General features: G+C 67.9%; 357 protein-coding genes, 6 tRNA genes, 3 rRNA genes and 6 pseudogenes (2 of these 372 running past the window's edge). 162 read left to right on the top strand and 210 right to left on the bottom strand.

Features of this window, described 5'->3' with window-relative positions; genetic code table 11:
* Together ACW178_RS06745 and ACW178_RS06740 are read right to left on the bottom strand one after the other, a co-directional pair.
* On the bottom strand, positions 1 to 285 hold the 5' portion of the coding sequence (locus tag ACW178_RS06745; RefSeq protein WP_183216983.1) for a CBS domain-containing protein. 144 nt of this gene lie to the left of the window's left edge; only the first 285 of its 429 coding nucleotides appear in the window; its start codon is at positions 283 to 285; its stop codon lies off the left edge, out of view.
* A 91-nt stretch (positions 286 to 376) separates the two neighbouring features.
* Positions 377 to 1,093: a rhomboid family intramembrane serine protease gene (locus ACW178_RS06740; protein WP_492025000.1), complete on the bottom strand. Its 717-nt coding sequence runs from the start codon at positions 1,091 to 1,093 to the stop codon at positions 377 to 379.
* A gap of 117 nt (positions 1,094 to 1,210) precedes the next feature.
* On the opposite strand from ACW178_RS06740, the gene hfaA reads away from it, so the two are divergent.
* Genes hfaA through hfaD form a run of 3 tightly spaced genes read left to right on the top strand, consistent with a single transcriptional unit; the run spans position 1,211 to position 3,709 of the window.
* Complete coding sequence (gene hfaA / locus ACW178_RS06735; RefSeq protein WP_492024999.1) at positions 1,211 to 1,654, top strand: holdfast anchoring protein HfaA; 444 nt, start codon at positions 1,211 to 1,213, stop codon at positions 1,652 to 1,654.
* Positions 1,651 to 2,667 carry a holdfast anchoring protein HfaB gene (gene hfaB / locus ACW178_RS06730; RefSeq protein ID WP_287106363.1) on the top strand — a complete coding sequence of 339 codons (1,017 nt, stop codon included), beginning with the start codon at positions 1,651 to 1,653 and terminating at the stop codon, positions 2,665 to 2,667. The genes hfaA and hfaB overlap by 4 nt, the downstream gene beginning before the upstream one ends.
* On the top strand, positions 2,594 to 3,709 hold the full coding sequence (gene hfaD, locus ACW178_RS06725; protein WP_287106365.1) for a holdfast anchor protein HfaD: 1,116 nt from the start codon (positions 2,594 to 2,596) through the stop codon (positions 3,707 to 3,709). Before hfaB ends, hfaD begins: the two co-directional genes overlap by 74 nt.
* A 118-nt stretch (positions 3,710 to 3,827) precedes the next feature.
* Here the strand turns inward: hfaD and ACW178_RS06720 are convergent, their stop codons facing one another.
* The gene (locus ACW178_RS06720) at positions 3,828 to 4,487 is read right to left on the bottom strand and encodes a hypothetical protein (RefSeq protein WP_054765005.1); all 660 of its coding nucleotides are present in this window, start codon (positions 4,485 to 4,487) and stop codon (positions 3,828 to 3,830) included.
* Positions 4,488 to 4,573: 86 nt separating this feature from the next.
* A complete protein-coding gene (locus tag ACW178_RS06715; RefSeq protein ID WP_054765004.1) occupies positions 4,574 to 5,905 on the bottom strand; it encodes a S8 family serine peptidase in 1,332 nt (443 codons plus the stop codon).
* Between the two features lie 121 nt (positions 5,906 to 6,026).
* Between ACW178_RS06715 and ACW178_RS06710 the strand changes: the two genes are divergently transcribed.
* The 3 genes from ACW178_RS06710 to ACW178_RS06700 all read left to right on the top strand — a co-directional run bounded on the left by ACW178_RS06710 (position 6,027) and on the right by ACW178_RS06700 (position 10,298).
* The gene (locus ACW178_RS06710; RefSeq protein ID WP_287105987.1) at positions 6,027 to 6,530 is read left to right on the top strand and encodes an RNA polymerase sigma factor; all 504 of its coding nucleotides are present in this window, start codon (positions 6,027 to 6,029) and stop codon (positions 6,528 to 6,530) included.
* The gene (locus ACW178_RS06705) at positions 6,527 to 7,249 is read left to right on the top strand and encodes an anti-sigma factor family protein (protein ID WP_182715110.1); all 723 of its coding nucleotides are present in this window, start codon (positions 6,527 to 6,529) and stop codon (positions 7,247 to 7,249) included. The genes ACW178_RS06710 and ACW178_RS06705 overlap by 4 nt, the downstream gene beginning before the upstream one ends.
* Before the next feature lie 160 nt (positions 7,250 to 7,409).
* The gene (locus tag ACW178_RS06700; protein ID WP_492024998.1) at positions 7,410 to 10,298 is read left to right on the top strand and encodes a M16 family metallopeptidase; all 2,889 of its coding nucleotides are present in this window, start codon (positions 7,410 to 7,412) and stop codon (positions 10,296 to 10,298) included.
* Positions 10,299 to 10,438: 140 nt separating this feature from the next.
* Here ACW178_RS06700 and ACW178_RS06695 read toward each other — a convergent pair whose 3' ends face one another.
* Positions 10,439 to 11,332 carry a hypothetical protein gene (locus ACW178_RS06695; RefSeq protein WP_183216969.1) on the bottom strand — a complete coding sequence of 298 codons (894 nt, stop codon included), beginning with the start codon at positions 11,330 to 11,332 and terminating at the stop codon, positions 10,439 to 10,441.
* Between the two features lie 310 nt (positions 11,333 to 11,642).
* Here ACW178_RS06695 and ileS point away from each other — a divergent pair, with 310 nt between their 5' ends.
* From ileS to ACW178_RS06670, 5 genes are all read left to right on the top strand, one after another.
* Positions 11,643 to 14,567 (top strand): isoleucine--tRNA ligase, encoded by a 2,925-nt coding sequence (gene ileS, locus ACW178_RS06690; protein ID WP_492024997.1) that lies wholly within the window; start codon positions 11,643 to 11,645, stop codon positions 14,565 to 14,567.
* A gap of 252 nt (positions 14,568 to 14,819) precedes the next feature.
* The gene (locus ACW178_RS06685) at positions 14,820 to 16,088 is read left to right on the top strand and encodes a cation:proton antiporter domain-containing protein (RefSeq protein ID WP_152949705.1); all 1,269 of its coding nucleotides are present in this window, start codon (positions 14,820 to 14,822) and stop codon (positions 16,086 to 16,088) included.
* Positions 16,089 to 16,134: 46 nt separating this feature from the next.
* Positions 16,135 to 16,332 carry a DUF2093 domain-containing protein gene (locus ACW178_RS06680; RefSeq protein WP_054764998.1) on the top strand — a complete coding sequence of 66 codons (198 nt, stop codon included), beginning with the start codon at positions 16,135 to 16,137 and terminating at the stop codon, positions 16,330 to 16,332.
* On the top strand, positions 16,329 to 17,198 hold the full coding sequence (locus ACW178_RS06675) for a M23 family metallopeptidase (protein WP_287105515.1): 870 nt from the start codon (positions 16,329 to 16,331) through the stop codon (positions 17,196 to 17,198). The genes ACW178_RS06680 and ACW178_RS06675 overlap by 4 nt, the downstream gene beginning before the upstream one ends.
* A 67-nt stretch (positions 17,199 to 17,265) precedes the next feature.
* Positions 17,266 to 17,775, top strand: a complete 510-nt coding sequence (locus ACW178_RS06670; protein WP_054764996.1) for a response regulator — start codon at positions 17,266 to 17,268, stop codon at positions 17,773 to 17,775.
* On the opposite strand, the gene ACW178_RS06665 is transcribed toward ACW178_RS06670, so the two are convergent.
* Positions 17,718 to 18,701, bottom strand: coding sequence for a lysophospholipid acyltransferase family protein (locus ACW178_RS06665; protein WP_054764995.1), 984 nt, complete (start codon positions 18,699 to 18,701; stop codon positions 17,718 to 17,720). The genes ACW178_RS06670 and ACW178_RS06665 overlap by 58 nt on opposite strands.
* The gene (locus ACW178_RS06660; protein ID WP_152949702.1) at positions 18,691 to 19,461 is read right to left on the bottom strand and encodes an SDR family NAD(P)-dependent oxidoreductase; all 771 of its coding nucleotides are present in this window, start codon (positions 19,459 to 19,461) and stop codon (positions 18,691 to 18,693) included. Before ACW178_RS06660 ends, ACW178_RS06665 begins: the two co-directional genes overlap by 11 nt.
* 108 nt (positions 19,462 to 19,569) lie before the next feature.
* Between ACW178_RS06660 and tipF the strand changes: the two genes are divergently transcribed.
* From tipF to ACW178_RS06640, 4 genes are all read left to right on the top strand, one after another.
* Positions 19,570 to 20,844: a flagella assembly cyclic-di-GMP phosphodiesterase TipF gene (tipF, locus tag ACW178_RS06655; RefSeq protein WP_287105518.1), complete on the top strand. Its 1,275-nt coding sequence runs from the start codon at positions 19,570 to 19,572 to the stop codon at positions 20,842 to 20,844.
* A 79-nt stretch (positions 20,845 to 20,923) separates the two neighbouring features.
* Entirely contained in the window at positions 20,924 to 21,793 is an 870-nt protein-coding gene (locus ACW178_RS06650) for a TIGR01459 family HAD-type hydrolase (protein ID WP_287105520.1), read from the top strand.
* A 39-nt stretch (positions 21,794 to 21,832) separates the two neighbouring features.
* Positions 21,833 to 22,294, top strand: a complete 462-nt coding sequence (locus ACW178_RS06645) for a MaoC family dehydratase (RefSeq protein WP_054764991.1) — start codon at positions 21,833 to 21,835, stop codon at positions 22,292 to 22,294.
* Positions 22,294 to 23,232 (top strand): bifunctional riboflavin kinase/FAD synthetase, encoded by a 939-nt coding sequence (locus tag ACW178_RS06640; protein ID WP_287105523.1) that lies wholly within the window; start codon positions 22,294 to 22,296, stop codon positions 23,230 to 23,232. Before ACW178_RS06645 ends, ACW178_RS06640 begins: the two co-directional genes overlap by 1 nt.
* 20 nt (positions 23,233 to 23,252) lie before the next feature.
* Here the strand turns inward: ACW178_RS06640 and ACW178_RS06635 are convergent, their stop codons facing one another.
* Positions 23,253 to 23,780, bottom strand: coding sequence for a gamma carbonic anhydrase family protein (locus ACW178_RS06635; protein WP_054764989.1), 528 nt, complete (start codon positions 23,778 to 23,780; stop codon positions 23,253 to 23,255).
* A 312-nt stretch (positions 23,781 to 24,092) separates the two neighbouring features.
* Here ACW178_RS06635 and ACW178_RS06630 point away from each other — a divergent pair, with 312 nt between their 5' ends.
* From ACW178_RS06630 to ACW178_RS06590, 9 genes are all read left to right on the top strand, one after another.
* Positions 24,093 to 24,884, top strand: coding sequence for a PhoH family protein (locus ACW178_RS06630; protein ID WP_152949696.1), 792 nt, complete (start codon positions 24,093 to 24,095; stop codon positions 24,882 to 24,884).
* A gap of 425 nt (positions 24,885 to 25,309) precedes the next feature.
* The gene (locus ACW178_RS06625; RefSeq protein ID WP_191558531.1) at positions 25,310 to 27,556 is read left to right on the top strand and encodes a beta-glucosidase; all 2,247 of its coding nucleotides are present in this window, start codon (positions 25,310 to 25,312) and stop codon (positions 27,554 to 27,556) included.
* A 48-nt stretch (positions 27,557 to 27,604) separates the two neighbouring features.
* Entirely contained in the window at positions 27,605 to 30,772 is a 3,168-nt protein-coding gene (locus ACW178_RS06620; RefSeq protein ID WP_287104418.1) for a TonB-dependent receptor, read from the top strand.
* A gap of 71 nt (positions 30,773 to 30,843) precedes the next feature.
* Positions 30,844 to 32,373, top strand: a complete 1,530-nt coding sequence (locus ACW178_RS06615; protein ID WP_492024996.1) for a tryptophan halogenase family protein — start codon at positions 30,844 to 30,846, stop codon at positions 32,371 to 32,373.
* 8 nt (positions 32,374 to 32,381) lie between these two features.
* Complete coding sequence (locus tag ACW178_RS06610) at positions 32,382 to 33,932, top strand: tryptophan halogenase family protein (protein WP_492024995.1); 1,551 nt, start codon at positions 32,382 to 32,384, stop codon at positions 33,930 to 33,932.
* 65 nt (positions 33,933 to 33,997) lie between these two features.
* Positions 33,998 to 35,050, top strand: a complete 1,053-nt coding sequence (locus ACW178_RS06605) for a LacI family DNA-binding transcriptional regulator (RefSeq protein WP_191555289.1) — start codon at positions 33,998 to 34,000, stop codon at positions 35,048 to 35,050.
* A 93-nt stretch (positions 35,051 to 35,143) separates the two neighbouring features.
* Positions 35,144 to 36,466, top strand: coding sequence for a UDP-glucose dehydrogenase family protein (locus tag ACW178_RS06600; RefSeq protein WP_191555288.1), 1,323 nt, complete (start codon positions 35,144 to 35,146; stop codon positions 36,464 to 36,466).
* Complete coding sequence (locus ACW178_RS06595) at positions 36,463 to 37,440, top strand: NAD-dependent epimerase/dehydratase family protein (RefSeq protein ID WP_054764983.1); 978 nt, start codon at positions 36,463 to 36,465, stop codon at positions 37,438 to 37,440. Before ACW178_RS06600 ends, ACW178_RS06595 begins: the two co-directional genes overlap by 4 nt.
* A 51-nt stretch (positions 37,441 to 37,491) precedes the next feature.
* On the top strand, positions 37,492 to 37,635 hold the full coding sequence (locus ACW178_RS06590) for a hypothetical protein (RefSeq protein WP_152949691.1): 144 nt from the start codon (positions 37,492 to 37,494) through the stop codon (positions 37,633 to 37,635).
* Positions 37,636 to 37,645: 10 nt separating this feature from the next.
* Here ACW178_RS06590 and ACW178_RS06585 read toward each other — a convergent pair whose 3' ends face one another.
* The gene (locus ACW178_RS06585) at positions 37,646 to 37,921 is read right to left on the bottom strand and encodes a hypothetical protein (RefSeq protein WP_152949690.1); all 276 of its coding nucleotides are present in this window, start codon (positions 37,919 to 37,921) and stop codon (positions 37,646 to 37,648) included.
* 149 nt (positions 37,922 to 38,070) lie between these two features.
* Here ACW178_RS06585 and ACW178_RS06580 point away from each other — a divergent pair, with 149 nt between their 5' ends.
* Entirely contained in the window at positions 38,071 to 39,702 is a 1,632-nt protein-coding gene (locus ACW178_RS06580) for a family 43 glycosylhydrolase (protein WP_492024994.1), read from the top strand.
* A 237-nt stretch (positions 39,703 to 39,939) separates the two neighbouring features.
* On the top strand, positions 39,940 to 41,052 hold the full coding sequence (locus tag ACW178_RS06575; protein ID WP_492024993.1) for a TonB-dependent receptor plug domain-containing protein: 1,113 nt from the start codon (positions 39,940 to 39,942) through the stop codon (positions 41,050 to 41,052).
* Here the strand turns inward: ACW178_RS06575 and ACW178_RS06570 are convergent.
* A protein-coding gene (locus ACW178_RS06570; protein WP_191559183.1) for an IS3 family transposase occupies positions 40,985 to 42,150 on the bottom strand; the annotation gives its coding sequence in 2 pieces (ribosomal slippage) (positions 40,985 to 41,892 and positions 41,892 to 42,150; 1,167 coding nt in all). The two genes, ACW178_RS06575 and ACW178_RS06570, sit on opposite strands and share 68 nt — an antisense overlap.
* Positions 42,151 to 42,279: 129 nt before the next feature.
* Between ACW178_RS06570 and ACW178_RS06565 the strand changes: the two genes are divergently transcribed.
* Positions 42,280 to 42,519, top strand: coding sequence for a hypothetical protein (locus ACW178_RS06565; RefSeq protein ID WP_492024992.1), 240 nt, complete (start codon positions 42,280 to 42,282; stop codon positions 42,517 to 42,519).
* A 241-nt stretch (positions 42,520 to 42,760) separates the two neighbouring features.
* Here ACW178_RS06565 and ACW178_RS06560 read toward each other — a convergent pair whose 3' ends face one another.
* A complete protein-coding gene (locus ACW178_RS06560; protein ID WP_492024991.1) occupies positions 42,761 to 43,219 on the bottom strand; it encodes a site-specific integrase in 459 nt (152 codons plus the stop codon).
* A 95-nt stretch (positions 43,220 to 43,314) separates the two neighbouring features.
* Here ACW178_RS06560 and ACW178_RS06555 point away from each other — a divergent pair.
* A protein-coding gene (locus ACW178_RS06555; RefSeq protein ID WP_112862666.1) for an IS5 family transposase occupies positions 43,315 to 44,072 on the top strand; the annotation gives its coding sequence in 2 pieces (ribosomal slippage) (positions 43,315 to 43,636 and positions 43,636 to 44,072; 759 coding nt in all).
* Here ACW178_RS06555 and ACW178_RS06550 read toward each other — a convergent pair.
* Together ACW178_RS06550 and ACW178_RS06545 are read right to left on the bottom strand one after the other, a co-directional pair.
* Positions 43,960 to 45,111: a DUF6538 domain-containing protein gene (locus ACW178_RS06550; protein ID WP_492024990.1), complete on the bottom strand. Its 1,152-nt coding sequence runs from the start codon at positions 45,109 to 45,111 to the stop codon at positions 43,960 to 43,962. The genes ACW178_RS06555 and ACW178_RS06550 overlap by 113 nt on opposite strands.
* A gap of 102 nt (positions 45,112 to 45,213) precedes the next feature.
* A tRNA-Ser gene (locus ACW178_RS06545) sits at positions 45,214 to 45,303 on the bottom strand.
* 138 nt (positions 45,304 to 45,441) lie between these two features.
* On the opposite strand from ACW178_RS06545, the gene msrA reads away from it, so the two are divergent.
* The 6 genes from msrA to ACW178_RS06515 all read left to right on the top strand — a co-directional run bounded on the left by msrA (position 45,442) and on the right by ACW178_RS06515 (position 53,102).
* Positions 45,442 to 46,092: a peptide-methionine (S)-S-oxide reductase MsrA gene (gene msrA, locus ACW178_RS06540; protein ID WP_054764969.1), complete on the top strand. Its 651-nt coding sequence runs from the start codon at positions 45,442 to 45,444 to the stop codon at positions 46,090 to 46,092.
* 106 nt (positions 46,093 to 46,198) lie between these two features.
* Entirely contained in the window at positions 46,199 to 47,530 is a 1,332-nt protein-coding gene (gene hglS, locus ACW178_RS06535; RefSeq protein WP_492024989.1) for a 2-oxoadipate dioxygenase/decarboxylase HglS, read from the top strand.
* Between the two features lie 92 nt (positions 47,531 to 47,622).
* Positions 47,623 to 48,639 carry an FkbM family methyltransferase gene (locus ACW178_RS06530; RefSeq protein WP_492024988.1) on the top strand — a complete coding sequence of 339 codons (1,017 nt, stop codon included), beginning with the start codon at positions 47,623 to 47,625 and terminating at the stop codon, positions 48,637 to 48,639.
* A 57-nt stretch (positions 48,640 to 48,696) separates the two neighbouring features.
* On the top strand, positions 48,697 to 50,544 hold the full coding sequence (locus ACW178_RS06525; protein ID WP_492024987.1) for an acyltransferase family protein: 1,848 nt from the start codon (positions 48,697 to 48,699) through the stop codon (positions 50,542 to 50,544).
* A 150-nt stretch (positions 50,545 to 50,694) separates the two neighbouring features.
* Entirely contained in the window at positions 50,695 to 52,659 is a 1,965-nt protein-coding gene (mdoH, locus tag ACW178_RS06520; protein WP_492024986.1) for a glucans biosynthesis glucosyltransferase MdoH, read from the top strand.
* A gap of 125 nt (positions 52,660 to 52,784) precedes the next feature.
* Positions 52,785 to 53,102, top strand: a complete 318-nt coding sequence (locus ACW178_RS06515) for a hypothetical protein (protein WP_054764965.1) — start codon at positions 52,785 to 52,787, stop codon at positions 53,100 to 53,102.
* A 20-nt stretch (positions 53,103 to 53,122) separates the two neighbouring features.
* Here the strand turns inward: ACW178_RS06515 and ACW178_RS06510 are convergent, their stop codons facing one another.
* The 8 genes from ACW178_RS06510 to ACW178_RS06475 all read right to left on the bottom strand — a co-directional run bounded on the left by ACW178_RS06510 (position 53,123) and on the right by ACW178_RS06475 (position 58,893).
* On the bottom strand, positions 53,123 to 53,407 hold the full coding sequence (locus ACW178_RS06510; RefSeq protein WP_492024985.1) for a GNAT family N-acetyltransferase: 285 nt from the start codon (positions 53,405 to 53,407) through the stop codon (positions 53,123 to 53,125).
* Positions 53,408 to 53,467: 60 nt separating this feature from the next.
* Positions 53,468 to 53,851: a hypothetical protein gene (locus ACW178_RS06505; RefSeq protein ID WP_191555275.1), complete on the bottom strand. Its 384-nt coding sequence runs from the start codon at positions 53,849 to 53,851 to the stop codon at positions 53,468 to 53,470.
* A 10-nt stretch (positions 53,852 to 53,861) separates the two neighbouring features.
* Positions 53,862 to 54,527 carry a DUF4870 family protein gene (locus tag ACW178_RS06500; RefSeq protein ID WP_492024984.1) on the bottom strand — a complete coding sequence of 222 codons (666 nt, stop codon included), beginning with the start codon at positions 54,525 to 54,527 and terminating at the stop codon, positions 53,862 to 53,864.
* 79 nt (positions 54,528 to 54,606) lie between these two features.
* A complete protein-coding gene (folB, locus tag ACW178_RS06495) occupies positions 54,607 to 55,005 on the bottom strand; it encodes a dihydroneopterin aldolase (RefSeq protein WP_444572290.1) in 399 nt (132 codons plus the stop codon).
* Positions 55,006 to 55,010: 5 nt separating this feature from the next.
* Positions 55,011 to 55,784, bottom strand: a complete 774-nt coding sequence (locus ACW178_RS06490) for an SDR family oxidoreductase (RefSeq protein WP_492024983.1) — start codon at positions 55,782 to 55,784, stop codon at positions 55,011 to 55,013.
* Between the two features lie 334 nt (positions 55,785 to 56,118).
* The gene (locus ACW178_RS06485) at positions 56,119 to 56,595 is read right to left on the bottom strand and encodes a hypothetical protein (protein WP_492024982.1); all 477 of its coding nucleotides are present in this window, start codon (positions 56,593 to 56,595) and stop codon (positions 56,119 to 56,121) included.
* A gap of 20 nt (positions 56,596 to 56,615) precedes the next feature.
* Positions 56,616 to 57,802 (bottom strand): IS3 family transposase gene (locus ACW178_RS06480; RefSeq protein ID WP_433935296.1). Its coding sequence is split into 2 segments (ribosomal slippage): positions 56,616 to 57,541 and positions 57,541 to 57,802, totalling 1,188 coding nucleotides; the frame shifts between segments, so codons are not numbered across the junction.
* Between the two features lie 50 nt (positions 57,803 to 57,852).
* Entirely contained in the window at positions 57,853 to 58,893 is a 1,041-nt protein-coding gene (locus ACW178_RS06475) for an AAA family ATPase (RefSeq protein WP_492024981.1), read from the bottom strand.
* Positions 58,894 to 59,105: 212 nt separating this feature from the next.
* On the opposite strand from ACW178_RS06475, the gene ACW178_RS06470 reads away from it, so the two are divergent.
* The 4 genes from ACW178_RS06470 (at position 59,106) to uvrC (ending at position 62,957) form a co-directional block, all read left to right on the top strand.
* The gene (locus ACW178_RS06470) at positions 59,106 to 59,483 is read left to right on the top strand and encodes an NUDIX domain-containing protein (protein WP_287103377.1); all 378 of its coding nucleotides are present in this window, start codon (positions 59,106 to 59,108) and stop codon (positions 59,481 to 59,483) included.
* Between the two features lie 61 nt (positions 59,484 to 59,544).
* Positions 59,545 to 60,408 carry an alpha/beta hydrolase gene (locus tag ACW178_RS06465; protein WP_492024980.1) on the top strand — a complete coding sequence of 288 codons (864 nt, stop codon included), beginning with the start codon at positions 59,545 to 59,547 and terminating at the stop codon, positions 60,406 to 60,408.
* A gap of 31 nt (positions 60,409 to 60,439) precedes the next feature.
* The gene (locus ACW178_RS06460) at positions 60,440 to 60,886 is read left to right on the top strand and encodes a DMT family transporter (RefSeq protein ID WP_191558363.1); all 447 of its coding nucleotides are present in this window, start codon (positions 60,440 to 60,442) and stop codon (positions 60,884 to 60,886) included.
* A gap of 199 nt (positions 60,887 to 61,085) precedes the next feature.
* Positions 61,086 to 62,957 carry an excinuclease ABC subunit UvrC gene (gene uvrC / locus ACW178_RS06455; protein WP_287104460.1) on the top strand — a complete coding sequence of 624 codons (1,872 nt, stop codon included), beginning with the start codon at positions 61,086 to 61,088 and terminating at the stop codon, positions 62,955 to 62,957.
* 7 nt (positions 62,958 to 62,964) lie between these two features.
* Here uvrC and ACW178_RS06450 read toward each other — a convergent pair whose 3' ends face one another.
* On the bottom strand, positions 62,965 to 63,819 hold the full coding sequence (locus tag ACW178_RS06450; protein WP_287104462.1) for a LysR substrate-binding domain-containing protein: 855 nt from the start codon (positions 63,817 to 63,819) through the stop codon (positions 62,965 to 62,967).
* A 94-nt stretch (positions 63,820 to 63,913) separates the two neighbouring features.
* Here ACW178_RS06450 and ACW178_RS06445 point away from each other — a divergent pair, with 94 nt between their 5' ends.
* From ACW178_RS06445 to pgsA, 5 genes are all read left to right on the top strand, one after another.
* The gene (locus ACW178_RS06445) at positions 63,914 to 64,888 is read left to right on the top strand and encodes a sodium-dependent bicarbonate transport family permease (RefSeq protein WP_287104464.1); all 975 of its coding nucleotides are present in this window, start codon (positions 63,914 to 63,916) and stop codon (positions 64,886 to 64,888) included.
* Between the two features lie 97 nt (positions 64,889 to 64,985).
* A complete protein-coding gene (locus ACW178_RS06440; RefSeq protein WP_287104466.1) occupies positions 64,986 to 65,612 on the top strand; it encodes a carbonic anhydrase in 627 nt (208 codons plus the stop codon).
* A gap of 36 nt (positions 65,613 to 65,648) precedes the next feature.
* Complete coding sequence (locus ACW178_RS06435; RefSeq protein ID WP_287104467.1) at positions 65,649 to 65,894, top strand: type II toxin-antitoxin system Phd/YefM family antitoxin; 246 nt, start codon at positions 65,649 to 65,651, stop codon at positions 65,892 to 65,894.
* Positions 65,891 to 66,346 (top strand): PIN domain-containing protein, encoded by a 456-nt coding sequence (locus ACW178_RS06430; RefSeq protein ID WP_287396481.1) that lies wholly within the window; start codon positions 65,891 to 65,893, stop codon positions 66,344 to 66,346. Before ACW178_RS06435 ends, ACW178_RS06430 begins: the two co-directional genes overlap by 4 nt.
* Positions 66,343 to 66,990, top strand: a complete 648-nt coding sequence (gene pgsA, locus ACW178_RS06425; protein ID WP_054764951.1) for a CDP-diacylglycerol--glycerol-3-phosphate 3-phosphatidyltransferase — start codon at positions 66,343 to 66,345, stop codon at positions 66,988 to 66,990. Before ACW178_RS06430 ends, pgsA begins: the two co-directional genes overlap by 4 nt.
* On the opposite strand, the gene ACW178_RS06420 is transcribed toward pgsA, so the two are convergent.
* A complete protein-coding gene (locus ACW178_RS06420) occupies positions 66,987 to 67,511 on the bottom strand; it encodes a retropepsin-like aspartic protease family protein (RefSeq protein WP_287103459.1) in 525 nt (174 codons plus the stop codon). The two genes, pgsA and ACW178_RS06420, sit on opposite strands and share 4 nt — an antisense overlap.
* 88 nt (positions 67,512 to 67,599) lie before the next feature.
* Entirely contained in the window at positions 67,600 to 67,818 is a 219-nt protein-coding gene (locus ACW178_RS06415; protein WP_375782443.1) for a DUF1289 domain-containing protein, read from the bottom strand.
* Positions 67,819 to 67,973: 155 nt separating this feature from the next.
* Here ACW178_RS06415 and ACW178_RS06410 point away from each other — a divergent pair, with 155 nt between their 5' ends.
* Positions 67,974 to 68,126 carry a hypothetical protein gene (locus ACW178_RS06410; protein WP_007390126.1) on the top strand — a complete coding sequence of 51 codons (153 nt, stop codon included), beginning with the start codon at positions 67,974 to 67,976 and terminating at the stop codon, positions 68,124 to 68,126.
* 115 nt (positions 68,127 to 68,241) lie between these two features.
* On the top strand, positions 68,242 to 69,039 hold the full coding sequence (locus tag ACW178_RS06405) for a crotonase/enoyl-CoA hydratase family protein (RefSeq protein ID WP_182713988.1): 798 nt from the start codon (positions 68,242 to 68,244) through the stop codon (positions 69,037 to 69,039).
* Between the two features lie 9 nt (positions 69,040 to 69,048).
* Here ACW178_RS06405 and ACW178_RS06400 read toward each other — a convergent pair whose 3' ends face one another.
* From ACW178_RS06400 to ACW178_RS06390, 3 genes are read right to left on the bottom strand one after another with little or no spacing between them, the layout of a single operon-like run.
* Positions 69,049 to 70,062: an HlyD family secretion protein gene (locus ACW178_RS06400; RefSeq protein WP_287103465.1), complete on the bottom strand. Its 1,014-nt coding sequence runs from the start codon at positions 70,060 to 70,062 to the stop codon at positions 69,049 to 69,051.
* Between the two features lie 26 nt (positions 70,063 to 70,088).
* A complete protein-coding gene (locus ACW178_RS06395; RefSeq protein WP_152949665.1) occupies positions 70,089 to 70,844 on the bottom strand; it encodes an ABC transporter ATP-binding protein in 756 nt (251 codons plus the stop codon).
* Complete coding sequence (locus ACW178_RS06390) at positions 70,841 to 72,010, bottom strand: ABC transporter permease (RefSeq protein WP_152949664.1); 1,170 nt, start codon at positions 72,008 to 72,010, stop codon at positions 70,841 to 70,843. Before ACW178_RS06390 ends, ACW178_RS06395 begins: the two co-directional genes overlap by 4 nt.
* 210 nt (positions 72,011 to 72,220) lie before the next feature.
* Here ACW178_RS06390 and ACW178_RS06385 point away from each other — a divergent pair, with 210 nt between their 5' ends.
* From ACW178_RS06385 to ACW178_RS06355, 7 genes are all read left to right on the top strand, one after another.
* A complete protein-coding gene (locus ACW178_RS06385) occupies positions 72,221 to 74,308 on the top strand; it encodes a S46 family peptidase (RefSeq protein ID WP_054764944.1) in 2,088 nt (695 codons plus the stop codon).
* Between the two features lie 182 nt (positions 74,309 to 74,490).
* On the top strand, positions 74,491 to 76,572 hold the full coding sequence (locus ACW178_RS06380; RefSeq protein ID WP_191558367.1) for a S46 family peptidase: 2,082 nt from the start codon (positions 74,491 to 74,493) through the stop codon (positions 76,570 to 76,572).
* Positions 76,569 to 77,078: a GNAT family N-acetyltransferase gene (locus ACW178_RS06375; RefSeq protein ID WP_492024979.1), complete on the top strand. Its 510-nt coding sequence runs from the start codon at positions 76,569 to 76,571 to the stop codon at positions 77,076 to 77,078. The genes ACW178_RS06380 and ACW178_RS06375 overlap by 4 nt, the downstream gene beginning before the upstream one ends.
* 232 nt (positions 77,079 to 77,310) lie before the next feature.
* Positions 77,311 to 77,886: a TetR family transcriptional regulator gene (locus ACW178_RS06370; RefSeq protein WP_492024978.1), complete on the top strand. Its 576-nt coding sequence runs from the start codon at positions 77,311 to 77,313 to the stop codon at positions 77,884 to 77,886.
* Positions 77,886 to 79,598 (top strand): MFS transporter, encoded by a 1,713-nt coding sequence (locus tag ACW178_RS06365; protein WP_191558370.1) that lies wholly within the window; start codon positions 77,886 to 77,888, stop codon positions 79,596 to 79,598. Before ACW178_RS06370 ends, ACW178_RS06365 begins: the two co-directional genes overlap by 1 nt.
* Positions 79,599 to 79,613: 15 nt before the next feature.
* Positions 79,614 to 80,705, top strand: a complete 1,092-nt coding sequence (locus ACW178_RS06360) for an HlyD family secretion protein (protein WP_191558371.1) — start codon at positions 79,614 to 79,616, stop codon at positions 80,703 to 80,705.
* 50 nt (positions 80,706 to 80,755) lie between these two features.
* Positions 80,756 to 80,932: a hypothetical protein gene (locus ACW178_RS06355; RefSeq protein ID WP_191558372.1), complete on the top strand. Its 177-nt coding sequence runs from the start codon at positions 80,756 to 80,758 to the stop codon at positions 80,930 to 80,932.
* A gap of 50 nt (positions 80,933 to 80,982) precedes the next feature.
* On the opposite strand, the gene ACW178_RS06350 is transcribed toward ACW178_RS06355, so the two are convergent.
* On the bottom strand, positions 80,983 to 81,186 hold the full coding sequence (locus ACW178_RS06350; RefSeq protein ID WP_287106102.1) for a hypothetical protein: 204 nt from the start codon (positions 81,184 to 81,186) through the stop codon (positions 80,983 to 80,985).
* A 344-nt stretch (positions 81,187 to 81,530) separates the two neighbouring features.
* On the opposite strand from ACW178_RS06350, the gene ACW178_RS06345 reads away from it, so the two are divergent.
* The 4 genes from ACW178_RS06345 (at position 81,531) to ACW178_RS06330 (ending at position 84,191) form a co-directional block, all read left to right on the top strand.
* A complete protein-coding gene (locus ACW178_RS06345; RefSeq protein WP_287106103.1) occupies positions 81,531 to 82,856 on the top strand; it encodes a hypothetical protein in 1,326 nt (441 codons plus the stop codon).
* Positions 82,823 to 82,978 carry a hypothetical protein gene (locus ACW178_RS06340; RefSeq protein WP_287106104.1) on the top strand — a complete coding sequence of 52 codons (156 nt, stop codon included), beginning with the start codon at positions 82,823 to 82,825 and terminating at the stop codon, positions 82,976 to 82,978. The genes ACW178_RS06345 and ACW178_RS06340 overlap by 34 nt, the downstream gene beginning before the upstream one ends.
* Before the next feature lie 254 nt (positions 82,979 to 83,232).
* Positions 83,233 to 83,781, top strand: coding sequence for a hypothetical protein (locus tag ACW178_RS06335; RefSeq protein WP_287106106.1), 549 nt, complete (start codon positions 83,233 to 83,235; stop codon positions 83,779 to 83,781).
* 215 nt (positions 83,782 to 83,996) lie between these two features.
* Positions 83,997 to 84,191 carry a hypothetical protein gene (locus tag ACW178_RS06330; protein WP_182715203.1) on the top strand — a complete coding sequence of 65 codons (195 nt, stop codon included), beginning with the start codon at positions 83,997 to 83,999 and terminating at the stop codon, positions 84,189 to 84,191.
* A 904-nt stretch (positions 84,192 to 85,095) separates the two neighbouring features.
* Here the strand turns inward: ACW178_RS06330 and ACW178_RS06325 are convergent.
* The 3 genes from ACW178_RS06325 to ACW178_RS06315 are packed head-to-tail and all read right to left on the bottom strand — an operon-like array spanning position 85,096 to position 91,010.
* Positions 85,096 to 86,532 (bottom strand): efflux transporter outer membrane subunit, encoded by a 1,437-nt coding sequence (locus ACW178_RS06325; RefSeq protein WP_287106195.1) that lies wholly within the window; start codon positions 86,530 to 86,532, stop codon positions 85,096 to 85,098.
* A complete protein-coding gene (locus tag ACW178_RS06320; protein WP_492024977.1) occupies positions 86,532 to 89,798 on the bottom strand; it encodes an efflux RND transporter permease subunit in 3,267 nt (1,088 codons plus the stop codon). The genes ACW178_RS06325 and ACW178_RS06320 overlap by 1 nt, the downstream gene beginning before the upstream one ends.
* A 3-nt stretch (positions 89,799 to 89,801) precedes the next feature.
* Entirely contained in the window at positions 89,802 to 91,010 is a 1,209-nt protein-coding gene (locus ACW178_RS06315; protein WP_054764935.1) for an efflux RND transporter periplasmic adaptor subunit, read from the bottom strand.
* Between the two features lie 274 nt (positions 91,011 to 91,284).
* Here ACW178_RS06315 and ACW178_RS06310 point away from each other — a divergent pair, with 274 nt between their 5' ends.
* On the top strand, positions 91,285 to 91,749 hold the full coding sequence (locus ACW178_RS06310; RefSeq protein ID WP_054764934.1) for a TetR/AcrR family transcriptional regulator: 465 nt from the start codon (positions 91,285 to 91,287) through the stop codon (positions 91,747 to 91,749).
* A gap of 70 nt (positions 91,750 to 91,819) precedes the next feature.
* Here ACW178_RS06310 and ACW178_RS06305 read toward each other — a convergent pair whose 3' ends face one another.
* Positions 91,820 to 93,094 (bottom strand): sugar MFS transporter, encoded by a 1,275-nt coding sequence (locus ACW178_RS06305; protein WP_152949655.1) that lies wholly within the window; start codon positions 93,092 to 93,094, stop codon positions 91,820 to 91,822.
* Between the two features lie 195 nt (positions 93,095 to 93,289).
* Entirely contained in the window at positions 93,290 to 96,130 is a 2,841-nt protein-coding gene (locus ACW178_RS06300; RefSeq protein WP_287106193.1) for a TonB-dependent receptor, read from the bottom strand.
* Positions 96,131 to 96,416: 286 nt separating this feature from the next.
* On the opposite strand from ACW178_RS06300, the gene ACW178_RS06295 reads away from it, so the two are divergent.
* Positions 96,417 to 98,255 (top strand): alpha-amylase family glycosyl hydrolase, encoded by a 1,839-nt coding sequence (locus tag ACW178_RS06295; RefSeq protein WP_287106192.1) that lies wholly within the window; start codon positions 96,417 to 96,419, stop codon positions 98,253 to 98,255.
* Positions 98,252 to 99,892 carry an alpha-amylase family glycosyl hydrolase gene (locus tag ACW178_RS06290; RefSeq protein ID WP_287106191.1) on the top strand — a complete coding sequence of 547 codons (1,641 nt, stop codon included), beginning with the start codon at positions 98,252 to 98,254 and terminating at the stop codon, positions 99,890 to 99,892. Before ACW178_RS06295 ends, ACW178_RS06290 begins: the two co-directional genes overlap by 4 nt.
* A 5-nt stretch (positions 99,893 to 99,897) precedes the next feature.
* Here the strand turns inward: ACW178_RS06290 and ACW178_RS06285 are convergent, their stop codons facing one another.
* Positions 99,898 to 100,911, bottom strand: coding sequence for a LacI family DNA-binding transcriptional regulator (locus ACW178_RS06285; RefSeq protein WP_201464137.1), 1,014 nt, complete (start codon positions 100,909 to 100,911; stop codon positions 99,898 to 99,900).
* 105 nt (positions 100,912 to 101,016) lie between these two features.
* On the opposite strand from ACW178_RS06285, the gene ACW178_RS06280 reads away from it, so the two are divergent.
* From ACW178_RS06280 to ACW178_RS06265, 4 genes are all read left to right on the top strand, one after another.
* A complete protein-coding gene (locus tag ACW178_RS06280) occupies positions 101,017 to 103,077 on the top strand; it encodes a glycoside hydrolase family 97 protein (RefSeq protein WP_191558374.1) in 2,061 nt (686 codons plus the stop codon).
* Between the two features lie 169 nt (positions 103,078 to 103,246).
* The gene (locus ACW178_RS06275; protein WP_191558375.1) at positions 103,247 to 104,767 is read left to right on the top strand and encodes an MFS transporter; all 1,521 of its coding nucleotides are present in this window, start codon (positions 103,247 to 103,249) and stop codon (positions 104,765 to 104,767) included.
* The gene (locus ACW178_RS06270) at positions 104,764 to 105,696 is read left to right on the top strand and encodes an alpha/beta hydrolase (RefSeq protein ID WP_191558376.1); all 933 of its coding nucleotides are present in this window, start codon (positions 104,764 to 104,766) and stop codon (positions 105,694 to 105,696) included. The genes ACW178_RS06275 and ACW178_RS06270 overlap by 4 nt, the downstream gene beginning before the upstream one ends.
* Positions 105,697 to 105,704: 8 nt before the next feature.
* Complete coding sequence (locus tag ACW178_RS06265) at positions 105,705 to 108,077, top strand: glucan 1,4-alpha-glucosidase (RefSeq protein ID WP_191558377.1); 2,373 nt, start codon at positions 105,705 to 105,707, stop codon at positions 108,075 to 108,077.
* Between the two features lie 57 nt (positions 108,078 to 108,134).
* On the opposite strand, the gene ACW178_RS06260 is transcribed toward ACW178_RS06265, so the two are convergent.
* The 11 genes from ACW178_RS06260 to ACW178_RS06210 all read right to left on the bottom strand — a co-directional run bounded on the left by ACW178_RS06260 (position 108,135) and on the right by ACW178_RS06210 (position 119,969).
* A complete protein-coding gene (locus ACW178_RS06260) occupies positions 108,135 to 108,824 on the bottom strand; it encodes a TorF family putative porin (protein WP_287104812.1) in 690 nt (229 codons plus the stop codon).
* A 97-nt stretch (positions 108,825 to 108,921) separates the two neighbouring features.
* Positions 108,922 to 110,271, bottom strand: coding sequence for an ammonium transporter (locus tag ACW178_RS06255; RefSeq protein WP_054764925.1), 1,350 nt, complete (start codon positions 110,269 to 110,271; stop codon positions 108,922 to 108,924).
* Between the two features lie 219 nt (positions 110,272 to 110,490).
* The gene (leuB, locus tag ACW178_RS06250) at positions 110,491 to 111,597 is read right to left on the bottom strand and encodes a 3-isopropylmalate dehydrogenase (RefSeq protein WP_492024976.1); all 1,107 of its coding nucleotides are present in this window, start codon (positions 111,595 to 111,597) and stop codon (positions 110,491 to 110,493) included.
* A complete protein-coding gene (gene leuD / locus ACW178_RS06245) occupies positions 111,597 to 112,181 on the bottom strand; it encodes a 3-isopropylmalate dehydratase small subunit (RefSeq protein WP_287104808.1) in 585 nt (194 codons plus the stop codon). Before leuD ends, leuB begins: the two co-directional genes overlap by 1 nt.
* A 149-nt stretch (positions 112,182 to 112,330) precedes the next feature.
* Positions 112,331 to 113,743 (bottom strand): 3-isopropylmalate dehydratase large subunit, encoded by a 1,413-nt coding sequence (gene leuC / locus ACW178_RS06240; RefSeq protein WP_492024975.1) that lies wholly within the window; start codon positions 113,741 to 113,743, stop codon positions 112,331 to 112,333.
* On the bottom strand, positions 113,736 to 114,983 hold the full coding sequence (locus ACW178_RS06235) for a 2-isopropylmalate synthase (protein WP_191558380.1): 1,248 nt from the start codon (positions 114,981 to 114,983) through the stop codon (positions 113,736 to 113,738). Before ACW178_RS06235 ends, leuC begins: the two co-directional genes overlap by 8 nt.
* Positions 114,983 to 115,234 carry an ACT domain-containing protein gene (locus ACW178_RS06230; RefSeq protein WP_191558381.1) on the bottom strand — a complete coding sequence of 84 codons (252 nt, stop codon included), beginning with the start codon at positions 115,232 to 115,234 and terminating at the stop codon, positions 114,983 to 114,985. Before ACW178_RS06230 ends, ACW178_RS06235 begins: the two co-directional genes overlap by 1 nt.
* 1 nt (position 115,235) lies before the next feature.
* Entirely contained in the window at positions 115,236 to 116,948 is a 1,713-nt protein-coding gene (gene ilvG, locus ACW178_RS06225) for an acetolactate synthase 2 catalytic subunit (protein ID WP_191558382.1), read from the bottom strand.
* Between the two features lie 18 nt (positions 116,949 to 116,966).
* On the bottom strand, positions 116,967 to 117,980 hold the full coding sequence (gene ilvC, locus ACW178_RS06220) for a ketol-acid reductoisomerase (protein ID WP_191558383.1): 1,014 nt from the start codon (positions 117,978 to 117,980) through the stop codon (positions 116,967 to 116,969).
* Between the two features lie 6 nt (positions 117,981 to 117,986).
* On the bottom strand, positions 117,987 to 119,726 hold the full coding sequence (gene ilvD / locus ACW178_RS06215) for a dihydroxy-acid dehydratase (RefSeq protein ID WP_191558384.1): 1,740 nt from the start codon (positions 119,724 to 119,726) through the stop codon (positions 117,987 to 117,989).
* Between the two features lie 90 nt (positions 119,727 to 119,816).
* Positions 119,817 to 119,969, bottom strand: coding sequence for a hypothetical protein (locus ACW178_RS06210; RefSeq protein WP_182714313.1), 153 nt, complete (start codon positions 119,967 to 119,969; stop codon positions 119,817 to 119,819).
* 252 nt (positions 119,970 to 120,221) lie between these two features.
* Here ACW178_RS06210 and gap point away from each other — a divergent pair, with 252 nt between their 5' ends.
* The 3 genes from gap to fba all read left to right on the top strand — a co-directional run bounded on the left by gap (position 120,222) and on the right by fba (position 123,792).
* The gene (gene gap, locus ACW178_RS06205; protein WP_492024974.1) at positions 120,222 to 121,229 is read left to right on the top strand and encodes a type I glyceraldehyde-3-phosphate dehydrogenase; all 1,008 of its coding nucleotides are present in this window, start codon (positions 120,222 to 120,224) and stop codon (positions 121,227 to 121,229) included.
* Positions 121,230 to 121,405: 176 nt separating this feature from the next.
* On the top strand, positions 121,406 to 122,602 hold the full coding sequence (locus tag ACW178_RS06200; RefSeq protein ID WP_191558385.1) for a phosphoglycerate kinase: 1,197 nt from the start codon (positions 121,406 to 121,408) through the stop codon (positions 122,600 to 122,602).
* A 104-nt stretch (positions 122,603 to 122,706) separates the two neighbouring features.
* Positions 122,707 to 123,792, top strand: a complete 1,086-nt coding sequence (gene fba / locus ACW178_RS06195) for a class II fructose-bisphosphate aldolase (protein WP_054764913.1) — start codon at positions 122,707 to 122,709, stop codon at positions 123,790 to 123,792.
* Positions 123,793 to 123,809: 17 nt separating this feature from the next.
* On the opposite strand, the gene ACW178_RS06190 is transcribed toward fba, so the two are convergent.
* On the bottom strand, positions 123,810 to 124,442 hold the full coding sequence (locus ACW178_RS06190) for a DUF2799 domain-containing protein (RefSeq protein ID WP_191558386.1): 633 nt from the start codon (positions 124,440 to 124,442) through the stop codon (positions 123,810 to 123,812).
* A gap of 101 nt (positions 124,443 to 124,543) precedes the next feature.
* On the opposite strand from ACW178_RS06190, the gene ACW178_RS06185 reads away from it, so the two are divergent.
* The 3 genes from ACW178_RS06185 (at position 124,544) to rpoH (ending at position 126,989) form a co-directional block, all read left to right on the top strand.
* Entirely contained in the window at positions 124,544 to 125,554 is a 1,011-nt protein-coding gene (locus ACW178_RS06185; protein WP_492024973.1) for an RluA family pseudouridine synthase, read from the top strand.
* An 8-nt stretch (positions 125,555 to 125,562) separates the two neighbouring features.
* Positions 125,563 to 125,865, top strand: coding sequence for a GNAT family N-acetyltransferase (locus ACW178_RS06180; protein ID WP_287105686.1), 303 nt, complete (start codon positions 125,563 to 125,565; stop codon positions 125,863 to 125,865).
* A 236-nt stretch (positions 125,866 to 126,101) separates the two neighbouring features.
* Complete coding sequence (rpoH, locus tag ACW178_RS06175; protein ID WP_082382620.1) at positions 126,102 to 126,989, top strand: RNA polymerase sigma factor RpoH; 888 nt, start codon at positions 126,102 to 126,104, stop codon at positions 126,987 to 126,989.
* A gap of 12 nt (positions 126,990 to 127,001) precedes the next feature.
* Here the strand turns inward: rpoH and ACW178_RS06170 are convergent, their stop codons facing one another.
* The 8 genes and pseudogenes from ACW178_RS06170 to ACW178_RS06135 all read right to left on the bottom strand — a co-directional run bounded on the left by ACW178_RS06170 (position 127,002) and on the right by ACW178_RS06135 (position 137,599).
* The gene (locus tag ACW178_RS06170; RefSeq protein ID WP_054764910.1) at positions 127,002 to 127,811 is read right to left on the bottom strand and encodes a response regulator; all 810 of its coding nucleotides are present in this window, start codon (positions 127,809 to 127,811) and stop codon (positions 127,002 to 127,004) included.
* A gap of 61 nt (positions 127,812 to 127,872) precedes the next feature.
* Positions 127,873 to 129,168 (bottom strand): adenylosuccinate synthase, encoded by a 1,296-nt coding sequence (locus ACW178_RS06165; protein ID WP_492024972.1) that lies wholly within the window; start codon positions 129,166 to 129,168, stop codon positions 127,873 to 127,875.
* A 133-nt stretch (positions 129,169 to 129,301) separates the two neighbouring features.
* Positions 129,302 to 130,459 (bottom strand): phosphoserine transaminase, encoded by a 1,158-nt coding sequence (locus ACW178_RS06160; protein ID WP_287105779.1) that lies wholly within the window; start codon positions 130,457 to 130,459, stop codon positions 129,302 to 129,304.
* A gap of 47 nt (positions 130,460 to 130,506) precedes the next feature.
* Entirely contained in the window at positions 130,507 to 131,427 is a 921-nt protein-coding gene (locus tag ACW178_RS06155; protein WP_152949638.1) for a DnaJ C-terminal domain-containing protein, read from the bottom strand.
* 179 nt (positions 131,428 to 131,606) lie between these two features.
* Positions 131,607 to 135,394, bottom strand: a pseudogene (locus ACW178_RS06150) (baseplate multidomain protein megatron).
* 245 nt (positions 135,395 to 135,639) lie between these two features.
* Entirely contained in the window at positions 135,640 to 136,059 is a 420-nt protein-coding gene (locus ACW178_RS06145) for an NlpC/P60 family protein (protein WP_492024971.1), read from the bottom strand.
* 149 nt (positions 136,060 to 136,208) lie between these two features.
* Complete coding sequence (locus tag ACW178_RS06140) at positions 136,209 to 136,856, bottom strand: phage/gene transfer agent baseplate hub protein (RefSeq protein ID WP_191559166.1); 648 nt, start codon at positions 136,854 to 136,856, stop codon at positions 136,209 to 136,211.
* A 131-nt stretch (positions 136,857 to 136,987) separates the two neighbouring features.
* Positions 136,988 to 137,599: a DUF2460 domain-containing protein gene (locus ACW178_RS06135; protein ID WP_191559167.1), complete on the bottom strand. Its 612-nt coding sequence runs from the start codon at positions 137,597 to 137,599 to the stop codon at positions 136,988 to 136,990.
* A gap of 97 nt (positions 137,600 to 137,696) precedes the next feature.
* Between ACW178_RS06135 and ACW178_RS06130 the strand changes: the two genes are divergently transcribed.
* Positions 137,697 to 138,401, top strand: a complete 705-nt coding sequence (locus ACW178_RS06130; protein ID WP_054764903.1) for a DUF805 domain-containing protein — start codon at positions 137,697 to 137,699, stop codon at positions 138,399 to 138,401.
* 95 nt (positions 138,402 to 138,496) lie between these two features.
* Here ACW178_RS06130 and ACW178_RS06125 read toward each other — a convergent pair whose 3' ends face one another.
* From ACW178_RS06125 to ACW178_RS06070, 12 genes are all read right to left on the bottom strand, one after another.
* On the bottom strand, positions 138,497 to 139,042 hold the full coding sequence (locus tag ACW178_RS06125) for a phage tail tape measure protein (RefSeq protein WP_152949633.1): 546 nt from the start codon (positions 139,040 to 139,042) through the stop codon (positions 138,497 to 138,499).
* 42 nt (positions 139,043 to 139,084) lie between these two features.
* Positions 139,085 to 140,250 (bottom strand): IS3 family transposase gene (locus ACW178_RS06120; protein WP_191559183.1). Its coding sequence is split into 2 segments (ribosomal slippage): positions 139,085 to 139,992 and positions 139,992 to 140,250, totalling 1,167 coding nucleotides; the frame shifts between segments, so codons are not numbered across the junction.
* Positions 140,251 to 140,280: 30 nt separating this feature from the next.
* On the bottom strand, positions 140,281 to 140,478 hold the full coding sequence (locus ACW178_RS06115; RefSeq protein ID WP_492024970.1) for a phage tail assembly chaperone: 198 nt from the start codon (positions 140,476 to 140,478) through the stop codon (positions 140,281 to 140,283).
* Positions 140,475 to 140,765 (bottom strand): GTA-gp10 family protein, encoded by a 291-nt coding sequence (locus ACW178_RS06110; protein WP_054764900.1) that lies wholly within the window; start codon positions 140,763 to 140,765, stop codon positions 140,475 to 140,477. The genes ACW178_RS06115 and ACW178_RS06110 overlap by 4 nt, the downstream gene beginning before the upstream one ends.
* 162 nt (positions 140,766 to 140,927) lie before the next feature.
* Positions 140,928 to 141,338, bottom strand: a complete 411-nt coding sequence (locus ACW178_RS06105; protein ID WP_054764899.1) for a phage major tail protein, TP901-1 family — start codon at positions 141,336 to 141,338, stop codon at positions 140,928 to 140,930.
* Positions 141,339 to 141,452: 114 nt separating this feature from the next.
* A complete protein-coding gene (locus ACW178_RS06100) occupies positions 141,453 to 141,863 on the bottom strand; it encodes a DUF3168 domain-containing protein (protein WP_287106082.1) in 411 nt (136 codons plus the stop codon).
* Positions 141,860 to 142,186, bottom strand: coding sequence for a phage head-tail adapter protein (locus ACW178_RS06095; RefSeq protein WP_287106081.1), 327 nt, complete (start codon positions 142,184 to 142,186; stop codon positions 141,860 to 141,862). Before ACW178_RS06095 ends, ACW178_RS06100 begins: the two co-directional genes overlap by 4 nt.
* Positions 142,153 to 142,416 carry a head-tail connector protein gene (locus tag ACW178_RS06090; protein ID WP_287106080.1) on the bottom strand — a complete coding sequence of 88 codons (264 nt, stop codon included), beginning with the start codon at positions 142,414 to 142,416 and terminating at the stop codon, positions 142,153 to 142,155. Before ACW178_RS06090 ends, ACW178_RS06095 begins: the two co-directional genes overlap by 34 nt.
* A gap of 143 nt (positions 142,417 to 142,559) precedes the next feature.
* Positions 142,560 to 143,798, bottom strand: coding sequence for a phage major capsid protein (locus ACW178_RS06085; RefSeq protein WP_287106079.1), 1,239 nt, complete (start codon positions 143,796 to 143,798; stop codon positions 142,560 to 142,562).
* 835 nt (positions 143,799 to 144,633) lie between these two features.
* Positions 144,634 to 145,029: an HK97 family phage prohead protease gene (locus ACW178_RS06080; RefSeq protein ID WP_287106084.1), complete on the bottom strand. Its 396-nt coding sequence runs from the start codon at positions 145,027 to 145,029 to the stop codon at positions 144,634 to 144,636.
* 105 nt (positions 145,030 to 145,134) lie between these two features.
* The gene (locus tag ACW178_RS06075; protein ID WP_054764893.1) at positions 145,135 to 145,371 is read right to left on the bottom strand and encodes a hypothetical protein; all 237 of its coding nucleotides are present in this window, start codon (positions 145,369 to 145,371) and stop codon (positions 145,135 to 145,137) included.
* A 49-nt stretch (positions 145,372 to 145,420) separates the two neighbouring features.
* A complete protein-coding gene (locus ACW178_RS06070) occupies positions 145,421 to 146,575 on the bottom strand; it encodes a phage portal protein (RefSeq protein ID WP_287106078.1) in 1,155 nt (384 codons plus the stop codon).
* 104 nt (positions 146,576 to 146,679) lie between these two features.
* Here ACW178_RS06070 and ACW178_RS06065 point away from each other — a divergent pair, with 104 nt between their 5' ends.
* Both ACW178_RS06065 and ACW178_RS06060 read left to right on the top strand, forming a co-directional pair.
* Entirely contained in the window at positions 146,680 to 146,946 is a 267-nt protein-coding gene (locus ACW178_RS06065) for a type II toxin-antitoxin system Phd/YefM family antitoxin (protein ID WP_054764891.1), read from the top strand.
* Complete coding sequence (locus ACW178_RS06060) at positions 146,947 to 147,369, top strand: type II toxin-antitoxin system VapC family toxin (protein ID WP_191558892.1); 423 nt, start codon at positions 146,947 to 146,949, stop codon at positions 147,367 to 147,369.
* On the opposite strand, the gene ACW178_RS06055 is transcribed toward ACW178_RS06060, so the two are convergent.
* Positions 147,356 to 148,570, bottom strand: coding sequence for a DNA-packaging protein (locus ACW178_RS06055; RefSeq protein WP_263596084.1), 1,215 nt, complete (start codon positions 148,568 to 148,570; stop codon positions 147,356 to 147,358). The two genes, ACW178_RS06060 and ACW178_RS06055, sit on opposite strands and share 14 nt — an antisense overlap.
* Positions 148,497 to 148,925: a hypothetical protein gene (locus ACW178_RS06050; protein WP_191558891.1), complete on the bottom strand. Its 429-nt coding sequence runs from the start codon at positions 148,923 to 148,925 to the stop codon at positions 148,497 to 148,499. The genes ACW178_RS06055 and ACW178_RS06050 overlap by 74 nt, the downstream gene beginning before the upstream one ends.
* Before the next feature lie 357 nt (positions 148,926 to 149,282).
* On the opposite strand from ACW178_RS06050, the gene ACW178_RS06045 reads away from it, so the two are divergent.
* The 5 genes and pseudogenes from ACW178_RS06045 to ACW178_RS06025 form a co-directional block, all read left to right on the top strand.
* Positions 149,283 to 149,684 (top strand): IS5 family transposase, encoded by a 402-nt coding sequence (locus ACW178_RS06045; RefSeq protein ID WP_191558890.1) that lies wholly within the window; start codon positions 149,283 to 149,285, stop codon positions 149,682 to 149,684.
* A 117-nt stretch (positions 149,685 to 149,801) separates the two neighbouring features.
* Entirely contained in the window at positions 149,802 to 152,057 is a 2,256-nt protein-coding gene (locus ACW178_RS06040; protein ID WP_492024969.1) for a TonB-dependent receptor, read from the top strand.
* Between the two features lie 85 nt (positions 152,058 to 152,142).
* Positions 152,143 to 152,208: pseudogene (locus tag ACW178_RS06035) on the top strand (hypothetical protein); the annotation flags it as partial.
* A 10-nt stretch (positions 152,209 to 152,218) separates the two neighbouring features.
* A pseudogene (locus ACW178_RS06030) lies at positions 152,219 to 152,317 on the top strand (hypothetical protein); the annotation flags it as partial.
* A 199-nt stretch (positions 152,318 to 152,516) separates the two neighbouring features.
* Positions 152,517 to 152,660: pseudogene (locus ACW178_RS06025) on the top strand (transposase); the annotation flags it as partial.
* 46 nt (positions 152,661 to 152,706) lie between these two features.
* On the opposite strand, the gene ACW178_RS06020 reads toward ACW178_RS06025, so the two are convergent.
* The 4 genes from ACW178_RS06020 to ACW178_RS06005 all read right to left on the bottom strand — a co-directional run bounded on the left by ACW178_RS06020 (position 152,707) and on the right by ACW178_RS06005 (position 155,267).
* On the bottom strand, positions 152,707 to 153,174 hold the full coding sequence (locus tag ACW178_RS06020; RefSeq protein WP_492024968.1) for a YcgN family cysteine cluster protein: 468 nt from the start codon (positions 153,172 to 153,174) through the stop codon (positions 152,707 to 152,709).
* 32 nt (positions 153,175 to 153,206) lie between these two features.
* Positions 153,207 to 154,253, bottom strand: coding sequence for a methyl-accepting chemotaxis protein (locus ACW178_RS06015; RefSeq protein WP_287104333.1), 1,047 nt, complete (start codon positions 154,251 to 154,253; stop codon positions 153,207 to 153,209).
* 100 nt (positions 154,254 to 154,353) lie between these two features.
* A complete protein-coding gene (locus tag ACW178_RS06010) occupies positions 154,354 to 154,692 on the bottom strand; it encodes a DMT family transporter (RefSeq protein WP_054764885.1) in 339 nt (112 codons plus the stop codon).
* Entirely contained in the window at positions 154,689 to 155,267 is a 579-nt protein-coding gene (locus ACW178_RS06005; RefSeq protein WP_287104335.1) for a TetR/AcrR family transcriptional regulator, read from the bottom strand. The genes ACW178_RS06010 and ACW178_RS06005 overlap by 4 nt, the downstream gene beginning before the upstream one ends.
* Before the next feature lie 150 nt (positions 155,268 to 155,417).
* On the opposite strand from ACW178_RS06005, the gene ACW178_RS06000 reads away from it, so the two are divergent.
* From ACW178_RS06000 to ACW178_RS05990, 3 genes are all read left to right on the top strand, one after another.
* A complete protein-coding gene (locus tag ACW178_RS06000; protein ID WP_492024967.1) occupies positions 155,418 to 157,352 on the top strand; it encodes an ABC-F family ATP-binding cassette domain-containing protein in 1,935 nt (644 codons plus the stop codon).
* A 68-nt stretch (positions 157,353 to 157,420) separates the two neighbouring features.
* The gene (locus ACW178_RS05995) at positions 157,421 to 157,642 is read left to right on the top strand and encodes a hypothetical protein (RefSeq protein WP_464159898.1); all 222 of its coding nucleotides are present in this window, start codon (positions 157,421 to 157,423) and stop codon (positions 157,640 to 157,642) included.
* Positions 157,639 to 158,448 carry a hypothetical protein gene (locus tag ACW178_RS05990; RefSeq protein WP_054764882.1) on the top strand — a complete coding sequence of 270 codons (810 nt, stop codon included), beginning with the start codon at positions 157,639 to 157,641 and terminating at the stop codon, positions 158,446 to 158,448. Before ACW178_RS05995 ends, ACW178_RS05990 begins: the two co-directional genes overlap by 4 nt.
* Here ACW178_RS05990 and ACW178_RS05985 read toward each other — a convergent pair.
* Positions 158,445 to 158,627, bottom strand: a complete 183-nt coding sequence (locus ACW178_RS05985; protein WP_287104097.1) for a hypothetical protein — start codon at positions 158,625 to 158,627, stop codon at positions 158,445 to 158,447. The two genes, ACW178_RS05990 and ACW178_RS05985, sit on opposite strands and share 4 nt — an antisense overlap.
* A 92-nt stretch (positions 158,628 to 158,719) precedes the next feature.
* Between ACW178_RS05985 and ACW178_RS05980 the strand changes: the two genes are divergently transcribed.
* Together ACW178_RS05980 and ACW178_RS05975 are read left to right on the top strand one after the other, a co-directional pair.
* Positions 158,720 to 159,694 carry an alpha/beta hydrolase gene (locus ACW178_RS05980; protein ID WP_287104096.1) on the top strand — a complete coding sequence of 325 codons (975 nt, stop codon included), beginning with the start codon at positions 158,720 to 158,722 and terminating at the stop codon, positions 159,692 to 159,694.
* A 96-nt stretch (positions 159,695 to 159,790) separates the two neighbouring features.
* The gene (locus ACW178_RS05975; RefSeq protein ID WP_492024966.1) at positions 159,791 to 160,771 is read left to right on the top strand and encodes a sensor histidine kinase; all 981 of its coding nucleotides are present in this window, start codon (positions 159,791 to 159,793) and stop codon (positions 160,769 to 160,771) included.
* A 137-nt stretch (positions 160,772 to 160,908) separates the two neighbouring features.
* Here the strand turns inward: ACW178_RS05975 and ACW178_RS05970 are convergent, their stop codons facing one another.
* Positions 160,909 to 161,277 carry a hypothetical protein gene (locus tag ACW178_RS05970; protein WP_492024965.1) on the bottom strand — a complete coding sequence of 123 codons (369 nt, stop codon included), beginning with the start codon at positions 161,275 to 161,277 and terminating at the stop codon, positions 160,909 to 160,911.
* A gap of 123 nt (positions 161,278 to 161,400) precedes the next feature.
* Between ACW178_RS05970 and ACW178_RS05965 the strand changes: the two genes are divergently transcribed.
* The 5 genes from ACW178_RS05965 to ACW178_RS05945 are packed head-to-tail and all read left to right on the top strand — an operon-like array spanning position 161,401 to position 166,033.
* Positions 161,401 to 162,444 carry an ABC transporter substrate-binding protein gene (locus ACW178_RS05965; RefSeq protein WP_492024964.1) on the top strand — a complete coding sequence of 348 codons (1,044 nt, stop codon included), beginning with the start codon at positions 161,401 to 161,403 and terminating at the stop codon, positions 162,442 to 162,444.
* Positions 162,437 to 163,207, top strand: coding sequence for an ABC transporter ATP-binding protein (locus ACW178_RS05960; RefSeq protein WP_287106374.1), 771 nt, complete (start codon positions 162,437 to 162,439; stop codon positions 163,205 to 163,207). The genes ACW178_RS05965 and ACW178_RS05960 overlap by 8 nt, the downstream gene beginning before the upstream one ends.
* Positions 163,204 to 163,974 (top strand): ABC transporter permease, encoded by a 771-nt coding sequence (locus ACW178_RS05955; protein WP_492024963.1) that lies wholly within the window; start codon positions 163,204 to 163,206, stop codon positions 163,972 to 163,974. Before ACW178_RS05960 ends, ACW178_RS05955 begins: the two co-directional genes overlap by 4 nt.
* A gap of 59 nt (positions 163,975 to 164,033) precedes the next feature.
* Positions 164,034 to 164,918, top strand: coding sequence for a hypothetical protein (locus tag ACW178_RS05950; protein WP_492024962.1), 885 nt, complete (start codon positions 164,034 to 164,036; stop codon positions 164,916 to 164,918).
* On the top strand, positions 164,915 to 166,033 hold the full coding sequence (locus ACW178_RS05945) for a DUF2336 domain-containing protein (RefSeq protein WP_191555217.1): 1,119 nt from the start codon (positions 164,915 to 164,917) through the stop codon (positions 166,031 to 166,033). Before ACW178_RS05950 ends, ACW178_RS05945 begins: the two co-directional genes overlap by 4 nt.
* Before the next feature lie 110 nt (positions 166,034 to 166,143).
* On the opposite strand, the gene ACW178_RS05940 is transcribed toward ACW178_RS05945, so the two are convergent.
* The 4 genes from ACW178_RS05940 to ACW178_RS05925 all read right to left on the bottom strand — a co-directional run bounded on the left by ACW178_RS05940 (position 166,144) and on the right by ACW178_RS05925 (position 169,864).
* Positions 166,144 to 166,572, bottom strand: a complete 429-nt coding sequence (locus tag ACW178_RS05940; RefSeq protein ID WP_054764874.1) for a Ros/MucR family transcriptional regulator — start codon at positions 166,570 to 166,572, stop codon at positions 166,144 to 166,146.
* A 149-nt stretch (positions 166,573 to 166,721) separates the two neighbouring features.
* On the bottom strand, positions 166,722 to 167,942 hold the full coding sequence (locus ACW178_RS05935) for a DUF2336 domain-containing protein (RefSeq protein ID WP_228186135.1): 1,221 nt from the start codon (positions 167,940 to 167,942) through the stop codon (positions 166,722 to 166,724).
* Positions 167,943 to 167,989: 47 nt separating this feature from the next.
* The gene (gene cysK, locus ACW178_RS05930) at positions 167,990 to 168,976 is read right to left on the bottom strand and encodes a cysteine synthase A (RefSeq protein WP_492024961.1); all 987 of its coding nucleotides are present in this window, start codon (positions 168,974 to 168,976) and stop codon (positions 167,990 to 167,992) included.
* Between the two features lie 75 nt (positions 168,977 to 169,051).
* Positions 169,052 to 169,864, bottom strand: coding sequence for a LytTR family DNA-binding domain-containing protein (locus ACW178_RS05925; RefSeq protein WP_287104969.1), 813 nt, complete (start codon positions 169,862 to 169,864; stop codon positions 169,052 to 169,054).
* A 162-nt stretch (positions 169,865 to 170,026) separates the two neighbouring features.
* Here ACW178_RS05925 and ACW178_RS05920 point away from each other — a divergent pair, with 162 nt between their 5' ends.
* Entirely contained in the window at positions 170,027 to 170,992 is a 966-nt protein-coding gene (locus ACW178_RS05920) for an alpha/beta hydrolase family protein (RefSeq protein WP_492024960.1), read from the top strand.
* Positions 170,993 to 171,884: 892 nt separating this feature from the next.
* Here ACW178_RS05920 and ACW178_RS05915 read toward each other — a convergent pair.
* Complete coding sequence (locus ACW178_RS05915) at positions 171,885 to 173,828, bottom strand: HAMP domain-containing methyl-accepting chemotaxis protein (RefSeq protein ID WP_492024959.1); 1,944 nt, start codon at positions 173,826 to 173,828, stop codon at positions 171,885 to 171,887.
* Positions 173,829 to 173,981: 153 nt separating this feature from the next.
* Between ACW178_RS05915 and ACW178_RS05910 the strand changes: the two genes are divergently transcribed.
* Positions 173,982 to 175,187 (top strand): carbohydrate porin, encoded by a 1,206-nt coding sequence (locus tag ACW178_RS05910; RefSeq protein ID WP_492024958.1) that lies wholly within the window; start codon positions 173,982 to 173,984, stop codon positions 175,185 to 175,187.
* Here the strand turns inward: ACW178_RS05910 and ACW178_RS05905 are convergent.
* On the bottom strand, positions 175,184 to 175,663 hold the full coding sequence (locus tag ACW178_RS05905; protein ID WP_191558917.1) for an Lrp/AsnC family transcriptional regulator: 480 nt from the start codon (positions 175,661 to 175,663) through the stop codon (positions 175,184 to 175,186). The two genes, ACW178_RS05910 and ACW178_RS05905, sit on opposite strands and share 4 nt — an antisense overlap.
* An 85-nt stretch (positions 175,664 to 175,748) precedes the next feature.
* Between ACW178_RS05905 and ACW178_RS05900 the strand changes: the two genes are divergently transcribed.
* The 4 genes from ACW178_RS05900 (at position 175,749) to ACW178_RS05885 (ending at position 179,694) form a co-directional block, all read left to right on the top strand.
* Positions 175,749 to 176,651: an EamA family transporter gene (locus ACW178_RS05900; RefSeq protein ID WP_191558918.1), complete on the top strand. Its 903-nt coding sequence runs from the start codon at positions 175,749 to 175,751 to the stop codon at positions 176,649 to 176,651.
* Between the two features lie 65 nt (positions 176,652 to 176,716).
* Positions 176,717 to 178,060: a flagellar protein export ATPase FliI gene (gene fliI / locus ACW178_RS05895; RefSeq protein ID WP_191558919.1), complete on the top strand. Its 1,344-nt coding sequence runs from the start codon at positions 176,717 to 176,719 to the stop codon at positions 178,058 to 178,060.
* Positions 178,061 to 178,064: 4 nt separating this feature from the next.
* Complete coding sequence (locus tag ACW178_RS05890) at positions 178,065 to 178,475, top strand: flagellar export protein FliJ (RefSeq protein WP_054764866.1); 411 nt, start codon at positions 178,065 to 178,067, stop codon at positions 178,473 to 178,475.
* Positions 178,476 to 178,656: 181 nt separating this feature from the next.
* Positions 178,657 to 179,694, top strand: a complete 1,038-nt coding sequence (locus ACW178_RS05885; RefSeq protein ID WP_224762264.1) for an endo-1,4-beta-xylanase — start codon at positions 178,657 to 178,659, stop codon at positions 179,692 to 179,694.
* A gap of 55 nt (positions 179,695 to 179,749) precedes the next feature.
* On the opposite strand, the gene ACW178_RS05880 is transcribed toward ACW178_RS05885, so the two are convergent.
* Positions 179,750 to 179,995, bottom strand: a complete 246-nt coding sequence (locus ACW178_RS05880; protein ID WP_191558921.1) for a hypothetical protein — start codon at positions 179,993 to 179,995, stop codon at positions 179,750 to 179,752.
* A gap of 195 nt (positions 179,996 to 180,190) precedes the next feature.
* On the opposite strand from ACW178_RS05880, the gene ACW178_RS05875 reads away from it, so the two are divergent.
* The 5 genes from ACW178_RS05875 to ACW178_RS05855 all read left to right on the top strand — a co-directional run bounded on the left by ACW178_RS05875 (position 180,191) and on the right by ACW178_RS05855 (position 184,550).
* Positions 180,191 to 180,901 (top strand): response regulator, encoded by a 711-nt coding sequence (locus ACW178_RS05875; RefSeq protein ID WP_191558922.1) that lies wholly within the window; start codon positions 180,191 to 180,193, stop codon positions 180,899 to 180,901.
* Complete coding sequence (locus ACW178_RS05870) at positions 180,889 to 182,235, top strand: ATP-binding protein (protein WP_492024957.1); 1,347 nt, start codon at positions 180,889 to 180,891, stop codon at positions 182,233 to 182,235. The genes ACW178_RS05875 and ACW178_RS05870 overlap by 13 nt, the downstream gene beginning before the upstream one ends.
* Before the next feature lie 82 nt (positions 182,236 to 182,317).
* On the top strand, positions 182,318 to 182,629 hold the full coding sequence (locus tag ACW178_RS05865; RefSeq protein WP_042823454.1) for a type II toxin-antitoxin system HigB family toxin: 312 nt from the start codon (positions 182,318 to 182,320) through the stop codon (positions 182,627 to 182,629).
* Positions 182,630 to 182,646: 17 nt separating this feature from the next.
* Positions 182,647 to 183,030, top strand: a complete 384-nt coding sequence (locus ACW178_RS05860) for a helix-turn-helix domain-containing protein (RefSeq protein WP_152949606.1) — start codon at positions 182,647 to 182,649, stop codon at positions 183,028 to 183,030.
* Positions 183,031 to 183,173: 143 nt separating this feature from the next.
* A complete protein-coding gene (locus ACW178_RS05855; protein WP_492024956.1) occupies positions 183,174 to 184,550 on the top strand; it encodes a serine hydrolase in 1,377 nt (458 codons plus the stop codon).
* Positions 184,551 to 184,615: 65 nt separating this feature from the next.
* Here ACW178_RS05855 and ctrA read toward each other — a convergent pair whose 3' ends face one another.
* Positions 184,616 to 185,317: a response regulator transcription factor CtrA gene (gene ctrA, locus ACW178_RS05850; RefSeq protein ID WP_054764860.1), complete on the bottom strand. Its 702-nt coding sequence runs from the start codon at positions 185,315 to 185,317 to the stop codon at positions 184,616 to 184,618.
* 367 nt (positions 185,318 to 185,684) lie between these two features.
* Between ctrA and ACW178_RS05845 the strand changes: the two genes are divergently transcribed.
* Entirely contained in the window at positions 185,685 to 186,041 is a 357-nt protein-coding gene (locus tag ACW178_RS05845; protein WP_152949605.1) for a chromosomal replication initiator DnaA, read from the top strand.
* On the top strand, positions 186,038 to 186,760 hold the full coding sequence (locus tag ACW178_RS05840; RefSeq protein WP_201464091.1) for a DUF6456 domain-containing protein: 723 nt from the start codon (positions 186,038 to 186,040) through the stop codon (positions 186,758 to 186,760). Before ACW178_RS05845 ends, ACW178_RS05840 begins: the two co-directional genes overlap by 4 nt.
* A gap of 2 nt (positions 186,761 to 186,762) precedes the next feature.
* Here ACW178_RS05840 and ACW178_RS05835 read toward each other — a convergent pair whose 3' ends face one another.
* Positions 186,763 to 187,959, bottom strand: coding sequence for an acetyltransferase domain-containing protein (locus tag ACW178_RS05835; RefSeq protein ID WP_492024955.1), 1,197 nt, complete (start codon positions 187,957 to 187,959; stop codon positions 186,763 to 186,765).
* 51 nt (positions 187,960 to 188,010) lie between these two features.
* Between ACW178_RS05835 and ACW178_RS05830 the strand changes: the two genes are divergently transcribed.
* Both ACW178_RS05830 and ACW178_RS05825 read left to right on the top strand, forming a co-directional pair.
* On the top strand, positions 188,011 to 190,098 hold the full coding sequence (locus ACW178_RS05830; protein WP_336970529.1) for a TonB-dependent siderophore receptor: 2,088 nt from the start codon (positions 188,011 to 188,013) through the stop codon (positions 190,096 to 190,098).
* 190 nt (positions 190,099 to 190,288) lie between these two features.
* A complete protein-coding gene (locus ACW178_RS05825) occupies positions 190,289 to 190,771 on the top strand; it encodes a methyltransferase domain-containing protein (RefSeq protein ID WP_336984830.1) in 483 nt (160 codons plus the stop codon).
* A 13-nt stretch (positions 190,772 to 190,784) separates the two neighbouring features.
* Here ACW178_RS05825 and ACW178_RS05820 read toward each other — a convergent pair whose 3' ends face one another.
* The 3 genes from ACW178_RS05820 to ACW178_RS05810 all read right to left on the bottom strand — a co-directional run bounded on the left by ACW178_RS05820 (position 190,785) and on the right by ACW178_RS05810 (position 193,499).
* Positions 190,785 to 191,939, bottom strand: a complete 1,155-nt coding sequence (locus ACW178_RS05820) for a glycosyltransferase family 4 protein (protein WP_152949601.1) — start codon at positions 191,937 to 191,939, stop codon at positions 190,785 to 190,787.
* 2 nt (positions 191,940 to 191,941) lie between these two features.
* On the bottom strand, positions 191,942 to 192,895 hold the full coding sequence (locus tag ACW178_RS05815) for a glucosamine inositolphosphorylceramide transferase family protein (RefSeq protein WP_191558927.1): 954 nt from the start codon (positions 192,893 to 192,895) through the stop codon (positions 191,942 to 191,944).
* Positions 192,896 to 193,061: 166 nt separating this feature from the next.
* Entirely contained in the window at positions 193,062 to 193,499 is a 438-nt protein-coding gene (locus ACW178_RS05810) for a SufE family protein (RefSeq protein WP_287103315.1), read from the bottom strand.
* Positions 193,500 to 193,657: 158 nt separating this feature from the next.
* Between ACW178_RS05810 and ACW178_RS05805 the strand changes: the two genes are divergently transcribed.
* On the top strand, positions 193,658 to 195,370 hold the full coding sequence (locus tag ACW178_RS05805; RefSeq protein WP_492024954.1) for a sensor histidine kinase: 1,713 nt from the start codon (positions 193,658 to 193,660) through the stop codon (positions 195,368 to 195,370).
* A 13-nt stretch (positions 195,371 to 195,383) separates the two neighbouring features.
* Here the strand turns inward: ACW178_RS05805 and ACW178_RS05800 are convergent, their stop codons facing one another.
* Positions 195,384 to 196,292: a hypothetical protein gene (locus tag ACW178_RS05800; protein ID WP_492024953.1), complete on the bottom strand. Its 909-nt coding sequence runs from the start codon at positions 196,290 to 196,292 to the stop codon at positions 195,384 to 195,386.
* Between the two features lie 55 nt (positions 196,293 to 196,347).
* Here ACW178_RS05800 and ACW178_RS05795 point away from each other — a divergent pair, with 55 nt between their 5' ends.
* The 3 genes from ACW178_RS05795 (at position 196,348) to ACW178_RS05785 (ending at position 198,024) form a co-directional block, all read left to right on the top strand.
* Entirely contained in the window at positions 196,348 to 196,677 is a 330-nt protein-coding gene (locus tag ACW178_RS05795) for a DUF1491 family protein (RefSeq protein ID WP_183216754.1), read from the top strand.
* Positions 196,678 to 196,787: 110 nt separating this feature from the next.
* Complete coding sequence (locus ACW178_RS05790) at positions 196,788 to 197,789, top strand: GAF domain-containing protein (RefSeq protein WP_054764852.1); 1,002 nt, start codon at positions 196,788 to 196,790, stop codon at positions 197,787 to 197,789.
* Positions 197,790 to 197,850: 61 nt separating this feature from the next.
* Positions 197,851 to 198,024 (top strand): hypothetical protein, encoded by a 174-nt coding sequence (locus tag ACW178_RS05785; protein WP_152949596.1) that lies wholly within the window; start codon positions 197,851 to 197,853, stop codon positions 198,022 to 198,024.
* A 42-nt stretch (positions 198,025 to 198,066) separates the two neighbouring features.
* On the opposite strand, the gene ACW178_RS05780 is transcribed toward ACW178_RS05785, so the two are convergent.
* Entirely contained in the window at positions 198,067 to 198,468 is a 402-nt protein-coding gene (locus ACW178_RS05780) for a winged helix-turn-helix transcriptional regulator (RefSeq protein ID WP_224761268.1), read from the bottom strand.
* Between the two features lie 112 nt (positions 198,469 to 198,580).
* On the opposite strand from ACW178_RS05780, the gene ACW178_RS05775 reads away from it, so the two are divergent.
* On the top strand, positions 198,581 to 199,333 hold the full coding sequence (locus ACW178_RS05775) for an SDR family oxidoreductase (protein WP_182714376.1): 753 nt from the start codon (positions 198,581 to 198,583) through the stop codon (positions 199,331 to 199,333).
* Positions 199,334 to 199,353: 20 nt separating this feature from the next.
* Here ACW178_RS05775 and ACW178_RS05770 read toward each other — a convergent pair whose 3' ends face one another.
* From ACW178_RS05770 to ACW178_RS05760, 3 genes are read right to left on the bottom strand one after another with little or no spacing between them, the layout of a single operon-like run.
* The gene (locus ACW178_RS05770; RefSeq protein WP_409614735.1) at positions 199,354 to 199,638 is read right to left on the bottom strand and encodes an Hpt domain-containing protein; all 285 of its coding nucleotides are present in this window, start codon (positions 199,636 to 199,638) and stop codon (positions 199,354 to 199,356) included.
* Between the two features lie 7 nt (positions 199,639 to 199,645).
* Positions 199,646 to 200,029 (bottom strand): response regulator, encoded by a 384-nt coding sequence (locus ACW178_RS05765; RefSeq protein ID WP_054764848.1) that lies wholly within the window; start codon positions 200,027 to 200,029, stop codon positions 199,646 to 199,648.
* Positions 200,026 to 202,503 carry a CHASE3 domain-containing protein gene (locus ACW178_RS05760; protein ID WP_191559107.1) on the bottom strand — a complete coding sequence of 826 codons (2,478 nt, stop codon included), beginning with the start codon at positions 202,501 to 202,503 and terminating at the stop codon, positions 200,026 to 200,028. The genes ACW178_RS05765 and ACW178_RS05760 overlap by 4 nt, the downstream gene beginning before the upstream one ends.
* A gap of 45 nt (positions 202,504 to 202,548) precedes the next feature.
* On the opposite strand from ACW178_RS05760, the gene ACW178_RS05755 reads away from it, so the two are divergent.
* On the top strand, positions 202,549 to 202,902 hold the full coding sequence (locus tag ACW178_RS05755) for a response regulator (RefSeq protein WP_054764846.1): 354 nt from the start codon (positions 202,549 to 202,551) through the stop codon (positions 202,900 to 202,902).
* On the opposite strand, the gene ACW178_RS05750 is transcribed toward ACW178_RS05755, so the two are convergent.
* Positions 202,865 to 203,638 (bottom strand): sterol desaturase family protein, encoded by a 774-nt coding sequence (locus tag ACW178_RS05750; protein ID WP_492024952.1) that lies wholly within the window; start codon positions 203,636 to 203,638, stop codon positions 202,865 to 202,867. The two genes, ACW178_RS05755 and ACW178_RS05750, sit on opposite strands and share 38 nt — an antisense overlap.
* Positions 203,639 to 203,676: 38 nt before the next feature.
* Between ACW178_RS05750 and ACW178_RS05745 the strand changes: the two genes are divergently transcribed.
* Positions 203,677 to 204,198 (top strand): sterol desaturase family protein, encoded by a 522-nt coding sequence (locus tag ACW178_RS05745; RefSeq protein ID WP_227976050.1) that lies wholly within the window; start codon positions 203,677 to 203,679, stop codon positions 204,196 to 204,198.
* Here ACW178_RS05745 and fni read toward each other — a convergent pair.
* Together fni and ACW178_RS05735 are read right to left on the bottom strand one after the other, a co-directional pair.
* Entirely contained in the window at positions 204,165 to 205,217 is a 1,053-nt protein-coding gene (gene fni, locus ACW178_RS05740) for a type 2 isopentenyl-diphosphate Delta-isomerase (protein WP_492024951.1), read from the bottom strand. The genes ACW178_RS05745 and fni overlap by 34 nt on opposite strands.
* Positions 205,218 to 205,390: 173 nt before the next feature.
* Positions 205,391 to 206,830 (bottom strand): IS1182 family transposase, encoded by a 1,440-nt coding sequence (locus ACW178_RS05735; RefSeq protein WP_287105140.1) that lies wholly within the window; start codon positions 206,828 to 206,830, stop codon positions 205,391 to 205,393.
* A 108-nt stretch (positions 206,831 to 206,938) separates the two neighbouring features.
* Here ACW178_RS05735 and ACW178_RS05730 point away from each other — a divergent pair, with 108 nt between their 5' ends.
* Genes ACW178_RS05730 through ACW178_RS05720 form a run of 3 tightly spaced genes read left to right on the top strand, consistent with a single transcriptional unit; the run spans position 206,939 to position 209,806 of the window.
* A complete protein-coding gene (locus ACW178_RS05730) occupies positions 206,939 to 207,835 on the top strand; it encodes a polyprenyl synthetase family protein (RefSeq protein WP_182714371.1) in 897 nt (298 codons plus the stop codon).
* Positions 207,825 to 208,742 (top strand): ABC transporter ATP-binding protein, encoded by a 918-nt coding sequence (locus ACW178_RS05725; RefSeq protein WP_492024950.1) that lies wholly within the window; start codon positions 207,825 to 207,827, stop codon positions 208,740 to 208,742. The genes ACW178_RS05730 and ACW178_RS05725 overlap by 11 nt, the downstream gene beginning before the upstream one ends.
* Entirely contained in the window at positions 208,739 to 209,806 is a 1,068-nt protein-coding gene (locus ACW178_RS05720; protein WP_492024949.1) for an ABC transporter permease, read from the top strand. The genes ACW178_RS05725 and ACW178_RS05720 overlap by 4 nt, the downstream gene beginning before the upstream one ends.
* Positions 209,807 to 209,812: 6 nt before the next feature.
* Here the strand turns inward: ACW178_RS05720 and ACW178_RS05715 are convergent, their stop codons facing one another.
* The 3 genes from ACW178_RS05715 to crtY are packed head-to-tail and all read right to left on the bottom strand — an operon-like array spanning position 209,813 to position 213,401.
* Entirely contained in the window at positions 209,813 to 210,745 is a 933-nt protein-coding gene (locus ACW178_RS05715) for a phytoene/squalene synthase family protein (RefSeq protein WP_492024948.1), read from the bottom strand.
* A complete protein-coding gene (locus tag ACW178_RS05710; RefSeq protein WP_492024947.1) occupies positions 210,742 to 212,223 on the bottom strand; it encodes a phytoene desaturase in 1,482 nt (493 codons plus the stop codon). Before ACW178_RS05710 ends, ACW178_RS05715 begins: the two co-directional genes overlap by 4 nt.
* Positions 212,223 to 213,401, bottom strand: a complete 1,179-nt coding sequence (gene crtY, locus ACW178_RS05705) for a lycopene beta-cyclase CrtY (protein ID WP_492024946.1) — start codon at positions 213,399 to 213,401, stop codon at positions 212,223 to 212,225. The genes ACW178_RS05710 and crtY overlap by 1 nt, the downstream gene beginning before the upstream one ends.
* 80 nt (positions 213,402 to 213,481) lie before the next feature.
* On the opposite strand from crtY, the gene ACW178_RS05700 reads away from it, so the two are divergent.
* Entirely contained in the window at positions 213,482 to 214,216 is a 735-nt protein-coding gene (locus ACW178_RS05700; protein WP_336970560.1) for a fatty acid desaturase, read from the top strand.
* Positions 214,217 to 214,374: 158 nt separating this feature from the next.
* Here ACW178_RS05700 and ACW178_RS05695 read toward each other — a convergent pair.
* Positions 214,375 to 215,540, bottom strand: a protein-coding gene (locus ACW178_RS05695; RefSeq protein WP_191559183.1) for an IS3 family transposase whose coding sequence is annotated in 2 segments (ribosomal slippage) — positions 214,375 to 215,282 and positions 215,282 to 215,540 — 1,167 coding nt in all. Because the reading frame shifts where the segments join, the coding sequence is not laid out codon by codon here.
* A gap of 98 nt (positions 215,541 to 215,638) precedes the next feature.
* Between ACW178_RS05695 and ACW178_RS05690 the strand changes: the two genes are divergently transcribed.
* Complete coding sequence (locus tag ACW178_RS05690; RefSeq protein WP_492024945.1) at positions 215,639 to 215,779, top strand: hypothetical protein; 141 nt, start codon at positions 215,639 to 215,641, stop codon at positions 215,777 to 215,779.
* A gap of 101 nt (positions 215,780 to 215,880) precedes the next feature.
* Here ACW178_RS05690 and ACW178_RS05685 read toward each other — a convergent pair.
* From ACW178_RS05685 to ACW178_RS05650, 8 genes are all read right to left on the bottom strand, one after another.
* Positions 215,881 to 215,957, bottom strand: a tRNA-Met gene (locus tag ACW178_RS05685).
* A gap of 66 nt (positions 215,958 to 216,023) precedes the next feature.
* Positions 216,024 to 216,138: ribosomal RNA gene (gene rrf / locus ACW178_RS05680) — 5S ribosomal RNA — on the bottom strand.
* Between the two features lie 87 nt (positions 216,139 to 216,225).
* Positions 216,226 to 219,011: ribosomal RNA gene (locus tag ACW178_RS05675) — 23S ribosomal RNA — on the bottom strand.
* Between the two features lie 236 nt (positions 219,012 to 219,247).
* Positions 219,248 to 219,323 (bottom strand) — tRNA-Ala (locus ACW178_RS05670).
* A gap of 58 nt (positions 219,324 to 219,381) precedes the next feature.
* A tRNA-Ile gene (locus ACW178_RS05665) sits at positions 219,382 to 219,458 on the bottom strand.
* A 209-nt stretch (positions 219,459 to 219,667) separates the two neighbouring features.
* Positions 219,668 to 221,128: ribosomal RNA gene (locus ACW178_RS05660) — 16S ribosomal RNA — on the bottom strand.
* The 16S, 23S and 5S rRNA genes sit together here with 3 tRNA genes alongside, the layout of an rRNA operon.
* A gap of 708 nt (positions 221,129 to 221,836) precedes the next feature.
* Entirely contained in the window at positions 221,837 to 222,373 is a 537-nt protein-coding gene (locus tag ACW178_RS05655; protein WP_228185200.1) for a chemotaxis protein CheW, read from the bottom strand.
* Positions 222,373 to 224,085 (bottom strand): methyl-accepting chemotaxis protein, encoded by a 1,713-nt coding sequence (locus ACW178_RS05650; RefSeq protein ID WP_152949580.1) that lies wholly within the window; start codon positions 224,083 to 224,085, stop codon positions 222,373 to 222,375. The genes ACW178_RS05655 and ACW178_RS05650 overlap by 1 nt, the downstream gene beginning before the upstream one ends.
* A gap of 712 nt (positions 224,086 to 224,797) precedes the next feature.
* On the opposite strand from ACW178_RS05650, the gene ACW178_RS05645 reads away from it, so the two are divergent.
* Both ACW178_RS05645 and ACW178_RS05640 read left to right on the top strand, forming a co-directional pair.
* On the top strand, positions 224,798 to 225,640 hold the full coding sequence (locus tag ACW178_RS05645) for a histidine kinase dimerization/phospho-acceptor domain-containing protein (protein WP_492024944.1): 843 nt from the start codon (positions 224,798 to 224,800) through the stop codon (positions 225,638 to 225,640).
* Positions 225,522 to 226,015, top strand: a pseudogene (locus ACW178_RS05640) (sensor histidine kinase). Before ACW178_RS05645 ends, ACW178_RS05640 begins: the two are co-directional and overlap by 119 nt.
* Positions 226,016 to 226,054: 39 nt before the next feature.
* On the opposite strand, the gene ACW178_RS05635 reads toward ACW178_RS05640, so the two are convergent.
* Both ACW178_RS05635 and ACW178_RS05630 read right to left on the bottom strand, forming a co-directional pair.
* Positions 226,055 to 227,869 carry a phosphocholine-specific phospholipase C gene (locus ACW178_RS05635; RefSeq protein ID WP_492024943.1) on the bottom strand — a complete coding sequence of 605 codons (1,815 nt, stop codon included), beginning with the start codon at positions 227,867 to 227,869 and terminating at the stop codon, positions 226,055 to 226,057.
* A gap of 79 nt (positions 227,870 to 227,948) precedes the next feature.
* The gene (locus ACW178_RS05630; RefSeq protein WP_152949578.1) at positions 227,949 to 230,600 is read right to left on the bottom strand and encodes a TonB-dependent receptor; all 2,652 of its coding nucleotides are present in this window, start codon (positions 230,598 to 230,600) and stop codon (positions 227,949 to 227,951) included.
* Positions 230,601 to 230,745: 145 nt separating this feature from the next.
* On the opposite strand from ACW178_RS05630, the gene ACW178_RS05625 reads away from it, so the two are divergent.
* Entirely contained in the window at positions 230,746 to 231,522 is a 777-nt protein-coding gene (locus tag ACW178_RS05625; RefSeq protein ID WP_287105063.1) for a DeoR/GlpR family DNA-binding transcription regulator, read from the top strand.
* Positions 231,523 to 231,536: 14 nt separating this feature from the next.
* Here the strand turns inward: ACW178_RS05625 and adhP are convergent, their stop codons facing one another.
* From adhP to ACW178_RS05610, 3 genes are all read right to left on the bottom strand, one after another.
* Complete coding sequence (gene adhP, locus ACW178_RS05620; protein WP_333896988.1) at positions 231,537 to 232,568, bottom strand: alcohol dehydrogenase AdhP; 1,032 nt, start codon at positions 232,566 to 232,568, stop codon at positions 231,537 to 231,539.
* Positions 232,569 to 232,709: 141 nt separating this feature from the next.
* A complete protein-coding gene (gene exaC, locus ACW178_RS05615) occupies positions 232,710 to 234,227 on the bottom strand; it encodes an acetaldehyde dehydrogenase ExaC (protein ID WP_492024942.1) in 1,518 nt (505 codons plus the stop codon).
* A 146-nt stretch (positions 234,228 to 234,373) separates the two neighbouring features.
* Complete coding sequence (locus tag ACW178_RS05610; RefSeq protein WP_054764826.1) at positions 234,374 to 235,342, bottom strand: GAF domain-containing protein; 969 nt, start codon at positions 235,340 to 235,342, stop codon at positions 234,374 to 234,376.
* Positions 235,343 to 235,516: 174 nt separating this feature from the next.
* Here ACW178_RS05610 and ACW178_RS05605 point away from each other — a divergent pair, with 174 nt between their 5' ends.
* From ACW178_RS05605 to ACW178_RS05595, 3 genes are read left to right on the top strand one after another with little or no spacing between them, the layout of a single operon-like run.
* Positions 235,517 to 236,062 (top strand): hemerythrin domain-containing protein, encoded by a 546-nt coding sequence (locus ACW178_RS05605; protein ID WP_191555190.1) that lies wholly within the window; start codon positions 235,517 to 235,519, stop codon positions 236,060 to 236,062.
* A 4-nt stretch (positions 236,063 to 236,066) separates the two neighbouring features.
* Positions 236,067 to 236,300 carry a hypothetical protein gene (locus tag ACW178_RS05600; RefSeq protein WP_191555189.1) on the top strand — a complete coding sequence of 78 codons (234 nt, stop codon included), beginning with the start codon at positions 236,067 to 236,069 and terminating at the stop codon, positions 236,298 to 236,300.
* A gap of 2 nt (positions 236,301 to 236,302) precedes the next feature.
* A complete protein-coding gene (locus tag ACW178_RS05595; protein ID WP_492024941.1) occupies positions 236,303 to 236,905 on the top strand; it encodes a cysteine hydrolase family protein in 603 nt (200 codons plus the stop codon).
* 36 nt (positions 236,906 to 236,941) lie between these two features.
* On the opposite strand, the gene ACW178_RS05590 is transcribed toward ACW178_RS05595, so the two are convergent.
* Complete coding sequence (locus ACW178_RS05590; RefSeq protein ID WP_191555188.1) at positions 236,942 to 237,835, bottom strand: SDR family oxidoreductase; 894 nt, start codon at positions 237,833 to 237,835, stop codon at positions 236,942 to 236,944.
* 217 nt (positions 237,836 to 238,052) lie between these two features.
* On the opposite strand from ACW178_RS05590, the gene ACW178_RS05585 reads away from it, so the two are divergent.
* Positions 238,053 to 238,865, top strand: a complete 813-nt coding sequence (locus tag ACW178_RS05585) for an alpha/beta fold hydrolase (RefSeq protein WP_191555187.1) — start codon at positions 238,053 to 238,055, stop codon at positions 238,863 to 238,865.
* Positions 238,866 to 240,773 carry a response regulator gene (locus tag ACW178_RS05580; protein WP_492024940.1) on the top strand — a complete coding sequence of 636 codons (1,908 nt, stop codon included), beginning with the start codon at positions 238,866 to 238,868 and terminating at the stop codon, positions 240,771 to 240,773.
* Positions 240,774 to 240,777: 4 nt separating this feature from the next.
* Here ACW178_RS05580 and ACW178_RS05575 read toward each other — a convergent pair whose 3' ends face one another.
* The gene (locus tag ACW178_RS05575; RefSeq protein WP_054764819.1) at positions 240,778 to 241,392 is read right to left on the bottom strand and encodes a TetR/AcrR family transcriptional regulator; all 615 of its coding nucleotides are present in this window, start codon (positions 241,390 to 241,392) and stop codon (positions 240,778 to 240,780) included.
* Positions 241,393 to 241,451: 59 nt separating this feature from the next.
* Between ACW178_RS05575 and ACW178_RS05570 the strand changes: the two genes are divergently transcribed.
* On the top strand, positions 241,452 to 242,237 hold the full coding sequence (locus ACW178_RS05570; protein ID WP_306414864.1) for a Coq4 family protein: 786 nt from the start codon (positions 241,452 to 241,454) through the stop codon (positions 242,235 to 242,237).
* Complete coding sequence (locus ACW178_RS05565) at positions 242,237 to 242,689, top strand: DUF2147 domain-containing protein (RefSeq protein ID WP_191555185.1); 453 nt, start codon at positions 242,237 to 242,239, stop codon at positions 242,687 to 242,689. The genes ACW178_RS05570 and ACW178_RS05565 overlap by 1 nt, the downstream gene beginning before the upstream one ends.
* A gap of 1 nt (position 242,690) precedes the next feature.
* On the opposite strand, the gene ACW178_RS05560 is transcribed toward ACW178_RS05565, so the two are convergent.
* Entirely contained in the window at positions 242,691 to 244,361 is a 1,671-nt protein-coding gene (locus tag ACW178_RS05560; RefSeq protein ID WP_492024939.1) for an FAD-binding dehydrogenase, read from the bottom strand.
* 227 nt (positions 244,362 to 244,588) lie between these two features.
* Here ACW178_RS05560 and ACW178_RS05555 point away from each other — a divergent pair, with 227 nt between their 5' ends.
* From ACW178_RS05555 to ACW178_RS05545, 3 genes are all read left to right on the top strand, one after another.
* A complete protein-coding gene (locus ACW178_RS05555; RefSeq protein ID WP_492024938.1) occupies positions 244,589 to 247,585 on the top strand; it encodes a TonB-dependent receptor in 2,997 nt (998 codons plus the stop codon).
* A 217-nt stretch (positions 247,586 to 247,802) separates the two neighbouring features.
* The gene (locus tag ACW178_RS05550; RefSeq protein WP_152949565.1) at positions 247,803 to 248,282 is read left to right on the top strand and encodes a PraA/PraB family alkane oxidation protein activator; all 480 of its coding nucleotides are present in this window, start codon (positions 247,803 to 247,805) and stop codon (positions 248,280 to 248,282) included.
* Between the two features lie 105 nt (positions 248,283 to 248,387).
* The gene (locus tag ACW178_RS05545; RefSeq protein WP_492024937.1) at positions 248,388 to 250,526 is read left to right on the top strand and encodes a TonB-dependent receptor plug domain-containing protein; all 2,139 of its coding nucleotides are present in this window, start codon (positions 248,388 to 248,390) and stop codon (positions 250,524 to 250,526) included.
* A gap of 29 nt (positions 250,527 to 250,555) precedes the next feature.
* Here ACW178_RS05545 and ACW178_RS05540 read toward each other — a convergent pair whose 3' ends face one another.
* The 10 genes from ACW178_RS05540 to ACW178_RS05495 form a co-directional block, all read right to left on the bottom strand.
* On the bottom strand, positions 250,556 to 252,049 hold the full coding sequence (locus ACW178_RS05540; RefSeq protein WP_287103484.1) for a CehA/McbA family metallohydrolase: 1,494 nt from the start codon (positions 252,047 to 252,049) through the stop codon (positions 250,556 to 250,558).
* A gap of 66 nt (positions 252,050 to 252,115) precedes the next feature.
* Positions 252,116 to 255,370, bottom strand: coding sequence for a TonB-dependent receptor (locus ACW178_RS05535; protein ID WP_492024936.1), 3,255 nt, complete (start codon positions 255,368 to 255,370; stop codon positions 252,116 to 252,118).
* Positions 255,371 to 255,482: 112 nt separating this feature from the next.
* Entirely contained in the window at positions 255,483 to 256,451 is a 969-nt protein-coding gene (locus ACW178_RS05530; protein ID WP_492024935.1) for a FecR family protein, read from the bottom strand.
* Complete coding sequence (locus ACW178_RS05525; RefSeq protein ID WP_182714142.1) at positions 256,448 to 256,945, bottom strand: RNA polymerase sigma factor; 498 nt, start codon at positions 256,943 to 256,945, stop codon at positions 256,448 to 256,450. Before ACW178_RS05525 ends, ACW178_RS05530 begins: the two co-directional genes overlap by 4 nt.
* Before the next feature lie 243 nt (positions 256,946 to 257,188).
* Entirely contained in the window at positions 257,189 to 258,091 is a 903-nt protein-coding gene (gene mmsB / locus ACW178_RS05520) for a 3-hydroxyisobutyrate dehydrogenase (RefSeq protein ID WP_152949563.1), read from the bottom strand.
* 51 nt (positions 258,092 to 258,142) lie between these two features.
* Entirely contained in the window at positions 258,143 to 259,189 is a 1,047-nt protein-coding gene (locus ACW178_RS05515; RefSeq protein WP_287103409.1) for an enoyl-CoA hydratase/isomerase family protein, read from the bottom strand.
* 7 nt (positions 259,190 to 259,196) lie between these two features.
* Positions 259,197 to 259,607, bottom strand: coding sequence for a type II toxin-antitoxin system VapC family toxin (locus ACW178_RS05510; protein ID WP_353781485.1), 411 nt, complete (start codon positions 259,605 to 259,607; stop codon positions 259,197 to 259,199).
* Positions 259,588 to 259,869 carry a type II toxin-antitoxin system Phd/YefM family antitoxin gene (locus ACW178_RS05505; protein WP_182714146.1) on the bottom strand — a complete coding sequence of 94 codons (282 nt, stop codon included), beginning with the start codon at positions 259,867 to 259,869 and terminating at the stop codon, positions 259,588 to 259,590. The genes ACW178_RS05510 and ACW178_RS05505 overlap by 20 nt, the downstream gene beginning before the upstream one ends.
* A gap of 66 nt (positions 259,870 to 259,935) precedes the next feature.
* Positions 259,936 to 261,075: an isobutyryl-CoA dehydrogenase gene (locus ACW178_RS05500; protein ID WP_287103404.1), complete on the bottom strand. Its 1,140-nt coding sequence runs from the start codon at positions 261,073 to 261,075 to the stop codon at positions 259,936 to 259,938.
* Between the two features lie 143 nt (positions 261,076 to 261,218).
* Positions 261,219 to 262,721 carry a CoA-acylating methylmalonate-semialdehyde dehydrogenase gene (locus ACW178_RS05495; RefSeq protein WP_182714148.1) on the bottom strand — a complete coding sequence of 501 codons (1,503 nt, stop codon included), beginning with the start codon at positions 262,719 to 262,721 and terminating at the stop codon, positions 261,219 to 261,221.
* A gap of 92 nt (positions 262,722 to 262,813) precedes the next feature.
* Here ACW178_RS05495 and ACW178_RS05490 point away from each other — a divergent pair, with 92 nt between their 5' ends.
* From ACW178_RS05490 to ACW178_RS05470, 5 genes are all read left to right on the top strand, one after another.
* On the top strand, positions 262,814 to 263,743 hold the full coding sequence (locus tag ACW178_RS05490) for a LysR family transcriptional regulator (protein ID WP_492024934.1): 930 nt from the start codon (positions 262,814 to 262,816) through the stop codon (positions 263,741 to 263,743).
* Between the two features lie 425 nt (positions 263,744 to 264,168).
* Entirely contained in the window at positions 264,169 to 265,146 is a 978-nt protein-coding gene (gene dusA / locus ACW178_RS05485) for a tRNA dihydrouridine(20/20a) synthase DusA (RefSeq protein ID WP_492025050.1), read from the top strand.
* A gap of 75 nt (positions 265,147 to 265,221) precedes the next feature.
* The gene (locus ACW178_RS05480) at positions 265,222 to 265,908 is read left to right on the top strand and encodes a hypothetical protein (RefSeq protein WP_183217981.1); all 687 of its coding nucleotides are present in this window, start codon (positions 265,222 to 265,224) and stop codon (positions 265,906 to 265,908) included.
* A gap of 35 nt (positions 265,909 to 265,943) precedes the next feature.
* Complete coding sequence (locus tag ACW178_RS05475) at positions 265,944 to 266,768, top strand: sulfite exporter TauE/SafE family protein (protein ID WP_287103396.1); 825 nt, start codon at positions 265,944 to 265,946, stop codon at positions 266,766 to 266,768.
* Positions 266,769 to 266,852: 84 nt separating this feature from the next.
* Positions 266,853 to 267,413: a 3D domain-containing protein gene (locus ACW178_RS05470; protein WP_287103394.1), complete on the top strand. Its 561-nt coding sequence runs from the start codon at positions 266,853 to 266,855 to the stop codon at positions 267,411 to 267,413.
* Between the two features lie 72 nt (positions 267,414 to 267,485).
* Here ACW178_RS05470 and ACW178_RS05465 read toward each other — a convergent pair whose 3' ends face one another.
* The 3 genes from ACW178_RS05465 to ACW178_RS05455 form a co-directional block, all read right to left on the bottom strand.
* Positions 267,486 to 268,376, bottom strand: a complete 891-nt coding sequence (locus ACW178_RS05465; RefSeq protein WP_191558197.1) for a hypothetical protein — start codon at positions 268,374 to 268,376, stop codon at positions 267,486 to 267,488.
* 92 nt (positions 268,377 to 268,468) lie between these two features.
* Complete coding sequence (locus ACW178_RS05460; RefSeq protein WP_191555174.1) at positions 268,469 to 268,792, bottom strand: Mpo1-like protein; 324 nt, start codon at positions 268,790 to 268,792, stop codon at positions 268,469 to 268,471.
* Between the two features lie 38 nt (positions 268,793 to 268,830).
* Positions 268,831 to 270,744 carry a DEAD/DEAH box helicase gene (locus tag ACW178_RS05455; RefSeq protein WP_191558196.1) on the bottom strand — a complete coding sequence of 638 codons (1,914 nt, stop codon included), beginning with the start codon at positions 270,742 to 270,744 and terminating at the stop codon, positions 268,831 to 268,833.
* Between the two features lie 206 nt (positions 270,745 to 270,950).
* On the opposite strand from ACW178_RS05455, the gene ACW178_RS05450 reads away from it, so the two are divergent.
* Entirely contained in the window at positions 270,951 to 271,160 is a 210-nt protein-coding gene (locus ACW178_RS05450; RefSeq protein ID WP_191558195.1) for a flagellar basal body rod C-terminal domain-containing protein, read from the top strand.
* A 13-nt stretch (positions 271,161 to 271,173) separates the two neighbouring features.
* Here ACW178_RS05450 and ACW178_RS05445 read toward each other — a convergent pair whose 3' ends face one another.
* Entirely contained in the window at positions 271,174 to 273,081 is a 1,908-nt protein-coding gene (locus tag ACW178_RS05445) for a methyl-accepting chemotaxis protein (RefSeq protein ID WP_492025049.1), read from the bottom strand.
* 91 nt (positions 273,082 to 273,172) lie between these two features.
* Entirely contained in the window at positions 273,173 to 273,868 is a 696-nt protein-coding gene (locus tag ACW178_RS05440) for a winged helix-turn-helix transcriptional regulator (RefSeq protein WP_191558194.1), read from the bottom strand.
* Positions 273,869 to 273,924: 56 nt separating this feature from the next.
* Here ACW178_RS05440 and ACW178_RS05435 point away from each other — a divergent pair, with 56 nt between their 5' ends.
* From ACW178_RS05435 to ACW178_RS05420, 4 genes are read left to right on the top strand one after another with little or no spacing between them, the layout of a single operon-like run.
* Positions 273,925 to 274,371, top strand: a complete 447-nt coding sequence (locus tag ACW178_RS05435) for a VOC family protein (protein ID WP_054764799.1) — start codon at positions 273,925 to 273,927, stop codon at positions 274,369 to 274,371.
* 13 nt (positions 274,372 to 274,384) lie between these two features.
* Positions 274,385 to 274,843, top strand: coding sequence for an SRPBCC family protein (locus tag ACW178_RS05430; RefSeq protein WP_287104844.1), 459 nt, complete (start codon positions 274,385 to 274,387; stop codon positions 274,841 to 274,843).
* A complete protein-coding gene (locus ACW178_RS05425) occupies positions 274,843 to 275,325 on the top strand; it encodes a VOC family protein (protein WP_152949551.1) in 483 nt (160 codons plus the stop codon). The genes ACW178_RS05430 and ACW178_RS05425 overlap by 1 nt, the downstream gene beginning before the upstream one ends.
* Positions 275,326 to 275,347: 22 nt before the next feature.
* Positions 275,348 to 275,695, top strand: a complete 348-nt coding sequence (locus ACW178_RS05420) for a DUF1428 domain-containing protein (protein ID WP_054764796.1) — start codon at positions 275,348 to 275,350, stop codon at positions 275,693 to 275,695.
* A gap of 5 nt (positions 275,696 to 275,700) precedes the next feature.
* Here the strand turns inward: ACW178_RS05420 and ACW178_RS05415 are convergent, their stop codons facing one another.
* Genes ACW178_RS05415 through ACW178_RS05405 form a run of 3 tightly spaced genes read right to left on the bottom strand, consistent with a single transcriptional unit; the run spans position 275,701 to position 277,164 of the window.
* Positions 275,701 to 276,150: a hypothetical protein gene (locus ACW178_RS05415; RefSeq protein ID WP_287104842.1), complete on the bottom strand. Its 450-nt coding sequence runs from the start codon at positions 276,148 to 276,150 to the stop codon at positions 275,701 to 275,703.
* A gap of 37 nt (positions 276,151 to 276,187) precedes the next feature.
* Entirely contained in the window at positions 276,188 to 276,928 is a 741-nt protein-coding gene (locus tag ACW178_RS05410; protein ID WP_054764794.1) for an extensin-like domain-containing protein, read from the bottom strand.
* Positions 276,929 to 276,984: 56 nt separating this feature from the next.
* Entirely contained in the window at positions 276,985 to 277,164 is a 180-nt protein-coding gene (locus tag ACW178_RS05405; RefSeq protein ID WP_191558189.1) for a DUF2256 domain-containing protein, read from the bottom strand.
* 202 nt (positions 277,165 to 277,366) lie between these two features.
* On the opposite strand from ACW178_RS05405, the gene ACW178_RS05400 reads away from it, so the two are divergent.
* The gene (locus ACW178_RS05400) at positions 277,367 to 277,630 is read left to right on the top strand and encodes a DUF2798 domain-containing protein (RefSeq protein ID WP_054764792.1); all 264 of its coding nucleotides are present in this window, start codon (positions 277,367 to 277,369) and stop codon (positions 277,628 to 277,630) included.
* 42 nt (positions 277,631 to 277,672) lie between these two features.
* Here ACW178_RS05400 and rpoD read toward each other — a convergent pair whose 3' ends face one another.
* From rpoD to ACW178_RS05375, 5 genes are all read right to left on the bottom strand, one after another.
* Positions 277,673 to 279,619 (bottom strand): RNA polymerase sigma factor RpoD, encoded by a 1,947-nt coding sequence (gene rpoD, locus ACW178_RS05395; RefSeq protein WP_492024933.1) that lies wholly within the window; start codon positions 279,617 to 279,619, stop codon positions 277,673 to 277,675.
* A 365-nt stretch (positions 279,620 to 279,984) separates the two neighbouring features.
* Entirely contained in the window at positions 279,985 to 280,389 is a 405-nt protein-coding gene (locus ACW178_RS05390) for a type II toxin-antitoxin system VapC family toxin (protein ID WP_287397224.1), read from the bottom strand.
* Positions 280,386 to 280,625, bottom strand: a complete 240-nt coding sequence (locus ACW178_RS05385) for a hypothetical protein (protein WP_182714159.1) — start codon at positions 280,623 to 280,625, stop codon at positions 280,386 to 280,388. The genes ACW178_RS05390 and ACW178_RS05385 overlap by 4 nt, the downstream gene beginning before the upstream one ends.
* Positions 280,626 to 280,670: 45 nt before the next feature.
* On the bottom strand, positions 280,671 to 282,533 hold the full coding sequence (dnaG, locus tag ACW178_RS05380) for a DNA primase (protein WP_287103318.1): 1,863 nt from the start codon (positions 282,531 to 282,533) through the stop codon (positions 280,671 to 280,673).
* Between the two features lie 275 nt (positions 282,534 to 282,808).
* Entirely contained in the window at positions 282,809 to 283,648 is an 840-nt protein-coding gene (locus ACW178_RS05375) for an LD-carboxypeptidase (RefSeq protein WP_492024932.1), read from the bottom strand.
* Between the two features lie 69 nt (positions 283,649 to 283,717).
* Between ACW178_RS05375 and ACW178_RS05370 the strand changes: the two genes are divergently transcribed.
* From ACW178_RS05370 to ACW178_RS05360, 3 genes are read left to right on the top strand one after another with little or no spacing between them, the layout of a single operon-like run.
* On the top strand, positions 283,718 to 285,118 hold the full coding sequence (locus tag ACW178_RS05370) for a UDP-N-acetylmuramate--L-alanine ligase (RefSeq protein WP_191555165.1): 1,401 nt from the start codon (positions 283,718 to 283,720) through the stop codon (positions 285,116 to 285,118).
* Between the two features lie 46 nt (positions 285,119 to 285,164).
* A complete protein-coding gene (locus tag ACW178_RS05365; RefSeq protein WP_287103321.1) occupies positions 285,165 to 285,995 on the top strand; it encodes a TIGR02587 family membrane protein in 831 nt (276 codons plus the stop codon).
* 4 nt (positions 285,996 to 285,999) lie between these two features.
* Positions 286,000 to 286,380 carry a hypothetical protein gene (locus ACW178_RS05360; protein WP_287103322.1) on the top strand — a complete coding sequence of 127 codons (381 nt, stop codon included), beginning with the start codon at positions 286,000 to 286,002 and terminating at the stop codon, positions 286,378 to 286,380.
* Positions 286,381 to 286,387: 7 nt separating this feature from the next.
* Here the strand turns inward: ACW178_RS05360 and ACW178_RS05355 are convergent, their stop codons facing one another.
* The 4 genes from ACW178_RS05355 to ACW178_RS05340 all read right to left on the bottom strand — a co-directional run bounded on the left by ACW178_RS05355 (position 286,388) and on the right by ACW178_RS05340 (position 290,594).
* Positions 286,388 to 286,582, bottom strand: coding sequence for a hypothetical protein (locus tag ACW178_RS05355; RefSeq protein WP_287103323.1), 195 nt, complete (start codon positions 286,580 to 286,582; stop codon positions 286,388 to 286,390).
* Between the two features lie 91 nt (positions 286,583 to 286,673).
* Positions 286,674 to 289,226, bottom strand: coding sequence for a cbb3-type cytochrome c oxidase subunit I (locus ACW178_RS05350; RefSeq protein WP_492024931.1), 2,553 nt, complete (start codon positions 289,224 to 289,226; stop codon positions 286,674 to 286,676).
* The gene (gene coxB, locus ACW178_RS05345; RefSeq protein ID WP_152949537.1) at positions 289,223 to 290,200 is read right to left on the bottom strand and encodes a cytochrome c oxidase subunit II; all 978 of its coding nucleotides are present in this window, start codon (positions 290,198 to 290,200) and stop codon (positions 289,223 to 289,225) included. The genes ACW178_RS05350 and coxB overlap by 4 nt, the downstream gene beginning before the upstream one ends.
* Positions 290,190 to 290,594, bottom strand: coding sequence for a c-type cytochrome (locus ACW178_RS05340; RefSeq protein WP_152949536.1), 405 nt, complete (start codon positions 290,592 to 290,594; stop codon positions 290,190 to 290,192). The genes coxB and ACW178_RS05340 overlap by 11 nt, the downstream gene beginning before the upstream one ends.
* A gap of 96 nt (positions 290,595 to 290,690) precedes the next feature.
* Here ACW178_RS05340 and ACW178_RS05335 point away from each other — a divergent pair.
* Positions 290,691 to 291,236 (top strand): annotated as a pseudogene (locus ACW178_RS05335) (c-type cytochrome); the annotation flags it as partial.
* Positions 291,237 to 291,327: 91 nt separating this feature from the next.
* On the opposite strand, the gene ACW178_RS05330 reads toward ACW178_RS05335, so the two are convergent.
* Positions 291,328 to 292,047, bottom strand: coding sequence for a cytochrome b (locus ACW178_RS05330; RefSeq protein ID WP_287105607.1), 720 nt, complete (start codon positions 292,045 to 292,047; stop codon positions 291,328 to 291,330).
* A complete protein-coding gene (locus tag ACW178_RS05325; protein WP_287105606.1) occupies positions 292,044 to 292,790 on the bottom strand; it encodes a cytochrome c oxidase assembly protein in 747 nt (248 codons plus the stop codon). The genes ACW178_RS05330 and ACW178_RS05325 overlap by 4 nt, the downstream gene beginning before the upstream one ends.
* Positions 292,791 to 292,932: 142 nt before the next feature.
* Here ACW178_RS05325 and ku point away from each other — a divergent pair, with 142 nt between their 5' ends.
* Entirely contained in the window at positions 292,933 to 293,778 is an 846-nt protein-coding gene (gene ku / locus ACW178_RS05320; protein WP_287105605.1) for a non-homologous end joining protein Ku, read from the top strand.
* Positions 293,779 to 293,918: 140 nt separating this feature from the next.
* Here ku and ligD read toward each other — a convergent pair whose 3' ends face one another.
* From ligD to ACW178_RS05295, 5 genes are all read right to left on the bottom strand, one after another.
* Positions 293,919 to 296,477 (bottom strand): DNA ligase D, encoded by a 2,559-nt coding sequence (gene ligD / locus ACW178_RS05315; RefSeq protein WP_287105603.1) that lies wholly within the window; start codon positions 296,475 to 296,477, stop codon positions 293,919 to 293,921.
* Between the two features lie 82 nt (positions 296,478 to 296,559).
* Complete coding sequence (locus ACW178_RS05310; RefSeq protein WP_054764773.1) at positions 296,560 to 296,829, bottom strand: hypothetical protein; 270 nt, start codon at positions 296,827 to 296,829, stop codon at positions 296,560 to 296,562.
* Positions 296,810 to 297,322 (bottom strand): chemotaxis protein CheW, encoded by a 513-nt coding sequence (locus ACW178_RS05305; protein ID WP_492025048.1) that lies wholly within the window; start codon positions 297,320 to 297,322, stop codon positions 296,810 to 296,812. The genes ACW178_RS05310 and ACW178_RS05305 overlap by 20 nt, the downstream gene beginning before the upstream one ends.
* Before the next feature lie 5 nt (positions 297,323 to 297,327).
* A complete protein-coding gene (locus tag ACW178_RS05300; RefSeq protein WP_492024930.1) occupies positions 297,328 to 298,839 on the bottom strand; it encodes a methyl-accepting chemotaxis protein in 1,512 nt (503 codons plus the stop codon).
* Positions 298,836 to 299,593 (bottom strand): IS5 family transposase gene (locus ACW178_RS05295; RefSeq protein WP_112862666.1). Its coding sequence is split into 2 segments (ribosomal slippage): positions 298,836 to 299,272 and positions 299,272 to 299,593, totalling 759 coding nucleotides; the frame shifts between segments, so codons are not numbered across the junction. The genes ACW178_RS05300 and ACW178_RS05295 overlap by 4 nt, the downstream gene beginning before the upstream one ends.
* Positions 299,594 to 299,810: 217 nt before the next feature.
* Between ACW178_RS05295 and ACW178_RS05290 the strand changes: the two genes are divergently transcribed.
* On the top strand, positions 299,811 to 301,565 hold the full coding sequence (locus ACW178_RS05290; protein ID WP_492024929.1) for a methyl-accepting chemotaxis protein: 1,755 nt from the start codon (positions 299,811 to 299,813) through the stop codon (positions 301,563 to 301,565).
* Between the two features lie 78 nt (positions 301,566 to 301,643).
* Here the strand turns inward: ACW178_RS05290 and ACW178_RS05285 are convergent, their stop codons facing one another.
* The 14 genes from ACW178_RS05285 to ACW178_RS05220 all read right to left on the bottom strand — a co-directional run bounded on the left by ACW178_RS05285 (position 301,644) and on the right by ACW178_RS05220 (position 312,349).
* Positions 301,644 to 302,255, bottom strand: a complete 612-nt coding sequence (locus ACW178_RS05285; RefSeq protein WP_191555155.1) for a MarR family winged helix-turn-helix transcriptional regulator — start codon at positions 302,253 to 302,255, stop codon at positions 301,644 to 301,646.
* A 95-nt stretch (positions 302,256 to 302,350) separates the two neighbouring features.
* Positions 302,351 to 302,427, bottom strand: a tRNA-Arg gene (locus ACW178_RS05280).
* Positions 302,428 to 302,642: 215 nt separating this feature from the next.
* Positions 302,643 to 303,140 carry a hypothetical protein gene (locus ACW178_RS05275; protein ID WP_183217819.1) on the bottom strand — a complete coding sequence of 166 codons (498 nt, stop codon included), beginning with the start codon at positions 303,138 to 303,140 and terminating at the stop codon, positions 302,643 to 302,645.
* Positions 303,137 to 303,730 (bottom strand): response regulator, encoded by a 594-nt coding sequence (locus ACW178_RS05270; protein WP_152949524.1) that lies wholly within the window; start codon positions 303,728 to 303,730, stop codon positions 303,137 to 303,139. The genes ACW178_RS05275 and ACW178_RS05270 overlap by 4 nt, the downstream gene beginning before the upstream one ends.
* Positions 303,731 to 303,734: 4 nt before the next feature.
* A complete protein-coding gene (locus tag ACW178_RS05265) occupies positions 303,735 to 304,076 on the bottom strand; it encodes a DUF8776 family protein (protein ID WP_054764763.1) in 342 nt (113 codons plus the stop codon).
* Positions 304,076 to 304,621 (bottom strand): chemotaxis protein CheD, encoded by a 546-nt coding sequence (locus ACW178_RS05260; RefSeq protein WP_054764762.1) that lies wholly within the window; start codon positions 304,619 to 304,621, stop codon positions 304,076 to 304,078. Before ACW178_RS05260 ends, ACW178_RS05265 begins: the two co-directional genes overlap by 1 nt.
* Positions 304,618 to 305,007 (bottom strand): response regulator, encoded by a 390-nt coding sequence (locus ACW178_RS05255; RefSeq protein ID WP_054764761.1) that lies wholly within the window; start codon positions 305,005 to 305,007, stop codon positions 304,618 to 304,620. Before ACW178_RS05255 ends, ACW178_RS05260 begins: the two co-directional genes overlap by 4 nt.
* A gap of 17 nt (positions 305,008 to 305,024) precedes the next feature.
* On the bottom strand, positions 305,025 to 306,065 hold the full coding sequence (locus tag ACW178_RS05250; protein ID WP_152949523.1) for a protein-glutamate methylesterase/protein-glutamine glutaminase: 1,041 nt from the start codon (positions 306,063 to 306,065) through the stop codon (positions 305,025 to 305,027).
* Positions 306,065 to 306,925 carry a CheR family methyltransferase gene (locus ACW178_RS05245; protein WP_054764759.1) on the bottom strand — a complete coding sequence of 287 codons (861 nt, stop codon included), beginning with the start codon at positions 306,923 to 306,925 and terminating at the stop codon, positions 306,065 to 306,067. The genes ACW178_RS05250 and ACW178_RS05245 overlap by 1 nt, the downstream gene beginning before the upstream one ends.
* Positions 306,922 to 307,377, bottom strand: coding sequence for a chemotaxis protein CheW (locus tag ACW178_RS05240; protein WP_054764758.1), 456 nt, complete (start codon positions 307,375 to 307,377; stop codon positions 306,922 to 306,924). Before ACW178_RS05240 ends, ACW178_RS05245 begins: the two co-directional genes overlap by 4 nt.
* 3 nt (positions 307,378 to 307,380) lie before the next feature.
* Entirely contained in the window at positions 307,381 to 309,660 is a 2,280-nt protein-coding gene (locus ACW178_RS05235) for a chemotaxis protein CheA (protein ID WP_492024928.1), read from the bottom strand.
* A 30-nt stretch (positions 309,661 to 309,690) separates the two neighbouring features.
* The gene (locus ACW178_RS05230; protein WP_054764756.1) at positions 309,691 to 310,056 is read right to left on the bottom strand and encodes a response regulator; all 366 of its coding nucleotides are present in this window, start codon (positions 310,054 to 310,056) and stop codon (positions 309,691 to 309,693) included.
* Positions 310,053 to 310,340 (bottom strand): STAS domain-containing protein, encoded by a 288-nt coding sequence (locus tag ACW178_RS05225; RefSeq protein WP_054764755.1) that lies wholly within the window; start codon positions 310,338 to 310,340, stop codon positions 310,053 to 310,055. The genes ACW178_RS05230 and ACW178_RS05225 overlap by 4 nt, the downstream gene beginning before the upstream one ends.
* Positions 310,341 to 310,414: 74 nt before the next feature.
* Positions 310,415 to 312,349 carry a methyl-accepting chemotaxis protein gene (locus tag ACW178_RS05220; RefSeq protein WP_492025047.1) on the bottom strand — a complete coding sequence of 645 codons (1,935 nt, stop codon included), beginning with the start codon at positions 312,347 to 312,349 and terminating at the stop codon, positions 310,415 to 310,417.
* A gap of 523 nt (positions 312,350 to 312,872) precedes the next feature.
* On the opposite strand from ACW178_RS05220, the gene ACW178_RS05215 reads away from it, so the two are divergent.
* The 4 genes from ACW178_RS05215 (at position 312,873) to ACW178_RS05200 (ending at position 317,627) form a co-directional block, all read left to right on the top strand.
* Complete coding sequence (locus tag ACW178_RS05215) at positions 312,873 to 314,186, top strand: sensor histidine kinase (protein WP_492024927.1); 1,314 nt, start codon at positions 312,873 to 312,875, stop codon at positions 314,184 to 314,186.
* Positions 314,183 to 314,794 (top strand): response regulator FixJ, encoded by a 612-nt coding sequence (gene fixJ / locus ACW178_RS05210; RefSeq protein ID WP_191559164.1) that lies wholly within the window; start codon positions 314,183 to 314,185, stop codon positions 314,792 to 314,794. The genes ACW178_RS05215 and fixJ overlap by 4 nt, the downstream gene beginning before the upstream one ends.
* Positions 314,795 to 314,862: 68 nt before the next feature.
* Positions 314,863 to 317,352, top strand: a complete 2,490-nt coding sequence (locus tag ACW178_RS05205; protein WP_191555152.1) for a helicase-related protein — start codon at positions 314,863 to 314,865, stop codon at positions 317,350 to 317,352.
* The gene (locus tag ACW178_RS05200; RefSeq protein WP_191559003.1) at positions 317,349 to 317,627 is read left to right on the top strand and encodes an RNA-binding S4 domain-containing protein; all 279 of its coding nucleotides are present in this window, start codon (positions 317,349 to 317,351) and stop codon (positions 317,625 to 317,627) included. The genes ACW178_RS05205 and ACW178_RS05200 overlap by 4 nt, the downstream gene beginning before the upstream one ends.
* Here the strand turns inward: ACW178_RS05200 and ACW178_RS05195 are convergent.
* Entirely contained in the window at positions 317,617 to 318,258 is a 642-nt protein-coding gene (locus tag ACW178_RS05195; RefSeq protein WP_224761248.1) for a YceI family protein, read from the bottom strand. The two genes, ACW178_RS05200 and ACW178_RS05195, sit on opposite strands and share 11 nt — an antisense overlap.
* A gap of 179 nt (positions 318,259 to 318,437) precedes the next feature.
* Between ACW178_RS05195 and fdxA the strand changes: the two genes are divergently transcribed.
* The 3 genes from fdxA (at position 318,438) to ACW178_RS05180 (ending at position 320,253) form a co-directional block, all read left to right on the top strand.
* Positions 318,438 to 318,779 carry a ferredoxin FdxA gene (gene fdxA, locus ACW178_RS05190; RefSeq protein ID WP_054764750.1) on the top strand — a complete coding sequence of 114 codons (342 nt, stop codon included), beginning with the start codon at positions 318,438 to 318,440 and terminating at the stop codon, positions 318,777 to 318,779.
* Between the two features lie 309 nt (positions 318,780 to 319,088).
* Positions 319,089 to 319,619 carry a CarD family transcriptional regulator gene (locus ACW178_RS05185; protein WP_054764749.1) on the top strand — a complete coding sequence of 177 codons (531 nt, stop codon included), beginning with the start codon at positions 319,089 to 319,091 and terminating at the stop codon, positions 319,617 to 319,619.
* Between the two features lie 253 nt (positions 319,620 to 319,872).
* Complete coding sequence (locus tag ACW178_RS05180; RefSeq protein WP_287104495.1) at positions 319,873 to 320,253, top strand: hypothetical protein; 381 nt, start codon at positions 319,873 to 319,875, stop codon at positions 320,251 to 320,253.
* A 3-nt stretch (positions 320,254 to 320,256) separates the two neighbouring features.
* Here ACW178_RS05180 and ACW178_RS05175 read toward each other — a convergent pair whose 3' ends face one another.
* Entirely contained in the window at positions 320,257 to 320,730 is a 474-nt protein-coding gene (locus tag ACW178_RS05175) for a DUF3617 domain-containing protein (RefSeq protein WP_224762282.1), read from the bottom strand.
* Positions 320,731 to 321,005: 275 nt separating this feature from the next.
* Between ACW178_RS05175 and rpmB the strand changes: the two genes are divergently transcribed.
* Both rpmB and ACW178_RS05165 read left to right on the top strand, forming a co-directional pair.
* Positions 321,006 to 321,302, top strand: coding sequence for a 50S ribosomal protein L28 (rpmB, locus tag ACW178_RS05170; RefSeq protein ID WP_054764747.1), 297 nt, complete (start codon positions 321,006 to 321,008; stop codon positions 321,300 to 321,302).
* 110 nt (positions 321,303 to 321,412) lie between these two features.
* Positions 321,413 to 323,185: a M1 family metallopeptidase gene (locus tag ACW178_RS05165; RefSeq protein WP_228185136.1), complete on the top strand. Its 1,773-nt coding sequence runs from the start codon at positions 321,413 to 321,415 to the stop codon at positions 323,183 to 323,185.
* Positions 323,186 to 323,199: 14 nt separating this feature from the next.
* Here ACW178_RS05165 and ACW178_RS05160 read toward each other — a convergent pair whose 3' ends face one another.
* On the bottom strand, positions 323,200 to 323,976 hold the full coding sequence (locus ACW178_RS05160; RefSeq protein WP_191555148.1) for a transglutaminase-like domain-containing protein: 777 nt from the start codon (positions 323,974 to 323,976) through the stop codon (positions 323,200 to 323,202).
* Positions 323,977 to 324,211: 235 nt separating this feature from the next.
* On the opposite strand from ACW178_RS05160, the gene ACW178_RS05155 reads away from it, so the two are divergent.
* A complete protein-coding gene (locus ACW178_RS05155) occupies positions 324,212 to 326,401 on the top strand; it encodes a histidine kinase dimerization/phosphoacceptor domain -containing protein (RefSeq protein ID WP_492024926.1) in 2,190 nt (729 codons plus the stop codon).
* A gap of 138 nt (positions 326,402 to 326,539) precedes the next feature.
* Here ACW178_RS05155 and ACW178_RS05150 read toward each other — a convergent pair whose 3' ends face one another.
* From ACW178_RS05150 to ACW178_RS05140, 3 genes are all read right to left on the bottom strand, one after another.
* Positions 326,540 to 326,743 carry a cold-shock protein gene (locus tag ACW178_RS05150; protein WP_008264090.1) on the bottom strand — a complete coding sequence of 68 codons (204 nt, stop codon included), beginning with the start codon at positions 326,741 to 326,743 and terminating at the stop codon, positions 326,540 to 326,542.
* A 196-nt stretch (positions 326,744 to 326,939) separates the two neighbouring features.
* Positions 326,940 to 327,701, bottom strand: a complete 762-nt coding sequence (locus ACW178_RS05145; RefSeq protein ID WP_191555146.1) for an extensin-like domain-containing protein — start codon at positions 327,699 to 327,701, stop codon at positions 326,940 to 326,942.
* A gap of 76 nt (positions 327,702 to 327,777) precedes the next feature.
* On the bottom strand, positions 327,778 to 328,347 hold the full coding sequence (locus ACW178_RS05140; RefSeq protein ID WP_152949515.1) for a chemotaxis protein CheD: 570 nt from the start codon (positions 328,345 to 328,347) through the stop codon (positions 327,778 to 327,780).
* A gap of 230 nt (positions 328,348 to 328,577) precedes the next feature.
* On the opposite strand from ACW178_RS05140, the gene ppk2 reads away from it, so the two are divergent.
* Positions 328,578 to 329,327, top strand: a complete 750-nt coding sequence (ppk2, locus tag ACW178_RS05135; protein WP_287105704.1) for a polyphosphate kinase 2 — start codon at positions 328,578 to 328,580, stop codon at positions 329,325 to 329,327.
* A gap of 6 nt (positions 329,328 to 329,333) precedes the next feature.
* Here ppk2 and ACW178_RS05130 read toward each other — a convergent pair whose 3' ends face one another.
* The 5 genes from ACW178_RS05130 to ACW178_RS05110 all read right to left on the bottom strand — a co-directional run bounded on the left by ACW178_RS05130 (position 329,334) and on the right by ACW178_RS05110 (position 333,592).
* Complete coding sequence (locus tag ACW178_RS05130; protein WP_191559005.1) at positions 329,334 to 330,002, bottom strand: DsbA family oxidoreductase; 669 nt, start codon at positions 330,000 to 330,002, stop codon at positions 329,334 to 329,336.
* A gap of 140 nt (positions 330,003 to 330,142) precedes the next feature.
* On the bottom strand, positions 330,143 to 331,054 hold the full coding sequence (locus ACW178_RS05125; RefSeq protein ID WP_287105705.1) for a DUF1206 domain-containing protein: 912 nt from the start codon (positions 331,052 to 331,054) through the stop codon (positions 330,143 to 330,145).
* 69 nt (positions 331,055 to 331,123) lie between these two features.
* Positions 331,124 to 332,551 (bottom strand): sensor histidine kinase, encoded by a 1,428-nt coding sequence (locus ACW178_RS05120; RefSeq protein WP_182714560.1) that lies wholly within the window; start codon positions 332,549 to 332,551, stop codon positions 331,124 to 331,126.
* Between the two features lie 10 nt (positions 332,552 to 332,561).
* Positions 332,562 to 333,242: a response regulator transcription factor gene (locus ACW178_RS05115; RefSeq protein WP_054764739.1), complete on the bottom strand. Its 681-nt coding sequence runs from the start codon at positions 333,240 to 333,242 to the stop codon at positions 332,562 to 332,564.
* A gap of 2 nt (positions 333,243 to 333,244) precedes the next feature.
* The gene (locus ACW178_RS05110; protein WP_191559008.1) at positions 333,245 to 333,592 is read right to left on the bottom strand and encodes a hypothetical protein; all 348 of its coding nucleotides are present in this window, start codon (positions 333,590 to 333,592) and stop codon (positions 333,245 to 333,247) included.
* A 262-nt stretch (positions 333,593 to 333,854) separates the two neighbouring features.
* On the opposite strand from ACW178_RS05110, the gene ACW178_RS05105 reads away from it, so the two are divergent.
* Positions 333,855 to 334,235: a hypothetical protein gene (locus tag ACW178_RS05105; protein ID WP_191559009.1), complete on the top strand. Its 381-nt coding sequence runs from the start codon at positions 333,855 to 333,857 to the stop codon at positions 334,233 to 334,235.
* A gap of 67 nt (positions 334,236 to 334,302) precedes the next feature.
* Here ACW178_RS05105 and chrR read toward each other — a convergent pair whose 3' ends face one another.
* Complete coding sequence (chrR, locus tag ACW178_RS05100; RefSeq protein ID WP_191559010.1) at positions 334,303 to 334,941, bottom strand: cadmium/peroxide/UV radiation responsive anti-sigma factor ChrR; 639 nt, start codon at positions 334,939 to 334,941, stop codon at positions 334,303 to 334,305.
* A complete protein-coding gene (locus ACW178_RS05095; protein WP_224762283.1) occupies positions 334,938 to 335,501 on the bottom strand; it encodes a sigma-70 family RNA polymerase sigma factor in 564 nt (187 codons plus the stop codon). Before ACW178_RS05095 ends, chrR begins: the two co-directional genes overlap by 4 nt.
* Positions 335,502 to 335,641: 140 nt before the next feature.
* Here ACW178_RS05095 and ACW178_RS05090 point away from each other — a divergent pair, with 140 nt between their 5' ends.
* Positions 335,642 to 337,024, top strand: a complete 1,383-nt coding sequence (locus ACW178_RS05090; RefSeq protein ID WP_191559012.1) for an NAD(P)/FAD-dependent oxidoreductase — start codon at positions 335,642 to 335,644, stop codon at positions 337,022 to 337,024.
* Positions 337,021 to 337,797, top strand: coding sequence for a DUF1365 domain-containing protein (locus tag ACW178_RS05085; RefSeq protein WP_287105184.1), 777 nt, complete (start codon positions 337,021 to 337,023; stop codon positions 337,795 to 337,797). The genes ACW178_RS05090 and ACW178_RS05085 overlap by 4 nt, the downstream gene beginning before the upstream one ends.
* Positions 337,798 to 337,948: 151 nt before the next feature.
* Here ACW178_RS05085 and ACW178_RS05080 read toward each other — a convergent pair whose 3' ends face one another.
* The 4 genes from ACW178_RS05080 to ACW178_RS05065 all read right to left on the bottom strand — a co-directional run bounded on the left by ACW178_RS05080 (position 337,949) and on the right by ACW178_RS05065 (position 340,304).
* Positions 337,949 to 338,701 carry a hypothetical protein gene (locus tag ACW178_RS05080; protein WP_492024925.1) on the bottom strand — a complete coding sequence of 251 codons (753 nt, stop codon included), beginning with the start codon at positions 338,699 to 338,701 and terminating at the stop codon, positions 337,949 to 337,951.
* A 30-nt stretch (positions 338,702 to 338,731) separates the two neighbouring features.
* Positions 338,732 to 339,454: a hypothetical protein gene (locus ACW178_RS05075; protein WP_054764731.1), complete on the bottom strand. Its 723-nt coding sequence runs from the start codon at positions 339,452 to 339,454 to the stop codon at positions 338,732 to 338,734.
* Positions 339,455 to 339,521: 67 nt separating this feature from the next.
* Entirely contained in the window at positions 339,522 to 339,767 is a 246-nt protein-coding gene (locus ACW178_RS05070; RefSeq protein ID WP_183217785.1) for a hypothetical protein, read from the bottom strand.
* A gap of 462 nt (positions 339,768 to 340,229) precedes the next feature.
* Positions 340,230 to 340,304, bottom strand: a tRNA-Gly gene (locus ACW178_RS05065).
* A 78-nt stretch (positions 340,305 to 340,382) separates the two neighbouring features.
* Here ACW178_RS05065 and ACW178_RS05060 point away from each other — a divergent pair.
* Entirely contained in the window at positions 340,383 to 340,508 is a 126-nt protein-coding gene (locus ACW178_RS05060) for a hypothetical protein (RefSeq protein WP_287105181.1), read from the top strand.
* Between the two features lie 18 nt (positions 340,509 to 340,526).
* On the opposite strand, the gene ACW178_RS05055 is transcribed toward ACW178_RS05060, so the two are convergent.
* From ACW178_RS05055 to ACW178_RS05015, 9 genes are all read right to left on the bottom strand, one after another.
* Entirely contained in the window at positions 340,527 to 341,501 is a 975-nt protein-coding gene (locus ACW178_RS05055) for a TraB/GumN family protein (RefSeq protein WP_492024924.1), read from the bottom strand.
* A 25-nt stretch (positions 341,502 to 341,526) separates the two neighbouring features.
* Positions 341,527 to 342,111, bottom strand: a complete 585-nt coding sequence (locus ACW178_RS05050; protein ID WP_287105177.1) for a hypothetical protein — start codon at positions 342,109 to 342,111, stop codon at positions 341,527 to 341,529.
* Between the two features lie 3 nt (positions 342,112 to 342,114).
* Entirely contained in the window at positions 342,115 to 342,306 is a 192-nt protein-coding gene (locus ACW178_RS05045) for a helix-turn-helix transcriptional regulator (protein ID WP_152949505.1), read from the bottom strand.
* A gap of 11 nt (positions 342,307 to 342,317) precedes the next feature.
* A complete protein-coding gene (locus ACW178_RS05040; RefSeq protein WP_152949504.1) occupies positions 342,318 to 342,776 on the bottom strand; it encodes a hypothetical protein in 459 nt (152 codons plus the stop codon).
* Between the two features lie 83 nt (positions 342,777 to 342,859).
* Positions 342,860 to 344,074: a DNA recombination protein RmuC gene (locus ACW178_RS05035; protein ID WP_287105174.1), complete on the bottom strand. Its 1,215-nt coding sequence runs from the start codon at positions 344,072 to 344,074 to the stop codon at positions 342,860 to 342,862.
* A gap of 60 nt (positions 344,075 to 344,134) precedes the next feature.
* A complete protein-coding gene (locus tag ACW178_RS05030) occupies positions 344,135 to 344,725 on the bottom strand; it encodes a PIN domain-containing protein (protein ID WP_287105172.1) in 591 nt (196 codons plus the stop codon).
* A gap of 2 nt (positions 344,726 to 344,727) precedes the next feature.
* Positions 344,728 to 345,186: a helix-turn-helix domain-containing protein gene (locus ACW178_RS05025; protein WP_287105171.1), complete on the bottom strand. Its 459-nt coding sequence runs from the start codon at positions 345,184 to 345,186 to the stop codon at positions 344,728 to 344,730.
* A 103-nt stretch (positions 345,187 to 345,289) separates the two neighbouring features.
* A complete protein-coding gene (recR, locus tag ACW178_RS05020; protein WP_287104313.1) occupies positions 345,290 to 345,892 on the bottom strand; it encodes a recombination mediator RecR in 603 nt (200 codons plus the stop codon).
* Positions 345,892 to 346,221, bottom strand: coding sequence for a YbaB/EbfC family nucleoid-associated protein (locus tag ACW178_RS05015; RefSeq protein ID WP_054764724.1), 330 nt, complete (start codon positions 346,219 to 346,221; stop codon positions 345,892 to 345,894). Before ACW178_RS05015 ends, recR begins: the two co-directional genes overlap by 1 nt.
* 161 nt (positions 346,222 to 346,382) lie before the next feature.
* Between ACW178_RS05015 and ACW178_RS05010 the strand changes: the two genes are divergently transcribed.
* Positions 346,383 to 346,997 (top strand): malonic semialdehyde reductase, encoded by a 615-nt coding sequence (locus ACW178_RS05010; RefSeq protein WP_054764723.1) that lies wholly within the window; start codon positions 346,383 to 346,385, stop codon positions 346,995 to 346,997.
* A gap of 71 nt (positions 346,998 to 347,068) precedes the next feature.
* On the opposite strand, the gene ftsH is transcribed toward ACW178_RS05010, so the two are convergent.
* From ftsH to tolB, 6 genes are all read right to left on the bottom strand, one after another.
* On the bottom strand, positions 347,069 to 349,033 hold the full coding sequence (gene ftsH, locus ACW178_RS05005) for an ATP-dependent zinc metalloprotease FtsH (RefSeq protein WP_054764722.1): 1,965 nt from the start codon (positions 349,031 to 349,033) through the stop codon (positions 347,069 to 347,071).
* A gap of 49 nt (positions 349,034 to 349,082) precedes the next feature.
* On the bottom strand, positions 349,083 to 350,396 hold the full coding sequence (tilS, locus tag ACW178_RS05000) for a tRNA lysidine(34) synthetase TilS (protein ID WP_182714571.1): 1,314 nt from the start codon (positions 350,394 to 350,396) through the stop codon (positions 349,083 to 349,085).
* Complete coding sequence (locus ACW178_RS04995) at positions 350,387 to 351,229, bottom strand: tol-pal system YbgF family protein (RefSeq protein WP_054764721.1); 843 nt, start codon at positions 351,227 to 351,229, stop codon at positions 350,387 to 350,389. The genes tilS and ACW178_RS04995 overlap by 10 nt, the downstream gene beginning before the upstream one ends.
* Positions 351,230 to 351,271: 42 nt before the next feature.
* Positions 351,272 to 352,381 (bottom strand): DUF3667 domain-containing protein, encoded by a 1,110-nt coding sequence (locus ACW178_RS04990; protein ID WP_054764720.1) that lies wholly within the window; start codon positions 352,379 to 352,381, stop codon positions 351,272 to 351,274.
* 113 nt (positions 352,382 to 352,494) lie between these two features.
* Positions 352,495 to 353,052, bottom strand: coding sequence for a peptidoglycan-associated lipoprotein Pal (gene pal / locus ACW178_RS04985; RefSeq protein ID WP_191555024.1), 558 nt, complete (start codon positions 353,050 to 353,052; stop codon positions 352,495 to 352,497).
* A gap of 153 nt (positions 353,053 to 353,205) precedes the next feature.
* Positions 353,206 to 354,579: a Tol-Pal system beta propeller repeat protein TolB gene (gene tolB, locus ACW178_RS04980; RefSeq protein WP_152949498.1), complete on the bottom strand. Its 1,374-nt coding sequence runs from the start codon at positions 354,577 to 354,579 to the stop codon at positions 353,206 to 353,208.
* Positions 354,580 to 354,723: 144 nt separating this feature from the next.
* On the opposite strand from tolB, the gene ACW178_RS04975 reads away from it, so the two are divergent.
* Positions 354,724 to 354,951, top strand: a complete 228-nt coding sequence (locus ACW178_RS04975) for a hypothetical protein (protein WP_054764717.1) — start codon at positions 354,724 to 354,726, stop codon at positions 354,949 to 354,951.
* A complete protein-coding gene (locus tag ACW178_RS04970) occupies positions 354,948 to 355,385 on the top strand; it encodes a TA system VapC family ribonuclease toxin (protein ID WP_054764716.1) in 438 nt (145 codons plus the stop codon). Before ACW178_RS04975 ends, ACW178_RS04970 begins: the two co-directional genes overlap by 4 nt.
* A 3-nt stretch (positions 355,386 to 355,388) precedes the next feature.
* Here the strand turns inward: ACW178_RS04970 and ACW178_RS04965 are convergent, their stop codons facing one another.
* From ACW178_RS04965 to ACW178_RS04890, 16 genes are all read right to left on the bottom strand, one after another.
* Positions 355,389 to 356,219: a hypothetical protein gene (locus tag ACW178_RS04965; protein WP_054764715.1), complete on the bottom strand. Its 831-nt coding sequence runs from the start codon at positions 356,217 to 356,219 to the stop codon at positions 355,389 to 355,391.
* Positions 356,220 to 356,675, bottom strand: a complete 456-nt coding sequence (gene tolR / locus ACW178_RS04960; RefSeq protein WP_191555021.1) for a protein TolR — start codon at positions 356,673 to 356,675, stop codon at positions 356,220 to 356,222. It lies immediately after the preceding gene.
* Positions 356,676 to 356,678: 3 nt separating this feature from the next.
* Positions 356,679 to 357,434 (bottom strand): protein TolQ, encoded by a 756-nt coding sequence (gene tolQ / locus ACW178_RS04955; RefSeq protein WP_191555020.1) that lies wholly within the window; start codon positions 357,432 to 357,434, stop codon positions 356,679 to 356,681.
* A gap of 126 nt (positions 357,435 to 357,560) precedes the next feature.
* Positions 357,561 to 358,274, bottom strand: coding sequence for a CPBP family intramembrane glutamic endopeptidase, BDIM_20840 family (locus tag ACW178_RS04950; protein WP_054764712.1), 714 nt, complete (start codon positions 358,272 to 358,274; stop codon positions 357,561 to 357,563).
* A 58-nt stretch (positions 358,275 to 358,332) separates the two neighbouring features.
* The gene (locus ACW178_RS04945; protein WP_191555019.1) at positions 358,333 to 359,430 is read right to left on the bottom strand and encodes an AraC family transcriptional regulator; all 1,098 of its coding nucleotides are present in this window, start codon (positions 359,428 to 359,430) and stop codon (positions 358,333 to 358,335) included.
* A 35-nt stretch (positions 359,431 to 359,465) separates the two neighbouring features.
* Positions 359,466 to 359,897, bottom strand: a complete 432-nt coding sequence (locus ACW178_RS04940; RefSeq protein WP_152949492.1) for a hypothetical protein — start codon at positions 359,895 to 359,897, stop codon at positions 359,466 to 359,468.
* A 156-nt stretch (positions 359,898 to 360,053) separates the two neighbouring features.
* Positions 360,054 to 360,515, bottom strand: coding sequence for a tol-pal system-associated acyl-CoA thioesterase (gene ybgC / locus ACW178_RS04935; RefSeq protein WP_152949491.1), 462 nt, complete (start codon positions 360,513 to 360,515; stop codon positions 360,054 to 360,056).
* Positions 360,512 to 360,901: a hypothetical protein gene (locus ACW178_RS04930; protein ID WP_182714871.1), complete on the bottom strand. Its 390-nt coding sequence runs from the start codon at positions 360,899 to 360,901 to the stop codon at positions 360,512 to 360,514. The genes ybgC and ACW178_RS04930 overlap by 4 nt, the downstream gene beginning before the upstream one ends.
* Positions 360,902 to 360,904: 3 nt before the next feature.
* The gene (locus ACW178_RS04925; protein WP_191555018.1) at positions 360,905 to 362,371 is read right to left on the bottom strand and encodes an alpha/beta hydrolase; all 1,467 of its coding nucleotides are present in this window, start codon (positions 362,369 to 362,371) and stop codon (positions 360,905 to 360,907) included.
* A 66-nt stretch (positions 362,372 to 362,437) separates the two neighbouring features.
* Positions 362,438 to 362,713: a BrnA antitoxin family protein gene (locus ACW178_RS04920; RefSeq protein ID WP_054764706.1), complete on the bottom strand. Its 276-nt coding sequence runs from the start codon at positions 362,711 to 362,713 to the stop codon at positions 362,438 to 362,440.
* Complete coding sequence (locus ACW178_RS04915; RefSeq protein ID WP_224761188.1) at positions 362,706 to 362,906, bottom strand: BrnT family toxin; 201 nt, start codon at positions 362,904 to 362,906, stop codon at positions 362,706 to 362,708. The genes ACW178_RS04920 and ACW178_RS04915 overlap by 8 nt, the downstream gene beginning before the upstream one ends.
* Before the next feature lie 56 nt (positions 362,907 to 362,962).
* Entirely contained in the window at positions 362,963 to 363,994 is a 1,032-nt protein-coding gene (ruvB, locus tag ACW178_RS04910; protein WP_464159808.1) for a Holliday junction branch migration DNA helicase RuvB, read from the bottom strand.
* Positions 363,995 to 364,160: 166 nt separating this feature from the next.
* A complete protein-coding gene (gene ruvA, locus ACW178_RS04905; protein WP_191555017.1) occupies positions 364,161 to 364,778 on the bottom strand; it encodes a Holliday junction branch migration protein RuvA in 618 nt (205 codons plus the stop codon).
* A gap of 142 nt (positions 364,779 to 364,920) precedes the next feature.
* Positions 364,921 to 365,439 (bottom strand): crossover junction endodeoxyribonuclease RuvC, encoded by a 519-nt coding sequence (gene ruvC / locus ACW178_RS04900; protein ID WP_191555016.1) that lies wholly within the window; start codon positions 365,437 to 365,439, stop codon positions 364,921 to 364,923.
* Positions 365,440 to 365,508: 69 nt separating this feature from the next.
* Positions 365,509 to 366,027, bottom strand: coding sequence for a hemerythrin domain-containing protein (locus ACW178_RS04895; RefSeq protein ID WP_191555015.1), 519 nt, complete (start codon positions 366,025 to 366,027; stop codon positions 365,509 to 365,511).
* 94 nt (positions 366,028 to 366,121) lie between these two features.
* Positions 366,122 to 366,770 carry the 3' portion of an MgtC/SapB family protein gene (locus ACW178_RS04890; RefSeq protein WP_183217746.1) on the bottom strand. It continues 50 nt past the right edge of the window, so 649 of the gene's 699 nt are visible here — the last part of the coding sequence; its start codon lies off the right edge, out of view; it ends in the stop codon at positions 366,122 to 366,124.

The following is a 366,770-nucleotide window of genomic DNA, read 5'->3' as shown; positions in this document are numbered from 1 at the left end:
CATCCGGCTCATGACGACCGACAAACTTTCGCGCGGCTGGGTGAAGATGACCTTGGCGGTCATATAGTCCTGAACGGGTCGGGCGAGGGCGTTTGGGCCGTCGGCCGCCACGGCCTTGACCACATCCCGTTCCGAAAAGACGCCCACGACGGCGTCTCCGTTCTGGACCACCAGAGCGCCTACGCGTTTGGCGTCCAGCGCCTGACACGCCCGGGCCACCGTCACATCGGCGGTAATGGAATAGACGGCGTTTCCCTTGGTCTTGAGGATCTCGGCGACGAACATCGCGGCTCCTTCTCTCTGTTTGGAGACGACCGCAGGGCCGGGATGGCGACAGGGCCGCTCGGACCGATGATCGCTCAGGGACGCCGGGGAATCAAATGGTCGAATCGGCGCCGCCTGAGCGTCCCGCGTGCGACGTCGTTCCGAAAGCGCGTCCCAGGGGTCCGATCGCCAGCAGCCCAGCCAAGAAGCCGAAGGCATGGGCCTCCCAGGCGATTCGCGCACCGTCGGCGCCGGGGGCATAGCCGATCAGGCCGGTCACGGCGTTTACCGCCATCCAGGCGATGGAAACCGTGATCACACGCCGGTCGAACAGGCTGAGGACTCTGCCGCCCCTCCCGCCCTGTGGCGCTCCCATCAGCCGTGTCGCCCCGCCGATCAGCCCAAAGACGGCGCCCGACGCTCCCACCATCGGATCGGAAGATCCCCAATGCACCAGCCCGTAGCCCAAGGCCGCGATGACGCCGCACCCTATATAGAAGAGCAGAAAGACGCTCGATCCGAAGCGTTCGCCAAAAAGCCGCGCGACCGGCGCGCCGAAGGCCAGGGCGCCGACCGCATTCATCAGGGCATGGGCCCATCCACCGTGCAGCAGCATGGCGGTGAACAGCCCGCCCCAACGGCCGTTCTGCAGGTCGATCGGCGCAAAGGCCATGCTGGCGCCCATGTCGGGCAACTGGCGCTGAAAGAAGAACAGCACCGGCATGGACAGGGCGACCACGACCACCGACAGAGGCGCGTTGAATACAGCCTCTGATTTGGGCGGATCTGAAAGCGGGGGGCCGTCGAATCGGTCGTCAGGTTCGGACATGGTTTTCAATGGGTGACGATTTCGCCGATCTCAAGCGGTTCTTAATAACCTTAACCCAGTTTAGCGGGTGGATCGTGGTTCGGTCCCTTGGTTCGTCGACGCGCAAGGAGTCCCCCCATGCCGGTCCAGAGGCTGATCGCCCCCCTGACGATGGCGCTGGCGGCCGTCCTGGCGGTCCCGGCGCTGGCGGTCGCCCAGACGACGGGCTCAGCCGGCGCAGCGCGCTTTCAACAAGGCTATGGGGCGGCGCGAAGCGCCACCCAGGCTGCAGCGACCGGCTCGACACGCGACGCCAACGGCAACCGCATCATCGTCAACGGCCTGATCCAATCCGGCGCCTCCTCCTATTCCAGCCAGTCGGGCGGGGTGGCCTCGGCCTATGCCGGCGCCGGCGCCTCGAGCAGCGGGGGCGCGACCATCGGCGGCTCGACCGCCATCGGCAATCAGCTGAATGTGGTGGTTCAGGGCAGCCACAACACCGTCATCGTCAATTCGAAACAGACCAACAACGGCGACGTCACCGCCGGCACGGCTCTGAACGGAAGCCTCACCCTGCCATGAGCCGACCTGTCTTCATTCGCACCGGCGCTGCGTCGATTGCGGCCGCCCTGCTGCTGGCCGGCTGCGTCAGTCAGGTCGCAGGGCCGTCGGGCCAGTATGCGACGCCGATCGGCAATGCGCCGGTCACCGCCAACCCAACCCCCTATTCGACCGCCCTCTACTGCCTGGCCGACTACGCCCGCCGCTATAATCTGCCCTCGCCGCGCATGGCCGTGGGGCGGATCAGCGACTATACGGGCACCGTCTCCTCCGACGGCGGGCGCCAGATCACCGGCGGCGCCTCGCTGATGGCCAACTCGGCCCTCGCCAAGGCCGGCGCGCGGATCGTCGAACGTTACGACACCTCGGTGTCGGAGCTTGAGCTGCGCTACGCCAACAACAAGCTGATCGGCGACGCCACGCCCGAAGCCCAGGGGCCGGAAGACACCCAGTACCGCCGCATCCTGGCCGGCCAGGTGCCGGGCTCGGACTTCTACATCGTCGGCGGCATCACCGAGGTAAACTACAACATCCGCTCGGGCGGATTCGACGCCGGCCAGGGCGAGGTCGACTCGGCGCGGCCGGGTTCGGCCCTGCTGACCGGGCGGGTCTATGTGATGAACATCGCCATGGACCTGCGGCTGGTGCAGACCACCACGCTCGAGGTCGTGGACGTGGTCTCCTATCAAAAGCAAATCATCGGCCGCGAGATCTCGGCGGGCGTGTTCGACTTCCTGAACGGCAATGTCTTCGACATCTCGGCCGGGTCCGGCGGGATGGAGCCGGTGCAGCTGGCCGTCCGCGCCCTGGTCGAACGGGCCACGGTCGAGTTCATGGCCAATCTTTACGGCGCCCCCGGCCCCGAAATCTGCCTCAACGCCGCCAACGACCCGCTCGGCGATTCCACCGTCGGTCCGACCGGCGGCTATTATCCGGCCTATCCCACCACGGAGACGAACAATGGCCAGACCCGCGCCGATCCGTCTCGCTGGCATGATCGCCGCGACGGCGACGTTCGCCGCTCTCGCTACTGAGACGAGGGCCCAGCAAGCGCCGGTCTGCGACGCCCAGACCGGCTCCACCTGCACCAGCACCCAGACGATGACCGGCGAGGTCACCGGCGCGGTGAATCTGGACGTCGCCGTGGGCCAACTTCAGGTGACCAATGACGTTGCGGGCAATCTTCTGGTCGGAGGCGTCGATCAGGCGGCCGCCGACCTGACCGCGCGTCAGACCATGACGGGTCCGTCCGTCTCGGCCCGCACCGCGGTACAGGCGCCGACCGCCCATATCGAAGACGGCGCCGCCGTCGCCACCACGGCGGCGGCAAATCGGATTGCGCTCAGCGGATCGTCCGCCTCGATCACCGGCGCCCTAGACCAGTCGGCCCAAACCCCCGTCCTGGCCGAGACCGTCGCCGATGTTCAATACATCCCCGCTCCCGCCGACTTTTCCGCCCATGCGGCGGCCAACCTGGTCCAGGTTTCGACGGACGGGGCCTCCCACCAGGATCTGACAGTGCGCCAGACTAACGCCCCCTCGACCATCGAGGCCCGCACCGACGTCTATGTCGACAACGCCTGGAATCTGGCCGCCCGGGCCGGCGCCGGGGGCAACCGGATCGTCCTGTCGAACGCCGGCGGCTCTCTGGTCGCGACGAGTGACCAGACCAACCAGGGCCGTGTCCGCGCAGCGGCCCGCGCCCAGACCAATCTGCAGGGCCAGACCACCGTCGCCGCCCGCGCAGTGGCCAACGAGACCGTCGCCGGCAACCAGGACATCTATCTGGAGCTGGACAACACCCAGCTGAACACCGGCGGGGTCGAGGCGACCGCGACCTATACGGGCGTCAGCGGCTATGACGCCTATGTCGGCGCCGAGGCCGTGGGCAACAGCGTGACCGGTTCCGTCTGCTCGCAATGCGGCGGCGAGGTTTATGTGACCAACAGCCAGACCAACGACGCCAATGTCACGGCCACGACCACCGCCACCATCGGGTCCGGCCGCGCCGCCGTGGTCGGCGCCACCGCCGTCGGCAACAGCGCCACCTTCTATGTCAGCCGGCCGGGCGGCTGAGGGAGTAAGGTCCGCCGAGAGACGCAGCCGCCGCGATATCTCGCCCAGCGCGCCCCTTTTGCCGAAAGGCCCCGCCGTGAACGACGGGGCCCTCCTTAATATCTATCAGCGGCCAAGCTTAGTGGGGCCGGGCGCCGCCGCTGGCGGAAACGCCGGCCGAGACGGCTGCGCCGTTGCGGTCCGCGGACGCCGATCCGTTGACGCCGGCGTTGGCGGAGGCGCGGTGCGTGGGGGTTTGGGTTTGACCCGAACCCGATGAGGAGCCGCTGACCGAACCGCCTCTGCTGGACAGGGCGCTATTCACCAGACCCGACCCCTGGGCCTGGCCTTCGCCTTCAATGGAGCCCGCAGCGTTGGCGGCGCCGTTGACGGTTCCGTTCAACGCACCCTGGGCCTGGCCTTGGGCGGCGGCAGCGGTAGAAGCGACGCGGTTTCCAGCCGTGACGGCTGCGTCCTCGGCCCGAGCGCGCGTGCGCTCGGCGGCTGCGGCGGCGCGGGCCTGGGCCTGCTGAGCGCGACGTTCCGCGCGGGTCAGGGTCTGATCGGTGGTCGAGGTGACGCCGTCACGGATGCGCGAACCGTCCACCGCACCGGATACGCTGCCGGCCAGGGAACCGGAGCCGCCGATCTGGCCGCCCATCATGCTCCCGACCTGGCCTCCGAGCCCGCCGGTCAAACCACCGGTCAAGCCGCCGGAACCGCCCAGAACCTGGGCTTGCGATGCACCGGCCAGAGCCAGGCCAAAAGCGACGGTCGCGGTCATCAGGGTCTTCTTCATGGTCAATCTCCTGCATGTCTCGGGCATCTCGCCCTCACAGGATCCAACGACCGGCCGTCGAGGTTTCATCCCGACCGCTCGAATTTTTACCGAGCCAGCCGCCCGGGCGCGCCCATGGTCTGTGGCGAAACGCGCGAAGCGACGCCGACCAGTCCTTGGCCATAAATCGGGTCGCGGCCCCGCGCGCCCAGATCCTCGGCGCTACGTCCCAACGCGGCCTGGCCCTGGCGCGCCAGAAGTCCAGCCACGATCGGCGCGGCGAAGGAAGTTCCCCGCACGCTGGTCCACCCACCGCCCGGAGCCGCAGCGGCCATATCGGCGCCGGGCGCGGCGAAGGCCACCTGAGGGCCGCGCGCGGCCTCCGGCAGAACCTGGTTGCGGGCGTTCACGGCGGTCACGCCGACCACCCCGTCGTAGGCGGCGGGATAGAGGGCCGGGGCGGCCGGGCCGTCGTTGCCGACAGCGGCCACCACGGTCAGGCCACGGGCTTGGGCCCGCTGAATCGCGCGTTCGACTAGAGCGTTGCGCGGGCCGACCAGGCTGATGTTCACTACCGACACTCTTTGCTCGACCATCCATGCCAGAGCCTGGGCCAGGGCGGTCGATGAGCCGTTCGCCGCTTGTCCACCATAGATGTCTGCGACGCGCAGATCGGCGCCCGGCGCGCCGCCGGCGAATGGGCCGGCGCGGCCGACCATCAGGGAGGCGACCGCCAACCCATGGGCGCCCATACGCGGAGGGCCGGCGAAACCTCGCTGCACGATCTGCGCCCCGGCCAGGGCGGGATGGGTGGCCTCGACGCCCGTGTCGATCAAGCCGAGCGTGGGGCCTGTCTCTCTACGACCGTTGGAGGATAGATCCACCAGTCCGGTCTCCGCCGACGGCACGGCGCCGGCGAGGTCATGGACATGATTGAAGGTGATCTCCGCCTGCGGGTCCAGTCGCTTCAGTTGCGCGACGGCCCGCGCCAAGGCCAGACCCCGCGGCGGGGCCAGAATGACACTGGACAGGTCCAAAGCGTCCAGCCGCTCCTCCCGCAGCAGCGTAAACCCCGCCCTCATCGCCTGGTCGCGGGCGGCGGGCGACAGGTCCAGGGCCACGATCTCGCCGCGCACCACAGGCCAGCCCTGAGGGTCGGCCTCCAGCGCCCCATTGGACCGCCGCACCAGTTGCGCCAGACGCGACGGCGCCCTCAAGGCGTCCTCGACCGCCTGGCGGCCCATGCGATCAATGTCATCCAGACCCGGTAGTCCCTCCGTCAAACGGTCAGGCAGGCGATCCGGCAGACCCTGCCCCGATCCCGGAAGGCTGGGAACGGGCAGCGATCCGATCTGTGCCCGTGCCGGCGTGCCCGCAGCCAGCGACACCAGCAGCAGCGCCGCCAGGCCGGCCCAGGCGGAGGTCCATGTCCATCTCATCGTCGGCTCCTTCGACCGCCCACGCCAGTTCGCCCTTGCCTCACGCTGCGTTCCGTTCTCGATATGCCATGGATGAAACGCTTGGGCTCATTCGTTTCATCCGCATGGAAAAGGACGACACGTGGACGATTTTCAGAGGGGGCTGGTGGAGCTTCTGCCGCGCCTGCGCCGATTCGCCCGCGTCCTCCGCTCCCACGACGCAGACGCTCAGGATCTGGTGCAGCAGACGGTGGAGCGCGCCCTGGCGTCGCGGCGCGGCTTTAAGCCCGGCACTCGGCTGGACAGTTGGACCTTCACCATCATGAGACGGATCGCCATAGACGACGGTCGCGCACGCCAGCGCTGGGGCCGGGTCCTGACGCCCGAGGACGAGGCCACGGCCCGTGTGCCCGACGCCGCCCAGGCGGACGAAGGTCTGCGCGCCGACGCCCGGCTGGTGCGCGACGCCATCCACGCCCTGCCCGAGGATCAGAAACATGCGGTCGCCCTCGTCCTGGTCGAGGGCCTGTCCTACGCCGAGGCAGCCCAGGTTCTGGGCGTGCCCGCCGGCACCCTGACCAGCCGTCTGGTGCGCGGCCGTCAGACCTTGATGCAGACGTTGGCCGAGCAGGGAGTGACGGGATGAACATCGACGATGAAACCCTGATGCGTTGGACCGACGGCGAACTGGCGCCCGATGCGGTCGCACGGCTGGAAGCGGCGGCCCGGACCGACTCCGCCCTGGCCGAACGGATGGCGACGGCGCGACGGTTGCGCGCGGCGACGCAGGCGGCCTTTCTGGTCCAGGTCGATCCCCGCGACCGTGATCTGTCGCGCCTGATCGCCAATGGCGGCCACGTCCGCGCAGCGCCGTTGGCGGGTTTGAAAGCCTGGTTGTCCCAAGCCCTCGCGCCGCGCCAGGCGCCGATCTGGGGCGGGCTGGCTGCGGCGGCCTTCGTCGCCGGGGTGCTGATCGGGCCGGGCCTGAACAGCGGCTCCGGCATCCGTGTCGCCGAGGACGGCGTCCTTGCCGACAGGGATCTGGTCAAGGTCTTGGATCGCCGCCTCGCGTCAGAGGGGGCGGACAACGCCGGTCGGGCCGTCGGTCTGACCTTCCAGGACGGCGAGGGCCGCTGGTGCCGCACGTTCCAGGCTCGAGACGACGGGCTGGCGGGCCTGGCCTGTCGCCGGTCGGACGGCTGGACCGTCCAGGCCCTGGCGCCCCTGTCGAGTCCAACCGGCGAAGTCCGCACGGCCTCGTCCGACACCCCAGCCGCCGTCCTTAGCGCGGTCGATGCCCTGATCGCCGGTCCCTCCGCCGACGCCGTCACTGAGGCGCGCGCCCGCGACGAAGGCTGGCGCTAGTCCGCGAACGGATTCCCTCTTCAAATTCACCGCTTGCAAAGCGCCTTCGACCCCGGAGGGGCGTCGGGCGGTGCAAAAGGTCGCCTTGCCCTCGCCCCCACGCTCCCCTACTGCGGACAAAAGCCGCTCCGTCGGGGGTTGCGGCGTTGGGAGTGAGTTCATGCGTTCTGCGCGTCGTCTGCTGCTGCTGGCAGCCTCCGGGTTGGCTCTGTCTGCGGGGGCCTTCAGTGTTCCCGCCCTGGCTCTGGCGGCTTCCCCCGCCGCCGTTCAGGTGGAAGGACAGGTCGCGCCGTCCGATCCTTGGGCCCAGTCCGCCAGCGACGTTCCGGCCGATCCGGCGGTGCGCTACGGCCTGTTGCCCAACGGCATGCGCTACGCCCTGATGCACAACGCCACCCCGCCCGGTCAGGCCTCGTTCCGGCTGCGGATCGACGCGGGCTCGCTGATGGAGCGGGACGACCAGAAGGGCCTGGCCCACTTCATGGAACATATGGCCTTCAACGGGACCAAGGACATCCCCGAGAATGAGATGCTGCGGATCCTGGAGCGGCTGGGCCTGGCCTTCGGGGCCGACACCAACGCCTTCACCAGCTTCGACCAGACCGCCTATATGCTGGAGCTGCCCAACACCCAGGACGAGACGGTCGATACGTCGCTGCGGGTGATGCGGCAGATGATGGGCGACGCCCTGATGGCGCCGGAGTCCATCGACGCCGAGCGCGGGGTGATCGAGGGCGAGGAACGCAGCCGCAACAGCCCGCAGATGCGGGTGCTGAAGACCCAGCTGGCCCTGCTGGCGCCGGGCCAGCGCCTGTCGCAACGCCTGCCGATCGGCGACCTGGAGGTGATCCGCACCGCGCCGCGCGAGCGCTTCGTGGACTTCTATGACGCCTATTACCGCCCGTCGCGGGCGACCTTCATCGCCGTGGGCGACTTCGACCTGGACGCCATGGAGACCAAGGTGCGCGGCGCCTTCGCCGACTGGACGCCCAAGGCGGCGGACGGGCCCGAGCCCGACCTGGGCCAGGTGCAGCCGCGCCAGCCCCAGACCAGCATCATTGTGGAGCCGGGCGTGCAGTCGTCGATCCAAATCAACTGGATCAAGGCGCCGGACCTGGACCCCGACAGCTTCAACGAGCGGGCCGAGGACATTCGCCGCAGCCTGGGCTTAGCCGTGCTGAACCGACGGCTGGGCGAGATGGCGCGGGCCGACAATCCGCCCTTCCTCGGCGCCGGCGCCGGCTATCAGTCGCTGTTCGACAGCCTGGACGCCGGCGTCCTGTCGGTCAGCTTCACCCCGGGCCAGTGGAAGCGCGCCCTGGAGACCGTCGAACAGGAGGCGCGCCGCCTGACCCAATACGGGGTGACCGCGCCTGAACTTCAGCGCGAGATCACCGAATACCGCACCTCGCTTCAGAACGCCGTCGCCACCGCAGCGACCCGCTCCACCCCCGCCCTGGCCGGCGCCCTGCTGAACGCCGTCAACAGCGACACGGTCTTCACCGCGCCCCAGCAGAGCCTGGATCAGTTCGAACGGATTGTCGCCGACCTGACGCCTGAACAGGTAGACGCCGCCGTCCGCCCGGTATTCGAAGGCCAGGGGCCGCTGGTGCTCTTCACCAGCCCGGTCCCGGTCGAGGGCGGCGAGGCGGCCGTCACGGCCGCCCTGGAGGCGTCGCGTCAGGTTCCTGTGGCGGCTCCGGCCGATCAGGCGGCCCTGGAATGGCCCTACGCCGACTTCGGCGCGGCGGCGACCCCGTCGTCGCGCACCGAGGTGTCGGACCTGGGGGCCGTGCTGGTGCGCTTCCCCAACGGCACGCTGCTGAACATCAAGAAGACCGACTTCCGCGACGATCAGATTCTGATCAGGGCCAAGACCGGCATCGGCTCCCTGGGGCTGCCGACAGACCGCTTCTCGCCCTTGTCCCTGGCCGATACGGTGCTGAACGCCGGCGGCCTGGGCAAGCTGACGGTGGATGAGGCGGATCGGGTCCTGGCGGGTCATGTGATCAACACCTCGGTCAGCCAGGGCGAAGACGGCTATGTCTTCAGCGGCTCGACCCGGCCTGAAGATCTGGCGCTGGAGCTTCAGGTGCTGACCGCCTTCCTGACCGATCCGGGCCTGCGTCCCGCCCCGCTGCAACGCGCCCAGACGGCCTATCCCCAAACTCTGGAGCAACTGACGGCCACGCCCGGCGGCGCCTTTGCGGTGAAGGGCGGCGCGATCCTGGCCGGGGGCGACAAGCGCGCCGCCACGCCGACGGTCGAAGAGTTCCAGTCGGTGCGGATCGAGCCGCTGCGCGAGCAGATCAAGACCGCCCTGGCCTCCGGCCCGGTCGAGATCACCGTCGTCGGCGATGTGGACGTGGATGCTGTGATCGCGGCCGTGGGCTCGACCTTCGGCGCCCTGCCCGCCCGCGGCGCGGCGCCGACGCCGCCGGCCGGTTCGGCCGAACGGCGCTTCCCTGCGCCCACGGCGACCCCGGTCCGGCTGACCCACACCGGCCAGGCTGAACAGGCTCTGGGCGTGGTGGCCTGGCCGACGACTGACCAGATCGGCGACCGCACCACCTCGCGTCAGCTGTCCCTGCTGTCGGCCGTGCTGCAGCTGCGGCTCAACGAAGACATCCGCGAGAAGCAGGGTCTGGCCTATTCGCCCAACGCCGGCTCCAGCACCTCCGACGTCTTCCCCGGCTACGGCTATATGGTCGTGGCGGCCGAGACGGCGCCGGAGTCCCTGCCGAAACTGTTCACCGCAGTGGACGCCATCGCCGCCGATCTGCGCGACAATCCGATCGGCGAGGACGAACTGAACCGCGCCCGCCGCCCGGCGCTGGAGCGTCTGCGCCGCAGCATGGCCGACAACGGCTATTGGCTGACCCAGTTGTCCGAGGCCCAGTCGGACCCCGCCTCGCTGGACCAGACCCGCAACAATATCGCGGTACTGGAAGCCGTCACAGCGGCCGACCTGCAACGGCTGGCGCAGCATTATCTGAAGCCGGACACGGCCTGGCGCGCCGAGGTCGTCTCGGACAAGCTGGCCCAGTAAGAAAAACGGCCCCGGTTCGAAAGAGCCGGGGCCGAACCCTTTTCAGGGCAGTTTTCAGGATCATCGACGGAGACGTCGACGCCCCCATATCTCGCACGCGGCGCCTGAGCCGAGGCTGAACGGGGCGTGTCAGCTCCGGTTCAGAAGACCCGGCCGCCGACGCCGCCGTCCAGGGTGATGGCGCCGGTGACGACCGTCGCGCTCTGCACCTCTTCGCGGTATTCGGTGTATTCTTCCTCGCGATACATCGTCAGGATCTTCACCCCGGCGCCGTAGCGACGCAGGAGGGAACGCTCGTTGCAGTCGCGCTCGGGCTTTTCGGGGCGGCATTCCAGCCGACCTTCGCCGCCGAACCACAGGGCCTCGTGCTTGTTGCAGGTCAGGGTCGTGCCGTGGTCGAATTTGATCTCACCCTCATAGTCGGCGATCGTCGCCTGGAGCCAGGTGCCCGCCAGGCAACGGTAGATTTCGCCCTCATAGCCGTCGGCGATCTCGCGGTCAGGCTTCACCTGAGAGGCGGGATGCGGCACCTGGCGATCGTCGATACAGACGGCCTGGATCACCACGCGCTTCATCATTCTCCGATAGGCGGTGAAGGGCGTCCGCACCGTCTGGGCCAGCCCCTCGACGGCCAGGCCCTGAATGGTGGTCGGATAGGGTTGGTCCACGGTCACATAAGCCGCACCGCCGCCCCCCCCGTAGCCATAGCCGCCCGCGAACCCGCCGGCTCGCGCGTTGATATAGGCCCGCGCGCCAGCGTTTGCGTTGGCGCCGGCGTTGGCGGACGCACCGGCGTTCACATTGACGTTCACATTGACATTGGTGTTGGACGACCAGTGGCCCCCGCCCCCGCCGCAGGAACCGCCGTCTCCGCAAGAGGGCGGGGGCGGGGGCGGCGGCGGCTCGCAGCAGGGCGGCGGCGGCGGCTCGCAGGCCGGTTGGCCGCAGCTCTGGGCGGCAGCCGCGCCGGCGACGCCCAGCATGGCCGCGCCGGCCGCCAGACCCAGCATCCAATTCCTGATCCGCTGCCGCATCGGCGGGACTCCCGAACGAATTCTCATCTCGCCCGAACAGACTTCCGGACGATCCAAACTTAACCAAGACGGCAAAAGCCTTTCGTTTCCGTTGAGACGCGGCGGTGTTCGGGATGGCGCAATGCCGCATCCGTCTGCTAGACCGCCTCCACAATGACCGTCCGCGTCCTCATTCGCCTGATTTCGATTAGCCGCCCGGCGTAGCGCCTCTGGGCCCTTGGCCCCGTGCACGCCGGGAACGACCGCCCTCAGCAGCGCGATAGGGCGAACGAAGACAGCGAACGCTCACCCCACGACGCCGAGACGACCCATGGCCGACGCCACCGACACCACCGACACCCCCTCCGGCCGCGACTATCGCGACACCGTCTTCCTGCCCGAAACGCCCTTCCCCATGCGGGGCGGCCTGCCGCAGAAGGAGCCGGCGATCCTGGAGCAGTGGGGCGACCTGTACGGCGCCCTGCGCGCCGAGCGGCAGAAGCAGAACGCGCCCCTGTTCGTCCTGCACGACGGCCCGCCCTACGCCAACGGCGACATCCACATCGGCCATGCGCTGAACAAGACGCTGAAGGATTTCGTGGTCCGCAGCCGTTTCCTGCTGGGCTATGACGTCGACTACGTCCCCGGCTGGGACTGCCACGGCCTGCCGATCGAGTGGAAGATCGAGGAACAGTTCCGCGCCAAGGGCCGCCGCAAGGACGAGGTGTCCAAGGACGAGTTCCGCGCCGCCTGCCGCGACTACGCCGGCAAATACATCGACCTGCAGAAGGAGCAGTTCCTGCGCCTGGGCGCCGTCGGCGACTTCGCCAACCGCTACGCCACCATGGACTTCAAGTCGGAAGCGGCTATCGTCGCCGAGTTCCACAAGTTCAAGAACTCGGGCCAGCTGTATCGCGGATCCAAGCCCGTCATGTGGTCGCCGGTCGAGCGCACGGCGCTTGCCGACGCCGAGATCGAGTACCACGACCATGTGTCGCCGACGATCTGGGTCAAGTTCCCGGTCACGGGCGCATCCGACGACCACCCCGACGATCTGCTGTCCTTCCGCAGCGGCACGCCCTCGGTCGTGATCTGGACCACCACCCCCTGGACCATCCCCGCCAACCGCGCGATCAGCTACGGCCCTGAGATCGCCTATGGTCTGTATGAGGTCACGGCCATGGAAGAGGGTCTGGAGTTCGCGCCCTGGGCCAAGCCGGGCGATCGTCTGATCGTCGCCGACAAGCTGGCCGAGCATGTGTTCAAGGCGGCCAAGATCGCCGCCTGGACCCGTGTCTACGACATCAATCCGTCGGGCCTGGAATGCGCCCACCCCCTCGCGGCGCTCGACAGCGGTTACGGCTTCTCCGTGCCCCTGCTGGCCGGCGACCACGTCACCGACGACGCCGGTACGGGCTTCGTCCACACGGCGCCCGGCCACGGCGCCGACGACTTCGAGGTGTGGAGGGCCCACGGTCATCACGAGGTGCCGGACACGGTCGATCCGGACGGCGCCTATTACCCCCACGTCCCTCTGTTCGCCGGGCTGAAGGTTCTGGAGACCGAGGGCAAGAAGACCGGCAAGTTCGGTCCCGCCAACGGGGCGGTGATGGAGAAGCTGATCGAGGCCGGCAATCTCCTCGCGCGCGGGCGGCTGGAGCATTCCTATCCGCACTCCTGGCGGTCCAAGGCGCCGATCATCTTCCGCAATACGCCCCAGTGGTTCATCCGCATGGACCAGCCCTTGAAGAGCGGCGACACCCTGCGCGAAACGGCGTTGAACGCCATCGACGACACCGCCTTCCATCCGGCGGCGGGCAAGAACCGCATCCGGTCGATGGTCGAGGGGCGTCCCGACTGGCTGGTCAGCCGCCAGCGCGCCTGGGGCACGCCGCTCGCCATGTTCATCGACAAACAGACCGGCCAGCCCCTGCATGATCCCGAGGTCGACGCCCGCATCGTCGCGGCCGTGGCCGAACACGGCGCCGACATCTGGTTCACCGCGCCGGACAGCGACTTCCTGGGCGCTCACGACCCGGCCCGCTACGAAAAGGTCGAGGACATTCTGGACGTCTGGTTCGACTCCGGTTCGACCCACGCCTTCACCCTGGATCCGCGCCTGCCCGAGCACGGCTATACGGGCGACCGCCCGGCGCATTGGCCGGCCGACCTCTATCTGGAAGGGTCGGACCAGCACCGCGGCTGGTTCCAGTCGTCGCTGCTGGAAGGTTGCGGCACCCGTGGCCGCGCCCCGTTCAAGGCGGTCCTGACCCACGGCTTCACCCTCGACGAGAAGGGGGAGAAGATGTCCAAGTCCAAGGGCAATACGACCGATCCCCTGACCATCATCAAGGAGAGCGGCGCCGACATCCTGCGTCTGTGGGTGGCCCTGGTCGACTATTCGGAAGACCAGCGGATCGGCAAACAGATCCTGCAGACCACGGTCGACGCCTATCGCAAGCTGAGGAACACGGTCCGCTATCTGCTGGGCGCCCTGGCCGACTTCGACGCGGCCGAGCGAATGACCGACTACGACCAGTTTCCGCCGCTGGAGAAGTTCATCCTGCACCGCCTGCGGGAGCTGGACGCCCATGTGCGCCAGGCCTATGCCGAATACCGGTTCCAGGACGTGGTGCGGCCGGTGCTGGAGTTCTGCTCCAACGACCTGTCGGCCCTGTATTTCGACATCCGCAAGGACAGCCTGTACTGCGACCGCCCCGACGCCCTGCGCCGTCGCGCGGCCCGCACGGTGATGGACGAGGTGTTCGCCCGCCTGACCGCTTGGCTCTCGCCGCTGACGCCCTTCACGATGGAAGAGGCCTGGACCACGCGCTTCCCGGAGGCGGGGGGCAACTGCCTGCGGGTGATGCCTGAGACCCCGGCGGCGTGGGAGAATGCGGCCGAGGCGGCTCGGTGGGCGAAGATCAACACCGTCCTGGAAGTCGTCAACGAATCCCTGGAGGCCGCCCGTCGCGACAAGCGGATCGGCGGAGCGCTGGACGCCTGGCCCACCGTAACGGCCCCGGCCGGGACCTTCGCCCCGTTCGACGGCCTGGACGCGGCCGAGATTTTCCGCACCTCTGGCGCGGAACTGGTCGAAGGCGAGGCCCTGGCCGTGACCGTGAACCTGGCCGACTATCCCAAATGCGCCCGCTCCTGGCGGCGCGTCCCCGACGTCGGCTCCGACCCCGACTACCCCGACCTGTCGGCGCGCGACGCCGATGCGGTCCGGTACTGGGACCAGACGCGACGCTGACTTCAAGACCCTCCCCCGCCTGCGGGGGAGGTGGGCCGGCGTCCGCGCAGCGGACCAGGCTCGGAGGGGGAGGTGTCGCCTGAAGGAAGACCTCCCCCGTCGTCGAGCGTATTGCTGCGCGCCTCGACCTGCTGCTTCCCCCGCAAGCGGGGAAGGTCTGAACGCGACACTGCGTCATCTTGAAAAAGCGGCCTGCGGCCACCAACTGCGACGTCTCCGAACAGCGCGCCCTTCCCCTTCGCAGGAGCCCCGATGACGCATGCCGACAGCCTGATTCTCACCCTGGTCGGAGGCTTCGTCCTCGCCTTCGTGTTCGGCATGTTGGCCAATCGTCTGAAACTGTCGCCTCTGGTCGGCTATCTGGTCGCGGGGATCGTCGTCGGTCCCTATACGGCGGGGTTCGTCGCCGATCTGGAACTGGCGCCCCAGTTGGCCGAGATCGGCGTGATCCTGCTGATGTTCGGCGTCGGTCTGCATTTTTCGCCCAAGGATTTGATGCAGGTGCGCAAGGTCGCCGTGCCCGGCGCCCTGGTCCAGATCGCCGCCGCCACCGCCCTGGGCTGGGCCCTGGGCCGGACCTTATTGGGCCTCGGCGACGTCGAGGCCCTGCTGATGGGCTTCTCCCTTTCGGTCGCCTCCACCGTCGTTCTGCTGCGGGCGCTGGAAGAGCGCAAACAGGTCAAGGGCGAAATCGGGCGGATCGCCGTCGGCTGGCTGATCGTCGAGGACATGGTGATCGTCATCGCCCTGGTCATGCTGCCGATGATCCTCGTCCCGGCCGGAACCCAGGCCGACCTGGGCGCCCTGGGCATGAACATCGGCTGGACCCTGTTGAAGGTGGGCCTGTTCGTCGCCGGCATGCTGGTGGTCGGCGGGCGTCTGATCCCCTGGCTCCTGGTGCGGATCGCCCATACCCGGTCGCGCGAACTCTTCACCCTGGGCGTCCTGGCGATCGCTCTGGGCATCGCCTGGCTGGCCTATTATCTATTCCATTCGTTCGCCCTCGGCGCCTTCCTTGCCGGGCTGGTCATGAACGCCTCTCCCCTTGGGCATAATGCGGCCGAACGGTCCCTGCCCCTGCGGGACGCCTTCGCCGTCCTGTTCTTCGTCTCGGTGGGCATGCTGTTTGACCCGATGATCCTGGTGCGCGATCCGCTGGCGGTTCTGGGCGTCCTGGCCATCGTCATCGTCGGCAAGTCGCTGGCGGCCCTGGTCATCACCCACGGCTTCAAGCTGGATCGCTCGACCGGCCTGACAGTCGCGGCCTCCCTGGCCCAGATCGGCGAATTCTCCTTCATCCTGGCGGCCCTGGGCGTCTATCTGGGGGCCATGAGCCGAGAGACCCACGATCTGATCCTGGCGGCGGCCCTGCTGTCGATCTCGCTGAACCCCTTCGTCTTCCTGCTGACGGATCGGATGGGAGGGCGGCCCCGCCCGCCCGTCGCCGGCTCGCCCGAGGCCAAACAGGCGGCGATCGACCACGCGGCGGAAAAGGCCGCATCGAATCCGGCCACCGCCTGAGCCGACGCCTCTTGGCGGGCGCTCGGGATCGTCGTTAACTGCGGCCATGGACGAGACCCTTTCAGCCCAGGCGGTGCTTCACTACGGCGACGGGGAGTTCGCAGTGCTGAAGCCCGGCCGTTTCGTGCGCTGCGCCGTGACGGAGAAGCCCATTCCCCTGGAGGTGCTGCGGTACTGGAGCCCCAGCCGGCAGGAAGCCTATTTCGGCCCGGCCGAGTTCATCGCCCGGATGCAGCCTGAATGATCGGCCGCCGGCCGCTGCTGCTGGGCCTGGCCTCTGCGGTTGCGACGCCCCGCGGCCTGGGCGCCGCCGCGCGCGGCGAGACGCCGTCCGCCCTGCCCCTGGCGATGAACGGCGCCTGGCGACAAGGCGGCTACGCCCTGGGTCGCACGGCGCCGCGCGCCCTGATCTTCGTGGATGGCGAGGCCCTGAGCACCGCCTCCGCCGACGGCCTGTTCATCGTGGGCTTTGACCGAGACGCCGCCGCAGAGGTGGACATCGAAGCCCGCGACGGCGCGCAAACCACCCGACGCCGCATCGCCGTGGCCCCCTATGACTTCCCCTCGACACGGATCGACGGCCTGCCGCCGGCCACGGTCGAGCCCAGCGATCCGGCCCTGCTGGAGCGCATTCGCCAGGAGGTCCTGGTCAAGACCGAGGCCTTCGCCAGCCGGGCTGATACGGACGACTTCCGCGACGGCTTCGTCTGGCCGCTGGAGACCTATCGCGTCTCCAGCGCCTGGGGCGCCCAGCGCGTTTTGAACGGCACGCCCGCGCGGCCCCATTACGGCGTCGATCTGGCCGCGCCGATCGGAACCGTCATCCGGGCGCCGGCCGACGGCCGCGTGATCTTCACCCGGCCCGACATGCATTTCGAGGGCGGTCTGACCCTGATCGATCATGGTCAGGGGCTGATCAGCGCCTATCTTCACCAGTCGCAGATCGACGTCGCGGCCGGTCAGACCGTTCGTCGCGGCGATCCGATGGGGCGGGTCGGCATGAGCGGCCGCGCGACCGGCCCGCACCTGTGCTGGCGCTTGAAATGGCGCGACCGCAACCTGGACCCCTCGCTTCTGATCGGCGCCCGGCCGCCCGAGCGCCTGGCCTGATTCGCGGCCGCTTGCCTGCCTAAGGGAAATCCCTTATATTGCGCCTTCGTGCTAGGCGGGGGGCCGAATGCCGCATCTTCAATCGCTGAATGTGCTGCTGGTCGATGACAATCAGCACATGCGCACCATCGCAGCGGCCGTCCTGCATTCCGCCGACATCCACCGGGTGTATGAGGCCGGCGACGGGGCGGAAGCCTTCGAGGTTTTGCGCCGTCAGCCCATCGACCTGGCTCTGGTCGATTACAACATGTTCCCGATGGACGGGGTCGAGTTCACCCGGCGGGTCCGGAACCGCCCCGACAGCGCCAACATCTATCTGCCCATCATCATGATGAGCGGCCATGCCGAGAAGCACCGCGTCTACGCCGCCCGCGACGCCGGGGTCACCGAGTTTCTGGTCAAGCCGATCACGGCCAAGGCCATTCTGGACCGGATCAACGCCGTCATCTTCCGACCCCGTCCGTTCGTGAAGACCGCCACCTATTTCGGACCCTGCCGCCGTCGCCGCGAGGCCGACGACTACTGCGGCCCGTTCCGCCGTTCCGCCGACGGGGCGGCCGCTTCCAACGCGGCGTAAACCCGGTCGGGCCACCGTTTGTGGACCCAGAACCAGTCTTCGGGAACTTCGCGCACCCGGTCTTCGACGAAGCGGTTGGCGGCCTGGATTCCGGCCAGGACGGCGGCGGCCTTGTCTTCGGTTTCACGCACTGTGATCGGCTCATGGGCGGTCACGCGAAAGCGCGCCCCAGGCAGCCGCACCACCGACAGCGGCTGCATCACGGTTCCGAACTTCAGGGCCAGCCGCGCCGCGCCCGGCGAGGCGTTGACGGGCTGACCGAAAAACTCGACCTCCGGCCCCTGATTGTATTTCTGGTCGACCAGCAGGGCGATGGAATCGCCCCGCTTCATCCCGGCCATCAGATCGCGCGTCCCGTCCCCCTTGGGCGCGAACAGCCGGATGCCGTAACGCTCTCGGCTCTTGCGGATCTGGGCGTCGACATAGGGATTGTTGGCGGCGCGATAGGTGACTTGGCACGGCACGCCCGAGGCCATGATGACCGCCGCCATGACTTCGAAATTGGCCAGATGGCCCGAGATCAGGACTGCGGGGCGCCCGCTGTCGCGCAGGGCGTGCAGCCGCTCCATCCCCACCACCTCGACCCGCCCTCCGGCCGGGGTCAGCTGATCCATCACCGCCAGTTCGGCGAAGGTGCGGCCCGTGCGGTCCCACTGTTCGCGCGCCAGGGCCTCGCGACGATCCGGCGGCATCTCGGGAAAGGCGATGCGCAGATTTCGCATCACCGTCTTCTGCGTGCCGGTCAGCGGCCCCAGGGTCCTCAGCAACCAGCCCCCCAGGGCCGAGGCCCGCTCGACCCCCAAAAGGCGCAGGAAGGCGAACAGGGCTTGAAAGCCAACGGCCTCCAGGCGCCAGATGACGTCCTGCTTCCAATCTGTGGCGCGACCGCCCCTTGGGCCGTCTGCGCGCGTGTCTTCACCAGGCAATCGTCAATCCGCCGTCCACCACCAGGGTCTGTCCGGTCACATAGGCCGAAGCAGGGCTGCACAGATAGACCGCTGTGCCCGCGATTTCATCGGGCTGGCCGATCCTTTTCAGCGGCGCCGGTTCGGTGACGGTTTTCAGCAGCTCCGGATTCTCCCACAGATATTTGGCGAAGTCGGTCTGGACCAGGCCCGGCGCGATGCAGTTGACGCGCACATTGGACGGCCCCCACTCCACGGCGAGATTGCGCACCAGCTGCATGTCGGCCGCCTTGGAGATGTTGTAGGCGCCGATCAGGGCGTTGCCGCGCAAGCCCCCGATCGAGGAGATCACCAGGATGGCGCCGTCCTCGCGCTCCACCATCTGTGGGGCGACCATCTGGATCAGCCAATGGTTGGAGATGACGTTGTTCTGAAGGATCTTTTCGAACTGCTCGTCGGCGATCCCGGCCATCGGCCCGGCGTAGGGGTTGGTCGCGGCGTTGCAGACCAGGATGTCGATTCGGCCGAAGGCGGCGTTGGTTTCATCGACCAGCCGTTGCAGGTCTTCCTTGGAGGCGATGTTGGCCGGAACCGCGATGGCGCGGCCGTCTCCGTACTTTGCGTTGATCTCGGCGGCGACCTCATCGCAGGGCCCGGCCTTGCGCGAGGATATGACGACCCGGGCGCCGTGTTCGGCCAGACGCTCGGCTATGGCCTTGCCGATGCCGCGCGATGAGCCGGTGATGATGGCGACCTTGCCGGTGAGATCGAACAGTTCCATTGCGTTTCCCTTGAGTTTCGCCGGGTTATTTGCACCCCGGCTCTAGCCGAACGCCATTGATAGCCTGATACTCAGGCGATTCCATCCGGGAGTGGCCACCGCCAGCCGATGCGCAACCTGACCACGGGCTTTCTCTACTTCGCCTATCTGTTCCTCGGCATGACCGTGGGGGCCTTCCTGTGGCGTGCGGGTTTGGGCGCCGGCGCAGGCGTGGCGGGGGCGATCGGGGCGCTGGGCCTGTTGGGCGCCTTCCACGGCATCGTCACCGGCATGGCGGCGCGCCGCGCTCTGAAGAAGGAAATCGACCAGGTGCGCGAGGCGCATCGGCTGCTGGCCGATGCGATGGAATCGACGCAGGGCGCCCTGACCGAACTGGCCCAGGCCATTGAAAGCGGCGCCCTGTCGGACACCGACGCCCTGACCGGCGAGGTTCGGATGCTGGAGACCCTGGTCCAGCAGATGAGCGACAGCATCGACCAGCGTCTGGCCAGCGCGCCCAGTCTGGGCGTCGAGACCTTCGAAGGCCGCCGCCAGGCCCAGTCCAACGTTCTGCTGCGGACCATCCACGAGGCGCTGAGCCAGGGGCGGGTCGATCTGTATCTTCAGCCCGTCGTCTCCCTGCCGCAACGCCGCACCCTCTTCTATGAGAGCTTCACCCGCCTGCGCGACGCCAGCGACCGGGTGATGATGCCGGCGGAGTATCTGTCCCTGGCGGAGGGCGAAGGCCTGGTGCCGGCGATCGACAATCTGCTGCTGTTCCGCTGCGCCCAGATCGTGCGCCGGCTGTCGCGCCAGGACCGTAAGGTTGGGGTCTTCTGCAACGTCGCCCTGACCTCCTTGGGCGATGAGACCTTCTTCCCGCGCTTCCTGGACTTCCTGAACGAGAACCGCGACCTGAACCAGGCCCTGATCTTCGAACTGGGCCAGGCGACCTTCGACGCGCGCGGCGCGGTCGAGGCTCGCAACATGGCCAAGCTGGCGGACCTGGGCTTCCGCTTTTCGCTGGACAAGGTCCAGACCCTGGACCTGGACTTCGCCGATCTGCAGCGTTCGGACGTGAAGTTCATCAAGGTGGCGGCCGATCTGCTGATCGAGCAGCTGCTGGACCTGGACGGCGGCGCGCCCTTGCGCTCCATGCCCGACATTCAGGCGGCGGATTTCGCCGCCTTGACCCGCCGCTACGGCGTCGAGGTGATCGCTGAAAAGGTCGAGGCGGAACGTCAGGTCGTCGATATCCTCGAACTGGACGTCGCCATGGGCCAGGGCCATCTGTTCGGCGAGCCCCGCGCCATCAAGGAACAGGTGCTGGCCGAGACCGATCCTCCGGCCGAATTCCTGCGCTCTACCCTGCGCACGGCGGAGCAGCGGCGCCGGTTCAGCTGATCGCCCCATATCTGTCTGCTCCCCATGACATGGGGAGCAGCCACTTTCGTCAGCCCGTCGGAGCAGCTACTCAGCGCCCATGACCCTCCCCCACGCCCTGCCCCATCTCCAAGCCGTCGCTGGCGACTACGACATCCTGCTGTGCGACGTCTGGGGGGTGATCCACAATGGACGAGAGAGCTGGGCGGGTCCGTGCGAGGCCCTGACCCGGTTCAACGCCCAGGGCGGCCATGTGGTGCTGATCTCCAACTCGCCGCGCCCGGCCTCGGATGTCGTCGCCCAGTTGGACGGGCTGGGCGTGCCGCGTGAGGCGTGGAAGGCCTTCGTCACCTCGGGCGACGCGACCCGCGCCGAACTGGCCAAGCGCGCCCCCGGCCCGGCGTGGATCGTCGGGCCCGAACGCGACGCTCCCCTGTACGCCGGTCTGAACCTGGCTCGGACCGACAGCGCCGAGTACGCCGCCTTCATCTCCGTCACCGGGCCGGTCGATGACACGGTCGAGACGCCGGAGGACTATCGTGAACGACTGGCTGTCGGCGCGGCGCGGGATCTGGAGCTGATCTGCGCCAATCCGGATCGGGTGGTCCAGCGCGGCGATCAGCTGATCTATTGCGGCGGGGCCTTGGCCGACCTCTATGAGGCTTTGGGCGGCCGGGTCGTCATGGCCGGAAAGCCTTTCGGCCCCATCTACGACCTGGCCTTGAGAGAGGCGGAACGTCTGCTGGGACGGCCCGTGGACCGGTCGCGCGTCCTGTGCATCGGCGACGGGGTCGTGACCGACGTCATGGGGGCCAATGCGCAAGGCCTGGACTGCCTGTTCATCGCGCAAGGGATCCACGGCGACCAGGCCAGGGGCGAGAACGGAAGCCTCGATCCCGCCCGCGCCGGCGAACTTCTGAAGGCTGAAACAACATATGCGCGCTACGCCGCGCTCGAACTGGCCTGGTAAGGCTCGCCATTTTGTCGCACCGCCGCTAAAGCCTGATCCATGGTCGAATTGGTTCAGCAACATCCGTCCGGCGGCTACATCCTGGACGAGCTTCACATCGGCATGGCGGCCGAAAAAATCGTCGTGGCGACGGAGGACCGGATTCGGCTGTTCGCCGAGGCGTCCGACGATTTCAACCCCGTGCATCTGGACGAGGCCTTCGCCTCCAAGACCGCCTACCGCGGTCGCATCGCCCACGGCCTGCTCAGCGCCTCCTTCGGCTCGGCCGTGGTCGGCACCATCCTGCCGGGGGCGGGGTCGATCTACATCTCCCAGACCCTGGCCTTCCATCAGCCGGTGCGGATCGACGATGTGGTCCGTATCCGGATCACCGTGATCGAGATCGAGTCCGAGAGCGCACGGGTCAAGCTGAGCTGCGAAGGCTTCGTCGGCGAGACGATGATCATGGACGGGATCGCCGTGGTTCGCGTTCCGCGCCGGCGCAAACCGTCCCAGCGCTGATGCGGAGTACGCGTATTTGGCGCGACTGGCGCGACCTGCCGGACGCCCTGAGGGGCGCGGCGGTCGCGGTCGGCGCCTTCGACGGCGTGCATCGCGGGCACCAGGCGGTCATTGCAGGGGCCAGGGCCGCCGCCGAACGGCTGGGCGCCCCGCTGGGCGTGGTCAGTTTCGATCCCCATCCGCGCCGCTGGTTCCAGCCCGAGGCCGCGCCCTTTCGCCTGATGACCGCCGACCAAATGGCGCGGGCTCTGGCGCCCCTGGGGGTCGACATCCTTTATCTGCTGCCGTTCGACGGCGAGATGGCGGGCATGAGCGACGCCGACTTCGCCGAACAGGTGTTGGCCCAGGGTCTGGGCGTGCGACACGCCGCCGTCGGCTTCGACTTCACCTTCGGCAAGGGGCGGTCCGGCTCGCCCGAGGCGCTGCGGGCCTATGGCGAGCGGCTGGGCTTCACGGTCTCGGTGGCCGAACGCCTGGACGACGCCGACGGGCTGAAACTGTCGTCCAGCGCCGTGCGCGAGGCCCTGAAGGCCGGGGACATGGACCGGGCCGCCGCCATACTGGGCCGCCCCTTCGCCATCCAGGGCGAGGTGATCCACGGCGACAAGCGCGGCCGCACCATCGGCGTGCCGACCGCCAATATTGCTCTGGGCGACTATATGCGGCCGGCCTACGGCGTCTATGCGACGCGCAGCCGTCTGGCCGATGGTCGGGTGGTGGACGGCGTCGCCAGCCTGGGCCTGCGGCCCATGTATGCGCTGGAGAGCCCGCTGCTGGAGGTCTGGCTGTTCGACTTCGACGGCGACCTGTACGGCCAGATCATCGAGACGGAACTGGTCGCCTGGCTGCGCGGCGAGGAAAGCTTCGACGGGTTGGAGGCCTTGAAGGCCCAGATCGACGCCGATGCGGCGGCGGCGCGGACAGTCCTGGCTTCCTGATCGCCGCCCAATCGACCCGGTCAGAGCGGGCGCAACTCCGCCGCAAATCGCTTCCAGTTCTGGACATAGTGTTCGGCCGACATCTGCAACACGGCGATCTGGTCGGGATCGCGTTCGCGCACCACCTTGCCCGGCTGGCCCACCACCAGGCTGTTGTCGGGGATGATCTTGCCCTCGGTCAGCAGGGCGTTGGCGCCGATGATGCAGTTGCGGCCGATCTTCACCCCGTTCAGCACCACTGCCCCAATCCCGATCAGGCTGTAATCACCGATCTCGCAGCCGTGCAGCATGGCCTGGTGGCCGACGGTGACGCCCCGGCCCAGGGTCAGGGGCGAGCCCATGTCGGTGTGCAGCACGCTGCCGTCCTGAATGTTGCTGTCGGGTCCCACGCTGATCGGCTCATTGTCGCCACGCAGCACCGCCCCGAACCAGACGCTGGCGTTGGCGTGCAGAATCACGTTTCCAATCACGGATGCGTTCGGCGCCACCCAGTATTCGCCCTGCGGCGGAAACTGAGGTTTGCTGTCGCCTAATGCGTAAATGGTCATCAGAATGCCGCCTAATCTTCGAAAATTGAGGGCTTTAACAGATTTCTAACCACGATAGCATCTAACTGTTGATGCGATTCGAGGGTCGCCATTTCGGCCCCGGATCCGAAGCCGGATCAAGCCCGATCCGGTCAATTGTCGGGGCTTTCGCTTGGCGCGTTGGGATCCTGGTTCGGTTGTTCGGGAACGGGTTCAGCCCGTTTTGGACGGCCCGGCCGTTGATCCCGGTGGTCGCCGCAGCGCAGGCCGCGACCCCTTCCTCCCCAAGACCAGCCAAGGCGGAACCCGTGTGGGTCCGCCTTTTTTCATGCCCTGGAGGCGTCCATGACCAAGCGTGCGGCAATGAAGCGTCAGTCCCGTGAAAACGGACTCCTGGATTCGCGAGAGTTCATGGAGGAATCAAAGGTGCGGCGCCTGCACGCCCCCCACAACGAACGGTCAGGCTGGTCGCCCTATCCCAACAATGACGACCGGGACCAAGGCTATCTGAAGACGCTGAAGCCTAAGTCGGACGGCCAGCACGAACTGATGGCGGCCATCGACGCGCACAATCTGGTCATGGCCCTGGGACCGGCAGGGACCGGCAAGACCTATCTCGCCGTCGCCAAGGCGGTCGAGGCGCTTGAGGCCGGCAAGGTCGGCCGCATCGTCCTGAGCCGCCCCGCCGTCGAGGCCGGCGAATCGATCGGCTTCCTGCCGGGCGACATGGAGGACAAGCTGGCCCCCTATCTGCGCCCGCTCTACGACGCCCTGTCGGACCGGCTGTCGATGAAACGGGTCAAGGCCCTGATGGCCGAGGGCCTGATCGAAATCGCCCCCATCGGCTATATGCGCGGCCGCACCCTGAACAACGCCTTCATCGTCGTCGATGAGGCCCAGAACTGCACCTATGTGCAGCTGAAGATGCTGCTGACGCGCCTCGGCTGGCATTCGACCATGGTGGTCACGGGCGACCCCCACCAGTCGGACCTGCTGCCCGGCGTGTCCGGCTTGGCGGATATTTCCGCCAGGCTGGAGGCGGTCGACAACATCGCCGTGGTGCGTCTGGCCGAACGCGACATCGTCCGCCACCCGCTGGTGGCCTCGATGATCGGGGTGCTCTGAACGCCCTGCGGGTCTGAGTAGAGGGAGGGCCGGCGTCCCAGTGCGCCGGCCCTCTCTTTTTGCGCGCCCGTCGCCCCATCCGCAGAAGGGCCCTGAAACGACATGTGAACTGGGGGTGTCATAACCACGTTCGATCATGGCCGTTTCGTGTTGTGAACGCTCTCAATCCATGCTTACCTGTTCATGCGAGGGGCCGAAGAGTCTCCGCACAGGGAGCGGAAAGTTGACGGCCTCTCCAGGTCGTCGAACCTCGGCGTCGAAGACGCTATCCGCAAACAGGATCGAAAGGCCTGCGACAGCAGGCGATGCTGTCGGCTGCCCGCCGCCATCATCGATCCTGTGCGGCGCATCCCAACTCTTGTCCTGACGGCGGTCGCCGTCGCGCAATCGGTTCGGGGCGTCTCTTGAAGTTTTCCAAGTCCTTGATGATCAGCCGTCTCGCCCTGGCCTTCGCCGTGGGCGTGACGCCCGCCGGCGCACTCGCGCAGCCGGCGCAGTCTGCGCCCCAGACGGAGACGGCCGCCGCCCAATCGCGCGCCGACGCCCTGCTGGCGCGAATGACGCAGGACGAAAAGCTTCAGCTGATCCACGGCTATTTCCCGCCCATGGCGGCGCGGACGCCGGGCGCCCCAGTCGCCGACATGATTCCCTCGGCCGGCCACATCCCGGGAATTCCCCGCCTGGGCATACCCAATCTGCGCGAAAGCGACGCCAGCCTGGGCGTCGCCAACCAGGTCGAGCAGCGCAAGGGCGACGTCGCCACCGCCCTGCCCTCCAGCCTGGCGACCGCCGCCACCTTCGATCCCGAGATCGCCTACGCCGGCGGGGCCATGATCGGCTCGGAGGCGAGGGCCAAGCGGTTCAACATCCTGCTGGCCGGCGGGGTGAACCTGACGCGCGATCCGTGGGCCGGACGGAATTTCGAATATCTGGGCGAGGATCCTCTGCTGGCCGGGGTCATGGCCGGGGAGCATATCCGCGGCGTCCAGTCGAACAGGATCGTTTCGACTATCAAGCATTTCGCCTTCAACGCGCAAGAGACCGGGCGGATGATCATGGATGCGCGGCTGGACGAGGCGTCCCTGCGCGAAAGCGACCTCTTGGCCTTCCAGATCGCCATCGAGCGGGGAAATCCCGGCTCGGTCATGTGCGCCTACAACAAGGTCAACGGCGACTGGGCCTGCGAGAACGACGTCCTGCTGAACCAGGTTCTGAAGCGCGACTGGGCCTATGACGGCTGGGTCATGTCGGACTGGGGCGCGGTCCATTCGACCGAGAAGGCCGCGCTGGCGGGCCTGGACCAGGCCTCGGGCCAGGAGCTGGACCGGGCCCTCTATTTCGACGCGCCGTTCCGCGAGGCCCTGGAGGCCGGACGGATTCCCGAGGCGCGGCTGGACGACATGGTGCGCCGCCTGCTGGTCGGCCTGATCCGGGCCGGGGTGCTGGACGCGCCCGTGGTGACGACCGAACAGCCGATCGACTACGCCCGGAACGCCGAGGTGGCCCAGCGCGCGGCCGAAGCCGGGATCGTGCTGCTGAAGAACGAGGGCGGGGTCCTGCCCCTGGCCAGGACGGCGAAGCGGATCGTGCTGATCGGCGGCCATGCCGACGTGGGCGTCCTGTCGGGCGGCGGATCCTCCCAGGTGCGGTCGGTGGGCGGGGCGCCGGTGGAGATCCCGCTGACCTCGGGGGCCGCGGCCTCGTTCGCGCGGATCACCTGGCATGCGTCGTCGCCGCTGAACGCCATCCGGGCGATCGCCCCGGAGGCGACCGTGACCTATGTCGACGGCAAGGATCCGGCGGCCGCTGCGGCTGCGGCGCGCGCCGCCGACATCGCCGTGGTCTTCGCCACCCAGTGGACCACCGAGGCCCAGGACGTCGAGAGCCTGTCCCTGCCCGACGATCAGGACGGACTGATCGCGGCGGTCGCGGCCGCCAACAACAAGACCGTGGTGGTGCTGGAGACCGGCGGGCCGGTGCTGATGCCCTGGCTGGAGAAGACCCCGGCTGTGATCCAGGCCTGGTATCCCGGCCAGCGCGGCGGCGAGGCGATCGCCCGCATCCTGTTCGGCGAGGTCAATCCGTCGGGCCGTCTGCCGATCACCTTCCCCGCCTCGGCGGACCAGGCGCCGCGCCCGACGCCGCCGGGCCTGGAGGCGCTGAAGAGCGCCGAGGCCGCAGCCGCCGCCAATCCCGGCGCACCCCAGGCCGGCGAAATCCAGGGTTTCGCGGTGGACTATGCCGAAGGCTCGGACGTCGGTTACCGCTGGTACGAACGCGAAGGCAAGACGCCCCTGTTCCCGTTCGGATACGGCCTCAGCTACACAAGCTTCGCCTATTCCAACCTGGCGGCGTCCAGCGCAGACCAGCTCAGCGTCAGCGTCGATGTGACCAATACCGGCGCGCGGGCCGGCGCCGAGGTTGCGCAACTCTATGTCGCTTCGGGCGATCGGCCCCGCCGTCTGGCCGCCTTTGCGCGGGTGAACCTGGCGCCGGGCGAGACCCGTCGCGTCACCCTGACGGCCGAGCCGCGCATCCTGGCCGAATACGACACCGCCCTGCCCGGCTGGCGCATCACGCCGGGCGATTACCGCATCACCGTCGCCCGTGACGCCGCTGAGCCGGGGTTGAGCGCGACCGCCACGCTTTCAGGGTCGACCATCAAACCTTGAACCAATGCCGCACAACAAAACGCGGCGCCACCGAGGAGGGAGAAAGAGATGAGAATCCACAAAAGACCCATGGTTGCGGCCTTGCTGGCGAGTTCGGCGCTGGTCGCGCCGGCCTACGCCCAAACGGGGGCCCAGACCGCTGAACCGGCGGCGACGCAGGAACCGACCGAGGTCGGCGAAATCGTCGTGACCGGCATCCGCGCGTCGCAGACCCAGTCGATCAACGTCAAGCGCAATGAAACCGCCCTTGTCGATGCGATCTCGGCCGAAGACATCGGCAAACTGCCCGACGTCACCGTCGCCGACGCCCTGCAACGCATCGCGGGCATCCAGATCCGACGCTCCGCCGGCGAAGGCTCGACCGTCAACATTCGCGGCTTGCCGCAAGTCGTGACCCTGCTGAACGGGGAACAGTATCTGAGCCCCGGCAACCTGGGCGGCGCCCAGCCGAACCTGAACGACGTGCCGTCGCAACTGATGAGCTCGATCGTCGTGTTCAAGTCGCAGGACGTGTCGAACGCCCTGTCGGGCATTTCCGGCACCATCGATCTGCGCACCCGTCGTCCGATGGACTTCAGCTACGGCACGACCGTCACCGGCGCCGCCGAATACCAGACGGGCGAACGGACCCGCCAGGACGACTATCTGATCAACGGCCTGCTGAACTGGCGCGGTGATCGAATGGGCGTCATGGTCTCGGGCGTGCTCAGCAATTCGAACCTGGGCAATAACTACGCCGGTTCAGCCGGCAGCCTGTTCGGCAGCAACGACTGGGGCGGCTCGGGCAACGCCTGGTTCGCGCCCCACGGCTATGAAATGTTCAACCGCGTGGTCGAGCGGGAACGGGTCGGTCTGAATGCCGCATTCCAACTCGACATCGAAGACGGCATTCGCCTGACGGCCGAAGCCTTCTACACCAAGCAGGATGAGTATAACCGCGCCGCAGGCCTGAACGTCTCCAACCGCTGGAGCGGCCTGGGCTGGCTGACCCCGACCGAATCGACCGACACCGGCCTGGGTTGGTTGGATGTCGAGGAATACGACGTCGACGCTTGGTGGGTGAACTCCTTCACCGTCAACCGCGTCACCAACAATGAGTCCAAGAACTTCAACCTGGAGCTGGACTACGACAAGGGCGGTCCCTTCACCTTCAATGCGCGGGCGATCAAGGCCGAAGCCTCGCTGCTCAGCATGAACGGTCAGGTCCAAGGCGACCTGTCCAACTGGGAATACGGATCGGACCGCGCCTTCACCCTATTCCGCCAAGCGGCCGACCGCACCCGCGGCACCTTCTACCCGGCCTCCATCGCAGCCATGTACCCGTCGTCGCGCTATTCCAACAACGTCGTCGGCAGCCAGGGCGGTCGCTACATCAGCCCCAACCCGTTCGGCTATGGGGCCGACCCTCAACTGCACATCGACACCGGCGGCTCGAAGCTGGCTTGGAGCGGCTTTGAGAACAACATCGTGGGCGGCCTCGGCAATGTGCCGCTCAGCCAATATATGGCGAACCTGGACTCCTATACGGTCGGCGCCTATTCCTCTGAAGGCAACCAGCGCAACAGCTCCGACCTGACCGTCGTTCGGTTCGATGGGTCTTACGAGTTCCAGGAGGCGCCGGCCTTCGGCTTCCTGACCCGTGTCGACGCCGGCGTCCGCCACAGCGCCCGCGAAGTGTCGATCACCAGCTTCCACCTGTTCTCGGACTTCTACGCCGGACAAGGCGCCGGCAATCCGGCGGGCTGCTCCGCCCAGTGGAAGGCCATCGATGTGGTCATGGACCAGACGCAATGCCGGTCCGGCGAGTTCGTCTCAAACCCCGGCTTCAACGCCGCGCTTCCGGTGGCTGCGACGCCGAGCTCCTGCTCCAACGGCGTGGTCGCCAACGCCCCGACCTGCTTCCAGGGCTATACGGTCAACCGGCCGACGCTGCTGCGTGAGAATAACAACACCTACTTCCTGACCGACTTCGGTTCGGTCACCTCGGGCATTCCGGGCGTGTGGGTGGCGGATCCGCGCGACTTCGACGATCCCCGCGCCTTCCAGGAACGGGTGTTCGGCAACGCCTACGACGTGATTATTCCCGGCAACTCCTATGACGTCGATCTCTACGAAGACAGCGCCTATCTGAACGGCGCCATCGAGTTCGGGCAGCTCCACGGGGATGTCGGTGTCCGCTATGTCCGGACGGAACTGCGGGCGCGTCAGAACCTGACCGGCGAAACCCGCGCCTATGGCGACACCAACAACGACGTCGGCGACAGCATCTCCAGCCGCAGCTACGACGACTGGCTGCCGACGGCGAACCTGACTTATGATTTCACCGACAAGCTGAAGCTGCGTGCCGCCTACGCCAAGACCATGATCCCGTTGGATCTTGGCAACTACGGCGGAGGCGTGACGATTTCGACGGCTGATACGCCCGAACTGCAACCGGGCGAAGTCCCCGATCCCACCCGTCCTCCCGTCGGCGTGCGCCGCGTCACGGGCGCGACCCTGGGCGGAACGGTGGAGTTGAATCCCTGGCGGTCCACAAACTATGACCTCGCCCTGGAATATTACTACGGGCCCGCGACGATGTTTAACGCCGCGATCTTCCGCCTGGACATCGAGAGCTTCGTCACGCGTCGTACGGTCCCGCAAAGCGGATCCTATGCCGACGGAGACGGCGTCATCCGTCGTCTGGTGGACGTCAACCGCCCGGTTCAGGGTGAAGGCGGGCAGCTTCAGGGCGTGGAACTGGGGGCCAAGATCGGCTTGTCCGACTTCATCGACACGCCGATCTGGTCAGACTTCGGTTTCGACGGCAGCTACACCTACTCCGACAGTACATCGAACGATCTGGCCCTCGACGGCAGCAACCTGCCGTTCCCGGACAACTCCGAACACTCACTGAACGCTGCCGTGTGGTATCAGGGTGAAAAGCTTCAGGCTCGGGTCGCCTGGAACTATCGGACGCCTCGCTTGAACGGCACCATGGGCACAACCCTCGACGGGAAGCAGGTGTTCATCCCGATCTACCAGGACACGTCGCAATACGTGGACGTCAACGTGACCTATGACGTCAATGACATGGTCACGGTCTACGCCAACGGTTCGAACGTCCTGGGCGAGATTGAGGAATACTACCTCGAGTTCAAGGACGGCGCGCAGCAGTTCCAGGCGCGCAACGAGTTCGAGCCGCGCTACACCATCGGCGTGCGCGCTCGCTTCTGATCTCTTCCTGAGCAGACTGGCCGGCGGCATTCGTGTCGCCGGCCTCTTTTTTCGCGTATTGGGATCAGGCCATGGATGAGATCGACGATCCTCGCATCCGTTCCGTCGTCATTGTCGGCGGCGGCACCGCCGGCTGGATGACGGCTGCGGCCCTGGTCCAGCATTTCCGCAGCACACCGCTGAAGATCACCGTGGTCGAGTCCTCCGACATCGGCACGATCGGCGTGGGCGAGGCGACCATTCCCACCATCCGTCGGTTCTATGGGCAGCTGGGTCTGCGCGACGACGACGTGATGCGCGCCACCCAGGCGACCTGCAAACTGGGTATTCGTTTCATCGACTGGTCCGGGCCGGGCTCGGACTTCATCCATCCCTTCGGCCTGTACGGGCAGGACGTGAAGGGGATCGGTTTTCATCATTACTGGCTGAAGCAGAAGCGCGCGGGCGACCCCGCGCCGCTGGCGGCCTATTCCTTGGGCGCGTCCCTGGCCGCCGGGGGCAAGTTCATCCAGCCCTCGCCCAATCCGCCGTCCCAGCTGTCGGTGTTCGACTGGGCGCTTCATCTGGACGCCGGCCTGTTCGCCCAACATCTGCGCGCCTATGCCGAGGCCGGGGGCTGCGCCCGGATCGACGCCCGCATCCGCTCGGTCGAACTGCGGCCCGAGGACGGTTTCGTGCGCGCCCTGACCCTGGACGACGGGCGCGAGGTCGAAGGCGATCTGTTCGTCGATTGCTCGGGCTTCAAGGGGCTGGTGATCGGCGAGGCCCTGGGCGTCGGGTTCGAGGACTGGGGCCGCTGGCTGCCGTGCGACGCCGCCTATGCGGTGCAGAGCGCCAACCGCCCCGGCGACGCCCCTGCCCCCTTCACCCGCGTCACCGCCCGATCAGCCGGATGGCAGTGGGGGATTCCGCTCCGCCACAGGGCCGGCAACGGCCTGGTGTTTTCCAGCGCCCATCTGAGCGACGATAAGGCCCTGGCCGAGCTGATGCCCCATCTGCTGGGCGATCCGCTGACGGAGCCGCGGCGTATTCCCTTCCGCCCCGGCCGGCGGTCGCAGGCCTGGGCCAAGAACTGCGTCGCCATCGGCCTGTCGTCCGGCTTCCTGGAGCCGCTGGAGAGCACCAGTATCGCCCTGATCGAGACGGGCATCGAGCGACTGAAGGCCCTGTTCCCCGACCGCCGCTTCGCCCAGCCGATCCTGGACGAGTTCAACGACCAGACCGCGCGGGAGATGGAGCGGGTGCGGGACTTCATCATCCTGCACTACAAGCTGAACCGGCGGAGCGACACCGGCTTCTGGCGCGACTGCCGCGAGATGGCCGTCCCCGAGACGCTGGAGCGCAAGCTCGCCCTGTGGACCGCGCGGGGTCAGTTCGTCCGCTATCGCTGGGAGATGTTTCACCCGGCCAGCTGGCTGGCCATCTATGACGGCTTCGGCCTGTATCCCGACGATTACGACCCCGCCGTCGACGCCATGGACCCGGCCTATCTGGCGCGCAGCCTGGCCGAGATGCGGACCAATATCGCCGACTTCGTCGCTCGGACCCCCGATCACGCCCAATTCCTGGCGGGGCTCGATCCCGCCGCCTCCGCCGCATGAGACCCGAAATGGATCAGCCCCGCCGCCCCCTGAAGAAGATCTGCATCGTCGGCGGCGGGACCGCCGGCTGGATCGCCGCCGCCCTGATGGCCGAGCATTTCAAGGGCCGGATGGCCGAGGTCGAGTTGGTCGAGTCCGACGACATCGGCACGATCGGGGTCGGCGAATCCACCGTGCCCCCCTTCCTGGAAATGCTGAAGAAGCTGGGGATCAACGAGCAGGACTTCATCCAACAGACCCAGGCCAGTTTCAAACTGGGCATCCAGTTCGACGACTGGACCGAGAAGGGCGAAAGCTATTTCCACCCGTTCGGCGCCATCGGCGTGCCGGTGGACGTCAGCGACTTCTATCCCGTCTGGCTGAAGGCGCGGATGAACGGCTATCAGCGCCCGCTGATGGACTTCGCCTCTGCGGCGCGGATGGCGGCCCACGAAAGGTTCATGCTGCCGTTCAAAGCCCAGCGCAGCCCTATCGGCGGGGCCTCCTACGCCGTCCATGTGGATGCGAAGCGGGTGGCCCGCTATCTGCGCGACTTCGCCGAAGCGCGGGGGGTGAAGCGGACCGAAGGCATCGTCGAGGAGGTGATGACGCGGCCCGACGGCTTCGTCACCGGCGTGAAACTGAAATCGGGCCAGACGGTCGAGGCGGACTTCTTCATCGACTGCACCGGCTTCCGCGCCCTGCTGATCGGCAAGACCCTGGGCGTCGGCTATACGGACTGGTCCGAATGGCTGATGTGCGACCGGGCCATCGCCGTACAGACCGAGAATGTCGGGGCGCCCAAACCCTATACATTGGCCCAGGCGCAGGACTGCGGCTGGCGCTGGCGCATCCCGCTGCAGCATCGAACCGGCAACGGCCATGTCTTCTGCAGCCGCTACATGTCCGACGACGAGGCGACGGCGCGCCTGCTGGCCCAGGTCGAGGGCCGGCCCGTGGTCAATCCGATGGTGGTGCCGTTCAAGACCGGGGTGCGGCAGAAGATCTGGGACAGGAACGTCCTGTCCCTGGGTCTGGCCAGCGGCTTCATCGAGCCGCTGGAATCGACGGCCATCCATCTGATCTATCGCGGCATGGACTTCTTCTTCCGGCTGATGCCGGACCTGGACTGCGATCCGAAGCTGGCGGCCGAATACAATCGGCGGATGACGGTGGACTATGAGGAGATCCGCGACTTCATCATCCTGCACTATGCCCTGACGCGGCGGGACGACACGCCCTTCTGGCGGAAATGCCGGGACATGGTCCTGCCCGAGGGGTTGCAGCACAAGCTGGGCGTCTTCCGCGCCAACGGCAGCCTGGTCGAGGCGCTGGACCCCCTGTTCCGCAATGTCAGCTGGTACGCGGTGATGGACGGCATGGGGGTGAGGCCCCGGTCCTATCCGCCGCTGGTGGACCGGATCGACTTCACCGGCCTGACCGCCGAGATGGACCGGGCCGCCGACATTCTGAACGCCTTCGTCGCCGACCTGCCGTCACATCAACAGTTTCTCCAAGACAACTGTCCCGCCCCGCCGGTCGACCTGGCCCCGGTCGTCCCCGCCGTCGTACCCGCCTGATGTCGCACCCTTGCCTTGGCGCGGCCAAGGCTGACACAATGACGTAGGGGAAAAGGGACCAGAGTTTGCGCCGCGCCGTCACCATCAAACACGTCGCCGCCGAGGCGGGCGTTTCGCTGCAGACAGTGTCGCGCGTCATCAACAACGAACCGAACGTGCGGCCCGTGGTGCAGGAGCGGGTGCGCGCCGCCGTGGCCAAGCTGGGCTATGTGCCCAGTCTGGCGGCCCGACGGATGGGGGGCTCACGCTCCTATCTGCTGATGGCCCTGAACGACCGGGACCGGACCATCGAGGGCTGGAAGTCCGGCGAGGGCACCGACTGGGTCGATCAGATGCTGATGGGCGGCATGCTGAAGTGCGAGTCCCACGGCTATCGGATGATCTTCGAACTGGTCGACACCCATTCCGACCATGTGGATCGCGCCGTGCGCGCCGCCCTCGCCGCTCTTCACCCTGACGGGGTCATCCTGACCCCGCCGCACAGCGAAAACCCGGCCATCACCGGCCTGCTCAGCCAGTTGGGCCTGCCCTTTGCGCGGATCGCGTCGATCGCCGAGGGCGACGGTTTCGCCGTATCGATGGACGACGCCGAGGCCGCCGCCCACGCGACGGATCATCTTCTGTCCCTCGGCCATAGGCGCGTCGGCTTCGTCACCGGCAGCCCGCAATACGCAGTCAGCGACGCCCGCCTGTCCGGCTATCGCGCCGCCATGATCGCCTCGCCCCATGGGCTGGACGAGACCCTGATCGGACGCGGCGACTTCTCCTATGAGTCGGGTGTCGCCGCTGTGGACGCCCTGCTCGATCTGCCGTCGCCGCCGACGGCCGTCGTCTGCAGCAATGACCGGATGGCCCTGGCGGCGATCCGCACCGCCCAGCGGCGCGGTCTTTCCACGCCGTCGGATCTGTCGGTCGTCAGTTTCGACAACACGCCCCTGGCGCGGTTCGCCGACATGACGGCGGTGATCCAGCCGGTCGCCGAGATGAGCGCGGTCGCCGCCGACCTGCTGATCCGGTTCAAGGCGGGGGAAACGGACCTGCCGTCGCAAAGCAGGGTGGCCTTCGGCTTTGCACCTCGCGGCTCGACCGCCCCGCCCCGGTCTGGCGGCTCACGCTAGGCGACAGTCTTTTCGCAGAGGCCTTAATAAGTCCAGCAGCGCCCGGATCGCATGATATAGGGCCGTCTCTCCTGTTCGTTTGAGGATGTTAGGATGCGCGTCGCGATGATCGGCACCGGCTATGTCGGCCTGGTGTCTGGGGCCTGTTTCGCCGATTTCGGCCACGTCGTGACCTGTATCGACAAGGATCCCTCCAAGATCGAGCGTCTGGAACGCGGTGAGATTCCGATCTTCGAGCCGGGGCTGGATGATCTGGTGGCCGCCAACGTCAAGGAAGGTCGGCTGTTCTTCACCCTGGACGGGGCCGAGGCGATCCGCCGGGCCGACGCGGTCTTCATCGCCGTGGGCACCCCGACCCGCCGCGGCGACGGCCATGCGGACCTGTCCTACGTCTATGCGGCGGCTGAGGAAATCGCCGGCCTGATCGACGGCTTCACCGTGATCGTCACCAAGTCCACCGTCCCGGTCGGCACCGGCGACGAGGTCGAGGCGGTGATCCGCAAGGCCAATCCGAACGCGGACTTCGTCGTGGTCTCCAATCCCGAGTTCCTGCGCGAGGGCGCCGCCATCGGCGACTTCAAACGCCCCGACCGGGTGGTGATCGGCGTCAACGACATCGAGGGCGAGGCCGGCGCCCGCGCCAAGGCGGTGATGAGCGAACTGTACCGTCCGCTGAACCTGAACGAGAGTCCGCTGCTCTTCGTCGGCCGGCGCACGTCCGAACTGATCAAATACGCCGCCAACGCCTTCCTGGCGATGAAGATCACCTTCATCAACGAGATGGCGGACCTGTGCGAGGCGGTGGGCGCCGACGTGCAGCAGGTCGCGCGCGGCATCGGTCTGGACAAGCGGATCGGGTCGAAATTCCTGCACGCCGGCCCCGGCTACGGCGGCTCCTGCTTCCCCAAGGACACCCTGGCCCTGGTCCGCACGGCCCAGCAATATGAATCACCGGTGCGGCTGATCGAGACCACGGTCGAGGTCAATGACGCGCGCAAGAAGGCCATGGCCGGACGGGTCGAAACCACCCTGGGCGCCGCCGTGGCGGGCAAGACGGTGGCTCTGCTGGGTCTGACCTTCAAGCCCAACACTGACGACATGCGCGACGCCCCCAGTCTGGACATCGCCCAGGCGCTGATCGCCGCCGGGGCCCAGGTCCAGGCCTTCGACCCCGAAGGCATGCACGAGGCGGCCAAGCTGCTGCCGGACGTGAAGATGAAGGCCAACGCCTATGACGCCGTCGAGGGCTGCGACGTCGCCGTGATCGTGACCGAATGGGACCGGTTCCGCGCTTTGGACCTGGACCGGATCAAGCTGCTGATGAAACAGCCGGTGCTGATTGATCTGAGAAACATCTATCGTCCCGACGACATGGCGCGGCGTGGGTTCAAATATTCCGGGATCGGACGAGGATGAGCGAAGGGCCGATCCTCGTCACCGGCGCCGCCGGCTTCATCGGCATGCACACGGCCGAGCGATTGCTGGCGCGCGGCGAGACGGTTGTGGGGATCGACAACTTCAACACCTATTACGACCCGGCGCTGAAAGAGGCCCGCGCGGCGCGGCTGCAGGCCCGCGAGGGCTTTCGCCTGGTTCGGGCCGACATCGCCGAACATGAGCAGGTGCTGGCCCTGGTGCGGGATCAGGGGATCAAGCGGATCGTCCATCTCGCCGCCCAGGCGGGAGTTCGCTATTCGCTGGAGAACCCCTTCGCCTACGAGCGGTCGAACCTGGCGGGACATCTGTCGATCTTGGAGGCGGCGCGTCACAACGCGGTCCAGCACCTGGTCTACGCCTCGTCCAGCTCGGTCTATGGCGATCGGCCGCTGGAGGGCTCCGGCTTTCGCGAGGACGATCCGACCGTGACGCCGGTCTCCTTGTACGCCGCCACCAAACGATCCTGCGAACTGCTGAGCCAGAGCTACGCCAAACTGTACGGCTTTCCCCAGTCGGGTCTGCGCTTCTTCACCGTCTATGGCCCCTGGGGCCGGCCGGACATGGCCTATTTCAGCTTCACGCGGAAGATCGCGCGCGGCGAACCGATCGAAGTCTATGGCGAGGGCCGCATGGCCCGCGACTTCACCTATATCGACGACATCGTGGACGGGATCGTCGGGGTCTTGGACCATCCGCCTGCACTGGGCGGTCATGAGGTCTACAATATCGGCGACAGCCAGCCGGTCGGCCTGATGGAGATGATCTCCACCCTCGAAGCGGCGCTCGGCGCCGAGGCCGAAAAGATCATGCGCCCCATGCAGCCAGGCGACGTCACCGCCACCTATGCGGACGTCTCCAAGCTGAACGCCCTGATCGGCTATCGGCCAAAGGTGCCTCTGAAAGAGGGGCTTGAGAAGTTCGCCGCCTGGTGGCGCGGGTATGAAAACGGCTGAAGATCGAGGGCTGAGGCCGGAACGGACGGCGCTGAAGGCGGTTTTCAGCCCATGCCCAGACGCGCCCCCAAACCCCCGATCCTGAAGAGCAAGCGCGGCGTCGCCATCCTGCTCCTCGTCCTGGCCCTGATCTTCGGCCTGCTCTACTTCGGCGTCGGCGCCACAGCCTTCCTGCGAACCCAGCCGCCGATCTAGGCGGGCGTGCTCAGCCCTCGTTCAGATCATCTACAGCCTCGTCCTTGGCGGTGGTCGGGACGGGCGTGCTGGGATCGCCGCTGATCGGCCCCTGGGGCAGGTCGCCTTCGGGGCGCTGGTCGTGCGGCGTCTTCTGAACCGCCAGCGTATTGGGATCAGGGCCGATCTGGCCGCCCGGACCGACGCCGCCGGCCCGTTCCTGCAGCGCCTCGGACGGGGTGTTCAGCGACCGCCCGCGCGCCACGCCCGGCGGCAGGGCCGCCTCGGCCTCTTGTTCCTTGTTCATGTCGAACCTCCATCCAATGGGACCAGGAGGTAACCGACCCCTGCCTGCCCGGTTCCTGCATCGTGTCAGGGCGTCGGGCTCCGGTCGCAAATTGACACCGGTAGCAAACCTGACAAGCTGTCCGCAAAACTGGGACAAGGGAAACGCCCATGAGGTTCATCGACCGTCGCACCGCACTGACCGGCCTTCTGGGCGGGGTCGCCGCCTCCGCCCTGCCGATCCGGAGCGTCCTGGCCCAGACGCTGGAAGAGGCCGCGCCGCTCGGCCGCGAATGGGCGAACATGAAATGGCGTCGCGGGATCGAAAACCAGCGGATGGCGGATCTGGGCGACGGGACGTTCCTGAACCCGATCCTGTCCGGCGACCACCCGGACCCGTCGATCCTGAAGGACGGCGACGACTATTACATGACCTTTTCGTCGTTCGAATCCGTGCCGGGCATCCATATCTGGCATTCGCGCGACCTGGTGAACTGGCGACCCGTCACTGCGGCCCTCACCACCAATATCGGCTCGGTCTGGGCGCCCGAACTGATCAAGCACCAGGGGCGATTCTACTGCTACATCCCCGCCCGCTTCCCGGAGTACCGGTCGAACTACGTCATCTGGGCCGATCGGATCGAAGGGCCCTGGAGCGCGCCGATCGACCTGAAGCTGCCCGCCCATATCGACCCCGGCCATATCGTCGGCGAGGACGGCAAACGCTATCTGTTCCTGAACGGCGGCGACCGGGTCCGGCTGACCGACGACGGCCTGGCGGTCGATGGTCCGGTGGAGGAGGGCGTCTATGACCCCTGGCGCTATCCCGAGGACTGGATCGTCGAAGGCTTCGCCCAGGAAGGCCCCAAACTTCTGAAGCGCGGCGACTATTTTTACATGATCACCGCCATCGGCGGCACGGCGGGGCCGCCGACGGGGCATATGGTCATCGCCGCCCGTTCCCGGTCCATCCATGGCCCGTGGGAGGACTGCCCGCACAATCCGATCGTCCGCACCCGTTCCGGCGCTGAAAAATGGTGGTCGCGCGGTCACGCCACCCTGGTCGAAGGTTCGGCCGGCGACTGGTGGATGGTCTACCACGGCTATGAGAACGCCTATTGGAGCCTGGGCCGCCAGACCCTGCTGGATCCGATCGAATGGACCGACGACGGCTGGTTCCGCGCCAGGGGCGGCGATCTGTCGCAGCCGATCGCCAAGCCGCGCGGCGGGCAGGCCGTACCCCACGGCATGGCCCTGTCGGACGATTTCTCAACCGACAAGTTCGGCCTTCAATGGAGCTTCTATGATCCGCAGCCGAACGAAAAGGACCGTCTGCGGCGAGACAGCGGCGTGCTTCATATGCGCGCTAAAGGCAGGGCGCCGGCGGACTGCTCGCCCCTGACCTTCGTCCAAGGCGAGCAAGCTTATGAAATTGAATGCGAAATCGAGATCGACCCCGGCGCGGTGGCGGGGCTGATTTTGTTCTACGATCGCGCCCTTTACGCCGGTCTGGGGTTCGACGCTCAGCGCTATGTCACCCACCAATACGGAATCGAGCGCGGCCGCCCGGCCAATCCCCACGGACGGCGCATGTTCATCCGCCTGACCAACGCCTATCAGAACCTCTATTTCGACACCTCCGGCGACGGCGTGACCTGGCGGCGGTTCGATAGAGGCATGGAAGTTTCCGGCTATAATCAGAATGTTAGGGGCGGCTTCATGATGTTGCGTCCGGGCCTCTACGCCGCCGGAGAGGGTGAAGCGCGGTTCAGGAATTTCCGCTTCCGCGCGCTCGGCGCCTAAGCCGCCCGGGCGGCGTCGATGGGCGGGGATCGCCCCGTCCTTTTCGGCCCATTCCAATCAAACGCTGATTTTTGCCCTGGCGCTCGCCACATTTTCGCCATATGACACCGGTGACATTGTCCTGTCTCGCAAAGGCGGGGGGGCGAATTCAAGACGATCCCCTCATCAAGAGGGGGACAGAGGATGTCGGCATCCGGCCCGCCAGAGGTCGGAGCGCGACAGCAACGGAGGGAACGGATGCACAACCAAACCACAGGACAACTGCGCGCGGCGGCGTCCCCGGCGGCGCTTCTGATCGGCGCCCTGCTGCTGGCGGCGCCCACTTGGGCCCAGGCTCAACAGGCCGATGATCAGGAGGCTACGACCGTCGATGAGATCGTCGTCACCGGGATCCGCGCCTCTCTCGCCAGCGCCCTGAACGAAAAGCGTCGGTCGAACACCATCGTCGACGTCATCAACGCCGAAGACATCGCCGACTTCCCCGACGCCAACCTGGCGGAGTCGCTTCAGCGGATTCCCGGCGTCTCGATCGACCGCGAAAACGGCGAGGGCAATTCGATCTCTGTCCGCGGCCTTGGCGGCGACTTCACCCGGGTTCGGCTGAACGGGCTGGAGACCCTGTCCACTTCCGGCGCCAGCAGCGCCGACGGAGCCCTGCGGCGCGACCGCGGCTTCCAGTTCAACACCTTCGCCTCCGAGCTGTTCAACTCCCTTAAGGTCCAGAAGTCCGCAGACGCCCAGACGGACGAAGGCTCGCTGGGCGCGACCGTCGACCTGATCTCGGGCCGCCCGTTCGACTTCACCGAACGCCGTCTCGCCCTGACGCTTCAGGACGCCTATTACGAGAACGGCGGCAACCACAGCCCGCGCGTGGCCCTGTTGGCGTCTGACCGCTGGACCAGCAAGATCGGCGAGTTCGGCCTCTTGGGCTCGGTCGCCTACAATGAGCGTAAACAGGTCATCGACAGCTACGCCCGTCAGGTGGGCTCGATGGACTACGCCTATCGCGGCGCGACGTTCAACAACGCCGGCGCCAACGCCGCAGGGGATCCTCAAGGCTTCGCCCTGCCGATCGGCACGCCCAACTCGGCCCTGCCGCGCGTCACCAATCCCGAAGCGCGCAACTATCTGATCGGCTCGAACCCGGCCGCCTATGCCCTGATCAACGGAACGGGGAACCGCGGCTCTCTGGTTCGCATCCCGGCCCTGGCCACCCTGAATCACCGGGAGGTGGATCAGGATCGCCTAGGGGTTGAGGCGCCCCCCTCTGGTCCCTCGATCATTATGAGAGTCCAGGGGGTTGATAGCCGATCTGCTTCGCCGACGGGAGCGGCCGTGCGGCGGAGCTGATCAAGTTGCGCAGCCGAACGGCCGCGGGGTTCAGGCGCACCGCCTCCGGGGTCAGTCCCCCGTGCGCCGAGTGCGGCCTGACGTGGTTGTAGTCGATGCGCCAGCGCTCGATGACGGCGCGGGCCTCGGCCAGGGTGGCGAAGACCTCCTCGTTCAGACACTCGTCGCGGAGCCTGCCGTTGAAGCTTTCGACGAAGCCATTCTGCTGCGGCTTGCCCGGCGCGATGTAATGCCAGGCCACGCCGGTGCGGTTGGTCCATTCCAGGATGGCCCGGCTGGTCATCTCGGTCCCGTTGTCGCTGACGATCATGGCCGGACGCCCGCGTCGGGCGATCAGCCGGTCCAACTCGCGCGCCATGCGTGAGCCGCCGATCGAGGTGTCGACCACCAGAGCCAGGGCCTCGCGCGTGAAGTCGTCCACGATGCACAGGATGCGGAAGCGTCGGCCCCACGACAGACTGTCGGCCACGAAGTCCAGCGACCAGCGCTGGTTTGGGCCGTCCGGCAGGGCCATGGGCGCACGGGTTCCGGTGGCCCGCTTGCGGCCCCGTCGCCGTCGCACCGCCAAGCCTTCCTCCCGATAGAGCCGGAACAGCCGCTTCTTGTTCATGCTGAGGCCCTCCCGTTGCAACAGAATGCCCAAGCGCCGGTAGCCGAACCGGCGGCGCTCAGCCGCCAGGCTGCGCAGGCGCTCGCGCACCTCCACATCGCCCTGTTCAGGCTCGCGACGCACCGTCTTCGGATCGATCTGAACCAGCCCGCAGGCGCGCTTCTGGGAGAAGCCGCGCTCCGCCATCAGACGAAGCACGGCCGCTCTGCGCGCTGCAGGCCCGATCAGTTTTTTCCCAGAAGATCCTTCAGCGCCGACACGTCCAGCATCGACTCCGCCAGCAGCTTCTTCAGCCGCCGGTTCTCGTCTTCCAGCGCCTTCAGCTTCGTGGCGTCCGACACGCTCATGCCGCTGTACTTCGCCTTCCACCGATAGAAGGTCTGCTCGCTGATCCCGTGCCTTCGGCATACCTCCGCCGTCGGGCTTCCGGCCTCCTGCTCGCGCAGCACGCCTATGATCTGCGCTTCGTTGAACCTGCTCTTCTTCACGTCCGTCTCCTTGATGAAACGGACTCTCACTCAAAACGAGGGATCAGGAAGGGGGCGCCTCACGCGCTTTACAAGTTGCTATCCGCTTCTCAGCGGACAGCTATTGATAAGGCCCTGAGCGACGCCGGGATGACAGGGCGCACGAAGCCGAAAGATACTTTCTCCACTATCAAGCAGCGCTGGCAGGCGATGCGGGGCCGTGTTGAGGGCCTGAGATCGGCAACGGTTGAGGTGGTGTTCGCCGATGAATGCGTCGTCGTGGGAGACAAACGCTACACGATTGAGGCCGGGCGGTATCCGGCGATCAGGGTGGGGAAGAACCGGCTTCGGTCCGACATACTGGAGCAGTTGTTGCTCGGTTCATACTGACCTCCTTTCTTTCTTAAGAAAGGGGAAGAAAATGGCAAATCTGATTTGATACCCTAGGGGGGCAGAAAACACCCGCCGCCGCCTTCCTGCATGGCACATTCACGGGGCGCATCTGTCTCAAATATCGTCCCACCCGGCCAATGGACTACAGCTGCGCTGAGGGGCCTCGCCACCCCTGACGAGCGATCACCCGGCCGGGTCCAAACCACCGCCCCAGCGCCCCGCTTTCCGGCCTTCTTGACTATCTCAGGGAAGCGGGCGGGGGCGGCAGGGTGAAGCCCGGCACCCGGTAGCGGGCCATGCCTTCGACCAGCGGGTGAAGAGGATATGCAGGGCCGTAATCGTCGCCCGTCTCACCAGTCTCATGCCCGGTAATGGCGTCATTGACCGCCTTATCCAGACGACAGGCGCGGGCGTAATGCTTGAAGCTATGGCGGAAAGAATGGAACACAACGCGGTCATCGGCGACGCCGCAAACCTTACGGAGGTAGCGGCTGAACCACTTGGACCAGTTGCCCATAAGTTCGCCCTCCGCTGTCGGGTTGATCTTATGGAAGATGCGCGCACGGCGCTCTGCCTTGGCGGCCGCCACCACCTTGAGGAAGCCCAGGGCGATTAGATCGGAGTGGATGGGGACGCGCCGCTCGCTCCCCTCCGTCTTAACCTTTTGGCCCCGTTCTTCGTTCTCTGCGAAGCGCATGACCCAAGCGGAATGTTCGCCGCCTTCTTCGTCTAGGCTCAGGACCCATTGAAGTGAGGCGTGCGATCTGATTCAGGCTCCTGAGGAGTCTGGATATGAGCGACCTGTATTGGCTGACGGACGAGCAGATGGCTCGGCTGGAGCCCTTCTTCCCCAAGAGCCACGGCAAGCCGCGCGTTGACGACCGCCGGGTATTGAGCGGGATCATCTTCGTCAACCGCAACGGCCTGCGCTGGCGGGATGCGCCGTCGGCCTATGGGCCGCACAAGACGCTCTACAATCGCTGGAAGCGGTGGAGCGAGGCGGGCGTCTTCGTCCGGATGATGGAGGGCCTGTCCGGCGCCCAGACCGAACGTCGGACTGTCATGATCGACGCGACCTATCTGAAGGCGCACCGCACGGCTTCGAGCCTCGCGGTAAAAAAGGGGGCCTCGGGCGGCTGATCGGACGCACGAAAGGCGGCATGAACACCAAGCTTCACGCCGTGACAGACGTCAACGGAAGGCCCATCAGCCTCTTCATGACAGCGGGTCAGGTCAGCGACTACATCGGCGCTGCCGCTCTCGTGGACAGTCTGCCCCGCGCCCAGTGGCTGCTGGGGGACCGGGGCTACGACGCCGACTGGTTCCGGGACGCCTTGCAGGCCAGGGGGATCACGCCGTGCATCCCTGGCCGCAAATCCCGGACCGAACCCATCCGCTACGACAAGCGACGCTACAAGCGGCGAAACCGGATCGAAATCATGTTTGGCCGCCTGAAAGACTGGCGACGGGTCGCCACTCGCTACGATCGCTGCCCGACCGTCTTCCTGTCCGCCATAGCCCTCGCCGCCACAGTGCTGTTCTGGCTATGAGTCCTGAGCCTAGATAGGCTTCTTCATAGACATCATCGGGGTGAAGCTGCCCAAGTTCAGTCTGACGAGCGCCCGTGTAAAGCGCCAACAGCGGGAGCCAATACGCTGCTTCGCCACCACCTCCGACGGGACGAGCGCTATCTATATGAACGGGGCCGCTGAACATGGCCTTGAGTTCATCGCGATCAAAGTGCAGCCGTTTATCTTTGGCCCGCCTCTTGTCGGCAACCTTGATCCCTTTGGCGGGGTTCGCGGGGATCAGGTCATTGTCCACGGCGTAGTTGAACAGCGTCCCTAAGAAGGGGATGATGACGTTGATATTTCCCGGCGTTTTACCTTCGGCTAACAGGGCGTCTTTGAACGCTATGACATGCTGCTTGGTCACATCTTGGATCGCCAGCTTGCCGACGACGGCCTCGAACCGCTTAACCGTCCGCGTCAGGTCCCGCACCGTTCTCGGCTGCGGTATCCGCTCGGCCTTCCATTTGTCCAGCACATCAGCGAGCGGGACGCGGGGACCGCCGGATGCTGTGGGCTTGACGGCGGGAGCCGCAGCAAGGGCCGCCGCGCCTTCGCCTGTGAGGATCGCCAGCGTCGCCACCCGCATCCCCTCAGCCTCAGACAATGACAGGCCCACGGCATCGCCGCCGTCGAGGATAGCCTGATAGGTTTCCAGCCCTTCGCGGGCCTCAAGGTTGAAGTCTTCCAGACGCCCAGCCGCGAGGTATGCCGCCCGCTTCTTCCGCAGGCCGACAAGCGCCCGCGCCGCATAGGCGTCTATGTCTATGGGCTTGGTCGCTGCCTTGGTTTCGACGGTGGGGGCCTTCTCGGCTGCGGCCATAGCAGCCCGCGCCTCAGCGAACTCCCGATCCTGAGCGGCCCAAAGGGCGACATGGAGCCGCTTGGCCTCGGCCGGGTCCGCCGTCCCTAGCGCTTTGACGATTACTTCCTTGCCGCCATAGGCCGGGCGGAGGTCTTTGGGGATGACGCGGCGCGTGGAATACCGCCCGCCATCGCGCCTTAGAAGGCCAGTCAACACGTCTGCTCTCTCCGTATCGAGTGTAGCAGACATTCGGCCCCTAACGATTGTAAGTGACTGATTTTCCAACAAACTCTTTCAGATCAAGAGCTTGTAACACCGTGGCGGACAGAGAGGGATTCGAACCCTCGGTAGGCTTTCACCTACACACGCTTTCCAAGCGTGCGCGATCGACCACTCCGCCACCTGTCCGTTTCACGCCAGCTCGTGCGCGCCGCCGGAGGTCGATCCGGCGGGAGGCGGGCCTGATAGAACACCATGGCCCCCTCGGCAAGCGCCTGTGACGTCCCCATATGGGGGCGGACGACATTTTCCTTATTGGGGAACCCCATGCTGCTGACCAAGACCGCCGAACTGCCCACCGCCGAGACCGCCCTGCCCGGACGCGCCGAGCCCCTGGCGACGGACGAAACCCATTTCGTCAGCGGCCATCCGCTGAAGGGGCCCTATCCCGAGGGTTTTGAAACGGCGATCTTCGGCATGGGCTGTTTCTGGGGCGTGGAGCGGGTCTTCTGGTCCCTGCCGGGCGTCTGGGTGACGTCGGCCGGCTATTCGGGCGGAATCACGCCCAATCCGACCTATGAGGAGACCTGCACCGGCCGGACCGGGCATGCCGAGGTGGTCAAGGTGGTGTTTGACCCGTCGGTCATAACCTACGGCGACCTGCTTAAGGCTTTCTGGGAAAACCACGACCCGACCCAGGGCATGCGCCAGGGGAATGACGTCGGCACCACCTATCGGTCCGCCATCTACACTCTGAACGACGATCAGCAGCGCGAGGCCGAGGCGTCGCGTGACGCCTATCAGGCGGCCCTGACCGCGGCCGGGCGCGGCGCCATCACCACCGAGATTCAGCCTGCCGGCGAATACTATTACGCCGAGGGTTATCACCAGGGCTATCTGGCCAAGAATCCGGCCGGCTATTGCGGCATCGGCGGCACCGGCGTGGTCTGTCCGATCGGGATCGGCGTGAGGGCCTGACCGACGTCCTTGGATGACGGTCGGGCGAAATGTCCTGTCCGCCTCCGGCTAGGCGTCGGCGGCGGACAGGCGTAGGGAAGCCGAAAACGCCCAAGGGAGAGCCGCCATGTCCGCCTTCGTCCATCCCGATGAGATCCGCAGCCGTTTCTCGGCCGCGTTGTCGGCCATGTACCGAGCGGAGGTGCCTCAGTACGGGGAGCTGCTGACCCTGGTGGCCGAGGTCAACGCCGAGGCCTTGAAGGCCGATCCGGCGGGGGCGGACCGGCTGGCCGCAGCCGGCGAACTGGCGCGGCTGTCCGAAGAACGTCACGGCGCCATCCGCGTCGGCACGGCCGATGAACTGGCCACCATCGCCCGCGCCTTCGCCGTCATGGGCATGGCGCCGGTCAGCTACTACAATCTGGCGCCCGCCGGGGTGCCGGTCCATTCGACGGCCTTCCGCCCGGTCGATCCGGCGGCCCTGGCGCGCAATCCGTTCCGGGTCTTCTGCTCCCTGCTGCGGCTGGAGCTGATCGAGGACTTGGCCCTGAGGGCGGAGGCGGCCGCCGCCCTGGCCCGGCGCGACATCTTCACCCCCGGCGCCCGCGCCCTGATCGAAACGGCCGAGACCGTCGGCGGCCTAGACGAGGCTCAGGCCGACCGGTTCGTCTCCGAGCTGCTGGAGACCTTCCGCTGGCACGCCCAGGCGACGGTCAGCGCACCAACCTATGAGCGGCTGGTCGCCGCCCACCGGCTGATCGCCGACGTGGTCAGCTTCAAGGGACCGCACATCAACCACCTGACCCCGCGCACGCTCGACATCGACGCCGCCCAGGCCGCCATGCCCGAACGCGGCATCACGCCCAAGGAGACGATCGAGGGTCCGCCCGACCGCGCCTGCGCCATCCTGTTGCGCCAGACCAGTTTCAAAGCCTTGCAGGAGGCCATCGCCTTCCCCGACGCGGACGGGACGACCCAGGGCGTCCACACCGCCCGCTTCGGCGAGATCGAACAGCGCGGCTGCGCCCTGACCCCTGTCGGCCGGGCCCTGTACGATGCGGCCCTGGCGAACAAGGACTTCTCGGCCCTGCCCGACGACTGGACGGCCCTGCGCCGGGACGGCCTGGCCTGGTTCCGCTATCGCGCGACGCCCCAGGGCCTGGCGGCCCGCGCCGAAACCGCCGATCTGGAGGCCCTGATCGCCCTGGGACACGTCGTCGCGGAGCCGATCACCTACGAGGACTTCCTGCCCGTCAGCGCGGCCGGCATCTTCCAGTCCAACCTCGGGGCCGAGGTGCGCGAAGCCTATGCCGTCGACCCGGCCAAGGCCGATTTCGAAAAGGCCCTGGGCCGTTCGGTGCTGGATGAGATGGCGCTCTATCAGGCGGAGCAGGAGGCCTCGATCGCCGCGACGCTGAAGGCTTTACAATCCGCACCGGTGACAGCTCGATTGCATTAACGACTACAGCTAGTTACGTATTCAAATCAATCTGCCGGAGAACTCGGGACCGCCTCGCCCCGATTTTGCCGGCCTTCTCGGAGAATGTGTTGATGTCTCAAAGCTTGGACGCCGAGGTTATCCGCCTTGACGCAGACAACCAAGAGCGTCGCGCATTGTACGATAAAGTACGCCACCTTGATTATGACGTCGCCACTATAGAAGACATTGCCTATTGCTTCAGGCTGATCTTAGGTCGAGCGCCCAATCCAGAAGAATGGCCAGGGCATACCTCGATGGCGGGAGGTCGGTTAACTGACGTCGTCCGAAGCTATCTGCATTCCGCCGAGTTCTCAAATCGGAAGCTGATGGCGTCTGAAGAGGCGGATAAACTTATACGTACGGAATATCCCGATTTTCAAATCTACACGTCACCTGACGACTTATCGGTCGGGGCCTTCGTGGCGGCAGGAAGCTACGAGGATCATGTGCAGTCGGTGTTTCGGCACTATCTCTCTTCTGGATCTTGCGTATTGGATGTGGGAGCCAATATCGGCTTCTTCAGCATCTTGGCAGCATCAATTGTTGGCCCCTCAGGCCACGTCATCGCCATTGAACCGAACAGACGCAATGTGCGCCTTCTGGAAGCCAGCCGCCGTGCGAACGACTTCAATCAGATAGAAATTCACAATGTCGCGGCGCACACCCACGCGGGGATTCTGGTTTTAAACACATCCTATTCAAACGGGACCGTCAGCGATCTGAGTGATGATCTAGCATCGCTGATGCTCAGCGAGATCGTACCTGCCCAGCCGATTGATGCGATTGTCGGCGATCGTCGAATCGATTTCTTGAAGATCGACGTCGAGGGAGCGGAGTTGAGAGCATTGAAAGGCGCTCATCGTGTCATTTCTCGCGATCATCCCGTGATCGTGAGCGAGTACTCGCACACAGGCATCCACGAAGGCGGAGACGCCTACCTCACTTGGCTGGTCGGACAAGGCTACGAACTGGCCGTTATTGATGGTCACGGCGTGGGTGAGTTCTCACAGGACAAGCGAGTGATCGTAGATGCCTTTGAACGATCGGGCGTGCATCACATCGACATCCTGGCTCGTCCCTCAGCTTAAAGATCGAGACCATCCGCCGTATTGCCTGACGCCGCGCACCGGATCATAGACGCGGCCGTGCCCCCCTCTGCTCCCTCGTCCACGCGCCGCTATGATCTGGACTGGATCCGGGTCGGGGCCTTTGGCCTGCTGATCCTGTATCATGTCGGCCTGGTCTACGGGGTCTATGGCTGGCACGTGCACAGCGTCCACACCTTCGAGTGGATGCGCGAAGCCATATTGATCACCAATCCCTGGCGGCTGACCCTGCTGTTCCTGGTGTCAGGGGCGGCGCTGCGGTTCATGACCTTCCGGCGCAGTCCGCGCGAGGTGGCGCGCGCCCGGTTCGCGCGACTGGTCCCGCCCCTGCTGTTCGGCGCCGTGATCCTGGTGCCGATCCAGTCGTGGATCGAGGCGATGGACAAGGCCGGCTGGCCCAGCGGCCTGGCCGGTTTCGCCGCCTGGATGGTGCATGAGTTCAGCTGGAGCGGCCTGGCCGACGGGGTTCCGGTCAACCACCTGTGGTTCATCGTCTATATCGCCGCCTACAGCGTCGTCACCGTGCTGCTGTGGCGTCGGCCGGGCCTGATCGACCAGATGGGCGCGTGGCTGGAGAAGGCGCTGGCGGGACCGCGGGTGCTGATCCTGCCGATCCTCTACCTGATCGCCATCCGCATCCTGCTGTTCCCCTGGTTCGGGGTGACGAACATCCTGCACTGGGACTGGTACAATCACGCCCTGTCGCTGGGGGCCTTCGTCTTCGGCTTCTGCATCGTCGGGCGCGAGACGATCTGGCGCGACATGGAGCGGTATCGCTGGGTCGCCCTGGGTCTGGCCGCGGTCGCCCTGCCGGTCATGATGGCCCAGGTCTGGCATCCGGGCGGGCGGGCCTTCTGGGGCGTGCCCAAGGCCATGGTCTATGGCCTGGACCAGTGGGCGACGATCGTCGCCATCCTGGGCTTCGGCAGCAGACATCTTCGGTCGCGCGGCGGACCGGTGCTGAAATACCTGACCGAGGCGACCTTCCCCCTCTATCTGGCGCACCAGACCATCCTGGTGGCGGCGGTCTGGATCATTCGTCCTGCCCATCTGCCGGCAGGGCTGGAGGCCCTGTCCCTGCTCTTGATCACCTTCCTGGGCAGTTTCGCCGTCTATGAGGTCGTAAAGCGCATCCCCGCCATCCGTCCTCTGTGGGGTCTGAAGCCCGCCGGCGGACGGCCCTGGCCGCTGGATCTGGAGGCCTTGCGACGTCCCGCCGCCCGTTATCACCGCCGTCGTCGCCTGCTGGCCGTCGGGATCGCCGCGCCGCTCCTGGCCCTGACGGTGGTGGCGGCCGCCATCGCCGCCTATCCCGGCTTCGACAACGCCACCCAGTATCTGAGCGAGCTGGGCGGTTCGACGGCCCAGGCGCCGATCATCTTCAACGGCGGCGTCTTCATCGCCGGCATAATGGCGGGCGTGGCGGGGATCGGCTTCGGCCTGGCCGTCTACGCCCTGACGGAGAAGCGGATCGCGGGCGCCGTGATCGCGGCGGCCTTTGTCCTGGCCGGGGCGGGCATGTCGGCCTCGACCCTCTACCCCTGGCCGGACCCGCGCCACATGGTCATCAACCTGGCCTTGGGCATTCAGCTGGCGCCGGTGCTGCTGCTCTGGGGTCTTGCGTCGCGCCGGGATCTGCCCCGGCTTAAAATCTTCCTGACCGCCATCTTTGTCATCATGGCGTGCCTGACCGTTGTTACAAAACACATGGTCTTTCCCGGCACGGTCAATGACGCCAACGTCGGCTGGTGGGAGCGGGCCTATGCCCTGGTGCTGGTCGGCTGGGTCGGCGTCGCCGCCTGGCTGCTGGATCGCAAGTTGTTGCAGGAAGCGGGAAAATCCCCGTCTGGTGGGTCCGTCGCCCAGGTCGCGGCGCCGGGGGAGTAAAAAAACCCCGAATTTTTCGCCCCTATCAACATTGCGTGATTGAAAATCGCGCGAATGTGATCGACTATAGGGGTCGTGCTGCGATGCAGCGCGCACCGCCTTCCTGCCTTCGGAAGCGCGGATGGTCAACACGGGGGCGTCCAGAGCGGCATGAACAAGCTGGCGATCCGGCCTGTCGAACAGGCTGAAATCGAGACCCTGAACCCGGCGCCGCAGGGCCCGGCCTGGTCCTGGCTGCCCGACGAGGCGCCGCTGGCCATGCCGGTTCAGTCCCTGAGCGCGCCCGAGGCCGTCGCCGAGGGCGTTCCCGCCACCTCCCCGCGCGCGGTCGGCCTGCGCCGGCTGATGCTGCTGGCCGGCACCCTGGTCCTGACCGGCCTGTCCGCCATCGCTCCCTTCTATCTCTACGCCCGCAAGGGCTGGGACGGGACCGAGATCCTGGCCTTCGGCATCTTCATGCTGCTGATCACCGCCATCTCCTGCTGGTTCGTCAGCGGCCTGATGGGCCTGGCCGTCATGCTGCGCGGCAAGGATCAGGCCGATCTGGCCTTCGCCCCCCACCCGGCCCTGCCGCGCACGCGCACGGCCCTGCTGATGCCGCTGTACAATGAGGACGCCCGCGCCTCCTTCGCCCGTCTGGCGATGATCGACGCCTCGCTGACGCGCCTGGGCGCCGCCTCGGCCTTCGACATCTTCGTGCTGAGCGACTCGACCAAGGAAGAGGCCGCCGCCGACGAGCGTTCGGTCTTCCAGGCCTTCCGCCAGACCGCCGGCTGCAAGACCTTCTATCGTCGCCGCACCGAGAACACCGAGCGCAAGGCCGGCAATCTGGCCGAATGGGTCCGTCGTTTCGGCGGTGCCTATGAGACTATGATCGTCCTGGACGCCGACAGCACCATGGCCGGCGAGACCCTGCTGCGCATGGTCGACGCCATGGAGCGCAATCCCGGCGTCGGCCTGATCCAGACCGCCCCCGTCATCATCAAGGCCCGCACCATCTTCGCCCGCGTGTCGCAGTATTCGGTGCGCCTGTACGGCCGCGTCGCCGCTGCGGGCCTAGCCTACTGGACCGGTTCGGAATCCAGCTACTGGGGCCACAACGCCATCATCCGCACGCGCGCCTTCGCCGCCTGCTGCGGCCTGCCCCACCTGAAGGGCAGGAAGCCCTTCGGCGGCCATATCATGAGCCACGACGTGGTCGAGGCCGCCCTGATGCGCCGCGCCGGCTGGGCCGTCCACGTCAGCGCCGCCCTGGACGGGTCGTGGGAAGAGACCCCGCCGTCGATCACCGACTTCATCCGCCGTGACCACCGCTGGTTCCAGGGCAATCTGCAGCACCTGGGCCTGATCACGGCCAAGGGCCTGTCGCCGATGAGCCGCCTGCAGCTGGCCATGGGCTGCATGGCCTATCTGTCCTCGCCCCTGTGGCTGGCCTCGCTGATCGTGGGCCTGTTCATCCAGATGTTCTATCCGGTCGACTGGACCAGCTTCTTCTACATCCTGAACCCGCAGTTCACCCCCTTCATGCTGGCCTCCTTCCTGTCCGGCGTCCTGCTGATCGGGCCCAAATTCATGGGCGCCGCCCTGGTGCTCAGCCGCCCGGCCGAGCGGCGCGCCTTCGGCGGACGCCGCGCCATCGCCAAGGGCATGGCCGCCGAGATCGCCCTGTCGGCCATCCTGGCCCCCATTCTGATGGTCGCCAACACCAAGGCCTTCATCCAGATCCTGTCCGGCCACGACACCGGCTGGACCACCCAGCAGCGCGAGGCCGACGGCCTGGCCTGGTCCGACGCCTTCCGCGCCATGCGCTGGCAGATGGTCGCCGGCGTGGGCTTCATCGCGCCCCTGTGCGTCCGGCCCGACCTTGCCACCTGGTTCGCCCCCATCGTCCTGCCGCTGCTGCTGGCAGCCCCCATCGCGGTCTGGACCTCGCGCGTCCGTTCGGGCGACGCCCTGGCCAAGAAGGGCTTCCTGGTCACCCCGGCCCAGGACGGCGTCAGCGTCAATCCGGCCGTGCTGCACACGCCCCGTTCGCCCCTGCGCGCGGTCGCCGGCGGCGTCCTGGCCCCGGTCGCAGCCCCGGCCATGGTCCCCGCCCGCGCGCCGGAGCTGTAAGCCCCGCTCTATCCGCCCGACCGATGCAGGACGGCCACAGAACCGTCATAACCGCTACAGCCACGCTCGACGCAGGGCTCGGTCTTGATCATCTTCAGTCATCAGCTCTGCTGAGGACCGATTCCATGACCAAGAAGACCAGCGCCGATTCCAAGCCCGAGCTGCGCATCGTCGGGACCGAGGCGGCCGTCTATGACCTGATGCGCGCGCCCGAGACCACGGCCGAGCGCGTTAAGCGCCTGCAGATGGAGGCGCATGCCCTGGCCCTGGAAGAGATCGACCAGTTCGAAAAACTGCTGACCCAGGCGGCGCAAAAGGCCAAGGACATCGCCTCGGGCGGCGACGCCTATCCGGTCGGCGTTCGAGAAGTCGCCACGCGTATCGCCGCCGATCTGCCGACACGGGCCGAGACCATACGCACGATCGTGGGCCGTCTGGGCTGATTACGGCCCCCGTCCGCCTTCTAGGCCAGGACGTCGTCGTAATCGGGGTGGCGCTTGTGCCAGGCCACGGCGTAGCTGCACTGGGGGAACAGTTTCAGCCCCTGTTCGCGTGCATATTCGGCCATCGCCTGCATGAAGCGCCCGGCGGCGCCGGAGCCGCGCAGGCGCTGGTCCGCCTCGACGTGCAGGATCATCCGCGCCCCGCCGCGCACGGCGTAGTCGGCCCAGACCCGTCCGCTTCCGCCCTCGCCGTCGAACACCTGTTCGAAGCGGTTGTCGTCCCTGGCGTCGGTGAACGGTCCCATGCTCAACTCCCTTTCAGCCTCAACAGCTTGGGGCGCCGCGACGTTCCATCGGCGAGTGCGTCAGATCGGCTTGTTCTGCAACAGATTGATCAGGCCCAGCACGCTCTTCACCGTGAACCAGACGCTGAGCAGGAACCAGATCAGCAGGAACAGCAGAAGGAAGGGAATGCCGATCAGCACCACCGAGGCCAGGGCGCTGACGGCGATGCCGATCCAGGCGGCGATGGTCCACCAGAAGACCGACCAGAACAGGCGGATCTGGGCGTCGATGTGTTGGCGGGCCACGCCCGCCGCCGTGCCGCGCGTCACATAGGCGACCACCAGCCCGACCAGGACCAGCACATTGGCGCTGGGGATGGACAGGATGAACAGGGCCCAGGCGATCAGGGCGCCGACCTTGCCTTCCGGCTCCTGGCCGGGGGTGAAGTTGGGTTCGGTCGTCATGGTCGTCCTTTCAGAACAGCCAGCTGCGCGGGCGGTCGATCGGCCGCCCGGCCTTCAGACGCATCACGCCGAAGACGCCCCGCGCCAACACCCACAGGGCTAAGAGGAACAGGACGAAGACGCCGATATTGACGATCACCAGCAGACCGCCCAGCACCACCGCCCCGGCGGCGATCCACAGGGTGCGCCGCTGATACAGGAAGTGGCTGGCGGCCAGCCGCTCCTCCGGCCCGTCGCGCCCGGTCACGGCCAACAGGGCCAGCACCGCCGAAACCCCCAGGGTCGGCACCGCCAGAAGGATCAGCACATAGACGGCGTAAAGGCTCATCGGCGCGGGCGGCTGTTCCTTTCGTCGCCCCAGACTGTCGCGCAGGGCGTCCACCGGGCCGGGCCGGGCCGACCGTTCGAAGGGCCCCGGCTGGGCGGGGGCGGGCGCCGCAACGGGCTGGGGCTCGGGCGGATCGAACAGATCGGCTTCGCGCTCAGGGGCCGGCGTCACGGTTTCGGCCCTGGTCGGCGCGGCGACCGGCGCAGGCGGCGTCGCCTCCGGCTCCCGGCGCCGCCCCGCCAGCGAAGCCGCCGAGACGAAGCCGACCAGGGCGTCGTGATCCTGATCGTCGGACGCGGCCTGGGGCTGTGCGGACTCTGAGCCTTGCGGATCGCCGGGTTCGGCCATGGACAGGATACGCTTCTCTCGCGCCGCCGAGACGGCTGGACTGTTAAGGACAATGGCCGCCCAGGCGGGCGGACGCAACCTATCGCGCCAGAACGATCTCGCATCCCGGCGCGATCACGGCCGAAAGGGCGCCGGGCTTTTCGATCCGCACCCTGGCCCGCATCACCCGCCGATCCTCCAGACAGGCCCGCGCCAGCCGGTCGGCGAAGGTCTCCACCAGTCCCACATGGCCCTCGGCGGCGATGGCGCGCGCGGCCTCGGCGACGGTCTCATAGTTGATGGTGTCGCCCAGCCGCTCGATCGGCCGGGGCTCCAGCTCCAGGGTCACGTCGATCACCAGGGTCTGAAGCCGCCCCTGTTCGTGGTCATAGACCCCGATCCCCGCCTGAACCTCCAGCCCGCGCACGAAGACGCTCAGCCGCTCGCAGCGCAGCGGTTCGTCCGCCGGAAACGGCGACACCGACGACGACTGAACCACGCGACCTACTCCTGGATGTCCGGGGTGCGCCAGGCCAGATGCTGGCCCCCATCGACGGCGATCATCTGGCCCGTCACCATCCGCGCGTCAATGAGCCACAGCACGGCCTCGGCCACCGCCTCCGGGCTGCCGGGCGTCTGCAACAGGGTGGCGCGCGCCTCGGCGGCGAATTCCTCGGGGGTCTGATGGATCGACGGCAGGGTCGGCCCCGGCCCCACGCCGTTGACCCGAATGCCCGGCGCCAGGGCCTGGGCCAGGGTCTGGGTCGCCCACCACAGCCCATTTCGCGACAGGCTGTAGGAGAAGAAGCGCGGATCGGGCTTCAGCACCTTCTGGTCCAGCAGATTGACGATCGCCCCTTCCACCGTCTGGGCCGCAAAGGCCTCGGCCAGAACGATCGGCGCCCGCAGATTGGTCTCCAGATGCTTGTCCCAGCTGTCGCGCGTCAGGCCGCCGATCCGGTCGTCCTCGAACACCGAGGCGTTGTTGATCAGCGCTGTGACCGGCCCCAGGGCCTCGGCCGCCGCCGGGACCAGGGCCCGCACCCGCGCCTCGTCCGTCAGATCGGCCTGCAACAGACAGGCGCGCCGCCCCAGGCCGCCGATCGCCTCGGCCAGATCCCGCGCCGCCTCGCCCGAGGCGTGATGATGGATGGCCACATCGAACCCGGCCCTGGCCAGGGTCAGACATATGGCCCGCCCGATCCGCCGCGCCCCGCCCGTGACCAGGGCGACGCCCCGCGCCGCAGAAGCGCCCGAAGCCGCCGGGACTTCAGTCAACCCGACCGAACTCGACCAAGTTCATCAGGGCCATGACGGCGATGAAGCCGAAGATGATGCCGAGAGCCAGCATGGTGATCCTCCTGTTTCCCCAAGGCTTAGAGGCAGGCGGGGCGGGGTTCAAGCGGGGATGGGGGGCTGAAGTTGACTCGTCGGATACGTTGGCGAGGTCCGCTGAGTGTTAGGCAGCTGTTCTCTCGTGGGGGACTTCGTTCAAGAAGACGGCCTTGGCATATGGCGTGAGGGAAGCGCGCTGTCTTCGGGCCTTCGCAGCGCGCGGGACGCGGCGACCGCGCGCCTGTTCGCGAGCGCCAGCCGGTCCCGGTGCCTATAGCTAGGAAGTGAGGAAGCTCCATGCTGCCGCGGCAACGCTATCGACCTGGTCCTGCGGGAGCGACTTCTCCGCGCGGACCGCGAAGCGCCCCTTGAAAGAGTTGGGCACGCCTCGCGCGAAGAACCAGTCAACCGAACCCGGCTCTGCGGCACGAAGGGGTGCGGCGGACGATTGCGACAGCGACTTGTGGTAGTTGTCGTGGATGCTGGTGCGCGACGCCTCCGCTTCTTCCGTCCCGATGACATCCAGGCACAGTTCCGCAGCCAATTTAGCAGGGTAGAGGAACTCGGAGGTGAAGAAGAGCTGCTCTGGCCGAATTCCGTGCGCTTTGGCGAAATCCGCGTTCTCTGACGATTGCGGCAGCAGCCAGACGCCCAGCTTCTCCGAAACGGCGCAGATGTCCGCAGGTGGAGCGACGCCGCAGATGTTCCGGTGCGCTTTGCGCCCGGCACCATCGTTGTCGAACAGGAAGAGCACGGTGACGTGCCTCTGAATTTTCATCCAGCGGCGACCAGAGTCCTTGGGTTAGTTACGCCTCGCAGCGTGGGATGAGCAACAGGCCGGACCGCGCAGCTTTCATCCTGCGCAGCGGGTCGGCCTGTTGCGGTCAGACTGGCGGCAAAAGCCTCCGGGGTGAGGTAGCCGATAGACGAGTGCGGCCGGCGGGTATTGTAGTCCAGCGCCCAGGCAGCGACCTTCTGGCGGGCGTGATCCAGACTGAAAAACAGGCTCTCGTTGAGCAGTTCGTCGCGCATCCGGCCGTTGAAGGATTCCACAAACCCGTTCTGGGTCGGCTTGCCCGGCGCGATGTAGTGCCAGTCGACGCCATGATCCTGCGCCCAGGCCAGGATGGCCGTGGACGTGAACTCCGTGCCGTTGTCGCTGACGATCATGGCAGGACAGCCCCGCCGAGCGATCAGCGCTGTCAGCTCACGCGCGACCCGGCGTCCCGAGATCGAGGTGTCGGGGATCGCCGCCAGGCACTCGCGGGTGACGTCGTCGACCACGTTGAGAATGCGGAAGCGGCGGCCCGTGGCGAACTGGTCGTGCACAAAGTCCAGCGACCAGCGGGCGTTCGGCCTGGCCTCGACCAGGATCGGCGCCCGCGTGCCGATGGCCCGACGGCGTGAGCGGCGCTTGCGCACCGTCAGGCCTTCCTCGCGATAGAGCCGGTAAATCCGGTTCTTGCCCGAAGGCTCGCCTTCACGTCGCAGCAGCACGAACAGCCGGCGATAACCGAACCGTCGCCGCTCGACAGCCAGGGCGCGCAGCCGCTCCCGCAGCGCCGTGTCTGGCGGGCGGCAAGAGCGATAGCGCACCGATTTGCGGTCGGCCTTGATGATGGAGCAGGCCCGCCGCTCGCTGACGCCGAACGTCGCCTTCACATGGGCGACGGCCTGGCGCATCGCCGCGGGCCCTACCACTTTTTTGAGAGCAGATCGTTCAGCGCCGCCTTGTCGAGCATGGCGTCGGCCAGCAGGCGCTTCAGCTTTCCGTTCTCATCTTCCAGGGCGCGCAGGCGCTGGGCGTCCGACACGCTCATCCCGCCGAACTTGGCTTTCCAGGCGTAGATCGTGCCTTCCGACACGCCGTGCTTGCGCGCCAGCTCGCCCGCTTTGGCGCCGGCCTCGTTCTCCCGCAGGATCCCGATGATCTGCTCTTCCGTGAATCTCGCTCGTTTCATTCCGTCCGTCCTTTCAAGGGCCGGACTCTAGCTCCACGTGGAGGAAATTCTCAGGGGCACGTCACGGCGTCTGCGAGATCATCGATCACGCTGATGGCATTCTTGGGTGTGACCGGATCAGATCCTTCGTGGCTGGCTCGCTGTTTCGAAACAAAGATGCGGCGAATGTCTGTCTTCGTCTGTTCGGAGTTCGAGAGATAGAAGGCCGGGGAATGGCTCGTGATGAATACCTGCGTGTCCGGGCGGGCGGCGATTACCGCAAAGCGCTCCGCTTCAGCATCCGCCGCGCCGAGGTCCAGGGAGTTCTCGGGCTCTTCGAAACCCCAGAGGAAGAACTTCTTCCCGGATTCGTTGTCGTTGATGTAGCGCAGGAGCTCGGGAAGATGGCGCGCTTTTACGCCATCGCCTTTCTGTCTTAGCAACGAGTGTCCGTCCTCGCCGTGAGCAAAATCGAGTGACCGGAACAGCAGTCCCATGTCGGTTGGCGCGGCTAGACGAGTCGTCGAGCCGAACAATTTGCTTAGACCGTCAGAGAGGCCGCTCGTTTGGCTTCGTATAGCATCCACGAAGGTGTCGGTCGCCGCCTCGAAGCCACTGCTCTCGGCGGTAGCAGCGTACATTCGTTCGATCAGGTCGCCGAAGACTTTGAGGTCCTTGATGGCGGGGATATATGTGAAGTCGATCTGGTTGAGAAATCGGGTCAGTTGGATACGCGACCCCTTGGATAGACCGCGCGGCGGCGTCTCCGTCATATCGCCGTCGATGTTCCATTGCCGCTTGATCGACACCGTTTCACCGAGCGACAAGCGATAGTTTTGAGGAACATTGAAGTCGACTCGGATGGCAATGAACTGCCGACCCTTGGCTGCCTTCGCAGCGTCGCGGCGGATGTCGCTGAAGTCCAGATCGAAGTCAATTCCGTCCTGGCCGGGCTCGGTCTTCTCGTTGAAGAAGAGGTTGAGGGCTCTTAGAAGGTTCGACTTGCCGCTATCGTTGCGTCCGAAAACGACATTCATGTCGCCAAGCCTATCGAGCACCGCCGTGTATAGGGACCGAAGGTAGCTGATCTCGATGCGTCGAATGAGCTTCATTGTTGCGGATCGTTCAAGGCCCGACCATGGCGGCCACGACCGGGGTGAGAGAATCGGCGGCCAGCGCCACTACTGAGCGAACCTGTTCTACCTTCGCCTGTCCAGTGTGGTGATGGTCCACTCGGCCACTTCCGTGCGTGAAAATTATGTCGCCACTCATCGCTGTTGAGAACGAACCATGTGCTGACGGGTCAGACGTCTGCTTGCGGGCCGTGGCGACGGACGCCCAGGGGCGGGTGCTGCTGGTGCGGCACACCTATCTGAAGGGCTGGTGGTTGCCGGGGGGCGGGGTGGATCGGGGCGAGACAACCCATCAGGCCGTGGCGCGCGAACTGCGTGAGGAGGCCGGGCTGATCGCGCGGTCGGCGCCGCGCCTGGTGTCGATCCATTCCAATGAGCGGTTCTTTCCCGGCGATCACGTCGCCGTCTTCGTCATCGACGCCTTCGAGCCGGGCGAACCGACCAGTCGCGGCGAGATCGCCGAGGTCGGCTGGTTTCCCCCCGCCGCCCTGCCCGCCGACGTCAATCGGGGCTGTCGCGCGCGGCTGGCCGAAATCTTCGACGGCGCCCCGGTTTCCGACCTCTGGTGAGACGGAAACGATCCGCTGATCCGTTTCAGAACGGCCAAGCCTGTTCGGAAAGGATCCTTCTATGCCCGTCTCCCGTCGCCTGGCCCTGATGGGGCTGGCCCTCGGCGCCGTCCTGCCCAATGCTGCTCTGGCCCAAACGCGCGGAGATCGGCGGCGCCGTCGAACGGGGCCGTCCACGGCGACCCCGGCGCCGTCCCAGACCGTCGCCTTCGGCCCCGATCCGCTTCAGGCCTATGATCTCTACGCCGACCGGGGCGCAGGACCGGTCCTGATGTTCGTCCACGGCGGCGGCTGGTCGCGGGGCGAGCGGACGCGGGTCAATGAGCTGCCGGCCTATGCCCGCCGCCACGGCCTGACCCTGGCCTCGACCGGCTATCGACTGGCGCCCGCCGTCAGCGCCCGCGAGTCGGCCATGGACGTCGCCGCCGCCGTGGCCGACCTGAAACGCCGCCTGCCCGGCCGGCCGCTCTATCTGATGGGCCATTCGGCCGGGGCGCATCTGGCCGCCCTGGTCGGAATCGACCCCGACTATCTGGGCGCGTTCGGGCTGAGGCCGTCGGATCTGGCGGGGGTGATCCTGCTGGACGGCGCCGGCTATGACGCCACGGCGCCGCGCGGGGACGGCCGCATCGACCAGTGGCTGGGCCAGACCTATGACCAGGCCTTCGGCGACCAGGCCGCCGCCCTATCGCCCACCCTGCGCGTCCGCCCCGGCGTCGCCTATCCGCCCTTCTTGATCTTCCACGTCGCCCGGCGTCAGGATTCGGCCGTCCAGAGCCGGGGCCTGGCCGAGGCCCTGACCCGCGCCGGCGGCCGGGCCGAGGTCGTTCCCGCCCCCGACGACAGCCATATGACGATCAATCGCGGCTTCGGCGCCGCCGGCGATCCGGAGGGCGAACGCGCCGCCCGCTTCATCTCGGGCTAACAAAAGGCGGGCGGCGTGCTAGCCAGGGGCCATGAACCCGTCGCTCCTCGCCATCCTCGTCGTCGTCCTGGCCGGGGGCGCCACCGCCCTCCAGGCGCCGACCAACGCCAAGCTGGCGACCGCCGCGGCCTCGCCGGTCAATGCGGCCTTCATCTCCTTCGCCGTGGGCACGACGGTGCTGGGCATCCTCGCCGCCCTGATGCAGACCCGGCCCGACATGGCCGCCGCCCGCGCCCTGCCCTGGTACGCCTGGCTGGGCGGGGTCTACGGCGCCTGTTTCGTGGTGGCCGCCGCCTGGGGCGTGCCGCGCCTGGGGGTGGCCATGACCATCACCCTGATGGTCGGGGGCCAACTGCTGCTCAGCCTGATCCTGGATCATTTCGGCGCCCTGGGCGTGCCGCGCCAGCCGCTGAACCTGGGCCGGATCGCCGGGGTGGGCCTGGTTCTGGCGGGCGTCCTTCTGGTTCGCCGCTCGTAAACCCAGACCCTCTCCCGCTTGCGGGAGAGGCAGCGCGTCGATCGCGCAGCGATCCAGCGACGGAGAGGGAAGTCTTCTTCCCTGAAGTGAAACTCCCCTCATCGTCAGCCGTCTCGCTACGCTCGACGAGCTGACACTTCCCCCGCAAGCGGGGGAAGGTCTGTTCCGCCCCTCCTTCCGAGCCCCTATATCCATCCCGATGACCGAGGAGACGCTCGATTCGACCTTGAAGGCCGCCGCCCTGATCGCCGACGAGGCGCGTCGGGCGCCCGACAAGCCGGGCGTCTATCGCATGTATGGCGAAGACGGCGCCTGTCTGTATGTCGGCAAGGCCAAGTCGCTGAAGAAGCGGATCGTCCAGTACGCGCAAGGGCGGTTCCACACCCAGCGGATCGGCCTGATGGTCTCCCTGACTCGGTCGATGGAGCTGGTGGTCACCGCCACCGAGACCGAAGCCCTGCTGCTGGAATCCAACTTCATCAAGAAGCTGAAGCCGCGCTTCAACGTCGTGCTGCGCGACGACAAGTCCTTCGCCGAGCTGATGATCCGCAGCGACCACCGCGCGCCCCAGATCCGCAAGCATCGCGGCGCCCACACCACGCCGGGCCAGTATTTCGGCCCCTTCGCCTCGACCTGGGCGGTGAACCGGACCCTGAACACCCTGCAGAAGGCCTTCCTGCTGCGCTCATGCTCCGACAGCGTCTATGAGACCCGCACCCGGCCCTGCATGCTGCACCAGATCAAGCGCTGTTCGGCCCCCTGCACCGGCCTGATCTCGCTGGAGGACTACGGCGAGCTGGTGAACGAGGCCGAGCAGTTCCTGCGCGGCAAGTCCCGCGCCGTGATCGGCCGCCTGTCGCAGGAGATGCAGGCCGCGTCCGACGCCATGGACTTCGAACAGGCCGCCCGGGTCCGCGACCGCATCCGCGCCCTGTCGGCCATCTCGATGGAGAACTCCGTCAGCGCCGACAGCGTGGCAGAGGGCGACGTCTTCGCCCTGCACTCCGACGGGGGCCAGGCCTGCGTCCAGGTCTTCTTCTATCGCGCGGGCCAGAACTGGGGCGGCCGCGCCTACTTCCCCCGCGTGGACAAGACCGACACCGACCCTGAGATCCTGGCCGCCTTCCTGGGCCAGTTCTATGAGGACAAGCCGATCCCGCGCCTGATCCTGTCCAACGTCCGGCCGCACGAGCTGGAGCTGCTGGAAGAGGCCTTTTCGATGAAGGCGGACCGAAAGGTCGAGATCGCCAAACCCCAGCGCGGCGAGAAGCTGGCCCTGGTCGACCACGCCCTGACCAATGCGAAAGAGGCCCTGGGCCGTCGCCTCGCCGAAAGCTCCGCCCAGGGCAAGATCCTCGACGAGGTGTGCGAGGCCTTCGGCCTGGAGGCCCGACCCGAGCGGATCGAGGTCTATGACAACGCCCATATCCAGGGGACCAATGCGGTGGGCGGCATGATCGTGGCCGGCCCGGAAGGCTTCCAGAAGTCCCAGTACCGCAAGTTCAACATCCGCGGCGAGGATCTGACGCCCGGCGACGACTACGGCATGATGCGCGAGGTCATGCGTCGCCGCTTCGCCCGTCTGGTCAAGGACGAAGAGGAGGGCGAGGAAGTTGTGCGCCCGGACCTGCTGCTGATTGACGGCGGCGCGGGCCAGCTGGCCGAGGTTCTGGCCGTCATGGCCGACCTGGGCCTGGACGACATCGCCGTGGTGGGGGTCGCCAAGGGGCCCGATCGCGACGCGGGGATGGAAAAGTTCTTCATGCCCGGCAAAGCCCCCTTCATGCTGCCGCTGAAGTCCCCGGCCCTCTATTATCTCCAGCGGCTGCGCGACGAGGCCCACCGTTTCGCCAACGGCGCCCACGCCAAGCGCCGCTCGATGGACATCCGCAGGAATCCGCTGGACGAGATCGAAGGGGTCGGCCCGGGCCGCAAGAAGGCCCTGCTCCACGCCTTCGGCTCGGCCAAGGGCGTCGGCCGCGCCTCCGTCGCCGACCTGGTCAAAGTGGACGGCGTCAGCCAGGCCCTGGCCGAACGCATCTACGCCTTCTTCCATCCCCAGGCGCGGTAATTCAGGGCTAGGCGCGATCCGGCGCACGCTCCAGGCTTCGAAACACCTCCTGCGCCAGCAGCTTGGCGGGACCGCCCGAGCCGCGCGCCGACACCAGGGCGATCTCGCTGTCGTGCAGGGCGGGCAGGGTCTTCACCACCGCCAGATCGCGCGGCGCCATGGCGGCCGGCAGAACTCCGACGCCCAGCCCCGCCCGTAGCGCCGCCATCTGACCGGCAAGACTGGGCGAGGTGAAGGACGCCCGGAATCCGATCCCCGCCGTCTCCAACGCCTGTAGCGCGCGCTTGCGATAGATGTCCGGCGCAGGCGCGATGATCAGGGGCAGCGGCGAGACCTCCGCGACCGAGGCGTCTTGGGCCACCCAGACCAGCGGCTCGCTCCACACCTTCAGCCCCAGGTCGGCGCCCCCGGCCTCGCGCTTGACCAGGGCCAGGTCCAGCAGTCCGCGCGACAGCTGATCCAGCAGATTGGCGGTATAGTCGCATGTCACCGACAGCCGGATGCGCGGATGGCTGCGCGCGAAGGCCCCCAGTATGCCCGGCAGATGAACCGTGGCGATGTCTTCCGGCGCCCCGAACCGCACCTCGCCCTCGGGCTCGCCGTCGCTCAGCGTGGCGATGATTTCGTCGTTCAGCTTCAACAGCCGCCGCGCCTGGGGCAGCAGGGCCGCCCCCTCGGTGGTCAGCCCCACCCTGGCGCCGCCCCGGTCCAGCAGCGGCGCCCCGAGCTGCTGCTCCAGCCGCCGCATCTGCAAGCTGACGGCCGGCTGGGTCAGGCCGCGTTGCTGGGCCGCCCGGGTGAAGCTGTGGGTTTCGACCACCGTCACGAAGGTCCGCAGCAGATCGATGTCGAGACTGGTCATGCCATAACTGTTCGTTATGCCGCACATCAAGTCAATAAACTGGCGCGTCTGGGGCGGGGCGGGCAAAGGGCCCGCACTGAGTGTTGGAGCCCCCATGCCCGATATCACCGCCAGTCTCGGACTGCTGTCCTCGCCCGCCATCCTGTTCTTCTTCGTAGGCGCGGCTGCGGCCTTTGCTCGATCAGACCTGTCCATACCGGAGCAGGTCGCCAAGGCGATCTCCCTTTATCTGATGCTGTGCATCGGCTTTCGTGGGGGCGTGGAAGCGCGGGCCGCCGGGCTTCAGGCCGACTTTCTCACCGCCGGGGCCCTAGGTCTGGCGCTCAGCGCCTTCATGCCGCTCCTGGCCTTCATCCTGCTGCGCTGGACGTCGCGACTGGATCGTCCGACCCTGTGCGCCCTGGCGGCGACCTATGGATCGGTGTCGGTGGTGACCTTCGCCGCCGGTCAGCAGCATCTGACCGCCCTGGGCCTGGCGCCCGGCGGCTATATGGCGGCGGTGCTGGCCCTGATGGAGACGCCGGCGATCCTGACCGCCCTGGTCCTGATGCACGGCGCCGGCCGCGAGCCGTCGACCGGCCGGGGCGTCGTCCTGCGCGAAGTTCTGGTCGGGGCGGCGACGGTGATGCTGCTGGGCAGCTTCCTGGTCGGCCTCATTTCAGGCGAGGCGGGGCTGAAGAAGCTGGACCTGTTCGTCAATCCGCTGTTCCAGGGCGCCCTGTGCTTCTTCCTGCTGGACCTGGGTCTGACCGCCGCGCGCAGCCTGATGGCGGATCGGCGCAAGCTGACCTGGCCGGTGATCGGTTTCGCTCTCGGCTTCCCCGTCCTCTCGGCAGGCGTCGCCCTGGCCCTGGGACGACTGGCGGGTCTTGGACTCGGCGACGCAGCCATGCTGGCCGTCCTTGCGGGCTCGGCCTCCTACATCGCCGTGCCCGCCGCCATGCGGGTCGCGGCGCCCAAGGCCGATCCCGGCGTCTTCGTCACCGCCTCCCTGGCCGTAACCTTTCCCTTCAACCTCGTGATCGGCATCGCCCTCTATACGGCGGCCGCAGTCTGGCTGTGGGCCTAGACGCCTGACCCACGGAGGTGCGGAACCGGAGAGGCGACGGCGATTTTTCCCGCTTTCACCTCTCCCCCGTCCCGAGATTGGGTCCTATACCCCCCCCATGTCCGATCCGTCCAAAGACCCTCTCCTGTCAGGTTATCGCCGCTTCCGCGCCGAACACTGGCCCGAGGCGCGCGCCGAGTACGAAACCCTGGCTGAAAAGGGCCAGACGCCGCACACCCTGATCGTCGCCTGTTCCGACAGCCGCGCCGATCCGGCCCTGATCTTCGACGCCAAGCCGGGCGAGTTGTTCGTCGTCCGCAACGTCGCCAATCTGGTTCCGCCCTATGAACCGGACGGCAAGCTGCACGGGGTTTCGGCGGCCCTGGAGTTCGGGGTCAAGGTTCTGGGCGTCAAACGGATCGTCGTCATGGGTCACGCCCACTGCGGCGGGGTCAACGCCATGATCAACGGCGCGCCGGACGTCGTCGCCGACTTCGTGGCCCCCTGGATCGCCCAAGGCACGCCGGTGGTTCAGCACGTCGCCGAAACCGTCGCGCCGAACGAACTGGAGCGCGCCGCCGAAGAGGCCGTGGTGCGTCTGTCGATCCGAAACCTGCGCACCTTTCCCTGGATCGCCGAGCGTGAAGCCAAGGGCGAACTGGAGCTCAGCGGGCTTCATTTCGGAATCGCCGACGGCGTCCTGACCGCCCTGACTGACAAGGCGAGGTTCGAGCCGTTGGGGTGAGTTGCATAAAATAGTGAAAAACACTACTTTATGCGCATGGAACGGACCATCACCGCCACCGAAGCCAACCGCGACTTCTCGCGCATCTTCCGCGAGGTGGCGTCCGGCGAATCCTATGTCGTCACCGCCCACGGCAAGCCTTTGGTGCGGATCACCCCGGCGGTCACGGACGAACAGAAGAACGATGAACGGGTCGCCCGACTTCACGCGCTCGTGGAGGATTTGACCGCACTGCCCGCTCGCGCGCCCGGACGCATCACACGCGAAGACGGCTACGCTTGAAGCTGGCGCTGGACACCAATGTCCTGGGATACGCCGCCGGCATTGGGGACGACGGCGCCAAGCGGCGACGGGCCGGCCGGCTGATCAAGACCCTCGCCGACCACAGCCTGGTCATCCCGACCCAGGTCGCGGGCGAATTTTACAATATCCTGACCCGCAAGGGCGGCCATCCGCCCAAAATCGCGCGAAAGATCGTTCTCGATTGGAGCGCAGGCGTCGGCCTGACTGCCGCCTCGGCCGCAACCATGGACGCGGCGCTCGAGGCCGCGGCCTTCTTCAATCTTCAGATCTGGGACGCCCTGATCCTGACCGTCGCCGCCGAAGCCGGCTGCGGCCTTCTGCTTTCCGAAGACATGCAGGACGGCTTCGTCTATCGAGGCGTCACCGTCGCCAATCCGTTCGCGGAGACGCTTCACCCCCTGCTCGCGTCCCTGCTGGAGATCCCGTCATGACCGCGCCCGCCCTCCGCGCCAATCCGATCCCCAACATCCTGACGGGCATCCGCCTGTTCGCCGGGGTGGTGATGTTCGCCATGCTGGCCGGCGCCGCGCCGGGGGCTCTGGACGCCTGGCTGTCGCCGGAAACCCAGCTGAAGTTCGGCCTGTGGGCCTTCTGGATCTTCGTCATCGCCGCCTCGACCGACTGGGTGGACGGCTTTTTGGCGCGGCGCTGGAACGCCACCACCCGCTGGGGCGCCATTCTGGACCCGATCGCGGACAAGGTTCTGATCACCGGGGCCATTCTGGGCGTCTTGGCGTCCGGCTCCCTGCCGGGCATCGCCCTGCCCTGCGGCCTGATCCTGTTCCGTGAGTTCGCGGTCTCGGCCCTGCGCGAGACCATGGCGGGGCGCATCGAACTGCCCGTCACCCTGGCCGCCAAATGGAAGACCACGGTCCAGATGGTGGCGCTGGCGGCCCTGCAACTGACCCTGCTGTGGGACGCCTTCGGCCTTCAGAACGAGGACGGCTCGCCCCTGTCCTGGCAGCCGGCCTTCGAATCCTTCGCCGTCTTCCTGATCTGGTTCGCCGCCGTCATCACCCTGTGGACCGGCTGGCAGTATTTCCGCGAAGCTCGGCGTCAGATGCAGGATCTTTAGGGTCTCAGCGTCAGACCGCTGGGCGTCGCCTCAAAGGCCGACAGCCGCCCCAGATAGCTCATGCCCAACAGGGAATAGGCCAGCCCCTCTTCGACCACCAGGGCCTGGACCCGCTCGACCCGCGCGCCTGCGACCGAGACCGCCGCCAGTTCGACAGGCGCGGCGCGGGCCAGGCCTGAGGCGGTCTGCACCCGCCCCGTAAAGGCGTCCGGCGCCGGATCGACGCCCAGCCGTCGCGCATCGGTCCGCGTCAGGGCCACCACGCTGGCGCCCGTGTCGATCAGAACCCGAACGGCCCGGCCCTCGATGGTCGCCTGGGCCCAGTAGTGGCCGTCCGGCCCCTTCACCACCTGGGTCGCGGTCCCGGAGGCGGACGCCTGCGCGACGGCGAGGCGTTCCGGCTGGGCCGCCGCCAGGGCGGGCTCGCCACCGTCCAGGTGACGGATCGCCAGGGCCGTCGCGAACGAGGCCGCCAGGGATGCGCCCAGCACGACGACGGACTGAAGATCGATGCGGATCATTCCTTCCCAATAGCGGTCGCCCGTTGGGATGCGGTGAAGCGACGTGGCTGACGAAGTCTTAAACGCCCATCCCCTCTACCCGGTCCCCTCAGCCCAGTTTGGCGGGGTCGATCCGGTCGCGCCGCGCGGGCAGTTCCGCCATGATCCGCGTCCGCTCATCCTCCCCCAGAGCGCGCCAGCCGGCGATCTCCTTCAGGGTTCGAAAACAGCCCAGACACAGGCCGCTTTCGCCGTCGACGGCGCACACCATGACGCACGGCGTGGCGATCGCCTGGGGCGGGCGGCGGGGCGGGGTCGCGGCGCTCAATACGACATCTTCATAAAAAATACTCCGGTTACTGACTTAAAAATTTGCACTTTGCGGAAAGATGGTTATCTTGGTCATCGACGCGAAACGACTGATGGTGAGATCCCTAGGTACGACGCGTCTCTTTTCATCGTTCTGCGAAAGGAGACGCCAAGATGAACGATAAGGAGCGCAACCTCCAACACGCCATGATGTCCTTCGCCCTTTGGGGCGGGATGCTGGTCAACAGTCGGCACATGCCGTCTAACTCGGGACGGGCGGCCAGCCATCCGTCCAACTTCGTACCCTATACGCCCAAGAAACGCTGACGGCTTCGCGAGCCGGACGTGCAGGAGCCCCGGTCCCGACCGGGGCTTTTGCAATTCCGACCTTGCCTGACGCGACGGCGGCGGACGATGAGAGGGGGAACAAGGGAGACGACCCATGGGGCTGATTGCCGAAACCCGCCAGGGCGCGGTGCTGATCTGGACGCTGGACCGTGAGGCGCGGCTGAACGCCCTGCCCGACCTGGGCGACGGCGATGAATTCGCGGAGGCCTGCGCCCGCGCGAATGCGGACATGACGGTCAAATGCGTCGTCCTGACCGGGGCGGGGCGGGCCTTTTCGGCCGGGGGCGATCTGACCGCCATGCGCGACCGGCGGGACCTGTTCGAAGGATCAGGCGCGGAGATTCGCGTCCGCTATCGCCGCGTCGTCCACCGGATCGTCCGCAGCCTCTATGATCTGGAGATTCCGCTGGTCTCGGCGGTCAACGGCCCGGCCATGGGCTTGGGCTGCGGCATCGCCGCCACAGCCGACATCCGCATCGCTTCGGACCGGGCCAGCTTCGGCGTGCCGTTTCTGAAGCTGGGCATTATCCCCGGCGACGGGGGCGCCTGGCGGCTGCCGCGCGACGTCGGCTACGCCCGCGCCGCCGAAATGCTGTTCACCGGCCGCAGCATCGACGCCGAGACGGCCGAGCGCTGGGGCCTGGTCAACCGGGTCGTGGCGCACGACCGGCTGATGGACGAGGCCCTGACCATAGCCGGTGAAATCGCCGCCCAGCCGCCCCAGGCCCTGCGCATGGCCAAGACCCTGATGCGCCAGGGCCGCGACCAGACCTTCGAACAGATCCTGGAGCTGTCGGCGGCCATGCAGGCCCTGGCCCATATGACCGACGACCATCAGGAAGGCGTCAAAGCCGTGCTGGAAAAGCGGCCGGCGGATTTCACCGGCCGCTGATCCGATCCCTTACTTCTGCCCCGCCGGGCGCATGGCCTGGTCGGGGCCGACGCCGGCGGCGACTGGACGGGCGACGCCGGCCTTCTGACCGGGCTTCATGAACTTCACCAGGACGCGCTGGCCGATCAGGAAGGGGGTGTCGTCGGCCGAGACCACGACCTCGACCACCCGTTCGTCGGTGCGGGCCGAAGGGTCTTCGGACTGCAGCTGGCGGGCGCCGAAGACGGCGGCGCGGCGCAGGACGCGGCCCACCGAAATCTTGGTGGGATCGCCTTCGGGGGTCAGTTCGACCTCCTGGCCGACGGTCACGTTGGGCAGGTCGGCCTCGACGATCTCGGCGCGAACGATGCGGTCGGTCTCGGGCTCCAGATCGAACATGGCCGTGACGTTCAGGGTCGAGGCGCCGGCGCCCGGCTGGGCGTAGCGGCGGGCGATGCGGCCGTTCATCGGGGCGCGGATCACCGTCAGCTCCTGATTATAGCGGGCCTCGTCCAGGCGGGACTGGGCGGTCTGGACGGCGGCGTTCTGGGACGACATCCGGGCCTCGGCCTGGGCGATCTGGTCGCGGGCCTGGTCCAGACGCTGGGCGGCGACGAAGTTGGTCGCGGCTAGTTTCGACAGCCGCTCATATTCGCGGCGGGCCGTCGCCAGCTCCACCCGCGTCATGCCCAGCTGGGCGCGCGCCTCGGACACCGCAGCCGCCGCGCTCTGGGCCGCCAAACGGGTCTCGTCGTCTTCCTGGCGGGCCAGGATCTGGCCGGCGACCACCTTGTCGCCTTCATTGACGAAGACTTCGCGGACCACGCCGCCGCGACGGGCGGCGACCTTGATCACCCCGCCCTCGACGTCAGCCTTGCCGTTGGCGATGGCGGCGTAGGGGCTGTCGATCTTCTGGGCGGCGGCCTTTTCGACCTCGGCCTTCTTGGCCGCGCCGGCCTTGCTGAAGGCCATGAAGCCGACGACGAGGACGACGATCAGGATCAGGCCGATCCAGAGCCATTTGTTTTTGAGAAAGGCGGGCATGACGGTTCAGTCCGTTCGAAAAGAGCTTAGTGGGACGCCAGCTGGGCGTCGGGATCAGGGGTGCGGCGTTGATCGTCCAGGATCTTGCCGTCTTCGATGTGGATGACCCGGTCCGCCCAGGCTTCCAGGCGCGGGTCGTGGGTCACGCAGATCACGGCGGCGCCGTGTTCGGTGGCGGCCCGGCGCAGCAGTCGAATGACCACCTGGCCGTTCTCGCCGTCCAGGGCCGAGGTGGGTTCGTCGGCGAACAGGATCTGCGGGTTCTTGGCCAGGGCGCGGGCGATGGCGACGCGCTGCTTCTCGCCGCCCGACAGGGCGCTGGGCCGCTGGTTCAAGCGATGGCCCAGGCCGACCTCCTCTAGGGCGGTGGTGGCGCGCTTCTTGGCTTCCGACGGCGACAGGCCCTGATATTTCAGGACCGTCATCACCTGTTGCAGCGCCGTCAGCGACGGAAACAGGTTGAAGCCCTGAAAGATGAAGCCGCAGTGATCCAGCCGGAACTTGTCGATCCGGCCCGAGCCGTATTTCCACAGGTCGTCGACGTCCAGAATATCGACCCGCCCCTCTTCAGGCTTCAGCAGGCCGGACAGATTGGCGATCAGGGTCGACTTGCCCGAGCCGGACGGCCCCATGACCATGGTCAGGTCGCCGTGGCGCGCGTCGAAATCGACGCCCTTCAGCACCTCGACCCAGCTGCGGCCCGTTTTGAACCGCTTGACCAGACCCTTGGCCTCGATGGCGAAATCGCCGTGCTTGCCGTGGACTTTGGTATGAACGCTCATCGCAGCAGGTCCGCAGGCTGGCTCTTCTTCAGGACGCCCAGCGACAGGAAGCCGGACAGCAGGGCGATCACCACCAGCATGGCCGAGACCATCATCACCATGGTGGGCGGGAAGGACATGGTCAGGCCCGAACCCGCGGCCAGCAGGCTGACGGCCCAGGTCAGGGCGAAGGCCGCCAGAACCCCGGCGATCCCGACCCAGAAGCTGAGTTCCAGCACGATCCGCCGCAGCGACCCCATAGACACGCCCAGAGCCCGCAGAGAGGCGAACTCCTTGATGTTCGCCATGATGGCGCCGCGCAGCGTCTGCCAGGTGATGGCCACCCCGATCAGAATGCCCAGGAACAGCGAGAAGCCCAGCATGATGGCGATGAAGCTCTCCTTCATCATCGCCCCCTCATTGGCCTTGGCCAGGTCCTGGCGGGTCCAGGCCTTGAACTGGCCGTTGGAGATGGCGTTCAGCTGGGCCACCACGATCGGGGCGCGCGAGGGATCCTTGATCTGGACCATCAGCGGCCCGACCCGTTCGCCGGTATTGGCCTCGCCCAGCATCCGCAGGGTGTCGCGCGACATGACGACCGTGGCCTGCATCATATTGGGATAGCCCTGGGTCACGGCCGCGACCCGCACGGTCTTGCCGTTATAGGTGGCCTGGTCGCCCAGTTTGACGCCCAGCCGTCCCAGGGCGGTCTGGTCCACCGCCACCGCATAGGGCTGGCGCAGGGCCTCGACCAGATCGTCGGAATAGTCGACGGGCACCGTCACCGCGCCGGGCATGGCGTCGATGGTGGTGACGTTGACGAACTCCATCTTCTTGGCGCCGGGGGCCGCAGGCTCGGCGCCCGGCTCCTTGTCCTTGACGATGTTTTGCCAACGCCCGCCGGACCCGTCCAGGTCGGCGACGGCCAGGACTTCGGGGTGCTGATAGACCACCGGCATGATGCGCCGCGGCACGCCCGAGGGGCCGCCGTTGAACAGGGCCGTGGCCCCGGGGCTCAGGATCATGATGTCGGCGCGGGCGCGGTCGATCTGGGCCGTAAAGGCCTTGCCGATCCCCATGAACATGCCGACCTGGGCCAGCACCAGCAGGCCCGAAAAGGCGAGCGCCACAATGGCGGCCATGTAGCGGCGCCACTCGTAGAGCAAGGTTGATAATGCAAGCGACATGGTCGTCGATAAACCCCCGGTATGGGGTCTATCTGACCGGCGCGTGCCTCAGCGCCAAGTTAAATCGGGGTAAGGCTTCGCATCGGCGCGATTGCGAGGGACCGATCGCCGGGCTATCGGCGTCTGGCTCTTGGCGGCGTCGATGAAACGGCGCTAGTTACAAGATAACAGCGGATCAGCCCGGTCCCGCGCTCTGGAGGAAGTTTCCAAATGTCCCTGCCGTCCCTTCGTCTCACCGCCTCGCTGGCCGCCCTCGGCGCCGCGACCGTCGTCCTGTCCGCGCCTGCGACCCCCGCCAAGGCCGATGAGGGCATGTGGACCTTCGACAACTTCCCCATCGCCACGGTGAATGAGAAATACGGCACGAACCTCGACCAGGCCTGGCTGGATCGGGTGCGCAACGCCGCCGTGCGTCTGCAGGGCTGTTCGGCTTCGCTGGTTTCGGGCGAAGGCCTGATCCTGACCAACCACCACTGCGTCGTCAGCTGCGTTCAGGACCTGTCGGACGCCCAGAACGACTACGTCAAGAACGGCTGGATGCCCGCGACCCGCGAGGAAGAGAAGAAATGCCCCGGCCAGACGGCCGAGATCCTGACCGACATCACCGACGTCACCGACCGCGTCACCGCCGCCGGCGCCGGGCTTGAGGGCGCCGCCTTCGTGCGCGCCCGCGCGGCCGAGATCGACAAGATTCAAAAGGAAGTCTGCGGCGACGATCAGAAGCTGACCTGCCAGGTCATCAGCCTGTACCGCGGCGGTCAGTACAAGCTCTACAAGTTCCGCAAGTACGAGGATGTGCGTCTGGTCTTCGCGCCCGAGTTTCAGGCGGCCTTCTTCGGCGGCGATCCGGACAATTTCAACTTCCCGCGCTACGCCCTGGATGCGGCCTTCCTGCGCGCCTACGAGGACGGCAAGCCGGTCTCCACGCCGAACCACCTGACGTGGAACCCCAATGCGCCCAAGGAAGGCGACGTAACCTTCGTCGCCGGCAACCCCGGCTCGACCTCGCGCCTGTTGACCATGGCCCAGCTGGAGGTCCTGCGCGATCAGCAGCTGCCGATCACCCTGATCCAGACCTCGGAACTGCGCGGTCGCCTGCTGGAATATGCGACCACCAGCGAAGAGGCCAAGCGGGTCTCGGTCGATCCGATCTTCGGCCTGGAGAACAGCTTCAAGGTCTATTACGGCCAGCAGGGCGCCCTGACCGACCCCGCCTTCATGGCCAAGAAGCGCGCTGAGGAGCAGGAGCTGCGCCAGCGCGTCGCGGCCGACCCCGCCCTGGCCCAACGGATCGGCGACCCCTGGGCCGAGCTGGAGCGCGCCGCCGCCGCCCAGCGCGACCTTTACCTGCCTTATCGCCAGCTGGAATCGGGTCCGCGCTCGCAGCTGTACAGCTACGCCAAGGCCATCGTCCGCGCCGCCAAGGAGCGGGCCAAGCCTGCGGCCGAACGCCGCGCCGGCTATTCCGAGGCGGACATCGCCGCCCTGGGCCGCCGCCTGGCGCAGGACGCCCCGATCTCCGACGACATCGAGAAGATTCAGATGTCGTTCTGGCTGTCCAAGACCCGCGAATATCTGACGGTGGACAATCCCAGCGTTAAAGCCCTGCTGGGCAAGGAAAGTCCCGAGCAGATCGCTGAGCGCACCGTCGAGGGCACCCGCCTGGCCGATCCGGCCTTCCGCGCCGAAGCCTTGGCCATGACGCCGGAACAGCTGGCCGCCTCGGGCGATCCGATGATCCAGTTCGTTCTGGCCAATGACGACGCCGCCCAGGCCGTCCGCACCCAGTGGGAAGCGGCCGTGTCCGGCCCGACCAGCCGCGCCGCCGAAAAGATCGCCCAGGCCCGGTTCGCGGTCTACGGAACCAACCTCTATCCCGACGCCACCTTCTCCCTGCGCCTCTCCTACGGCCAGGTTAAGGGCTGGACCTATCGCGGCGTGACGGTGGAGCCCTTCACCTATATCGGCGGTCTGTACGAGCGGAATACGGGCGCCGAGCCCTTCAACGCGGCCGAGGACTGGCTGGCGGCCGAGGGCAAGGTGAACAAGTCGACCGTCTATGACTTCGTCTCGACCAACGACATCATCGGCGGCAACTCCGGCTCGCCCGTCATCAACGCCAAGGGTGAAGTCATCGGCGCCGCCTTCGACGGCAACATCCACTCGCTGGGCGGCAGCTTCGGCTATGACGGCGAGCTGAACCGCACCGTCACCGTCTCGACCGCCGCCATCACCGAGGCGCTGCGCACCGTCTACAACCAGCCGCGCCTGCTGCGCGAACTGGGCGTGCGGCGGTAAGGCCGGGTCATAAAGTCTCCTCCCCGCTTTGCGGGGAGGGGGACCGCGTAGCGGTGGAGGGGCTCTTCACCACCGCACCGGCGCCTGTCATGTATCTCAGAGCCCCTCCGTCACGGCGCGAAGTCGCGCCGCGCCGCCTCCCCATCGCGGAGCGATGGGGAGGAGACTTCAAGGACCATCCCATGCGCCTCGCCCTTCTCGCCTCCGCCGCCGTCGTCGCAGTCGCCTTCGCCACTTCGGCCGGCGCCGAAGAAGGCATGTGGACCTACGACAACTTCCCCATCGCCCGCGCCAATCAGACGCTGGGGACCAATATCGACCAAGCCTTCCTGGACCGCGTCCGCCTGTCCTCGGTCAAGTTCGGCGGTTGTTCGGCGGGCGTGGTCTCGGGCCAGGGCCTGGTGATGACCAACAATCACTGCGTCGCCACCTGCGTCGCCAACCTGTCCACGCCCCAGGTCAACTACGCCGAGACCGGCTTCCTGCCGAAATCGCGCGAGGAAGAGCTGAAATGCCCCGGCGCCACCGCCGAGATCCTGACCGATATCTCGGACGTGACCGAGCGGATGCACAAGGCGGGCGAAGGGCTTGAAGGCCAGGCCTTCACCCAGGCCCGCGACGCCGAGGCCGGTCGGATCGAAAGCGAAGCCTGCGGAAACGACCCCAAGATCCGCTGCCAGGTCGTCAGCCTGTACCGGGGCGGCCAGTTCAAACTCTACAAGTACCGCAAATATTCCGACGTCCGCCTGGCCTGGGCGCCTGAGGATCGGGCCGCCACCTTCGGCGGCGATCTGGACAACTTCTCCTTCCCCCGCTTCGCCGTCGATGCGGCCTTCATCCGCCTGTACGAAGACGGAAAGCCGGTCGAGACCCCGACCCATTTCGCCTGGAACCCAAACAAGCCGACCGAGGGCGAGGCCGTCTTCATCTCCGGCAACCCCGGCGCCACCCAGCGTCTTCTGACGATGGACCAGCTGACCACCATCCGCGACGTGGTGCTGCCGCTGGACCAGTTGATCGCGTCCGAGCTGCGCGGCCGGCTGATCCGCTATTCCGAAGAGGGCGAGGAGCAGGCCTTCATCGCCATGGACCCCATCGTGGGTCTGGAGAACACCTACAAGCGCGGCCGCGGCCGGATGGCCGCCCTGATCGATCCGGCCTTCATGGCTCGTAAAGCCGAGCAGGAAGCCGACTTCCGCGCCCGCGCCGCCGCCTCCGGCGTCTATCCCTGGTCCAACCTCAGCGCGGTCCAGCCGGTCGCCCGCGAACTCTATCCCTCCATGGCGCTGCTGGAGGGCGGGACGGGTCTGGGGACGACCTCGGTCGCCGGGGGATCGCAGCTGTTCGCCTATGCCCGCACCCTGGTGCGCGGCGCCCAGGAGCGGGCCAAGCCGTCCGACCAGCGCCTGCCCGAGTTCGCCGACAGCCGCCTGTCCGGCGTCGAATCCCGCCTGTTCGCCGAACGCCCCACCTATCCGGAACTTGAGCAGATCCGGCTGGAGTGGTGGCTGTCCAAGACCCGCGAATGGCTGACGGTCGATAACCCCTCGGTCCGCACCCTGCTGGGCAAGGAAAGCCCCGAGGGCCTGTCGGCGCGTCTGGTCGCCGGCACGACCCTGGCCGACCCGGCCGTGCGCCGCGCCCTGTGGACCGGGGGTCTGGCCGCGATCCAGGCCTCGACCGATCCGATGATCCAGTACGCCCTGGCGATCGACGCGGACGCCCGCGCCGTGCGCGACGCCTGGGAGACCCGCGTCCAGGCCCCGACCGACCGCGCCTCGGAACAGCTGGCCGCCGCCCGTTTCGCCGCCTATGGCGACGCCGTGTATCCCGACGCCACCGGCACGCTTCGCCTGACCTACGGCAAGGTCGAAGGCTCCGACGTTCCGGGCCAGAGGTTCGCCGCCTTCACCACCTTCGCCGGCCTGTGGGACCGCGCCACGGGGGCCGAGCCCTTCGCCGTCGCGCCCAAATTGCTGGCGGCCAAGGACCGGATCGACCCGAACGCGGCGATGGACATGGCCGTCTCGACCGACACCATCGGCGGCTCTTCCGGCTCGCCCGCCATCAATGCGAAGGGCGAGATCATCGGCGCCAACTTCGATTCCACCGTCCTGACCCAGCGCAACGCCTATGGCTACGACCGCGCCGTCAACCGCAGCGTCATCGTCACCACCCAGGCCGTCACCGTGGCCCTGCGCGACGTCTATGGCATGGACCATCTGGTGCGGGAGCTGGGCGTTTCCCCAGACCGGGAGCGGTGAGCGACATCGCCTTCCGCGCGGCGATCCTCGACGACGTCGCCGCGCTTCATCCCCTGATCGAGCGCGCCTATCGGAGCGAGACGGCCAAGGCCGGCTGGACGCATGAGGCGGACCTGCTGTTCGACACCCGCACCAGCGCCGAGGAACTGTCGGCCCTGATCGCCGATCCCGACAGGGTCATTCTGCTGGCCCACCGCAACGGCGCCCTGGTCGGCTGCGTCCAGGTGGCCCGCGTCGGCGACGGCCGGACCTACCTCGGCATGCTGACGGTCGAGCCCATCCTGCAAGCCTCCGGCCTGGGCCGCCGTCTCCTCGCCGCCGCCGAGAGCGAGGCCGTGACCCGCTTCGCCGCCCGCCGCATGGAAATGACCGTCATCCACCGCCGCGCCGAGCTGATCGCCTGGTACGAACGGCGCGGATACCATCTCACCGGCGAAACCCGCCCCTTCCCCGTGGACCCGCCCCGGCCGGACCTGCACTTCGTGGTGCTGGAGAAGGGACTCTAATTTCTTCCTTCTCCCATGGGGAGAAGGTGGCCCGAAGGGCCGGATGAGGGCCCGCCGGCGGGCCAGCTCGCACCGCCGCACCCTCGCCCTTTGGCTGCTGCGCGCCGCCCTTCGGGTCGGGCAAGACTGATCGCTACGCTCTCAGGCGCTCAAGCCCTCTCCCGCTGGGAGAGGAATCTTCGAAGACCTCCCCTTGCAAAACGGACACTCGTGTCCATTTAAGCGCGTCACCATGTCGCGCCCCGCCCCCAAACCTCTCCGCAAGGACGTCATCCACAACCGCGCCGCCCTGCTGGACGCCGCGCGCGCGGTCTTCGCCGACCAGGGTCTGGACGCGCCGCTGGACCTGATCGCGGAAAAGGCCGGCGTCGGACGCGGCACCCTGTATCGCCATTTCGCCGACCGCACCGAACTGGCCCTGGCCGTGCTCGAAGCCGACGTCGCCGACCTGGACCACCGCACCGCCGAACAGGGCGAGACGCCCGAGGTCTTCTTCTGGTTTCTGGACCGGCTGGCCGAAGACATGGTCCGCAACGCCGGTCTGGCGGGCCTGGTGCGGAACGTTCGGTCGCCCGACGCGCTTACGCCCCTGCGGCAAAGCTTGATGGAGGCGGGCGCCGCCCCTCTGCAACGCGCCCAGGCGGCCGGCCTGGTGCGAAAGGATCTGCGGCCGATGGATATTCGCCTGATCGCCACCCTGCTCGGCGCCGGCTTCCAGGGCGCGGACGAAGCCGAGCGCCAGGCGGTCTCCCAACGCACCCGCGTCCTCATCCTCGACGGCCTGCGGCCCCGGCCCGAGGCGTCCTGATGCCCCGCCGCGCCGATCACAACTGGCATCTGCCGTGGGACCAGTATCTGGCGACGCTGAAACCGCACGAGCGGCCCACCCTGCCCGGCTCGCCCGCCACGCCCGACCACACGGCCTGGCTGAGGCTTCAGTACGCCCTGACCGGCGTCCTGGTGGCCCTGGTCGGCAGTCTGGGCAATGCGGCTGTGACCGCCAATCTGACGAGTCTTCAGGGCTCTCTGGGAATCACCCCCAGTGAAGCCGCCTGGCTGCCGGTCGTCTTCGTCATGACCAACGCCTGCATGAACCTGATCCTGTTCAAGTTCAGACAGCAGTACGGCCTGCGCCTGTTCACCCAGATCTGCCTGACCGCCTTCGTCGTCACCTGCGCCGCCCACCTGGCCGTCGACAACTATGAATCGACCCTGTTCGTCCGGGCCGTTGCCGGCATGGCGGCGGCGGGGCTCAGCAGCCTGGGCTTCCTCTATATGATCCAGGCCTTTCCGGCCCAGCACCGGTTGAAGGGCCTGGTGATCGGCATCGGCCTGTCCAGCTTCGCCGTACCCATCGCCCGCCTGATCATGCCCAGCCTGCTGGAGCTGAACGACTGGCGCGCCTTCTACACCTTCGAACTGGGCATGGCGCTTCTGGCCTGGGCGGCGGTGCAGGTGCTGCGCCTTCCACCGTCAGAACGACTGAAACTGTTCGAGCCGCTGGACTTCGTCACCTTCGCCCTGTTCGCCCCCGGCGTGGCCCTGCTGGCCGCCGTTCTGGGCCTGGGCCGGATCGTCTGGTGGACCGAGGCCGCCTGGATCGGCTGGGCTTTGGCGGGGGCGATCCTGCTGCTGACCGCCGCCCTGATGATCGAGTACGACCGCAAGAACCCGCTGATCAACGTCCGCTGGCTGACGGGCCCCGACATCCTGCGTCTGTTCGGCGCCATCCTCCTGATCCGCATCACCCTGTCCGAACAGACCTCGGGCGCCGTGGGCTTCCTGACCGTGGTCGGCCTGGGCCCCGATCAGCTCCACGGCCTCTTCCTGGTCATCCTGCTGGCCATGATGGCCGGGACGGCGGTCGCCGCCCTCACGCTGGACATGACCCGGCTGAACCTGCCCATCGCCATTGCCCTCGGCCTGATCGCCGTCGGCGCCTATATGGACAGTCACGCCACCGTCCTGACCCGCCCGGCCCAGCTCTATGTCAGCCAGGCCCTGGTCGCCTTCGCCTCGGCCCTGTTCGTCGGCCCGGCCCTGCTGATCGGGGTGGGCAAGGTGCTGCAACAGGGCGCCCGCAACATCATCAGCTTCATCGTCATGTTCAGCGTGCTTCAGAACCTGGGCGGCTTGGCCGGCTCGGCCCTGATCGGCACGATCCAGGTGGTGCGCGAGAAGTTCCATTCGAACCAGCTGGCCGCCGACATCACCAGCCTGGACCCCCAGGTGGTTCTGCGCCTGCGCCAGCTGTCCGGCGCCTACGCCTCGACCGTTACCGACCCCGCCCAGCTGAACGCCGAGGGCGTGGCTCTGCTGACGCGCCAGGTGACGCAACAGGCCAACGTCCTGGCCTATAACGACGTCTTCCTGATCATCGCCGGGGTCGCCGGCCTGGGCTGCGCCTGGGTGACGGCGGTGCATCTGCGCCCCCGCCTCAAGGCGCGCCGTCAGGCCAGACGTGACGCCCGAACCCCCGCGCCCGAGGCCGCAACCGCCGCCGTCGCCGCCGCCGACTGATCCCTGAGAGCCCCGATGACCGACACCGCCCCCTCCGCTCCTCCGCCGCCGGCCGCCGCCCCTGCCGCGCCCGAACCCCGCAAGCGCGTCCTCTGGGCCGTAGTGGCGGCCGTGGTCGCCGTCTTCGCCGTCGGACTGGTTCTCTACGCCTGGCGGCTGCCGCCCTTCACCGGCCATATCCAGCGCACGGACAACGCCTATGTGCGCGGCCAGGTGACGATCATCAGCCCCCAGGTCAGCGGCTATGTGACCGCCGTCCCGGTTCAGGACTTCCAGACGGTCCAGCAGGGCCAGTTGCTGGCCCAGGTCGACGACCGCACCTACCGCCAGAAGCTGGAACAGGCCGAGGCCGCCCTGCACTCCGCAGAGGCGGCCCTGTCCAACTCGACCCAGACCCAGGCGTCCGCGCGCGGCACGGTGGCCCAGCAACGCGCCTCGATCGCCGCCGCCCAGGCCGCCCTGACCAAGGCCCAGGCCGACGCCGACCGCGCCCGCACCCTGAAGGCCGGCGGCTGGGTATCCCAGGCCAATGTGGACATCGCCGTCGCCGCCCTGCGCAGCGCCCAGGCCCAGCTGGCCCAGGCCCAGGCCGCCGAGGGCGTGGCCCAGACCGGCGTCACCTCGGCCGTGGTGAACCGCGACAGCCTGGCCGCCGCCGTCGAGAACGCCCGCGCCGCCGTCCGCCTGGCCCAGATCGACCTGGCCAACACCCGCATCATCGCCCCCCGCGCCGGTCGTTTGGGCGAGATCGGCGTGCGCCAGGGCCAATACGTCACCGCCGGAACCCAGCTGATGGGCCTGGTGCCCGACGTGGTCTGGGTCACGGCCAATATGAAGGAGACCCAGATGCGCGACATCCGTGTCGGCCAGCCGGCCGAGATCACTGTCGACGCTCTGGGCGGTCAGAGCCTGCGTGGCCGCGTCGAACGCATCGCCCCCGCCGCCGGCAGCGAGTTCAGCGTCATCCGCCCCGACAACGCCACCGGCAACTTCACCAAGGTCGCCCAGCGGATCCCCATCCGCATCCGGCTGGATTCCGGTCAACCGGCCCTGGAGCGCCTGTCGCCCGGCATGTCGGTGGTGGCCAGGGTGGATACCGGTCGCTGACGGAACCCGCCTGCGCGCCCCGCGCTCCCTCATCAGCAAGGGAGACCATCATGGATGACATTCAGACCGAGGGCCGCAAGAAGAACGGCGCTGAGCCGTTGGGCAAGCCGGACGCCCTGACGCCGGAGGCGGACGTCAAGAAGGTGGGTGAGCAGGAGCGCCGCAGCGCCGGGCCCGACGGACCGGATGCGACCGAAGTGGGCGACACCTTCAAGCGACAGCCCTGATCAATCCGAACTGATCAATCCGAACTGATCACTCCGGCCTGATCATCCCTTCACGGCCGGCCCGACGACAGCCGCGCGGCCAGCAGATGCACGTCGTGCGCCCGCATCCGTTCAAAATTGCCAAGGCCCAAGACCAGGGCGCGCATCACCTCGGTTTGGCGGGTGTGTTCGGGATGCTGCGGCAAGGACGCCTCGGCTCGCGCCAACTCCGCATCCAGCTCGGCCATCATATCGGCCAGGATTCCGTCGTTCATCTGATCCTCCGTCGCGCCGCCGACAGCCTCTTTAGACCACGAACGGAACATAAAGGGAACGTCCGCCGACTGCTTCTTGTGGAGAATCGAAATCGGCACTCGCCCCTGCCTCATGCAGCGCCGCAGCACGGCGCCGTTTCGTTGCAGAGTCGCAGCAAACCCGCCTTAACCGCGACGCAAGCCCCCGCTTTCCTGCAATGGTCGAGTTGGATTGGTTCGTTTTGAGTCGATGAGGAGCGCCTATTGAAGGTGAGGGCATGGCACCTAGTCCGAAACCGGATCGTACGGCTCTGCGCATGAAGGCTGGGTTCCGCCTGCCTCCCATGCCTATAGCGGGCCATGTCATGCTCCTGGTGGTGGGGGTTCTAATCGCCGCCCAGGGCGCCACACTGGTCCTGACCTTGACCTTCCCTCCCCAGCCCCCGGCCCAGCACAGCCTCGAGGACATCGCCAAGGCGATGCGCGGCCAGGCGGTTCAGGCCCATGACGCCCGCCCCCTATTGCGGCAGGTCGCCTACCACCGCCCGCGCGCGGAAGGTCCGGGTTGGCTCAGCGCCGTCGGTCCCCGCGACCGTCTCGCCGCCCTGTTGGACGCCGATCCCTCCGACGTCATTCTGATGTTCTACGTGCCGCTCCCCGCCGGCGCACAGCCGATGAGGCAGAGCCCGCCCGCGGATCAACCTGGGCCTCACACCGCGCCCCAAGCCGCGCCTTCGCGGTCGGCGCCGTCCACCATCGCGGTCGCCTCCTTGCTCCCGGTCGACGTCGCCGCCCCCCTGCTGATCCGCGCGCGTCAGATGGGCGCTCCGGCCGCGCCTTTTCTCGGCCGGCCCGGCCCAGGTCTTCCGCCCGGCGCCTTCCCCCGGGACGGCTTCAATCCAGGGCCGCGAGGCGAGACGCCGGACGGCTTTTCCACGCATGTGGCTGTGGATCGCGCCTCGGGCGGTGCGCGAACCCCGCCCTGGACGGGGGCTCAGAACCGGCTGGCCCGACCGACGCCCTCCCGTCTCAACCTGGCGACGCCGGCCGCCGTGGACCCGCTGCGTCCCTCCGGTCAGACGGGCGACGGGGCGTCGCTGACGCCGGGGGGCATCGGCATGGGCCGCGCCCTGGCGGCCGCCCTCGCCGCCCGTCGCCGCGGCGCTGCTCCCGTCTATGGCGCCATGACGACGGCCGGGCTCTCGACCACCGTCTCCGCATCTTCCATCGCCTCGGACGCCCCGTGGCCGAGTATGACGAAGAGCCCGCCCGCCGCGCCGTCCGAACCCACGTCCGCACCTTCGCCTGCGGCTCCAGCTCCGATCCGCGCCGACGCCCAAGCCCCCGCGTCCGAGCGGCCCCTCGCCCAGGGCCGCCCCGGGTCGGCGGACGCCGAAGACGCAGATCTGGAGCCGACGGCTGACGCCTCATCGGCGCCGGCGGCTGTGCGTCGCGGTCTCTTTGCTCCCGCCGTGGCAGGCTATGTCGAGGGAGACTTCATCGCCGCCCAGCGGGTCGGCGACCGTTGGATCGTGGTCCGGCCCCGGCCGGAGGGCTTCCCCAACGCTTGGCAGAGCCGCGTGATGCTGTGGTTCGCCCTGTCCTTCACACTGGTCGCGCCCTGGGTTGGCTGTTCTCCCGCAGGCTGGCCGCCCCCTTGCGCAGCTTCGCCGACGCCGCCTTCAACCTGATGCAGGCCCGGCTGAAACGCTATGTCGAGGACCGCACCGCCATGATCGGCGCGATCTCCCACGATCTGCGCCCCCCCTCACCAGGATGCGCTTCCAGCTGGAAGCCGTTCCCGACAAGCTGACACCGGGCCTGGAGAAGGACATGGACCAGATGGAGGCCATGCTCAGCTCCGTCTTTTCAGAATTCGGAAAACCGGCGGCGCGGAGCGGTATCAATGGAGCATGATCCGCTCCGTTGTCGTCACGCCCTCTTGACGCTCGCCTTCCGCTCAGACGGCCATTCGACAGACTGGGTTTGCGCCTGATCAAGGCGGCCGCCGGAACTGTCCTGCAACCAGAACGCTGTGTCTGCTGTCGTCACGCCTGGAATGGTCTTTTGAAGTTCGCCCGTCGCCTCGTCGTCCCGCCCCTCCTGGCCTTGGGTCTGTCCGGCCTCGGGGCCTGCGCCTCCGTGCCTGGCCTGTCGGGCGTTCAGTTAAACCGGGATCAAGCCTCCCAGGGCGGAAAGACGTTCAGCGAGGGCGTGGGCGAGGCGGCGACGGCGCCGCTGGACGATCTCAACCTGCGGCGACAGGAGGTGCCCGAGATCCTGATCACCGCGCGCCGCGCCCCCTATGCGACGGCGGGTCTGCAGCGTTGCTCGGCCGTCATCGCCCAGATCGACGCCCTGGACGAGGCCCTCGGCCCCGATGTCGACCAACCGGCGCCGGCGACCGGCACAGGCGACCAGGCCGCCAACGCCGCCCTCGACATGGTTCGCGACACCGCCACCGATTTCATCCCCCTGAGGAGCTGGGTGCGTCGCCTGTCCGGCGCGGCGGCCCACGATCGGGAGGTTCAGGCGGCGATCCGCGCCGGCCTGGTGCGCCGCGGCTTTCTCAAGGGCATTGCGCACCAGCGCCGCTGCACGCGGAGAGCGGGATAGGCGTCGGCCTGAGGGAAAGAAGTGACTCGCGTGCGGGCGGTAAGGATTCGGCAAGCGCTGGGTGCCGGAATCCATCATTCCGACCGACTTAAGGCACGACAGTCCGCTCTCGGCGCCGATGTCGGCTTCAGGGCCTGACGCCCGTTTCACAAATCGACCCGTTGCGGACATCCAACGCGGAAGGCACGCTGCTCGGTCTGCAAGGGGTAGCGATCATGAGTTCCCACAACCGGCTGACTGTCGAAATGACCGCCGATGATCTAGTGGCGATCAACAATGCGCTTAACGAGGTCTGTCACGGCCCCGACGCAATCCCTGAATGGGAGTTCGAGACTCGTATGGGCTTGGATAGGGCGACTGCGGAGCAGACCTTGGGCCGGATCAAGATCGCACTTGATCAGGTTCGCTGAGCGCCCTTGCCCGATAGTCCGATCCCGATCGATTGCGGACACTCAGCGTTGGGCGAAGAGGCCGTTAAAGCTCCTCAGTTGAAAACGCTGAACCTGACGAGAGTCGTTTGTTGCGGCGACGGAAAACTCCACCAAGCCTACGACCGGGCAGACCACGCTTGTCGTAGCGCCGCGCTTTGAAGTGGCGCTGATTTCGGTGCACGGCCATGACCAGTAGGTCCGAGGGCGTGTGGCGTAGCGAAACTCACCGTTCAGAAAATCAGGCGGTGGAAGCGACGACAGGAGCGGTTGTCCACCCCGCGTCTGGTAGCAACGGATTGATGCTCGGCTGCATGGCGTCAGAGGATCGCCGAACCCGCCCTTTGCGACGGCTTCCCGTTCGTCTCTGTATTCAGGCCATGTTTCACCCGACCTCGGATCAACAAAGAGATACATGCCCTGGAAGACGCCCTCAGTGACTTGGTAAGCCACATCGAATGAAACGGCGTTCCTGGCGCTCGGGGAGGCGGAGTCAGGATCAGGTGATGGTTCCGAACAACTCGCCAGCAGAGTCAGGGAGACGATGAACAGGGCTTGCCGCATCTCGAAACGTTGACACCGATGAGGCCCGCTTTCCACCCTTTCCAGCCCGTCGGAATGTCCGCTTCCTGGCACCGCGACCCGGTTTGTTGACGCCGCGATGTGGGTGGGGGTGACGAAAGACGTGGCGGGGACAGGCGACAGCGGGATTGAGCACATTCAGCCCGTCATCCTCGGGCTTGACCCCTGGATCGAATGCGGATCTGGCAGTGCGCGGGCCGCAGACGCAATGCGGCGGCCTCCGGTCCTCGGGTCAAGCCCGAGGATGACGGGCATGGGGTGAAAGCCCCGCCCCCTCGCCTGCGCGAGAGGGCGGAGCCATCGATCAGTCTTCGGCCTGCCAGCCGCCGGCGAGGGCGCGGAACAGGGCGATCTGGTAGGTGGTGACCAGGGCGTCGGACTGGGCCAGGGCGGCGTCGGCGGCGGCCTGGGTGCGTTCGGCGTCCAGCACCACCAGGAAGCTGTCGGCGCCGGCGTTGAAACGCTGACGCGACAGGGTGGCGGCGCGGGCGGCCTGGTCCCGCGCCTCGGTCAGGGCGGCGCGGCGGTCCAGTTCGTTGGCGTAGTTGCTGAGCGCCGTCTCGGTCTCCTGCAGGGCCGTCAGAACCGTCTGGTCGAAGGTCGCCAGGGCGGCGTCCGAGCGGGCGCCGGCGGCCTGGATCTGGGCGCGGGCGGCGAAGACGTTGGGGAAGGACCAGCTGATCAGCGGACCGAAGCTGAAGCGATAGTTCTGGTCGTCGCCCAGTTCGCTCGACTCCAGCGCCGTCGAGCCGAAGGAGCCGCCCAGGCTGATCTGCGGATAGAGGTTGGCGGTCGCCACGTTCACGCGGGCGGCGGCGGCGGCCAGATTGGCCTCGGCCTGACGCACGTCGGGACGACGCGCCAAGAGAGCCGCGCCGTCGCCGACCGGGATCGGCCGGCTGAGTTGCGGCGGCCGGACGCAAGCCGCGGCGGCCTGGTCGGCCTCGGCCGGGGTGCGGCCGGTCAGGGTGGCCAGGCGGAACAGGGCCTCGTTCCGCGACGCCCGCAGGGTCGGCAGGGTCGCCGCCGTCTGGGCCAGGGCCGCGCGGGCGCTGGCCACGTCCAGACCGGTGCCCGCCCCGCCGTCGAGCAGGGTTTGGGTCAGGTTGGCGGTGTTGCGCTGAAGCTCCAGCGTCCGTTCGGCCACCGCGATCTGGGCGTTGGCCGAGCAGACGTCGGCATAGGCGCGGGCCGTCTCGGCCGCGACCGAGACCTGGACCGTGGCAAGAGCCGCCTCGGCCGCGCGGGCGTCGGCGCGGGCGGCGCGGATGGTGGATTCCACCCGTCCGAACAGATCGACCTCGTAGCTGGCCGCCAGACCGACGTCATAGGTGTCGATCTCGGGGGCGTCCTCGCCGGCGGGCAGGCCGGTGACGGTGGCGGCCGAGGCGCGGCTGCGCTGGGCCTGAGCGCTGGTCGTTGTGCTGGGGAAGCGGCCGACGCGGGCTTCGGACAGGGACGCTCGAACCGCGCGCAGATTGGCGAAGGCCGCCTCCAGCTCGTTGTTCTCGGCGAAGGCCTGACGGATCAGGCCGTCCAGGGTCGGATCGTCGTACAGCCGCCACCAGTCGTCGCGGGCCGGGGCCGCGGCGGTCACGGCCGGATTGGCCGCGCCGACGAAGCCGCCGGTCCCCGAGGTCGGCAGAGCCGCCTCGGGCGCCTTGGGCCCGACCGCGCAGGCGGCGAGCAGGGCGCCGGCGGCTGCGGCGGTCAGGAAGCTGAGGGTCTTGGTGCGGGTCATCAGATGTCCCCTCCCCGACCCGTGGCCGGAGCCGGCGCATTAGGATCGGTCAGGCTGGAAGTTTGATCGTAACGGACGGTCTCGGCGCCGGTGGGCGTCGGCGTCTTGCCCTGCGGCAGTTTGGACGACAGCCAGCGGGTGACGACATAGAAGACCGGGGTGAAGATCAGGCCGAAGAAGGTCACCCCCAGCATGCCGGAGAAGACCGCCGTGCCGAGCGACTGGCGCATTTCGGCGCCGGGCCCGCTCGCCAGCATCAGCGGCACGACGCCGAGGATGAAGGCGAAGGAGGTCATCAGGATCGGGCGCAGACGGGTCCGGGCCGCGGCCACGGCCGCGTCGAACCGGTTCATGCCCTGCTCTTCTTCGGCCTGTTTGGCGAACTCCACGATCAGGATGGCGTTCTTGGCCGCCAGCGCGATCAGAACCACCAGGCCGATCTGGACCAGGATGTTGTTGTCCAGCCCCCGCAGGTTCACACCGATGATGGCGGCCAGCAGACACATGGGCACGATCAGGATGACCGCCAGCGGAAGCGTGAAGGCTTCATACTGGGCCGCCAGCACCAGGAAGACGAAGACCACGGCCATCAGGAAGATCATGGTCGCGCCCGAACCGGCCGCCTTCTGCTGGTAGGCCAGCTCGGTCCACTCGTAGGTGAAGCCTTGCGGCAGGGTGCTGGTCGCCATCTGCTCCATGACCTGCAGGGCCTGGCCGGAGGAGACCCCCATGGCCGGGTTGCCCTGCAGCTCGGACGCCGGGAACAGGTTGTAGCGGACCACGCGCGACGGGCCGGAGTCATTGACCAGATTGGCCACCGACCCGATCGGCACCATGGCCCCACTGGAGGAGCGGGTCTTCAGGTTGGCGATGTCGGCGATGTCGTCGCGGTACTGGGGCTCGGCCTGGGCGGTCACCCGATAGGTGCGGCCCAGAAGGTTGAAGTCGTTGACGTAGGACGAGCCCAGATAGACGCCGAGTGTGTCGAAGACGGCGCTGGGCTGGACGCCCATCATCAGGGCCTTGTCGCGATCGACGTCGGCCGAGATGCGGGGCGAGCCGGTGTTGTAGGTCGAGAAGACCTGGCTGACCTGATCCGGGGCCTGGGCGGCGGCGCCCATCATGGCGAAGGTCGCCCCCTCCAGCGCGCGGTAGCCGGCGCCCGAGGTGTCCTGGATCATCATCTTGAAGCCGTTGCCGTTGCCCAGACCCTGGACCGCCGGCGGGGCGATGACGAAGATCTGCGCGTCCTCGATCTGACCCGTGGCCTGGGTGATGGCCCCGGCCAGGGCGGCGGCGGCCTCTTCCTTGGAGCGTTCTTCGAAGGGATCGAGGCGCACGAAGATGGTGGCGGCGTTCGATCCGAACGAGAAGCTGGCGCCGTCCAGGCCCGCGAAGGCCACGGTGCCGTTGACCCCGTCGGTGCCCTCGATGATCTGACGGGCGCGGGTCATCACCGCCTCCGTCCGGTCCAGGGAGGCGCCGGCCGGCAGCTGAATCACGCCGATCAGGAAGCCCTGATCCTGTTCGGGAATGAAGCCCGAGGGGGTGTCGACCAGACGCCAGGCGGTCAGGCCCAACAGACCGGCGTACAGGATCAGCACGATGCCGACCGTGCGCACCAGACGCGCCGTCAGACGACCATAGCGGTCCGACAGCCAGTCGAAGCCCTCGTTGAACTTCCGTCCGCCCCAGCCGACGTAATAGACGGCGGTCCCCAGGACGCCGGGCTTGCGCACCGGGCCGTGGTCCTTGTCGTGCGGCTTCAGCAACAGGGCGGCCATGGCCGGCGACAGGGTCAGGGAGACGAACAGGGAGATGACCGAGGCCGAGGCGATGACCACGGCGAACTGGCGGTAGAAGATGCCCGGAATGCCCGGCACGAACATGGTCGGCACGAACACCGACACCAGCACCAGGCCGATGGCGATCAGGGCGCCCGAGACCTCCTGCATCGATCGATAGGCGGCTTCCTTGGGCGACAGACCCTCGCTGATCGCCCGCTCCACATTCTCGACCACGACGATGGCGTCATCGACGACGATGCCGACCGCCAGAACCAGAGCGAACAGGGACAGGGAGTTGATCGAATAGCCGAGCGCCAGCTGCACTGCGAAGGTGCCGACCAGGGCGACCGGGATGGCCACGATCGGAATGATGGCCGCGCGCCAGGTCTGAAGGAAGACCATGACCACGATCACGACCAGGACCACGGCCTCGATCAGGGTGTGCTGAACCGACTCAACCGAGGCGGCGACAAATTCGGTGGGGTTGTAGGGCACCGAGACCTGCATCCCGGCCGGCAGTTCGGCCTTGACGGCCTCGACCTCGGCCAGGACCCGATCGGCGGTGCCGAGCGCATTAGCGCCCGGCTGCTGCACGATGGCCAGGCCGACGCCGCGCTGGCCGTCAAAGAAGCCGCGAATGCCGTAGTCCTGGGCCCCCAGTTCGATCCGCGCCACGTCGCGCAGATAGGTGACACGGCCCTCGCTGTCGGTCTTCAGAACGACGTTGGAGAACTGGTCGGGATCGGTCAGACGGCCTTGGACCTGGACCGGCAGTTGGAAGGCCGAGGCGCTGTTCGGGAAGGGCGGCTGGCCGATGGAGCCGGCGGCGGCCTGGACGTTCTGGGCCCGCAGGGCGGCGACGATGTCCGGCCCGGTCAGGCCGCGCTCGGCCGCCTTGGCCGGGTCGATCCAGACCCGCATCGAATAGTTGCCGCCGCCGAAGACCTGGACCGCGCCCACGCCTTCGATCCGCAGCAGGCGGTCCCGCAGGGTCGAGTTGGCGTAGTTGCCGACATAGTCGTTGTTCAGCGAGCCGTCGGGCGAGGTCAGCCCCAGGATCATCAGGAAGCCGCTCTCGGCCTTGTTGACGACCACGCCGGTTTGGCGGACCGCCTCGGGCAGACGCGGTTCGGCCAGGGCCACGCGGTTCTGGACGAGCACCTGGGCGGCGTCCAGATCGGTGCCCGGCTGGAAGGTGACGGTGATCGCCACCGCCCCGTCCGAGGTGGACGAGGAGGTGATGTAGAGCATGCCCTCGACGCCGTTCACCTCCTGCTCGATGGGGGCGGCGACGGTCTCGGCCAAGGTTTCGGCCGAGGCGCCGGGATAGGCGGCGTTGATGGTGATCGTCGGCGGCGCGATCTCCGGATACTGCGACAGGGGCAGCAGCGGATAGGCGAAGACGCCGACAATGGTGATCACCACCGCGATCACGGCCGCGAAGATCGGCCGGTCGATGAAGAAGCGGGATATGTTCATGGCTTAGTCGCCGGTCGAAAGGCTGGTGGCGAACGAGGCGGTGGAGGCCGGGGCCGCCTGGGTGACCGGGGCGTCCGGCGCCTGTTGGGCGACGGGTTGGATCTTGCCGGTCTTGGGCGTGACCTTGGAGCCCGGCTGGGCGGCGCGTTGCAGGCCGGCGATGATGACGCGGTCGGTCGGGGCCAGACCCGACTTGATCACGCGCAAACCTTGGACGATCGGACCCAGTTCGACGGGCTTGGTCGTGACCGACCCGTCGGCGTTGACGACCGAGACGACGCGGCGCGCCTGATCGGTGCCGACGGCGGTGTCGGGCACCAGCAGGGCGTCATAGGAGCCGGCGCCGGCGACCTGGGCGCGGCCGAACAGGCCGGGCCGCAGGAAGCCGTCGGCGTTCGGCACAATGGCGCGCATGCGGATCACGCCGGACGAGGTGTCCAGGGCGTTGTCCGAAAAGTCCAGCCGGCCGGTGCGGGTGAAGCCGCTCTCGTCCTGCAGGCGGATGCGAACCGGGGAGCCCTGGCTGGCGCCGCCGTCTCGCATATATTTCAACAGCACCGCTTCCGAACCGTCGAAGACGAAGTGGATCGGACCGCCCGAGACGATGGTGGTCAGGACGTCGCCCGCCGAGGAGCCGCCGGCAACCAGATTGCCCGGATCGACGCGACGATCCGAGACCCGGCCCGAGGTCGGCGCCGTGACGCGGGTGTATTCCAGGTTCAGCTGGGCGGTGCGAACGGCGGCGTTGGCCGCCGCGAGATTGGCCTGGGCCGCATCGACCGCCGCCTTGTTGGCGTCATATTCGGCCCGGGAAACGGCCTGGGAGGCCAGCAGGGTCTCGCTGCGCGCCAGATTGGCGCGGGCCAGGGTCAGCTGCGACTGCATCTGGGCGACCTGGGCCTGGGCCTGGGCCAGGGCGGCCTGGGCGGGGCGCGGGTCCAGGGTGAAGAGCAGCTGGCCCTTCTGGACCATCTGGCCGTCGCGGAAATGGACCGCCTGGATATAGCCGCCGACGCGGGCGCGGACATCCACGCTCTCGATCGCTTCGAAGCGTCCCGTGAACTCGTCCCAGTCCACCACCTTCTGCTGCAGAGGCGTGGCCACCGTCACCGGCGGGGCGCCGCCGGGCGCCTGGCCCTCGGCCTTGGGGGAACATCCATAAAGCGCGCCCGTCACCATGACGGACACGGCCGCAATCTTCAGCCCGCGCATCTGCGCAATCTCCCTGTCGGAGGTAAATCCCTGTCGTGCGGATGAGGACCGGTGGGGAGCCGGCCTTGTCAACGCATGGTGACTCAATGGGTGGCGTCGTGACGCTTGTCAACAGGCGTTGACAAAGCCATATGGAGGCTACGGTTATTCATTCTGGAGTGTCGCCCCCTTGTTATGTCCCGGCCCCCGCCCGAGGAAAGCCGCCGCCACCCGCACGGCCATCCTCGAAGCAGCACGCGACCGTTTCGCGGCCGAGAGCTATGACGATGTGGGCATGCGCGACATCGCCCGCGACGTCGGCGTCGATGCGGCCCTGATCAGCCGCTATTTCGGCTCCAAGGACGATCTGTTCCTGGCGGCCCTGGACAGCTGCAGCGACGGCAGCACCCTGATGTCGGGCGACAAGTCCGAGTTCGGCCGGCGCGTCGCCCACGAGATCGTCTTCGAGCCCAAGAAGGCTGAAAAGCTGAAGGGCATGGCGATCATGCTGCGCTCCATCGGCTCGAACAAGGCCGCTGAAATGGTTCAGAACACCTGCACGGCCCGCTTCTTCGGCCCGCTTGAGGAATGGATCAGCGGACCAGACGCCCGGGTCCGCGCCCGCCTCTTGGCCGGTTTCATCATGGGGATGTCGGTCAGCCGCGAACTGGGCGGCGGCAGTTTCAACATCGACCAGGCCGACTGCGAAAAGATGCGCGACCGCCTGGCCCCGATCCTTCAGGGCCTGATCGACGGCTGACCGTCCGCGCGGAATTGAAAAGGGCGCGGAGATGGCTCTCCGCGCCCTTTGTCGTGTCTGAAGACCGGCCTCAGTGCGAGACGGTGGTCGTCACCTCGGTCTTGGCCTTGGTGCGGATGCAGGCCACGGCGAAGATCGTCAGGCCGACATAGCCCAGCATCGGCACGACGAAGGCCGGCTGAAGCGCGCCGGCGGCGTCGGCGATGCGCGCCGCCACCTGGGGCAGCAGGGCGCCGCCGATGATGCCGAAGACCAACAGGCCCGAGGTGGCCGAGGTGGGGGCGGTGGACCGCTCCAGGGTCAGGGTGAAGATGGTCGGGAACATGATCGAGTTGAACAGGCCGATCGACAGGGCCGCATAGGCCGCCGTCGGTCCGCCGATCCGGCTGACGACGAAGCAGAGGACCGCCGCCGTCACGGTGCAGACCGCCAGGACGATTCCCGGCCGGACCTGGGTCAGAACGAGCGAGCCGATGAAGCGGCCGACCATGGCGCCGCCCCAGTAGAGGGCGACCATCTTGCCCGCCGTCTCGATCGGCGCGTTCAGGGTCTCGGGGCTTTCGAGGAAGTTGGTCAGCATGCCGCCGATGGCCACTTCAGAACCGACGTAGAGGAAAATGGCCAGGGCGCCGAAGATCGCCCAAGGCGAGGTCAAGGCCTTCAGCGGCGAGACCGCCTGGGTGGCGGCCGGCGCCGCTGCATTGATCTTCTTGCGGGCGGTGAAGATGAAGAAGGCCACCACGGCGAAGAAGGCGCCCATGCCCAGGAAGGCCATGTCGATGCTGCGCAGCGACTGGGTGCGGGTGGCGGCCGTGACCACGGCGCCGGCGGCGAAGACGCCGCCCGTCAACAGGACGTGCGACCCCAGCCACGGACCGACCGTGGTGCCCAGGGAGTTGAAGGCCTGGGACAGATTCAGACGGCTGGAGGCGCCCTTGGGCGCGCCCAGTTCAGCCACCAGCGGATTGGCCGCGACCTGAAGCAGGGTGACGCCCGAGGCGATGACGAACAGGGCGATCAGCACGCCCGGATACCAGTCGGCGGCCGTCGCGGCCGGCACGATCAGACAGCCCGCCACCATGACGACCAGGGCGCCGATGATCGAACGGCTGTAGCCCAGCCGGCCCAGCACCGCCGCCGCCGGCAGGGACATCAGTCCATAGGCGATGAACCAGGCGAAGGTCGTCAGAAAGGCCTCGGCGTTGTTCAGATCGAACACCCGCTTCACCGCCGCGATCAGCGGATCGATCAGCGAGGTGGCGAAGCCCCAGGCGAAGAAGAGCGTGGTGACATAGGCGAAGGCCAGGCCTGTGCCCTGACGTCTTGCGGCCTCTGGTGCGGACATGAATATTCCCCCTTACGGATGATACGAAGACGCCGCGCTGTGCCCGCGCGGTTCTGATCGCCTTGGTTCGGCCATAGCGGACGCGCCGTCCAGCGGAAAAAGGGCGCCTGTAACCAAACTTTGGCGCGCAGTGGGCCCACAGAAGAAAAAGGCCGCCTCGTTTCCGAGGCGGCCCGAGTTTGCTCAGGGGAGAAATCAGAAGCGGTAGTTCATGCCCACCGCGAAGGTCCGGCCGTAGCTCTGATAGTCGATGGTCCGGCGCTCATCGCCGTTTTCGAAGGTCTTGAACGGCTCGTCGGTCAGGTTGTTGACCTGGGCCAGGATCGACAGGCCTTCCAGCGGGCCGGACTGGAACTCATAGCCGATCTGGGCGTCGACCACGGTTTCCGCCGCGACCGACCGCAGGGTGCGGCCGTTGCCGAAGCCGGCGACCTCGCCCAGGAAGTCCGACCGGTAGCGACCCGAGACCCGCGCCTGGAAGCCGTAACGCTCATAATAGAGGGTGCCGTTGACCACCGTCTCCGACAGGCCCGGCAGGGTGGTCGGGGCCTGGGTCGGGTCGGGCTGGACCTCGCTGTCGGTCGCAGACGCGCTGAACACGCCCCCGAAGCCTTCAAGCGCCGGAAGGAAGATGTCGAACGGCGCCGACACCGAGAACTCCAGACCCTTGATCCAGCCGCCGTCGCCGTTGTCCGGTGCCCCGACAAGGCCCTGCCGCAGGGCCGGCTCGGGATTGGTCGGCGAGATCACGCCGATCGGATAGCCGGTGAAGTCGAAGATCTGGTTGCGGTTATAGACGTAGGTTTCGAGGTGTTTGTAGAAGCCGGCCAGCGAGACATAGCCTCGGCGGTTGGCGAAATACTTCTCGAACGACAGGTCCGCGACGTCGGCGATATAGGGCCGCAGTTCCGGATTGCCGCCGCCGCCGCCCCACGGCGAACGGTTGATGTCCGTCGATTGGGCCAGGCTGGTGTTGTAGCTGTAGTTCCGCGAGGCGCGCATGTCGTCCATTCGCGGACGCGCCAGGGTGCGCGAGACCGCAAAGCGGGCGAACAGGTCGTCGCCGACCTCCAGGATGAAGTTGGAGCTTGGCAGGATTTCCAGATATTCCGCACCGCCGTTGACGGCGATCGTTTCGGCCACGCCGGGACCCACCTGACGGGCCGAGAAGCCGCTGGAGCTCTGATCCGTATAGACGAACTGCATGCCGACATTGCCGGTCAGGGGCATGCCGAACAGTTCGTGGTCGATGTTGGCGCGGATGTAGGCGGTCGAGACCTTTTCGGTCACTTCCCAGTTTCCGGCGGCGACGTCGGCGTTGGGATTGCGAACCCGGCTCAGCAGGCCGCTGTTGACCACGCCCAGGGCGTCATAGCTCAGCACCTGCGAGATGCCGAGATAGCCCAGGTCGGTCGGGGCCAGCAGATATTGCGACGGCACGAACAGATCGCCGCCGCCGGGGACGCCGATATAGTACTGGTCGTTGACGAAGCTCTTGTTGCGCTCGGTATAGTTCAGGCCGAAGTCGATGGAGCTGAACGGGCTCTGGTTCAGAGTCCGCTTGGCGGTGATGCGGGCCGCCTTCAGCTCGTCCTCGATCGAGGGCGTGTTCATATAGCCGACCTGGCCGCCCGGAATGACGTCTGACCCCCAGCCCTGGGCCGAGGTGATGCGGATCAGGCTGGCGTCGGCGTAGTCGAGCCGGCTGTTGAACCGGGTCACCCCGTCGTCGGTCAGTTCGAAGCCCAGGGTGTCCAGGGCGCCGTTGATGTTGCGGCCCGTCCCGGCGTTGGTCTCCAGGATGATGTCGTCACGTTCGACCTTCGAATAGCTGAGGTCCAGACCCAGGGTCCAATCGTCATTGGCGACGAATTCGGTGTTCCAGCCCAGGGCGGTGATGTTGCTGTCGCGCTTGTTCAGGTCGTTGCGGACCACGCCCTTGATGTTGTCCCAGGTGCCGGCGACGATCAGGCCGTCTTCCACGGTGTAGCCGGGGCGCAGCGAAGGGGCGGGACGGCAGACGTTCGGGGTCGGGACATTGCTAGTGATCTGGCAGCCGCCGAGCGTCGTGTCATTGCGCGCGGGATTTTCTGAAAACCCGCCCCAGGCCAGCGGGAATTCGATGCCGCGCAGAACCTGGGTGTTCTTGAACTCGGAATAGAAGGCGTCGATCGTCGAATGGATGCGGTCGTTCGGGCGCCATTCCAAGACGCCCATATAGCCGTCGCGCTCCAGCTCCGAGGACATGACGTAGGGCTTGACGCCGCCGGTCAGCAGATTGCCGTCGCTATAGGTCGGATAGCCCCAGGCGTTGAACCGCTCGGACTGATAGGGCGAGCTCATGTGGGCGTAGCCCAAGGCGACGCCGAGCGTGCCGTCCATGAACTGGTCGATGTAGGAGACGGTGTAGCGGTCCCCGCTGTCGGTCGTGCCCGAGTTCAGGGCGCCGATGTCGTTCCACTCATGCCGATAGTTCAGGGCGATGGCCTGACGGCCGTAGGCCAGGGGCCGCACGGTGCGCAGATCGACCGAGCCCGCCAAGCCCTGACCCAGCAGGGCCGCATCCGGGGTCTTGTAGACGACGACGCTGCCCAGCAGTTCCGACGGGAACTGGTCGAACTCGACGCCGCGGTTGTCGCCGGTGGTGACCAGTTCGCGGCCGTTCAGCAGGGCGGTGGTGAAGTCCGGGCCCAGGCCGCGGATGGAGATCTGCTGGCTGCGGCCGTCCAGGCGCTGCATCGTCACGCCGGGCAGACGCGCCAGGGATTCGGCGATCGAGACGTCCGGCAGCTTGCCGATGTCCTCGGCCGAAATGACTTCGACGATCGAGGTGTTGTTGGCCTTGGCCGAGATCGAGGCCTCGATCGAGCGGCGGATGCCGGTGACGACGATTTCGCCGACTTCGGTCGGCGCTTGGTCAGCCTGAGCGGCGGTGGTCGCGGTTTGAGCCTGCGCCGCACCGACGGCGGCGAAGGCGGCGGCGCCGACAGCAGCGCCCGACAGCAGGCGCACGCGCCGGTTAAGACGTAGAGACATGGTCATCCTCCCTGGGGGCCGCCGCGATTCTGAATGTCGCAGCCGAAGCCTTCGCAAAAATATGCAAATCTTGGACAAGGTTGCAAGCCGTTAATGTGGGCGACGCATTTTCGTCGCACTCTCCAAAGCTGCGGAAGCCCGATATACGCGGATATACGGAGGGGTGCAGCCAAGCTTTCGCTGCATTGCATCATTCCAATCCGCGTTGACAGGCGGCCCCAGGGCTGCAAAATCTTGCAAATCGATCTGGAAGGCTTTGCACTTTCCAGACAGGAGGACCGACAGGATGAGCCTTGCCCCCCGCAAGACGAACCGCGCCCGCGCCTTGGCCGCAGCGACGGCTCTGATGGCGAGCCTTTCGGCCCTGCCCTTTCAGGCCCGCGCCGAGGCCCCGGCCGCGTCGCCCGCAGCCGACGCCCTGACGGCGCTGCGTCAGCGTCCGCCGCAGGACGAGGTCATTTACTTCCTGCTGCCCGACCGGTTCGCCAACGGCGATCCCGCGAACGACCACGGCGGCTACGCCCCCGAGCGGCTGAAAAGCGGCTTCGATCCGTCGGACACCGACTTCTACCACGGCGGCGATCTCGCCGGGGTGACGCAGCGGCTGGACTATATTCAGGGCCTGGGCGCCACCGCCGTCTGGCTGGCCCCCGTGTTCAAGAACAAGCCGGTGCAGATGCACAACGGCTACACCGGCGCGGCGCACCACGGCTACTGGATCACCGACTTCACGGCCGTCGATCCCCATTTCGGCGATGAGACGGCGATGCGGGCCCTGGTCGATGCGGCCCATGCGCGGGGCATGAAGGTCTATCTGGACATCGTCGCCAACCACACGGCCGACGTCATCCGCTACCGCGAATGCCCGGACAGGCCGTGCGAATACCGCAGCCGGGCCGACTATCCCTACACCCGCCGCGGCGGAGTGGACGGGGCGGCGATCAACGCGGGCTTCGACGGACGGGACTTCTCGCGCCTGACCCGGCCCGACTACGCCTACACCCCCTATGTCCCGGCGGGCGAAGAGACCGCCAAGATCCCGGCCTGGCTGAACGACCCCATCCACTATCATAACCGGGGCGACAGCACCTTCGCGGGCGAAAGCTCGCTGGACGGGGACTTCGCCGGTCTGGACGACCTGCTGACCGAGGACCCCGTCGTGGTCCAGGGCATGATCGACATCTTCGGCGGCTGGATCGACAAGTACGGCATCGACGGCTTCCGCATCGACACCGCCCGCCACGTGAATCCGGAATTCTGGCAGGCCTTCATCCCCGCCATGCTGGAGCGGGCGCGGGCCAAGGGCATTCCGAACTTCCACATCTTCGGCGAGGTCTATGACCCCGACCCGGCGGTGACGGCGCGGTTCACCCGGGAGGACGCCTATCCCGCCGTGCTGGACTTCCCCTTCCAGAAGACCGCGGTCGAGGTCGCGTCCGGCAAGACGGGAACCGACGCCCTGGCCCGACTGTTCGCCGCCGACGCCGTCTACGCGAAGGGCGCCGAGACGGCCGCCGTCCTGCCGACCTTCCTGGGCAATCACGACATGGGCCGGGTCGGCTTCTTCGTGAAACAGGCCAATCCGCAGGCGGACGAGGCCGAGATCCTGGCCCGGGTGAAACTGGCCCACGCCCTGATGATGTTCAGCCGGGGCGTGCCCACCCTCTATTACGGCGACGAACAGGGCTTCGCCGGGGCCGGCGGCTATGGAAACTCGCGCCAGGACATGTGGCCCAGCCGGACCCAGGTCTATGCGGCGGAACAGCCGATCGGCGGACGGCAGACGCCCTATTCCACGACAGCGCCCCTCTATAAGGCCATCGCCGAAATGGCCCGGATTCGCGCCGCTGATCCCGCCCTGCGCCGGGGCCGACAGATCGTCCGCGCGGCAGGCGACGCGCCCGGCCTGTTCGCCCTGTCTCGTCTGGACCAGTCCGGCGGCGAGACCCTGGTCCTGTTGAACAGCTCGACCGCCGCAGTCACGGCCCAGGTCGAGGTGGAGCCCGGTTCGCTGCGGTGGCAAGCTGTGCGCGGCGACTGCGAATCCCAGGCCTCGGCGCCGGCCAGCTACGCCGTCCGCATTCCCCCTCTCGACTATCTGATCTGCAAGAGCACGCCCCAGTGAACGCCCACAGCCTCGATCTCGCGACCGCCGCCCAGCCGGCGACCGCCCACACTGAATGGTGGCGGGGCGCCGTTCTGTACCAGATCTATCCCCGCAGTTTCGCCGATGCGAACAACGACGGGGTCGGCGACCTGAAGGGGATCACCGACCATCTGGACCACGTCGCCTCGCTGGGGGTGGACGGCATCTGGCTGTCGCCCTTCTTCACCTCGCCGATGAAGGACTTCGGCTATGACGTCGCCGACTATTGCGACGTCGATCCGATCTTCGGAACCCTGGACGATTTCGACGCCCTGGTGGCGCGCGCCCACGCGTTGGGCCTGAAGGTGGTGATCGACCAGGTCTTCTCGCACACCTCGGACGAGCACCCGTGGTTCCTGGACAGCCGGGCCTCGCGCACCGGACCGCACGCCGATTGGTACGTCTGGGCCGACGCCAAGCCGGACGGATCGCCGCCGTCGAACTGGCAGTCGGTGTTCGGCGGCCCGGCCTGGACCTGGGACGCGCGGCGCGGCCAGTACTATATGCACAACTTCCTGGCCTCGCAGCCGCAGCTGAACGTCAGGAACCCCGAGGTCCAGGACGCCCTGATCGCAGCGGCGCGCTTCTGGCTGGACCGGGGCGTCGACGGCTTCCGGCTGGACGCCATCAACTTCTCCATCCACGACCTGAAGCTGACCGACAATCCGCCGATCAACGACGGCAAGAAGCGCACCCGCCCCTTCGACTTCCAGGACAAGATCTACAACCAGAGCCAGCCGGAGATCCTGGGCTTCCTGAACCGCATCCGCGCCCTGACCGACAGCTATGAGGGGCGGTTCACCGTGGCCGAGGTCGGCGGCGATCACGCCGATCGCGAGATGAAGGAATACACCGCCGGGACCGATCGCCTGCACTCGGCCTACGGCTTCCTGTATCTGTACGCCGACACGCTGAAGAGCGAACTGGTCGCGCGGGGCGAGACCATGTGGCCGGACCAGCAGGGCGAAGGCTGGCCGTCCTGGACCTTCTCCAACCATGACGCGCCGCGCGCCGTGTCGCGCTGGGCGCAAGGGCGGGACCGCAAGGCCTTCGCCGAGATGGCCCTGATGCTGCTGGTTTGCCTGCGCGGCAATGTCTTCGTCTATCAGGGCGAGGAGCTGGGCCTGCCCCAGGCCGAGGTGCCGTTCGAGCGGCTGGTCGATCCCGAGGCCATCGCCAACTGGCCCGAGACCCTGGGCCGCGACGGCGCCCGCACGCCCATGCCCTGGCATGCGGATCAGGCCAACGCCGGCTTCTCCACCGTCGAGCCCTGGCTGCCGGTCGATCCCCGTCACCTGCCGCTGGCGGTGGATGCGCAGGAGGCCGACCCGGCCGCGACCCTTCACGTCGCGCGGCGGATGATCCGGCTGCGTCATCAGCACCCGGCCCTGCGCTTCGGCGCCATGGCGCCGATCCAGACCTCGGACCTGCTGGTGTTCGAACGCCGGGAACGGGGCGGCGGCGAAGAGCGGCTGCTGTGCGTCTTCAACCTGGGTCACGAGCGGATCGACTGGAGCCCGCCCGAAAACGCGACGCGGATCGAGGCGATCAACTGGACCGAGGCCGACGGCGCCGCCCTGCCTCCGCTCGCCGGCCTGGTCTTCAGACTGGCATGATCCGTTCAGCCGCCACAGGTCTCGCGCACGATCAGGTCGGTGGGCACCCGTTCCGACCGACCGGCCGTCGCGCCCCCGTGGTCCAGCAGTTTGGACACCATCAGCCGCCCGGCCTTCATCGTGTCCTGGGCGATGGTGGACAGGGCCGGGCGCGAATAGCGGCTGAAGGGCACATTGTCGAAGCCGATGACGGAGACGTCGCCGGGCACGGTCAAGCCGGCATGTTCCAGCGCCCGCACGGCGCCCAGGGCGATCTGGTCCGACGCCGCCACCACCCCGTCGAACCGCACGCCGCGTCGCACCAGGGCGTCCACGGCGGCCTCGGCGGACTCGACCTCGAAATGGGCCGGCACGATCAGATCGGCCTCGACCGACAGACCCGCCGTCTCCAGCGCCGCCAGATAGCCGCGATGCCTCTGCATGGCCTCGGGCGGATCCAGATCGCCCAGAAAGACGATGCGCGTGCGGCCCAGCCGCGCCAGATGCGCCGTCGCGCGGCGGCCGCCGGAGAAGTTGTCGGAGCCGATCGAGCAATAGTCCTGTTCCGGCAGGTCGGCGCCCCAGACCACGAAGCGATGGTCGCCCGCCGCCAGCCGGTTGAAGGCGCCGTGCAGGCTGGACTGACCCAGGAAGATCACCCCGTCCGCGCGACTGGTGTTCATCGCCGCCGCCAGCTCGTCATAGGTGGCGGGCGAAATATGGCTCATCAGCAGGTCGCAGCCGCGTTCGCGCGCCGCCTCGCCCACCCCCGCCAGAAGCTCCAGGAAGAAGGGGTCCGAGATCCGGCCTTCCCGCCCTTGAGGACGCGGCGTCACCAGGGCGATGGTGCCCTGAGCCCCGATCGGACCGGCGGGCATGTAGCGGCGGAAGGGGTAGTCGTGCTCCTTCGCCAGCTTCCAGATCAGCTGTTTGGTGCGGTCGTTGACGGCGGGGCTGTCGTTCAGCGCCCGCGAGGTGGTGGCGACGGAGACGCCGGCCAGGCGCGCGATGTCTTCAAGTCGGGTTGTCTTGCGGCTCAAGGTCGCGGGTCCTCAGCACAGGCTTTCGAGCCTGCAAATTTTTCTGCAAACGTTTCAGCCACCGTTCGCGGCGGTTGGCAAGAGGCGGCGTAACGGAGTTCACAGATGAAGCGCAGATCCTTCCTGGCCCTCGGCGGCGCCTCTATCCTGGCCTTCGGCGCGACGGGCGTTCGCGCCCAGACCGCGCCGACCCACGCCCGCGCCAGTTCGCCCGGCGGCGTCCTGACGGTCGAGGCCTTTACCGATAACGACGGGCGGCCGATGTATGCGGTGCTGCGTCAGGGGCGGATGGTCGTGGCCCCCTCCAAGCTCGGCTTCCTGCTGACCGACGCCCCCGCCCTCGAGCGCGGCCTGGCGATCACGGCCGGTCAGCCCGTGACCTTCGACGAGACCTGGGAGCAGCCCTGGGGCGAGCGCCGCTTCATCCGCAACCATTACAACGAGTGGCGGGTCCGCTACGCCGAGACCGGCGGCCTGCAACGGCGCGTCGATGTCGTCTTTCGCCTGTATGACGACGGCCTGGGCTTCCGTTACGAATTCCCGGACCAGCCCGCCCTGAAGACGGTCCGCATCGGTTCGGAGATCACCGAGTTCAATCTGGCCGAGGACGGCGAGGCCCTGTGGTGCCCGGCCTGGGAATGGAACCGCGAGGAATATCTCTACAGCCGCACCCCGATCAGCGCGGTCGGCAGCGCCCAGACGCCAATGACAGTCAAGGGACGGTCGGGCCTGCACGTCTCGATCCACGAGGCCGCCTGCATCGACTACGCCGGGATGAACCTGCGCCGGTCGGAGGAAACCAGGTTCCGCGCCCAGCTGACGCCCGGCCTGACCAACGCCGCCGTGGTGCGCCAGGCGCCGTTCAACACCCCCTGGCGGACCCTGCAGGTCAGCGACAGCGCCGCCGGCCTGATCGAATCCAGCCTGATCCTGAACCTGAACGAACCCAACAGGCTGGGCGACGTCAGCTGGTTCAAGCCGATGAAATACGTCGGCGTCTGGTGGGAGATGCATCTGGATCTGAAGAGCTGGAACTCCGGCCCCAAACACGGCGCCACCACCGAGAACGCCATCAAACACATCGACTTCGCCGCCGAGCACGGCCTGGGCGGGGTCCTGGTCGAGGGCTGGAACAAGGGCTGGGACGGCCAATGGTTCGCCAATGGTTCGGACTTCAGCTTCACCGAAGCCTATCCCGACTTCGACATCGAGGCGGTCTGCGCCCACGCCCGGTCCAAGGGCGTCCAGCTGATCGGCCACCACGAAACCGGCGGCAACGCCTTCCACTATGAGCAGCAGCTCGAACCGGCCATGGCCCTGTATGAGCGGCTGGGCGTCCATTCGGTCAAGACCGGCTATGTCGCCGACGCAGGCGGCGCTCGCGTCGCCGGGCCGGACGGCCGGATGGTGATGGCCTGGCACGAGAGCCAGGCCATGGCCCAGCACCATATGAAGGTCGTCGAGGCGGGCGCACGGCACAAGGTGGCGATCAACGCCCACGAACCGTTCAAGGATACGGGCCTGCGCCGCACCTATCCGAACATCATCAGCCGCGAGGGTCAGCGCGGCATGGAGTATTCGGCCTGGGGCAATCCGGGCAATCCGCCCGAGCACGAGCCGAACCTGGTCTTCACCCGCCTGCTGGCCGGCCCGATGGACTATACGCCCGGCATCTTCGGCATGGAGACGCGCAGCCCCGGCGGAGTCCAGACCACCTGGGCCAAACAGCTGGCCCTCTATGTCGTCATCTACAGCCCGATCCAGATGGCCGCCGACCTGCTGGTCAACTACGAGGCCAACCCCGGCCCCTTCCAGTTCATCAAGGACGTGCCGGTCGACTGGGCCGAGACCCGCGTGCTCGCGGCCGAGATGGGCGACTATGTCGCCATAGCGCGCAAGGATCGAGCGTCGGACGTCTGGGCCCTGGGCGCCATCACCGACGAGCATCCGCGCGTCCTTACGGCGCCTCTGGACTTCCTGGACCCCGGCCGGCGCTACCGGGCCGAAATCTATCGCGACGGGCCGGACGCCGACTATCGCGGCAAGCGCGAGGACATCGTCATCGAGCAGCGCGAGGTGACGTCGGCGGACACGCTGACGCTGGCGCTCGCGCCCGGCGGCGGCCAGGCGATCCGGTTCGTGCCGTTCGGGCGGGGGCGTCGGTGATGGGCGACTTTCAGATCCTCTCCCGCTTGCGGGAGAGGTGGCCCGTCGATCGCGCAGCGATCCAGGGTCGGAGAGGGAAGTCTTCTGACAGAAGGCTGAACTCCCCCCATCGTCACGCGTGTCGCTGCGCGCCACGACGCGACACTTCCCCCGCAAGCGGGGGAAGATCATGACCCTCCTCTCCCACCGCCCGCGCCTGTCCGGCCTGGCGATCTGGAACATGTGCGTCGGCTTCTTCGGCATCCAGATCGGCTTCGGCCTGCAGAACGCCAACACCAGCCGGATCTTCCAGACCCTAGGCGCCGAGGTCGACAGCCTGGCCATCCTCTGGATCGCCGCCCCTCTGACGGGTCTGTTGGTCCAGCCCCTGGTCGGCCATTTCAGCGACAAGACCTGGACCCGGTTCGGGCGTCGCCGCCCCTATTTCCTGGTCGGGGCGATCCTGACCACCCTGGCCCTGATCGCCATGCCCAACAGCCCCGGCCTGTGGTTCGCCGCCGCCATGCTGTGGATCATGGACGCCTCGATCAACATCACCATGGAGCCGTTCCGCGCCTTCGTCGGCGACAATCTGCCGGAGGAGCAGCGCACCGCCGGCTATGCGATGCAGAGCTTCTTCATCGGCGCAGGGGCGGTCTTCGCCTCGGTCCTGCCCTGGCTGCTGTCGAACGTCTTCGGCGTGGTCTCGACGGCTGAGGCGGGCGTCGTGCCCCTGTCGGTCAAGATCGCCTTCTACGTCGGCGCCGCCGGCCTGTTCACGGCCGTGCTGTGGACGGTGCTGAGCACCCGCGAATACAGCCCCGAACAGCTCGCCGCCTTCGAACGCGCGCGCCTTGAAGCCCTGGGCGCCGCCCCGGCAGACGATGCGCCTGAGCCGCCGGCCCGCAGCGTGCGGGGCTGGATGGGTTCGGGCCTGGTCTGCGCCGTTCTGGGGGGGCTCGGCCTGGTGCTGATCGCCGCCTTCGATCTGGAGAAGGAGCTGCTGGTCCTGGCCGGCTTCTTCGTCGGCTTCGGCCTGTTGCAGATCGCAGTGGGCCTGATGCAGCGCCGCCGCATCGCCAACGCCGTGACCGAGATCCTGAACGACGTCTATCGCATGCCCCAGACCATGCGCGACCTGGCGGTGGTCCAGTTCTTCAGCTGGTTCGCCCTGTTCGCCCTGTGGATCTACACCACCGCCGCCGTGACCAGCGTCCATTTCGGCACGACCGACACCACCTCGGCCGCCTACGCAGCCGGGGCCGACTGGGTGGGGGTTCTGTTCGGGGTCTATAACGGGGTCGCGGCCCTGGCGGCCTTCACCCTGCCGGTTCTGGCCAGGCGGATCGGCCGCAGGGCGACCCACGCCCTGATGCTGGCGCTCGGCGCGGCGGGTCTGTTCGGCGTCTTCCTGATCCGCGAGCCGGGCCTGCTGTGGTTGCCCATGGTCGGGGTCGGCTTCGCCTGGGCCTCGATCGTCTCCATGCCCTACGCCATCCTGTCGGCGGCTGTGCCGGCGCGGAAGATGGGCGTCTATATGGGCGTGTTCAACATCTTCATCGTCGTGCCCCAACTGCTGGCGGCCACGGTGCTGGGCCTGATTCTGAAGCACTTCTTCAGCGGCCAGGCGATCTGGGCCCTGGTGCTGGGCGCCGCCTCCTTCCTGCTGGCGGCCTTCAGCGCCCTGAGGGTGCGGGAGCAAAGGGCGTGAACCGCCGCGCGCTCCTGGCCCTGGCGGCCGCCCTGCCCTTCGCCGGCGCCGCACGGGCGCAGACGGCGGCCGGTCGTCTGATCCTCCACGAGGCCGTGAGCTCGGCCCATGTGAAGGCGAGGAACGTCTCCGTCTGGCTGCCGCCCGGCTATGAGACGTCGGATGCGGCCTATCCCGTCCTCTACATGCACGACGGACAGAACCTGTTCGATCCCTCGACGGCCAACTTCGGCGAATGGGGGGTGGACGAGCATCTGACGCGGCTGATCGCCGGCGGTCAGGTGCGCGCCCCCATCGTGGTCGGCGTCTGGAACACGGATCTTCGCCTGCGGGAATATGTCCCGGCCGATCTGATCGCGGCCCTGCCCGAGGACATGCGCGGCGATGTTCAGGCCGTCTATGGCGGCCCGCCCCTGTCGGACGGCTACATCCGCTTCCTGACCGAAGAGCTGAAACCCTTCGTGGACCGGACCTACCGCACCCTGCCCGGCCGCGAGGACACCCTGATCAGCGGCTCCAGCATGGGCGGGCTGATCTCACTGTACGCGGTGATGAAACGGCCGGACGTCTTCTCCGCCGCCGCCTGTCTGTCGACCCATTGGCCGCTGCGGGTCACAGGCCTGGACGGTCAAAGCCTGGAGGCCTGGCGCGAACGGCTGGTCTCCGCCTGGACCGGGGTGATCGACCGCGGCCTGCCGGCGCCCGGCGCGAACCGCTTCTACTTCGACCGGGGCGACGAGACCCTGGATCAGTTCTACGCCGCCTTCCAGACCCAGGTGGACGCCGTCTTCCGCCGTCGCGGCTACGGCCCCGGCGATTTCCAGAGCCTGGTCTTCCCCGGCGCCCAGCACAATGAGGCCTCGTGGAACCAGCGGCTGGACGTTCCCCTGACCTTCCTTCTTTCCCCCGCCCCCACGCGCAACCCGTGAGGACCCCAATGCGTCACTTCCGTTCCTTCTGCCTCGCCGGCGCCGCCGGCCTGGCGCTCGCCTCGACCGCCTCGGCCCAGTCCGGAGTCGCTCCGGGCGCGCCGGGTGATCTGCCTACCTGGTCCAGCGCCGCCAAGACCGGGGCTGGGGCCTCCTATGAAGCCTATGTCGACGGCCAGTACCGCGACGGCGGACCGACCGGCGCGGTGTCGAAGGTCTGGTTCTCCATCGCCGACGGCGTCCTGACCGAGACCATGTACGGCCTGATCCACGAGGCCCAGATCAAGGCCCTGCGTTTCGCGGTGGTCACGCCGGACGGCCTGGCGGTCGAGGGGCCCGACACCACCGAGCGGACCGAATATCTGCATACGGACGCCCAGGGCCGCTCCCTGTCGCCGGCCTATAAGGTCACCACGCGCGACAAGGCCGGCCGGTTCGAAATCGAGAAGCGCATCTTCACCGATCCGGACCGCAACGCCCTGGTGCTGCGGGTCCGGATCACGGCCCTCAGCGGCGCGGCGACCCCCTATCTGCTGCTGGAGCCGCACATCGCCAACACCGGGGTGGACGACCGCGGTCAGGTCACGCGAGACGCCTTCCACGCCTGGGAAGGCGACACCCATCTGGTGCTGAAGCCCAGCCAGGCCTTCGCCGCCGCCGGCGTCGGCTTCGTCGGCGCCTCGGACGGTCTGACCGACCTGAAGGACGGGCGGATGAACTGGACCTACGCCTCCACCGGCGAGACGGCGGGCAATATCATGATGACGGGCGCCCTGCCGCGTCTGCGCCAGGGTCAAAGCCTCAGCCGCGACATCGTCATCGGCTTCGGCGACAGCGAGGCCCAGGCTCGCGCTGCTGCGGACGGCGCCTTCTCCACCGGCCTGGACGAGGTTCTGGCCCGGTTCAACGGCGAGGGTGATCGCATCGGCTGGGAAGACTATGTCGCCTCCCTGACCGAACTGCCGCGCATCGCCGAACAGGCGACGGACGGAGGCAAGCTGGCCTACGCCTCGGCCCTGATGCTGAAGGTGCAGGAGGACCGCACCCATGCCGGCGCCCTGATCGCCTCCCTGTCCAACCCCTGGGGCGACACGGTGGACGCGTCGAAATCCTCCACCGGCTACAAGGCGGTCTGGCCGCGCGACTTCTATCAGGTGGCCATGGCCCTGGCGGCCCTGGGCGACAAGGAGACGCCGCTGGCGGCCTTCAACTATCTGCCCCAGGTCCAGGTCGGCCCGAACACGCCCGGCAATACCGGCGTCGGCGGCTGGTTCCTGCAGAAGACCCATGTGGACGGCGAACTGGAATGGGTGGCGGTCCAGCTGGACCAGACGGCCATGCCGATCATGCTGGGCTATCGTCTGTGGAAGCTGGGCTGGCTGTCCGACGCCCAGATGGCCGACCACTATCGTTCGATGCTGAAGCCGGCGGCCGACTTCCTGGTGGACGGCGGCAAGATCGGCCTTTTGTGGAACGACGCCGAGATCAAGCCGCCCTTCACCCAGCAGGAGCGCTGGGAAGAGCAGCAGGGCTATTCCCCCTCCACCACCGCCGCCGTGGTGGCCGGGCTGACGGTCGCGGCCGAAATGGCGCGCGCCTCGGGCGATGCGGCGGGAGCGACCCGCTATCAGCTCGCCGCCGACAGCTACGCCTCCAAGATCGAAGAGCGGATGTTCACGACCAGCGGCGACTTCGGCGACGGCCGCTATTTCATCCGCATCACTCAGAACGAGAACCCGAACGACAAGGCCCCGATCGGCGCCGCCAACGGCCAGATCGCGCCCCAGGAGGACCGGGTCGTGGACGGCGGCTTCCTGGAACTGGTCCGCTACGGGGTGCGCAAGGCCGACGATCCGCACATCCTCGCTACCCTGCCCGTCTATGACGACCAGAGCCTGGAGGACCTGTACCGGGTCCGCTACGACTTCGGGCCGGAGGGCGACCAGACGCCGGGCTGGCGCCGCTACGGCGTCGACGGCTATGGCGAGGATCATGTCACGGGCGCCAACTACGGCGTCGGCGGGCAGATGAGCCCTGGTCAGCGGGGTCGGGTCTGGCCCTTCTTCACCGGCGAGCGCGGCCACTATGAGCTGGCCCGTGTCAGCCTGAACGGCGCTCCGTCCGCCGCCGACATCGCCGCCATCCGCCAGACCTATGTGCGCGGCATGGAGCGGTTCGCCAATGACGGGCTGATGCTGGCCGAACAGGTCTGGGACGGGGTCGGCGACCCGACCGAGCGCGACTACGCCCTGGGCCAGAACACCGACTCGGCCACCCCCCTGGCCTGGACCCATGCCGAATATCTGAAGCTGCTGCGGTCCTTGGCCGACGGCAAGGTGTGGGATCGGTACGAGCCGGTCGAAAGCCGCTACGCCCGCTGATACGAAAAAGGCCCCGGAGCCAGTGCTCCGGGGCCTCGTTTTTCACCGAAGACGGGCTCAGTAGGTCAGCTTCAGACCGACCACGAAACGGTCCTCGGCCGCGGGCACCCCGTCCACGTCGGTGTCGTAATAGCGCGCATCCGCCGACAGATTGTCGCTGAGGGCATAGCCGACCCCGGCGTTCCAGGTCAGGTAGTCGTCGGACACGTCCAACCACTGCTGACCCACGGCGCCGGAAATCGTCCACTTGGGCGCCGGCGAGAAGGCGGCGTTGACCTCGGCGTAGGTCGCTTCCTTATCCGCCGCGCCGAAGAAGTCGGGCGAATAGTAGACGGCGGCGCCGAAGGTGGCCGGGCCCACGGCGCGCGAGGCCGCAGCCTTGAACTCCGCATAGTTGTAGTCGGCGCCGTCCGGTTCGCCGGCATAGAGGTAGCCGATCACGCCGAAGTCCAGGGCGAAACCGCCCGCCTCGGTGCGGTAACCGCCATAGACATCGACTTCCGCGTCAGTGTCGTCGCCGAAATCAACGTTGGAGGCCCAGGCGCCGGCATAGAAGCTGCCGGCCGTCAGGTCGACGCCGCCCTGGATGGCGGGATCTTCGTTGGTCTGGCTGTAGCCCCGGAAGACATAGTCGCTGGTCACGCCGACGTTGAAGGCCACCTTGGCGTCCTGAGCCGAGGCGGGCGCGGCCAGGCTGGTCAGCCCCAGAGCCAGGGCCGCAGCGGCGGCCGTACCGAACAGTTTCATTCTCATTATCTATCCCCTTGGTTTCGTTATTTTTGTTCCAGCACCCGATAGGATCGCCGGAAGGGAGGGCGCGGCCGGCGGGCCGCACCCTCTGGTTTCAGTGTTCCAGCGCCTCGCCGTGCAGCGAGGTGTCCAGACCGGCGGCTTCTTCCGCCTCGCTGACCCGCAGACCCGTGGTGAACTTGCAGATCACCAGGATGATGAAGGTCCCGACCGCGCTGTAGGCGATCGTCCAGGCCAGGCCGATGGCCTGGGCCCCGACATTGGCGCCTTCCGACAGGCTGTTGATCGCCGTGGTGGCGAAGACGCCGGTCAGAAGGGCGCCGATCAGACCGCCCGCGCCGTGGATGCCGAAGGCGTCCAGCGAGTCGTCGTAACGGAGCAGCTTCTTGATCCAGACCGACGAGATGTAGCAGACCGGACCGGCGATCAGGCCGATGATGACCGCACCCTTGGGATCGACGAAGCCCGCCGCGGGGGTGATGGCGACCAGGCCGGCGACCACGCCCGACAGCATGCCGATCAGCGAGACCTTCTTCTTTTCGATCAGTTCGATGATCTTCCAGGTCAGGGCGGCGGCGGCGGCGGCCAGCACCGTGTTCAGCAGGGCCACGCCCATCAGCTCATTGGCCGCGCCCGCCGAACCGGCGTTGAAGCCGATCCAGCCGACCAGCAGCAGCGAGGCGCCGATCATGGTCAGGACAGGGTTGTGCGGATTGATCGGCTCGACCCCATAGCCTTTGCGGCGGCCCAGGAAGATGGCGCAGACCAGACCGGCCACGCCCGAGTTGACGTGAACCACCGCGCCGCCGGCGAAGTCCAGCACGCCGGCGGAACCGAGGAAGCCGCCGCCCCACACCCAGTGACAGATGGGGGAATAGATCAGCAGCGACCACAGGGCCGTGAACAGCAGCAGGCCCGAATATTTCATCCGCTCGGCGAAGGCGCCGGTGACCAGGGCCGGGGTGATGATGGCGAAGGTCATCTGGAAGGCGATGAACAGATATTCCGGAATGCCCGTCAGCAGGCTGTTGGCCGTGCCAAGGGTCACGCCGTTCAGGAACAGCATGTCCAGGCTGCCGACATAGGGCTGAAGCGCGGCGTCGGCGTTGGCGCCGAAGGCGATGCTGTAGCCCGCGATGAACCAGACCAGGGAGACGACGGCGAAGACGCCGACCGACTGGGTGATGGTGGCGATGACGTTCTTGCGCCGCACCATGCCGCCGTAGAACAGGGCCAGTCCCGGCAGGGTCATCAGCAGGACCAGGGCCGTGGACGTGCCCAGCCAGGCCGTGCCCGCGCCGTCCAGCTCCAGCGCCGACTGGTGCGCCAGCAGGGCGGGCGCCGCCTCCGGCGTCTGGGCGAAGGCCCCGCCGGCGTAAAAGAGCCCGATGGTCAGAAGCAGGAGCGCAGCGACCCCCGGAAGTCGATTCCAAACGTGCGACATAAGCAAATACCCCCTTAGCAATCTCGCAAGTGCGAAGGTTTTACTGCAATCGCGTTCGACGCAAGGGGGTCAGGCTGAAACGGTGCAACTTTCTTGCAACGGTCCTGTCAAAAAAGTTAAGCCTCGCATGATCCATTCGTCGTGCGAGGCTTAAGGTTCAGATTCATGTTTCAAGGAACGCTGTTCCCGGCATGAAATTCAGGGGCGGCGCGACGCCCCTCAGGCCCAGTGCATCTGCACCCGGTGCGCCGTCGCCCAGTGAATGGCGCGGATGGCGTCGATGACGGCCTCGGTCGCCCCCCGCGTGCCCAGGGCTCCGCCGAGATCGGCGGTCACGGCGCCGGCCGCCAGGACGGCGGCGACGGCGGCCTCAATGGAATCCGCCTCGTCCTCCAGCTTCAGACTGTGACGCAGCAAGAGGGCCGCCGACAGAATCGTGCCGACCGGATTGGCCAGATCCTGACCGGCGATGTCCGGCGCCGACCCGTGGATCGGTTCGAACAGGCCCGGCCCTTCCGTGCCCAGCGACGCCGACGGCAGCAGGCCGATGGAGCCGCCCAGCACCGAAATCTCGTCCGACAGGATGTCGCCGAACATGTTCTCGGTCAGGATGACGTCATATTCGCGGGGCTTCCTGATCAGGTGCATGGCCATGGAATCGACCAGGGCGTGCTCCAGCGCGATCTCGGGGAACTCCTCCGCATGGATGCGGGTGACCACTTCGCGCCACAGGCGGCTGGTCTCCATCACATTGGCCTTGTCGACCGAAGTCACCTTGCCGCGGCGCTGGCGGGCCGTCTGGAAGGCGGCGCGGGCGACGCGCTCGATCTCAGGGACCGTATATTCGCACAGGTCGGTGGCGCGGTCGGCGGTGCGGGTCTTTTCCCCGAAATAGACGCCGCCGGTCAGTTCGCGAAAGACGATCAGATCGACGCCCTCGACGATCTCCTTCTTCAGCGGCGAACGGTGCGCCAGGACCGGCGATACCTGCAGCGGCCGCAGATTGGCGAACAGACCCATGGCCTTGCGGATCGCCAACAGGCCTTCCTCGGGCCGGCGCTTGCCGCCGTCCCATTTGGGGCCGCCCACGGCGCCCAGCAGGACGGCGTCGGCGGCGACGCAGGCGGCGCGCGTCGCCTCAGGCAGGGGCTCGCCCGTCTCGTCGATGGCGGCGCCGCCGATCAGATGTTCGGTGAAGTTGAAGTTGTGGCCGTAGAAGTCGCCGATGACCGCCAGCACGTCGCGCGCGGCCCGCGTCACTTCCGGCCCGACGCCGTCGCCGGGCAACAGGACGATCTCATAGGTCTTGGGGGCGGCTTGGGTCATCAGACGGTCTCTCTCGAACGCTCGAAGGCTTCGATCTCTGGCAGGTTTGATTGCAGCCAGCCCAGGGTGTCCACCCCGTTCAACAGACACTGGCGCGCGAAGGATTCGACCTCGAACGGCACGGGCTGGGCATTGCCGCGTCGGATCTGCCGGGCTTCGAGGTCGATTGTGACCGGCTGGTCCGGCTGCGAAGCCAGATCGTCCCAGACATTCTGGCTGACGACGACGGGCAGCAGGCCGTTTTTCAAGGCGTTAGATGTAAAAATGTCAGCAATCTCGGTCGAGATCACCGCCCGGAACCCATAGTCGTACAGGGCCCAGGGGGCGTGTTCGCGCGACGAGCCGCAGGCGAAATTCTTGCCCGCCAGCAGGATGCGATGCTCGGCCGGATCGATCCGGTTCAGAATCGCCTCGGGCTTTTCCGAGCCGTCGGCCTCATAGCGCCAGTCATAGAAGGCCGCCTTGCCCAGACCCTCGCGCGTGGTCGTGGTCAGGAACCGGGCCGGAATGATCTGGTCGGTGTCGATATTGGCCTGGCTCAGGATCACGGTCTTCGAGGTCAGGGTGGTGAAGGGCTCAGACATCAAAAACTCCACTCATCCCGGCGAAAGCCGGGACCCAGTTCTGTGGGCGATAGGCGTCACCCGTCGCGCCCTGTCGGCGATCCCGCGCATTGTGCTTCGCGAAAGCACTGGGTCCCGGCTTTCGCCGGGATGAGCGGAAGGGGGTGTCGCTACGCATCCACGACCTCGTTCAGAAAGACGCGCGGATCGGTCAGCACACCGGCCACCGCCGTCGCCGCAGCCGTCGCGGGGCTGGCCAGTATGGTGCGGGCGTCCTTGCCCTGGCGGCCTTCGAAATTGCGGTTGGAGGTCGAGACGGCCAGCTGACCGGGCGCGACGACGTCGCCGTTCATGGCGATGCACATGGAACAGCCGGGAATGCGCCATTCGGCCCCGGCGGCGATGAAGACCTCGTGCAGTCCTTCCGCCTCGGCGGCCCGGCGAACGGCCTCCGAACCGGGAACCACCAGCATGCGCAGGCCCGGCTTGACCTTGCGGCCGCGCAGAACCTCGGCGGCGGCGCGCAGATCGGGCAGGCGGCCGTTGGTGCAGGAGCCGATGAAGACCACGTCCACCGGCTGGCTGGTCGTCGCCTCGCCGGGGGTGAAGCCCATATAGGCGATGGCCTTGCGGTCGCTGTCCGACTGGGGCTGGGGCACGGGCGCGCCGATGGGGGCGCCGGCGTCCGGCGTCGTGCCCCAGGTCGCCATCGGCCGGATGGCGGCGCCGTCGATCACGACTTCCTTGTCGAAGGTCGCGCCCGGGTCCGTGGCCAGCTTCAGCCATTCGGCGGTCGCCGCCTCATAGTCGGCGGGGACATGTTTGCGGCCCCGCAGCCAGTCGATCGTGGTCTGGTCCGGGGCGATCATCCCCGCCCGGGCGCCGGCCTCGATGGACATGTTGCACAGGGTCATCCGCCCTTCCATGTCCAGCGACCGCACCGCCTCGCCGGCGTATTCGATGACATAGCCGGTGCCGCCGCCGAAGCCGATGGCGGCGATGACGGCCAGGGCGACGTCCTTGCCCGAGACGCCGGGCTCCAGCCGTCCGTTCACCGTCACCCGCATGGCCTTGGCCTTGCGCTGCAACAGGCATTGGGTCGCCAGCACATGGCCGACCTCCGAGGTGCCGATGCCGAAGGCCAGAGCCCCGAAGGCGCCATGGGTGGCGGTATGGCTGTCGCCGCAGACGACCGTCATGCCCGGCTGGGTCAGGCCCAGCTCCGGCCCCATGACATGGACCACGCCCCGATCTTCGGACCCCCAGCCCGCCAGCGGAACCCCGTGGGCGGCGCAGTTCCGCTCCAGCGTATGGACCTGGGCCTCGGCCTGGGGGGTGACATAGGGTTTCAGCCCGTTCAGCCCCGCCGGCAGGGTCGGGGTCGAATGGTCCAGGGTGGCGTAGGTCCGGTCGGGCCGGCGCACCTTCAGGCCGCGCGCCTCGATCTCGCTGAAGGCCTGGGGACTAGTGACCTCATGGACCAGATGCAGGTCGATATACAGGACGCCCGGCGTATCGGCCGTTTCCGGCCGCACCACATGAGCGTCCCAGACCTTGTCGAACAGGGTCTTTGGATCAGGCATACTGGGCCACCGTCTCCTCAACACCGTCGACGCGATCAATGATGGCGATCAGTTCGGCGTCGCTGATCTCGCCGATCTGGTCGGCGCGCTGTTTGAAGCCGGCGACGACGGCCGCCAGACGCTCGCCCTCGATCGGACGGCCGATGGTCTCGGCCCGCTTGGCGATGGCGTGGCGGCCCGAGTGCTTGCCCAGAACGAACCAGCTGCCTTCAAAGCCCACGTCCTGGGGCCGCATGATCTCATAGGTGCGGCTGTCGGCCAGCATGCCGTGCTGGTGAATGCCGGCCTCGTGGGCGAAGGCGTTGATGCCGACCACCGACTTGTTGCGGGCGATGACCGTCTCGGTGATTTCGCACAGGATCTTGGAGGCGCGGACCAGATGGCGGCTGTCGGCGCCGATGGCGACGCCATAGCGGTCTTCGCGCACCTTCAGGGCCATGATGACCTCTTCGATCGAGGCGTTGCCGGCCCGTTCGCCGATGCCGTTGATCGCGCCCTCGACCTGACGCGCCCCGCCCTGGACCGCAGCCAGGGAGTTGGCGACCGCCATGCCCAGGTCGTCGTGGCAGTGGGCCGAGAAGATCACATGGGGGTGGCGCTTGTGGATCCGCGCCGCCAGGGCGCGGAAGGTCTCGCGCACCTCTTCCGGGGTCGCATAGCCGACGGTGTCGGGCACGTTCAGAGTCCGGGCGCCCGCGTCGGCGGCGGCCTCCAGCACATCGGCCAGGAACTCAGGCTCGGTGCGGAAGGCGTCCTCGGCCGAGAACTCGACGTCGTCGAACAGGGTGCGGGCGTATTCGACCGCGCGCACGGCGGTCGACAGCACCTCGTTGGTCGACATCTTCAGCTTGGCGGTGCGGTGGATCGGGCTGGTGCCGATAAAGGTATGGCAGCGACGATGGGATTTCGGCGCCGGCTGCAGGGCGCGGAAAGTCGCGTCGATGTCCTTCTCGTTGGCGCGCGACAGGGAGCAGAAGACCGGCCCCTCGACCTCGCCCGTCACGCGGCGGATGCAGTCCTCGTCGCCGGGCGAGGCGGCGGCGAAACCGGCCTCGATAACGTCGACGCCCAGGTCCTTCAGGACCTGGGCCATCTTCACCTTGGCTTGGGCGGTCATGGAGAAGCCCGGCGCCTGCTCCCCGTCCCGCATCGTCGTGTCGAAGACGATGACCCGGCTGGGGTCTGCGGCGATCTCCTCAGTTCGGGATACGCCGGATACTCGTACTTGTTCGGCGGTCATCACGCGGCCTCAGATTGAATAATGTCGTTGCCGATGCGGCGCACGCCGAACAGGCGGTCGATCTGGCGACCCAGATTCTCCATGCAACGGCCGGCGTCGCGGCCGCGGATGGTCAGGGCGATCCGACGGAAGGCGCCCTCGTCGGCCATGTTGATGCCGTCGATGTGGAAGCCCCGGCGCTCCACGAGACCGATGAGACGCTGAAGCGAACCGTCCGCACGGTCGATCTGGACGTGGATCGTGTTGCTCATCTCAGGAGCCCTCCATCATTTCAGCATTGCTCTTGCCCGGCGGAACCAGCGGCCAGACATTGTCTCGGGGATCGATGACCACATGGGCCAGGCAGGGGCCGTCGGCGGCCAGCAGGCGCTGGATGCCTTCGGACACCTGATCGCGGCGATCGATACGGAAGGCCTCGATGCCGAAGGCCTCGGCCACCTTCACGAAGTCCGGATTGTCGGACAGGTCGATCTCGGAATAGTTCTCGGCGAAGAACAGCTCCTGCCACTGGCGCACCAGGCCCAGCGAGGAGTTGTCGATCAGCACGATCTTCAGCGGGATGCCGTAACGCTTCAGCGTCGCCAGCTCCTGGATGTTCATCATGAAGCCGCCGTCGCCGGCGATGGTGACGACCGTCGCTGACGGATCGGCCAGCTTGGCGCCGATGCCGGCGGGCAGGCCGAAGCCCATGGCGCCCAGACCGCCCGAGGTGATGTGGGCCTCGGGCTTGGAGAAGCGGCAGTGCATGGCCGCCCACATCTGGTGCTGGCCCACGTCGCAGGCGGCGACGAAGGCGTCGCCGGCCGCTTCGGACACTTCTTTCAGCAGAGCCGGGGCGTAGACCCCCTCGCCCGGCGCGTCATAGCGATAGGCGCCGGTACGGGCGGCGTCGACGCACGCGTCGACCCAGGGCTGGATGTCCAGGGCCGGTCCGCCGGCCATGCGCGCCGTCAGGGCCTCGATCCCGTCCTTCAGCTCGCCGACCACGGCCACATTGGCCGCCCGCAGCTTGCCGACTTCGGAGGCATCGATGTCGAAATGAACGATGCGGGCGTTGGGCGCGAACTCGGCCAGCTTGCCGGTGGCGCGGTCGTCGAACCGGGCGCCGACGACGATCAGCAGATCGCTGTCCTGAACCGCATGATTGGCGGCGCGGGCGCCGTGCATGCCCAGCATGCCCAGCATGCGCGGCGCGTCGGTCGGGACGGTGCCCAGGGCGTTCAGGGTCGAGACCTGGGGGATGCCGGTCGCGGCGACGAAGGCGCGCAAAGCCTCGGTCGCGCGGCCGATCTTCACCCCGCCGCCGATATAGACCAGCGGCTTCTTCGCCGCCCGGATCGCGGCCTCGGCTGCGGCGACGGCGTCGTGGTCGATCCGCGAAGTCTCATTGGGAATGTGGAAGCCGTAGTCGTCGGTGGTCGTGGCGAACTGCACGTCCTTGGGCAGATCGACCAGGACCGGACCGGGACGGCCCGAGGCGGCGATGTGGAAGGCTTCCTCGATGGCGGCCGGAACATCGGCCGCGTCGCGCACCAGGATCGAATGTTTCACGATCGGCAGGGTGACGCCCAGGATGTCGATCTCCTGGAAGGCGTCGGTCCCCATCAGCCCCTGGGCCACATTGCCGGTGATGCAGACCATCGGCACCGAATCCATCATCGCATTGGCGATGCCGGTGATCAGATTGGTGGCGCCGGGACCGGAGGTGGCCATGCAGACCCCGACCTTGCCGCTCTTCCTCGCATAGGCGTCGGCGGCGAAGGCCGCGCCCTGCTCGTGGCGGACCAGGATGTGTTTCAGCTTCGACCCGGCCAGTGCGTCATAGACCGGCATGATGGCGCCGCCCGGATAGCCGAACACCACCTCCACCCCCAGCCGCTCCAGGGTGGAGACCAGCAGGCGCGCCCCCGATTGGGGAGCGGCCTCGGCTGAGGATTTGAAGGCGGCGGCGGTCATCAGGGTCATCCGGTCTTTCGCTCGGGCTCAGGCCGCTTCAGACTTGGGCGTGTTCAGCCAGGCCATCCGCTCACGCAGACGGGCGCCGACCTGTTCGATCTGGCTTTCGCGGTCGGCCTTCAGCCAGGCCTCGTACTGGGGCTTGCCGGCCTCGTTCTCGGCGATCCAGTTGCGCGCGAAGGTGCCGTCCTGGATCTCGTTCAGGATGGTCTTCATGCGGGCCTTGGTCTCTTCGGTGACGACACGCGGGCCGCTGGCGACGGCGCCGTATTTGGCGGTTTCCGAGATGAAGTGGTGCATCTTGGAGATGCCGCCTTCGTAGAACAGGTCCACGATCAGCTTCAGCTCGTGCAGGCATTCGAAATAGGCGATCTCGGGCTGGTAGCCGGCCTCGACCAGGGTGTTGAAGCCCTGCATCACCAGTTCCTTGGCGCCGCCGCACAGGACGGCCTGTTCGCCGAACAGGTCGGTTTCGGTCTCTTCGCGGAAGGTGGTTTCCAGCAGGCCGCCGGTCGCGCCGCCGTTGCCCTTGGCGTAGCCCATGGCCCGGTCGCGGGCCTTGCCGGTCGCGTCCTTCTCGACCGCGAACAGGCTGGGCACGCCGCGGCCGCGCTGGAATTCGCGACGGACCAGATCGCCCGGTCCCTTGGGCGCGACCAGGATGACGTCCATGTCGGGGCGCGGGGTGATCCGGCCGTAGATGATCGAGAAGCCGTGGGCGAACAGCAGGGCGGAGCCCTGTTTGGCGTTCGGCTCGATGATGTCGCGATAGACCTGATCCTGAACCATGTCGGGGGTCAGGATGGCGATGATGTCGGCGCCCTTGACCGCTTCGGCCGGCTCGGCGGTCGGGACGCCGTCGGCGGTGGCGTGTTTCCAGCCCGTGCCGCCGTGACGGACGCCGGCGACCACGTCATGGCCGCTGTCCTTCAGGTTCTGGGCGTGCGCCCGACCCTGCGAGCCATAGCCGATGATGGCGATGCGCTGCCCGGCGATCGCGCCCGGCTTGATGTCTTCGTTGGTGTAGATGGTGATGGCCATGAGAATTCAGGCGTCCTGAGCAGCAGCGGATTTGTGAGAGGCCGGGATTTGCGCCGGCGGCGGGTTGGGGATGGTGACCGCGCCTTGGGCGGCCGAGGCCACCGAGGCGCGGTATTTGGCGAAGACGCCTCGCGCCGGGCGGACCACGTGGGGCGTAAAGCCCGCCCGGCGCGTCGCCAGGTCGACGTTCACGTCGATCCGGCGGTTGGTGACGTCGATGGTGATGCGGTCACCATCGCGAATGAGGGCGATCGGGCCGCCGACGGCGGCTTCCGGCGAGATATGGCCGGCGACGAAGCCGTAGCTGGCGCCCGAGAAACGGCCGTCGGTCAGCAGGGCGACATTGTCGATCTTGCGGCCCTTCAGGGCGGCTGTGACCTGCAGCATTTCGCGCATGCCCGGGCCGCCCTTGGGGCCTTCGTAACGGATGATGATGACGTCGCCCTCGCCGACCGAGCCGTCCTGGACGGCGTGGAAGGCGTCTTCCTCGCTGTCGAAGACGCAGGCCGGACCTTCGAACGTGTCGACCTTGTGGCCCGTCAGCTTGATGACCGCGCCCTCAGGGGCGACGTCGCCATAGATGACTGCGAAACTGCCGCGGTCCATCACGGGGGCGTCGAAGGTCGTCACGACGACCTGGCCCGGCGTCTCCTCGGCCTCGGCCGCCTCGGCGAACAGGCTGCGGCCGCTGACGGTGGGCGTGTTCACGATCTTGCCGGCCTCAGCCATACGTTGCGTCACCAGACGGGTGCCGCCGGCGGCGAACAGGTGCGAGGCCAGGAAACGGCCGCCAGGCTTCAGATCGCAGATCACCGGCGCCTCGACACAGGCTTGGTGGCAGTCCTCGACCCCGAACTCGATCCCGGCCTCGGCCGCGATGGCCGTCAGGTGCATGACGGCGTTGGTCGATCCGCCCGAGGCCGAGACGGCGACGGCGGCGTTCTTCAGGCTGGCGCGGGTGATGTATTTGCGGGCCGTGTCGCCGGCGAAGACCCGTTCGACGATCAGCCGGCCGCAACGCTCGCCCTCGGCCGCCTTGCCGGGATCGACCGCCGGCACGTCATTGGCGCCCATGGGGCTGATGCCCATGACCGACAGGGCCATGGCCATGGTGTTGGCCGTGAACTGGCCGCCGCAGGCGCCGGCGCCGGGGCAGACGGCCTGTTCGACCGCCTTCAGCCCTTCGTCGTCCAGGGCGCCGGCCGAATGGGCGCCGATGGCCTCGAACACCTCCTGGACCGAGACCTCCTTCGAGCCGATCACGCCCGGCATGATGGTGCCGCCGTAATAGACCAGGCCGGGGATATCCATCCGCGCCAGGGCCATGGCCGCCGCCGGAATGGTCTTGTCGCAGCCGACGATGCAGACCACGCCGTCCAGCTGGTGCCCCTCGATCGCCAGTTCAATCGAGTCGGCGACGACCTCGCGGCTGATCAGCGAGGCCTTCATGCCCGCCGTGCCCATCGAAATGCCGTCGGTCACGACGATGGTGTTGAAATCGACCGGATAGCCGCCGGCCGCGATGATCCCGGCCCGCACGTCCTTGGCCAGCCGGTCCAGGTGCATGTTGCACGGGGTGACCGTCGACCAGGTGTTGACGATGCCGATCATCGGCTTGTCGAAGTCGGCATCCTGCATGCCGGCGGCGCGCAGATAGGAGCGGGCCGCCGCCCGGTTCGGACCGGCCGTCACCGCCGCGCTGCGCGCGTTGGGCTTTCTGGGCTCTGAGGTAGAATCTTGCGTCATCGGTCCGGTTCGTTTCGAACCGCCAAGCACGAAAAACCCCGCTTCCTTTCGGGAGCGGGGTGGTGCGAGGCGATCCTGAGTGTGTCTAGGTCAGGTCGCAGGCATCCACGCCGCTTGCGTAAGCAGGCCGAGGAGTACGAGGATAATAAGGGTTACGGGGCTTTCCAGGCCGATCGGCGCGCGAACGGCCGCCACCGCCTTCGCGGTGCGTCCCTTCATCATCTCGCGCGTCATCACAGCCACGGGCGGCTCCCTGTTCTGACGCCAAGAAACCATATGGGCCGGAGCCGCACAACCCCTGTCGCAAAAATTTTGCGCAAAAGGCCGACAGCGACCGCAATGGGGGTGTTTCTTACCTTGCGTCCGCAAGTCTCTCCGCCGACCGTAACGGTTCCTAACCGCTTGTTAGGGCCGCAGGCCCCGCGCGGGGTTGAAACCGGGCCGCGACAGTTCCATTGAGACCGCCAACAACATAATCGTTCAGAGGAGCCCCCCATGACCGTTCGCGTCGCCATCAATGGTTTCGGCCGCATCGGCCGTCTCGTCCTTCGCTCGATCATCGAGCATGGCCGCACGGACATCGAGGTGGTGGCGATCAATGATCTGGGTCCGGTCGAGACCAACGCCCACCTGTTCCGCTATGATTCGGTGCACGGCCGCTTCCCCGGCACGGTGACCTCGGGCGAGGACTGGATCGACGTCGGCACGGGCAAGATCAAGGTCACGGCCGAGCGCGACCCCGCCAACCTGCCCCACGCCGAGCTGAAGGTGGACATCGCGCTGGAGTGCACCGGCATCTTCACGTCGAAGGACAAGGCCAGCGCCCACCTGAAGGCCGGCGCCAAGCGCGTCCTGGTCTCGGCCCCCGCCGACGGCGCGGACAAGACCATCGTCTTCAAGGTCAACCACGAGACCCTGACCGCCGACGACATCGTGGTGTCCAACGGCTCGTGCACCACCAACGCCCTGGCCCCCGTCGCCAAGGTGCTGAACGACCTGTTCGGCATCGAGCGCGGCTATATGACCACCATCCACTCCTACACCGGCGACCAGCCGACGCTGGATACGATGCACAAGGACCTGTACCGCGCCCGCGCCGCGGCCCTGTCGATGATCCCGACCTCGACCGGCGCCGCCAAGGCCCTGAGCCTGGTTCTGCCGGAACTGAAGGGCAAGCTGGACGGCTCGTCGATCCGTGTCCCGACCCCGAACGTCTCGGTCGTCGACCTGAAGGTCGTCGCCGGTCGCGAGGTGACGGTGGAAGAGATCAACGCCGCGCTTCAGGCCGCCGCCGACGGCCCGATGAAGGGCGTCCTTTTCACGACGACCGACCCGCTGGTCTCCAGCGACCTGAACCACATCGCCGCCTCCTCCACCGCCGCCCTGCCCCAGACCCAGGTGGTCGACGGCAAGCTGGCCCGCGTGCTGAGCTGGTACGACAACGAATGGGGCTTCGCGACCCGCATGAGCGACACCGCCCTGGTGATGGCGAAGTTCCTTTAAACCCCCGCCTCCCACTCCCAGCGGGAGAGGGCTTGAGCGCACGGCGGCGCAGCCGCCGTTCTGGCGCGAAAGGGTGAGGTCACGGTGTGCGAATTGGCCCACCGGCTGTCCCTCATCCGTCTCGCTCCGCGAGCCACCTTCTCCCCGTGGGAGAAGGATCATAAGAGATCGAAGCCATGACCTTCCGCACCCTCGACGACGCCAAGGATCTCGCCGGCAAGACGGCCCTGGTCCGCGTGGACTTCAACGTCCCTATGGAGGGCGGCAAGGTCACGGACGACACCCGTCTGCGGGTCGCCCTGCCGACGATCCAGCGTCTGCGCGACGCCGGCGCCAAGGTCGCGCTTCTGGCTCACTTCGACCGTCCCAAGGGCCAGCGCGTCCCGTCGATGAGCCTGAAGCCGGTCGTAGATGATCTGGAGACCCTGCTCGGCGCCCCCGTCCGCTTCGCCGACGACTGCATCGGCCCGGACGCCGTGGACGCCATCCGCGACCTGGACGCCGGCGGCGTGGTCCTGTTGGAGAACGTCCGCTTCCATGCGGCGGAAGAGGCCAATGATCCGGTCTTCGCCCGGAAGCTGGCGGATCTGGGCGATCTCTATGTCAACGACGCCTTCTCGGCGGCGCACCGCGCCCACGCCTCGACCGAAGGGATCGCCCACCACCTGCCCGCCTACGCCGGCGAATCCATGCGCCGCGAACTGGACGCCCTGGACGCGGCGCTCGGCAATCCGCAAAAGCCCGTCATCGGCATCGTCGGCGGCGCCAAGGTCTCGACCAAGCTGGACCTCTTGAAAAACCTGGTCGGCAAGCTGGACCGCCTGGCCATCGGCGGCGGCATGGCCAACACCTTCCTGTACGCCCAGGGCATCGACATCGGCGGCTCCCTGGCCGAGCGCGACATGGCCGACACGGCCCGCGAAATCATGGCCGAGGCCGAGGCGCGGGGCTGCAAACTGCTGCTGCCGGTCGATTTCGTGGTGGCGACCGAGGTCAAGCCGGGCGCCGCCGCTCGCCCGGTCGCCGCCGGCGCCACCCTGTCGGCCGACGACAAGATCCTGGACGCCGGCCCGGCCACGGTCGCGCGTCTGCTGGAGGCCCTGACGGCCTCAAAGACCCTGATCTGGAACGGCCCTCTGGGCGTGTTCGAGGTGCCGCCCTTCGACGCCGCCACCGTGACGGTCGCTCGTCATGCGGCGGCCCTGGCCAAGGCCGGGGTTCTGATCGCGGTCGGCGGCGGCGGAGACACGGTCTCGGCCCTGAATCACGCGGGGGTGTCGGACGACATGACCTTCGTCTCCACCGCCGGCGGCGCCTTCCTGGAATGGATGGAGGGCAAGCCCCTGCCGGGGGTCGAGGCCCTGCGCGCCTGAACCCTGACGCAGCGGAAACAACTGTAACACGGCGTGACTTTGAGCGCGCCGCCCGCTAGTCTCGCGCCCAATCAAAAAAGACTTTCGGCTCAGGAGACTTCATCATGGCGCGCATCACGCTGCGACAGCTGCTCGACCACGCGGCGGAGAACGGCTACGGCCTTCCCGCCTATAATATCAACAACATGGAGCAGGGCCTCGCGATCATGGAGGCGGCCCATGAGGTCAATGCGCCCGTGATCATCCAGGCCTCGCGCGGCGCCCGCAACTACGCCAACGACATCGTCCTGGCCAAGCTGATCGACGCCCTGGCGGAACTCTATCCCGACATCCCGGTCTGCATGCACCAGGACCACGGCAACGGCCCGGCGACCTGCGCCACCGCCATCCAGTACGGCTTCACCTCGGTGATGATGGACGGCTCGCTGGAAGAGGACGCCAAGACCCCCGCCTCCTATGAATACAATGTCGAGGTCACGCGCCGCGTCACCGAAATGGCCCACGCCTGCGGCGTCTCGGTCGAGGGCGAACTGGGCGTGCTGGGCTCGCTGGAGACCGGCATGGGCGAGGCCGAGGACGGCCATGGCTTCGAGGGCAAGCTGGACCATTCCCAGCTCCTGACCGACCCGGATCAGGCCGTCGAATTCGTCGCCGCCACCAAGGTCGATGCCCTGGCCATCGCTATGGGCACCAGCCACGGCGCCTATAAGTTCACCAAGAAGCCGGACGGCGACATCCTGGCGATGAACGTGATCGAAGAGATCCACCGCCGCCTGCCCAACACCCACCTGGTCATGCACGGCTCGTCCTCCGTGCCGCAGGAGCTTCAGGACATCATCAACCAGTACGGCGGCGAAATGCCCCAGACCTGGGGCGTGCCGATCGAAGAGATTCAGCGCGGCATCCGCCACGGGGTGCGCAAGGTGAACATCGACACCGACAACCGGATGGCCATCACCGGCGCCATCCGCAAGGTCCTGGCCGAAAAGCCGGGCGAGTTCGACCCGCGCGCCTATCTGAAGCCCGCCAAGGAGGCGATGAAGAAGCTCTGCAAGGAGCGCTATCAGCAGTTCGGCTGCGAGGGCCAGGCCTCGCGCATCCGCCCCTTGTCCACCGCCCACATGGCCAAACGCTACGCCTCGGGCGAGCTTGACCCGTCCTTCCGCAATGCGGCGGTCAAGGCGGCCTGACGACCGCCCCTCCCTGATCAGACCGGGTAGCGGCCGCTCAGTTCGAACCGCACCCGGTCCTCTTGCCAGCGCGCCCGGTCCAGCTCGTCCCTGGCGTCGCGGGCGTTGCGGCGAGCGTCGCGGATTTCGCCCCGCACCTCTTCGATTCGGTTGCGGATCCGCTCCTTCTCCTCGTCGGTCAAGCCGTCCTGACGCAGTTCGCGCTGTTTGGCGTCCAGCTTGTCCTCGCGGTCGTCGATCCGCGCCTCGGCGCTTCTCAGCGCGCTCTCGGCCGCCTCCACCGCCGCTGCCGCCTCATGCAGTCGCCGCCCGTCGTTATAGGCCGGGAGGAAGGCCGCCTCCTCCTCGGGCCGACAGACGCCGTAATAGGTGTTGCCCGCCCGCCCCTCGATCCAGCCGCGCTGGAAGGTGCAATAGCCGCGCAGCCCGTCTTCGCGTGCTCGGCTGTAGGTCGCCGGATCGGGCGCGACCTGATATTTGGCGCAGGCCTGGGCATGGTCGTCCAGCCGGCTCATCGGATAGCCCGCCGCCCCGTCGGCATAGCCCTTTTCGCCCCAGGCGCCCGCCAGACATTCCTCCTGGCTCATGGTCGAGCAACTGCCCAGCAGAACGGCGGCGGCGACGCCGCCCGCGATCATCAAGGTCTTCATCACGGTTCCCCACGCCCCCAAGCGCCACTATTCACGTCAGATCAGGCTCGACGCAAGCGCCCTCGCTGGCAGCCGATCTTCCGATGCTTTACGGATAGAGGGTGTCCGACCCCGAACTGATCGACGACGAAGACCCGGCGCCGGCCGCCGAGACCCTGGAGGCCCGGATCGACCTGTCCGGCGTCCGCCTCGACAAGGCCCTGGCCGAGGCCTTTCCCGACCTGTCGCGCGCGCGTCTCCAGGCCCTGCTGGCCGAGGGGGCGGTGCGCCGTGACGGGGTCGTCCTGACCGGCGGCTCGGCCAAGGCCCAGCCGGGCCTCTATCGGGTCGATCTGCCGCCCGTCGCCCCCGCCGCTCCCCAGCCCCAGGTCCTGCCGCTTGCGGTCCTCTATGAGGATGCGGACCTGATCGTCATCGACAAACCCGCCGGAATGGCCGCCCATCCGGCGCCGGGCACGCCCGACGGCACCCTGGTCAATGCGCTGCTGGCCCGTTGCGGCGACAGCCTGTCCGGCATAGGGGGCGTCGCCCGACCGGGCATCGTCCACCGGCTGGACAAGGACACCTCGGGCGTCATGGTCGCGGCCAAGAGCGACCGCGCCCACCAGGGCCTGTCGGCCCTGTTCGCGACCCACGACATCGAACGCACCTATATCGCCCTGACCCGCGGCGCGCCGACCCCGCTCCAGGGCCGGATCGAGACGCGCATCGGCCGCTCGACCGCCGACCGCAAGAAGATGGCCGTGCTGAAGACGGGCGGGCGCGAGGCGATCACCGACTATCGGGTCCAGCGGACCTTCGGCGAACCGGCCCGCGCCGGCGGCGCGCCCTTGGCGGCGCGTGTCGCCTGCACCCTGCAAACCGGCCGCACCCACCAGATCCGGGTTCATCTGTCGTCCAAGGGCGCGCCCATCCTGGGCGATCCGGTCTATGGCTCCGGCAGCCCCGCCGCCCCGGTCCGCGCCGCCCTGGCCGAGGTCGGACTGACGCGCCAGGCTCTGCATGCCGCCGTCCTGGGCTTTGTCCATCCGATCACCGGCGCGCCCCTGCGTTTCGAAACCGACCCGCCCGCCGACATGGCGGCCCTGGAAATCCTGCTCTCCACCCTGTGAGGCCGCTGATGGACCCCGATATCCACGACAATACCGCGCTCAACCGCTACGAATTGCCGATCGACGGAGAGACGGCCGTCGTCACCTACAATCTGTCGCCGCCCAATCTGATGATCACCGAGACCCTGGTGCCCGAACGGCTGGAAGGCCAGGGGATCGCCAGCCGCCTGGCCCGTCACGTCCTGGCCGACGCCCAGGCGCGGGGCCTCTTGATCCTGCCGGTCTGCCCCTTCTTCTCCGCCTATCTTCAGAAACACCCCGAACACGCTGATGCGGTGCATCCGACCTATCGCGGCATACTGGGGATCTGACCGCCCCCTAGGCGCCTCGTCCCGGATGCGCGTCTTGAATAGCAACTGACTAAGTTCTATATTGAGCCGGTCGGCGTGAGTGGCGCCGGGGTCACGGTCACGCTTTCGTGTGACGATCCGCCCCTAACAATGGCGGCAACCCATCGCTACTTCACCGGTTGAGGGGTGAGGCGTCGGCGCACATGCCGTGGCCGACGGCGAAGCGCCCGCTCGTTCTAGACGGTCGGAGGGACCATATGGCTGCCAATAGCACGCTCGCGGTGATGTCGCCTGAACAGGGCCTGTCGCGTTATCTGACGGAAATCCGCAAGTTTCCGATGCTGACCAAGGACGAGGAGTTCATGCTCGCCAAGCGTTGGTCCGAGCATCAGGATCCGGAAGCCGCCCACCGTCTCGTCACCTCCCACCTGCGCCTGGTCGCCAAGATCGCCATGGGCTATCGCGGCTACGGCCTGCCGATCGGCGAGGTGATCTCCGAGGGCAACGTCGGCCTGATGCAGGCCGTCAAGAAGTTCGATCCGGACAAGGGCTTCCGCCTGGCCACCTACGCCATGTGGTGGATCAGGGCCTCGATCCAGGAATACATCCTGCGCAGCTGGTCCCTGGTGAAGATGGGCACCACGGCTGCGCAGAAGAAGCTGTTCTTCAACCTGCGCAAGGCCAAGAGCCAGATCTCGGCCTTCGAGGAAGGCGATCTGCGCCCCGAACATCTGTCGGCCATCGCCACCAAACTGGGCGTGTCGGAACAGGAAGTCACCGACATGAACCGCCGTCTCGGCGGCGACGCCTCGCTGAACGCGCCGCTGCGCGCCGACGGCGAAAGCGAGTGGCAGGACTGGCTGGCCGACGACACGGCCGTCTCCCAGGAGACCCAGCTCGCCGACGACGAGGAAAAGGGCATCCGCATGAGCCTCCTGCAGGAGGCCATGGAGGAGCTGACGGATCGGGAAAAACACATCCTCACAGAGCGCCGCCTCAAGGACGACCCCGTCACGCTTGAGGAACTCGCCGGCCATTACGGCGTCTCGCGCGAGCGGGTGCGTCAGATCGAGGTCCGCGCCTTCGAAAAACTGCAAAAGGCCATGCGGGCCGCCGCCGAAGAGCGCAATCTGGTCGACGCCTGATTTCCTCGGGTATCAGGACGCCCGGGCGACCGGCGCGTTCGACGCCGGCGTCTGGGTCAGGGCCAGTATGGCCCCGACCGGCTGGGCCAGACCGGCCTTGGTCACGCCGCCGCCGTCCATGAAGGCCTCCAGCCCGCCCGCCGCGATCGCCAACCGGGCGTCGCCGCTCTTGATCGCCACCGCCTTCAGCGTCTGCGCCTGCTGGCGGATGGCGCGGGTGGCCTGGGCCGGGTCCTGGTCGAACTGGGCCATGGCCGCAACGAGGATCCGCATCGCCTGATCCTTTATGTCCAGCCCGCCCTTGGCCGACGCATCGGTGCGGCGCTTGGGCGCTCCGGCGTATTCGCCCGAGTTGAAGCGCCGACGATCCGGCCCGACATAGCCGACCGCCTCGATCCAGGGGCGGGGCTTCAGGGCGACGTTCTCCACCCGTTTGAACAGATCGCCGGTCGTATAGGGTTTTCTCAGAAACTCGTGAACGCCCGCGTCGCGCGCCCCCTTGATGGCCGCCGCCGTCGCCTCGTTCGTGACCATGATGATCGGCGCCATGCGACAGACCATGGAGGAGCGCCGGACCCGCCGCGCCAGCCGCTCCCCGCTCAGGGTCGGGCCGGCGTATTCGGTGAAGATCACGCCGGGCTCGACGTCGCGCAGCAGCTCCACCGCCCGCTCCTCGTCGCTCTCCACATAGATTTCGCGCGCGCCCAACCCCTTGATCAGGTCCGACATCAGACGCGCAGAGGCGGCGTTGGGTTCGATGATGGCGACGCGCCGCACCGTGGGCTCGATGCGGCTCAGGGTCTTTGCGTCCGCAGTGAACAAGGGGTCGGCTCCGTTTGACTTCTCGACCCTATCTGACCGCCGTTAAGACTCGCTGAATTGCTCAGCCCTGGAAGGGATCGCGCATCAATATGGTGTCGTCCCGCTCGGGGCTGGTCGACAGCAGGGCCACCGGCGCCCCGATCAGCTCCTCGATCCGACGCACATATTTGATGGCGTTGGCGTTGATGTCCTTGAAGCTGCGCACGCCTCCGGTGCTCTCGCTCCAGCCTTCCAGCTCCTCGAACACCGGCTCGGCGGCCGCCTGATCCTTCAGGCTGGACGGCAGATAGTCCAGCACCTCGCCGTCGACGCGATAGCCGACGCAGATCTTCAGCGTCTCCAGCCCGTCCAGCACGTCCAGCTTGGTCAGGGCGATGCCGTCGATGCCGTTGATCGCCACCGACTGGCGCACCAGCACGGCGTCGAACCAGCCGCAACGCCGCGCCCGTCCGGTGTTGACCCCGACCTCGCGGCCGACCGTCGCCAAATGCCGGCCGACCGCGTCGTCCAGTTCGCAGGCGAAGGGCCCTTCGCCGACCCGGGTCGTATAGGCCTTGACGATGCCCAGCACATAGCCGACGCCCCGAGGCCCGATGCCCGACCCCGCCGCCGCCTGCCCCGCCACCGTGTTGGAGCTGGTCACATAGGGATAGGTGCCGTGATCCACGTCCAGAAACGCGCCTTGGGCCCCTTCGAACAACACCCGCTTGCCCGCCTTCTGCGCCTGGTCCAGCACCCGCCAGGCCGGCTTCACATAGGGCAGGATCTTGGGCGCGATCTCCAGCAGTTGGGCCAACAGCGCCTCCGGATCGATCGGCTCCAGGCCCAGACCCGCGCGAAGGGGATCGTGGTGCGAACGCAGCCGGTCGATCTTGACCTTCAGGTCGTCGGCGTTGGCCAGGTCGCATACCCGAATGGCGCGGCGTCCGACCTTGTCCTCATAGGCCGGGCCGATGCCGCGTCCGGTCGTGCCGATCTTGGCGCCGGGCGCGCTGGCCGCCGCCTCGCGCGCCACGTCCAAGGCCGGATGGATGGGCAGGATCAGACAGGCGTTGTCGGCGATGGTCAGGATGTCGGGGCTGATCGCAACGCCCTGGGCCGCGATCTTCTCGATCTCGCCGACCAGGTGCCAGGGATCGACCACCACCCCGTTGCCGATGATCGACGGCTTGCCCTGGACGACGCCCGAAGGCAGCAGCGCCAGCTTATAGACCTTGCCGTCCACGACCAGCGTATGGCCCGCATTGTGCCCGCCCTGGAACCGCACCACCATGTCGGCGCGGTTGGACAGCCAGTCCACGATCTTGCCCTTGCCCTCGTCGCCCCACTGGGCGCCGACCACCGCCACGTTCGCCAAAGTCCGTACTCCGCCTCGCGTCCTCGTCGGAGAACGCATCAAAACCAGCAGGCGCCGCAGCATTGCGACGGTCTGAATGCGGGCGCAGCCTATAGCGGGGGAATCGTCCGGTGTCGTCCCGATCCGTCGTATTTTACGACAGTTCCCCCACCGCCGTCTCGAACGCCCATTCGAGCCACGGCGTCGCCGCCACTACATCGGCCGTCTCGACGGTGCAGCCGCACCACAGCCGAAGGCCCGGCGGCGCGTTCCTGTGGGGCTCCATATCGAACACGGCGCCCTCGCCTTCCAGCAGGGCCTTGAAGCGTTTGACGAAGCCCTTCTGCCCCGCCTCGTCCAGGCCGGTCACGCGCGGATCGACGAACTTCAGACAGACTGAGGTGGTCGAGCGGATCTCGGGCCTCTCGGGCAGGAAGGCGATCCAGTCGGTCCGCTCCACCCAGTCGGCCAGGGCGGCGAAGTTGGCGTCGGTGCGCCGGATCAGTTCGCTCAAGCCCCCGATCCCTTGCGCCCATTCCAAGGCGTCGATCCAGTCCTCGATGGTCAAAATGGAGAAGGTGTTGATCGCCACCCCGTCGGCCAGGGCGCGATCGAACCCCTTGCCGTCGGTCAGGCGCAGCAGTTTCGGGACGGGTCGTTCAGGTCGATAGGAATCCAGCCGCGCCACCGCCCGCGGCGACAAAACCATCACCCCGATCCCCGCCTCGCCGCCCAGCGCCTTCTGGAAGCTGAAGGTCACCACATCCAGCTTGTCGAACGGCAGGGGCATGGCGAAGGCGGCCGAGGTGGCGTCGCAGATCGCCAGCCCCTCGCGATCGTCGGCGATCCAGTCGGCGTCCGGCACGCGCACGCCCGAGGTGGTGCCGTTCCAAGGGAAGACCACATCCTTGGACCAGTCGGCCCGGCTCAGGTCCGGCAGCTCGCCCCAGGGCGCCGTCAGGGCCTGGGGCTCCAACCCCAGATGATCGCGCACGTCCGCCAGCCAGGTCAGGCCGAAATTCTCGAAGGCGACCACCTGCACCGGCCGCTGCCCCAGCATGCCCCACAGGGCCGCCTCGACCGCCCCGGTGTCCGATCCCGGCGTATAGAGCAGCACATGGCTGTCCGGCACTTCCAGCACCGCCCGCGTCAGTCTCAGCCCGTGGGCGAACCGCTCCACCACCTCCGGCGCGCGAATGCCCCGGCCCAACAGATCCTGCGGCAGGCCGCCCAGGCTGTAGCCTGGCCGTTTCGCCGTCGGTCCGGCCGAGAACCACGGCCGCGCCGGTTTGACATCAGGCTTTGCGATCATGGTCTCTTCCCCTTGCGCGACCGCGCGTCACCCGGCCCAAACGCCGCTCAACGCCCCGGCGTATAGGGCCGCTTGGCCCGCCAGTCTTCGGCGAACTTGATCAGGGCCGCATCCGGCGTCTCGGGCAGGGTCACGACGATGCGGGCCAACAGATCGCCGCGCCGCCCCTGGGCGAAGGCGCCCCGTCCCTTCAGCCGCAACAGCTTGCCCGAGTTGGAGCCCGGCGCGATCGTCACCTGCACCTCCCCTTCCGGCGTCGGCGCCCGCACCTTGGCGCCCAGAACCGCATCGGGCACCGAGACCGGCAGGTCCATCGTCAGGTCCGCCCCGTCGCGCTTATAGATCGGGTGCGGCTCGATCTTCAGTTCGATCAGGGCGTCGCCGTTCTCGGCGCCCCGCCCCGGCGCCCCCTGGCCGCGCAGGCGGATGGTCTGGCCGTCCGACGCCCCCTTGGGAATGGTCACGTCCAGGGTTCGACCGTCAGAGAACTGGATTCGCCGGGTCGCCCCCGAAATGGCGTCCTCCAGGCTGATGTTCAGGCTGGCGCGCACGTCCTGGCCGCGCGCGGTGAAGTCGCGCGGACCCCGCTGGCGGCCCGCGCCCCCGAACATGCCGAACAGATCGTCCAGGTCGATGCCTTCGAAGTCGGCCCGACCGCCCGGTCCGCCGCCGCCGGAGAAGCCGCCCTGGCCGAAGGGATTGCCGCCCGGCCGTCCGCCCCCGCCGAAGCCGCGATACTGTTCATTGCCGTCGGCGTCCAACTGGCCCGCGTCATACTTGGCCCGCTTTTCCGGATCGCCCAACAGGTCGAAGGCCGCCGTCACCCGTTTGAACCGTTCCTCGGTCTTGGCGTCGCCGGGGTTCTTGTCGGGGTGCAGTTCCTTGGCCAGTTTGCGGAACGCCTTCTTGATCTCGTCCGCGCTCGCGCCCTTTGAAACGCCCAGTTCCTTATAGGGGTCGCCTGCCACGTCCGTTGCCGCTCCAACTGAAAACACCTGAGAGGCCGTCAGTTAAGCCATGCCCCCGCCCCCGCAAAGGGCCGGACCCGGATATTTGCTCAGGCCAGAGCCTGATCCGTTGAGGAGGAACCGCTTCGCGGTTCCGCTGAAACGGTGAATCAGGCTCCAGATTAGAGCGAGAGCCTGATTCACGCTTCTGTCGGAACCGCCGCGCGGTTCCGTCCGAAACCATCAGGCTCTAAGCCGATTTCCGCCTCCGCGCCCCAGCCGAACCCCTCGCCCCATTGGGCCACGGCGATCCGCGCCGTCGGGGGCGGCCCGCCGGGAAAGTCCACCGCCGCGTCCGCTGCGGCGTAAAGGGCCGTCGTCGTCTCGACCTCCATCGTCCGCACCACCGCGCCCCTGTGCGTCACCCGGAGACGAAAACGCATCGGATCGACCGGCGTCGGCTCGCCGTCCCAGCCGTCGCCGTACAGCCGCACGCGCGGCGTCCAACTGATCCGCCGTCCCTCGGCCGAGCCCGGACCGTCAGCCCCGCCGGCGACCACGGCCGGTCGTAAAGCTCCCTCAGGGTGAAGCCGATCTCGCGGAACCCCGCCCCGCCCGGCGCCGCCCCCGCCGGTCCGGCGCGACAGACCAGGGGCAGGCCCCGTTCGGCGCGCCCGATCTCCGCCCGCGCCGCGCGCGGCTCCAGGAACACCGCCGCCGCCCCGGCTGCGGCACCCGCCCGCATCTCCGCCTCCGTACCCTGCTGACCGCGCAAAAGGCCGGTCAGCCGCCAGACGTCCGGGGCGATCAAGGTTGCGGATCGGTATTGCGCCACCTCCCATCCCCCCGCCGTCTGGATCGCCAGGGTGTTCGCGCCGCCCAGCACCGCCGTCTCCGCCGCGCTCTGCGGCGCCGCCCCCTCGACCCGCACCACCAGGGTGTTGACCGTATCCCAGCGCCCGGGCGCCCCCGGCCGCAAGGGCTCCACCAGCACTCCGACGGGCGTCGGCGCGTCCAGATCGGCGCGCGCGGTCAAGGCGCCGGCCGACGGCCCGGCGTGCAGCCGCATCGGCCGCCACGGCTCCACCGCCGCCGCCACGACCGGCCGCGCATCGTCCTCGCTCCCTGTCAGCGGCGGCAGATCCAGCAGGGCCAGAAAGGGCGCCCCTGTCGTCGCCGGACCCTCGCCGCCCCTTCCTCCCCCCTGATCCTCATAGAGTCTTCGCGCGCCGACCGGCTCCAGAGTGGTCGCCGGCGTCTCCTCGGCCGCGACGCGCGCCACCCGCCAGTCGCCGTCGCGTCCCTCCAGCCGCACCACGTCCCCGGGCTCGGCCGCCAGGGCCTCCAGCGGCCCCAGGGTCAGGACGACCGTCTCGGCCTGCTCCGCCTCCAGCGCCCGCTCCGCCACAGCCCGCGCCAGGCCGTCGCCGCAGACCAGGGGCAGGTCCAGATCGACGCCGCCGCCGGTCGCGGCCCGCCCGGCCTCGGCCGGCCCACCCTCGGCCCGCGCAGTCACCGCCCCCCTCTGATAGTCCGCAGTCTCATCGATGAAACGCACCCGCGCCGCGCCGGGTCGGGCCTCCAGCCGTCGCGTCGCCGTCTCGGCCCCGCCTGCCTTGGGCAGGGCCAGGCCGTCGCGGCTCAGCACCGTCCCGCTCGCCGTCCGTCCCAGGACGGCGACCCGCCCGTCCCGCTCCGCCGCCACGGCGTCGAAGGCGGCCAGCAGCGGCTCCAGGGCGTCGCGCGTCCGCATCGGTCGGTCGATCACATAGCCGGCCGCCGCCCCCTCCACCCCTTCGATGATCCGTTCATCCGCCGCCAGGCCGCCGTGCGCCAGGACGGCGGCGACCAGATCGGCGCCGTCGCCCGCCAGCCGCCCGTTCAGCCAGTGACCCGCCCGCCACGCCCCGGCGTCGGCCCAGACCTCCGCCCGCGCCGGAAAGGCCGGATAGGGCCGGGCGTCCCAGCACCAGGCGTCCGCCCCCTCCAGCATCGGCCCGCCATAGACCGGCGAAACCGGATTGTTCTCAGGCGCCGCGAAATGGCCCAGCACAGCCTCCAGCGCCGCCCGCTGCACTGCATCGTCGCGCGCCCCGGTGGAAAAGGGCGGCAGGGCGCTTTCGCCGCTCTTGGGGTCCTGAAACAGATTGGGCGCATTGCCGCCCCGGTCCACCGCCGCACAGCCGAACTCGCTCAGCCGCACCGGCTTCATCCCCGGCCGCCAGGCCGTCGGCGTCGGCGACCGCACCCCGCCCGGCCGCTCGTAGTGCAGGTTCGACCACCAGCCCTTCAGATCCTTGGGCCGGAACAGCCAGTCCTCTCCGTGCGCCGCATCGACGATCGGCGTCCGCACCTGGGCCGCCCGCTCGGCCGCGCTGGCGTAGTACCAGTCGAACCCCTCGCCGCCCGCCACCCCCGCCGCCAGACAGGCCGGATCCGCCGCCCCGTTGAACCGGGCTGCATCCAGCCCCCCGTCCCCGTCACGCCAGTCGGTCAGGGGCGGGTACCAGTCGATCGACACATGGTCGATGTTCGGATCGGCCCACAGGGGGTCGAGGTGAAACCGCACGTCCCCGCCCGCCTGCCGTCCGAAATATTCGCTCCAGTCGGCGGCGTAGGACAGCTTCACCCCCGGCCCGACCACCGCCCGGCACTCGGCCGCCAGGGTGCGGAACTGCTCCACCGCCGGAAAGCCGCCCGCCGCATCGCGCGTCCAGGTCACGCCCCGCATCTCCGATCCGATCAAGAGGCCGTCCGCCCCTTCCTCGGCCGCGATTCCAGCGTAGTGCAGCGCCATCCGCCGCAGGCCCCAATCCTCCGGCCCGCCGAACAGGGCCGCGATCTCGGCGGCCGCCCCCGCCCCGTCCGTCCCGGCCACCCGCCCTCGCCACGGATAGCCGGGACAGTCCATGAAGACGAAGGGATACAGCGTCACCTCCAGCCCCCGGCTCTTCAACGCTCGGATCGCCTGGCGCACGCTCTCATCCGACGGCGTCCCGCCATAGGCCGGCGCAGATCCTCCCCCGCTGGGGGAGGTGTCGGCAGAGCCGACGGAGGGGGCCCGACTGACCTCATAGGCCTCATGCCGCGCCACCCCCGCCACCGACCAGATCATCGGCTCGGTCGGCTTGTCGCGCCGCTCCACCCCCGGCCGCACCCGACAGTGACCGGCCCTCAGATCATCCCCGAACCAGCCGACCACCAGGCTGACCCGTTTCAGATTCGGCAGCTGGGCCTGAAGCTGATCCAGCGACACGATCAGGTCGGCCCGCCCCTCGCCGTTATGGACGTTCTCCGCCGTCGTCCGCGTCAGCCCCTCGCGCCGCACCACCGCCTCGGTCGCCAGGGCGAACTCCCCCGCGCCGGGGATCAGACACACCCCCTCCAGCCGGTCCTCTAGCCGCGGCCCCGCCCCGCGCGGCCGCCGGAACACCTCGAAACTCAGCTGCGGAACCCGGTCCCCGAACGGCCCCAACGGCAGGTCCTCGAACACCACATAGGCCACGCCGCGATAGGCCGGCGCATCCTGCTCCACCGCCTCGATCAGCGGGTCCGGCCTCTGGTCCTCCCCGCCGCGATGCACCCGCATCGCCACGCCGTTCAGCTCCATCAGCCGCCCGTCCGCCCAGACCCGGCCGATCCCGTCGATCTCGCCTTCGCACAGGGCCACGGCGAAGCTCAGCGAATAGGCGTAGTCGACCGTCTTGGGCCCGCCCTTGCCCGCCCGTCCCTTGACCTTGCCTTCCAGGAACCGCGCGGCCCAGATCACCTGTCCCGCCACCCGCGCCCGGCCGAAGACGCAGGCCATCGGCGCCCCCTCGGCCGTCCCCTGGATCTTCAGCCCGTCCAGCCTCGGCCCCAGCTGTCGCGCCGGCGACAGGGAGCCGATCACCCGATCGTCGATCACCCGCCCGATCGTCGCCCCGATCACCCGACCGACCGGCCCGCCGACCGACTGCCCCACCGCGCTCAGTACGACTTGCGCCATCTACGCCTCCAAAAAAGAACCTCCCTCCCCCTCGGGGGGAGGGTCGTCGCAAAGCGACGGGGTGGGGGCGGCCCTCCCCAGACCCTCTCCCGCTTGCGGGAGAGGTGGCCCGTCGATCGGCGCAGCCGATCCAGGGTCGGAGAGGGGAGTCTTTTTGGAGCAAGAAGACTTCCCCCATCGTCAGCCGTCTCGCTTCGCTCGACGCGCTGACACTTCCCCCGCAAGCGGGGGAAGGTCTGTAAGCCTCACCCCGGAAACCGAAACGCCGCGACCAGCCGTCGTCGCCACCAGACGCCCATCCAGCTCTCCACCACCGCCCGTCCCCAATAGGCGTGAATCATCCTCGATTCCGGCCCGCCGCAGTCGCTCAGAACGGCGCAGTGTTTGGCCGCCACGCCCGGCGACATGCGAAACAGCAGCACGTCCCCCGACCGCATGGCCTCGACCGGAACCGGCATCAGCCACCGCTCCAGCGCCTCCAGCAGGATTTCGCGCCCGCCCGCCTCGGCCCAGTCCGGCGAATAGGGCGGAACGCCTTCCGGCTCCGCCCCCACCACCTCGCGCCACAGCCCGCGCACCAGACCCAGACAGTCCGCCCCCACGCCCTTCACACTGGCCTGATGCCGATACGGCGTCCCCAGCCAGGCCCGGGCGGCCACAGCCACCCGCGCGCCGACGTCTCCCGCCCCAGACCCTCTCCCGCTTGCGGGAGAGGTGGCCCGGCGTTCGCGAAGCGAACCAGGGTCGGAGAGGGAAGTCTTCCTCTCACAAGAACGTCCCCCATCGTCAGGCGTGTCGCTTCGCGCCTTGCCCCTCACCGCCGGCTCCCGCCGTCATGGCGGCCGCCCTGCGCCGGCCAGGCCGTCAGGAAATCATCCCCCGGCACGTCCGGAAAGCCCCGAAAATTCACGCCATTCCCAAACGTCCCGACGCAGGTCTCCCACCGCTTGTCGCAGGTCCGCCCGGCCGCATCCGCGACCCCGCAGCGCGCGTCCCCCAGCCGCGCGTCGCACAGCCGGCCATAGGTCCGCCCGACCACCCGCTCCAGCTTCGCCAGCGGCCCTTCCAGATCGGCGACGAAGGCCCCGTCCTGCCGCCTCAGCCGCGTGATCGTCCCCGACCACAGCCGCACCCTCAAGTCCGGCTCGGACCAGTCCAGGCGCCACAGCTCGACTGCCGCGCCGTCCAGCCGGCCCTGCGCCACATCGGCCTCGCGGATCGAGGCGTCGTCCAGCACGCCCGAGGCCGAGGCCGTCCCCGCCGCCAGCCCGACCCCGCTCTCGGCCGCCCCGACGGTCCAGCCGCTCGCCGCCCGACAGACCACCCCGTCCAGCGTCAGATCGCGGTCATGGTCGGTGAAGCCCGCCCGCGTCCCGTCGACGCGCCGCATCAGCCAGACATGGCAAAGCCGCGCCGCCCCGCTTTCGATGCGGGCGGCCAGATCGTCCGGTATGTGTCTCATCTTCGCCTTCGCTCAGTGGTCGGTGGCGAGTGGCGAGTAAGCGGGCCGAACATTCGTTCCGACGATCAGGTCTCGGCGCTCCCGCATTCCGAACCGCCTCGCCCCTCGCCACTGACCACTCGCCACTCTCTTCAGACCCGCACCTCGATCAACGGAACCGCCGCCATCCGCCCCGCCTCGAAACTCTCCAGGGTCGTCTCGATCCGGTCGGTGTCGAACCGCACCGGCGTGTCGAACTGAAAGCCCGCCGTCACCGTCACCCCCGGCGCCGGCGCGGCCGCCAGGGTCACGGCCCCCGTCGTCCAATCGACGGAAAGGCCCTGGGTCTCCACGCCCCCGACCGCCACCCGAACCGACCCCTCGACCGGCTTCCGGATCGGCCGTTCGACGTCGCCGTAGGTCTTGATCAGCGGAAACACCGTCCGCGCCCCGTCGCCCAGGCCCAGAACCTGATCCCCGGCCGAAACCGTCCCGCTGGGCACGCACGATTTGAAATCGGCGAAGTCCTTGAACCGGAACCCGTACAGCCGCCCCCGCCGCGCCTCGAAGAAGGCGATCAGGGCGGCCATGTCGTCCAGCGATCTCAGGTTCGCCCCGATCAGATAGCGCCTGCGCCCCAGGGCCCAGGGCGTGGACCGCCGCTCGAACCCGGACGCCAGGGTCGCGATCTCCGTCCGCCGCTCCACCCCGCCGGTCGAGCCGAACGCCAGCCGCGCGGGCAGGCGCACCTCATGAAAGCTCATTCGAACCTGTCCCCTGTTTCACTTGTCCGAACGGCGCCGCTCGTCCATGCTCGGCTAACGACGGCCGAGGGGGCCGTCTCGAGACGGGAGCGAAGACTTGCGCGGCGAAATCCTCAGCTATGACACCACGGCCGGCGCCGGCCTGATCAGCGGCGACGACGGCGTCCGCTACGGCTTCAGCGCCGCCGGCCTGCAGTCCCCCGCCGTCCCCGCCCCCGGCGTCCGCGTCGATTTCGTGCCCGAGGATGGCGAGGCGACCCAGATCCTGATCCTGGCGGGCGGCCCCTCCACCGTCGGCGTCGCCGGCGGCTACGCCAGTTCGACCGACACCACCGTCGCCGGTTTCGACTGGCAGAAACTGTTCCTGTCCTTCGAGGGCCGTACCCGCCGCAGCCATTTCTGGATCGGCTGGCTGATCCTGCTGGGCGTCGGCGTCGTCGCCGGCTGGCTGCCGATCATCGGCGCCCTGATCTCCCTGGCCCTGATCTGGCCGAACCTGGCCATTTCGGTGAAACGCCTGCACGACATGGGCAAGACCGGCTGGCTGGTCGCCATTCCCTGGGTCGCCGCGACGGTCTTCACCATCATCGGCTTCGTCATGGTCATGGGCGCCGCCTTCGCCGGCGGCATGGGCCCCGACTATTACGAAGACAATCCCGCCGCCTTCTTCGCCCTGATGGGCCCGGGCGTCGGCGCCTTCGCCCTGGCGGGCCTGGTTCCTCTCGCCTTCCTGCTGTGGATCGGCCTGGTCGAGGGCGACAAGGGCGACAACCGCTTCGGCCCCAACCCCAAGGGCGAATAGCAAGACAGTGACGAGTGGCGAGTGGTCGGTGGCGAGACAGGCCGCATCCGCATCGCCGCTCGTCACTCGCCCCTCGCCGCTCGCTACTCAAAACCCTATCTCCCCCGCGCCCCCAGGCTGACCGCCCGCGCCAGCATCTGGGCGATCTGGGCCTCGGATCGCAGCAGGGCCTCGGCCCCGCCGTCCACCGCCACATGGACGGTCACAGCACCGCCCGTCGTCGGCCCGATGTCGCCGCCGACGCTCGGGCGAAACACCTCCGGCCCCCGTTCTCCGACCAGATAGGCGCCGCCCCCCAGCACCGGCCCGCCGTCGGCCCTGGCACCGCCGAAATTGGCCCCGCCGAAACTGGACGCCGCCGCCTGGATCGCCGCGCTCAGACCGCTTCCCGATCCGCCGGACCCGGCCGCCGCATTCACCGCCTTCAGCACCGCCTGGGCCAGTTCCGACAGGGACACCTCTCCGTCCGCCGCCGCCCGCGCCAACGACCGGGTCAGGCTTTCGCCCGCCCGGCCGAAGGCCGCCTCTATGGCGTTCGCCGCCTCCTCAGCCGGCCCCTTCAGCGCCTCCAGCGCCGCCCCCGCCTCGGCCGCCTTTAGCGGCAGGTCGTCGATCCCGTCCCGTCCGAACTCATCCGTCATCGGGCCAGTCCTCTGAGGCGCCCCCCTCTGGTCCCTCGATCATTATGAGAGTCCAGGGGGTTGATAGCCGATCTGCTTCGCCGACGGGAGCGGCCGTGCGGCGGAGCTGATCAAGTTGCGCAGCCGAACGGCCGCGGGGTTCAGGCGCACCGCCTCCGGGGTCAGTCCCCCGTGCGCCGAGTGCGGCCTGACGTGGTTGTAGTCGATGCGCCAGCGCTCGATGACGGCGCGGGCCTCGGCCAGGGTGGCGAAGACCTCCTCGTTCAGACACTCGTCGCGGAGCCTGCCGTTGAAGCTTTCGACGAAGCCATTCTGCTGCGGCTTGCCCGGCGCGATGTAATGCCAGGCCACGCCGGTGCGGTTGGTCCATTCCAGGATGGCCCGGCTGGTCATCTCGGTCCCGTTGTCGCTGACGATCATGGCCGGACGCCCGCGTCGGGCGATCAGCCGGTCCAACTCGCGCGCCATGCGTGAGCCGCCGATCGAGGTGTCGACCACCAGAGCCAGGGCCTCGCGCGTGAAGTCGTCCACGATGCACAGGATGCGGAAGCGTCGGCCCCACGACAGACTGTCGGCCACGAAGTCCAGCGACCAGCGCTGGTTTGGGCCGTCCGGCAGGGCCATGGGCGCACGGGTTCCGGTGGCCCGCTTGCGGCCCCGTCGCCGTCGCACCGCCAAGCCTTCCTCCCGATAGAGCCGGAACAGCCGCTTCTTGTTCATGCTGAGGCCCTCCCGTTGCAACAGAATGCCCAAGCGCCGGTAGCCGAACCGGCGGCGCTCAGCCGCCAGGCTGCGCAGGCGCTCGCGCACCTCCACATCGCCCTGTTCAGGCTCGCGACGCACCGTCTTCGGATCGATCTGAACCAGCCCGCAGGCGCGCTTCTGGGAGAAGCCGCGCTCCGCCATCAGACGAAGCACGGCCGCTCTGCGCGCTGCAGGCCCGATCAGTTTTTTCCCAGAAGATCCTTCAGCGCCGACACGTCCAGCATCGACTCCGCCAGCAGCTTCTTCAGCCGCCGGTTCTCGTCTTCCAGCGCCTTCAGCTTCGTGGCGTCCGACACGCTCATGCCGCTGTACTTCGCCTTCCACCGATAGAAGGTCTGCTCGCTGATCCCGTGCCTTCGGCATACCTCCGCCGTCGGGCTTCCGGCCTCCTGCTCGCGCAGCACGCCTATGATCTGCGCTTCGTTGAACCTGCTCTTCTTCACGTCCGTCTCCTTGATGAAACGGACTCTCACTCAAAACGAGGGATCAGGAAGGGGGCGCCTCACCTCCATCAGTTTCGCCAAGCCCGCCCGGCCCATCGGCGCCGTCCCGCGCGGCGCCTCGGTCAGCATCCGCCATTCCTTCAGCGACAGCCGCCAGAAGGCCTCGGGCGCAATCCCCATCCGCATCGCCGCCCGCATCATCTCGCCCCAGGGCGTCGCGCCCGTCATCTTCCGGCTTGACCGGAGGACGCCTCAAAGGCCGCCGCCACGGCCCGCGCCGCCTCGCGCGGATCGACCGCCTCGACCTCCGGCCGGGCCTCGCCCCCGCCGCGCAGCACCGCCGCCAGGACCACCATCAGATCCCGCGCCGACAGGGTCTTCATCCGCTCGGCCGCCGCCGCCAGACCCTCGACGCCCAGCCCGGTCTCGATCTCGGCCAGGGCCCCCAGGGTCAGACAGACCCTGCGCCGCACCCCGCCCAGCATCACCGCCGCCTCGCCCCGCGCCTGGTTCATCGTCCATCCCGATCTGAAGTGAAAAGGGTTAGGGCCAGCGCCAGCGTCAGCGTCAGTGCTAGTGCTAGTGCTAGTGCTAGTGAGCGCTTACCCAGCCGCCCTGCCGTTCTCCGCTCACCGGCGAAGCCCGCTCACTAGCACTAGCACTAGCACTCACCCCCCTCACGCCGCCGAAAACCCGACCGCCCCCGCGCTGGCCAGGCTGAGCGCAAAGGTCGCCTCCCCCTCATGCGTCCCGGCGTATTCCAGCGCCGCCACCAGGAACGGCCCCTCCAGCACGCCGAAGTCCGGCACCACCAGCCGCCACCGCTTCGCCGCCTGATCGAAGAAGGCTTCCCGCACCAGGGCGTCCGAGGCCGCATCGCGGAAGATCCCCTGGCCCGACACCGCCGCCGACTTGACCCCGGCGCCGGCCAGCAGTTCGCGCCACCGTCCGGCGCTGTCGCCGTCGGTGGCGTCCACCGTGCGCGCGTTCAGCGAAATCGTCCGCGCCCTCAACCCCGCCACCGTCGTGAAGACGCCCGGCGCCCCCTCGATCTTCAGCAGCATGTCCTTGCCCGCCTGTGCGGTCATCTTGTCCTCGCTTTGCTCCTGAGTGGCGGGTGGCGAGTGACGAGTGGCGAGGAAGGTCGTCGCAACGGCTCCCCCCGCTGCTTCCGCCCGCCCGATCCAGCTCGCCACTCGCCACTAACCACTCGCCACTTCCTCGGTCACCGCCCTCAGCCGCACCACCGCATAGGTCCGCCGCCCGTCGCTCGCTGCAAACACGTCGGCGAAGGTCGCCCTCAGGGTCGCGGTCCGCACCCCGTCCGCCTCCAGCACCGCCTCGTGCAGACAGGCCCGCACCGCCGCCGCCATCGCCTTGGCCTCTTCCGCGCCGAGGAAGCGCGACACCCCGGTCAGGGTCAGCCTCTGCTCCACCCCGCCCCCGTCCGCCGCCAGCGGCCGGCTCTCGCATCGGCCCAGCGCCAGATAGGGGCAGGCCGCGCCCTCCGGCGGCCGGTCGAACACCCGCCCGCCGATCAGGGCCGACACCGCCGCATCCGCCTTCAGGGCCGCGACCACCGCCTTTTGCAGGGCGCTCTCATGATCCTTCATCGCACCCGCTCCAGCTCCAGCCGCAGCCGCCCCGGCCGCAGAGGATCAAGGCCGACGACGTCCCAGTCGGCCCCGCCGAACCGCAGCACCCGCCCGACCGCCAGCCGCGCGTCGGCCCGCGCCTCGGCGCTCAGCCGCTCGACCGTCCGCCTCTGATCGCCCTCGCCCCGTTCGACCCGCCGCCGCGTCCCGCAGGTCAGCCAGGCCGAGCCGACGGGTTCGAAGCTCACGCTGCGCCCGCCATAGGGGGTCTCGGCCTCCACCGGCCGGAACAGGCTCGCCAGAACCCTCACAGCCGCACCGTGCGATAGGGGGCGGTCCATTCGTCGATCGACAGGTCCACCGCCGCCTCGCCCCGCTCATAGGCCCGCAGCACCAGCGTCAGGATCGCCAGCCTCAGCCCCGCCGGCGCGGTCGAGGTCAGGCTCAGCCCCACCTCCGCCTCCACCCGCGCCTGGGCCGCCTCAATCAGGGTCTGGATCAGGCCGTCCTCGGCCTCATGCTCGACCCTCAAAAACAGCTTCGCCTCCGCCGCCGTCACCGGTTGCGCCATGTCTCTCCTCGCCTTGCTCGGAAGTGGCGAGTGACGAGTGGCGAGCGGCGAGACCGCCACCCCTACTCAGCCCAAACGCCGTTTCATACGTCAGCGGCGAGCGACCACTCGCCACTCGCCACTGACCGCTCGTCACGCCGCAACTACGTCGCCGCGAACCGCATCACCTTGATCGCGTCGAAGTTCTGCACCCCGCCGCCGACCCGCTTGGTCGTGTAGAACAGGACATAAGGCTTGGCCGAATAAGGGTCGCGCAACACCCGCACCCCCGCCCGGTCCACGATCAGATAGCCCCGCTGGAAGTCCCCGAAGGCGATCGACAGACTGTTGGCCGCCACATCCGGCATGGTCTCGATCTCAGTGACCGGATAGCCCAGCAGGCTGGCCGTCTCGCCCAGCCGCGTCGCCGGCTGCCAAATATAGTTGCCGTCGGCGTCCTTGAACTTGCGCACGGCCGAGACCGTCTTCCTGTTCATCACGAACCGCCCATTGGCCCGATACTGGGCCTTGGGTGCATAGATCAGGTCGATCAGCCGATCCGCCGGGCTGGTCGGCGCAAAACCGCCCGCCGCGCCGGAAGCCACATAACCGATCTGGCCCCAGACCTGATCCGCGTCCGCCGCCGTGGGATAGGCCAGAAAGCCCTTGGGCTTGTTCACCCCGTCGCCGGCCACAAAGGCCTGGGTCTCCTGGGCCGCGAAGGCGTCCTCGACCTCGGCCGCCAGCCATTCGTCCAGATCGACCATGGCGTCGTCCAGCAGGGCCTGGGTCGCCGCCGGATTGGCGTACAGATCCGCCGAGGGGAATTCCAGCAGGGCCAGGGTCGCCGGATCGGTCTCGGGCCGCGCCGCCGTCTCCGCCACCCAGCCGCAGGCCACGCCCGCCGTCGAGACCGGCTTTCGGAACACGCCCGCCGCCACCGTCCTGACCGTCGCGATCTCGCGCATCGGCGAGGCCGCCATCAGCCGCCGCTCGATGGCCCGCTCGGTCTCATAGGGCGCGACATAGCCGCCCGAGGTCGGCACCGCAGACAGCCCCGCCTTGACCTCCAGGGCGCCGGCCAGTTGAGGCGAGTGGCCCGTCTTCAGATAGCCGTCCCACGCCGCCTTCGCCTCGGGCGCCGACGCAGGCTCCACCGGCTCGCCGCCGATGGCCGGACGCCGGTTCTGGCTCATCACCCGGTCCAGCCGCGCCTGGGCCGCCGCCACCGCCTGGTCGATCCGCGCGACCTTCTCCTCCAGCAGCACATCGGCCGCCGCCTTCTTCTCGATCTCGCCCAGCCGGGCGTCGTTCGCCCCTTTGAACGCCTCGAACGCCGCCATCATCTCGCGCACGACAGCCTGCGCTTCCGGGGAGCCGGAAGCCTGTTTGGTCTCTTTCATGATGTCTCCGGTGTGAGCGCGTCCATGAGGGGCGCGCGGGAATGTCCGGGTTGCAGCCCGGAATTGTGTGATCCAGCCCCTAGCCTTGATTGCGCCTCATGCTACCAATGCAGCATGGATAGAGGGGCTCTACGGCGGGCGGCGACTTGGGGCACACTCGCCCTGATGCTTCTGGCTAGCGTTTTTTACGGTCGGCTTGCCCCCTCGCCGCCGCCCGGCATGGGAGGGCTCGGACTTTTGATCCTATCAACGGTCTTGGCGGCCGCCGGTGTGGCCGTCGGACTGCGAAGCAGGTTTCCAGCGCTTCTGACCTGGGTCCGCGCCCAACGCGCGCAAGCGTCGCCGCAGCAGAAAAAGGCCCTTTCCGCACTCACGGGATGGATGGTCCCGGTCGTGCTTACTCAAGCCTTAGGGATAGTGGTGGGCGGTCTTAGTCTCTTGCTGGAGGGGGCGAACGCTTGGTGGGTTTACCTGTCTGGCTATGCCATGTTGATCGCAGCCACGACTGGCGGCCTGATCGGCAGGCTGCGTGAAATAGATATCCTTCTGACCGCCGATCCGAAGGCTCAGGGCGGCCAGGTTCAATCGACATCCAGCCTACTGCGGTCAGGCCGCTCTTCCCGCGTCAGAGGGCCTTGATGCGGCGACCGGGTTCATCACAGCGATCACGGCGGATTCACAGCGGTCACGACGCCATCGGAACGCGCCGTGTTCGCCGTGACCGCGTCGTGCCCGTTGTGATGAACCCATCCTCAATCAGCGTTCCGCTGCGCACCGCCCCGGCAGGACGGCGGCAGGCTGAATGTCGATTGGCCCCAGGCCGTCCCAGGGCGCGTCAGGCGAGGTTGAACCGCGCCCCCGGCAACATGGGAAACGTCACCAGCGACACCTCCCACAGCTCGACCCCGCTCAGCACCCTCAAACGTCCCTGACGCCGCGCCCGCGCCGTGCGGTATCCGATGGACAGCCCGTCCATCGCCCCCGCCCGGCTCAGGGCGGCGGCGAAGCGGGCCTCGGGCGACCAGTCCTCGATCCGGCCGCGCACGAACAGGCCGCGTTCGTCCTCGCGCACCTCGTCCCAGACCCCGACCGGCGCCCGGCCGTCGTGCTGGTTCAGCATCCGCACCCCTTCGGCGCCCGTCTTCGCCAGACTGTCGGCGAACGCCCCCGCCTGGACCACGTCCCCGTTCAGATCCGCCACGCCCCACAGGGAGGCGTAGCCCTGGATCAGGAGTGGCGAGTGGCGAGGGGCGAGGGGCGAGCGAAGTCGCGCCTGCCTTCGTCCAATCGCCTGGTTCGCCTCACCACTCGCCACTCGCCACTCGCCACTAACCACTCACCCGCCCCCCTCCAGCCGCCGTTCGATCCGCTCGACAGCCGCCGCCGTCGCCTCGCCTTGGGTCTCCAGCCGCGCCAGCCGTTCGGCCACCAGCCTCTGTTCCCCGACCCTCTGCTCCAGGGTCGCGATCCGCGCCGCCGCCCCGCCCGCCCAGACCAGTCCGCCGATGGTCTGCACCACCACCGCGATCACCAGGGCGGTCGGCACACGCCGGACCTGAGAGTCGTCGCTCATGCGTCACGTCTCCCTCGCCACTCGCCACTCGACACTCGCCACCCCTTCCTCATCCCTCCACCCCCGCCATCCGTCGCCGCTCCGCCTCCGTCAGGAAGCTGGCCGCCTCCAGCCGCGCCCACAGGGCGTCGCGTTCGTGCTGCAAGGCCGGCACGGCCTCCAGATCGGCCCGCACCTCGCAGCCGGGGAACCGTCCGCCCAGCCAGCCGGTCATCGCGCCCGCCGCCTTGCGCACCAGGGGGATGACCGTCTGTCGCCAGAAGGCGGTGTTGGCCTCGCGATAGTTGGAATAGGTGGCGTCCCCCGGTATCCCCAGCAGCTGCGGCGGAACCCCGAAGGCCAGGGCGATCTCGCGCGCCGCCGCATGTCGCCCGGCGGTGAAGTCCATCTCGGCGGGGGTCAGGCTCAGGGGCTTCCAGTCCATCCCGCCTTCCAGCAGGATCGGCCGCCCGGCGTTCTCCACCCCGGCGTAGGCGCTGGACAGTTGGGCCTTCAGCGCCTCGAACTGTCCGTCGGTCAGCCGCTCGCCGCCCTTGGCCCCATAGATCAGGGCGCCGGACGGCCGCGCCCCATTGTCCAGCAGGGCCTTGTTCCAGGCCCCGGCCGCATTGTGCGCATCCACCCCTTGCGCCGCCGCCTCCAGCGGCGACAGGCCGTACCAGTCGTCCAGCGGATGCCACAGCTTCAGCTGCATCACCGGCGCCCAGCCGTCAGCCGCCCGCCCGATCCGGATCGACCGTCCGTCCACAGAGTAATCCCACGCCTCGGGCCAGCCCGACCGGCCGGGAACCACCTTGACCCGGTCCGACCTGAGCGCCCACAGCTCCTCGGGAACCGCGTCCCCCACCGCTTCCACCCAGGCGTTGCCCGAGACCTGAAGCGATCCGTAAACCGCCTCCATCAGCTCCGCCCCCGACTGTTCGGGATTGGGCCGGCGGATCAGCCGCGCCAGCGGATGGGTCTCGTCGCGCACCCCGTCCACAAAGACCGCAAAGGGCGCCGAGGCCGCCGCCTCCGCGATCATGCGGATGCAGCGATAGGCCACGGCGTTCTTCTGATAGCCTTCGCGCGCCAGGCCGGCGTAGTCATTGCCCGTCCACCGCGCCCGCCCGACGCCCGACAGCAGCACCGCCGTCCGACTGGCCTTCGCCTCCGGCGCGCCCGGATCGGGCGCACGCCCGCCCCGGCCGAACGGCCACCGCATCCCACCCATCGCACTCTCCTGAAAATGTCTTGCCGCAGCGGAGGCGGCGGCCGGCGCTCGGCGCCGCCGTTTCGCCTCCGCCCCGCCCGTGCTAGTCTCGGCCTATGACGATCCACGTCGACATCGCCCGGTCTCAGGCCACCCTGGCCGAACTCGCCGCCCAGGCCGAACAGGGCGAGGAAATCGTCCTGTCCCGCGACGGCCACGCCGTCGCCGTCATCCGCGCGGCCAAAGCTCGCCCCAGCCTCCGCATCGGCGCCCTGGCCCACCTGGGGCCGCTGACGGATGAAGAAGCAACCCTCTTCCTTCAGCCGGACCCCGAGATGGAGCGTTTGGCTCGTTCGGAAGACGAAGATCATTTCTACCGCTGAATGGCGGTCCTGCTCGACACTCAGGCGCTGATCTGGGCCGTCTTTGACGACCCTCGGCTGTCGCCTGCCGCCGCACGGCTCATCGCCGACAGCGATGTCGCCCATGTCAGCGTCGCCAGCATCTACGAGATCGACTTCAAACGACGCGACCCGCGTCGCGTCCGCGCGCGTCGCGACGATCTTCTCCTTAGAATGCCGCCAGACCTGACGTCCTTCTTGCCGAGCCACGACTACAGACTTACGCCCATCAGCGCCGAAACGGCGCAGTTGGCCGCCGCCCTGCCCATTGATCATGGCGACCCGTGGGACCGCATCATCCTGGCTCAGGCTCTCCTCCTGGGCGTCTCCTTGATCAGCGCCGACACCGCCTTGGCGCGGGCCGCAGCCCAATATCCCCAAACCTCCGGCGTCATAGTCTTCTGATCCACGGCCCCTCGCCCCGCGGCTCCAGCATCAGCCGCGACACGCCCCAGACCAGGGCGTCGGCCCGGTCGGGACTGGGGCCGCCCTCGCAGCCCAGGGCCAGCATCTCCTCCTCCAGGGCGGGAAAGTCGCCGCAGTGGACGACCCGCCCCTGTTCGTACAACAGGGCCACCGGCTCGGCCCGGGCGGCCTTGGAGCGGCGGGCGTGGACCAGGGCGACCGGGGCCGGACAGTCCGCCTGGCCCAGGACGCTTCGCACCATCTCCCCGCCCTGATTGGCCTCGGCCGCCACCTCCTGGGCGTCGAAATCCCGCGCGGCGCGACAGACGGCGGCGGCCCAGCCGCCGGGCGACAGGCCCCGCACCGTCCGGTCGGCCAGGACGAAGGCCCGCCGTTCGCGCCGTCCCACCACCACTATGCCGCAGGCGTCGCCGTGGGCGCTGGCGGGCGGATCGACCGCCACGACCACCCGGTCCAGCTCGGCCGGCCGGCTTCCCCGCGCCTGTTTCAGATCCGCGATGCGGAACAGGGCGCCCTCGCCCTCCACCACCTGTCCCTCCAGCTCCTGAGCCGCCAGCCGCGTCCCGCCGTAAAGGTCGGTCAGATGATCGACATAGCCCGGCGACAGGTTCTCGGCGTTGTCCGCCGTCGCCGCCCGGTCCGTCACCGTCCCCGCCTCGGCCATCAGCCGGCGCAGGGCCGGAATGGGCCGGGGCGTGGTCGTCACGGCCAGCCGGGGGTCGGGCCCCAGCCTGAGGCCGAACCTCAGGTTCGACAGCACCGCCTCGGGCTTGCGCCAGGCGCAGAATTCGTCGGCCCAGGCGGCGTGGAACTGGGGTCCGCGCAGACTGTCCGGGTCCTCGGCGGAAAAGGCGTAGGCGGTCGAGCCGTTGGCCCACACCAGCCGCCGCCGCCCGGCCTCCCAGCGGGGCCGGTCGCCCGGCTCGGCCAGGGCCTTGATCCCCGCCTCCCCCTCGACCATCACCTCGCGCACGTCGTGCAGGGCCGGTCCGACCAGGGCGATGACCGCGCCGGGCCTGAACCGCGCCGCCACATCCATCCAAACCGCCCCGGCGAAGGTCTTGCCCGACCCGCGCCCGCCCAGCAGCAGCCAGGTCCGCCAGGGCTCATCCAGGGGCGGGCATTGGTGAGGATGCAGCCCCGTCGCCCGCACCATCCGCCTCAACTCGCGCGCGTCCATCTGGTCGGGCGCCTTTCGTCTCCAGAATGCGGTCCAAACGCTCGGAATGGAGGGTGAGCCGGCGTCGCAGCCGCGCGTCCTCCTCGGGTCTGTCGGTTCGCCCACCCATTTCGTCCTCTTCGCTGTCCTTTTCGGCCCTGCGCTCAGCCTCCATGCGGCGGCGGATCGCATCGACCGCCAGGGCGGCGCGCGCCACCACGCCGGCGCGCCGCGCCAGCGTCTCCGCATCCGCCTTTTCCTCGGGATCGTCCTTGGCCAGTACGGCGGCGGCGCGCTGAACCGCCCCCTTCAACTGCTCGAACAGCGGCGCCAGCCAGTCGCCGCCCGCCTCGCTCTCTTCGCTTTTTCCCGTCATGCCCAAACCCTAGCGCACCAGCGTCCCCAGGCCGGAAGTTCGCGCTTGGAAAGGCGTAATGGTTTGGAAGAACGGGATTTCAAGCAGCGTCGCCCTACGGCTTGAAGCCATGCATCCGACAACGGCTCCAAGCGCGGTAGGCCCAAAAATGACAAAGGGCGCACCCATAAGGATGCGCCCCGGAATTCGACGGCTTCAGCAGCTTGTCATCGCCTCCTGAAGCCCGCCACGCCGTCAAGCGGAGTGGTCTCAAAGCCCGATGCCTGAACAGAGCGGGGACGCGCCCAATCTGGGGGCTATAGGTGCCGTTTCAACTGCTGGAGGCAAGCCGCAGAGTACGGAACCCCTGATGCTTTGATGCTCTGGAGACGACCTGTCTCGACTGAGATCCATCTCCGCTGCAACGCTCAGTGCCTCCCTGTCGCGGTTTGTCTGAGCGGCGGTCAGGTCTCGGATGTGGAGGGCTATGCGCCGGTGATGGACCAACCCGGTCCCGACCCTTGCGTCCTGCTCGCCGACAAGGGCTACGACGCCGACTTCATCCTGGCCGACCTGGAAGCCAGAGACGTCGCCACCGTCATCCCCGCCAGGCGGAACCGCAAGGTCCAGCCCGTCATCGACGGCCATATCTATGGCCTGAGGAACCACGTAGAGCGATGCTTCTCGAAGCTGAAACACAACCGCAGACTGGCCACTCGATACGACAAGACCGCAGACAGCTTCCTCGGCTTCGTCCTCGTCGCTTCAATCCGCCTATGAATCAGACACTTTTCCACACCGCCTAGAATAGAATTTAGAATTAACAAACGCTAATTCGTTCGCAAGGCGTGTTGCGTCTAGGTTGTTTGACGAGAGATTATCGTCAGGGGGGCAGGCTTGACGTTCCATCGTACGCGCCGTCATTTTCAAAGAATCCGCAACCGCGCGACGGGGTTCGAGACGCCCTGCCGCCATCCAAGGTGGATCGATCTTTCAGCGGCGGCGCGGATAGGCGCATCGGTCGTTGCGCTGTCTGCGCCGGCCTCCTCCGTCTTGGCTGCCACTCAGGCGGCCCCTGGCAGCCCGCCGGCGGGACCGCAGAGCCAAGGCCCGACCGAGGTCGAGACCGTGACAGTGGTGGGCAATGCGCGGGTCAGGGGCTCGGTCGATCGTCGCAGCTACGACATAAAGAACGATCTTCAGTATCAATCCGGTTCGCTCGCCGACGTCCTGAGCGGCGTGCCTTCCGTCAGCGTCGATCCCGACGGCTCCGTCAAATTGCGGGGGGCGGCGGGGGTCACGATTCTGATTGACGGGGAGCCTGCGCCTCAGGTCAACGGAGCCAATCAGGCGGCGGGGGTTCAACAGCTACGTGCCGCGCAGTTCAGCCGGGTCGAGGTCATGACCAATCCTTCGGCGGCGTTCAGCCCGGAGGGTCAGGCGGGAATCATCAATCTGATTTCCCGGAAGGACGGACAGTCGCAGCCGACGACCAATATCACTGTCGGCGGCGGCAGTCGCAGCGCAGGGAACTTCAGCGTCAGCCACTCGGCCAATCATGGACCGCTGTCGTTCAATGGGTCCGCCGGCGCCAGACGAATTCCCCTTGTGATCGACGACACTACGACCCGGCGCTTCATCCAGCCCGCCGACGCGATCGATCAAGACCGTCTTGAGAGCCGGACGCAGCTTCGCAAGACGGAAAGCAATGCGTCATCGACCGTGGGATGGCAGCTTGACCCCAAGAGCAAGCTCACGCTCGATCTGGACTATTTCGGCCTGGACCAGCGCCAGGACCGCCGCGCGGTCTTCGACTCGTCCGCCCGGACGAGCGGCGCCGAACCGGCCTTTGAGAGCACCAGCCATGGGCGCAGCGACGCCGACCTGGTCTCCGGCGGCTTGATGCTGAAGCGTACGCTTTCGGGGACGGACAGCTATGCTTTGGCTCGCCTGCGCGTGTCGCGTCAGACCGAGGACGAAACCCAGGACGACGTCATCGACTATTGGGACGAGCCTGCCAGGAACCGGCGACAGGCCGCCCTTCGTTCGCTCGAGCTGCAAACGGTGACGTTTAAGGCGGAATACAAGATCGAGGCCAGGCCGGGCGGGGAACTGATCGTCGGGTCCGATCTGGAGCGGCAGGAGGCCGACGTAGGCTACGCCGAGGGGCAGACGCCTGGAGCCGCCGGCCGCGCGAGAGACAATCCGTTTGGCTACGATCGCAGCGTCGCCTCCCTCTATACAACCTACAAAACTCGATTTGGCGAACTGGAGGTTCTACCGGGCGTTCGGCTGGAAGTCGCCGACTGGGTGACGCGACAAGGCGGGAACGCTCAGCGCACACGTGATTTCGAGATTTATCCGACGGGCCATGTTCGCTACACGGTCGCTCAGGATTGGATCATCGGCGGCAGCTTTACGAGACGAGTCGATCGTCTAAGAGCGAATGATCTCGACGAGACCGTTAAATATTCTGGCCCCTTGTCCTATTTCAGCGGCCGACGTGATCTGAAGCCCGAAAAGACCAGCGCCTATGAACTGGAGCTTGAACATGAAGCTTCAGGACGCAACTATTTAGCCACCGGCTACTATCGTTCCACGTCGAACCGGATCGGCACGCTCAGCACTTTGCGGGCCGACGGTGCGATCCTCGACCGGCGCGCCAACATCGGCGAGTTTCGAACAGCCGGCCTAGAGCTTGTGGCGAGCGGCTCGGTCGGATCGACGATCACCTACAAGTTGACCGGCCGGTTTGCTTGGAATGAGGTCAGCGGCGCGGAGGGGGCAGGCTCTTACCGCCGCAGCGCTTGGACGCCCTCGTCTCAAGCCAACGTCAACTGGAAGATCACCGACCACGATTTCGTTCAGATAAACGCCGTTCAGCTCGGTGAAGATCTGAGCCAGCAAAGACGACGCGAGGCGTTCAGTGTCGTCAACCTCGGCTACCGACGAAAACTTGCCGACAGCCTATTTCTCACGGCCACGGTGTCAGACCTCTTCGACAGCGCCCCAAGACGAGAGAGGGTGCGCGGCGAAACCTTCGATCAGGACATCGACCGCCGCTACGACGCCAGACGCTTCACGCTCTCCCTGTCCTACGCCTTCGGGAGGCGCACCGGCAGCCTGGAGGATCGCTTCGACTACGGCAACTAGGCGGTGCGGACAAAGTGGATTCCCAAATTCTCTGATTGCTGATTCAAGGCTGTTCTTGCGGAGAGCGGCGTTGGTTCGGGGTTTGATGACGGACGAGGAATGGGCCTTCTTCGAGCCGTTCGTGATCGAGACGGGACCGAGGCGGGGTCGGCGGCCACGGGATCATCGGCTGGTTCTGGACGGCGTGTTCTGGATCGCCCGTACGGGGGGCGGCCTGGAGGGATCTACACAGCCATTTCGGCGCCTGGAACTCGGTCTATCTTCAGTTCAGGCGGTGGACGCAGGCAGGGCTCTGGGACGTGATGTTGGAGGCGTTGAACGCGACCGGCGAAGGTCGCGCCAGCGTCCAGATGATCGATTCCACCATCATCCGCGCCCATCAGCACGCCGCCGGCGCGCTCAAAGCCATCGGATCAGGACTAGGGTCTTGGCCGCTCGCGCGGTGGCTTCTCGACCAAGATCCATCTCCGCTGCAACGCTCAGGGCCTCCCTGTCGCGGTTTGTCTGAGCGGCGGTCAGATCTCGGATGTGAAGGGCTATGCGCCGGTGATGGACCAACCCGGTCCCGACCCTTGCGTCCTGCTCGCCGACAAGGGCTACGACGCCGACTTCATCCTGGCCGACCTGGAAGCCAGAGGCGTCGCCACCGTCACCCCCGCTCGACCATCCATTCGGGCGCCTCGAAGTCCAGGGCGTCTTCCGGCTCGGCCAGGGCCAGTTCCGAGATCGTCTGTCCCCGGACCGAAACCCCGGCCGTATGCACCGTCTCGGGATCGCCCGAGACCAGCGGATGCCAGGCCGCCAGCGGCCGCCCCTCGTGCAGCCGGCGATAGGCGCAGGACAGGGGCATCCACTCCAGCGCCTCGATATTGTGCGGCGTCAGCTTGATGCAGTCCGGCACATGGGCCTTGCGGTTCGCATAGTCCGAACAGGCGCAGGCGTTCGGATCGAACAGCCGGCAGTGGACCCGCGTCGGGATCACCTCGCCCGTGTCCTCGTCCTCGAACCGGATCACGCAGCACAGGCCGCAGCCGTCGCACAGCCCCTCCCACTCGGCCGGGGTCATCTCGGCCAGGGTCTTGGTTTCCCAATAGGGTCGGGTGGGCTCGGGGATCATTGGACGGCGCGCCTAATCGACGGATGCGGCCATCAGATGGCGACCGCGTCCTGAACCAGGCATCCATACCACCCCAGGCCCTGATAGGTCTCATAGCCCGGCGTGCGGGCGTAGCCGATGGTGCGTCCCCCCTTGGCGTAACTGCCCATGGCGCCGCCCGCGACGTCCAGCTTGACCGTCTCGTTCAGCACCCCGACCCCGTCCGAGGCCGCCAGCACCCGGTGCGTCTGGTCCAGCAGCAGCACCCGGGTCCGGGCCTTTTCGTCGGGCGTCAGCCGCACCCCGTCCACCACCGTCTGGGCCTGGGCCTGCCAGTCGAAATGGACGCCCAGAACCCCGATCACCGCCCCGTTCGCCAGGCCGCCCTGGCGGATGGCGGTGGCGTAGGTCGCCGTCGGCGCCCCGTTCAGCGCCTCCAGCCGGGCGACGTCCGCCACGGCGAAATCGTCGCCCGACTTGGTCGCCAGGGCGTCGCGGAACCAGGCCATCTCCCGCGCCGACTGACCCCTGACCGGATAGCGGTCCGGCCGACCGTTGGCGACGATCGTCCCGGCCCTGTCGCAGATCCAAAGGTCCAGATAGACGGTGTAGGCGTCCAGAATGACCTTCAACCGGCGGCTGGCGTGTTCGGCCTTGGCGGCGTCCGGCTGGGCGACGCAATCCACCACGGCGCTGTCGGTCGCCCACCAGCGCACGTCGCAGGTCCGCTCATAAAGGTTCCGGTCGATGATCTCGATGGCGTTCAGCGCCAGGTCCGCCAGCCTCTGGCCCCGCAGCTGGCCCAGGATCGCCCCGCCGATGGCCGACAGCTCGCTCAGGTCGCCCCGCACCTGCTGCTCCAGGGCGCCGGCGATGTCGTCGATCTGGCCCGAGATGCGCTTGAACTCCTCGGCCACCACCATGAAGCTGCGCCCGGCCTCGCCGCTGCGGGCGGCCACCACCTGGGCGTTGACCACCAGCATCTTGGAGGCCCGATTGACCGAGGCGATCTCGCCGATCTTCTCGCCCGCCACGGCGTTCAGCCGCTCAGACAGCTCGAGAATACGCTCAGGCCTGACGCCCGCGTCCGCTTCACTCATGGAGACCCCCGTCCCGCCCGGCGCGCCACAAGGGGAGGCGGGCGAACCGAGGCAAGCGCGAAGGCTAGGACGATAAAACTTAACGCCAGATAACCACGGCTCAGTGAGCCATGCTCTTTGAAAACAGCTGGATCACCACCACCCCGCCGACGATCAGGGCCAGGCCGAGCATCGCGGGCGCGTCCAGCCTCTGGCGAAAGGCCACGGCCCCGATCACCGAGATCGCCACCACCCCCAGGCCGCTCCAGATCGCATAGGCGATCCCCACCGGCATCTGCTTCAGGGCCACCGACAGCAGATAGAAGGCCAGGCCGTAGCAGACCGCCGTTCCGGCCGTCGGCCAGGGCCGGGTGAACTGCTGCGAGGCCTGAAGCAGGCTGGTGCCCGCCACTTCGCAGGCGATGGCGGCCAGGAGGGCGGCCCAGGTGACGGGGCTCACGGCTCGTTGGCCGTGATCGTATGGCCCGGCGTCAGCAGGGACAGCAGGGCCTTGCGCTGCTCGTCCGAGACCTGATGCAGGCCGAACAGGTCCGACATCCACAGGCCGTCGGCGATCAGCCGCAGCATAAGGGCGTCGTCGGCGCCGACGGGATCATCGGGATCGTCTGTCTTGATCCGCTCCATCCAGGCCTTCCAGCGCAGCACCAGGCTGGGATCGAGGGCGAAGGCGGCCAGGACCACCCGCCCGATGCTGACGTCCTGCAAGGTCACCGGCTCATTGACCGTCACCCTCAGATAGGCGCGGGCGTTGCGGCCGTAGGGCTCCGGATCGCGCGCCGCCTCGGCCAGGACGCTCTCCACATGCATGGCCCCCAGATGATCGATCATCCCCTCCAACAGGGCGGTCTTGCTGGGAAAGTGGTGCAGCAGGGTGCCCTTGCTGACGCGGGTGCGCGCCGCCACCGCATCCAGAGTAAAGCCCGTCGCCCCCAGTTCGGCGGCGACCTCCAGGGCCTTGTCGATGATTTCGGCGCGGGTCTGATCGGGCGCGCGGCGGCGGGAGGGGGTGTCCATAAACGCTACATACCGGCCGGACGGTAACTGTCAAGCTGGGCGCCGATGGACGATCTTTCCGGTGGCGTCTCGGCCCTCCAGCCCTTAGATCAACGCCCTTCCCGCCCCTTCCCCGCCCGTACAGCCTCCCCAGGGAGGATCGAAAGTCAGATGGCCGCCAGACCCCCTCTCGTCGCGCTCAAGGACGTCCGCCTTCAGGACGGCCCCCGCCCCCTGTTCGACGGCGTCGATCTGGCGGTCGAACCCCGCAGCCGCGCCGCCCTGGTGGGCCGCAACGGGGCGGGCAAGTCCACCCTGATGAAGGTGGTCATGGGGCTGATCGAGCCCGACAGCGGCGACCGCTCGGTCCAGTCCGCCACCCGTTTCGCCTATGTGCCGCAGGAGCCGATCATCACCGGCGAAACCTTGCTGGACTACGCCTCGTCCGGCGAGGCCGAGCCCTGGACCGCCGAGGCCTGGCTGACCACCTTCGGCCTGGACCCGGCCAAGTCCACCCAAGGGCTGTCGGGCGGCGAAACCCGCCGGGCGGCGCTCGCCAAGGCCTTCGCCGAGGAGCCCGATCTGCTCCTGCTGGACGAGCCGACCAACCACCTCGACATCCTCGCCATCGAGCTTCTGGAGACCGAGCTGATCTCGGCCCGGTTCGCCCTTCTGGTCGTCAGCCACGACCGCGCCTTCCTGAACCGGGTCACCGACACCGTTCACTGGCTGGAGGGCCGCCGCGTCCGCACCCTGAACAAGGGCTTCGTCGAGTTCGACGACTGGGCCGCCAAGACGCTGGAGGAGGAGGCGGAATCCCTGCGTCGCCTGACCAAGACCATCGAGCGCGAGACCGAGACCTTCTACCGCTCCATCACCGCCCGCCGCAGCCGCAACGAGGGCCGCGCCCGCGCCCTCCAGGCCATGCGCGCCGAACGGGCCGAGAAGATGAAGGACGTCCCGCGCGAACTGTCCCTGGGCGTCGATTCCGGCGCGACCTCGGGCAAGCTGGTCGCCGAGATCAAGGGGGTGTCGAAGGGGTTCGACACAGTGGCGAGTGGCGAGTCGCGCGTGGCGAGCGATGGCTCCGCCGCCCCGACCGCCGAGCAGGACCCGTCGCTCTCGCCACTCGCCACTCGCCACTCGCCACTTCCTGCCCGCCGCACCCTGTTCAAAAACCTGACCACCCGCATCATGCGCGGCGATCGCCTGGGCATCGTCGGCCCCAACGGGGCGGGCAAGACCACCCTGGTCAAGACCCTGCTGGGCGAACTGCCCCCTGACGAAGGCACGGTCCGCCTGGGCGCCAATCTGGAGCCCGTCTATCTGGATCAGTCGCGCGAGGGGCTGAAGTCCGACATGACCCTGTGGGACGCCCTGACGCCCGGCGGGGGGGACAGCATCATCGTGCGCGGCGTGTCCAAACACGTCGCCGCCTACGCCAAGGAGTTCCTCTTCTCCGAGGCCCAGCTGCGTCAGCCGATTTCGACCCTGTCGGGCGGCGAGCGCAATCGCCTGCTCCTGGCCCGCGCCCTGGCCAAACCCGCCAATCTGCTGGTCCTCGACGAACCGACCAACGATCTGGATATGGACACGCTCGACAAGCTCGAAGAGCTGCTGGAGGGCTATGACGGCACCCTGATCCTCGTTTCCCACGACCGCGACTTCATCGACCGGCTGGCGACCTCGACCCTGGCCCTGAACGGCCGCGGCGACATCGTCGAGACCCCCGGCGGCTGGACCGACTTCCTGCGCCAGAATCCGGGCTTCCTACAGAATTCTCCCTCCCCCTCGGGGGAGGGCAGGCCGCGAAGCGGCCGGGCGGGGGCGGCCGCGGAGACCGCGTCGCCCGCCCCTCAAAAGAAGACCGCCAAACTCTCCTACAAGGACGCCCGCCGTCTGGAAGAGCTGGAAAAGCTGATCGAAACCCTGCCCGCGACCATCGCCCGCCACGACGCCGCCCTGTCGGACCCTGACCTCTACGCCCGCGACCCCAAGGCCTTCGACGCCGCCATGAAGGCCGCCGAAAAGGCCCGCGCCGAGCTGGAAGCTGCCGAGATGGAATGGCTGGAACTGGAAGAGAAGAAGGCGGCCCTGGCTGGGTGAGGGGCGCCGCTTGAATCGGATGCGCCAAACCCAATCTCATGCTAGGGTGAAGCCCTGAAGGAGACTCCATGTCGACGATGCAGATCGCTTCTGAAGAGACCCTGCGCGCCGGTCGCAGGATCGTCGAACAGTACGGCAGCTGGTCGGCCGCCATCGCCAAGGGCGAGCGTCGCGACGACGGCGTCGTCATCCTGCCCGCGCCGCCCTCTGTCGCGACCACCGCTCAGGCCGAGGCGCCCGCCCAGGCTCAGGCCAAGACGCAGGCCAAGACCCCGGCGCGCGCCGTTTGACCGTCACGCTCGGGGTCGCCTGGGCGCTGTTCATCCTGGCTCCAGGTCTGGCGGTGTTCGCCGCCCTCTACACCTCGGGCGGCGGCAAGGTGGTGGCGCCGGCCCCACCTGCCCCCAACTCCTTCACCGCCCTGTCCATCGTCATCTTCGGCGCCCTGACGGCCCATGCGGCGGCGGCCTTCGTCTTCGTCCTGGGGGACGGCGTCGCCTACTCCCTTCCGGCCTTGCGTCCGCCGTGGAACCCCAATCCTTACGCCTATTTCCTGGCCGCGCCGCCCAAGACCGACCCCTTCCTCGGCCTTGAGGTCTGGTCGCTGCTGTTCGTCCTCCTGGTCCTTTCGATCGGCGCCTATCTGGTCATGCGATGGGCGATCGGCGGCGCGGAGCGGACCAGCATCGCTCGGGCTCGGCTTGAGCCGCCCCAGCCTGCGGTCCCCCTGTTCCGATTTCTGTACGGCGGCTGGGCTTCGACCCTGGTTCAGCTCAGTCCCGAAGCCGCCTACGACAAGCATCTGGCCGCCTATGTGGTGACCGACATGGAGACCGAGAACGGCTGGGTCGGCTATGAGGGCGAGGTCGCGAGCCTGTCTCTCGACACCGACAAGCAGATCGTCGCCCTGACCCTGAAGAACTGCCAAGCCTTCCGGCTGGAGCCCACAAAGACCAGCCTCAGTCACAGGGTGATGGCCCGCGCGGCGCCCATTCCCCTGCTGCTGATCGAACGGTCGCAGATCAAGAATGTGGCGCTTCAGGTCGTCTTTCAGCGCAAGCCCAGTCCTCGTCCGGCGGACGGAACGGTCGTCTAGCCCTGCGCCGGTCCGCCGTCCTGATCCTCAGGCGGCGTCTTGCCCTGGCCCCGGTTCTGCATCACCCCGACCACGATGAAGGCGACCAGGCCGAAGGCGAACCACAGGCCGAACTTGCCGGTGAGCAGGCCGATCAGGCCGAAGATCAGCAGGACGCCGAAGGGGGTGAGCTTCTTCATGGGGCGGACGTTAGCCGGGTTTCTTTCGGCTGACGAGACGTTCCGAAACCTCCGCCCTTGAAACCAAAGCCGCCCTTACCCACTCCAGCCTCATGACCCTTTCCACCCATGTCGTCGACTTTCCCCCGGCCCAGCAGGCGGCGGTGCGGCGGATCAACGCCGTCCTGGCCCGCGCCCCGCGTCTGCGGACCGACCCCTGGCGGATCGAGGCGGGCCAGCGCCTGTCCCTGTGGTTGGACGCGGCCGCCGGGGCCGTCACCGTTCCCCGCCTGCGCAAGCGCGGCGTCACCGTCGAAATCCGCCAGACCGACGGCGAGACGCCCGTTCCCTTGCGCATCCTTAGGCCCGAAGGCCCGCCCCGCGCCGTGGTGCTGGACATTCACGGCGGCGGCTGGGTGCTGGGCAGCGCCGGTCTGAACGACCGGCTGAACGCCCATCTGGCCCGGCACGGCTTCTGCGTCGTCTCGGTCGATTACCGCCTGCTGTCCGAACGGCGCGGCGTCTATATCGACGCCGCCATCGCCGACTGTCTCGCCGCGGCCCACTGGACCGTGACCCATGTCGACGATCTGGGCGCCGCGACCGTCTTCCTGACCGGGGAATCCGCCGGCGGCCATCTGGCGGCCCTGACCGCCGTCGCCCTGCGCGACCAGGGGCTGATCGACAAGGTCAAAGGCTGCGTCTTCACCTATGGGGTCTTCGACCTCTCGGGAACCGAGGGCGTCCGCTCGGCCGGGCCCGAGACCCTGCTGTTCAACGGACCGACCATGCAGGCGGATCTGGCGCGGCTGGCGCCCGATCGGGACGAGGAAGCCCTGCGCCGACCCGACGTCTCGCCCCTCTACGCCGACCTTGAGGGCCTGCCGCCGGCCCTGTTCCTGGCGGGCGAATACGACCCCCTGTTCGAAGACAGTCTGCTGATGGCGACGCGCTGGGGCGAGGCGGCCGAGGCCGATCTGATCCGCGTCCCCGAGGCGCCGCACGGCTTCCTGCATTTCGGCGGCCCAGCCGCGCGCGGGGCGCGGGCGGCCGTCCGTCACTGGCTCAACAGGCGCCTGAAGTCATAAGGAAAATTCCCGATTGTGGGACTGAGGGATTTCCCTTACCTCACGAAACGTCACCACCGCGCGGTCCGGACGCGGGAATCGGGGAGAAGTAAGGCTTTGAACCCGGTCCTGTTTCGCCGTCCCCTCTATGGCTACGGCCTGGCGATCTGCGCCTGGCTGACCGCGTTCGGGGTGCGCATGGCCCTGGCCGACTGGTTCCCGCCGGGCTTCCCCTATCTGACCTTCTTCCCGGCCGTGGTGGTGATCGCCTATTTCTGCGGACTGGGGCCGGCGATCCTGACCGCCGTCCTGTCGGGCCTCAGCGCCTGGTGGTTCTGGATCGGGGCGCCGGGGTTCGACTGGAGCGCAGCGACCGGCCTGGCCCTGGCCTTCTACGTCTTCGTGGTGGCGGTCGACATCTTCTTCATCGTCGGCATGAATGCGGCGACCGACAATCTGAAGCGCGAAGTGGCGCGCAACGCCGCCCTGGCCGAGAGCCGCGACCTGTTGCTGAAGGAGGTCCAGCACCGGGTGTCCAACAACATCCAGGTGGTCTCCAGCCTGCTGCGGCTGGAGGCGGGCATGACCCGGGACGAGACGGCCCGGCGCGTCCTGTCGGAGGCTGCGGCCCGCACGGCCCTGATCGCCAAGGTGCAGCGCAGCCTGTTGGACGCCGACGGCGCCGCCGCCCCCTTCGACGACCTGGCCCGCCGCCTCGTCGCCGACGCCCTGGAGGCCACGGGCCGCACGGATGTGACGATCGAGGTCGAGCGCGCCTGCCACGCCCTGACGGCGGAAGAGGCGACGCCGGTCGCCCTGATCCTGCTGGAATGCGTCAACAACGCCCTGGAGCACGCCTTCCCCGGCCGCCCCGGCCGGATTGACGTCCGTCTCTATGAGGTGGACGGCGAACGCCGGCTGGAGGTGCGCGACGACGGCTGCGGCCCGCCGCCCGCCTTCGACCCCGGCCAGAGCCGCAGCCTGGGCCTGCGGATCGTTCTGGGCCTGACCGAACAGCTGCGCGGTCGGTTCAGCCTGATGGAAGGCTCGCCCGGCGCCCTGTGCCGTCTGACCTATCCGCGTCCCGCCGATCACTGATCGCCCGGCTTCCGTTTCTGTGGACAGCGCAAAGCCCTGATCCGCAAAAGCGAATTTGATCCGTCCACCGATATTCACAGGCTTGTCCACCGCCGCCGGGCCGGTCATGCACATCGGGGCGAGTTCGGGCGCTTGCCTCATACCGGCTTTCGCGAGAACGTCAACAGGCCGAGGGACACGGCGGCGCGGAAATCGGGGGAGACCCCGGCTTCAAGCGGACCGGCCCGGCTCTCCGACCCGGCGTAACGGGCGATCTTCAGGATCGTAACGAGCGTCAGGCGGGATCCAGGCTTCCGGCCTTCGACGGTCTTCAGGACCGGCGGACGCAGGGAGAACCGGATCGGGATCGACGGACGACGCGGACGCAATCCGCGGAACGCCTGAGACCCTGAGCGCGACAGGATACAGCCGACCGTCTTCGCGGGCTCCCGCCCCGACGACGCCCAGGCCGAGGTCCGAACCCGCCCGGCCAAGTCCAACCCGGACTTGGCGAGGGGACGAAGCACACGGGCTCCCCCGCACGCTTCGTCCCCTCGCTCAATTGGGGCGCTGCGCGGTCGCCGCCGTCGGATACGGCTTCATCGCTCCCCCGCCTTCCCAAGGCCGCCTTCCCCTCGTAAAGCAGGGCCATGATCCACCGTGGGAATCGCCTGCTGAGCCGTCGCCGCGCCCTGCTCGCGGGCGGGGCGGCCGTGGTCGCGGGGGCGGCCCTGGGCTTGAGGGGCTGCGGCCGGTCCGAGGCGCCGGTGGACGAACAGGGCCGGGTGCGGCTGCGCTTCGCCACCGACTGGCGCGCCCAGGCCGAACAGGGCGGCTTCTATCAGGCCCTGGCGACCGGCGCCTATGAGAAGCGCGGGCTGAACGTCCAGATCGTCCAGGGCGGGCCGGGCGTGAACGTGCCCCAGCTGCTGGCCTCGGGCGCGGTCGAACTGGGCATGGGGTCCAACAGCTTCATCCCGATGAATCTGGTCGCGGCCGGCGCGCCCGTTAAGGCCGTCGCCGCCTTCTTCCAGAAGGATCCCCAGGTCCTGATCGCCCACCCGGACCCGGCGCTGGAGACGATCGCCGACCTGAAGGGCCGCCCCTTCCTGCTGGCCGACGCCTCTATCAACGCCTTCTGGGTCTGGCTGAAGGCCAAATACGGCTTCACCGACGATCAGGTCCGCAAATACACCTTCAACCTGGCGCCCTTCTTGGCCGACGAGCGGGCGGTGCAGCAGGGCTATCTGACCAGCGAACCCTACACCATCGAACAGGAGGCGGGCTTCGAGCCCAAGGTCTTCCTTCTGGCCGACGAGGGCTATCCCTCCTACGCCGCCATGGTCCTGGCCCCAAACGCCTTCGCCCGAGACAATGCAACGGCCCTGCGCAGCTTCATCGCCGCCTCGGCGGAAGGGTGGCGCGACTATCTGCGGGGCGACCCGGCGCCGGGCGACGCCCTGATCCGCCAGGACAATCCGGAGATGACCCAGGCCATCCTGGACCAGGCCCGGCAGAAGCTGCGCGACAACGCCATCGTCGACGGGGGCGACGCCGCCCTCTACGGCCTGGGGGCCATGACCCCCGACCGCTGGCAGGCCTTCTTCGACGTGACCAGTCAGGCGGGCGTCTTCGATCCCGGCCTGAACTGGCGCGAGGCCTTCACCGACAACTATCTGCCGGGCCGTGGCTGAGCCCATCGCCGCCCTGCGCGGGGCGACGGTCGATCTGGCCGGGCGCCGCCCGCTGGGGCCGCTGAATCTGACCGTGGCGCGGGGCGAGATCGTGGCCCTGGTCGGCGCCTCGGGCGCAGGCAAGTCCACGACCTTGCGCCTGCTGGCCGGGCTCCAGTCGCCCAGCGCCGGAACCGTCGCGCGCGCCGTCGGACCGGGCCGCACCGGCTTCGTCTTCCAGAGCCCGACCCTGACGCCCTGGGCCGACGCCCGGGCCAACGTCGCCCTGCCGCTGGAGCTGGCGGGACGACCCCGCGCCGAGGCGCGCGAGCGGGCGGCCGCCGCCCTGAGCGCCGTGGGCCTGGGCGACCGGCTGGACGCCCGGCCGTCCGAACTGTCGGGCGGCATGGCCATGCGCGTCGCCCTGGCCCGCGCCCTGGTGACGGGGCCCGAGCTTCTGCTGCTGGACGAACCCTTCGCCGCCCTGGACAGCGTCACCCGCCGCCGTCTGATCGAGGACCTGCACGCCCTGTGGGCCGCGGCCGATCCCCGTCCCGCCGTCGTCTTCGTCACCCATGACGTCGAGGAGGCCGTCTATCTGGCGCAGCGGGTCGTGGTGCTGGAGGCGGCGACCGGCCGGCCCGTCGCCGATCTGCCCACGCCGGGCGCCCCGCCGCGCCCGGCCCGCTGGCGCGCCGATCCCGCCTATCGTCAGGCCGTGGAGACGACGGCCGAGGCCCTGGAGGCGGCGATGACGTCTCAGACGGCGGAGACTGCGGCGTGAGGCGGTCGGCCGAGCTGATCCCGCCCCTGCTGCTGGGCGTCGTCCTGCTGGCGGCCTGGGAGGGGGCCTGCCGTCTTCTGGACCTGCCGCCCTATTTCCTGCCGCCGCCCAGCGCCGTGGCCGCCGCCCTGATCGAGGCGGGGCCGCGTCTGGTCGCCTCCGCCTGGATCACCTTCGTCATGGCGGTCCAGGCCCTGATCGTCGCGGGCCTGGTCGGGGGCGGCCTGGCGCTTATGGTGTCGCTTCACGCCTCGGCCGAGCGGGCGGTGCGGCCCCTGGCGGTGGCGCTTCAGGTCACGCCGGTGGTGGCGGTCGCCCCCCTGGTCCTGATCTGGGCCGGGCTGGACCACGCCGACCGGGCGGTGGTCGCCCTGGCCGCCCTGGTCGCCTTCTTTCCCCTGTTCTCGGGCGTCCTGACGGGGCTGAAGTCGGCCGATCCGGATCTGGAGCGGCTGTTCGACCTCTATGGCGCCACGCCCCTGCAGCGGCTGTGGCGGCTGCGCCTGCCCTCGGCCCTGCCCTTTGCGCTGGAAGGTTTGCGGGTCGCGGCGGGCCTCGCTGTCATCGGCGCCGTGGTGGCCGAGTTCGTCTCGGGCTCGGGCGCGACGCAAGGCTTGGCTTGGCGGCTACTGGAGGCGGGAAACCGGCTGAGAACCGCCGAAATGCTGGCCGGGGTTCTGTGCCTGACCCTGCTGGGCCTGGCGCTGAACGCGGCCGTGAGATTGGTCGAGCGAATCGTGACGGTGCGAATCCGGGTCCGCCGTTAGCGGCGGATTAAGCGATGGCCGCCTAGGCTTGCCCGATGTCATTCGCCCGAGGCCGTCTCTTGCGCCCTGTCCTGCTCCTGTCCAGCGTCCTGTTCGCGGCCCTTATGGGCGCGGGCGCGGCTGCGGCCCAGGTCGCCACGACGTCCGAGGGGCTGCGCTATCTGTCCTGGCCCGGCAAGCCGCCGGTCGCCCGCGGCCCCGACGCCCGCGCCTCGTCCGCTCAGACGACCGCTCCGCGCGCGACTCTTGCCGCGCTTCCCCTGGCCCGGCTGGACGCCCCAGCCTCCACGGCCGTCGCTGCCCGGCGGGGCCTGACCCCCGCCAGCGACTGGCTCTCGCCCGCCGTCGCGTCCCAGCCGGTGTCGCAGCCCCGCCCCTATGAGGCGACGACGCCCCAGCCCGCTCCCGTTCAAGTCGCTTCTGCGCAGCCGGAACCTGTTCAAGCCCCAGTCGTCCAGCCCCCGGTCGTCAAGGCCCCAGTCGTCCAGGCCGCTGCGGACCGGAGCGCGCCAGCCCCCCAGAACGCGCTCCAACCAACGCCCCAGGCCGACGCCCCCGGCGATCCCATGGCGCCTCGCCGCGACGCCCCGATCTTCCGCCTGACGCAGACAAGCATGGCCGCCGCCGCCCCGGCCGCGACGCCGCCGGTTCAGACGGCCGCCGTTCAGGCCGAGGCGTCGCCGCTCGCCTCTGTCCCCTCGGCCGTTCCCCAGGGGGCCCGCTTCTATTCCGTCCATCGCCAGGCGGGTCATCGTCCTGACCCCATCCCCCAGGCGCAACCGGTCTATCTGGACGCCCTGCCGGTCGAGATGAGCCAGACGCCGTCCTCGGCGGACCTGGCTCAGCCCGACGGCCCGCCGGCCCTGATCCGCAATCGCGACGGCTCGGTGCGAGCCGCCCCGCCGTCGGCGGGCGGGTCCGACGCCGTGGACGAACGCTCATGAGCGAAGCCCTGCCCCCCGAAGACGCCGAGGCGATCAAGGCCTCGCGCCTGCCCCAGCTGATCGCCCTTGCGGAAGAGGCGTCCAGCGAGAAGCGCCGCCTGCTGCTGCGCGAACTGACCGACCAGTTCTTCGGCGACGTCGAGCATAGCGCGGCCGAGACCGACCTCTACGGCGCCGTGCTGGAAACCCTGTGCGAAGACATGGAGGTCGCGGTTCGGGCCGAGCTGGCCGCGCGGTTCGCCGTCGCGCCCGATGCGCCCCACAGCCTGATCAAACGGCTGGCCCATGATGCGATCGAGGTGGCCGAGCCGGTGCTGCGCGGCTCCACCGTTCTGACCGACGCCGATCTGATCGGCGTGGTCTCCAAACACGGCCAGGACCATATGCGCGCCGTCTCCGGCCGGGTCGAGGTGCCCGAGGCGGTGTCCGACATCATCGTGGCGCGCGGCGACGACCACACCCTGGGAACCCTGTTGCGCAACGACGGCGCCCGGCTGTCGCGCGCCGCCTCAGAGACCGCGGTCGAGCGGGCCAAGGTCAATCCGGCGCTTCACGCCCCCGCAGTCGAGCGCAAGGGCCTGCCGATCGACCTGCTGAACGACATGTATTTCGTCGTGGAGGCCCGGCTGCGCCACCAGATCCTAGAACAGAACGCCAGCCTGGACCCGGCCCTGCTGGAGGCGGCCCTGGCGGCCGGGCGCACCCGCGTCGCCACCAGCGACGGCGCCCTGCCCCCCGACTACGCCGAGAGCCAGGCCTATGTCGAAGAACTGCATGCAGCCGGCCAGCTGACGCCCCAGGTGCTGATCCGTTTCCTGCGGTCCAAGGGCCGGACCCCTTTCCTGGTCGCCCTGTCGCGCCTGGCCGACATCGACTTCCACACCGCGCGCGGCATCGTCGATCGCCGCGACCTGGACGCCCTGGCCGTGGTCTGCAAGGCGGCCGACATCGACCGGGCCATCTTCCTGACCTATGCGGTGTCGCTGCTGGGCGCGGATTCCAACCCGATGGGCAAGGCCGCCGCCTATGGCCGGATGTACGGCGAACTGACCACGGAGGCCGCCGGGCGCACCCTGCGCTTCTGGCGCATGCGCCGCGTCGCCCAGGCGGCCTGATTCCGACAGGTCGCTCTCCCTTTCCCTGCCGGGAGGGAGAGATGCGCCTCGTCCAAAAAAAGCGCCCGCCTCTGGAAGGAGGCGGGCGTTCTATACCGATCAGTCCGGGCTTACTTCTTGGCGCGCGGCGCGCGGGCCGGCTTACGGCCGCCCTGGCCCAGGCCCATCTGCTTGGCCAGTTCGGAACGCGCCTTGGCGTAGTTCGGCGCGACCATGGGATAATCCTTCGGCAGGTTCCACTTGGCGCGGTATTCTTCCGGGCTCATGTCGTATTTGGTGCGCAGATGGCGCTTCAGCGACTTGAACTTGCGGCCGTCTTCCAGGCAGATCAGGAAATCGGGGTTGATCGACTTGCGAATCGGCACCGCCGGTTCCTTGGGTTCCGGCTCGGCCTCGACCGGACCGCTCGAAACACCCGACAAGGCGGCGTGAATATTAGCGATCAACGCCGGAAGGGCCTCAGCCGTGACGGTGTTGTTGCCGACATAGGCCGATACGATGTCGGCGGTCATCTCGAGCAGTTCGGGCTTTTCTTCCATGCCTTGCGTCGCTTTCTGATTCTATTCAACTCGACTGAAACGCCAGCCGCGTTTTCACACCAGTCTCATAGAGTTATTGGTCGGCAAAAGCAATCGCAGAAGGAAACGCCGATTTTCGGCGGAAAAGCTTCGCGGAAAGCTGACAGGGATCAGCGGCCGAAGTCTTCGGCCAAGGCCAGCATCGCCGCTCGTTCCGGGGCTGAATATTCATCCACCTGTTCATCATCCCCGGCGCGAATAGCCTGCAACAGCGCCGGTGTCAGGGCCGATGACAGCGACCAGTTCCAGTAACGCAATACCGTCTGGGCCCGATCAACCGCCAGCAGGTCATAGGTGATCTGAACCCTCTCCCAGTCGGGATGAACCGAGCCGTCAGGCTGAACCTCGGGGCGACGCATGGATCTCCACAAGTTGTGGACGTCGGTCTTGGACAGGCCGGTCGCCTTACACAATATGGCCAGGGGTTCGCCCCCCGCGTCGCCCAGGATCTTGGCCCCCGTCAGGGGTTTGATCCCGGACAGATAGGCGATTTCACTGGCGATCTCGCGCGACAGGCCGTCGCGGGCGGCCGTGGCGACCGCCTGTTCCAGACTGTCGAAGGGGCTCTTTTCGATAGCGGCGCGGTTGCGCTGGCGCCGTTCGATGAATTGCAGGGCCTTGCGCGCGACCGGATCGGCCCAGCCCTCGCTCGCCGCCATGGGAAAGACGTCCTCAGCGACCTCCTGCATGACGTCGCGCGAGACGCCGAACCGCTGGAGAATGGTGCGCCGATCATCGGCGCCGCACCACCAGAACATCACATAGGCCCCCGACGGCCGCAGCTCCGGCCGCTTCAGAAGCAGGCCGCACAGATGCGGCTGGGTGCGACTGAGGCCCACCACCGTCTCGATTCCGGACTGGGACAGGCGGGCGGTGGGATTACGCAGCAGGGTCTCGATCACCTCCGGCTCGCCGAAGCCGACCAGGGTCTCGGTGACGATTTCCGACAGGCCGCGCCGCGCGGCCATGACGCGCCGGTGCTCGGCGCCCGCTTCGCGGGCGCAGGCGACCAGATCGGCGTCGCTGAGGGCGGCGCACTGTTCGATCAGCACCTGGGCGATCTCGATCTCGTCGCGCAGCAGCAGCCGAGCCAGGGCGTCGGGCAGTTCGGCCAGGGCGGCCAGCCGCCCCGCCACCCGGCGACGCTCCTCCGGCGAGGCGAGGCGCAGCATGTCGACCAGCAGGTCCCCGACCACCGACCGTTCGAAGGCGTTGATCCGGCTGGCGGGCAGGGAGACCACGTCGGCCAGCCGTTTCAGCAGGGCCCGGCGCGCCCTCAACGGCGGCGGCCCGGCCTCCTCTTCCTCGATCAAGGTTGGCGGCTGGCTCATGGCGCCACCCTAAAACCTGGCGGGTTAAGCCGAAGTATCGCCGATCCTCACAGGCCTTCGAACAGGGCGGTCGACAGATAGCGTTCGGCGAAGGAGGGGATGACCACGACGATGGTCTGGCCCGCGCTCTCGGGCCGGGCCGCCAGACGGAAGGCGGCGACCAGGGCCGCGCCCGAGCTGATGCCGACGGGAATCCCTTCCAGCCGGGCGGCCTTGCGGGCCATGTCGAAGGCCTCGTCGTTCGACACCTGCTCCACCCCGTCCACCACCGACGGATCATAGATGGCCGGGACGAAGCCGGCGCCTATGCCCTGGATCTTGTGCGGGCCGGGCGCGCCGCCGGACAGGACGGGCGAGGCCTCGGGCTCGACCGCGATCATGCGGATCGAGGGCTTCCTGGCCTTCAGGGCCTGACCGACGCCCGAAATGGTGCCGCCGGTGCCGACGCCGGCGACCACCACATCCACCGCCCCGTCGGTGTCGTTCCAGATCTCCTCGGCCGTTGTGGCGCGGTGGATGGCCGGATTGGCCAGGTTTTCGAACTGGGACGGGCTGACGGCGCCGGGCGTGGAGGCCAGCAGCTCCTCGGCCCGGGCGATGGCGCCCTTCATCCCCTTTTCAGCCGGGGTCAGCTCCAGCTGGGCGCCCAGCAGGGCCAGCATCTTGCGCCGTTCGATCGACATGCTCTCGGGCATGCACAGGATCAGCTTCAGCCCCTTGGCGGCGGCGACGAAGGCCAGGGCGATGCCGGTGTTGCCGCTGGTCGGTTCGATCAGGACGGTCTCGGGCGTGATCTTGCCCGCCGCCTCCAGCGCCTCGACCATGGCCACGCCGATCCGGTCCTTCACAGACGCGATCGGGTTGAAGAACTCCAGCTTGGCCAGGACCGTCGCCCCTTCGACCGGCGCCAGCTCGGCCGACAGGCGCGGCAGCCGCACCAGGGGGGTGTCGCCGATGGTGTCGACGATGGTGTCATAGACCTTGCCCCGGCCCTTCTTCACGTGACGGGACGCATCATAGTGGAAGTCGGACATGGGGCGGGCTCCGGGGTAGGGGACGGGTCGTTCAGGATGCGTAACAGATAGACGGCGCGTGCGATCCGCAAGGGGTCAGAGGCGATGATTTCTCTTGCCCGCGCTCAGTTCCGGCGCCGCCAGCCAGCCCTCGGCCCGCAAGGGGGCGACGCGGGCGCGAGAGACCGGGGCGGTCAGCCCGCCCTTCAGCTTCAGGACAAGGTTGCGGCCGTCCTCCACCACCCCGACCACGGCGGCCGTCGCCACCCACCAGGAGCGGTGGGTCTGACGCCCGTCCAGATCCGCCAGGCCTGCCATGGCCTGGGACAGGGACATCAGCACCAGTTCCGAACCCAGCGGGGTGTGGAGGCGGACATAATGGTCCTCCATCTGCAGGCACAGAACCTCGCGCCCCAGGCGGGCGGGCAGGCGGTCGCGGGGATCGGTCGAGGCGGGCGCCGGGCCGGACTCCCGCCGGACCTCCTGGTCTCGGATCGGCCGCCGGGCCAGCAGCCACAGGATCGCGCCCGTCGCCACGGCCCCGACGATCAGGCTTTGCCCATACCATTCCAACAGCCCGACCTCGAAGGTGCGGCCCCAGACGAGGCGCGCCAGTCCCCGGCTGATCAGGGTCATCGGCGCCGCCAGGCCGGCGACCGCCAGCGGCGCCCACAGCCAGGGCGACAGACCTCGCCTGAACGCCCAGCGCGCGGTCAGGGGCAGGGCCAGGGACAGAAGCCAGCCCGCCCACAGGCTGGCCGTCCAATAGACGATCCGCACCGTCGCCGGTCCGTTCATATAGGAGCCGAACGGGCCGATCAGGCCCAGCAGCACGCCCAGGGCCGTGGCGACGCCCAGCCCCAGCCGCGCCGCCCGCCAGACATCCGTTCGCGAATCCCCGATCTTCATCCGCCTGTTCTAGCGCCGGAACGGCCTTGGCGGAATCGGCCGACCGGCTGCGCCCGTTCGCCCGGCGGCGAACCCGTTCGCCCATTGGCGCAAAGCCGGATGCGGACCGCCCTCGCCCCCGGTCAGAAGGCGGACCGCAACCGCCGCAAACGAGGCTCCGACATGCTCCTGACCGCCGCCCTCCTGACCGCCGCCCTGACCCTTCAGGTCCAGCCGACGCCCCCGGTCCCACAGCCCCCGACGCCCGCCGCACCCCCGTCCGAGGCCGCCGTCGCCTTCGCCCGTTTGGAGATCCCGGACGGCGCCGGTCCGGCGATCGAGGCGGGGGTCTGGACGCCCGGCGCAGACGGCGGCGCCCGACGCCCCCTGATCGTCATTTCCCACGGCAACGGCGGCGATTTCCGCAGCCATGAGGCGACGGCCCGCGCCCTGGCCCAGGCGGGCTTCGTCGTCGCCGCCCTGACCCATACGGGCGACAACTGGCGCGACCAGAGCCGGGCGACCGACGTGGCCCAGCGCCCGCGCCAGCTTCGCGTCCTGATCGACTATCTGCTGAGCGACTGGACCGGCCGGACGGCGATCGACGCCGACCGCATCGGCGCCTTCGGCTTTTCCGCAGGCGGCTTCGCCGTCCTGACCGCAGCGGGCGGCGAGCCCGACCTGGGCCGGATCGGCGACCACTGCCGCGCCCACCCGGCCTTCTACGACTGCGGCCTGATCGCCGCCCGTGGCGCGCCGAAGACGGATCAGACCTGGGTGCATGACCGACGGATCAAGGCCGTGGCCGCCGCCGCCCCCGCCCTGGGCTTCGCCTTCACCCGCCAGGGCCTGTCGGGGGTCGCCCAGCCGGTCCAGCTGTGGCGGGGCGAAAACGACCGGGTCCTGCCCAGCCCCTTCTACGCCGAACCGGTGCGCGACGCCCTGCCCCGTCCGCCGGAATACCGGTCGATCCCCGGCGCCGGCCATTTCGACTTCTTGCCGCCCTGTTCGGCGCGCCTGGCCGAACTGGCGCCGGCCATCTGCGCCCCCACTCCCGGCTTCGACCGCGCCGCCTTCCAGCAGACCTTCAACCGCGACCTGATCGCCTTCTTCCGCCGCACCCTGACGGCGCCGGGCGGCGGGCGTTGAGATAAAAAAATGGCTGCGGACCGTGAAGTCCGCAGCCATAGAAGTCCTATAGACAATCTTTAAGACAACTTAGATTATGCTCAAAAAGGTGAAACGCATCGCGAGTTCCGTTCTTCTACACATTCAACCCACGCATCGGAACCACGAGGACCAGCGGCAATTTCGCAAAACCTAGCATTTCTTCGTAAACAAGTATAGTAATCGTCCCATTCGGGCGGGTAGCTACCGTCCCACGGGCTTTGCTGAACACTCACGAACGATTCGCCAACAATATTGAACCCGTCATCACTGCCGATAAAGGCGAAAACTGAGCAAAGAGCTGTCACAAATAGCAAACTTTTCTTCATATCGACCTCGTTGAATGCCAGTTGTACAAATTTTTACTATAAACTTACATTATTAATGTATATACATACTCTGCACGGACGGCAACTGGAACTTCATATCGAAACCGTACTTGGCGCGACGACTGTTAGCTGCTGATCACGCCGTAGTTCTGGTTGGCCGAAACACCGCCTGTGGAGCCCATATTTGCGTCCCCATCTCTCAAGACGCTCACCCGCTCAGGAATGAATGCTCGGACCTCCACATGCAGGCTCAGGTGCTGCTCGAACGCTATGACAAGGTCGGCTTCAATGCATCAAAAATTACGCCGGCGTAATGTTAAAGACGTCGAGGTATCGCATGATTGCCACTTTTCAGCCTCAGTCGTTAGCGCAGCAAGCGAAATCGCTCCCATGCGGTGATGGGGGAGCCGCCCCGGCGATCTCGCGACGGCTTGGCGGCTGAGAGACGATTGTGGTCGGCTCGGATCTCTGACGGACGGATAAGCAGACGGTCGTCGATAGGGTGGAGCGGGAGCGACCCGCGTCGATGGAAGGACCGAGTCGCCTCAGAACGCCTCCCAGCCGTCCTCGTCCGGGGCGGCGGAGGGGGCGGGGGCGGCGCCGCCGCGGCCGACGCTCTTTAAGGCCGTGACGGCGGCCGAGGGGGACGGCGGGGGCGTGACCGCGACGGGCGTCGGGGTGGAACTGCGGGCGGCGGCGGGGGCGGCGGCGCCGACCTTGAAGCGGGCGACGGCGGCGTGCAGGCCGTCGGCCTCCTGGGACAGGGCGTGGCTGGCGGCGGTGGACTGTTCGACCATGGCGGCGTTCTGCTGGGTCATCTGGTCCATCTGATTGACGGCCGTATTGACCTCGGCCAGGCCGGTGGCCTGTTCGGCGGCCGAGGCGGAGATGTCGGTCACCAGGCTTTCGATCTGGGCGACATGGGCCACGATCCGGTCCAGGGCTGCGCCGGTCTCGGTCACCAGTTTGACGCCCGATCCGACCTGGGCGGTCGATTGGGTGATCAGCCCCTTGATCTCCTTGGCGGCGTCGGCCGAGCGTTCGGCCAGGGCGCGCACCTCGGAGGCCACCACGGCGAAGCCGCGGCCGCTTTCGCCGGCCCGCGCCGCCTCGACCCCGGCGTTCAGGGCCAGGAGATTGGTCTGGAAGGCGATCTCGTCGATGACGCCGATGATCTGGCTGATCTGGCTGGACGAGCGTTCGATCTCGCCCATAGCGGCGACGGCGTCGCGCACCACCGAACCGCTCTTGTCGGCGTCGTCGCGGGCGGCCTGAACGGCGCCGGCCGCCTGGACCGCGCCTGAGGCGGTGGCGCGCACCGTGGCCGTGACCTGATCCAGGGCGGCGGCGGTCTCCTCCAGGCTGGCGGCCTGCTGTTCGGTGCGGCGCGACAGGTCGTCGGCGGCCTTGGCGATTTCGGCGGCGCCCGCATTGATGGCGCCCGTATTGGCGGCGATGGTGGCGATGGCCTGTTGCAGCCCGTCCACCGCCCCGTTGAAGTCGGTGCGCAGCCGTTCATAGGCGGCCGGGAAGGGATCGACGATGCGATAGGTCAGGTCGGCGCGCGCCAGGGCCTCCAGCCCATGGCCCAGGCCGGCGACGATGGCGGCCTGTTCGCGGGCGGTCGCCTCGCGCATCGCCTCGTCCGCGCGGCGGCCCTCTTCGTCCTTCAGCCGCAGTTGTTCGGCCTGATCGGCCTCGGCCCGGACGCGGGCGGCGATCAGGGCCTGGATGTCGACCACGGCGCGGGCGATGTCGCCGATCTCGTCCTTGCGGGCGGCCTCGCCCAGCTTGACCTCGGTCCGGCCCTGGGCCAGGGCGCGCAGATCGTCGGTCAGGCGGCGGATTGGCGCCACCATGCCGCGCACCCCCGCCAGGATCAGGCCCGCGCTGATCAGGAGGGCGGCGATGACGGCGGCGATCATGACGATGCGGCTGACGGCGGCCGTCGCCTTGGCGGCGGCGGCGTCGGACTGGGCCTCGATTTCGATCTTCTCGGCTGCGGCGCCCATGGCGGTTTCCAGCACGCCGAACTGATCCTGGAACTCGCCCATCCGCCGCTGGGCGGCGGCGGGGTCGGCCTCGGCCAGATCCACCATCTGGGCGGCGGCCTGGACATAGGTGCGAAGCGGCGCCTCCACCTCCTGAAGCGCGGCCTTCAGCTCAGGATCGGTCGCCAGCCGGGTGTTTTCGGCGACGGCGGCCTCAAACGTCTCGCGGTGCTCCTTCAACCCGGCCTTCATCTCGGCGGGATCGACGCCGTTGGCCGGGTCCGACGACAGCAGCGCCCCGAAGACGTCGGAGCGCAGGGCGTCGTGCATCATGTCGGCCTGCATATGGTTGCGCAGGATCGAGGCCGAGACCGTCGCCCGGTCCAGGGCGTCGCCCAGGTCGGCGTTCATCTTCAGTCCCAGACCGGCCGTGCCGACCGAGAGAAGGAGGATCGCGCCCCCCGCCGCCGTGACCTTCTTGCCGATCGTCCAGTTCATCGCGCGCGCTCCCACACAATTCCGAACGGGGTTACGGGAGTTTGGGTTAACGCGCCGTTGCCGGTCCGATACGGCTTGCCCCCAATGCAATGCGAAGGCCCGTGTTCACCTTCCGAAGCTAGGCTGGAGGTTCAACATCACGGACTTCCGGCCATGCAGAATGCTAAGCCCCGCTCCCTTCTCCGCCGTCTGGCGGCCCTGGCCGGTCTGGCCGCCGTCGCGGCGCCGACCTTCGCCCTGGCCCAGGCCGAGACGGAGATCGAACCGACCTGGGCCTTCGCGGCCGAATACACCGCCGACGTCACGGGCGTCGTCTCGGGCGCGGCCGCGCGGGCGGGCCGCTATCTGGACAATCTGAGCGTCAGCCTGGACGGGGATCTGGAACGGGCCTGGAGCTGGCGCGGCGCGCGGCTGCATCTGTCGGGCCTTTACAACGGCGGGGGCGAGCCCAACGCCCTGGCCGGAACCCTGCAAGGGGTCGACAATATCGAGGTCGCCGCCCAGGGCGCGCGGCTGTACGAAGCCTGGATCGAACAGGACCTGGGCTGGGGCAGTCTGTTGGGCGGCCTGTATGACCTGAACAGCGAATTCTACGCCACCGAGGCCTCGGGCCTGCTGCTGGCGCCGCCGTTCGGCATCGGCTCGGAACTGGCCTCCACCGGTCCGAACGGCCCGGCCATCTTCCCCTCCACCTCCCTGGCGGCGCGGCTGCGGATCGGGGACGTCGAGACCTTTTACGCTCAAGGCGCGGTGGTGAACGCCGACGCCCGCACGATCGGCGACCGGGGCGGGGTGGCCACCACCCTGGATCACGGCGTCCTGGGCATCGTCGAGGTCGGGGGCCGCGTCAACGGGGCGGGCCGCTACGCCGTCGGCGTCTGGCGCTATGACCAGCATCAGGACGACATCCGCGACCTGACGCCCGACGGCGAACCGGCCCAGAGCCTGGCGCGCGGCGCCTACGCCCTGGCCGAGGGGCGGGTCTATGGGACGGCGAACCCGGACGGGCCCCAGGTCGATCTGTTCGGCCGGATCGGCGCCTCGGACGGGGACACCACCGATTTCGAAGGCGGCTGGCAGGCCGGCGTCCTGGTCAGCCAGGTCTGGGCGGGCCGCCCCGACAGCCAGGTCTCCTTGGGCGTCCATCAGGGCTGGCTGTCCGACAAGGGCCGCGCCAACATCGCCGACGCCGGCGACGACCCCGCCCATTACGAAGAGGGGCTGGAGCTGACCTACGCCGACCGGATCGGCCGTTTCACCCTCCAGCCGGACGTCCAGCTGATCCGCTACGCCGGAGGTCTGCGCGACGCCGACACGGTGGTGGTGGTCGCGCTGCGGGTCACGACCGCCCTCTATTAATCCACCACGGCGCGGGCGGGGTCGAAGCCGACCACCTCGCGGATCACGATCATGCTGCGATAGCTGCGGACCCCCTTTTCCGGGACCAGTTCGCGGATGCCGAAGGCTTCGTAATCGGCCATGGTCGGGACGGCCACGGTCAGCAGATAGTCCGTCTCGCCCGTCACGTCCCAGGCGCCCTGGACCTCGGGACTGGCCTTCATGGCCTGCTGGAAGGCGGTCATGACCTTGCGATCCTGAGTGTTCATCTCGACCAGGACATGCAGGACGATGCGCGGCTTGATCCGGGCCGGATCGACCAGGGCGACGTCGGCGACGATGACCCCTTCGGCCCTGAGCCGCCGCATCCGCCGCAGCACCGCCGATTCCGACAGGCCCACCGCCTGGGCCGTGACCCGCGCCGGCTCCTGATTGTCGCGCCGCGCCCGCGCCAGCAGCCGCCGGTCAAACTCGTCCAGGGTGACGAAATCCGTCATATTATGCTCTTTAAAGCCGCTTTTCGGCGCAAGGAGGCCGGAAATCGGCGAGATACGCGAGCGGCTTTGGGCTATCTCTCGTCCCATGACCGCGCCCAGCCTGAGCCCGAGCCTGCAGTCCCCGCTGATCGCGCGGCTGATCCCCTACGCCGCCCTGTTCGCGGGGATGATGATCCTGGCGGGGGGCACATCCTTCGCCAAGAGCCTGTTTCCGGTGATCGGGGCGCAAGGGGCCACCGCCTATCGCGTCGGGATCTCGGCCCTGCTGCTGGTTCTGGTGTTCCGGCCCTGGCGGTTCGCCCTGACCCGGGCCGATCTGAAGGCCGTCGTCCTGTACGGCGCCGTCCTGGGGGCCATGAATCTGAGCTTCTACATGGCGCTGCGCACCATTCCGCTGGGCGTGGCCATCGCCATCGAATTCATCGGGCCGCTCAGCCTGGCCCTGATCCATTCGCGCCGGCCGATCCATTTCGTCTGCGTCGGTTTCGCTGTGCTGGGCCTGGGCCTGCTGCTGCCGCTGAAGGGCGGAGCGGGATCGCTGGACCCGGTCGGCGTGGCCCTGGCCGCCTTCGCCGGCCTGTGCTGGGCGCTGTACATCATCTTCGGCAAGCGGCTGACCCATTTGCATCCGGGCCAGTCGGTGGCCCTGGGCATGAGCGTGGCGGCGATGGTCGTCGTCCCCTTCGGCCTCGCCCACGCCGGGGCGGCCCTGTTCAACCCGGCCATCGTCGTCGCCGGCCTGGCGGTGGCGATCTTCTCCAGCGCCCTGCCCTATTCGCTGGAGATGGTGGCCCTGCGCGGCATTCCCAAACGCACCTTCGGCGTGGTGCTCAGCGCCGAGCCCGCCATCGGCGCCCTGGCCGGGCTGGTCGTCCTGCACGAACATCTGACCAGCCGGCAATGGATCGCCATCGCCGCCATCGTCATCGCCTCGGTCGGCGCCATCGCGACGACGCGGGAGACGCCGGTCGCCGGAGATCCGGTTTAACCCCCCCTTCACCCCCCGTTAACCATGATGGCGCAAACGGTTAACGCCTGTTTCTGGGGTTCGTCTTGCACACTCTCGTCGCCGCCGTCGAAGCGATCGACCCGCTGGTCGTGACCGGCAAGGTCGCGGGCGTCTCGGGCCTGCTGATCGAGTCGCGAGGGGGTCTGTCGCGGCTGGCGGTCGGGGCGCGGGCCGAGATCGGGCGGCGCGGGCTGGAGCCCCTGCCGGCCGAGGTGGTGGGCTTCCGCGACGCCAAGGCCCTGTTGATGCCGTTCGGCCCCGTCGAGGGGGTGGCGCCGGGCGCCGAGATCCGCATCGTCGACCAGGCCGCCAGCGTGCGCCCGACCACCGCCTGGCTGGGGCGGATCATCGACGCCTTCGGCAATCCGATCGACGGCCTGGGCCCCCTGCCCCAGGGGCCGGCGCCCTATCCCCTGCGCGCGCCCCCGCCCCCGGCCCATTCGCGCGGCCGGGTGGGCGAGCGGCTGGACCTGGGGGTGCGGGCCATGGACGTCTTCACCACCACCTGCCGGGGCCAGCGGCTGGGCATTTTCGCCGGTTCGGGCGTGGGCAAGTCGGTGCTTTTGTCCATGCTGGCCAAACAGGCCAGCTGCGACGCGGTCGTGGTCGGCCTGATCGGCGAACGGGGCCGCGAAGTGCGCGAGTTCGTCGAAGAGACCCTGGGCGAAGAGGGGCTGAGACGCGCCGTCGTCGTGGTCGCCACCAGTGACGAGCCGGCCCTGAAACGCCGCCAGTCGGCCTATATGACCATGGCCATCGCCGAATATCTGCGCGACCAGGACCTGGAGGTCCTGTGCCTGATGGACAGCGTCACCCGTTTCGCCATGGCCCAGCGCGAGATCGGCCTGGCGGCGGGCGAGCCGCCGACGACCAAGGGATACACCCCCACCGTCTTCACCGAACTGCCCAAGCTGCTGGAACGCGCCGGACCGGGACCGGTGCGGCCCGACGGCACGACCGCAGCCCCCATCACCGCCCTGTTCACCGTCCTGGTGGACGGGGGCGACCATGACGAGCCCATAGCCGACGCGGTTCGAGGCATTCTGGACGGCCATATCGTGATGGACCGCAAGATCGCCGAGCGTGGACGTTTCCCCGCCATCGACGTGCTTAAGTCGGTCAGCCGGACCATGCCCGCCTGCCAGACCCCGCCCGAGCGCGAGCTGAACAAGCGGGCGCGCCAGTGTCTGTCGGCCTATGGCAATATGGAGGAGCTGATCAAGATCGGCGCCTACCGCACCGGCGCCGACCCGATCGTGGACCGGGCCATCGCCCTGAACCCCGCGCTGGAAGAGTTTCTGAGCCAGGACAAGGACGACGTCACCCGTCTTTCCGATTCCTTTACCCGGCTGGAGACTATTCTGAACCAAGGCATGATCAGAGAGTGACGAAATGACCGCTTGGGCCCAATCCCTGATCCGCATCTCCAACTATGAGGTCGAAACCCTCCAGAAGCGCCTGGCCGAGGTCAGCGCGCGCCGGGCCACGGCCGAGATGCGGCTGGCGGTTCTGGACGCCGAGGTCGAGGTGGAGCGCGAGCGCGCGCGCCTGGACGCCGACGCCAATATGATGCTGGCCGCCTATCTGAACGGCTGGAAGGCCCGCCGCGCCGCCGCCGAAAGCGATCTGAGCGTCATCGACGCCGAAGAGGCCGGGGCCCGCGACGCCCTGACGGGCGCCTTCGAAGAGCTGAAGAAGTTCGAACACGTCGCCGAAACCACCCGGCTGAACAAGCTGATCGCCATCGCCAAGCGCGAAACCGCCGCCTTCGACGAGCTGGGCCTGCGGAAACGTGCGGTCTGAGAATCCTCAGACCTTCCCCCGCTTGCGGGGGAATTGTCAGCTCGTCGAGCGGAGCGAGAGGGCTGACGATGGGGGAAGTCTTCTGTTGAGCAGCACTTCCCTCTCCGACCCTGGTTCGCTTCGCAAACGCCGGGCCACCTCTCCCGCAAGCGGGAGAGGGTTTGGTCTCTCTCGCCGCGCCGTGATCGCCTCGTCGCTGGCCCTGGCCGCCTGCGACCGCACCTCGGCCGAACCGACCCCGCCGAACCTTCCCGCGCTGAAGTCCGTCGCCCCCGCCCCGTTCGGCACGGCGATCAGGGCGATGCAGATCGACGACCCCGACTGGGTCGCCCTGGCCCGCGCCCAGGTCTCTCAACTCACGCCCGAGTGGGAGATGAAGATGGAATATGTCCTGGCCGACGGGCTGGACCGGCCCCGGTTCGACCGGTCGGACCGGATCGCCGCCTTCGCCGCCCGGCACGGCATGGCCCTGCACGGCCATACCCTGATCTGGTATTCGCAAGGGGCCGAGGCCTTTGCGGGCCTGTCCGGCGCGGCCTTCGACCGGGCCTTCGACGGCTATGTCGCCGCCGTGGCCGGCCGGTATCGCGGCAAGGTCCGCAGCTGGGACGTGGTCAATGAGCCCATCCTGGACAACGGCTCGGGCCTGCGCGACTGCCACTGGAGCGCCCGATACGGCCACGACGGCTATATTCTGCGCGCCTTCGAACAGGCGCGGGCGGCCGATCCGGACGCGGTGCTGTTCCTCAACGAATACAATCAGGAAAGCGTGCCGGCCAAGGGCGTCCAGTTCCTGAAACTGGTCGAGCGGCTGTTGAAGGCGGGGTGTCCGCTTCAGGGGCTGGGGCTGCAGTCGCATCTTTGGATCGACATCCCCGAGGGGGCGATCCGCGCCTTCATGCGCGAGGCGGCCCAGTTCGGCCTGCCGATTCATGTGTCGGAGCTGGACTGCACCCTGCGGACCGAGAACCGGCTGGACCTGCGCGGCGCAGGTCAGCGCACGGGCTTGCAGACGGCGCGGGTGCGGGAGCTGGCGGAGGCCTTCAACGCCCTGCCGGCGGCCCAGAGGTTCGCCTTCACCGTCTGGGGCCTGCGCGACACCGACAGCTGGTATCGTCAGGGCGACAAGGACGACGGGCGCGACCGGCCCCTGCCCTTCGACGGCGCGGGACGACCGGGGCCGATGGCGGCGGCCTTGGCCCAGGGGTTCACGGACTGAAAAAGACCGGCTTCGGGCGGTCGGCCGGGAGACCGCCCGAAGTCGGATCAGGGTCTCAGGACTTCTTCTTGGCCGTTTGAGCCGGGGTCTCGGCGCGCTGATGACGGCTGTGGCGGGCCGGGCGCTGACGGGCGGCCGAGGTCGTCGAATGGGCGGTCGACGCGGTCGCGGCCGGGGCGCGGCCAGCGGCGGCGGCCGAAGCGGGGGCCGAGGCGGGGACGGTTCCGGCGAAGGCGGCGCCGCTGCTCAGGGCGACGACGGCCAGGGCGCCCAGGACGGCGGAGGTGCGGAAGGATTTCATCTGAAGTCTCTCTGTGTTGAGAACGTCCGTTCGTTTCGGACGACCCGTTTCTCGACGCCGGCTCCGGCGGGCGATGGGCGGTTCGGTGTCGGCCCGTGTCGGCGGGGCGGAGATTTGTGTCCGACTGTGTCGGCCGCCTTTTCGCCATCAGCCGGGCGGACAGAGACGACCGACCCGCCACGCTGAACCCGCCCCATGACCGCCGCCCCGCCCGTGCTTCTGGTCGTCGACGACGACCGCGACATCCGCACCCTTCTGGCCGACCATCTGGAACAGCACGGCTTTCGCACCGTAAAGGCGGCCGACGGGCGGGCGGCCAAGGCGGCGCTGGAGGCCGGGCCGGTCGATCTGGTGGTGCTGGACCTCAATCTGCCGGACGAGGACGGCCTAAGCCTGTGCCGCGCCATCCGGGCGACGTCGCAGACCCCGGTCATCATGCTGACGGCGCGCGGCGATCCGATCGACCGGATCGTGGGGCTGGAGATGGGGGCGGACGACTATATGGCCAAGCCGTTCGAGCCGCGCGAACTGGTGGCGCGCATCCGCACCGTCCTGCGCCGCGCGCGCGCGGAGGCCGAGCCGGTCCAGGGGCGCTGCGCCCAGTTCGCCGGCTGGTCCCTGGACGTCGCCGCCCGCGCCCTGACGGCGCCGGACGGGCGGGTGGCGCCCTTGTCTGGGGCCGATTTCGACCTGCTTCACGCCCTGGTCCGAAACGGGGGGCGGCCCCTGTCGCGCGAGCGCATCCGCGCCCTGTCCACCGTCGCCGACGCCGACGACCGGGCGGTCGATCTGAGGGTCAGCCGCCTGCGTCAGAAGCTGGGCGACGACGCCAAGAACCCGGTCCTGATACGCACGGTGCGCAGCCTGGGCTATATGTTGTCGGGGCCGGTGACGTGGCGCGCCTAGGCCGGGGCGTGAGGCGGGGGCTGGGCGGCGCCGTCGACGGATCCACGGTCCGGCTGTTCGCCCTGGTGCTGCTCGGGGCCTTGGCGGCGGCGGCGGTGACCTTTCTGGCGCTTCAGCTGGGCCGTCATCACTGGCTGAAACAGGCCCATGACTTCACCACGGCCGAGCGGATCGGCGACCTGGCCCAGGCCGACGACGATCCGGCCGCCGCCGTGGCCGTGGCCCTGACCCCGGCCGAGGGACAGCGGCGCGGGCCGCCCGACCCCGCCCTGACCCAGGCGGTGGCCCAGGCCCTGGCCCGACGCGGCGTGACCGGGGTCAAGGTGCGGGCCTATGAGGCGGCCAAGGCCGCCTGCGGCGCCCAGGCGGACGCGGCCCTTCGCTGTCGCATCCTGACCCTCGATCCGCAGGACGGGACGGCCGTGGCCCCCGTGGCGGTCAGCCTGCCGCCCGCCCCGCGGCCCTGGAGCCTGGGGCGCGACAGCGCACTGTTGCTGGCCGTCGGCCTGGCGACGGTGGCGGCGACGGCCTGGCTGGCCTCACGCCGGGCAGCGGCGCCCCTGGCGCGGCTGTCGGCCGGGGCCGAGGCCCTGGGCCGGGACCTGGACGGCCCGCCCCTGGCGGTGGAGGGGACGCGCGAGGTGCGCCAGGCGGCCATGGCGCTGAACGCCATGCAGACCCGGCTTCAGGCCCTGATCGCCGAACGGGCCCGCGTCCTGGCCGCCGTGGCCCACGATCTTCAGACGCCCCTGACCCGGCTGAGGCTGCGGGTCGAAAAGGTGGCGGACGAGACCCTGCGCGCCCAGCTGATCGCGGATCTGGCGGCCATGCAGCATCTGGTGCGCGAGGGGCTGGACCTGGCGCGGCTGGAGACCCGGATCGAGCCGATCGTCCCGGTCGATCTGGACGCCCTGCTGTCGGCCCTGTGCGAGGATGCGGCCGAGGCGGGCCAGCCGGTCGTCTTCGTTCAGGGCTGCGGGGCGGTGCGGCCGACCCGGCCCCTGGCTCTGAGGCGGTGCCTGACCAATCTGATCGACAACGCCGTGCGCCACGGCGGCGATGCGGCGGTCCGGGCCGAGGTCGAGGGCGAGACGGTGCGTCTGATCGTCCGCGACCACGGGCCGGGCGTGCCCGAGGACCGGCTGGAGGCCCTGTTCGAGCCCTTCTACCGGCTGGATCCCTCGCGGTCGCGCGACAGCGGCGGCTCGGGCCTGGGCCTGACCATCGCCCGCCGCATGGCCGAGATCGCCGGCGGCCGCCTGACCCTGGCCAATGCGCCGGAGGGCGGGCTGGAGGCGACGGTGACCTTCGCGCCGGACGAAGAACGGGGCTGATCGACAGGTGTCGGCCAACCCTTGAGTTCCCATATTGGAAACTTCCCCTTGTTTCCAGATTGGAAACATGCGATACGAACCCATGAACGTGATCGCGAAATCAGCCCTGGTGAAGTTCTGGGAGGCCCAGCCGAAGGGCAAGCCCCAGGATACGGCGAAGGCGGCGATGATCGAGTGGCACACTGCCGCCTCGGATGCCGACTGGAACAACTTCGCAGAGCTGAAGGCCACCTTCAGCAGCGCCGACTATGTGGTGGACGGCAAGATCGTCTTCGACGTGGGCGGCAACAAATACCGGATCGTCGGTCTGGTGGGGTTTCGGGCCAAGAGGATTTTCATCCTCTTCGTCGGGACTCACGCTGAATACGACAAGATCGATGTGGCGAAACTATAGGATTGGAGAGAGCGACGATGACGATGGACATAAGCACGATCCGCACCCTGGCTGACGAGGCCGAATACCAAGCGGCGCTGAAGGCGGTGCGGCCCTATTTCGAGAACGAACCTGCTGAAGGCTCTGAGGCGGCCGCCCATTACGACGCCCTGGTCCTGCTGATCGAGGACTATGAGCGCCGGCACTATCCAATCCCACGGGCCGAGCCGGTCGATGTGCTGAAGTTCGTCATGCAGGCGAACAACTATACGCAGTCAGATCTGACCGAGATCCTCGGCTCCAAGGCGCGCGCCTCCGAGCTGCTGAACGGCAAGCGGGAGATCAACCTCGATCAAATCCGAAAGATCAGCCGGGCTTGGCGGATTCCGGCCGGATCGCTTGTCGGCGACTTAGCCGCCTAACACGGTCAAGGGCGCCCATGTCCTCCACGCCAGGAACACAACTAGAAGCGACATCGGTCCTGCTCACCACCAGATCGCCCAGCTGCATCCGAACGCCCGGTTCGCAGCCTCTAAAGGCTTAAAGCCCTTTTCAGGAGACGCCCGTGCCCCTTTTCCTTCGCCTTCGTCGCGGCCGTCTCGCGGCCTCCGTCCTGGCCCTGGCTCTGGCCCCCGTCCTGGCGGCGGGCCCCCTCGCAGCCCAGGATCGGGCGCCGGACGTGGCCCGAATGGACCAGATCGTCCGGGCCTCCAGCGAGGCCGACGCCTTTTCCGGCGCCGTCCTGGTCGCGCGCGACGGGGAGATCCTGCTGGACCGGGGCTATGGTCTGGCGAACCGGGAATGGGGCGTCCCCAATGACGGCGACGTCAAATTCCGCCTGGGCTCGCTGAGCAAACAGTTCACGGCCGTCGCCGTCCTGCTGTTGAGCGAACAGGGCAAGGTCGATCTGGACGCCCCGATCAAGACCTGGCTGCCCGACGCCCCGGCCGCCTGGGACGCCGTCACCCCGCGCCGGCTTTTGAGCCACACCGCCGGCCTGCCCAACTTCACCACCTTTGCCGACTATGAGGCGCTGAAGACCCGGCCGGCCACGACGGCCCAGCTGATCGCCCGGTTCAGCGGGCGGCCCCTGGACTTCGCGCCGGGCGAAGGCTTCGCCTATTCCAACTCGGGCTATATCCTGCTGAGCGCGGTGATCGAGGCGGCCAGCGGTCAGACCTACGCCGACTTCATTCAACAGGCGCTGTTCACCCCGCTCGGCATGGCCGACAGCGGCTATGACCGGCACGACCGCATCCTGCCTCGACGCGCCTCGGGCTATACGAAGGAGGCGTCCGGCGTGGTCAACGCCGACTATGTGGACATGAGCATCCCCCTGGGCGCGGGCGCCCTGTATTCGACCACCCACGACCTCTTGAAATGGGAACAGGCCCTGTTCGGGGGCCGGGTGCTGAAGCCCCAGTCCCTGACCGCCCTGACCACCCCGGTCAGGAACGGCTACGCCCTGGGACTGGCCGCGACGCCGGACCGGAAGCTGGTCTGGCACAATGGGGCGATCGAGGGGTTCAACACCTATATGGCCTATGCGCCGGACGACCGGATCGCCGTCATCGTCCTGGCCAATCTGAACGGCCAGGCGCCCGACAAGCTGGGGCCGGACCTGATGACCCTGGCGCGCGGCGGGACCGTGACCCTCGCCTCGGAACGCCGCGTCGTGACCCTGCCGCCCGAGGCCCTGGCCGCCTATGTCGGGGTCTATTCCCTGTCGCCGACCTTCGCCCTGACGATCACCGCCGCAGAGGGCGGGCTGAAGGTCCAGGCCACCGGCCAGCCCGCCTTCGAGCTGAAGGCGCAAGGGGACGACGCCTTCTTCCTGACCGAGGTGGACGCCCAGATCACCTTCACCCGTGACGCCGAGGGCCGGGTCGACGGCCTGGTCCTGCACCAGGGCGGCCGCGACATGCCGGCGAAGCGGCAGTAGGCGCAAAAAGAAAACGCCCGCCGGGGGACCGGCGGGCGTTTTCAGGATCGGGACGGAGCGGCCTTTCAGGCGGCGACGCTGTTTCCGGCCTCGGCCGGGTCGCGCAGGACGTAGCCGCGGCCCCAGACGGTTTCGATATAGTGTTTGCCGTCGGCGGCGGTGGCCAGCTTCTTGCGCAGCTTGCAGATGAAGACGTCGATGATCTTCAGCTCGGGCTCGTCCATGCCGCCGTACAGGTGGTTCAGGAACATTTCCTTGGTCAGGGTCGTGCCCTTGCGGAGCGAGAGCAGCTCCAGCATCTGATATTCCTTGCCGGTCAGGTGGACGCGGTGACCGTTCACCTCCACCGTCTTGGCGTCCAGGTTCACGGCGATCTCGCCGGTGTGGATGATGGCCTGGGCGTGGCCCTTGGAGCGACGGACCACGGCGTGGGTGCGCGCGATCAGCTCGTCCTTGTGGAAGGGCTTGGTCAGATAGTCGTCGGCGCCGCCGCCGAAGGTCTTGACCTTGGTTTCGATCTCATGCGTGCCCGACAGGATCATGACCGGGGTGTTGATCTTGCCGACGCGCAGCTGACGCAGCACCTCAAGGCCGCTCATGTCCGGCAGGTTCAGGTCAAGCAGAATGAGGTCGTAGTCATAGATCTTGCCCAGATCGATGCCTTCTTCGCCCAGGTCGGTCGTATAGACATTGAAGCCTTCCGACTTCAGCATCAGCTCGATGCTCTGGGCGGTGGCGTGATCGTCTTCAATCAACAGGACGCGCATTCGTGCCCCTCCAGGCAAAAGCTTTGCGGTAATCACCCTGGCGCACGACCGGGTAACCTTGTTCGCAGGTTAAGACCCGAAAACCTTAAGAAGGGTTAACGGCGAGCTATGAGTCGTTCCTAAGCTGATTTGCGAATCGGCGTCGAGAGTCCCGAGTCAATGATTCGAAAATAATTAACCATGATGCGGACCGGACTCAGCCTGCGGCTCCCCGCGCAGAGCCGGTCGGAACGCGGATCCGCCCTGACGCAACCTCAAGTCCGATCCGGCGCCACGTCCGATTCTGACGCGGAGTAGGACGATATTCCTATCGTGACGCCGCGCCCGCCTAGGATGGGGCGTCGAGGTTCGTGAACGGGAGTGAGGCATGGTTGAGGCATACAGGGCGCCGGTTCGGGAGGCGGACCGGTGCAAGGCGGGGCTGGCCCTGCATCTGGTGGCGGCGCGGACCGGGGCCAGCCCGGACCGGATGACGGCCGGTCGGCGGATCGATCCGCTCAACGCCCGGTCGCGCTGGCTGGCCATGTATCTGGCCCACATCGCCTTCGGCTGGACGCTGGAGCGGGTCGGCCACGTCTTCGGGGTCAACCGCAGCACGGTGGGGGCGGCCTGCCGCTGGGTGGAGGACGAGCGCGACCGCCGGGCTGTGGACGAACTGCTGTCGCAGTTGGAGGCCTGTCTGACCACGGTCTACAGCGCGCCCCGCTGGGAGGCCGTGCAATGAGCCGGACGGTGGAGCGGGCGCGCTGTCTTCTGGCCCGGCCCGGCGCCTGGCTGGGCGCCGAACAGGGGGTCTATGCGCTGCGTCTGGGGCCGGACCGGCGGGGACGGATCAGCCTGACCCTGAGCGAGCCGGAGTTCCGCGCCCTGATCGAACGGCCGGGACTGAGGCGGCGGCCGCAGGGCGGATGGACCGTGCGCGCCGGGGGGGAGGCGGCCCCCCGCAAGGCCGAAAACCCGCCGCCCGGCCGCCCCGGCTTCATCGCGGGCGAGCGGGAGTTGATCGGGGCGGACGGGCGAATGGTCCGCCACGCCGCCAATCTGGGCGAAAGCCCGATCGCCTGGCTGGCGCGGCGCAAGGATGCGGCGGGCCGACCCTGGCTGAGCCCCGCCGAGGTCGCCGCCGGCGAACGGCTGAGGCGGGAGGTCGAACAGGCCGGCGCCGGCCCGGCCCTGACCATGGGCTGGGACGCCCTGCCCCGCGCCGGGTCGGGCGGAACGATGCGGGTCGAACCCGGCGACCGCGCCCTGTCGGCCGGACGACGGGTGGAGGCGGCCCTGTCCGCCGTCGGCCCGCGCCTGAGGCCGATGCTGACGCGGATCTGCATCCACGGCGACAGTCTGAAACTGGCCGAGACCGGCCTGGGCCTGCGCCGCCGCCAGGGCAAGACGGTGCTGAAACAGGCGCTGGCCGCCCTGGCCGATCACTACGGCATCGGCTGAGGTCAGAGGTATTTCATCCAGGGCCGGTCGCTGGCGCGCTTGATCCGGGCGAACCAGCGGCAGGCGAACCAGCAGGGGACGGCGACCACGGCGGCCAGGGCCCACAGGGCGGCGACGCCCTGCACGCTGAAGCCCTGGCCCTGATTGGGACCGAACAGGGCCAGGGCCGCCAGATTCAGCAGATGCAGGCCGTAGAGGTGGATCAGATAGAAGAACAGCGGCGCCCCCCCGAAGACCGCCAACAGACCGATCAGACGGTCCGAGGCCCGCTCCAGTCCCGCCAGGATCAGGGCCCCCAAGCCCAGGGTCAGCAGCAGAAAGTCGGCCGAGGGCGGATATTTGGTAACGTTCAGCACGCTCATCGCCGTCCGCAGCGGCGTGTCCTGCACGCTCCAGGGCGTCGGGTCGCCGTACAGATTGATAGACCTGAGCAGGGCGAACAGGGCCAGGGCGCCCAGGCCGGTGACGACCAGACGCCGCAGCCGCGCCCCCTGGGGCCCGACGAACCACGGCCCGATCGCATAGCCCAGGGCCGCCACCCCGATCCACGGCAGCAGGGGATAGGAGGTGCGAACCTGTCCGCCCCAGGGCAGGTCCATCAGGCTGCGGTCGTGCAGCACGGCCCACAGCACATGGGCCGGACCTTCGGCGAAGGCGATCGGGTCCAAGAGATTGTGGCCCAGGGCCAGGACCAGGCCGACGGCGATCAGCCAGGCGCGCGGTAGATGAGCCAGGCCCGCCAGGGCGATCATCGACAGCCCGATGACCCAGATCACCTGGAGATAGAGGATCGGCGGCGTCAGGGAGAAGCCCCAGGCGAAGTTGACCAGGGTCAGCTCCAGCACCACCAGGAACAGGCCCCGCTTCAGCAGAAAGGCCGAGGCCGCCCCGGCGGCGGACCCTCCGCTGACCTCGGCCGTCTTGTTTCCGTAGAGCCAGGCGCCCAGGCCCGTCAAAGCGACGAAGATCGGGGCGCACAGATGGGCCGACAGACGGGTGAAGAACAGGGCCGGATCGGTCGCCTGGACATTCATCGGGTCCGGGACCTGGGCGTGGAAATAGAAGAACTCGCGCGTGTGATCGACCAGCATCAGCAGGATGACCAGACCGCGCAGGGCGTCGATCGAACGAATGCGTGCGGCTGGGCGGACGGCCGGAGCGGCGGGGACGGAAACGGGAAGGGCGGCGGTTGACAGCATGAGGCGCGAACGGATAGCCGCTATAGTATAACGTTTCAACGGAGTTCGTCCTTGCCCCTCCTTTCGAGTTGTGCCGGCCTGTGTCTTATTGCCGCCGCAACCGCCCCGACCCCAGTCCTGGTCCCCGTTGATGCGGCTCAGGCCGAGCCCCACGCCCTGGGCGAGATCGTGGTCCTGGGCCGCCGGGGTTCGCCGCACGACCATACGCTGGGCGTCGGGGCGATCACGGAGCGGATGTCGCCGTCCAGCCGTTCCATCGAAAGCGACCTGCTGCGCGCCGTGGGCGCCACCCGCCTATCCGACGCCCTGGAGCTGGTCAGCGGGATCAGCCAGCAGAACAATCGCGGCGGGGTGATGGACAATTTCGCCATCCGCGGCTTCCTGGGCACGCCCGACGGCGGGGCGGAATATTATGTGGACGGCTTCCTGGCGAACCGGGGCATGGCGCCGCCGCGCGACCCGGCCACGGCCGAGCGGATCGAGGTGCTGAAGGGGCCGGCCGGCGCCCTGTTCGGGGACATCGACCCGGCCGGCCGGATCAACATCGTCTCCAAGACCCCGCGTTTCACACCCGACGCCGTCTTCACCGGCACGGTCGGCTCCTTCGGCCTGAGGCGGGGGGAGTTGGACGTGACCGGCCCGATCTCCGAGACCCTGGCTGGGCGGCTGGTCCTGGCCGGCGAGACCAGCAACGGTTGGCGCGACCATGTCGGCCTGGACCGGACGGCGGTCGCCCCCTCCCTGACCTGGCGGCCCAATGAGGATCTGCGCCTGACCTATGTGGGCGAGCTCACCGTCTTTTCGACCCTGTTCGACCGGGGCATGCCCGCGATCAACGGCGACGCCCTGGCCCTGCCGGAATCCAACTACTACGGCGAGCCCGGCGACGGCCGGACCCGGTTCCGCAACGCGCGGCACCAGATCACCGGCGAATACCGCCTCAACGACGGCTGGAGCCTGAACGGAGGGGTCGCCTGGCGGGGCGGCTCGCTGAAGGGCCTGTCCAGCGACCAGTCCCGCCTGGTCGGCGATGCGCTGTGGCGCCAGCGCCGGGGCCGGGACTTCTCGGTCGAGGACCTGTCGGCGCGGCTGGAGCTGAACGGGGAGGTCCAGACCGGCCTGGGCGTCCACACCCTGGGCCTCGGCGTGAAGGCCTATCGGCTGACCTATGGCGAGAAATGGCTGCGCATCAATCCGACGGCGGCCAATCCCTATCCGATCTCGGTCTTCAACCCCGTCTATGGGGCGGTCGTCCCGCCGACGCCCCTGCCCTTCACCGACAATCTGGAGACGCGGGACGTCGTCACCCTGTACGCCCAGGACCTGTGGGAGGTGAACGACCGCCTCAGCCTGGTCGCGGGCCTTCGCTGGGACGACTACAGCCAGACCATCCGCAACAACCGCACCGGCGCCGTGGGCGAGACCAAGGACAGCCCGCTCGATTACCGGTTCGCCGCCCGTTATCGCCTGACCGACGGCCTGACCGCCCACGCCAGCTATGGCCGGTCCTTCGTGCTGAACTCGGGCACGGGGCGGACCGGGTCCGGCTTCGCCCCGGAAGAGGGCAAGGGCTATGAGATCGGCCTGTCCGGCGCCTGGCAGGGGATCGACCTGGCGGCCACCCTGTTCGATATCGAAAAGGCGAACATACTGACCACCGATCCCGTCGACCCCAACTATCTGGCGCCGGTCGGCAAGCTGACCTCGCGGGGAATCGAGCTGGACGGGTCGGTCCGGCTGGGCGAGGCGTGGCAGGTGGTGGCCAACTACGGCTGGACCGACGCCAAGGCCGACGACGACGCCTTCCCCACCGACCGGGTGCTGAACGTGCCCGAACATTCGGGCTCCCTGTTCGTGGTCGGCCGTTTCCCCACCCCGCACGGCACGGACTGGTCGATGACGGCGGGCGCCGCCTATGTCGGCGACCGGGCCGGCGGCCTTGCGCTCGGCGCGCCCGAACTGCCGGCCTATTGGAAGGCCAAGGCGGCGGTGGACTATGGCCTGACGCCCCAGGTCACGGCGCGGGTCGAGGTCGATAATCTGCTCGACGAACGCTACGCCGCCAGCTCCTACAGCGCCCTGTGGATCTTCCCCGGCGCGCCGCGCAGCGTGCGGGCCTCGCTGCGGATCGCCCTTTGACCTGCGCCTTGCCGCATCGAACGGTTGGCGCGCGAGCGGCGGTCCGATAACACCGGACAGGGATGGGGAGACCGAGATGGGCCTTAGGCGGCGGATCAGAGCATGGCTGGGCGCCAAAGGCGACGTCCAGGGCGGCGCAAGGCGCTCAGCCAAGGCGCGGCGGATCCGGACCCTGCCCGACCGGCGGGTGATGGCCGAAAGCTACGTGCCCGCCCTGTCGGCCCTGGGCGGGCGCATCCTGTGGGTCGGGTGCCGGGAATATACGCTGGACGACTACGCCGCCCTGGAGGCGGGCGGGGGCGAGGTCTGGACCACCGACATCGACCCCGGCGCCGCTCGCTGGGGCCGGGCGGGCCGCCACCGGACCGGAGACGTCTGTCAGGCCGACGCCCTGTTCGCCGACCTGACCTTCGATACGGTGGTGTGCAACGGGGTGCTGGGCTACGGCGTGGATCATCCCGAACAGCAGCGTCAGGCCCTGGCGGCCCTGGCGGCGGTGCTGCGGCCCGGCGGGCGGCTGCTGCTGGGATGGAACACCGACAAGGTCGAGGATCCGCTGGGGGCGGGCCTGATCGACCAGGCGTTCGAACCGGCGCCCCTGGGCGATCGGCCGCCCCGCGTGACCTTCGAGGCGGTCACCCACGTCTATGACAGTCTGATCCGAAAGGGCTGAGCGGCCCCTCCCCTCAAGCCCGGCCGAGCGGCGGCAGGCCCAGACGCGGCAGGCTGAAGCGCGGGCGCGGCGGCGCCTCCGCCCGCCGTCGGCGCGCCTGTTCGGTCCAGGCTTCGCGCAGCCGATCCAGCTGGGCCGCCCGCGCCTCGGGGACGTGGACCTCGGCCACGAAGGTTTGGCCGGACCGGGCCAGGGCCAGCCGTGTCTCCGGGTCCGTGATCAGCCGCTCCAGGGCGGCGGCGAGGGGGTCGGGTCCGTCCACCTCGACATAGAGGGCGTGGTCGCCACTGGCTTCGCGCAGACCCCCGCGACCGGAGGAGACCAGGGCGCAGCCTGCGGCGTGGGCCTCCAGAGCGGTCAGGCCCAGGGCCTCGCGCACCCGCGACGGGGTCGCCGCGATCGCCGCCCGCCGCGTGACCGCCCGCACCGCCTCCAGCGGGGCCGACTTCAGGATTTCGACCCGGTCGCCGAACCGGTCCAGCAGGCCCAGATAGGGATCGGCCCAGGCCTGGTGCCGCTCCCAGTCGCCCAGAACCAGGGCCCCGCGCCAGTCGGGATGGGCGTCAAGGGTCCGGGCCAGGGCGATGCAGAACAGGTCCAGCCCCTTGTCCGCCATGGCCCGGCCGCAGAACAGGATCAGCTTCTCCTTGTCGGCGGGATCGGCGCGCCAGGCCTCGACCGCAATGGGGTTGCACACCACGCTGACCCGGTCGGCCAGGGCCGGATAGTCGGCCGCGAACTCCTGCCCCGCCGCCTCGCTGACGAAGACCAGCCGGTCGAACCGCGCCAGCCGACGTCCGTAGCGCCAGGCGTCCAGCGGATGGCGGGGCGGCTTGATCCGGGTGTGGCGGTAAAGGACGTAGGTCGCCGGCGGCCCCTCGGCGGCCAGGTCCGAGGCCGACTTCAGCTGCTGGTGATATTCGACCACATCCGGCTGGAGGGTCTCCAACAGGGCCTTGATCCGCCGGTTTCGCGCCCGCCCGCCCAGGCCGGGAGGCACCGTCAGAAGCCGGGGATCGGGGGCGGTCGCCTGGTCCGCGTCGCAGATCAGGGTCACGGCCGACTGGGACCGGGCGTGGGCCGCCAGGGTCCGCACCACCGTCTCCATCGAATTGGCCCGGTCGGGGCGGAAGCCGCAACCGCGCGGCAGGACGACGGCGACACGCATGGTCAACTCTGAGACGCGGAGGGCGGAGAAAAGAGGGCCGGATAGACGTCCACGCCGGTCCGGCGCGAACCGTTCAGCCCCAGGGCGCGGCGCAGCTTGTACTGCGTCTTCAGCCAGGGCTCGGCGCGGTCGCGGCGCACCGACTTGAGGTCGAGGAAACTGACGCCGCCCGCGCCCGACAGGGTGTGCAGCCCGTCGGAAAAGCCCGCCGCCAGATCGCCCGGTTCGAACCGCCGCACCACCGTGGCGGCGAAGTTCTGGGGCGTCAGGACGTCGATCCGCAAGAGGTTGACCGCCGCCCCATAGGCGGGGGCGCAGTCCTGGACCGGCAGATGCAGGGCGCCGTCATGGACGAAGGCCGAGCCGCCCGGCCGCGAGGTCTGAAAGCCGCTCATGACCGGCTGCCCCGCATGCGGCGTCCAGGGGCCGGTCAGCCGCTCGGCCCAGGCCAGATGCAGTTCACGCATGGCCCGGTCGTCCGGTCCCGGCAGGGCGTGGAACATCCACCATCGGCCGTCGTGGCGCACCACCGTCGCATCAATGGCCGGCGCCTGGCCCAGACGCGCCACTGCCTCCCAGTCGTCGGGAAAACGACGGCAGCGATACAGGATCAGGCCGCCGCTCTTATAGGCTTCGGGCAGCATATAGAGCTCGCCCCCGTCCTCGATCAGGGTCGGATAGGACAGGTGCCAGGGCTCGGCCAAGGCCACCCCCTGCCCCACCAGCCGGTCGTCGGCGTCATATTGGCAATAGTGGATATCGCCCCGCCGGACCCGATAGTCGAAGGCCTCGACAAAGACCGTCAGAACCCCGTCGCGTTCCAGGCCGAAGGGGTCGGCGTAAAAGGCGTGGGGGCCGCGGTCGGGCAGCCAGACGATCTCGTCGGGGCGAGGGGGCCGTTCCATGACCTCGGTCAGGGGACGCCTCAGATATCCGGACCGCCAGATGTCGAACATTCGGAACTGAAATCCTGGCCCGACGCGCGACGGCCGATGGGGAAGAGGGTGACCGACCAGCCGGGCGGACTTGATTGCAAGCCGGCCCATGACGCCGTTAAGCCGCGCTTGTGTCAACTAAGCGACATTACTCTAAAAGCGTGGCGCATTATGACCTTAGCAAGCGTCAGGCCGTCTCCAGGGCCGCCTCGCGGATGCGGCCGACCATGCTGTTCAGGCCGTTGGCGCGCTGGCGGGTCAGGGCCGAGGGCAGGCCCAGCCGGTCCAGGGCGGCCTTGGCGTCGAAGGCCAGGATTTCGGCCGGGGTCCGGCCCGAATAGAGTTTCAGCAGAAGGGCGATATTGCCCTTGGACAGGGCGCTGTCGCTGTCGGCGTCGAACCACAGCCGCCCCTCGGCCGGATGAACCGCCAGCCACACCTGGGCGGCGCAGCCCGGCACCTTGTTGGCCTCCACCCGATCGGCCTCGTCCAGTGGCGTCAGCCCCTTGCCCAGTTCGATGACGTATTCGATCCGCTGCTCCCAGTCGCCCAAGAGGTCGAAATCCTCGGCGAGGTCGGCCAGGGTCTGGTCCAGGCTGTCGGCGGGCGGCGTGCGATCGGTCATGGCCGCCAGATAGGCCGCCCGGCCGTTAACGACAACCGGCCGGTTTGTCCCCCGAAATTCATGGTGAACGCGCGGTTGCAGATCGCCTGACACGGGAGGGGCCTCGCGCCGACTCGGCGCGCCGTTTAGTCTGGGACGACCCATAATGGCGACGGCGCTTGCATAATCACCCTCCACAACCCGGGCTGGCGGTCCCGACCGCAGCGGAGTCGGCGGCTCAGCCGTCGGCGGCGCCGGCCGCCCTGTGGCACGCGGGGTGGGCGGCGGCGGTCGCCCTGACGGCCCTGGCGGCCCAGAGCTTCGCCCGGCTGGAGCCCACGGTCCTGGCGGCCCTGCTGCTGACGGCCGCGCCGGGCGTGGCGGGCGTGGCCCTGATGGTGCGCGACACGGCGGGTCTGAGGTTCAGCCTGATGGGCGGCTGGCTTCTGGCGACCGTGGCGGCGGCGGGCCTGACCGGCGGGGCCACCGGGGCGACGCCGGGGCTTCTGCTGCTGCCCCTGGCGGCCGGGCTGGCGCTTGACGATCCCAGGATCGGCGAAGACCGGCTGATCCGGCTGGGCACGGCGGGCCTGGCCCTGCCGCTGATCTCGGGCCTGATCTCGACCCTGCTGATCGGATCGACCGCCCAGCCGCCGGTCCTGGCGGCGGCGTCGGGCCTGTTGGCGGTTCTGGCCCTGGCCGGGGCGGCCCGTCTGTCGAGCCACCGCCGCATGGCCCGTCTGACCCGCGCCGAACAGGACGGCGCCCTGGTCCAGGCCGTGCTGAACGCCCAGCCGGGCCTGACCCTGCTGCTGGAGCCGACCGGCCGCGCCCTGGCCGCCTGGGGCACGCCCCCGCCGTCCGTCTCGGTCCCGGCCCTGATGGACCAGGGGCTGATCGCCGCCGTCCACGCCCCCGACCGCCCCGGCGTCGCCGGCGCCCTGCAACGCGCCGCCCAGGGCCAGCCGGCCGAGGTGATGTTCAGCCCCCGGATCGCCCTGGACCGCCGGGTGGTGCTGATCCTGCGCCGGTACGACGGCGAGACGGGGGCGGTGGCGGGGGCGCCGCGCCTGATCGCCCAGGCCTTCGACGGCACGGCCCAGTTCGCCCGCGAGCTGGGGCTGGAAAGCGCCCGGGTCGAGGCTGAGGCCCAGAGCGCGGGCAAGACTCGCTTCCTGGCCAATATGAGCCATGAGCTGCGCACCCCGCTGAACGCCGTGATCGGCTTCGCCGACATCATGCGCCAGCGCCTGTTCGGCCCCCTGCCCGACCGATACGCCGACTACGCCGAGTCCATCCATCAGGCGGGCGGCCATCTGCTGGACCTGATCAACGACGTTCTGGACCTGTCCAAGATCGAGGCCGAGCGGTACGAACTGGCCCTGGACCGGTTCGACGCCCGCGATCCGATCTCAGCCGCCGTGGCCCTGATCCGGCCCCAGGCCGACGACAAGGGCGTGCACCTGGCCCCCGTCCTGCCGCCCCATCCGCTGGAGGTCGAGGCCGACGCCCGCGCCCTGAAGCAGATGGCGCTGAACCTGTTGTCCAATGCGGTGAAATTCACCCCGGCGGGCGGGTCCGTGACCCTGACGCTGGACGGGATCGGCCCCTATCTGGAGCTGGTGGTGTCCGACACCGGCGTGGGGATCGCGCCCGAGGATCTGCAAAGGCTGGGCCGCCCGTTCGAACAGGCCGGCGGCGCCGATCAGAAGGCGCAAGGGACGGGGCTGGGCCTGTCGCTGGTCCGATCCCTGGCGGAACTGCACGGCGGGCGCCTGACGATCGACAGCACCCTGGGCGAAGGGGTGGCGGCCATGGTGCGCCTGCCGGTCGCAACCCTGTCGCCCGCCATCGAAGCCGAAGAAACGCCGGGCGCCGCCGTCGAGGCGTGAGACGATCCAGATCCTAGGTTTGGCCCATGGCCAGGAAGGCGCGGCCGGCGGCGAAGTCGCCCGCCTCGAAGACCGTGCGCGCCACGCTGCCGTCGCGGAAGACGAACTCCACCGTAAAGACCTCTCGCGGATCCAGGCCGGACAGGGCGTCGGCCGCCGCCAGGGGGAAGCGCCAGGCCTGACCCGCCGTGCGTCCCTGGACCAGCAGGCCGGGATCGGCCGTCGTCACGCCCGAGGCCCAGAAGACCCGGCGCTGGGCCGCAGGCGGCAGTTCGCGCGCCAGCCAGGGTCGGGGCGCCACCGTCGTGTCGCGCATGACCAGCCGCACCCCGGTCGGTCGCGACCGCCCCTGCCAGGAGACCACCGCCGTCAATTGATCCGCCCGATCCATCGCCCCGACCAGGCCGAACCGCACCGGCGAGGCGCCGACGGCGGTTCCCTGCATCAGCCGCCAGGTCGGCCGGCTGTAGGCGGCGCGGTCGGCGCTCCAGCCCGCCCGGTCGCCGGGAAAGTTCATTCGCGCCGTGCGCGACCAGCCGGCGAAGGCGGTCTTCACCCGACCGCTGACCGTCTTCATGTCGGCGGAATCGCAGGCGGCGGCGGCCGCCCGGGCGCGGGCGCGGGCGGCGGTCTCGGACAGCTGACGCGGATCGGCGCCGGCCCGCAGGGCCGCGCCCCGCGCCTGCCAGGTCGAGGCGTTCAGGGCCGCCGTCAACTGGGGCTGAAACAGGCCGCACCGCTCATTGGCGGCCAGGACGAAGCTGCGCTCATAGAAGCGGTCGGCCGCCCCCGACCCCGCCCCCGACCCCGCCTGGGCCGCGACCGGACCGCCCGCGATCACCACCGCCCCGACCACGGCCGCGCCGATCAGGGCCGCGCCGATAGGGACTTGGGTTCGCCGGGGATAAGGCCGTAAGATCATGGGCCGAGCCTAGCGGCCGGGCCTTTGAGTCTGGTTTCCTTACAGGGTTAGCGAATTGCTTCTGTCCAGCGACCTGTGGGTCGGCGCCCTGATCCGCCGCGCCGAGATCGAAGGCGCCCACGCCGTCGTGGTGAACAAGGGCGACCCCCGCGCCGGCGCCGTGATCGTCAAGGCCTATGACACCTCGACCCGCACGGCCCGCCTCTATGCCGAAGCCTTCGGCCCCGACGGCGAGCGGCTGTGGATCCAGCCCGTAACCAGCGACAGCGAAGCCGAGCTGGACGCCTATATCGCCCGCCAGCGCCAATACGACCCCGACCTGTGGATCGTCGAAATCGAAGACCGCCAGGGCCGGCATTTCCTGACGGAGAAGGTGCAAGGGTAGGGGGCGGAAGCGCAACCGAGACCTGTTCCCAGCCCCCTTTAAAGTCGTCTCCCATCCTGTTTCCGGCTAGGGTGATCCATGGCGTGCAGGCGCGGCCGGGGAGGATGCGGATGGACGATTTCGACAAGTTTGAAACGCAGCTTCGCGGCGACGCCCGCGACGTCCTGACCAAATATTCTGACCGGGTGCTGCATCTTGAGCGGTATCGGCCTTGGCTGATCGGCCTCGGCGCCCTGGGCGCCTTGATCGTGGCCCTGTCGCGACTGGATCCGACCGGCACGCCCGGTCTGGTCGCCCTGATCGCCGGTGTCATTCTGGCCTTCGTCAGCGCGGCGCTGGTAGGCGCCATGGATTTCAAGAAGATCGAGATCGGCGCCCAGTTCAAATCGACGGAGGACGCGGCCGAGCAGGCTATCAAGCTGGGCCGGGAGATTGCGGCGGACCGTCGGAAGGTCGAGGACGGCGCCACCGCCCTGGACGAGCGACGGCGGAAACGGCTGCAAGCCATCGAACAGATGCTGCAGGCCGTCGAGGCCGGGCTTCTGTCCTCGGACGAGGCGGCGAAGAAGGCGACCGCCGCGACCCTGCTGAGGCGATCCATCACCTCCATCCGCAGCGCCGTCGACTATAAGGCCGCCGACGTCTTCACCGTCTCCATCTTCCGACGCGAAGGCGATCAGATGGTGCGCATCGCGGCGGAGTGGACCGATCCCGAGCTTGCCCGGACCGGGGGGCGCAGTTGGCGAAAGGGCAAGGGTTTCACCGGCGCCGCCTGGCACAAGGCCGAGGCCAATCCAGACGGCGAGGTCATCCTGCCCGACACGGCCCAAGACTACATCCTCTCCGAATATCCCGTCCCGGACCGCGATCCCCGGCGTGAGGAACTTTACAGGTCGGTTGCGTCCATCCCGATCCTGATCCGGCACAACAACGAGGTCTGGGGCGTGGTGACGGCCACAAGCAATCGGCCGGGCGTGTTTGATCGCAGCGGTCCAGGGCTCCAGAACGTGGATGTCGTCCGCGACATCGCTCGGATCGCGGCCCTGCTCGCCGGGCTGAACGCCCCTGCGCCGCCCGGCCGCACCCGCGGCAAACCCGCAGCGGCCGATTGAAAATTGGGCTGGGATCGGCCATTGTCAGACCTGATCCCATGCCCCTCTCTAGGAGGCGAAAGTGCAAGACGACGAAACGCTCGAGCGGGAATATCGCATCCTGTCCGCAAAGGTGACCTATGCGGAGGTCGCCGGACAGAAGGTCGAGCCCGCCGATGAAAAGCGGCTGGAGGAGCTGGCCGAACTCAGGGTCAAAGCGGTGCAGCCCGACTTCCGCGATTACGCCGCCGCCTGATCCGGCCCAGACGGCGACGTCATCGGGCGGATCGGCCCCTCTTCACTTCCTCGCGTCGAAGGCCGCCCGCGCGGCTTCGATGCGGTCGATATTGGCCTCGGCCCAGGTCCAGACGCCGCAGAAGGCCTCGGCCAGGGTGAAGCCCAGGTCGGTCAGGCGGTATTCGACCTTGGGCGGGATGACCGGATGGACCGTGCGCACCACCAGGCCGTCGCGCTCCATCTGGCGCAGGGTCTGGGTCAGCATCTTCTGGCTGATGCCGCCCACCAGTTCGCCCACGCGAGTGAACCGGGTCTCGCCGTGTTCGGCCAGGACCTCCAGGATCAGCATGGTCCATTTGTCCGCCACACGCCCGATCACCTCATTGACCAGGGCCTCGACGCGCGGATCGGCGACCTCGCCGGTTTCAGGATGCGAAATTCTTGCGGGCGGATAGGCCGTCATGTCCATTTCTTTCCTGCGGGTAAGTATGGCGGGTTTCGGTGCCTACTTTCCAGTGGAGAGCGACCGTCATAACTGAGTTTCCGCACTGACGCATCCCCTGAAGGAGAGCCCCATGAACATCAGCGGAAACACCATACTGATCACCGGCGGCGGCACGGGCATCGGCCGCGCCCTGGCCGAGGCCCTGCATGCGCGCGGCAATCAGATCGTCATCACGGGTCGCCGCGCGGACGTGCTGAAAGACGCCGCCGCCGCCAATCCCGGCATGGCCTGGGCGACGCTGGACGTCGCCGATCCCACAGCCGTCGCCGCCTTCGGCGAACAGGTGGTCAAGGACCACCCCGCCCTGAACGCGGTCATATTGAACGCCGGGATCATGAAGACCGAGGATTTGAAGGCCGAACCGTTCGACCTGGCGACGGTGGAGGCGACCATCGCCACCAACCTCCTGGGACCGATCCGGCTGACGGCGGCCCTCCTGCCCCATCTGACGGCCCAGCCCCGGGCCACGGTCATGACCGTCACCTCCGGCCTGGCCTTCATCCCCCTGACGGCCACCCCGACCTATAACGCCACCAAGGCGGCCCTCCACTCCTGGACCCAGTCCCTGCGCCATCAGCTGCGCGACACGGCGGTGGAAGTGCTGGAGCTGGCGCCGCCCGGCGTGGCCACCGACCTGATGCCCGGCCATGCCCAGAACCCCGCCTCCATGCCCCTGGCCGACTATACGGCCGAGGTGATGGACCTGATCGAGCGGGGCGAAACGCCGCGCGGCGAAATCCTGGTCGAACGGGTCAAGCCGCTGCGCTTCGCCGAGGCTGACGGCTATCAGGCCGTGTTCGAGGCCCTGAACGGAGCGGGGTGAACCCCAGCCGCGGCGGCGGCTCAGCCCTGCCGCCGCGCCAGGGCGTCGCGGATGGCCTGGGCCAAGGTTTTGATCAGGGCGGGGTCGGGCGTGCGGTCCTGGGCGAAGGCGTCGTCGCAGTCGCCGGCCGCTTCGCTGATCGCTGGGAAGCCGAAGACGGCGCCGGCGCCGGCCAGGCTGTGGACCAGGCGGCGCAATTCATCGGCGTCCCAGGCGCCCCGCGCGACGTGACGGTCGATCCGCGCCAGATCGCCGACGCACCGGTCCAGGAACCGGGTCCGCAGATCGGCCATGTCCGCCGTCACGGCCCCCTCACCCGGCCTGGGCCAGGATCGTCCGAATCTCCTCCACCAGGGTCATCGGGTCGAAGGGTTTGACGATGACGTCCAGGGCGCCCAGGGCGCGATAACGGCTGATCTCGCTCGACTGAGCCCGGGCGGTCATGAAGATGACCGGCGTCGTCTCATGTCCCGCCCGTTCGCGGATGCGCGCCAGGGCTGCGGGACCGTCCAGAACGGGCATCATCACATCCATCAGGACGACGTCGGGACGAAGCCCGCCGTCCAGCGCGGCCAGGGCCGCCTCGCCCGAGGCCACCGAGGTCACCGTAACCTGGGGGTCCAGCGTCAAGGCGAAGGCGGTCACGTCGCGAATGTCCTTGTCATCCTCGACGTGCAGGATGTGGAGAGCGGTCATGCAACACCTCGGGCGCGGGGGGCCAGGCGACGCACGGTCCGCGCCAGCTGGGTCAGGGACATGCGGGACTTGATCAGGACCGCCTGAACGGCCGGGGCGGCCTCTCGGTCCATGTCCTGAGCCGAATAGATGATGACGGGAATGGTGCGGCCGTCCTCCTCGGTCAACAGCGGCAAGAGGTCCAGGCCGTTGCCGTCGGGCAGGCCCAGGTCCAGAATCACCAGGTCCGGTCGCCGCCGCGCCAGGGCCTCGCGCGCCGCGGCCAGGCTCTCGACCGGCACGACCTCGACCGTATCCAGGGCCTGGCGCGTCACCTCCAGAATGTCGCGGTCGTCGTCGACGTGCAGAACCACCGGCTTGTCGTCGGCGCTGAACAGGGCGCGGACGGCCTGGCGCAGCCGGTCCTGATCGACCGGCTTTTCGACCCAGTCGGCCACCTCCAGCGAGCGGCCGCGCACCCGGCCCCGGGCCACGTCGCCGGAGACGACCACCACCGGCATGGCGCGCGTCGCCTCATCGGCCTTCAGCTGCCGGATCAGGCTGACCCCGTCGGCGTCGGGCAGTTGAAGGTCGATGAGGGCGGCGGCGTAGGGCGCGCGGCGGGCCAGGGTCAGCGCCTCGCGCGCCGTGTCGGCCACATCGGCCTTGAACCCTTCATAGGACAGCATCTCGACCAGGATGCGCGCGGCGTCCGGATCGTCTTCACAGATCAGCAGCCGCACCGCCTCCTCGTCATGCGCCGCATCGGCCTGGTCCAGCGGCAGGTCCAGATGGAAGGTCGCCCCCTCGCCCTCGGCGGATTCGAACCACAGCCGCCCGCCGTGGCGTTCGGCGATCTCCTTGGCGATGGCCAGGCCCAGGCCCGTGCCGCCCTTTTCACGCGCATCGGTCGAATCCGCCTGGGCGAACTTGCCGAAGATGCGCGAGCGGAACTCGTCGGCTATGCCGGGGCCGCGGTCGGATACGCTGAGCCGGGCGATCCGGGTCTCGGGATTGACCGTCACCCGGACCTCGCCGCCGGACGGCGAGAACTTGACCGCGTTTGACAGAAGATTGGTCGCCACCTGGATCAGCCGATCGCCGTCGCCCCGCACCGGCGCCGGCGGGCCGTCGTTCAGGCTGACGCCCACGCCCAGCTGATCGGCGTAGCCCTGGATCCCCTCGACCGCTCGGGCGGCGACGTCGCGCAGGTCCAGCGGGGCCAGGGTCATCTTCAGCTGCCCGGCCTCCAGCTTCTCCACATCCAGGATGTCGTTGATCAGCCGCACCAGACGGCGGCTGTTGGCGTGGGCGATGTCGATCAGTCGGGCCGCCTTTTCCGGCAAGCGTCCGCCCGCCCCGGCCGCGACCAGGCCCAGGGAGCCGGCGATGGAGGTCAGGGGGGTGCGCAGTTCGTGGCTGACGGTCGAGACGAAGGCGTCCTTCATCTCGGCGATGCGGCGGCGTTCGGTGGCGTCGCGGATCACCGCCACCACATGGCGGCCCGTCGGCAGGTCCATGGCCGCAAGAGCGACGTCGACCGGGAAGCGCGCCCCGTCCCGGCGCTTGCCGGTCAGTTCGAGCAGAAGCCCCTGCTCCAGATCGCCGTGGCTGGCGTCCAGCCGGTCCAGAAAGGCGCCCTCTCCGTTTTCGGCCAGATCATCGACCAGAAGGCCGACGTCGCGGCGCTCGACCTCCGGCGCCGACCGGCCGAACAGCCGTTCCGCCGCCGGATTCAGCGTCTCGATGCTGCCGCTGGGGTTCAGGGTCACGATGGCGTCGAAGGCGCTGTCCAGGGTGGCGCTGTGGCGGGCGGCGGCGGCCTCCAGCCGCTCCAGCAGGGCGCTGCGGGTGGCCAGATAGCGCCAGACCAGGAAGGCGGTCCCCAAGGCGGTCAAGACCAGAACCTTGAACATCAGGGCCACCAGGAATTCGGTATGCCGGGTCCGTTCGCGCGCGTCGGCCGACAGCGCCGACAGCAGGTCGGCCTCACGCTGCGTCATCCGATCCACGATCTGGCGGATATCATCCATTGTCAGCTTGCCTCGCCCGCTGATCACGAGGCTGATGGCGGCGGACGCCTGGCCGGATTCGCGCAGCGCGATGGTCCGCTGCATCTCCAGCCGCTTCTGCCGGACCCGTTCCGACAGAAGACGCTGGTTCTCGGCCTGTGGCGGGTCCTTAGCCGAAAGACCCGCAAGCTTGTTCATCTGAGCGTCCAACCGGTCGAGGGCGCGATCATAAGGCTCAAGGAAGGTCTCGTCCCCGGTGATGATATAGCCGCGCTGGCCGGTCTCAGCGTCCTGAACCAATGAGAAGACGGACTGAATCTGCAGCCGGGTGTCATAGGATTGCTCGACCGCATCGCGCAGAGCGTCCGCGCTGGAGAATTCTCGTTGCAGCGTCACCCCAGTGGCCGCCAGAAGCAGGGTCACGACCGCGCCCGCCAAGGCGATGGCCAGTCGGAAACGCCGTCTTCCGAGTTGACGCAACATGGGATTCATCCGTTAGTTCCCCCTGATCGCATCTGGAGGTTGGGCGTGAAAGTCTGCGTGATCGAGGACGATTCGCTGGTTCTGCTTCATCTGGAGGAGATGCTGAAACGGCTGGGTTGCCAAGTCCTGACCGCAGCAACGGTCAACGAAGGGTTGCGGATCGTCGAGGACTGGTCGCCCGACGCCGTGCTGGTGGACATTCTGATGCCGGACCGCGACGGGCTGAACTTCATCATGGACACCCGGCATTTGAGGGACTCCCTGCGGGTCATCGCCATGAGCGGCGGGGGACGTCTGGCCTCGTCGTCCATACTGCAGATGGCGACCGGCCTGGGCGCCCACGCCGCCCTGACCAAGCCGATCACCGAAGAGGCGCTGAGGGCCGCTCTGGAGGGATGACCGGGGATGGTCGCGAGGGGGCGGCCGAAACCTCAGTCCCGGCCCAGCGGTCCCAGAACTGGAAATAGAGGCCGTAGTTTCCGTTGAACCGCTTGTGGTGGGCGTCGTGGTGGGTGGCGGTGATCAGCCAGCGAAGCGGCGCCCGCTCCAGCCAGGCGGCGGGCCAGACCTCGCGCCCCGCATGGTTCAGGGCGGCCGTCAGCGACATCAGCGTCAGCAGGGTCAGGGCCACGCCCCAGTGGATCGGCACGATCAGGGCCAGGGCGGGCAGGAACCAGGCGGTGGCCGCAGCCTCGGCCGGGTCGAAGGCGAAGGAGGCGAAGGCGCTGGGGTCGCGCGACCGGTGGTGTTCGGCATGGGCCCAGCCGAAGACGCGCGGGTGATGCAGGGCCCTGTGCACCCAGTAGTAGAAGGCGTCGTGCGCCAGCAGATAGACGATCAGACTGACCGGCAGCCACCACAGGGGCCAGGCGTCGGGATCGCTGTAGATCGCCGTCCCGCCCCGCTTCCACAGCTCCAGCACCAGGGCCGCCGGCAGGGCGTAGATGGGACAGGCGATCAGGGAGGCGACGATCTCGGCGCGGATGCGCTTGATCGCCGGCGGCCGCAGGTTCAGCGCCCGTCCCCGGCCCGCCCCGGCCCACAGCAGCCCATGGGCCGCCGCGCCGACCAGCAGATAGCGCAGGCCGATGATCAGGCTCAGCGCCAGGGTGGTGATGAGCAGATCCCTCAACATGGGGGCACAGACGGTCAAATCCCTGCGGCGGTCAAGTCGTGGCGAAGGCGGATCAAACCGCCTATGCTGGGGCCATGGCCTGGCTGACGTGGATCGCGCTGTTCCTGACCGCCTTTTTGGGCATGGAGGCGTTCGCCTGGATCATGCACCGCTATGTGATGCACGGTTTCCTGTGGTCCTGGCACCGCAGCCATCATGAGCCGCACGATCACCCCCTGGAGAAGAACGACCTGTTCGCCGTGGTCTTCGCCGCCCCGGCCATCGTCATGGTGGCCGTGGGTCTGCACCTGTGGCCCTGGGCCCTGCCGGTCGGCCTGGGGATCACGGCCTATGGGATGGTCTATTTCTTCTTCCACGACGGCCTGGTGCACCGGCGGTTCCCGACGGGCTTTTCCGGGCGGTCCGGCTTCTGGACGCGGCGCATCCAGGCGCACCGTCTGCATCACGCCGTGCGCACGCGCGAAGGCTGCGTCTCCTTCGGCTTTCTGTGGGTGCGGTCGGCGCGGGCGCTGAAGGCCGAACTGGCTCAGAAGCGGGGCTCTTCCAGCAGCGGCGCCTGAGCCAGGGCCGAAAGGTCCGCAGAGCCCGTGCAGAAACAGGCGAGCCGCAGTTGGGCCGCCATCAGCTCGAAATGATCGACCACCGCCTGGGTCGAGGTCAGGGCCGCCTCCAGCACCCCGGCGGCCTGGCCGACCAGATCAGCCCCCAGGCGGACGGCGCGGGCCGCATCCAGACCGTCCTTGATCCCGCCCGAGCCGATCAGCCCCAGGTCCGGGGCGGCCTGGGCGCAGTCGCGGAGGCTGCGGGCCGTCGGCACCCCCCAGTCGGCGAAGGGGGCGGCCAAGGCCTCGGCCCGCCCGCCGGTCGCCCGCGCCCCTTCGATCAGGCCCCAGTTGGTGCCGCCCGCCCCCGCCACGTCCAGGGCCGCGACGCCCATGTCGGCCAGGCGCCGGGCGACGGCGGCCGACAGGCCGGCGCCGGTCTCCTTGACCACCACCTGGCCCGGAAAGGCGGCGGCGATCCGCTCGATCCCCTGGGCCACGCCGCGCCAGTCGCGGTCGCCCTCGGGCTGGACGCCTTCCTGAAGCGGATTCAGATGCAGGATCAGGGCGTCGGCGCCGATCATCTCCATGGCCCGGCGCGCCTCGTCCACCCCATAGCCCAGGGCGAACTGCACCGCTCCCAGATTGGCCAGGATCAGGGCGTCGGGCGCCAGGCGGCGCAGATCCGGCCCCAAGCCCGAGCCGCCGGACCCGCCGGCCGTCTCCAGGGCGACGCGCTGGGAGCCGACCGCCAGGGCCACGCCCAGGGCCTGGGCCGCCTCGGCCAGCCGCGCATTGATCGCCTCGGCCCGCGACGGGCCGCCGGTCATCGAACTGATCAGGAAGGGCAGGTTCAGCCGCCGCCCCAGGAAACGGGCGGACAGGTCGATCTGGTCCAGGGCCAGGTCCGGCAAGGCGTCATGGACGAAACGCACCGCCTCCAGTCCCGAGGACGCGCCGCTGAGACCCCGTCCGGCCCGCACGTGGTCGATGTGTTCGTCCTTGCGTCGGATCAGGGCGTCGTCGGGGGTGGGCATCGCAAACGCTCCTAGCGGTTCCCTCCGAAACGATCATGCTCTGGCGGGTTGCATCCGACGCAGTCGTGATGCCGTATGTGATCATAATGCGTCAGCCCAGGGTCGAGGCCGTGTAAAAACGTGCTGAGCGACGGCGGGGCGGAGGTTGAGACGAAGCGCAGGACGCCTCGTGCTCAGGCCCGGATCGCCTCCATCAACGGCCTGGTTCCCATCACCGCCATCACCCGCTTCATATTGTAGGCCAGGATGTGGAGGCTGATCTCGGTCTTCACGTTGGGCAACCGCTTCATCAGGAAGTGGGAGTGGCCCATCCAGGCCTTAATGGTGCCGAACGGGTGTTCGACCAGGCTTCGCCGTTCACGCATGGCTCTGGGCCTCAGGTCCATTCGGGTTTGAAGGGCATCGATCACCGCTTCATGCTCCCACCGCGTGACCTTTCGTTCGACCGCAGGCGTGCACTGAGCCTTGATGCTACAGCCTGTGCAACTGGCCCGATCCCAGTACCGATGCAGCGTCATGCCTCTTTCGACGACGGTCATGTGGTACGGAAGCAGGGAGCCGGCCGGGCAACGGTAGACGTCTTGATCTGGCAGATAGACGAAGTCCTGCTTGCCGAAGCGCCCATTCGCCTTTGCGCCTGACGTCAGCGTCTTTGGCACGAAGGGCGTCGCGCCCAGGGCCTCACAGGCCAGGATTTCTTCGCCGGAGAAGTAGCCCCGGTCCGCCAGCACATCGAGCCTCTCCACGCCCATGGCCTCCTTGGCCTGACCCGCCATGTTCGCCAGCTGTTGCTTGTCCGAGCCGGTCATCACCACCTCGTGGGCGACGATCAGGTGATGCTCGCCCTCGACGGCGGATTGGACGTTGTAGCCGACGATGCCACTCCCCCGGCCTGACGTCGCCATGGCGCGGGCGTCGGGATCGGTCAGGGACACCTGGCCGTCCGGCGACGCCTCGACCTCAGCCTCCATGACCTTCAGCATCGCCATCTGGGCGCGAAGGCGATCGATCTTCTCGACCAGCCTCACCGACCGTGCCTCCACGCCATCCCCCTCGTGCCGATCGGCCGTATCGAGGTCCTCGAGGTAGCTGGCGATGTGCTCGGCAACCTGCTCGATCCGCCGCTTCACCTTGTAGGCGGTGAAGTTCTTGTCGCGGGTGTTCACCGCCTTGAACTTCGAACCGTCGATGGCGACGAGGGCCGATCCGAACAGGCCCAACTGTCGGCACAGCACCACGAACTGCGCACAGGCCGCCTGGATCGCAGGGCCATTCTCGCGGCGGAAGTCGGCGATGGTCTTGTGGTCCGGCGCCAGCCGCCCCGTTAGCCACATCAGTTCGACGTTGCGCTGCGCCTCACGCTCCAGTCGCCGGCTCGACTGCACCTTGTTCAGGTAGCCGTAGACGTAGAGCTTCAGCAGCATGGCCGGGTGGTAAGCGGGCCGTCCCGTCGCTGCGGGCGTCATCCCCTCAAACCCCAGCCCCTTCAGATCCAGCTCGTCGACGAAGACATCGACCACCCGGACCGGATTATCCTCGGCCACATAGTCATCAAGACACTCGGGAAGCAGCGTCTGCTGCCGGCGATCTGCACCCTGAACGAAGCGGCTCATACCCACCTCCTGCTGACCTCAGAAGGCTAAGCTAATTCGCTCCATACCAAGACGTTTTTACACAGCCTCGGTCGCAACGCGACTGTCGAAGGACATCAGGAGACCCGTATGGCGATCGTCGGCTTAAGGCCCCAGCCCGTGTCGGACCCCGAACCTCAGTCGCCCGAGAATCTGCGTGGCCTGGTGCAGGACCGGCTGGCCGAGACGGCGCCCTCATCGGACGGTCTTTTAGCCCTCGCCGCGCGCGAGGCCCTGCTGGGACCGGGCAAGCGGGTCAGGCCGGTCGTGGCCATGTTGGCCGCCGCGCACGTCGGCGGGCGGGCCGAGGACGCCCTGGATTTCGGTTGCGCGGTCGAAATGGCCCACGCCGCCTCCCTGGTTCTGGACGACCTGCCCTGTATGGATGATGCGGCCTTGCGGCGCGGTCAGCCGACCCTGCACCGCCGCCACGGCGAGGATGCGGCCGTGCTGGCGGCCGTGGCCCTTTTGAACCAATCGACCCGGCTGATTCTGCAAAGCCGGGCGCCGGCGGAGGCGCGGCTGGGCGCCCTGGACGATTTGACGCAGGCGATCGGCTTCGACGGCCTGGCCGAGGGCCAGATGCGCGATCTGCGCGACGATCCCGTTCAGCGCGACGTGGTCGCCCTGCGTCGGATCAACGATCTGAAGACCGGCGCCCTGTTCGTCGCGGCCGCGCGGGGCGGCGGCCGGATGGGCGGCGGCGATGCGGACGACCTGGCGCGTCTCGCCGCCTTCGGCGAGGCGGTCGGCTTCGCCTTCCAGCTTTGCGACGACCTGATGGACGCCTGTTCGACGAGCGAGGCCTTGGGCAAGGACGTGGGTCAGGATCAGGGCGTGACCACCTTCGTGGACCTGTGGGGCGAAGGCCGGGTCCGCGCCGGGGTGCGCCAGTCCCTGGCCCGGGCGGCCGAGGCGGTCGGGCACGACAGCCCCCTGACGACCTATGTCCTTCATCTCTTCCGGCAGGCCGAACTTGGACGCTAGCGTCGCGCCGGCGCTGGTTCTGAAGGACGTCGAGGCGGGCTACGGCGAAGGGCCGGTGCTGCGCGATTTCAACCTGACCGTCGCGGCCGGAGAGGTTTACGCCCTGCTGGGTCCGAACGGGGCGGGCAAGTCCACGGCGGCTCGGGTGGCCTGCGGCCTGATCCCCGTCCGGCGCGGGCGGGCGACGGCCGGCGAAGGCGCGCCCCGTCGCGGACGCATCGGCCTTGCGCCCCAGGACTGCGCCCTCTTTCCCGCCCTGACGCCGCGCGAGAACGTCGCGGCGGTCGCGGCCCTGTGCGGCCTTCCCCGTTCCAACCGCCCTGCGGCGGTGGAGCGGGCCCTGGCCCTGACCGGATGCGCCCCCAGGGCGGATCAGCCGGTTCATTCACTGTCGGGCGGATGGCGTCGGCGCGCCAACCTCAGCGCCGCCCTGGTCGGGCGCCCGCGCCTGCTGATCGCCGACGAACCGACCGAAGGGGTGGACGCCGCCGCCCGCGTCGTCCTGTCGTCCGCCCTGCGCGAGACGGTCCAGGCGGGCGCCGGCTGTCTGCTGATCAGCCACGACGAGGCCTTCGTCTCCGAAACGGCCGATCGGATCGGCGTCCTGGCCCAGGGCCGGTTGCTGGCGGAAGGACCGCCCAAGGCCCTGCTGCGTCAGGCCTTCGGCTTGGCGCGGCTGCTGGTCGTCAAACTGCCGCGGCCCGCCTCGCGCCCGGCCGCGAGCCGGTTCGCCCAGTCGGGTCTGGCGCCCTCCAAGGACGGGCTGGAATGGCGGCTGCTGTGCGAGGACGCCCTGGGGGCGGCCCAGAGGGTTTCGCCCGAGGCGGACGCCGAGGGGGGCGAGGTGGCCGTGCGTCGTCCCGGCCTGGACGACCTGGTCGCCCATCTGTCGGACGCCTCGTCATGATGGCGGTTGCGGGCGCCTGGGCGCGCGGCTTCTGGCGGGACCGTTCGGGCATGGCCCTGACCCTGGTTTTGCCGCCCCTGGTCTATCTGCTGTTCGCCGCCGTCTTCGGTGCGGGGGCGCGTGGCGACATCGACGCCAGCGTGGTCCTGCACGATGCGGCGCGCACCCCGGCCACGGCCGCCGTCGGCGAGGCCCTGTCGCAGGATCTGGGGCCGCGCCTTCGCCGTCTGGACGACGCCCAGGCGGTGGAGCGGGCCGTGATCGACGGCCGCGCCGACGCCGGCGTTCTGATCGCCCGCGACGAGGCAGGCGCGCCCCAGGTGACGGTGGTGTCGGCCGCGGGCCGAGACGTGGCGGCGGCGGCGCTCCAAGCGCGGCTGGTCCCGGCGGCGGCGGCCCTGGCCGGTCGGCCCGCGCCCCCGTCGCGCGCGGTCTCGATCCGCCAGGTCGGGCCGCAGGGCGACGTCCAGGCCGCCTATTACGCCGGGGCGGTCAGCGTGATGTTCGTCTTCTTCGCCGCCATGCACGGCGCCATGGGCGGGCTGGACGAGCGGCGCTCGGGCCTGCAGGCGCGGCTGGCCCTGGCGCGGGGCGGGACGGCGCCCATACTGGCGGGGCGGGCGATCTGGCTGACGACGGTCGGCCTGATGCAGTCGGCGGCCGTTTTCCTGGCGGCCTGGCCTCGGCTGCCGGATCTTGCGTTTTGGCAGGCGGCGGCGGCGCTCCTGACCGCCGCCCTGGTCGCCCTGTGCGCGGCGGGGGTGGCCCTGGCCCTGACGGCGGCCTGCCGGTCGCGCGAACAGGCCCAGCCCCTGACCACCTTCGTCGCCCTGCTGCTGGCGGCCCTGGGCGGGTCGATGGCGCCGCGCTTCCTGATGCCCGAAGCCTTCCGCGCCCTGGGCTGGATCACCCCCCACGCCTGGGCCGTCGAAACCTATCAGGCCCTGATCTGGCGCGGCGACTTCAACGCCGGGGTCCTGGCCGGCTGGGCCGCCCTGGGCGGCGCGGGTCTGGCCGGGATCGCCCTGGCCGTGATGATGGAGCACAGACGCGCGGGGCGCTGAGCGCCGTCAGATGTGGGTCCACAGGGCCGGGCGCGGCGGCGGTTCGCGCCAGGCGTCCAGGGTCTTGCACCAAAGGGTGATCAGGGCCCCGCGCCCCACCAGGGCCAGCTTGCCCGCCTTGTCGACCGAGGTCCGGCCGTCCCAGGCCGTGGCGCCCGAGCGCGAGACGTGGCGGCCGATGGCGCGATAGACGCCCCGCGCCGTGGCGACGGCCCAGGCCGAGCGCGGATTGAGATCCCGCAGTCCCCAGCGCGCCGAGGCGTAATAGGGTTCGGCCGCCGCCACCAGCCGCTGGGCGGTGCGGGCGACGGCCTGACGATGCCGGGGCTGATCGACCTGATCGCGCGGCACGCCCGCCTCGTCCAGCCACTGGCCGGGCAGATAGACCCGCCCGCCCTTGGCGTCCTCCACCACGTCTCGGGCGATGTTGGTCAGCTGAAAGGCCAGGCCCAGGTCCTGGGCGCGGCGCAGGGTCGGCGCGTCCTGAACCCCCATGATCCGGGCCATCATCACCCCGACCACGCCGGCGACGTGATAGGCGTAGTCCAGCGTGTCCTCCAGGGTGTCGTAGCGGCGGCCCTCCACGTCCATCTCGAACCCCTGCAACAGGTCCATCGCCTCCTCTGCCGGAATGGCGTGGCGGGCGGCGACGCGCTGAAAGGCGGTGAAGACCGGGTCCGTCTGCGGCTCTCCGGCCAGGGCGGCGGCGGTGCGTTCGCGCAGTTCGACCAGTTTGCGCCCCGCCAGGACCGGGTCGATGCCGACCGCCCCATGGCCCAGGACCTGGCCGTCGATCTCGTCGTCGCAATGGCGGCACCAGGCGTAGAACATCCAGGCGTCGTCCCGGATGGCCGCCGGAAACAGCCGGGCGGCGGCGGCAAAGCTCTTGGAGCCCTGCTCCATCGACTGGCGGCTGTGGTCCAGGACGGCGTCGGTCATGCGGTCCGCCCCGCGTCTTCGATCATCAGGCCGGCGGTGGCCTTGGCCGAGCCCACCACCCCCGGCACGCCCGCGCCCGGATGGGTGCCGGCGCCGACGAAATAGAGGTTGGGGATCTGGTCGTCGCGATTATGGACGCGGAACCAGGCGCTCTGGGTCAGGATCGGCTCCAGCGAGAAGGCCGAGCCCTGGTGGGCGTTCAGCTGGTCGCGGAAATCCACGGGCGTGAAGATGCGGCAGGTGTCCAGATCGGCGGTCAGGCCGGGAATGTAGTGCTGCTCCAGATAGGCCAGGACCCTGTCGCGATAGCGCGGTCCCTCGACCGCCCAGTCGATGTCGGCCGAGGCCAGGTGCGGCACCGGCGCCAGCACATAGAAGGCGTCGCATCCGTCGGGCGCCAGGGACGGATCGGTGCGGGTCGGGGCGTGCAGATAGAGGGAAAAGTCCTCCGGCAGGTCCGGCCCCTTGAAGATTTCGCCGATCAGCTCGCGATAGCGCGGCCCGAACAGCACCGTGTGGTGGCGCACCTCCGGGTGGACCCGCTTCAGGCCGAAATAGATGACGAACAGCGACATGGAATGCCGCTTGGCGGCCAGACGCGCCCCCTCCTTGCGGCCGCGCGGCTCCTGGCCCAGCAGGCGCTGATAGGTGTGGACCACGTCCGCGTTGGAGGCGACCATGTCGAAGGCCAGGGCCTGGCCGCCGACCACCACCCCGTCGGCGCGCCCGTTCGCCAGGGTGATCCGCTCGACCGGACTGTTCAGCCGGATTTCGCCGCCCAGGTCCCGAAACAGCCGCACCATGGCCTGGATCAGGGCGCCGGTGCCGCCGCGCGGGAACCAGACGCCCCAGCGCCGCTCCAGCGCGTGGATCAGGGCGTAGATCGATGAGGTGGCGAACGGGTTTCCGCCCACCAGCAGGGAGTGAAAGCTGAAGGCCTGACGCAGATGCTCGTCCTGGATATAGCCGGCGACCTTGTCATAGACCGACCGCCAGGCCTGGAGCCGCATCAACTCCGGCGCCGCCTTGACCATGCTGGCGAAGTCCAGAAAGGGCACGGCGCCCAGCTTCAGATAGCCTTCCTTCAGCAGGTCCTGGGAATAGGCCAGGAACCGGCGATAGCCCTCCTTGTCGGCCGGATTGCGCGCGACGATCTGGCGGTCCAGTTCGTCCTGATCGTTGACGTAGTCGAAGACGTCCCCGTCTTCCCAGCACAGCCGATAGAAGGGGGCGACCGGCAGCAGTTCGACATAGTCGGACAGCTTGCGCCCCGCGCCCTCGAACAGCTCCTCCAGCGCGGACGGATCGGTGATCACGGTCGGACCGGCGTCGAAGGTGTAGCCCTTGTCCTTATAGACATAGGCCCGGCCGCCAGGCAGGTCGCGCGCCTCGAAGACCGTGGTCTGAATCCCCGCCGTCTGAAGGCGGATGGCCAGCGACAGCCCCCCGAACCCCGATCCGATCACTGCTGCTCGCATTACGCACGTCCTCTTTCGACCAGACAGGTCAGGGCGGCGCCGATCGGCACCGGGGGTTTGCCGCTGAGGATCCGCGCCTTGTCGCCCAAGGTCGTCTCCCCCGCATAGAAGCGTTCGATCAGCGGCTGGGGCAGGCGGTAAAACCGCTCCAGCACCCTGTACCTCTGATCCGGCCGCGCGGCCCGAAACAGCATGCGGTTCAGCAGCCGATAAAAGCCTCTTTGCGCCCATACGTCGCGCGCATGGCGACGGATGACCTGGGCCAGGGCCGGGCCGTCCGGCGCCGCTTCGATACGCTTCGCCAGATGATCCGCCAGCCGCACCGCGTCCGGCAGGGAATAGCCGGTGGTCGGATGAAACAGACCGGCGCGCAGGCCGCTCAGCGCCGTCGGCCCCAGCCGCTTCAGATGGGCGGCGATGTCGCCGTCCAGGGCGACCGGCAGCACCCCCTCCTCCTCGCGCAGAACCGTCTCTATGACCCAGCCCCGCTGCGCGGCGTAGTCCCTGACGCCCGTTCGGAACAGGTCGCGATCCAGGTCGTCGCCGTCGGTGTAGCGGGTGTCCTCGATCAGCAGGGTCCGGTCGTCGAACGGCAGGACATAGAGGAAACGATAGCCCCCCGCCTGATCGACGCAGGCGTCCATGACGATCGGTTCCTTCAGCCCGTGGGGCGCGGTCAGCCGCACCTCCAGGCCGACGAATTTCTGAAACCCCAGGGCAAGGTCCGGCGCGGCGGTCGGGCCGCGCCCGTCGATCACCGCCCGGGCCGTCAGCCGCCGACCGTCGGCCAGAACCGCCTCGGTCGGCCCGGCCGATGCCACCGAGACGCCCGTCATGATCCGTCCCGGCAGGGCGCGGTCCAAGGCTTGGGCGAACCGCGCCGCCGTCACGCTGAAATATCCGGTCGCCAGACGCCGTTCGGCCTTGGGAAACCGCACGGAATAGCCGGGCCAGCTATGGGCGATCAGCGGCGCGATCCACGCCCGCTGCCTCGGCGTCAGATCGGGTTCGAAGAAGGACCAGGTGTGAACCCCGCCCAGCCGGTCGGCCGCCTCCACGATCCGCACGTCCAGTTCGGGCCGGACCTGGGACAGGCGCAGGGCCAGAAGGCCGTTGGCCAGACCGCCCCCCAGCAGCAAAAGGTCCGGCGCGGAACTGTCGGGGGCGGCGGCCTGCATCCGCGACAGGTGGCACGGGCGGACGTGACGGGCAAGCCGCCTGGATGCCTCCGACGCCGGCATAGGCTAGATTGAAGTCCATGACCGCCGCCGTCGCCGAGCCACGCATCGTCCCGCGCCAGACCTGGATCGGTCTGACCCTGGCGGGAATGATCGTGGCGGGATGGGGGAGCCTGCACGTCTACGGCGTCTATTTTCACCGCTGGGGCACCTCCAGTCTGGTGATCGTCCCGGCGATCGTAGCGGTCCAGACCTGGTTGTCGGTCGGCCTTTTCATCGTCGCCCATGACGCCATGCACGGCTCCCTGGCGCCGGGACGGCCGCGGCTGAACGCCGCAGTCGGCCGGCTGACCCTGGGGCTCTATGCGGGCTTCCGCTTCGATCGGCTGAAGACGGCGCACCACGCCCACCACGCCGCGCCCGGCACGGCCGACGACCCGGACTTTTACGCCCCGGCGCCCCGCGCCTTCCTTCCCTGGTTCCTGAACTTCTTTCGCACCTATTTCGGCTGGCGCGAGATGGCGGTCCTGACCGCCCTGGTCCTGATCGCCCTCTTCGGCCTGGGGGCGCGGCCGGCCAATCTCCTGACCTTCTGGGCCGCGCCGGCCCTGCTTTCAGCGCTTCAGCTCTTCACCTTCGGCACCTGGCTGCCGCACCGCCACACCGACCAGCCGTTCGCCGACGCCCACCACGCCCGCAGCAGCGGCTACGGCCCCGTTCTTTCCCTGCTCACCTGCTTCCACTTCGGCCGCCACCACGAACACCATCTGACCCCCTGGCGGCCCTGGTGGCGTCTGTGGCGCGGCGAGTCTTGATCCAGGGCTGCGGCGCGGGCCGCGAAGACCTGTTCGGCGACCTTTGTATCGACGAAGGGAACACGGCCGCGTTCAGGGCCTTATAGGTGAGAAGGAACTCGCCCATGCCCCTCGCCCTGCTGTTCGCTCTGAGGCGCCCCCCTCTGGTCCCTCGATCATTATGAGAGTCCAGGGGGTTGATAGCCGATCTGCTTCGCCGACGGGAGCGGCCGTGCGGCGGAGCTGATCAAGTTGCGCAGCCGAACGGCCGCGGGGTTCAGGCGCACCGCCTCCGGGGTCAGTCCCCCGTGCGCCGAGTGCGGCCTGACGTGGTTGTAGTCGATGCGCCAGCGCTCGATGACGGCGCGGGCCTCGGCCAGGGTGGCGAAGACCTCCTCGTTCAGACACTCGTCGCGGAGCCTGCCGTTGAAGCTTTCGACGAAGCCATTCTGCTGCGGCTTGCCCGGCGCGATGTAATGCCAGGCCACGCCGGTGCGGTTGGTCCATTCCAGGATGGCCCGGCTGGTCATCTCGGTCCCGTTGTCGCTGACGATCATGGCCGGACGCCCGCGTCGGGCGATCAGCCGGTCCAACTCGCGCGCCATGCGTGAGCCGCCGATCGAGGTGTCGACCACCAGAGCCAGGGCCTCGCGCGTGAAGTCGTCCACGATGCACAGGATGCGGAAGCGTCGGCCCCACGACAGACTGTCGGCCACGAAGTCCAGCGACCAGCGCTGGTTTGGGCCGTCCGGCAGGGCCATGGGCGCACGGGTTCCGGTGGCCCGCTTGCGGCCCCGTCGCCGTCGCACCGCCAAGCCTTCCTCCCGATAGAGCCGGAACAGCCGCTTCTTGTTCATGCTGAGGCCCTCCCGTTGCAACAGAATGCCCAAGCGCCGGTAGCCGAACCGGCGGCGCTCAGCCGCCAGGCTGCGCAGGCGCTCGCGCACCTCCACATCGCCCTGTTCAGGCTCGCGACGCACCGTCTTCGGATCGATCTGAACCAGCCCGCAGGCGCGCTTCTGGGAGAAGCCGCGCTCCGCCATCAGACGAAGCACGGCCGCTCTGCGCGCTGCAGGCCCGATCAGTTTTTTCCCAGAAGATCCTTCAGCGCCGACACGTCCAGCATCGACTCCGCCAGCAGCTTCTTCAGCCGCCGGTTCTCGTCTTCCAGCGCCTTCAGCTTCGTGGCGTCCGACACGCTCATGCCGCTGTACTTCGCCTTCCACCGATAGAAGGTCTGCTCGCTGATCCCGTGCCTTCGGCATACCTCCGCCGTCGGGCTTCCGGCCTCCTGCTCGCGCAGCACGCCTATGATCTGCGCTTCGTTGAACCTGCTCTTCTTCACGTCCGTCTCCTTGATGAAACGGACTCTCACTCAAAACGAGGGATCAGGAAGGGGGCGCCTCAATTGGGCGTGCCGACGGCCAGGTTTCGGATTGCGTGGTGCTGTCGGAGAGCCGGCCGGGCTATGGGTTCGGCGATGCGGCTGTGGCCCTGATGAACGGGACCGCGACGCCCCCCTCGCGCGACGGCGGCCGCCCCGTCGACCGGCCTTTCGAACACACGATCCAGTTCATCCCTTGAGCGCCGACGCTGATCGTGGGGGGTCCGGGCTGGGGCGGCGCGGGCCTGTAGGTTCAGACAGCAAAAACCCGCTAGATCGTTGATCTAACGGGTTTAAAACTTGGGTGCGGGAGCAGGATTTGAACCTGCGACCTTCAGGTTATGAGCCTGACGAGCTACCGGGCTGCTCCATCCCGCGGCAGGGGTGGTTTGTGGAGGAAGAAGGGTTCGATAGGTTTTTCATCATCGGCTGTCCGCCTGGTAGACCCGGCGGCGACCTACTCTCCCGCGCCTTGAGACGAAGTACCATTGGCTCTGGAGGGCTTAACGACCGAGTTCGGAATGGGATCGGGTGGGGAACCTCCGACATAGCCACCAGGTCAACGAGGCGGACAGCGGATGATGAGAAGACATTGTCGTGACGATCATCGGGTCATTGATGATCATCGAATGAGTTTTGCTGAGAAACGATCAAACCGATCGGATTATTAGTACCAGTAAGCTTCACGCGTCGCCGCGCTTCCACACCTGGCCTATCAACGTGGTAGTCTTCCACGATCCTCAGCGAAGCCTTGTTTTGAGGTTAGTTTCCCGCTTAGATGCTTTCAGCGGTTATCTATTCCATACTTAGCTACCCTGCTGCACAGCTGGCGCCATGACAGGTACACCAGAGGTATGTCCATCCCGGTCCTCTCGTACTAGGGACAGATCCTCTCAAGCTTCGAACACCCACGGCAGATAGGGACCAAACTGTCTCACGACGTTCTGAACCCAGCTCACGTACCACTTTAAATGGCGAACAGCCATACCCTTGGGACCTGCTCCAGCCCCAGGATGTGATGAGCCGACATCGAGGTGCCAAACTTTGCCGTCGATATGGACTCTTGGGCAAAATCAGCCTGTTATCCCTAGAGTACCTTTTATCCGTTGAGCGATGGCCCTTCCACTCGGGACCACCGGATCACTATGGCCGACTTTCGTCTCTGCTCGACTTGTCAGTCTCGCAGTCAGGCGAGCTTATGCCATTGCACTCGACGAGCGATTTCCGACCGCTCTGAGCTCACCATCGCGCGCCTCCGTTACACTTTGGGAGGCGACCGCCCCAGTCAAACTACCCACCACGCCATGTCCCGGGACCGGATAACGGTCCTCGGTTAGACGTCAACGACAGTAAGGGTGGTATTTCAAGGACGACTCCACCAAGGCTGGCGCCCCGGCTTCATAGTCTCCCACCTATCCTACACATACGGTCGCTAACGCCAAGGCGAAGCTATAGTAAAGGTTCATAGGGTCTTTCCGTCTGACCGCGGGAACCCCGCATCTTCACGGGGAATTCAATTTCACTGAGCCTGTGCTGGAGACAGTGGGGAAGTCGTTACGCCATTCGTGCAGGTCGGAACTTACCCGACAAGGAATTTCGCTACCTTAGGACCGTTATAGTTACGGCCGCCGTTTACCTGGGCTTCAGTTCGGAGCTTTCACTCCTCCCTTTAACCTTCAGGCACCGGGCAGGCGTCAGACCCTATACGTCGCATTGCTGCTTCGCAGAGCCCTGTGTTTTTGCTAAACAGTCGCTACCCCCTGGCTTGTGCCACTCAGTCCTGGTTGCCCAGGGTGAGTCACGCTTATTCCGAAGTTACGCGTGCAATTTGCCGAGTTCCTTCAGCACAGTTCTCTCAAACGCCTTGGTATGCTCTACCTGACCACCTGTGTCGGTTTCGGGTACGGTCTCTGCTGGAGTTATTTCCTGGGACAACGCCCCCGCACACACAATCCAATAAGTGGGTACGAGTTATGCCATCCGTCACTTCCAGCTGGTGCAGGAATATTTACCTGCTTCCCATCGACTACGCTTTTCAGCCTCGCCTTAGGGGCCGACTAACCCTGCGCAGATTAGCTTTACGCAGGAACCCTTGGTCTTTCGGCGAGAGTGTCTCTCACACTCTTATCGTTACTCATGTCAGCATTCTCACTTCCGATACCTCCAGCCAGGCTCACGCCTGACCTTCACCGGCTTACGGAACGCTCCGCTACCGCTTGCACAAAGTGCAAACCCATATCTTCGGCGACTGGCTTGAGCCCCGTTACATTTTCCGCGCAGGATCGCTTGATCAGTGAGCTGTTACGCTTTCTTTAAAGGATGGCTGCTTCTAAGCCAACCTCCTGATTGTCAAAGCAATCCCACATCGTTTCCCACTTAGCCAGTACTTGGGGGCCTTAGATGATGGTTAGGGTTGTTTCCCTTTTCACGACGGACGTTAGCACCCGCCGTGTGTCTGCCCGATAGTTCTCTTAGGTATTCGGAGTTTGGTTAGTATTGGTACCGCTCGCGCAGCCCGCAACCATCCAGTGCTCTACCCCCTAAGGAATTCGTCGGACGCTCTACCTAAATAGATTTCGCGGAGAACCAGCTATGTCCAAGTTTGATTGGCCTTTCACCCCTATCCACAAGTCATCCGAGAATTTTTCAACATTCACCGGTTCGGTCCTCCAGTTGGTGTTACCCAACCTTCAACCTGCTCATGGATAGATCACTTGGTTTCGGGTCGTCATACGTCGAACTTAGCGCCCTATTCAGACTCGCTTTCGCTGCGCCTACACCTAACGGCTTAAGCTTGCTCGACACATGAAGTCGCTGACCCATTATACAAAAGGTACGCCGTCACCCCGCTTGGGGGCTCCGACTGCTTGTAGGCTTCCGATTTCAGGATCTGTTTCACTCCCCTTGTCGGGGTGCTTTTCACCTTTCCCTCACGGTACTTGTTCACTATCGGTCGTAGAGGAGTACTTAGGCTTGGAGGGTGGTCCCCCCATGTTCAGACAGGATTTCACGTGTCCCGCCCTACTCGAGTCTCTTGCTGTTTGATGACTACGGGGCTTTCACCCACTATGGCCGACCTTTCCAGATCGTTCGTCTTTATTTCACAAGAGCACTGGCCTGGTCCCGGTTCGCTCGCCACTACTACGGGAGTCTCGGTTGATGTCCTTTCCTACGGGTACTGAGATGTTTCAGTTCCCCGCGTTCGCTTAATGAAGCCTATGTATTCAGCTCATTATACCTTTCAACAATCCGCCAATCGCTGACCCGACCGAAGCCGGAACAGAGTTGGAAGACTGTAAAGGTGGGTTCCCCCATTCGGAAATAACCGGATCAAAGGGTGCTAGCGCCTCCCCGGTTCTTATCGCAGCTTGCCACGTCCTTCATCGCCTCTCTACGCCAAGGCATCCGTCAGAAGCCCTTCAACGTTTGATCGTTTCTCAGCAAAACTCATGCTTGGTTTATTCCGCCCGACTGGAAAGGCGCCGGGGGACCAAGCCTGATTTTTGTCAGACAATGTCTTCTTATCGAACCAGACCTAAAAGCTCAGGGGAGCCGGCCTCATTCTTCCTTCACAATATCAATGCCGGTCGGCGAGCGCCGACGGGCAATTCCTGATGCGATCTGCGAGCTTCAGCGGGGTGCGCCACCGCTTCCAAAGCGGGGCGGCCTGGTGGAGCCAGACGGAGTCGAACCGACGACATCCTGCTTGCAAAGCAGGCGCTCTACCAACTGAGCTATGGCCCCTTCTCAGGGTCAAGCCAGGAGAGCTGTCGACGAACCGTCCAGATGGATCCTAGAGGGCTGGTAGGCCCGGGCAGACTCGAACTGCCGACCTTACGCTTATCAGGCGTACGCTCTAACCACCTGAGCTACGGGCCTAGGGCAGCGCGACAGCCAGGAGTTCCGGGCTCGCGATCGCGTCACCAACCCCGCGACCCGTATAGCCGAGGCGTCGATGACGAAAGTGGAAAGAGAAACGGAGACGGCGGCATCCTGCCGTTTTTGCTTTGCGCTACCGCATTGCTGCTTGAGCGCATCGCTATGCGGAGCCTCAATAGTCTCGTGAGAGACTGGAGAAGCATCCTTAGAAAGGAGGTGATCCAGCCGCAGGTTCCCCTACGGCTACCTTGTTACGACTTCACCCCAGTCGCTGACCCTACCGTGGTCGCCTGCCTCCTTGCGGTCAGCGCAGCGCCTTCGGGTAGAACCAACTCCCATGGTGTGACGGGCGGTGTGTACAAGGCCCGGGAACGTATTCACCGCGGCATGCTGATCCGCGATTACTAGCGATTCCAACTTCATGCCCTCGAGTTGCAGAGGACAATCCGAACTGAGACGACTTTTAAGGATTAACCCTCTGTAGTCGCCATTGTAGCACGTGTGTAGCCCACCCTGTAAGGGCCATGAGGACTTGACGTCATCCCCACCTTCCTCCGGCTTAGCACCGGCAGTCCCATTAGAGTTCCCAACTGAATGATGGCAACTAATGGCGAGGGTTGCGCTCGTTGCGGGACTTAACCCAACATCTCACGACACGAGCTGACGACAGCCATGCAGCACCTGTGTCCCAGTCTCCGAAGAGAAAGCCACATCTCTGTGGCGGTCCGGGCATGTCAAAAGGTGGTAAGGTTCTGCGCGTTGCTTCGAATTAAACCACATGCTCCACCGCTTGTGCGGGCCCCCGTCAATTCCTTTGAGTTTTAATCTTGCGACCGTACTCCCCAGGCGGATTGCTTAATGCGTTAGCTGCGTCACCGAAATGCATGCATCCCGACAACTAGCAATCATCGTTTACGGCGTGGACTACCAGGGTATCTAATCCTGTTTGCTCCCCACGCTTTCGAGCCTCAGCGTCAGTAATGAGCCAGTATGTCGCCTTCGCCACTGGTGTTCTTCCGAATATCTACGAATTTCACCTCTACACTCGGAGTTCCACATACCTCTCTCACACTCAAGACACCCAGTATCAAAGGCAATTCCGAGGTTGAGCCCCGGGATTTCACCCCTGACTTAAATGTCCGCCTACGCTCCCTTTACGCCCAGTAATTCCGAGCAACGCTAGCCCCCTTCGTATTACCGCGGCTGCTGGCACGAAGTTAGCCGGGGCTTCTTCTCCGGGTACCGTCATTATCGTCCCCGGTGAAAGAATTTTACAATCCTAAGACCTTCATCATTCACGCGGCATGGCTGCGTCAGGCTTTCGCCCATTGCGCAAGATTCCCCACTGCTGCCTCCCGTAGGAGTTTGGGCCGTGTCTCAGTCCCAATGTGGCTGATCATCCTCTCAGACCAGCTACTGATCGTCGCCTTGGTGAGCCTTTACCTCACCAACTAGCTAATCAGACGCGGGCCGCTCTAAAGGCGATAAATCTTTCCCCCGAAGGGCACATTCGGTATTAGCACAAGTTTCCCTGAGTTATTCCGAACCTAAAGGCACGTTCCCACGTGTTACTCACCCGTCCGCCACTAAGTCCGAAGACTTCGTTCGACTTGCATGTGTTAGGCCTGCCGCCAGCGTTCGCTCTGAGCCAGGATCAAACTCTCAGGTTGAGTTGACTTCTGACCTAAAGCACTAAGACCATCCCAAAGGACGTCTTGGCGTTAGTTCTACGTATTTGTTTGACGAGTTCCCACCCGTCGATCCTAAGACCGACGCATGGTATCTTTTCAAAAAGACCGCAGATAGTCAGTGTCGTATGATAGCCCCTAGGACTATCGCAAGGACACCGCCGCCTGCGTTTCTCTTTCCATATCAACAATGTCAAAGACCAGAACCGCCAAAGCGGCCCGACTTGTTTAGCGCCTCGTCGTCGGCGGAGGCGGCGATTTAGAGACCGCCGAACCTCATGTCAACCGCTCTCTTCAGAGATTTTGCAGATCCAAGACCAAGGCCTCAAAACCACAAAAAACCACCGCAGGAAAACCAAGAGGCCTTCCTCTTAACCGTTCGGCGATTCGATTGGAGCGCGGAACTTATTGAAACCAACCCAGGAAAGCAAGAAGTTTTTCAACCCCTCAACTCCCCCAAAACTCCCGAAACCAAAGTCCCAAAAGCCTCAAAGGCCGGCCCGTCTCCGAGCGAGGCAGCCCTATACGGGCCACCCTCCTAACCCGCAACCAGATTCTGAAGGTTCGATGAAAAAACTGCCCAAGTGGCGGTCAACGAACGAGGACGCCTGACGGTTCCCGCCCCCGTCCCTCCGATATGGACTGAGCCTGACGCGGCGGCGTCGTTCGGGCGAGACGTGGGCGTCCGGTTCAGGCGGCGCGTTCGACAGGGGCGAAGGCGGCGAGATCGGCCGCATCGCCAGTGGTGGACAGGAGGCGAGGCAGGTCGATCAGGACGACGAAGCCGTCGTCGCGCCGCACCACGCCGGAGATATAGTCCGAGCGCCATTTGATGCCGATGTCGGGCGAGGGCTCGATCTGGTCGGCGGCGAAGCTGGTCACCTCGAACACCCGGTCGGCGACCAGACCCAGGCTCAGGGTCCGGTCCTCCAGCGGGATGTCAAGGACCAGGATCCGGGTGTTCAGGGTCGGCTCGACCGGCGCCATCCCCAGGCGGATCCGCAGATCCGCCGTGGGAACGCCCTGGCCGCGCACATCGGTCAGACCCATCAGATAGGCGGGGCTGTTGGGGATGCGCGACGGGGCCTGATAGGTCAGGATCTCCCGCACCAGCCCGACCGGGGCGGCGAAGACCTCCTCGCCCAGGCCGAAGGTGACGTACTGGCCGGCGAAGGCGCCGCTCACGGGGCTGTCGGCCGAGGTCTTTCTTTCCGCTTGGCCGGACATCAGGCGCTCTCCCGGAAGTCCATGTCCTCGGCGTCAGCGCCGCCGACCGTCATGTCCAGGGCGAAGCCCTGGGCTCGGGCCTGCTGGGCGTGGACCGGGGATTTGGCCGAAGCCGGGGCCGAAGTCGATCGGGCCGCGGAGCTGAGCACGGTGACCCTGGCGCCCGTCGCACGGTGGCGCGGCGAGGCCGAGGCGCGCGGCGCCGAACGCCCTTCGCCCGAGGCGTCGGTGCGGAAGAAGGCGATGGAGGTCTGAAGCTCTTCGGCCTGGGCCGCCAGTTCTTCCGAGGTCGCCGACATCTCTTCCGAGGCCCCGGCGTTCTGCTGGGTCACCTTGTCCAGCTGCTGGACCGCCTCATTGATCTGGTTGGCCCCGATGTCCTGTTCGCGACAGGCGGCGCTGATTTCCGAGACCAGTTCGGCGGTCTTGCGGATATCCGGCACCAGACGCTGCAGCATGTCGCCGGCTTCCTGAGCGGCCTTGACCGTGTCGCATGAGACGGTGCCGATTTCAGCGGCGGCCGTCTGGCTGCGTTCGGCCAGTTTACGCACTTCCGAAGCCACCACCGCGAAGCCCTTGCCGTGCTCCCCGGCGCGGGCGGCCTCGACCGCCGCGTTCAGGGCCAGCAGATCGGTCTGACGCGCGATCTCCTGCACGATGCCGATCTTGTCGGCGATGGTGCGCATGGCGTCCACGGCGCGGTTGACCGCCTCGCCGCTGGCCTCAGCGTCCTTGGCCGACTGGCGCGAGATCTTCTCGGTCTGGGCGGCGTTGTCGGCGTTCTGTTTGATGTTGGCGGCCATCTGCTCCATCGAAGAGGAGACCTGTTCCGCCGCCGCCGCCTGTTCTGTGGCGCCCTGGCTCATCTGTTCGGACGTCGAAGACAGTTCCTGGCTGCCGGACGACACATTGTCGGCGGCCGACAGGGCGTCGGACACCACGCCGCGCAGCCGTTCGATCATGGTGTTCAGATTGCCCAGCATGTCGCCGATCTCATCGCGGGTGGTGACGGCGACCGTCCTGGTCAGATCCCCCTCGGCCACGGCGCGGACCGCCTCATTGGCGCGATGCAGACCCCGCTTGATGACGAAGGACACCAGGGTGCAGCCGCCCAGGGCCACCAGAACCGCCGCAACGGCGGTGATGATCAGGCCGGTTCGGGCGTTTTCGAAGACGGTTGTGGTGGCCGCCTCGGCCTCCTTCATCTTCTCCCTGTCGATTTCAACGATGCGGTGGGTGGACTTCTCCAGTTCGGCCGCCAAGGTCCGGGCCTCGTTCAGCATCAGGGCGCCGGCGCCGGCCTTGTCGTTCGCCAGGGCCAGACGATGAACCTCGTTGCTGATCAGCTTGTACTGGGCCCAGGTGTCGGCCAGCTTGGTCCAGTCGCCCTTGGCCTCGGGCGAGGCGGCGGCGAGGGCCTGGTTCAGCTGATCTTCAAGGCGTCCTGCAGCCTGTTTCGCCTCTTCCGAAAAGGTCCGGACCTGTGCGGGGTCGGTCGCCAGCACCATGCCGCGTTCGCGCCGCACCACGCCGCCGAACTCGGCGTCCACACTTTGGGCGCGGCTCAGCTGCGCCGCCGGCCCCTCGATCAGTTCGGTGATGGATTGGTTTAACGTCCCCAGTCGGCTGATCGACAGGGCGACGATGCCGACGAGGGCCAGGATCAACAGGCCGAAGGTTACGGCCAGCTTGGCCTTTATGGTGAAACGCATGATCTCTCTCCGCAATGGCCGGTTAGGGGTGGGCGAGGGACGCGACCGGCCATGGGGCGTCCTGAAAATTGAAGAAGGGGCGAAGTGCGGTCAGGTCAGACCTCGCCGGGGGCGCGCAACGCCCCCTCTTGGTCGAAATAGTAACAGTCATCTCAGTCCCCTTCCGCAGCCTTAGCCACACAACCAGAAGCATCATTAGCTTGCATGGTTAAACCGGCTTCAACCCTGGGTTAGGGGGTTGTACTTAGCGCAGCAACTATACTGAAAACCGCGCAAAGAGGCTGGGCCGCGCCCTGATCGTGCAAGGCTAACCATGCAGCCCTGAGTGTTCGCCATAGACCCAGGTAGCGGACGGACGGCCTTCGGCGGCGCCGACCGCCTCGCTCCTAGAGCCTGATCCGTTGAGGAGGAACCGCTACGCGGTTCCGCTGAAACGGTGAATCAGGCTCCAGATTAAAGCGAGAGCATGATTCACGCTTCTGTCGGAACCGCTATGCGGTTCCGTCCGAAACGATCATGCTCTTGCCGAGCGAAAGATACCGTCGGACCAAAGACCGCAAACGTCAATAAGTCTGCGTCTGATTCTCATCAGTAATCCGATCATCGACCAAGGTCGTAATCCATTGCACAGAGACGCAAGGCATCTATTCTCAATGGTGACCAGGACTCGACCATCGAGAAGCGGGCCGGCGTCGAAGGAGGAGGAAAGCTGTTGGAAGATTCGCTGGCGAGCAGCGTCTTTGTCGGCGCGCCGATGGCGATCGTGGCCGTCGATCGGACCGGCCGTGTCCGCAACCATAATCCGGCGGCTCAACAGCTGTTCGGCGCCGTTTTGGACGATCCGTCCCTGAGCATCGACGCCCTGTTTGAAGGCTTTAATCTGGACGACGTCGCCACCCCCGAGGCGGCCCAGGCCTTCAATGGCCGCCGCGATCCGTCGGGCCAGGCCCCCATCTGGCAAGCGCGTCGCGCCGACGGCGAAGACGCCTTCGTCGAGATCCAGGCCACCCGCTTCACCCACAAGACCTGCGACTGCGCCACCCTGTTCATTCAGGACGTGTCCGCCCGGGTCGCCGCCGAGACCGCCGTCCAGGATCTGCGGCTTCAGATCATGTACAATTGGCGGCTGAACTCGCTGGGCGAAGTGGCCTCGATGGCGGCCCATGATCTGAGCCAACCCCTGTCCGCCGCCGCGAACTTTCTGGAGGCGGCCCGGCGGATGGCTGAGGCCCGGCCGGAGGCTGCGGACGACCTCCCTCAGGCGCTGATCGCCGCCAAGGGCCAGATCGACCGGGCGTCAGCCATCATTCGCCGCCTGCGCCAGATGATGCGTCACGAATCCGGTCCTCGGGTTCGGGAAAATGTGTCGGAGGTGGTCAAGGAAATCCTGCCGATCCTCAGGATGCACGCAGGGGGGGACGAGGGCGGACATACAGGTGCGGCTGGACCCGGCGGATACGGCCTGGTGCGACCGCGTGCAGATTCAGCAGGTCCTGATCAATCTGATCCGCAATGCGCTCGACGCCCCGGAGAACGGCAAGCGCCGCCGCATTGAGATTGCGGGCGGCCTGATCGACGGCGGCTACCAGCTGTCGGTCGCCGACAACGGCCCCGGCGTCGCCCTGACATGGCCGGCAAATTGTTCGAGCCCCTGGCCAGCAGCAAGCCCGGCGGCATGGGCCTGGGTTTGTCGATCTGCCGCACCCTGGTGGAGGCCCACGGCGGAACCCTGGCCCTGACGCCCAGCCCCTTGGGTGGGGCGGCCTTCGCCTTCAACCTGGCCGACGAGACCTTGACCGAAGCGCCCCGCCCCGCCGCATCGAACCGGAGCGATGACTTGCTCCTGCTGGCGCGCGCCTCCAGCGGCGGCGCTGCGGTGGTCAGCCGGGCGCCGATCGGCCCGGGCGCCGTGTTTTCACGCCTGAATTAGAACCGCCCGAAACGGCAAGCGGCTCGCCTCGGTTGCGCCTCAGCCGACGAAATGGGCGTGAAAGCCGGCCGGTCCCAACACCCACAGGTCGTACCGTCCGCCGTCGGCCGACAGGTCCCAGGCGCCCGTCAACCGTTCGCCCGCCCCCACGGTATAGCGCCGGGGCAGCCGGTCCAGGTGCAACCGGTCATAGACATGGAAGACGGCGGCGAGATCGCCCTCCGAGACGAAGGTCACGTCCGCGCGCGCCGCCGCCGCATCGACGTCGCAATGGGCCTGAAGCCGATAGCGATGCGGCCGCATGGGCCTCTGGCCCGGCTCCTGCACCGGGCGCGCCGGCCGGACGGGGGCGGACGGGGACGGCTGTTCGGGAATGGCGGCGGCCCGCGCGCGGACCTCTGCGGTCTCTGGCAGGCGATCGACGAAAGGCGTCTGGTTCGGCGTGGCGAAGTCGAAGGCGGTCGTCAGATCGCTGCACACCGCCCGACGCCAGGGCGAGATGTTCGGCTCCATCACCCCGAAGCGACGCTCCAGGAACCGGATCACCGAGGTGTGGTCGGCCACCTCCGAATGGACGAAGCCGCCGCGCGACCAGGGCGACAGCACATACATGGGCACCCGCGGCCCCAGGCCGTAGGGCCGGCCCCGGAACTGGGCCTCGTCCCCGTCGGCGCCGGGCGCCGGCAGGCGGTGGTATTCGCCCTCGGTCGAGACGGTGGAGGCGCCGGCGAAGCCGCCGGGCGCCTGGGCGTCGGGCGACGGCGGAGCGGGCGGCGGGACGTGGTCGAAGAAGCCGTCGTTCTCATCGAAATTGATGAACAGCACCGTCCGCGCCCAGACGGCGGGATCGGCTGTCAGGGCGTCGATGACGCGAGACATATAGTCCGCCCCCTGGGCCGGGCTGGACGGGCCGGGGTGTTCGGACCCCTCGGCCGTGCCGATGATCCACGACACCTGCGGCAGGCGGCCGGCCAGGACGTCGGCCTTCAGCTGATCCAGGTCGCGGGTGGACAGGGCCCGTTCCTTCAGCGCCGGGTCCGAACCCGGCTCGCCACGCCAGGCGCGGCGATAGGCCATGAAGTTCTGGACCGGGTTGTCGCCGAAATTGTCGGCCAGATTCTGATAGTGGCGCCAGTCGATCCCCGCCGCCTGAAGCCGCTCGGCATAGGTGGTCCAGTCATAGCGGGGCTGGTCGGCGTCGGGCTTGTTCAGATCGTCGTCGACATTGTCGATGACCGGGCCGCCGGCGCGGCCGTGCGGGTCGTTCGTCCCGCTGAACAGGAACAGGCGGTTGGTGTTGGTCCCCGTCTGGACCGAGCAGTGATAGGCGTCGCACAGGGTGAAGGCCTCAGCCATGGCGTATTGGAACGGGATGTCCTCGCGCCGATAATAGCCCAGTGCGCGCTGGGTCTTGGCCTCGGGCCAATGGGCCATACGCCCCTGGTCCCAGGCCGCCTGGGCGTCGGGCCAGTGGTGGGGCGTCCCCTCCATCCTCATCAGGTCGAAGTCGGCGGTCGTCGCCAGGTGGAAGGGACCGACCTCGGCGGCGGGCTGGACCGTGCGGTCCACCTGAGTCCAGACGTCGCGCGGGGCGCCGTCGGGGCCGGACGCGACGGGAATGGGATGGGGATCGCCGAAGCCCCGCACCCCGGCCAGGGCGCCGAAATAGTGGTCGAAGCTGCGGTTCTCCTGCATCAGGATCACCACATGGGCCACGTCCTCGATCGTGCCCTTGCGGACGTCGGCCGGAATGGACAGGGCCCGCGCCAATGAGGCCGGAAGCCCCACCGCCAAGGCCGCGCCCAGGCCGCCGGCGAGGCCGCCCGCCAGAAGAGATCGCCGATCGACAGACATCAGATGTTTCCGAACAAGGCCCGCGCCGATCTTATGACCGGCGCGGGCGACAGGTTTGCGACGGTGAGGACCAAGCCCCTCAGTGACGCCAGGTCAGACCCAGACCCAGCATGCGCGGCGCGGTCTGATAGCCGATGGTGTAGCGTTCCGACTTGCCGCGCGTGGCCCAGTAGCCGGCCTCGCCCGTCAGGTTCTCGCCATAGGCGCTGAGCACCAGCTGGTCGGTCAGTTGCAGACGCGCGCCGAAGTCCAGCGTCGCCTGGGGCTGGATGTATTCATCCAGCGCATTGGCGCGCAGGGTGGCGATGTAGCGGCCGCGATAGCTGTAGCCCAGGTCGGCGTCGAACCGGTCGCGCTTGTAGCTCAGGCCGACGTTGCCCAGGACCTTGGGCGCATTCGGCAGGCCCACCTCGACGCCTTCGCGCCAGGCGATGCCGGGATCGGCCTTGCTGGGCTGGTAGGTGTAGTTGGCCCAGGCTGAGAAGCCGGCGATCAGGTCGCGGCGCCCTGCAAGCTCGACGCCCCAGATGGTGGCGTCCTTGCCGTTGGCCGAGGTGGTGATCGGCACGCCGTCGGCGCCGACCATCACCTGCGAGCCCGCCGACTGATAGATGAAGTTGTCGATCTCCTTGCGGAACAGGCCGACCGACAGGAAGCCTTGTTCGCCGGCGTACTGGACGCCCAGATCGAAGTTCAGGGCCTCGGCCGGCTTCAGATCGGGGTTGCCCTTGGCGATGGAGACGATCCGCGGGCCGTTGGACTCGATGTTGATCCCCTTGGAGATGTCCGTGAAGTTGGGACGGGCGAAGGAGGTCCAGACGGCGGCGCGCACGGTCCAGTCCGCGTTCGGACGCCAGTCGACGTGCAGGCTGGGCAGGACCTGGGTGTAGCTGGCCTCGGTCGTGCCGGTGGCGCCGCCGAACTCGCGCGTGACCACGCCGGTGACGGCGTCCTCGGTCGTGACCAGAGCCTCGTTGTGGATGTCGGTCCGCTCCACCCGCGCCCCGGCCGTGGCCGACCAGGCGCCCCGTTCCAGCACCGCCATGGCGTAGCCGCTGTAGCTGGTCTCGCGGCCCGAGGAGTCGTTCAGGTTCCAGGGGTATTCGTCGTCCGTCACGCGCGGCGCGGCTTGCAGCACGGCCAGGACGCGGTTCATCTCCAGGATCGTGCCGAAGCGCGTCAGGCCGCGATAGTGGTCGTCGTCGAAATGATCGATCGAGCCCGCGATCAGGTCGCTGTGGTCCGACAGGGGCGAGCCGCCGGCCAGACCCGGAATGTCGCGCGTGCCGCTGTCGACGTCCTGCTGCTGATCATAATCCCGTTGCGACCGGCGGAAGCGGAAGCCGCCCTTGACGGTCTTCAGCACGCCCTTGTCTTCCGGAGACCAGGCCAGATTGACGGCGGCGTAGGCCTGAGAGTCTTCGGAGATCCGGCGATACAGTTCGGCGTAGTCGAACTTCAGATTGGCCGGGTTCAGCATGGCCGAGGACTGGGCCTCGCTCATCACCCAGGTCGGGTGTTTGCTGTCCGAAGCGTCGAAGCCGATCGGGGTGCTGTAGATCGGCAGGCTGCCGTCCGTGACATATTCCATATACCACTGGTTCGGCGTCTCGGTCCGGCCGTAGGTATAGGCGATGTCGTAGTCCAGCTCGAAGGCGCTGCGGACGTGGCGGCCGCCCAGGTTCAGCACGCCCAAGCGGTTGTCCTCCTGCTTCACCTCGGCGCCCATCAGGGACGAGAAGCTGTTGATGGCGCCCTTGTCGTCCTGACCGGTCTTGACGTCGATATAGTCGTGCAGCTGATCGTTCTTCCACTGGGAGTACAGGCCGCGCAGGTGAAGTTCGTCATTCGACGTCGGGCGGTACTCCAGGGTGAAGTTGCCGCCGGTGCGGTCGATGTCGTTCACGAACCGGTCCAGGCCGTGCGAGACCAGCCGCAGGGGGGTGTCTTCCGACAGGACGGTGTCGCTATCCGGCAGGAGGCCGTTCGGACGCCAGCTGGTGTTGTAGCTGATGTTCTCGTTGCGCTCGCCCGTAATGGTCCGTTCGGTATGGAAGACCACGCCGTAAAGGCCCAGGGTCCGGTCGGAATCGAGGAAGGTCGAGAAGGCGCCGGTCAGGTCGGTCGCCGTCTTGTCCGCGATGTTTTCCCGGCTGGCGCGGACCGAAAGGCTGGCCATGCCGTCGCCGAAGTCGAAGGGGCTGGGCAGGCGGAAGTCGATGGTGCCGCCGACCGCGTCGCCGTCCAGATCCGGGGTCACGCTCTTGACCACCCGCACCGTGTCCAGGCCGTCGGGCGGCAGCAGGTCCAGGGCCACGGCGCGGTTGTCGCGGCCCGAGGTCGCCAGGCGCACGCCGTTCATCGTGTAGACGTTCAGGGCGCTGTCCAGGCCGCGAATGCTGACGTAGCGGGCGTCGCCCGTGCCGCGGTCGTTGACGGTGCTGACGCCCGGCAGACGCTTCAGCGCCGCCGCCACACTGGTGGACGGGATGGTCAGCAGCTCATCGGCGGAGATGACTTCCGAAACGATGTCGGCCTGGCGCTGCTCCGCCTCGGCGCGGCGGGTGGCGCTGCGCGAACCGGTCACGATGATGTCGGCGAGGTTGGCGGCGTCCGCCGTCCCGCCTTGGGCCGGCGCGGTTTGAGCCAAGGCGGCGGCGGGCAGGATCGCTGCGAGCGCTGCGCCGCACAGCAGGGCGCGCGCGCAAAAGCGCGTGTTTGAAAGAACCATGATGACATCCCCTGACGGTTGGACGGCGCTGAGCCGTCTTCGAACGATCTACGCCGGACCTGTGACATCGATGTGAACTATTGTGGCATTTTGTGTTTTTGTGTGGATTTTGACGAAGGCAGGCGCCACATGTCACACGAGTTGCATGACCCAAGGCACGGCGTTGAATCAGTCCGCACGGCTCGAAGCCCTATTGTCCGCCCTGGCTGATCAGGGCGCCTGTTCGATCGCCGATCTGGCGACGGCCTTTGATGTGTCCGAGGAGACGATCCGCCGCGACATCCGACGGCTGGAGCAGGAAGGGGCGGTGCGAAAGGTGCACGGCGGCGTCCGCCTGCCTGATCGCCGCGCCGAGGCGCCGTGGCGGCAGAGGCTGAACATCAACGCCGAGGCCAAGAAGCGGATCGCGGCCCACGCGGCCGAGTTGGTCGAACCAGGCATGACCCTGCTGCTGGATTCCAGCACCACCGTCTTCTGGCTGGCGCGCCGGATCGCCTCTGTGCGCGATTTGACGGTGGTGACCAACAGTCTGGAGACGGCGGGCGAGCTGGCGGCCCTGTCGGACGCCCGGATCTTCCTGGCGGGCGGGGCGGTCAACCCCGCCTATCGGGCCAGTTTCGATGCGGACGCCGCCGCCTACGCCAACCGGTTCGTGCCGGACCTGGCCTTCTTCTCCATCGTCGCCGTGGACGCCGCGCACGGCTTTCTCGATCACGAGCCGGAAGAGGCGGCCTATGCCCGGGCGGTGCTGCCCAATGCGCGCAAGGCGGTCTGTCTGACGGACGCCTCCAAATTCGGGGCGGCGGGCCGCGCCCAGGCGGCGGACTGGTCCCAGGTGGCCATGATCGTCACGGACCAGCCGCCCCCCGCCGCCGTCGCGGCTGCGGCGCGCGACGGGGGGGTCGAGGTGCGGATCGCCTGATCCGCACCGGCCGATCAGTCGATCGACATCACGATCCGGCCCTCGATCTGGCCCCTGTGCATCCGGGCGAAGATGTCGTTGATATTGTCCAGGGGTTCCACGGCGATGGTGGACTTGACCTTGCCCTGGGCGGCGAAGTCCAGCGCCTCCTGAAGGTCCAGGCGGGTTCCGACGATCGAGCCGCGCACCGTCGTGCCGTTCAGCACCATGTCGAAGATCGACAGGGGGAAGTCGCCGGGCGGCAGGCCGTTCAGGGCGACCGTCGCCCCGCGCGCCGTCATGCCCAGGGCCTGTTCGAACGCCTTGGGCGAGACGGCGGTGACCAGCACCCCCTGGGCGCCGCCGTCGGTCTGACGCTTGATCTCGGCGGCGGGGTCGTTGGAGGTCTTGGCGTTGACCGTCACCGAGGCGCCCAGACGCCGCGCCAGGTCCAGCTTGGCGTCGTCGATGTCGACGGCCGCGACGTTCATCCCCATGGCCTTGGCGTATTGCACCGCCAGATGGCCCAGGCCGCCGACGCCCGAGATCACCACCCAGTCGCCGGGCTTGGTCTCCGTCACCTTCAGCCCCTTATAGACGGTGACGCCGGCGCACAGGATCGGCGCGATCTCTTCAAAGCCGATGTTATCGGGCAGATGGCCGACGAAGTTCGGGTCCGCCACCACATATTCGGCGAATCCGCCGTTCACCGAATAGCCGGTGTTCTGCTGCTCGTGGCACAGGGTCTCCCACCCGCCGAGGCAGTGTTTGCAATGGCCGCAGGCGGAATAGAGCCAGGGCACCCCGACGCGGTCGCCCTCCTTGACGTGTTTCACGCCGGCGCCGACGCCCGAGACGTAGCCGACGCCTTCGTGGCCCGGAATGAAGGGCGGATTGGGCTTGACCGGCCAGTCGCCCTCGGCGGCGTGCAGGTCGGTGTGGCAGACGCCGCTGGCGACGACCTTCACCTGGATCATGCCGGGCCCGGGGGTGGGGATCGGCGCGTCCTCGATCACCAGGGGCTTGCCGAATTCGCGCACGACGGCGGCCTTCATGGTTTTGGCCATGGTTCATCCTCGATCAGAAGGGGGAACGGGCGGACCGGAAGCAGGACACCGGCCCGCCCGCCTGGGAGCCGCTCTCCGGACAGACGGATCAGAGAGCGATCGGAGGATGGCCGATCCGGGACCGGCCATCCTTGATGCAGATCAGAAGAAGCCCAGCTTGTTCGGGCTGTAGCTGACCAGAAGGTTCTTGGTCTGCTGATAGTGGTCCAGCATCATCCGGTGGTTTTCACGGCCGATGCCCGACTTCTTGTAGCCGCCGAAGGCCGCGTGGGCCGGATACTGGTGATAGCAGTTGGTCCAGACCCGCCCGGCCTGGATGGCGCGGCCGGCGCGATAGGCGGTGTTCATGTCGCGCGACCACACACCGGCGCCCAGGCCGTATTCGGTGTCATTGGCGATCTCCATCGCCTCTTCGAAAGTCTTGAAGGTGGTCACGGCCAGGACGGGACCGAAGATTTCCTCCTGGAAGATCCGCATGTCGTTCGTGCCTTTGAACACCGTCGGCTTGACGTAGTAGCCGCCGGCCAGATCGTCCTGAAGCTGGGCCTGGTCGCCCCCGGTCAGGACCTGGGCGCCCTCTTCGCGGCCGATCTTCAGATAGCTCAGGATCTTCTTCAGCTGCTGGTCCGAGGCCTGGGCGCCGATCATGGTCGCGGGGTCCAGCGGGTCGCCCTGGACGATGGCCTCGACCCGGGCGATGGCCTTCTCGATGAAGGCCTCATAGATGTCTTCTTGGATCAGGGCGCGGCTGGGGCAGGTGCAGACCTCGCCCTGGTTCAGGGCGAACATCGCAAAGCCTTCCAGCGCCTTGTCCAGGAAGGCGTCGTCGGCGTCCATCACGTCCTTGAAGAAGATGTTCGGCGACTTGCCGCCCAGCTCCAGCGTGACCGGGATCAGGTTCTGGGTCGCATACTCCATGATCTTCTGGCCGACGGCGGTCGAGCCGGTGAAGGCGATCTTGGCGATGCGGGGGTTGGTGGCCAGCGGCTCGCCCACCTCGGCGCCGGTGCCGGAGACGATGTTCAGCACGCCGGCGGGCAAGAGGTCCTGGATCAGCTCAATGACGACCAGGATCGAGGCCGGGGTCTGTTCCGCCGGCTTCATGACGATGCAGTTGCCCGCCGCCAGGGCCGGCGCGATCTTCCAGGCGGCCATCAGGATCGGGAAGTTCCACGGGATGATCTGACCGACCACGCCCAGCGGTTCATGGAAGTGATAGGCGACCGTATCGTGGTCCAGTTCCGAGATCCCGCCTTCCTGGGCGCGGATGCAGCCGGCGAAATAGCGGAAGTGGTCGATCGCCAGCGGAATGTCGGCGGCCAGAGTCTCGCGCACCGGCTTGCCGTTGTCCCAGGTTTCGGCCTCGGCCACGGCCTGGAGGTTGGCTTCGATCCGGTCGGCGATCTTGTTCAGGATCACGGCGCGTTCGGCGACGCTGGTCTTGCCCCAGGCGTCCTTCGCCGCGTGGGCGGCGTCCAGGGCCAGCTCGACGTCGGCCGCGTCCGAGCGTGCGACCTCGCACAGGACGCGGCCGTTCACCGGGGAGGTGTTCTCGAAATACCGGCCGTTGACGGGGGCGACCCAGCGGCCGCCGATGAAGTTGTCATAGCGCGTCTTGAACTTGGGCGTCGCGGCGCGGGCGAATTCGGGCTTGGTCACGAGTGCGTCTCCTTGCGGTTTCCTCGGGCGCCGATTGTCCGGCGTCGTTTGAGGCAAACTCGGTCCGCAAGGCCCGCCGCGCCAGAAGCCCGCTTCATGATGCGGCGCAAACCTGTCGCAGATTTGCGACAGATTACAGGAGGCTGTTACTGGGCGTCGTTCAGACCCAGCCGGTGCAGCTTGCGGTGCAGGGTGGCGCGGCTGATGCCCAACAGGCGGGCGGCGGCCGAGACATTGCCCCCGCTGCGCGCCAGGGCCCGGCGCACCGCGCCCCGTTCCGCCTCCAACAGATCCGCCTCGGCCGCGCCGGGCGTCAGAAGGTCCGAGGCCGGCAGCTGGGCGGCGATCCGTTCGTCGGTGATCGACAGGGACAGGCGCGCCGCCCGCGTCGCCCCGATCACCAGATCGTCGCGATCCACGGCCAGCAGGGCCGCCGCATTCCGTTCGCCCGCGCTTCCGGCCAGGACGATGCGGGCGTCGCAGAAGGTCTGACGGAAGGCCTGGGCCTCGATCGACCGGGCGGCGTCGGCCACGGCGGCCGAGATCAGACCCAGTATGGCCTCGGTCGCATCCGCCCGGCAGGACGAGACGTCCAGCGCCCCCGCCAGCCGGCCGAAGGGGTCGTGGATCGGATGGGTGACGCAGCTCAGGCCGGTGTTGCGGGCGTGGAAATGCTGGTCGCGGTGGATGGTGACGGGGCGGTGTTCGGCCAGGGCCGTGCCGATGCCGTTGGTGCCCTCATGCGCCTCGGACCAGACCGCGCCCGGCCACAGGCCCCAGCGATGAAAGGTCTCGTCGTCCGCCGCCGCCCCGCGCCGCTCCACCGGCACCCCCTCGGCATTGGTCAGCAGGACGCAACAGCCGACCCCGCCGACCGCCAGAAACAGCCGGTCCAGCACCCCCTCGGCCGCGCGGGTCATCGGCTCCATCGCCTGACGGGCGTCCTGCAGCGCCTGTTCAGAGATCGTCTCCACAGCCCCGGCCCGCACCGGATCGAGGCCGTAGAGGGTGATGGACCGACGCCAGGAGGCCGCCAGGGCGGAGCGCGCGCCGGCGCCCTCGTCCAGCGCCTGCTGGATCAGGCTGGCGTGATCGGTCTGGGACCGCAGGCTCATGGACGACCTCCGAAAGATCGACAGTCCCCGGATCAGACGCCTGCAAAGCCTCCGCGTCAATCCGACCTTGGTCCCCCTCCCCCGCCTCGTCGCCCGGTCAGCCCAGGTTGGAAAGACGACATTGGGAACCGCCTGCTGATCCCCGGCCTTGTCTCCGCATCGCAGGAGACCCGAATGTCCATCATCGACAAGGCCTTGGCCGCCGTAACCCCCCAACCCGGCGAAGAGGCCCGCGCCGAAGCCACAGCCCAGGCGCGCGAGGCCGCCGCGCCCGGCGACTGGCTGTCGCTGGTTCTGGACCATCACGAGGAGATCCGCGGCGCCTTCGCCCGCGGACGCGAGGTGAAGTCGGCGGCCGACCGCCAGGCGGCGCTCAAGGCCCTGGCCCTGGTGCTGAACGGCCATTCGATCGCCGAGGAGCTGGTCCTGTACCCCGCCCTGGGACAGGCCGGCGAGAAGATGCACGCCGCCCACGCCTATCTGGAACAGACCACCGCCAAGGCGCAGATGGCCGAGCTGGAGAACATCGCCCCTTCCAACACCGCCTGGCTGGACAAGTGGGAGCATATCGAAGGCGCCGTCCTGACCCATATGTACGAGGAGGAGAAGGGCTGGTTCATCACCCTGAAGCAGAAGGGCGAACACCAGGCGCGGCTGACCGATCGCTATTGCGAGGAATATGAACGCTACACCGGCGCCCCGGCGCGTCAGGCCGCCTGAGCCGATGAGCGACCGCAAGCACAGCCGTGATTCGGCCGCCTCGGGTCTGGCCCAGGGCGGGCTGGGCGGGCCGGAGGATCAGCTGCTGGAGGCCGGACAGGAGGAGGTCTTCGCCCGCGAAGAGGTGGAGACGGGGCGGATCGAACACCACTCCGACACCCAGACCCCGCCCGACGCCGAGGAGATCGAACCCTCCTCTCCGAACGCCGGAAGCGACGGCGCGGCGGGCGCGGCCTGACCATGGCCGAGGGTCTGCGCGAGGCCGTGCCGGAGAATGCGGTGCGTCTGTGCATCGACATGCAGCGGATGTTCGTCGAGGAGACGGCGTGGCGACTGGACTGGGCCGAGCGGGTCATGCCCCAGATCGTGCGCCTGTGCGAACGCCGGCCCGAACGGACCGCCTTCACCCGCTTCATCCCCGCCGCCCGACCGGGAGAAGGTCGCGGCGCCTGGCGCCGCTACTGGACGCGCTGGGCCTCCATGACCCTGGAGCGAATCGATCCCGGCCTGGTCGATCTGGCCCTGCCGCTTCAGCGGTTCGTCCCGCCCGGCCGGCTGATCGACAAACACGTCTATTCGCCCTGGGTGGGCTCGGACCTGGACGCGGTCCTGAGCCGCAGCGGGGTGGATACGCTGATCGTCACCGGGGGCGAGACCGACGTCTGCGTTCTGGCGACCGTGCTGGCGGCCGTCGATCTGGGCTATCGGGTGGTGATCGCCCAGGATGCGGTCTGCAGCTCGGCCGATGGCCCCCATGACGATCTCCTGCGCCTCTATCACGACCGCTTCTCGCAGCAGATCGAGACGGCGACGGTCGACGAAATCCTGGACGGCTGGCGCTGACAGGCGGACCGGTCATGGGCCGGTCCGCCGTCTGCCTCAGGCTATGCCCGCCCCGCCGGTGACGCCATAGACCTCGCCGGTGACGTAGCTGGCCTCCTGGGACGCCAGAAGCACATAGACGGGCGCGATCTCGACCGGCTGGCCGGGCCGGCCGTAGGCGCTCTGTTCGCCGAAGTGGACCACCTTCTCCATCGGCTGGCCGCCCGAGGGCTGAAGCACGGTCCAGAAGGGGCCGGGCGCCACGGCGTTGACGCGAATTCCCTTCTCGAGCAGCTGTTTGGACAGGGCCTTGGTGTAGGCGACGATCCCCGCCTTGGTGGTCGCATAGTCCAGCAGAATGGCCGAGGGCTCATAGGCCTGGATCGAGGCGGTGGTGATCACCGCCGCCCCGGCCGGCAGGTGGGGGACCGCCGCCTGGACGATCCAGTGCAGGGCGTAGAGATTGGTCTTCATCGTCCGGTCGAAATCCTCGGTCGAGACCTCGCCGACGCTCTCGCGGTACTGCTGGCGACCGGCGTTGACCACCAGAATGTCCAGCCCGCCCAGACCCTCGACCGCCTTGGACACCAGGTCGCGGCACCAGGCCTCGTCGGTCACGTCGCCGGGCAGGCGGACGGCCTTGCGCCCTTCGGCCTCGATCAGCTGCGCCACCTCGGCGGCGTCCTTCTCTTCGGACGGCAGATAGGACAGGGCGACGTCCGCCCCTTCGCGGGCGTAGGCGATGGCGGCGGCCCGGCCGATGCCGGAATCGCCCCCGGTGATCAGGGCCTTGCGCCCAGCCAAGCGGCCCGAGCCCTTGTAGCTGGTCTCCCCATGGTCCGGTTTCGGGTCCATCTCCACCGCCAGGCCCGGCGCCGGCTGGGGCTGCTCGGGGAAGGGCGGGCGGGGGTATTGGTCGCGGGGGTCCTGCATCGTCAAACGATCGGCCATGACGTCTCCTCTCGGCTGGGTCGCGTGAACAACACGAGGCTCCCGCGCCCGTTCCGATCAAAAGCCGTCACAGAGCCCAGCGCGGACAACTGACGAAGCCCGCGTAACGCCGATCTGTGGTTGCGAAACGCAAGAAGCGGATTTTTAAGGTTTTTTCGAAATAACTGCTCAGGTCGGCCTGACAGTCGTCGCAAATGAAAGTTGAGCGGACGACGCCATGACGATTCTGAGCCGCAACAACGTCGCCGTCACGGGTCACACGGGTCCGGTTCTTCTGTTCTCGCACGGCTTCGGCTGCGACCAGGGCATGTGGAGATCGGTCGCCGATCGGTTCGACGGCGTGGCCCGCATCGTCCTGTTCGACCATGTCGGCGCCGGCGCCTCGGACAGCGCCTGTTTCGATCCCGAACGTCACGCCGATCTGGGCGGCTACGCCGACGACCTGATCGAGGTGATCGAGGCGGTCGGCCTGGGTCCGGTCGTCTTCATCGGCCATTCGGTGGGCGCCAGCATCGGCGTCATCGCCGCCGTCCGGCGACCCGACCTGTTCCAGTCCCTGGCCCTGGTGTGCGGTTCGCCCCGCTATACGGACGCAGAAGACTATCGCGGCGGTTTCGCCCCGGCTGACATCGCCGATCTGCTGGCCCTGATGGACAAGAACATCGCCGAATGGACGACGGCCGTGGCGCCTGCGATCCTCGGGCCGTCAGCGGCTCAGGGCCAGGCCGACTGGAGCGCCAGCGTGTGCCGGGTCGATCCCGACATCGCCCGCCATTTCGCCCGCACCACCTTCCAGGCCGACGACCGCGACGCCTTTGCGGCCCTGGCTCTCCCCACCCTGTTGCTGGACAGCCGCGACGACGCCCTGGCGCCGACCTTCGTCGGGGATTGGATGGAGCGCCACATCCCCCAGGCGCGCCGGGTCGTCCTGCCGACCGAGGGCCACTGTCCCCATATGACCGAACCCGATCTGGTCGAGGCGGCCCTGCGTCGCCATCTGGACCTGCCGCCGCTGGACCTGGCGGCCTAGATGCAAAGTCCGTCCGTCCTGCTGGATCTGTTGAGCCAGGCGCCGGGCGGCCTGGGCCTGGTCGATCCCCATGGTCGGTTGCTGTGGCTGAACGACTATCTGGCCGACCTGCTGGACCTGCACGCCGGAGACCAGGCCGAGGATCGCCGTCTGGTCGATCATCTGACGCCCGCCAGCCGGATCATGGTTCAGACGCGGCTTCGTCAGGAGCTGGCGATGGGCGGGCGGCTGGAGGAGCTGGCCCTGGATGTGCTCGCCTCCAACGGCGATCGGATTCCGGTCATGGTCAGCGCCGCCCAGACCCAGGGGACCGAAGGGCCGCTGATTCAACTGTGCGTCTCGCGCGCGCCCGTTCGTCGCGCCTATGAGGCTGCGGCGCCCCTGGCCGAAAAGCGCGCCGAGGCGGAACGCCGGTCCGCCCGCGACGTGATCTCCGCCTTCGTGCGCCATTGCCCTGTGCCCTTGATCATGACGGATGCCGACCTGGTGGCGACCGGCGTCAGCCAGGCCTGGGAAAAGACCTACGGCCGACCGGCGCAGGACATGGTCGGACAGAGGGTGGACTCGCCGGCCAGGGCGCGCCCGGCCCAGATCGATTGGCCCAAGGTCTACGCCCGCGCCCTCGCCGGAGAGGCGATGAGCAGCGACGGGCCCGTCCGCTCGGCCCTGGTCGACATGTGGTTCGAATGGGCGGTCATACCCTGGCGCGACGCCGAAGGGGCGATCGGCGGCCTGCTGCTGATGAATTTCGACGTCTCAGCCCTGGTCCGCGCGCGCGACGCCGCCGCCGCCGCCGACGCGGCCAAGTCGCGCTTCCTGGCCAATCTGAGCCATGAACTGCGCACGCCGCTGAACAGCGTCCTGGCGCCGCTGGAACTGCTGCGCGGACACGCCCTGCCCGAGGCGGCCCACAAGGCGCTGGAGACCGTGGCCCAGGCCGGGGCCGAGGTGACGCGCCGCATCACCACCCTGCTGGACTTCTCGCAGCTGGAAGGCGGAGGCTTCACGCCCCAGTCGTCGCCCCTGTCGGCGCGGACCCTGTGCGACGAGGTGCTGACGGAATGCGCCGACCTGATCGGCGACCGGCCGATCGTCCTGAGCGGCCCGGACACGGGCGCCGACGTCCAGGTTTCGGCCGACGGCGACGCCCTGAAGCGCATCCTGATCCAGCTGGTCGCCAATGGGGTGAAGTTCACCGAGACCGGCGCAGTTTCTCTGGATGTCCAATACGAAGACGACGCCCTGGTCTTCACCGTCGCCGACACCGGCTGCGGTTTCGACATCGACAGTTTCGACGCCCTCGTCCGCCCCTTCCATCAGCGCTACGTCACCGCGACACGGAAACACGGCGGCATGGGTCTGGGCCTGGCCCTGGCCGACGGCCTGGCCCGCGCCGTTGGCGGCGAACTGACCGCCCAGAGCACGATCGGCGTCGGCAGCCGCGTGACCTTGCGCGCGCCGGCGGTTCTGCTGTCGACGCCCGGGGTCAGGTCCGCCGCGACCGATGCGGAGCCCGCCGCCCTCCGCATCCTGGCCGTGGACGACAATCCCGCCAATCTGGCGGTGCTGAACGCGGTTCTGGCCGCTACGGGCGCGGAAGTCACCTGCGCCGAGAACGGGCTGGAAGCGGTCGAACTGAGCCGGTCGATGGATTTCGACCTGGTGCTGATGGACGTTCAGATGCCGGTGATGGACGGTTTGACGGCGATGCGGATCATCCGGGCCGAACACCCCTGTCCGCCCCCGATGATCGTCGTCAGCGCCAACGTCTCTCGCCCCGAGGTCGCCGAGGCGCGGGCGGCCGGCGCGGTCGAGGTGCTGGGCAAACCCGTCGGCGCCGCCGTGCTGTTGCAGACCGTCGGCGCCGTGCTTCAGGCGGCGGCGGAACAGGCGTCCCAGGCCGCCTGAACGGCTACTCCCCCCGCTCGGCCTTCAGCAGGAAATAGGGCAGCAGGCCGGCGACCACCTGGCGGCTGGCCTCCTCGTCCTGATCCAGCATGTCGCGCAGAGGCGGGCCGATCAGGGCCTCGCCGAAGGCGCTGAGCGCAATGAACAGAACCGCCGACGACAGCTGTTTGGGCGAGGTGGTCAGGGGATCGCCCAGCTTGTCGCGGATCGCCTCGACCAGACCGTTCACCGCCGCCCGGACCGGTTCCAGATGGGTCAGGTCGCCCTTCAGCACGATCCAGGCGGCCAGCTTGCCCGCCCCGCCTTCCGCAAAGGCGTCGAAGACGGCGTTGATCAGCTCCAGCGGCGCCCCCTCGTCGGTGCGCAGCCGGGCGATGGCGGCGTCCAGGGCGTTCGACAGATCCGCCACCATCGACCCCATCAGGGCCGACTGCAGCCCCTCGGCCGAACCGAAATGGTGGATCAGATTGGCGTGGGTCATGCCCAGGTCGTCGGCGACGGCCTTCAGGGTGACCGAGTCCGGCCCGCCCGCCAAAAGGCGCGCGCGCGCGCAGGCCAGAACCTCCAGCCGGGCTTCTTCAGGGGTGCGACGACGGCGACGAACGCGCTCTATTGACATTGTTGTTAGTTACATCCATGTAGATAGCACTGGTTAAGCTCAGCGCCCGGAGAGAGCAAGTGACGGCTGAACTGATGATGGACGACGCCCTGGTCGATGCGCGCCCCCGCAGCGACAGTCTGGGGCGGCCCCGGCGGATCGAAATCGGCCGGGCCTTTCGCGCCCTGCGCCGCCTGATCGCGAACAAGGAAGACACCACCCAGGTGTTCGAGATCATGAACGCCCTGGCCGGAAACTCGGTGCGGCGCGGCTATATGCGCATGCTGGAGACGCCCGAGGGCGCGCGCCAGGCCTTCAAGATGGTCGAGCTGGCGGACCGGCTGCACGACCGCCCCTGGCTGGAATCCATGCCCGCCGGATCGGTGGGCCGCGCCTATCTGGACTTCATCGACGAACGCAATCTGTCGGCCTACGGCCTGGCGAACGAGAGCCGCAAGGTGGCCGACAGCGACATAGAGGCGGCCCACCCCTACGCCTGGTACGCCCGGCGCCTGCGCGACATCCATGACCTGTGGCACGTTCTGGCGGGCTATCGCACGGATGCGCTGGGCGAGGCCTGCGTGGTCGCCCTGTCCCTGCCCCAGACGGGCAGCAAGGGCTTCGGTCTGATCGCCATCGGCGCCGCCGTCGAGATCACCAAGGCCCGCACCGGCTATCCCTGCGCCCGCGCCGTCTTCGAGGCCTGGCGCCGGGGGCGGAAGGCGGCCTGGCTGCCGGCCCTGGACTATGAGGCCCTGATGTCCGAGCCGCTGGATCAGGCGCGGGCGCGGCTGGGCCTGGGAGGGCCGACCCTCTACGACCGCATCCCGGTCGAGGTCCGCAACCGCCTGCTGGTCCGGGGCTGATGCGCCGCCCGACCTGGCCCGCCGCCCTGACCCTGGCCGGCGGGGTCCTGACCGGAGCGGTGATGGCCGCCGCCCCGGCCTCGGCCCAGGACAGTCCGCTGCTGGGGCGGTGGCGCACCGCCGCCCAGGGCGGGGTGGTCGAAATCCACCGCTGCGGCGCCGCCCTGTGCGGCCGAGTGGTGGACGCCGCCCCCCTGCGCCGAAATCCCGATCAGACCGATGTGCGCAACCGCGACCCGGACTTGCGGAGCCGGCCGCTCAGGGGGCTGCGCGTTCTGGACGGCTTCACCGGCGGCCCCACGACCTGGTCCGGCGGCCCCCTCTATGACCCGGACAGCGGCCAGCGCGCGTCGCGCGGAACCCTGACCCTGGTCGAGAACGATCGTCTGTCCGTGCGGGGCTGTATCGCCCCCCTTCTGTGCCGCACCCAGACCTGGACCCGGCTGCGCTAGATCAGCCCGCCATCGCCCGTCCCGCCGCCCGTCCGGTGAACAGGCAGCCGCCCAGGAAGGTGCCCTCCAGGGCGTTGTAACCGTGGGCGCCCCCGCCGCCGAACCCCGCCGCCTCGCCCGCCGCATAGAGACCCTCCAGCACCGTTCCGTCGGCCCGCAACACCCGGCTGTCCAGATCCGTCTGCACCCCGCCCAGGCTCTTGCGCGTCAGAACGCTCAGCTTGACCCCGATCAGGGGGCCGGCCGCCGGGTCCAGCAGACGGTGCGGTTTCGCCACCCGCGCCAGCCGGTCGCCCAGATAGCGGCGGGCGTTGTGGACCCCCTGGACCTGCAGATCCTTGGCGAAGGGGTTGGCCATCTGGGCGTCGCGCGCCTCCACCACCCGCCGCACCGCCTCGGCCTTCAGCAGGGGCGTCGGCGTCAGGGCGTTCATGCCCGCCACCAGGGTCTCCAGATCCTGGGCTGCCACGAAGTCCGCCCCCCTGGCCTTGAAGGCCTCGACCTCGGGCGAGGCGCCCTTGCCCAGCCGCGTCTTCAGCACCCGCAGCCAGTCGCCCGAGGTGATGTCGCCGTTCTGCTCCGAGCCAGAGAGGGCGAACTCCTTTTCGATGATCGACTGGGTCAGGATGAACCAGGAATGGTCGTGCTCAGCCAGGTCCGGCGTTGTGCGCAGATAGCGCAGGGTCGACAGGGTGTCATAGCCCGGCAGGGCGGGGAAAGGCAGTCGCCGCCCCAGGGCGTCCAGCCACAGGGACGAGGGGCCGGGCAGGATGCGAATGCCGTGTCCGGGCCAGATCGGGTTCCAGTTCCGCAGCCCCTCGACATAGTGCCACATCCGGTCCCGGTTCACGAGGCGGGCGCCCGCCGCCTCGGCGATGTCCAACCCCCGTCCGTCGACATAGGCGGGCACGCCGGTGACCATCGTCCGCGGCGGCCGTCCCAGCCGTTTGGGCCAGAAGCGGCGCACCTTGTCGTGGTTCCCGCCGATGCCGCCGGTGGCGATCAGGACCGACGGCGCCCGCAGGGTGAAATCGCCCACGACCTCGCGGCTGGAGGCCGCGCCCCGCGGAGCCTCGCTGGGCGCCAGGCGGACGCCCGACACGCCGGTCACGCGGCCGGCCTCGACGATCAGCTGATCCACCCGACTGCGGAAGTGAAAGGTCAGCCGCCCCTGGGTCTGGGCCTCCAGGGCGCGGGCGGCGAAAGGACCGCTGACGCCCGTCCCCGTGCCCCAGGGCACATGAAAACGCGGGACGGAGTTGCCGTGCCCCTGGGCCCGGCCGTCGCCCCGTTCGGCCCAGCCGACCATGGGGGTGAGGCGGATTCCATGGCGGCGCAGCCAGTCGCGCTTTTCGCCGGCGGCGAACTCGACATAGGCCCGGCCCCAGCGGGCGGCCCATTCGTCCTCGGCCAGGGCGCCGTCCAGCCGGTCCCAGCCGGCGCTGCCGCGCCAGTCGGACCAGGCCAGGTCGAAACTGTCGCGCACCCCCAGACGCCGCTGTTCGGGACTGTCGACCAGAAACAGGCCGCCGAAGGACCAATAGGCCTGGCCGCCCAGATTGGCGGCGTTCTCCTGATCCACCACCGCCACCTTGCGCCCGGCCTGGACCAGTTCGTTCGCAGCGACCAGTCCAGCCAGCCCCGCCCCGACGATTATGGCGTCGCAGTCCATCGCGCCCTCTCCCGATCCGCGCCCTCAGCCCTCGCCGAAAGTCCGAAATCACACCGTCTGCGGATGGCCGTCAACCGACACAATTGTCAATAGGTATTGACATGAGAGTGAGTAGTGCGAAGCTGGCGACAACCGCCGGTGGCCCCGCCCCGCCGAGCGGAAACATCAGGCGGGAGGAAACGCACATCAGGACGCCGTCTCCGGTCGGCGTGCTCAGGGAGGATCACATGGTTTCAGCCGTCCGCACTCGCGCGCGCCTTGCGCTCTCGGTCTCCGTCACAGCCCTGCTGATGGCTGGAGCCCCCGCCTTGGCCCAGACGACGCCGCCCGCAGCTCCAGCGCCGCAGGCAGGTCAGACCTCGCCCGCCGTGGTGGACGACATCATCGTGACCGCCCAGAAGCGCGAACAGTCCGTTCAGGACGTGCCCATCGCCGTCTCGGCCCTGTCGGCCGAGGCCCTGGAATCGCGCCAGATCGAGGGGGGATCGGAACTGCTGCGCGCCGTGCCGAACGTGGCCTTCTCCAAATCCAACTTCAGCATGTACAACTTCTCGATCCGCGGGATCGGGACCAAGGCGGTGTCCGCCTCCAGCGACCCGGCCGTGGCCGTCAGCTTCAACAACACTCCCCTGATCCGCAACCGCCTGTTCGAGCAGGAGTATCTGGACGTCGCCCGGGTCGAGGTGCTGCGTGGGCCGCAGGGCACCCTGTATGGCCGCAACGCCACCGGCGGCGTCGTCAACATGTTCCCCGAACTGCCCAAGTTCCGGTCGGAGGGCTTCGCGGCCGGGGAACTGGGCAACTATGACAGCCGGCGCGGCCAGGCCATGCTCAACGTCCCCTTCGGCGACACCTTCGCCGTGCGCGGCGCCTTCGGCTTCACCCAGCGCGACGGCTTCGACTACAACAGCTTCAACGACACCCATGTGAACGACCGCGACCTGTTCACCACCCGTCTGTCGGCCCGGTGGGAGCCGACGGCGCGGTTCCGCGCCAATGCGATCTGGGAGCATTTCGAGGAAGACGACCACCGCTCCCGCACCGGCAAACAGCTGTGCACCACCGATCCGGGCCCGACCCAGGTCGGTTCGGCGACGATCACCACCCCTTACAATCAAGATCAGTTGAGCCAGGGCTGTCTGCCGGGTTCACTGTATTCCGACGCCGCCTATGGGGCGCCCAACGGTGGTTCCTTCGGGCCGATCCGGCTGCTGTCCGGTTTCTTCAGCCTGGGCGGCTTCGACGCAAACGGCGCCAGCGTCTATCCGATCCCACAGGGCTTCGACCCCTATGAGGGCGTCGTGCAGTCGCGAGACCTGCGTGAGATCGCCACCAACTACGATCCCGTCTTCCGGGCCGAGAACGACGTCGTCCAGGTCAATCTCGAATTCGACCTGACCGACACCCTGACCCTGTTCTCACAGACCGCCTACGCCAAGGACGACTATTATGCGTCGCAGGACTATGCGCGCTACGTCTCCAACCCCGCCTTCTCGGACAGCAGCCAGGTGTTCGACTTCTTCGGCGACCTGATTCCGTCGCCGGCCGCGCCCGGCGGCGTCTACACCGATCCGCAACTTGGGCCGTCAAACCGGATCCTGTCGGCCGACATCAGCCAGTCCGACAATCGACAATGGTATCAGGAGTTCCGCCTTCAGTCCGACATGGCGGGCGATTTCAACTTCAGCCTCGGCGCCAACTATTTGGACTTCAAGTCGCAGGACGATTACTACGTTTTCAACAACACCTTCTCCTACCTCGCCGAATATTTCTACAACTTCGAGCTGGGTCCGGACGGAAGTTCGCAAACCGTACCCTGCGATGACGATCGCGTGTTCGAATGCGTCTATGTCGATCCCAATCCGCTGAGCGAGATCAACGGCGAGGGTCACAACTATTTCCGCAGCAAAAACGTCGTCCACACCCGCTCCTGGGCCGTCTTCGGCGAGGGCTATTGGGACCTGACGCCGGAACTGCGGCTGACGACCGGCCTGCGCTATACCGAGGACCGCAAGGACACGACACCCTATCCCAGCCAGCTGCTGCTGGGCGCGCCGCTCGGCGGCGGGTCCGGTCCGGGGTCGGGCGGATTCGTGCGTCGGGGCTATTACGCCCTGCCGGACATCGAACAGAAGTGGGAGGCGGTCACCGGCCGGATCGTGCTGGATTGGACACCCGATCTGTCCTTCACCGACGACACCCTGGTCTACGCCTCCTTCTCCCGCGGCTATAAGGGCGGCGGCACCAACCCGCCTCGCCTGGAGCTGGACCCCAAGGTCGTCCAGTATCAGCCCCTGGCCAGCACCTTTGATCCCGAATACGTCAACGCCTTCGAAATCGGCGCCAAGAATACGCTGATGGACGGGGCGCTGCGGCTGAATGCGACCGGTTTCTACTATGATTACAAGGACTATCAGGTTTCCCAGATCGTCGATCGCATCTCATTGAATGAGAATTTCGACGCTGAAATCTGGGGTCTGGAGCTTGAAGCGGTCTACCGGCCGACGCCCAGTTTCCAGATCGACGGCAATCTCGGCTATCTGAAGTCCCGTATCGCCGACGGCGAGCGGTCCATCAACGTCATGGACCGCACCCAAGGCGACCCCGACTGGATCACCATCCGTCCCTGGATCCAGGTGCCGTCGAACTGCATCGCCCCGCGCGCCTATGCTGAAACCATCCTCAACAGCGCTTTCGGACCCGACGCGGCCAATCTGGCTCTGAGCGCCCTGTGCGCCGGCTCGTCGCGGTTCGGCACCTTCAACCCCAACTTCGAGTCCATCCTTCCCTTCTGGGCCCTGTACGGCTTCACCTACGACCCGCTGACCGAGGCGCCGAACGGCGGACGGGGTTTCGAGGCCGACCTGGGCGGCAACGAACTGCCCAATTCGCCCAACTGGACCGCCAACATCGGAGCCCAGTACAGCTGGTTCCTGGGCGATTGGGACCTGACCCTGCGCGGCGACTATTATCGCCAGGGCGAGAGCTTCTTCCGCGTCTACAACACCGAATACGACCGGCTGGAGGGCTGGGACAATCTGAACCTGTCGGTGTCCCTGACCAATGAGGCGCGGGGCCTGAAGCTCCAGGCCTATGTCAAGAACGTCTTCGACGATGCGCCCATCGTCGACGCCTTCACCAACTCGGACGACACCGGGCTGACGACCAATGTCTTCACCCTGGACCCGCGGCTGTTCGCCGTGCGGCTGACCAAGTCGTTCTGAGGCTGACGTCAGGCCGGTCTTCCCGGCCACCCTGTAAGGCCGTCCCCGACGTCAAGAGACGCCGACAGGACGGCCTTATGTCGTTTTACATCATTGAAAAATATACGTATTTCTCCTTGACTCCAACCTACCTTCCGCGTTGTAAGTACATCGCCCCTAGCGGGTGAACACACGCTCAACGGGTCCAACCAAGGCCCCATTCAAAGGGAGGACTACCATGATCAAGACGCTTTCCATCGCCGCTGCGGCGCTCGCTTCCGTCGCCGTCGCTTCCCCCAGCTTCGCCCAATCCTTCTCGCCCAGTTCGGGCAGCGTATCCGGATCGGGTTCTGTGACCCTGTCGCAAACGATCAGCGTCACCTGCAACGTCTCCATCACCGCAAGCCCGCTGAGCGCGACCAGCGCGCCCATTCCGACGCGCAGCATCTCGCCCGGCGGCATCGCCTGCTTGGCCGTTGCGCCGTCCGGCGCCTGGAGCGCGGCCGTGGTGCCGGGATCGACCACCTCGATCGCCCTGACCATCGGCGCCAACACCGTGGCCAACGATCCCTGCTACGGCACCGTGGTGGTCGCCTGGAACAATGCGACCAGCACGGCGACCTTCAACAACAACGTCCTGCCCCCCGTGAACCCCGGCGGTCGCAACTGCACCATCGTCAGCGGCTCGATCCGTATTCCGGGTCTGCAAATCCTCTAGGCTCGGCTGGTCCCCGGATCCTAAAACCTGAAAGCCTGGCCGGGCGTCTGCGACGTCCGGCCTTTTTTCTTTCCGCGCGGTCCGGCTCGCTCCTAGATTGTCCCTGTGATCTCCCTCTGTCTCACGCTCGCCGGGTTCAGCGCCGCCGCCGTCCAGGCGACGCCGGCGCCGCAGGCCGATCCGCCCCCGGTGACCGTCCTGCCCGACGTGGAGGTGGCCGCCCGGCGAGGAGCGGCGCGCACCCCGCCCCAGTATGAATATGACGCCGCCCGCATCGACGCCCTCGCCGGCGGCAGCGTCGGCGACGTCCTGGGCCAGGCCGCGCGTCAGTTCAGCCCCGGCCAGCCGCCCGTGATCATCATCAACGGCGTCCGCATGCCGGACCCCTCCGTCTTTCTGGACCTGCCGCCCGACGCCCTGGAAAGGCTGGAGGTCCTGCCGGCCGGTTCGGCGGCGGAATACGGCGGCTCTCCTTCCGGCCGGGTCTTCAACCTGGTCCTGCAGCGCAGTTTCGCCAGCCGCGACGGCGCCCTGACGGCCGCCGCCCCGACCGCCGGCGGCCTGCGTGAGCTTTCGGCCATGGCGCGCCAGTCCCGGCTTCAGGACCGCAACGTCGCCAACCTGACCCTGACCCTGCGCGACGCCTCGGCCCTGCGGGCCGACGATCGCCCGGCCTATCTGCGTGACCACCCCGACAGCGCGGGCGTCAGCCTGACCCCCGAAACCCAGTTCCTTTCGGCCAACGCCGCCTTCAACCGCAGCCTGGGCGACTGGGCCGCCAGCCTGAACGCCTCGGCGAGCCGGACCTCCAGCCGATCGACCGCGCGGGACGCCGACGGCCTGAAGGAGCTCTCCGCCGACACTCGCCGCTGGGAGGTGCGCAGCGGCCTCAGCGGTCCGGTTCTGGACTGGACCGCCCAGGTCAATCTCCTCGCCACCGCCAGCGTCGTGGAGGCCGAAGGCCCGGCGCCCTCTCAGACCGACCTGATGAGTTGGAGCGGCGCGGTCGCCCTGAACCGCAGCCTGCCGGGCCTGGGCGCCGGCCCGATCGCCGTCAATCTGTCCGCCGATGCGAACCGGAACCGAACCCGGACGGAGGCTGGAGGAGAGACGGACCGGCGCGCCACGACGGGCTCCGCCTGGCAGGGGCAGATCAATGTCCCTCTGTCCCAGCCTGCGCCGCCGCCTGGTCTCGAGGGCGAGGCGAAGACCCTGAAAATCGGGGGCGTGAGCCTGGGCGGACTGTCCGTCAGCCTGGGCGCCGGCGGCCGCGACACCGACGCCGGGGGCGGAAACAGTCTGGACCTGGGCGCCGCCTGGCAGCCGCGCGACAAGGTCAGCCTCAGCGCCAGTTGGAACCGCACCCTGACCGCGCCCAGCGACCTGGACCGCTTCGCCCCGCCGCGCCAGGGCCCGAACGCCGTCGTCTATGACTTCCGCACCGGTGAGGCGGTCGAGGTCCAGACCCTGGTCGGCGGAAATCCCGACCTGACCGCCGCCCGGTCCGAAGGCGCGGCTCTAAACCTGTCGCTGGGCCCCTTCACCCGGTGGAGCGTCGGCTTCAACCAGGGCCTGTCCCTGGCCCGCACGAGCGACGGGATCTCGTCGAGTCTTCAGCCGACGCCACAGACCGAGGCCGCCTATCCCGACCGGTTCCTGCGCGATGCGTCGGGCCGTCTCGTTCGGATCGACCTGCGCCCCTTCAACGCCACGGCTTCAGAGACCCGGTCTCTGACCACCAGTCTGAGCCTGAACCCGCCGGTCGATCCGGAGGCCTCCGCCGCGACCTGGACGGTCAACCTGTTTCACACCTGGCGGCTGACCGACCGGACCGAGCTGGGCCGGGGCCTGCCGGTCCTGGATCGTCTGGCCGGTGACGGCGGCGGCGTGTCCGGCCAGGACCTGGGATGGACGCTCAGCCGGATGAAGGGGCCGCTGAAGATCGACGTCACCGGCCGGTGGACGGCGGGCTATCGCAGCCGGGCGACCATCGGTGAAGACGGCCCGGCCGACCTGCGGATCAGCGACTTCGCCCGCCTGGACCTGAAGGCGACCTATCGCCTCTTCCGGGACGTGTCCGGGCGGCGGGCGGAAGGGGCGCGGCTGGAGCTGTCGATCCAGAACCTGACCGACGAACGCCCCTCCGCCCGCCTCGCCGACGGCGCACCCGCCCCCGGTTACGGCCGCGACAGCCGCGACCCCGTCGGCCGCCGCATCGAGCTCACCCTGGGCAAGCGGTTCTAGATGTGGAGGCCCCACAGCGAGAGCCTGCGTCAGGGCGTGATGTAGATCGGATTGCCGATGAGGACGAGGCGACCGTGGATGTCGCGGACCTGAACCCGGATCCAGTGGCGCGCGCCATCTCCGGATACGGCGAAGCTCGCCTCGCCCTCCGCCGGGGTCGGACGGGCCAGGGCCGGAACCAGAGCCGCGTCCTCGATCACCTCGATCTGCCCGCCGGGCACGCCGCGCGCGGTGACGAAGAAGGTCGCCGTCGCTCCCCGAGCCAGCGGGAGCGATCCGCCCATCTCGGCCCGGGCGGGCCCCGCCTCCGCCCGTAGATCCAGCAGCCGATCAGGCCGCATGTCGATATCTATGAACACCCGCCCGGATCGGACGCCCGCCAGCAGCCCCTTGACCGAAAGCTCGGGCATATAGACCGCCGTGGTAGGGGAGCCGAGCGTGCCCAGACGTTCGGTCGGAAGGTCCGGATTGTGGATGTCGCTGCCGCCGATCCCGGTGACGTGTTCGCCCTGATTGAGCAGTCGGTCCCACAGGTCGAACCCCTGTTTAGGGCCCTCGGGCGTGCCGAACTCGTCCAGGGTGCCGCCGTTCACCACCTCGACCGCGCCGATGGAGCCGGGTGGAAGGGGATCGACGGACCAGCCGCAGCCCATACATTCCTCTCCGGTCGCTACGCCGGGGTGGTTGACCGACACCAGGCCGCCGGAGTCGTTGGCCGCCTGAATCCACGACAAGGCGTCCGCAGCGTCGGGCTGCGTCATCCGATATTCAAGAAACTGCGTCAGGCCGAAGACATTGGCGTGGCCGAAGAAGGTCGTCATCTCCCGCCCCGGCGCCAGAAGCATTTTGTCGAAATGCTCCTGCAACTCGCGCATCTCATTATAGTGGGCGGTGGTGTTGTGATCGGTGATGGCGACGAAATCCAGGTTTCGGCCCGCAGCCGTTTCGACGGCGCGATAGACGGGGCAGTGAGTCTCCCGTCCGCTCTGGGCCGCGCAGCTGCCGTCGGAATCGCCGGTGTGGACGTGGAAATCGCCGCGATACCAGCCCGGCGCGGGATTGATCGGGGCGTCTGCGAACTCGACCGGGCGAGGGCGGGTTTCGACGGCGACGCGGGTCTCGTACTCGATCTCGGCGCCGGGTCGGATCTGCGAGGCGCTGAGAACCAGCCGCCAACGTCCCGCCGGCAGCGGGCCGGGCAGATAGCCCGGCGTCGCCTCTTCCGTGGACAGGGTGAAGACGTCGCGGGTCGTGCCGCTCCACCCCCTGAAGCGCTCAGGGTCGAACACGCCGATATCGACCCCTGCGTCCTGGGTGCGCCTGAGATAGCGGAAACGAACGGTCACCCGGGTGGCGCCGGGCGGCACCGTGAAGACCACTTCGCGGTGGGTCTGGTGATCGGCGCGAGTCAGACGGCCGGTGATGACCTGTTCGGGAGGATCGACGCGGCGGTCGGCGGCCAAGGCCGAGCCGGCGGCGAAAAGGACGAGCGCGGCGAGCGTCGCGCCGAGCGGCGTTTTCATGGGGGTCTTTCCTCTTCATCAGAACCGGGACGACGCGCGGCGTCGCCGCGCGCCGGAAAGGCTGGACTAGAAGCTGTACTTGGCGGTCAGGAGGGCCGTCCGTCCCGACTGGACGATGTCGGAGATGGCGGAGCTGTTGCGGCCGACATGCGACCAATAGCTGTGGGTTCCGGTCAGGTTCGCGATCGAAAGGTCCAGATCGACCGCGCCCAGGCGATAGCCCGCGTGCAGATCGACCCGCCTCGTCGGGCGGACCCAGACGTCGCTCCAGCTCGAGCCCGTCGAGAACAGATCGTACTTCTGCAGGAAGTCGCTGGTGTAGCGATAGAGAAGATCCAGGGTGAAGCGGTCGTCGGCGTAGAAGACGCCGATATTGCCGGTGACGTTCGGCGCGTTCTGCATGCGCTGATGGCGGCCCCACTCGGCGCCGATGTCGACTTCGGAATGCTGCAGCGTCAGATTTCCGCCGATGGAGAAACCGTCGAGCACAGGGTTCAGCGCGCCCAGCTTCTGCTGCCCTTCGAACTCGACGCCGAACAGATCCCCGTCGCCGCCGTTACGGGGCTGGTTGACGATGACTCGGCTGATCTGGCCGCGTTCGGAGTTCACATAGTTCGAGCCGCTGCCGTAGATGTAGTTGGACAGGTGCTTGTAATAGGCGCCGATGTTCAGATAGCCGTGTTGATCGAAGGTCCACCCGCCGCTGACGTCGAAGTTGATCGCGTCGATCGCCTTGAGGTCCGGATTGCCGCGCGTGATCGAGGTCACGCGCGTCGCCGGATCATAGGTCTGGGTCGCCGATCCCCCCAGTTGGAAGAAGGGCGGCCGGGTGTAGCTGGTCCAAAGACTGGCGCGATAGACGGAGCGATCGCTGGGGCGATAGGTCAGGGCGATGCTGGGCAGCAGTTTTGAATAGGCGGATCGGTTGCTGTCGAAGGCGCCCAGAACCTCGTCCCCCGCCTCATTCCATTGGCGCACCCAGTAGCGGTTGTGGATGATGCTCTTTTCATAACGCAGGCCCGCCACCACCTGGGCGTCGCCGACAACGGACAAGGCGCTGATATAGCCGGCCCACACCGCCTCGCTGCCGCTCAGGGTGTTGCAGTTCTCGTTGGTGACGACCTTCCAGGCGGCGTCGCTTCCGGTGCAGATGTCGCTGGCGGCGTCCAGCTTGGCCTGGGTGTCGGTCAGGGCGCCGAAGCGACGCGACAGTTCATCCAGATCGAAATCGGGGATCGGATAGTCGTACTGACCGGGAAAGCCCGGAAAATACCCCTTCAGCAGTCGGCGGTCGTCGGCGATCGTGGCTAAAGGATTGGGTTCGTTCACCGTCCAGTCGCGGTTGCTGACGTCGCGGCTGCTGCGCACGTAGCGAAGCCCCCCGCTGATCAGACGGGCGAAATCGCCGTCTCTTTCGCGGCTGACGTCCAGCTTGGCGCCGTATTTGGTCTGCTCGCTGAGGCCGGTGGTCTTTTCATAGCAACAGGCGGCGGGCATGGAGCCGGGATTGGAGGCCGCCCTTTCCATGTCCGGCGTCAGCTGGGGCACGGGGTAGCCGCTGGAATTATAACTCACCAGGGTCGGCCGTCCGAACGGGGAGGCCCCGGCGCTGGCGCCGCCGATCGGCACCGAAGTGGTCCAAAGCTCCAGATGGTCCGGGCGATCGTTGCGCCCCTGCGAATAGAAGGCGTTCGGAGCGAACGTCCAGCCGTTCGCCTGTTTGTCCATGCCCAGAGACAGGGTGATCAGCTCCGCCCGCTCCGGGTTGGTCTCGTACCAGAGCCGGTTCGAGACGAAGGGAATTGTGGTGCCGTAGCGACCGCCGCCCAGGTCGATGTACTTGCCCTGGAAGACCTTGTTGCCGTCAGCATCCAGGATGTAGCCGCCTGCGGCGTCGGTCTTGTAGACATTGTCGCTGACGATCTTGTCGCCGTTTCTGTCGAGGATGAAATTCCCGTCCAGGTCGGTCTTGAACGGACTGCGCCCCTCGCGATTGACGGCGTGTTCGCCGATGATCTGGTTCAGGCTGGAGTTCTGGGTCGTGAAATTGCGGGCGGAGGTTCCCCGGAGATAGACGCTGGTGTCGGCGTCCGGCCGCCAATCCAGCGAAAGCGTTCCCCCCCACATCTCCGTCCGGCCGCTGGACACGCCGATGTTCATCCCCGCCAGGAGGATGTTGGAGATCGGGTCGACCCCGGCGGGATTGTTCCCGTCGGCGTCCACCACGGCATAGGCGCGGGAATCGTCGCCGCTGGCCGCAGCCTGCAATCCGCCCATCAGCGAATTGGCGTAGTTTCGTACCGAATAATAGCCGCTGGCGTAGACGCCGAACCGTTCCTCCGCATCCAGCTTGCGGCCGTATTCGGCGGCGACGCCCTGACCGGCGCCGTCCGCGTCCAGCCGCAGGGCCTGGCTTTCAAGACGCCCGCTGACGCTGAACGACCCGCGCGACCGTCCCGAAAAGTCGAAGGCGGTGGGGGTGCGGAAATCAATTGTCCCGCCGATGGCGTCGCCGTTCATGTCGGGGGTGGAGGTCTTTCGCAAGACCACGGTCTGCACCGCCGCGGGCGGCAGAAGGTTCAGCTGCACCGCGCGGGAGTAGGCCTGGGCCTGGGCCACCTCCACCCCGTTCAACAGGGTCACATTGTATTCGGCGTTCATGCCCCGGATCGAGACGAACTGGCCTTCGCCGCGCGAGGCGCCGTCGATCGCATAGGCGTTGCTGCCGCTCAGGAACGAACTGCCGTTCTGCATGACGTTGACGCTGGGCAGCAGCCCCAGAATCTCGGCGGCGTTGTGGGTGGCGGTATGCTGTAGGTCGGCGGCCGACAGCATCGATACGGGCTGGATCGCCTGGAACGCTCTGAAGCCGGCGTCGCGGCGGGTGCCGACCACCACCACCTCTTCCAGCTGCGCTGCGGCTTGCTGATCGGCTTGGCGAACGGCGCGATCCGTCGCCGCCTGGGGTGCGCGCGCCCCAGGCCGAATGACTACGACATTGGACCTGCGCTGGTAGGACAGGTCCTGGCCGCGCAGAAGCTGATCCAGAGCCTGCTCGACGGTCAGGCGGCCGACCGCGCCCTGCGTCGTCCGCCCCGCGACGACCTCAGGGTCGGCGACCACAGTGAGGCCCGTGGCGCGCGACAGGCGGATCAGAGCCTCGCCCAGCGCGCCGGGGGGAATGTTGAAGGCGATCGGCGCCGCGGCGTCGGACGACGCCGGAGCGGTGGCGGCCGCAGGCGTGACCACAGCGGCGCAGGCGCCGGCGGCGAGCGCCACGGCCAGGGCCGAGGCGCGGAAGTCGTAGATGCGTTTGGTCATTCTATCCCCCGATATTCCGGCGCTCTGGCCGAGATGACGGGAGTTACGACGCCGGGGTCCGGCGAAACCGGACAGGGAGTTTTGACAAGGTTTTGTGAAAGGCGCCTTCGCCTCAGCCGCCCTGGGTCAGCACCAGACCGTCCGAACGTTCTCGGACGACGAAGCCGTGCAGGTCGGCCAGGGCGTCCAGATCCTCACGCGGGGTGTCCAGCCGCACCCGGCCCGTGATGCGTTTGGACTCCAGGGCCGGGCTGGCCACGACGATGTCGACGCCGCTGCGCCGTCTCAGCGCCTCGACCACGCGGTGAAGCGGCCAATCGCGCGCCTCGATCCAACCGCTCCGCCAGTCGCCGGCCTGGGCGTCGAAGTCGCTGACCGATCCGACGACGCCTCGGGTCAAATCGGCCTGTTGATTGGCGTTCAGCGTCGCCACCCCCGTCTCACCCTTCAGTCGAACCGTGCCGGAATAGACCTGAACGGCGGCCTGATCGCCGGAGATGCTGACATTGAAGGTGGTTCCCAGATCGGTCAGCGAGCCGTGATCCAGCGCAAGGACGAAGGGCCGTGCCGGGTCGTGGCGGATGTCGAACAGGGCCTCGCCCCGGATCAGCCGCGCATGTCGTCCGCCGCCTTGCTGCGCCAGGCTCAGCCGGGTGTCGCCGTTGAGGTGGATTCGGCTGCCGTCCGACAGGGTGATCGTCCGCAGTTGTCCGGGCGCTGTGACCACCAACAGAGGCGACCTGGGCGCCGCGACCGGATAGAGCCGCTCGCGCAGCGGCGGCGCGCTCAAGACTCCGACCAGCAGCAGGCCGGCGACCAGGGCGGCCGCCAGGGCCGGCGTCCAGCCCCGGACCGGGCGTGTGAAGGCCCCTGCGCGCGCCTGGGGGCGCAACCCGACGACCTTGGGTCGGGCGTCGTGCAGCCTCATGGCCTCGACCAGCGCGGGATCGCGCATCGTCTGATCGATCTGATCATAGGCGCGCCTGTGTTCGGGCGAAGCCTGGAGCCAGTCGTTCAACGCCTCGGCGCCGCCGCCCTGGTCCACCCACCGCGCGGCCTGATCTTTGAGGGAGGAGGTCATCTCTGGTCGATCGCTTCGCACAACTGCCGCATGCCGCGCACGATGTGTTTTTCCACGGCATCCGGCGTCAGGTCCAGAGCCTCGGCAATCTCCGCATGAGTCTGGCCGTGCAGTCGACGCCGGATGAAGACTTCCCGACGCAGCGGCGGCATCTCTTCGAGCAGTTGGACGAACTGTTGAAGCCGCTGTTTGTGCAGCAGCATCTGGTCCGGCAGGGGCGCATCGCTGCTCTGGCCGTCGCTCAAGGGCTCGGCCTCGACACGGCGACGGCGGCGGAAGTGGTCGCGCATGACGTTCCAGGCGATGGTCCTGGCCGCCGCCGAGATGTTCTGGACGGCGTGTCGACGGGAAAACAGCAGCAAGCGGACCAGGCTTTCCTGCACCAGATCCTCGCGCACGCTCTCATCTCGCACATGACGCGACAGAAATCGCATCAACGGCCGGCGCTGCCCGTCGATTTCCAAGGCTTCGGAGAAGCGCGCGTGATCGTCCAAGACTGTCGCCCGTCTCTCCAGACCCGGAGCCGGGCTTAGCAGGCGCTTTTGACAGACTCATAACGCCTCGACGGCCGCCCTCGGCTTTCAACCAAAGATCGGCCCAAGAGGGCGAAACCGCTCGGAAAAGCGCGACCGCGTTTCACCCTTCCCGCATCAGGCGGCTGATTTGGCGCGGCGCCTCGCCCGGCGAACAGGGCCGAATCCAGCGCATTCAGCGCCTCGGGCCGGGGGTGTCGGCCATCATTGGGCCTCCAGCGCGTCCAGCCGTCCGCGCAGCATCTGCAGCATGGCCGAGAAGTCGCGGCCGCCGTGGCCCAGGCCGTCGAACAGGGCGTAGAGGGCTTCGGCCTGGGCGCCCAGGGGGGTGGAGGCGCCGGACTTGGCCGCCGCGTCCTGGGCCAGTTTCAGATCCTTCAGCATCATGGCGGTGGCGAATCCGCCCTGATAGCCGCGGTTCGACGGGGCGGCGGGTACGGGGCCGGGCCAGGGGTAATAGCTGGTCACGCTCCAGCACTGGCCCGAGGATTTGGAGGCGATCTCGAAGAAGCGCTCCGGGTCCAGGCCCAGCTTCTCGGCCAGGGCGATCGCCTCGCACGCGCCCAGCATGGATATGCCCAGGAGCATGTTGTTGCAGATTTTGGCCGCCTGGCCCGCGCCGTGATCGCCGGCGCGGATGGTGATCCGGCTCATCGGCTCCAGCGCCGCCTCGACCCGGGCGAAATCGCCCTCGTCGCAGCCGACCATGAAGGCCAGGGTTCCCGCATCGGCCGCCGCCGTCCCGCCCGACACCGGCGCGTCGGCGAAGGCGTAGCCGGCCGCCTTGGCCAGGCCCGCCACCTTGCGCGCCGTCTCCACGTCGATGGTGGAGCAGTCCAGCAGCAGGGCGCTGGACGGCGCCGCCCCAATGATCTGTTCGGCATAGACCTTATGCACATGGGGGCCGGCGGGCAGCATGGTGATCACCACCTCGGCGTCGCGCACGGCCTCGGCGACCGAAGCCGCAGGCGTGCAGCCGGCGGCGGCAGCCCTGTCCAGGGCCGCCTGCGACAGGTCGAAGGCGGCGACGGCGTGGCCGGCCTTGGCCTGGTTGGCGGCCATGCCCCCGCCCATATTGCCCAGGCCGATGAAGGCGATCTTGGTCATGGTCTCTCTCCCTATTGTCGCCCGCTCATCCCCGCGAAAGCGGGGACGCTGTCAGGGCAGCGGCGTCCATTGTTCATGTTCAGGCAGAGGCGCGAACAGGGCGGCCAGCGTCGCCTCGGTAACGCCCGACAGGTCCGCAGGGGACCATTTCGGCGCATTGTCCTTGTCGACGATCACCGCGCGGACACCCTCCTGGAAGTCGTGGGTCCGCACCATCCGGCCGCCCAGGGCGTATTCCATCGCCATATTGTCGGCGAAGGCGGTCAGCCTGGCCCCGGTGCGGATCTGGCGCAGCGAGACCTTCAACGACTGGGGCGACTTGGTCTTCAGAACCGCCAGCTGAGCCAGGGCCCAGTCCGAACCGTCCGCCTCCAGGGCTGCGAAGATCTCTTCGACCGTGTCGAAGGCGAACAGCCGGTCGATGGCCGCGCGGTGGTCCGAAAGGCCCGGCGGAATGCGGAAATCGTAACGTTCGGCGACCGCGATCGGCTCGCCGCCGTTCACTATGTCCGCCTTCAACGCCTCGATCTGGTCGGACGGGACATAGTGGGTGTGGATGCCCAGTTCGATCGTCTGTTGCGCCTTCAGCCGCGCCCCCGTCAGCGCCAGCCAGACGCCGGTCTGGCCCGGCAGGCGTGGCAGGAACCAGCCGCCGCCGACGTCCGGGAACAGGCCGATGCCCGTCTCGGGCATGGCGTAGGTGGTCCGCTCGGTGGCGACGCGGATGGCGGCGGGTTCCGATATCCCGACGCCGCCGCCCATGACGATCCCGTCCACGATCGCCGTGATCGGCTTGGGATAGTCGAACATCAGATGGTTCAACCGATATTCCGCCAGGAAGAAGGCCCTGGCCTCCGACGCATCCCCCGCCCCGCTCTCGGCGAGCGTGCGGATGTCGCCCCCGGCGCAGAAGCCGCGCTCGCCGGCATGGTCGATCAGCACCGACGTGACCGCCGCATCGTCGCGCCAGGCCAGCAGGGCCTGGGTCATGGCCTCGCACATGGGCCGGTTCAGGGCGTGGATCGCCTTGGGCCGGTTCAGGGTGATGCGGCCCACGCCATTCTCGATGCGGGCGATGATTTCGGCTTCGGTGGTCATTCTCGGCTCAATCCCGCAAATCAAAAACATCGACGCCGACGGCGCGGCAGGCGTCCAACAAGGCAGCGTCTCGGGAGGCCAGCGCCCCCCCATTGCCCAAGGCATGAAGCAGATAGGCGGTGTCAAACAGGCTGAGTCCGTGCGTCACGGACGGACCGATCAGGGCCAACGTCGCCTCGCTGTCCCTGGGAGGCGTCACGCGAATGTCCAGCTGATCCAGCTTCTCGCGCAACGGGTCAAGATCGGCGCGGCCTCGCCCCACCCGCAATGAGATGAAGTTGCCGATCTCCCACGCGAACACATCCGGCGCCGTCCGATAAATCGCCTCGTCCAGCAGCAATCGATCCGCCGCCCGTGTGCGCTGTTCGGCGAACAGCCAGCTGATCGCGCAGGAGGCGTCAATCGTGACGGTCTTCATCGCGGATCACTTTTTTAAGCTCGTCCCAGCTCATCTCCGCCAGGGTCGAGTCTATGGGTTGGGCGTCGCGCCAGGCGATGATCTCCTCGGCTATGGCGCGGCGTTCTTCCGGCGACCGGGTCCGGCGCTGCGGCGACGCCGGCACGATCTTGACCGCCGCCCGCCCCCGTCGCGTGACCAGCACCTCTTCGCCCGTTCGCTCCACCTCAGCGATCAAGCTGGTGAACGAGGTCTTGGCTTCCAGCACTCCGATCTCACGCATGGCTCTGCCTCCTGACCATTATGGTCAGAACATAAACCGTCCAAGGGGCTGGGGCCATAGGCGGCGTCATCCCCGCCCCATCTCCCGCGCAATGATCACCCGCATGATCTCATTGGTCCCTTCCAGGATGCGGTGGACCCGCAGGTCGCGCACGATCCGCTCCAGCGGATAGTCCTTCAGATAGCCGTAGCCGCCGTGCAGTTGCAGGGCCTCGTCGGCGATGTGGAAACAGGCGTCGGTGGCCAGACGCTTGGCCATGGCGCACCATTTGGTCTTTTCCGGATGGTCGGCGTCGATGGCCCAGGCGCCGCGCAGCACCATCAGCCGCGCCGCCTCCAGGTCGGTCGCCATGTCGGCCAGGCGGAACTGCAACGCCTGGAACTCGCCGATCGGCCGACCGAACTGTTTGCGGGTCGCGACATAGTCCTGGGCCGTCTCCAGCGCCAGCCGCGCCCCGCCCAGCGAACAGGCGGCGATGTTCAGTCGCCCGCCGTCCAGACCGGCCATGGCGTAGCGGAAGCCCGCCCCCTCCTCGCCCAGCAGATTGGCGACGGGCACGCGGCAGTCGTCGAACTGGACGATGGCGGTCGGCTGGGCGTTCCAGCCCATTTTCCGCTCCTGGGCCCCGAACGACAGGCCGGGCGTCCCAGCCTCGACCACCAGGGCGCTGATCCCCTTGGGCCCTTCGCCGCCGGTGCGGACCATGACGACATAGAGGTCGCTGGTCCCCGCGCCCGAGATGAAGGCCTTGGAACCGTTCAGCACATAGTGGTCGCCGTCGCGCACCGCCGTGGTCCGCAGCGCCGCCGCGTCGGAGCCGGAGCCCGGCTCGGTCAGGCAGTACGAAGCGATCTTCTCCATCCCGACCAGATCGGGCACGAACCGCGCGCGCAGAGCGTCCGATCCGAACCGGTCGATCATCCAGGTCGCCATATTGTGGATCGAGATGAAGGCCGCCGTCGCCACATCGCCGCGCGACAACTCCTCGAAGATCAGCGCCGCCTCGACCCGGCCGAGCGCCATGCCGCCGTGTTGCTCTCCGGTATAGATGCCGCAGAAGCCCATCTCGGCCGCCTGTTTCATCACTTCGACGGGGAACTGCTTCTCCTCGTCCCAGCGGGCCGAATGGGGCGCCAGCTCGGCCTCGGCGAAGGCGCGCGCCGCGTCCTGGATGGCGCGTTGGTCGTCGGTAAGGGCGAAGTCCATCTATCGTCACTCCCCGCCCCGACCCCGTCACCCTCGGGCTTGACCCGAGGATCGGAGGCGGGCGCGTCTGTTCATCCGCGTCGGCGCACAAGCGCGGACAATCCGGCCCTCGGGTCAAGCCCGAGGGTGACGGCGGCGAAGGGTCAGCGCATCGTCGGAATGACGAACGAACTGTCCGAATGCTCCAGGGCGCTGTCGGGCCAGCGGGCGGTCACGGTCTTGGTCTTGGTCCAGAAGCGGACCCCTTCCATGCCGTGCTGGTTGATGTCGCCGAAGGCCGAACGCTTCCAGCCGCCGAAGGTGTGATAGGCGACCGGCACCGGGATAGGCACGTTTATCCCGACCATGCCGACATTGACCCGGGCGGCGAAGTCGCGGGCTGCGCGGCCGTTCTGGGTGAAGATGGCGACGCCGTTGCCGTACTGGTGGTTCGACGGCAGGGCCAGGGCCTCCTCGAAGGTTTCGGCGCGGACGATCTGGAGCACCGGGCCGAAGATCTCCTCCTGATAGGACGACATCTCGGGCTTCACATGGTCGAACAGGGACGGGCCGATGAAATAGCCCTTCTCATGCCCCTGCAGGCTGAAGTCGCGGCCGTCGACGACCAGTTCGGCGCCTTCCTGGACGCCCTTCTCGATCCAGCCGGCGACGCGCTCGCGGTGCTGGGCCGTGACGACGGGACCGTAGTGGGCGCCGGCGTCGGTCGAGACGCCGACCCGCAGCGAGGGGATTTCGGCGACCATCCGTTCACGGAGTTCGTCCGCCGTCTTCTTGCCGACCGGCACGACCACCGGCAGGGCCATGCAGCGCTCGCCCGCCGAGCCATAGGCCGCGCCCGCCAGATCCTTGATGACCTGATCCATGTCGGCGTCGGGCAGGACGATCCCGTGGTTCTTGGCCCCGCCCATGGCCTGGACCCGCTTATGGTTGGCCGCGCCGGTCTGATAGACATAGTGGGCGATGTCGGACGAGCCGACGAAGCTGACGGCGTGGACCAGCGGATGGGTCAGGATGGCGTCGACCGCCGTCTTGTCGCCATGCACCACGTTCAGCACGCCGTTGGGCGCCCCGGCCTCCAGCATCAGTTCGGCCAGCCGCACCGGCACCGACGGATCGCGTTCGGACGGCTTCAGCACGAAGGTGTTGCCCACCGCGATCGCCACGCCGAACATCCACATCGGGATCATGGCCGGGAAGTTGAACGGGGTGATGCCCGCCACCACGCCCAGGGGCTGGCGCATCGAATAGACGTCGATGCCGGGCCCGGCCCCTTGGGTGTATTCGCCCTTCAGCGCATGGGGGATGCCGCAGGCGAACTCGATCACCTCCAGCCCGCGCTGGATGTCGCCCTTGGAGTCGGCGATGACCTTGCCGTGCTCGCTGGACAGCAGTTCGGCCAGTTCGTTCATGTTCGCCTCGACCAGGCGTTTGAAGTCGAACATGACCCGGGCGCGACGCTGGGGATTGGTGCTGGACCAGCCCTCGAAAGCGTTCTGGGCCGCCTGGACGGCGCGATCGACCTCGCCGGCCGCGGCCAGCTGGACCCGCGCCTGAACCGCCCCCGTATTGGGATCGAACACCTCGCCGAACCGGCCCGACGCGCCCGCGAAAACGGCGCCGTCGATGAAATGGTTGATGTCGCGCATGAGCGTTCCTGCCTTTTTTATCTTGCCCAGCCCTAGACTGTTCATCTACAGACTTGAACTGCGTTTTTGCGTGTTTGAAATTGCATTTCCGCATGTTCGATTGGGACGATCTCCGAGTGTTCCTCGCCGCAGCCCGCAGCGGCTCCCTTTCGACAGCGTCCATCCGGCTCGGGATTGACGCGGCGACCGTGGGCCGCCGGATCGCGAGGCTGGAATCGGCCCTGAAGGCCACCTTGCTCGTGAGGTCCAAAAGCGGCCTTCGGCTGACCGCCGCCGGCGCCTACCTCCTCGAAACGGGCGCCCAGGCCGAGGTGGCGATGGAAGCCGCAGCAAGCGTCGGCCATCCCGATCGCATCGCGGGCACCGTGCGGATCAGCGCCGCCGAGGGTTTCGGCGCCACCATCCTGGCGCCTGCCCTTTCCGGGCTTCGCCGGCAGCATCCTCATCTCCGGATAGAACTGGCGGCCAGCTCGGCCTTTCTCTCTCCCAGCCGTCGCGAAGTGGATATGGCCATCACCCTGAGCGCGCCCGACAGCGCTCGCCTGGTCGTAGAGCCGCTGACGCCCTATCAGCTCGGGCTCTACGCCTCGCCGGAGTATCTCGAGCGACACCCGACGCCCCAGGACGCCAATGACCTGACCGGGCACGACATCGTCGGCTATGTCGAGGATCTGATCTATGCGCCGGAGCTCAGGTATCTCGATGAGGTTTCACCGGGTTTGAAGCCCGTCCTTTCCTCTTCATCCATCCGCGCCCAGAGGGAAATCATCGCCGGGAACGGGGGGATCGGCGTCCTGCCCTGCTTCATGGCGACCGGGCTCGAACGCGTGCTTCCAGACCTCTGGATAGAGCGTCGTTTCTGGCTGAGCACCCACAGGGAGGTCCACGGCAGTGCACGGATCAAGGCTGTTCACGCCTGGATAAAGGACATCTGCGACATGCACCGCACACGACTGTCTCCCCACGAGCGTCGCGGGTCCGATCAGGATCGTCCGGCTCGACAGGGATCGAAACGGCGCTGACGGCCGCTGTCCCGCGCCTCATCAGTCGATGAACCGCCAACGCCCGAGGAGAGGGGGCGCGCGCCGTCCAGGCACTGGGATCGCCGAGCCGATTCCGCATAATGAACGGCTGCGCCGCCACGGAACCTCGCTAAGCGCGGCCAATGCGGCCCTCGGCCTCAGTCGCCCACCGCCGCGCATCATCGCGTTTGAGGACGGTCTCGCCTATATAGCGACCCTTCCTCCTGACCTGGACCCGCGATGTTCCGGACGGGAGCTTCGAATACCTCGCCATTTTCGTGTGCGCTCTGCGTGCGCTGAGATGTCGAAAAGCCGGAAACAACGTCGCAAACCGGCGCAAGATCGAGCGCACAGTCTGTCAACCAAAGTTTTGATATTACTGAACAATGTCTATAACCCAAGCGCGTAGGCTGTCCGTGGCCCCGATGATGGACTGGACCGACCGGCATTGCCGGGCGTTTCACCGCGCCCTCAGCGCGCGGGCCCTGCTCTATACGGAGATGGTGACGGCGCCGGCGGTGCTGCATGGGGATCGGGATCATCTGCTGGGGTTCGATGCGGTCGAACATCCGGTCGCCCTGCAACTGGGCGGGTCCGATCCTGAAGAGCTGGCCCAGGCGGCCAGGATCGGCGAAGCCTACGGCTATGACGAGATCAATCTGAACGTCGGCTGTCCCTCGGATCGGGTTCAGTCGGGCCGGTTCGGCGCCTGTCTGATGCGCGAGCCGGCGCTGGTGGCCGACTGTATGGCGGCGATCCGGGAGGCCGTGTCCGTGCCCGCCACGGTCAAATGCCGGATCGGGGTCGACGACCAGGACCCCCAGGTCAGCCTGTTCGCCACGGTGGACGCCTGCGCCGCCGTCGGGATCGAGGTCTTCATCGTCCATGCGCGCAAGGCCTGGCTTCAGGGCCTGTCGCCCAAGGAGAACCGCGACGTGCCGCCCCTGGACTATGGACTGGTGCGGCGGCTGAAGCGCGAGCGGCCCCAGCTGAACATTTCGATCAACGGCGGGATCGCCGATCTGGATCAGGCCGAGGCCCTGCTGGACGACACCGACGGGGTGCGGCTGGACGGGGTCATGCTGGGCCGGGCCGCCTATCATGAGCCGGCCCTCCTGGGTCAGGCGGATCGGCGCCTGTTCGGGGCCGAGACGATCGACGTCGACGCCTTTACGGCGCTGGACCGTTATCGCCCCTATATGGCGGCCCGGCTGGCGGAGGGGGTGCGGCTGGCGGCCATGACGCGCCACATGCTGGGGCTGATGCACGGACGGCCGGGCGCGCGGGCCTTCCGCCGCATCCTGACGGTCGAGGCCATCCGGCCGGGCGCTGGGCTGGAGGTTCTGGACCGCGCCGCCGAGGCGGTGCGCGAGGCCGAGGCGCGGCGCGACGCGGCGGCCTGACGCCCAGCCGGGACGGGAACCGTCCGGGTCGCCGCGCCTTTCAGCGTCGAACCCTTTTCGCGACCGGAGTCCGCCATGAAGCTCATCGCCCTCGCCGCCGCCGCGGCCGCCCTCCTGCCCGCCGCCCAGGCCGCAGCCCAGACGCCCGTTTCCAGTGCGGAGCGGGGCCGGTTCGCCCTGGGCGCCCAGGTCGGCACGCCGGGCGCCGGGCTTCAGGCCCAGTTCGCCGTGAACGACTATCTGGTGCTGCGCGGCGGCTATGACGCGCTTCAGTGGGACCGCGACGACACCTATGACGGCATCGACTATGAGGCCGACATCGACTTCAAGTCGCCGGGCGCCTTCGTGGATCTGCACCCGTTCAAGAACCCCTTCTTCGTCTCGGCCGGCGCCTATTTCGGCACGCGCAAGGTCGATCTGAACGCCACCCCGACCGAGCCGGTCAATATCGGCGGCCTGGTCTTCACGCCTGAGCAGGTCGGAACCCTGACCGGCCGCATCGACCTGGAAAGCACGGCCCCCTTCGTCGGCCTCGGGTTCGACAACACCTTCACCCATGACGGGCGCTGGGGCCTGCGGCTGCTGGCCGGCGCGGCCTTCGGCGATGCGCCCCAGGTCGATCTGAACGCCTCGGGCGGGACCCTGTCCGACCAGCCGGCCTTCCAGGATCGTCTGGCGGAAGAGGAGCGTGAGATTCAGGCCGACGCCGACGACTACAAGGTCCTGCCCGTCGTGCAGATCGGGCTCAACTACCGGTTCTGATGGTGAAGGCGCCCCGCGCCTGCTAAGGGCGCGGCATGTTCGGCCTGCCCCTGTCTGAAATCGCCCTGCTGGTTCTGGCCCTGATCGGGGCGGGGCTGTTCGGCGGGATCATCGCCGGCCTGTTCGGGGTGGGCGGCGGCACGGTTCTGGTGCCGGTGCTGTTCTACGCCTTCACTGTCCTGGGCGTGGGCGGCGAGGGCGATCTGCACACCGCCATCGGCACCTCGCTGGCGACCATCGTGGTCACGGCCCTGCGGTCCCTGGCCGCCCACCGCAAGCACGGGGCCGTGGACGAACAGGTGCTGCGGACCTGGACGCCCTGGGTGGCCCTGGGCGCCGTGGCGGGGGCGGCCATCGCCGGCGTGACCTCCATGGAGGGGCTGGCCCTGGTCTACGGCGTCCTGCTGATCCTGGTGGCGGCCCAGATGGGCCTGCTGCCCGAACGCTACGTGCTGAGGAATGACATGCCCACGGGATGGACCCGAGGCGTCCTGGGAAGCCTGATCGGCCTGTTCTCGGCCATGATGGGCGTGGGGGGCGGCAGTCTGGGCGGCATGACCATGAGCCTGTTCGGCCGGCCGATCCACCAGGCGGTGGCGACGGCCTCGGGCTTCGGGGTCGCGATCGGAGCGGCGGCGGCGGCCGGTTTCGTCGTTTTCGGCTGGGACGCGCCGGGCCGCCCGCCCCTGTCGCTCGGCTATGTCAATCTGCCCGCCGCCGTGATCATGGGGACGATGACGGCCCTGTCGGCGCCGCTGGGCGCGCGACTGGCGCACCGGCTGGATCGGCGCGTCCTGAAAAAAGCCTTTGCAGTCTATCTGTTGGCGACAGCCCTATCGGTCGTCATCAAGGCGTTTTGAGCCGCGCCCCTTTCTGGCCACAAGTCCCGGCGACAAAACGCGCGCCGGCGGCGTTGGGAGCCGGCGCCTCTATGAGCAAATCGGATGATCGGCGCCTCCGCTGCCTTCGCCTTGTTGTGGACCGCTCTGTCCTCGGTTTCGAGCGAGCCAGTCCCTTACAATGTCGCTGTCGCGGCGGATGCAGCCAGGGTTGAAACCCCGGCGGACGACATCGGTTCCCCCGATCTGGAGGCTGCGGCCCTGACCGAGGAACAGGCCGAGCTGATGGCCGGCGATCCCGACTGGCGCGCCTCGGCCCGGTTGTACCACGCGGGCGGCGGCGGGGCGACGGGCAACGACTCCCTGGGTTGTCGCCCCATCGCCATGCGCACCGTGGCGGTCGATCCGCGCGTCATTCCGCGTCGAACCAAGCTCTTCATCCGCGAAACCGTGGGCATGCGTTTGGCCGACGGCTCGATCCATGACGGCTACTGGTACGCCTCGGACACCGGCGGGGCGATCAAGGGTGAGAAGATCGACCTCTATACCGGAAGCGGCCGCGGCTCGATGGCCCAGGCGCGCCGTCTGAACATGCGGACCCTGACCATCGCCGACGCCGGTCGTTTCGACGGCTGCCCGCCGGCCTGGGAAAGCGCCGCCCGCTAAATCACCTTCAAGACGTGAAAAACGCCGGCTCCGTCAGGGGCCGGCGTTTTCATGTGCGGGATTTGCGAAGGCTCAGTCCAGTTCGCTGACCTTCAGCGTCGACTGGACCATGTCGTCGCCATAGGTGCCGACCCAGACGTCATAGCGGCCGCTCTGCGGATTGGTGATCTGGACCTTGGGGTTCAGACTGCCGCCGCTGTCGTCGTCGCAGTACCAGCGGCCGTTCGGCGTATTGATCAACAGGGTGGTGTCTTCCGACGCCTCGACCAGGAAGGTCAGGTCCAGATTTCCCGCCTCGAAGAAGACCTGATAGTCGGGCGCCGCGCTGACCGAACCTTCACAGCCCGCCTTGGCGTTGGCGGCCGGGACCGAGCCGCCGGCCAGGATCGACTTTTCGTGGGGATCGGGGGTGAAGCCGGTGCGCAGGCGCACCGAGCCGTAGTTCGGCTCCTTATCCGTATCGGGGCTTTCGCCGCCGCCGCTGCTGGAGCCGCCCAGTTCGCTGACCTCCAGCGTCGCCTGGACCATCTTGTCATTATAGGTGCCCAGCCAGATGTCGTAGCGGCCGCTCTGCGGATCGGAGATCAGCACCTGAGGGTTCAGATCGCCGCCGCTGTCATCGTCGCACAGCCACTGACCGTCGGGCGTATTGATCAGAAGCGTGGTGTCTTCCGAGGCCGTGGCCCGGACGGTCAGGTCCAGTTCGCCGGCCTCATAGGTCAGTTGCAGATCCGGCGCGGCGCTGACCGAACCTTCGCAGCCCGAACGGGCGGCCGAGGCGGCCACGGAACCGCCGGCCAGGATGGACTTGGTCCAGGGATCGGGGGTGAAGCCGCTTTCCAGCTCCACCTCCCCATAGTTGGGCGACAGGGTGAAGTCCGGGCGGCTTCCCGACTTCTGGGCCAGGGCCACGCCCGGCGTGAGCATGAGGGCGGCGACGGCCGCGGCGGCGATGCGTTTCATGAAGCGTTTCCCCTTCCCTGCGGCCTCCCGCCGCACCTTCTGCATAACCCATTTTCCAGAAAGGCGCAGCTTCCGAAACCCAGGGCGCGCGGTCAGAATTTGCGTTTGCCGGACACCGTCTCGAAGAACAGGCGGAAGTCGCCCATCAGGCTCCACAGCGGATATTTGAAGGTGGCAGGCTTGTTCTTCTCGAAGAAGAAATGTCCGACCCAGGCGAAGCCGTAGCCGACCAGGGGCATGGCCAGAAGCCACCAGGGATTCAGGGTCACGACGAAGGCGAGAAGGGCCAGGATCACCAGTCCGGTGCCCACGACGTGGATGCGCCGACAGGTCCGGTTGGAATGCTCATGGATGTAATAGGGGTAGAAGGCCTCGAACGAGGCGTATCGGCCCTGGGGTTCGGACGGCGTGTTCATGGGCGAAGGGTGCGCCTCCGCCCAGAATCAATCAAGTCTCAGCCCTTGGGCTTGCCCTTGAAGCCGTCCTTCTTGAACCCGTCCTTCTTGAAGCCCGGCTTGGCCTTGAACGGCTTCTTGGCGAAGGGCTTGTCGCCCGCCGCATTCGAACGCGGATTGGCGGCGCCGTCTGTCTTGGGCGCCCAGGGCTTCTTCTTGAACGGCGGACGGGCGTCGCCCTCTCCGCCTTCGGCGCGCTTGTAGGGCGTCTTCTTGAAGGGGCGGTCGCCGTCCTCGCGCGGCTTGCCGGCGTAGCGGGACGCCTTCATCGACCCCGGCGTGGGCGCTTCCGACGGCGTGATCTTCACCTCTTCCTTCGAAGCGGCGACCGCCTCGCGGAAGCCCTTTTCATGGGTCTTGGCGATCTCGAACCGGGTCTCTTCAGGGAAGGTGCGGATCGAGCCGATCTGGGGTTTGGAAATACCGCCGATGCGGCAGATCAGCGGGATCAGCCATTTAGGGTCGGCGTTCTTGTTGCGGCCCACGTCCAGGCGGAACCAGACCACCTCATCGGCGCCCAGGCGTTCGCCGGGCCAGGGCTGGGCGGCGGTCCCGTCGTCGGTGCGCGCAGCCCGGTCGCGTTTGGCCGGCCCGCGATCGGCGCCCGGATCGGACAGTTCTTCCGGCGCCGGCTGTTCCTTGCGCAGCAGGCGAACCAGGGCGGCGGCGATCTCGTCCGGCGTGCGCTCGGCGATCATCCGCTTGGCGACGATCATGTCCTCGTCCGACACCTCGGCCTCGAAATGCGACGGCGACAACAGACGGTCCTCATCGGCCTTGCGGATCTCGTCGAAGGTGGGCGCGCCGGACCAGACGGCGTCGATCCCCGCCTCGTCCATCAGCCGCTCGGCCTTGCGACGGCGCGAGTGGGGCACCAGCATGACCGAAACGCCCTTCTTGCCCGCCCGCCCGGTGCGGCCCGAACGGTGCAGCAGGCCGGCGCGGTTCATCGGCAGTTCGGCGTGGATGACCAGGCCCAGATCGGGCAGGTCGAGCCCACGCGCGGCCACGTCGGTGGCGACACAGACGCGGGCGCGTCCGTCCCGCAGCGACTGCAGCGCGTCGGTCCGTTCGCGCTGACCCATTTCGCCGGACAGGCTGACGGTCGAAAAGCCGCGCTCCAGCAGCGACGACTGCAGGTGACGCACCGAATCCCGCGTCGAGCAGAAGACCATGGCCCGCGGCGCCTCGAACCAGCGCAGGGTGTTGACCACGGCGTGTTCGATCTCGTTGGGGGCGATGCGATAGGCACGATATTCGATGTCGGCGTGCTGACGCGACTTGTCGGTCGCGTCGATGCGCACCGCGTCCTTCTGATACCGCTTGGCCAGGGTGACGATCTCGCGCGCGATGGTGGCCGAGAACAGCAGGGTGCGGCGTTCGGGCGGCGCCTGGTCCAGGATGTGCTCCAGATCCTCGCGGAAGCCCATGTCCAGCATCTCGTCGGCCTCGTCGAGCACCGCGACCTTCAGCTGCGACAGGTCCAGATTGCCCCGGTCGATATGGTCCTTCAGACGGCCGGGCGTGCCGACGACGATGTGGACGCCGAAACCCAGGGCGCGGGCTTCACGGCGCGCATCCATGCCGCCGACGCAGGTGGCGATCTTGGCGCCGGAGTCGGCGTACAGCCATTGCAGCTCGGCGGCGACCTGCATGGCCAGCTCCCGCGTGGGGGCGATGGCCAGGCACAGGGGCGCGCCGCCGGGGCCGAACTGGGGACTGTCGCCCAGCAGGGTCGGCGCGGCGGCCAGACCGAAGGCGACCGTCTTGCCCGACCCGGTCTGGGCCGAGACCAGCAGGTCGCGGTCAGCGTGCTCGCCTTCCAGGACCGCGGCCTGAACCGGGGTCGGTTCGGCATAGCCCTTGTTGATCAGAGCGCGGTCGAGCGCGGGGTGAACGGCGGGAAAGGGCATCGGCTACCTGGAATGACGGACGAGGCGGTCGTCGAAACGACCGCGCCCGGCCGAGGACAGACCTCAGGCCGGGCGAATGAAGGGCGCTCTATACACGGATAAAGGCTGAAGCGGGGCGGAAAACGCCGTTCACCCTGTTCCTTCAGGCGACGTTGACCGGACAGACGCAGTCTGGCGATCGAACCCGCCTCGCCTGGAGCTTCATCATGCAAGCGCTTTCCATCGCCGCCGCCGGAATGACCAGCGCCCAGATGCGGTTCGAAAACAGCGCGCGCCGCACTGCGACCACGCCGCTCGACAACCTCGCCGAGGAAACCGTCGAACGGCTTCAGGCCAAGACCGCCTTCAGCGCCAACGCCGCCGTGGTCCGCACCGCCGACGAAATGACGGCGACCCTGCTGGACATCCTGGCCTGAGCCGCGACGCCGTTTAGAACTCTTCCCAGCCGTCGGCTTCGGGCGCCGCCTTGGGTGCAAGGGCCGCGCCGCCGCGCCCCAGGGTCTTCAAGGCCGCCGCCATATGGGGCGTAGACGCCCGCGCCGAAGCCGGAGCCGGCGCCGCCGGACGTTGCGCCGCGGACTTGGCGGGGAAGGCCTGACCCACGGTCCCGACCTTGAACCGGGCCGCAGAGGCTTGCAGGGACTGGGCTTCCTGATCCAAGGCGTGGCTGGCGGCGGTCGACTGTTCGACCATGGCCGCATTCTGCTGGGTGACCTGGTCCATCTGGTTCACGGCCGTATTCACCTGCGCCAGGCCGATGGCCTGTTCCTGGGCCGAGGCGGCGATTTCCGACACCAGACCGTCGATCTCGGCCACCCGGTCGACGATCCGTTGCAAAGCCTCGCCGGTCTGGCCGACCAAGGTCACGCCGGTGCCCACCTGGCTGGTGGAGGTCGAGATCAGGGTCTTGATCTCTTTCGCCGCCTCCGCCGACCGCTGGGCCAGGGCGCGGACCTCGGAGGCCACGACGGCGAAGCCGCGACCGGCCTCGCCCGCCCGCGCCGCCTCGACCCCCGCGTTCAGAGCCAGCAGATTGGTCTGGAAGGCGATCTCGTCGATGACGCCGATGATCTGGCTGATCTGGCTGGACGAGGACTCGATCGCCTGCATGGCTTCGACCGCGTCGCGGACGATGACGCCCGAGGTCTCGGCGTCGCCCTTGGCGGCGTCGACGACGTCAGCGGCCTGGCGCGCGCCCGCGGCGGTCTTGTTCACCGTGGCGGTGATCTCGTCCAGGGCGGCCGCCGTCTCTTCCAGAGAGGCGGCCTGCTGTTCGGTGCGGCGCGACAGGTCGTCGGCGGCCTGGGAAATCTCGGCCGCGCCCGAACGAATGCCCGCCACATTGCCCAGGACGACGCCCATCGCCTGTTGCAGCTGGGCGATGGCGGCGTTGAAGTCGGACTTGAGCTGGGCGGCCTTGGGCGCGAACTCGGTTTCGATCCGATAGGTCAGGTCGCCGTTGGACATGGCCGACAGCCCCTCGGCCAGGGCCGTAAGCGCGATCCGATCCTCCTCGGCGATCCGGGCCTTTTCGGCTTCATTGGCGCGATGTTCGGCCTCGCTGACCGCCCGCTGCGACTGGGCCTCGGCTTCCAGCCGGGCCTTTTCGACGGCGTTGTCGCGGAAGGTGCCGACGGCCGCGGCCATCCGGCCGATCTCGTCGCCACGCTCCTGGGCCGGGATGGAGACCTTCAGATCGCCGCCGGCCAGCTGCGCCATGGCGCGGGTCATGGCGACGATCGGCTGGCTGAGCGCCCGGACCAGCCAGACCGTCATGGCGGCGGCGACCAGCAGGGCCAGGATCCCGCCGACGACCAGGGCCGCATAGCCCCGTCCGAAAGCCGCCTTCTTGGCGGCGCTTCTCTGACTCAGCACCGCATCGGCGGCCTGATCGACAGCGGCGACGGCGGCGCGAATGTCCTTCAGGTCCGCCGTCTGCAACAGCCGCGCTTCGGCCTGGAGCCGGGTCGCCGGATCGGCGGCCTGGGCCATCAGCCCCTGCGACTGCTGGTGAAAGGCGTCGCTGGCGGCCTTCAGCGCCTGATGCTGGGCGGCGTAGACATGATCGGCGTCGCTGGCGTCCAGGGCCTGGGCCGCCTGGTCGAAGGCGGCCTTGCGCGCCAGATAGTCCCGTCGCGCCGTCTCCTGGCCCGTCGCCACATAGGCGCGCAGGGCGTTTTGCTGTTCGACGGCGGCGGCCAGGGTCAGAGTGGCCGCCTCGCTGATCTGATAGGCGGACCGTTCGGCCGTGTCCGACCGTTGCAGCGTCACCAGGCTGAACAGGACGACCAGGGTCGCCACGCCGCACGCGCTCATCATCGCCCCGAGCGCGATCATCAGCTTGATGGATATGGACAAGGACTTGAACACGACCGGCTCCGAAAGCGGTTAACCCGTCGCAACTACCGGACAAGCCTTACCAAACCTTCTAAGGCGACGCTTCCAATCCGACCTTTTCTGGTAGGTGGAAATACCCAGTGAACTGTTCGAAGACCGCCCGGTCGCCGACGATCCTCAGCCCGCCTTCGGCCTCAAGCGCCGCCGTCGGAACCTTGCCGTAAACGGCCGCCGCCACCAGTTCGGGGCGGGTGGTCAGGACCACGGCGGTGTCGTCGATCGGCCCCCGCCGCGCGTCCAGACCGCCGTCCCGGATCTCAACCCGGAAGGTCTCGTCTTCAAAGACGAAGCCCAGGACCAGGGCGGCGTCGCCGGCCAGGGCGGGATCGAACATGGTCTTGAACGACAGCATGATCGAGACGGCGCTGATCGGCAGGGTCGGATCATGCTGGGGCGACCGCGCCGCCCAGCGCCCCAGGACGATGAAGACCGGCTCGATCTCCAGCCCCCAGTCGGTCAGCTCATAGACCTGGACCGAGGCGGGCGGCGGCAGTTTGCGACGCCGCAGAACTCCCGACGCCTCCAGCCCCTCCAGCCTCTGGGTCAGGACATTGGCCGATATGCCGTGCAGGTCCTTCTTCAGATCGCCGAACCGGCGCGGGCCCAGCATCAGCTCGCGCACGACCAGCAGGGCCCAGCGTTCGCCGATCAGATCCAGCCCATGGGCGGCCCCGCAGGCGTCATGATAACGACGCCCTGGCTTTGCAGTTACTTTTTCTAACTTCATTATTGACTATTCTAACTACCAAAGGCACGGTCCGCAAAGAGGGAGAGGACCGCCGCATGACCCAACTGATCTTCATCAACCTGCCCGTCGCCGACCTTGACCGTTCGATCGCCTTTTATGAAGCCGTCGGGGCGACGAAAAACCCGATGTTCAGCGATGAGACGGCCGCCTGCATGGTGGTGTCGGACGTGATCCACGTCATGCTGCTGACCCACGACAAGTGGCGCAGCTTCACCGACCGGGCCATTCCCGACGCCCAGGTCTCGGCCCAGATGCTGCTGTGCCTGTCGCGCGAGGACAAGGCGGCGGTGGATGCGACGGTCGCCCAGGCCGCCGGCGCCGGGGGTCTGCCCGACCCGAACAGCCCCCAGGATTACGGCTTCATGTACGGCCGCAGCTACGCCGATCCCGACGGCCATATCTGGGAGGTCATGTGGATGGACCCCACAGCCGTCGCCGCCGGGCCCGAGGCCTTCGCCGCCCATGACCTGACGCCGGCCTGAGGCGGAGATCGTCATGTCCGAGATTTTCGAACTCCGCATCAGCCGCCTGATCAGGGCCGCGCCGGAAACGGTCTGGAACGTCTATACGCAACGCACCGCCGAATGGTTCTGCCCCCACCCCTGGACCACGCCGGTGGTGGACTGGGACCTGCGCGTCGGCGGCCGGGCCAATGTCGAAATGGCCTCGCCCGAGGGGGAGCGTCATCCCTATTCCGGCGTCTTTCTTGAGGTGGTTCCGGGCCGCAGACTGGTCTCGACCGGCGCCTTCACCGAGGGCTGGGTTCCCCAGGCCGGAGAGATGAACTTCGTCCGCATCGACACCTTCGAGGCGCAGGGGGATGCGACCCTCTACACCGCCGTCGCCCGCCATTGGGACGAAAAGGCCATGTCGGCGCACCGGGCCATGGGCTTCGAACAGGGCTGGGCCGCCGTCGCCGACCAGCTGGCCGAACTGGCCGAGGGCGTGGCGTGATGGCCGACAAGATCGTTCCCTGCCTGTGGTTCGACGGCGAGGCGGAAGCCGCCACCGCCTTCTATGTGTCGCTTCTGCCCGACAGCCGTATCACCGCCGTCAACCGCTCGCCGGTCGACACGCCGTCCGGCCCGGCCGGTTCGGTCCTGACGGTGCAGTTCGTCCTGGCGGGCCGTGAGTATCTGGCCCTGAACGGAGGGCCGAACTTCCGTTTCACCGAGGCCGTCTCCTTCATGGTGATGACCGAGGATCAGGCCGAAACCGACCGGCTGTGGGACGCCCTGACCGCTGACGGCGGCCGCGAGAACGCCTGCGGCTGGTTGAAGGACCGTTGGGGCCTGTCGTGGCAGATAACGCCTCGGCGCCTGGTGGAACTGACGACCGACCCCGATCCCGCCCGCGCCAAGGCCGCCATGCAGGCCATGATGGAGATGATCAAGATCGACGTCGCGGCCCTGGAACGCGCCGTCGCCGACCTCTGAACCCTCAGCAAAGGACGACCCCATGACCTATGTGACCGGCTTCCTGACCCCCGTGAAATCCGAGGACAAGGCGCGCTACGTCAAGTCCGCCCAGGCCTCCTGGCCCCTGTTTCAGAAATACGGCGCCCTGTCCCAGGTCGAGACCTGGGGCGAGGACGTGCCCGACGGCAAGCTGACCAGCTTTCCCATGGCCGTGAAGCTGGAGCCGGGCGAGGTGGTGGTCTTCTCCTGGGTCACCTGGCCCGACCGCGCCACCGCCGACGCCTGCTGGGCCCAGATGGAGACCGACCCCGGCTTCGCCGAGATGGACATGCCCTTCGACGGCAAGCGGATGATGTGGGGCGGTTTCGAAACCATCTTCCAGTCGTAGGGGGCTCAACGACGCGCCGTCTTCAGGGCCGCCGTCAGGGCCTTGCGGCGTTTTGCATGGGTCAGCTCCCGCTCGGCCTGTTCGTCCTCCAAGGCCTTCAGCCGATCCGCCAGATCCGCCATCGCCTGCTGATGTTCGGCGTCCAGGGTCTCAAGCTCGGCTTCCAGCCGCTGGATCTTGGCGCGCCGGGCCTTGGACGGACCGGCGGCCTTCTTCGGTCCGGCCGCCTTCTTGATCTTGCCGACGTCGATGGCCAGGCCGCGTTCGATCACCTCGCCTGGAGCGGCTAAGGCCGCCTCATAGTCGGGGCCGCCGCTCAGTTCGCTGGCCAGGCCCGTGGCGAACAGATCCTGTTTGGAGCCCCAGGCCTCCAGCGCCTTGGGCCGCGAGCTGACCGCCACCGTGAAGGCGTGAAATCCGTCCGACCAGGTGAAGACCTTCAACCGTTTCGCCATGCGCCTCTCCCGGCCGACGGCCCCACTCGGCGCCGCCTCAGCGGCAGAAACGTGTGTCGGTCGCTTCCAGATGCAGATGGTCGAAATGGACGGCGTTGTAGTCTGGGCTCAGCACTGTTCCGAAGATGCGGCAGGCGTCGTCGCGGATACGGCGCAGGAATCGGGCCTCGGGCGCGTCGCCGCTCCAATCCTTCGTCACCGTGATCCGCCGCCCGTCCCTCAGCCGCACCCCGGCGAAGTCCAGGGCGGCCGCCTGGGCGTGGGCGCTGATCCGGCTGGAGCCCACGCCGTTGTTCACATTGCGACAGGCGTAGGCACCCATATGGTCGATCTGGACCACGTCCGACCCCAGGATCTCGCGCGCCGCCGGTTCCAGCGACTGACGCCGCCAGACGCTCAGCGCCAGGGCGGTCTGGCAGGTCATCTCGACGTCGCCGGGCGCCATCCGCGCCACCGTCCCCAGGTCCGGCCCCAGCACCCCGCCTTGTCTCAGGCCGCAGACGGCCGAGTTCTGCCGATCCGGCACGGGGCTGAACCGCACCCGCGCCGCGGTCAGCTGGGCCATGCACCGCCCCAGCTCAGAGCCTTCGCGCACCACCGCCGCCTGGGTGCCCCCGTCGATCGGCCGGTCGATCAGCCCCCCGACGAGAGGCGCCGCCGTCTGGCCCGGATAGGGCGAGGGCCGCAGGGGCTCAGGCGCGCGGCGAACGCAGCCGGCCAAGACCAGCAGGACCGAAAGGCCGGCGCAAAGGCGCATCAAACGAGGCGACGAGGACATGGCTCCGGTCCTAGCCGATTCCCGCCGGGTCCGGCGGTCACGAGGCGGAGAGCCGCCTATCGCCGCTCTTCCGACACGCCCTTGGCCCGACAGCGGTCCGAGCAGAACCGCACCCGATCCCAGTCCCGCGCCCATTTTTTGCGCCAAACGAAAGACAGGCCGCAGGCGGCGCAGACCTTCTGCGGCAGATCGGCCTTGGCCGGCGCCGTGCCCAGATTGACGTGTTTGCGGCCCATCCGGTCCTCTATTTGAAACGGCGGGCGAGGGACCGCGCCGCCATTGTTGCGAAACACTCTCAACCTTGCTACAGGGCGCACGTCGCCTCGGCGGCCGTAAGCGTCTCACGTCAGGCAACGCATCCATCCCGGTCTTCGGCCGGGGCCGGTTCGTCCGGCGGATGCCCGCGCCGAAGACCTGAGTTTAAGAGAGACGCAAACCATGCACCCTCATCCCGCCGTCGTCCGGTTCCGACGCCTGCCCGCCCGCTACGCCGGACTGGTCATGCCGCTGATCCTGTCGCTGATCATGACCTTTGTGGTCTCAGCCATCGCCACCGCTCGAACCCTGGGCTTCGCCCCGGCCTTTCCCAGCGCGTGGATGCAGGCCTGGGGCCTGTCCTGGCTGATCGCCTTCCCGGTCCTGCTGCTGATCCTGCCCCTGGTCCGGCGCATCGTCGCAGCCCTGGTCGAGCCCGCCCGCTGAACGAAAAAGGGGCGGCCCTTTCGGCGCCGCCCCTGATCGTCTTCAGCTGTCCAGGAAGGACCGCAGCTTGCGCGACCGGCTGGGGTGTTTCAGCTTGCGCAGGGCCTTGGCCTCGATCTGACGGATCCGTTCGCGCGTCACCGAGAACTGCTGGCCGACTTCTTCCAGCGTGTGGTCGGTGTTCATGCCGATGCCGAAGCGCATGCGCAGCACCCGTTCCTCGCGCGGCGTCAGGGACGCCAGGACGCGGGTGGTGGTCTCGCGCAGGTTCGACTGGATGGCGGCGTCGATCGGCAGGACGGCGTTCTTGTCCTCGATGAAGTCGCCCAGGTGCGAATCCTCTTCGTCCCCGATCGGGGTCTCCAGGCTGATCGGCTCCTTGGCGATCTTCAGGACCTTGCGCACCTTCTCCAGCGGCATGGCCAGCTTTTCGGCCAGTTCTTCCGGGGTCGGCTCGCGGCCGATCTCGTGCAGCATCTGGCGGCTGGTGCGGACGATCTTGTTGATCGTCTCGATCATGTGCACCGGGATGCGGATGGTGCGCGCCTGGTCGGCGATCGAGCGGGTGATCGCCTGACGGATCCACCAGGTGGCGTAGGTCGAGAACTTGTAGCCGCGGCGGTACTCGAACTTGTCGACCGCCTTCATCAGGCCGATGTTGCCCTCCTGGATCAGGTCCAGGAACTGCAGGCCGCGGTTGGTGTATTTCTTGGCGATGGAGATCACCAGGCGCAGGTTGGCCTCGACCATCTCCTTCTTGGCCTGACGGGCCTCACGCTCGCCCTTCTGCACCGTCTGGACGATGCGGCGATAGTCGTCGATCGGCAGGCCGGCCTCCAGGGCCACGGCGGCGACGTCGGCGCGGATGGTCGCGATCTGGCTGGCTTCGTTCTCGCTGAACTTGGTCCAGCGCACGCCCTGATCCTTGATCCGATCGGTCCAGGTGGGGTCCAGCTCGGAGCCGAAATAGGCCTTCAGGAACTCAGGCCGCGAAATGCCGTAGCTGTCGGCCAGACGCAGCAGCCGGCCTTCCAGACCGATCAGGCGCTTGTTGATCGCATACAGCTGCTCGACCAGGGCCTCGATGCGGTTGTTGTTCAACTTCATCGTCTTCAGACGATCCGAAATGGTCGTCGTCAGGGTCTGATAGGTCTTTTCGTCCTTGGCGCTCAGGGTCTCGCCCTTCAGACGCGCCTGGACCAGCTTGTCCTGCAACGCACGGAAGGCGCCGAAGTCGGCGGCGATGGCGTTCAGAACCTCCATCACCCCGTCGCGCAGCTCGGCCTCCAGCGCCGAGATCGACATGCCGCCGCCGTCGTCAAAGTCGTCGTCGTCCTCGTCGTCGGACTCCGGCTTATCCTCAGCAGCTTGTTTTTCTTCGACTTCTTCCTCCTCTTCGCCTTCAGCCGGGGCGGCGCCCGGCAGGGATGAAGGGTTCAGCACGCCGTAGGTGGCGTCCAGGTCGATGACCTCGCGCAGCAGGATGCGGTTGTTCTCCAGCTCGTCGCGCCAGACCATGATGGCCTCGAAGGTCAGGGCGCTTTCGCACAGACCCGAGATCATGGCGTCGCGGCCGGCCTCGATCCGCTTGGCGATGGCGATCTCGCCCTCGCGGCTCAAGAGTTCGACCGAACCCATCTCGCGCAGATACATCCGCACTGGGTCGTCGGTGCGGTCATAGGCGGCCTTGGCGGGGGTCTCGGACACGCCGGTGGAGGCGGCGGCGGCGACGTCGGTGGACTGCTGCTCCTGCGCGTCTTCTTCGGCCTCGACGACGTTGACGCCCATTTCCGACAGCATGGCCAGGGTGTCTTCGATGGCGTCGGGGGTGACTTCTTCGGACGGCAGGACCTTGTTCAGCTCCTCCATCGTCACATAGCCGCGCGCCTTGGCCTGTTTGATGAATTTCTTGACGCCGGCGTCGGTCAGATCGAGCAGGGGGCCATCGGTCGAAACCTCGGTTTCCTGCGTCTCGGTCTGTGCGTTCATAGTCAGTCTGTCTCCGGCCGGAGGGGGTGATCAATCCGCCCCGGCGAAAATACAATGCTTGGCGAGGCGTAAGGTTACGCGCCCGCGCTGTCTTCCCAAATCGTCCCGGCTTTGATCGCACGGCGAAGCGCATCCCGCGCAGCTGCCGCCGACGGAACCCCCTCATCCCGCCCCGACGCCTCTCGCGCCGGGACCGAGGCGTCGTCAAACGCCTGCGACCATCGGACCCTTGCCTCGGCGAGGGGCGCATTTGCGGCCAGGAATGGCGCACCGGACTTCGCCGCCGCCTTCTCGACCTCGCGCACTAAGGCGTCATGATCCGATTGCGCCAGATGGCGTCGCAAGCGGGCGGAGTCAAGGCCGCCCTAGGGCTCGCGCAACCAGTTTTCGACGCGCAGACCCGGAACGCGGGAAAACTCCCGCTCATTGTCGGTGACGAGGATGCAGTCCAGCGCCAAGGCGTGGGCGGCGATCAGCAGGTCGTTGGCGCTGACGCTCGCCCCTGACCTTTCCAGAGCCTGGCGAGTCCGCGCATAGGCGCGATCAGTCGGCGCATCGAAGGGCAGGACCGGGATGTCGGCCAAAATCGCCTCCAACTGGCCCGAAAGTGTTGCGGACCCGCGCTTTTCAGCGCCGAACCGCAACTCGGCCGCAACGATGATGCTGGTCGCGGCGTCTTCCAAACGCAGACTGTACTGTTGAGCCACTTGCCCATGCGGATTGCGCACCAGATCCGAAAGCGCGTTCGTATCCAGCAGATAGAGGATCAAAAGCGGACAGGGCTCGAAGGCAGGTCGTCTATAGGAGCGAAGTCCTCCTCGATCGGCTCGAGGCGCGCCAGGGTGTCGAGCAGTCTGTGCCGATTCGACGCCTGTCCCCGTTCGATGATCAACCGCTCCCCCTCCTGACGCACCACGGCGTCCGCCGGAACGGCGACGCCGCTCGGCAGGTGGACGACCTGATGGTCGCCTTCGCGGGTGATCCTGACGGGTTGGGAGCCATCCATGGGGCGAGACTACTCCAGATCGTCAAACCCGCCAATCGGCGCGGCTCAAACCAGGGTCGCCCAGAAGTCGGGGGCCGCGAACGAGCGGGTGATGGCGTCCCGCTCGGCCTTCAGCCGGATCAGAGCCTCGATGCCCGTCCCCTGGCCCAGGTCCTGTTTCGCCGTCTCTATGGCGCGCGACAGGGCGGCGAGATGGGTCATCAGCCCGAACACCTTCAGCCATTGGGCGCGCGCCTCGGCCACGGGGAGATCGGACGACAGGAAGGAAGCGCCGGATTTCGCGGCCGCCTTCTCGATCTCTCTCAACAGCGGGTCGAAACCGGCGTCGCGCAGCCGATGCCGCACCACGGCTGCATCCGACGCCTGGCCGGACAGCCGCAAGCGCACCAACTCCTGCGCCAAGCCCTCCAGGGCCGGGTCGCCGAAGCCCTGGACGCTGACCTCTTCCAGATGATCGTCCAGCCGCTCGATGTCGTCGATGGCCGCATAGGCCAGGGCCGCCGCCACCGGACTGACCGCCCGGAACAGAGACTGCATGGCCTGGGCGCCCTCGACCGTCTGCCCAAGCTTCGGCGGCGGACCGAAACGCCCCCCGCCCCGTCCGGGCGTCCAGGGCGCGCGAGCCGGGGTGCGGGGAAACAGGGCGTCGAACCGGTCGAACAGATCGCGGCGATACTGTTCGGCCAGATCCCTGTCCTGAATGGCGCCGGCCGCCGCGCGCAGCCGCGCCTTGAACCCGGCCTTGCGCTCGGGCGTGTCCAGCGGCTCCACATCCTGTTCGCGACGGAACAGGACCTCGGCGAAGCCGTATGTCTCGGCCAGGGCCTGGCGCAGGGCCGGCGCCCCCTTGTCGCGCAGGATGTCGTCGGGGTCCTGCCCGCCGCTGAGCAGGGCGAAGCGGAACGATCGTCCCGGCTTCAGCAGCGGCAACGACCGTTCGATGGCGCGATAGGCGGCCCGCAGGCCCGCCGCATCCCCGTCGAAACACAGCACCGGCTCATGGCTGACCCGCCACAGCCGCTCCATCTGTTCTTCGGTCAGGGCCGTGCCCATGGGGGCCACGGCCGGCAGGCCCGCGCGCTGGCAGGCGATGACGTCCATATAGCCCTCGACCACGATGATCGGCTGGTCGTTCCGGCTCTCCGCCCCCAGAATGCGCCGCGCCTCAGGCAGGCCGTAGAGGGTGGAGCCCTTGTGAAACAGCGGGCTTTCCGGCCCGTTCAGATATTTGGCCCGGTCGTCGGGGTTCATGGCCCGGCCGCCGAAGCTGACGATCCGCCCGCGCGCGTCCAGAATCGGGAAGATCAGCCGGTCGCGGAACCGGTCATAGGGCTGGCCGCCGCTGTCGGGCGCGATCAGCAGCCCGGCCTCGACCAGTTCGGACGGCCGCGCCCCGCGCTGGACCAGGGCCTGTTTCAGTCCCTCGCGGTCGTTGGGCGCATAGCCCAGGCCGAACCGCTCCCACTGATCCTCGGGCAGGCCGCGCTTTTCCAGATATTCGCGCGCCGCCTTGCCCGGCGTGCGGCGCAGATTGGCGGCGAACCATTTCTGGGCCAGGTCCATCCACTCGGACAGGCCCATCCGCTTCTGTTCGCGCTCGGCCTCCTTGGGGTCTTCGGCCGGCAGTTGCATCCCCGCCTCGCCCGCCAGCCGCTGCACCGCCTCGACGAAGCTGAGCCGCTCGGTCTCCTGCAGGAAGGAGATGATGTCGCCGTGTTTGCCGGACGAGAAGTCGTGGAAGAAGCCCTTGTCGTCATTGACGAAGAAGGACGGCGACTTCTCCTTCGAGAAGGGGGACAGGCCGACATACTCCCGCCCCTGCCGCTTGAGCTTCACCGTCCGCCCGATCACGTCGGACGGCCGAAGGCGAGCCTTCAGTTCATCAATGAATCTTTCGTCGAAACGCACCCGGCGATCCATAAGCCTTGCGGCCCTTCACGTCGATGATCGGCCTTCGAAGATCGCAGAACGATCAGGCGGTTCGTCCGGGCATCCCCCGAGGTCCGAACGAACCGCCGCATCGCAGAAGGCGTAACCGCAGCGTCCCCCAACGCCTTGGCTAACGAAGTCCTAACGCCTCGCGGACCTTCATCTGACGTTCACTCGCACCCTGTGTCGAGAGGGCGCCGACCGACGTGATGCGGATCATGGCCGGACTGTGTCTTTCACGTCGCGCCGTCTTTTTACCTATGGGGACCGAAGGGCACGATTTTGTTGGCGACATCATGCCCGATATCAGCCGCCCCGAGAAATTCTATGCCGGACCTCAAACACCAGTAGCGAACGATCTCCTCCGGAGTCTGGCCGAAGTCGGGATCGTTTGGCGTGACATCAGAAACACGTCCCAGGCGAATTCCTGCAACACGTCGGATGGAGTCCTGACCCGTCAAGTGAAACATCATCCGGTCGATCCTGTAGGCGGCCTCCGACACCTCCTCCAGCATCAGCACGTGCCCGGACAGATCGGGCTCCAGATCCGTGCCGACCAACTGGTCGATAATGGTCAGGTTGAAGGCGACGGCGGGTCGGGGGTCGCCGGCCAGCGACGGCTCGATCCAGTCCGTCCGGCCGGTCGTCAGCCAGGCCAGGGCGCCCTTGGCCGTCGCGTCGTCCCGCACCGAATCCGACGCCATCGGCCCGTGGGCCAGATGTTCGAACCCGGCCCTGTACATGCCGGCCAGCAGGCTGCCGGCGTCGGAATAGCCCAGATAGCGTTTCTTGCGCGCCACCGCGTTCAGCCGGGGGATCACCGCCTCGGCGATGCGGCACGAGCCATAGCCGCCGCGCGCGAACCAGACGGCGTCGATGCGCGGGTCGTTGGCGAACTCCACGAAGGCGTCGGCCCGCGCCCGGTCGTCGCCGGCGAAATGGCCGTGTTTCAGGAAACAGGCGGGGTGAAACACGACCGAGACCTCACGGTCCGGATGGTGCTGGGCCATCCAGGCCTCGATCGCCTCGGCCCGCTCCTTTGAAAAGCGGGAACTGGCGCAGACCACGCCGATCTTGAAGGTGTTTGCGTTCACGCCCGTCTTCTTCGTCGAAATTGCGATCCGGCTCTGGCGGATCGGCCCGATCCCCTGTTCTAAGGGGGCATGAACCAAGACGCCTCCTATTTCTTCTGCGGCATCGGCGGGTCGGGCATGCTGCCCCTGGCCCTGATCGTCCAGGCCCAGGGCGGCCGGATCGAGGGCTCGGACCGGGCGCTGGACCAGGGCCGCACGCCCGAGAAGTTCGACTGGCTGCGCGCCCACGGCGTGACCCTGCACCCTCAGGACGGATCGGGTGTGACCCGCGCCGCGCAGACGGTGATCGCCACCGGCGCGGTCGAGGAGACGGTGCCCGACATCGGCGCGGCCCGCCGCGTCGGGGCGGCGATCAAGACCCGGCCCGAACTGCTCAGCGAGCTGTTCAACGCCGCCCCGACCTCGATCGGGGTGGCGGGCACCAGCGGCAAGTCCACCATCACCGGCATGATCGCCTGGATCCTGCACCAGACCGGCCGCGATCCGACCGTCATGAACGGGGCGGTGATGAAGAATTTCGCCGACGCCGACCATCCGTTCGCCAGCGCCCTGATCGGCGGGTCGGATCTGTTCGTGTCCGAGGTCGATGAATCGGACGGTTCGATCGCCCGTTACGTCCCGACCGTGGCGGTCGTCTCCAACATCTCGCTTGACCACAAGTCGATGGAGGAGCTGCGCGACCTGTTCGGCGGCTTCGTCCAGCGGGCGGCCACGGCGGTGCTGAACCTGGACAATCCCGAGACGGCGGCCCTGGCGCAGGAATTACCGCCCGGAAAGGCGATCACCTTCGCTTTGGGCGAGGAGGCGGCCGACCTGTCCGCCCACGATCTTCAGCCCCAGCCGACCGGCATGCGGTTCCGCCTGATCGAGGGCTGGAGCGAGTTCGACGTCAGGCTGAACGTGCCCGGCGCCCACAATGTCGCCAATGCGCTTGCGGCGCTCGGCGCGGTCAAGGCCCTGGGCGTTTCGACGGCCGAGGCGGTCAAGGCGCTGGAAAGCTTCGCCGGCATTCGGCGGCGAATGGAGGTGGTGGGGACCGTCAACGCCGTCACCGTCATCGACGACTTCGCCCACAACCCCGACAAGATCGCCGCCACCCTGAAGACGCTGCACGCCTTCGACGGGCGTCTGCTGATCCTGTTCCAGCCCCACGGCTTCGGCCCCTTAAAGCTGATGCGGCGGGAGTTCATCGACGGTTTCGTCGGCCTGATGCGCGAGGACGACGTCCTGTTGATGCCCGAGCCGGTCTATTACGGCGGCACCACCGACCGCAGCGTCGGCAGCGAGGCCATCGCTGAAGGAGTGCGCGAGGCGGGCCGTCAGGCCGAGGCCCTGCCCGACCGCGCGGCCTGCGGCGACCGCATCGTCGAAATGGCCCGACCCGGCGACCGCGTCCTGGTCATGGGAGCGCGCGACGACACCCTGTCCAGCTTCGCCGCCGATCTGCTGGAGCGGCTGGGCGCGCGCTGAAGCCTGACGTTCGGAGCCAAGGCGCCGCTTCGGACGTTGCCGGAAGATGAGCGCCGCCGCCCTGATCGATCTGAGCCGAGAACGCGCCTATCTGCGCGACCTGGGCCGCGCGTTCGGGGGCGCCCTGGTGTTCAGCATCCCCCTGCTGATGACGATGGAGATGTGGGAGCAGGGGGTGGCCATGGACCGGGGCCGGCTGCTGGCCTTCATCGTCGCGGGCCTGCCCCTGCTTTACGGCCTTGCCTATTATGCGGGCTTCTCCGACCGGCGGGGGCTGGCGAACGATCTGATGGACACGGCCGTCGCCCTGGCGGTCGGCTTCCTGACCGCCGGCCTGCTGTTGAGCCTGTTCGGCGTGGTCCGATGGGGCGATCCCCCGCGTGAAGCCCTGGGCATGATTGCGCTTCAGGCCGTTCCGGGCGCCATGGGCGCCCTGCTGGCCCGGCGCCAGTTAAGCGGCGACGCGGACGGCGGCGAGACCCAGGAGGATCAGGCCTCCTATGTCGGGGAGCTGTTCCTGATGGCGGCCGGCGCCCTGTTCTTCGCCCTGAACGTCGCCCCGACCGAGGAGATGATCCTGATCGCCTACAAGGCCGGACCGATCCACGTTCTGGGGCTGATGGCGGTGTCGATCCTGCTGTTGCACATCATCGTCTTTCGCGCAGGCTTCGCCGGTCAGGAGGAGGCGGATCGACCGGCCGACGCCTTCTTCCACTTTACCCTGCCCGGCTACGCCATCGCCCTGGGGGTCAGCCTGTTCGCCCTGTTCGTCTTTGGGCGGATCGAAGGGCATTCTCTGGCCGGGGTGGTCCAGGCGACGGCGGTCCTGGGCTTTCCGGCCGCGATCGGCGCGGCCGCCGCCCGCCTGCTGGTCTGATCCGATGAACCGAGCCACGCGCCGAAAAGCCGCCCCGCCCCGCCCGCTTTTGCAGACCGCCATGGCCGCTCTGGGCGGGGTGGTGACCCTGGCCGCCGTCGGGGTGATCGTGTGGGAGGCCGTGCAACCCGCCGCCCCGGCGACCCTGAGCGCGCGGATCGAGAGGGTCGAGACCACCGCCCACGGCCATGTGGCCGAGATCAAGGTGGTCAATGACGGCGACGAAACCGCCGCCGGGGTCGATGTCGAGGCCGTGGCAGGCGACCAGACCGCGACCGCCACCCTGGACTATGTGCCCGGCCGCGGCCATGCGACCGCCTATATGCGGTTCGACGCCGATCCGCGCGCGGCGGTGGTGACGGTCAAGGGCTGGTCGGCGCCCTGAAAGGGGTTCAGGTCAGCAGCAGGGGCAGGGTCTGGAACACGATCCCGACCCCGCCGATGAAACAGCCCCCGACGCCGACGGCCGGCTCGAATCCCCGACGGGTCTTCAGGATCAACAGGGCGAGCCCCACCTCGCCCGCCAGACAGGCCAGGCTGAATCCCCCGCCGATCAGACGCCACAGGGGCGCCTCGGCCGTGGCCACCACGTCCGCCGTGGACGAGATCAGATAGACGCCCAGGAAATGGGCTGCCCAGATCAGCAGCCCGCCCGTCAGGATCAGCCAGCGTCCGATGTCAGCCTCCCGGGAACAGATGGGTCAACAGGGCGGCGGCCGCCCCTTGCGCGGCGGAAAAACCGATGAACAGGGCGATCAGCTGATAGGTCGCCGGCCTCCGGGCCGACAGCAGGCCGAAAACCCAGCGCATCAGGGCGAAGACCGCCATGATGGCGCAGATGGCCGCGAACAGCCCCTGCCAGGCGATCAGGGCGAAGACGGTCGCCCCCTGGCCGCTGGCCTGGGGACGCAGGCCCGCCCCCCACCAGGCGGACGCCTCGACCGCCCAGCCCGCCCCGATCGTCAGGCCCGCCAGCAGCATCAGGACGGCGGCGATCACCCCGCTGCGCGGCCGGTCCAGCGCCAGGACCCTCAGCGCGGCCCAGGCCAGCAGCGCCGCCGCCGCGCAAAGGCCGATGACTTGGATCAGAGTTCCCATTTCCGGCGGCGCCTGCCACAGATCGGGTCGGCGGCTCCACAGAAAGACATAGGAGAAGCCGGCCATGACCGCGACCATGCCCGCGACGATCAGGGTGATGACCATGGCCCACCAGCCGTGGCTGGTCGGACCCGAGACATAGGTCGGCAGGCGCACCCCCGCCCCGATGTCCACCACAGCCGCCCCGCCCTCGCGCCGATCCGGCCGGTCCAGTTTCCAGCACCATTTGAGGATGCAGTAGACGGCCAGAATTCCACTGATCACCGAAGCCAGATAGGCCTGGATGGTCAGGATCAGGAAGAAGCCCGCCGTAAACACCGCCCCCCAGACGTGCCAGCTGGAGGGCCGGGGGATCTGCAGCAGATATTGGGGCTCGGCGTTCAGCGGGCTGGTGACGATGGTCTCGCGTTCGCCGCGCGGGACGCCGGGCAGGAAATAACGTCCGGCCTCGACGTCCTCGGCCAGCCCCTTCTGCTCCCAGCCGGGATAGAGGCTCTTGATCACCGGGATCGACCGCAGCGAATAGAGCCCCGCCGGCAGCCACTCCAGCCCCGGCCCATTGAAGACATTGCCCGCCTCGCGTCGCCCGAAGGGGCGGAAGTTGCGGATCATGTCCACCAGCCAGATCAGCACCGCCAGGCCGAACAGGAAGGCGCCGACGGTCGAGATCATATTGGGCAGGTCCCAACCCCGATCCGGCAGATAGGTGTAGACCCGCCGCGGCATCCCCATCAGCCCGGTCAGATGCATGGGCAGGAAGGTGACGTTGTGGCCGACGAACATCAGCCAGAACACCCACCTGCCCCACCGCTCGCTCAGCGGCCGGGCGCTGGACATGGGCGTCCAATAGTAGATGGCGGCGAACAGCGGAAACACCATGCCGCCGATCAGGACGTAGTGCAGGTGGGCGACGATGAAATAGCTGTCGTGGGCCTGCCAGTCGAAGGGGACCATGGCGACCATGACGCCGGTCAGCCCGCCCATGACGAAGATGACCAGCCCGCCGACGGCGAACAGGCCCGGCGTGTTGAACCGCATCTTCCCCGCCGCCAGGGTGGCGATCCAGGCGAAGACCTGAACCCCGGCGGGCACGCTGACCGCCATGGAGGCGGCGCTGAAATAGTTGATCGAGATCTGGGGCATGCCGGTGGCGAACATGTGGTGGGCCCAGACGCCGAAGCTGATGAAGCCCGTCGCCAGCATGGCCAGGACCACCAGCCTGTGTCCCACCAGCCGGGTCTGGGCCACGGCCGGGATGATGGTGGACATGGCGCCCGCCGCCGGCAGGAAGATGATGTAGACCTCCGGGTGGCCGAAGAACCAGAACAGGTGCTGCCACAGCATCGGATCCCCGCCCCGCGCCGCGTCGAAGAAGGGCCAGCCCAGGGCGCGTTCCAGCTCCAGCAGCAGGGTGGACAGGATGATCGACGGGAAGGCGATGATGATCATGCAGGCGAAGATCAGCATGGCCCAGGCGAAGATCGGCAACTTGTCCAGGGTCATGCCCGGCGCCCGCGTCTTCAGAACCCCGACGATGATCTCAATAGCGCCGGCGATGGCCGAAATCTCGATGAAGCCGATGCCCAGGAGCCAGAAGTCGGCGTTGATCCCCGGCGAATAGGCCATGGAGGTCAGGGGCGGATACATGAACCAGCCCCCGTTCGGCGCCAGGCCGAAGAAGAGAGAGCAGAAGAAACACAATCCACCGATCAGATAGGCCCAGAAGGCGTAGGCGCTGAGACGCGGGAACGGCAGGTCGCGCGCCCCCAGCATCTGGGGCAGCAGCAGCACCCCCAGGGCCTCGACCGCCGGCACGGCGAACAGGAACATCATCACCGTGCCGTGCATGGTGAAGATCTGATTGTAGGTCTCCTGGGCCAAGAAGCCCGTCATCGGCAGGGCCAGCTGGGTCCGCATCAACAGGGCCAGAACCCCGGCCAGCACGAAGAACAGCATGGCCGCGCCGACGTAATAGACGCCGATATAGTTGTTGTTGATCGCCGTGACCCATTCCCACGGCTTTCGCGGCGCGCACCAGACCTGTTCCAGCTGCTCCAGCTCGCCCTCGGGGCGGGGTTCGCGGGTCGGCAGGCGTTTGTAGAGTTCGGGATCGAACCCGGTTTCCGAACTCATTTCAGACTGTCCAGATAGGCCGAGACGGCGCGCAGATCCTGGCCCGTCAGGACCGGATAGGAGGGCATGCGGTTGCCGGGCTTGACGCCCTGGCTGTCCGAAATCCAGCCCGCCAGAGTGCCCTGATTGTTCGGCAATATGCCCGCCCCGATCGTCTGGCGGGAGCCGACATGGGTCAGGTCGGGACCGGCCAAACCATTGGCCTCGGTTCCGCGAATGGTGTGGCAGGCGCCGCAGCCGGAGGCGGCGAAGACGTCGCGGCCGCGCGCGATCATTGCGGCGGTCGGCGCGGCCGCATCCAGGGCTACGGCCGGCCCGGCCTGACGCGCGCGCCAGGCGGCGAATTCCTGGGGCGTATGGGCCACCACGACCAGCCCCATCAGCGCATGGGGCCCGCCGCAGTATTCGGCGCACTGGCCGCCATAGGTTCCCGGCTGATCGGCCTGAAGCCGCATGAAGTTGCGCCGGCCGGGGATCATGTCGGTCTTGCCGCCCAGGCGCGGAACCCAGAAGCTGTGGATCACGTCGGCGCTTTCCAGCTCGAACACCACGGGCTGACCGGCGGGGATATGGACCTCATTGGCGTCCTGAAGGATTTCGCGCCCCTGGTCGTCCAGATAGGCGACCCGCCACCACCACATCTCGCCGGTGACGCGGACCCGCATCTCGCCCGGTCGCGGCGCCTCGGCGACCCGCGCGGTCGTGGTCAGGCCGTAGATCAGAAGGCCGGTCAGAACCACGATCGGAAAGGCCAGGCCGCCAATCCAGACCAGACGCTCGCCGCTGACCCGCCGCTTCCACCGCCGGGGGCCGAACAGGGCGATCCCCAGGGCGATCAGCACCACGGTCATCACCACCGCCGCCATGACGAACAGCACCCAGGCCACCACCTCGATCGGCCCGGCGAAAGGGCCGGCTGGGTCCAGCACAGGCGGGGGCCAGCCCGCGGTTCCCGGCGTCGGTTCAGTCGTCATCGAGCGTATACAGATAGGCCGCGACGTCGCGGGCTTGGGCTTGGTTCAGGGGCATGGGGGGCATGGCGGTTCCGGGATCCAGGGACGGCGCGTCGATCAGCCAGCGGGTCAGGACGCCGGGCTGGTTCGGCAGGCGCCCGGCGATGAAGGGGCGCGCCCCGAAGCCCGCCAGGTCGCCGCCGCTGCGGCCTTCGGGCCAGGCGACGCCGGGAATCGTGTGGCAGGCGGCGCAACCGACGGCCTCGATGACCGCCAGGCCGCGCGCCGGATCGCCCTGGGCCACCGGCCGGGGCTGATCCGCCTTGTCGACGCAGGCGCTGAGGCCCGCCGAGGCGAGCGCGAGCAGAGCCGCGGCGGCGGTCCGCCCTGCCTCGCCCTGTCCGCCCCATCTCATCGCCGCCCGGTCCCCCGCCCTGAATCGCCTCGGGCCAGGCCTCGAAAGCTTCACCAGACCAATCCCCCCAGGACGAGGAAGTTCCCCGGCTGCGACATGGCGTCTCCGTCGGGCGGCGCCTTCGGAACCGGGGCCGTAGGCGGGGGTTGGATGCAGGTGCGCGCGCCCCTTGCCCCTCTGATGCTCCTGATGCTGCTGGCCGGATGCGAGGCGGCGGCGACCGACACCGACCGCGTTCTCTCGGCGAATGGCGAAGTCATCGCCCTCAGCGGCGGCGCCGGCGGTGCGGCCAACGCCTGTTTCACCTGTCACGGCCTGGACGGCGGCGGCGACGGCGCGGCCGCGCCCCGACTGGCGGGCCTGGACATCGGCTATCTGCAGAAACAGATGGAGGACTACGCCTCGGGCCTCAGGGCCGACGACCAGATGACGCGCATCGCCAAGGCCTTGGATCAGAGAAGCCGACGCGAGGTGGCGGCCTATTACGCCGCCCTGCCGATCCCGCCGACGGAACGGAACGCCGCCGCCCCTGCGCCGTCGGTCTATCTGAGAGGCGATCCTGCGCGCGGCGTGGTGGCCTGCGCCGCCTGTCACGGCTTGAACGGCGAAGGAACCGGCCTGGGCGGCAATCCTCAGATCGCGGGTCAGCCCTACCCCTATCTGGTCGAACAGATGGAGCGGTGGAAGTCGGGCGAACGCCGCAACGATCCGCGCGGCGTCATGGCCGCCGCCGTCAAACCGCTTTCGGACCCAGAAGTCCGCGCCATAGGGCTTTGGCTGTCCGCGCAACCTGCTTCTCCAGCGCCCGCCAGCGCCTCTGCCACCGGGTCCGCTTCCGTCGACGCAGCGGCACGACCGGCAGCATCGCGTGAAACACGTCGTCCCGATCGATCAGATGGTGCTTGAGGGCGGCTCCGGCGTGGATGGGGATCATCAGCAGCAGGGTGACGACCAGGCCCCAATGCATCCATTCCGCCGCCGCCTCGATCGCCCATAGCTGACTGTTGGACAGGTCCTGGAACGGCAGCAGGGGCCAGGGGATGAAGCCCAGCGTCTCCAGTTCGCGCGTCCGGTCCGTCGCCGAGATCATGGCCCAGCCCGACAGGGGCAGGCCGAACAGGCAGATGTAGAAGACATAGTGGGTGACGTGGGCGGCCCAGCTCTCCCACCCCGGCTTGTCCGCATCATTGATCAGGTCCGGCGCCATCAGCCGCCAGGACAGCCGTCCGATCACCAGGATCAGCATCAGGACGCCCACGGCGAAATGCAGATCATAGGCGGCCAGCATCTGACCGCCGACCGGCTGACGCCCCATCCACCAGCCCCAGCCCAGCTGAAAGATCACCAGGGCGGCCATGACCCAGTGAAACAGGATGCCGACCGGCGAATAGCGGCCCTGGTCATGGTGGCCCGCCGCCCATTCCAACAGTTGGGTGAAGAGCTTTTCGATCACGCCGGACGCACCCCGGCTTCGGCGGGAAGATCCGGCCCCAGCATCCGGCCCAGCCGCCACAGGGCCGCCAGCAGATAGAGGCCCGCCGCCGGAGCCCACATGATCAGCCCCGCCGCCTGCTGGTCCTCCAGCGGGGTCAGGCCCCAGGCCAGGGTCGTATAGGCGTGGGGCGCATAGACGGCCTGGCCGGCGAAGGTCAGGACCGCGCCCAAGAGCCCCATCGCCAGCATGGCCGCCAACAGGCCGACCACCGCCGCAGGCGCGCTGGCCGCCCGCGCCGCCGCCCAGAACCAGACGGCGGAGGCCAGAAGGCTGAGCTGCATGATCCAATAGACCAGGTCGCTGGACAGGGCGGCGCCATAGGCGGCGGGCGCATGCCACACCCACAGCACCGCCGCCTGGACGAAGGTCGCCAGGGCCAGAGACCCGTATCGCCGTCGCGGCGCCATCTCGGCCAGCAGGGGCGCCGCCACGGCGACCAGCAGGACGTGGTGCACGGTCCGGGCCGAAAACAGGGCGGAGCTGAGGGCGCACAGGGGCGAGACGAAGCTGACGCCCAGCACCGCCATGGCGGCTAGGCCCAAGCCCCGCGACCGGCCGCGCGTCCGCATCAGGATCAGGGCCGTCGCCCCGGCCATGACCAGAAGCAGCACGGGGTCCAGATTCCAGCGCCAGTCGCCGGCGGCGGGCGCGGGGCCGCAATAGGGCGCCCAGCCCGAAACGGGGGTCGGGGTCGGGTTCATCGGTATGGTCTGGTCGGCCGCATGCGCCCCGCCCTTGCTGCAAGCTTCACATCGGAAAGGTGCGACAGGCCGCCCGGTTCCGCGCGGAAACGGTCGCAGGCCTGCGGCGTTAGGTCACCGAACCGGAGGCGAGGAGACGATCATGGCCGCAAGACCCACCTGGCAGGGGCATTTGAAACTGTCGCTGGTGACCTGTCCGGTCGCCCTCTACACCGCCACCGCCTCCAATGCTCACGTCAGCTTCCACCTGATCAATCCCGAGACCAACAACCGCATCCGCATGGTGCCGACCGACCCCGACACCGGCCCGATCGAACGGTCGGATCTGGTCAAGGGCTATGAGGTGGCCAAGGACGAATATGTCCTGTTCGACGACGCCGACTTCGACAAGGTCAAGCTGGAGACCACCCGAACCATCTGTATCGAAAGCTTCGTGGACGAGGACGAGATCGACCGCCTGTACTGGGACGACCCCTTCTATGTCGTGCCCGAAAAGGGCGTGGGGGCCGAGGCCTTCGCCGTGATCCGCGACGCGATGAAGTCGGCGGGCAAGATCGCGATTGGGACCCTGGTCCTGCGCGGGCGGGAACGGCAGCTGGCCCTGGAGGTGCGCGGCAAGGGGCTGGTGGCCTATTCCCTGCGGGCGCATGACGAGGTGCGGCCCGCCGAGGACTATTTCGACGACATTCCCTCGGTCAAGGCGGACAAGGACATGGTCGAGATCGCCAGCCGGATCATCGCCCAGAAGGAGACGGACTTCGACCCGACCGACTTCAAGGACCGCTATGACGAGGCCCTGCGCGAGATGGTCAAGGCCAAGCAGAAGGGCGGCAAGTCGGTGGTCGAGGCGCCCGAGCCCGACGACACCAATGTGATCGACCTGATGGAGGCTCTGCGCAACAGCCTCAAGGGCTCCGCGACCAGCGCCAAGCCGAAGAAAAAGGCCCCCGCCAAGAAAAAGCCGGCGACGCGCAAGACGGCGGCGTGATGGGGCGGGGTTATAGTGATTAGTGCTGGTGATTAGTTCTAGTGAGCAAGAGGTGGGCTGGGCGCAGACACTCCCACTGCTCATGCCTTACTCACTAGCACTAGCACTAATCACCAGCACTACGCACCAGAACCGCCCCTCTAAAGCCCCATCGCCTTCAGCACGGGCCGCAAGCTGACCTCTCCGGCCCGGAAATCCTTCCACGGATCGGACTTCTTCAGCAGGGCCGGGGCGTCGTGAAGGGTGAAGGCCCGGGGATCCAGGCCCGCCTTGACCTGGCCCCAGGACAGGGGAAAGGCGATGCCTGCGCCCGGCCGCGCCCGCACAGACCAGGGCGCCACCGCCGTCGCCATCCGGCCGTTCCTCAGATAGTCGATGAAGATCTTTCCGCCGCGCGCCTTCTTGGCCAGGGTGGTGGTGAACCGGTCGGGATCGGCGCGTCGCACCTCTTCGGCCACGGCCTTGGCGAAGGCCTTGCATCGGTCCCATTCGATCCGGCTGCGGCCGTCCGAGCGGATCGGAACCACGACATGCAGCCCCTTGCCGCCGGTCGTCTTGACGAAGGGGTTCAGCCCCTTGGCCTCCAGCGTTTTTCGCACCGTCTTGGCCGCCGCGATGACCGCTTCGAAGTCCAGACCCGCGTCGGGATCGAGGTCGAAGGTGACCTGTTCGGGCGTCTCCGGATCGCCGGGCCGACAGCCCCACGGGTGCAGCTCAAGCCCGCCCGACTGGGCCACCGCGACCAGCCCCCCGACATCGACCACGGCGACATAGGGTTTGCGCTCATGCACGTCGATCAGCTTCAGCCGCGGGTTCGAGCCCGGCATGGCGTGGCGCTGGAAGAAGGTCTCGCCCTCGATCCCGTCGGGCGCGCGGATGATCGACACCGGCCGGTCGGCGACATGGGGCAGGATCCGTTCGGCCGCCTGTTCATAGTAGCGGGCCAGGTCCGTCTTGGTGATGGCCGGCCGCCCCCCGACGGCGGGCCACAGAACCTTGTCCGGGCTGGACAGGGTGACGCCGGCGACGACCACCTTGTCCTTGCCCGTTCGGCGCGGCGCGGGCGCGGCCTTCTCCGCCTTTTTCGGCCCAGGCGATTGCGGCTTATCGACCACCTCCTGAGCCCGCTTGTCCTCGCGCAGCCCCTTGAAGGCCGCATGGCGCAGGGAGCCGCCTTCGGTCAGACCGCCGTGTTCCAGCTCGGCCACCAGCACCGGGCGCACCCAGTGAATGTCCTTGCCGCCGCGCGGCGCCCCCTTGCCGACGAAGGGCGAGGCCTCGGCCGCCGCCCCCTTCAAGGCCGGCAGCAGGGTCTTCAGCAGGGGGGCGGAATAGCCGGTCCCGACCCGGCCGAGGTAGCGCAGCCCCCCCTCCTCCTCCGCCACGCCGACCAGCAGGGAGCGAAAGCGCGTTCCGCCCTCCGACGACCAGCCGCCGATGACGACCTCGTCCCTGCCCCGGCATTTGGACTTGACCCAGGTCGAGGACCGGCCCGGCTGATAGGGGGCGTTCAGCGTCTTGGAGATCACCCCCTCCAGATCCATTCGGCAGGCGCTGTCCAGAACCGCCTGGCCGGTGGAGGCGAAGTGATCGACATAGCGCACCCTCCCCCGCGCCTTGGCCGGGATCCGGTCGATCAGGGCCTGGAGCCGCGCCTTCCGGTGCGACAGCGGCAGGGCCGTCAGATCGTCCCGCCCTTCCTTCAGCAGGTCGAAGGCGAAATAGACCAGGTCCTGGGTCTTTCCGTCGGCTATGGCGGCCTGAAGGGCGGAAAAGTCCGGCGTATGGTCCTCGGTCAGGGCGCACAGTTCGCCGTCCACCACCCCGTCGGGCCACTGGGCCGCATCGGCCGCCAGTTCGGGAAAGCGGTCGGTCCAGTCATGGCCCCGACGGGTGTAGAGCCGCGCGCGGCCGCCGCCGACGGCGATCTGGATGCGATAGCCGTCGAACTTGATCTCATGCACCCAGCCGGCCCCGCCGGGCGGATGGTCCGCCACCTTGCACAGTTGGATCGGCTGGAAGGCGGGCGGCTGGGCCAGGTCGGCTTCGCGCGGCTTGGCCTTCGGCGGCTTGGGGCCCTTGCGCGCCACGGGGCGAGAGGCGGTCCATTGGGTCTTGCCCTCTGCGATCTCGGCCAGGCTCCGGCCGCTGGCGACGGAGGCGTCGATCTCCATATTGGCGTCGCCCTCGCCGGGCACGGCCGCCTCGTCCTTCTCCTTGATCAGCAGCCAGTTGTTGCGTTTGGACGGCTTGCCGCGATCGGACTTCAGCCGCACCAGGGCCCAGCCGCCGCTCAGCCGCTCGCCGTGCAGGATCATCTTCAGCGAGCCGCGCTTCAGCGCCGCCTCTATGTCGGGCTCCTGCGGCTCCCATTCGCCGCGGTCCCACAGTTGGACGGTCCCGGCGCCGTAGTTGCCGGACGGAATGGTCCCCTCGAACGTCCCATAGGCCAGGGGGTGGTCCTCCACCTCCACCGCCAGTCGTTTGACCGCCGGATCGCGCGACGGCGCCTTGGTGACGGCCCAGGACTTCAGGACCCCGTCATGTTCGATGCGGAAGTCGTAATGCAGCCGGGTCGCCGCATGGCGCTGGATCAGATAGGTCAGCCGGCCCTTGCGTCCGGCCTTGGTCTTTCCGGCCGGTTCGGGGGTGCGGGTGAAGTCGCGCTTGGCCCGATAGGCTTCCAATCCGTTCGCCATGTCCCCGCCTCGCCCGTCTTCGTCCCTGGTCGGACGACAACGTGCATGGGGCGAATTCGATCACCCGGCTCTCCGGCGACCGTCAGACGGTTTCGTTGGCCGAAGCGGCGGCTTGCAAGGCGCCCCATCCCGACAGAAGAAGGACGCAGACGTCGTCGGCCCAGGGCGCGCCCTCTTCAGACACCGACAGGGCCATCTGAAGCAGGGCCGAGACCATGCCGGCCCTGTCGCAGCCGTCCGGCATGACAGGGCTCAGATCGCGCTCATCGACCTCATCGGCCAGCCAGGCCGCCACGCCGTACGGGGGCCAGGAGGCGTCTGCGGCCGGGATCTCAAGCTGCGGCGATCGCATCGAAAGCCTCGTCGGCGGGACGGCTGCGGTCCGGCGGCAGCAGATTGTCCAGGTCCAGCAGGCTGAGCATGGCGCCGTCCACCGCGAAGATTCCGGCGACGACCCCACCCTGGCCATGGCCCATGTCCGGCGTCGCCTGGCGGTCGGCGTCGTCCAGTTGGACGATGTCGGACACTCCCTCGACCAGCAGGCCCACGGTCCGCCCGCCGCAGTTGGCGACCATGATGGCGTGACGCGCTGAGGGTTCAGTCGTCGGCAGGCCCAGGCGCGCGGCCAGGTCGATGATCGGCAGGACGCTGCCGCGCAGATTGACCACCCCCTTCATATAATGGGGCGACTGGGGCACGGGCGTCGCGGGGGTCCAGCCCCGGATCTCCAGCACCGAGGTGATGTCGATGCAGAAGGCTTGGTCCCCGACCCCGAAGCCGACCATCTCACGACGGCCGGAGCCGGCGCGGTTGACGGAAAAGGCGTCGGTTTGAGTATGCGCCATGGACATCAGAAAGCCTCCCATTCGGAGTGAACGGCGGCCTGTCGGCCTCCGCCCGCGGCGAGTTTCAGTCGGGGCGCAGGGCGGTCGGCCGCGAAGGCGGCGATCCGGCCATGGGCCTCTTGCAGCGGCGCAGGTCGGCTGGAGCCGCCGTCCGGGCTGGTGGTGAACCGGCCGACCAGCTGGGCCAGTTCGGCGGCCTCGCGGCTCAGCGCCACGCTGGCGGCCGTCGACTCCTCGACCATGGCCGCATTCTGCTGGGTCACCTGGTCCATTTCATTGACGGCGGTGTTGACCTCGGCCAGGCCGACCGCCTGTTCCTGGGTCGATCCGCGAATCTCGCTCATCAGCTGAGTGACTTCGACGATCCGGCCGGCGATGCCGGTCAGGGCCTCGCCGGTTTCACGCACAAGGACGACGCCGGATTTGACCTGGGCGCCGCTGGCGGAGATCAGGGTCTTGATCTCCTTGGCCGAGTCCGCCGACCGCTGAGCCAGGGCCCGCACCTCTGAGGCCACGACCGCAAAGCCCCGCCCGGCCTCGCCGGCGCGCGCCGCCTCAACTCCGGCGTTAAGCGCCAGAAGGTTGGTCTGGAAGGCGATCTCGTCGATGACGCCGATAATCTGACTGATCTGGTCGGACGAGCGTTCGATCTCGCCCATGGCGTCCACCGCCCGTTGGACCACGGCGCCGCCCGTTTCGGCCTGGGCGCGGGTCTGGCTGACCACCTTGTCGGCCTCCTGGGCGTTCTCGGCCGTCCGGCGGACGGTGGCCGTAATCTGATCCAGGGCGGCCGCCGTCTCTTCCAGGCTGGCCGCCTGACGTTCAGTGCGACGGGACAGATCTTCGGCCGCTGAACTGATTTCCTTGGCGCCGGACTGCATGGTCTCGGCGTTGCCGCCGATGACGGCGATCGCCTGGTCCAGCGCCGCCATGGCGCGGTTGAAGTTCTCGCGCAGAGCGGCGTACTCGCCCGGAAAATCCTCTTCGATCCGATAGGACAGATCGCCCGAGGCCATGGCCGACAGGCCCTGGCCCGTATTTCGCACCACCATGGCCTGAACGGCCGCCGCCTGACGATCAGCCTCGGCGCGGCGTTCGCGCTCCTCTTCGACGGCGGTGACGTCAATGGCGAACTTGACCACCTTATAGGGCTTGCCGTTGACGTCGAAGATCGGATTGTACGACGCCTCGATCACCGCCCGCTTGCCGTTCTTGCCGTAACGGACGAACTTGTCGGCGACGAATTCCCCGGCGTTCAGACGTTTCCAGAACTCGGCATAGGCCGGCGAGCCGGCCTCGGCCGGATCGACGAACATCCGGTGATGCCGGCCTTTGATCTCGGACAGTTCATAGCCGAGCACCGCAAGGAAGTTGGCGTTGGCGTCGAGCACCACGCCGTCGAGATCGAACTCGATCACCGCCTGAGACAAATGAACGGCCGCGACGACGGCGCGAAGCTCCAATAGCTCCTCGCTTTCCGCCTGTGGTCGATTGAACAGCTTAGGCTCAGGACTCATAGCCAGAACAGCACTGTGGCGGCGAGGGCTATGGCGGACAGGAAGACGGTCGGGCAGCGATCGTAGCGAGTGGCGACCCGTCGCCAGTCTTTCAGGCGGCCAAACATGATTTCGATCCGGTTTCGCCGCTTGTAGCGTCGCTTGTCGTAGCGGATGGGTTCGGTCCGGGATTTGCGGCCAGGGATGCACGGCGTGATCCCCCTGGCCTGCAAGGCGTCCCGGAACCAGTCGGCGTCGTAGCCCCGGTCCCCCAGCAGCCACTGGGCGCGGGGCAGACTGTCCACGAGAGCGGCAGCGCCGATGTAGTCGCTGACCTGACCCGCTGTCATGAAGAGGCTGATGGGCCTTCCGTTGACGTCTGTCACGGCGTGAAGCTTGGTGTTCATGCCGCCTTTCGTGCGTCCGATCAGCCGCCCGAGGCCCCCTTTTTTACCGCGAGGCTCGAAGCCGTGCGGTGCGCCTTCAGATAGGTCGCGTCGATCATGACAGTCCGACGTTCGGTCTGGGCGCCGGACAGGCCCTCCATCATCCGGACGAAGACGCCCGCCTCGCTCCACCGCTTCCAGCGATTGTAGAGCGTCTTGTGCGGCCCATAGGCCGACGGCGCATCCCGCCAGCGCAGGCCGTTGCGGTTGACGAAGATGATCCCGCTCAATACCCGGCGGTCGTCAACGCGCGGCTTGCCGTGGCTCTTGGGGAAGAAGGGCTCCAGCCGAGCCATCTGCTCGTCCGTCAGCCAATACAGGTCGCTCATATCCAGACTCCTCAGGAGCCTGAATCAGATCGCACGCCTCACTTCAATGGGTCCTGAGCCTAGTATCCCCGAAAAGCACAGCGATGTTGGGTTCAGATAAACATTCCGTACACTTTCCAGTAATGAGTGAGCACTAACGCTGCAGCCAAAGGGCGCCTCAACGCCCGCAGCATCGAGAGCGGATATGTGGGCCAAGGGGAAAAAGCCGGCGAGCGGCATGCTGGAAACGGCTGTAGAGGCTCTTCGCACCAACATCATGTTGGCCGACAAGGACCTGAACATCACCTATCTGAACCCGGCGGTTCGCAATCTTCTGCAAGAGGCGGAAGCCGAGCTACGGTCAGACCTGCCCAACTTCAGCGTTGATCGGCTGGTCGGCTCCAACATCGACGTCTTCCACAAGAACCCGGCCCACCAGCGGCGGATGCTGGCGACTTTGAGCGAACCCCATTCGGCCACCATCCGGGTCGGGGGTCGCGCCTTCGACCTGTTGGTCACGCCGCTGAAACAGGGCGGCAAGGCCGCCGGTTTCGTCGTGGAATGGGCGGACGCCCGCTATCGGCTCGCCAGCGAGGACTATGCGGCCCAGATCGAGGCCATCGGCCGATCTCAGGCCATGATCGAATTCACCCTGGACGGGACCATCGTCAACGCCAACCGCCTGTTCCTGGACGCCATGGGCTATCAGTTAGAAGAGATCGTCGGGCGCAAGCACGCCATCTTCGCCGAGCCGGCCTATCGCGACAGTCCTGAGTACAGCCAGTTCTGGGCCGCCCTGTCGTCCGGCCAGTTCCAGTCCGGCGAGTTCCGGGGCGTCCGCAAGGACGGCGGGGCCGTCATCATCCAGGGCTCCTACAACCCCATCGTCAATCCGGACGGCAAGGTGGCCAAGGTGGTCAAGGTCGCCGTGGACGTGACCCGTAGAGTCGAGGCGGTGGAACAGATCGGCGACGCCCTGACCGCCCTGGCCCAGGGCGACCTGGAGCGCCGCATCACCACGGCCTTCATCCCGGAACTGGACAAGCTGAGAACCGACTTCAACGCGGCCGTCGACGCCTTGCAGGCGACGATGAAAAGCGTCGGCGAGACGGCGGGCGCCATCCGTTCCGGCGCCGACGAGATCGGCGTGGCCTCCGACGACCTGTCGCGCCGCACCGAACAGCAGGCCGCCAGTCTGGAGGAGACCGCCGCGGCTCTGGATCAGCTGACCGCCACCGTCCAACGCAGCGCCGCCAACGCCCAGCAGGCCGCGACCGTCGCCGCCGGGGCGCGCGGCGACGCCGAACGGTCCGGCGCCGTCATGGAAGAAGCGATCGGCGCCATGGCCGAGATCGAGCGCTCCTCTGGCGAAATCAACCAGATCATCGGCGTCATCGACGAAATCGCCTTCCAGACCAATCTTCTGGCCCTGAACGCCGGGGTCGAGGCGGCGCGCGCGGGCGAGGCCGGCCGCGGCTTTGCGGTCGTGGCGTCTGAGGTCCGAGCCCTGGCCCAGCGGTCGGCTGAGGCGGCGAAAGAGATCAAGGGCCTGATCGCCGGCAGCACCAGTCAGGTGGGCAAGGGGGTGAAACTGGTCGGCGAAACCAGCCAGGCCCTGGCCGTCATCGTGGACCGGGTCGCCGAGATCGACGGCCTGATCACCGAAATCGCCACCTCGGCGCGCGAACAGTCGACCGGCCTGGCCGAGGTCAACACCGCCGTGAACCAGATGGACCAGGTCACCCAGCAGAATGCGGCGATGGTGGAGGAGTCGACAGCCGCCTCCCATTCGCTTCGCCAGGAGACCGAGAACCTCGCCTCGATGATCGGGCGGTTCCGCCTGGGCGCCGGATCAAACTTGCTCGCCGCCGCCCCGCTCGCCGCCGCTCGCCCCGCCTCGCCGCCCCGTCCCGCGCCGGTGAAGCTGGCCGCCGTCGCCGGCCGTCAGACCGCCGCCGCCCAGAGCGTCGAGGCGGACTGGGAAGAGTTCTAGAACCCGATCGTTCGGCCGGCGCCGCGCAGCGGTTCCGGCCAAAGCGTCAGTCAAGCGCTCGCTTGGATTTTCAGCCGATCAGGCCCTGGGACCGGACGCAGCGGGCGGGCGTCGACGCGGGGCGGGCTTGAGCTTGCGCCCCTCCTGCTCAGACAGCCGTTCGACCGCCGCGCCGATCTTTTCGAGCGTTCTCTGGGTCACGGCCAAGTCTTCGGCGCCGACAGACTCGAGAATCTGCTCCTGAACGCAGGACAGGCACTTAGACCAGACGTCATGGGCCGACCGTCCCTCGGCGGTGATCTGCAATAGATGCGCCCGTCGGTCGCCGATCAGGGTCTGACGGCTCACCAACCCCGCCGACAGCAGGGCGGCCGTGCGGGTGGACATGACCGCCTCTGACACAGCCAAAAGGTCGGCGGCCTCGCGCTGGGTCAGGCCGGCAGGCCGGTTCTGCAACAGCGTCAGCACGGCCAACTGGCCGACGCCGAAGCCGGCTTCGGCCAAAACCTCGTCCAGGTGGGCGGCCCACCGCCGCGCCAGGATCGCAACCGTCAGCCCCAGGGTGTTGCCGGCGTCGCCCTTGCCGCCGTGGCCGCAGTTCGCGTCCGGGCGGTGACCTGCGCAGGTCGCAGGATCGCCACAGCCGAGGGGTCGATCTTCTGGCGCGGCGAGTCGGGCGCCGTCGTGCATGTCAGGTTTCCTCCTAGCCTGACAGTTTCACCCAAAGACCCTGCACGCAATAAGGATTTTCCCGAGTGGGCGGGGTATGTAATCGTCAACAGACATGGCGACCCCGGCAGGACTCCAACCTGCGACCTCGGCTTTAGGAAAGCCTTGCTCTATGCAGCTGAGCTACGGGGCCCGCAGGGGTGAACTAGCGGGTCGGGGCGGAGGGGGGAAGACGGTGGGTGCGGCGAACTGCATTTTCTTGGCCGCGTGGTCGGCGCCGCCCGAACTCGATTGTGGTTAATCTGTCTTAAGATACAATATCTTGGGGTGAACAAAGGCTGAATCGGCGCGAGTCCGCGATTCGGTCCTGATTCGTTTCGTCCCTGTTCCGCCGGCTGCGGATCGCGCTTAACCGGGCGCGGGCGTGCGGTCCACGACGGCGCGCAGACCGGCCAGCAGGGTCGAATTGGCGTCCGAGGCGCCGCCCCCCTCGCCCAGGATCAGCGACAGGGCGTGGACATGGACGTCGATCGAGGGCCAGGACCAGGCCTCGGCCGCCGACATCCGGCTGACGACCTCGCACAGGCTGTAGGCGGCCTCATAGAAGGCGGGCATGTCGAGAAAGCCCGCCGTATCCACCAGGACGGAGGCGATGGCGTAGAGCTCGGCCTCCGGGGCGGCGGGCCGACCGGCGCAGAAGGCCGCCAAGGCCTGGACCTTGTCCTGGATCACCCGCAGGGTTTCCTCCCGGCGCCCCTCCAGTCCCTGTTCGGCGGCGGCGACGGCGGCCTCGATATCTATGCCGCCGGGGCGCGCCATCTGCCGCTGAAGCGAGGTGGTGATGTCGCGAATCCGCACGGCGGGCTTTGAGACATCCTGAGAAACGGCTTTGGAGGCGGCGGTCACAGGTTCACCTTCATCGGCTTCAACAGCATGTCGATATCGTCCTGGTTCATGTTTTCGCCGACCGCCTCGCCGACCTCGCCCGACAGGTCGGTGCTGCGGCGGCCATCCTCGCCGGGCGGCGGGCCGTAGTTGTGGACGCGCCGATCCGGCCCGACATAGTTTTCGGCCTCGATGAACTGGCGCTTCTGGGCGCCCAGCCAGACGATGCGGCGCAGGAGGACCGACGGCGTCAGGGGTTTGGCGACGATGAAGCTGGCGCCGCAGTCGCGGCCGCGCGCGACTCGCGCCTGGGCGGCGTGGCCCAGGATCATGATCACGGGTGTGAAACGGGCCGGCTCGGGCGCCTCGCGCCTCAGCCAGGTGACGAAGTCGTAGCCGTCCATCTCCGGCATGGCGCAATCGACCAGGATCAGGTCCACCGCCCGACGACGCAGCAGTTCGACCGCCTCCTTGGCGGACGGACATTTCAGCTGTTCGCGCACTCCGAACCCCTGGACGATCGAGCTGAGCAGATCCAGCGACGTCGGCTGGTCATCGACCAGCAGCAGGGTGGAATGCGCCAGATTGACCTTATCGGGCGCCTTGGTCACGGCGTTAGAATAGGGTCAAATCGCCCGAATCGGGCGGAGCCGAGACCTTGACGCCGGCGGCGGGCCGCAGCCGCACCGCCATGTCGGCCAGGGAGATGCGGCTGACGGACTCGGCCGGGGTGGCCCCGTCGCCCAGCATACGCAGGACGCCGGACAGGGCCTCCAGACGCTGGGTCAGGGCGTCCAGGGCCTGGGCCTCGGTCAGGGCCTCGGCCCGATCCTCGGCAGGGGCGCGGCGCACCAGACGGCTGACCAGGGCCTCGACATGGTCGATCCCCTCGCGCACCCGTGTCAGCTCGTCGGCGACGGCGACCAGCAGTTCGGCGTGTTCGGGAGGGGCGTGCATCAGAACAGCTCCAGGGCGCCGGTATCGACCGGAGGCGGGGCGACGGGCGCGGGCCGCGGCGCCACAGTGTCGGTCACGGCGCGTTGCAGAGCCTTGCCGGTCACGGGCCAGTAGTGGACCCGGCGCCCGCCGTCTCCGCGCAGGCTGCCGCCGACGACCGGAATGCCTTCGTCACGCAGGAATTTCTCGGCGAAATCGGCGTTGGAGCGACCCACGTCGCGCAGGGAGTCGAACATGCGGCCGCCGCCGAACAGCTTGGCCTCCAGCCGATCGCGCCGGCCGCCCGCCTTCAGCACGTCGTTGATCAGCAGTTCCATGGCGTAGGCGCCGTAGCGGCGGCCCGCGTCGGTGCCGGCGCCGGACCCTTCGGGCAGCAGGAAGTGGTTCATGCCGCCCACCCCGGCGACCGGATCGCGCAGACACATGGCGACGCAGGAGCCCAGAATGGTGCTGAGCACCACATTGGGATCGCGTGTGACATGGTGTTCGCCCTGTCCGACGTGCAGACGCTTTTCTTGCGTGTCCTTCAGGGCGGAAAAGGTCATGTCAGGGCGCCGAAGACGGCTTCCATCTTGCCCTTCAGCTGGGCCACGGTGAAAGGCTTAACCAGGTAATTGTTGACGCCGAACTGGACCGCGCGCTGGACCAGCTCGCGATCTGCCCGACCCGTCAGCATGATGAAGGCGGTCTTGGAGGTCGGGGGGTGGGCGCGCACGGCGCGCAGCAGGCCCAGGCCGTCCAGATTGGGCATGTTGTAGTCGGAGATGATCAGATGGGCCGGCTTGGCGATGATGTCGCGCAGGGCGATTTCGCCGTCGGCGGCTTCGCGGATCTCGCGCACGCCGAGCTGTTGCAGGCTGGTGCGGACCAGCGAGCGCATCGTCATCTGATCGTCGACGACCAGGCAGTGAAGTGAGGCGGCGGCGGGCATGAGTAAGGCTCCCGGGATCAGGCGACGGACCGTGCGGCCGGATCGGCGCACAGATCAAGGATGGCTGGGGCCAGGCGGTGCAGCGGCAGTTGCCGCTCCACAGCGCCCAGTTCGAAGGCGGCCTTGGGCATGCCATAGACGACCGAGGTGGTTTCGTCCTGACCCAGGGTGCGGCCGCCCGCATCGCGGATGGCCTTCAGCCCCTTGGCGCCGTCCTTGCCCATGCCGGTCAGGATCACGCCGGTCATGGGCCGTTTCAGACGGACGACGGAATCGAACATCACGTCCACAGACGGACGGTGGCCGTTGACGGGTTCGCTGTTCACCAGGCGGCAGCGCGGCGACAGGCCCGGCGTCAGCTCCAGGTGCGCGGCGCCGCCGGGCGCCAGATAGATGTGGCCGGGCTTCAGCGGCGCGCCGTCCACGGCCTCGCTGACCGCCGGGGCGCAGACCCGGTCCAGGCGCGCCGCGAAGCTGGAGGTGAAGGTCGCCGGCATGTGCTGGGTGATGACCGTCGCCGGGCAGTTGGCGGGAAAGCCGCTCAAGACCGTCAGCAGGGCCTCGACCCCGCCGGTGGAGGAGCCGATGGCCAGGACGTGATTGGGCGCGGGGCGATAGGCGCTGGGGGCGGCGGCGGCGGCGGGCACGTCGCCGCGGGCGCGAACCCGCGACCGGGCCGCCGTCTTCACCTTGCCGATCAGTTCGTGGAAGGCCTCGGCGCTGGCCACGGCCGGCTTGGCGACCGCGTCCACCGCCCCGATCTCCAGCGCCGCCAGGGTCACGTCCGTGCCCGCTGCGGTCAGGGTCGAGACCATCACCACCGGCATGGGGCGCAGCCGCATGATCTTATCCAGGAACTCCAGCCCGTTCATATTGGGCATTTCGACGTCCAGCGTGAGGACGTCGGGATTCAGCTCCTTGATGGCCGTGCGGGCCTCCAGCGGATCGGCGGCGGTGCCGACGACTTCGATTTCGGGGTCCGACTTCAGGGCGGCCGAGATCAGGCCGCGCATGGTCAGGCTGTCGTCCACGATCAGGACTTTGACGCGATCGGCCATCAGGCGGCTCCCAGGCGGTAGGTGGTCAGGCCGGCGGTCTGCAGCTGGCGGCTCGCCGGGCCGGACACGCGCTCGGAATGACCGATGTAGAGGGTGGCGCCGGGGTTCATCAGCGGGGTGAACCGGCTCCAGATCCGCTCCTGCGTCGGATCGTCGAAATAGATGACCACGTTGCGGCAGAAGATGACGTCGAACCGGCCCTTCATCGGCCAGTCGCCGATCAGGTTCAGTTCGCGGAAGGTGACCAGCCGCTTCAGCTGCGGCCCCGCCACCCAGTTTCCACGGTCCGCGCGGTTGAAATATTTGCGCCACAGGGTCGCCGGCGCCGGCTCCAGCGCCTCTTCGGAATAGACCCCGTCATAGCCCTGGGCCACCATATTGGGGTCGATGTCGGTCGCCAGGATGCGCACGTCCAGGTCCGCCGCCTCGGGCAGGACCGACAGCACCGTCAGGGCCATCGAATAGGGCTCCTGCCCGTTCGAACAGGCGGCCGACCACAGCCGCACCCGGCCCCCGGCGCGGGCGCGCGCGGCCAGGTCGGGCATGACGCGGTCGCGCAGATCGTCGAAATGATGCGGCTCGCGATAGAAGCGGGTGACGTTGGTCGTCAGGGCCGCCGTCATCTTCTGACGCTCGTCCACGCCGTCGGCGCCCTCGACCAGGGCGCAATAGTCCCGGAAGCTGGTCAGGCCCAGGGTCCGCAGCCGTTTGGCCAGGCGCGAATAGACCAGCGCGGCCTTGCCCTCGTTCAGGGCGATGCCGGCGTGGGCATGCAGCATCTGGGCGATTTGACGGAAGTCGTCGGCGGTGAAGACGAACTCGCCTTCGACGATCGACCCCCGTCCCGGGGCGGGGTTCATGCGGCTTCGGCCTCGACCTGGGGCAGGATGTGGTCCAGTTCGATCAGGCTGATCATCCGCCCGTCGATCGAGAAGATGCCTTTGACGAAGGTCTTGACCTGGTCGCTGGCGACGTCGGGCGTCGGCTGAACCGCGGCGTCGTTCATCTCCAGAATGTCGGACACGGCGTCGACCAGCAGCCCCACCATGCGGCCGCCGATATGGGCCACCATGATGACGTGGCGGGCGGTCGGCTCGGACGTCTCAAGCCCGAACCGGGCGCCCAGGTCGATGATCGGCAGGACGGTGCCGCGCAGATTGATCACCCCCTTCATATAGCCGGGCGAGCGCGGCAGGGGGGTTGCGGGCGTCCAGCCGCGGATTTCGCGCACCGACATGATGTCGACGCAGAATTCCTGCCGGCCGATGCGGAAGGCGATGAGTTCGCGCTGGGTGTCGTTGGCTTCTGTCATGGGTCAGCTCGCGAGCTTGAAGTCGGATCGGGGAGATTTGCGGCGCATGTCGGTGACAAGGACGTCGACGTCGAGGATCAGGGCCACACGGCCGTCGCCCAGGATGGTGGCGGCGGCGACGCCCTCGACCTGGCGGTAGTTGGTCTCCAGGCTCTTGATCACCACCTGGCGCTGGCCCTGGATGGCGTCGAACAGCAGGGCCGCCTGCTGGCCGCCTTCGGTCTCGACCACCACGGCGACGCCTTCGGAAGGGACCATCGGCGTCTCGCGGAAGCCCATGGTCAGGGCCACGTCGATCAGCGGCAGGAAGCGATCGCGGAAGCGGATCACCGGATCGAGCCCGCCGACATAGTGCAGGTCGCTTTCCTGCGGCGTCAGGCTTTCGACGATGGCCGGCAGAGGGGCGATCAGGGTCTGGTCGGCGGCCGTCACCACCATGCCGTCCAGAACCGCCAAGGTCAGCGGCAGGCTGAGGGTGAAGGTCGAGCCCTTGCCGGGGACCGAACTGATCGAGATGCGGCCGCCCAGGGCCTGGATCGACCGCCTGACCACGTCCATCCCCACGCCCCGACCCGAGATGTCGGACACCACGGCGGCGGTGGAGAAGCCGGGCAGGAAGATCAGATTGTCGATCTGTTCGTCGGTCAGGGCGGCGTCGGCGGCGATCAGCCCCTTGTCCACCGCAATCTTCTTGACCCGTTCGCGATTGATGCCGCGGCCGTCGTCGGCGATTTCGATGACGATCCGGCCCGAGCGGTGCAGGGCCGCGAGGCGCACCGTACCCTCGGCCGGCTTGCCGGCGGCGATCCGCTCCTCCGGCGTCTCCAGCCCGTGGTCGATGGCGTTGCGCAGCATATGGGTGATCGGCTCGGCCAGGCGTTCGACCACGGTCTTGTCGACCTCGGTGTCTTCGCCGGAGGTGACCAGACGGACCTGTTTGGAGACCATGTCGGCGACTTCGCGGACCAGGCGCGGCATGCGCTGGAACACCGACTTCACCGGCTGGGCGCGGATGGCCATGACGCTGTCCTGGATCTCGCGCGTCAAAAGCTCCAGATCTTCCATCCCAAGCGCGATGCCCGAAGAGCGGGCCAGGCCGCTTTCCAGCACGCGCTGGGACAGCATGGCCTGCTGGATGACCAATTCGCCGACGACGTTGATCAGGCGATCGACCCGATCCAGGTCGACGCGGATGGTGACCGGCGCCGGCGCCACGGGGGTGGCGACCTGGGCGGGGGGAATGGGGGCGGCGGCCGGGGCCGGTGCGGGCTCAGGCGCGGAGACCTGGGCGGCGACCGGCGCAGGCGCGGCCGGCTCGGGCGTGACCGACTGGGGCGCGACAGACTGGGGCGCGGGGGCCGGCGCCGGAGCGGCGGCGGGCGTTTCGGGCGCGGCGCCTGCAGCGGCCTTGGCCAGAAGGGCGGCGATGTCCAGTTCGTCGCTGGCGGGCAGGACGGCCGGCGGCTCTTCCTCGAAGACCAGGGCCGGGGCGCCGCCCAGCGGGGTGATGGTCAGGTCGCAGTCGGCCTCGACGAAGTCGAACACTTCCCGCACGGCCTTTTCGTCGACATCGGCGACCAGGTCGATCGTCCAGGTCAGATAGCCGTCCTCGGCGACCAGCACGTCCAGGGTCGGCAGGGCGGCCTCGTCCACAGAGACGGTGATGGGGCCCAGCCGGCCCACTTCGCGCAGCAGCAGACCCGCCTCATTGGCGCTGCCGTACATGCGGCCGTGCGGCTTGAAGACGATGCGCCAGCCGGGCTGGCCTGCGGGCGCCGCATCCGCAGCGGGAGCCTCGACCGCCAGCGCCGGGTCGTCCAGCGGCGCGTCGAAGGCCATGGGGGTGAAGCCGAAGTCGTCTTCCTCCTCCTCTTCGACGGCGGGCGGCGCCTCGCCGCCGTGGGTCAGAAGCTCCAGCTCCTGGACCAGGCCGGCCGAACGCTCTTCGTCCACCGGAGGAGCCAGGCCCTGGGCGGCCTGGATGTGGTCGGCCAGCACGTCAGAGGCCCGCAGCAGGGTCTTGATCGTGACCGCGTCGCAGGGTTTGCGGCCGCCCCGCAGCTCGTCCATCAGGGTCTCGAAGACGTGGGCGAACCGGACCAGAGCCTCCAGGCCGAACGCCCCCGCCCCGCCCTTGACCGAGTGAACGGCGCGGAAGACGGCGTTGATCGTCTCCAGGTCGGTCTGACCCTGCTCCAACAGCATCAGCTTCGATTCCAGTTCGGCGAGCAGTTCGTCGCACTCCTGGAAGAAGGTGGCTTTGATGGCTTCGAAGGCGTCCATGGCTGTTGGCCCGACCGATCTGGAAAAGTGTTAGGCCGCCACGCGGCGAACGGCGTCGACCAGTTTCACCGGGTCGAAGGGTTTGACGATCCAGCCGGTCGCGCCGGCGGCGCGGGCGCGGGCCTTCTTCTCGGCGTCGCTCTCGGTCGTCAGCACCAGCACCGGGGTGGTGCGGTGGTTCGGATCGGCGCGCACGCCTTCGATGACGCCGAAACCGTCCATGCGGGGCATGTTGATGTCGGTGATGATGACGTCGGCGCCCTGGGCGGCGAGCGTCTCCAGGCCGTCCACGCCGTCTACGGCTTGGATGACGACATAGCCGGCGTCTTCCAGGGCCATCAGCAGCATGTCCCGCATGGTGCGGGAATCGTCGATGGTCAGAACGGTCTTGCTCACGCGAGCGCTCCTTCAGTGAGGTCTGGTGCGTTGGTTTCGGACGCGCCGAAGGCGGCCCATTGTTCAGCGAAAGACGTCGATTGGGGCGTGATCATCAGATCGACCCCGTCGGCCGCCCAGGTCTTGCGGGCGGAGAGAAGGACTTGGAGACAAAGACCGCCCAGGCGTTCGACGCCGCTCGCATCCACCGTTACGGCCTGGCCGCGCTTGGCCAACAGTTCGGCCTTCAGCGGCTCGGCTGCGTTCATGTCCAGGACCGATGCGAGACTTATGACCTCAGCCATTGGTGTTTCCTTGTTTCAGCCCCGTCCGCTTCGTCTCACGCGGTTGGTAAATATCGCTTGAAGAACGGAGCATTTTAGAACTCTTCCCAGCCGTCTTCGGCGGGAGCGGCCTGTTGGGCGGGCGCGGCGCCGCCGCGGCCCAGGGTCTTGAGGGCTTGGACCATTCGATGGGCCGGCTTGGCCGGTGCGGAAGACGCAGGCGCGGGCGCAGGGGCGCGGGCGGGGGCGGCGGCGACCTGGGCCGCTGAGCCGACCTTGAACCGGGCCACCGAGGCCTGGAGCGACTGGGCCTCCTGGGCCAGAGAGTGGCTGGCGGCGGTCGACTGTTCGACCATGGCCGCATTCTGCTGGGTGACCTGGTCCATCTGGTTGACGGCGGTGTTGACCTCGGCCAGGCCGATGGCCTGTTCCTGGGCCGAGGCGGCGATTTCCGCCACCAGGCCGTCGATCTCGGCGACACGGTCCACGATCCGCTGCAAAGCCTCGCCGGTCTGGCCGACCAGTTTCACGCCCGAACCGACCTGGGTGCTGGAGGTCGAGATCAGGGTCTTGATCTCCTTGGCGGCTTCCGCCGAGCGCTGGGCCAGGGCCCGGACCTCGGAGGCCACGACGGCGAAACCGCGACCGGCCTCGCCCGCCCGGGCCGCCTCGACCCCGGCGTTCAGGGCCAGAAGATTGGTCTGGAAGGCGATCTCGTCGATGACCCCGATGATCTGGCTGATCTGGTCCGACGAGCCCTCTATGGCCTGCATGGCCTGGACGGCGTCGCGAACGATGACGCCCGAGGTCTCGGCGTCGCCCTTGGCGGCCTGGACCACGTCCGAGGCCTGGCGCGCGCCCGACGCCGTCTTGTTCACCGTGGCGGTGATCTCGTCCAGAGCCGCCGCCGTCTCCTCCAGCCCCGCAGCCTGTTGTTCGGTACGACGCGACAGGTCGTCGGCGGCCTGGCTGATCTCGCCGGCGCCGGAGCGGATGCCGGCGATATTGCCCACCACCACCGACAGGGCCTGCTGGAGCTGAGCGATGGCGGCGTTGAAGTCCGTCTTCAGCTGCGCGGCCTTGGGCGCGAATTCGGTCTCGATCCGATAGGTCAGGTCGCCGTCCGCCATGGCCGCCAGACCCCGGCCCAAGGCCTCGATCGTCACCCGGTCGGCCTCGGCCTCCGCCGCCTTCTCGGCCTCGCGGGCGGCCCGCTCCTGCTCGCTCATCGAGCGTTGCGAAAGCGCCTCCGCCGCCAGACGCGCCTTCTCAATGGCCGCGTCGCGGAAGGCGACGATGGCCTGAGCCATCTTGCCGAACTCATCCTTGCGGTCGGCGCCCTGGACCTGGATGGCGGTGTCGCCCGCCATCAGCTTCTGCATATAGCCGATCATGGTGAAGGTCGGCCGCACGATCGAACGGGTGGCGACCAGACCTGCAGCCAGGGCCATCAGCAGGGCGCAGACCATGCCCACGATCACGGCCATGAGGGCGGCCTGGGCCGCCTCGGCCTGAGCCTTGCGGGTCGCCTCGCGGGCGGCCTCGTTCTCAGCCCTCAGGACGTCGATCGCTTCTTCAACTGGAGCGATGAACTGGTCGGCGACGCCGGTTTGACCGACCATCCGGCTGGCCTCGGCGATCCGCCCCTCGGCGACCATCGCCTTACCGACCTGGACGATGTTGGCGTACCAGCCGTCAGCGGCCTTGATGGCCTCGTCGACGGGCGCGGCGCGATCGGCGGGCAGTTTTGCCCGCACCTCCTCCAGCGCTTCCTTGAACTTGGCGCGGTGCAGATCCAGCCGTTCGGCGTAATAGGGGTCCTGCGACAGCAGATAGCCGCGATAGGAGTTTTCCTGCTTTGACAGGCGGAACTCGGCGACGGCGAGCACTTGATTGATCTCACCTTCTAGGTTGCGAGCGTGGTCGGCGCGCTGCAAGGCCAGAAGGTTCGTCACCACCACCACGCCCATGACGGCGATGGCGGCCAGGACCACGCCGAAAGCCACGGCGAGCTTCCGTCCGACGGACATGTTCTCAATAAAACGCAACCCAAACTCCTACGGTCTTCGTCGATCTGAGCGCGCCGCCACGGCCGAAACGGCCCTTTGCGGCGCGCCAGCCGCCCCTCTGCGATGAACCCGCATCTGTCCGACCAAGGATGGAAGGATGATTAATACGATTTCTGAACTGCGGCTTAGGTAGGAATGCGTAGCGAAGGTTGGCGCGGGCTGAGGGGCGGCGCCATCCGGCGCAGCGAACGCGGCGGATCTCCTGAATCGCATCGGACGAAGTGCGCTCGATAGTCGCGAGGCGTGTGAAAAGACGACGATATCGCTTCCCAGCCACGCCATTGTCGTTGTAGTAAATTGGTCAGAAAAGCGGCGACGGTGAAGTCCAGATGATTTCGCAACGGCGAGATCCAACATGACAGGGGCGCGAGCGGACGCCTTTACTGAGTTGTTGAAGCGGGTCATCGGAAAATCCGCGAACGCATCTCCGAAGAACGCCGTTCTGCTCGCTTGCGTCTGCGTCCCGCTGGCGGTTACGACGAGCGTGGCTCTTCGCGACGTCGATCACGTGCACTACCTGCCGCTGTTCGGAGCCGTCATGGCGACCGCCCTGGTCGGCAGCCGCACCGCGACCCTCTTCGTCATCGGCGTCTCCATCGCCGCCGATCTGGCGATGAAGGGGCGAAGCGACCTCTTCGATGCGGCGGTCGGCGCCGGCCTCTTCATCGCCGTATCCCTGCTGTTGGCCGAAGTCGGTCATCGGCTGACCAGCCGGACCGCCCTGTTGCACAGCATACTGACCTCGGTGCCCGTGGTGACGCTGGACGACGAGGGGCGTATTCGCCGCATCACCGACCCGGCGGCCGATCTGCTGGGCGTGGCGCCCGAGGATGCTCACGAACGCCCTTTCAGCCTGTTCGCGCCGGACTTCGGCGAGGACATCCTGGCGAGTTTCGTCAAGGACGCCCCCCTGGCCGCCCCGCCCTCCGGCTATTGGCTGGTGAGACGTCCCAACGGCGAGATCGTGCCGGTGATCATCCACGGCGGGCTGCTGGCGCACAGCATGGCCTCCGAGCGGGTGGTCCTGTCCCTGGCGGACCAGCGTCCGAGCCTGGCCGTCAACGATCGCATGCGCGACCTGATGGACCAGCTCAGCAAGAGTTGGCGGCTCAATTCCATGGGTGAGATGGCGGCTATCCTGGCGCATGAGCTGAACCAGCCCCTGACGGCCGCCACCGTCTATCTCCATGCGTGCCAAACCGACATCGCGCGCGCCGGACCGATCGGCGACAGCGCGGGCCGCGCCCTCGACCTGGCCAAGACCCAGCTTCTGCGCGCGGGGGACATCATCCGGCGCATGCGCGAACTGATCGCGACCGGGGCGTCCCAGCTGACGGAAGAGCGGGTCTCCTCCATGGTGGACGACCTACGCCCCCTCTTCGATTTGATCCGGCAGGAAACCGGTATCGCCGTCCGCATCGACGTCGATACGGCCGGGGATCGGGTCTTGGCCGACCGAATCCAGTTCCAGCAGGCCATCACCAATCTGGTGCGCAACGCCGTCGACGCCGTCGGCGACCATCCCGGTGCGGTCGTATCGCTCACGGGCCGCAGCCTGGCCGATGAGGGCTATGAGATCCGGATCGAGGACAACGGCCCCGGCATCGCCGAGGATCAGATGGACCGGATCTTCCAACCGATGATGACCACCAAGGCCGGCGGCATGGGCCTGGGCCTGTCCGTCACCCGCTCCATCATAGAGAGCCACGACGCCGCCCTGGCCGTAGGCCGCAGCGCCCTGGGCGGCGCCGCCTTCTCCTTTCGCCTCACGCCTGTCACGGAGCTCGAAGCCGCATGACCGACCATTCCGTCTTCGTCATCGACGACGATCAAGCCATGCGCGATTCCTTGCTCATGCTCCTGCGGGGCGAGGGCATCCGCGCGCGGGATTTCGCCAGCGCGATGCAGTTTCTGGAACAGCTGCCGGACGACAAGTCCGCCTGCGTCATCACCGACCTGCGGATGCCCCAGATTGAAGGCTCCGAACTGATCCAGCGGCTCAAGGCGCTGAAGGGCGAGGCCTGGCCCGTTATCGTCATCACCGGCCACGCCGACGTGCCCCTGGCCGTCCAGCTGATGAAGGCCGGGGTCGTGGACTTCATCGAAAAGCCCTTCGATCCCAACCGCATCCTGGAGGCGGTGCGCGGCTGTCTGTCGGCCTTGGCGCGCCAGGGCGTCGAGAGCGAGGCGCGCGAACAGACCGCCGCCCGGCTGGCCAGCCTGACGCCGCGCGAGCGCCAGGTGTTCGACGCCCTGATCGACGGCAAGTCGAACAAGGAGATCGCCCTGGCCCTGGACATCAGCCCCCGCACGGTCGAGATCTTCCGCGCCAAGGTGATGCAGAAGATGCAGGCCCAGAGCCTGTCCATGCTGGTGCGGCTGGGGCTCAGCGTGGCCGACGCCTGACGCCCGCCCCTTCTGGGCTCAAAAGACTCACTTGAGCCCGGGCGCGATCGTCGCCACCTTGTCCTGTCATGAGCGACCGGTCCGCAGGCCTGCCCCCATCGCGCGTCACTGCGGTCCTGGGGCCCACCAATACCGGCAAGACCCATCTGGCGGTCGAGCGGATGCTGGGTCACGCCTCAGGCATGATCGGCCTGCCCCTGCGGCTCCTGGCGCGCGAAATCTATGAGCGGATCGTCAAACAGCGCGGGGCCGCCGCCGTCGCCCTGATCACGGGCGAGGAGAAGATCGTCCCGGCCCGTCCACTCTATTTCGTCTGCACGGTCGAGGCCATGCCGTTGGAGCGGTCGGTCGAGTTTCTGGCCATCGACGAAATCCAGCTGGTCGCGGACCCTGAACGCGGCCACGTCTTCACCCAGCGGCTGCTGCATGCGCGCGGGCGTTTCGAGACCATGTTCCTGGGCGCCGGGACCATGGAGCCCCTGATCCGCCGCCTGATCCCGGATGTGGAGATCGTGACCCGGGATCGGCTGTCCACCCTGTCCTACGCCGGCTCCAAGAAGCTGACCCGCCTGCCCCGCCGCAGCGCCATCGTCGCCTTCTCCACCGAGCGGGTCTACGCCATCGCCGAACTGATCCGGCGTCAGAGGGGCGGGGCGGCCGTGGTCATGGGCTCGCTCAGCCCGCGCACCCGCAACGCCCAGGTGGCCCTGTACCAGTCGGGCGAGGTCGACTTCCTGGTCGCCACCGACGCCATCGGCATGGGGCTGAACATGGACGTGGACCATGTCGCCTTTGCGGGGCTGAGAAAGTTCGACGGTCGCCGCACCCGCTGGCTGCACGCCCATGAGATCGGCCAGATCGCCGGGCGGGCCGGCCGCCATCTGCGCGACGGGACCTTCGGCGTCACGGCCGAGGCCGAGGATCTGGACGTGGATCTGGTCGAACAGGTGGTCGAGCATCGGTTCGATCCGATCGAGGCGGCCGAATGGCGAAACGCCCGGCTGGACTTCGACACCCTGCCCGACCTTCTGCGGTCCCTGACGGTGACGCCGGGCCGCGCGGGGCTCAGCCTGACGGCCGAGGCCCTGGACGAGACCCTGCTGCGCCGCCTGATCAAGGATGAGGAGGTCGCCCGTATCGGCCGCTCGCGCGGGGCGGTCATGCGGCTGTGGGAGGCCTGCCAGCTGCCCGACTTCCAGAAGACGACCCTGGACGAGCACGCCCGCCTGGCCAAGGACGTCTTCCAGGCCCTGACCGGCAAGCGGGGGCGGTTGACCGACGACTGGATGGCGCCGCGCTTCGCCTTCGTGGACCGCGACGACGGCCAGATCGACCAGCTGTCGGCCCGGCTCTCGGCGGTGCGGACCCTGTCCTATATCGCCAACCGCCCAGACTGGGTCCATGACGCCCAGGGCTGGCGCGACAAGACCCGCGCCCTGGAGGACCGGTTGTCGGACGTGCTGCACGAACGGCTGACGGCCCGCTTCGTGGACCGGCGCACCACGGCCCTGATGCGGGCGCTGAACGTCCGGGAGGATGCGTTTGCGGGCGTCGCCGAGGACGGCGAGGTGACGGTGGAGGGCCAGGTGGTGGGTCAGCTCGAGGGCGTCCGCTTCCAGATGGAAAAGGGCGCCTCGGCCCTGGAGGACCGCACCCTGCGCCAGGCGGCGGTGCGGGCCGTGACGCCCGAGATCAATCGCCGTCTGGGGCAGTTGGCGGCCGAGGCCGACGAGGGTTTCGCCGTCACGCCGGACGGGGCTGTGCTGTGGCGCGGGGTGCTGACCGCCCAGATTCAGGCGACGCCGACTGGGGCCGACCCCTTTTCGCCGTCGGTGCGGCTGTTGGGCGACCTGGGGGCGACCCCGGCCCGCGAGCGCGCCCGCCGACGGATCGAGGCCTGGTTGGCGTCCGAGGCGGGTCGGGCGCTGCGCGATCTGCGGCGGCTGAAACAGGCGGTCGAATCCGGCGCGCTGAAGGGCCTGCCGCGCGGCCTCGCCTTCCGCCTGATCGAGGCCGGCGGGCTGATCGACCGGCGCGACGTGGATCGGGATCTGGCGGCGCTGAGCCAGGTGGAGCGCCGCACCCTGAAAAGCTTCGCCATCCGCGTCGGCGTCCATTCGGTCTGGCTGCCGGGCCTGCAAAAACCCCGCGCCCGCCATTTCGCCCAGGCCTTCGTCACGGCCCCGCTGATCCCCGCCAGCCCCGACCTGATCCCCGCCCCGGTCGAGCCCCCCTCCCCGCGCCTCTTGTCGGCCTCGGGTCTGCGCCACGCCGGTCGGTGGCTGGCGCCGGTGGAGGCTCTGGAGAAGATGGCGGAGTTGCGGGCCGCCAATCACGGCCGGCTGTCGGACGAGGCCCTGACCGATCTGGGGTGGAGCGCCGATCAGGCGAAACAGCTCATCGCCGCCCTGAAAACCGAACGCGCGCGCCGGCCCGACAAGCCGGGCGCCGCGCCTAAGATCGTCAAGGATTCCCCCTTCGCCGCCCTGGCCGCCCTGACCGAGGCGCCGACGGCCAGACCCAAGCGGCGGCGTCCGCGCCGAAAGGCCGCCTCTTGAGCGAAACCGCCTGTCGTATCGACGTCTGGCTGTGGCGGGCGCGCTTCGTGAAGACGCGGGGCTTGGCCGCCGCCCTCGTGGAGCGGGGCGCGGTGCGGCTGACCCATCAGGGGCGCGAGACCCGGCTGGACAAGCCCAGCCGCGGCGTGCACCCCGGCGACCTACTGACCTTCGTCCAGAACGGCGAGGTCACGACCCTGCGGGTGGAGGCCCTGGGCGAAAGGCGCGGGCCCGCCGAAGAGGCCCGCGCCCTCTATAGCCGCCTTACGACTTGATCACGAACTCGCCTTCGATGTGCAGCTTCACCTCGTCGGAGACGGCCGGCAGGGCGTAGTTGATGCCGAAGTCCGAGCGTTTGATGGTGGCCTCGCCGTCGAAGCCGGCCTTATAGGCGCCCATGACGGTTCCGGCCGCATTGAACTCAACCTCGATCGTCACCGGCTTGGTCACGCCGCGCAGGGTCAGGTCGCCGACCACCGTCGCCTCGTTCGGATCGGACGGATCGACCGTCACCGAGCGCGAGACGAAGGTCGCCGTCGGATGGTTGGCGGTGTCGAAGAAGTCGGCCGTTTGAAGATGGGCCTTCAGCCGGTCGTCATTGGGCGCCACGTCGGTCAGCGGGACGGTGGCGGTCAGGGTCGAGGCGGAGGGGTTGGCCGGGTCCAGCTTCAACTCGGCCTTCACGTTCACGAACTGGCCCGTATAGGTCGACAGGCCGAAGTGGCTGACCGACCAGGTGATCTTGCCGTGGCTGGACTCCAGCGCATAGTCGCCGGCGCGGACCTCGGCCGGGTTCTGGGTCAGGGCGGCCTGTGCCACCACCGCCCCACCGGCGGCGAGGCTGAGGGCCAGGGCGCCGGCCACGGCGTATTTGGCGAAGGCGTATTTCATCAGGGGAGCGCGCATGGTCATGTTCCGGTAGGGGTTGATATGTAATCTACACAGTTGCGGTTAAGCCCGGCCTTTGTCAAGCGGTCGTCCGGGCCCGCGAACGCCTCTCAGATTAAGCCCTGCTGTTGACAGTTGGTTGCGCGGTCGCCATGTCGCAGACCTCCCGCTCGCAATCGTGATCTCTTCGCCGCCCAATGACCTACATCGTCACCGACGCCTGTGTGAAATGTAAGTTCATGGACTGCGTCGAGGTCTGTCCCGTGGACTGCTTCTACGAGGGCGAGAACTTCCTGGTCATCGCCCCGGACGAATGCATCGACTGCGGCGTCTGCGAGCCGGAATGCCCCGTCGACGCCATCGTGCCGGACACCGAGGACGAGCCGGACGGCAAATGGCTTCAGGTCAACGCCGAATACGCCAAGGTCTGGCCCAACATCACCGTCAAGGGCACGCCCCCCGCCGACCGCGAACAGTATGAGCGCGAGACCGGCAAGTTCGAGAAATACTTCAGCCCCAAGCCGGGCAAGGGCTCCTGAGCCGGGGCGGCCGACGCAGGGCCGCGCGTTCAAACCTTCGCGACATTCCGCGTCGGCTGTGTGGACGTTTTGAAATTCCGCAAATTTGTGATAGGTTCTGTTTCATTGGATCGGGCGGTCCGCGAAACCTTCGCGCCGCCCGTGTTTGCGACAGAATCCCGCCCATAGACGGGATCGGCCAGAGGTTTGGTGATCCGTTTCCGCATCTGACGTCCGCATTTCATCGACCGACGGAAGCTTCCGGCGGCGAGACTGCATTGCGTTTGATGCGCCTTCGCTTCGCCCGGCCCTGACCGGGAAAGGACGAATATGACGAGCAAGACTGGTCTGGAGTTCAAGGTTGGCGACGCGGTCGTCTATCCGGCGCACGGCGTCGGCAAGGTGGCGGCCATCGAGACGCAGGAAGTCGCGGGCATGTCGCTGGAAGTCTATGTCGTGACCTTCGACCACGAGAAGATGACCCTGCGCGTCCCGACCAAGAAGGCGGCCACCGCCGGTCTGCGTTCGCTGGCCGCCGACGACGTCGTGACCAAGGCCCTGACCACCCTGAAGGGCCGCGCCCGCATCAAGCGCACCATGTGGTCGCGCCGCGCCCAGGAGTATGAGGCCAAGATCAACTCGGGCGACCTGATCTCCATCGCCGAGGTGGTCCGCGACCTGCACCGCGCCGACACCCAGCCGGAACAGTCCTATTCCGAGCGCCAGCTCTATGAATCGGCTCTGGACCGGATGGCGCGCGAAGTCGCCGCCGCCAACAAGATCGACAAGGACGCCGCCGTCGAGCTGCTGGCCAAGTCGCTCAGCGCCAAAAAGCCGGTCCCGACCGCCGAAGCCGCCTAGAGCCTGATCGGTTGAAGTGGAATCGCTTCGCGATTCCGCTGAAGCCGTGAATCAGGCTCCAGATTAAAGCGAGAGCATGATTCACGCTTCTGTCGGAACCGCGAAGCGGTTCCGTCCGAAACGATCATGCTCTAAGCGTCCGCATCGGAACAATGAAAAGGCCCCGGAGCGATCCGGGGCCTTTTTGTTTTGACCGACGTCAAGGCGGGGCGCGGCCTCATCCGCTCAGATGGCCGGCGACAAGGAGCCGACCATGACCGACGCCACCCCGCTGGGGTTTCACCACATCCGCCTGGAGCTGGCGCGCGAACCCCAGCACCCCGACGGCGATCACGACATCGGCTATGACATACTGGCGCCCCTGACGGCCGAGCGCCGGCTGGACGCCGCCGTCTGGCGCGAGGCGCCGGAGAAATGCCGGGTGCGCCGCTTCTCGCACGGGGCTACCCTGGCCTTCGGACGCCTGCGCCATGCGGCGCCGGACCGCTGGTTCCTCGATTTCGAACCCGGAGAGGCCGACGACGCCCACGGCTTCCGCCTGGCCGACGAAACGATCCAAACCGGCGAATACCTCAGCCTTTCGACCGGAGACCAAACCCACACCTATGTGGTGGCGCGGGCCGAGCCGGTCTGAGCGTCAGAAATATTCGGCGTTGGCGGGGCACTGGGCGCTGATGCGCCGCGCGGTGATGCTGGCCGGAATATAGGGGGTGCCGCGCAGCAGCTGGGCGCCGCCGCGGAAGCTGAAGCTGGTGTCCTCATAGGTTCCGTTCAGCCGGACCTGAATCCGCCGCCCCTTCTTGTCCTGGCACGTCCCCTCGAACCGGGCGCGTCCGTCGCCGACCACCCGGGTCGGATAGGTGCAGCGCCAGCGGTTGGTCGACAGGCCGCCGAAGAAGCGATTGATCTCGCTGGGACGGACGCATTTCTGATGGGTCTCGTTCTGGCCCAGGGCGCTGGTGGTGTATTCCCAATAACCCGGCAGCACTTCCGACTGGGCTGGAGTCTGGGCCGGAGTCTGGGCGGGCGCCATGGCCGGAGCGGCCAGCATCAGGGCGCCGGCGGCGACGGGCGCCAGGGCGGCCAGCAGTTTAAGAGACGGACGGGACATGGCGGCCTTCTGTTCAGCGGAAGTCTTCATGATATGGCGTATAGAGCGCGTCATTTGAATGACGGCTGAACGAGGCTGTTCCCCGCCATCCAGCCGCAGGCTTGGATTTCGGCCGCCGCCGGCGCGCCCGGCCTCGGCGTTCAAGACTCGGCTTGACGCCCGACCGCCTCTTCCCTTATACGGCCCCCTCTCGCGCGGGCTGGTTCCCGCGCGCAACTGTTTCATGCGTCCTCTCCCACGCTTCGGGCCGGACGCCGCACCTTAAGGATCTGACGATGTCGCGTCGTTGCGAACTCACCGGTATCGGCCCGATGGTCGGCCACAGCGTGAGCCACTCGAACATCAAGACCAAGCGCCGCTTCCTGCCGTCGCTGAAGACGGTCAAGGTCACCTCGGACGCCCTGGGTCAGACCTTCTCGCTGCGTATCTCCAACGCCGCTCTGCGCACCCTGGACTATAAGGGCGGCCTGGACGCCTTCATCGTCAAGGCCCGCGACGAGCAGCTGTCGATCGCCGCCCAGCGCATCAAGCGCCAGGTCCGCGCCAAGCTGGCCGAACAGGCCGCCGCCTAAGTCGGGCGACGCATCATGATCTGGAAAGGGCCGGCGGCGACGCCGGCCTTTTTCTTTGCGCGCCTTCCAAGCCCGGATTAAGCCTGACGGGCAACTGGAGGGGAATCCGCATGACTGTCGCCCGCACCCTGGCCGCCTCGGCCGCCGCCCTTGGTCTTTCGGTTTCGGGCCTGTCAGCTTTGACCGTCGCGCCGTCCATCGCCCAGGCGCAGGAGACGCAGGCGGCGACGCCGGTGCGCGAATCGACCCCCTACACCCTGGCGACCGACCAGCCCCTGACCGTCGAACAGCAGGCCATGCGGTTCGACACGGCCGATCTGTCGATCAAGGTCATCCCCCAGGACAAGGCCATCGACGCCGTCGCCGTTCTGGGCTTCACCGCCAAGGCGCCGCTGGAGCGGCTGGTGGTCGATCTGGATACGCTGCTGCCCATCTCTTCGGTCCAGATCGACGGGGTCGAACTGGCCGCCGACCGCTGGTCCAACCCCGAGGGGCGGCTGACGGTCGAACTGCCCCAGACCCTGGCGGCGGGCGGGTCGGTCGTCCTGCGGGTCGCCTATGCCGGACAGCCGCGCGTCGCCCCGCGCGCGCCCTGGGACGGCGGCTTCGTCTGGTCCACCGCCCCCTCGGGCGAGCCCTGGATCGCCACGGCCGTCCAGGGCGAGGGCTGCGACATCTTCTGGCCCTGTATCGACAGCCCGCACGGCGAGCCCGGCCGGGTCGATCTGCACATCACCGTCCCGTCCGACCTGTCGGCTCCGTCCAACGGCCGCTTCTTGGGCAAGGTCGATCACGGCGACGGCTGGACCACCTGGAACTGGTCGGCCAAGAGCCCCAACACCTACGCCATCGCCCTGAACGTCGGCCCCTATGAGGAGGTCAGCGGCCAGTATCAGAGCCGGTTCGGCAATACGATCCCGCTGCACTACTGGCATCTGAAGTCGGACGCGCCCGAGAAGGTCCAGGCCCTGTTCGCCGAATTCCCCCAGATGCTGGACTTCTTCGAAGCCAACGTCGGCCCCTTCCCCTTCGGCGACGAGAAGATGGGCGTGGTCGAGACCCCGCACCTGGGCATGGAGCACCAGACCATCAACGCCTACGGCAACGGCTACAAGATCGACGGCCGGGGCTATGACTGGCTGCTGCAGCACGAATTCGCCCACGAATGGTTCGGCAACCAGCTGACCAACGCCAACGCCGACGACATGTGGCTGCACGAAGGACTGGGCAGCTATATGCAGCCGCTGTACGCCCGCTGGCTGCTGGGCGACCGCTACATGCAGCGCGAACTGGCCAATCAGCGCGAGGGGCTGGTCAATAAATACCCCGTGGTGTCCGGCACGCCCAAGACTGAGGACGAGGTCTATAAGGGCGACGTGGGTCCCGGCGGCGACATCTATTCCAAGGGTTCGCTGATCGCCCATTCGCTGCGGATGCTGATCGGCGACGACGCCTTCCATCGGTCCCTGACGCGGCTGGTCTATGGGACCGACGATCCTCGCCCCGGCGCCTTTACGCCCCTGTACCGTTCGACCCAGGACTATCTGCAGATCGTCAATGCGGTGACGGGCGAAGACTATGGCTGGTTCTTCCGCGGCTATCTGTACAACGCCGCCCTGCCGGTCCTGACCCAGACCCGGCGTGACGGCCGGCTGAGCCTGCAATGGACCACCGGCGACGGCGGCGTCTTCCCCATGCCGGTCGAGGTCGAGATCGACGGCCGCGTTCGGACCGTGGCCATGACGGGCGGCCGGGGCGAGATCGCGGTCCCGGCCGGCGCCCATGTCCTGATCGACCCGCAGAACAAGGTGCTGCGCCAGATGGACGTCATCGACCGGCTTCAGGCCTATAAGGCCGAGCAGAGGGCGGCGGCCAAGCCCTAGAGGCTGATGGCCTCCTAAGCCGCCTCCACCGTCACTGACTGGCGCACCATCCGGCAGCGTTCCTGGGTGGTCAGAAAGGCGATGTCGGCGGCGTCGCGGCCGCAGGCGATCCGCACCAGCCCCTCGACCGGGGCCAGGCCCGTCGGATCGACCAGCCACCAGCCCCCGTCCAGCCAGACCTCGAAGATCGCGTGGAAATCGGGCGGGGTCAGCTGATGGGCGAAGGCGCTGACGGCGCGGGCCGGAATGCCCGAGGCCCGGCAAAAGGTCATGCCCAGATGGGTGAAGTCGCGGCACACGCCCGCCCGATCAATGAAGGTGCGGGCCGCCGTCGTCTCGGTGTCCGAGACCCCGTGTTCATAGTCGATGTTCTCGGCGATCCAGTTCAGAATGGCCAGAACCCGGGCCCCGCCCGCCGTCTCGCCGAACTGGCGCGTTACGAAGCGCCCGAACTGGTCGGAGGGGCAATAGCGGCTGGGCTGGAGATAGGGCAGAACCTCGGCCGGCAGATCGCCCCAGTCATGCTGCGACACGCTGGGCGGCAGCCCCTTAAGCACCCCATTGTCCACGACCGCCTCATAGACCAGGGCGACCTCGCCTTGGACGTGGCAACGCAGGGTCCGGGCGCCGAAATCGACATCCTCGTCTTCCTGGAACTGGACCGGCGGATCGAAGGTCAGTCGCTCCTCCAGAATCTCCTGGCCGGGCCAGTGGGCGACCTGAATCTTGTAGATGGCGTCCGTGGGCGGATCAAAGCTGTAAACGAGCTCGGCGCGAACGCGCAATTTCATGGGGTCTGACCGGTGGAAGGGAATGGGGCTAACGCCATGCGACTGGGGCCGTTCCATGTCCAGCCCCTACAGACTGTACGCCGCCGTACACGGAAGGCTTAAATAGACAAGCCTCGCCAATGTGTTACGGTGCGACCCATATGGATCTCTCCCTATCTGACCTGCCGTCTGCCTCGCAGGTCGGACTTGCGACCTTCCGCTGGGGGCGAACCCGCCGCAACGGGAAGACGAAATCATGACGGACTACGACGTCCGCGCCCAGATCGCCCTGAACGACTGCGACCGGGAGCCGATCCACATCCCCCAGGCGATCCAGGGCCACGGCCTGCTGCTGGTGCTGAACCTGGACGCCCTGACCCTGGAACAGGGGGCCGGGGCGATCGAGGATCTGACCGGCCCGACCCGCTGGATCGGCCTGCCGATCGCCGACCTGCTGGGCGAGGTGGTGGGGCGTCGTCTGCGCGACATGGCGGCCATCCGCGAGGCGGGCTTCGCCGGCCGTTGGCGGGCGACCAACCGGCTGGAATACGACGTCGTCGTCTATTATGCGCCCGCCGCAAAGGCGGCCGGGACGGAGGCCGCCTCCGCCCTTCGAATGGTGGTCGAGGTCGAGCAGAGCTCGCAACAGGCCCGGCTGGGCGTCGAACTGATCACCCGGCTCGATACGGCCGGCGCGGCTCTCGAACGCAGCGCCACGGTTCAGGGCGTTTGCGAGCGGGCCGCCGACGCCTTCCGAAGTCTGACCGGCTTTGAGCGGGTCATGATCTATCGCTTCCTGGATGACGAGGCGGGCCAGGTGGTGGCGGAATCGCGCGCGGGCGATGCGACCTCCTTCCTGAACCACCACTTCCCGGCGACCGACATTCCCCGCCAGGCGCGGGCCCTTTATCTGCGCAATCCGGTGCGGGTCATTCCCGACACCCGCTATACGCCCCAGCCGCTGCGACCGCTGCATCCGGGCGAGCCCCCCTTGGACATGAGCGACAGCGGCCTGCGGTCCGTGTCGCCGATCCACATCCAGTATCTGCACAATATGGGGGTGCGGGCCTCGGCCTCGGTCTCCATCATCGTCGATGATGTTCTGTGGGGTCTCGTGGCCTGCCACAGCAGCACGCCGCTGCTGCTGTCCTATGAACTGCGCGTGGCCTGCACCACCCTGGCCCGCACCCTGGCGCGCCAGCTGAAGACCAAGGCGGACGCCGAACTGTATCGCGAGCGGGTTCGGCTGCGTCGGCTGGAGGACGAGCTGATCATCGGCCTGTCGCGCGACCGCGACCTGGCCTCGGGCCTGGCCGACCAGGCCGGCGCCCTGAAGGATCTGGTCGGCGCCGACGGCGTGGCGATCGTCCAGGGCGACCGGATCGAGGCGTTCGGCCATGTCCCGCCGCCCCAGGCCCAGCGTCAGATCGCGGACTGGCTGGAGGCCCAGCCGGGGCTTCGTCCGGTCGCCACCAACGCCCTGTCCACCCTCCTGCCCCAGGCCGAGGCCTGGCGGACCCACGCCAGCGGCCTTCTGGCCGTGCGACTGCCGGGCCCGCAGCCGCTCAGCCTGCTGTGGTTCCGCGCCGAGATCCTGGAGACGGTGCGGTGGGCCGGCGATCCGTCGACCGCCGTCAAATCGACGGACGGGGGCGGCGCCCTGACGCCGCGCGCCTCCTTCGCCGAATGGCGCGAGACCGTGTCGGGCCGCGCCCGCCGCTGGGGCGCCGCCGCCGTCGAATCCGCCGCCCGCCTGCGCGACGCCCTGTCGGACTTCACCTCCGTCACCCAGCTTCGCAGCCTGAACCAGTCGCTTCAGGCCCGCCTGTCCGAGCGCGACCTGCGGCTGGAGCAGCAGGAGTTCCTGATGCGCGAGGTCAATCACCGGGTCCAGAACAGCCTGACCCTGGTGTCCAGCTTCCTGGGACTTCAGGCCCGCGACCTGGGCGACGGCCCGGCCAAGGTCGCCTTGCAGGAGGCGCGGCGCAGAGTGCGGGCCGTCTCGACCGTCCACACCCGCCTCTATCGCGGGGATCATGACGCGGCCATCGACCTGTCGCGCTATATTGGCGAACTGGTCGAGGATCTGGGCTCAAGCATGGGGCCGGAATGGGTGTCGGCGATCGAGACCGATCTGGCGCCGGTCTGCGTCGGGGCCGACCGGGCGGTGACCATCGGCCTGATCCTGACCGAACTGATCATCAATGCTCAGAAATACGCCTATGACGGGGCGCCGGGTCCGCTGCGCATCGGCCTGACCGAGGCGGACGACAGCCTGCGTCTGGTGGTGTCCGACGACGGCAAGGGCGGCCACAAGGCCGGCAAGGGCTTCGGTTCGATGATGATCGGCAGTCTGGTGGCCCAGTTGGGCGGTCAGATCGACTATCGCGATCAGAAGCCGGGGCTGGAGGTCGCCCTGCGCGCGCGCATGGAGGCGCCGGCCTGAGCCCAGGCCCTGCGGCGGACGCCGCGTCAAACAAGCTTCGCGGCGGACGCCGCTTTAGGCAAGCTTCGCGGCGGACGCCGCATTCAAAACGAAAAACGGGCGCGGAGATCATCTCCGCGCCCGCTTCCATTCTTCGACTTAAAGCAGCTTCAGGTCGATGGCCGAGGTCTTGCCGCGCTGATTTTCCAGCTCGTATTCGACCTTGGCGTTTTCATCGAGGCCCTGAAGGCCGGCCTTCTGAACGGCGGTGACGTGAACGAACACGTCAGAGCCGCCGCTGTCGGGCTGGATGAAACCATAGCCCTTGGTGGGGTTGAACCACTTGACCGTACCGGTCGCCATGTCTGCGTCTCCGTAAACGCGCTTTTCCAGGCGGATCTCCCTCGGGAGGACCCGACAATCCATCTGGACAGCTCGTTCAGGCGAAGGAGCGAGACGCGGGTGTGGACCCCACGCAAAATCCGGACTGCGCCTCTGTTGTCACCCGGCTTTTCCAGACGGTCAACAGCAAAGCGGCGGGCCTTTTCGCCTATCGCGCTTAACGGCAGACGCCCCGGTCGGCGGCGTCGAGGTGCAGATGGTTCTCGTGGGCGGCGTTATAGTCGGGCGTCAGGACCGTGGCGAACAGGCCGCAGGCGCCGTCACGCAGGGCGTGCAGGAAGCGAGACCCCGCCGGTCCCGCCCGCCCCTCGCCGCGCCAGTCGTCCAGCACGGTCACGGTGCGCCCGTCCGCCAGGGTCACGCCCGCGACGTCCAGGGCGTTGGCGCGGGCGTGTTCGCTGGGCCGTTCGCTGACGTCCTGAGAGCCGTAGATGCGGCGGCAGGAATAGGTCCCATAGTTTTCGACCCGAGCCGGGGCCGAGCCCAGCATCTCGCGGGCGGCGGGCTGCAAGACCTGACGGTCCCAGATGACGTAGCGCACCGCCAGCGGGCACTGCATCACCACATCAGCCGGGGCCAGGGGCGTCGCCGCGCCGCCGGTGATCCGCACCGCGCCGCGCACGACGCAGAAGCCGCCGTCGTCGCGATCGGCGGCGCGCTCGACCTCGACCCCCGCCTCGCGCAGCACCTGCATACAGGCCTCGGTCGCGCCCTGAACCTCTTCGGGCGCGGCGGTAGGGGAAAGGTCGAAGTCCGCCACCTTGGCCGCCGTCGCCCGCCCGACCGGCTGGTTCAAGTCCAGCGGTTTCCAGGGCAGGTCCTGCGGCGGCGCATAGGCGTTCAGCAGGGCGAAGGCGGCGCAGGCCAACAGCCCGACCTCCCACATCAGATTCCAGAAATCGGCGAAGTCGCGCTTCATGAGGCCCCAGCATGGACCGCCAACGGCCCCGCTGGCAAACGCGAGCGGGGCGCGCGCGTTCAACGCCGAGGGAGTCTCAGGCGGCGGCCGGCGTCAGGTTCAGCGGTTTCACAAGCGGCAGGATAATGCGCCGCACCTTGGTCTCTTTGACGCGCGTCAGGGGCTTGTGCGTCACATGGCCGCTGGCGGGCCAGAACACGATCCGGCATCCCGCCGGGCCGCTCTGTTCACCCACGCCGACGGGCACGCCCAGTTCTTCCAGAAAGCCGCAGGCGAAGGCGAGATTGTCCTGACCGATGGAGTTGACGAAATTGCCGGGGCTGGCGCCGCCGAACACCTGGGCCTCCAGCCGGTTCAGCTTCGCCCCGGCCTGCAACAGCCCCTCGATCAAAAGCGGCATCAGATGGTCGCCGTAGCGGGCCGGATCGCCGCTGGCGCCGCGGTTGCGGCGGGCCAGCACGAAATGGTTCATCCCGCCCACGCCGGCGACCGGATCATGGATGCAGGCGGCCACGCACGAGCCCAGGACCGTGGTCAGGGCCAGATCCGACTCGTCCGACACCCCGTATTCGCCCTGTCCCAGAGAGAACCGACGCCCCTTCCCGAGGGGGTCCCTGTTCACCACTGAGAAATTGCCGATCAACATCTGCGAACCCGTTTGACTGATCCGCCGACCATGAGCGCTCTGGGTGTATAAACCGTATAGGATAGGTCGGTATTGCTCCTTATTTTCAAGTTAAATTACTGGAATTGCATAGACAATTGGCCGCTTACCATGTAGCCGACAGTTGTCTTCCTAAGTATACAGCCGTAATCGGCGACACCCTCATTAAAGCTCCGCTTGTCCCGACGCGCCGGACCCTTCACCATGCCGCGATGGGAAAAAAGACCGACGCCTATGACGCCGAGCTGGAACGGCTCCAGCTCGCCATTGTGAAGACCCAGGCCTGGACGATCGAACATGGGCTGCGCGTGGTGATCGTGCTGGAAGGGCGCGACACGGCGGGCAAGGACGGCGCCATCAAACGGCTGACCGAACATATGTCGCCGCGCCAGACCCGTGTGGTCGCCCTGCCCAAGCCCAGCGATCGCGAAACCACCCAGTGGTATTTCCAGCGCTATGTCCCGCATCTGCCGGCGGCGGGCGAGACCGTCATCTTCAACCGCTCCTGGTACAATCGCGCCGGGGTGGAGCCGGTCATGGGCTATTGCACCCCGGAACAATACGCCCAGTTCCTGACCGACGCCCCCCGGTTCGAGCGGATGCTGACCGAGGACGGGATCATTCTGATCAAGATCTGGCTGGACATTTCGCGCAAGGAGCAGGCTCAGCGGCTGAAGGAGCGCCGGGTCGATCCGCTGAAACAGTTCAAACTGTCGTCCCTGGACGCCGAGGCCGAGGCCCGGTTCGACGCCTATTCCGCCGCCCGCGACCGGATGCTGGACGAGACCGACCGCGCCTACGCCCCCTGGACCGTCATCGCCACCGACGACAAGAAGACCGCCCGGCTGAACCTGATCCGCCACATATTGAAGGTGCTGGACCATTGCGGCGAGGAGATCGCCGCACCGGACGACGAAGTGGTCTTGACCGCCGCCGAAGCCAAGGGCCGGCTGGCGCGCTAAAAGAGGTCAGGCTTCGCCCGCGATCTGGCGCAGGGCCTGTTCGAACACCTCGGCGGGCTGGCCGCCGCTGATCATATATTTGTTCTCGACCACCACGGCCGGAACCGAGTTGATCCCCCGCGCGCGCCACAGATCCTCCTCGGCGCGCACCGCCTGGGCGTAGCGGCCCGAGGCCAGGACCTCGCCCGCCTCGGCCCGGTCGAGCCCTGCCGCCTCGGCGGCGGCCGTCAGAACCCCCGCGTCGGTCAGGTTGCGGTTCTCGGTGAAATGGGCGGTGAACAGGGCCTGTTTCAGCGCCTTCTGCTTTTCAGGCGCGGTCTCGTGGGCCCAGTACAGCAGGCGGTGGGCGTCGAAGGTGTTCCAGATTCGGCTTTCGTCGGTCATCCGCATGTCGAAGCCGACCTCCCCTGCCCGCGCGCGGATCATGGCGCGGTTGGCGGCCGACTGTTCCGGGCTCGCCCCGTATTTACGGCCGATGTGTTCGACGATGTTCTCGCCCCCCGGCGCCATCTGAGGGTTCAGCTCGAACGGATGGAAGGTGATGTCGGCCTGGACGCCTTCGTCCTTCAGCCGGTCCAGCGCCGCCTCCAGGCCGCCCAGCCCCACCACGCACCAGGGGCAGACCACGTCGGAGACGAAGTCGATCTTCAGGGTCTTGGAAGCGGTTTGGGACATGGCGCGCCTTCTGAAACAGCCTTGGTTTCGGATCATATGGGAGGGCCGCTGCCCTGGCGCCAGTGAGCAGGAGGTGAGCGGGCGGGTCGGCCGCCGCAGACCCCGCGCACCGCTTGTTCACCCGCACCCGCGCGCTTCACTCACCCCAGCTTCAGATCGCGCGGTGGACGGATCCGCCGCCAGCGGGCCTCGACGAAGGCGAAGGCGCCGAAGGCCATCAGACCCACAGCCGTCAGCCCCAGGATCCATGAGCCGCCGGGCTGGCTTTCCAGCGTCTCCAGGGCGGCCGCCGTATTGGTGACCTCGCCCGATCGGGTGTGCAGACCGGCCAGGACGACGAAGACCCCCAGCGGCAGATAGGCGAAGCCCCGCGCCCCATAGCCGATCCGCGCCAGGATCGAGGCCGGACGGCGCAGGCCGTCGGGACAGGCCAGGGCGGTGTCGAAGTCGTCGCGGAAGGCCCGCACGATGTTGCCGATCCCAACCCCCAGCACCACCAGCCCCGCCGACATAAGCAGCAGGTCGCCAAACGGCAGGTCCAGGACCATGGCGGCCTTCTCCTGGTTTTCGGCGATGCTTTCGGCCTGGTCCGCCGCCTGGCTGGTCGCGCCGCCCGCCTCGTCCAGATATTCGAACACCCCCGCCGCCAGCAGGCCGTAGAACAGGCCGCTGGCCGCCTGGCCCGCCCGCGTCGCCCAGCCCTTCGCATCGGTTCCCGCATGGTCCGCATCGAAGACGGCCTGCAGGACCCGCCAGCCGACGAAGGCCCACAATCCCAGCCCCAGGGCCACCAGCCAGACCCGACCGAAGGGCTGTTCCGCCAGCCAGCCCGCCGCCCCGCCCGTGCCGACCGCGTCGCCGATCCGGTCCAGGGCCGCCAGCAGGGTCAGGGCGCCGGCCGACAGATAGACGAAGCCCCGCGCCCCATAGCCGACCCGCGCCGCCTGCTCGACCAGGACATGAAGCGGCGGCGTTCGGCGCGCGGCGGGAATCCGATCACGCACGGTTCGGCCCAGGGCGGCGGCGGCGTGACGAAGGCGGGCGACGGCCATGCGGGCTCCTGAAGAGGCGGAGCCGTTCAACGTGCCCGGCCGCCTATGGCTCCCGCCCCGCCCGCCGCCTCAAGCTCCGTGGGCGGCGGGAAGCTCCAGCACCGCCTTCAGCCCGCCCATGTCGCTGTCGCCCAGCGTCAGCCGCCCGCCGTAGGCGCGGGTCAGGTCTTCGACGATCGACAGACCCAGGCCCGATCCGGGCGCGCTTTCGTCCAGCCGGGCGCCGCGCTTCATCACCGCCTCGCGCTGATCGGCCGGCAGGCCCGGTCCGTCGTCCTCGACCACGACGATCATCTGGCCCAGGCCGTTGCCCCCGGCCGAGACCCGCACCCGCCGCCGCGAGAACTTGGCCGCATTCTCGATCAGATTGCCCAGGATTTCCTGCAGGTCCTGACGTTCGCCCAGGAAGGCCAGGTCGTCGGGCGCGCGCCAGTCGATCTCGACCCCCTTGTCGCGGAACACCTGTTCGATCATCACCGCCAGCTCGTCCAACACCTCGGGCACGGGCGTGGTCTCGCCCAGGCCGTGGGCGGCGCGGGCGGCGGCGCGGGCGCGACGCAGATGGTGATCGACCTGGCCCTGCATGATCTGGGTCTGGCGACGCACCAGTTCCGGCAGGGCCCCTTGCGCCGTCCCGGCCTCGGCCAGCATGACGGAGATGGGCGTCTTCAGCGCATGGGCCAGATTGCCGACATGGGTGCGCTGGCGGTCCACGACCTCCTGATTGTGGTCCAGCAGATTGTTGACCTGTTCGGCCAGGGGCTGGATCTCCAGCGGATAGGCGCGTTCGATCCGGGCCGCCTGGCCCTTGCGGACCGCCGCGATCTCATTCCTCAGATCATAGAGGGGCCGCAGACCCACCTGGACCTGGATGAAGACCGCCGAGACCAGGCCGAAGCCCAGCAGCAACAGGGCGACCCAGGTCACGGTGGCGAACTGGCGCGCATCCGCCTCGACGTTGGAGCGGTCGATTCCGACGAAGAAGACCACCGGCGCGGCCCGCCCCGGCAGGGACTTCATGCTGGCGGCGATCCGCAGCGGCTCGCCCGCCGGACCGACCGCATTATAGGTAATGGTCTGGCCATAGGCGTCGTCCAGCCGCGCCGGCAGGTCCGGCGGCGCGACCAAGTCTTCGCCATACAGGGAGTCCGACCGGGTCAGGATGCGCAAGCCCCCCGCCAGGGTCGGCTCGGCCGTCATCCAGTATTTGCCGGAAAAGACCCGCAAGGTCGGGGCGTCCATGATCTGGGGCGTCATCACCGTCCCGCTGGCGGTGACGGTGCGCACCACCAGTTCGTCGGTCGTCTCGGCCAGGACGTTGCCCAGGCGGCGCAGAGCCGATTCCTTGAACTGATTGGTCAGGACCAGGCCCGTGGCGACCAGAGCCAGCAGGATCCAGCCGGAGGCCAGCCAGATCAGCCGCCGCGTCAGCGACCGCCCCGGGCGGCCGAACCATCGGCCCCAGCCGGCGCGCCTCGTCCCCCCGTCTCGGTTCATCGACTCAGGGTCACGCCGCCTCGGACTCGCCGGCCAGGGGCGCCAGCCGATAGCCCAGGCCCCGCACCGTCTCGATCCGGTCCGAGCCGATCTTCTTGCGCAGTCGGCCGATGAAGACCTCGATGGTGTTGGAATCCCGGTCGAAGTCCTGGTCGTACAGATGTTCGACCAGTTCGGTGCGGCTGATCACCCGGCCCTGATGCATCATCATATAGTGCAGCAGCCGGTACTCCAGCGAGGTCAGGCGCAGGGGCTCGCCGTTGACGTTGGCCCGCGCCGCGCGCGGGTCCAGCCGCAGGCCGCCGCACGACAGGGTGGCCGAGGCGATGCCGGCCGAGCGGCGCAGCAGGGCCCGCAGCCGCGCCAGCAGCTCTTCGGTATGGAAGGGTTTGGTCAGATAGTCGTCGGCCCCCGCGTCGAAGCCCGACACCTTGTCCGACCAGGCGCCGCGCGCCGTCAGGATCAGGACCGGCGTGGCCTTGCCCTCGCGCCGCCAGCGCTCCAGCACCGACACCCCGTCGATCTTGGGCAGGCCCAGGTCCAGAACGATGACGTCATAGGGTTCGGTGTCGCCCAGGAACCAGGCCTCCTCGCCGTCGGCGGCGTGATCCACCGCATAGCCGGCGTCGGCCAGGGCGCCCTTCAGCTGCCGCGACAGATCGGCGTCGTCTTCGACCAGCAGGACACGCATCTTCAGTCTTCTCCCATCACGCGGCCCGAGCGGGCGTCCACGCGGATATCCGCCACCCGGCCGCCGGGATATTCCCAGCGCACCACCACTGTGTCGCCGCGCGGGCTGACGCCCAGCATCCGGCCCTCGCGACCTGCGCCCACCCGGCGCACCACGGCCCCCAGGTCGGCGCGAGGCGCGTCCACGGCCCGACTGTCGCGCGGGGGCGGACCCCGACGGTCCTGGGGCCCCTCGCGATCCTGATCCCGCGACGCCTCGCGCGACTGGGCCGCAGCCTGGGTCGCGGGAACCAGGGTCGCAGGGACCAGGGCCAGGACGGCGGCGATGAGGAGGGCGCGGGTGCGGGTCATGGGGCGGTTCTAGGCGCACGGCTCTGAACAGCCGCTGAACGAGGGTGTCGGAAAGGGGCCAGACTGATGAAAATCCCCTGCAACCGCCCTTACACCAAAGACGGCCGAAATGCGCCCCTCCCCGGCTCAGGGAAAAAGCGGGGGGGCCGGTCGGATGAACGGCGCCTGAAACGCGCCGTTCAGATCGGGCTCAGGCGGGGCGTGGTCTCCTGGCTTCATCGGCGCTCCCCTCGGGGCGTCTCCCAACGCAAGGATTGATCCGATGCTGAACAAGAAAGCCCTCATCCCCGCCCTGGTCCTGGCCGCTGCGGCCTCGGCCGCCCTGCCCGCCGCCGCCCAATCCTACGGCCCTCATGGTCGTCCGCATCACGCCCAGCCCGCCGGCTACGGCTACGGCCCCTCGGTCAACGTCCGCATTGAACAGCTGGACCGCCGCATCGACCAGGGCCTGCGCACCGGCCAGCTGAGCCGTCGCGAAGCCGGCCGTCTGCGCGCCGAACTGAACAGCGTCCAGCGTCTGGAAGCCGGCTATCGCCGGGGCGGCCTCAGCGGTTGGGAGCGCGCCGATCTGGACCGCCGCCTGGATCGCCTGGCGGCCCAGGTCCGCTATGAGCGGCGCGACTGGGACAATCGCCGCGGCTGATCGCCCTCTCCCGGCCTGAACACCAAGACGCCCGGTCCGTGCGGACCGGGCGTCTTTCCTTGTGGGCCTACAGTTTGATGAAGGGCTGGATCAGCTTGCCCAGCCAGCCGTCCAGCTGGATCTGGCCGTCCAGGGCCACCACGCACAGGCAGGGGTCGGGCGAGACCACGCGCGGCTGGTGCAGCACCTCGCCGTCCGCTTCTTCGAAATCGCCCGGCTGGAACAGGGCCGTCTCGGTGGCGTAGGCGCCGTGGATGACGCAGGTCAGTTCGATCCCGCCGTGGGTATGTTTGGGTGTCTCCCGCCCCGGCCCGATCTCCAGCAGGATGACGCGGCAATCGCCGTCGCGCGGCGCATGGACGTCGCGGGCGCGCATGCCCGGTCCCAGCCAGCGCCACGGCCCCAAGGCGTAGCGGCGCAACGGCTCGGGCAGGCCGGCCATGTCGTTCAGCGGCGTGGAGGCCAGAACCTCTCCGGCGTCGGTCTCGGCGCGCGCCATCACCCGCGCCAGGGCGTCCTCGGCCAGGGCCTGAGGCTCCAGCTCGTCCAGCAGACGGCCGCCTACGGCCTGAAGCGTCCTGACCCAGGCCTCGTTCTGGGGCCGCATCGCCAGATGGGCGGCGACCACCACCGCCTCGGGCGGGCTCAGGGTCCCGGCCGCATAGGCCAACAGCCGCTCTTCGGAGGGATTGTGCACGCCGGTCACGCCACCCCTCCCTGTTCGTCGTCCAGCAGGGTTCTCAGCTTGATCATGGCCTTGCGAATACGCGACTTCACCGTGCCCAGCGGCAGTTCCAGCCGCCGGGCGATTTCCGAATGGGGGTTGTCCTGAAAGAAGGCCAGGCGCAGCACCTCGATCTGATCGGGCGACAGCCGCGCCATGGCGGCCTTCAGCCGGGCGGCGTTCTCGGCGGCCAGAACGACCGTGTCGGGCTGTTCCGGCTCGTCCTGCGCCAGGTCGATCTCGGGCAGGGGCAGGCGCCGCGCGTCCTGGCGCAGCACGTCCAGCCGCCGGTTGCGGGCGATGGTGAAGATCCAGGTCGCCGCATGGGCCTTGGTCCGGTCGAACAGCTCGGCCTTGCGCCAGACGGTCAGCATGGCGTCCTGGGCGAAGTCCTCGGCCGCGCCGGCCGTCGCCCCCGCCTTCATCAGATAGGCCTTCAGCCGCGGGGCGAAATGGTCGAACAGGCGCGCAAAGGCGTCCCGATCGCGTCGCATCGCCACCGCCTCGATCAGGCGGTCGAAATCCTCGCCCGCCGGGGTCACGGGCGTCCGAATCGGCCGAAGGATGGAAATCTGCTCATGCATCGACCCTAATACGGTTCAGGTCGAAGTCTGGATCATTTCGTGATCCGCCGCAGAGCGGGCGGCGTATCGTCGCAAACATCCGCCCTTCTGGAAACCCAATGCCCCCTTCAGCCGCCGTACAGACTGGTCCCCGCCTACGGATCGCCGTCGTAGGCTCCGGCGTCTCGGCCCTGTCCTGCGCCTGGCTGCTGTCGGCTCGTCACGACGTGACCCTTTACGAGCGCGAGGATCGGCTGGGCGGCCATTCCAATACGGTCGACGTCCGTTCTGCGGAGGGCGAGACGGCGGTGGACACCGGCTTCATCGTCTTCAACGACGCCACCTATCCGAACCTGATCGCCCTGTTCGCCCATCTGGGGCTGAAGACCCAGGCCACCGACATGTCCTTCGCCGTCTCCCTGGATCAGGGCCGGTTCGAATATGCGGCGCCCGGCCTGTTCGCCCAGCGCCGCAACATGCTGCGCCCGCGCTTCTGGTCCATGCTGAGCGAGATTCTGCGCTTCTATCGCTCGGCGCCGGAAGGGCTGGCGGCCCTGGCTGACAGCGACGTGACCCTGGGCGACTATCTGAAGCGCGAGGGCTTCAGCGAGGCCTTCCGCGACGATCACCTCCTGCCCATGGCCGCCGCCATCTGGTCGTCGCCGGCCCATACGCTGCTGGACTATCCGGCTGAGTCTTTCCTGAGGTTCTGCGGCAATCACGGCCTGCTGAAACTGGTCGGCCGGCCGCTGTGGCGCACCGTGGTCGGGGGCAGCCGGGTCTATGTCCAGGAACTGGCGCGCCAGATTTCGGCCAATCAGATCGCGGCCGGCCCGGCCGCCGCCGGCCGCGGCGGCGAGGTGTCGCGTCTGGGCCGGGCCGTGACCCAGGTCCGACGGATCGAGGGCGGGGTTCTGGTTCAGGACGCGACCGGCGCGACCGAACGGTTCGACCATGTCGTCATCGGCGCCCACGCCGACCAGGCCCTGGCCATGCTGGCCCAGCCCACGGCCCGCGAACGCGAGCTGCTGGGCGCCTTCCGCTACAGCCGCAACCTGACCATATTGCACACCGACCCCGGCCTGATGCCGCGTCGGCGCCGGGCCTGGGCCTCGTGGAACTATATCGGGGCCGACGACGGCCTTTGCGTCACCTATTGGATGAACCGGCTTCAGGGCCTGCCGGGCCAGGACCTGTTCGTCACCCTGAACCCGCCCCGCCCGCCTGCGGCCGGGACGCTGCTGCGCAGCGAACTGTACGAACATCCGATCTTCGACCCGGCCGCCGTCCGGGCGCAAAAAGACCTGTGGAGCCTGCAAGGTCACGGCGGCGTCTGGTTCTGCGGGGCCCATTTCGGCGCCGGCTTCCATGAGGACGGGCTTCAGTCGGGCCTCGCCGTCGCCGAACAGCTGGGCGGGGTGCGCCGCCCCTGGACGGTCGAGAATGAGAGCGGTCGCATCCATCTGACCTCTGGCGCCGCCCCCCTGGCGCGCGTCGCGTGACGGGGGCCTCGGCCCTCTATGTCGGCGGGGTCTTTCACACCCGTCTGAGGCCCCGGCGGCATCGGCTGAAATACCGCGTCTTCTGGCTGATGCTGGACCTGGACGAGATCGACGCCCTGGACCGGCGGCTGAAGACCTTTTCGCGCGGCCGATTCAACCTGATGGGCTTTTACGACCGCGACCACGGCGACGGCTCGGGCGCCCCGTTGCGCGGCCAGATCGTCGCCCGCCTGGCCGAGGCGGGGATCGACGTCGGTTCCGGCGCGATCCGCCTCCTGACCATGCCGCGCGTTCTGGGTTTCGTCTTCAACCCCATCAGCCTCTACTACTGCCACCGGGCCGACGGGCGGCTGGCGGCCATGGTCTATGAGGTCACCAGCACCTTCGGCGAGCGCCGGTCCTATGTCCTGCCGGTCGATCCTACCCCCGCCCCCGCCCAAGCCGAACGGTTCCGCCAGCAGACCGACAAACGCCTCTATGTCTCGCCCTTCATGGGCATGGAGATGGACTATGTCTTCCGGGGCCGCCCGCCCGCCGAGACCCTGACCCTGGCCATCGACGGCCGCGACGCCCAAGGCCTGTTGATCGCCACCGCCATGACCGGCCGCCGTCGCCCCCTGACCGACCGCGCCCTGGTGGCCGCCGCCCTGTCCATGCCGCTTCTGACGCTGAAGGTCGTCGCCGCCATCCATTGGGAGGCGCTGAAACTGTGGCTGAAACGCACCCCCCTGACCCGCAAGCCGGCGCCCGAGCCGGGGGTTCTGGTGCTTTAGAGCCTGATCGGTTGAAGTGGAATCGCTTCGCGATTCCGCTGAAACGGTGAATCAGGCTCCAGATTAAAGCGAGAGCATGATTCACGCTTCTGTCGGAACCGCGAAGCGGTTCCGTCCGAAACGATCATGCTTTAGCGCGGACCGTCGATGATCAGACGCGCTTTGACGCCACAGCGCCCGGCTCATAGGGGGCGGGCTGGGCGTTGGGCTTGACGTCGCCGACGACGGTCCTGGCCTTGTCCGACAGGTCCAGTTTCGAACTGGGCGTCTCGCCGAACAGTTGCAGCACCAGGGCGGTCCAGGACGGCGCGGAGGTATCGGCCATCATCCACAGCTTCTCCGCCTCGGCGAACTTGGGGTCCGCCTTGACCGCCGGGTCCGTCTTGGCCTTCGCCATGAAGTCCCGGACCTTAGAAACGGCGGCCACATTTTTCTTCCAGCTGTCAATATCGCTGTACTTTCTCGCCCCTCCGCCGTCCGCCGCATTGATGTTAAGATCAAATATCAGTCTCTGGTCTTCTTCTGAGTAGGTGCTGATGACGGAAACCATCGCCTCACCAAGACGACCATCCTGGTTGAGGGCCGTCACCTCCTCACCGTACCTATTGTCCAACTCGCTTACCCGCTTTCCAAACGGACTCTCGTATATTGTGTTCAGCGTCGACAAGAGCGATTGATTATTGTTGGCGGCATCTGAAAACGCTCCCGTGATGATCATATTTCGCATCGCGGCATAGGCGTTTTTCTTGCCCTCCACGTTCGTCTTGCCGTCGCCGTCGGCGATGATCGCCGCTAAACCGCGCAGCTTCTCCAGGTTCTCCGCCAGCTTCGGCGTCATCGGAGGCGCCGCCGTTGAGGAGGCGCCGGCGGCGGGGGTCGAGGCGGTATTGAGGGCGTCTGTCATTAGGGCGGTCCTTGATGTCGGAGGAAGGGATCAGACGCGCTTTGACGCCACTGCGCCGGGCTCATAGGGGGCGGGCTGGGCGTTGGGCTTGACGTCGCCGACGACGGTCCTGGCCTTGTCCGACAGGTCCAGTTTCGAACTGGGCGTCTCGCCGAACAGTTGCAGCACCAGGGCGGTCCAGGACGGCGCGGAGGTGTCGGCCATCATCCACAGCTTCTCCACCTCGGCGTACTTGGGATCGGCCTTGACCGCCGGGTCCGTCTTGGCCTTCGCCATGAAGTCCTGAACCTTGGACAGGGCCTCCATATTCTTCTTCCAGCTGTCGAGGTCGGCGTACTGCCGAGAGCCGTCTCCGTATGTGGGACTTAAAATGAAATCGAATATGATCTGCTGGTCTTCTGATGAGTATGAATTAACGAATTTCACCTCGTCCGCAGGACTGAGGTCTAAGTTCATCATTTCAGTTCTTATAGAATCTATTTTCTTTCTGAACTCGCTGTTGCTGATCTGAAGATATATCGGCGTCGTCTCCGTACCTGACCCCTTGAACTTTCCGTCGAGAAACATCCGGCGCTCCTCCAGAGCCGCCGCATGCTTGGCCTGTGTGGTGACGTTCCCGCTCTCATCCGTAATGATCGCGGCGAGGGTCCGCAGCCGCTCCATGTTCTGCGCGAGATTTGGCGCGGCGTCGGATTTGGGCGCGGCGGCCGAGGCCGCAGCCGAAGGCGGTTTGGGATTGAGGGCGTCGGTCATGGCGGGCTTCCCTGAAGGAGAAAGAGATCGCAGATTGCGATCTCTTCCCTTTTAAGACGTAAACCGATCAGAGACCGGAGACCTTGGCGTCGGCGTAGTATCGGCCGGTCGACGCATTGGTCGATGTGGGCTCGAAGGTGCAGACCGCCGTGGTGTTCTCGCCATAGGGGGTGGCGGTGAAACGGAACGACCACACGCCCTTGGACGACAGGATCATCGTGGTGGTGAAGATACAGCCCATCTTGTTCGGTCCGACATAGGTGAAACTGCCGGTGTGCACCGACCGGCCGTTGGTCTGGGTGACTTCGCCCATACCCGTTTGACCCGAGTCAATTGTGTCTTGGAACTTCGTGCGCGCAGCAAAGGTGTTGGCCTCAAGGCTCAACTTCACCCCCGTCTGATTATAGATAAAATACGTCCCCTGGGCCTGGGCCGAGGCGGCCCCCGCGACGGCAAGGCCAGCGATCAAGGCGACGACAGAAACAGGCACACGACGCATGTGATGACATCCCCATTGCAGACGGATCAGCTCCGTCGGCCAAGTAAAGACACAACCTGGGGGATTCTAAAAGCTCAGATGTCGATGCAAAAACCCTTAGCAGGCACAACCTACGGGCGCTTCAACTTAAAAAATTCTGAGTTGCGGTGCTAAATACTTTTCGGCCTGGGGGACGCCGCCCGCAGCAGGGCGTGCCGGGCGCCTCACGACCGGCGGACGGCGCGTCGTGCAGAGGCGTCGGGGTCCAGGGGCGCGATCGGAGGATGGGCGGGAAACTGGAGCGGGCGATGGGAATCGAACCCACGACATTCAGCTTGGGAAGCTGACGTTCTACCTCTGAACTACGCCCGCGCGCCTGTTTCCATAGACGGGGCGGTGGCGGGGCTCAAGGGCTTGGGGCAGTATGGGCGCGCAGGGGAGCGCCAGAGCATGAACCAGGGTGACGGACAGGGGCCGCAGGGCCTGGCCTTCGGCTGTCTGGCGGCCGTCCTGATGGCCGCAGCGGCGGCGGCGGCGCTGTGGGTGGTCTTCGTCTGGGACGTCAACCAGGCCTGAACGCCGCCGCCTGTCGCCCTATTCTACCGTTTCGACCGCCACGCCGCGCGATCGCAGGATGGACTGGACGCTGTCGTCGCCGGTCAGATGGGCCGCGCCCACGGCGATGAAGGCCGTGCCGGAGCCTTGCAGCAGGGTCTGGATCTGGTCGGCCCAGTCGGTGTTCCGATCGACCAGCAGCACCTTGTACAGTTCCGGCGCATCGGTCTTCATTTCTTCGACCACGATCCGGTCCAGGCCCTCCACGTCGCCCTTGGCCCAGGCCTCGACCATGGAGTCGAGCATCTCCACCGCCTGGTCGAAGTCCTTCAGGGTTTCGCGCAGGAACTCCAGCTGGACGTCATCCGGCAGGGTGGCCAGCATGCCGACCTGTTTCTCCAGGGTCTCGAAGCCGTGCAGGCGCTTGCCGGCGGCCTGGGCGCGGGCCTTCAGGGCCAGTTCGACGCCCGACTGAGGATCATAGCCCGCCTTGACCAGGGGCGCGACCGACAGGGACAGGGCCGCCAGCCAGGGTTTCAGCGGATCCAGCTGAGCGGCGGAGGCGCCGATGGTCTTGGCGGCGACGTCCAGCTGGGCCAGCTCCTCCGGCGTCAGACGGCTGGACAGGGGCGTCTGGGGCGACAGGCCGTACTGCTGGATCAGGGGCATCATGGCCGCCTGGTCTTCGGGATTGGTGATCTCGAACCAGACGTCGGTCGCGGAGTCGAAGGCGGCGTTGACGCGCGGGCTGGCCCAGCCGGTGGTCGGGCGCAGCACATGGACCGAGCCGAACAGATAGAGGGTCGAGTCCGCGTCCTTGATCACCCACAGGGCCGGGCCTTCGCCCTGGATAGGCGCAGCGGCCGCAGCGGCCGCAGGCGCCGGGGCGGCCTGGGCCAGAACCTGGGTCGGGGCGCCGGCGATGGCGAAGACCAGCGCCAGGCCGGCGGAGACGCCGACGGCGCCTTGGACGAGATTGGAGACGGAGGATTTCAGGCGTTTGGCGAGAGTCACGGGCGTTTCCTTCGGTTGAGAGTTTTCAGTGGAGGCCGCGCCGCATCGAGGCGACGGTCGAGGCCAAAAGGTAGATCGTCATCAGCACGCCCATCATGCCCCAGGCGGAGACCCCGCCGGTCAGGCCCAGGCGCTCGGCCGCCGCATAGAGGAACAGCGCCATCTGCGAGGCCCAGAAGGCCAGGGCGCTGGTCTCCACCATCACCCGCCGCAGCATTTCGTCGGCGCGGCGCCACAGCATCAGATTGGCGACCGACTGGATGATGCTGAGCAGGACCAGTCCGATGAAGACCACGTCGGGCGAGGCCAGGTTCGGCCCCCAGATCGGCGCGATCATCAGCACGCCTGCGATCAGCATGACCAGGGCCTGGAGCGGACCGCAGGCCGGGGGCGGCGTGCTGGGTCGCAGGACCGCCATCGCGGCCATGATCACCCCGGTCGTCAGCAGCAGGGCGGCGATGACCAAGGCCAGGGCGTCGTCCCAACGCAGGTCTTCGACCTCCATTCGACCGCCGACCAGATAGCCGACCCCGGCCCCGGCCAGGCCCAGGAACAACAGGCCGCCGATACGCACCGGCCAGGACAGTTTCGGATCTTCAACGCTCGACATCACTCAGTCCTCCGAGAAGATGGATTCGATGGGTTGTTCGAAGATGCGGGCGATCTTGAAGGCCAGCGGCAAGGACGGGTCATAGCGACCGGTCTCCAGCGCATTGACCGTCTGACGCGACACGCCCAGCAGTTCGGCCAGATGGGCCTGGGACCAGTCGCGCTCGGCCCGCAGCACCTTGAGGCGGTTGTTCATGGTTCAGCTCCTCAACGGCGCGCCAGCCACCACCAGCCCCAGACGACGCCGTAGCCGATCAGCATCAGGGCCATCAGCCCCACGGCGCCGCTTGCCGCATAGGCGGCGGGATCGGTGCGCCCGTCGAACCAGGCGGGCACGGTCAGCCGCGCCGCCGGCGGTGTGGAGGCCAGAATGATGAACACCCCGCCCACCGCCAGACCGCCCGAGCCGCCGTAGAACCAGGAGGCCTTGTGCGCTTCGCGCGCCGCCTCGTCGATGCGGGTCATCCAGGCGACGCCCAGCCAGAGGGACAGGGCCATCATCAGCACAGCCATGACGGCGGAGATGATCAGGAGGGCGGCGTCCTCGGCGATCAGCCCCTTGTCCGAGGCCAGAACGGCGATGACGCCGCCCACGACAACCAGCACCACAATGGCGAGAACGCCGGCGAGCGAGAGGGCGATTATTTTCCAGAGGCCCTTGGCCATGACAATGCTCCTTGTCGTTATGACAAGGATGCTTGTCTCACCGTGCGTCGATTATGTCAAGCGACCTTGTCAAAGAGACAAGGTCAGTTGTCTGACGGCCCCGTCAGCTCCGGCCGAGTGATCAGGCGCGGCTGGGTTTCGACCTGGGCCAGGGCGGGGATTTCCTTGCCCTCGTGGTCGACCTGCAGATCCTCGAACCGGCGGGCGGAGACCATGACCTGGCTCTCCAGCGAACCGACGAACTGGTTGTATTTACCCACCGCCTGATCCAGCGCCCGACCGACCGCCGAGGCGTGGCCGCCCATGACCGACAGCCGCTTGTAGAGTTCGCGGCCCAGGGCCGCGACCTTGTCGGCGTTGGCCGCCTGTTCCTCGGCGCGCCAGCCGTAAGCCACGGCCTTGCACAGGGCGAACAGGGTGGAGGGGGTGGCGATCACCACCCGCGATTCCATGGCGTCCGACAGCAGGTTCGGCGCATGGTCGAGCGCGGTGGACAGGAAGCTGTCGCCCGGAACGAACAGGACGACGAAGTCGGGGCTGGGCTTGAACTGGTCCTGATAGGCCTTGGACGACAGCTGGCGCACATGGGTCTTCAGGCTGGCGGCGATCCGCAGGCCGACCGACCGGGCGCGCGCCTCCTCGTCCCCCTCCTCCTCGTCAAAGGCCAGGGGCACCTTGGCGTCGATCACGAACAGGCCGCCGCCGGGCAGGCGCACCAGGAAGTCGGGCCGGTTCTGGCGCCCCTCGTCGTCGGCGCTCGAGGTCTGTTCGGTGAAGTCGAACCGCCCGGCCATGCCCGCGGCCTCCAGCACATTGCGGCAGGTCTGCTCGCCCCAGCGGCCGCGCCGCCCGGTGTTGCCGCGCAGGGCCTCGGTCAGTTTGCGCGCCTCGTCCCGCGTGGCCGAAGACGCCGCCATCAGCTGGGTCAGCTGTTCCTTCAGGCCGCCGGTCTCCTCGGCCCGGGCCTTTTCCAGCGCCGCCACATGTTCCTGAAACTTCGTCAGGGTGTCGGCCACCGGCTTCAGCTGGGCCGCCATCCGCTCGCGCGCCAGCTGGTCCTGGGCCCGGAAGGTCTCGGTGGCGCGGCTGACCATCTGATCCGCCACCGCCTGGGCCGACTGGGCGGCCTGGGCCTTCAGCAGTTCGCCCATGGTGACCCGGCTCTCTTCGACCAGGTCGATCCGCGCCTGAGCCGCCGACAGCTCTCCCCGCGCCCTCTGCCACCCCATAAAGGCCCACAGAAAACCGCCGCCCAGGGCGACGGCGACGACGGCGAGGATCGGCGCGAGCATGTTCATGCTCCGTTCTTAGCCGGAGTCGGTAGCGGGTCAATTTGAAATCGGCGGACTGACCTGCGGCTAGAGCGACATTACGTGGAGCTTCAGCGCGTCGACAGTTTCAGTGAGCCCCTCCGCCTCCATGTCCAGCAAGAGCGTTTCGGGGGTCTTCGCCGGGTTTCTCAGGCGTTCGCGCATTTTGCGAATCGCCGCCACCGCTCGACCGGGGTCCAGGGCGATCGTATCGGCGATGAAGGCGTCCGCGCCCCGCACTTCGAGATTGAGCGGCTCAAGAGCTTCGGCGGGAAAATCTCTGAGATTGTCGGTGACGATGACGGAAGCAGCGGTCTTAAGGGCCGCCGCCACGACGTGCCGGTCATTCGGGTCGGGGAGCGCGGGGACAAGCGGCAAAAGAGCGTCGATGCCGCCCACGCAGGCCTCTTCGAAAGCACGCTTCATGGCGGAGCGAGCGCGCGCGGCCTTCGCTTCGGCCTCAGGGTCATTCCTGCCCTCCAGGATCGTCTGGATGGCCCGCTGGGTCTCATCGAGTATCTGAACGGACCAACGGAGGCGGAAAAACTCCGCCTCCGCCAGCGTCAAAAGCAGGTTCCGTTTCAACGTTCCCGCCAGCACGCAGGCGTCAACAAGAGCGGTGAAGCGGTTGGCGAACACTCTTAGATTAGTTCCCCATCCATCGCGGCGAGTTCAGACAGCGCCTCCGCCCGCCGCGCATCTCGCGCGCGTTTATAGTCAAACAGGTCGTTGGCTCGGATTCTGCGGTGCCTTCCGACTGTGACGTAATCAATGTCCCCCCGCTCCAGAACGGAGATCAGGAACGGGCGCGAAACATTCAAAATATCGGCCGCCTGCTGTGTCGTCAGCATCTGGCTTACGGGCACCAGGGTGACGGCGTCCCCCTGACCGATGTGCCTGAGAAGCTCCATCAGCAGGTTTGACAAGGCAGGCGCCAGAACGATTGAAGCAGCCTCTCCCGTCTCGTCCAGGATGCGCAGCGGCTGTGAATCGCCCGTGGCCTGCGCCGCTAGGATTTGTCTCAATTGGTTAGCCGCTGCCCGCTCCGATTCAGACGGAAGCCTCTCGCCGATTTTCTCGGCAAAGGCTGGCATGGTCATTTTTCATTCTCCCGGCCTATGGAAATTCCATATAGCGATTATTCGAAATAATCGCAACCAAAGGAATATTCGAAACAGCCTTTCGTTCCCCCTAACGGAGGACTCACGCCGGCCGGCGCGCCCGCAGGGCCTGGACGATTGTGCCGTCGTCCAGCCAGTCCAGTTCGCCGCCCACCGGCACGCCGCGCGCCAGGGAGGTGACCTGGACGTCCGGGCCGGCGATCCGCTCGGCGACATAGTGGGCGGTGGTCTGGCCGTCGACCGTGGCCGGCAGGGCCAGGACGACCTCGCGCACATGGCCGCCCTTCACACGGCCGACCAGTTCGGCGATGCGCAGATGTTCGGGGCCGACGCCGTCCAGGGCGGACAGCAGGCCGCCCAGCACATGGTATTTGCCGCGAAAGGCGCCGGACCGCTCCATGGCCCAAAGGGCGCCGGCCTCCTCGACCACGCAGATCAGGCCGTTGTCGCGGGCCCCGTCCGAACAGATGGCGCAGGGGTCGCGCGTATCGGGCGCGCCGCAGGCCGAACAGGAGACCACCTTGTCGGCCGTCTCGGCCAGAGACGCCGCCAGCGGCACGAGCAGCTGCTCGCGCCGTTTCAGCAGGGCCAGGGCCGCGCGCCGGGCCGAGCGCGGTCCCAGGCCCGGAAGCTTGGCGAGAAGGGAGATGAGCCGCTCGATCTCCGGCCCGGCGGAGGCGGCCATCAGAACAGTTTCGGCATTCCGGGAATATTCATCCCGGCCATGGGGCCGGCGGCCTCACGCATCAGGGCGGCGTTCACCTCGTCCAGCTTGCGCTTGGCGTCGGCATGGGCGGCCACGATCAGATCGGCCAGGATCTCGCCCTCGCCGGGGGTCAAGAGGCTGTCGTCGATCTTGATCGCCGTGATCTCGCCCGCGCCCTTCAGGGCCACGCTCACCAGCCCGCCGCCGGAGGAGCCCTCGGCGGTGGTTTCGGCCATCTTGGCCTGGGCGTCCTGCAGCTTTTGCTGCATCGCCTGGGCCTGCTGCATCAGTTGGGTCAGGTCTTTCATCCTGCCTAGATAGGACGAAGCCGCGTCTTGCGACAGGGGGCGGCGGGCGCGCCGGTCCAGATTCAGAAACGATGGATTGCCGTATTTGCACTTGTGACAGTTGCTGAAGGGTCTAAATAAGCACCAGAATTTGTTGCTTTTGCAGATCAGGACGCACTCCCATGGCCTATGACGCTCTCTCCCCCCGCGACCTCCCTCTGTCGGACGCCGCCCTGGCGCAACTCTTCACCGAGGCGCGCACCCGCAACGCCTGGAGCGACCGGCCGGTCGCGCCCGAGCTGCTGAAGAAACTTTACGACCTGACCAAGTTCGGCCCTACGGCCGTCAACGCCGGCCCGGCCCGCTTCGTCTTCGTCACCTCGCCCGAGGCCAAGGCCCGGCTGATCCCGCTGATGAGCGAGGGCAATCGCGCCAAGACCCAGCAGGCGCCGGTCAATCTGATCCTGGCTCAGGACCTCGACTTCCACGACCATCTGCCGACCCTGTTTCCCCATGCTCCGGGCGCGCGCGACTGGTTCGCCGACGAGGCCGGACGGCGCGAGACCGCCTTCCGCAACGCCTCGCTCCAGGGCGGCTATCTGACCATCGCCGCCCGCGCCCTGGGTCTGGACGTCGGCCCCATGTCGGGCTTCGACGCCGCGGGGGTGAAGGCCGAATTCTTCCCCGACAGCCATGTCGAACCCAACTACATTCTGAACCTGGGTTACGGCACGGACGAGAACCTGTTCCCCCGCTCGCCGCGCCTGAGCTTCGACCAAGCGGCGCAGATTCTCTGAACCCTGTCCGACGTCAAAAAAAGGGGCGGCCTTCGCAGGCCGCCCCTTCTTCTTTTGTCTGCGCCTGACCCTCAGTGGACCGTCGGCACACTCGTCACGGCGGGCTTTTCGACCGGGATCTCGATCTCGGTCCCGTCCGACACCGGCGTCACCGGCACCGAGACCGAAGGCCCGGCGTTGGGGAAGTTGTTCTCGTCGCGGTTCGGCGCGACCCCCTTCTCCAGCAGGTCCTTGATCTCCTCGCCCGACAGGGTCTCGTACTCCAGCAGGGCCTGGGACAGTTTCTCGTGATGCTCGGCCTTTTCGGTCAGTATCTTGCGCGCCTCGTCCCAGCCCGAGGCGACCAGACGGCGGACCTCCTCGTCGATGGTGCGGGCCGTCTCCTCGGACACGTTTTGGCTGCGCGCGACCGAATGGCCCAGGAAGACCTCCTCCTGGTTCTCGCCATAGGCCACGGTGCCGAGCTTTTCGGAAAAGCCCCAGCGCGTGACCATCGCCCTTGCAAGCTTGGTCGCCTGTTCGATGTCGGACGAGGCGCCGGAGGTGATGTTCTCCTTGCCGAAGATCAGCTCTTCCGCCACCCGACCGCCGGCCATGATGGCGATCCGGTCGATCATCTGCTGGTACTTCATCGAATAACGGTCGCCTTCCGGCAGCTGCATGACCATGCCCAGGGCCCGGCCGCGCGGCACGATGGTGGCCTTGTGCACGGGGTCGGCCATCTTGACGTTCATGGCGACGATGGCGTGACCGGCCTCGTGATAGGCGGTCAGGCGCTTTTCTTCCTCGTTCATCGCCATGGAGCGACGTTCCGAGCCCATCAGCACCTTGTCCTTGGCGTCTTCGAAATCGCGGTGCGTGACCATGCGACGGTCCTTGCGCGCCGCCATCAGGGCCGCCTCATTGACCAGATTGGCCAGGTCGGCGCCCGAGAAGCCGGGCGTGCCGCGCGCGATGGTCTTGACGTTGACGTCGGCGGCCAGGGGCACGTCCTTCATATGCACGCGCAGAATACGCTCGCGCCCCGAGACGTCGGGGTTGGGGACCACCACCTGGCGGTCGAAACGGCCGGGACGCAGCAGGGCGGGGTCCAGGACGTCCGGGCGGTTGGTGGCGGCGATCAGGATGATGTTCTCGGAGGCTTCAAAGCCGTCCATCTCGACCAGCAGCTGGTTCAGCGTCTGTTCGCGCTCGTCATTGCCGCCGCCCAGGCCGGCGCCGCGATGGCGACCGACGGCGTCGATCTCGTCGATGAAGATGATGCAGGGGGCGTTCTTCTTGGCCTGTTCGAACATGTCGCGAACCCGCGACGCGCCGACGCCGACGAACATCTCGACGAAGTCAGAGCCCGAGATGGAGAAGAAGGGCACGCCCGCCTCACCCGCGACCGCACGGGCCAGAAGCGTCTTGCCGGTGCCGGGAGGGCCGACCAGCAGGGCGCCCTTGGGAATCTTGCCGCCCAGGCGCTGGAACTTGCCGGGATCTTTCAGGAATTCGACCACCTCGGTCAGTTCTTCCTTGGCCTCGTCCACGCCGGCGACGTCGTCGAAGGTCTTGCGGCCCTTGTGCTCGGTCAGCAGCTTGGCCTTGGATTTGCCGAAGCCCATGGCCCCGCGCGCCCCGCCCTGCATCTGGCGCATGAAGAAGATCCAGACCCCGACCAGCAGGGCGATGGGCAGGATGCCCATCAACAGGCTCATCCAGATCGACTGGCGCGTGGTCTTGGCGTCGACGTTGACGCCGTTGGCCAGCATGGAGTTGACCAGTTGCTCGTTCGGATAGGGGGTGGTGGCGGAGAAGCGGCCGTCGTTCTTATAGACGCCGGTCACCTGGTCGCCGCGCACGGTGGCTTCCTTGATGTCGCCGGCCTCGACCCGCTGCACCAGCTGGGAATAGGTGATGGTCTCGGGCCGGCCGGCGCCGGGGCCGCCCTGGGCCGCCATGCCGGTCATGGCGCCGCCCTGCGACACCGCCGCATAGACCGCCAGCAGGGCCAGGATGATGACGCCCGTGATCGCCAGATTACGCAGGTTCATTGAGGTCCTCGGTCGTCCGCCGGCGCCCTCTGGCCCGACGGCTGGATTGTCAGTCTCGGAAAATAGGCGCTTCCGCCGCGTTACGCCATGGCGGCGCGATCAGATCGTCCTCATGCGTCGTTTCGCCCAGCGCCAGTCTGAGCCGTTCGGGCGCCAGATCGCGTCGCCGCACGGCCGGGCTTGCAAGAACCGGGGCGCCTTCATCGTCCCGGATCAGCACGGGCTCGGCGCCCCGCGCCGCCGACGGCAGCCGCCCCAGGGCCGCGCGGTCCGACGGGGCCAACTGGGCCAGACGGCCTCGCGCCGCGCCGACGCGCCAGCCCGCTTCGTCGGCTTCAAACACGAACCGGCCGTCCCAGACCGTCTCCGCCCCTGGGACTAGGTCCAGGTCGGCCCGCGCCGTCCGCGCCAGTTCTCCGGCTTCGCGCATCATCAGGACCGTCCGCCCCTCGGCCTCGACCCGTGTGCCGCACAGGACGGCGGCGAAATCCTCGCCGTCGCGCAGTCGCCTGATCAGCCGCTCCAGCCTTTCGCCGCGCGGCGGCGTCGATCCGCCCCCGATACAGACCAAGGCCGTCGCCAGGGCGCGGGCGTCGATGTCGCGCCTCGTCTGGGCCAAACCCTCCGCCGAGAAACGCACGCCCACAGCCGCCTCGGCCCTGATCGCCGGCGCGGGCTCGGGCGGAGGGACCGCATCCTGCAAGGACGGCTCGGCCAGCCTTCGCCGCGCCCGGCTGCGGCTGAAACGCGGGTCGGCGTTGGCGGGGTCTTCGATCCAGTCGGCGCCCTGATCTCTCAGCCAGGCCCGAAGGGTCTCGCGCCGTTCGCCCAGCAGGGGCCGCAGCAGCATCAGCCCCCGCCCCTCGGGCCAGGCCGGCGAGGGCGCCCATTCGCGCACCCGCCCCAGGGTCGAGCCCTCGGCCCGCATCAGATCGGCCTCGGCTGCGTCGTCGGCGGTGTGGGCCATCAGCACGACCCGCGCCCCGGCGGCCCGCGCGGCCTCGGCGATCAGCCGGTGCCGGGCCGCCCGCGCCGCCGCCGTCAGGCCCGCAACAGGCTTGTCCCCGGTCCAGACCAGACCCCGCCAGGCGCAGCCCGCAGCCTGGGCCGCCTCGCCCGCGAACCGGGTCCAGGCGGGGCTGTCGGGATTCAGTCCGTGATCCACCGTCAGGGCCAGAACCGGCCGGCCCCGCGTCTGGGCCCAGGCCGCCGTCATCCGCATCAGGGCGATGGAATCCCCGCCCCCGGACAGGGCCAGGGCGACGGGTCGGTCGTCATCGACCGTCAGCCGATCGTCCAGCCGCGCGAACAGCCGGGACTGGAGCCCCCCAGTCCGGCCGCCCGGCGCGACCGTCAGCTGCACCCGCCGGCGGTCTTCATCTGGGCGGCGCGGGCCTTTTGCGGATCCGAGGCCGAGGGGGCGTAGCGGCGCGTGAACTCCGCCAGGGCCGCACAACCCTGCGTCTTGCGGTCGGTGGCGAACAGGGCGTCGGCCAGTTTCAGCGTCGTATCGGCCGCCCAGCCGATGCGCGGCCAGTCCTTCAGGGCCGCCGCGTAGAAGGCCACGGCCCCCGCCTTGTCATTGGCCGAGACGCGGATGTCGCCCAGGCGGGAGTTGGCCTCGCGCGCCTGGGGGGTGTCGGGCCAGGTCACGACCACCGTCTCCAGCGCCCGCGCGCCGCGCGCCCGGTCCTCGCCCATCAGCCGCACGGCCGCCGCCAGGTCCTGCCCGGCGTCGCCGGTCGGCGAATTGGCCTCGATCGGGGCGTTCAGCTCGGCCGCCCGCTCCAGCTTCTCGATCCGGCCCTCGGCGTCCACGATCCGGGTTCTCAGCGCCGCATTGTCGCGCTGGGCCTCGTCCAGCTGGAAGGTCAGCCGTTCGTTGTCGCCGTTGATCCGGCGCACCGTGGCCTCCAGGTCCTCCAGCCTCTGGCTCAACAGGCCGAACTGGCCCTGGAGGGTGACCACCTCGGGGTCGGGCTCGACCAGCACCGGCTGACCGGCGGCGTTCCTCTGGGTCAGGGCGCGTTCCAGCCGACGCACATTGCGGTCCAGCTGGTCCAGCCGGCGCTTGTCCCATTCAATGGGCTGCATGATGTTGGGCGCGGCCTGCTGGGCGACGGCGACGCCGCCCCCGGCCAGAACCAGGCCGACGGCCGTCAGGGCCAGGAGACGGGGGAAGGACAGCTTGATCATGGCTTCTAGCTTTCACCGATTTGGGGCCGCCGCAAGGCGGACCTAATGACCCAGACCCAGATAGACGATGGCCGTGACGAACAGGCCGATGACGATGTTGCAGAAGAACAGCAGGGCCGCCGTCCGCCACAGGGCCGAAAAGATCGACAGACCATAGGCGCCCTTCAACTGGGCGAACATATGCGCCGGTATGACCGCCAGCCCGATCAGGCCGACGAAGCCGCCCAGGACGCCGTTGATCGTCCCGGCCAGGACCATGACCATCAGCAGCAGGGCCATGAAGGTCAGGGAGTACAGGATGAAGACTCCGTGGTCGTAAAGGGTGAAGCCCCGTTTCCACAGGAACAGCAGGGCCACGAACGGCAGGGAGAAGGGCACCAGCAGGAAGGCGAACTTATAGAGGGTCTGCTGCAGCTTATAGAGGGCCAGGTCCGGGTTCTGGAGCTTCTTCAGCAGCACGGCGCCCAGGCCGTGGCCCTTGACCTTGCCGTCGGCGGCCAAGTCCTTGACCTGGGCCTGCCAGGTGCCGGGGGCCAGGCCGTCGGACCGGCCGTCGCGCAGCTCGGTCTCCAGCCGGTTCAGCGACTGGCGGCGGTTCTCCACCACCCCCTCGGCGGTCTTCAGGGTCTGGGCGGCGATCGGACTGTCGTTCACTTCGGGGTCGGCGCGCAGTTCGGCGACGGTCTTTTCCGCCTCGACCAGACCCAGCCGCTGTTCGGCGACCTCGGCCTGGAGACGGGCGGTGCGTTCCGCCTCACCCTCATGCGCCCCCGGCTGGGGCATGAAGCTGAGGGCGAAGAACATGATGAAGAGGGTGCACAGAAAGATCGCCAGGGGCGAGACATAGCGGGTGCGTTTGCCCTGAACCCATTCGCGCGTGAGACGGCCGGGGTTCAAGGCCAACAGCGGCAGGGTGCGCCAGACCCGGGCGTCGAAATGCATGACTCCGTGCAGCAGCTCCTCGCCCAGATGCAGCAAGGTGCGGTGGACATGGGTCGGCTGGCCGCAGTGGGCGCAGAAGTTTCCGCTGGTCTCGGCCCCGCAGTCCGAACAGACGCCGTAGCCGGCCTCGCCCGCCTGGCCCGCCGGTTTCTCGATCGCCCCCGCGATCAGCCCGCCGGTGATGGCCCCGCCGGCTCCTTCGATATCCACGCCCTTGATCCCCCGTCGTCTTGCGAAGGCCACCTTGCGGAGGGCGGGCGGAAAAGAAAAGAGGCGCCGGCCTTCGCCGACGCCTCTCCGGTCTCGATTTCGGCTCTCGCCCCTTAGCGCGCGGCGCCCGAGACGATGGCGGTGTGGGCGTTGCGGTTGCGGGCCCAGGCCTCTTCGTTCGAGCCTTCGGCGATCGGGCGCTCCTTGCCGAAGCTGATGGTGTCGATCCGGCCGGCGGGCACGCCGCGATTGATCAGATAGGTGCGGACGGCCTCGGCGCGGCGGGCGCCCAGGGCCAGGTTGTATTCGCGGGTGCCGCGTTCGTCGGCGTTGCCCTCGATCCGCACCGTGACCGACGGATAGCGTTGCAGCCACTGGGCCTGGGCGTCCAGGCGCGGCATGGCCTCGGGCCGGACCTCATAGGAATCCAGGTCGAAATAGATCCGGTCGCCGACATTGACGACGAAGTCCTGTTCCGTGCCGGGGGCGGCGGCGCCCATATTGCCGCCGGACACCGGGCCGGTCGGGGCGGTCGGATAGGCCGGGCCGGTCGGGGCGGTGGTCGCGGGTTCGTTCGGCACGACGCCCTCGACCGGCTTCCTGGCGCAGGCGGCCATGGCGGCGACGGCGCAGCCGACCAGGGCCACGGTCATGATGCGGGATTTTTTCATCGGGTCGTCTCCTGAAGGATTATGAGGACGGCGGCCTCAAGCTTGGCCTTAAGTTCTGCCCTTGGCGGATTTTGGGCGCCAGGGGCGATAACGCAGTGTTGAGCCGAATGGCTCCGTCTGACGGCGAACAGCGTCACGCGACGGCGCCCGACCTCAGGCCGGGCAGCTGTCGGGGCCCTGGCCGAAGCCCAGGTTCGACGGCGGCGCATCCAACAGCGGCGACCAGGCCGGGTCGGTGCCGCGGCCGTTGTAGCCCGCCTGGGCCACCACCCGGCCCGACAGGTCCACCGTCCACAACCGGGTGTCCCCGCCCCGCGTCTGGCGGGCGAACATCACATAGCGGCCGTTGGGCGCCCAGTTGGGGCCTTCTTCGAAATAGCTGGACGACAGGATGCGCTCGCCCGAGCCGTCAGAGTTCATCACCCCGGTGGAGAACCGGCCGCCCGACTGTTTGGTGAAGGCGATCAGGTCGCCGGTGGGGCTCCAGGACGGCGCCGTATAGACGCCGCCGCCGCGCGAGATCGGCCGCTGGCCCGAGCCGTCGGCCCGCATGACATAGAGGCGCGCCGTCCCCGACCGGTCCGAGTTGAACACGATCTGGCTGCCGTCCGGGCTGAAGGAGGGCGAGGTGTCGATGCCGGGGTCCGACGTCAGCCGCGACAGCTGGCGGCTGCGCAGGTCCATCACATAGATGTCGGTATTGCCGCCCCGGATGATCGAAAAGGCGATCTTGTTGCCGTCGTTGGAGAAGCGCGGCGCCAGCACCTGGCCGTCGAACTGACCCAGGCTTTCGCGCCGGCCCGTGGTCAGATTGTACAGATAGATCCGGCTGTAGTCCTTGCCCAGGGCCACATAGGTGATCTCGTCCGGCTGGGAGGCCGAAAAGCGCGGCGACATGATCACCTCGTCGCCCTGGGTCAGATAGACCGGGTTGAACCCGTCCTGGTCGGCGATGGTCAGGCGGTTGATCCGGTTCAGCTGCGTCCCCTCTTCGGAGACGAAGATGACGCGGGAATCGAAGAAGCCGGCCTCGCCCGTCATCCGCTGATAGATGACGTCGGAAATCTTGTGCGCGATCCGGCGCCACTGTTCGGCCGTGGCGGTGAACTGATAGCTGACCAGCTGGCACTGACGGTACGGATCATAGAGGCGAAAGCCCACGTCCACCCGATTGTCGGCCCGCGGCGTCACCGCCCCATACAGCACCGCCTGGGCGCCGATCTGGGTCCACTGGGGGAAGTTGGGCGCATTGGCCAGGGTCAGGCCGGTCTCGATGAAACCGGCCGGATTCAACGGCTCGAAGAAGCCCGACCGTTTCAGATTGCCGCTGATCACGCTGGAAATGTCGGCGCCGTGGTCGCCGCTGAAGGGCACGATGGCGATCTGGAGCGGGCGCAGCACCCCCTGGTCGATCTCGACCTCGACGGGCTGGCTCTGCTGGGGCGCGGCTGCGACGTTCTGGGCCTGGGCGGAAGAGACGGTCGTCGCCACGGCGGCGACCGAGGCCAGAAGAAGGTTCAGACGCATCAAATGCTCCCGTAAATCTCGAAAGATCGCCGACCTTATCGCCGGTTCGTATGACAATCGCCAGCTTCTCACGGCGAATGGGGCGACTTTGAGGAGGCGCGCCTCACATTGATGCGTGATGCGTGATGCATTATCTTCGGCGGCATGCGCACCACCCTCGCCATAGACGACGACGTGCTGAATGCGGCTCGCGCCCTTGCCGCCCACCAGGACCGCACGGTGGGTGAGGTGATGTCTGAACTCGCTCGTCAGGCGCTGCAAAAGCGTGAGAGCACGGTGCGCTTCCGCAACGGGGTTCCTCTTCTGCCCGATCGGCCTGGGCCCATGGTCACGCTGGAAGACGTCAACGCCCTGCGTGACGAGCTGCCTTGACCTATCTGTTGGACGTGAACGTGCTGATCGCCCTCGTCGATCCCCGCCACGTCTTTCACCATCCTGCCAATACCTGGTTCCAACGCGAAGCCGCTCCGTCCTGGGCCACCTGTCCGATAACCGAGAACGGTTTGGTCCGCATCGTCGGCAGCAGCCGCTATCGCAATCCGGTCGGGCCGCCTTCCGATGTCGTTCGGATTCTCGCTCTGCTGCGAGACATGGCTGGTCACGTCTTTTGGCCGGATGCCGTCAGTCTGGCCGACGAACGCCTGTTCGAGCCCTCGGCCCTGACCAAGCCGGAACAGATCACCGACGCCTATCTCCTGGCTCTGGCGGTCTCGAACGGGGGCCGGCTTGCGACCTTCGATCGCCGACTGTCCCCAGACGCCGTCAAAGGCGGACGATCGGCCCTTCACCTGATCACAGACACCTGAGCCTCACCGGTTCCGGCAGGCCCGTTCGGTGTTGAAGGTCGGGCGATAGGCGCCGCCCGGAAAGCCCTGGGGCACGTCGAAGGGGGCGGTCTGGCGCAGGGCCCGCAGCGCCCCGTCCGCCGCCGCCCGATAGACTGAGGACGACTGCGGATTGACCAGGGTGGGGCCGCGCGTGATCCGCCCGTCGGCCGACAGGGTCAGTTCGACCTGAATGCGCAACTGGTCCGCCCCGGGGATGTCGCAGGGCAGAATCCAGTTCGGATAGACCTGGTTGAAGATGGCCGTGACCTGCGGCCCCGTGGCCTGGGAGGCGGTTCCCGACCCCTGCTGACCGGTCGCCGGGCGGCCGCGATTGTTGGTCGGGCGCGTCGGGCCCGCCAGGGCGTCCAGGTCCAGGCTCGGCTCCTCGCGCTTCGGCGCCGGTCGGGTCGGGGTCGGCGGGGTCGGTCGCGGCGGCGTCGGCCGGGCCTTTTCCGGCGTCGGGGGCGCAGGCCGCGGGGGGGTCGGCCGGGGCGTCGGGGTCGGCGTGGGCTTGGGCGCGGGTCTCAATGCGGGCGCAGGCGTCGGCGGCGGCGGGGTCGGCTCAGGGACCGGCGGGGTCGGCTCTTCCGGCGCGCTGACCGGGGCGGTGGCGGCGTCGTCAGGCGAGGGCTCGGGCTGCGGATTGTCGGCGGCCGCCGCCGCGATCACCGTCTCGGACACGATCGACACCGGCACGGAGTTCACCAGCGGCGGCGCCTCCTCGGCCTTCTGCGAGAACGACACGAAGGCGAGCGCGACCACCCCGGCGTGCAGGGCGATGGAGCCGAGGATCGCGGGGCTCGGACGGCGCAATCAGGCCTCCGGGGCCGTGTCGGTGATCAGGTTCAGCTTGGTGAAGCCCGAGGCGCTCAGCCGCGCCATCACCCGCGCCACCGCCTGATAGGGCGCCCGGCCGTCGGCCCGCACGAAGACCGGCCGCTCGGACGCCTTGTCCGACCCGCCCGCCTCGGTCAGCAGACGCACGGCCAGATCGTCGAAGGCCGTCTCGTTCTCGCCGATGAAGATGGCGCCCTGCTGGTCGATGCTGACCGACAGGGGTTCGTTGTCCGTATCGACCGCGCTGGCCTCGGTCTTGGGCAGCTCCACCGGCACGCCCACGGTCAGAAGCGGCGCCGAGATCATGAAGATGATCAGCAGCACCAGCATCACGTCCACCAGGGGCGTGACGTTGATCTCGGTCAGGGGGCCTTTGCGCCCCCGCCGCCCGCGACGCGACCCGCCGCCGCTCGAACCGCCTCCCAAGGCCATGGCTCAGACGCCCCGCTTCAGGTTCAGGCCCGAGGCGGGCTCGACCGGAGGGGGCGGCGGGGCGGACGGAGCCCCCAGACGCCGCGCCACCGCCGCCTGAAGATCGTCGGCGAAGGCTTCCAGCCGGCCGGTGAACTTGCCCGCGTCGATCGAGAACTTGTTGTAGGCGATATAGGCCGGAATGGCCGCGCCCAGGCCGATGGCCGTGGCGAACAGGGCCTCGGCGATGGCCGGCGCCACCGTGGTCAGATTGGTGTTGCCCGCCGCGGCGATGCGGCCGAAGGCGTTCATAATGCCCCACACCGTGCCGAACAGGCCGATGAAGGGCGAGGCCGTCGCCACGACCGACAGCACGCCCAGGCCGTTTTCGATCCTCTGGCCCTCGCGCTGGATCAGGCTGTTCATGGCCCGGTCGATCCGCGTCATCAGCAGATCGCCCTGGTGTTCGTTCAGCGCCCCCTTCTGGCGCGCCTCGCGCCAGTCGGACAGGGCGATCACCAGCATGCGCGGCAGGGCGTGTTCCGGCTGAGGCCCCGCCTGGGCCGCGACATCCTCCAGCGACCGGCCCGACTGCACCGCCTTGTCGAAATCGTCGGCCTGCCGGTTCAGGGCGGTGAAGCGGAAGGCCTTGTCGATGATGATGGTCCAGGACCACAGCGACGCCGCCGCCAGCCCCACCATCACCGACTTCACCACCCAGTCGGCGGTCATGAACAGCTCGACGGGGTTCATCATCGAGGCGTCGACGGGCGTAGTCATTCAGGCGCTCCGGGCGAGATCAGGATCGGTCACGTCCCCTCTTCGACCCAGCGGCCGTGACCATTGTGTGGCGTCCCGCCCGTTTAGCCGCCCCACGCGCCGCCGTCACCAGAAAGGCGCGCCCCGTCAGAGGAACAGGGACACGGCGTTTCCGAAATTGTGCAGCAGGACAGGCGCCAGCAGGCTTCCGGTGCGCAGACGCAGCCAGACGGCGATGAAGGCGGGCAGGGCGGTCATGGCCATCGTCAGCGGATCGAAGGAAAAGCTGCCCTTCGAAAAGCCGAAGGCGTGCGCCAGGCCGAACAACAGGCACGACAGAACCGCCCCCCAGCTCCAATCCACGCCCAGGACGCGCTTGGTCCCGGTGAAGGCCTGGCAAAGCGCCAGCAACAGCACGCCGCGATAGAAGGGCTCCTCCTCCAGGCCCGGCATCGTCAGTTGGAAGGCGATCTCTTCGCCCGTGGCCCTCTCCCCCGAAAAGGCCAGGGCCAGGACCAGGAAGAAGGCGCAATAGAGCAGGCCGACCGGCAGGGCCGCTTTCAGACTGCCTGGCGCCTGCACCAGGGTCAGGCCGCTGCGGCGCCGGCCGAAGCCGGGGCAGGCCGCGATCGCCAGGGTGGCGGCCAGGGCCAATATCTTGCCCTGCCAGTTCCACGACCCGCCGATCACATCGGGCAAGAGGCCGTAGAGATTGGTGAGCAGGGCGTCGTTCACCGCCACCAGCCCGGCCGCGATCAGCAGCCACCGAAACGAAAAGCCGCGCCGGTCCATCAAGCCGATCGCGGTCCCCAGCCCCAGCAGAAGCGCCAGAACCCCCGCCAAACCGATCAATCCGTTCACTTTAGTCCCCTTGTGTCAGACCCGCCCGCACTAGGGCCCCAGGGACGGCGCCGTCTCCTCAGAACCCGGCTTTCGGCTCCTCAGAACCTGCCTTTGTCGAGAAGGCGGCGCGGGCGGTCGCCCTGTAGCGGCTCGGAGCGCAGCCCTCGACCGCGCGGAAGGCCCGGTTGAAACTGGCCAGGGAGGCGAAGCCGCTGTCCAGGGCGACGGCGATCAGCTTGTCTTCGGCGTGCGACGGCGCGCTCAGCCGCCGCCGCGCCTCGGCCACCCGATAATGGTTCAGGAAGCTGCGGAAATGGTCATGGCCCAGTTCGTGGTTGATCAGGGTCCGCACGGCCCGCTCCGACGCCCCCATGCGGGCCACAAAGGCGGCGAAGGTCAGTTCGGGATCCAGAAAGACCCGTTCGCCCTCCATCAGATCGGTCAGACGGCGATGAAGGGCCGCATCCCTCACCCCCGGGTCGGGCGCTTCGGCCGGCGCCCGCTCGGCGTTCGTCACGCCGAAGGTCAGGGCCTCGGGCCGCACGGTCAGCAGCCGCCCGGCCAGCCAAAGGCCGAAGATCAGGATCATCAGATTTTGGCTCAGGGCGAAGGCTAGCGGCCGCCAGTCGAAGCCGAACAGCAGGTCGGCCGACAGATCGACGAACAACATCCCGCCCAGCCCGACTGCGGTCAGGACGCGGGCGTCGTGCCTCTGCTGGATCAGGTCGTCCTCCCGTTCGGCCAGAAGCCGCCAGACCAGATGGCCGACGATGGCGAACCCCAGCGGCAACAGCAGCCGCGACCATTCCCACTGTCCCAGGGCCGCGCCGAACAGGCCCCGATCCAGGGCGGCGATCAGTCCCCAGATCAGGCCGACCGCCAGGACCAGCCCCCGCACCCGAAACCGTCGGTCGAAACACGACAGACAGAACCACCACAGGAAGATGACCGTAAAGCCGCTCAGCACCCGAGCCGCGACGCCGACCGGTCCGTCGGGCTTGAGCGTCAGGGGCGTATTGCCCAGGACGAAACCCGTCAGACACAGGGCCAGGGGCGCAAACAGCAGGGCGGGCAGCCCGATCCGCCGCCATTGCCGCAGCAGCAGGGCGGCGGGCAAAAGCAGGGTCGACGCCGCCGCGGCCCGGACGGCGACGTCCAACTGGTCGATGATCATGGCCTCGCCTAGGGCCGATCGCTCGCCTCAGGGCCTCACTCGGCGCTCGGCCGCCGGTTCGGGTCGACGGCAACGGAGACGGGGGCGCCGACGCTGATGATGACGCCCTCGTGGCCTTCCTTGGCGATGGAATAGGTGGCGGCGTCCTTCAGCAGCTGCTCCTCGCACTGGCGGTCGCCCGGACGGCCCAGGGCCTCGCAGCCGCGCTTGGCCGCGTCGGTCCAGCCCAGGACCCGGCGCGTCGCCGCCTCGGCCCGTTTGATCGCCGCCTCGTCTTCTGCGGCGGCCTGGGCGATCAGGGCCTGACGCGCCCCCTGCTGATATTGCAGCTCGGCCTGGCCCGCCATCTTGCGCTCCCAGACCTTGTAATAGGGACAGCCGACCAGACCGCCGCCGACCAGCAGCGCCGCCAGCAGCAGCACGGTGAGCGTAGCCCCCGTCGTAATCTTGTAGGTTTCCCCGGCCATCCTGCACCCGATCTCTATCCGCTCATCCCGGCGGAAAGCCGGGACCCCGATCTTTGGGCGCAAATCGCCTGAAATCAAAGCCCGGCCGTCATCCCATACGCTGTCGATGCGAAAGCCCTGGGTCCCGCCTTTCGCCGGGATGAGCGGAGGGATGGGTCAGCTTCCTTTCGCCAGCCACGGCGTCACCTTCTCGATCAGCCCCTTCGACGGCCGCCGCGGCCGGCCGTCCAGATGGATGCAGACCGCCGTCACATCAGCCCGGCACAGCACCTCGCCCCCGCGCTCCACCGTCTGGCGGATGATCAGCCGCACCCCCTTCACCTGCTCATAGACGGTCCGCACCACCAGGGCGTCGTCGATCCGTGCGGGCTTCAGATAACGGATGTTCAGCTCGGCCACGACGAAGGCCATCGGCTGGTCCTGCTCCAGCAGGTCGGCGTGCCCCACCCCGATGGCCCGCAGAAAGTCGGACCGGCCCCGCTCGAAATAGCGGACATAGTTGGCGTGATAGACCAGGCCGGTGAAATCGGTGTCCTCATAATAGACCCGCACCGGCAGCAGGTGGTCGCGCCCGTCGAAACGGCCGGCCGTCGGAAGGTCGCTGGGAAGATCGGTCATGTCCCCAGCCTAACGCTGGGCGGCGGCGTCAGGAAGCCGGGGCAATAGCGTCGGCGCATCTCGCGGAACTCGGTCGGCAGGGGATCGTCGCTGAACAGGATGCGGTTGGGCACGGAGATGAAGCCCACCGCCGCCCCGCCCCTGGACCGGCCCACATAGCCGCAGACGGCCCGCTTCTCACCCGCCTCGGCGTAGCGCAGCTCGGCTCCGGGCCCCAGCTGTTCGCCGATCTGGCGCACGACCCGATGCGACGGCGTCTCGGGCGGCGCAATCCGCGACCGGTGGGTCATCATCCACAGTCCCGCCCCGGCCGCCGCCAGCGCCGCCGCGACGAACAGGGCGGCGATCGCACGGGAAGAGGACGGAAAGACCCAGGCCCGCCCCATGTCTCAGCCCGCCGTCGCGGCCTCGATGAAGTTCAGCGGCGTGTCCGCCGGTGGCAGGCAGCTGCGATCCACCGGCGCCGATGGATCGCGCAGGAAGTCGCGCGCCATCTTGCGGGTGCAGGGGCTGGCGTTGATGACGCCGTGGGTCGCATTGGTCACGATCACCACCTGGCTGTTGGAGTAGCCCTTGGCCGCCGCCTCGGTCAGGGGCGGCGGGCAGCCCGGATCGATCTCGGCGGCGACGAACAGGGTCGGGACGTCGGTCTGGACCGGCAGGTTCTCGATCGGCAGCGCGGGCCGTTCCCCTACCGCCGCGCAGACGTCGAACAGCCGCGACAGCGAGGGGACCAGCACCTCAGCGACCGGATCGCCTGCGGCGCCCGCCGCCAGCCGCGCCTTGGATTCGAACGGCAGTTCTTCCTTGCACAGATGGGCCATGTGCTGACCCTCGAAATAATAGGTCCGGTCCTCGGCGATCTCTGCGACCGGGCTCAGGTCCCCGGCGATGATCTTCTCCAGATCGGCCGGCAGGCTGCGCACGCCCCGCGCGCTGTAGGTGGTGTCCATCAGAAAGGCCGACAGGTCGTCGACGGTGAAGGTCTTACCGTCCTTGCCCGTCACGGGGCCGGCCAGCCATTTGCGCGCCTCGGCCTCGAACCGCGCCTGAAGGTCCGGATGGCGCGCCGCGCAGTCCGCCTGGGCCTGGCATTTGCCCAGGATGATCTTGACCGCCGTCGACACCTGTTCCGGGGTTCCAACCGCCCAGTTGCCCTCGGGCGGCCAGGGGCTGTCCATCACGGCGGCGCGGACGATCTGAGGCTGGTGGGTGATGACCGCCGCCTCGATGCGCGGGCCGTAGGAGCCGCCCCACAGGTCGATCTTCGACAGGCCCAGGGCCTGGACCATGTCCTTGACGTCGGCGGCGGTGGCGGCGGCGTTGTACTGGTTCAGATCGACGCCTTGGGCCTGATACCCCTTCAGACAGGCGATCAGCCCATCGCGATCCGCATCCGACGGCGGCCCCGCATCGGTCAGTTCGACGCCCGGACAATCCATCGACGGGGCGCCGGCCCCGCCGCCGCGCTGATCGAACAGGATCACGTCCTGATCCACCGCAAAGGCTTCCGGATTGCGACGCAGGGCCGTCAGCATCCGCCCGGCCCCGCCGACCATGGCCCCGCCCGGTCCGCCGTGGAACATGACCACCGTCGGCAGGGCCTGGCCCGAGGCGTCCTTGTATGGGGCGCTGGCCTTGATGATGACCAGGGCCAGGTCGATGCGCCGGTCCCTGACCGTCCCGTCGCGCGCCTCGTCCACAGTCAGGGTTCCGCACCGCACCTGGCGCACCTCGGTCGGCCATTCGGCCGGACAGGCCTTTTCGGTGAAGACGGGGGCGGCTGCTTTCGCAGGCGGCGCCAGACTGGTCAGGCCGGCCACAAACGCCACTAAGGCCAGGGTGCGCAGGATCATGGGTCGAGGGCTCCGGTTCGTCCCAGCAAACCCCCGCCCGCCTCGCTTGGCAACGCCTATCGACGATCAGGCCGCGTGTTTCTTGCGTGCCGCCTCGGTCAGGGTCTGGGCCATCCGCTCCTTCCAGTCTTCGCCCTCTTCGGCGAAGGCGCGAATGGTGTCGGCAGGCAGTTTCAGACCGACTTCGCGCTCGGCGACGATCTGGGCGTAAAGCTCAGGCAAGGCTTCCCGCAAAGGCCGCGCCCTGGCGAAATCCTCATCCGTCCACTCCGGATTCTGGGGATCGTCGATCTCGCCATCCTCATAGTCGTTCGGATCGAGGCTGAATTCGGGATCAGCCATAGCGTCGGACCTCCTTGACGTTCGCGCGCCGCAGACTGATGGCCCTTATTACGCCGTCGCGGACGGTGAAGGCCAGCATATGCAGCCGTCCGTCCAACATACCATAGGCGCGCCAGCGTGGCTCGCCGTAATCCTGACGGTCATCCACCAGCACATAAGCGGTGCGGAGATCGATTTCGCTGGCGCGCGTCAAAGACAGCCCGTGTTTCTAGCGGTTGATCGCATCCTTGCCCGGATCGAAGGCGATCGTCATTCAAACAGGTCGCCCGGCACGGGTCCGACGGCGGGTTGCGCCGGCGGGGTCAGCCCCAGATGCGCATAGGCCTTGGCGCAGGCCATACGGCCGCGCGGGGTGCGCATGATGAAGCCCTGTTGCAGCAGATAGGGTTCGATCACGTCCTCGACCGCGTCGCGCGCCTCGGCGATGGCCGCCGCCAAGGTGTCCATTCCCACCGGCCCGCCGCCGTAGTTTTCGATCAGGGCCTTCAGGAACCGCCGGTCCAGACTGTCCAGCCCGGCCTCGTCCACCTCCAGCCGCGCCAGGGCCCGCGCCGCCACCAGCTTCGAGATCGTCTCCGCCCCTTCGGCCGAGGCGAAGTCGCGCACCCGGCGCAGCAGCCGCCCTGCGATCCGGGGCGTGCCCCGCGCCCGCGAGGCGATCTCGCGCGCCCCGGCCTCGTCGATCCCGGCGCCCATCTTGCGCGCCGTGCCGCGCACCACCGCCGTCAGTTCGTCGGGGGTGTAGAACTCCAGCCGCAGCGGAATCCCGAACCGGTCCCGCAACGGCGTGGCCAGGAGGCCCGCCCGGGTCGTGGCCCCCACCAGGGTGAAGGGCGCCAGGTCGATCCGCACCGACCGCGCCGACGGCCCCTCGCCGATGATCAGGTCCAGCACATGGTCCTCCATGGCCGGATAGAGAATTTCCTCGACCTGGGGGCTCAGCCGGTGGATTTCGTCGATGAACAGGACGTCGCGCGGCTCAAGATTGGTCAGGATCGCGGCCAGATCGCCCGCCTTGGCCAGGATCGGGCCGGATGTGGCCCGAAAACCCACCCCCAGCTCGCGCGCCACGATCTGCGCCAAAGTCGTCTTGCCCAGTCCGGGCGGGCCGAACAGCAGCACATGGTCCAGGGCCTCGGCCCGGCCGCGCGCGGCGTCGATGAAGACCTTCAGATTGCCCTTCGCCTGCGACTGTCCGACGAACTCCGCCAGGGTCTGCGGCCGCAGGGCGCGGTCGAAAGCTTCGCCCGTTTCGGCCTCGGGGGAGATGATGCGGGTCATGGTCGACCTGGGTGGCGAGTGGCTGCCGAGTGGCGAGTGGCGAGTGGCGAGTGGCGAGAAAGCCGCCCCGCTTTCGGCCCATCATCGGCAAAAGCGGCGTACAGTCCGGTGAGGCCACACGACAGCGCTCGCCACCCGCCACTCGCCACTCGCCACTCCCTTCCAATCACCGCCCCAACTCCTGCAGGGCCGCGCGGATCACCGCCGACAGTTCGGCCTCTTCGCCCAGCCGGATCAGGGCCTGATCGACGGCCCGACGCGCATTGACCTCGGCCACGCCCAGACCCAGCAGGGCCGAGACCGCCTCACCGGTCAGGGACGGCTGCGGCGGCGCGATCTCGACATGCATGCCGGGTGCGACAGGCGCAAAACTTACGTCTCCCAGCGGCTTGCCCTTCAGCTCGGTGACGATCCGCAGCGCCAGTTTCGGCCCCACGCCGTTCGCCCGCGCCACCGCCGCCTTGTCCTCGCGCGCCACAGCAGACGCCAGTTCGCCGGGCGGCAACACGTCCAGCACCGCCAGGGCCGCCTTGGGCCCCACGCCCTGAATGGCCAGCAGGGTCGTGAAGGCCCGCCGCTCGTCGCGGGTCAGGAATCCGTACAGGCGCGGGCCCGCGTCCTCGCTCCACTGCGAATGGACATGCAGGGTCGTCTCGTCCCCCGGCGCCGGCAGCCGGCCCAGGGTCCGCGCCCCGCACGACACTACATAGCCCACCCCGCCGCAGTCGATCAGGCAGTCCGCCTCCCCGACCTCGGCCAGCACCCCTCTCAGACGTCCGATCACGACCAATCCTCCCCCGTTGGGGGAGGGGGACCGCGAAGCGGTGGAGGGGGCTTGCCCCAGACACCCTGTTCGCGGCAGGCCCCCTCCACCACCCTTCGGGCGGTCCCCCTCCCCCAAGGGGGGAGGATTTCAATGTCGCGCCTCACGCCGCCCCCCGGTGCATGGCTTCCAGCAAGGACCGTTTCCTCAGTTGCGCATGGGTGATCGCCACGGCCAGGGCGTCGGCGGCGTCCGCCTTCACATCCCCGGCGGTCGGCAGCAGTCGTTTGACCATGAAGCCGATCTGGCCCTTGTCGGCGTGGCCGGCGCCCACCACGGCCTTCTTGATCAGGTTCGGCGAATATTCCGCGACCCTTAAGCCCCTTTGGGCCGGCGCCAGCATGACCGCCGCCCGGGCATGGCCCAGCTTCAGGGTCGAGGACGGATTGACGTTGACGAACACCTCTTCCACCGCCGCCTCCTCGCAGCCGTGGTCGGCCAAGATGGTCCCCAGCGCTTCGAACAGGAACAGCAGACGTTCGGAAAAGGGCGCGGCCTCGGGCGGGGCCACCACCCCGTGCGCCACCCAGCGCAGGCGCGCGCCGTCGGCTGTGATCACGCCCCAGCCGGTGCGCCGCAGACCGGGGTCCAGGCCGATGATTCTGACTGTTTCGTTCGCCATCCGTTCCCCTCATGCCGCAAAGAGGGTTAGCGGGCAATGAACAGCTTCAGAAACCCGGCCGGATCGACCTCAGCCGTGGGCCTCCACATAGGCGTCCGGATCCTTGTTGACCGGCTTCACCCCTGTGATGTGTTCGGCCTCGAAGGCGGCGAACCGGACCGCCAGGTCGTGGCGCAGGGCCACGTCGGCGTTCAGGCGGAAGTCGGTCAGCCCCTGCCGCTCCTCCTCGCCCATATGTTTGGAGTTGACCACATTGGCCCGGCCCACCGCCGCGAACCAGTCCGGACTGCCGACCGGATGCCGTTCCACCGCCTTGACCGCATCGCGCAGCTTGTTGTGGTCCTCGATGGCGTCTTCGGTCTCGCCCTCCACCGTCCCGTCGTCGGCGTCATTGGCCCCTTCGCCCAGCTTGATCAGGTCGGGATAGAAGAACCGCTCCTCGGCCTCGGCATGGACGTCCAGAAAGGCCGACAGCCTCAGCCAGACCGCGCTCAGGGCGTCCACGTCCTTCGGGTCGATCTGTTCGATGATCGAGAACAGGCGGCGCTGTTCGGCGTGGTCGTCCAAGATCAGCTGGGTGATGTCCATCGGGTCTGCATCCTTCGACCAGAGCGGCGCCGGGCATGGCGGGTCTGACGGTCCACCGGCTAATCCGCGCGGCCCGCGACGGTTCCCGCCCCGCTCAGCCGTCGCGCGGATTCAGCCGATAGGCGGCGACGCCCGGCGCGGCGCACAACAGGCCGGCCAGCCGCTCCAGCTCATCGTCCGTCGACGCCTTCAGCCGCCAGGATCGCCGGATTCTGCGCCCGTCGTGGATCAGCTCCAGCCGCCCGGAATGGGCTTGGGGGTCGATGGCGCGAATGGCCGCCTGGACCTGATCCTCCGGCGACGGGGCCGCCCGGTCCCAGGCCACGACCACATCCACCACCTTGCGGTCGGGCAGGCGCAGGTCGATCAGCCGCAGTCCCCCCAGGATCAGGGCCGTAACCCCGGTCCCCAGGGCGCCCAGGCCGTAAAGACCCGCCCCGAACAGCAGGCCGATGGCCGAGGTGATCCACAGCGAGGCGGCGGTGGTCAGGCCGTGCACTGAAAATCCAGTGCGGAAGATCACTCCGGCGCACAGAAAGCCGATGCCGGTCAGCACCCCATGGGCCATCCGCGTCGGATCGGTGACGATGTTCTCATCGGGCAGGGCGCGAAAGGCCCAGTCGGCCTGGCGCATGGCCGCCAGCATCAGCAGGGCCGAGGCCAGGCTGACCAGGATGTGGGTTCGAAACCCGGCAGCCCGGCCGCGCCATTCGCGCTCCAGCCCGATCGTCCCGCCGGCGACG

Source organism: Brevundimonas sp. AVps4 (genome assembly GCF_058681525.1).
Note: the sequence above shows the minus strand (reverse complement) of the source record. Positions and strands in the feature narration are given on the sequence as shown.

Bases quoted from the DNA above. Each gene is read 5' to 3' on its own strand.
- ACW178_RS06670 (WP_054764996.1), top strand. From the start codon at position 17,266: ATGCCGCATCTTCAATCGCTGAATGTGCTGCTGGTCGATGACAATCAG.
- ACW178_RS04895 (WP_191555015.1), bottom strand. From the start codon at position 366,027: ATGGACATCACCCAGCTGATCTTGGACGACCACGCCGAACAGCGCCGC.
- ACW178_RS05420 (WP_054764796.1), top strand. From the start codon at position 275,348: ATGACCTATGTGACCGGCTTCCTGACCCCCGTGAAATCCGAGGACAAG.
- ACW178_RS05445 (WP_492025049.1), bottom strand. From the start codon at position 273,081: ATGATCGCGCTCGGGGCGATGATGAGCGCGTGCGGCGTGGCGACCCTG.
- leuC (WP_492024975.1), bottom strand. From the start codon at position 113,743: ATGCCTGATCCAAAGACCCTGTTCGACAAGGTCTGGGACGCTCATGTG.
- ACW178_RS06505 (WP_191555275.1), bottom strand. From the start codon at position 53,851: ATGACGACCGAACCCAACTTCACCCCCGGCCAGGAGCCGGAAGGCAAG.
- ACW178_RS05450 (WP_191558195.1), top strand. From the start codon at position 270,951: ATGCAAGCGCTTTCCATCGCCGCCGCCGGAATGACCAGCGCCCAGATG.
- ACW178_RS05340 (WP_152949536.1), bottom strand. From the start codon at position 290,594: ATGAGATGGGGCGGACAGGGCGAGGCAGGGCGGACCGCCGCCGCGGCT.
- ku (WP_287105605.1), top strand. From the start codon at position 292,933: ATGGCCGCAAGACCCACCTGGCAGGGGCATTTGAAACTGTCGCTGGTG.
- crtY (WP_492024946.1), bottom strand. From the start codon at position 213,401: ATGCAGGCCGCCGCCCCCGACAGTTCCGCGCCGGACCTTTTGCTGCTG.
- ACW178_RS06110 (WP_054764900.1), bottom strand. From the start codon at position 140,765: ATGAACCAGGCGCGGGGCGAGGCGGCGGTGATGCTGGGCGGGGTGCGG.
- ACW178_RS05765 (WP_054764848.1), bottom strand. From the start codon at position 200,029: ATGACCGCTCTCCACATCCTGCACGTCGAGGATGACAAGGACATTCGC.
- ACW178_RS05590 (WP_191555188.1), bottom strand. From the start codon at position 237,835: ATGGCCGATCGTTTGACGATGCAGGACCCCCGCGACCAATACCCCCGC.
- ACW178_RS05875 (WP_191558922.1), top strand. From the start codon at position 180,191: ATGACCGCCGCCCCGCCCGTGCTTCTGGTCGTCGACGACGACCGCGAC.
- ACW178_RS05610 (WP_054764826.1), bottom strand. From the start codon at position 235,342: ATGAGCCTGCGGTCCCAGACCGATCACGCCAGCCTGATCCAGCAGGCG.
- ACW178_RS05235 (WP_492024928.1), bottom strand. From the start codon at position 309,660: ATGGACGCCTTCGAAGCCATCAAAGCCACCTTCTTCCAGGAGTGCGAC.
- ACW178_RS06635 (WP_054764989.1), bottom strand. From the start codon at position 23,780: ATGACCATTTACGCATTAGGCGACAGCAAACCTCAGTTTCCGCCGCAG.
- ACW178_RS05285 (WP_191555155.1), bottom strand. From the start codon at position 302,255: ATGCACGACGGCGCCCGACTCGCCGCGCCAGAAGATCGACCCCTCGGC.
- ACW178_RS05945 (WP_191555217.1), top strand. From the start codon at position 164,915: ATGAGCGAAGCCCTGCCCCCCGAAGACGCCGAGGCGATCAAGGCCTCG.
- ACW178_RS05430 (WP_287104844.1), top strand. From the start codon at position 274,385: ATGTCCGAGATTTTCGAACTCCGCATCAGCCGCCTGATCAGGGCCGCG.
- ACW178_RS05605 (WP_191555190.1), top strand. From the start codon at position 235,517: ATGTCCATCATCGACAAGGCCTTGGCCGCCGTAACCCCCCAACCCGGC.
- ACW178_RS05075 (WP_054764731.1), bottom strand. From the start codon at position 339,454: ATGACCGACGCCCTCAATCCCAAACCGCCTTCGGCTGCGGCCTCGGCC.
- ACW178_RS06015 (WP_287104333.1), bottom strand. From the start codon at position 154,253: ATGAGTGAAGCGGACGCGGGCGTCAGGCCTGAGCGTATTCTCGAGCTG.
- ACW178_RS05550 (WP_152949565.1), top strand. From the start codon at position 247,803: ATGATCAAGACGCTTTCCATCGCCGCTGCGGCGCTCGCTTCCGTCGCC.
- ACW178_RS05220 (WP_492025047.1), bottom strand. From the start codon at position 312,349: ATGTCCGTCGGACGGAAGCTCGCCGTGGCTTTCGGCGTGGTCCTGGCC.
- hfaB (WP_287106363.1), top strand. From the start codon at position 1,651: ATGAGCCGACCTGTCTTCATTCGCACCGGCGCTGCGTCGATTGCGGCC.
- ACW178_RS06295 (WP_287106192.1), top strand. From the start codon at position 96,417: ATGAGCCTTGCCCCCCGCAAGACGAACCGCGCCCGCGCCTTGGCCGCA.
- ACW178_RS05915 (WP_492024959.1), bottom strand. From the start codon at position 173,828: ATGAACTGGACGATCGGCAAGAAGGTCACGGCGGCGGGGGGCGCGATC.
- ACW178_RS05465 (WP_191558197.1), bottom strand. From the start codon at position 268,376: ATGAAACGCATCGCCGCCGCGGCCGTCGCCGCCCTCATGCTCACGCCG.
- ACW178_RS05425 (WP_152949551.1), top strand. From the start codon at position 274,843: ATGGCCGACAAGATCGTTCCCTGCCTGTGGTTCGACGGCGAGGCGGAA.
- ACW178_RS05800 (WP_492024953.1), bottom strand. From the start codon at position 196,292: ATGATCTTACGGCCTTATCCCCGGCGAACCCAAGTCCCTATCGGCGCG.
- msrA (WP_054764969.1), top strand. From the start codon at position 45,442: ATGCTGCTGACCAAGACCGCCGAACTGCCCACCGCCGAGACCGCCCTG.
- pal (WP_191555024.1), bottom strand. From the start codon at position 353,052: ATGAAAAAATCCCGCATCATGACCGTGGCCCTGGTCGGCTGCGCCGTC.
- ACW178_RS06360 (WP_191558371.1), top strand. From the start codon at position 79,614: ATGACCGACACCGCCCCCTCCGCTCCTCCGCCGCCGGCCGCCGCCCCT.
- ACW178_RS06125 (WP_152949633.1), bottom strand. From the start codon at position 139,042: ATGACGGATGAGTTCGGACGGGACGGGATCGACGACCTGCCGCTAAAG.
- ACW178_RS05370 (WP_191555165.1), top strand. From the start codon at position 283,718: ATGAACCAAGACGCCTCCTATTTCTTCTGCGGCATCGGCGGGTCGGGC.
- ACW178_RS06700 (WP_492024998.1), top strand. From the start codon at position 7,410: ATGCGTTCTGCGCGTCGTCTGCTGCTGCTGGCAGCCTCCGGGTTGGCT.
- ACW178_RS05495 (WP_182714148.1), bottom strand. From the start codon at position 262,721: ATGCGCGACATCAACCATTTCATCGACGGCGCCGTTTTCGCGGGCGCG.
- ACW178_RS05130 (WP_191559005.1), bottom strand. From the start codon at position 330,002: ATGTCCCAAACCGCTTCCAAGACCCTGAAGATCGACTTCGTCTCCGAC.
- ruvB (WP_464159808.1), bottom strand. From the start codon at position 363,994: ATGACCCGCATCATCTCCCCCGAGGCCGAAACGGGCGAAGCTTTCGAC.
- ACW178_RS05760 (WP_191559107.1), bottom strand. From the start codon at position 202,503: ATGTTGCGTCAACTCGGAAGACGGCGTTTCCGACTGGCCATCGCCTTG.
- ACW178_RS05105 (WP_191559009.1), top strand. From the start codon at position 333,855: ATGCTGAACAAGAAAGCCCTCATCCCCGCCCTGGTCCTGGCCGCTGCG.
- ACW178_RS05185 (WP_054764749.1), top strand. From the start codon at position 319,089: ATGACGAGCAAGACTGGTCTGGAGTTCAAGGTTGGCGACGCGGTCGTC.
- ACW178_RS05625 (WP_287105063.1), top strand. From the start codon at position 230,746: ATGACCCAAGGCACGGCGTTGAATCAGTCCGCACGGCTCGAAGCCCTA.
- ACW178_RS05245 (WP_054764759.1), bottom strand. From the start codon at position 306,925: ATGAACCCCGCCCCGGGACGGGGGTCGATCGTCGAAGGCGAGTTCGTC.
- ACW178_RS06275 (WP_191558375.1), top strand. From the start codon at position 103,247: ATGACCCTCCTCTCCCACCGCCCGCGCCTGTCCGGCCTGGCGATCTGG.
- ACW178_RS05715 (WP_492024948.1), bottom strand. From the start codon at position 210,745: ATGACCGACGCCGTCCTGGACCACAGCCGCCAGTCGATGGAGCAGGGC.
- ACW178_RS05630 (WP_152949578.1), bottom strand. From the start codon at position 230,600: ATGGTTCTTTCAAACACGCGCTTTTGCGCGCGCGCCCTGCTGTGCGGC.
- ACW178_RS06230 (WP_191558381.1), bottom strand. From the start codon at position 115,234: ATGAGCAACACGATCCACGTCCAGATCGACCGTGCGGACGGTTCGCTT.
- ACW178_RS06140 (WP_191559166.1), bottom strand. From the start codon at position 136,856: ATGAGACACATACCGGACGATCTGGCCGCCCGCATCGAAAGCGGGGCG.
- ACW178_RS05405 (WP_191558189.1), bottom strand. From the start codon at position 277,164: ATGGGCCGCAAACACGTCAATCTGGGCACGGCGCCGGCCAAGGCCGAT.
- ACW178_RS06440 (WP_287104466.1), top strand. From the start codon at position 64,986: ATGTCCGATCCGTCCAAAGACCCTCTCCTGTCAGGTTATCGCCGCTTC.
- ACW178_RS06260 (WP_287104812.1), bottom strand. From the start codon at position 108,824: ATGAAACTGTTCGGTACGGCCGCCGCTGCGGCCCTGGCTCTGGGGCTG.
- fni (WP_492024951.1), bottom strand. From the start codon at position 205,217: ATGCCCACCCCCGACGACGCCCTGATCCGACGCAAGGACGAACACATC.
- ACW178_RS06300 (WP_287106193.1), bottom strand. From the start codon at position 96,130: ATGTCTCTACGTCTTAACCGGCGCGTGCGCCTGCTGTCGGGCGCTGCT.
- mmsB (WP_152949563.1), bottom strand. From the start codon at position 258,091: ATGACCAAGATCGCCTTCATCGGCCTGGGCAATATGGGCGGGGGCATG.
- ACW178_RS05710 (WP_492024947.1), bottom strand. From the start codon at position 212,223: ATGCGAGCAGCAGTGATCGGATCGGGGTTCGGGGGGCTGTCGCTGGCC.
- ACW178_RS06190 (WP_191558386.1), bottom strand. From the start codon at position 124,442: ATGAAGACCTTGATGATCGCGGGCGGCGTCGCCGCCGCCGTTCTGCTG.
- ACW178_RS05925 (WP_287104969.1), bottom strand. From the start codon at position 169,864: ATGAAGATCGGGGATTCGCGAACGGATGTCTGGCGGGCGGCGCGGCTG.
- ACW178_RS05080 (WP_492024925.1), bottom strand. From the start codon at position 338,701: ATGACAGACGCCCTCAATACCGCCTCGACCCCCGCCGCCGGCGCCTCC.
- ACW178_RS05820 (WP_152949601.1), bottom strand. From the start codon at position 191,939: ATGCGTGTCGCCGTCGTCCTGCCGCGCGGTTGCGGCTTCCGCCCCGAC.
- ACW178_RS05860 (WP_152949606.1), top strand. From the start codon at position 182,647: ATGACGATGGACATAAGCACGATCCGCACCCTGGCTGACGAGGCCGAA.
- ACW178_RS06620 (WP_287104418.1), top strand. From the start codon at position 27,605: ATGAGAATCCACAAAAGACCCATGGTTGCGGCCTTGCTGGCGAGTTCG.
- ACW178_RS06595 (WP_054764983.1), top strand. From the start codon at position 36,463: ATGAGCGAAGGGCCGATCCTCGTCACCGGCGCCGCCGGCTTCATCGGC.
- coxB (WP_152949537.1), bottom strand. From the start codon at position 290,200: ATGACGACTGAACCGACGCCGGGAACCGCGGGCTGGCCCCCGCCTGTG.
- ACW178_RS06370 (WP_492024978.1), top strand. From the start codon at position 77,311: ATGTCGCGCCCCGCCCCCAAACCTCTCCGCAAGGACGTCATCCACAAC.
- ACW178_RS04995 (WP_054764721.1), bottom strand. From the start codon at position 351,229: ATGATCAAGCTGTCCTTCCCCCGTCTCCTGGCCCTGACGGCCGTCGGC.
- hfaA (WP_492024999.1), top strand. From the start codon at position 1,211: ATGCCGGTCCAGAGGCTGATCGCCCCCCTGACGATGGCGCTGGCGGCC.
- ACW178_RS05115 (WP_054764739.1), bottom strand. From the start codon at position 333,242: ATGCGTGTCCTGCTGGTCGAAGACGACGCCGATCTGTCGCGGCAGCTG.
- ACW178_RS05815 (WP_191558927.1), bottom strand. From the start codon at position 192,895: ATGTTCGACATCTGGCGGTCCGGATATCTGAGGCGTCCCCTGACCGAG.
- ACW178_RS05595 (WP_492024941.1), top strand. From the start codon at position 236,303: ATGGCCGAGGGTCTGCGCGAGGCCGTGCCGGAGAATGCGGTGCGTCTG.
- ruvC (WP_191555016.1), bottom strand. From the start codon at position 365,439: ATGGCGAACGAAACAGTCAGAATCATCGGCCTGGACCCCGGTCTGCGG.
- hglS (WP_492024989.1), top strand. From the start codon at position 46,199: ATGTCCGCCTTCGTCCATCCCGATGAGATCCGCAGCCGTTTCTCGGCC.
- ACW178_RS05475 (WP_287103396.1), top strand. From the start codon at position 265,944: ATGTTCGGCCTGCCCCTGTCTGAAATCGCCCTGCTGGTTCTGGCCCTG.
- ACW178_RS06355 (WP_191558372.1), top strand. From the start codon at position 80,756: ATGGATGACATTCAGACCGAGGGCCGCAAGAAGAACGGCGCTGAGCCG.
- ACW178_RS05980 (WP_287104096.1), top strand. From the start codon at position 158,720: ATGACCCTTTCCACCCATGTCGTCGACTTTCCCCCGGCCCAGCAGGCG.
- ACW178_RS06380 (WP_191558367.1), top strand. From the start codon at position 74,491: ATGCGCCTCGCCCTTCTCGCCTCCGCCGCCGTCGTCGCAGTCGCCTTC.
- leuB (WP_492024976.1), bottom strand. From the start codon at position 111,597: ATGACCCAAGCCGCCCCCAAGACCTATGAGATCGTCCTGTTGCCCGGC.
- ACW178_RS05880 (WP_191558921.1), bottom strand. From the start codon at position 179,995: ATGAAATCCTTCCGCACCTCCGCCGTCCTGGGCGCCCTGGCCGTCGTC.
- pgsA (WP_054764951.1), top strand. From the start codon at position 66,343: ATGACCGCGCCCGCCCTCCGCGCCAATCCGATCCCCAACATCCTGACG.
- ACW178_RS04920 (WP_054764706.1), bottom strand. From the start codon at position 362,713: ATGGCTGATCCCGAATTCAGCCTCGATCCGAACGACTATGAGGATGGC.
- ACW178_RS05490 (WP_492024934.1), top strand. From the start codon at position 262,814: ATGTTCGATTGGGACGATCTCCGAGTGTTCCTCGCCGCAGCCCGCAGC.
- ACW178_RS05225 (WP_054764755.1), bottom strand. From the start codon at position 310,340: ATGGCTGAGGTCATAAGTCTCGCATCGGTCCTGGACATGAACGCAGCC.
- adhP (WP_333896988.1), bottom strand. From the start codon at position 232,568: ATGGCCAAAACCATGAAGGCCGCCGTCGTGCGCGAATTCGGCAAGCCC.
- ACW178_RS05920 (WP_492024960.1), top strand. From the start codon at position 170,027: ATGCTCCTGACCGCCGCCCTCCTGACCGCCGCCCTGACCCTTCAGGTC.
- ACW178_RS06715 (WP_054765004.1), bottom strand. From the start codon at position 5,905: ATGAGATGGACATGGACCTCCGCCTGGGCCGGCCTGGCGGCGCTGCTG.
- ACW178_RS05650 (WP_152949580.1), bottom strand. From the start codon at position 224,085: ATGCGTTTCACCATAAAGGCCAAGCTGGCCGTAACCTTCGGCCTGTTG.
- ACW178_RS05070 (WP_183217785.1), bottom strand. From the start codon at position 339,767: ATGGGCGAAGTCACCCAGACCAACGGCCGGTCGGTGCACACCGGCAGT.
- ACW178_RS06365 (WP_191558370.1), top strand. From the start codon at position 77,886: ATGCCCCGCCGCGCCGATCACAACTGGCATCTGCCGTGGGACCAGTAT.
- ACW178_RS04945 (WP_191555019.1), bottom strand. From the start codon at position 359,430: ATGATCATCGACCAGTTGGACGTCGCCGTCCGGGCCGCGGCGGCGTCG.
- ACW178_RS05580 (WP_492024940.1), top strand. From the start codon at position 238,866: ATGCAAAGTCCGTCCGTCCTGCTGGATCTGTTGAGCCAGGCGCCGGGC.
- ACW178_RS06580 (WP_492024994.1), top strand. From the start codon at position 38,071: ATGAGGTTCATCGACCGTCGCACCGCACTGACCGGCCTTCTGGGCGGG.
- ACW178_RS05985 (WP_287104097.1), bottom strand. From the start codon at position 158,627: ATGAAGAAGCTCACCCCCTTCGGCGTCCTGCTGATCTTCGGCCTGATC.
- ACW178_RS05195 (WP_224761248.1), bottom strand. From the start codon at position 318,258: ATGCGCGCTCCCCTGATGAAATACGCCTTCGCCAAATACGCCGTGGCC.
- ACW178_RS06575 (WP_492024993.1), top strand. From the start codon at position 39,940: ATGCACAACCAAACCACAGGACAACTGCGCGCGGCGGCGTCCCCGGCG.
- ACW178_RS06090 (WP_287106080.1), bottom strand. From the start codon at position 142,416: ATGGCGCAACCGGTGACGGCGGCGGAGGCGAAGCTGTTTTTGAGGGTC.
- ACW178_RS06200 (WP_191558385.1), top strand. From the start codon at position 121,406: ATGACCTTCCGCACCCTCGACGACGCCAAGGATCTCGCCGGCAAGACG.
- ACW178_RS06515 (WP_054764965.1), top strand. From the start codon at position 52,785: ATGACCAAGAAGACCAGCGCCGATTCCAAGCCCGAGCTGCGCATCGTC.
- ACW178_RS06395 (WP_152949665.1), bottom strand. From the start codon at position 70,844: ATGAGCGTTCATACCAAAGTCCACGGCAAGCACGGCGATTTCGCCATC.
- ACW178_RS05890 (WP_054764866.1), top strand. From the start codon at position 178,065: ATGACCGCTTGGGCCCAATCCCTGATCCGCATCTCCAACTATGAGGTC.
- ppk2 (WP_287105704.1), top strand. From the start codon at position 328,578: ATGGGAAAAAAGACCGACGCCTATGACGCCGAGCTGGAACGGCTCCAG.
- ACW178_RS05360 (WP_287103322.1), top strand. From the start codon at position 286,000: ATGAACCGAGCCACGCGCCGAAAAGCCGCCCCGCCCCGCCCGCTTTTG.
- ACW178_RS06695 (WP_183216969.1), bottom strand. From the start codon at position 11,332: ATGCGGCAGCGGATCAGGAATTGGATGCTGGGTCTGGCGGCCGGCGCG.
- ACW178_RS05700 (WP_336970560.1), top strand. From the start codon at position 213,482: ATGACCGCCGCCGTCGCCGAGCCACGCATCGTCCCGCGCCAGACCTGG.
- ACW178_RS06385 (WP_054764944.1), top strand. From the start codon at position 72,221: ATGTCCCTGCCGTCCCTTCGTCTCACCGCCTCGCTGGCCGCCCTCGGC.
- ACW178_RS05040 (WP_152949504.1), bottom strand. From the start codon at position 342,776: ATGGCCAAGGGCCTCTGGAAAATAATCGCCCTCTCGCTCGCCGGCGTT.
- ACW178_RS06450 (WP_287104462.1), bottom strand. From the start codon at position 63,819: ATGACCAGTCTCGACATCGATCTGCTGCGGACCTTCGTGACGGTGGTC.
- ACW178_RS06135 (WP_191559167.1), bottom strand. From the start codon at position 137,599: ATGAGCTTTCATGAGGTGCGCCTGCCCGCGCGGCTGGCGTTCGGCTCG.
- ACW178_RS05560 (WP_492024939.1), bottom strand. From the start codon at position 244,361: ATGGACTGCGACGCCATAATCGTCGGGGCGGGGCTGGCTGGACTGGTC.
- ACW178_RS06100 (WP_287106082.1), bottom strand. From the start codon at position 141,863: ATGAAGGATCATGAGAGCGCCCTGCAAAAGGCGGTGGTCGCGGCCCTG.
- ACW178_RS05455 (WP_191558196.1), bottom strand. From the start codon at position 270,744: ATGCCCTTTCCCGCCGTTCACCCCGCGCTCGACCGCGCTCTGATCAAC.
- ACW178_RS06060 (WP_191558892.1), top strand. From the start codon at position 146,947: ATGGCGGTCCTGCTCGACACTCAGGCGCTGATCTGGGCCGTCTTTGAC.
- ACW178_RS05180 (WP_287104495.1), top strand. From the start codon at position 319,873: ATGACCGACGCCACCCCGCTGGGGTTTCACCACATCCGCCTGGAGCTG.
- ACW178_RS06650 (WP_287105520.1), top strand. From the start codon at position 20,924: ATGACCCTCCCCCACGCCCTGCCCCATCTCCAAGCCGTCGCTGGCGAC.
- ACW178_RS06420 (WP_287103459.1), bottom strand. From the start codon at position 67,511: ATGATCCGCATCGATCTTCAGTCCGTCGTCGTGCTGGGCGCATCCCTG.
- ACW178_RS05440 (WP_191558194.1), bottom strand. From the start codon at position 273,868: ATGAAGTTAGAAAAAGTAACTGCAAAGCCAGGGCGTCGTTATCATGAC.
- ACW178_RS06660 (WP_152949702.1), bottom strand. From the start codon at position 19,461: ATGGAACTGTTCGATCTCACCGGCAAGGTCGCCATCATCACCGGCTCA.
- ACW178_RS05460 (WP_191555174.1), bottom strand. From the start codon at position 268,792: ATGAACACGCCGTCCGAACCCCAGGGCCGATACGCCTCGTTCGAGGCC.
- ACW178_RS05035 (WP_287105174.1), bottom strand. From the start codon at position 344,074: ATGAACATGCTCGCGCCGATCCTCGCCGTCGTCGCCGTCGCCCTGGGC.
- ACW178_RS05840 (WP_201464091.1), top strand. From the start codon at position 186,038: ATGAGCCGGACGGTGGAGCGGGCGCGCTGTCTTCTGGCCCGGCCCGGC.
- ACW178_RS05845 (WP_152949605.1), top strand. From the start codon at position 185,685: ATGGTTGAGGCATACAGGGCGCCGGTTCGGGAGGCGGACCGGTGCAAG.
- ACW178_RS05255 (WP_054764761.1), bottom strand. From the start codon at position 305,007: ATGCCCGCCGCCGCCTCACTTCACTGCCTGGTCGTCGACGATCAGATG.
- ACW178_RS06160 (WP_287105779.1), bottom strand. From the start codon at position 130,459: ATGATCGCAAAGCCTGATGTCAAACCGGCGCGGCCGTGGTTCTCGGCC.
- ACW178_RS06085 (WP_287106079.1), bottom strand. From the start codon at position 143,798: ATGAAAGAGACCAAACAGGCTTCCGGCTCCCCGGAAGCGCAGGCTGTC.
- ACW178_RS05720 (WP_492024949.1), top strand. From the start codon at position 208,739: ATGATGGCGGTTGCGGGCGCCTGGGCGCGCGGCTTCTGGCGGGACCGT.
- ACW178_RS06255 (WP_054764925.1), bottom strand. From the start codon at position 110,271: ATGTCGCACGTTTGGAATCGACTTCCGGGGGTCGCTGCGCTCCTGCTT.
- ACW178_RS06310 (WP_054764934.1), top strand. From the start codon at position 91,285: ATGCGCGACATCGCCCGCGACGTCGGCGTCGATGCGGCCCTGATCAGC.
- ACW178_RS05150 (WP_008264090.1), bottom strand. From the start codon at position 326,743: ATGGCGACCGGTACGGTCAAGTGGTTCAACCCCACCAAGGGCTATGGT.
- mdoH (WP_492024986.1), top strand. From the start codon at position 50,695: ATGAACAAGCTGGCGATCCGGCCTGTCGAACAGGCTGAAATCGAGACC.
- ACW178_RS04925 (WP_191555018.1), bottom strand. From the start codon at position 362,371: ATGATCCTGCGCACCCTGGCCTTAGTGGCGTTTGTGGCCGGCCTGACC.
- ACW178_RS06000 (WP_492024967.1), top strand. From the start codon at position 155,418: ATGGCCGCCAGACCCCCTCTCGTCGCGCTCAAGGACGTCCGCCTTCAG.
- ACW178_RS06675 (WP_287105515.1), top strand. From the start codon at position 16,329: ATGATCGGCCGCCGGCCGCTGCTGCTGGGCCTGGCCTCTGCGGTTGCG.
- ACW178_RS05910 (WP_492024958.1), top strand. From the start codon at position 173,982: ATGCAGAATGCTAAGCCCCGCTCCCTTCTCCGCCGTCTGGCGGCCCTG.
- ACW178_RS06280 (WP_191558374.1), top strand. From the start codon at position 101,017: ATGAAGCGCAGATCCTTCCTGGCCCTCGGCGGCGCCTCTATCCTGGCC.
- ACW178_RS06020 (WP_492024968.1), bottom strand. From the start codon at position 153,174: ATGATCCCCGAGCCCACCCGACCCTATTGGGAAACCAAGACCCTGGCC.
- ilvG (WP_191558382.1), bottom strand. From the start codon at position 116,948: ATGACCCTGATGACCGCCGCCGCCTTCAAATCCTCAGCCGAGGCCGCT.
- ACW178_RS05350 (WP_492024931.1), bottom strand. From the start codon at position 289,226: ATGAGTTCGGAAACCGGGTTCGATCCCGAACTCTACAAACGCCTGCCG.
- ACW178_RS06685 (WP_152949705.1), top strand. From the start codon at position 14,820: ATGACGCATGCCGACAGCCTGATTCTCACCCTGGTCGGAGGCTTCGTC.
- ACW178_RS05025 (WP_287105171.1), bottom strand. From the start codon at position 345,186: ATGACCATGCCAGCCTTTGCCGAGAAAATCGGCGAGAGGCTTCCGTCT.
- ACW178_RS05575 (WP_054764819.1), bottom strand. From the start codon at position 241,392: ATGTCAATAGAGCGCGTTCGTCGCCGTCGTCGCACCCCTGAAGAAGCC.
- ACW178_RS05145 (WP_191555146.1), bottom strand. From the start codon at position 327,701: ATGAAGCGCGACTTCGCCGATTTCTGGAATCTGATGTGGGAGGTCGGG.
- tolQ (WP_191555020.1), bottom strand. From the start codon at position 357,434: ATGACTACGCCCGTCGACGCCTCGATGATGAACCCCGTCGAGCTGTTC.
- ACW178_RS06405 (WP_182713988.1), top strand. From the start codon at position 68,242: ATGGGGCTGATTGCCGAAACCCGCCAGGGCGCGGTGCTGATCTGGACG.
- ACW178_RS05510 (WP_353781485.1), bottom strand. From the start codon at position 259,607: ATGAAGACCGTCACGATTGACGCCTCCTGCGCGATCAGCTGGCTGTTC.
- ACW178_RS05010 (WP_054764723.1), top strand. From the start codon at position 346,383: ATGGCCTATGACGCTCTCTCCCCCCGCGACCTCCCTCTGTCGGACGCC.
- ACW178_RS06625 (WP_191558531.1), top strand. From the start codon at position 25,310: ATGATCAGCCGTCTCGCCCTGGCCTTCGCCGTGGGCGTGACGCCCGCC.
- ileS (WP_492024997.1), top strand. From the start codon at position 11,643: ATGGCCGACGCCACCGACACCACCGACACCCCCTCCGGCCGCGACTAT.
- ACW178_RS05940 (WP_054764874.1), bottom strand. From the start codon at position 166,572: ATGGAAGAAAAGCCCGAACTGCTCGAGATGACCGCCGACATCGTATCG.
- tipF (WP_287105518.1), top strand. From the start codon at position 19,570: ATGCGCAACCTGACCACGGGCTTTCTCTACTTCGCCTATCTGTTCCTC.
- ACW178_RS05435 (WP_054764799.1), top strand. From the start codon at position 273,925: ATGACCCAACTGATCTTCATCAACCTGCCCGTCGCCGACCTTGACCGT.
- ACW178_RS06590 (WP_152949691.1), top strand. From the start codon at position 37,492: ATGCCCAGACGCGCCCCCAAACCCCCGATCCTGAAGAGCAAGCGCGGC.
- ACW178_RS06180 (WP_287105686.1), top strand. From the start codon at position 125,563: ATGGACCCCGATATCCACGACAATACCGCGCTCAACCGCTACGAATTG.
- ACW178_RS05515 (WP_287103409.1), bottom strand. From the start codon at position 259,189: ATGACCACCGAAGCCGAAATCATCGCCCGCATCGAGAATGGCGTGGGC.
- ACW178_RS06410 (WP_007390126.1), top strand. From the start codon at position 67,974: ATGAACGATAAGGAGCGCAACCTCCAACACGCCATGATGTCCTTCGCC.
- ACW178_RS06325 (WP_287106195.1), bottom strand. From the start codon at position 86,532: ATGACCCGCACCAAGACCCTCAGCTTCCTGACCGCCGCAGCCGCCGGC.
- ACW178_RS06330 (WP_182715203.1), top strand. From the start codon at position 83,997: ATGAGTTCCCACAACCGGCTGACTGTCGAAATGACCGCCGATGATCTA.
- ACW178_RS05735 (WP_287105140.1), bottom strand. From the start codon at position 206,830: ATGAGCCGCTTCGTTCAGGGTGCAGATCGCCGGCAGCAGACGCTGCTT.
- ACW178_RS05125 (WP_287105705.1), bottom strand. From the start codon at position 331,054: ATGGCCGTCGCCCGCCTTCGTCACGCCGCCGCCGCCCTGGGCCGAACC.
- ftsH (WP_054764722.1), bottom strand. From the start codon at position 349,033: ATGAACCTGCGTAATCTGGCGATCACGGGCGTCATCATCCTGGCCCTG.
- cysK (WP_492024961.1), bottom strand. From the start codon at position 168,976: ATGTCCGACTTCCACTATGATGCGTCCCGTCACGTGAAGAAGGGCCGG.
- ACW178_RS05565 (WP_191555185.1), top strand. From the start codon at position 242,237: ATGCGCCGCCCGACCTGGCCCGCCGCCCTGACCCTGGCCGGCGGGGTC.
- ACW178_RS05250 (WP_152949523.1), bottom strand. From the start codon at position 306,065: ATGGCCGATCGCGTCAAAGTCCTGATCGTGGACGACAGCCTGACCATG.
- rpoD (WP_492024933.1), bottom strand. From the start codon at position 279,619: ATGAACGCACAGACCGAGACGCAGGAAACCGAGGTTTCGACCGATGGC.
- ACW178_RS05825 (WP_336984830.1), top strand. From the start codon at position 190,289: ATGGCCGAAAGCTACGTGCCCGCCCTGTCGGCCCTGGGCGGGCGCATC.
- gap (WP_492024974.1), top strand. From the start codon at position 120,222: ATGACCGTTCGCGTCGCCATCAATGGTTTCGGCCGCATCGGCCGTCTC.
- ACW178_RS05265 (WP_054764763.1), bottom strand. From the start codon at position 304,076: ATGCACGCCCCTCCCGAACACGCCGAACTGCTGGTCGCCGTCGCCGAC.
- ACW178_RS05305 (WP_492025048.1), bottom strand. From the start codon at position 297,322: ATGGCGCATACTCAAACCGACGCCTTTTCCGTCAACCGCGCCGGCTCC.
- ACW178_RS06005 (WP_287104335.1), bottom strand. From the start codon at position 155,267: ATGGACACCCCCTCCCGCCGCCGCGCGCCCGATCAGACCCGCGCCGAA.
- ACW178_RS06045 (WP_191558890.1), top strand. From the start codon at position 149,283: ATGCTCTGGAGACGACCTGTCTCGACTGAGATCCATCTCCGCTGCAAC.
- fdxA (WP_054764750.1), top strand. From the start codon at position 318,438: ATGACCTACATCGTCACCGACGCCTGTGTGAAATGTAAGTTCATGGAC.
- ACW178_RS06305 (WP_152949655.1), bottom strand. From the start codon at position 93,094: ATGTCCGCACCAGAGGCCGCAAGACGTCAGGGCACAGGCCTGGCCTTC.
- ACW178_RS05555 (WP_492024938.1), top strand. From the start codon at position 244,589: ATGGTTTCAGCCGTCCGCACTCGCGCGCGCCTTGCGCTCTCGGTCTCC.
- dusA (WP_492025050.1), top strand. From the start codon at position 264,169: ATGATGGACTGGACCGACCGGCATTGCCGGGCGTTTCACCGCGCCCTC.
- ACW178_RS06055 (WP_263596084.1), bottom strand. From the start codon at position 148,570: ATGGACGCGCGCGAGTTGAGGCGGATGGTGCGGGCGACGGGGCTGCAT.
- ACW178_RS06345 (WP_287106103.1), top strand. From the start codon at position 81,531: ATGCTCCTGGTGGTGGGGGTTCTAATCGCCGCCCAGGGCGCCACACTG.
- ACW178_RS06435 (WP_287104467.1), top strand. From the start codon at position 65,649: ATGGAACGGACCATCACCGCCACCGAAGCCAACCGCGACTTCTCGCGC.
- ACW178_RS05900 (WP_191558918.1), top strand. From the start codon at position 175,749: ATGACCGCGCCCAGCCTGAGCCCGAGCCTGCAGTCCCCGCTGATCGCG.
- rpoH (WP_082382620.1), top strand. From the start codon at position 126,102: ATGGCTGCCAATAGCACGCTCGCGGTGATGTCGCCTGAACAGGGCCTG.
- ACW178_RS06350 (WP_287106102.1), bottom strand. From the start codon at position 81,186: ATGAACGACGGAATCCTGGCCGATATGATGGCCGAGCTGGATGCGGAG.
- ligD (WP_287105603.1), bottom strand. From the start codon at position 296,477: ATGGCGAACGGATTGGAAGCCTATCGGGCCAAGCGCGACTTCACCCGC.
- ACW178_RS04975 (WP_054764717.1), top strand. From the start codon at position 354,724: ATGCGCACCACCCTCGCCATAGACGACGACGTGCTGAATGCGGCTCGC.
- ACW178_RS05260 (WP_054764762.1), bottom strand. From the start codon at position 304,621: ATGACCTTTTCCGCCCTGAAGGACACGCAAGAAAAGCGTCTGCACGTC.
- ACW178_RS06645 (WP_054764991.1), top strand. From the start codon at position 21,833: ATGGTCGAATTGGTTCAGCAACATCCGTCCGGCGGCTACATCCTGGAC.
- ACW178_RS06115 (WP_492024970.1), bottom strand. From the start codon at position 140,478: ATGACGGGCGCGACGCCCTGGGGCGAGATGATGCGGGCGGCGATGCGG.
- ACW178_RS06500 (WP_492024984.1), bottom strand. From the start codon at position 54,527: ATGGCCGAACCCGGCGATCCGCAAGGCTCAGAGTCCGCACAGCCCCAG.
- ACW178_RS05965 (WP_492024964.1), top strand. From the start codon at position 161,401: ATGATCCACCGTGGGAATCGCCTGCTGAGCCGTCGCCGCGCCCTGCTC.
- ACW178_RS06560 (WP_492024991.1), bottom strand. From the start codon at position 43,219: ATGCGCTTCGCAGAGAACGAAGAACGGGGCCAAAAGGTTAAGACGGAG.
- ACW178_RS05240 (WP_054764758.1), bottom strand. From the start codon at position 307,377: ATGACAGAAGCCAACGACACCCAGCGCGAACTCATCGCCTTCCGCATC.
- ACW178_RS06095 (WP_287106081.1), bottom strand. From the start codon at position 142,186: ATGGACCGCCCCCTATCGCACGGTGCGGCTGTGAGGGTTCTGGCGAGC.
- ACW178_RS05835 (WP_492024955.1), bottom strand. From the start codon at position 187,959: ATGCTGTCAACCGCCGCCCTTCCCGTTTCCGTCCCCGCCGCTCCGGCC.
- ACW178_RS06320 (WP_492024977.1), bottom strand. From the start codon at position 89,798: ATGAACATATCCCGCTTCTTCATCGACCGGCCGATCTTCGCGGCCGTG.
- ACW178_RS06565 (WP_492024992.1), top strand. From the start codon at position 42,280: ATGACAGGGCGCACGAAGCCGAAAGATACTTTCTCCACTATCAAGCAG.
- uvrC (WP_287104460.1), top strand. From the start codon at position 61,086: ATGACCGAGGAGACGCTCGATTCGACCTTGAAGGCCGCCGCCCTGATC.
- ACW178_RS06235 (WP_191558380.1), bottom strand. From the start codon at position 114,983: ATGACCGCCGAACAAGTACGAGTATCCGGCGTATCCCGAACTGAGGAG.
- recR (WP_287104313.1), bottom strand. From the start codon at position 345,892: ATGGCCGCCTCCGCCGGGCCGGAGATCGAGCGGCTCATCTCCCTTCTC.
- ACW178_RS06265 (WP_191558377.1), top strand. From the start codon at position 105,705: ATGCGTCACTTCCGTTCCTTCTGCCTCGCCGGCGCCGCCGGCCTGGCG.
- ACW178_RS05500 (WP_287103404.1), bottom strand. From the start codon at position 261,075: ATGGACTTCGCCCTTACCGACGACCAACGCGCCATCCAGGACGCGGCG.
- ACW178_RS05730 (WP_182714371.1), top strand. From the start codon at position 206,939: ATGGCGATCGTCGGCTTAAGGCCCCAGCCCGTGTCGGACCCCGAACCT.
- tolB (WP_152949498.1), bottom strand. From the start codon at position 354,579: ATGCGTCTGAACCTTCTTCTGGCCTCGGTCGCCGCCGTGGCGACGACC.
- ACW178_RS06720 (WP_054765005.1), bottom strand. From the start codon at position 4,487: ATGAAGAAGACCCTGATGACCGCGACCGTCGCTTTTGGCCTGGCTCTG.
- ACW178_RS05060 (WP_287105181.1), top strand. From the start codon at position 340,383: ATGAACCAGGGTGACGGACAGGGGCCGCAGGGCCTGGCCTTCGGCTGT.
- ACW178_RS05600 (WP_191555189.1), top strand. From the start codon at position 236,067: ATGAGCGACCGCAAGCACAGCCGTGATTCGGCCGCCTCGGGTCTGGCC.
- ACW178_RS06460 (WP_191558363.1), top strand. From the start codon at position 60,440: ATGAACCCGTCGCTCCTCGCCATCCTCGTCGTCGTCCTGGCCGGGGGC.
- ACW178_RS05120 (WP_182714560.1), bottom strand. From the start codon at position 332,551: ATGAACCGAGACGGGGGGACGAGGCGCGCCGGCTGGGGCCGATGGTTC.
- ACW178_RS05480 (WP_183217981.1), top strand. From the start codon at position 265,222: ATGAAGCTCATCGCCCTCGCCGCCGCCGCGGCCGCCCTCCTGCCCGCC.
- ACW178_RS06065 (WP_054764891.1), top strand. From the start codon at position 146,680: ATGACGATCCACGTCGACATCGCCCGGTCTCAGGCCACCCTGGCCGAA.
- ACW178_RS05140 (WP_152949515.1), bottom strand. From the start codon at position 328,347: ATGTTGATCGGCAATTTCTCAGTGGTGAACAGGGACCCCCTCGGGAAG.
- ACW178_RS06600 (WP_191555288.1), top strand. From the start codon at position 35,144: ATGCGCGTCGCGATGATCGGCACCGGCTATGTCGGCCTGGTGTCTGGG.
- ACW178_RS06615 (WP_492024996.1), top strand. From the start codon at position 30,844: ATGGATGAGATCGACGATCCTCGCATCCGTTCCGTCGTCATTGTCGGC.
- ACW178_RS06445 (WP_287104464.1), top strand. From the start codon at position 63,914: ATGCCCGATATCACCGCCAGTCTCGGACTGCTGTCCTCGCCCGCCATC.
- ACW178_RS06610 (WP_492024995.1), top strand. From the start codon at position 32,382: ATGGATCAGCCCCGCCGCCCCCTGAAGAAGATCTGCATCGTCGGCGGC.
- ACW178_RS05790 (WP_054764852.1), top strand. From the start codon at position 196,788: ATGGACGATTTCGACAAGTTTGAAACGCAGCTTCGCGGCGACGCCCGC.
- ACW178_RS06585 (WP_152949690.1), bottom strand. From the start codon at position 37,921: ATGAACAAGGAACAAGAGGCCGAGGCGGCCCTGCCGCCGGGCGTGGCG.
- fixJ (WP_191559164.1), top strand. From the start codon at position 314,183: ATGACCGACCATTCCGTCTTCGTCATCGACGACGATCAAGCCATGCGC.
- ACW178_RS06680 (WP_054764998.1), top strand. From the start codon at position 16,135: ATGGACGAGACCCTTTCAGCCCAGGCGGTGCTTCACTACGGCGACGGG.
- ACW178_RS05110 (WP_191559008.1), bottom strand. From the start codon at position 333,592: ATGACCCGCACCCGCGCCCTCCTCATCGCCGCCGTCCTGGCCCTGGTC.
- ACW178_RS05410 (WP_054764794.1), bottom strand. From the start codon at position 276,928: ATGTCCTCGTCGCCTCGTTTGATGCGCCTTTGCGCCGGCCTTTCGGTC.
- fba (WP_054764913.1), top strand. From the start codon at position 122,707: ATGGCGCGCATCACGCTGCGACAGCTGCTCGACCACGCGGCGGAGAAC.
- ACW178_RS06740 (WP_492025000.1), bottom strand. From the start codon at position 1,093: ATGTCCGAACCTGACGACCGATTCGACGGCCCCCCGCTTTCAGATCCG.
- ilvD (WP_191558384.1), bottom strand. From the start codon at position 119,726: ATGACGCAAGATTCTACCTCAGAGCCCAGAAAGCCCAACGCGCGCAGC.
- ACW178_RS05750 (WP_492024952.1), bottom strand. From the start codon at position 203,638: ATGTTGAGGGATCTGCTCATCACCACCCTGGCGCTGAGCCTGATCATC.
- ACW178_RS05325 (WP_287105606.1), bottom strand. From the start codon at position 292,790: ATGAACCCGACCCCGACCCCCGTTTCGGGCTGGGCGCCCTATTGCGGC.
- ACW178_RS05995 (WP_464159898.1), top strand. From the start codon at position 157,421: ATGTCGACGATGCAGATCGCTTCTGAAGAGACCCTGCGCGCCGGTCGC.
- ACW178_RS05045 (WP_152949505.1), bottom strand. From the start codon at position 342,306: ATGAACAACCGCCTCAAGGTGCTGCGGGCCGAGCGCGACTGGTCCCAG.
- ACW178_RS05090 (WP_191559012.1), top strand. From the start codon at position 335,642: ATGCCCCCTTCAGCCGCCGTACAGACTGGTCCCCGCCTACGGATCGCC.
- ilvC (WP_191558383.1), bottom strand. From the start codon at position 117,980: ATGGCCATCACCATCTACACCAACGAAGACATCAAGCCGGGCGCGATC.
- ACW178_RS05175 (WP_224762282.1), bottom strand. From the start codon at position 320,730: ATGTCCCGTCCGTCTCTTAAACTGCTGGCCGCCCTGGCGCCCGTCGCC.
- ACW178_RS06705 (WP_182715110.1), top strand. From the start codon at position 6,527: ATGAACATCGACGATGAAACCCTGATGCGTTGGACCGACGGCGAACTG.
- rpmB (WP_054764747.1), top strand. From the start codon at position 321,006: ATGTCGCGTCGTTGCGAACTCACCGGTATCGGCCCGATGGTCGGCCAC.
- ACW178_RS05865 (WP_042823454.1), top strand. From the start codon at position 182,318: ATGAACGTGATCGCGAAATCAGCCCTGGTGAAGTTCTGGGAGGCCCAG.
- ACW178_RS05655 (WP_228185200.1), bottom strand. From the start codon at position 222,373: ATGTCCGGCCAAGCGGAAAGAAAGACCTCGGCCGACAGCCCCGTGAGC.
- ACW178_RS06315 (WP_054764935.1), bottom strand. From the start codon at position 91,010: ATGCGCGGGCTGAAGATTGCGGCCGTGTCCGTCATGGTGACGGGCGCG.
- ACW178_RS05400 (WP_054764792.1), top strand. From the start codon at position 277,367: ATGCACCCTCATCCCGCCGTCGTCCGGTTCCGACGCCTGCCCGCCCGC.
- ACW178_RS06510 (WP_492024985.1), bottom strand. From the start codon at position 53,407: ATGGGACCGTTCACCGACGCCAGGGACGACAACCGCTTCGAACAGGTG.
- ACW178_RS06400 (WP_287103465.1), bottom strand. From the start codon at position 70,062: ATGCCCGCCTTTCTCAAAAACAAATGGCTCTGGATCGGCCTGATCCTG.
- ACW178_RS05905 (WP_191558917.1), bottom strand. From the start codon at position 175,663: ATGACGGATTTCGTCACCCTGGACGAGTTTGACCGGCGGCTGCTGGCG.
- ACW178_RS06465 (WP_492024980.1), top strand. From the start codon at position 59,545: ATGCCCGTCTCCCGTCGCCTGGCCCTGATGGGGCTGGCCCTCGGCGCC.
- ACW178_RS05530 (WP_492024935.1), bottom strand. From the start codon at position 256,451: ATGACCTCCTCCCTCAAAGATCAGGCCGCGCGGTGGGTGGACCAGGGC.
- ACW178_RS06050 (WP_191558891.1), bottom strand. From the start codon at position 148,925: ATGACGGGAAAAAGCGAAGAGAGCGAGGCGGGCGGCGACTGGCTGGCG.
- tolR (WP_191555021.1), bottom strand. From the start codon at position 356,675: ATGGCCTTGGGAGGCGGTTCGAGCGGCGGCGGGTCGCGTCGCGGGCGG.
- ACW178_RS05365 (WP_287103321.1), top strand. From the start codon at position 285,165: ATGAGCGCCGCCGCCCTGATCGATCTGAGCCGAGAACGCGCCTATCTG.
- ACW178_RS05470 (WP_287103394.1), top strand. From the start codon at position 266,853: ATGATCGGCGCCTCCGCTGCCTTCGCCTTGTTGTGGACCGCTCTGTCC.
- hfaD (WP_287106365.1), top strand. From the start codon at position 2,594: ATGGCCAGACCCGCGCCGATCCGTCTCGCTGGCATGATCGCCGCGACG.
- ACW178_RS06390 (WP_152949664.1), bottom strand. From the start codon at position 72,010: ATGTCGCTTGCATTATCAACCTTGCTCTACGAGTGGCGCCGCTACATG.
- ACW178_RS05300 (WP_492024930.1), bottom strand. From the start codon at position 298,839: ATGAGTCCTGAGCCTAAGCTGTTCAATCGACCACAGGCGGAAAGCGAG.
- ACW178_RS05385 (WP_182714159.1), bottom strand. From the start codon at position 280,625: ATGGATGGCTCCCAACCCGTCAGGATCACCCGCGAAGGCGACCATCAG.
- ACW178_RS06075 (WP_054764893.1), bottom strand. From the start codon at position 145,371: ATGAGCGACGACTCTCAGGTCCGGCGTGTGCCGACCGCCCTGGTGATC.
- ACW178_RS05205 (WP_191555152.1), top strand. From the start codon at position 314,863: ATGAGCGACCGGTCCGCAGGCCTGCCCCCATCGCGCGTCACTGCGGTC.
- ACW178_RS05810 (WP_287103315.1), bottom strand. From the start codon at position 193,499: ATGACCGATCGCACGCCGCCCGCCGACAGCCTGGACCAGACCCTGGCC.
- ACW178_RS04940 (WP_152949492.1), bottom strand. From the start codon at position 359,897: ATGGCCGGGGAAACCTACAAGATTACGACGGGGGCTACGCTCACCGTG.
- ACW178_RS05935 (WP_228186135.1), bottom strand. From the start codon at position 167,942: ATGAGCCAGCCGCCAACCTTGATCGAGGAAGAGGAGGCCGGGCCGCCG.
- leuD (WP_287104808.1), bottom strand. From the start codon at position 112,181: ATGTCTGAGCCCTTCACCACCCTGACCTCGAAGACCGTGATCCTGAGC.
- ACW178_RS05415 (WP_287104842.1), bottom strand. From the start codon at position 276,150: ATGGCGAAACGGTTGAAGGTCTTCACCTGGTCGGACGGATTTCACGCC.
- ACW178_RS05160 (WP_191555148.1), bottom strand. From the start codon at position 323,976: ATGAAATTGCGCGTTCGCGCCGAGCTCGTTTACAGCTTTGATCCGCCC.
- ACW178_RS06530 (WP_492024988.1), top strand. From the start codon at position 47,623: ATGTCTCAAAGCTTGGACGCCGAGGTTATCCGCCTTGACGCAGACAAC.
- ACW178_RS06475 (WP_492024981.1), bottom strand. From the start codon at position 58,893: ATGAAGCTCATTCGACGCATCGAGATCAGCTACCTTCGGTCCCTATAC.
- ACW178_RS05015 (WP_054764724.1), bottom strand. From the start codon at position 346,221: ATGAAAGACCTGACCCAACTGATGCAGCAGGCCCAGGCGATGCAGCAA.
- ACW178_RS06105 (WP_054764899.1), bottom strand. From the start codon at position 141,338: ATGACCGCACAGGCGGGCAAGGACATGCTGCTGAAGATCGAGGGGGCG.
- ctrA (WP_054764860.1), bottom strand. From the start codon at position 185,317: ATGCGCGTCCTGTTGATTGAAGACGATCACGCCACCGCCCAGAGCATC.
- ACW178_RS05775 (WP_182714376.1), top strand. From the start codon at position 198,581: ATGAACATCAGCGGAAACACCATACTGATCACCGGCGGCGGCACGGGC.
- ACW178_RS05585 (WP_191555187.1), top strand. From the start codon at position 238,053: ATGACGATTCTGAGCCGCAACAACGTCGCCGTCACGGGTCACACGGGT.
- ACW178_RS05635 (WP_492024943.1), bottom strand. From the start codon at position 227,869: ATGTCTGTCGATCGGCGATCTCTTCTGGCGGGCGGCCTCGCCGGCGGC.
- ACW178_RS05780 (WP_224761268.1), bottom strand. From the start codon at position 198,468: ATGACGGCCTATCCGCCCGCAAGAATTTCGCATCCTGAAACCGGCGAG.
- ACW178_RS05540 (WP_287103484.1), bottom strand. From the start codon at position 252,049: ATGAAAACGCCGCTCGGCGCGACGCTCGCCGCGCTCGTCCTTTTCGCC.
- ACW178_RS05155 (WP_492024926.1), top strand. From the start codon at position 324,212: ATGACGGACTACGACGTCCGCGCCCAGATCGCCCTGAACGACTGCGAC.
- ACW178_RS05290 (WP_492024929.1), top strand. From the start codon at position 299,811: ATGCTGGAAACGGCTGTAGAGGCTCTTCGCACCAACATCATGTTGGCC.
- ACW178_RS05535 (WP_492024936.1), bottom strand. From the start codon at position 255,370: ATGACCAAACGCATCTACGACTTCCGCGCCTCGGCCCTGGCCGTGGCG.
- ACW178_RS06070 (WP_287106078.1), bottom strand. From the start codon at position 146,575: ATGCGGTGGCCGTTCGGCCGGGGCGGGCGTGCGCCCGATCCGGGCGCG.
- ACW178_RS05310 (WP_054764773.1), bottom strand. From the start codon at position 296,829: ATGCGATCGCCGCAGCTTGAGATCCCGGCCGCAGACGCCTCCTGGCCC.
- ybgC (WP_152949491.1), bottom strand. From the start codon at position 360,515: ATGACCGATCTTCCCAGCGACCTTCCGACGGCCGGCCGTTTCGACGGG.
- ACW178_RS05505 (WP_182714146.1), bottom strand. From the start codon at position 259,869: ATGCGTGAGATCGGAGTGCTGGAAGCCAAGACCTCGTTCACCAGCTTG.
- ACW178_RS05050 (WP_287105177.1), bottom strand. From the start codon at position 342,111: ATGTCGAGCGTTGAAGATCCGAAACTGTCCTGGCCGGTGCGTATCGGC.
- ACW178_RS05165 (WP_228185136.1), top strand. From the start codon at position 321,413: ATGACTGTCGCCCGCACCCTGGCCGCCTCGGCCGCCGCCCTTGGTCTT.
- ACW178_RS06640 (WP_287105523.1), top strand. From the start codon at position 22,294: ATGCGGAGTACGCGTATTTGGCGCGACTGGCGCGACCTGCCGGACGCC.
- ACW178_RS04930 (WP_182714871.1), bottom strand. From the start codon at position 360,901: ATGGGGCGGGCCTGGGTCTTTCCGTCCTCTTCCCGTGCGATCGCCGCC.